Below are 461,373 nucleotides of genomic sequence, written 5' to 3' on the forward strand. Positions count from 1 at the left end.
AGCCACGGCCCGGCCAGCCCGGCCACGGCCGCGAGCGCGTTCAGGCCCAGGACGACACCGAAGGCGCGGGCGTCGGCCCGGACGAGACCCAGCAGGGCGCGCCTGACGTCGGCCCGTTCCGCGACGGGCAGGTGTGCGCGGTTCATCCCAGGACCTCCTCGGTGTCCCTCGCGACGAGGGCCCGGTAGCCGGGCGTGGTGGCGAGCAGTTCGTGGTGGGTGCCGGAGGCTGCGACCTTGCCGTCCTTGAGGTAGTGGACGGTGTCCGTGCGGTCCAGGACGAGGGGGGAGGTGGTGGTCACGACCGTGGTGCGGCCTTCCCTCGCCTTCCTCAGCCGGGCGGCGACGGTGGCTTCGGTGTGGGCGTCCAGGGCCGAGGTGGGCTCGACGGCCAGGAGGATCTCCGGGTCGGTGAGGAGGGCTCTGGCCAGGCGGATGCGCTGGCGCTGGCCGCCGCTGAGGTTGCGGGCCTGGGCGTCCATGGGGGTGTCGAGGCCTTGGGGGAGGGCTTGGACGATGTCTTCTGCCGCGGCTGTGTGGAGCGCCTTTTGGAGTGCCTGGTGGTGTGGGGAGGCCGCTCGGGGCGTGCCCTGAGTGCCGATCATGTGGTGCAGGGAGCCCGCGAACAGGTCCGCCTCGTGATCCGCCACCAGGATGCGCGACCGGATCTGGCTCAGGGCGATGTCGTCCAGGCGTCTGCCGCCCCACGTCGCGCCCGACGGGGCGTAGCGGCCGAGGCGCTCCACCACCGTCGTGGCGTCCGCGGGGTGTTCCGCCACCAGGGCCGTCAGCCGGCCCGGCAGGATGCGGACCCCGGACTCCGGGTCGTACAGGGCGGACGGTTCCGGCGGGGCGTCCAGGGTCCCCGAGTCGGCCATCGGCTCCAGGCGCAGGAACCGCACGACCCGGCGTGCGCACACCACGCCGCGGCTGACCTGGTAGCCGCACTCGACCAGGAAGGCCACCGGCCACACCAGCACCGCCACATAGCCGTAGACGGACACCAGCTGGCCCACGGTGATGTCGCCCTGCGCCGCGAGCCGGGCCGCCAGCCAGGTCACCACCGCCAGGAACAGGGTCGGCAGTCCGATGCCCAGCGCCTGCACCCAGCTGGTCACCGCCCCCACCCGGTACCCCTGCTCACGCAGCCGCCCCGAGTCCTGCCGGAAGGCGTCCGCCACGAGTTGCCTGCCACCCAGGCCGGCGAGGACCCGCAGGCCGCCGGCGAGGTCGCCGATCCGCGCGGTCAGCACGCCCTGCCGCTCGCGGTACTCCGCCTCCGACCCCTGCAACCGGCCGAGCAGCGGCCCGACCAGCAGGGCGAGCACCGGAATGCCGAGCAGTACGACCAGCGCGACGACCCCCGAGACCGACACCAGCAGCACGGCGATCACCAGATACCCCACGACCGCGCCGATCCCGGGCCCCACGACCGTCAGCGACTGGCTGACCGTCTGCACGTCGCCCACGCCGATCGTGACGACCTCCCCGGCGCCCGCCTGCCGCCGCAGCGAGGCGCCGAGCCGCACCGCCTGTCCGACGACCACCTTCACCGTCCGGAAGTTGGCGTCCATGCGGACCCGGGTCATGGTGCGGTGCCGCATGATGCTCAGCCAGGCGTTGAAGGCGCCCACCGCGAACAGCGCGCCGCTCCAGAGCGTCAGCGCGCTCATGTCGCCGGGCTCCAGGCCGTCGTCGATCGCCCGGGACATCAGGTACGGCGTCGCCGCCAGCAGCACCATCCACACCGTGCCGAACACCGCCCCCGCAGCGCACCGCCCCGGCTGCCGGCCGACCAGCCACCACAGGTAGCGGGCGCCGCCGCGGTGGTCGGGTGTGCCGGGGTCCTCGTACGCGTCGATCATCCGCCCGCCCTCTGCCGTCGTCGTCCTACGCCAGACTGTCCCGCCAGGCCCGGTGCAGATCCGCGAACCTGCCCGTGCCCCCGATGAGTTCGGCCGGCCGGCCGTCCTCCACGATCCGGCCGTGCTCCATCACAAGGACCCGGTCCGCGATCTCGACGGTCGACAGCCGGTGCGCGATGACCACTGCCGTACGGCCCTTCAGCACCGTCGTCATGGCCCGCTGCACCGCACGCTCCCCGGGGACGTCCAGCGAGCTGGTCGCCTCGTCGAGGATGAGCACCGCCGGGTCGGCCAGCAACGCCCGGGCGAACGCCACCAGTTGCCGCTGCCCGGCGGAGATGCGGCCGCCCCGCTTGCGGACGTCGGTGTCGTAACCGTCGGGCAGGCTGCTGATGAAGTCGTGCGCGCCGATCTCCTTCGCCGCCTGCTCGATCTCCTCGCGGGTGGCGTCCGGGCGGCCGATCGCGATGTTGTCGGCGACCGTCCCGGAGAACAGGAACGCCTCCTGCGTCACCATGACCACCCCGCGCCGCAGCTCGGGCACGGCGAGGTCGCGCAGGTCGACGCCGTCCAGCAGCACCCGGCCGCCGGAGGGGTCGTAGAACCGGGCCAGCAGCTTGGCCAGCGTCGACTTGCCGGCGCCCGTGGAGCCCACGACCGCGACGGTCTGTCCGGCCGGGAGGGTGAGGTCGAACGCGGGCAGCACCTCGCCGCCGGTGCGGTAGCCGAAGCGGACGCCGTCGAAGACCACCCCGCGGCCGGGGTGTTCGCCCGCGAGCGGCGGGAGCCGCCGGGGCGTGGCCGGCTCGGGGACGGACGGGGTCTGGGCGAGCAGCCCGGCGATCTTCTCCAGGGAGGCCGCCGCCGACTGATAGGAGTTGAGGAACATCCCGAGCCGGTCGATGGGGTCGTACAGGCGCCGCAGGTACAGCACGGCCGCGGCCAGCACACCGAGGGCCAGCGTGCCGTCCGCGACCCGGTGGGCGCCCCACAGCACGATCGCCGCGACCGCCGTGTTGGCGACGAGCCGCGAGCCGGTGACGTAGCGGGCCATCTCCAGCAGCGCGTCCCCGTTGGTCCTCTCGTGCCGCCGGTTGAGTGCGCCGAAGTCCGCGTCGCCCGCGGCCTCGCGGCGGAAGGCGCGCACCGGCCGGATGCCGTTCATGGTCTCGACGAACTTGACGATGACGGCCGCGATGGCGGTCGAGCGGGCCCGGTACACCCGCCCGGCCCGCCGCTGGTACCACCGCACCAGCGCGTGGAGCGGCACCAGGGACGCCACCGCCACGCCCCCGAGGCCCAGGTCCAGCCAGAGCAGCATGGCCGAGATGTAGACGAAGGACAGGATGACCGTCACGAGCTCCTGGAGGCCCTCGTCCAGCAGCTCCCGCAGCGACTCCACGTCGGTCGTGGAGCGGGAGATGAGCCGGCCCGAGGTGTAGCGCTCGTGGAAGTCGACGCTCAGCGCCTGCGCGTGGCGGAAGATCCGGCCGCGCAGGTCCAGCAGCACGTCCTGGCTGACCCGGGCCGCCGCGGCGACGAACGCGAACTGCAGCCCGCCCGCGGCCAGCGCGCACGCCAGATAGCCGACGCCCACCGCGATCAGCGGCCCGTGGTCCTGCGCCCGGAACGCCGGTACGGCACGGTCGATGGCGTACGCCACGAGCAGGGGGCCCGCCTGCACGACCGCCTGCTGGAGCAGCAGCAGGAGCGTCGTGACCGTGACCCGGGCCTTCAGCGGCGCGAGCAGGGAGCGCAGCAGGGCTCCGGTGGCGCCCGGCGGGGTGGGCAGGACGTCCCGGTCGAAGGGGTCGCCCGGGACGAGGGGCCGGTCGTCGGTCCGGCCGCTCGGTTGGCCGCCCGCTTGGCCGCCCGCTTGGCCGTCGGGCTTGTCGCCGGCCGGTGCGCTGGTGGCCGCCGTCATCGTGCGCCCTCCTCTTCCCCTGACATCAGATGCGCGTACTCGGCGTTCGTACGCAGCAGTTCGTGGTGGGTGCCGACCGCGGCGATCCGGCCGCCGGACAGCAGGGCGACACGGTCGGCGAGCAGCACGGTCGACGGGCGGTGCGCCACGATCAGGGCGGTGGTGTCCGCGAGGACCTGCCGCAGGGCGGCCTCGACGGCGGCCTCGGTGTGCACGTCCAGGGCCGACAGCGGGTCGTCCAGGACGAGGAACTCCGGCTGCCCGACGACGGCCCGGGCGAGCGCGAGGCGCTGGCGCTGACCACCCGAGAGGCTGAGGCCCTGCTCGCCCACCTGGGTGTCCGTCCCCTGGGGCAGGGCGTGCACGAAGTCGGCCTGGGCGACGGCGAGCGCCCGCTCCAGGTCCGCCTTCCCGGCGGTGTCCCGCGCCCCCATGAGAACGTTGTCGCCGACCGCGGCCGAGAACAGCGTGGGCTCCTCGAAGGCCACGGCGACCTTGGCGCGCAGCGCTTGTCCGGACAGCTCCGTGATGTCGACGCCGTCGAGCGTGATGCGGCCCGAAGTGAGCTCGTAGAGACGGGGGATGAGTGCGGTGAGGGTGGTCTTGCCACTGCCGGTGGCGCCGACCAGGGCCATGGACTCGCCCGGCCGGATGTGCAGGTCGATGTGCTGGAGGACGGGCGGGGTGCCGGCGGGAGCGTCGGGGTAGCGGAAACCGACGGCGTGGAAGCGCAGCCCCCGGTCCCCCGACTGACCGGTGCCGGTGGTGGAGGCGGTGCCCGGGGCGGTGGTGGCGTCCTCCACCTCCTCGTCCATGACCTCGAAGTACCGCTCCGTCGCCGTCGCCGCCTCCTGGCTCATCGCCAGCAGGAACCCCATCGACTCCACCGGCCACCGCAGCGCCAGCGCCGTCGACAGGAACGCCACCAGCGTCCCCGCCGACAGGGCCCCGTCGGCCACCTGGACGACCCCCACCACCAGCGCCGCGCCGATCGCGACCTCGGGCAGCGTCACGATGACGCCCCAGATCGTCGCCAGCAGCCGCGCCTTGCGCAGTTCCGTGCCGCGCAGTGTCTGCGACAGGTCCCGGAACGCCCGCGCCTGGCTGCGGTGGCGGCCGAAGCCCTTGATGATGCGGATGCCGAGGACGCTCTCCTCGACGACCGTCGTCAGATCGCCGACCTGGTCCTGCGCGCGCCGGGCCAGCTTGGCGTAGCGCCTCTCGAAGACCATGCAGGTGACCATGAGGGGGATGGCGGGCCCGAGGATGACCAGCCCGAGGGTCCAGTCCTGGAGCAGCATGATGACCACGCCCACGAGGATCGTCACGCCGTTGACCAGGAGGAACGTCAGTGGGAAGGCGAGGAACTGACGCAGCAGCATCAGGTCCGTCGTCGCCCGGGACAGCAACTGCCCCGAGGCCCAGCGGTCGTGGAAGGCCACCGGCAGCCGCTGGAGGTGCCCGTACAGAGCCGCCCGCATCGACGCCTCGACGTGCGAGAGCGGACGGGCCACCAGCAACCGCCGCAGCCCGAACAGCAGGGCCTCCGTGAAGCCGAGCAGCAGCAGGTACAGCGCGCCGAGCCACACTCCGGCCGGGTCCCGGTGGGCGATCGGGCCGTCCACCATCCACTTCAGGACGAGCGGGATGACCAGGCCCACGCAGGAGGCGAGTATCGCGACGCACGCGGCACCGGACAGCCGCGCCCGCACGGGCCGCACATACGGCCACAGCCGCAGCAGCGTGCCTACGGTGGAACGGTCCTGGGCGGGGGCGGGTGTCGTGGCCATCAGCAGCGAGCCTACGGATCGCCACTGACACTGCCCAGCGAGTTTCCGCCGGAACCGGGTCGGTCCCTGGTCCTACGACCTGCGGTTCCGACGGGCCGGCCCGGACCCGCCGTACCCATCGGAGGGGGATGCCCGGCTTGCTTTCACGGAGTCCCGTCCGGCGCCGCCCTCCGCCCCGTTGGTGAAACGATGCCTCAGTCCGCCACCCGCAGCAGCAGCACCGCCCGCGCCGGCATCGTGATCTCCGCACCCGCCCGGTGCTCCACGCCCGGAGCCTCTCCCTGCTCCTCCAGGCTCGTGTCGACGACGACCTCGTACCGCTCGGCCCAGGGCGGCCCCGGCAACCGGAAGTCCACCGGCCCCTCGCCCGCGTGCAGCACGGCCAGGAAACTGTCGTCGAGGATCTGCTCCCCGCGCTCGTCACGGCCCGGGATGTCCCGGCCGGACAGGTACATGCCCAGCGTGGCGGCGGGCGCGTACCAGTCCTGCTCCGTCATCTCCGTGCCCCGCGACGTGAACCAGGCCAGGTCGCGCAGCCCGTCGGCGGTCTGCGCCCGGCCCGAGAAGAACGCCCGGCGCCGCAGCACCGGATGCCGGTGGCGCAGCGCGATCAGCCGGGAGGTCAGCGCGAACAGGGCCTGCCAGCCGGGGTCCTCCAGCAGCTCCCAGTCCAGCCAGCTGATCTCGTTGTCCTGGCAGTAGGCGTTGTTGTTGCCGCGCTGGGTGCGGCCCAGTTCGTCGCCCGCGACCAGCATGGGCACACCCGTCGACAGCAGCAGGGTGGTCAGGAGGTTCCTCAGCTGCCGCCGCCTGAGCGCCCGTACGCCCTCGTCGTCCGTCCCGCCCTCGGCGCCGCCGTTCCAGGCCCGGTTGTCGTCCGTGCCGTCCCGGTTGCCCTCGCCGTTGGCCTCGTTGTGCTTGCGCTCGTAGCTCACCAGGTCGCGCAGGGTGAACCCGTCGTGCGCGGTGATGAAGTTGACGGAGGCGTACGGCCTGCGCCCGCCCCAGGCGTACAGGTCGCTGGAGCCCGACAGCCGGTAGCCCATCTCCCGTACGTCCGGCAGCGCGTGCCGCCAGAAGTCCCGCACGGCGTTGCGGTACCGGTCGTTCCACTCCGTCCACAGCGGCGGGAACGCCCCCACCTGGTAGCCGCCCGAGCCCACGTCCCACGGCTCGGCGATCAGCTTCACCCGGCGCAGCACCGGGTCCTGGGCGATCACCGCGAGGAACGGGGAGAGCATGTCGACGTCGTGCATGGAACGGGCCAGCGCCGCCGCCAGGTCGAAGCGGAAGCCGTCCACGCCCATCTCGGTCACCCAGTACCGCAGCGAGTCCGTGATCAGCCGCAGCACGTGCGGCTGGACCACGTGCAGGGTGTTGCCGCAGCCGGTGTAGTCGGCGTAGCGGCGGGCGTCGTCCTGGAGGCGGTAGTAGCCGCGGTTGTCGATGCCCTTCAGGGACAGCATCGGGCCCAGTTCGCCCGCCTCCGCGGTGTGGTTGTAGACCACGTCGAGGATGACCTCGATCCCCGCCGCGTGCAGGGCGCGCACCATCCGCTTGAACTCGCCGACCTGCTGCCCCGTCGTCCCGGAGGCCGCGTACGCCGCGTGCGGGGCGAAGTAGCCGATGGAGTTGTAGCCCCAGTAGTTCTTCAGGCCTCTGCGCAGCAGGTGGTCCTCGTGGGCGAACTGGTGCACCGGCAGCAGCTCCACCGCCGTCACGCCCAGCTTCACCAGGTGCTCGATGGCGGCCGGGTGGGCGAGGCCGGCGTAGGTGCCGCGCAGCTCCTCGGGGATGCCCGGGTGGAGTTGTGTGAAGCCCTTGACGTGCAGTTCGTAGATCACCGAGTCCGCCCACGGCGTCTTCGGGCGGCGGTCGTCGGCCCAGTCGTCGTCATCGTGCACGACGACGCCCTTCGGGACGTGCGGCGCCGAGTCCCGGTCGTCGCGCACGGTGTCGGCGACATGCTGCTGCGGCCAGTCGCGGACGTGCCCGTACACCTCCGGCGGCAGACTGCTGTAGTCATTTCCTTCGGCGCCGTCGACCGCCCGCGCGTACGGGTCGAGGAGCAGCTTCGCCGGGTTCCAGCGGGCGCCGGTCCACGGGTCCCAGCGGCCGTGCACCCGGTAGCCGTAGCGCTGCCCGGGCAGCACACCGGGGACGAAGCCGTGCCAGATCTCGTGCGTCAGCTCGGCGAGCCGGACCCGCGACTCCTTGCCGGCCTCGTCGAACAGGCACAGCTCGACGCCCTCGGCCCCGCCCGCCCACAACGCGAAGTTGGTGCCCGCCACCCCGTCCGGGCCGACCCGGAACCGGGCGCCCAGCGGCGTCGGCGCGCCCGGCCACGCGGGCACGGTGGGCGGCGGCGCGGCCCGTCGTGCGCCGTTCACGGCGGCGGCTTGGCGCCCGTTCCCGGTGGCCCGATGACCGGCCACCGCCTCCTGCTCGGCTGCGCTGGACACCTGTCAGCCTCCCACCGGCTCATGGGACGACGGGGGACAGAGGGGTGCGGCCAGTGCTGCGGCCCGGGTCGCGGCTCCCCTGCGCGTCGTCCTCCCCACTGTTCTGCCCAGAGCGTGGGTCGCACTCACGTTTCCCCGGGGGCGGGCATGGTCGTTTCCCGGGGACACGACCGGTCGTTGGGCACCGCGTGAGGCACGTACAAGGGCGCGCGCGGCGCGCGAGGGCCGCGCTGGCCGCCGTAGTGACATGGGCAGGGCTCCTCGCCGGAGCCACGGGCTGTACCTCGGACGACGCGGGAGGGATCGCCGGGGCGTTCGGCGCGCCCCCGGCGCCCGAGGACGTCATCAAGGTCTCGCCCGACGACGGCAGCAGGGGAGTGCGCCCCGGGAAGAAGCTGCGCGTGCGCGTGCCCGACGGCCGGCTGGAGAAGGTGCGGGTCGTCAGGTCGCAGGACGCGCAGGAGTCCCCGGTGCCCGGGCACCTCTCCGCCGACGGCCTGACCTGGGAACCCGACGACCAACGGCTCGCGCTGGCCGCCAAGTACACGATCGACGCCGTGGCCGTGGACGGCGGCGGACGCCGCTCCGCCCGGCACACCACCTTCACCACCTACGTTCCGGAGGAACGCTTCATCGGCTACGTCGCCCCGGAGAACCGCGCCACGGTCGGCACCGGCATGATCGTCTCCCTGGAGTTCAACCGGCAGATCACCGACCGGGCCGCCGTCGAACGCGCGATCCGGGTCACCGCTCGCCCGGCCGTCGAGATCCGCCCGCACTGGTTCGGCAGGAGCCGCCTCGACTTCCGCCCCGAGGACTACTGGAAACCCGGCACCCAGGTCACCGTCGCCCTGAACCTGCGCGACGTCGAGGGCGCCCCCGGCGTCTACGGCCTCCAGCGCAAGACGTTCTCCTTCACCGTCGGCCGCAGCCAGGTCTCCATCGTCGACGCCGCCGCGCACTCCATGGAGGTCCGGCGCGACGGCGAGCCCCTCGCCACCGTGCCCGTCACGGCCGGGGCCCCCGGCAACACCACGTACAAGGGCAAGATGGTGGTGACCGAGATGCTCGACGTCACCCGGATGAACGGCGCCACGGTCGGCTTCAAGAAGCGCGACGGCAAGGGCGAGTACGACATCCCCGACGTCCCGCACGCCATGCGCCTGACCGACTCCGGGACCTTCCTGCACGGCAACTACTGGGCCCACCACAGCGTCTTCGGCCGGACCAACGTCAGCCACGGCTGCATCGGGCTGCGCGACGTGAAGGGCGGCAGCTCGGACACCCCGGCCGGCTGGTTCTTCGACCGCAGCCTCATCGGGGACGTCGTCGAGGTCGTCAACAGCAATGACAAAAAGGTCTCTCCCGACAATGGGCTCGGAGGCTGGAATATGGACTGGAATGCGTGGAAGGCGGGCAGTGCGCTGAAGTAGCCCGACAAGGGGGCGGGTTGAGCCGGCGATCTGTTGGGACCGAACAGTGACAATCGCGGGCCTCCGGGGCCGTGCACCCTGTGGTTACTATTCGCCGACGCGCGCAGGACGCGCGGGGTGCGGGCCTGACCAGGCCCTGGGAGGGGAGAAAGACGTGAACGGGCGACCGATATCGGGGGCGTCGGTTGGGCGCAGGAACGGAATGCTCGCGTCGGCGATCGGCGTGCTGCTTCTCGCCGTGACGGCGTGCGGCGGCGGGGGGACCGGCTCCGGTTCCGGCGAGGGCGACGGCAAGGGCAAGGACTCGGGCGCCGCGCGGAGCAAGCAGTCCGAGGCGGTCATCGGCATCACCCCCAAGGACGGCGCCAAGTCCGTCGACACGAGCGGTGCGCTGAAGGTGACCGCCGAGAAGGGGAAGCTGACCGAGGTCGAGGTCAAGGACGCCAAGGGCAACAAGGTCGACGGCGCGATATCCGGGGACGGCGCCAACTGGACGCCGTCCACCCACCTGGCCGGCGCCACCAAGTACACGGTCCACGCGGTCGCCAAGGACTCCGAGGGCCGCACGGCCGCCGAGGACGCCGGCTTCACCACGCTGACCCCGGAGAACACCTTCACCGGCACCTTCACCCCCGAGGACGGCTCGAAGGTCGGCGTCGGGATGCCGTTCTCCATCCGCTTCGACCGGGGCATCACCAACCCCGAGGACGTCGAGCAGGCCATCCGCATCAAGACGGAGCCGGCCGTCGACGTCGAGGGCCACTGGTTCGGCAACGACCGTCTCGACTTCCGCCCCGAGAAGTACTGGAAGCCCGGCACCAAGGTGACCGTCGACCTGAACCTCGACGGCGTCGAGGGACGCTCCGGTGTCTACGGCGAGCAGGACAAGACGGTGAAGTTCACCATCGGCCGCAACCAGGTCTCCGTCGTCGACGCCAAGAAGCTCACGATGAAGGTCATGCGCGACGGCAAGCTCTTCAAGACCATCCCGGTCACCACCGGCAAGCCCGGCATGGAGACCTGGAACGGGCAGATGGTCATCAGCGAGATGCTCACGGTGACCCGGATGAACGGCGAGACCGTCGGCTACGGCGGCGAGTACGACATCAAGGACGTCCCGCACGCCGTCCGCCTGACCACCTCCGGCACCTTCCTGCACGGCAACTACTGGGCGAGCGGCGCCTTCGGCAACTACAACGCCAGCCACGGCTGCATCGGCCTGCGCGACGTGCGCGGCGGCTGGGACAAGAAGGTGGCGGCCGCGTGGTTCTTCAACCACTCGATGGTCGGCGACGTGGTGGTCGTCAAGAACTCCGAGGACCGGATCGTCGACCCGGACAACGGACTGAACGGCTGGAACATGTCCTGGGAGAAGTGGAAGAAGTAGTCCTCCTTCCTGCACGCCATGAGGAGCCCGGCCGGTGTGACCCACCGCACCGGGCTCTTTCGCGTTAGCCCCCGTTAACCTGCTGCCTATGACCGTCTCTCTCGAAGTCGCTGAAGGCGTCGGCACGATCCGTCTCGACCGCCCGCCCATGAACGCGCTGGACATCGCCACGCAGGACCGGCTGAAGGAACTGGCCGAGGAGGCCACGCGCCGCGAGGACGTCAGGGCCGTCGTGCTCTACGGCGGCGAGAAGGTGTTCGCGGCCGGCGCGGACATCAAGGAGATGCAGGCGATGGACCACACCGCGATGGTCCTGCGCGCCCGCGCCCTGCAGGACTCGTTCACGGCGGTGGCCCGGATCCCCAAGCCGGTCGTCGCGGCCGTGACGGGGTACGCGCTGGGCGGCGGCTGTGAACTCGCCCTGTGCGCGGACTTCCGCATCGCCGGCGAGAACGCCAAGCTCGGCCAGCCGGAGATCCTGCTCGGCCTGATCCCGGGCGCCGGCGGCACCCAGCGCCTGGCCCGTCTGGTCGGCCCCTCCAAGGCCAAGGACCTCATCTTCACGGGCCGCATGGTGAAGGCCGACGAGGCCCGAGAGATCGGCCTGGTGGACCGGGTCGTCCCCGCCGACGAGGTGTACGCGCAGGCACACGCCTGGGCCGCGAAGCTCGCGCAGGGCCCGGCGCTGGCGCTGCGCGCCGCCAAGGAGTCGATCGACACGGGCCTGGAGACGGACATCGACACGGGCCTCACCGTCGAACGGAACTGGTTCGCGGGCCTGTTCGCCACCGAGGACCGCGAGCGCGGGATGCGCAGCTTCGTCGAGGAGGGCCCGGGCAAGGCGAAGTTCCTCTGAACATCCCTCCAGGGGCTTGCAATTGACACGGTGTCTGACCCGGGTCCCTCGATGGGGCGGTTTATGGCAACCTTAAGACAGCCTTAAGCGTGCCGGAACGGAAGAGTCCGTCGATTGCCCCGGAATGAGACGTTCCGGCAGGTCAGCTGGGGTGGCGGAGACTCCGAAGTGCCGCTGGCATATGACGGACGGCCACTCGTTCATCCCCCGTTCCCCGGGGCGTATTCCCCGGGAACGGCCCCGCCGGGCGCCCCGGGCAGCCATGATGGGGGCATGGCGGGGCTGGAGGGTATGGAACAGCCGCGGGGACACGCACATGCGGCCGCGGCGCGCTGGTCGCCGACCGTCGAGGACGAACACGCGCTGAAGGCGCTGGAGTTGTACGGCAACCCGACGGAGGCAGAGGTTCCACTGCCGTCCCGCCCCGAGTCCGCGGCCACCGCGAGACGCCTCACCCAGGTCGTGGTCCTGCGTCACTGGGGACTCACCCCCAAGACCACCGAGGACGCGGTCCTGCTCGTCTCCGAACTGGTCGGCAACGCCGTACGCCACACCGGCGCCCGCGTCTTCGGGCTGCGTCTGCACCGGCGCCGCGGCTGGATCCGCGTCGAGGTCCGCGACCCCTCGCGCGGGCTGCCGTGCCTGATGCCGGTCCAGGAGATGGACATCAGCGGCCGGGGCCTGTTCCTCGTCGACAAGCTGGCCGACCGCTGGGGGGTCGATCTGCTGCCCCGGGGCAAGACGACCTGGTTCGAGATGCGGGTCGCCGACCGCTAGGGCCCTTCTGATGCCTCACCCGGTCGCCGGACGGCCGAATCAACGGTTTCCCTGCGAGGCGCCCATTAAATGGTGCAATGCACCGCCATCTCGTCAAGAGCGCCCTGGTCGCGGGCGCCGCCCTCGCCGTCCTCTCCGCCTGCGGCACCGGGAGCGGGGAACGGACCTCCGAAGCGCGCGGCACCAAGGCCGCCGTGCCCGCCCCGCCGGAGAAGAAGCCCGTGAACGGCCTGCCGGGCATGCCGCCCGTCCTGGACCCCGAGGACGTGTACGCCGCCGACCGCCCGGGCAAGCTGTCCCCCGTCGTCAAGGACTTCCCGTCCCGGGTCTACGTCCCCAACACCGAGTCCGACACGGTCACCGTCATCGACCCGAAAACCTACGAGGTCATCGAGACGATCCGCGTGGGCCGGCAGCCCCAGCACGTCGTGCCCTCCTGGGACCTGAAGACGCTCTGGGTCAACAACAACCGCGGCCACACCCTCACCCCGATCGACCCGAAGACCGGCAAGGCGGGCAAGGACGTGGAGGTCCACGACCCCTACAACCTCTACTTCACGCCCAACGGCAGATACGCCGTCGTCATGGCCTCCCTCGACCGCGAACTGGTCTTCCGCGACCCGCACACCATGAAGGTGAAGAAGACCGTCCCGGTCTCCTGCTACGGCGTCAACCACGCCGACTTCTCCCTCGACGGCCGCTACTTCATCGTCTCCTGCGAGTTCAGCGGCGAACTGCTCAAGGTCGACACCGAGAAGATGGAGGTCGTCGGGCAGCAACGGCTGCCGTTCGAGGGCGCCATGCCGCAGGACGTGAAGGTCTCACCCGACGGCAAGAGGTTCTACATCGCCGACATGATGGCCCACGGCATGTGGGTCCTGAACGGCGACACCTTCACCGAGCCGACCCTGATGCCCACCGGCAAGGGCTGCCACGGCCTCTACGTCGGCCGCGACTCCCGCGAGATGTACGTGACCAACCGCGGCGAGGGCACCATCTCCGTCTTCGACTTCACCCAGGGCAAACTGACCAAGAAGTGGAAGCTGCCCGACGGCGGCAGCCCCGACATGGGCGGCGTCTCCGCCGACGGCAAGGTGCTGTGGCTGTCCGGCCGCTACGACGCCGAGGTGTACGCCGTCGACACCCGCACCGGCATCCAGCTCGCCCGGATCCCGGTCGGCAGCGGCCCGCACGGCCTCGCCGTCTACCCACAGCCCGGCCGCTACTCGCTCGGCCACACCGGCATCTTCCGGTGAGACCCCGCTGAGGGGACGAGCAGCACTTCCGAGCCCACCGGCCGGTACCCGGCCGCCTGGAACGCCCGCAGACTGCGGGCGTTCCCCGCCGACACCTGCGCCCACACCGGCGCGCCCCCGGCCAGCCGCCGCGCCGCCGACACCAGCCGCCGCCCGACCCCGCGGTGCCGCGCCCCCTCCTCCACCTCGACGGCGACCTCCCAGCGTCCGGCCACCCCGCGGCCCAGCACGAGCACTCCGCCGTCCGTCGTCCACACGCGCACGCCGTCCCGCCGCCGCAGCGCCGACACCACGCGCGGATGCCCGGGGTCGTCGACCTCCCTGAGCGCGACCGGCGGCTCCCCGGGCAGCGCGGCACCCGTCAGCAGCACGTCGACCGTGTCGGACCTACGCCCCGTCCGGTCCATCAGGGCCGTCAGGAAACGGGCGTTCATCGTGGCAGCGAGGGCGTCGCACTCGGTACGGGCGAGGACGCCGCGCACCCAGTCGGGGTCCTCGTCCGTGAAGACCACCGAATGGGCCGTGAAGGCGAGAACCCCGGCGTCGCGGGCCGAGGGCTGGGGCACGATCGTCGTACCGCCGTCCGCCGGCGGGAAGACGCCCCGCGCCGCCGCGTCGAGGATGTCCGCCAGAGTGTCCGTCACACCGCGCTCCTTGAGTCTCCACCCGCTGGAGGGTCCAGACTCGCAGGCATGATCGACGACCGCACCGGACTGCTCACCATCGGCGAACTGGCCCGGGTCACGGGACTCACCGTGCGCACCATCCGCTACTGGTCCGACGAGGGCGCCCTGCCCCCGGCCGACCGGACCGCGGGTGGATACCGGCTGTACGACGCGGCCTGCGTGGCACGGCTGGAGCTGATCCGCACCCTGCGCGAGCTGGGCCTCGGCCTCGCGGACGTCCGCCGGGTACTGGCCGGCGAGACGACTGTCGCGCAGGTCGCGGCCGCGCACGTGGTCGCGCTGGACGCGCAGATCCGGGGGCTCAAGGTGACCCGTGCGGTGCTGTCGACCGTGGCGAAGCGGGGATCCGGCGCGGAGGAGATGACGCTCGTGAACAGACTGGCACGGCTGTCGGCGGCCGAACGGCGGCGGATCGTCGAGGACTTCATGGCGGAGGTCTTCGAGGGGATCGACATGGCCGACCCTGACATCCGCCGCAGGCTGCGCTTCGCGGCCGCCCACCTGCCCGACGACCCCACGCCCGAGCAGGTGGACGCCTGGGTGGAGCTCGCCGAGCTGATCCAGGACCCCGGCTTCCGCGCGCAGATGCGGCAGATGATCGAGTTCAACGCCGCGGACCGGGGGCCCGACGTCCCGCCCGGTTCGTCCCTGTGGTTCATGAGCCGGCTCGTGTCGCTCGCCACCCAGGCACGGCGGCGCGGCATCGCCCCCGGCACCCCGGAGGCCGACGAGGTCCTCCGCGACCTGATCGGCGGCACGGACCGGGCCGTCGTACTGGAACGCCTCACGGCCGCCTCCCATGGTCGGGTCGCCCGCTACCGCGAACTGCAGGCCATCGTCAACGGCCTCGACGCCCAGCCGACCTACGACGAGGAGTTCGCCTGGGTGGTCGCCGCGCTGGGGGCCCGCCCGGCCAGTTAATCTGACCTGCGTCAGACCTGCGCCGGCAGGAAGCACAGCACGAGATGAGGGGCGGATCGGTGGCGGACATCGAGGAAGCACGCAAGCAGTTCGAGCGGATCGATACGGACGGTGACGGCTTCATCACCGCTGCCGAGTTCAAGAGCGCCCTGGCCAAGTCGGGCGACTGGAACGTCACCGAGTCGGTCGCCGAGGTCGTCATCAAGACCCGCGACCTCGACGGCGACAAGCAGCTGAGCTTCGACGAGTTCTGGGCCTACCTGAACAAGTAGGCCTGCGGCTCGCCCGTGCGCGAAGGGGCCCGGTCCATGATCCCCGGACCGGGCCCCTCGCCGTGCCCCGGGGCGCCCGGACAGCGGCTCGAGAACCCCTTCCCGCACCCGGAATAGCCCGTCCGCCCCCGAGGTTGACCCCGGTCACGAAGGCTTCACGCGGCGCTGTTCATCTCCGGAAGGGCAAGGCGAGGACATGAAGATCGGCATCATCGGGGCGGGCAACATCGGCGGCAACCTGACCCGGCGGCTCACGGCACTCGGGCACGACGTGGCCGTCGCCAACTCCCGCGGCCCCGAGACGCTCACGGCCCTGGCGGAGGAGACCGGCGCGACCCCCGTGACCGTCGGGGAGGCGGCGCGGGACGCCGAGATCGTCGTCGTCACCATCCCGCTGAAGGCGGTCCCGGACCTTCCCGCCGGCCTCTTCGACGGCGCGGCCGATGGCGTCGCGGTCATCGACACCGGCAACTACTACCCGCGCCAGCGCGACGGCCGGATCGCGGAGATCGAGGACGACGGCCTCACCGAGAGCCGCTGGACGGAACGCCGGATCGGCCACCCCGTCGTCAAGGCCTTCAACGGCACCTACGCCCAGGACATCCTGGACCGCCCGCTCCCCGCCGGTGACCCCGACCGCATGGCCCTCCCGGTGGCCGGCGACGACGAGGCGGCCAAGCGCACGGTGCGAGACCTGATCGACGCTCTCGGCTTCGACACGGTGGACGCGGGCGGCATCGACGACTCCTGGCGCCAGCAGCCCGGCACCCCGGTCTACGGCCTGCGGGGCGGAACCGAGGCGGTCACGAAGGCCCTGGCCGAGGCGTCCCCGGAGCGCACACCGGAGTTCAGCGGCTAGCCTCAGGCGCCCTCCGCCCACCTCCGCAGCGCCGCCTTGCTCTCGAAGTCGGCCACGTTCTTGTCGAGCGGGTCGTCGGTGTACTGGTGGAAGCGCCACTTCGCCTTGATGCGGGGCTTGCCCGCTGAGACGTAGTCGGCGATCCACAGGCCGTCGCCCGCATAGGAGGTGGTGTCGACGTTGAGCCAGAAGTGACGGTTGCAGTAGAGCACCACCTGGTTGTCCGGCCGGAGGTCCTTCAGCTTCCTGATGAACAGGTCCTTCTCCGCGTTGCTCGCGTGGGTCCCCTCGCTCGTGTTCTCCCAGTCGACGGCGAGGATGTCGCCCGCCCGGTCGGGGGCCTTGCTCACGAAGTACTCGGCCTGGGCCGTCAGGTTGCCGGGCCACAGGAAGTGGTAGAAGCCGACGACCAGCCCGGCGTCCCGGGCTCGTCCGGTCTGCGCGGCGAGCTTGGGATTGACGTAGGAGCGGCCTTCCGTCGCCTTGACGAAGACGAAGGACAGGCCGTCGGTGCCGTAGGAGGAGGACTGGTAGGCGCTCACGTCGATGCCGCGCAGCATGGGGGCTCCCTCTGGTGCGGGTGGGGCTGAAGTTCCCTTGGGTCAGGGGTTGTTGTTATGCCCCGCGAGGGCGGCCGTACGCCGGGCGCGAGGAGGCTCGCGGCCCGGCGGTGGTGAACGCCGGTGGGTTCGGCGGTCGGTTTTCAGGGGGCGGGGGAGCCGGCCGGGGCGCGGGCCGGGTCGCCGGCGACGGCCTCCTGGTCGTCCAGGGAGACGTCCTTGGTCTCCTTGCCGAGCAGGAGCGCGATCAGCGTCAGCACCGCCATCGCCGAGAGGTAGACACCGACCAGCCACGGCGAGCCGTCCCCGGTCTCCCACAGCGCCACGGCGATGAACGGGGCGACCGCCGCCCCGAGGATCGAGCTGACGTTGTACGAGATGCCGGAGCCGGTGTAGCGCACGCTGGTCGGGAAGAGCTCCGGCAGCAGCGCGCCCATGGGGCCGAAGGTCATGCCCATCAGGGTGAAGCCGAGCACCAGCCACAGCACCACGCCGAGGGTGCCCAGTTCGATCAGCGGCACCCAGACCAGACCGAAGACCACGATCGCGGCGGTGACCGAGATCAGGGTCATGCGCCGGCCGTAGCGGTCCGCGAGCGGTCCGGAGACCAGGGTGAACGCGGCGAAGAACAGCACACCGAAGATCATCATGAGCACGAACGTCGAGTAGCCGTACCCCAGTCCGGGCACGGCGGCGTCCTTCGCGGCGCGTCCGTAGCTGAGCGAGAACGTGGTCATCAGATAGAAGAGCACGTAGGTCGCCAGCATGATGAAGGTGCCCAGGACCAGCTGCTTCCCGTGGCTGCGCACCACCGTGGCGAGCGGCAGCCGCCGCACCCCGCCGGACTCGCGGGTCCTGGCGAAGACCGCCGACTCCACGAGCCGGGAGCGCACCCACAGGCCGATCGCGACCATCACGGCGGAGAACAGGAACGGGACGCGCCAGCCCCAGCTGAGGAAGGCCTCCGAGGGCTGCGAGGGGTCGGCACCGGCCGCGGACGGCAGGAGCGCGCCCATGCCCAGGAACAGGCCGTTGCCGATGATGAAGCCGAGCGGGGCGCCCAGTTGCGGGAAGGTGCCGTACAGGGCGCGCTTGCCGCTGGGGGCGTTCTCGGTCGCGACCAGGGCCGCACCGCTCCACTCGCCGCCGAGCGCGAAGCCCTGGGCGAGCCGCATCAGCACGAGCAGCGCGGTGGCCACCCAGCCGGCCTGGGCGTAGGTGGGCAGGACGCCGATGAGGAACGTGGCGATGCCCATGGTCAGGAGCGAGACGACGAGCGTCTTCTTGCGGCCGAGCCGGTCACCGAGGTGCCCGAAGACGACGGCGCCGACCGGGCGGGCGACCATCGCGGCGCCGAAGACCGCGAACGACGACAGCAGTGCGGTGGTCGGGTCGCTGCTCGGGAAGAACAGCTGGGGGAAGACGAGCACCGCGGCGGTCGCGTAGATGTAGAAGTCGTAGAACTCGATCGTCGTGCCGATGAGGCTGGCGACGAGGACGCGGGACCTCGGGTTGACGGGCGTGGGGGCGGGACCGGTGGCTGGTGCGGGCATCGTTCGGCTTTCACGTGTGAAACATGGGCCCTGCAACGATGTCAGTCATCTCGTTTTCCGGTATCACCATCTCGCATGGCGAGACGCCCGCCGTCCGGGCTCAGCACTCGATGATGTTCACCGCCAGCCCGCCCCGGGCTGTCTCCTTGTACTTCACCGACATGTCCGCGCCGGTGTCCTTCATCGTCTTGATGACCTTGTCCAGGGACACCTTGTGGGAGCCGTCGCCGCGCATCGCCATGCGGGCGGCCGTGACGGCCTTGACCGCGGCCATGCCGTTGCGCTCGATGCAGGGGATCTGGACCAGGCCGCCGACCGGGTCGCAGGTGAGGCCGAGGTTGTGCTCCATGCCGATCTCGGCGGCGTTCTCGACCTGCTCGGGGGAGCCGCCGAGGACCTCGGCGAGGGCGCCCGCGGCCATGGAGCAGGCGGAGCCGACCTCGCCCTGGCAGCCGACCTCGGCGCCGGAGATGGAGGCGTTCTCCTTGAAGAGCATGCCGATCGCGCCCGCGGCGAGCAGGAAGCGGACCACGCCCTCCTCTTTTTCTCCTTCGGAGGCAGAGCCGGCCCCGAAGTTCACGTAGTAGTGCAGGACCGCCGGGATGATGCCGGCGGCGCCGTTGGTGGGGGCGGTGACGACCCGTCCGCCGGCGGCGTTCTCCTCGTTGACCGCCATGGCGTAGAGGGTGATCCACTCCATCGCCAGAGCCAGCGGGTCGCCCTCGGAGCGCAGCTTGCGCGCGGTGTTCGCGGCCCGGCGGCGCACCTTGAGACCGCCCGGCAGGATGCCCTCCTGGGACAGTCCGCGCGCCACGCAGTCCCGCATCACCTGCCAGATCTCCAGCAGGCCCGCGCGGATCTCCTCCTCGGAGCGCCAGGCCCGCTCGTTCTCCAGCATCAGCGCGGAGATGGACAGACCCGTCTCCTCGGTCAGGCGCAGCAACTCGTCGCCGGTGCGGAAGGGGTACTTCAGCACGGTGTCGTCGAGCTTGATGCGGTCCTCCCCGACCGCGTCCTCGTCGACGACGAAGCCGCCGCCGACGGAGTAGTACGTCTTCGTCAGCAGCTCCGCGCCCGAGGCGTCGTACGCCCACAGGGTCATGCCGTTGGCGTGGTACGGCAGGGTTTTGCGGCGGTGCAGGACCATGTCGTCGTCGAAGGAGAACGCGATCTCGTGCTCGCCGAGCAGGTTCAGCCGGCCGCCCGCCTTGATCGCCTCCACCCGCTCGTCCGCGCCCGCCACGTCGACCGTGCGCGGGGAGTCGCCCTCCAGGCCGAGCAGCACCGCCTTGGGCGTGCCGTGGCCGTGGCCGGTCGCGCCCAGCGAGCCGTACAGCTCCGCGCGGACCTGTGCGGTCGGGGCCAGCAGCTCCTCGTTGCGCAGCCGCCGGGCGAACATCCGGGCCGCCCGCATCGGGCCGACGGTGTGGGAACTGGACGGGCCGATGCCGATCGAGAACAGGTCGAAGACCGAGATGGCCACGGGGGAACTCCTGACTGCATGGGTGGTGCGGAGGGGGTGGGCGCCGTGACCGCTTATGGCGGGCACGGCGCCCGAAAGGTTTCTTCGTTACGCGTTCAGACCCGGGTACAGCGGGTGCTTGTCGGCCAGGGCCTTCACCCGGGCCTTGAGGGCCTCCGCGTCGTAGGACGGCTTCAGCGCCTCGGCGATGACGTCCGCGACCTCCGCGAAGTCCTCGGCGGCGAAGCCCCGGGTCGCCAGCGCCGGCGTGCCGATCCGCAGACCGGACGTCACCATCGGCGGACGCGGGTCGTTCGGGATCGCGTTCCGGTTGACCGTGATGCCCACCTCGTGGAGGCGGTCCTCGGCCTGTTGGCCGTCCAGCTCCGAGTGGCGCAGGTCGACCAGGACCAGGTGCACGTCCGTGCCGCCGGACAGGACGTCCACACCCACGGCCCGGACGTCGTCCTTCACCAGACGCTCGGCCAGGATGCGGGCACCCTCCAGCGTACGGCGCTGGCGCTCCTTGAAGTCCTCCGAGGCGGCGACCTTGAAGGAGACCGCCTTGGCCGCGATCACGTGCTCCAGCGGACCGCCCTGCTGACCGGGGAAGACGGCGGAGTTGATCTTCTTGGCCAGGTCGGCCGTGGAGAGGATCACACCGCCGCGCGGGCCGCCGAGGGTCTTGTGGGTCGTGGTGGTGACCACGTGCGCGTGCGGCACCGGGTTCGGGTGCAGCCCGGCCGCGACCAGCCCGGCGAAGTGGGCCATGTCGACCATCAGGTACGCGCCGACCTCGTCGGCGATCCGGCGGAACGCGGCGAAGTCCAGCTGCCGCGGGTAGGCCGACCAGCCGGCGACGATCAGCTTCGGCTTGGACTCCTTGGCCAGCCGCTCGACCTCGGCCATGTCCACCCGGCCGTCCTCGCCCACGTGGTAGGCGACGACGTCGTAGAGCTTGCCGGAGAAGTTGATCTTCATGCCGTGGGTCAGGTGCCCGCCGTGGGCGAGGTTCAGACCCATGATGGTGTCGCCCGGCTTGAGCAGCGCGAACATCGCGGCGGCGTTGGCCTGGGCGCCCGAGTGCGGCTGGACGTTGGCATGCTCGGCGCCGAACAGTTCCTTGACGCGGTCGATCGCGATCTGCTCGACCACGTCGACGTGCTCGCAGCCGCCGTAGTAGCGGCGGCCGGGGTAGCCCTCGGCGTACTTGTTGGTCAGGACCGAGCCCTGCGCCTCCATGACCGCGACCGGAGCGAAGTTCTCCGAGGCGATCATCTCCAGCGTGGACTGCTGGCGGTGCAGCTCGGCGTCGACAGCGGCGGCGACCGCCGGGTCGAGCTCGTGCAGGGGTGTGTTCAGGACGGACATAAGACTCCTCAGCCCGCGGAGAACGCGGTGTACTCGTCGGCGGAGAGCAGGTCGCCGGGCTCCTCCGAGACCCGCACCTTGAACAGCCAGCCGCCCTCGAAGGGGGCCGAGTTCACCAGCGACGGGTCGTTCACGACGTCCTCGTTGACCTCGGTGATCTCACCGGAGACCGGGGAGTACAGGTCGGACACCGACTTGGTCGACTCCAGCTCGCCGCAGGTCTCGCCGGCGGACACGGAGTCGCCCACCTCGGGAAGCTGGACGAACACGACGTCACCGAGCGCGTTGGCCGCGTGCTCCGTGATGCCGACCGTCGAGACGCCGTCCTCGGCGGCCGACAGCCACTCGTGCTCCTTGCTGTAGCGCAGCGCTGTGGGGTTGCTCATGGCCTGGATTCTCCTGTACGCGCGGGAGTGCTGTGAAAGGGGGGACTGCTGGTGAGCTGGGACGACGGGCACGGGGGCACTGCCGCGGCCCTTCGGCCAGTGTCTACTTCTGGCGCTTGTAGAACGGCAGCGCCACGACCTCGTACGGCTCGTGGCTGCCCCGGATGTCCACACCCACGCCGCTCGTGCCGGGCGCGGCGTGCGCGGGGTCGACGTACGCCATCGCGATCGGCTTGCCGAGGGTGGGGGAGGGGGCGCCGGAGGTGACCTCGCCGATCACCTCGCCGCCGGCGACGACCGCGTACCCGGCGCGCGGGACCCGGCGGCCCTCGGCGACGAGCCCGACCAGCACGCGCGGCGGCTGCTGCTCGGCGCGGGCGGCGGCCTCGCGCAGGGCCTCGCGCCCCACGAAGTCGCCCTCCTTCTCGAACTTCACCACCCGGCCGAGCCCGGCGTCGAAGGGCGTGAGGGAGGTCGACAGCTCGTGCCCGTACAGCGGCATGCCCGCCTCCAGGCGCAGTGTGTCGCGGCAGGACAGCCCGCACGGGACGAGGCCGACGCCCTCGCCGGCCTTGGTCAGGGCCTGCCACAGCTCGACGGCGTGCTCGGGCTTCACGAAGAGCTCGAAGCCGTCCTCACCGGTGTAGCCGGTCCGGGCGATCAGGGCCGGGACGCCCGCGACCGTCCCGGGCAGCCCCGCGTAGTACTTGAGGCCGTCGAGGTCGGCGTCGGTCAGGGACTTCAGGATCCCCGGCGACTGCGGCCCCTGGACGGCGAGCAGCGCGTAGGCGTCCCGGTCGTCGCGCACCTCGGCGTCGAAGCCGGCGGCACGCTCGGTCAGCGCGTCCAGCACCACCTGGGCGTTGGAGGCGTTGGCGACGACCATGTATTCGGATGCGGCGGCCTCGGTCTCGCCCAGCCGGTAGACGATCAGGTCGTCCAGGATGCCGCCGTCGGCCCGGCAGATCATGGTGTAGCGGGCCCGGCCCGGCTTCACGCCGCCGATGTTGCCCACCAGGGCGAAGTCCAGCAGGGCGGCGGCCTGCGGCCCGGTGACGGTGATCTCCCCCATGTGGGAGAGGTCGAAGAGGCCGGCCTTCGTGCGCACGGCGATGTGCTCGTCGCGCTCGGAGCCGTAGCGCAGGGGCATGTCCCAGCCGGCGAAGTCGGTCATCGTCGCGCCGAGCGAACGATGCAGGGCATCGAGCGCGGTGTGACGGAGTTCTCCTGTACTGCTCACGGTCGGTGTCTCCAAGGGGCATGACGGGCGAGGGCGTTCCTCCCCATCTGTCATCGGAACCTGAGAGGTTCGCCATGACCGCACCGGTCCATGGCTTGCACCTTGGGTGGAGCCGCGTCCCCGTCGAGGACAGGGGCGGCCCGCTTTTCAGATGTGCCTCGCCCGCGCGGTAACGGGGCCTGAGAGATTCAAGGGAGGGACTTGCTCCTTCGGCGCCCCAGCTCTTGCGGTGCTGGGGACTCTCCCGCGCGGATTCAAACGGCCGGTATGCAGTTGGCGCGCACATCATTGCACGCATCCTTCCGGCGCGGCAGGGGGACCTTTCACAGGGAGTGCACGAGTCCCGCGCGCCGGGCACGACGACCTGTGGCAGCCCTGTTGCAGGACGGGAACGTAAATGAGAGGCCAGCCGCATTACCTTCTCTTTACACTCGGCGGGGATGGGACTCCGTACCTGGCCCCAGGGGAGGACGATCACGGTGAACAGGACCACCGCGTACGCGACGACGGGCATCGCGCTGCCCGAGCAGCCGGCCGCCGCTCCGGTCCGGGCGGTCCGCGCCCCGGCGCCGGCGCCGGTCGTCCGCGACCTGCGCGACCGCCCCGGGGGCGGCCCGCACGCGCTGCTGTTCGGCCCCCGCGACCTCGTCGTGGTGACGGGCCTGCCCGGCAGCGGCAAGTCGACGCTCATGCGCCGCACCGTGCCGGGCCGGCGCATCGACTCCCAGGACACCCGCGACCGCTGGGAGCGCCGCATGCCGCGCGCCCTGCCGTACGCGCTGTACCGCCCCCTCGTCCGCCTCTCCCACTACGCCGGGCTGCGCCGCGCCCTGCGCACCGGGGAGGGCGTCGTCGTGCACGACTGCGGCACCCAGGCCTGGGTCCGCCGCTGGCTCGCCCGCGAGGCCCGCCGCCGGGGCGGCACGCTCCACCTGCTCCTCCTCGACGTCACCCCCGAGCAGGCCCTGGCCGGTCAGCGCGACCGCGGCCGCGGCGTCTCGCGCTACGCGTTCCTGCGCCACCGCGCGGCCGGCAACCGCCTCCTGCGCGCGGTGGAGCGCGGCGACCTCCCCGCCGGCTGCGGATCGGCCGTCCTCGCCGACCGGGACACGGCGAACACCCTGCACAGAATCGGCTTCACGGGCTGAGCCCGCGCCGTCCAGCACAGTCCCGGTTCCCGCTGCTCCCGGGCGTCCGTCAGCCGTTAGCCTTTGAGCCACAGCAGTGGTTCCAGGCAGGCGGTAGGCAGATGGACATCCCGGCGGACTTCTCCGCGGACTTCCCGGCGCAGACGCAGACCCACCCGCACGGCGGTTGGCCCGGCAACGAGCTGGAGGAGGTGCTCTCGGCCTCCCTCGGTGCCGGACCGGCGGCCGGCGGGCGGATCGTCGAGGTGCTCGGCCGGAGCTTCGTGTGGATCCCGCTGCCCAGCGGCGGCGGCCCGCACAGCGGCCCCCTCGACCTGCCCGGCATCGAGATCGACGGCCAGGCGTTCGTCCCGGTGTTCAGCTCCGAGGAGCAGTTCCGGCAGGTCGTCGGCTCCCACATGTCGTACACCATCGCGCCCGCCGTGGAGTTCGCCCGCGGCCTGCCCCCGCACGCCGGCATAGCCGTCAACCCGGGCGGTGTGGTGGGCATCCCGCTTCCGCCGCCCGCCGTGGCCGAGCTCTGCCGGGCCGGCCGGACCCCGCTGGACGGTCCCTCGAGCGGCGGCCGGGTCCGCCTCTTCGAGCCCGACTGGCAGGACGACCCGGTGGACTTCCTCGCCGCCGCCTGCGCCGAGTTCGAGGCGACCGGAGTCGTCGTCACGGCCCGCCGCTGCCTCGCCGCCATCGAGACCGCCGACCCGGTGATGTTCGTCGGCGTCGAACTCTCCCAGTGGGAAGGGGACCTGCGCGCCCTGCCCCTGGACGCCCTCACCCGGGCCGTCACCGCCGTGCCGGCCCCCTGGCCGGTCAACCTCGTCCTCCTGGACGTGGCGGAGGACCCGGTGGGAGCGTGGATGCGGGAGCGGGTCCGGCCGTTCTACCAGCGGTAGGGCAACTCCCCCAGGGGCGCGGGGCTCTGTCGTCGTCGTGCGGCTCCGCCGCGTGGGCGCGGGGACCGCCCACGACCCGCGGCCGCGATACGACCCCAAGCTCCGATCTCTCGCGCGGGCTTAAGCTAGGACACCGTCGAGGTGGTGTACGAAGGGGCGGTAAAGGTGAGCGCGAGCGGCACGGCCGCGGCCGGACAGGTCGAGCACATGCTGCGCCAGGTCACGCCCGGGCGTTATGACGCCTACGAGGCACTCCTGCGCGCGCTCGCGACCCCGCACAGCGGCCAGATCTGGATGCTCCTGTGGCACGGGCAGGCCGGCTCCCCCGACGCCCAGTACGGAAACATGGACGTCGAGGGCTGCGGCTACGCCCCCTGCGTGACCTCCGCCCAGGAGCTCTCCGCCAGCGGCTGGAACCGCTCCTACGAGGTGGTCGACGGGGTCGACGTCGCCCGCGCGCTCTTCCCCGACCACTACGGCCTCTGGCTCAACCCGCACGCCCCCGGCGGCGGCGTCGGCATCCCCTGGCTCGACCTGCGCAGAATCGCCACGGGCCTGGACCGCCAGCCCGCCGGCCCGCTGCGGCTGTCCGAACCGGCCATCGAGGTCCCGCAGTTCTACGCCCTGCTCGCGCAGAACGCCCACCGCACCCCGGCCGTCCGCTCGCTGCGCCGGGCCTGGGTGCAGCCCGCGCTCGGGGCGCCGTACCTCGCCATCGGACTGGATGTGTACGACACCTCGCCGCCGGCCGTGGACTCCGTGCGCGCGATGATGCAGCAGTCCCTCGGCGCCGTGCCGGACGGGCTCCCCGTGTCGACCGTCGCCTTGTCCGACGAGCACGACCCGGTGGCCATGTGGCTGCGTGCGAAGGCCCGCCCGTTCTACGACCGCGAGGCCCACGCCACCGCCCCCGTCCAGGCCCCGGTCTCCGGCTATGGATACCCTCCCGCGCAGGGCCGGTACTGACCGGCTCGAAGTCGCCTTCGGAGCACCTCTCGCCTCACCCCTCGAACGCGACAACCGCTCAGCTCTTCGCGCGTAGATAGGGTCGATAGGCGCAAGGATGTCCTAAAATGCCCCTGTCCTGGCGCGTCCGACCCCCGCTACCCGTTGTCCGGATAACGGAACCCTGCAGACAGCATCACGTTTACGCATCCATTCACCGCCAAGTCTGGCAACAGATCGCCAAAGCGTTGAAGACTCCCCGCAAGACACGGGCCGGGTCGGTCTTGTGTACGAGACAAACAAAACCGCTACAGCGGCAGCCAGGGGCTCGGCGACCGCCGAAACCCGAGAGGGGTCAATCGCACCGTGACCGCACCCATCGAGACCACCGGGGCGGAAGCCGGAGCACAGCCCGAGGCCGTGCTCTCCGGGGTCAAGAAGAGCCAGATCGAGGGTCGCTCGCTCACCCAGATCGCCTGGATGCGCTTCAAGCGGGACAAGGTGGCGATGGCGGGAGGCGTCGTCGTCATCCTGCTCACGCTGCTGGCGGTGTTCTCCAAGCCGATCCAGTGGATCTTCAACCTGGATCCCAACAAGTTCAACCAGGACCTCATCGACCCCGCGCTGCTCGCACCCAAGGGCGGCTGGGGCGGAATGAGTTGGGACCACCCGCTCGGCGTGGACCCCCAGTACGGCCGTGACATGCTCGCCCGCATCATCGACGGCTCGTGGGTCTCCCTGCTGGTCGCGGGCGGCGCCACGCTGCTGTCCGTGTGCATCGGCACCGTGCTCGGGGTCGTCGCCGGCTACTACGGCGGCTGGATCGACAGCGTGATCAGCAGGCTCATGGACACGTTCCTGGCCTTCCCCCTGCTGCTGTTCGCGATCTCCATCTCCGCCTCGGTGCAGGACGGGTTCTTCGGCCTCGAAGGCCTGCCGCTGCGCATCTGTGTGCTGATCTTCGTGATCGGCTTCTTCAGCTGGCCGTACATCGGCCGCATCGTGCGCGCCCAGACGATGACCCTGCGCAAGCGGGAGTTCATCGAGGCCGCCACGAGCCTCGGGGCACGCGGCCCGTACGTCCTGTTCCGGGAACTGCTCCCGAACCTCGTCGCGCCGATCCTCGTCTACTCGACGCTGATCATCCCGACGAACATCCTGTTCGAGGCCGCGCTGAGCTTCCTCGGCGTCGGTATCGCTCCGCCGCAGGCTTCCTGGGGCGGCATGCTCAGCAACGCTGTGGATCTCTACACGGCTGATCCGCAGTACATGTTCGTGCCTGGACTGGCGATCTTCATCACCGTCCTGGCCTTCAACCTGCTGGGTGACGGGCTGCGTGACGCCCTCGACCCTCGCAGCAAGTGATCCATCGAATGAGGGGGCTTCCTCAGGTGAAGACGAGAAGGGTGACCGCCGGCGTTGCGTCGGTCCTGGCACTGTCGCTGGGTGCTGCCGCGTGCGGCGGCGGAGGTGACGACAACGACGGGGGAGGCAACGGCAAGAAGGACGCCGCGCTGAACTCGATCGTCAACGCGTCGGACAAGAAGGGAGGGACGGCCACGTACGAGCACTCGGACGTGCCGGACTCCCTCGACCCGGGCAACACGTACTACGGCTGGGTGCAGAACTTCTCCCGCCTCTACGGCCGGACGCTCACCACGTTCAAGCCGGCGGCGGGCAAGGAAGGCCTGGAGGTCGTGCCGGACCTCGCCGAGGGACTCGGCAAGTCCAGCCCGGATGCCAAGACCTGGACGTACAAGCTGCGTGCGGGTGTGAAGTTCCAGGACGGCACCCCGGTGACGTCCAAGGACGTCAAGTACGCCATCGAGCGCTCCAACTTCGCGCCCGAGGCACTGTCCAACGGCCCGACGTACTTCAAGGCGTACCTCGAGGGCGGCGACAAGTACAAGGGTCCCTACAAGGACAAGTCCGCCGATGGCCTGAAGTCCATCGAGACGCCAGACGACCGGACGATCGTCTTCAAGCTGAAGCAGCCGTTCGCCGACTTCGACTACCTGGCGACGTTCTCGCAGACGGCCCCCGTGCCGCAGGCGAAGGACACCGGCGCCAAGTACGTGCAGGCCATCCAGTCCACCGGCCCGTACCAGTTCCAGTCCTACGAGGAGGGCCGCGGCGCCACCCTCGTGCGCAACAAGAACTGGGACCAGAAGACGGACCCGATCCGCAAGGCCCTGCCGGACAAGATCACGATCAAGTTCAAGGTCAACCCGGTCACGGTCGACAACAACCTGCTCTCCGACAAGATCACGGCTGACGCGGCCGGCACGGGTGTGCAGCCGCAGACCCAGCCGAAGGTGCTGCGCGGCAAGTACGCCAACCAGACGGACAGCTCCTACGCGGGCGCCACGCAGTACATCGCGCTCAACGTGAACGTGAAGCCGTTCGACAACGCCGACTGCCGCAAGGCCGTCCAGTGGGGCCTCGACAAGCAGTCGGTGCTCGACGCCATGGGCGGTTCGCCCAAGGGCGACGTGGCGACCACGCTGCTGCCCCCGTCGGTGAACGGCTACACCAAGTTCGACACCTACGCGACCGACGGTCACAAGGGTGACGTGGCCAAGGCCAAGGCGGCCCTGAAGGCGTGCGGCAAGCCCAACGGCTTCAACACGATCCTGACGGCCCGTTCCGACCGCCCCGCCGAGGTCGCCGCGGCGACCGCCGTCCAGGCGTCGCTGAAGAAGATCGGCATCAACGTCGAGATCAAGCAGTTCCCCTCCGGCAAGTACTTCTCCAACTTCGCCGGTGTCCCGAGCTACGTCCACGACAACAAGCTCGGCATGCTCTCGATGGCGTGGGGCGCCGACTGGCCGACCGGCTACGGCTTCCTCGACCAGATCGTCAACGGTGCCGCCATCAAGCCCTCGGGCGGCAACAACCTGATGGAGCTGGACGACCCGAAGATCAACAAGGCCCTGACGGACGCGATCGCCAACACCGACGACGCGGCCCGCACCAAGGCCTGGGGTGACATCGACAAGATGGTCCTCGACAACGCCTCGGTCGTCCCGCTGGTCTACCGCAAGAACCTGCTGCTGCGGCCGACGTCCGCGACGAACGTCACGGTCACGCAGGCCTACCTCGGCATGTACGACTACCTGCTGATGAGCTCCTCGAAGTAATTCAGCAGGCCGGATCCTTTCGAAAGGCAGGTGAAGGCACCGGGTGGCCGCGGCGGACGATCCCGCCGCGGCCACCTGGGGCCGTACAGCTGTGGCTGCGTACATCCTCCGACGCGTCATGGGCGCAGTGCTGTTGCTGCTGGTGGTCAGCGCAGTCACCTTCGCCATCTTCTTCCTGGTACCCCGCATCGGCGGGCAGACGGCCGACCAGTTGGCCACCCAGTACGTGGGCAAGGACGCGAACCCCGCATCCGTTGCCGCGATCAAGCAGAACCTGGGTCTCGACCAGCCGCTCTACGTCCAGTACTGGGACTTCCTCAAGGGCCTCGTGGTGGGCGCCGACTACAAGTTCGGTCCCGACGCGACGCACTGCAGCGCACCCTGCTTCGGGTACTCCTTCAAGAGCCACATCGAGGTGTGGCCGCAGTTGGAGCAGCGGATCCCCGTCTCCTTCTCGCTGGCCGTCGGGGCGGCGGTGATCTGGCTGGTCACCGGCGTGACGACCGGCGTCATCTCGGCGCTGCGCAAGGGCAAGCCGATCGACCGCTTCGCCATGTTCATCGCGCTCGCCGGCGTCTCGCTGCCGATCTTCTTCACCGGCCAGATCCTGCTCGCGCTCTTCGTCTACGAGATCCCGGTCTGGGAGAGCATCGACTACGTCCCGTTCACGGAGAACCCGGCCGAATGGGCCTGGCACCTGATGCTGCCCTGGATCAGCCTCGCGTTCCTCTTCTCGGCGCTCTACGCCCGGCTCACCCGGGCGGGCATGCTGGAGACGATGAGTGAGGACTACATCAGAACGGCCAGGGCCAAGGGTCTCAAGGAGACCACGGTCGTGGCCAAGCACGGCCTGCGCTCCGCGCTCACCCCGATCGTCACCATCTTCGGCATGGACTTCGGCACCCTGGTCGGCACCGCGGTGCTCACCGAGACCGTCTTCTCCCTCCAGGGCATCGGCGCCTACTCCGTCCAGGCCATCAAGGACAACGACCTGCCCATCGTGATGGGCGTGACCCTGGTCGCCGCGTTCTTCATCGTCTTCTGCAATCTGATCGTCGACCTGGTGTACGCCGCCATCGACCCCCGGGTGAGGTACTCGTGAGCAAGCTCGACAAAGCCGCGCTCGGCGAACCGGACACCACGCCTGCGTCCGTCCCGGACGACGTGTTCCTGTCCGTCCGTGATCTGCGCATCCACTTCGACACCGACGACGGCCTGGTCAAGTCCGTGGACGGCGTCAGCTTCGACGTGCGCAAGGGCAAGACCCTGGGCATCGTGGGCGAGTCCGGCTCCGGCAAGTCGGTCACCTCGCTCGGCGTGATGGGCCTGCACCGCTCCGCCCGCGCCAAGGTCTCCGGCGAGGTCTGGCTCGACGGCCAGGAGCTGATCGCGGCAGACCCCGACGACGTACGGCGGCTGCGCGGCCGGAAGATGGCCATGATCTTCCAGGACCCGCTGTCGGCGATGCACCCCTACTACACCGTGGGGCAGCAGATCGTCGAGGCGTACCGCGTCCACCACGACGTCAGCAAGAAGGCCGCCCGGCTGCGGGCGATCGAGATGCTCGACCGGGTCGGCATCCCCGAGCCCGCCAAGCGTGTCGACGGCTACCCGCACGAGTTCTCCGGCGGTATGCGCCAGCGCGCCATGATCGCCATGGCGCTGGTGAACAACCCCGAGCTGCTCATCGCCGACGAGCCGACCACCGCCCTGGACGTCACCGTGCAGGCGCAGATCCTGGACCTGATCCACGATCTGCAGAAGGAGTTCGGCTCCGCGGTCATCATGATCACCCATGACCTGGGTGTGGTCGCGGAGATGGCCGACGACCTGCTGGTCATGTACGGCGGCCGGTGCGTGGAGCGCGGCCCCGCCGAGGACGTGTTCTCCGAGCCCCGCCACCCCTACACCTGGGGCCTGCTCGGCTCGATGCCGCGCATGGACCGCGAGGAGACGGACCGGCTCATCCCGATCAAGGGTGCGCCGCCCTCCCTCATCAACCTCCCGTCCGGCTGCGCCTTCCACCCGCGCTGCCCGTACGCCGACGTCCCGAAGGACAACGTCACCCGCACCGTCCGCCCCGAGCTGGCCGAGGTCGGCCCCTCGCACTGGGCCGCCTGCCACATGACGCAGGAGCAGCGGGAGCGTATCTGGACCGAAGAGATTGCGCCGAAGCTGTGAGCGACGACAAAACGGTGAGCACACCGGACACCAGCGGGAGCACCCTCACCAAGGGCACCACCGCCGACGGCGAGGTCCTGCTGAAGGTGACCGGCCTTCAGAAGCACTTCCCGATCCGCAAGGGCCTGCTCCAGCGGCAGACCGGCGCGGTGCGTGCCGTCGACGGCATCGACTTCGAGGTGCGCAAGGGCGAGACGCTTGGCGTCGTCGGCGAGTCGGGCTGCGGCAAGTCCACCATGGGCCGGCTGATCACCCGGCTGCTGGAACCGACCGGCGGCTCGGTCGAGTTCGAGGGCCAGGACATCACGCACCTGAAGACCGGCGAACTGCGCCCCATGCGCCGCGACGTGCAGATGATCTTCCAGGACCCGTACTCCTCGCTGAACCCCCGCCACACGATCGGCACGATCGTCGGCGCCCCCTTCCGGCTCCAGGGCGTCGAGCCCGAGGGCGGTGTGAAGAAGGAGGTGCAGCGGCTGCTGTCGGTGGTCGGCCTCAACCCCGAGCACTACAACCGCTACCCGCACGAGTTCTCCGGCGGCCAGCGCCAGCGCATCGGCATCGCCCGCGCGCTCGCGCTCAACCCCAAGCTCGTCGTGGCGGACGAGCCGGTCTCGGCGCTGGACGTGTCGATCCAGGCGCAGGTGGTGAACCTGCTCGACGACCTCCAGGAGGAGCTGGGCCTGACGTACGTGATCATCGCGCACGACCTCTCGGTCGTCCGGCACGTCTCGGACCGGATCGCGGTGATGTACCTCGGCAAGATCGTCGAGCTGGCCGAACGCGACCAGCTGTACAAGTCTCCGATGCACCCGTACTCCAAGGCCCTGCTGTCGGCCGTGCCGGTTCCGGACCCGAAGCGCCGGGGCGCCAAGAGCGAGCGCATCCTGCTCAAGGGCGACGTGCCCTCGCCGATCGCCCCGCCGAGCGGCTGCCGCTTCCACACCCGGTGCTGGAAGGCGACGGAGATCTGCAAGACGACCGAGCCGCCGCTCAAGGAGCTGCGGGCCGGGCAGCGGGTCGCCTGTCACCACCCGGAGAACTTCGCGGACCAGCAGCCGCAGGACACCAAGCTGCTGTCGTCGGCGCACGAGGTGGCCGCCGAGAACAACGTGGGGAAGACCGCGGGGGACGACGCCGCGACCGTGGAGAAGTGACTCCGGCCGGTCCGGGAGCGAGTCCACCCGAGCCCCCGCCCTCGTACATCGGGGCGGGGGCTCACCCGTGGGTGAAAATGAGCGGGTGCTCCAGCAACTCTTCAGCCCGTCCGTCCAGCACACGCTCGACCTGATCGGCATCTTCGTCTTCGCGATCTCCGGCGCCCTGCTGGCCGTGCGCAAGAACTTCGACGTGTTCGGCATGGCCGTCCTCGCCGAGGTCACCGCGCTGGGCGGAGGGCTGTTCCGGGACCTGGTCATCGGGGCCGTACCGCCCGCCGCCTTCACGGACCTGGGCTACTTCCTCACCCCGCTGCTCGCCACGCTCCTGGTCTTCTTCCTGCACCCCCAGGTGGAGCGCATCCAGGTCGCGGTGAACGTCTTCGACGCGGCCGGCCTCGGCCTGTTCTGCGTCGCCGGCACGATCAAGGCGTACGAGTACGGCCTCGGCCTGACCGCCTCGGCGGGACTCGGGCTGACCACCGCCGTGGGCGGCGGTGTGCTGCGGGACGTCCTCGCCAACGAGGTGCCCTCACTGCTGCGCTGGGACCGCGACCTGTACGCGGTCCCGGCGATCGTCGGCTCCGCGCTGATCGCCCTGTGCATCCGCTACGACGTCCTGAACCCGCTCACCAGCGGCGTCGCGGTGATCACCGCCTTCGTGCTGCGGCTGCTCGCGATGCGGTACCACTGGCGAGCTCCGCGGGCGTGGCACCGCCGGTCGACGGTGAGCGAGGAGGAGCAGCCCGTCCTGCCGTGACGGGGGCGTACGCCCCTCTCCTGGGCCAGAGGAAAGCTACCGCTTAGTAGTTAGTTCTTGTACTGTTCAGTCATGCCAGAAGCAGCCACCACCCCGGCCGCCCGGGCCACGATCGGCGACAGCGAGTTCGACCGCGACACCGCGCTCACCCGCCGCGCGCCCGGCGTCTACGACATCGACCTCTCCGCCGGCTGGACGATCATCAGCGCCGTCAACGGCGGCTATCTGCTGGCCGTCCTGGGCCGCGCCCTCGCGGACGCCCTGCCGCACGCCGACCCCTTCACGATCTCGGCGCACTACCTGACCGCGTCCCAGCCCGGCCCGGCGGTCGTCCGCACCGACGTCGTCCGCACCGGCCGCACCCTGTCGACCGGCCAGGCCTCCCTCTTCCAGTACGACGACGAGGGCCGCGAGGTGGAACGCATCCGCGTCCTCGCCTCCTACGGCGACCTGGACGCCCTGCCCGACGACGTCCGTACGACGGCCCGGCCGCCCGCGATCCCGCCGCCGGAGCACTGCTTCGGCCCGGAGGACGGACCTGCCCCGGTCGACGGCAGTTCGGCCATCACCGACCGGCTGATGCTCAAGCTCGACCCGTCGACCCTGGGCTGGGCCCTCGGGCAGCCCTCCGGCAAGGGCGAGATGCGCGCCTGGTTCGGCCTCGCGGACGGGCGCGACCCCGATCCGCTCTCCCTGCTGCTCGCGGTGGACGCGCTGCCGCCCACCGCCTTCGAGATCGGCCTGAAGGGCTGGGTGCCGACCGTCGAGCTGACCGTGCACGTCCGCTGCCGTCCGGCGCCGGGCCCGCTGCGGGTGTCCATCACCACGCGCAACCTCGCCGGCGGCTTCCTGGAGGAGGACGCCGAGGTGTGGGACAGCGCGGACCGGCTGGTCGCACAGTCCCGGCAGCTGGCGCGGGTCCGGCTGGGCTGAACTCCGCCGCATCGACGGGCAGGTCACAGGACGGCCCCAAGGGGGGCTCAGGCGGGGTTGGTTGAGTCCTCGTCGTCCTGGACAGCGGCGGTCAGGCTGCGGGCGGTCAGGGGCAGGCTCAGCAGGCCGGCAGACGTAGATGGAGCAGTAGGCGCAACAGGTGTTGTCGAAGGCCGGCCCGGGTCTGCCCGGGGCGCGGCAGGGGCGGCGCGTCCGGTGAACGGGCGCGCCGCCCCTGTGCGTTGTCACGCGAGTGTCGATCCGGCGTACGGGGGTGTCGATCCGGCCAGTGAGCCTGCGGCGGCGTCAATCCAGCCAGTGGTGGCGGCCGAGGCCGATGAGCCGCATCTGGCGGGCCGCCAGCTGTGCGACCTGCCGGGTCCGCTCCGGGCGCTCCCCCTCCGGCCCTTCGAGGGCCTCCAGGAACAGCGACGCCGTGCTCAGCATCTGGTCGACGTAGAGATGCGCGAGCATCAGCAGGTCGTCCTCGCTCCAGCCCCCGGACACCGGGTCCTTGGCCAGTTCGTCCTTGACCTCCTGGGCGAACCGGGCCAGTTGGTCCCGTATCGCCTCCCGGACCGGCTGAACTCCGCCATGTCGTTCACGGGCGATGAACCGGACATGGGCGGGGTACCCGTCGACGTGACGGGCGATCAGATCGATGGTGCGCGTGACGCGTTCCTCGCGGTCGCCCGTCGTGGACACCGTCGTCCGGATCATCGGGTGCAGGCTGCCCAGAGCCTCCTCGACCAGGGCCACGCCCAGATCCGCCGTGGAGCGGAAGTGGCGGTAGAAGGCGGTCGGGGCGACACCGACGGCGCGGGTGACCTCGCGCAGTCCCAGGCTGCTCAGGCTCTGCCCCTCCAGCAGCATCAGGGCCGCGTCCAGGAGTGCCTGCCGGGTCTTCTGCTTCTGGGCCTGCCGGATGCCGAGGGTGTGACTCATACCATGCAGTTAACAACTGTTCTCTCGAATTGGAAAGTCATGAGAGACGTTAGACTGGGAAGTCAGTGAACAACTGTAACTGCAAGCGTTCACCCAATCCTTGGGGGCTGTTACCCGTGCTGTTCATCGTCGCCGCGCTCCTGCTGCTGGGTGTCGTCCTGGGCACCGTCGCGCACGCGCCGCTCACCTTCTCCGTCGCCGTCGGCGCCGTCATCGCCGTCTGGCTCGGCATCTTCGCGCTCCGCGAGCGCGGCCGCCGTCGCCACACCCAGGCCCACTGACACCGGCGCCATCCACCGTCCCGCCGATCCGACTTCGGGAGTCGATCCTCATGCAGCTCACCGCTCCGGCCTCGCGCCGCACCGGTATCCGTGACACCGACGGTATGGCCGTCGCGTCCTTCATCCTCGGCCTGCTCGGCCTGCTCGTGCTCAACCTCTTCCTCGGGCCGATCGCCATCGTGCTGGCGAGCATCGCCCTGTGGCGCGGCACCGAGCGCCGCGGCCGCGCACTGCTGGGCCTGGGCCTGGGCGTCGCCGACCTGCTGGTCCTCGCGGCCTTCATGGAGTCCGACAGCACCATCTCGTGGAGCTTCTGAGCCGTCGTCGGACAACCGTCCGCCGGTACGCCGCGGCCGGGCCCGAGGACGACGGGCCGTCGCCGCGCCGCAGGCCGGTTCACGTTCGGCCAGCCTTGATCTGAGACCGGTCGAGAGGGAGCCGTAGAATCGGGCTCACCATGGCTTACCTCGACCACGCCGCGACCACCCCGATGCTCCCGGAGGCGGCAGAGGCGCTCACCGCGCAGCTGGGTGCCACCGGCAACGCGTCCTCCCTCCACGCATCCGGCAGGCAGGCCCGCCGCACCGTCGAGGAGGCCCGCGAGACCCTCGCCGAAGCCCTCGGCGCCCGCCCCAGCGAGGTCGTCTTCACCTCGGGCGGCACAGAGGCCGACAACCTGGCCGTCAAGGGCCTTTACTGGTCACGTCGCGACGCCGATCCGGCCCGCACCCGCGTCCTCGCCAGCCCCGTCGAGCACCACGCGGTCCTCGACGCCGTGCACTGGCTCGGCGAACACGAGGGCGCCACCGTCGAGTACCTGCCGGTCGACTCCCACGGCCGCGTTCACCCCGGCGCCCTGCGCGAGGCGATCGCCCGCAACCCCGACGACGTGGCCCTCGCCACCGTCATGTGGGCGAACAACGAGATCGGGACGATCCTGCCCGTGCGTGAACTCGCCGACGTGGCAGACGAGTTCGCGGTCCCGCTGCACTCGGACGCCGTCCAGGCCTTCGGTCAGATCCCCGTGGACTTCGCCGCCTCCGGCCTCGCCGCGATGACCGTCTCGGGCCACAAGATCGGCGGCCCCTACGGCATCGGCGCGCTGATCCTCGGCCGTGAGCACACCCCCGTGCCGGTCCTGCACGGCGGCGGCCAGGAGCGTCATGTGCGCTCCGGCACCCTCGACGTGCCCGCCATCGCCTCCTTCGCCGTCGCCGGGCGACTGGCCGCCGAGCAGCACGAGTGGTTCGCCCGCGAGATCGGCGCCCTGCGCGACGCCCTCGTCAGCGCGGTCCGTTCGGCCGTGCCGGACGCGATCCTGGGCGGCGACCCGGATCCGGAGGGACGTCTTCCGGCCAATGCGCACTTCACCTTCCCCGGCTGCGAGGGCGATTCCCTGCTGCTCCTGCTGGACGCCCAGGGCATCGAGTGCTCCACCGGCTCCGCCTGCACCGCCGGCGTCGCCCAGCCCAGCCATGTCCTCCTCGCCACCGGCACGGACCCCGACCTCGCCCGCGGCACCCTGCGCTTCTCCCTGGGCCACACCTCCACCGAGGCCGACATCGAGGCCCTGGCGAAGGCCATCGGCCCGGCGGTGGAACGGGCGAGGGCGGCGGGGCTGACCTGACTCCGCCGGGGCCGGGCCGAGGTCCGTCGCGAACGGGCCGGTGCCGTCGGGCCGGCGTCGTACGCCGCTGCGGTCAGGCCGGTGTCCTGCGCCCGCGCCGGATCAGGCCGGTGTCCTGCGCCCGCGCCGGATCAGGCCGGCGTCGTACGCGCCCGGCGGACCAGGCGCATGTACTTCTCCCAGTCCCAGTGCCGCCCCGGGTCCGTGTGGTCCGTGCCCGGGACCTCCACGTGGCCGATGATGTGCTCGCGGTCGACGGGTATGTCGTAGCGGGCGCATATCCGGGCCGTCAGACGGGCCGAGGCCTCGTACATCTCGTCCGTGAGGTCCTGCGGGCGGTCCACGAAACCCTCGTGCTCGATGCCGACACTGCGTTCGTTGTAGTCGCGGTTGCCCGCGTGGTAGGCCACGTCCAGCTCGCGGATCATCTGCGTGACATGACCGTCCTGCCGGACGATGTAGTGCGCCGCAGCCCTGTGTCCCGGGTCCTGGAAGGCCTTCACCGCGCTGTCGAAGCTGCCCTGTGTGACGTGCACCACGACCATGTCTATGCCGTAGTCGTCGGGGCGGTCCGCGCGCCGCCAGTTCGCGTCCGACGCCGCCACCCAGCGCGCGCCCGCGTAGTCGACCTCGCCCTCCTTGCGCGGTTTCTCGACGCCCGGAGTGCGCCACCACAGGCGCGCCAGCTCGTCCCGGGCGAGCACGGCGGAGCCCGCCGCGGCCACCGTCCCGCCGATCAGCAGCGCGCGGCGGCCGACCTTCCGGTCGCCGTCCCTCGAAGCCTTCCGCTCTCCCATGTGATCGTCAACGGATATCCGGCGGCCCTGGTTCCCGCGTCCCCTTACCCTGGAAGGGTTATGACTGACACCCCGCAGCGCCCCCGCCCCCTCCGCGTCCTGGCCGCCATGTCCGGCGGAGTCGACTCCGCCGTCGCCGCCGCCCGCGCGGCCGAAGCGGGCCACGACGTGACCGGCGTCCACCTCGCGCTCTCCGCCAACCCCCAATCCTTCCGGACGGGCGCGCGCGGCTGCTGCACCATCGAGGACTCTCGCGACGCCCGCCGCGCCGCGGACGTCATCGGCATCCCGTTCTACGTGTGGGACCTCGCCGACCGCTTCCGCGAGGACGTCGTCGAGGACTTCGTCGCCGAGTACGAGGCCGGCCGCACCCCCAACCCGTGCCTGCGCTGCAACGAGAAGATCAAGTTCGCCGCCCTCCTGGACAAGGCGCTGGCCCTGGGCTTCGACGCGGTCTGCACGGGCCACTACGCCCAGGTGATCGTCCGCGAGGACGGCACCCGCGAACTGCACCGCGCCTCCGACATGGCCAAGGACCAGTCGTACGTCCTCGGTGTGCTGGACGACCGGCAGCTCGCCCACGCGATGTTCCCGCTCGGCGACACCCTCACCACCAAGGACGAGATCCGCGCGGAGGCCGAGCGCAGGGGCCTGGCCGTGGCCAGAAAGCCCGACTCCCACGACATCTGCTTCATCGCCGACGGCGACACCCAGGGCTTCCTCGCGGACCGGCTCGGCCGCTCCGAGGGCGACATCGTCGACGAGACCGGAGCCAAGCTCGGCACCCACGAGGGCGCGTTCGGCTTCACCATCGGCCAGCGCAAGGGCCTGCGCATCGGCACCCCGGCCCCCGACGGCAAGCCGCGCTACGTCCTCGATATCTCGCCGGTGGACAACACGGTGACCGTCGGCCCGGCCTCCGCCCTGGACGTCGGCGCCCTGACCGCCGTCAAGCCGCGCTGGTGCGGCGCCGCCCCCACCGGCCCCGGCACCTACACGGCCCAGCTGCGCGCCCATGGCGGCGAGACCGAGGTCACGGCGGAGCCGGTGGACGGCGAGCTGCGCGTGTCCTTCGCGGAGCCCGTCCGCGGCGTCGCCCCCGGCCAGGCGATCGTGCTGTACGACGGCACGCGCGTGGTGGGCTCGGCGACGATCGCGTCGACGGTCCGGGCGACGGCGGGCGTGGCCTGATCTTGCCCGGGACCCGGGGGGCGGGCTCCACGCGCGCGTGGTCCCGCGCCCCCTGGCTCAGTCCCGGCTGAAGAACTCCGTCAGCACCGGCGCCAGCACATTCGGCTCGACCATGTGCGTCTGCCCCTGAAGCGTGCGGTACGTGCCCTCGGGGACCGTGTCCGCGATCGCCCGGGCCGCCTCGCGCAGCCACGCGGGGCTCGCGTCGCCCGCGATCGCGAGGACGGGCACGGCGACCGAGCCCAGCCGGGAGCTGGGTACCCGGCCGTCGCGCATCACGGCGTCGTCGTAGGCGAGGCTCGCGGCCATCGTCTCCATGCCGGCCCACATGGGGGACTGGCGAGCACCCTGGATCACCCCCTCGGCCAGGCCGGTCAGGCGCAGGAACAGTTCGACCGCGTCCCCGCGCCGCCCCTCGCCGAGCGCCTCCGTCAGCCGCTCGGTGTACCGCGCACGCTCCTTGGCGCCTTCATCGGACATCGCGAACGGTGTCTCGTACACCGCCACGCGCCGTACCGGCAGCCCGCTCGCCGCCGCCTCCAGCGCCAGCGCCCCGCCCGAGGAGATGCCGTACAGGAGCGCCTCGCCGCCCACTGCCTCGATCACCGCGGCCAGGTCCTCGACCTCACGCTCCACGGCGTACGGCGCGGTGTCCGCGCTGGCGCCGCGGCCCCGGCGGTCGTACACCACGGCCTGGAAACGCTCCGAGAGCGACACGGCGAGCGGCGCCAGGGTGCCGCCCGTCGACATCGCGCCGCTCACCAGAACGACCGCGGGACCGCGGCCGGTGCTCTCGTAGGCGATGCGGGTGCCGTCGCGCGAAAGAGTCTTCTTGTCCATGCTCACGCAGACTGCCGCACGCCGCGGTGTTCATCGGTGAAGCGGGCGGCGCGTCAGCCGATCAGAACACTTCCACTTCGTAGAAGCACAGGTGGTCCCTGATCTCCGCGACGTCCGGCTTGGGGTCCGGATACGCCCAGACGAGGTCCGCCGCGTCCGGCCGCGACCAGTAGGAGGCGGTGCCCTTGAACGGGCAGTACGTCTGCGTACCGGACGGCGTCAGCAGGTCCAGGCGCACGTCCTCGGGCGGGATGTAGTACCGCTCGGGACAGCCCGTCTCGCGCAGCACCAGCGACCGGTCGCTCTCCGCCAGCACCTGCCCGTCGTGCACCACTCGCACGCGCCCGCCACTGCGCTCGATGGTGATGCAATGCCCTCTGGTCACGATCGCCCCTCCTCGGGTAGCCGACTCCTGAGCTACAGCGCAGGCTGAAGCGGAGTTCTTCCCTCGCCGCAGGAGGTCCCGATGCGCGCCACGGAACCGGCCGGAAACCGCTCCCGTCTGCTCCACCAGGTCCGGTACGCACTGCGCCACCCCGAGCGGGTACCCGCGCACGCCCGGCGCGCGGTGCGGGACGCCTGGCTGCGGCTGCGCCACCCCGACCACATCGCCTACTACCGGGCCGTCATGGCCTCGGACGCGGCCCGCAGCACCGAGGCGGCGGTCGGGCACAACCCCTCGCGCGAGCAGTGGGCGCGGATCGGCCGCATGCAGTTCGACTACCTGGTGGGCCACGGCCTGCGGCCGGACCACCGGATGCTGGAGATCGGCTGCGGCAACCTGCGCGCCGGGCGCCTGTTCATCGACCACCTCGACACCGGGCACTACTACGGCATCGACATCTCGCCGCACATCCTGCTCGCCGCCCAGGACACCCTAGTCGCCGAGAAGCTCCAGCCCAAGCTGCCCTACCTGGCGCTCGCCGACGACCTGACCTTCGCCTTCCTGCCGGACGCCCACTTCGACGTCGTGCACGCGCACAGCGTCTTCTCGCACTCGCCGCTGCACGTCATCGAGGAGTGCTTCGCCCACGTCGGCCGCATCCTCGCGCCCGGCGGGTTCTTCGACTTCACCTTCGACCGCACCGAGGGCGAGGAGCACCAGGTCCTGCACGAGGACTTCTACTACCGGACGCGGACCCTCACCGACCTCGCCGCCCGGCACGGCCTGGACGCCCGGTTCATGGACGACTGGGAGCGCCTGCCCCACCGCCAGTCCAAAATGCGGGTCACCGTCACGGTGGACCGGGCCCGTACGGTGGGCTCATGAACATCTGTGTCTTCCTGTCCGCCGCCGACCTCGACGAGCGTTACACCCGCCCCGCGCGGGAGTTCGCCAAGCTGCTGGGCAAGGGCGGTCACACGCTCGTGTGGGGCGGCTCCGACGTCGGCCTCATGAAGGTGGTCGCCGACGGGGTGCAGGAGGCGGGCGGCCGGCTGGCCGGCGTCTCCGTGCAGTTCCTGGCGGCCAAGGCCCGCCCGGGCGTCGACGAGATGGTCGTCGCCAAGGACCTCGCCGAGCGCAAGAAGCTGCTCCTGGAGAAGGCCGACGCCGTGGTGATCATGGTCGGCGGCACCGGCACGCTCGACGAGGCCACCGAGATCCTGGAACTGAAGAAGCACGGGCACACCGACAAGCCGGTGGTCCTGCTCAACACGGCGGGCTTCTACGACGGTCTGAAGGAGCAGTTCCGCCGCATGGACGCCGAGGGCTTCCTGCCCCGGCCGCTCACCGACCTGGTGTTCTTCGCCGAGGAGCCGGTGGGGGCGCTGGCGTACCTGGAGGAGAGCCGGGGCGTGGAGTGACCCGGCAGTGATGCGAGCATGGCGGGCATGGCTACTCATGTGATCACCGGAGCCGGCTCCGGCATCGGCGCGGCCGTGGCCCGCCGCCTGCACGCGCGCGGGGACGAGCTCGTGCTGCACGCGCGCGACGCGGGCCGCGCGAAGGAGCTGGCTGCCGAGTTCCCCGGGGCGCGAACCCTGGTCGGGGACCTCGCCGACCCCGACAGGCTCTCCTGGGCCTTCTCGCACCAGTCGCTGCCGGACCGGGTGGACTCGCTGCTGCACATCGCCGGCGTCGTCGACCTCGGCCCGGTCGGCGAGCTCACCCCGAAGGCCTGGCGCCGGCAGCTCGACGTCAACCTGATCGCCCCCGCCGAGCTGACCCGCCACTTCCTGCCCCAACTGCGCACCGCCCGCGGCCACGTCCTCTTCGTCAACTCCGGCGCCGGCCTCAACGCCCACGCCGACTGGTCCGCCTACGCCGCCTCCAAGCACGGCCTGAAGGCCCTCGCCGACTCCCTGCGCCACGAGGAGCACGGCAACGGGATCCGCGTCACCTCGGTGTACCCCGGCCGCACGGCGAGCCCCATGCAGGTCAAGGTGCACCAGCAGGAGGGCAAGGAGTACGACGCCGCGCGGTGGATCGACCCCGAGTCGGTCGCCACGACGATCGTCATGGCCCTGGATCTGCCCCGGGACGCGGAGGTCAACGACCTGACGGTGCGCCCGGGGCGCTGACCGAGGTGAGCCGCCTGCGTAGGCTTCTCCGGTGAGCGAAAACAGCCAGTTCAGGTTCGGCGCGGCCACCGGCGTGGGGTCCATGCCGGGCGGCGACGCGCGAGAGGCCGCCAAGACCGTCACCGGCACCTTCGAGGACTTCCCCTTCCTGCCCGAACTGCCCGCCCGGGGACCCGGCGCGGACATGATCGGGCGGACCGCCGGCCTGCTCGTCGAGCTGTACGCACGCGTGGAGCCCAGCGGATGGCGCCTCGGGGACCGGCCGGGCCGGGACACCAAGCGGGCCCGCTCCTGGCTCGGCGAGGACCTCGACGCGCTGGAGGAGTTCACGCAGGAGTACCAGGGGCCGCTGAAGGTCCAGGCCGTCGGCCCCTGGACCCTCGCGGCCAACCTGGAGCTGCGGGGCGGCGAGGTGGCGCTCTCCGACCCGGGGGCCTGCCGCGACCTCGCCGCCTCCCTCGCCGAGGGGCTGCGACTGCATCTCGCCGAGGTACGGCGGCGGATCCCCGGCGCGCAGCTCGTCCTCCAGCTCGACGAGCCGTCCCTGACCGCCGTCCTGCGCGGGCAGGTGAAGACCGCCAGCGGCTACCGCACCCACCGGGCCGTCGACCGGCAGCTCGTGGAGCAGACGCTGCGCGACCTCGTCGGGACGCACACCGACGGCCCGGTCGTGGTCCACTCCTGCGCTGCCGACGTGCCGTTCGCGCTGCTCCGCCGGGCGGGCGCGGCCGCCGTCTCCTTCGACTTCTCCCTGCTCACCGAGCGTGACGACGAGGCGATCGGGGAGGCCGTGGAGGGCGGCACCCGGCTCTTCACCGGTGTCGTCCCGTCCGCGGAGAGCCCATTGTCAGACCCTGCCGGTAGCGTCATGGGTGTCAGGACGCTGTGGCGCAGGCTGGGGCTGTCTCCGGGGCTTCTCGCGGAGGCGGTCACGGTCACCCCGGCGTGCGGACTCGCGGGGGCCTCCCCGGGGTACGCGCGCACGGCTCTCGCGCACTGCGCCCGGGCGGCGAGATCCCTCGCGGACAACCCAGAGTAACGGGAGGACGACACGGTGGCCGGCGACAAGCAAGCGGAGACGACGACGGTGCCCGCGGAGGCACGGGAGAAGCACGCGCGCCTCGCGGAGCAGATCGAGGAGCACCGCTTCCGCTACTACGTGAAGGACGCTCCCGTCGTCAGTGACGCGGAGTTCGACCAGCTGCTGCGTTCCCTGGAGGCGCTGGAGGAGGAGTACCCGGAGCTGCGCACCCCGGACTCGCCGACCCAGAAGGTCTCCGGCTCCTACGAGACGGAGTTCACGGCGGTCGAGCACCGCCAGCGCATGCTCTCCCTCGACAACACGTTCAACGACGAGGAGATGGCCGCCTGGACCGAGCGCATCGCCAGGGAACTGGGCGAGCAGGACTACCACTTCCTGTGCGAGCTCAAGGTCGACGGCCTCGCGGTGAACCTCACCTACGAGCACGGCCGCCTCACCCGCGCGGCCACCCGCGGCGACGGCCGCACCGGCGAGGACATCACGCCCAACGTGCGGACGATCGCGGAGATCCCCGACCGCCTCAAGGGCGACTCCGTCCCCGACCTCGTGGAGATCCGCGGCGAGGTCTACTTCCCGATGGAGAAGTTCCAGGAGCTCAACGCCCGTCTCGTCGAAGCCGGCGACAAGCCCTTCGCCAACCCGCGCAACGCGGCCGCCGGTTCACTGCGCCAGAAGGACCCGCGCGTCACCGCCACCCGCCCCCTGCACATGGTGGTCCACGGCATCGGCGCCCTGGAGGGCTTCACGGGCCTCACCCGCCTGTCCGAGGCCTACGACCTGCTCAAGGCCTGGGGCCTGCCCACGTCCGGCCACAACCGGGTGGTCGACGGGCTCGACGGCATCCGGGAGTTCATCGCCTACTTCGGCGAGAACCGTCACTCCGTGGAGTGGGAGATCGACGGCGTCGTCGTCAAGCTCGACGAGATCCCGCTCCAGGGCCGCCTCGGCTCCACCTCGCGCGCCCCGCGCTGGGCCATCGCGTACAAGTACGCGCCGGAGGAGGTCAACACCAAGCTCGTCAACATCCGCGTGGGCGTGGGCCGCACCGGCCGGGTCACGCCGTACGCCCAGGTCGAACCGGTCACGGTCGCGGGCTCCGAGGTCGAGTTCGCCACGCTCCACAACCAGGACGTGGTCAAGGCCAAGGGCGTCCTCATCGGGGACACGGTCGTGCTGCGCAAGGCCGGTGACGTCATCCCGGAGATCCTCGGCCCGGTCGCCGACCTGCGCGACGGCAGCGAGCGCGAGTTCGTGATGCCGAGCGAGTGCCCCGAGTGCGGTACGGCGCTGCGGCCGATGAAGGAGGGCGACGTCGACCTGCGCTGCCCGAACGCCCGCACCTGCCCGGCCCAGTTGCGCGAGCGCCTGTTCTACCTGGCGGGCCGCAAGGCGCTGGACATCGAGCACTTCGGGTATGTGGCGGCGGCGGCCCTGACCGCCCCGCTGGAGCCGAAGGACCCGCCGCTGGTCGACGAGGGCGACCTGTTCGACCTCACCATCGAGCAGCTGCTGCCCATCAAGGCCTACGTCCTCGACCCGGACAGCGGGCTGCCCAAGCGCGACCCGAAGACCGGCGAGGAGAAGGTCGCCACGATCTTCGCCAACCAGCAGGGCGAACCCCGCAAGAACGCGGTGGCCATGCTGGAGAACATCGCGGCGGCCAAGGACCGCCCGCTCGCCCGGATCATCACCAGCCTGTCGATCCGTCACGTCGGCCCCGTGGCGGCCGAGGCTCTGGCCCGCGAGTTCCGCTCGATCGAGCGCATCGAGCAGGCCACGGAGGAGGAGCTGGCGGTCACCGAGGGCGTCGGACCCACCATCGCCGCCTCCCTCAAGCAGTGGTTCGCCGAGGACTGGCACCGCGACATCATCCGCAAGTGGAAGGCCGCGGGCGTCCGCATGGAGGCCGAGAGCACCGGCGAGGACGAGGGGCCGCGCCCCCTGGAGGGCCTCACCGTCGTCGTCACCGGCACCCTCGACCACTTCACGCGGGACGGCGCCAAGGAGGCGCTGCAGAGCCGCGGAGCGAAGGTGACCGGCTCGGTTTCGAAGAAGACGTCGTTCGTCGTGGTGGGTGACAGCCCCGGGTCGAAGTACGACAAGGCGATGCAGCTGAAGGTTCCGGTCCTGAACGAGGAGGGTTTCGGCGTCCTGCTGGAGCAGGGACCGGACGCGGCGGCCGAAGTCGCCCTTTCGGCCGAGGAGTAGCGGTTGAAGGCCACCCGTTCGGCGCATACCAGATGCATACGGGTGGCCGGGGCGCATTCGGGCAACCGTCGGCGACCGCTGCCCCTGGAAGCCTTCTGCGGCCTACTGTTGAGATGTGCGCCTGCCGTGCCCAGCTGCGGTCGGGGCATCGTCGTGCTCGCGCGGAGCGCGGGGAAGGGTTTTCGGGCGCGGGCCGTTGAGGGTTGTCGGGCACCGGGCCGCGGGGCGTGGGCACCGCCGGCTGTGAGAGGGACGGGAATGGAACCGACCGAGAGCGCCGTGCCGGGCTCACGGCTGCGCCTGCGCCGCTTGGCGGCCGCATGGCGTGCAGTCCGTGAGGCCGTGCGGCCGGCGGGGCGTCCGGGTGCGGAGGTGCGCGCCGTCGGACAGTACACCCCGGACGGGCGTTGCGGTGCGGGGCGCGCCGCGGACGGCCCCGGGGCACAGCCGATCACCGAACACACGCCCGGACTCACCGGCGCGGACGACGCGGACGGTGGACAGCACCACGCCTGGCCCGCGCTGCCCGCGGCCGTCGTCTCGGCGGCCGGATTCGTCCTCGGTGCCGGCTTCTACCGCGCCTTCACCGACGGCCACGCGCTCTTCCCGGCGGGCACGGCCGGCTGGTCGCTGGCCGTGCTGACCGGCATCATCGTCGGCCACCTCGTCATGCTGGGCCGCTCCCGCTGGTGGGGCGGCACCGGCTCGGGCGCCGCCCTCACCCTCGCCGTCCTGCTGCTCTACGGCTGGGTCCCGGCCGGCATGGTCAGCCTCACGGTCGTCGTGCTGGTCGGCATAGCCCGCCGCAACCGCTGGCGCCAGGGTGTGCTCTACGGCGCGGTCGACCTGCTCGGCATCGGCGCCGGCGCGCTCGTGCTGCGCGTCTTCGGCATCGTGCCGTCCGTCGAGTCCCCGGCGGAGCCCGCCGCCTGGACCCTCGCCACCGCACCCCAGGTGGCCCTGGTCGCCGTCGCCTACCTGATGGTCACCCGCGTCCTGCTCTGGTACCTGCACGCCCCGCGGCCCGGGCTGCCCACCGTCGCCCGCACCGCCCTGGTCAGACAAGGCCTCGTCGCGGTCGCGCTGCTGGGGATCGCGCCGCTGGTCTGCGTGGTCGCCGTGGCCAAACCGATCCTGCTCCCGCTGTTCTCCATCCCGCTGATCGCCCTGGACTCCACCCTCTGGATCGCCCGGGCCCGGGCGGAGGAGCAGCTGCGCGACCCGCTGACCGGTCTGCCCAACCGCCAGTGGCTGCTGGAGCGCATCTGGACCGCGCTGGACGACGCGGAGCGGATCAACGCCCGCGCCGCCCTGATGCTGATCGACCTCGACCGGTTCCGGTCGGTCAACGACACGCTCGGTCATCTCGCCGGTGACCGGCTGCTGCTGCAGATCGCCGACCGGCTGCGGGTGGCGCTGCCGCGCGGGGCGGAGGCAGCCCGGCTCGGCGGGGACGAGTTCGCCGTCTTACTGCCGGTCGCCGACTCCACGACCTCGGCGACCCGGGTCGCCCGCAACCTCGTCGCCGCCCTCAGTTCCCCCCTCGACCTCGACGGCCTCACCCTCGTCCTGGAGGCCAGCGCCGGAGTCGCCGTCTTCCCCGACCACGCCCTGGACGCCGAAGGACTGCTGCGGCGGGCGGACGTGGCGATGTACCAGGCGAAGCGGGACCGCACCGGCGTCGAGGTCTACGAGTCCAAGCGCGACTCCAACACCCCCGACCGCCTCGGCCTGCTGGGCGATCTGCGCCGCGCCCTCGACGCCCGCGAGGTGCATCTGCACTACCAGCCCAAGGTCCGCTTCGACGGGCAGGTGGCGGGCCTGGAGGCCCTGGTCCGCTGGGTGCACCCCGAGCGGGGCAAGGTGCCGCCGGACGAGTTCATAGCCATCGCCGAGTCCTCGGGCCTGATGCCCCACCTCACCGAGTACGTCCTGGAGACCGCGCTCGGCCAGGTCGCGCACTGGCGGGAGCAGGGCCTGTTCGTCCCGGTCGCGGTGAACGTCTCCCCGCGCGATGTGCACACCCCCGGCTTCGCCGGCTCCGTCGCCGCCCGGCTGGCCCGGCACGGCGTCCCGGCTGGAGCGCTGCAACTGGAGATCACGGAGCACGTCCTGCTGGAGGACCCGCAGCGCGCCGCCGACACCCTCAACCAACTGACCGCGCACGGCGTGAAGATGTCCCTCGACGACTTCGGCACGGGCTACTCCTCGCTCGTGCACCTGCGCCGGCTCCCGGTCAGCGAGCTCAAGATCGACCGCTCGTTCGTGGCCCGGCTCGCGGTCGACACCGAGGACGCGGAGATCGTGCGCTGCACGGTCGACCTCGCGCACTCCCTCGGCCTGCTCGTCGTCGCCGAGGGCGTCGAGGACGACGAGACCTGGGAGCGCCTGCGCGACCTCGGCTGCGACGCCGTCCAGGGCTGGCTGGTCGCGGCGGCGATGCCCCCGGAGGAGACCACGGCGTGGCTGCGGGCGCGGGGCCCCCGGGGCTGGCAGCGCCCGCGCGCCGCGCTCCCCGCCGCGACGGCCGACGAGTAGACCGCACCCATTCTCGCCACCGTGCCCCGCGTGCTCGGCTGGGGCAAGCAGAAGGCCTCCAGCCCGCCTCCGCGGCCGCCGGCTACGGCGTCCCGGCCGGCCCCGGCGGCGACGCCGGGGCCGGCCTGACGATCAAGGGCCTGCGGGACGGCACCCTCGGGCGGGCCGGTCTGGCGCTGCGCGCCTTCGCGGGGGCCGGAGCCGAGGCCTGGTTCATGCTCGCGGTGCCGCTCGTGCCGCTCGTCTTCGCGGTCTGAGGGGACCCGAGAGCCCCAGGGGCGGCAAACCGTTTCACGGGCACGGCCCCCCGACCCATAGGATTGGGCCAAACCACATTCACTCACCCCAGAGGATCGCTGCATGCCTGGCATCACGCGCGAGGAGGTCGCCCACCTCGCCCGGCTGGCGCGTCTGGAGCTGAAGCCCGAAGAGCTCGACCACTTCGCGGGACAGCTGGACGACATCATCGGCGCGGTCGCCCGCGTCAGCGAGGTCGCCGACCAAGACGTACCGCCGACCTCGCACCCGCTCCCGCTGACGAACGTCATGCGGGCGGACGAGGTCTGTCCGTCGCTCACCCCCGAGCAGGCGCTCTCCGGCGCCCCGGCCCAGGAGCAGCAGCGTTTCAAGGTGCCGCAGATCCTGGGGGAGGACTAACAGCCATGACGGACATCATCAAGCTCACGGCCGCCGAGACCGCCGCGAAGATCGCCTCCGGCGAGCTCACCGCGGTGCAGGTCACCGAGGCCCACCTCGCCCGCATCGAGGCCGTCGACGAGAAGGTGCACGCCTTCCTGCACGTCGACCGCGAGGGCGCCCTCGCCCAGGCCCGCGCCGTCGACGAGAAGCGCGAGCGCGGCGAGAAGCTCGGCCCGCTGGCCGGAGTGCCCCTCGCGCTGAAGGACATCTTCACCACGGAGGGCATCCCGACCACCGTCGGTTCGAAGATGCTCGAGGGCTGGATCCCGCCGTACGACGCGACGCTCACCAAGCGGCTCAAGGCCGCCGACGTCGTGATCCTCGGCAAGACCAACATGGACGAGTTCGCCATGGGGTCCTCCACCGAGAACAGCGCCTACGGCCCGACCGGCAACCCCTGGGACCTCACCAAGATCCCCGGCGGCTCCGGTGGCGGCTCGTCCGCCGCGCTCGCCTCCTTCCAGGCCCCGCTCGCCATCGGCACCGACACCGGCGGCTCCATCCGCCAGCCGGCCTCCGTCACCGGCACGGTCGGAGTGAAGCCGACGTACGGCGCGGTCTCCCGCTACGGCATGGTCGCCTTCTCCAGCTCCCTCGACCAGGGCGGACCCTGCGCCCGCACGGTCCTGGACGCGGCCCTGCTGCACGAGGTCATCGCCGGGCACGACCCGCTCGACTCGACCTCCATTGACGAGCCTGTCCCGCCGGTCGTCGAGGCCGCCCGCAACGGCAGCGTCGAGGGCATGCGCGTCGGCGTCGTCAAGCAGTTCCGCGGCGAGGGCTACCAGGCCGGCGTCATCCAGCGCTTCGACGAGTCCGTCGAGCTGCTGAAGGAGCTGGGCGCCGAGATCGTCGAGCTGGACTGCCCGTCCTTCGACCTGGCGCTGTCGGCGTACTACCTGATCGCGCCCTCGGAGTGCTCCTCCAACCTCGCCCGGTTCGACGGCCTGCGCTACGGCCTGCGCGTCGGCGACGACGGTACGCACTCCGCCGAGGAGGTCACCTCCCTGACCCGCGAGGCCGGTTTCGGCCCCGAGGTCAAGCGGCGCATCATGCTCGGCACGTACGCCCTGTCGAGCGGCTACTACGACGCCTACTACGGCAGCGCCCAGAAGGTCCGCACGCTCATCAAGCAGGACTTCGACAAGGCGTTCGAGCAGGTCGACGTGATCGTCTCCCCGACGACCCCGACCACCGCCTTCGCGATCGGCGAGCGCGCCGACGACCCGATGGCGATGTACCTCGCCGACCTGTGCACCATCCCGACCAACCTGGCGGGCAACGCGGCGATGTCGCTGCCGTGCGGTCTCGCCCCGGAGGACAACCTCCCGGTCGGTCTGCAGATCATCGCCCCCGTCATGAAGGACGACCGCCTGTACAAGGTGGGTGCCGCCGTCGAGGCCGCCTTCGTGGAAAAGTGGGGCCACCCGCTGATCGAGGAGGCTCCGTCGCTGTGAGCGCACTGTCCAAGGCCAAGGGCTTCAAGAAGTCCAAGTCCGGTCTGTACGTGTCGATGGCCACGTCGGCGTTCGGCGCCGTCGGTGTCTACAAGCAGATCAAGAAGGCCCGCGGAGACAACGACACGCTGCGGCTGCTCGACGCCGTCGTGACCGGAGCCGCGGTCGTCACCAACCTGGCCATTCTCTACCGCGAGCTGAAGCGGCTGGGCGACGACGACGTCCTGCTGGGCTGAGAGGGAAGTACTCACCGTGACCACCACGACCGACCTGGTGTCGTACGAGGACGCACTCGCGTCGTACGACCCCGTCATGGGCCTCGAGGTCCACGTCGAACTCGGCACCAAGACCAAGATGTTCTGCGGCTGCTCGACCGCCCTCGGCCAGGACGCCAACACGCAGACCTGCCCGGTCTGCCTCGGCCTGCCCGGCGCGCTCCCGGTCGTCAACGCGACCGGCGTCGAGTCCGCGATCAAGATCGGCCTCGCGCTGAACTGTGAGATCGCCGAGTGGTGCCGCTTCGCCCGGAAGAACTACTTCTATCCGGACATGCCGAAGAACTTCCAGACCTCCCAGTACGACGAGCCGATCGCCTTCAACGGCTACCTCGACGTGCAGCTGGAGGACGGCGAGACCTTCCGGGTGCAGATCGAGCGCGCCCACATGGAGGAGGACACCGGCAAGTCGACCCACGTCGGCGGTGCCACCGGCCGCATCCACGGCGCCTCGCACTCGCTGCTGGACTACAACCGCGCCGGCATCCCCCTCATCGAGATCGTCACCAAGCCGATCGAGGGCGCCGGCGAGCGTGCCCCCGAGGTCGCGCGGGCCTACGTCCGTGAGCTGCGCGAGCTCATCAAGGCGCTCGGCGTCTCCGAGGCCCGTATGGAGATGGGCCAGATGCGCTGCGACGTGAACCTGTCGCTGCGGCCGAAGGGCACCGAGAAGTTCGGCACCCGTTCGGAGACGAAGAACGTTAACTCGCTCAGGTCCGTGGAGCGCGCGGCCCGCTTCGAGATCCAGCGGCACGCGGCCGTGCTGTCCTCGGGCGGCACGATCATCCAGGAGACCCGCCACTTCCACGAGGACACGGGGTCGACGACCTCGGGCCGGGTGAAGGAGGAGGCCGAGGACTACCGGTACTTCCCGGAGCCCGACCTCGTCCCGGTGGCCCCGCCCCGCGCGTGGGTCGAGGAGATCCGGGCCGGGCTGCCCGAGCTGCCGCTGGTCCGCCGCAACCGGCTCCGCGAGGAGTGGGGCGTCTTGGCCACCGACATGCAGGCGATCCTCAACGCCGGCGCGCTGGAGCCCATCGTCGCCACGATCGAGGCCGGGGCCGACGCCGCCTCCGCCCGCAAGTGGTGGATGGGTGAGCTGGCCCGCAGCGCCAACGAGTCGGGCAAGGCGCTCGACGAGCTGGCGATCACGCCGGAGCAGGTCGCCCGGGTCACCGAGCTCGTCGCCAAGGGCGACCTGAACGACAAGCTGGCCCGGCAGGTCATCGAGGGCGTTCTCGCGGGCGAGGGCACCCCGGACGAGGTCGTCGACAAGCGCGGTCTGAAGGTCGTCTCCGACGAGGGCGCCCTCACCACCGCCGTCGAGGAGGCCATCGCCGGCAACCCGGGCGTCGCGGACAAGATCCGCGGCGGCAAGGTGGCCGCGGCCGGTGCCCTGGTCGGTGCGGTCATGAAGGCCACCCGCGGCCAGGCCGACGCGGCCCGTGTGAAGGAACTGATCCTTGAGAAGCTGGGCGTCAGCGAGGGCTGACCGCGGCGGACCCCACGAGGGGGGACGCACCGGATACGGTGCGTCCCCCCTCGTCGTGCGGCTCAGAGGCGGCGGCCTACGACCCGGACGAAGCCCAGCGTCTCGCCCCGGTCGAGGCGCAGCATCTCGGCGCACTGCCCTGCCATCCGGACGTGCCAGTCGTCCGTGCTCTCCTCGGCCACGACCTCGCACCAGCGCAGCCAGTCGCGCCAGCCGTCCTGAAGCCAGTCCGCGGTCTCGACCTCCACGGCCCCGCTGCGGGTCCAGTGGCGCCGCCACCAGGCCGCCGTGTGGAAGCACCAGAAGCCGGGCTCCCAGTACGGCTCGAGGTGCTCCGGCGGCTCGACGCCGTCGATCTCCTCGCGCAGCGCCGGTACGACGACGCCGATCCGCCCGCCGGGCTTCAGCAGCCGCGTCAGCTCGGGCAGATAGAGGTCGTTCGTGCCGAAGTACTGGTAGGCGTCGATCGAGACGATCGCGTCGAAGCTGCTCTCCCCGAACGGCAGGTCGTGCGCCTCGGCGAGCACGGGCAGCACGCGGTCGGCGACACCCGCCTCGGCGATGCGCCCGGCGTTCTCGTCGGGCTTGATCCACAGGTCGGCGGCGGTGACCTGGACGTCGTACTCCCTGGCGAGGAAGACCGACGTCATGGCGCGGCCGCAGCCCAGGTCGAGCACCCGGGCGCCGGGGCTCAGGGTGTCGAGCCCCAGGGCGGGGGCCAGCCACTCCAGCAGCCACAGCGCGTGCGGGCCCATCTGGTTGTCGATGGTCCAGCGGGCGTCGTAGCCGTTGCTGCGGGGGTAGCCGGGATGGCTCAGACGGTCAGCGAGGGGGTCGTTCGAGGTCCGGGAAGTGATGTCCGGCATCGGTGAACGGGCTCCTTGAGTCCTTGAGGAAGTACGGGGATGCGGAGGAGCTCGGTCGGACCGTCACACAACGCACCTGCTTCGGCCGGGCGGCGGGAGGCCGCGGGCATTCCTCGGACCCGCGGACGCTAACAGCCGGTCCGGCGGCCCCGCATCCGGTTTTCGGCGCCCGGCGCGCTACCGTCTCGGCCATGAGTGGACGTCCTGATTCCGACACCGATGAAGAGATCGAGGGCTCGGAGGCGACCGCCGTACAGGACGAGGCCGACGACCCGGCGGAGGGCGAGGAGGACGCCCGCCGGGCCCGCTGGACTGCGGCCGGCACCGGCGCCGCACTGACCCTGGCCGGTCTCGCCGCGGCGCTGCTGCGCCTCACCCGCTCCGCACCGGCCCTCGTCCCGGCCGCGTACGCCGGCGGGGCGGCCGTCTGCGCCGCCGCCGCGGTGCTGGGCTCCCGCGGGCGCACCCGGCGGGCCCTGTGGCTGCTGATCGCGGGGGTGATGGTGATGGCCTTGGGGGATCAGTTCGACTGAGTGCGGCCGCTGTGAATAAGCCCACGAAACCGACAAATGATCTCGTTCGTTTGTAAGAGTGGCAGCGCATTGCTCATGCGTTCTTTGCTGGCCGTTCAGTTCATGTACGACTGTTCCCGGTCAAAGATCCACACAAGGCAAACCCGGGAGCACGTTTCGTGGCAGCCCTCGCACGCTGGTGTGTCCAGCGCCGTCTGCTCAGCGTCATGCTGTGGCTCCTCGCGTTCGCGGGTGTCGCCGCGGGCGCCGCCGTCGCCGGCACCACGTACTCGAACGACTACGAGGTCCCCGGTACCGAGTCGGGCCGCGCCGCCGAGCTGCTGCACGAGGGCTTCCCGCGACTCGGCGGCGACAGCGACAACGTCGTCTGGCACACCACGTCCGGCAGTGTCCGCGCCGCCGACGTCGAGCAGACGATGACCCGCACCCTGGACCGGATCGAGAACCTCCCCGGCGTGGCCTCGGTCACCAGCCCCTACGACGGGTCCGGCGCGGGCCGCGTCAGCGAGGACGGCCGTACGGCCTTCGCCTCGGTCACCTTCGACGACCGGGCCGAGGACGTCTCCCAGGGCGAGGCGCAGGCCGTCGTCGACACCGCGAAGAGCGCCGAGACCGACGGGCTCCAGGTGGAGCTGGGCGGCAGCGCCATTGCGCTCACCGAGTCCTCCGGCGGGCACCTCGCCGAGATCGTCGGCGTGATCGTCGCCGCGGTGGTGCTGTTCCTCGCCTTCGGCTCGCTCGCCGCGTCCCTGCTGCCCATCGCCACCGCCCTGGTCGGCGTCGGCACCGCCTACGCCGGGATCGTGCTGCTCGGGCACGCCATGACCGTCGCCGACTTCGCGCCCATGCTGGGCATGCTCATCGGGCTCGGCGTCGGCATCGACTACGCGCTGTTCATCGTCACCAGACACCGGCGCGGGCTGAAACGCGGGCTGTCCGTCACCGAGGCCGCCACGAACGCCGTCGCGACCACCGGACGGGCCGTCGTCTTCGCGGGCGCGACCGTTTGCATCGCCCTGCTCGGCATGCTGATCCTGCGGCTGAGCTTCCTCAACGGCGTCGCCATTGCGGCGAGCCTCACCGTCATCCTCACCGTCGCCGCCTCCGTGACCCTGCTGCCCGCCCTGCTGTCCTTCATCGGCATGCGCGCGCTCAGCCGCCGGGAGCGCCGCCGCCTCACGGAACACGGGCCCGAGCCCGAGCTGCCCACCGGCTTCGCGGCCCGCTGGTCGGCCTTCGTGGAACGCCACCCCAAGGTGCTCGGCGCGGTCGCCCTGGTCGTCATGGGCGTCCTCGCGCTGCCCACGTTCTCCCTGCACCTGGGCACCTCCGACCAGGGCAACGGCCCGCAGACCGCCACCACCCGCCAGGCCTACGACCTGCTCGCCGACGGCTTCGGCCCCGGCGTGAACGGCCCGCTCACCCTCGTCACCAAGGTCGACGGAGCCGACGACAAGCTCGCCCTGGACAACCTCGACGCCACCCTCCGTACCACCGACGGCGTCGCCTCGGTGACCCCCGTGACCTTCGACTCCGGCGGCCACACCGCCTACCTCACCGTCGTCCCGGAGTCCTCCCCGCAGTCGCAGCACACCAGCGACCTCGTCGACCGGCTGCGCGGCGAGGTGCTGCCCCGCGCCGAGTCGGGCACCTCGCTCGATGTGCAGGTGGGCGGCATGACGGCCGGCTACGACGACTTCGCCGACGTCATCGTCTCCAAGCTGCCGGTCTTCGTCGGGGCCGTCATCGGCCTGGGCTGTCTGCTGCTCCTGCTCGCCTTCCGGTCCGTCGGCATCCCGCTGAAGGCCGCCGCGATGAACGTCGCCGCCGTGGCCTCCGCCTTCGGAGTCGTGGTCGCGATCTTCCAGTGGGGCTGGGGCAGCGAACTGCTCGGCCTCGGCAGCGCGGGCCCCATCGAACCCTTCCTGCCCGTGATCATGGTGTCGGTGCTCTTCGGCCTCTCCATGGACTACCAGGTCTTCCTGGTCAGCCGGATGTACGAGGAGTGGCTGGAGACCGGCGACAACCGGCGGGCCGTGCGCGTCGGCCTCGCCGAGACCAGCCGGGTGATCAACTCGGCGGCGGTCATCATGATCTCCGTCTTCCTGGCCTTCGTGCTCAGCGGCGACCGCGTGATCGCCATGTTCGGCATCGCCCTGGCCGCCGCCGTCGCCCTGGACGCCTTCGTCCTGCGCACCCTGCTCGTCCCGGCCCTCATGCACCTGCTCGGCGGCGCCAACTGGTGGCTGCCCCGCTGGCTGGACAAGCGCATGCCGCGCATCAGCATCGAGCCGCCCGAGAGCCGTGCCGCCCATGAGAGGCTGGCCGCCGCGACGGACGCCGAGGTGGCGGACGTCCTGGCGGAGGAGGAGCGGCAGCGGGACGTACGCGACATCCCGGGGTGACGACGCCGAGCTGAGGCCCCTGGACCCCCGGCACGCCGGGGAATTCCTGGCGCACCTGGAGTGACCCGGGACGGTGTGCGGCGCGAGGCACACCCCTATGGTGGCCTACGGCACGATCTCGAAGTCTGGTCGGTGCCGGCGCCCGAGTGGCGCGCCGCACGCGCGCGTGCCGCTCACAACGATCATTAAGAGACTTCTCAGACAGCGACCCTACGGTGCGAGACATGGCTACGAACGCAGTGGACGAGACCGAGGCCACCAAGGCCACGACCGACGAGAAGGCGGTGGACACCACCAAGTCCGACGAGGTGCCCCAGACCGAGGTCCCGGCCGCGGCCGACGACGAGCAGGCCGCCGACGACGCGCAGACCAGGGAGGACGCTCCCTCCGGCGTCGGACAGGGCGCCGCCGCCGTCGTCTCCGCCGCACTGGGCGTCGTCTCGCTCACCGGCAGCTGGATCGGCACCGTGGCCTCCGCGCGCCAGAACCTCGTCGGCCAGCTGGAGACCGCGCAGAACGCGGGCGTGGCCCAGCAGATCCAGGCCGTCTACGGCGACGCCTGGCAGACCACCGCCCTGTGGGGCGGCCTGTTCGCGCTGATCGCGCTGGTCGTCGGCGTCGTGACGCTCGCCCGGCCCGCGTTCGGCACGCCGGGCAGGATCCAGGCCCCCTGGATCAAGTCCGTCGCCTGGGCGGGAGTCGCGCTCGGCGTCATCGGCCTGTTCCTGGCCGTCCTCAAGTACACCGGCATCCTGCTCGGACTGCCCTCCGCGAGCTGAGAGCCCGCAGGTCCTGAGGGGTCTTAGGCGGTTCCGTGAGCACCTTACGGAGCGCCTGAGGCCCCTCAGTCGCGTCTAAGGTCCCCCGCGCGCTCCAAGATGCGGAACTCTCCCGATGTGGCGGCCCCGCCTGGGAGACGAGAGTGAGGTCAGCACGGAGAAACACTCCGTGACCGCCTCTCCTCAAGGACACACCATGTACGAGTACGAGCTCCAGCGGCTGCGCACCAGCGACCTGATCCGCCGTGCCGACCACGAGCGCCTGGTCCGCGAAGCCGCCCGGGCCCGCCGCGCGGCCCGCCACGAAGCCGGCCAGGACTCCGCCGAGCACGAGAGCCATAGCCGCCGCTTCCGCCGGCCGCGATCCGCCCGGACCGCGTGAACGCCGGGGCGGGACCGGCCGCCGGCCTGGCCGTCAGGGGAGCAGCGGCCGTCGTTCCGACAGGAGCGGCGGCCGCTGCTCCGGCCGTTCGAAGGAAAACCGGTGCCGTGCCCTCGGACCCGCATGCGATGCTCGGGGCCGTGGAGACCAGGTCCGTGAGCCCCGTGTTCGTCGGCCGTGCCGAGGAACTGGGCACGCTGCACGACGCGCTCGTCCGCGCCCGCGAGGGCGAGCCGCAGGCACTGCTCATCGGCGGGGAGGCCGGGGTCGGCAAGACCCGCCTCGTCGAGGAGTTCGCCGCCGCCGCCCGCCACCGCGGGGCGGTGGTCGCACTCGGCGGCTGCGTGGAGATCGGCGCCGACGGCCTGCCCTTCGCCCCCTTCTCCACCGCCCTGCGCGCCCTGCGCCGCGAACTCCCCGGCGAACTGGCCGCCGCGGCCGCCGGGCAGGAGGTGGAACTGGCCCGGCTGCTGCCCGAGCTGGGCGAGTCCAGAGCCGGGCGGCACGACGAGGACGGCATGGCCCGCCTCTTCGAGCTCACCGCACGCCTGCTGGAGCGCGTCGCCGCCGAGCACACCCTCGTCCTCGCCCTGGAGGACCTGCACTGGGCCGACGCCTCCACCCGTCACCTCCTCTCCTACCTCCTGCGCACCCTGCGCACCGGCCGCCTCGTCGTCCTCGCCACCTACCGCTCCGACGACATCCACCGCCGCCACCCACTGCGGCCCCTGCTCGCCGAACTCGACCGGCTCCGCACGATCCGCCGCCTCGAACTCGCCCGCTTCAACCGCGACGAGGTCGGCCGCCAGGTCGCCGGGATCCTCGCCCACGAACCCGAGCCGGGCCGGGTCGACGCGATCTTCGAACGCTCCGACGGCAACGCCTTCTTCGTCGAGGAACTCGCCGTCGCCGCCCACGAGGGCTGCCGGACCGGCCTGACCGACTCCCTCCGTGACCTGCTGCTGGTCCGCGTGGAGGGGCTGCCCGAGCCCGCCCAGCACGTCGCCCGGATCGTCGCCGAGGGCGGCTCCACCGTGGAGTACCGGCTGCTGGCCGCCGTCGCCCGGCTCGCCGAGGACGATCTCATCGAGGCGCTGCGGGACGCCGTCAACGCGAGCATCCTCGCCCCCGCACCCGGCGGCGACGGCTACCGCTTCCGCCACTCCCTGGTCCGCGAGGCCGTCAGCGACGACCTGCTCCCCGGCGAACGCTCCCGCCTCAACCGCCGCTACGCCGAAGCCCTGGAGAGCGACCCGGGCCTCGTCCCCGCCGACCAGCGGGCCACCCGCCTGGCCAGCTACTGGTACCACGCCCACGACGCCGCCAAGGCCCTGCCCGCCGTCCTCGAAGCCTCCGTCGAGGCCCGCCGCCGCCACGCCTACTCCGAGCAACTCCGCCTCCTGGAGCGGGCGATGGAGCTGTGGGACGCCGCTCCCGACACCGTGCGCCGGACCCTGCGCCCCGTGGACTACGCCGAGGTCTACCCTCCCCCACTGCCTGAACGGCGTGGAGGGACCCCCAGCGGCTGCGACCCGGCCACCACCGCCCTGCGCCACCTGGACCTGCTGGCCGAGGCGGCCGTCGCCGGACGGCTCTGCGGGGAGCGTGAACGCGCCCTGAAGATCACCAAGCGGGCGCTGCGCCTGCTGGAGGACGAGGCCGACCCCCTGCGTACCGCCTGGTTCTGGATCCAGCGCTCCCGGCTGGTGCAGGGACTGGCCCGGGGCGACGGCTGGAAGGAGATCGCCATCGCCCAGGAACTGGTCCGCGGTCTGCCGCCGTCCGAGGTGCACGCGGAGGTGCTGGCCACCGCCGCCCACTGGTCGATGCTGCACGAACCCGGCCCGGACGCCCTCACGGCCGCCGAGCGGGCCGTCGAGTACGCGCGCATGGTCGGCGCCGACGACATCGAGTCCAACGCCCGGCTCACCCTCGGCGGGCTCATGGTCGACGCCGGGCAGATCGACGCCGGGCTCGGCCACATGTACGACGTCCGGGACGAGGTGGTCGCCCGTGGCCTCGCGGCGGTCGTGGGCCGCAGCCATGTGAACCTGCCCTCCGTCCTCGAAGGTGTCGGCCGCTCCGAGGAATCCGTCGGCATCCTGCGCGAGGGCCTGCGGCTCACGGGCACGATGGGCCTGCGGGACGCCGAGGCCTGGATCTGGAGCAACCTCGCCGAGTCGCTCATCTCCCTCGGCCGCTGGGACGAGGCCGCCGAGGCCGCCGGCAACGCCCAGCGACGCGGCCAGACGGCAGGCCCGCACGGGTCCGGCGCCAACTGCCTGGCCTTCCTCGCGCTCGCGCGCGGGCAGGTGCCCGAGGCCGCCCGGTACCTCGCCCAGGGCCGCGCCGCCTACGGCCCGCACGACCCCATGCCGCAGCACGACCTGCCGATCTCCTGGCTCACCATCGCGCTCGCCGCCGCCGAGGGACGCCTGGCCGACGCCCGCGCCGAACTGGCCCGCACCCTGGAATCCGGCTTCCCGCTCGGCACCCAGCGCTACGCCTGGCCGCTGCTGCTCCAGGCGGCCACCGCCGAGGCCGACGCCAGGGCGCTGCCCGCCGCCCGCGAGGGCCGCGAGCAGGTCCTGGACGGCATCCTCCGCACCGTCAAGCGCCTCACCACCCACGCCCCGGTCTGGCTCGCCCACGAGCAGTGGGTCCGTGCCGAACTCCACCGCGCCGAGGGCCTGAGCACCCCGGACGCCTGGTCGGAGGTGGTCACCGCCTTCGAACCCCTGAGCCGGCCCTACGACCTCGCCCGCGTCCGGTACCGCCTGGCCGAGTCCCTGCTGACGGGCGCCGGCGACGACGAGCGCGAGCGCGCCGCGGAACTGCTCCGCCTCGCCCACACCGTCGCCCACCACCTCGGCGCCCGGCCGCTCGCCGACGCCGCCACCGCGCTCGGCCGGCGCGCCCGCCTCCCGCTCACGCCCGCCACGCGGCCCGGCCCCGCGCCGGCCGACCCCGCCGAGGCGCTCGGCCTCACCAGCCGGGAACGGGACGTCCTGCGCCTGGTCGCCGCCGGTCACACCAACCGCCGCATCGCGCAGGAGCTGTTCATCTCCCCGAAGACGGCGAGCGTGCACGTCTCCAACATCCTGGGGAAGCTCGGCGTCTCCGGGCGGGGCGAGGCGGCGGCGGTGGCGCACCGGCTGGGGCTGTTCCCGGCCGAGATGCTCATGCCCGGTCCGGCGAGCTGAGGCATACGCTGTAAAGGACGTCGCGGACGACGTGAACCCCGCGGCCCTGGGAGGCACCGTTGTTCAACGTGTTCGAGGAACTGTTCTCGCCCGGGCGCAAGCACACCCGCGACGAGCAGAACCGCCTGGAACTGACCCGCGAGGACGTCGGGGACGGCGATCCCGGACGCGGGCCGATAGATCTCGCGTCCGGAAAGGTCGTCGTACGCCCGCCCGACGAGGAGCCGGAGAACCCCTCCAGCTAGGCCGCCCCGGGGCCGCTACGTCACCCGCAGCTCCAGGATCCGGTCGTCCCCGTCCTTCGGGCTGCCCCGGCCGTCCGTGTTGCTGGTCACCAGCCACAGCCGGTCGCCGCCCGCCGGAACCACCGTGCGCAGCCGGCCGTACTCGCCCTCCAGGAAGGCCTGCGGTTCGGCCGAGGCCTTGGTGCCGTCCAGCGGGATGCGCCACAGCCGCTTGCCGCGCAGGCCCGCCATCCAGATCGAGCCCCCGGCGTAGGCGATGCCGCTCGGGGATGCCTCGGCCGTCGTCCACTGGTCGATCGGGTTGTGGAACCCCTTGTCGTCGGACCGGCCCTCGGCCTCCGGCCAGCCGTAGTTGTCGCCCGGCTTGATGGCGTTGAGCTCGTCCCAGGTGTCCTGCCCGAACTCCGAGGCGAACAGCCGCTGCTTGCCGTCCCAGGCCAGACCCTGCACGTTGCGGTGGCCGTACGAGTACACCGGGGAGTCCGGGAAGGGGTTGCCGGGCGCCGGCTCGCCCTCCGGCGTCAGGCGCAGGATCTTGCCGCCCACGGAGTCCTTGTCCTGGGACAGACCGGTGTCGCCGCTCTCGCCCGTGCCCACGTAGAGCATCTTGTCGGGGCCGAACTCGATGCGGCCGCCGTTGTGGATGAAGCCCTTGGGGATGCCCCTGAAGACCGTGTCGGGCGCGCCGAGCCGCTCGCCGGCCGGCTTCCGCTCGTCGTGGATCATGCGGACGATGCGGTTGTCGGAGGCCGAGGTGAAGTACGCGTAGACCATGTGGTCCGAGGCGTAGTCGGGGGACAGGGCGATCCCGAGGAGGCCGCCCTCGCCGGCCGCCGAGACCCCCGGCACCTCGCCCACGTCGGTCTTCTTGCCGGTCTTCTCGTCGACCCGGACGATCCTCCCGTCGTCCCGGGAGGCCACGAGCAGGCCGCCACCCGGCAGCGGGGCGAGCCCCCAGGGGGAGTCCAGGCCCTCGGCGACGGTGCGGACCACCTTCACCGAGCCCCGGGCGGGAGGCGTCTGTTCGGCGGCCTGCCCCGGCGGCGCGGACGAGCCCGGTGCCGTACGGCTCGGGGAGGTGCTCGGCTGTCTGCCGGAGGAGCCTGCGCTGTCGGAGGAGCAGCCGGCCGTCAGCAGGAGCGCGGCGGCGGCCAGCACGGCCGGGACGGCTCGACGTTGCACGATCATGGTCCCTTCGACGGAGCGGGTCCTCTCCCTGTCATACACCGCTCGCGGCTCCCAGGTTCCCGATCACGGAACGCCGGACCGGGAAGGCGGGGTTTGCCCGAAACGCACCGGAGGCGGAAGCGGGGCTCAGTCCCAGGACCCCTGGGCCGGTGGCAGCCCGGCTATCTCCTCTAGATCGCCGGCGGTCAGGCGCACCGTCGTCGCGGCCGTGTTCTCCGTGACCCAGCGCTCCTGCTTCGTGCCCGGGACCGGGACCACGTGCGGGCCCTGGGCCAGCACCCAGGCGAGGGCGACCTGGCCGGGCGTGACGTCCGTGCCGTGCCGGCGGGCGACGCGGCGCAGGCCCGCCACGACCGGCTGGTTCGCGGCCATCATCTCGGCCGTGAAGCGGGGGTGCCGGGCACGCGGGTCGTCCGCCTCGAAGCCGGCGCCCGGCCGCAGCCTGCCGGTCAGGAAGCCGTTGCCGAGCGGCATCGCGGCGAGGAAACCGACGCCCCGGGTCCGGCACCAGGGCAGCAGGGTCTCCAGCGCTTCCGGCGACCACACCGACAGCTCCGCCTCCACCGCGCTCACCGGAAAGACCTGCTGCACCCGCTCCAGCTGCCGGATCGTTCCGTCGTGCAGCCGGGCCCCGGACCGGCGGCCGGCCCGCGCCCCCACCGCGCACAGGCCCAGGGCCCGTACCTTCCCGGCCTGGACGAGCTCCGCCATCGCGCCCCAGGTCTCCTCCACCGGCACCTCGGGGTCGGCCCGGTGCAGCTGGTAGAGGTCGATGACGTCCGTCTGGAGCCGCCGCAGCGACGCGTCGCAGGCGCGTTTCACGTACCCGGGGCGGCCGTTGGCGACGATGTGCTGGTCGCCCACGAGCAGCCCGACCTTCGTCGACACGAACGCGTCGGAGCGCCGCTCCTTCAACGCCCGCCCCAGCAACAGCTCGTTGGTGAAGGGGCCGTACATGTCGGCCGTGTCCAGCAGGGACGCGCCCAGGTCGAGCGCCCGGTGCACCGCCCTGAGCGACTCGTCGCCGCGCTGCCTCGACGCGCTGTAGGCCCAGCTCATCGGCATGCACCCGAGTCCGACGGCCCCCACCGCGAGCGCCTCCGCGCCGATCGTCCTGCGCTCCACCTGGTCGTGACCCTCCCTGTTCGAGCCACCCCAACCTAACCTCTGCCGTCGCACGCTCCTGACATAGCCTCCAGAGCATGACTGCTGACGTGTGGCTGCCCATCCCGCCGGACGAGATCGAGGGACTCCCCGAGGGCCCTGACTACCGCTTCTGGAACGGCGCGGAGGAGTTCCCCGCGGACCCGGCCGACTGCGCCTTCTACGTCGTCCCCTACATGAAGCCCAGTCCGCTGTGCGTGCGTCCCCTGGGGCGGATGAGCAACGTGCAGGTCGTGCAGACCCTGTCGGCGGGGATCGACCACGTCGAGCCGGGCCTCGGGCAGCTGCCGGCGGGCGTGCGGCTGTGCAATGCGCGCGGGGTGCACGAGGCCAGCACCGGCGAGCTCACCCTCGCGCTGATCCTCGCGTCGCTGCGCGGGATCCCCGACTTCGTCCGCGCGCAGGACCGGGGGGAGTGGCTCGGCGGGTTCCGCCCCGCGCTCGCCGACAAGAACGTCCTCATCGTGGGCTACGGCTCGATCGGCGAGGCCATCGAGGACCGGCTCGTTCCGTTCGAGGTGGCGCGGGTGGCGCGCGTCGCGCGCTCCGAGCGCACCACGGCGCGCGGTCTGGTGCATCCGCTCACCGAACTCCCCGCGCTGCTGCCGGAGGCGGACGTCGTCATCCTTTCCACCCCGCTCAACGACACCACCCGTGGCCTGGCCGGAGCCGACTTCCTGTCCCGGATGAAGGACGGCGCGCTCCTCGTCAACGTCGCCCGCGGCCCGGTCGTCGACACCAAGGCCCTGCTCGCCGAGCTGGAGACCGGCCGCATCACCGCCGCCCTCGACGTCACCGACCCGGAGCCGCTGGCGCGCGAACACCCCCTGTGGCGTGCGCCGGGGGTACTCATCAGCCCCCATGCGGGCGGACCCACCTCCGCGTTCCTTCCGCGCGCCGAGCGGCTCCTGGTGGACCAGTTGAACCGTTATGTGAACCGGGAGCCGCTCCGCAACGTGATCCTTACGACGGGTGCCTCAACCGACTGAGAGAACTTTCGAGTACCGTCCGCAATCCTTCAGGTGCGGTGGGTACTCATATATCTGTTGATCGTCACGGAGCGTAGAGAACCTATGTCCCTGAGTGACGAGACTGGTGTATCGTCCCGACAGGGGCTGCGCCGGGGACCGTTCGGCGCCGGGGACGGACAGTTCGGACTGTGAGGGGGGCGACAGGCGATGCACGGCCTTTGGACGAGCGATCCGACGGGGCGGGGCTGCCGGCGGCGACCCGGGCGGACGACCGCGGGCAGACGCGGTCAGCACGCCGATCACGTCGGCCACCACACCCGCCACGGTGAACAGCACACCGAGCCCAGCCATCACCACCGCAGGCCCGGCAGCCGCACAAGGCAGGACCAGCCCGTCCACCGGGAACCGCGGGACCCGGGAGCGGCGCGGACCGGGAGGGCCCGGTGAGCGCGCCCCCCACCCCCACGCTGGACGGAGCACTGCGGGCACAGCCTCCGTCCCCGAGCGCACCGCCGCCTCGCCCGCCGGCCCCCGGCCACCGGCCGGGCCTGGCCCTCCAACTCGTCCTCGCCCTGGCCTGCGCGGGCTACGCCGTCGGTGCCGCGCTCGGCTGGGGTTCGTACGAAGTGGCCCTGTTCATGGGCGACTTCGGGCTGAGCGCCGCGGCCGCCACCGCCGCCGTCTCGTGCTTCCTCTACGCCCGCAGCCGCCGCACCCGCTTTCGACCCGCCTGGCTGCTGTTCGGCCTCTCCTCCGCCATGGCCTCCCTGGGCAATCTGGTCTGGGGGTGGTACGAGGTGGTCCTCGGACTGCCCGTGCCCAGCCCCAGCTACGCCGACCTGTTCTTCCTCTGCTTCGCGCCCCCCGCGATCGTCGGGCTGCTCGTGCTCGCCAAGCGGCCGGTGACCAAGGCCGGCTGGGTCTGCCTGGGGCTCGACGCCTGGCTGATCGGCGGCTCGCTACTGACGCTGGCGTGGAGCCTCGCCCTCGCCCAGGCCGCGAAGTCCGAAGGCCCCGGGGTGGCGCACACCGCGCTGTCGCTGGCCTACCCGCTGCTCGACATCGCGCTGGTCAGCATGGTGCTCGCCCTGCACTTCAGGCGGTCCGCGGTGAACCGCTCCGCGGTCAACACCGCCATCGGCGCGCTCGCGCTGACCGTCATGTGCGACGCCCTGTTCACCTCGCCGCTCATGCACCACGACTACCGCTCCGGCCAACTGCTCGACGCGGGCTGGTTCGCGGGCTCGCTGCTCCTGGCGTACGCCCCCTGGGCCGCGCCCCGGGCGGAGAGCGACCGGCACGGCCCCGACCGGCACACCGGCACGGGCCGCACCCGTGTGGTGCACGAGCACGTGCCGGGGCAGCGCGGCGGCCTCAACCACCAGGTGCCCCTGCCCGGCGCCGAGCACAGCCGGTACCCGGCCGCCCGGCCCATCGCCGGGTCCCTGGCCGCCCTCACGCCGTATCTCGCGGCCGCCGTGTGCACGCTGGGGATCCTCTACAACGTCCTCAACGGCCGCAGTGTCGACCGCGTGGTCCTGCTGACCGGGGGCACGGTGGTGCTCGCGCTCGTCGTGCGCCAGGGGATCATGCTGCTCGACAACATCACCCTCACCCAGGAACTGGCGCAGAAGGAGAACCACTTCCGCTCCCTGGTGCAGGGCTCCAGCGACGTCATCATGATCGCCGCGCCCAGCGGCGTCCTGAGGTACGTCTCCCCGGCCGCCGCCGGTGTGTACGGCCGCTCGGCGGAGGAGCTGGTGGGGACGGAACTGGCCAACCTCATCCACCCCGAGGACCTGGGCTGCGTCGTGCACGAGGTGCGCAGGTTCCTCGCCGCCAACCCCGTCGAGGAACCCACCACACGCATCGAGTGCCGCTTCCGCTCGGGCGACGGGGGCTGGCTGAACGTCGAGTCGACCGTCAACCGCCATCACGGCGGCCTCATCTTCAACAGCCGTGACGTGACCGAACGGGTGCGGCTCCAGGCCCAGTTGCAGCACAACGCCGAGCACGACCCGCTCACGGACCTGCCCAACCGCGCCCTGTTCACCAAGCGCGTGCAGCACGCCCTCTCGGGCCGCCGTGCCTCGGACCGGGGCGTGGCCCTGCGCAACACGGCCGTGCTGTTCATCGATCTCGACGGCTTCAAGGCCGTCAACGACACCATCGGGCACCAGGCAGGGGACGAACTGCTCGTCCAGGCCGCCCGCAGACTCCAGGACTCCGTCCGGCACGGCGACACCGCGTCCCGGCTCGGCGGGGACGAGTTCGCGGCGCTGATCGCCGGGGACAACACCCGGGACCAGGACGCCCGGGAGCGGCACATACTGGAGCTCGCCGACCGGCTCAGGACGACGCTCTCCCAGCCCTACGTCATCGACGGCAACGATGTCCGTGTCAACGCCTCCATCGGCGTGGCCTTCGCGGAATCCGGCCTCGGCGCGGGCGAACTGCTGCGCAACGCCGACCTGGCGATGTACCGCGCCAAGGCCGGCGGCAAGGGGCGCGTCGAGCTGTACAAGCCGCAGATGCAGCAGGACGTCGTCCGCAAGGCCGAGCTCGCCACCCGCCTGCGGGCCGCCCTGCACGACGGGGAGTTCGCCCTGCTGCACCAGCCGGTGGTGTCCCTGGAGGACGGCCGGATCACGTCGGTGTCCGCGCAGGCGCGCTGGCGCTCCTCGCAAGGGGTGCTCTTCACCCCCGCGGAGTTCCTGCGGGTGGCCGAGGACAGCGACAAGACCGCCGAGCTGGGCCGCTGGATGATCGAGGAGGCCGTCGAGCAGGCCGCCGAGCGGCACGCGACCGGGCTGTCCGTGCCGGTCGTCGTGCGGATGAGCCCCCGCAGGCTGCTGGACCGCTCGATGCCGCTCGGCACGATCGAGGCGCTGCTCACGCGGCACGGGCTGCCGTCCGGGTCGCTGATCATCGAGCTGTCGGACGCCGACCCGAGGGTCTCGCTGGACGAGCTGGAGCGGCGCCTGGGCGCCCTGCGGCGGGTCGGCGTACGGATCGCGCTCGACGGGTTCGGCAGCGGCTACGCGGCGATCACGGCCCTCAGGCGCCTGCCCGTCGACGTCCTGAAGCTCGACCGCGGTCTGGTCGAGGGCGTCGTCGAGTCCGCCCGCCTGTACAAGATCACCAGCGGGCTGCTGCGTATCGCGGGCGACCTCGGGCTGAAGTCCGTGGCCGAAGGGGTGGATCTGCCCGAGCAGGTCGTCGCCCTGCGCGCGATGGGCTGCACGCACGGGCAGGGCATGGCGTTCTCCGGGCCGCTCGACGAGTACCGGCTGCGCCGGGCGCTCGCCGCCGGCCACTATCCGGTGCCGAACGGACCGGCCGAACCGGCGTTAGTCGGCGGCTCCCCGCGGCTGTACAGCTCGGGTGTGTCCGCCGTCATCGGAGGTGGCACGGTCCTGCGCTCACATAATGAGACTCCCGTCCCACCCACTTGACAGTGAGTGTGTGCCGGGGGGAGGGTCAGTGCCATGCGCACCCGAATTCTCGTACTTGGAAAGCGCGTCGGCTGACGCTGAGCCTCGACCGCTCAGCGACTCCACCCGGCGCGCTCCCCTCGCTTGCCTTATGGCACGAGGGGTTTTTTGTTGCACAGGCACCCTTCGTGCAGCAGCCGAAGACCGTACAAACCTCGCATAAACCCTCAGCATCTGAGAAGAGAATGCCGATGACCGAGCAGGCCACCGGGGCCCACCACCCGCAGCCCCGGCCCCGATCCGGAGGACACTCCGCCCCCGAGCAGGTGACGGGCGCGCAGTCCCTCATCCGCTCTCTCGAGGAGGTCGGCGCCGACACGGTATTCGGCATTCCCGGCGGTGCGATCCTCCCGGCCTACGACCCGCTGATGGACTCCACCAGGGTGCGCCACGTCCTGGTCCGGCACGAGCAGGGCGCCGGTCACGCCGCCACCGGCTACGCGCAGGCCACCGGCAAGGTCGGCGTCTGCATGGCCACCTCGGGCCCCGGCGCCACCAACCTGGTCACCCCGATCGCCGACGCGCACATGGACTCCGTGCCGCTGGTCGCGATCACCGGCCAGGTGGCGTCCAAGGCGATCGGCACGGACGCCTTCCAGGAGGCGGACATCGTCGGCATCACCATGCCGATCACCAAGCACAACTTCCTCGTCACCAAGGCCGAGGACATCCCGCGGATCATCGCCCAGGCGTTCCACATCGCCTCCACCGGCCGCCCCGGCCCGGTCCTGGTCGACATCGCCAAGGACGCCCTCCAGGCGAAGACCACCTTCTCCTGGCCGCCCACCATGGACCTGCCCGGCTACCGACCGGTGACCAAGCCGCACGCCAAGCAGATCCGCGAGGCCGCCAAGCTGATCACCCAGGCCAAGCGGCCGGTGCTGTACGTCGGCGGCGGGGTGCTCAAGGCCAAGGCCACCGCCGAGCTGAAGGTCCTCGCCGAGCTCACCGGCGCGCCCGTCACCACCACCCTGATGGCGCTCGGCGCGTTCCCCGACAACCACCCGCAGCACCTGGGCATGCCCGGCATGCACGGCTCGGTGGCCGCCGTCACCGGTCTGCAGAAGGCCGACCTGATCGTCGCCCTCGGCGCCCGCTTCGACGACCGCGTCACCGGCAAGCTGGACAGCTTCGCGCCGTTCGCCAAGATCGTCCACGCGGACATCGACCCGGCCGAGATCGGCAAGAACCGCGCCGCCGACGTGCCGATCGTGGGTGACGCCCGCGAGGTCATCGCCGACCTGATCCAGGCCGTCCAGAAGGAGCACAGCGAGGGCCACCAGGGCGACTACAGCGCCTGGTGGAAGGACCTCAGCCGCTGGCGCGACACCTACCCGCTCGGCTACGACCAGCCCGAGGACGGCTCGCTCTCCCCGCAGCAGGTCATCGAGCGCATCGGACAGCTCGCCCCCGAGGGCACGATCTTCGCGGCGGGCGTCGGCCAGCACCAGATGTGGGCCGCTCACTTCATCGAGTACGACAAGCCGGCCACCTGGCTGAACTCCGGCGGCGCCGGAACCATGGGCTACGCCGTCCCGGCCGCCATGGGCGCCAAGGCCGGCGCGCCCGAGCGGGCCGTCTGGGCGATCGACGGCGACGGCTGCTTCCAGATGACCAACCAGGAGCTCACCACCTGCGCCCTGAACAACATCCCGATCAAGGTCGCCGTCATCAACAACGGCGCCCTCGGGATGGTCCGCCAGTGGCAGACCCTCTTCTACAACCAGCGGTACTCCAACACCGTGCTCCACTCCGGCCCGGACGACGTCAACCCGCAGGCCCGTGGCACCCGCGTCCCCGACTTCGTGAAGCTGTCGGAGGCCATGGGCTGCTACGCGATCCGCTGCGAGTCCCCGGACGACCTCGACAAGGTCATCGAGGAGGCGAACTCGATCAACGACCGCCCGGTCGTCGTCGACTTCATCGTCCACGAGGACGCGATGGTCTGGCCGATGGTCGCCGCCGGCACCTCCAACGACGAGATCATGGCCGCCCGGGACGTCCGCCCCGACTTCGGCGACAACGAAGACGACTGAGAGCCGTCGGACTTTCAAGCAGAGGAAGCAGACCATGTCCAAGCACACGCTCTCCGTCCTGGTGGAGAACACCCCCGGCATCCTCGCCCGGATCGCCGCCCTGTTCTCCCGCCGCGGCTTCAACATCGACTCGCTCGCGGTCGGCGTCACCGAGCACCCCGACATCTCCCGCATCACCATCGTCGTCGGCGTGGAGGACCTGCCGCTGGAGCAGGTCACCAAGCAGCTCAACAAGCTCGTCAACGTGCTGAAGATCGTCGAGCTGGAGCCGGCGCAGGCGGTGCAGCGCGAACTCGTCCTGGTGAAGGTGCGCGCCGACAACGAGACGCGCTCCCAGATCGTCGAGATCGTCCAGCTGTTCCGCGCCAAGACCGTCGACGTCTCCCCGGAGGCCGTCACCATCGAGGCCACCGGGTCCGGCGAAAAGCTGACCGCGATGCTCAAGATGCTGGAGCCGTACGGCATCAAGGAGCTCGTCCAGTCCGGCACGATCGCGATCGGCCGCGGTGCCCGCTCCATCACGGACCGGTCGCTGCGCGCCCTGGACCGGTCGGCGTAAGACCTGAAACGGGCGGTCGGCGAGCCGTCGGCCGCCCGTATTCCGAGACCCTGAGACTTCCCTTCCGCCCCCCGTCATACGGTGGGACGCAACACCTGCACTCCCGAGGAGAGAACCCAAAGTGGCCGAGCTGTTCTACGACGCCGACGCCGACCTGTCCATCATCCAGGGCCGCAAGGTCGCGGTCATCGGGTACGGCAGCCAGGGCCACGCCCACGCGCTGTCGCTCCGTGACTCGGGTGTCGACGTCCGCGTCGGTCTGCACGAGGGCTCCAAGTCCAAGGCCAAGGCTGAGGAGCAGGGCCTGCGCGTGGTGAGCCCGTCGGAGGCCGCCGCCGAGGCCGACGTCATCATGATCCTCGTCCCGGACCCCATCCAGGCCGAGGTCTACGAGAAGCACATCAAGGACAACCTGAAGGACGGCGACGCGCTGTTCTTCGGCCACGGCCTGAACATCCGCTACGGCTTCATCAAGCCCCCGGCCGGCGTGGACGTCTGCATGGTCGCCCCGAAGGGCCCGGGCCACCTGGTCCGCCGCCAGTACGAGGAGGGCCGCGGCGTTCCCTGCATCGCCGCCGTCGAGCAGGACGCCACGGGCAACGGCTTCGCGCTGGCCCTGTCGTACGCGAAGGGCATCGGCGGCACCCGCGCCGGCGTCATCAAGACGACCTTCACCGAGGAGACCGAGACCGACCTGTTCGGTGAGCAGGCCGTGCTCTGCGGTGGCACCGCGGCGCTGGTCAAGGCGGGCTTCGAGACCCTGACCGAGGCCGGCTACCAGCCGGAGATCGCCTACTTCGAGTGCCTGCACGAGCTGAAGCTGATCGTGGACCTCATGTACGAGGGCGGCCTGGAGAAGATGCGCTGGTCGATCTCCGAGACCGCCGAGTGGGGCGACTACGTCACCGGCCCGCGGATCATCACGGACGCCACCAAGGCCGAGATGAAGAAGGTCCTCGCCGAGATCCAGGACGGCACGTTCGCCAAGAACTGGATGGACGAGTACCACAGCGGCCTGAAGAAGTACAACGAGTACAAGAAGCAGGACTCCGAGCACCTGCTGGAGACCACCGGCAAGGAGCTGCGCAAGCTCATGAGCTGGGTCGACGAGGAGGCGTAAGCCGCCCGCCCGAGGGGCCGGAGCGAACCCGCTCCGGCCCCTTCGGTGAACCCCGGGTAACGTCGGTGGTACGGCGTTGTCCATCCCGTCCGGCCACGGACGGGTGATCCTTCCGCAGCGGCACAAGACGACGCCCCGTGCGCCACTAGACTGCTGCACACATACGCGTCAGGCCCACAGCGTCGTGCGTCTCCAACGCGGCAAGCACCCCTCCACCGCCTGCGGCCGTCGGGACGGCCGTCCGCAGCACTGGACTTGTGAGGACTCACGTGAGCTCGAAACCCGTCGTACTCATCGCTGAAGAGCTGTCGCCCGCCACCGTCGACGCCCTGGGCCCGGACTTCGAGATCCGGCACTGCAACGGCGCGGACCGCGCCGAGCTGCTCCCGGCCATCGCCGATGTGGACGCGATCCTGGTCCGCTCGGCCACCAAGGTCGACGCCGAGGCGATCGCCGCCGCGAAGAAGCTGAAGGTCGTCGCACGAGCCGGCGTCGGCCTGGACAACGTGGACGTCTCCGCCGCCACCAAGGCCGGCGTGATGGTCGTCAACGCCCCGACCTCCAACATCGTGACCGCCGCCGAACTGGCCTGCGGTCTGCTCATCGCCACCGCCCGCCACATCCCGCAGGCCAACGCCGCGCTGAAGAACGGCGAGTGGAAGCGCAGCAAGTACACGGGCGTGGAGCTCGCCGAGAAGACCCTCGGTGTCGTCGGCCTCGGCCGCATCGGCGCGCTCGTCGCCCAGCGCATGTCCGGGTTCGGTATGAAGGTCGTCGCCTACGACCCCTACATCCAGCCCGCCCGCGCCGCGCAGATGGGCGTCAAGGTGCTGTCGCTGGACGAGCTGCTCGAGGTCTCCGACTTCATCACCGTCCACCTGCCCAAGACCCCCGAGACGGTCGGCCTGATCGGCGACGAGGCGCTGCGCAAGGTCAAGCCGAGTGTGCGCATCGTCAACGCCGCGCGCGGCGGGATCGTCGACGAGGAGGCGCTGTACTCCGCCCTCAAGGAGGGCCGGGTCGCCGGTGCCGGTCTCGACGTGTACGCGAAGGAGCCCTGCACGGACTCCCCGCTGTTCGAGTTCGACCAGGTCGTCTGCACCCCGCACCTCGGCGCCTCGACCGACGAGGCGCAGGAGAAGGCCGGTATCGCCGTCGCCCGCTCCGTGCGGCTCGCCCTCGCCGGTGAGCTCGTGCCGGACGCGGTGAACGTGCAGGGCGGTGTCATCGCCGAGGACGTCAAGCCGGGCCTGCCGCTCGCCGAGCGCCTGGGCCGGATCTTCACCGCGCTCGCCGGTGAGGTCGCCGTCCGCCTCGACGTCGAGGTTTACGGCGAGATCACCCAGCACGACGTGAAGGTGCTGGAGCTGTCCGCGCTCAAGGGTGTCTTCGAGGACGTCGTCGACGAGACGGTGTCGTACGTCAACGCCCCGCTGTTCGCGCAGGAGCGTGGCGTCGAGGTGCGTCTGACCACCAGCTCCGAGGCGACCGAGCACCGCAACGTCGTCACGGTGCGCGGCACCCTCGCCGACGGCGAGGAGGTGTCGGTGTCCGGCACGCTGGCCGGCCCGAAGCACCTCCAGAAGATCGTCGCCGTCGGTGACTTCGACGTGGACCTCGCGCTCGCCGACCACATGATCGTGCTGAAGTACGAGGACCGTCCCGGTGTCGTCGGCACGGTGGGCCGCATCCTCGGTGAGGCGGGCCTCAACATTGCCGGCATGCAGGTGTCGCGGGCGGCTGCCGGCGGCGAGGCGCTGGCGGTGCTGACCGTGGACGACACGGTGACCGCGTCGGTGCTGGCCGAGGTGGCCGCGGAGATCGGGGCGACCTCGGCTCGCTCCGTCAACCTGGCCTGACATCCCCGGGGGGTCCCCCCGGGAACCCCGTTCACCCCGAACGGACTCGTCCTCACACGCCGGACGGGCTGAGCTGATCAGCCCGTCCGGCGTTTTGGCGTACCCGCACCCCGGAGGCCGGGCAGCTCGTCGCCGGGCTGCGTCAGGTGATCGAGGCCGCCGAGCGGAAGTGACGCGTCCCCCTCACAGCCGGTGTGCCTTCAGAGCCATGTGCAGCAGCAGCCGGTCCTCGCCGTCGTCCAGGTCGAGTCCGGTGAGCTTCTCGATGCGGGACAGCCGGTAGTAGAGGGTCTGGCGGTGGATGCCCAGCTCGGCGGCGGCCCGGGCGGCCTGCCCGGCGCTGTCGAGGAAGACCTCCGCGGTCCGGGCGAGTTCGTGGTGGACCGGGGCGAGCAGCGTACGGGCGACGGGGTCGTGGGCGACTTCCGGGGGCAGGGCGGTGAGCAGCCGGAACGGCCCGATCGATGCCCACTGCGCGACCGGCCCGAACCGCGCCTCGGCCAGTGCCGCCCGGGCGGCCGCCGAGGCCTCGGCCCAGGCCGTCGCCAGGTCGGCGAGGCCGGAGCGGGGGGTGGCGATACCGGCGGCGGGGGAGGACTGGAGGGTGGCGGCACCGGAGCCGGAGCGAGGGGTGGAGGCACCGGAGCGGGCTGTGCCCGTTCCGCTCGCCGTGCTCGCTCTGCCGGCCGTGCCTGTCGCACCCGTCGCACCCGTGGAGGACCCCTCCATGCCACCGATGCCGCTTCCCCCTCGCGCCCGCTCCAGCAGTCGCCCCGCCGCCGTCGTCGCCGGGGTGAGGACCTCCGGGGAGCGCAGGCGGATCAGGACCGCCAGGCACTGGGCCGTCGCGCCCCACGGCAGCGTGCACAGGGCCGTCGCGCCGGGGATCGCGCGGACCGACGGGGCGTCGTCGGGGTCGGCCGAGGGCCAGGGGGCGACGCACAGCAGGGCGTGGAGGCCGTCGGCGCGGGGGCCGAGGGCCGTGCGGAGCTCGGCGACGGCCATGTCGCTCTGCCAGCCGCGCTCGGCGGTGAGGACCGCTCTCAGTTCACGGCTGAGGTCGGCGCCGTGCTGCGCCTCGTCCGCGAGCAGGGCCCCGATGCGTGCCGTGACCCCCATGGCGGCGGTGAGCTGGCGTTCGCTCGGGCCGGGATCGTCGTCCAGGAGCCAGATGTAGCCGTGCACCACACCCCGGTGGCGGACGGGGAGACAGATCCGGCCCCGGTACACCCCGGCCTCCGGTGTCGGGGGGATGCGGACCGGGCCCGTCGCCCGGGTGATGCCGAAGCCCTCGAACCACGCCCGCACCGCCGCCGTCGAGCGGCGGGTGAGGATCGAGCGGGTGCGCACCGGGTCCAGGGCCGACGGATCGAGGTCGCCCTCACTGTCGTAGGCACCGAAGGCGATCAGCTCGAAGTCCCGGTTCTCCAGCGTCGCGGGCGCGCCGAGCAGCTCCGAGATCTCGTCGACCAGCTCCTCGTAGTCGCCCCTGTGTTCCGACGTCACCCCGGCATTGTCGCGCACTTCCCGGAGCCCTTCATACATCTGTCTGAGATCTGCGGCACGGATGCGTGACAGCTGTCGATGGCCGACGATCGGAGGGATCCTTAGGTTTCACGGTGGTTCTCCGTGCCGTACCCGACGCGCCATCCGCGAGGGGTCCGGCCTTCACGTTGCTTGTGCTCTGGAGGTGCCCCGTGCTGGGTCCCGTGATTCTCGCCGCGTCCCGCAGCGACCGGATGCGACGCCTGATCTCGGCGGCACCGGTGACCAAGCAGGTCGTCGACCGCTTCATCCCGGGCGAGGACGTCGACGACATCGTCCCCGTCGTCCGGGAGCTCGCCGATCACGGCCTCGAACTGACGATGGACGTCGTCGGCGAGGACATCACCAACCCCGCGCAGGCCGCCGCCGCCCGGGACGCCTACCTCGAGCTCGTCGACCGCCTCAAGCCGCTGGAGCTCGGCACCCGCGCCGAGATGTCGGTGAAGCTGTCGATGTTCGGGCAGGCGCTGGAGGGCGGCCACGAGCTGGCCCTGAGCAACGTCCGCCCGGTCGTCGAGGCCGCCGCCGAGATCGGCACCACGGTCACGCTCGACGCCGAGGACCACACCACCCTCGACTCGATGTTCGCCATCCACGAGGAGCTGCGGAAGGACTTCCCGCAGACCGGCTGCGTCATCCAGGCCTACCTCTTCCGCACCGAGGCCGACGCCCGCCGCCTGGCCGGCAGCGGCAGCCGGGTCCGTCTGGTCAAGGGCGCGTACAAGGAGCCCGCCTCGGTCGCGTACCAGGACAAACACGAGATCGACCGGGCATACGTCCGTATCCTGCGGACGTTGATGGCGGGGGAGGGGTATCCGATGATCGGGTCCCACGACCCGCGCCTGATCGCGATCGGCCAGGAGCTCGCCCACCAGGCCGGGCGCAAGCTGGACGAGTACGAGTTCCAGATGCTGTACGGCATCCGCACCGACGAGCACCTGCGGCTGGCCGCCGAGGGCCACCGGATGCGCGTCTACACCGCCTACGGCACCGACTGGTACGGCTACTTCATGCGCCGTCTCGCGGAGAAGCCGGCCAACCTGCGCTTCTTCGCCAGGAGTGTGATCACCCGTGGCTGACGGAACGAGGCTGTGCCGTGGCCCCTGCCGGGGGTCCGGGGGTCGTCCCCCGGGAAGGCACAGCACGCGCCGTCTCGCGGAGAAGCCGGCCAACCTGCGCTTCTTCGCCCGTTCGATGCTCACCAAGGGCTGACAGTCCTTCGAGGGCCGAATGCCCTGCGAGGGGCCGCGAGCCCGTCAAGGGCCGAGACCGAAACACCGCTCAGTAAGGAGTTACGGAAAACATGGACGCTGTGACCCAGGTCCCCACGCCCGTCAACGAGCCGGTGCACGGCTACGCCCCCGGCTCGCCCGAGCGGGCCCGCCTGGAGGCCAAGCTGAAGGAGCTGGCCGACAACCCCGTCGACCTGCCCTGCACCATCGGCGGCGAGAAGCGGATGGGCGGCGGCGAGGCCTTCCAGGTCGTCCAGCCGCACAACCACAAGGCCGTGCTCGGCACCTACCGCAACGCCACGCAGGCGGACGCCCAGGACGCCATCGACGCGGCCCTGGCCGCCGCGCCCGCCTGGCGTGCGATGGCCTTCGACGACCGCGCGGCGATCATCCTGCGCGCCGCCGAGCTGCTGTCCGGCCCCTGGCGCGAGACGCTCGCCGCCTCCACCATGCTCGGCCAGTCCAAGACCGCCCAGCAGGCCGAGATCGACACGCCCTGCGAGCTGATCGACTTCTGGCGGTTCAACGTCTCCTACGCCCGCAAGCTGCTCGCCGAGCAGCCCCCGGCGAACTCGCCCGGCGTGTGGAACCGTCTGGACCACCGCCCGCTGGAGGGCTTCGTCTACGCGATCACGCCCTTCAACTTCACCGCCATTGCGGGCAACCTTCCGACGGCCCCCGCCCTGATGGGCAACGTCGTCGTCTGGAAGCCGTCCCCGACGCAGACCCACGCCGCCGTGCTGCTGATGCAGCTGCTGGAGGAGGCCGGTCTGCCCAAGGGCGTCATCAACCTCGTCACCGGTGACGGCATCGAGGTCTCCAAGGTCGCCCTGGAGCACCGCGACCTCGCCGGCATCCACTTCACCGGCTCGACCCCCACCTTCCAGTACCTGTGGAAGACGGTCGGCAACAACATCGAGAAGTACCGCACCTACCCGCGTCTCGTCGGCGAGACCGGCGGCAAGGACTTCCTCGTCGCCCACCCGTCGGCCGACCCGGCGATCCTGAAGACGGCGTTCACCCGCGGTGCCTTCGAGTTCCAGGGCCAGAAGTGCAGCGCCACCTCCCGCGCGTACATCCCGGCCTCGATCTGGAACTCCGGCTTCAAGGAGGAGCTCGCGGCCGAGGTCGACGGCATCAAGATGGGTGACGTCACCGACCTGTCGAACTTCATCGGCGCCGTCATCGACGAGCGTGCCTTCGCCAAGAACAAGGCCGCCATCGACCGCGCCAAGGAGGACGCCACCTGCACGATCGTCGCGGGCGGCACCTACGACGACTCCGAGGGCTATTTCGTCCGCCCGACCGTCATCGAGTGCACCGACCCGGAGAACGAGGTCTTCCGCACCGAGTACTTCGGCCCCATCATCGCCGTGCACGTCTACGAGGACGACAAGTACGACGAGATGCTGACCCAGATGGAGTCCGTCTCCGACTACGCCCTGACCGGCTCGGTCATCGCCAACGACCGTGCGGCGGCGGCCTACACGGCCGACAAGCTCCGCTACGCGGCGGGCAACTTCTACATCAACGACAAGTCGACCGGCGCCGTCGTCGGCCAGCAGCCCTTCGGCGGCGGCCGCGCCTCCGGCACCAACGACAAGGCCGGCGCCCCGCAGAACCTGATGCGCTGGACCCTGACCCGCGCCATCAAGGAGACGCTGGTCCCGCCGACGGACTACACGTACCCGCACATGGGCTGACATCCCCCGCACCAACCGACGGGCCAGGTCGAAAAGACCTGGCCCGTCGGCATGCCGGGCGAAAGACTGGGCCGATGACCATCCCTGTGCGCACCACCCACACCGCCGATCTGCCCCCCGCCGAACTCGACGCCGTGCGCGGCCTGCTGGACGCCGCGTTCGAGGGGGACTTCGGGGACGAGGACTGGGATCACGGGCTCGGCGGCATGCATGCCCTCGTGCACGACGGCTCCGGGCTCGCCGCGCACGGGGCGGTCGTGATGCGGCGGGTGCGGCACGGCGGGCGGTGGCTGCGGGCCGGGTACGTCGAGAACGTCGCCGTGCGCGCCGACGTCCGCCGTGGCGGCCTCGGCGGGCGGATCATGGCGGAGCTGGAGCGTGTCGTCGACCGCGCCTACGACCTCGGCGCCCTGTCCGCGAGCGACGACGGTGCCCGGCTCTACACCTCCCGCGGCTGGCAGCCCTGGACCGGTCGGGTGCACGCCCTCAGCCCGCGGGACGGCATCGTCCGGCTGCCGGAGGAGGAGGGCAGCACCTACGTCCGCGCCGCCCTGGCCGGCTCCCTCGACCCCGCGCATGAGCTGGTCTTCGACTGGCGCGACGGCGACGTGCTCTAGAGATCACCGCAGGTCAGCGCGGTGTGACCCAGTCCACCGTCTCAGATAGTAGGAAGTCCGAGTAATTGTGGAGACAGACGCTCCGCGCTCCCTTAGCTTTGTAGGAGCCGAACGTCTCGCTCGACCAAGCGAATGGCGGTCGTGAGCCGGGCCCCGTGCAGGCAACCCCTGCGGCACCGCTCCCCGTCCACTTCCGGCGTCTCGTAACCCTCCCTGTGCACTCCGTGCTGTCGAAGGAGTCGATTTCCCATGGCCGAGACGACCGTCCGCCGCCGAGTCCGTCACATCTCCCGTACGACCGAGTCCGACCGGAAGAACGCCGCCGCCGCGCTCCAGCGCGCCCTCGACCGCAGGGACAACGGCGGATCCAGCGGCCACTGAGCCGCGCACCGCAACAGGACCGGGAGCCGCCCGACGAGGCGCGGCGCGGGGTCTCACGCCCCGCGCCGTACCTCGAAGTGGTCGATCCGCTCACCGCTCGACGACAGCGCCGACACCTTCAGTCCCGGCCTGGCCCCGCTGCGCGCCTCCACCGAGAGGAACGAGAAGCCGCGGTAGCGCACCCGCGACCACTGCGCCGACTCCGCCTTGGCGCCCTGGGACTTGGTCCACCGGAACGTGCTGACCGGCTCGTGGTCGGAGGTGTTCCCCTCGTAGCTCTCCTTCACGCCGTCGGGGAAGCCGTACAGGTCCTTGCCACCCCCGCCCGCGGTGACGTACACGATCCCGTCCCGCCGCGGATCCGTCGTCCCGCCGACCGGCACCGGCCGGCCCACCTCGCCGCCCCGGATGGCGTCCGTCCGCTCGTAGACGTGGTTGTGCCCGTTGATCACCAGATCCACCTCGTGCCGGGCGAACAGCGGCAGCCACTCGGCGCGCACCCCTCCGTCCGAGGCGTGCGTGGACGTCGAGTAGGCGCAGTGGTGGAAGAAGACGACGATGAAGTCGACGTCCTTCGAGGAGCGCAGTTCGCCGAGCTTGCCGTCCAGCCACTTCGTCTGCCGCCCCTCCGTGTAGCCGAAGTTGGCGGGAATCTCGTACGACACGTCGTTCGCGTCCAGCGCGACCACACCCACGTTGCCGTACGTGAAGGCGTACACGCCCGGTGCCGTGCGCGCGTCGAAGCCGCTGTCCGGCAGGGAGAACCGGGCGAGCTGGCCGCCGTAGCCGTCGGGTGAGTACCAGGCCTCCATGTCGTGGTTGCCGGTCGTCACCATCCACGGCACCGACCGGGCCACCGGCTCGGTCTGCTTCAGGAACCGGTCCCACTGGCTCGCGTCGAAGACGTCCGACTCCTTGCCCTTGCCGGTCGGATCGGCGTAGCAGATGTCGCCGGCGTGCAGATGGAAGGCGGGCTTCCGGCGCAGCAGCGTACGGTCGTTGAGGGCCGCCTCGTCACCGACGCCCTGGTCGCCGAACGCGGTGAACACGAAACGCCCGGGCGCTCTCGCCGGTGCCGTGCGGAACGACGTCACGGTCGGCCGGTGCCGCGGGGAGGCCGGGTCGAAGCCCTCGTGGCCGACGCCGTAGTAGTACGTCGTGTCCGGACGGAGGCCGTCCAGCGCCGCGTGCAGGTAGTACTGCTCGACCGCCGCCCGGATGCCCTTCAGCTCCGGGGTGCGCAGGTCGCGCAGCTCCGCCTCGATCTTGCGGCCGAGGTCGTCGGGGCGCAGGCCCACCCGGACGTACGGCTTCCGCACCGCGAGCGGCACCTGCCAGGAGATCCGCATCTGTGTCTTCGGGTCGGCGCCGAAGGCGAGATGGCGGCCGAAAGGGGTGACGAGGGATCCGGGCGCCGCCGACGTGCTCGGCGACGGGAGCCCGGTCGCCGTGGCGCCGGTCCGCCCGGTACGGGAGGCGGAACCGGAGCCGGAGCAGCCGGTCAGCAGCCCGCCCGCCACCGCGCCCGCCGTCACCAGGGTGCGCCGCCGCGACAGCCGGGTCCGCAGGTACACGTGCTGCTCCGCCATGCTCATCCGGCCGGCGAGCTCGGGCGGGATGCCGAAGTGGGGGATCTCCATGTCCAGAGAATGTCCCAGCACAGGCCAACGGCCGCACCACATACGGGTGAACGGAACCCGGCGGACGCGTGCCGTCCCCCGGTCGGGTGCGTCCCCCCTGTCCGCATCCCGGACACCGTGTGTCATCCCATGGGACGAGGAGTAGGGTGCCCGCATGTCTCGCAGCCTCAATCTCGCAGTGATTCCCGGTGACGGCATCGGCCAGGAGGTCGTGGCCGAAGGCCTGAAGGTCCTCTCCGCCGTCCTTCCGCAGGATGTGAAGCTGGAGACCGAGGAGTACGACTTCGGCGCCCGGCGCTACCACGCCACCGGTGAGACCCTCACCGACGCCGACCTCGACGCCCTGAAGCGGCACGACGCCATTCTGCTCGGCGCGATCGGTGACCCGTCCGTGCCGTCCGGCGTCCTGGAGCGCGGCTTCCTGCTCAAGCTCCGCTTCGCCTTCGACCACCACGTCAACCTGCGTCCGTCGAAGCTCCTCCCGGGTGTCGCCACCCCGCTCGCCGGTGAGCCGCAGATCGACTTCGTCGTGGTCCGCGAGGGCACCGAGGGGCCGTATACCGGCAACGGCGGCACGATCCGCACGGGCACCGAGCACGAGGTCGCCACCGAGGTCTCCGTGAACACGGCCTTCGGCGTTGAGCGCGTGGTCCGCGACGCCTTCGCCCGGGCCCAGGCCCGCCCCCGCAAGAAGCTGGCGCTGATCCACAAGAACAACGTGCTGACCTTCGCGGGTCACCTGTGGACCAACATCTTCAACAAGGTGGCCGAGGAGTTCCCCGAGGTCACCACCGAGTACATGCACGTGGACGCGGCGACGATCTACCTCGTCACGCAGCCCGAGCGCTTCGACGTGATCGTCACCGACAACCTCTTCGGCGACATCGTCACCGACCTCGCCGCGGCCGTCTCCGGCGGCATCGGCGTCGCCGCGAGCGGGAACATCAACCCCTCCGGCGACTTCCCCTCGATGTTCGAGCCCGTGCACGGCTCGGCCCCGGACATCGCGGGCCAGGGCAAGGCCGACCCGACCGCCACCGTGCTGTCCGTCGCGCTGCTGCTGCGCCACCTCGGCTACGAGGCCGAGGCCGCCCGCATCGACGAGGCGGTCGCGGCCGACCTCGGCGAGCGCACCGGCAAGCCCGCCCGTTCCACCTCGGAGATCGGCGACGCGCTCGCCGTACGCGTAGCCGGCTGACCCGCCGCTGCACACCGCAAGCCGCCGGGTCGCATCAGCACCCGGCGGCTTCCGCATGTTCCCGCCGGGTGCCACCATCGACCACCGTGCCGCAATCACCCCGTTCCTTCCCCCGCCGCCCCCGCGCGATAATCGAACGCGAGGCCGCGGAATGAGGGAATGCTCGGACGTCCTAGCACTGGTCACCATCAGCGCAGTACCGAGCGCGGCCCGTCACTACAACCGGTGAAGGACATCAACCCATGACGACGCCCACGATCGAGCTCAAGCCCTCCGCCAACCCGCTCTCCGACGCGGAACGCGAGGGGATCCTGGCCAACCCCGGGTTCGGCCGCCACTTCACCGACCACATGGTGACGATCAAGTGGACGGAGGGCCGCGGCTGGCACGACGGCCAGCTCGTGCCGTACGCGCCGATCTCCCTCGACCCCGCCACCACGGTCCTGCACTACGCGCAGGAGATCTTCGAGGGCCTGAAGGCCTACCGCCAGCCCGACGGGTCCGTCGCCACCTTCCGCCCCGAGAAGAACGCCGAGCGCTTCCAGCGCTCCGCCCGCCGGCTCGCGATGCCCGAGCTGCCGGTCGAGACGTTCATCGAGGCGTGCGACGCCCTGGTGAAGCAGGACAAGGCGTGGGTGCCGGCGCACGGGGGCGAGGAGTCCCTCTACCTGCGGCCGTTCATGATCGCCACCGAGGTCGGGCTGGGGGTGAAGCCGGCGAACGAGTACCTGTTCCTGGTGATCGCCTCCCCGGCCGGGGCGTACTTCCCCGGTGGTGTGAAGCCGGTGTCGATCTGGGTCTCCGAGGACCGCGTGCGCGCCGTCCCCGGCGGCATGGGCGACGCGAAGACCGGCGGCAACTACGCGGCGTCCCTGCTCGCGCAGGCCGAGGCCGCGACGAAGGGCTGTGACCAGGTCTGCTACCTCGACGCCGTGGAGCACACGTGGGTCGAGGAGCTGGGCGGCATGAACCTGTACTTCGTGTACGGCGACAAGATCGTCACGCCGTCGCTGACCGGGTCGATCCTGGAGGGCGTCACGCGCGACTCCCTGCTCGCCGTCGCCCGGGACCTCGGGTACGAGGCGGAGGAGGGGCGGGTCTCGGTCGACCAGTGGCAGCGGGACTCGGAGAACGGGTCGCTGACGGAGGTCTTCGCCTGCGGTACGGCCGCGGTGATCACTCCGGTCGGTACGGTGAAGCGGGCCACGGCGGAGTGGAAGCAGGGCGGGGGAGAGCCGGGCGAGGTCACGCTGCGGCTGCGCCAGGCGCTGCTGGACATCCAGCGGGGTACGGCCTCGGACGCCCACGGCTGGATGCACCGCCTGGCCTGATCCCCTCCTGGCCCCCGGGGGCTCCGCCCCCGGACCCCCGGCCTGTGCCCACCCACCACCCGAAGCGGTCGGGCAAGGAGCCCGACCAGCGGCGCTGCCCGAATCAGTCGGACAGAGAAGCCGGTGCAGGGGCCTTGACCCCGGGTTCCGTCGACACGGACCCCGGGGCCGTCAGGGCGTAGGCGACCCCTCCCACCACCCCCGACAGCAGGAAACTGCAGTCCACCCCGCCGGTCAGCGCCAGCAGCGGCCCCTCGTACGACGGCAGGGACACCGCCAGGACGCCCACCGTCGCGCCGGCCGCCCAGGAGAGGGCCGCCGGGACGTTCCAGCCCGAGCGGTACCAGTAGACGCCGCCCCGGGCGCGGCGGTTGAAGACCTGGAGGGCGTCCGCGTCGTAGACCCCGCCGCAGCGGGCGAAGCCGATGAGGGTGATGACCGCCCACGGCGTGCCGATGGCGGTCAGGAGCAGCACGAAGGACGTCATCACGTCCTGCGCGGTCGAGTAGTAGTGCCCGGCGAACACCGCGGCCGTGGCCACGACGGCGACCGTGTACGTCGCCGTCGCCCGGGACGCGCGCGGCAGGATCGCGTCCAGGTCGAGGCCCATCGAGTACAGCATCAGCCCCGCGTTGCCGACCGAGCCGGCCGAGGCCGCCAGGAGCAGCGGGACGAGGTACCAGGACGGGGCCGCGTCGACCAGCGGGCCCGCGTAGTCGAGGGCCGCCCCGGCCGCGTACGCCGTGAACGTGCCGAACAGCTGCGGCACCAGCAGGCCCAGCAGCAGCCCCAGCCAGGTCGCGTGCAGGACCCGGCGGGAGGAGTGGCGGGCCGGGGAGATGTAGCGGGTGTAGTCGCCGAGGAGCGTGATGAACGCGACCGGCCCGGACAGCCCGGCGGCCACGGCCGCGAGCAGCCAGGTCGGCCAGTAGCCGCCCAGGAGATAGCCGCCGGCCTCCGGCAGCGCGGCCGTGGTGAAGGCGGGCGCGTACGCGATCACTCCGACGGCCAGCAGGGCCGTCATGCCGAACGCCAGCACCCGTGACATCGCGAGCAGCACCCGGTAGCCGTACACCGCACCGGCCACCGTGGCCGCGGCGAGCAGCCCGTAGACGACCGCGTACGACGTCCCGCCCTGCGGCAGCCTGGCCAGCCGGCCCAGGACGCTCACCATCACGTCCCCGCCGATCCACACGGTCAGCGCGGTGTAGCCGAGGGCCAGCAGCAGCCCGACCACCGAGCCGATCAGCCGCCCGCGGACCCCGAACTGGGCGCCGGAGGAGGTCGACAGATTGGTGCCGGTGCGCAGCGAGACCAGGGCCAGCGGGGCCGTGAACAGCACGCCCACCACCGTGCCGGCGAGCACCGCACTGACCGACGACCACCAGTCCAGACCGAACGACGGCGGCAGCCAGCCGAAGACGATCACGCCCAGGCAGAGGTTGGAGCCGAGCAGGATCGACACGAGGTCGCGCGGCCCGCTGGTGCGCTCGTCCTCGGGGATGGTGTCGACTCCGCGCTGTTCGATCGGCATGCTGGTCTCCTTGGTTAGAACGACGTTCAATGTGGTGGGTGCATTGGTTCGGCGTCAACCTTTCGGTCGAGGGAATTTCATGTTTAGAGTGATGCTCTAAACGGAGGGAGTGACATGCGGCTGACCCCGACCGAACGCGACCGGCTGCTGCTCTTCGGCGCCGCCGAGCTCGCCCGCGCCCGCAGGGCCAGGGGACTGAGGCTCAACGTCCCCGAGGCGACCGCGCTCATCGCCGACACGGTGTGCGAGGCCGCCCGGGACGGCAGGCGGCTCGCGGAGGCCGTCGAGGCCGCACGGTCCGTCCTCGGGCCCGACGACGTGCTGCCCGGTGTCGCCGACGTCGTCACCGAGGTGCACGTCGAGGCCGTCTTCGACGACGGCTCGCGGCTCGCGGTCGTCTCCGACCCCATCGGCGGCGGCTCGGGGCCGGACGCCCCGGGCGCACTGCTGCCCGGCCCGGAGGACGCCGAGCCCGAGCCGGCCGAGCGGCTCACGGTCACCAACACCGCGACCGTGCCGGTCTCGGTGACCTCCCACTTCCACTTCTTCGAGGCCAACCCGCGGCTCGACTTCGACCGCGGACGGGCCTACGGCCTGCGCCTCGCCGTCCCCGCGGGATCGTCCGTCCGGTTCGGGCCGGGGGAGAGCGCCGAGGTCGGGCTGGTGCCGATCGGGGGCGAGCGGATCGCCATCGGGTTCGCCGGGCTCGTCGACGGGCCGCTGGACGCGCCGGGCGCCAAGGCGGAGGCCCTGAGGCGGGCCGCCGCCTGCGGCTACCTCGGCGTACCGGAAACCGCAGCCGAACAGGAGGCCGAGCGATGAGCCGCCCAGGAGGCCACCCCGCCGAGGCGCGCCGCCTCAACCCCTACGAATACGCCGCCACGCACGGCCCCCGCGCGGGCGACCGCATCCGGCTCGGTGACTCGGGCCTGGTCGTCAAGGTCGAGTCCGACTCCCAGCGCCGGGGCGACGAGTTCCTCGCCGGGTTCGGCAAGACCGCCCGCGACGGGCTGCATCTGAAGGCGGCGGCGGTCCGGGAGACCTGTGACGTCGTGGTCAGCAACGTCGTGGTGATCGACGCCGTGCAGGGCGTCCGGAAGGTGTCCATCGGCATCCGCGAAGGCCGGATCTGCTCGATCGGGCGGGCCGGCAACCCCGACACCCTCGACGGGGTCGACGTCGTGGTCGGCACGGGCACCTCGATCGTCTCCGGCGAGGGCCTCATCGCCACCGCCGGCGCCGTCGACACCCACGTCCACCTGCTGTCGCCGCGCATCATGGAGGCCTCGCTCGCCTCCGGCGTCACCACGGTCATCGGGCAGGAGTTCGGGCCGGTGTGGGGCGTCGGCGTCAACTCGCCCTGGGCGCTGCGGCACGCGTTCGGCGCCTTCGACGCCTGGCCGGTCAACATCGGCTTCCTCGGCCGCGGTTCCTCGTCCCACGAGGCGCCCCTGATCGAGGCCCTCGCCGAGGGCGGCGCCTCGGGTTTCAAGGTGCACGAGGACATGGGCGCCCACACCCGCGCCCTGGACACCGCCCTGCGCGTCGCCGAGGAGCACGACGTCCAGGTCGCGCTGCACAGCGACGGGCTGAACGAGTGCCTGTCGGTGGAGGACACCCTGCGCGTGCTGGAGGGCCGGACCATCCACGCCTTCCACATCGAGGGCTGCGGCGGCGGGCACGTCCCCAACGTCCTGAAGATGGCGGGCGTGCCGAACGTCATCGGCTCCTCCACCAACCCGACCCTGCCCTTCGGCCGGGACGCCGTCGCCGAGCACTACGGCATGATCGTCTCCGTCCACGACCTCAAGACCGACCTGCCCGGCGACGCCGCCATGGCCCGCGACCGCATCAGGGCCGGAACCATGGGCGCCGAGGACGTCCTGCACGACCTGGGTGCCATCGGCATCACCTCGTCGGACGCGCAGGGCATGGGGCGCGCGGGCGAGACGGTCCGCCGTACGTTCGCCATGGCCGGGAAGATGAAGGCCGAGTTCGGCGCCCCCGACGACGAGCACGACAACGAGCGCGTCCTGCGCTACATGGCCAAGCTGACCATCAACCCGGCCCTCGCGCACGGGCTTTCCCACGAGGTCGGGTCCATCGAGACCGGCAAGCTCGCCGACATCGTGCTGTGGCGGCCCGAGTACTTCGGTGCCAAGCCGCAGCTGGTGCTGAAGGCCGGCTTCCCGGCGTACGGCGTGGTCGGCGACCCGAACGCGGCGACCGACACCTGCGAACCCCTCGTCCTCGGGCCGCAGTTCGGCGCGCACGGAGCGACACCGGCCGAGATATCGGTGGCGTTCGTCGCGCAGGCCGCGCTCGACCAGGGGCACGACACCATGCCGACCCGGCGCCGCAGGGTCGCCGTGCGCGGCACCCGTGGCATCGGCCCGGCCGACCTGCGCCTCAACTCCCGTACCGGAGCGGTCGACGTCGACCAGCGCACCGGTCTCGTCACCCTCGACGGCGAGCCGCTGCGCTCCGAACCCGCCGAGTCCGTCTCCCTCAACCGTCTCTACTTCCTCTGAGGACCAACGATGCCCGCAGCCGCCGACGGCTTCCGCATGCCCGCCGAGTGGGTTCCGCACGAGCGGACCTGGATGGCCTGGCCGGGCCCGAACGAGACCTTCGACGACCCCGGGGAGCTGGCCGCCGCCCGGGTCGCCTGGGCCTCGGTCGCCCGGGCCGTACGCCGCTTCGAGCCGGTGACGGTCGTGTGCGGGCCGGGACAGTCGGGTGCGGCGCGTGCCCTGCTGGGCGACGGTGTCGACACGGTCGAGCGGGATCTCGACGACGCCTGGATGCGCGACATCGGCCCGACCTTCCTGACCGACGGGAAGGGCGGACTGGGCGCCGTCGACTGGACGTTCAACGGCTGGGGCGCCCAGGAGTGGGCCCGCTGGGAGCACGACGCGAAGGTCGCCGCGCACATCGCCGACCTCGCCGGGGCACGGACGTACGCCTCGAAGCTCGTCAACGAGGGCGGGGCGATCCATGTCGACGGCGAGGGCACGGTCCTGCTGACCGAGACCGTGCAGCTCGGCCCGGAGCGCAACCCCGGCTGGTCCCGCGAGCAGGTCGAGGCCGAGATCCACGCCCAGCTCGGCACCCGCAAGGCGATCTGGCTGCCGCGCGGCCTGACCGGCGACTACCCTCCCCACGGCTTCGGCACCCTCGGCCATGTCGACATCGTCGCGGCCTTCGCCCGCCCGGGCGTTCTCGTGGCCCACTCCCAGCCCGACCCCGCCCACCCCGACCACGAGGTGACCCGGGAGGTCATCGGCCTGCTGAAGGCACAGACGGACGCGCGCGGGCGGCGTCTGGAGGTCGTCGAGGTCCCCGCCCCGACCGTCCTGGAGGCCGACGGCCACTGGGCCGACTACTCCTACATCAACCACTACCTCTGCAACGGCGGCGTGGTCCTGTGCGGCTTCGACGACCCGCGCGACGAGATCGCCGCCGGCATCTTCCGCCGCCTCTTCCCCGAGCGCACCGTGACGCTGGTGGACGCCCGTACGATCTTCGCGGGCGGTGGCGGCATCCACTGCATCACACAGCAGCAGCCGAGGATCTAGGAGTTGTACATGGCCGGAGGGCGACGGCAGGCCCCGCCCCGCGAGGACGTCCTCGCCGCGGCCATGGAGATGATCGCCGAGCGCGGCCTGGAGAAGCTCACCATGGCCGCGCTCGGTCGCGAGGTCGGCATGAGCAGCGGCCATCTGCTCTACTACTTCGGCTCCAAGGACGAACTGCTGCTGCGCACCCTGGAGTGGAGCGAGGGCCGCCTCGGCGCCGAGCGCGGCCGGCTGCTGACCCAGGCCGCGCCCGCCCGCGAGCGCCTCGACGCCTTCGTCGACCTGTACGTCCCCGACGGCCACCGCGACCCGCACTGGACGCTGTGGCTGGAGGTCTGGAACCGCTCGCAGAACGCCGATGCCGACGCCCGCGACCGGCAGGCCGCCATCGAGGGGGCCTGGCACCGCGACCTGGTGGCGCTGCTCGCCGAGGGCGTCTCGCGCGGGGAGTTCCGGCGCGTCGACCCGGACCGGTTCGCCGCCCGTCTGCGCGCGCTGCTGGACGGCTTCTCCATCCATGTGGCGATCGGCCTGCGCGGCACCGACCGGGCGCAGATCCTGCGCCACGTGCGCGAGTTCCTCGCCGACAGCCTCCTCGCGGACGCCTGAACGTACGCCCGGGTTGTACTCAATACGACGGATTGACCCTCTGGCCCGTCGTGATGTTGGCTCTGAGCAGCCCTCGGCGCGGGGCCGGGGGAGAAGCGTCCACGGGGAATCAGGGGCTCAGGCCCGGGACCCCGGGAACAACGGGGGGAACAGCACATGACCAGCACCAGGAGGGTCACGTCCGGCGCGCTCGGCGTGGCTCTGGCCGTCACGCTCGGCATCGTGGCCGCGCTGCCCGCGACAGCGGCGCCGGCGCCCGCGCCGCGGACCGAGAAGGCGAGCGTGACCCCGGACGGCAGCGACGGCAACGCCCCGTCCGGTGGGCCGAGTCTGAGCGCCGACGGCCGCCTGTTGGCCTTCGTCTCCAGCGCCGACAACCTCGTCGCCGGTGACACCGACGGCACGGCCGACGCCTTCGTCCGCGACCTGAAGGCCGGCACGACGAGGATGGCCGGCCGTTCGGTGGACGACTCCGTCGACGGCGTCGCCCTCAGCGGCAACGGCCGGTACCTGGCCATCAGCGCCACCGGCCCGGACGACGGCCTGAGCCACATCTGGGTCGAGGACCTCACCACCGGCGCCCTGCAGCGCGTCGAGGACACCGTAGCCTCCGGCTACGACACCGCCCGGCAGCCCGCCCTCAGCGCCGACGGCCGCTACGTCGCCTTCATCGCCGAGCGGTCGCGGTACTCGGAGGGGGACGACCGCTGGGGCCGCGTCTACCGCGTCGACCGCACCACCGGCAAGGCCGTCCGCATCAGCCACGTGCCCGCCGCCGGCGACCGCAAGACCGCCGCCACCCACCCGTCCATCAGCGCCGACGGCAAGCGCGTCGGCTACCGGTTCTTCGTGCCGCACCCCGCCTCGGGCGACTGGAGCGACGCCTGGGTGCGGGACGTCCCGAGCGGCGAGCTGATCCAGGCCGACCTCGCCCCGGACGGCCGCACGTCCGACGGTCAGACCGAATCCCCGCAGGTCAGCGCGGACGGCCGGTACGCGGTCTTCAACTCGCTCGACGCGCAGCTGACCCCGGGCGACACCAACCGGGGCCACAACGTCTTCATCCGCGATCTCGAGAGCGGCGAGCTGCGCCGGATCGACGCCGCCGACCCGGCCGCCTTCACCGCCTTTCCGCGGCTCAGCGCCGACAACCGGTATCTGGCCTTCGTATCGGCCGACCCCGGCGACACCGACTACACCCACCGCGCATATGTCCGAGACCTGCGCACCGGCCGCACGGTCCTCGCCAGCGCGGACGCCCGCGGCGGCCCGAACGACCAGAGCGTGTCCGCCCCGGTGATCGACCGCAACGGCCGCACGGCCGCCTTCGGCAGTGCCTCACCCGATCTCGTGCCCGGCGACACCTACGACACCGCGCACGTCTACGTCCGTCACCTGAGGTGACCGACCGCATCCTGAGACGGCGGTGAGCGAAGCGCGGGGGTTGTGCCAAACTGCCCCCGTGCTCTCGTTCGCCATGATTATTGGCAGCAGGCGCGCCGGTCCGCAGTGACCGCCACGTACGACCAGGTACGGGCGGACACCGTCGTCCTCGACCCGCGCGCAGACCTCTCGCACCCGCGAGAGGTTTTTCGCATTTCTGGCCCACCCGCAGCCGGAGGCGAGAGCGCGAGGGAGTATGTGAGGGCGGTGGAGCCGGTCATTCCGGTACGACCGAGATCCCATCCTCAGGAGCCTTGAGACCATGACCGAAACCAGCGAGCTCGACGATTCGTTCCACGTCTTCGACACCACCCTGCGCGATGGCGCACAGCGGGAGGGCATCAACCTCACCGTCGCCGACAAGCTGGCCATCGCACGGCACCTGGACGACTTCGGCGTGGGCTTCATCGAGGGCGGCTGGCCGGGCGCCAACCCCCGGGACACCGAGTTCTTCGCCCGCGCCCAGCAGGAGATCGACTTCCGGCACGCCCAGCTCGTCGCGTTCGGCGCCACCCGCCGCGCCGGCACCACCGCCGCCGAAGACCCGCAGGTCAGGGCGCTCCTGGAGTCCGGTGCGCAGGTGATCACGCTGGTCGCCAAGTCGCACGACCGGCATGTCGAGCTCGCGCTGCGCACCACCCTGGACGAGAACCTGGCCATGGTCGGCGACACGGTCTCCTACCTCAAGGAGCAGGGCCGCCGGGTCTTCATCGACTGCGAGCACTTCTTCGACGGCTACCGAGCCAACCCGGAGTACGCCAAGGCGGTCGTCCGCACGGCGTCGGAGGCCGGCGCGGACGTCGTCGTCCTGTGCGACACCAACGGCGGCATGCTCCCGGCCCAGATCCAGGCCGTCGTCTCCACGGTCCTCGCCGACACCGGCGCCCGGCTCGGCATCCACGCCCAGGACGACACGGGCTGCGCGGTCGCCAACACCCTGGCCGCCGTCGACGCCGGCGCGACCCACGTGCAGTGCACGGCCAACGGCTACGGCGAACGCGTCGGCAACGCCAACCTCTTCCCCGTCGTGGCGGCCCTGGAGCTCAAGTACGGCAAGCAGGTCCTGCCCGAGGGCCGCCTGCGCGAGATGACCCGCATCTCGCACGCCATCGCCGAGGTCGTCAACCTCACGCCCTCCACGCACCAGCCCTACGTGGGGCTCTCCGCCTTCGCCCACAAGGCCGGACTGCACGCCTCCGCGATCAAGGTCGACCCCGACCTCTACCAGCACATCGACCCCGAGCTGGTCGGCAACACCATGCGGATGCTGGTCTCCGACATGGCCGGGCGCGCCTCCATCGAGCTCAAGGGCAAGGAGCTCGGCGTCGACCTCGGCGGCGACCGCGAACTGGTCGGCCGGGTGGTCGACCGGGTGAAGGAGCGCGAGCTCAAGGGCTACACCTACGAGGCGGCCGACGCGAGCTTCGAACTCCTCCTGCGCGCCGAGGTCCAGGGCGGGCCGCTGCGCTACTTCGAGGTCGAGTCCTGGCGCGCCATCGTCGAGGACCGGCCCGACGGCTCCCACGCCAACGAGGCCACGGTCAAGCTGTGGGCCAAGGGCGAGCGCATCGTCGCCACCGCCGAGGGCAACGGCCCGGTCAACGCCCTGGACCGCGCCCTGCGCGTGGGCCTGGAGAAGATCTACCCCCAGCTCGCCAAGCTGGAGCTGGTGGACTACAAGGTCCGCATCCTGGAGGGCAAGCACGGCACCAACTCCACGACCCGGGTGCTGATCTCCACGTCCGACGGCATGGGTGAGTGGTCGACGGTCGGCGTCGCCGAGAACGTCATCGCCGCGAGCTGGCAGGCCCTGGAGGACGCGTACACCTACGGGCTGCTGCGCGCGGGGGTCGCTCCGGCGGAGTAGCCCCCGGCCCGGCCGGGGGTGTGGCCCCGGGCAGGCGTGCGGGTGTCACATCGCCATGCCCGGGACCGCGGCACCGGCGCGGGTGTCACATCGCCGTGTCTCGGGACCGCGGCACCGGGACCTCACCGCCCCGGTCGCGGCCGGGAGTCCGGTCGAGGCGGAACAGGCCCGCGGTGTGGGAGCGCTGGCCGGTGGCGGTGCCGGTGGAGCGGGTCAGCTCCTCGACGCCGTCGGCCAGGTAGCCGACCCATGCCGTGCCCTCGTCCTCGATGATCCGCTGCGCGTCGGTCCGCAGCCGCTCGATCACCCCGAGCAGGGCGGCCTGCTCCTTGTCGCTGGGGGAGTCGGTGGTCCTCAGATACGCCTGCGCCCAGTCGGACTGCGCCTTCTTGAGGATCTGCTGCAAGCCCATCTCCGCCCGGATGTAGCGGGTCCAGGACGCCGAGAACCCGAAGACCCGGTCGAAGAGCACACAGCCCGCCCCGCCGGCCAGGAAGACGAACCCCCACTCGGGCTGCACGGTCGTGGGCGAGGCCGCGTGCACCAGCGGCGTGATCGTGCCGACGATGCCCAGCAGCGCCGCGAGCGCCCGCAGCGAACGCGACCACAACGACGGTCCCCGGCGCCGTGCCAGGTACCAGCCGATCGCCGACGTCACCTCCGCCTCGGCGTGCCGGAACAGCTCCCACAGCAGGTCGGCCCGCGTGCGCGACCGGTCCAGCTCGGTCAGTTCGGACACCGTCATGTCCGCAGCTCTACGTCGTCCGAACATGCCCCTGCTCCCGCCCGTCCTGGATGGCCAGAGGCATCCTAGGCGCAGCCGCGGCAACAAATCCCTGCCTCGACGGATAACCCTTTCTGTGCCGTTTCGGGTAGCTTCGAACATATGAGGGCCGCACTGGTGCGTACCGCCGTACGCCTGCTGATCGTGCCGTTCGCCGCCGTACTGGCGGTGCTGCTGGCCGGTGCGCCGGGCGCGCACGCGGCCACCGACCTCTCCGAGGTCGCCCGGAACCTGCGGGAGAACCCCGTCTACGTCGATCCGGCCGCCTCCGGGCAGCTCGCCGCGTCCGACGCGGAGGCGCTCGCCGACAAGATCAAGGACGCCGGCAAGCCGGTCTTCGTGGCCGTCCTCCCCGCCGGTTACCCCACGCAGGACCTCTTCCGGAACCTCCGCACCGAGACCGGCATCACCGGCCTGTACGGCGTCCGGCTCGGCGACCGGTTCGACGCCCGCGCCGACAGCTCCGTGATGAGCCGGCAGGCGGTGTCCAACCTGGTCGCGGCCGTGCAGGACGCGGGCGACGCCAAGGCCCAGCTGAACGACTTCGTCGACGACGCCCTGCGCAACGTGGGCGGTTCGGCGCCGAGCAGCTGGAGCGACGGCTCGGGCACCGACGTGCCGGTCGGCGGCCTGATCACGATCGGCGCGCTGGCCGCGGCCGGCGGCGCGGGCGCGTACGCCCTGGTCCGCCGCAACCGGCGCCGCCACGAGGAGGAGCAGCGGGCCGCGTTGGAGAAGCTGCGGGTGGTCGTCGACGAGGACATCACCGCGTTCGGCGAGGAACTCGACCGGCTCGACTTCCATCCTTCCGAACCGGGCGCCGACGACGAGATGCGCTCCGACTACGAGCGTGCCCTGGACTCCTACGACCGGTCCAAGTCCCTGATGGCCGCGGCGACGAAGCCGGAGGACGTCCGGGCCGTCACCGAGGCCGTGGAGGACGGCCGGTTCTCCCTGGCCCGGCTCGCGGCCCGCCGCGAGGGCGGAGCCCTGCCGGAGCGCCGCCCGCCCTGCTTCTTCGATCCCCGGCACGGCCCCGCGGTCGCCGACGCCACGTGGACGCCGCCGGGCGGCACCTCGCGCGAGGTCCCGGTCTGCGCGGCTGACGAAAGGCGCCTGGCCGAGGGCCGCGACCCGGCGATCCGCGAGGTCGACACCGACTACGGGCGCCGCCCCTACTGGGAGGCCGGACCGGCGTACGGCCCCTGGGCCGGCGGCTACTTCGGCGGCGGCCTTCTGCCCGGCCTGCTCGTCGGCACGATGCTCGGCAGCATGATGGCCACCCCCGCCTACGCGGCCGACTACGGCTCCGGCTACGGCGACTTCGGCGGCTACGAGGGCGGCGACGTCTCCGGCGCGGACTTCGACTCCGGCGACTTCGGGGGCGATTTCGGAGGAGGCTTCGGAGGCGGGGACTTCGGCGGCGGCGGGGACTTCGGGGGAGGGTTCTGAGCGGGCGGGGCCCGGCGCGTGCCCGTGCCCGTGCCCGGGAGTCCATGTGGCCGGCGTGCCCGTGCTGGCGGAGTCGATGTGCCGGCGTGCCCGTGCCGGCGGAGTCGATGTGCCCGGCGGAGCGGGCCGGGCCTGGGCCCATGCCGCGGGAGTCCATGTGCCTGGCGTGCCCGTGCCGTGGGAGTCGGCGTGCCCGGCGCCCCCGTGCCACAGCCTCTCAGGCCCGTGGCGTCCCCTGTCCGACGGCCCGCTGACCCAACCGGGCGGCCAGGCCGGCCACTGCGAACGCCAGAGCCACCAGGCCCGCGCTGACCCACACCGGCGCCCGGTATCCGAACCCTGCGCCGATCACCGTGCCTCCGGCCCAAGGGCCCACCGCCGCACCCACGTTGAACGCCGCCGTGGCGAAGCTTCCGGCCAGGGTCGGTGCGTCCTGTGCCGCGTACAGCGCCCGGGCGATCAGCGTGGAGCCGACGCCGAAGGACAGGGCGCCCTGGGCGAAGAGAGACGAGCGCGAGGACCAGGACGGGGTGTCCGGCGCCGAGGGCCAGCGCGCACCAGCCCGCGCCCAGCGCCAGGCCCCCGCCGGCGAGCACCGGCCCGGGACGCCGGTCGGCGACATGCCCGGCGACGGTGACCCCCGTGAACGCCCCGCCCCGAACAGGGCCAGGACCCCCGGGACCCAGGAGTCGCTGGACGGCACGCTAGGCGGATCCGGGAGACCGGGTCCACCGGTTTTCCTCCGGCTCCGACCGGGCGGCGGTCAGGCCCGTGCCCCTCCGGCCGCCACCACGGTGGACGACGACGACCGCCACGAGGCAGACGGTCAGCCCGAGAGCGGTCTGCACACCGAACGGCTCACCGAACATCAGCGCGCCCCAGACCGCGGTGACCGGGGCCATCAGGAACATCAGCGTGTTGACCTCGGTGACGCCGGAGCGCTTCAGGATCAGCCAGTAGAGCCCGTACCCGCCGAACGTGGACAGCGCCACGAGCCAGGTGACGGCCAGCCAGAAGTCCCCCCGCGCGGGCGGTGCGGCCGTCCCGGTGCCGAGGGCCAGTACCGAGAACAGGACCGCGCTGGTCACGCAGTGGACGGTCAGCGACACCGACGGGGCGACCCGCGAGCGGGCCCGGCTCTCCAGGAACGTCGCCCCGACCAGGGACAGCATGCCGAGCAGGGGGACGGCGTAGGCCCACCAGGCCACGTCGCCGCCCGCGGCCGCGTCGGCCAGCGTGACCACGGCGACACCGCTCAGCCCGAGGCCCAGACCGAGCCACTGCCGGCCCGAGACGTACTGCCCGAGCAGCGGCCCCGCGAGGGCTCCGGCGACCAGGGGCTGGACCCCGTCGATGAGGGCCGTCGTCCCGCTGGAGACGCCGAGCTGGATGGCGTGGTAGACGCTGAGCAGATAGCCGCTCTGCGACAGCACGCCGACCACGGCCTGCCGGGCGAGGTCACGGGCGGTGAGACCGCGCCAGGGCGATCGCATGACGACGGCGACGGCGACAAGGACGACGGCCAGCGGCACGAACCGCCACATCAGGACGGTGAGCGCGGACGCGCTGCCGGCGCCGAGCTTGGCCCCGATGAAGCCGGAACTCCAGCACAGGACGAAGGCGACGGACAGGAGGATGTTCACGACATCACAACCAGTAGACAGATCGGTTTACCCGTTCCCCGCTCACTATACAGATCGGTATAGTCGGGTGCCATGGGTACCACCGCGCCGAACCCCCGCCGGATCACGATGACGCCCGCCGCCCGCCGCGTCCTGGCCGCCGCCGCCCGGCTGTTCTACGAGCGCGGCATCCACGCCGTCGGCGTCGACCTCATCGCCGCCGAGGCCGGCGTCACCAAGAAGACGCTCTACGACCGGTTCGGCTCCAAGGAGCAGATCGTCGTGGAGTACCTCGCGGACCGCGACGAGCGCTGGCGGGCCTTCCTCGCCGAGCATCTCGACGCGGCGGGACCGGACCCGGGCGAGCGCGTCCTGGCGGTGTTCGACGCCTCGCGTGCGTGGGCGGAGGAGTTCGGCCCGAGGGGGTGCAGCATGGTCAACGCCCACGCGGAGATCAGTGACCCCGCCCATCCGGCCCACCCGATCATCACCGGCCAGAAGCGGTGGATGCTCGCCCTGTTCACGGATCTGGCCTCGGAGATCGCACCCGAGACGGCCGACTCGACGGCCCGGACGCTGATGCTGCTGCACGAGGGCGCCCTGGTCGCCCACGGCCTGGGCGTCTTCCCGGACGCCATCGCCGGGGCCCGCGAACAGGCCCGCGCGCTGCTGGCATAGCGGACGGAACCTGTCCTGTTTCCCTCCTACGGTGATGCCATGACCACTGACGACGGCACCGGCTCCCTCCCCTTCGGTACCGCGGCCGACCTGGACTCCTGGCTGACCGCCCACCCCGCGCCCCACCCCGGCCTGTGGGTCAGGGTCGCGAAGAAGGGTTCGGGCATCCCGTCCGTCAGCGCCGCCGGTGTCAACGACGTGGCGCTGTGCCACGGGTGGATCACCGGGCAGCGCAAGGGACTTGACGCGTCCTACTACCTACAGCGGATCACCCCCCGGCGCCCGGGAAGCCTGTGGTCCATGGTCAACGTCCGGCGGATCGAGGAGCTGACCGCCGCCGGACGGATGCGGCCCGGCGGGCTCGCGGAGGTGTCGGCCGCACGGGCGGACGGCCGCTGGGAGGCGGCGTACGCGTCGCAGAAGGACGCCGAGGTCCCGGCGGACCTGGTGGCGGCGCTGAACCGCAGTCCCCGCGCCGCCGCGGCCTTCGAGGCGCTGGGCCGCACGGACCGGTACCTGGCGATGCTCGGCGTGCTCCGCGCCCGGACGCCGGGGAGCAGGGCCGCGCAGGTGGCGGCGGCGGTGGCGAAGCTGGAGTCGGCGGAGCCGGAAAGCCGCTGACTTCACCGGGCCGAGGCCGTCGCACCCACGGAACGGGCCCGGCACCCCTCGGTGCCGGGCCCGTGGAGCCGTGGGTCAGAGGGTCGACGCCGCCGACGCGATGGCGGAGGCGAACGTGGAGACCTCCGTGTAGACGCCGGGAGCCTCGGGACGGGCGCAGCCCTCGCCCCAGCTGACGATGCCGACCTGGATCCAGGCGCCGGCGTTGTCCTTGCGGAACATCGGGCCGCCGGAGTCGCCCTGGCAGGTGTCGACCCCGCCCGCGTCGAAGCCGGCGCAGATCTCCTCGTTCGCGACGAGGCCGCTGTAGAGACCGCCGTAGGCCTTGCACGCGGCGTCGCCGACGAACGGCACGGTCGCCTTCAGGAGGTAGCGCTGCTGGGAGCCGCCCTCACGGTTCGCGCCCCACCCGGCGACGGTGAAGTCACCGGTGTTGTACTGCGTGGTGGTGGCGATCTTCAGGGTCGGCAGGTTGATGGGCTGGGCGAGCTTGATCAGCGCCCAGTCCTTGCCGGTGCCGTTGTAGCCGGGGGCGCGCAGGACCTTGGTGGAGCGGACCTGGACCCGGCCGCTGGAGGACTGGAGGTCGACGACCCCCGCGGTGGCGGTGATGCTCGTGTTGTTGCCGGAGGAGCCCACGCAATGCGCGGCCGTGAGCACGATCTGCTGGGTGTAGAGCGCGCCGCCACAGCCCATGGAGAGCCGGACCATGAACGGGAACTCGCCCTGCGCGGCCCGGGTCCCGCCGACGACGGGCGAGGGGGCGGCCTGGGCGGCGGAGACGGGCTGAAGGCTGGCGATCGCGAGCGCGGCGGCGCCGAGGGCCGCGCATCTCTTGAGGGCCGTGAGAAGTCTCTTCAACGTGATGCCTTCCGTGGGGGGTTGACTGGGGAGGTGCAACCGAAGCATCAGATTGACGAGCGCATGACAGCAGCGTGGGCAAAAAGAATGTCCATGTGCTGGCATGGACTGGTCAAAATACTGCTGCTGGATTATGGGAACGCCGGGAGACTTCGCACAAGGGGCGGGAACCGGCCAGACCGGCCCGGGGTGATGTCACCGGGCCGGTCCCGCGGGGCTCACGCGTTCTTGATGGCCGAGATGTCGAAGTTGAGCTTGATCTTGTCGGACACCAGGACACCGCCGGTCTCCAGCGCGGCGTTCCAGGTCAGGCCCCACTCGGAGCGCAGGATCTCCGCCTTGCCCTCGAAGCCGACGCGCTCGTTGCCGAAGGGGTCCTTCGCGGCGCCGTTGAACTCGAGGTCGATGGCGAGCGTGCGGGTGGTGCCGAGGATCGTCAGCTCGCCGGTGATCCGGTAGTCGTCACCGCCGAGCGCCTCAGCCTTGGTGGAGCGGAACGTCATGGCCGGGAACTCGTCCGCCTTGAAGAAGTCCGCGCTCTTCAGGTGGCCGTCGCGGTCGGCGTTGCCCGTCTCGATGCTGTCCATCACGACGTCCAGCGAGGCCGTCGACCGCGACGGGTCGGTGCCGTCGAGGTGGAGCGTGCCGGTGAAGTCCTGGAAGCTGCCCTTGACGTTGGTGACCATGGCGTGCCGGGCGACGAAACCGAGCGTCGAGTGCGCGGGGTCGATCGTGTAGTCGCCGGTCAGGGCGGCCAGCTCGGGGCTCACGGCGGCATCGGTGGCGGCGGCGGTCTGGGTGTCGTTACGGCTGAAGATGCTCATGGGGTACGCCTCCTGCGCTTGATGTTGAATCTTTAACTACTCCAACGCGACCCACCGTAGACCTATTCCGTTCAATGTTCAACATCTTTGGCGGGTGTGTCCGCATCACGCCCGCCACCCCTCCGGACCGCTCCCGGATCTTCCCCTCCCCCTCGCGTACCCCCGCTTGGCGCAATCGCGCGCCTCGCGCGGGTGGTTCCGCCGGCAGCGGTGCCCGGCGGCCCGGCGTGCGGGCGGCCCACCGGCCCGGGGCCTGCCGGCGGCGCCGCGCCGGACCCCGGGCGGCCACCCGTGCGGTGGCGGGGTCCGGCGAGAGGGGGTTCCGTTTCCAGTGAGCGTATGGAGACAGACGAGACCACGGCGGACGCACAGCGCAGGGGAGAGCGACTCGTGACACTCACCGGCTCCGGCTCGGCCTACGACCCCCCGGCGGACCCCACCCCGCGCCGCGCCACGGCCCCCGTCCCCGCCCGGGTGAACCAGTACGGGCCGCCGCGGCGGCTCGACCGGCGCGTGGCCCTGGTCACCGGCGCCTCCTCGGGCATCGGGGCGGCCACGGCACGGCGTTTCGCGATGGACGGCTGGCAGATGCTGCTGAACGGACGCGACCGGCACCGCCTGGAGCAGACGGCGTCCGGCACCTCGGCCGTCGTACTGCCCGCCGACCTCGCCGCCCCGGGCGGCCCCCGCCTGCTCGCCCAGTCCGCGCTGCACACCACCGGCCGGATCGACGTCCTGGTCGCCGGGGCGGGCATGGGCTGGACGGGCCCCTTCACCGCCATGCCGCACACCGACATCGACCGCGTACTGACGCTGGACCTCAACGCCACGCTCCACCTCGTGCGCGAGGTGCTGCCCACCATGATCGCGGCCGGGCGGGGGCGCGTGGTGCTGCTCGGCGCGGTCGCGGGCTGCGTGCCCCTGCGGGAGGAGGCGGTGTACTCCGCCGCCAAGGCGGGCCTGGCCGCCTTCGCCGAGGCGCTGCGCCAGGAACTGCGCGGCACGGGCGTGGGCGTGACCCTCGTCGTGCCCGGCGCCGTCGACACGGCCTTCCACACCCGCCGCGGCAGGCCCTACGACGGCACCCGCGCCGGGCTCCTCTCGCCCGGCTGCGTCGCCGGCACGATCTGGGAGGCCGTCCGGCACAACCGCGACGAGGCCTACGTCCCCACCTGGCTGACCGTCCCGGGCCGGGTCCGCGGCCTCGCACCGGGGTTGTACCGCCGCCTGCTGAACCGCTTCGGCTGATCCTTGGCCGGCTGTGCCCGGCGAGATGACGCCGAACGGGCCTGACCCGGGTGAGCCTCGCTCTGGCCGCCCGGCCATACCCCCGTTCCGGTCACTCCGGCCGGATCCACCGTTCAGGTGAGCCTCTCCCCGTGGTAGGGCATGGGCATGACTCCCCAGCGTCGCCTCTTCCCCCGCCGCGCGGCCGGGGCGGCCGTCCCGCTCCGGCTCAGCCGTCGCGCCCTGATGCTCGCGGTCGCCGCCCTCGCGGCGACCGGGGGCGCGGCACCGACGGACCGGGGCGCTGACGCGCCGGACGATCCGTACGACGCCCTGCGCCGCCGCTGGCTCGGCATCTCCCTCGGCACCGGCTACGACCCCTCGGCCGAGCCCTACGCCGCCCGGCTCGCCGAGACCGGCGCGCTCGCCCGGGACCTGCGCGCGAGCATGGCCCCGGCGGCGGACTCCCTCTGGCCCGGGCACCCCTTCGACCCGCCGGCCGGCATCACCCTCAGCTACGGCCGGCTGTGGACCATGGCCCAGGCCTACGTCCAGCAGGGCACCGGCTCCACCGCCGACCCCGCCCTCCTCGCCGCCATCCTGCGCGGCCTCGACCACCTCTCCGCCACCGTCTACAACCGCTCCACCACCCGCTACGGCAACTGGTGGGAGTGGCAGATCGGCAGCCCCCGCCTGCTGATGGACCTCACGGCCGCCCTGTACGAGGAGCTGGGGGAGGCCCGCGTCCAAGCCGCCTGCGCCGCGGTCGACCACTTCGTCCCCGACTCGGCCCTCGGCGACTACAGCGGCACCTCCACCGGCGCCAACCGCGTCGACCTGTGCCGTTCGGTGGCCCTGCGCGGCGTCCTCGGCCGCGACCCCGCCAAGATCGCCCTCGCCCGGGACGCCCTCTCCCCGGTCTTCCCGTACGTCACCCGCGGCGACGGCCTGCACGCCGACGGCTCCTTCGTCCAGCACACCTGGGTCGCCTACTCGGGCACCTACGGCCAGGTCATGCTCGACGGCCTCGGCCGGCTCTTCGCCCTGCTCGCCGGATCCGACTGGGAGGTCACCGACCCGAACCGGCAGATCGTCCTCGACAGCGTCGAGCGCGCCTACGCGCCGCTCCTGCACGACGGACTGGTCATGGACAGCGTCAACGGCCGGGCTATCAGCCGCGGTTACCTCAGCACCGACGACCGCAAGGTGCTGCGCAGCGACCACTACCACGGCGGTCGGCTCATCGCCGCGATCGCCCTGCTCGCGGCCGGCGCGAGCCCCGCGGAACGCGAGCGCTGGCACGCCCGCGTCAAGGGCTGGATCGAACGCGACACCGTCAGCCCGATCCTGACGGCCCCCCAGTTCGGCGTCGCCGACCTGGCCCGGCTGCACGCCATCGCCGCCTCACCCGCCCCGGCCGCCCCCGAACCCACCGGACACCACCTCTTCGCCGCCATGGACCGGGCCGTCCACCGCGGCCCCGGCTGCACCGTGAACATCGCCATGGCCAGCGACCGCATCGCCCACTACGAGTGCGGCAACGGCGAGAACCCCCGCGGCTGGCACACCGGCGCGGGCATGGTCAGCTGGTGGGCCGAGGGCACCGGCGACCAGTACACGGACTGGTTCTGGCCGACCGTCGACTGGTACCGCCTGCCCGGCACCACCGTCTCCACCAAGCGGCTCGCCGACCGCGAGGGCGGCGAGTGGGGCACGGCCCGCCCGGACGCGCGCTGGGTCGGCGGCACCACCGACGGCACCTACGCGGCCCTCGGCCAGCATCTCAAGGGCCTCGGCTCCACCCTCGAAGCCCGCAAGTCCTGGTTCTGCGTGGAGGACGCGGTGATCTGCCTGGGCGCCGGGATCAGCTGCTCCGACGGCGTCCCGGTCGAGACGATCGTCGACAACCGCAACCTCGGCGCATCCGGCACCCAGCGCTTCGTCAAGGGCCCGCACTGGGCCCACCTGGAGGACCACGGCGGCTGGGTCCTGTTCGGCCGCGAGCCGAAGGCGCTGCGCGAGGACCGCACCGGCGCCTGGTCCGACATCAACACCGGCGGCACACCGGAGCGGCGCACCCGCCGCTGGCAGACCCTCTGGCTCGACCACGGCACCGACCCCGAGGACGCCACGTACACCTACGTCCTCCTGCCCGGAGCGTCCCGCCGGGCGGTCGCGCGCCGGGCCGCCGACCGCCACTGGATGTCGGTCCTCGCCAACGACGCCGGCCGCCAGGCGGTCACCGTGCCCTCCCTCGGGTGCACGGCCGCCACCTTCTGGCAGGCGGGGGCCGCGGGCCCGCTCTCCGCCTCCGGGGGCGCGAGCGTGCTGGTCGTCCGCCGGGGCCGTACCGCTACCCTCTGCGTGAGCGAACCGCCCCGTACGGGCGAACCGCTGGAGATCGTCTGGGACCACCCGGTCCGCCGGGTCGACCGGGCGGACGAGACGGTCGAGGTGCTCTCCACAGGCCGCCGACTGCGCGTGCGCGTCACGCCGGGGAAGGTATGCGCCACCCATGCCTGTGAGGTGACTCTCGCCTGACCTCTTTGTGCGACCCCTACAAGCGACACGCCCCCTGAGCAGTCGGAAAGGCTCAACGGCGCCACGGTTCTGTTCAGGGGTACCAGGAAAACACGCCGGAGACTGTGAGGAGTCGACGGCCCGCATTAGGCGGTCGGCTTCGTAAGGTCACTACATGACCGTTTTGGATGAGGCGCCGGGTGAGCCGACCGACGCGCGCGGACGCGTGGCCGAACTGCACGAGATCCGTGCGCAGGCACTGGCCGGACCGAGCGAGAAGGCGACCGCGGCGCAGCACGCCAAGGGCAAGCTGACCGCGCGGGAGCGCATCGAACTCCTCCTGGACCCGGAGTCCTTCCGGGAGGTCGAGCAGCTGCGCCGGCACCGGGCCACGGGCTTCGGCCTGGAGGCCAAGAAGCCGTACACGGACGGTGTGATCACCGGCTGGGGCACGGTGGAGGGCCGCACGGTCTTCGTCTACGCCCACGACTTCCGCATCTTCGGCGGCGCCCTGGGCGAGGCCCACGCCACGAAGATCCACAAGATCATGGACATGGCCATCGCGGCCGGTGCCCCGCTGGTGTCGCTGAACGACGGCGCCGGCGCCCGCATCCAGGAGGGCGTCTCGGCCCTCGCCGGCTACGGCGGCATCTTCCAGCGCAACACCAAGGCCTCGGGCGTGATCCCGCAGATCTCGGTGATGCTCGGCCCGTGCGCCGGCGGCGCGGCCTACAGCCCCGCCCTCACCGACTTCGTCTTCATGGTCCGCGAGACCTCGCAGATGTTCATCACCGGCCCCGACGTCGTCAAGGCGGTCACCGGCGAGGAGATCACGCAGAACGGCCTCGGCGGCGCCGACGTCCACGCCGAGACCTCCGGCGTCTGCCACTTCGCCTACGACGACGAAGAGACCTGCATCGCCGAGGTCCGCTACCTGCTCTCGCTGCTCCCGCAGAACAACCGCGAGAACCCGCCCCGCACCGAGCCCTCGGACCCGGCCGACCGCCGCTCCGACGTCCTGCTGGACCTGGTCCCGGCGGACGGCAACCGGCCGTACGACATGGCCAAGGTCATCGAGGAGATCGTCGACGACGGCGACTACCTCGAGGTCCACGAGCGCTGGGCCCGCAACATCATCTGCGCGCTGGGCCGGATGGACGGCCAGGTCGTCGGCATCGTCGCCAACCAGCCGCAGGCGCTCGCCGGTGTCCTGGACATCGAGGCCTCCGAGAAGGCGGCCCGTTTCGTTCAGATGTGCGATGCATTCAACATTCCGATCATCACTCTTCTGGACGTCCCCGGCTTCCTCCCGGGCGTCGACCAGGAGCACGGTGGCATCATCCGCCACGGCGCGAAGCTCCTCTACGCCTACTGCAACGCGACCGTGCCGAGGATCTCCCTGATCCTGCGCAAGGCCTACGGAGGTGCCTACATCGTCATGGACAGCCAGTCCATCGGTGCCGACCTCACCTACGCCTGGCCGACCAACGAGATCGCGGTCATGGGCGCGGAGGGTGCGGCCAACGTCATCTTCCGCCGTCAGATCGCCGACGCCGAGGACCCCGAGGCCATGCGGGCCCGCATGGTCAAGGAGTACAAGTCCGAGCTGATGCACCCCTACTACGCGGCCGAGCGCGGCCTGGTCGACGACGTCATCGACCCCGCCGAGACGCGCGAGGTGCTGATCAAGTCCCTCGCCATGCTCCACACGAAGCACGCGGACCTGCCGTCCCGCAAGCACGGCAACCCGCCGCAGTAACCCTGCGGACATCTTCCTCACGGAGACTGACACCCATGGAATCGCCTGACATCCGCGTCGAGAAGGGCCACGCCGAGCCCGAGGAGGTCGCCGCCATCACGGCCATCCTCCTGGCCCGCGCCGCAGCCCGCCCCACGGACCCGACCCCGGCCCACCGCGGCCGCGTCAAGGCAGGCTGGCGCCGCCTGGAACGCGAGCCCGGCTTCCGCGCCCCGCACAGCTGGCGCTGACCCCGGATCAAAGAAGGCCCCTCGTAGAGGGGCCTTCTTTGCTTGGGGGCGCGGGGCCGCATCACTGTGCGGTTCCGCCGCGCGGGCGCGACCAGCCCCCCACAAACCCGCACCCGGCAACGCAACAGCCCCCGGCAGCCCAGAGGCCGCCAGGGGCTGTCCCACAGCAGGAGAACTACCGCAGTCGAGCCATCAGCGCGTGCTCGACCAGCGTGATCAGCCCCGACTTCGCGTCGGCCCGGTGCCGCGCGTCCGTCGTGATGATCGGGGTGTCGGGGCCGATCTGCAGCGCCTCGCGGACCTCGTCCGGCGTGTACGGCTGCTGGCCGTCGAAGCCGTTGAGCGCGATGACGAACGGCAGGCCGGAGTTCTCGAAGTAGTCGACGGCGGGGAAGCAGTCGGCGAGCCTCCTCGTGTCGACCAGCACGATCGCGCCGATGGCGCCGCGCACCAGGTCGTCCCACATGAACCAGAAGCGGTCCTGACCGGGCGTACCGAAGAGGTACAGGATCAGGTCCTGGTCCAGGGTGATACGGCCGAAGTCCATGGCCACCGTGGTGGTGGTCTTGTCCCCGGTGTGGGTGAGGTCGTCGATGCCGGCCGAAGCGGAGGTCATGACGGCCTCGGTGCGCAGCGGGTTGATCTCCGAGACGGCACCCACGAACGTGGTCTTGCCCACGCCGAAGCCGCCAGCCACCACGATCTTCGCGGACGTGGTGGAGCGGGAAGGCCCTCCGCTAGAGCTTGCGAAGTCCACTGAGCACCCTTTCGAGCAGTGTCACGTCTGGCTGGCCGCCGGCGTTCTCGTCGCCGCCGGGCTGATGGATGGCGACCAGTCCCGCTTCCGCCAAGTCGGCGACGAGGATCCTGGCCACGCCGAGAGGGATCGTGAGGAGCGCCGAGATCTCGGCGACCGACTTGATCTCCCGGCAGAGGTTGCAGATCCGCTGATGCTCGGGCAACTGGCCCTGCATCTGGTGCGGCTGCGCAGTGGTGTGCACCAGCGCCTCGATGGCGAGCTGGTAGCGCGGGCGGGTCCGGCCGCCTGTCATGGCGTACGGACGCACCAGCGGGTTGTTCGACCCCCCGGCGGGCGACGGCTCGGGGGTGCGGCGCTGTGGCTGCACGGGCTGGATGCGCGGGGCCGGCGGCTGATCGTACGGCGAAGGGCCGGGGCCCTGCGGCGCGTACGGCTGCCGGTGGCTCGGTGCGGAGGGGAAGTTGTAACGGTTCGGGTTCTGACCACCGTCGCCCTGGCCCTGGGCAGGGCCGTACGACCAGTTGCCCGAAGACGAACCGCCTGGGGGTGTTGCCACTTTCTCCTCCTCCGACTGTGCCTGGCACCCATCGCTGTGGAGCCGCGTCCCGAAACCTTACGGCCACGGGACGCCAAAACGCACCGTCCGTCTGTTAGTTGAGCAGGCTCCCCTGGAGCTCTGCACGAAGGTCCGGCGTCAGGACCGTACCGGCTCGGTCCACCAGCAGTGCCATCTCGTACCCGATGAGACCGATGTCCGCCTCCGGATGTGCGAGGACGGCGAGGGACGAGCCGTCGGATACGGACATGATGAAGAGGAATCCCCGCTCCATCTCCACAACCGTCTGGTTCACCGCGCCTCCCTCGAAGATCCGGGAGGCGCCTGCCGTCAGGGACGTCAGACCGGAGGCGACGGCCGCGAGCTGGTCGGCACGGTCGCGGGGGAACCCTTCGGACATCGCCAGAAGGAGTCCGTCGGCGGAGACCACCACCGTGTGGGACACCCCCGGGGTGTTGTCCACGAAGTTGGTGATCAACCAGTTCAGGTTCTGTGCCGCCTGGCTCATCGGGCTCACACTAACGCTCCTGGTTGTAGGTGCTGTCAGGACCGAAGCCCTGGCCGTTCGTTTCACTGCCTGCGCTGCGTCCGCGCTGGACGCCCCGACGCAGGTTGCTCAGCCTGCCCCGGACGTCCTCCGGAGCACGGGAGACCTGGGGGCCTCCCTGAGGGGTGCTTTCGGCGGCACCCTCGATCAGGTTGGCCTTGGGTACCCGCCTCGGCAGGCCGGAGGAGGTGACCCCGCCCGCCTTCGGCTTCCGGAGCTGCGAGGCCTGCTGCCACCGCTCGTCGTTGGCCGAGCGCCAGTCGCCGTCGCCGTTGCTCTCCGGGGTGGAGGCCGCAGGCTCCTGGCTCGCGCGCCGTGCGCCGCCCGTGCCGTTCGCACCGCTCGCGGTGGCTCCGCGGCGGGGAAGCCCGGCGTCGGTGAGCGACGGGGCGGCGGACTGGGTCGGTCCCGGACGGTCGAAGCCTACGCGGTCCTGCTCACTCGCGTCAGCGGCCTGCGCAGATTCCGTTTCCGGGGCCTGAGAAGGGTACTGGTTCGGGTAGCCGTTCTGGTAGTTGTCCTGCTGCGGCCAGTCATCCTGGTGACGCCGCTGCTCGAACGCCGCGAACGCGCCCTGCCCGCCCGAGTTCGGCGCCGCGGGCTCCTCCTGGGCCGGCTCCGCATAAGAGGGCTCCGGGTAGCCGCCGTTCGGCGAGAAGGTGTCGTTCTGCGGCAGACCGCCGTTCGGCGCGTAGTACTGCTCGTCGTACGCGGAGCGCTGCGGCTCCTCGTACGCCGTGTGCCGCTGCTCGTCGTACGACGGCTGCTGCTGCTCGTACGGCGCCTGACGGTCGTACGCGGACGGCTGCTGCTCGGGGTAGCCGCTCTGGCCGGTGTCGTAGGCCTGTGCGGTGTCGTAGCCCTGCTGCCCGTTGTACTCGTCGTGGTAGCCGTTCGCAGGGTCGGGCCGGCCGCTCTGCCCGGGCAGCGCGGGCTGCTCGTGCGACTGGGCCTCCAGGGCCGCCCGGCGCTCCTCGCGCAGCAGGGAGCGGCCGACGGGGTCCAGCTCCCGTATGTCGTCGGGGACGTCGGAGTAGCGGCTGTCGTCGAAGCCGAGCTCCGCCGCCGTGCGCATGGGCTGCTGGTTGAAGTTCTCGCCGCCGCGGAAGTTCTGCTCCGGGATGATCTGCGAGACGGTGAACTCGTCGCGGTCCATGGTCTGCTCGCCGCCACCACCGTGGGTGATCGCGTCCGGCAGCATGACCAGCGAGGTGGTGCCGGCCTGCTCGCCCGAGGGGCGCAGCTGGACGCGGATGCCGTGCCGGTCGGACAGCCGGCCGACCACGAACAGGCCCATGCGCTGCGAGATCGCGGCGTCCACGGTCGGCGGGTTGGCCAGCTTGTGGTTGATGTCCGCGAAGTCCTCGGCGGTCAGGCCGATGCCCTTGTCGTGGATCTCGATCATCACGCGGCCGTCGGGGAGACGGGTCGCGGTCACGCGCACCTTGGTCTGCGGGGAGGAGAACGTCGTGGCGTTCTCCAGCAGCTCGGCGAGCAGGTGCACGAGGTCGGTCACGGCGCGGCCGTGGATCTCGGCCTCCGGGACGCCGGAGAGCTCGATGCGCTCGTACTGCTCCACCTCGGAGGAGGCGGCGCGCAGCACGTCGACCAGCGGGACCGGCTGGTCCCAGCGGCGGCCGGGCTCCTCGCCGGCGAGGACCAGGAGGTTCTCGCCGTTGCGGCGCATACGGGTCGCCAGGTGGTCCAGCTTGAAGAGGTTCTCCAGCTGGTCCGGGTCGGCCTCGTTGTTCTCCAGGTCGGTGATCAGGGTCAGCTGGCCCTCGATCAGCGACTGGTTGCGGCGCGAGAGGTTGGTGAAGATCGCGTTGATGTTGCCCCGCAGCAGGGCCTGCTCGGCGGCGAGCCGGACGGCCTCGCGGTGGACCTGGTCGAAGGCGCGGGCGACTTCGCCGATCTCGTCGGTGGTGGTGATCGGGATGGCCTGGACACGGGTGTCGACGCGGCCGGGATCGGTGCGGGAGAGCTGGTCGACGAGCATCGGCAGACGCTGCTCGGCGATGCCGAAGGCGGCGTTGCGCAGCTGGCGCATCGACCGGCTCATCTGGCGGGCGACCGCACCGGCCAGGATGAAGGCCAGGAGCAGGGCGACCACGACGGCGGCACCGGTGATGTAGGCGTCCTGCTGGGCGTTGTCGGCGATGTCGGACGCTTCGCTCACGGCCTTGTCGGCCATGTCCGTCTCGATCTTCTCGTACGCGTTGAACTTGAGCGTGTTGACCGCCCACCAGTTCTCGGCGGTGATGCCCTTCTCGGCGAGCGCGGCACGGGCGCTCGGGTCCGTGCTCGGCAGCGTCGCCACGCGGGAGATCATGCTCGTCGGGTTGGCGGGCGGCGGCACGTAGTCCGGGTTCTTGCCCTTGGCCTCGCGGGCCATCGCGGCACCGTCGGCCTTGAGCTTGGCCTCGGCGGTCTTCAGCTTCTCCGCGTCCTGCTCGGTGCCACCGCCGATGTACTCCTGCACGGCGATGCGCTCGAGGTAGGCGTACGAGGAGAGGGCGATGCGCTGGCTGGCGAGGTTGCCGGCGTCCGGGCCCGGCTTGACCAGGATGTGCATGCCGATGGAGCGCTGCAGCGACAGGGCCGCCTTGGTCAGCTCCATGGCGTACACGGTCCGGCCGTAGCTGGTGATGTTGCCGGTGCCGAGGCCGAGCTCGTTGGCGAACTCCGTCAGCGGGTGGGCGACCTCGACGTAGCCCTCTTCGGTCTGGACGCCCTTGAGCTTGGGGGTGTAGGCGACCTGGCGCAGGGTGGCCAGCTTGGGCTCCGCCTTGCGGAAGAGGTCGAGCCGGCGCTCCAGGCCGGGCTTGGCCGGCATGTTCTGCGCCGCGGCGTCGAAGGCGTCGGCCGCCTCGTCGGTGGCCTTGCGGAGCTCGGCGACGGTCGCCTTGTCCTTGGCGTTCTGGGCGCTGCCCTTCAGCAGGGGCGCGGCCGAGGCGTCACGTTCGTTGTAGAGGGCGTTGGCGTAGAGCAGCGAGGCGCGGACCAGGCGCGCGGTGTTCTCCGCGTCCTCGGCCTCCTGCCAGGTGTCGATCGAGCTCTTCACCTGGAAGCCGCCCATGACGAGGCCGACCACCACGGGTATGAGCAGGATCGCGTTGAGCCGGGTCGCCACGCGCCAGTTGCGCGGGGAGAGACGGCCGCCGCTCTCGGCGGGCGCGGCCGCCGGTTCCGAACCGGGCACGGGGGCGGGCGCCGCTGTGCGCGGCGGCGGGGTGAAGTTGCCCCGGGCCGACGGCTCGGGACTGCTCTTGCTTCGCCTCACTCGACCAACAACCTCTCGGCGGTCGGCACCAACGTTGTGCCGCAGTGTTCAGAGCCCAAGTCGCCGACGACGGACGAGCACGTCTTTGACTATTGGGCAGTTCAGGCATTCCAGCACGACGACCTGCGCTCTTCCAAACAGTCCGAGGCGGGGAATCGACGTGATGTAAGCCCCAGATAAAACGGTCATAAAGAGCGAGCCCCGCCAAAAGGCGGGGCATTTGTGAGCGCAGCGAGACCGGATGTGCGCGACGAGTGGCCATACCACCCGATTCCTCTGCCGAAACGTTATGAACACCTTGGCCGACCGTGTCAAAGGACACAGCCGGCTCCGGTGTATCTACGACAACTTCCGTACGGCACTTCTGAATTGGGTGCTACCTCAGCCGCGCCATCAGCGCGTGCTCGACCAGCGTGATCAGGGCACTCTTCGCATCGGCCCGGTGCCGCGCGTCCGTCGTGATGATCGGGGTGTCCGGGCCGATCTGCAGCGCCTCGCGGACCTCTTCGGGCTGGTAGGGCTGCTGCCCGTCGAAGCCGTTGAGCGCGACGACGAACGGCAGGCCCGAGTTCTCGAAGTAGTCGACGGCCGGGAAGCAGTCGGCCAGGCGCCGGGTGTCCACGAGCACCACCGCGCCGATGGCGCCGCGCACCAGGTCGTCCCACATGAACCAGAAGCGGTCCTGACCGGGCGTACCGAAGAGGTACAGGATCAGGTCCTGGTCCAGGGTGATACGGCCGAAGTCCATGGCCACCGTGGTGGTGGTCTTGTCCCCGGTGTGGGTGAGGTCGTCGATGCCGGCCGAAGCGGACGTCATGACGGCCTCGGTGCGCAGCGGGTTGATCTCCGAGACGGCACCCACGAACGTGGTCTTGCCCACGCCGAAGCCGCCCGCCACCACTATCTTCGCGGAGGTGGTCGACCGACCCGCGTCAGAGCTTGCGAAGTCCACTGAGCACCCTTTCGAGCAGTGTCACGTCCGGTGCGCCGGTGGCGTCGTCGCCGCCCGGCTGGTGGATCGCGACGAGACCGGCCTCGGCGAGGTCCGCGACCAGGATCCGGGCCACACCCAGCGGCATGTTGAGCAGCGCCGAGACCTCGGCCACCGACTTCACCTCACGGCACAGGTGGCAGATCCGCTGGTGCTCCGGGAGCAGTCCCATGAGCGCGGCGGGGTCCGCGGTCGTGCTGATCAGTGCCTCGATGGCCAGCTGATAGCGCGGCCGGGTCCGGCCGCCGGTCATGGCGTACGGCCGTACCAGCGGCTGGTCGCCCTCGTCCTCGTACGGCTCCGCGTACGGATCATGAGAGGCGGTGGGCGGGGTCATGGGTCCTCCGGGCTGGACAGCAAGTCGGTCAGCAAGCCGTCTGACGGGGCCTGTGTGGGGTGTGTGGCGGCCGGACGGTGATGTGGTGAGACGGGTGGTGCCGGGGCCGATCAGTGGAGCAGACTGCCTTGGAGCTCAGCTCGCAGGTCCGGGGTGAGGACCGCGCCCGCGCGGTCGACCAGGAGAGCCATCTCGTAGCCGACGAGGCCGATGTCGCACTCGGGGTGCGCCAGTACGGCCAGGGACGAGCCGTCCGAGACGGACATCAGGAAGAGGAACCCCCGCTCCATCTCCACGACCGTCTGCGCCACGTCACCGCCCTCGAAGATCCGGGAGGCGCCCGCCGTCAGTGACGTCAGGCCTGAGGCGACGGCCGCGAGCTGGTCGGCGCGGTCGCGCGGGAAGCCCTCGGACATCGCCAGAAGGAGACCGTCGGCGGACACGACGACGGTGTGGGACACCCCAGGGGTGTTGTCCACGAAGTTGGTGATCAACCAGTTGAGATTCTGTGCCGCCTGGCTCATCGGACTCAACTAACGCTCCTGCTGGTGAGTGGGCCGTGGGTGGCTGCCGGTCTGGGTGGACCCGGCCTGACGACCCTGTGCGATTCCCCGACGGAGATTGGTCAGCCGGCCGCGCACGTCATCGGGCGCACGCGAGACCTGCGGACCGCTCTGGTGGGTCTGCTGCTGAGCCGTGCCCGGGACGAGGTTCGCCCGGGGCACCCGGCGCGGCAGGCCGGAGGTGGTGACACCACCCGCGGCGGGCTGGCGGACCCGCTCGGCCTGGCGGACGAGGTCGTCGTTCGGCGAGGTGCGCCAGCCGACGGCTGCGGACCGCTGCGGACCGGTGGGTCCCTGCGGCTGCTGCGGGACGGCCGGAGCGGAGCCGTTGTTCTGCTGCTGCTCCTGCTGGCCGTGGAACCAGTTGGTCTCCAGCGTGTCGTACAGCGGCGTACGACCGTCGCCGGGACCGGACGCCGGCGGCAGGGCCTCGGGCTCCTGCCGGACCGGGCGGGTCTGCGGGGCGGGCGGAAGCGAGGCCCCGAAGTCGGCCGGGCCCCGGCCGCCGTTCGGCTGCGGCCGCTCGGGCCGGCCCCTGCCCGCCGGGTCGGCCTGGGTGGCCGGACCGGGGAGGGTGGGACGCCCGGAGCCGTTGTCCTGGCGGGGTACGGGGTACTGCCCGGTCGAGCCGTTGTCCTGGCGCTGAGCCGGGTACTGGCCCGTCGAGTTGGCGTCCTGGCGAGGCGCCGGGTACTGACCGCTCGAGCCGTTGTCGTAGGACTGGGGCGCCGGGTACTGGCCCGTGGAGCCGTTGCCGTAGGACTGCGGGGCGGGGTAGTGGCCCGACGTGGACGACGGGTCCGGGCGGCCGCCGGGGGTGCCGAAGACGTCCGGGCGGACGAACTGGCCCTGGCCCTGCGGGACGTTCGCGCCGGGGCCGAACGGATCCGCCTGCCGGGCGGCGCCGAAGTCGGACGGCGAGCCGAGGCCCTGCCGGTCGTTGTCGTGCGGCACAACCGGCATCTCGGTCGTCGCACCCGGGCCCTGCCGGTCGTCGACGCGCGGGAGGGGCGACGTGCGGGAGACGTCCGGCTCCTCGTGGCCGCGCGGGGCGTCCAGCGAGGCGCGCGGCACCGGCGGCTGGGCGTTCTCGTCGCTCCAGCTCGGTACGCGCTGCTGGGCGTCGCCACCGGGCAGCTCGGCCCGCGGACCACCGCGCGGCGGCAGCTGCGGCCTGCGGCCCTTGCCCTGCTCGGCGTCGCCGCCCTGCTTCTTCCGGCTCCGGCCACCGCCGAAGGCGTCCTGGCCCTGCGGGCCGTTGGTGCCCGCGGCCTGCAGACCCTGCGGGGCACCCGGAGCCTGCCGGCCCTGCGGGGCGCCCGGCGCCTGCTGACCGAACGCACCGGCACCGCCCTGAGCCGGACGGCCCTGCGAGGGACCACCCTGCTCGAACGACGACGGGCCGGGACCCTGCGGTCCGCGCGCACCGCCCGGCGCTCCCGGACGGCCACCGTCCGCATCCCGCCCGGGCAGCGCGGCCCGCGGGCTCTGACCGGGACCGAGCCGGCCGCCGCCGGACGCACCGGCCCCGAGAGCACCGCCGGACGGGCCGGCACCGGCGGCACGCCGGGCCGCGGCCGCACCGGCGGCGGCCTGCGCGGCGGCGGGACCGCCGCCGGCGGCCGGCGGCTGACCGGGCTGCTTGGGCTGGGGCTTGCGGCCGCCCTGGGCGACATCGACGGGCAGCATGACCAGCGCGGTCGTACCACCGGAGTCGGACGGGCGGAGCTGGATGCGGATGCCGTGCCGCTGGGACAGCCGGCCGACCACGAACAGACCCATGCGGCGGGAGACGGAGACGTCCACCGTCGGGGGAGAGGCGAGCCGCTCGTTGATCGCGGCCAGGTCCTCCGGCGACAGGCCGATACCGGTGTCGTGGATCTCGATCAGCACCCGGCCGTCGGGCAGGGCGTGACCGGTGACCTTGACCTTGGTCTGCGGCGAGGAGAACGACGTGGCGTTCTCCAGCAGCTCGGCGAGCAGGTGCACGAGGTCGTTGACCACGCGGCCGGCCACTTCGGTGGTCGGCACCGAGGCCAGCTCGATGCGCTCGTACTGCTCCACCTCGGACGCGGCGGCGCGGAGCACGTCCACCAGCGGCACCGGACGGGTCCAGCGGCGGCCGGGCTCCTCACCCGCGAGGACGAGGAGGTTCTCACCGTTACGGCGCATGCGCGTGGCGAGGTGGTCGAGCTTGAACAGCGAGGACAGCTGGTCCGGGTCGGCCTCGCGGGACTCCAGTTCGGAGATGAGCGAGAGCTGACGCTGGATGAGGCCCTGGGAGCGGCGCGAGAGGTTGGTGAACATCGCGTTGACGTTGCCCCGCAGCAGGGCCTGCTCGGCGGCGAGCCGGACCGCCTCGCGGTGCACGTCGTCGAAGGCCGCGGCCACCCGGCCGATCTCGTCCCGGGAGTGCACACCGACCGACTCCACGGACGTGTCGACGTCCTGCGGGTCGGACTCGGACAGCTGCTTGACCAGCTCGGGCAGACGGTCGGAGGCGACCTTGGTCGCGGTGTCCTCCAGGCGGCGCAGCGAGCGGATCATGGACCGCGCCACGACGAAGGCGCCGACCAGCGACACACCGAGCACGATGAGGATCAGGGCACCGGAGATGATCGCGTCGCGCTCGGTGGCGCTGCGCAGCTCGCGGGCCTTCTGCTCCATCTCCTCGAGCAGCGTGTGCTCGATGTTCTTCATCTGCTGGATCTTGGTGGAGCTGTCGTCCAGCCAGTCGCGGTAGGACCGCTTGTCCTGCTGGGCGAGACCGCTCGCCGATTTCAGGGCGCGACCCGCGTAGGTGTCGGTCGCCTTGATCGTCGAGTTGCCGCCGTCCTCGATCGGCTTGAGCAGCTCGGCGGCGGAGTCCTCGCCGTAGATGCTCTTGAAGCTGCGGAGCTCGGAGTCCTGGCTCTCCAGGGCGGACTCGGCGTAGAGCCGGTCGTTGGACGAGAGCTTGCCGGTCGTGGTGTTGCTCGCGGGCAGGGCCGCCGCCAGGGCCGCGCGCTGGATCGAGGAGTACTCCTTGGCGGAGGAGAACGCCGCGAGCGCACGCGTGCGCTGGATCATGTCCGGGTTGCTGGTCGCCTCGGCCATGTCCTGGGAGAGGTCGATCAGGTTCTCGATCAGACGGTGGTACGCCTCGATCGTCTGCGTGGAGTTGTCGTCGGACGCGTAGGCGCCCTTGCGGATCTGCTCCAGGTCACCCAGCTCGCCGGCGAGCTGGACGAGGTACTCGCGGACGCCCTTGAGGTTGCCGTCCTTGCTGCTGCTGTCGATCTCCTCGGAGCTGTCGAGGAAGTTCTTCCTCGCCCGGTCGGTCTTCTCGCGAAGTCCCTTGACCGTGAAGTCCGTGGCCTTGCCGCCGTGCGCGAGCGGGCCGGCCGACTGGTCGCGCTCCTCCTGGAGCGCGGCCGACAGCTCGGTGGCCTGCTTGGTCAGATCCGTCAGCAGCTTCATGTTGTCCAGCTGCTGGATGTTGTCCATGGAGTCGTTGATGCGCAGTGCGCCCAGCGACGTGGCGGCGACCACCGGGAGCGCGAGCAGCGACACCAGGCGGGTGGAGATACGCCAGTTCCGCAGGGCTATTCGCGGACCGGGGCCCACCGGACCCGTCGGCGGCTTCAGCCCCTTGGACGGGCTCGTGGAGCCGGGTGCGGTCGGCCCGGAGCGCTCGCCGCCGTCACCGGCAGGGCCCTGGTTCTGGGCGTGCTGGGGCGAGGAGCCGCCATTCATGGGGCCAGTCCCGCCGTGCGGCTCCGGCTCCGCCGAAGCGCTGCCATCCCTCTTGAAACGTCCCTGCACTAGCGTCGCAACCTCTGGACCAGGCACCCCGTCCGAACGGCGGGGCACGGTGTCGGCGTTCTGGGGACGCCCTGAAAAACGCCCCCGTGGTGGTCGTGAGTGACCGGAGCTGGCTCCCCCTTCTCACCGCCGCTCGGCGCGTCTGTGCGCCCCCTGTGCGCCGGCTCGATCCTGCGGCGGTCCGTGAGATTCCAGCACAGCACAGGATCTCCAACAAGGCCCGTAGGCCGAGCCGTGATGTAGGTGACAGCACGTGAGTGCCGGATCACGGCTCGTAGAAAGCGAGTTCGTCTATTTCGGGCGTAATCCCGCGAGTCGACGAGCCGTGCCGGGTGTCCCAGTCGCCATGATCAGGAGCGGAATGATGGCTTCAGTGAGCCAATGTCCGTTTCGTTGGGGTGGAGTGCGAGTCCGGATTGACCGTTTCGCCCTCGGGTTCGTGAGCAAACTCACACGCCGATCGTGCCCCCGGCGCCGCCGGGCCGGGGAATTGGATGTTTAGCCTGACGCTTTACATCGATGGCACAACCGACAACCCGCGCCCGTACGGGGGTTCACACCCCGCCCGGCGCCCGTTCACAGGACAGGGTCAAGTAAACAGTGAAGACGACGACGATGTTCCACAAGATCGCCAATCCGCGGCGCACGACGCTGGCACACCTGGAAGACGCCGACGAACTGCAGACGCCGGAGCAGCCGGAGCACCCCGTCGACCTGCCGGCCCAGACCGCAAACCCCAAGCGCACCATCCTCATGGAGATCCCCGTCGCGGCCGCCGCGGCCGCGGAGTGACACCAGCAGGTACGCGTGCCGGCCGCCGGATGCTCACGGTGGCGGGACCCGGATTTTCCAGGGGCGCCCCCCGCGACGGGGCGCCCCTTCCTAATGCGCGGGGCGGGGACACCTCACCGCGTTAGCCTGGAGCGTCAGACTCCAGCCGCTCAGTCAAGGGGCCAAGCATCCCGTGCGCATCGCCAGGTTCTCCATCGACGGGAACGTCGCCTTCGGCGCCATCGAGGGCGACAAGCAGGACGAGCTCGTCCTGGACATCATCAAGGGCATCCCGTTCGCGGACTTCGAGCTCTCCGGGACCAAGGTGCCGGTGAGCAAGGTCAGGCTGCTGCCGCCGGTGCTCCCCAACAAGGTCGTCGCCTTCGGCCGCAACTACGCCGAGCACGCGAAGGAACTGGGCAACGAGGTCCCCGAGACCCCCTTCGCCTTCTTCAAGCCGTCCACCTCGGTGATCGGCCCCGGCGACGAGATCCAGTACCCCTCCTTCTCCGAGGAGGTGCACCACGAGGCCGAGCTGGCCGTGGTGATCGGCCGGATGTGCCGCGAGGTCCCGCGCGAGCGCGTCAAGGACGTGATCTTCGGCTACACCTGCGCCAACGACATCACCGCCCGCGACGTGCAGCGGCGCGAGAAGCAGTGGGCCCGGGCCAAGGGCTTCGACAGCTCCTGCCCGCTCGGCCCCTGGGTGGAGACGGACCTGGACGCGAGCGACCTCACCATCCAGCTCACCGTCAACGGCCAGCAGCGCCAGCTGGGCCGCACCAGCGAGATGATCCACTCCGTCGAGGATCTGATCGTCAACATCTCCGAGGCCATGACGCTGCTCCCCGGCGACGTGATCCTCACGGGCACCCCGGCTGGGGTCGGCCCCCTGAACGTCGGCGACGACGTCGCCGTCACCATCGAAGGCATCGGCACTCTCACCAACAAGGTTGTCAAGCGTGGCTAGCGCATCCGGCACTCCAGTACGCGTCCGTTTCTGTCCCTCGCCCACCGGTAACCCCCACGTGGGCCTGGTCCGCACCGCCCTGTTCAACTGGGCGTTCGCCAAGCACCACCAGGGCACCCTGGTCTTCCGCATCGAGGACACCGACGCCGCCCGCGACTCCGAGGAGTCGTACACCCAGCTGCTCGACTCGATGCGCTGGCTGGGCTTCGACTGGGACGAGGGCCCCGAGGTCGGCGGCCCGCACGCGCCGTACCGCCAGTCGCAGCGCATGGACCTCTACAAGGACGTCGCGCAGAAACTGCTCGACGCCGGTCACGCCTACCACTGCTACTGCTCCCAGGACGAGCTGGACACCCGCCGCGAGGCCGCCCGCGCCGCCGGCAAGCCCTCCGGCTACGACGGGCACTGCCGTGAGCTGACCGCCGCCCAGGTCGAGGAGTACAAGGCCCAGGGCCGCGAACCGATCGTCCGCTTCCGGATGCCCGACGAGCCGATCACCTTCACCGACCTGGTGCGCGGCGAGCTGACCTTCACCCCGGAGAACGTCCCGGACTACGGCATCGTCCGCGCCAACGGCGCCCCGCTGTACACGCTGGTCAACCCGGTCGACGACGCCCTGATGGAGATCACCCACGTCCTGCGCGGCGAGGACCTGCTCTCCTCCACCCCGCGCCAGATCGCCCTGTACAAGGCCCTGATCGAGCTGGGCATCGCCAAGGAGATCCCGTCCTTCGGCCACCTGCCGTACGTGATGGGCGAGGGCAACAAGAAGCTCTCCAAGCGTGACCCGCAGGCCTCCCTCAACCTCTACCGGGAGCGCGGCTTCCTCCCCGAGGGGCTGCTCAACTACCTCTCCCTGCTCGGCTGGTCGCTCTCCGCCGACCAGGACGTCTTCTCGATCGAGGAGATGGTCGCGGCCTTCGACATCGCGGACGTGCAGCCGAACCCGGCCCGCTTCGACCTGAAGAAGTGCGAGGCGATCAACGCCGACCACATCCGCATGCTCGACGTGAAGGACTTCACCGAGCGCTGCGCCCCCTGGCTGAAGGCCCCGCACGCCCCCTGGGCCCCGGAGGCGTTCGACGAGGCCAAGTGGCAGGCCATCGCCCCGCACGCGCAGACCCGTGTGAAGGTGCTCTCCGAGATCACGGACAACGTCGACTTCCTGTTCCTGCCGGAGCCGGTCTTCGACGAGGCCTCCTGGAACAAGGCGATGAAGGAGGGCTCCGACGCCCTGCTGCGCACCGCCCGCGAGAAGCTGGAGGCCGCCGACTGGACCTCCGCCGAGTCGCTCAAGGAGGCCGTCCTGGCCGCCGGCGAGGCCCACGGCCTGAAGCTCGGCAAGGCCCAGGCCCCCGTCCGCGTCGCCGTCACCGGCCGCACGGTCGGGCTGCCGCTGTTCGAGTCCCTGGAGGTCCTGGGCAAGGAGACCACCCTGGCCCGGATCGACGCGGCGCTGGCGAAGCTCACCGCGTAGGCACACGGCACCACACCGCGAGGGCGGCGTCCGGTTCGGACGCCGCCCTCGCGGTCCTGCCGGTCCACTCGCCGTCCGTGAACCCGGGCTGACAGCACACCGCCGTGGGTACGGTCGGAACATGAGCATCCAAGCCGTGGTCTGGGACATCGACGACACGCTCTTCGACTACACCACCGCCGACCGCCTCGGCATGCGCGCCCACCTCACGGCCGAGGGCCTGCTCGACCGCTACGGCAGCGTCGAGCAGGCCCTCGACCACTGGCGGGAGATCACCCACCTGCAATGGGCCCGCTTCTCGGCCGGCGAGGCCACCTTCGAGGACCAGCGGCGCGACCGCGTACGGGTGTTCCTGGACCGGGACCTCACCGACGCCGAGGCCGACGCGTGGTTCCAGCGGTACGTCGCCCACTACGAGGCGGTCTGGGCCCTCTTCCCGGACGTCCTCCCGGTCCTCGACGCCCTCTCCGCCAGCCACCGGCACGCGGTGCTCTCCAACTCCAGCCTCCACGTCCAGGACCGCAAGCTGCGGGCCCTCGGCGTCCACGACCGCTTCGAGACCATCCTCTGCGCGGCCGAGCTGGGCATCTCCAAGCCGGAGGCCGGGGCGTTCCTCGCGGCCTGCGAATTCCTCGGACTGCCGCCGCACCAGGTCGCCTACGTCGGCGACCACCCGGAGATCGACGGGCGGGGCGCCGCCGACGCCGGACTGCTGTCGGTGTGGATCGACCGAGGCGGTCTGTACGCCACGATCGAGCCGCCCGCCGGGCCGCACCGCATCGCGTCCCTCGCCGAACTGCCGTCCCTGCTGGGCTCGGATACTCGTTTTGGAGCCCCGTCCACCTTCGGGTAATGTTCTTCCTGCGCCGCGGGAGCGGGCCGGAAGGCCGGAACCCCCAGGCGCACAACTAGAACACGGACCCTCCGGGGCTTGCGTTCCAGTGGCCTATGGTGTAATTGGCAGCACGACTGATTCTGGTTCAGTTAGTCTTGGTTCGAGTCCAGGTAGGCCAGCTCGCAGAGCTCATCTGCATCGCCCCCGTTGTGTAGCGGCCTAGCACGCTGCCCTCTCAAGGCAGTAGCGCCGGTTCGAATCCGGTCGGGGGTACTGGTTCCGAGTGATCAACGATCATCTCGGGACTGCTAGGGCCCCCGTTGTGTAGCGGCCTAGCACGCCGCCCTCTCAAGGCGGTAGCGCCGGTTCGAATCCGGTCGGGGGTACTGACTGGTCTAAACCACATTGGTCTATGGTGTAATTGGCAGCACGACTGATTCTGGTTCAGTTAGTCTTGGTTCGAGTCCAGGTAGACCAGCTCGGACCTGCGGAAACGCAGGCTCCACGCCCCCGTTGTGTAGCGGCCTAGCACGCCGCCCTCTCAAGGCGGTAGCGCCGGTTCGAATCCGGTCGGGGGTACAACAGAGAAGGCCCTCCACTTCGGTGGAGGGCCTTCTTGGCTTTTGGGGGCCGGGGAACTGCGCGACCAGCCACGGCGGTCCCGCACCCGACAGCGATGCCGCACGTACTGCGGCGCGTACTCGGGGAAAGCCTGCCGCGGCGTTGAGGCCTGCTCTCCCCAAGGACGATCAGTCGGTTCAGCCAGTGCGCCGCAATGCCTCGGAGAGGCGCCCGGCCGCATCGATCACAGCCTGCGCATGCATCCGCCCCGGGTGACGCGTCAGCCGCTCGATCGGCCCGGACACGGACACCGCGGCAACCACCCGGTTCGACGGCCCCCGCACCGGCGCGGACACGGACGCGACACCCGGCTCCCGCTCACCGATCGACTGCGCCCAGCCCCGCCGCCGCACACCTGACAGCGCCGTCGCCGTGAAGCGCGCCCCCTGCAGACCGCGGTGCAGCCGCTCCGGCTCCTCCCAGGCCATCAGGATCTGCGCCGAGGAGCCGGCCTTCATCGTCAGCGTCGAACCGACCGGGACGGTGTCCCGCAGTCCGGACAGACGCTCCGCCGCGGCGACGCAGATGCGCATGTCGCCCTGACGGCGATAGAGCTGCGCGCTCTCGCCCGTGATGTCACGAAGATGCGTGAGCACCGGGCCGGCGGTGGCGAGGAGACGGTCCTCACCCGCGGCCGCGGCAAGCTCGGCCAGGCGAGGGCCGAGAATGAAACGGCCCTGCATGTCGCGCGCCACCATGCGGTGGTGTTCCAGGGCCACGGCCAGGCGGTGGGCCGTGGGTCGTGCCAGTCCGGTAGCACCGACCAGACCCGCGAGGGTGGCCGGACCGGACTCCAGAGCGCTCAGGACGAGGGCCGCCTTGTCCAGAACGCCGACGCCGCTACTGTTGTCCATGCAACGATACTCCCGTCTCACTCTGTGAAACGCAAGTTCAATTTTCCGTGGAACGCGCCACCCTGGAATCACGAAGTCACAACGGCCCGTGACGTAAGGGCCTGGTGGTGCGTGCCCGGAATCAGGGGTACGGGCACCGCCTCCTCAAGATCTCTAGTTGGGCCGGCGGATCGTCGCCGGCCGGAGGGAACAGCGATGGGTAGGACACTCGCGGAGAAAGTCTGGGACGACCACGTCGTCCGGCGCGCGGAGGGCGAGCCCGACCTTCTCTTCATCGATCTGCACCTGCTGCACGAGGTGACCAGCCCGCAGGCCTTCGACGGCCTCCGCAAGAGCGGCCGCACCGTGCGGCGCCTGGACCTCACCATCGCCACCGAGGATCACAACACCCCGACCCTCGACATCGACAAGCCCATCGCCGACCCGGTCTCCCGGGTCCAGCTGGAGACGCTGCGCAAGAACGCCGCCGACTTCGGCGTGCGGCTGCACCCGCTGGGCGACGTCGAGCAGGGTGTCGTGCACGTCGTGGGCCCGCAGCTGGGTCTGACCCAGCCCGGCACCACCGTCGTCTGCGGCGACTCGCACACCTCCACGCACGGCGCCTTCGGCGCGCTGGCGTTCGGTATCGGCACCTCCCAGGTGGAGCACGTGCTGGCCACCCAGACGCTGCCGATGTCCCGCCCCAAGACCATGGCGATCACGGTCGACGGTGAACTGCCCGAGGGCGTCACCGCCAAGGACCTGATCCTGGCGATCATCGCGAAGATCGGCACGGGCGGCGGCCAGGGCTACGTCCTGGAGTACCGCGGCGAGGCCATCGAGAAGCTCTCGATGGAGGCCCGCATGACCATCTGCAACATGTCGATCGAGGCCGGCGCCCGCGCGGGCATGATCGCCCCGGACGAGACCACCTTCGCGTACCTCCAGGGCCGCCCGCACGCCCCCGAGGGCGACGAGTGGGACGCCGCCGTCGCGTACTGGAAGACGCTCAGGACGGACGACGACGCCGAGTTCGACGCCGAGGTCGTCATCGACGCCGCCGCGCTGTCGCCGTTCGTCACCTGGGGCACCAACCCGGGCCAGGGCGCACCGCTTTCGGCGTCCGTCCCCGACCCCGCTTCGTACGAAGACGCTTCGGAGCGCTTCGCCGCCGAAAAGGCCCTGGAGTACATGGGGTTGGAGGCCGGGCAGCCGCTGCGCTCCATCAAGGTGGACACCGTCTTCGTAGGCTCCTGCACCAACGGCCGCATCGAGGACCTGCGTGCCGCCGCCGAGCTCGTCAAGGGCCGCAAAGTCGCCGACGGCGTACGGATGCTGGTCGTCCCGGGCTCCGCGCGGGTCGGTCTGCAGGCCGTCTCCGAGGGTCTGGACGTCGTCTTCAAGGAGGCCGGCGCTGAGTGGCGGCACGCGGGCTGCTCGATGTGTCTGGGCATGAACCCCGACCAGCTGGCCCCGGGGGAGCGCTCCGCGTCCACCTCCAACCGCAACTTCGAGGGCCGGCAGGGCAAGGGCGGCCGTACGCACCTGGTGTCGCCGCAGGTCGCGGCCGCCACCGCCGTCCTCGGCCACCTGGCCTCCCCGGCCGACCTGTCCGCCGACGCCCCCACGCCCGCTGGAGTCTGATCAGCCATGGAAGCCTTCACCACCCACACCGGCCGGGCCGTTCCGCTGCGCCGCAGCAACGTCGACACCGACCAGATCATCCCCGCCCACTGGCTCAAGAAGGTCACGCGCGACGGGTTCGAGGACGGGCTGTTCGAGGCCTGGCGCAAGGACCCGTCGTTCGTGCTCAACCAGCCCGAGCGGCAGGGTGCGACCGTGCTCGTCGCCGGCCCAGATTTCGGCACCGGCTCCTCCCGTGAGCACGCCGTCTGGGCGCTGCAGAACTACGGCTTCAAGGCCGTGATCTCCTCCCGCTTCGCCGACATCTTCCGCGGCAACTCGCTCAAGAACGGCCTGCTCACGGTCGTTCTGGAGCAGGAGACCGTGGACGCGCTGTGGGAGCTCACCGAGAAGGACCCGCAGGTCGAGATCACCGTCGACCTGGAGAGCCGCGAGGTGCGCGCCGAGGGCATCACCGCCGCCTTCGAGCTGGACGAGAACTCCCGCTGGAGGCTGCTGAACGGCCTCGACGACATCTCGATCACCCTGCAGAACGAGGCGGACATCGCCGCGTACGAGGCGAAGCGCCCCACGTTCAAGCCGCAGACGATCCAGATCTGATCCGGAGCACGATCCGCCGCCCCTGAACAAGGCGACTTTCGGCCAGCGCAACACCCCCTCTGTACCCCCGATCAGCCCGATCGGGGGTACAGCCGTGTCTGCACCCGAACGGCCCTGCCCACCCGCTGTTCAGCTGCCAACTTCCCACGTTAAGCAGGTGGTTGCCGGGGTACGCGAGGGGTGCAGCCGTGACTTCCACGTGTGCCGGCAAGGCCGTCGGAGGCGGCAGTTGTCCCCTGCGCAGGCGACAACTCGCCCCAGATGGCACAATCTGTGCATGGAACACGACGGCCAACTCGAGCTCTATGCGGCAGTCGCGGACCAACTCAAGGAAGCGCACACAAGAGTGCGCGCACTGCAAGTCCCGGAGGGCGTACGGATGGCGCTGACCCGGAAGCTGCTGGTCATTACGGCCGCGGCCAAGCACGATCTCGCCGACGCGGCAAGACGGCTGGAGCGGTTCACCGCGGACCTCGACGAGGGACGTCTCCCCGACGAGGAACGCTGAACCCTTCGATTCACTGTCGAGTTCGTTGCGGCACAAGGGTGATTAGCCCGTTTCGTGTTTGATTTGCGGTATATATCTGCCTAACGTGCGAAAAAGCTTGAACACTTTCGTTCTGGCGATGTCTCCGAAGGGGAAGACGTGAACAAGGCGCAGCTCGTAGAAGCGATTGCCGACAAGATGGGCGGCCGGCAGCAGGCCGCTGAGGCTGTCGACCACGTACTGGACGCCATCGTCCGCGCGGTCGTCGCGGGTGAGCGGGTCTCGGTCACCGGCTTCGGTTCGTTCGAGAAGGTCGACCGCCCGGCCCGGTACGCCCGTAACCCCCAGACGGGCGAGAGGGTTCGGGTCAAGAAGACCTCCGTTCCGCGCTTCCGTGCAGGTCAGGGCTTCAAGGACCTGGTCAGCGGCTCGAAGAAGCTCCCGCGTGGGGGCGAGGTCTCCGTCAAGAAGGCGCCCAAGGGCAGCCTGAGCGGCGGCGCCGGCGCGACGGTCAAGAAGGCCGCCGCGAAGAAGGCGACCACGAAGTCGGCCGCCGCGAAGAAGGCCACCGCCAAGAAGACGACGGCGAAGAAGGCCGCCACCAAGACCGCGGCGGCGAAGAAGACCACGGCGAAGAAGGCCCCCGCCAAGAAGACCACGGCGGCGTCCAAGACCGCGGCCGCGAAGAAGACCACGGCGAAGAAGGCCCCCGCCAAGAAGGCCACGGCCAAGAAGGCGCCCGCCAAGAAGTCGACGGCGCGCAAGACCACCGCCAAGAAGACCACCGCCCGCAAGAAGTAAGGGCGCTGGGGTACTCACGCGCCGGGCCGGACTCCGCATGGAGTCCGGCCCGCGGCGTGTTCAGCGTGTGATCAGAGTGTCTGCAGGGTCACGAGAGTGATCCGGAGCGCGTCCTCGGCGCCCTCCACCTCGATGCGGACCCGCTGGCCCGGGCGCAGCAGCCTGAGGCCCCCCGCGTCGAACGCGGCCGCGTCGAAGGGCACCGGGGTGCCGTCGTCCAGGAGCACCTGCCCGCTGCGGCTTTCGGGGTCGTACGTGTACGCGGTCGCCTGCATGGGCGCAGCCTACTGCCCGGGAATCAGCAACCGCGCGGCGGCCGCGGCCGTATGAGGGCCGACCCCCAGGGCCAGAGCGCTGCGCAGGTCATCGCCGGTGTCCACGTCCTGGCGTACGGAGTCCACCGCGGTCACGGGCAGTTCCACCGCCCCGGAGGCGTGGTGCCGGGCCCGGGAATCCGAGCCGAAGGCCGGGCACAATTCGCGGCCCGGGGCGGCGGCCAGCAGCGTCGTGCCGATTGCTGCGGCGTCCGGGAGAAATGCGCGCGGGAATTCGGCGGCGGCATCGAGTACCCGGGACAATTCCGAGGGGCGCAGGGCCGGCAGATCGGCGTTCAGCGCGGCCACCGCCCGGGCCGGGCGCGTGGACCGCACGACCCGCGTCGCGTGTGCGAGGGCGGCGTTGAGGCCGCCGCCCGGCTCGTCGGCGATGATCGCGGCGCCCAGTGCGGCCAGCTCGCGGCCCGCCCGGGCGTCGTCCGTGACGACTGCCACACCCCCCACCGCCGGGCAGGCCAGCGCGGCCGCCACCGTGTCCTGGGCGAAGGCCAGCGCCAGGTCCGGCCGCAGCCCGTCGTCCGCGGTGTCCGCCAGCCTGCTCTTGGCCCGGGCCAGGGGCTTCAGGGGTACGACCAGGGTCCACTGCACGGGGGTTCCGTCCTCCTCTTGTCGCGGTCATTGTCACCCGGGGCCTCGGGTCGGCGGCGTGCCGGGGCGTACGGTGTTCTCGACAGACCGGCGGCCTGGGGCGACACTTGTGCGGCCCCCCGTGGCCCCGGCTTCAGGCCCTAGAGGAAGGTGTCCGCGTGCCCCGCCGCAGAATCGGCTTCTGGTACCGCTTCGCCGCGGTGATCTGCAAACCGCCGCTGGTGGTTCTGCTCAGGCGGGACTGGCGTGGAATGGAGCACATTCCGGCAAAGGGTGGATTTATCACCGCGGTGAACCACAATTCGCACATCGACCCCTTCGCTTACGCGCACTTTCAGTACAACACCGGGCGCGTCCCGCGATTCCTCGCGAAGAGCGGGCTTTTCAAGAAGGGATTCGTCGGAGCCGCGATGCGGGGCACCGGGCAGATCCCCGTCTACCGCGAGAGCACGGATGCGCTGAGCGCCTTCCGGGCCGCGATCGACGCCGTGGACCGGGGGGAATGCGTCGCCTTCTATCCCGAGGGCACCCTCACCCGCGACCCGGACGGCTGGCCCATGACCGGCAAGACCGGGGCCGCGCGCGTCGCCCTGCAGACCAAGTGCCCGGTGATCCCCGTCGCGCAGTGGGGCTGCAACGAGTTGCTGCCGCCGTACGCGAAGAAGCCGCATCTGCTGCCGCGCAAGACGCACCGCGTGCTCGCCGGTCCGCCCGTGGATCTCGCGCGGTTCTACGACCGGGACATGACCGCGGAGCTGCTGAAGGAGGCCACGGAGGTCATCATGGCCGCCGTCACCGCACAGCTGGAGCTGATCCGCGGCGAGAAGGCGCCGGAGACGCCGTACGACCCGCGCCGGGAGCGGATCGAGCAGCGGCGCCGCACCCAGGCGCAGACGCAGACGCACCGGAATTCCGGGCAGACCGTGCAGGAAGAGGGGCTGGGCAAGTGAGCAAGCCGGTCAAGGCGGCGGTCCTGAGCGCCGGTTCGTGGGGTACGGCCTTCGGCATGGTGCTCGCCGACGCGGGGTGCGAGGTCACCCTGTGGGCGCGCCGCCCGGAGGTCGTGGAGGCGATCAACTCCACGCGGACCAATCCCGACTACTTCCCGGGCGTCGAGCTCCCGGAGAACGTACGGGCCACCACCGATCCCGCCGAGGCCGCCGCGGACGCCGACTTCACGGTCCTGTCGGTCCCCTCGCAGACCCTGCGCGGCAACCTCGCCGAGTGGAGCCCGCTGCTGGCCCCCGACACGGTCCTGGTGTCGCTGATGAAGGGCGTCGAACTCGGCTCCGCGATGCGGATGAGCGAGGTCATCGACGATGTCGCCAAGGTCGGCCCGGACCGGATCGCCGTGGTGACGGGGCCCAACCTGGCCCGGGAGATCGCCGCGCGGATGCCGGCCGCGGCCGTGGTCGCCTGTACCGACGAGGCGGTCGCCCAGCGGCTCCAGGCCGCCTGCCACACGCCGTACTTCCGCCCGTACACCAACACGGACGTGGTGGGTTGCGAACTGGGCGGAGCCGTGAAGAACGTCATCGGCCTCGCCGTCGGCATCGCGGACGGCATGGGCCTCGGCGACAACGCCAAGGGCTCGCTCATCACCCGGGGCCTCGCCGAGACCACCCGGCTCGGCATGGCGCTCGGCGCCGACCCGCTGACCTTCTCCGGACTCGCGGGCCTCGGCGACCTGGTGGCCACCTGCTCCTCGCCGCTGTCGCGCAACCACACCTTCGGGACCAACCTCGGCAAGGGCATGACCCTCCAGGAGACCATCGCGGTCACCAAGCAGACCGCCGAGGGCGTCAAGTCCTGCGAGTCGGTGCTCGATCTGGCCCGCCGGCACGGCGTCGACATGCCGATCACGGAGACGGTCGTCGGAATCGTGCACGAGGGCAAGCCCCCGGTGGTGGCGCTCAAGGAGCTGATGTCGCGCAGCGCGAAGCCCGAACGACGCTGAGCGACGCGAGGCCGACGGCGCTTACCAGGGGCCCTACCAACGGGTACTCTCAACCCGATATGAGCACCGAGAACCTCCCCCAGAGCCCCGAGCAGCCGCCTCGCAAGCCGCGTGTGGCCGTCGTGTTCGGCGGGCGCAGCTCCGAACACGGGATCTCCGTGGTCACCGCCGGCGCCGTCCTCAAGGCCATCGACCGGACCAAGTACGACGTCCTGCCGATCGGCATCACCCAGGACGGGCGTTGGGCGCTCACGGCGGACGAACCGGAGCGGATGGCGATCGTCGACCGGCGCCCGCCGAGCGTCGACGTGCTCGCCGAGTCGGCCGAGGGCGCGGTGATCCTCCCGGTCGACCCCGCCAGCCGCGAAGTCGTCTACAGCGAGCCGGGATCGGTCCCCAAGGCGCTCGGCGAGGTCGACGTGGTCTTCCCGGTGCTGCACGGCCCCTACGGCGAGGACGGCACCCTCCAGGGCCTCCTGGAGCTCTCCGGCGTCCCGTATGTGGGTTCGGGTGTGCTCGCCTCGGCCGTGGGCCAGGACAAGGAGTACATGAAGCGGGTGTTCACCTCGTTCGGGCTGAAGGTGGGCCCGTATGTGGTGGTGCGTCCCCGTGAGTGGGAGCAGGACCGGGCTGCCGCCCGCAAGAAGATCGTCGACTTCGCGGGCGAGCACGGCTGGCCGCTGTTCGTGAAGCCCTCGCGGGCCGGTTCGTCGATCGGCATCACCAAGGTCGACGACCTCTCCGGTCTCGACGAGGCCATCGCCGAGGCCCAGCGGCACGACCCGAAGATCCTGGTGGAGGCCGCGCTGCGCGGCCGCGAGATCGAGTGCGGCGTCCTGGAGTTCGAGGACGGCCCCCGGGCCTCCCTCCCCGCGGAGATCCCCTCGCCCGAGACGCACGCGTACTACGACTTCGAGGCCAAGTACATCGACTCCACCCCGGGGCTCGTCCCGGCGCCCCTCACCCCGGAGGAGACGGCCGAGGTCCAGCGCCTGGCGGTCGACGCGTTCGACGCGGCGTCGTGCGAGGGCCTGGTCCGCGCGGACTTCTTCCTCACCGAGGACGGCGAGTTCGTGATCAACGAGATCAACACGATGCCCGGTTTCACGCCCATCTCGATGTACCCGCAGATGTGGCAGGCGAGCGGCGTGAGCTACCCGGAGCTGATCGACCTGCTGGTGCGGGCGGCACTGCGCAGGTCGACGGGCCTGCGCTGAATCGACCCGCAAGGGGCGCGGGGAACTGCGCGATCAGCCATGAACGGCCCGCGGACTCAGGACGAGAGCACCAGCCCCGCGATCAGGAGGCGATCCCCTCGGGGATCGCCTTCTTCACTGCCGCGGCAAGATCGATCAACACACCCGAGCTGTCCACGCCCTCGGGCGCCCGGACCTCGACGTACGCCTCCCGGTTGGCCGTGGTGAACCGGTGCCCGCCGCCGTCCTCGCGTTCCATCAGCCAGTCGACGCCGTTCACACCCCCGGCGACGGCATCCGGATCCTGTCCGTCCGCGACCTTCGGGTCGACCATCTTCGGCGGCTGCGGTACACCGCAGCGAAGTATGATCGCCGGGCTGCCCCAGCCCGCCGTCAGCGCCGACGCGGGCTCGGGATCCGCACGGCGCTCACCGTCCACCTTCGCGGGCAGTACCTTGTCCAGGGTCCGGCACAGTTCCGCGGCCTTCGCGCCCGGACTGGGAACCGCCGCCGACGCGCTGTCGTCTGCTGAGGAGCAGCCCGCAACAGTGATCAACAGCGCGACAGCGGGCATGCGGAACACGCGGAAGACACAAAGGTGCCGGTGACGGAAAGAGTTCACCGGCACAGGGTAGACGGGGGCTACAGATGGACGACCGGACAGGTCAGGGTGCGGGTGATGCCGTCCACCTGCTGGACCCTGGCGACCACCATGCGTCCGAGATCGTCGACGGTGTCGGCCTGGGCCCGCACGATGACGTCGTAGGGTCCCGTCACGTCCTCGGCCTGAAGGACCCCGGGGATCTTGCTGATCGTCTCGGCGACGACCGAGGCCTTCCCGACCTCGGTCTGGATCAGGATGTACGCCTGTACCACGGAACCTCCAGGGCGGCCACGAGGATCATGTGGGGAAAAGGAACGCCACGGTATCGCGTCGCCGCTCGCCGCGGGGAGACCTGCGGGGACCGGGTTGTACGCGCCGGGGTGCAGGTCCGGCAGAACTCGACGGTCACTTCGACCGTAGCGAGGACCGAGATGCCCCGCGACCGGGCACGGACAGGGACAGAAGGGGAGAAAGGGCAATGAAGGGCACTGTTGGTGAGCTCGGTGAGTTCGGGCTCATCAGGGAGCTCACCTCCCGTCTGACCACCACCCCGGCGGTCCGGGTCGGCCCCGGCGACGACGCCGCCGTGGTGGCCGCACCCGACCGCAGGGTCGTGGCGAGCACGGACATCCTGGTGGAGGGCCGGCACTTCCGGCGGGACTGGTCGACGGCCTACGACGTGGGCCGCAAGGCGGCCGCGCAGAACCTCGCCGACATCGCCGCCATGGGCGCCGTGCCGACCGCGCTGCTGCTCGGTCTGGTCGTCCCGGCCGAGCTGCCGGTGACCTGGCCGAGCGAGCTGATGGACGGCCTGCGCGACGAATGCCAGGTGGCGGGCGCGGCCGTGGTCGGCGGTGACGTCGTGCGCGGCGACTCGATCATGGTGTCGATCACCGCGCTCGGCGATCTGCGCAACCAGGAGCCGGTGACGCGGGCGGGCGCGCAGCCCGGTGACCTCGTCGCGGTGACCGGCTGGCTCGGCTGGTCGGCCGCCGGGTACGCGGTGCTCTCCCGGGGGTTCCGCTCGCCGCGGGCGTTCGTGGAGGCGCACCGGCGGCCCGAGCCGCCGTATCACGCCGGTCCCGCCGCCGCCGGGCTCGGGGCGACCGCGATGTGCGACGTCAGCGACGGGCTGATCGCGGACCTCGGGCACATCGCCGAGGCGAGCAAGGTGCGGATCGACATCCGCTCCGGCGCGATCGACATCCCGTCCCAGATGAACGACATCGGGCAGGCCGTCGGGGTCGACCCCATGCAGTGGGTGCTGACCGGGGGAGAGGACCACGCGATCGTGGCGACGTTCCCGCCGGACGTGAAGCTGCCCGCCCGCTGGAAGGTCATCGGCGAGGTCCTCAACCCCTCGGCGCTGCCTCAGGTGACGGTCGACGGGGCGCCCTGGACCAGCAAGGGCGGCTGGGACCACTTCGGGGACATAGAGTCATGATCCCCCATGTCCTCACGGTGGCGGGCTCCGACTCCGGCGGAGGCGCGGGCATCCAGGCCGACCTCAAGACGATGCTCGCGCTCGGCGTGCACGGCATGAGCGTCGTGACGGCGGTGACCGCGCAGAACTCCCTCGGTGTGCAGGGGGCTTGGGAACTGCCCGTGGAGGCCGTTCGGGCCCAGTACCGCAGTGTCGTCGACGACATCGGCGTCCAGGCGGTCAAGACCGGGATGCTGGCCTCCGCGGAACTCGTCGAGGCGGTCGCCGAGTTGATCACGGGGACGGACGCCCCGGCGGTCGTCGACCCGGTCGGCGTCTCCAAGCACGGCGACGCCCTGCTCGCCGCCTCCGCGCTCGACTCGGTCCGTTCGAAGCTGCTCCCGGCGGCGACGGTCGCCACGCCGAACCTCGACGAGGTGGCCCAGATCACCGGCGTACGGGTCGAGTCGGAGCGGGAGATGCCCGGGGCCGCGGCGGCCGTCCTGGAGTACGGGCCGCGCTGGGTGCTGATCAAGGGCGGACATCTGCCCGGGGACGCCGTCGATCTGCTCACCGACGGCTCTGAGGAGCACTGGCTGCGGGCGCCGAGGCACGACAACCGCCACACCCACGGCACCGGCTGCACGCTCGCCTCGGCGATCGCCTCCGGGCTCGCTCAGGGGCGGTCCGTGCCGGAGGCGGTGGTGGCGGCGAAGGAGTACGTCACGGGGGCCGTCGCGGCCGGGTTCGCGCTCGGCGGGGGGATCGGGCCGGTGGATCACGGCTGGCGCTTCCGCGGCGACGTATAGCAGCCGGGGTGCGGTGGCACGGCCGCCGCACCCCGGGCAGGTCTTACAGGCACGGCAAAGAGCCGGCCCACCAGAGGTGGACCGGCTCTGCAGCGAACCAGCAGTGGCCGCGCGCTAGCTGAGCGTCAGCGCGAGACCTTGCCGGCCTTGATGCACGAGGTGCAAGCGTTCACGCGCTTCGGCGTCCCGCCCACCACGGTACGCACACGCTGGATGTTCGGGTTCCAGCGACGGGGCGTACGGCGGTGCGAGTGCGAGATGTTGTTGCCGAAGCCCGGCCCCTTGCCGCAGACGTCGCAGTTGGCAGCCACGGGTCACTCCAAAGACTTCAGATGCACTTACGGTTGATCCCGGCAGGCCGGGATCAAGATTCTCGGGCTCTGAGGGAGCCGGTCGAAATCTGAGTGGCGTTGCCAGGGGGAAGGCCCGATCAGATCGGGCAACCGGAGCAGCATACAACGGCTGCACCCGTAGAACGAAACTACCATGGCAGCTCAGGGGCCCGGCCCCTCCCTCTTCCGGTCGGCACCGCCCCGGGGTCTACGCTGCGAGCCACGTCCAGCAGCTCAGGGAGGCGTAGTGGCGCAGGTGCCGCAGACATTCTTCGATGCTCTCGCGGTGCGCACCTGGTGCGGTCTCGCGCTCGAGACACTGGGGCGGGCGCGTGAGGAGATCGACGCGATCAACGTCTATCCGGTGGCGGACGGCGACACGGGCACCAATCTGTATCTGACCGTGGAGTCGGCGGTCGCGGCGGTCGAGGCGGTGTTCGCGGGGCACGCGGCGGGGTCCGAAGCCGCGGTGGGCGCCGGGAGAGCGGACGCCGGGACCGTGGGAGAGCCGACGCTCGCCGACGCCGCCCGGGCGATGGCGCACGGGGCCCTGATCGGCGCCCGCGGGAACTCCGGGACGATCCTCGCGCAGCTGCTGCGCGGCATGGCCCAGGTGCTGGCCGACGACGACACCGCCCGCGCCGAGGGCCGGGACCTGCGGCTCGCCCTGCGGCACGCGGCCGACTCCGCCCGCCGGGCCGTCGCCCATCCCGTCGAGGGCACCGTCCTCACGGTCGCCTCGGCCGCCGCCGACGCGGCCGACGGCGCCGAGGGCGACTGCGGGACCGTCGCCAGGGCGGCCTACGACGGAGCCCGCACGGCACTCGCCGCGACCCCGGGCCAGCTGCCCGTCCTGGAACGCGCCGGGGTGGTCGACGCCGGCGGGCGGGGGCTGGTCGCGGTGCTCGGGGCGCTGGTGGAGACGTTCACGGGGGAGAGGGAGCGGACACGGGGGGTGGCGGGGAGCGCCTGCACCGGGCTCGCCGGGGGCCCTCACCTGCGCGAGGACCCCGTCGCGGGGCGGGTCCTCGCCGACGGCGACCCGGGGGAGTGCGCCGACAGCGCCGCCGTCCCGTCCGGCCAGGTGGGGCCCGCCTTCGAGGTGATCTACCTGCTGGAGGCCGAGGACGCGGCGGTGGAGCGGCTGCGGGGGCGGCTCGACGCCCTCGGGGACTCCCTCGTCGTGGTCGGCGGGGACGGGCTGTGGAACGTCCACGTCCATGTCGACGACGCGGGCGCCGCCGTCGAGGCCGGCATCGAGGCCGGGCGGCCCCACCGCATCCGCATCACCCACTTCGGCGCCGGCGACGTACACACCACCGGGGCCGAGCGGCCGCCCCGGGAGCGCGCCCAGCGGGCCGTCGTGGCCGTCGTGCCCGGCGAGGGCCTGGCCGGGCTGTACGCCGAGGCCGGCGCGACGACCGTGCTCGCCCGCCCCGGGGAGCCGCCCGCGAGCGGCGAGCTCGTCCAGGCCGTACGGCGGGCCCACGCGCGCGAGGTCGTGCTGCTGCCCAACGACGCCGACCTGCGCCACACCGCCGCGGCCGCCGCCGAGCAGGTCCGCACGGAGGGCATCCGGGTGGCCCTGATCCCGACCCGCTCGGCGGTCCAGGGCATCGCGGCGCTGGCCGTGCACGAGCCGGACCGCCGCTTCGACGAGGACGTCGTGTCCATGACCTCCGCAGCCGGGGCCACCCGCTACGCCGAGGTCACCGTCGCCGAACGCCAGTCCTGGACGATGGCCGGCATCTGCCAGGCCGGTGACGTCCTGGGCCTGATCGACGGCGACGTGGCCGTGATCGGCTCGGACCTCGCGGTGACGGCCGAGGCCGTCCTGGACCGCATGCTCTCCGCCGGGGGCGAGATGGTCACCCTGGTCCTGGGCGACGACGTCCCCGACACCGTCGCCGGGCACCTGGAGGGCCGGGTCCGCGAGGGGTATCTCGCCGTCGACACGGTCGTGTACCGGGGCGGACGACAGGGGGCCCTGCTCCTCATCGGCGTGGAGTAGGGCGGGCCTGCCGCACGCCCCGTGCGGCAGGCCGGACCTTTCTCAGTCCGGCCGCTCCGTCAGCAGCCGGAGCAGCTGCTCCGCCTCCGCCCGCCGGGCCCGCACCGCCCCGGCCGCGCCGTCCCCGTCGCCCGTCATGGAGTCGTCGTACCCCTCGTACGCCGCCAGCACCGCACGCGCGCGTGCCGCCGCGTCGGCGGGACGGCCCAGTTCCGCCTCCAGCCGGCCCGCGGCGAGTTCCGCGCCGGTGCGGCTGTGCAGGGCGCCGTCCCCGAGGGAGGCGAACACTTCGACCGACCGGACCACTTGGGCCAGCGCTTCTTCGAACAGGTCCCGGACCGGGGCGCCTTCGGGGTGCTCGACGGCGGAACGGGCCAGCAGATCGCCGAACTGTCCGTGCGTATGACCGAGTTCGGCGACGAACGGCTGCCGGGACTCCTCGTCGGGCGCCGCTTCCCGTGCCGTCTCGCACTCCCGGACCGCTTCTCCCATCAGGCCGCGTGCCTCGTCCAGCCCGTCCTCCGCGCGCAGGGCAAGCCAGGCGCGGGCGCGCAAGGAGCGGATCAGCCCGTGGGTGTTGCCGAGCGTGCGCCACAGGTCGCTCGCGCGCGCGTAGGCCCGGTCCGCCTCGGCCTCCAGACCGGCCTGCCCGAGGGACTCCCCGGCCAGGTGGGCGAGCGTCGCGTGGTCGTGCTGCTCGGGCCAGTGCCGGGCGATCTCCGCGGCCTGCAGACGCCGTTCGGCGGCGGCGCGGTGCTCGCCGAGCTCGCTCAGGCAGTCACCGAGCCACCACTGCGTCTGCACGACCGCCCCGTCGCCGTGCGTCTCGGCGGTCAGGTCGGGCAGGGCCGCCTCCAGCACCTCCGCGGCCTCGGCCCACCGGCCCTGCCGCAGCAGGAACCCGCCGAGCTGCTGTCGCGCCCAGGCGCCCAGCGTCGCCGACTCGCCCGCCTCGTCGGCCCAGTGGGCCGCCTCCAGGGCGTGCTCGGCGGCCTCCACGGCGTCGCCCCGGCCGCCCACGACCTCCCCGAGCTGGAGGTGCAGCTGGGCCCGCCCGGGCGCCTCCAGCTGCTGTCCGCCGTGCTCCAGGGCCGCCCGCAGCGCCCGTTCCGCCTGAGCCATGTCGCCGAGGTGGTGGGCGAGGGAGGCCAGCCGGGCCTCGTACTCCACCGCGAACCACGGCAGCCCCGCCGCGACGAACGCCGACGCGCCCCGGGCGAACAGCTCCGCGGCCCTCTCCAGATCCCCGGCCAGCCCCGCCAGCTCCCCGAGCATCGCCTGCGCCTCGGCGACCCGCGCGGCCAGCCGCACGTCCTCCCCGGTCCGCCCGTCGACGAGCGCCAGGACCTCCCGTACGGCGGCCTCGGCCTCGGCGAGGACCGCCCCGTCGCCCTCGGCGCCGTGCGCGCGGCGCGTCAGGATCCGCGCCCGGCTCATCACGACGGACGCCGTCTGCCGTATCCCCGTGCCGTCGGTGGCGTACAGCGCGAGGACCTCGTCGTAGAGGCCGGTCACCGCCACGGCGGCGCCGTCCACGTCACCCGCGAGCGCCCGGACGTACGCACCACGCGCGCGTGCCGCCAGGGCCTCGCCCGGGTCGCCCGCCTCCGCGTAGAGCGCGGCGGCCCGTTCGAAGAGGTCGGCTCCCTCGGGGCCGAGAGCCATCGCCTCGTGGTCGGCCATCTCGGCACGGTCGCGCGGGTCCAGCTCGACGCCCTCCGCGGCCTCGGCAGCCGCCGCCCACGCCTCCACAGCGTTCGGCCGCAGGTGGTCCGAGAGCCGCCGCGCCTCGGCCAGCAGCGCGGGCAGATCCGGCTGCCCGGTGCCGTGGACCGGAGCCGCCGCGGCGGCGGGCGGGGGAGCCGGCCGTACCGAGCGCACTCCCAGCGGCAGCCGCTCCACCAGCGGTTGCCGCGCCATACGCGCGCGTGCCCGCTCGCTCACATGGCCCGTGCCGTTGCGTTCGTCGAAGCGCGCCGCCAGGGCGAGGGCCTCCCCGCGCGCGTGCGCGGCGAGTTCGCGGGCGGTCCACTCCTGCCCCGCCGGGCCCGGCACCTGCCGGTCGCCCAGTCCGAGCACGGTCAGCCGGTCCATCAGCAGGGCCACCACGCTCATGAAGTCCAGCCTGCTCCGCGGCTGCCCGTCGTCCGTGAAGTACGCCGGACGCTCCGCGAGCAGCTCCAGGCCCCGCGCCTCGTTGCCGGTCAGCGCGCAGAACTCCACATGGTCCGCGTACGCGCCGCGCATGCTCTCCATGGCCCGGACGAGCCGGAAGCCCCGCAGATGGCAGGCCCTGGCCTCGTCGAGGCGGCCCAGCCGCAACAGCGGCACCAGGGAGGACGCAAGGACCGTGTGCGGCTCGTGGGCGCAGGTGAACTCGCCCTCCAGCACCGGCCGCCACAGCTCCACGGCCTCCGCGTCCCGCCCCTGCTCCGCCTGCCACCAGCCCTGGCCGTGCAGCTCGCAGGCGTGGCAGTCGGCCATGCTGTCCCGGTCGGCGGCCAGCCACGCGACGTACGCCCGCTCGGCCCGCGCCACATCCCCGACATGCGCGGCCACGCTGTGCTCGGCGCTGCGCACGGCCCGCTCGGAGTGCCCTGCGAGCCGGTAGCGGTGCTCCATCTCGCCGAGCCACTTCTCGATCGACGCCAGCGGGATGTGCGGCTGGTCGAGCATGCCGGCCGAGACCCATTTGAAGACCCAGTGCAGCGAGTGGGTCTCGTACGCGTCGAAGTCCTCGGGCCGTTCGTCCCACATGCGCAGCAGCCGCGCGAACGGGACGAACATCTTCCCCTTCTCGGAGCTGTAGTTGTAGACCTTCAGCTGGTGCCCGAGCGCCTCGATCACGGCGAGCGGGATGTTCAGCTTCTCGGCCGCAGTCAGCAGCTCCTCCGCGCGTGTGTTGCGGGCCGGCCCCTCCGGCTGCCCGGAGTTCTCGGCCATCGCCGCGCGCAGGGCGTCGAAGTCCGTGATCTCGCTCATGCCCGACCGTCCTCGCTGTGTGTGGCCCACTCCAGCAGACCGATGAACGCGCGGTTGATCAGCGCCGAGTCGGCCGGCCTGAGCGGCCGCTGCGCCATCAGCAGCGCCTGCCCGTACAGCGACTCCGCGGCGGTGCCGGTCAGCTCCGGGTCGGGCAGCGCGCTGATCCGCCGCACGAGCGGGTTGAGATGGTTCAGCACCAGACGGGCGCGGGGTGCGCTGCCCCGCAGGGAGCCGAGGATGCCCGCCCACAGGTCGTCGGCCTGCGCCTCGGCGTCCGCCCGGGCCTGCTCGTGCCGGGCGTCCCGGTCGTCCAGGTGCAGCGCGGGCACCGACAGCGGGTGGAAGGCCCGCAGCACGACGTCACAGCCCAGCGGGTCGAGCCGGGCCCGGGCCGCCGCCAGGAAGCCCGACAGGGCCAGCTCCTCGGCCGGGTCGACCGCGTCCAGATGCGCGGTGACCGTCTCCGCGTCCAGCTCGGCGACCACGGTGCCCGGCCGCACCGACGGCAGCGCCTGCACCAGCTCGCTGTCGTAGGTGTAGCCGCCGTTGATCACGCCGATGCCCTGCGCGGACGCGATCGGCGCGACCTGCCGGTACTCCTCGACGGTCCGCGTGAAGTGCACCACCGGGTGCCGCTGCGCGAACTCCTCCAGGGACAGCCGCCCGTCGGTCGTCTCGAACGGCAGCCACGGCAGCATCGTGCGCAGCATCTCCCGGTCGTGCCGGGCCAGGGACTTCACCCCCAGGTGGTGCACCGAGAGGAACGCCGCGAGCCGCTCGGGATCACCGGCCGCAAGGCCCGTGAGCCAGGCCCGGATCCGCTCGCCCAGCGCCTCCCGGACAGCGGCCAGCGTCTCGTCCTCGTACAGCGCCTCGCGCGACGCCGTGGGCCGCAGGCTGTCGGTGTCGAGGACGCAGCGCACGAAGAACGCCCAGTCGGGCAGCAGCTGTTCGGCCCGCTCGGTCAGCAGCATGCCCTTCAGGTGCACGCGGTGACCTACGTGCTGGGCCGGACTGACCGCCGAGGGCAGGACGTATGCCACCCCGCGGATGCCGGCCAGCGGCACGGCCAGGTCGATGGTGTCCAGCGGGGTGAAGCCGAACAGGTCGTGGCAGTGCCGGGCGAGGGCGACCCGGCGCGCGGCCGGGCCCGGGTACGGACGGTCCCAGGGCGCCGGAAGGTCGGTGACCGCCGCGTCGCCGACCCGGACGTCGTACGGCAGCAGCGATCCGAAGTCCCGGGCCAGCGTGCGGACCCGGTCGGGCGCGAGCCACTCCGCGGCCCCCGCCCGCGCCACCAGGTGCACGGTCGTACCCGGTTCCGGACGCTCGGCGTCCGGCAGCGTCCGCACGGTGTACGAACCGTCGTCGGATGCCGTCCACTCCACCGGCGGCGCCCCGGGCGTACGGGCACTGCGGCTGACGACCCGGATGCGCTCGGCGACCACGAAACAGGCCAGCAGCCCGATGCCGAACTGCCCGAGGAAGTCGGACCGGGCCTCCTCCAGGCCCTCGGCGCGCTTGGAACTGCGCCCGATCGTGGCGAGCAGGCTGTGCACGTCCGCCTCGGTGAGTCCCACGCCGGTGTCCTCGACACGGAGGGCACCGCCCTCGGCGTACAGCCGCACCCGGGCAGGGGCGTCGGGCTCGTCCGCGCGTCGGGCCGTGACGGCGTCCACGGCGTTCTGCAGCAGCTCGCGCAGATACACCTTGGGACTGGAGTAGAGGTGCTGGGAGAGCAGGTCCACCAGACCACGCAGGTCGACCTGGAACGTATGAGGTGACTGGGGCGAAGGGGAGGGCTGGGATGCCTGTGAGGTCTGGGAGTCCATCTTCACGGCGCCGGTGGGGGACTCGCGACGGCGCGGGGTCGGGCGGTCCGGGTGGGGCGGTGACCGCGAATGAGGGCCGGGAGCGCGTCATCCTAAGGCCCGAACCAGCCGCCTGACCAGGGGTTTCCGGGATCTTTACGACGTTGCGGCCGCGGCCTGGAAGCCATTGTCAGTGGCGTGGTGTGCAATGGATCTCGTGCCCGCACTGGAAGAACCCCTGCGCCAACCGCTGAAGTCGGTGCTCGGCCCCGCCACCGCGAAGGTGATGGCCGAGCACCTCGGCCTGCTCACCGTCGGCGACCTCCTGCACCACTACCCGCGCAGATACGAGGAGCGCGGCCAGCTCACCCACCTCGCCGACCTCCCCATGGACGAGCACGTCACGGTGGTCGCACAGGTCGCCGACGCCCGCCTGCACACCTTCGCCTCCGCCAAGGCCCCGCGCGGCAAGGGCCAGCGCCTGGAGGTCACGATCACGGACGGCAGCGGCCGGCTCCAACTGGTCTTCTTCGGAGCGGGCGTGCACAAGCCCCACAAGGAACTCCTGCCGGGCACCCGCGCGATGTTCGCGGGCAAGGTCTCCGTCTTCAACCGCCGCCTCCAACTCGCCCATCCAGCCTACGAGTTGCTGCGCGGCGACCCGGACGAGTCCGTCGAGACCTGGGCGGGCGCCCTGATTCCGATCTACCCCGCCACCGCCAAGCTCGAGTCCTGGAAGATCGGCAAGGCGATCCAGACGGTCCTGCCCACCGCCCAGGAGGCCGTCGACCCGCTCCCGGACACCCTGCGCGAGGGCCGCGGTCTGGTCCCGCTCCCCGAAGCCCTGCTCAAGATCCACCGCCCGCACACCAAGGCCGACATCGAGGACGCCCGCTCCCGCCTCAAGTGGGACGAGGCCTTCGTCCTCCAGGTCGCCCTGGCCCGCCGCCGCCACGCGGACGCCCAACTCCCCGCCGTCCCCCGCAAGCCGGCCCCCGACGGCCTCCTCACCGCCTTCGACGCCCGCCTCCCCTTCACCCTCACCGACGGCCAGCAGCGCGTCTCGAGAGAGATCTTCGGCGACCTGGCCACGAGCCATCCGATGCACCGGCTGCTGCAAGGGGAGGTCGGTTCGGGCAAGACCCTGGTCGCCCTGCGCGCCATGCTCGCCGTGGTCGACGCGGGCGGGCAGGCCGCCATGCTCGCGCCCACCGAAGTGCTCGCTCAGCAGCACCACCGGTCCGTCGTCGAGATGATGGGCGAGCTGGCCGAGGGCGGCATGCTGGGCGGGGCCGAGCAGGCCACCAAGGTGGTGCTGCTCACCGGTTCCATGGGAGCGGCCGCCCGGCGGCACGCCCTGCTCGACCTCGCCACCGGCGAGGCCGGCATCGTCATCGGCACCCACGCGCTGATCGAGGACAAGGTGCAGTTCCACGACCTGGGCCTGGTCGTGGTCGACGAACAGCACCGCTTCGGCGTCGAGCAGCGCGACGCCCTGCGCGGCAAGGGCAAGCAGCCCCCGCATCTGCTGGTCATGACCGCCACCCCCATCCCGCGCACGGTCGCCATGACCGTCTTCGGCGACCTGGAGACCTCCGTCCTCGACCAGCTCCCGGCCGGCCGCTCGCCGATCGCCAGCCATGTGGTCCCGGCCGCCGACAAGCCCCACTTCCTGTCCCGCGCGTGGGAAAGGGTCCGCGAGGAGGTGGAGAACGGCCACCAGGCCTACGTGGTCTGCCCCCGCATCGGCGACGAGGAGGACGACCCCAAGAAGTCCGCCAAGAAGAAGTCCCCGGAGGACGAGGCGGAGAAGCGCCCGCCCCTCGCCGTCCTCGACGTGGCCGACCAGCTGGTCAAGGGCCCCCTGCAGGGCCTCCGGGTGGAGGTGCTCCACGGCAGGATGCACCCCGACGACAAGGACGCCGTCATGCGCCGCTTCGCCGCCGGCGAGACCCATGTCCTGGTCGCCACGACGGTCATCGAGGTCGGCGTCAACGTCCCCAACGCCACCGCCATGGTGATCATGGACGCCGACCGCTTCGGCGTCTCCCAGCTCCACCAGCTGCGTGGCCGTGTCGGGCGCGGCTCGGCCCCCGGCCTCTGCCTCCTGGTCACGGAGATGCCCGAGGCGAGCCCGGCCCGCCAGCGCCTGGGCGCGGTCGCCGCCACCCTCGACGGCTTCGAGCTCTCCCGCATCGACCTGGAACAGCGCCGGGAGGGCGACGTCCTCGGCCAGGCCCAGTCCGGAGCCCGGACCTCCCTGAAGGTCCTCGCCGTCATCGAGGACGAGGAGATCATCGCGGAGGCGAGGCAGGAGGCGACGGCTGTCGTGGCCCAGGACCCGGAGCTGACCCACCTCCCGGCCCTCCGGACTGCGTTGGACGCCCTCCTGGACGAGGAACGGGAGCAGTACCTGGAAAAGGGGTGAGGGGGACTGACCCTCTTTCAGGGGCGCGGGGCGTAATCCATATGCGGCTACCGCCGCGAGGGCGCGACCAGCCACAATGAACCTGAAGCCGCCCACGACCAAGGACCGAAGATGACCCGCGTGATCGCCGGCGTAGCCGGTGGACGTCGCCTGGCGGTACCCCCAGGCACCGGCACCCGCCCCACCTCCGACCGCGCACGCGAAGGCCTCTTCTCCACCTGGCAATCCCTCCTCGGCGGCCCCCTGGACGGCGAACGCGTCCTCGACCTCTACGCCGGATCAGGAGCCGTGGGCCTCGAAGCCCTCTCCCGGGGCGCCGGCCACACCCTCCTCGTGGAAGCCGACGCCAAAGCGGTCCGCACGGTCCGCGAGAACGTCAAGAACCTCGGCCTCCCCGGCGCCGACGTCAGATCGGGCAAAGCGGAGCAGATCATCCGCACGACACCTCCCGGCGACCCCTACGACCTCGTCTTCCTCGACCCGCCGTACGCCGTCACGGACGACGATCTTCGGGAGATCCTCCTCACACTCCGCACCGAGGGCTGGCTCGCGGAGGAAGCCCTCGTCACCGTGGAGCGCAGCACCAGAGGCGGTGAATTCCGTTGGCCCGAGGGCTTCGAACCCCTGAGGGCCCGTCGCTACGGCGAGGGAACGTTTTGGTACGGTCGCGCCGCCTCTACGTGCGAAGACGCACGATGACCGGACCGGAGAGCGAGGGATTGCAAGTGCGCCGCGCCGTCTGTCCCGGGTCGTTCGACCCGATCACCAACGGACATCTCGACATCATCTCCCGCGCCTCCAGGCTGTACGACGAGGTCTATGTCGCGGTGATGATCAACCAGGCCAAGAAGGGCCTGTTCGAGATCGAGGAGCGGATCGACCTGATCCGCCGGGTCACCGCCGAGTACGGCAACGTCCGCGTGGAGGCCTTCCACGGCCTGCTCGTCGACTTCTGCAAGCAGCGCGACATCCCCGCCATCGTCAAGGGCCTGCGCGCGGTCAGCGACTTCGACTACGAGCTGCAGATGGCCCAGATGAACAACGGCCTCTCGGGCGTGGAGACCCTCTTCATCCCCACCAACCCCACCTACAGCTTCCTGTCGTCCTCCCTGGTCAAGGAGGTCGCGGCGTGGGGCGGCGACGTCTCCCACCTGGTCCCGGCCGAGGTCCTCGGTGAGCTCACCGAGCGCCTGAGGAAGGACTGAACCGTCCCGTGGAGCCCCGCCGGGCCTGACTGCCCGTCACCCGGTGTCCGGCGTGGACCCCGTGGCCGTACAGTCGTCCCGTCCGTCTCCAACGCATCTGTAGAGAGTGGCGAGCACACGGTGGACGTGCAGAAGAAGCTCGACGAGATCGTCTCCGCGGTCTCCGGCGCCAGGTCCATGCCCATGTCGGCCTCGTGCGTGGTCAACCGCGCCGACCTGCTCGCGCTGCTGGAGGAGGTGCGCGCGGCCCTGCCCGACTCCCTCGCCCAGGCCCAGGAGCTGATCGGCGGCCGCGAGCAGATGGTCGAGCAGGCCCGCCACGAGGCCCAGCAGATCATCGAGAGCGCGCACGCCGAGCGGGGCTCGCTGATCTCCGGCACCGAGGTCGCCCGCCGCTCCCAGGCCGAGGCCGACCGGATCCTCGCCGAGGCCCGCCAGGAGGCCGAGGAGATCCGCGCCGAGGCCGACGAGTACGTCGACTCCAAGCTCGCCAACTTCGAGGTCGTCCTCACCAAGACCCTGGGCTCCGTCGGCCGCGGCCGCGAGAAGCTCCTGGGCACCGGCCCCGGCACCGACGAGCAGGGCTACGAGGACGAGGACGCCCCCGAGCGCAGCCACGACCCGGAGACCCAGCGCCGCAGCGCCGACGAGTACGTCGACGTCAAGCTGGGTGCCTTCGAGGCGGTCCTCGCCAAGACGCTGGAGGCCGTCGGCCGCGGCCGGCAGAAGCTGCACGGCCGGATCGCCACCGACGACCTCGGCGCCCTCGCCGACGACGCGTCCACCGTCCAGCACTCCAGCGACGCCGACTACCTCGCCGACCTGGCCGCCCTCGCCGAGCCGGAGACCCCGGCCGGGCAGCCCGTCCACCAGCAGGACTACACACAGCAGGCGTACGCCCCGGCCGCCGGCTACGCCCCGGCGGGAGGCGACCCGGTCCAGCAGCCGGATCCGTACGGCGGCTACCCGCAGCAGGCCTACGCGGCCCAGCAGGACCCCTACGGCTACCAGCACGCCGATCCCTACGCGTACCAGGGCTACGACCCCCAGCAGGCGGCCTACGACCCGAACCAGGCCCAGCAGCAGGCGCAGCAGCAGGGCCACCACGCCCAGCAGGGGTACGCCCTCGACGAGACCAGCCTCTTCGACACCAGCATGATCAGCGCCGAGCAGTTGCGGGCCTACGAGCAGGGCCGCGGCCAGGGCTGAGCACCGGATTGGGCCGACAGCGAAAGGTCCAGTATCCTGGCTCTTCGGTCGCGCGTACGTCCGCGATCCACGCTGCCCGGGAACACCGAAGGGCAGCGTCCCCCGAGCTCACCAGATCGAAAGCAGGAATGGCCCTGAACGCCCGCCTCGACCACCGCAACCCTCTCGTGTTCGACACACACGAGCTGGGACGGCGTCCTGGTGCGCTGCAGCGCCTGACCCGCACGGTCGACGCTCCCAGGGACCTCGGTATCCAGGGAGTCATCGGAGTGCCGGAAGGCGCCCCGGTGGAGCTCGGACTCCGTCTGGAGTCGGTCATGGAAGGGGTGCTCGTCACAGGCACCGCCCGTGCCGTCGCCGAGGGGGAGTGCGTAAGGTGTCTGGAGCCGCTCGAGCAGGAGCTCGAAGCGGAGTTCCAGGAGATGTTCTCGTACCCTGACGCCGACGACCGGGGCCGCGTGATCGCGGAACCGGGCGACGACGCCGAGGACGACGAGGACAGGCTCTTCCTCGAGGACGGCTTGTTCGACCTCGAGCCCGTGCTGCGTGATGCGGTGGTGCTCGCACTGCCGATGCAGCCGGTGTGCCGGGAAGACTGCCCCGGTCTGTGCGCCGAGTGCGGCGCGCGGCTGGCGGACGACCCGGACCACCACCACGACGCCGTCGACATCCGTTGGGCGGCATTGCAGGGACTCGCCGGCACCATGAAGGACGGCGAGAAGGACGAGATGAGCGGCGCCGAAGCGGAAGCGGGCGTCGACGAGAAGCAGGAGAAGTAGCCGTGGCTGTTCCGAAGCGGAAGATGTCGCGCAGCAACACGCGCCACCGCCGGTCGCAGTGGAAGGCTGCGGTCCCCACCCTGGTTGCGTGCGAGCGCTGCCACGAGCCCAAGCAGCAGCACATCGCGTGCCCGTCTTGCGGCACCTACAACAAGCGCCAGGTCCTCGAGGTCTGAGCGGCTGGTGAGAGGCACTGTGTCCACGCCTAAGAACAAGTCTTCCCGTGCGAGCGGGAGTGCTCCGGCGGACAACCAGGCCTCGTCCCACACGCTTCTGGAAGGGCGGCTCGGCTACAAGCTCGAGTCCGCCCTTCTGGTGCGCGCACTGACCCACCGGTCGTACGCATACGAGAACGGCGGTCTGCCGACCAACGAGCGTCTGGAGTTCCTCGGGGACTCCGTCCTCGGCCTCGTGGTCACGGACACGCTGTACCGCACCCACCCCGACCTCCCAGAAGGCCAGCTGGCCAAGCTGCGGGCCGCGGTGGTCAACTCGCGTGCGCTCGCCGAAGTGGGCCGAGGGCTCGACCTGGGCTCCTTCATCCGGCTCGGCCGGGGCGAAGAGGGCACGGGCGGCCGGGACAAGGCGTCCATCCTCGCCGACACGCTGGAAGCGGTGATCGGCGCGGTCTACCTCGACCAGGGACTGGACTCGGCGGCGGAGCTGGTGCACCGCCTGTTCGACCCCCTGATCGAAAAGTCTTCGAACCTCGGAGCCGGCCTGGACTGGAAGACCAGTCTCCAGGAGCTCACCGCGACCGAGGGGCTCGGTGTTCCCGAGTACCTGGTCACGGAGACCGGCCCCGACCATGAGAAGACCTTCACTGCTGCCGCCCGCGTCGGAGGCGTCTCGTACGGCACCGGCACCGGCCGCAGCAAGAAGGAGGCGGAGCAGCAGGCCGCCGAGTCCGCATGGCGGTCCATCCGCGCCGCGGCGGACGAGCGTGCCAAGGCGGCGAAGGCCGCCGAGGAGACGCAGACGGCAGCTGCTCAGGCCGCCCGGACGGTCACCGACGGCCCCGCCGACGGCTGACCGCCGCCGCCCCTTTCCGGGGGCGGCACGCACAGCGCACCCGAGCGCCCGCCCCTGCCCGGGGCGGGCGCTCGCGTCATCCACAGCCATGTGACGGGGGACCCCATGCCCGAGTTGCCCGAGGTCGAGGTCGTACGGCGCGGTCTCGAGCGGTGGGTCGCCCACCGGACCGTCGCCGAGGCCGAGGTGCTGCACCCGCGCGCGGTGCGCCGCCACATCGCCGGCGCCGACGACTTCGCGCACCGCCTGAAGGGCCACCGCATCGGCGTCCCCAGCCGCCGCGGCAAGTACCTGTGGCTGCCCCTGGAGGACACCGACCAGTCGGTCCTGGCCCACCTCGGCATGAGCGGCCAGCTGCTGGTGCAGCCGCACACGGCACCGGACGAGAAGCACCTGCGCATCCGCGTCCGCTTCACGGACGCCCTGGACACCGAACTCCGCTTCGTCGACCAGCGCACCTTCGGCGGCCTCTCGCTGCACGAGACCACCCCTGACGGCCTGCCCGACGTCATCGCGCACATCGCCCGGGACCCGCTCGACGAGCTCTTCGACGACGAGGCGTTCCACCAGGCGCTGCGCCGCAAGCGGTCCACGATCAAGCGGGCCCTGCTGGACCAGTCGCTGATCAGCGGCGTCGGCAACATCTACGCGGACGAGGCCCTGTGGCGCGCCCGCATCCACTACGAGCGCCCGACCGCCGGCTTCTCGCGCCCGCGCACCCTCGCGCTCCTGGGCCATGTGCGGGACGTGATGAACGCGGCTCTCTCCGTGGGCGGCACCAGCTTCGACAGCCTGTACGTCAACGTCAACGGCGAGTCGGGGTACTTCGACCGGTCCCTCGACGCGTACGGCCGTGAGGGCCTGCCCTGCCGGCGCTGCGGCACGCCCATGCGGCGGCGGCCCTGGATGAACCGGTCGAGCTACTACTGCCCGAAGTGCCAGCGACCGCCGCGGATCACGCCCTAGCGGAGTCGTACCGCTCGCGCGCGGCCAGCACCTCGTCCATGCTGCCCTCCACGAAGTGGATCAGGGCGAGCAGCCGCTCGGCCACCTGGCGCCCCAGCGGCGTCAGTTCGTAGTCCACCCGGGGCGGGTTGGTCGGCTGGGCCTCGCGGTGGACGAGGCCGTCGCGCTCCAGGGCGTGCAGCGTCTGGGACAGCATCTTCTCGCTCACCCCGTCGACCCGGCGGCGCAACTCGTTGAAGCGCAGCGAGCCCTCGTACAGGGCGCCGAGCGTGAGGCCGCCCCAGCGGCCCATGACGTGCTCCAGCGTGCCGCGCGACGGACAGGCCTTGGCGAACACGTTGTACGGGAGGTCGCCGAGCCCCTCCGTGAGCTCCTGGGTGGTGGTCATAGGCTCAGCCTACGCCAGCACAGCGCTAACCGACAGGTTGCACTTACTGGGAGTTAGTGCAACCTGTTGGGCCGTGCGAGGGACAGAGGCCGACCGGTCAGAACCGGGCCGGTCCCTTGTAGTCCCAGTTGTCCACCAGGGACGGAATCTGGGTCCAGGTGACGACGAGTACTACCAGAAGGGCCAAGGACAGAAGCCAGGTGAATTTCCATCGGCGAGACACCGCTGTCGCGGCCAGCAGAAAGAGGGCGGAGAACAGGAGAATGAGGTTGGCTCCGGCGACGTCGTCAGGATCACTGGTGGGCCCCACTTCCTCGCCCACGAACGGAATGCTCATGACCAACCAGAACAGCGCGACAAAGTAAAGAATTGTCGCGAATATCGCCCTGAACCACAGGCCTCCTCGACTTTCGGGGAGAATCATCAGCCTTTGCTTTCGTTCGACTGAACGGACCTCACGCGGTCGGGGAAGGCCTGCTCGGCCTGCTCGGTTCGCTGCTGACGGATGAAGGCGTGCGCCATCCGAAAGAGGCCCGCGACAACCTCCAGCGACTTCCCCGGCCGGCTCGGCCGCCTAAAGGGCCCGGTCTGCCGCGACCCATGCCGCGTCAGGCCTGGCGGACGAACGCGGCTTCGATGCTGGAGAGCAGAGTGGAAAACCTCTCGCTGAGTGCCGCGTACTTCGAGGCGTGAGCGAGATCCCACACTTCATCAACCTGAGCCCGTAGTTCATCCGCGGATGCCGTTGCTTCGGCGGAGAGCAGAGTTATCTCAGTAACCGAAGTTCTGCGTCCACCAGGGACCGCCGGAGCCGAGTTCGACGCCGACGCCCAGCGTCTTGAAGTCGCAGTTCAGTATGTTGGCGCGGTGGCCGGGGCTGTTCATCCAGGCGTCCATCACGGCCGCGGCGTCGGCCTGGCCGCGGGCGATGTTCTCGCCGCCGAGGTTGGATATCCCGGCCTTCTCGGCCCGGTCCCAGGGGGTGCTGCCGTCCGGGTCGGTGTGGTCGAAGAAGCCCCGCGCGGCCATGTCCTCGCTGTAGCTCTGGGCCAGCCCCGCCAGAGCGCTGCTGGCGGTGACCGGGCTGCAGCCCACCTTGGCCCGCTCCTCGTTCACGAGGCTGAGGACCTGGGCCGCCGCGGCGGACTCCCCGGACGGGGCGGCGGGGGCGCTGGGCTTCTTCGGCGCCTTCGTGGCCGTACGGGAGGGCGTGTCGTCCGGCTTCTGGCTCGGAGTGGCCGCCGGCGCCTTCTTCTCCGGGGTCTTCTCCTGCGTCTTCTCCGGCTTCTCCGGCGTCTTCGTCGGCGCGGCCGACGACTCCGGGGCGGACGGCGACGGGGAGCCGGAACGCTCGGCGTCACGGCTGGTCGGCGCCTCGTCCCGGCTGTCGGCGCTGCCGGAGGTGCCGCCCTGCTCGACCGGGGTGTTCGTCGGGGTGTTTCCGGCCTGGACCTTGTCGGTCCCGCCGCCTCCGCCGAGCTTGTAGTTGTCGAGGCCGGGCACGGCGCCGGTGGCGACCGCGACCGTGCCGAGGGCGACGGCGGCGGAGACACCGAGCAGGCCGGTGCGCACGGGCCGGGCGGTCTTCTTGCGGCGGCGGTGCGAACCGGCCCGCCGGGCGCCGCCGTCGGGCGTGAAGCCGTCGCCTCCGAAGCCGTCGTTCCCGAATCCGTCGCCTCCGAATCCGTCGCCTCCGAATCCGTCGCTCGCGAAGACCGCCGTGTCGTCGTAGCGGTCACCCGCGGCAGACGCCTCGGTCCCGAACAGGTAGGCCTCGGTCTTCGCGTAGCTGCCGGCGTACGCCTCCGGGTTCAGATAGGGCGCGATGCCCATCGTCGGGGCGTCGTCCACGGTGGGGTACAGCGGATCGTGACCCTCCGCGAAGCCGTCGGGGTGGGTGATTCCCGTGGCGCGGCCCGTGGCGGCGCGTCCGGCGTCCGAGCGTCGGTGGCGTCCCATGTCCTGGCCTTCCTCGTCCTGGCGGTCGACTCGTCCTCGAGATCAACACCAAACTCACTCGATCGTGTGAGTTTCATATGAGATTCGTTGAGGGGGGACGGTACCGCATGGCGCAAGTGGAGGAAGTGCCCGGAGAGAGATTGGGCGGTTAGGTTGCAGTCATGAGCGAGGATGTGCGACTGGTCGCCTGGGTGCGTGGACGCGTCCAAGGTGTGGGTTTCCGCTGGTTCACGCGGGCCAAGGCGTTGGAGATCGGCGGCCTGAGTGGCTTTGCTCTCAATTTGGGCGACGGGCGGGTCCAAGTGGTCGCCGAGGGCGGGCGCGAAGGCTGCGAAGGGCTGCTGGAGTGGCTCCACGGTGACGACACGCCCGGACGCGTGGACGGCGTCACCGAGATCTGGGACACACCTCGCGGCGGCTACGACGGCTTCGCCATCCGGTGATCACTCGCGCCGGGCGGCCCCAGGGGCCGCCCGCGGACGGGGCGCAGGCGGCCGCCGCGGACGGAAACTTGCTGGTGATTGCCAGAACCGCTTGCCTTGGCCCGCTCCACACGCAAGGATGATCGCCACGCCCCGAGGGCCCCGCAGAAGCCGCAGTACGGCCGTTCCAGGCCGCGCGTGCCCGGGTCGCCCCCCAATACGGGGCGTGATCGTGTTGACCGTCAAACTTTTTGGTGAGACGCTGAAAGCCCCGCGCACCTTAGCTGTTTGGCATGGCTGAACGGCAGCACAACTCCAGGCCCTGCCAAGACCGCGGGTGCGAATCCCTCACGACCCACACCGCAGCGGTCGGTCACGCATTGTGGAGGACCATCCATCATGGCAAAGGCGCTTCTCGGTTACGTCGGCGGCTCCGACCCTCGACTCCTCGCCGAGATGCGACGGCTCCAGCAGCGCGTCCAGGACCTGGAATCCGAGCTCGGACGAATCCAGGCGGAGAACGAAGCGCTGACGGCTGCCGCTTCTCACGACAGGATCATGGAGAGCGTTGACGCACACCAGGCGGAGCCTGCGCTCACCTGATCACTGCACCGCTCCACACAGCACAGCAGTGGTTGGGCCGCCCGTCACAACCGCCTAGTTGTCAGAAGTGCAAGGGACGCCCTGTCGGCGTCCCTTCTTTCTTGCCCCCGCATCCTTTCACCGTCTTCAACGTCTGATGTGCCCTGCGCGTTCAACGGCGAAACCGCGGGTTCATGGAGTGAGACCAACCCGGGCGGTAGAGTCCGGCGGCGTGCACCTCAAGGCCCTGACCCTCCGCGGGTTCAAGTCGTTCGCCTCGGCGACCACCCTCCGGTTCGAGCCGGGGATCACGTGCGTCGTCGGACCGAACGGCTCGGGCAAGTCCAACGTCGTCGACGCGCTCAGCTGGGTCATGGGCGAGCAGGGCGCCAAATCGCTGCGCGGCGGCAAGATGGAGGACGTCATCTTCGCCGGCACCACCGGCCGCCCCCCGCTGGGCCGCGCCGAGGTGTCCCTGACCATCGACAACTCCGACGGGGCCCTGCCCATCGAGTACGCCGAGGTCACCATCACGCGGATCATGTTCCGCAACGGCGGCAGCGAGTACCAGATCAACGGCGACACCTGCCGCCTCCTCGACATCCAGGAACTCCTCTCCGACTCCGGCATCGGCCGCGAGATGCACGTCATCGTCGGCCAGGGCCAGCTCGACTCCGTGCTGCACGCCGACCCCATGGGCCGCCGCGCCTTCATCGAGGAGGCCGCCGGCGTCCTCAAGCACCGCAAGCGCAAAGAGAAGGCGCTGCGCAAGCTGGACGCGATGCAGGCCAACCTTGCGCGCGTGCAGGACCTCACCGACGAGCTCAGACGGCAGCTCAAGCCCCTCGGCCGCCAGGCCGCCGTCGCCCGCAGGGCCGCCGTCATCCAGGCCGACCTGCGCGACGCCCGCCTGCGCCTGCTGGCCGACGACCTCGTACGGCTCCGGGACGCCCTCAAGGCCGAGGTCGCCGACGAGGCCGCGCTGAAGGAGCGCAAGGAGTCCGCCGAGCAGGACCTGCGCAAGGCGCAACAGCGCGAGGCCCTCCTGGAGGACGAGGTCCGGCAGCTCACGCCGCGGCTCCAGCGCGCCCAGCAGACCTGGCACGAGCTCTCCCAGCTCGCCGAACGGGTGCGCGGCACCATCTCGCTGGCCGACGCCCGGGTGAAGAGCGCCACCTCCGCGCCCCCCGAGGAGCGGCGCGGCCGCGACCCCGAGGACATGGAACGCGAGGCCGCCCGCATCCGTGAGCAGGAGGCCGAGCTGGAGGCGGCCCTGGAGGCGGCCGAACGCGCCCTGGAGGACACGGTCGCCCACCGCGCCGAGCTGGAACGCGCGCTCATCCAGGAGGAGCGGCGCCTGAAAGACGCCGCCCGCGCCATCGCCGACCGGCGCGAGGGCCTGGCCCGGCTCAGCGGCCAGGTCAACGCCGCCCGCTCCCGCGCTGCCTCCGCCCAGGCCGAGATCGAACGCCTGGCCGCCGCCCGCGACGAGGCGCAGGAACGTGCCGTCGCCGCCCAGGAGGAGTACGAGGCCCTCAAAACCGAGGTCGACGGCCTCGACGCCGGCGACGCCGACCTCGCCGAACAGCACGAGGCCGCGAAGCAGCAGCTCGCCGACGCGGAGGCCGCCCTCACGGCCGCCCGCGAGGCCGCCACGGCCGCGGAACGGGGGCGCGCCGCCACCCAGGCCCGGCACGAGGCCCTGGCCCTCGGCCTGCGCCGCAAGGACGGCACCGGAATACTGCTCGCGGCGAAGGACCGCCTCTCCGGCCTGCTCGGCCCTGCGGCGGAACTCCTGACGGTGACTCCCGGCTACGAGGTCGCCGTGGCAGCAGCGTTCGGTGTTGCCGCTGACGCGTTGGCCGTCACCAGCCCTTCGGCGGCGGCCGAGGCCATCCGCATGCTGCGAAAGCAGGACGGAGGCCGGGCAACTCTGCTCTTGGCAGGAGCTGCCGACCCCAGGGGCGCGGGAAACCGCGCGACCAGCACCGAAGGACCCGCAGACGCACGACACCCCTGTGCGGCAGACCTGGTCCGCGGCCCCGACGACCTCATGCCGACCGTACGCCGGCTCCTGCACGACATCGTCATCGTCGGCACCCTCGAAGACGCCGAAGACCTCGTCTACACCCACCCCGGCCTCACCGCCGTCACCGCCGAAGGCGACCTCCTCGGCACCCACTTCGCCCACGGTGGCTCCGCCGGCGCCCCCAGCCTTCTCGAAGTGCAGGCCTCCGTCGACGAGGCCGCCGCCGAACTGGAAGAGCTGGCGGTGCGCTGCGAGGAGCTGACCGGGGCCCAGCACGAGGCCGTCGAACGGCGCAAGGAGTGCGCCGCGCTCGTCGAGGACGTGGGGGAGCGGCGCCGGGCCGCCGACCGGGAGAAGTCGGCCGTCGCCCAGCAGCTCGGCCGCCTCGCCGGACAGGCACGGGGCGCCGCGGGGGAGGCCGAGCGGTCCACCGCCGCCGCGGCCCGGGCGCAGGAGGCCCTCGACCGGGCGCTCGAAGAGGTCGGGGAACTCGCCGAGCGGCTCGCCGTCGCCGAGGAGATGCCGATCGAGGAGGAGCCCGACACCTCCGCCCGGGACCGGCTCGCCGCCGACGGAGCCAACGCCCGCCAGACCGAGATGGAGGCCCGCCTCCAGGCCCGTACGCACGAGGAACGGGTCAAGGGACTGGCCGGGCGGGCCGACTCGCTCGACCGGGCCGCCCGCGCCGAACGCGAGGCACGCGCGCGTGCCGAGCAGCGACGGGCCCGGCTGCGGCACGAGGCGGCCGTCGCCGAGGCCGTCGGCTCGGGTGCGCGGCAGCTGCTCGCGCACGTCGAGGTCTCCCTGGCCCGTGCCGACGAGGAGCGCACCGCCGCCGAGGCCGCGAAGGCCCGCCGGGAGCAGGAACTCGCCCGCGCCCGCACCGAGGGGCGCGATCTCAAGGCCGAGCTCGACAAGTTGACGGATTCGGTCCACCGCGGAGAGGTACTCGGCGCCGAGAAGCGGCTGCGCATCGAGCAGCTGGAGACCAAGGCGCTGGAGGAGCTGGGTGTCGAACCGGCCGGACTGGTGGCGGAGTACGGTCCGCACCAGCTCGTGCCGCCCTCGCCCCCCGCCGAGGGGGAGGAGCTGCCGGAGGACCCGGAGCACCCGCGCAACCGGCCCCGGCCGTATCTCCGGGCCGAGCAGGAGAAGCGCCTCAAGGCCGCCGAGCGTGCCTACCAGCAGCTCGGCAAGGTGAACCCGCTCGCCCTGGAGGAGTTCGCCGCGCTGGAGGAACGCCACCAGTTCCTCAGCGAGCAGCTCGAGGACCTCAAGAAGACCCGGGCGGATCTCCTGCAGGTGGTGAAGGAGGTCGACGAGCGGGTCGAGCAGGTCTTCACCGAGGCCTATCGCGACACGGCCCGGGAGTTCGAGGGCGTCTTCAGCCGGCTGTTCCCCGGCGGCGAGGGGCGGCTGATCCTGACCGACCCCGACAACATGCTCACCACGGGCGTGGACGTCGAGGCGCGTCCGCCGGGCAAGAAGGTCAAGCGGCTGTCGCTGCTCTCGGGCGGGGAACGGTCGCTGACCGCCGTGGCGATGCTCGTGTCGATCTTCAAGGCGCGGCCCAGCCCGTTCTACGTCATGGACGAGGTCGAGGCCGCCCTCGACGACACCAATCTCCAGCGGCTGATCCGGATCATGCAGGAGCTCCAGGAGGCCTCCCAGCTGATCGTGATCACCCACCAGAAGCGCACGATGGAGGTCGCCGACGCGCTCTACGGCGTCTCCATGCAGGGCGACGGTGTGTCGAAGGTCATCAGCCAGCGCCTGCGCTAGACACGTGTGGTCTACACCGGTCTCACCTGCGGCCCTTCACTACTTCAACACTTGAACACACAGCCACCACACCCCTGGCTCAGATCCAGAGTGATTGCCCTATTGACTTCGAAACTTGAAGGCATAGTCTCTGCAACGTTGCTTTTACCTTCAGGTACCTTCAGGTGGACCTCGAAGGGCTGATTCCCCTCCGGCAGCGTTGCCGGTGGCCCGAGGAGTACACGTGACCAGCACAGCGCAGGCACCCCAGTCAGGAGCCAGGACGGCTCACCCCGATCATCTCGGGCACGTCATCTTCATCGCGGCGGCGGCCGCGATGGGCGGTTTCCTCTTCGGCTACGACAGCTCCGTGATCAACGGCGCCGTCGAGGCCATCCGCGGCCGCTACGACGTCGGCTCCGCAGCCCTGGCCCAGGTCATCGCCATCGCCCTCATCGGCTGCGCCGTCGGCGCAGCCACCGCCGGCCGTATAGCCGACCGCATCGGCCGTATCCGGTGCATGCAGATCGCCGCGGTCCTCTTCACGGTCAGCGCCGTCGGCTCGGCGCTGCCCTTCGCCCTGTGGGACCTCGCCTTCTGGCGCGTCGTCGGCGGCTTCGCCATCGGCATGGCCTCCGTGATCGGCCCGGCCTACATCGCCGAGGTCGCCCCGCCCGCCTACCGCGGCCGGCTCGGCTCCTTCCAGCAGGCCGCGATCGTCATCGGCATCGCCGTGTCGCAGCTGGTCAACTGGGGCCTGCTGAACGCCGCCGACGGCGACCAGCGCGGCAAGCTGATGGGCCTGGAGGCCTGGCAGGTCATGCTCGGCGTCATGGTCATCCCGGCCGTCCTCTACGGGCTGCTCTCCTTCGCCATCCCCGAGTCCCCGCGCTTCCTGATCTCCGTCGGCAAGCACGAGCGCGCCCGGGAGATCCTCGCCGAGGTCGAGGGCAAGGACGTCGACCTGGACGCCCGTGTCGCCGAGATCGAGGGCGCCATGAAGAGCGAGCACAAGTCGAGCTTCAAGGACCTGCTCGGCGGCAGCTTCTTCTTCAAGCCGATCGTCTGGGTCGGCATCGGCCTGTCGGTCTTCCAGCAGTTCGTCGGCATCAACGTCGCGTTCTACTACTCCTCGACGCTGTGGCAGTCGGTCGGCGTCGACCCCGCCGACTCGTTCTTCTACTCCTTCACCACGTCGATCATCAACATCGTCGGCACCGTCGTCGCGATGATCTTCGTCGACCGTATCGGACGCAGGCCGCTCGCGATCATCGGCTCGGTCGGCATGGTCGTCGGCCTGGCGCTGGAGGCCTGGGCGTTCTCGTACCACCTCGTCGACGGCAAGCTGCCGGCCGCGCAGGGCTGGATCGCCCTGATCGCCGCGCACCTCTTCGTCCTCTTCTTCGCCCTGTCCTGGGGCGCGGTCGTCTGGGTCATGCTCGGCGAGATGTTCCCGAACCGGATCCGTGCCGCCGCGCTGGGCGTGGCCGCCGCCGCGCAGTGGATCGCCAACTGGGCCATCACCGCGAGCTTCCCGTCGCTGGCCGACTGGAACCTCTCCGCGACGTACGTGATCTACACCGCGTTCGCCGCGCTGTCGATCCCGTTCGTCCTGAAGTTCGTCAAGGAGACCAAGGGCAAGGCCCTGGAGGAGATGGGCTAGGCCCGTCCCGAGACTCGGGGGGAAGGGCCAAAGTCCCCGCTGCCCCTCTCCCCGTAACCCGCCGCCGCCCCGGTTCGGCCACTGCCCGAGCCGGGGCGGCGGTCTGTCGTCTCACCAGATCAGCAGGCCGCCGTCGATCATCCGGGCGTGCAGGGCGGCCACCTCCAGGTTCCGCAGCCGCCGCACCAGCCCCGCCCGGTGCCCCGCCAGTCCGCGCGGTCGCCGCGTGTTCTCGGCGATCGAATCGAGGTGATCGCGCAGCAGCGCCACCTCGCGCAGGAACTCCGCGACCTCCTCCGCCTCGATCTCCAGGTCGTCGTCGGCCGGCACCGGCAGGAACCGGGCGCCCAGCGCGCGCACCGGCTCCGATCCCCACACCGTGCGGCGCCAGGACCCGAACCCGGCCGAGTCGTCGCGCCCCTCGGGGACGTCGAGGATCCGCCACTGCCCGTCCGGCTCGCGCAGGAACACGTCGACCGAGAGGCTCATGGCGCCAGTGGATCGCCACGGAGCGGCGGCCGGCCATCGGATTTCCGCGCTCGTCAGCTCCCCAGCCGCGGCAGCACCTGCTCGCAGAACAGCTGCAGACTCCGCCACCCCTCCTCCACCGGCATCCCGCCCGCCAGGGGGTGCAGCACGTAGGAATCCTGCCCGAGGGCCACGCACGCGTCCGGGGTGAGGATCCGGTACACGCCCTCCGCGCGCAGGTCCTCGACCGTCGTCGCGGCCGACTTCACCGCCGAGCGCACCCCGCCCGACTGCCAGGAGGCGTACGTCCGCGCCTCGTGCAGGAAGTGCTGCCCGTACCGCGCCCAGGCCCGGTCCGGGTCCTCGGCCACGTGCAGCAGGGGTGTCTCGGCGGCGGGCATCATCACCCAGCCCTCGGTGCCGTACTCGACCAGCAGTTCCTTGTAGTACGCCTCCAGCTCCGGCAGGTGCGCGCTGGGGAAGAAGGGCAGGCCGAGGCGGGCGGCGCGCCGGGCGGCGGCCCTGGAGGAGCCGCCCACCAGGAGCAGCGGATGCGGGTCGGTGAAGGGGCGCGGGGTGACGCGGACGGTGCGGCCGCGGTAGGAGAAGGGCTCGCCGGTCCACGCCTTCAGCAGGGTCTCCAGCAGCTCGTCCTGGAGCGTACCGCGCCGGGCGAAGTCCACGCCGAAGAGGTCGTACTCCTCCGGCCGGTACCCGATCCCGGCGACCGTCACCAGCCGGCCGTTGCTCAGCAGGTCCAGCACCGCCATCTCCTCGGCCAGCCGCAGCGGGTCGTGCAGCGGGCCGATGATCGCCGAGACGGTGACGGCGACCCGCCGGGTGGCGCCGAAGACCGCCCCCGCGAAGACGAACGGCGACGGCAGCCAGTTGTTGTCCGCCCCGTGGTGCTCCTCCGTCTGCACGGTGCTCACGCCCCGGTCATCGGCGTACGCGGCCATCTCCAGGGCCGCCCGGTACCGGGCGCCGAGCTCGGCGGGGGTCGCCCCGGGAGCGACGAGGTTGAAGCGTACGACCGTGACGGGCATGGCGGCGTCTCCCTCCACCGGGCGGGGTGTCCGGGGGACGTTAGCTGACGCGGCGTCAGACATCCAGGGGTGTGGAGATCCGGCGCCGCCCGGCCCTCCGGCGCGGTGCGAGCAGGGTGACCCGGGGCCCCATGGCTGATACTGGACGCGTTATGGACATCGTCATCCTTGCTGTAGTCATCGCCGTGGTCGTGCTCGGCGCGCTCGGCGGGCTCATCGTCGGCAGCCGGCGCAAGAAGCAGCTGCCCCCGCCCCCGCCCGCAGCGCCCGACATCACCGCCCCACCGGCCGAGCCGCACGTCGGCGACGAGGCCGAGACGCCGCGGGAGGAACCGCGGCGCACGATAGAGGAGGTGGATCTCCCGGACGGCTCGGCTCCGGTCGTAGTCGAGGAGCCGCCCGCCGAAGCTCCCGAGATCGAGATCCCGGAACCCACCGCCGGCCGCCTGGTCCGGCTGCGGACCCGGCTCTCCCGCTCGCAGAACGCCCTCGGCAAGGGCCTGCTCACGCTGCTGTCGCGTGAGCACCTCGACGAGGACACCTGGGAGGAGATCGAGGACACGCTGCTCACCGCCGACGTCGGCGTGCAGCCCACCCAGGAACTGGTCGAGCGGCTGCGCGAGCGCGTGAAGGTGCTCGGCACCCGCACCCCCGAGGAACTGCGCACCCTGCTGCGCGAGGAACTGATCACGCTGGTCGGCCGCGACATGGACCGCGCGGTCAAGACCGAGCCGGAGGACCGCAAGCCGGGCATCGTGATGGTCGTCGGCGTCAACGGCACCGGCAAGACCACCACCACCGGCAAGCTCGCCCGCGTCCTGGTGGCCGACGGCCAGAGCGTCGTCCTCGGCGCCGCCGACACCTTCCGTGCCGCCGCCGCCGACCAGCTCCAGACCTGGGGCGAGCGCGTCGGCGCCCACACCGTGCGCGGGCCGGAGGCCGGCGACCCGGCGTCCGTCGCCTTCGACGCGGTCAAGGAGGGCAAGGAGATGGGCGCGAACGTCGTGCTCATCGACACCGCCGGCCGCCTGCACACCAAGACCGGCCTCATGGACGAGCTCGGCAAGGTCAAGCGGGTCGTGGAGAAGCACGCCCCCGTCGACGAGGTGCTGCTCGTCCTGGACGCCACCACCGGCCAGAACGGCCTGGTCCAGGCCCGGGTCTTCGCCGAGGTCGTCGACATCACCGGCATCGTGCTGACCAAGCTGGACGGCACGGCCAAGGGCGGCATCGTGGTCGCGGTCCAGCGCGAGCTGGGCGTCCCGGTCAAGCTCATCGGGCTCGGCGAGGGCGCGGACGACCTGGCGCCGTTCGAGCCGGAGGCGTTCGTTGACGCCCTTATCGGCGAGTGAGCTCGGCACTCACCGAGGATTCATCCACGAAAGTCATAGGTGCACGGCGAAGCGCCCGCCCCCGGGATCCAGATCGGGGCCGGGCGCTTCGCCGTGTCCGTCCCTGCTGCCTAGGCCCGCGACCGGTGGGCCACGTACGCCAGCGTGCCCAGCACCAGACGGGCCTCCGGCGGGCGGGACGCCGAGTCCAGGGCGGGGGAGCGGAGCCAGCGCACCGGGCCGAGACCGCCGCGGTCGGAGGGCGGCGCCGTGATGTGCGCGCCCGGGCCGAGGCCGCGCAGGTCGAGGGAGTCCGGGTCGTCCCAGCCCATGCGGTACAGCAGGCCGGGCAGATCGGCGGCGGCGCCGGGAGCGACGAAGAAGTGGGCGCGGCCGTCCGGCGTCGCCGCGACCGGGCCGACGGGCAGGCCCATGCGCTCCAGCCGGGCCAGCGCGCGGCGGCCGGCGGGCTCGGCCACCTCGATGACGTCGAACGCCCGGCCGACCGGCAGCATCACCGAGGCGCCGGGGAACTCGCCCCACGCCCGGGTCACGTCGTCCAGCGTCGCCCCGGCCGCGAGCACCGGCGCGAAGTCCAGCGGGTGCGCGCCCGGCGCCGGGCAGTCGTCATGGCCGCAGGAGCAGGCGCCCGCCGAGGCCCGGGCGCCCGGCACCACGTCCCAGCCCCACAGTCCGGTGTACTCGGCCACCGCCGTGCCGTCCGACGTACGGCTGCGGCGGCGTGATCCGGTCCGGATGTCGCGCATGCCCCGGCTGATGCCGATCGTGAAGCCCATGCCCCCTCCAACGGGTCCGACGCAGCGGTGGTTACGCTGCGGACGCGATGCGTGACTCTCCGTTTCCGCCTTCCCGGCGGCGGTCGGTTCATACAGCGCCCGGATGTGCCCAGGGTGGCGTGCCCGACGACGCGCGCCCCCGAATGCATCGCTGCACCCGCTCCTGGTTGTGCTGTGTCAAGTGAATCGCGCGTAGCCGTACGTGAGTTCATTCGAAGGGGTGGCGAATGGTGGCGTTTCCGTGTGAGCCATAGCTGGACGGGTGATCGTAGGATTACTTTGTGTGCACGAGTCCTGGGGGCACATGCGCTCGTGGGTATGCCGGAGGCAAGTCGTCATTCCGTTCGAAGGGTGACAAGGGCCGGACGGACGGCCGTACGAACCGGCATGCTGATAGGGCTTGGCGCACTCGGCGACAAGTGGTCTCAGGGATGGGGGCGTTCCAGTGAGCGGCAACGGCGGAAGCGGAACGAACGCTGCGGGCGCGACGCACGCTGACAAGCGCCCGAACGAGCTGCTCACCTCCTGGTTCGTGCGCAGCGGCTGGTCCAAGGGCGAGTTCGCCCGTCAGGTCAACCGCAGGGCACGCCAGTTGGGCGCCAACCACATCTCCACGGACACCTCGCGCGTGCGCCGCTGGCTCGACGGAGAGAACCCCCGCGAGCCGATCCCGAGGATCCTGTCCGAGCTGTTCTCGGAGCGCTTCGGCGTCGTCGTCTCCGTCGAGGACCTGGGGCTGCGCACCGCGCGCCAGTCACCTTCCGCGACCGGCGTCGACCTGCCCTGGACGGGCCCGCAGACGGTGGCCCTGCTCAGCGAGTTCTCGCGCAGCGACCTGATGCTGGCGCGGCGCGGCTTCCTCGGGAGCTCGCTGGTGCTGTCTGCGGGCCCGGCCCTCATCGAGCCCATGCAGCGCTGGCTCGTCCCCTCGCCCGCGGCCCCGAGATCCGCACCCGAGCCCGCGGGCGGCTCCGGCCGCGCCCGCGGCCGCCTCTCCAAGCCGGAGCTGGACCTCCTGGAGTCCACGACGGTGATGTTCCGGCAGTGGGACGCCCAGTGCGGCGGCGGCCTGCGCCGCAAGGCGGTCGTCGGGCAGCTGCACGAGGTGACCGACCTCCTCCAGGAGCCCCAGCCGGAGTCCACCACCCGCCGCCTGTTCAAGGTCGCCGCCGAACTCGCCGAGCTGGCCGGCTGGATGTCGTACGACATCGGGCTCCAGCCGACCGCGCAGAAGTACTTCGTCCTCGCCCTGCACGCCGCCAAGGAGGCGGGCGACCGGCCCCTCGGCTCCTACGTGCTGTCCAGCATGAGCCGCCAGATGATCCACCTCGGCCGACCCGACGACGCGCTGGAGCTGATCCACCTCGCGCAGTACGGCAGCCGGGACTGCGCGAGTCCGCGCACCCAGTCGATGCTGTATGCGATGGAGGCCCGCGCCTACGCGAACATGGGGCAGCCCGGCAAGTGCAAGCGGGCGGTCCGGATGGCCGAGGACACCTTCTCCGAGGCCGACGAGTGGGACGAGCCGGACCCCGACTGGATCCGCTTCTTCTCCGAGGCCGAGCTGCACGGCGAGAACTCCCACTCCTACCGCGACCTGGCCTACGTCGCCGGGCGCAGCCCCACCTACGCCTCGCTGGCCGAGCCCCTGATGAGCCGGGCGGTCGAGCTCTTCGCCGAGGACGACGAGCACCAGCGGTCGTACGCGCTGAACCTGATCGGCATGGCCACGGTCCATCTCCTCCAGCGCGAGCCCGAGCGGAGCACGGTCTTCGCCACCGAGGCCATGCGGGTCGCCAAGAAGGTCCGCTCCGAGCGGGTGAACACCCGTATCCGCAAGACGGTCGACACCGCCGCCCGCGACTTCGGCGACCTGGGTGAGGTCGTCGACCTCACCGAGCGGCTCTCCGCCGAGCTGCCCGAGACCGCCGAGGCGGTCTGACAAGCCGCACCACCCAGAACCCCGGCCGCGGCCGGCCCTCCCGAACTGCCCGACTCGGCTCCCCCATGCCAGGTCATCGGAAGGCCGACCGCGGCCGGTCTGTGTTCCCCCGGCTGTCTGAAAGCCGAAGGTTGCGCCACGATAACGATCAGATCGTCCGCAATCCGGCAGTTCATCGACGCGTAACACAGAAGGCGCCTTCGTCACGGTCGCGAAACAACGAGGGGCTTCGACCGAAACCGCGCTGCGCCAATCTCGTGGCGCATAACCGGCCCGCCCCTCAATCCGCTCGAGGCTTCGCCCGCACGGGGCCGTACACATGACGAGGAGACGCCGATGGCACCAGCCATCACCCTTGCCGCAGAGGCTCCCAAGCTCTCTGCCGCGAACACAGGGTTCATGCTCATCTGTTCCGCCCTGGTGATGCTCATGACCCCGGGTCTTGCCTTCTTCTACGGAGGCATGGTCCGCGTCAAGAGCACCCTGAACATGCTGATGATGAGCTTCATCAGCCTCGGGATCGTCACCATCCTGTGGGTGCTGTACGGCTTCTCCATGGCGTTCGGCACCGACTCCGGCAGCCTCATCGGCTGGAACTCCGACTGGGTCGGTCTCGGCAACATCGGACTGACGGAGCTGTGGCCCGGCTACACCATCCCGGTGTTCGTGTTCCTGGTCTTCCAGCTGATGTTCGCGATCATCACGCCCGCCCTGATCAGCGGCGCCCTCGCGGACCGCGTGAAGTTCAGCGCCTGGGCGCTGTTCATCGCCCTGTGGGTCACGGTCGTCTACTTCCCCGTCGCCCACTGGGTCTGGGGCGCCGGCGGCTGGGCCTTCGAGCTGGGCGTCATCGACTTCGCCGGTGGTACGGCGGTGCACATCAACGCGGGTGCCGCGGCGCTCGGCGTGATCCTCGTCATCGGCAAGCGCGTCGGCTTCAAGAAGGACCCGATGCGCCCGCACAGCCTGCCGCTGGTCATGCTCGGCGCCGGTCTGCTGTGGTTCGGCTGGTTCGGCTTCAACGCCGGCTCCTGGCTGGGCAACGACGACGGCGTCGGCGCGCTGATGTTCGTCAACACACAGGTCGCCACCGCCGCCGCCATGCTGGCCTGGCTCATCTACGAGAAGATCCGCCACGGCGCGTTCACCACGCTCGGTGCCGCCTCCGGCGCCGTCGCGGGCCTGGTCGCCATCACCCCGGCCGGCGGTGCCGTCACCCCGCTCGGCGCGATCGCGGTCGGCGCCGTCGCCGGTGTGCTGTGCGCCATGGCCGTCGGCCTGAAGTACAGGTTCGGCTACGACGACTCCCTCGACGTCGTCGGCGTGCACCTGGTCGGCGGTGTCGCCGGCTCCCTGCTGATCGGCCTCTTCGCCAGCGGCAAGGGCCAGTCCACCGTCGAGGGCCTCTTCTACGGCGGCGGCCTGACCCAGTTCTGGAAGCAGTGCGCCGGTGTCTTCGCGGTGCTGGCCTACTCCCTGGTCGTCTCCGCGATCCTCGCCTTCATCCTCGACAAGACCATGGGCATGAGGGTCCCCGAGGACGACGAGATCACCGGCATCGACCAGGCCGAGCACGCCGAGACCGCATACGACTTCAGCGGTGCCGGTGGCGGTGCCGCCAGGACCGCCGCAGCCGCGGCCGCCGTGGGCAGCGCCGAGAGCAAGAAGGTGGACGCATGAAGCTCATCACCGCCGTCGTGAAGCCGCACCGGCTCGACGAGATCAAGGAGGCCCTCCAGGCCTTCGGAGTACACGGCCTGACGGTCACCGAGGCCAGCGGTTACGGTCGGCAGCGGGGCCACACCGAGGTCTACCGCGGTGCCGAGTACACCGTCGACCTGGTCCCCAAGATCCGCATCGAGGTCCTGGTCGAGGACGACGACGCCGAACAGCTGATCGACGTGGTGGTCAAGGCGGCCCGCACCGGCAAGATCGGTGACGGCAAGGTCTGGTCGATCCCGGTCGAGACGGCCGTACGGGTCAGGACCGGCGAGCGCGGTCCCGACGCGCTCTGAAGGCCCGCAGAGCAGACGAACGGAACAGGAGCCACCGGGTGACGAGTACGGACGTGCAGAAGGAAGCAGAGGACTCGGGACCCAGCGGCTACGCGGCGGCCCGGCTGCGTCTCCTCACCGAGGAGACGCGGTCCGGGCCGCCGCGCCGTACGGCCCTGGCCGGCCTCACGGACCAGTGGCTCACCGGACTGTTCGCCGCGGGCTCCGAGGGGCTGCGCGGAGTCTCTCTCGTCGCCGTCGGCGGCTACGGACGGGGTGAGCTGTCCCCGCGCAGCGACCTCGACCTGCTCCTGCTGCACGACGGCGGCGACCCCAAGGCGGTCGCGGCCCTCGCCGACCGGCTCTGGTACCCCGTCTGGGACCTGGGCCTGGACCTGGACCACTCCGTCCGCACCCCTGCCGAGGCCCGCAAGACCGCCGCCGAGGACCTCAAGGTGCAGCTCGGCCTGCTGGACGCCCGGCACATCGCCGGCGACCTCGGCCTCACCGCGTCCCTGCGCACGACCGTCCTGGCCGACTGGCGCAACCAGGCGCCCAAGCGCCTCCCCGAACTCCAGGCACTGTGCGCCGAACGCGCCGAGCGCCAAGGCGAGTTGCAGTACCTGCTGGAGCCCGACCTGAAGGAGGCCCGCGGCGGGCTGCGCGACGCCACCGCGCTGCGCGCCGTCGCCGCCTCCTGGCTCGCCGACGCCCCGCGCGAGGGCCTCGCCGACGCCCGGCGCCGGCTCCTCGACGTCCGGGACGCCCTGCACCTGACCACCGGGCGCGCCACCGACCGGCTCGCCCTCCAGGAACAGGACCAGGTGGCCGCCGAGCTCGGCCTGCTCGACGCGGACACCCTGCTCCGGCAGGTCTACGAAGCGGCGCGGCTCGTCTCGTACGCCAGTGACGTCACCTGGCGCGAGGTGGGGCGGGTCCTGCGCTCACGCGCCGTGCGGCCCCGGCTGCGCGCCATGCTGGGCGGCGGGAAACCGCCCGGCGAGCGTTCCCCGCTGGCCGAGGGCGTGGTGGAGCAGGACGGCGAGGTGGTGCTCGCCCGCGCCGCGCGCCCCGAGCGCGACCCCGTGCTGCCCTTGCGCGCCGCGGCCGCCGCCGCGCAGGCCGGACTCCCGCTCTCCCTGCACGCCGTACGGCGCCTGGCGGCCACCGTGCGCCCGTTGCCCACACCCTGGCCCGCCGAGGCACGCGAACAGCTGGTCACCCTGCTCGGCTCGGGCCGCCCCACCATCGACGTCTGGGAGGCGCTGGAGGCCGAAGGGCTGATCACCCGGCTGCTGCCCGACTGGGAGCGGGTCCGCTGCCGCCCGCAGCGCAACGCCGTACACCTGTGGACCGTCGACCGGCACCTGATCGAGACCGCGGTGTGCGCCTCCGAGTTCACCCGCCGGGTCAGCCGCCCCGACCTGCTGCTGGTCGCCGCGCTGCTGCACGACATCGGAAAGGGCTGGCCCGGCGACCACTCCGTGGCCGGCGAGATCATCGCCAAGGACGTGGCCGCCCGGATCGGCTTCGACCGCCACGACGTGACCGTCGTCGCCACCCTCGTACGGCACCACCTCCTGCTCATCGACACCGCCACCCGGCGCGACCTGGAGGACCCGGCCACCGTGCGCTCCGTCGCCGAGGCCGTCGTCTCCCAGGGCACGCTGGAGCTGCTGCACGCCCTCACCGAGGCCGACGCGCTCGCCACCGGCCCGGCCGCATGGTCGTCCTGGCGCGGCTCGCTCGTCGCCGACCTGGTCGGACGGGTCTCGGCCGTGCTCGCGGGCGATGCCCCGGACGAACCCGAGGAGGCCGCGCCCACCGCCGAGCAGGAGCGGCTCGCCCTGGAGGCGGCGGCGACGGGCAGCCCGGTGCTCTCGCTGCGGGCCCAGACCGAGCCGCCCGCCGGTCAGGAGCCGTCCGGCGACCCCGAGCCGCTCGGCGTGGAGCTGCTCATCGCCGTACCCGACCAGCCCGGGGTGCTGCCCGCGGTAGCCGGTGTCCTGGCCATGCACCGGCTGACCGTCCGCACCGCCGAGCTGCGCTCCCTGGACCTCCCGGACGGCGTCGACGGCTCCGTGCTGCTGCTGGACTGGCGGGTCGCCGCCGAGTACGGCTCGCTGCCGCAGGCCGCCCGGCTGCGCTCGGACCTGGTCCGGGCCCTGGACGGCTCCCTGGACATCGCCGGCCGCCTCGCCGAACGGGACGCGGCCTATCCGCGCCGCCGGGGCGTGGTCGCCCCCGCGGCCCGGGTGTCCGTCCACCCGGCCGCCTCCCGGCTGGCCACGGTCATCGAGGTGCGCTCACAGGACGCCCCCGGCCTGCTGTTCCGCATCGGACGGGCCCTGGAGGACGCGAGCGTGCGGGTGCGCAGCGCGCATGTCTCGACCCTCGGCGCCAACGCCGTCGACGCCTTCTATGTGACCGGTCCGGAGGGCGCGCCGCTGCCCGGGGACGAGGCGGCGTCGGTGGCGCGGAAGCTGGAGGAGACACTGCGTGGGTGAGGCCGACCCGGCGACTTGTCACGCCGGGATACCCTGGAGGGCGATTCCCTGTAGCCACCGACCCTGAGGACCGCGAGCGCCGTGTTCGATACTCTTTCCGATCGCCTCTCAGCGACCTTCAAGAACCTGCGCGGCAAGGGACGGCTCTCCGAGGCGGACATCGACGCCACGGCGCGCGAGATCCGGATCGCGCTCCTCGAGGCGGACGTGGCGCTTCCCGTCGTCCGGACGTTCATCAAGAACGTCAAGGAGCGCGCCCTCGGCGCCGAGGTCAGCAAGGCGCTGAACCCCGCCCAGCAGGTCCTCAAGATCGTCAACGACGAGCTCGTCACCATCCTCGGCGGCGAGACCCGGCGTCTGCGCTTCGCCAAGCAGCCCCCCACCGTGATCATGCTGGCGGGTCTGCAGGGTGCCGGTAAGACCACCCTCGCGGGCAAGCTCGGCCGCTGGCTCAAGGAGCAGGGCCACTCCCCGATCCTCGTCGCCGCCGACCTCCAGCGCCCGAACGCGGTCAACCAGCTGAGCGTCGTCGCCGAGCGCGCCGGTGTCGCGGTCTACGCCCCCGAGCCGGGCAACGGCGTGGGCGACCCGGTGAAGGTCGCCAAGGACTCCATCGAGCACGCGAAGAGCAAGGTCCACGACATCGTGATCGTGGACACCGCCGGCCGCCTCGGCATCGACCAGGAGATGATGCAGCAGGCCGCGGACATCCGCGACGCCGTCTCCCCGGACGAGATCCTGTTCGTCGTCGACGCGATGATCGGCCAGGACGCCGTCAACACGGCCGAGGCCTTCCGCGACGGCGTCGGCTTCGACGGCGTGGTGCTCTCCAAGCTCGACGGTGACGCCCGCGGCGGTGCCGCCCTGTCGATCCGGCAGATCACCGGCAAGCCGATCATGTTCGCGTCGAACGGCGAGAAGCTCGACGACTTCGACGCGTTCCACCCTGACCGGATGGCCTCCCGCATCCTCGACATGGGTGACCTCCTCACCCTGATTGAGCAGGCGGAGAAGACGTTCAGCCAGGAAGAGGCCGAGAAGATGGCCTCCAAGCTGGCGTCCAAGAAGGGCCAGGACTTCACCCTGGACGACTTCCTGGCCCAGATGGAGCAGGTCCGCAAGATGGGCTCCATCTCCAAGCTGCTCGGCATGCTCCCGGGCATGGGCCAGATGAAGGACCAGATCAACAACCTCGACGAGCGGGACGTCGACCGCACGGCCGCCATCATCAAGTCGATGACCCCGGCCGAGCGCCAGGAGCCGACGATCATCAACGGCTCGCGCCGCGCCCGTATCGCCAGGGGCTCCGGCGTCGAGGTCAGCGCGGTCAAGAACCTGGTCGAGCGGTTCTTCGAGGCCCGCAAGATGATGTCCCGCATGGCCCAGGGCGGCGGCATGCCCGGGATGCCGGGGATGCCCGGCATGGGCGGCGGCCCCGGCCGCACCAAGAAGCAGCCGAAGAAGGCCAAGGGCAAGCAGCGCTCCGGCAACCCGATGAAGCGCAAGCAGCAGGAGCAGGAAGAGGCCGCCCGCCGGGCCGCCGCGGCCGAGGGCGGCGGCGCCTTCGGACTGCCGCAGCAGGGCGGCAAGGACTTCGAACTCCCCGACGAGTTCAAGAAGTTCATGGGCTGACACCCCGTCCGAACCGCACCGAGGGCGCCCCTTCCTGTCCGGAAGGGGCGCCCTCGGTCGTGAGCCGGCGGCTCGCAGGTCAGCCGTTCGGGAACTTCCAGATGTACGGCTCGCCGTCCTCCTCGGCCCAGTGGACCTCGACGCTCTTGGCGTTCGCCGGGATCACGTACGTCTCGCAGAACACATGGCTCTCGCCCTGCTTCCAGCGGTCCACGTCGTACGGGTCCTCGCAGCCCGCCGCGTCCTCGGAGGCGCCGATGAGGACGGTACCGCGCTGCCCGTCGGCGAAGACCGTGGTGCCGTCGTGCACATCGGAACCGTCGGTGAGGGCGGGCCCGCTCGTGTGCGTGTACTTCAGGTGCGCGACGGCCAGCACCTTGCCCTTGACCTTGTCGGGCTCCGAGACGGCCTTCGCCGCCTCCGCCTCGGTGCCTACGTCGACCTTCTGTGCCAGCACCTGGTAGGTGACCTCACCCGGGTCCTCCGCGACCTTGCCCGTCGCGCTCTCGCCGGTCCCCATCTCGCCGCCGGAGGTGGGCTCCGGCGACGGCGAGGTCTTGGCCTGGGCGGTGCCCGTGCTCTTCGCGTCGGCGGTGTCGTCGCCGCCTCCGCAGCCGGTGAGCGTCAGAGCGAGAACGGCGACGGGCGCGACGAGGCGCAGCGCGGTCTGGTGGTGCGGCACAGCAGCTCCTGTATGCAGATGTGTAGGTCCCCCGAGCGGTGGATCACATTAGGCGTTCATGATCCACCCGGTGTAACCAAAAGCAGCCCGTGGTGCTTTTTTCACACTGTTCACACCTGCATCGGAAATGCGTTCGTCAGGGTGTCCGGGCGATCAGATACCGGAACACGTTCGGCATCCACACCGTCCCGTCCGGCCGCTGATGCGGATGCAGGGCCTCGGTCAGCTCCTTGTCCACCTGCACCTGGTCCGTCGCCGTCGTCGCCGCGTCGAACAGTCCCGTCGATTTCAGGCCGCGGACCGCGCTGTCCACGTCGGCGTATCCGAAGGGGCACGCCACCCGCCCCGACCCGTCCGGCCTGAGACCGGCCCGCTGGGCGACGTCCTCCAGGTCGTCGCGGCAGGCCGGGCGCCAGCTGCCCGCATGGCGCAGCGGCTCCGCCAGTTTCGCGGCCACCCGCATCACGGACGCCGTGGCACACCGCTCCGGAGGGCCCCAGCCGGCCAGCACCACGGCCGCACCGCGCTGGGTGAGGGGTGCGGCCTCCGTAAGCAGCCCGCCGAGCCCCTCCGAGTCGCCCGCGAGGCACCCGATGGGTTCGAAGGCGGTCACCAGGGTGTATCCGGAAGCGCCCGGCACCGCGGTGTCCCGGGGCGAGCCGTCGACCAGCCGGATGTCCGGCCGCGCACGCGTACCCGGCGTCTCGGGCAGCAGCCGCTCCCGCGCCAGGGCCATTCTTTCGGGGGAGACGTCGACACCGGTGACCGCCGCTCCCCGCGCGGCGGCCATCAGCAGGGAGAGTCCGGAACCGCAGCCGAGGCCGAGCAGCCGGGTGGCGGGACCCACTTCCAGTCGCTCGTAGACGGCCTCGTAGAGCGGTACGAGCATTCTCTCCTGGATCTCGGACCAGTCACGCGCGCGTGCACGCAGGTCCACGCGGGGTACGGCCCCCGCGTGAGGCAGGTGCTGCCGCACGAGCGTAGGTGTCATAAGTAAGCGCCCCAATCCGCCGAGAGTTGCCTCTTGCCCGATTCCATGGCCCCCGTGAAGTGCGCTCGCACTACCCCCGTATGCCAGGAAACTCCCCCCTCGACCTGTCGTCCAGTGGAATGGGGCAGGGCTTATGAGTTGTCATGTGCCTATGGCGAGATTTCACATTCCGGCAACCTGGGCCCGTGACATCCCGCCATGACAAGGCACTCGCCGATCACGCGGTGACCGTGCGGTGTCCGGTCGCCGAGGACGGGTCGGTGCCGGACGCCGACGATGTACCCGGTAACGTCGCGGCCGTCGCAGGCGCTTACGGAGTAAGGGCCCTGGGGGTGCGGGGCGACCGAAACGCCTCTTGCGCATCAGCCGGACCTCTGCCGACCCGGCGCGCGGGCATTCTCCACGCGCCGATCGAGGGGGTGGCCCGAAGGGCCTCGGTTGAGGGTGGTGGCGAGAGACGGGCGGGCGTACGCGGGACTACGCACCACCTTGTGGTGAGCTGTGAGGCTTATCCACAGATCTGCGCACCCGCCCTCGTCGGGACGCATCAGAGGCAACTGACGGGTACGTGCAAATTATTTGGGATGGCCCGGAATCGGAACACTGGGGCACCCCGGCTCGTTGTCATTACGTGAGCACGACACAGACACCACCTGTACTCGCCGCAGAGCTGGCACAGGCGTGGGCCGATATTCAGCGGTACCACCCCGAGTTGCCCGACCTTGCCGCGCCAGAGTCCCTGATCGGGGAGTCGTCGTCCGCGTGCGGTCACGAGCTCTCCTTCGAGCGACTGCTCCATGAGGCAGTCCATGGCATCGCCGCCTCGCGCGGCGTCCGCGACACCTCCCGTGCCGGCCGCTACCACAACCGCAGATTCCTCGCGATCGCCGAGGAGCTGGGCCTGGACCACCCCGAGGAACCGCATCCCAGCAGCGGGTTCTCCCTGGTCACGCTCACCCCCGAGGCGAAGCGGCGCTACCGCCCGACGATGGAGCGCCTCCAGCGCGCCCTGAAGGCACACACCGCCGCGACTTCCTCCGACACCTCCCGCACCTTCCGGGGACCGGCCGCCCGGCACGGCTCCTCCGGTGGCGGCGTACGCGTCAAGGCCGTCTGTGACTGCGGCCGCAACGTCCGCGTCGTCCCGTCGGTCCTCGCCCAGGCCCCCATCGTCTGCGGCGGCTGCGGCAAGCCGTTCCGGATCCCGGACGTCGTGGGAGCGGTAGCGAGCTGACGTCCCGCACCGGCATCTCGTGGCTGCCGGTCCAAGACGCACGGCTCGGGCCGTGACGCGCACCCGACGTACCCCATTCACGCCGGGTGCGCTCTCGGCATGCCCGCACGGCGGCCCGGGGCCCGGGCCCGGAGCGACCCACCGGGTGTGGCACAATGGCTAGCTGTACTCGACAGTCGCACAGGAACCCTCTCGCCTCCGGCTGACGCGTCCATCGGGCACTCGGGTACCGCAAATCCCCACGCGGCATTTCCGCCGTGCCCAATCACGTCAAAACCAGGAGAACCCACTCCCGTGGCAGTCAAGATCAAGCTGAAGCGTCTGGGCAAGATCCGTTCGCCTCACTACCGCATCGTCGTCGCCGACTCCCGTACCCGCCGTGACGGCCGGGCCATCGAGGAGATCGGCAAGTACCACCCGACGTACAACCCGTCGGTGATCGAGGTCGACGCCGAGCGTGTGGCGTACTGGCTCGGTGTCGGCGCCCAGCCGACCGAGCCCGTGATGGCCATCCTCAAGAAGACCGGCGACTGGCAGAAGTTCAAGGGCGAGCCCGCCCCGGCTCCGCTGCTGACGCAGCCGGAGAAGCCCGCGCGCCCGTCGTTCGAGGCCATCGGCGGCGACGACGAGGGCAAGGGTGAGGCGATCACCCAGAAGAAGAAGGCCGAGAAGAAGGACGAGGCCGCCGAGTCCGCTTCGACCGAGGCCTGAGCATGCTCGAGGAGGCTCTCGAGCACCTCGTGAAGGGCATCGTCGACAACCCCGACGATGTGCAGGTCGCCTCGCGCAACCTGCGCCGCGGTCGCGTGCTCGAGGTCCGGGTCCACCCGGACGACCTCGGCAAGGTGATCGGCCGCAACGGCCGCACCGCACGCGCCCTGCGCACCGTCGTGGGCGCCATCGGCGGTCGCGGCGTCCGTGTCGACCTCGTCGACGTGGACCACGTCCGCTGACGCTTATCGCGCAACCGGCTCGGGCCGGGGAAGGCCTGAGGGCCGTCCCCGGCCCGCAGTCGTACGACAGGAGATTGCACACGTGCAGCTGGTAGTCGCACGGATCGGCCGTGCCCATGGCATCAAGGGTGAGGTCACCGTCGAGGTACGGACCGACGAGCCGGAGCTGAGGCTGGGCCCCGGCGCCGTACTCACCACCGATCCCGCCGGCGCGGGACCGCTCACCATCGAGACGGGCCGCGTCCACAGCGGCCGCCTCCTCCTGCGCTTCGAGGGCGTCAGCGACCGCAGCGGCGCCGAGGCCCTGCGCAACACCCTCCTGATCGCCGAGATCGACCCGGAGGAACTGCCCGAGGGCGAGGACGAGTACTACGACCACCAGCTCATGGACCTCGACGTGGTCACCGCGGACGGCACCGAGGTGGGCCGGATCACGGAGATCTCCCATCTGCCCTCGCAGGACCTGTTCATCGTCGAGCGCCCCGACGGCAGCGAGGTGATGATCCCCTTCGTCGAGGAGATCGTCACCGAGATCGACCTCGAGGAGCAGCGGGCCGTCATCAACCCGCCCCCGGGCCTGATCGACGACCGCGCCGAGATCGCCTCCAGCCGGGAAGACGCCCCCGGCGAGGAAGAGTCGTAATGCGCCTCGACGTCGTCACGATCTTCCCCGAGTACCTGGAACCGCTGAACGTCTCCCTCGTCGGCAAGGCACGCGCGCGTGGACAGCTGAACGTGCACGTCCACGACCTGCGTTCCTGGACCCACGACCGGCACAACACCGTCGACGACACTCCGTACGGCGGCGGCCCCGGCATGGTCATGAAGACCGACCCGTGGGGTGAGGCACTGGACTCCGTCCTGGCCGACGGCTACGAGACGGGATCCCGGGCGCCCGCCCTCATCGTCCCCACTCCCAGCGGCCGCCCCTTCACCCAGGAACTCGCCGTCCAGCTCTCCGAGCGGCCCTGGCTGATCTTCACCCCGGCCCGCTACGAGGGCATCGACCGCCGCGTCATCGACGAGTACGCGACCCGGATGCCGGTCTACGAGGTGTCCATCGGCGACTACGTCCTGGCCGGCGGCGAGGCGGCCGTCCTCGTCGTCACGGAAGCCGTGGCGCGGCTGCTGCCCGGCGTCCTGGGCAACGCCGAGTCCCACCGCGACGACTCCTTCGCGCCCGGCGCCATGGCGAGCCTGCTGGAGGGGCCCGTCTACACCAAGCCGCCCGAGTGGCGCGGCCGGGACATCCCCGAGGTGCTGCTCAGCGGCCACCACGGCAAGATCGCCCGCTGGCGCCGCGACGAGGCCCTCAAGCGCACGACCGCCCACCGGCCCGACCTCATCGAGCGGTGCGACCCCAAGGCCTTCGACAAGAAGGACCGAGAGATGCTCTCCATCCTGGGCTGGGCACCCGACCCGGCGGGGGAGCCGTACGGCCGATTTTGGCGCAGGACCGACGGCGTGGAAGAATAGCGAGCTGTTGTGCGTCCGTCCGGCGTGCGCCCCTGCCACAGGGGGAGACGACGTCCGTCCCGACCCGCACACACCTGATCCCGAAACACCTAGTTTCCGTTGATGACCTGTGGCATCAGCGAGGAAAGCAGACGAAATGTCTCACCTGCTCGACACCGTCGACTCCGCGTCGCTGCGCAGCGACGTCCCCGCCTTCCGCCCGGGCGACACCGTCAACGTGCACGTCCGCGTCATCGAGGGCAACCGCTCCCGTGTGCAGCAGTTCAAGGGCGTTGTGATCCGTCGCCAGGGTTCCGGCGTGCGCGAGACCTTCACGGTCCGCAAGGTCTCCTTCTCCGTCGGCGTCGAGCGCACCTTCCCGGTGCACACCCCGATCGTGGAGAAGATCGAGCTCGTCACCCGGGGTGACGTCCGCCGCGCCAAGCTGTACTACCTGCGCGAGCTGCGCGGCAAGGCCGCGAAGATCAAGGAGAAGCGCGAGAACTGAGCGCTCTCCGGGGTTCACGTCGGAGCCGGATAGCATCTGGCTCCGATGGACACCGAAGCACAGCCGACGGAGCGCGACCGCTCCTCCCGCCCTTCCGGCTCCGAGGCCACGACCTCGGAACCCGCAGGGCCGGAGGACCGGTCGCGTTTCGCGTTCGTCTCGCGCCTCGGCGCCCATGTCCCGGGCGGCCGGATCACTCTCACCCTGCTGGTCTGCCTGGTGTTCCTGCTGCTGCTCAGCACGTTCGTGCTGCGCCCGTTCCAGATCCCCAGCGGATCCATGGAGCAGGCATTGAGGATCGGGGACCGGGTTCTCGTAAATAGGTTGGCGTACCGTTTCGGTGCCGCGCCGCAGCGGGGAGACATCGTCGTGTTCGACGGGACCGGGTACTTCGGGCACGCGGACTACGTCAAACGCGTTGTCGGTGTGGGGGGAGACCATGTGGTCTGCTGCGACAGGGAGGGGAGAATCCAGGTGAACGGCCGGCCGGTCGACGAGTCGGGCTTCCTGTACCCCGGCGACAGCCCGTCCACTGTGGCCTTCGACGTCGTCGTGCCCCGCGGCACCCTCTTCGTCCTCGGCGATCACCGCAGCGACTCCAGCGACTCTCGCGACCACCTCGGCTCGCCGGGCGGCGGCATGATCCCCGTCGGCGACGTGATCGGCCGCGCCGACTGGATCATCTGGCCCTTCGGCCACGCCACCGGGCTGCACCGCCCCGACGCCTACGCGCGCGTGCCCGCCGCCGGAAAGGCGGGCGCCCATGGGTAACCGCGGCAAACCGCGCGGCGTCCCTGCCGGCCCCGCGGACAACCTGCTGCCCACCGGCGCCCGGCGCGCCGCCGGTCCGTCCGGCGGCGGCCGTACGCGTGCCGAGCGCCGCAAGCTCCAGCGCAGGGTCAAGCGGCGCCGCAGGCGCAGTGCCGTCAAGGAGATACCGCTCCTCGTAGGCGTCGCCGTCCTGATAGCGCTGGTGCTGAAGACGTTCCTCGTCCAGGCGTTCGTCATCCCGTCCGGCTCCATGGAGCAGACGATCCAGATCGGCGACCGCGTCCTGGTCGACAAGCTCACCCCGTGGTTCGGCTCGAAGCCGCAGCGCGGGGACGTCGTCGTCTTCAAGGACCCCGGCGGCTGGCTCCAGGACGAGCAGCCCACCCCGCAGAAGGCCGACCCCGTCGTCATCAAGCAGGTCAAGGAAGGGCTCACCTTCATCGGCCTGCTGCCGTCCGAGAACGAGAAGGACCTCATCAAGCGGGTCGTCGGCGTCGGCGGCGACCGCGTCAAGTGCTGCGACACGCAGGGACGCGTGACCGTCAACGGCGTCCCCCTGGTCGAGGACTACCTCTACCCCGGCGCCGCACCGTCCGACACCCCGTTCGACATCGCGGTCCCCCAGGGGCGGCTGTGGGTGATGGGCGACCACCGGAACAACTCCGCGGACTCCCGCGCCCACCAGGACACCGACTACGGGGGCACGGTCTCCGAGGACGAGGTGGTGGGCCGCGCCATGGTGATCGCCTGGCCCTTCGGGCACTGGAACATGCTGGAGGAACCGAATACGTACGCCTCCGTGTCCGACTCGGCCCCCGGGTCGACCGCAGCTAACGAACTGTCGCATAGGGTTGCCTCCTACGATTCGAACGAGACGATCCAGCTCCCGACCCCTGCGGAACTCCCGCTCGTTATGGGAGTGGTGGGCCTGCGCCGTGTATGGGGCAGGCGGCGGCACAGAGTGAGGAGTTGGCGTGGGGGATGTGGCGGTTGGCGCACGGTCCGGACACGACGGCGAGGAGCACCGCGGACGCCCCGCGGAATCCGCTGTCCCGGCCGCGGACAGCGCCGTGACCTCCGGGAGTGACTCCGGGGCAGCCGGGGACGACAGGGTGACGGGCGAGCACACGACAGCCGGGGACCAGGGGCCGGGCGGCACGGCCCGGACCCCGAAGAAGCCACGCTCCTTCTGGAAGGAGCTGCCGATCCTGATCGGTATCGCCCTGGTGCTGGCGCTGCTGATCAAGACCTTCCTGGTGCAGGCCTTCTCCATCCCCTCCGACTCGATGCAGAACACCCTCCAGCAGGGTGACCGCGTCCTGGTCGACAAGCTCACCCCCTGGTTCGGCTCCGAGCCCGAGCGCGGCGAGGTCGTCGTCTTCCACGACCCCGGCAACTGGCTCAGGGGCGAGCCGACGCCCGACCCCAACGCGCTGCAGACGTTCCTCAGCTGGATCGGCCTGATGCCGTCGGTGGAGGAGAAGGACCTGATCAAGCGGGTGATCGGGGTCGGCGGCGACACGGTCGAGTGCAAGGGCACCGGCCCGCTGAAGGTTAACGGCAAGGCGCTGAACGAGCCGTACGTCTTCCCCGGCAACACGCCCTGCTCGAACGACGACCAGGGCGGCCAGTTCAAGGTCAAGGTGCCGCAGGGTTACATCTGGGTCATGGGCGACCACCGGCAGAACTCGCGTGACTCGCGCTACAACCAGGGCGAGAAGTACAACGGCATGGTCCCGGTCAAGGAGGTCGTCGGACGCGCCATCGTGAAGGCCTGGCCGATCGACCGCTGGGGCACGCTGCCGGTCCCGGACACCTTCGACCAGCCCGGGCTGAGCGACCAGCAGGCCGCCGCGGGCCTGCCGGCCGCGCCGCAGGGCCTGGCACTGGCCGGTGTGGTGCCGGTGGTGTGGTGGCGTCGCAGGAAGCAGTGATCCCGACCATGGGCTGACCCCGGCCGGTACCCCCCGGTAGGGTGCGGACCCATGGGTGGCGAGAGCATGACGCACACGGCCCCGCGCAGCGGCGGCTCGAGCACGGGCCCGGTGGGCAGCCGGACCGGACAGCGGTTGTCCGGGCTGGCCGTCGCACTGGGCCTCGTGCTGTTCCTGGGCGGATTCGCCTGGGGAGCGGTGGTCTACCGGCCGTACACCGTGCCCACCAGCTCGATGACCCCGACGATCGACGCGGGCGACCGGATCCTGGCGCAGCGCGTCGACGGTGGCGAGGTGCACCGCGGTGACGTCGTCGTCTTCAAGGACGCGACCTGGGCCAACGCGCCGATGGTCAAGCGCGTCGTCGCCATCGGCGGTGACACGGTCTCCTGCTGCCAGGACGGCAAGCTGAAGGTCAACGGCAAGGAGATCGACGAAACGTACCTGCCCCAGGGCACGCCGGCAGAGATGAGCAACTTCCCGACCGTGACCGTGCCCAAGGGCCGGCTGTTCCTGCTCGGTGACGAGCGCGGCAACTCCGTGGACTCCACCGCCCACCTGACCGACGCCGCCAGTGGCACGGTGGCGCGCTCCGCCGTGGACGCCCGTGTCGACTCCGTCGTGTGGCCGATGAAGGGCATGCTGGAGCGCCCCACCGGCTTCGAGCCGCTCGGCGCCCTGTCCTCGCCCGGCCCGCTGCGGACGATCACCCTCCTCGTGATCGCCGGCGGGGTGCTCGTCCTGGGCGGGGGCGCCTACGGGCCCATCGCCAAGCGCACCGGCGCCGCCCGGGCCCGACGGGAGAGCGCGGAGCCCGCAGGTGGCCGCTGAGGCCGCGGGAGCGGGCCAGGACACGTACGAGGGCGGGCTGCGCAAGGTCGCCCGGGTCGTGCTGCTCGATCCGCAGGACCGCATCCTGCTGCTGCACGGGCACGAACCGGACGATCCGGCCGACGACTGGTGGTTCACGCCCGGCGGGGGCGTGGAGGGCGACGAGACCCGTGAAGAGGCCGCCCTGCGGGAACTCGTTGAGGAGACGGGCATCACGGGCGTCGAGCTCGGCCCGGTGCTGTGGCGGCGGAGGTGCTCCTTCCCGTTCGCCGGCCGCCGCTGGGACCAGGACGAGTGGTACTACCTGGCCCGTACGGACCGCACGGCGGTGGCCGCCACCGGGCTGACCGAGCTGGAACGGCGCAGTGTCGCCGGAGCGCGCTGGTGGACGTGTCCGGAACTGAGCCGGGCACATGAGACGGTGTATCCGACCAGACTCGCCGGGCTGCTGCGCACGCTGCTCGACGAAGGTCCCCCGGCCAGGCCAGTGATCCTTGACCCGGAAATCGTCTAGGGGCTCACGGGACTGGCGCACAATGGGGGGATCGCACGGCTGAAGGGGAACATGCCATGAGCGCCGAGGACCTCGAGAAGTACGAGACCGAGATGGAGCTGAAGCTCTACCGGGAGTACCGCGATGTCGTCGGTCTGTTCAAATACGTGATCGAGACCGAGCGGCGCTTCTACCTGACCAATGACTACGAGATGCAGGTGCACTCGGTCCAGGGTGAGGTGTTCTTCGAGGTGTCCATGGCCGACGCCTGGGTGTGGGACATGTACCGGCCGGCGCGGTTCGTGAAGCAGGTCCGGGTGCTCACGTTCAAGGACGTGAACATCGAGGAGCTGAACAAGAGCGATCTGGAGCTGCCGAGCGGCTGAGGTTCCTCGAGTGGGTGACGGAGTTGTCCACAATCGCTGACCCGTCCACCAAGATCCACTTCTTGGGGGCGGGTGCGTGATCGTTGGCGCCGGAGGTGGTGCCGACATGACCGCACAGCTGGCACGCAGTGCCATGGGGAAGTACGGGGAGAGTCTGGCCGCACGGCGGCTGACGGAGGCCGGTCTGACGGTCCTGGAGCGCAACTGGCGCTCCGGCCGCACCGGCGAGATCGACATCGTGGCCACGGACGGGGACGTCCTGGTCGTCTGCGAGGTGAAGACCCGCAGGGAAGGCCCCTTCGAGCATCCGATGGCGGCCGTGACCCCGCAGAAGGCGGAGCGGCTGCGGGACCTGGCCGAGCGGTGGATCCAGACACACGGGGGCGCGCCGCCCGGCGGGGTCCGCATCGACGTGGTCGGGGTGCTGCTGCCGGCCCGCGGCGCCGCCGTGGTCGAGCATGTGCGGGGGGTGGCCTGAATGGCGTTCGCCCGTACGTGTTCGGTGGCGCTGGTCGGCGTCGAGGGCGTGGTCGTCGAGGTCCAGGCCGACCTCGAACCCGGCGTCGCGGCCTTCACGCTGGTCGGACTGCCCGACAAGAGCCTCACGGAGAGCAAGGACCGGGTGCGCGCCGCGGTCGTCAACTCGGGCGCGGCCTGGCCCCAGAAGAAGCTCACGGTCGGCCTGAGCCCCGCCTCGGTGCCGAAGTCCGGCAGCGGCTTCGACCTCGCCATCGCGGCGGCCGTCCTCGGCGCGGCCGAGCGCGTCGACCCCCGGGTCCTCGCCGACATCGTGATGATCGGCGAACTGGGACTCGACGGGCGGGTGCGGCCGGTGCGGGGGGTGCTGCCGGCGGTGCTGGCGGCGGCCGACGCTGGATACGAGCAGGTGGTGGTGCCCGAGTGCGCCGCCGCCGAGGCGTCCCTGGTGCCCGGGGTGTCGGTACTGGGCGTGCGCAGCCTGCGGCAGCTGATCGCCGTCCTGGCGGACGAGCCCGTGCCGGACGAGGAACAGGACGAACAGGGCCGCCCGGACCCGCTCCTCGCCGGACTGCGCGTGCCGGGCACCGGCGCGGCCACGGGGATGCACGGCATCGGCGCCGCCCAGCACGACCACGGTCATGACCTGGCGGACGTTGTCGGGCAGACCTCGGCGCGCACGGCGGTGGAGGTCGCCGCGGCGGGCGGGCACCACCTCTTCCTCGAAGGACCGCCCGGCGCCGGCAAGACCATGCTCGCCGAGCGGCTGCCGGCCATCCTGCCCCGGCTCGGCCGGCAGGAGTCGCTGGAGGTCACCGCGGTCCACTCGGTGGCGGGCCTGCTGCCCCCGGGCAGGCCGCTGATCGACGTCGCGCCCTACTGCGCCCCGCACCACTCGGCCACGATGCAGGCCCTCGTCGGCGGCGGCCAGGGCGTCGCGCGGCCGGGGGCGGTGTCGCTGTCCCATCGCGGGGTGCTGTTCCTCGACGAAACGCCGGAATTCAGCAGCCAGGCGCTCGACGCCCTGCGTCAGCCGCTGGAGGCGGGGCACGTGGTGATCGCCCGCAGTGCGGGAGTCGTGCGCTTCCCGGCGAAGTTCCTCATGGTGCTCGCGGCCAACCCGTGCCCGTGCGGCCGTTTCTCGCAGCGGGACGACCTGTGCGAATGCCCGCCCTCGGCGATCCGCCGCTATCAGGCCAGGCTCTCCGGTCCGCTGCTGGACCGGGTCGACCTGCGCGTCGAGGTGGACCGCGTCACCCGCACCGAGCTGACCGCAGTCGGAGCCAGGGGCGAGTCGACCGCGACGGTCGCCGACCGGGTGCGGGCGGCCCGGGACCGGGCCGTGGAGCGCCTTGCGGGTACCCCCTGGTGCACGAACAGCGAGGTGCCCGGCCGTGAGCTGCGCAACCGCTGGTACGCCGTGCCCGGAGCGATGGACGAGGCCGAACGGAACCTGGAGCGGGGCGTCCTCACGGCCCGCGGCCTCGATCGCGTCCTGCGCGTGGCCTGGACCGTCGCCGACCTCGTCGGCCACGACCGGCCCGACGCCACGGACGTCGCCCTCGCACTCCAGCTGCGCACCGGTGTGCCGCGCGGCGTCCCCATGGCCATCGGGGCGCCGGCATGAGCGCCGCCGGCGATCCGGACGACGAGCTGCTCGGCAGGGTGCTTCTGACCCGGGTCCTCGAGCCCGGTGACGAGGTCGGCGGGCGGTGGGTGCGGCAGTTCGGGGCCGGGGAGGTGGTGCGGAGGCTACGGCAGGGCGGGCCCGCCCTCCCGGGGGCGAGCGGGAAGCGGTGGACCGGGCTCCTGGCCAGGGCGGAGGCCGCCCGGCCGGGCCGCGATCTTCAGGCCGCCCGGGACGCCGGGGTGCGGTTCGTCCCTCCCGGGGACGCGGAGTGGCCGGGGCAGCTCGATGATCTCGGGGACGCCCGGCCTCTCGGGCTGTGGGTGCGCGGCCGGCCCAGTCTGCGGATGTGGGCGCTGAAGTCCGTCGCCGTGGTCGGCGCCCGGGCCTGCACCGAGTACGGGGCCCACATGGCCGCCACCCTCGCCGCCGGCCTGGCCGAGCACGGCTGGGTCGTGGTGTCCGGCGGCGCCTACGGGGTCGACGGCGCCGCCCACCGCGGAGCACTGGGAGCCGGCGGCGCCACCGTCGCCGTCCTCGCCTGCGGCGTCGACCGGCCCTACCCCCGCGGCCACACCCAGCTGATCGGCAGGATCGCCGAACAGGGCCTGGTGATCGGCGAGTTGCCACCCGGCGACCATCCGACGCCGAGCCGGTTCATCCTGCGGAACAGAGTGATCGCGGCCCTCACCCGCGGCACGGTGGTCGTCGAGGCAGCCCACCGCAGCGGCTCCCTGGTCACCGCGCGGGCCGCGCAGCGCCTCGGCCGGCACACGATGGGCGTGCCGGGCCCGGCCACCAGCGGGCTCTCCGCCGGAGTGCACGATCTGCTGCGCGGGGAGGCCGCCCTGGTCACCGACGCCGCGGACGTCGTCGAACTGGTCGGTGACATCGGGCAGCTGGCCCCCGACCGGCGCGGCCCCGTCCTTCCCCGGGACCTGCTGGAACCGGCCGCCCGGCAGGTGCTCGCCGCGCTGCCGGGGCGCGGGGTCGCAGGGCCCGACGAGATCGCGCGCTCCGCACAGACCGCACCGGACGACGCGATCGCGAGACTGTACGAACTCCGAGCACTCGGTTACGTCGAACGACACGGCGACGGCTGGAAGTTGACACGCCAGGCGGTGATGTCGGTCCGCGACGCCAACAGGCCGGGTTGACCGTGTGTGTTCGGCCGTCCGGGGGAACCCCGAGAACCCTTGGAAATGCGCCCAGTTGGGGCCATCCGGTGATCACACCGGGCGATCGCCACGCCCCGCCGGGACGCCCTCAGGAACGCGTCTGCGTCCGCCGCCGCCCCCGCTCTTCGCACACCGCGACACCGCAGTCACGCTACGCTCACGAGGATCCCGACACGGACAGGCAACTCGACATCAGACAGACAGCCCACCCCAGCAGCACCACTTCGCAGCAGAACGGCACAAGGCGACGAATGCCCCAGCACACCTCCGGGTCCGACCGGGCGGCGATCCCCCCAGCCGCCCGTGACGGTGGCAGCGTGCGGCCGCCCGCTCCCTCGACGCTCGACGAGCTGTGGCGGTCGTACAAGGCGACGGGGGACGAGCGGCTGCGGGAGCAGCTGATCCTGCACTACTCGCCGCTCGTGAAGTACGTCGCGGGACGGGTCAGCGTGGGCCTGCCGTCCAACGTCGAGCAGGCGGACTTCGTCTCCTCCGGGGTGTTCGGGCTGATCGACGCGATCGAGAAGTTCGACATCGACCGGGAGATCAAGTTCGAGACGTACGCGATCACCCGGATCCGCGGCGCGATGATCGACGAACTGCGGGCGCTGGACTGGATCCCCCGCTCGGTGCGGCAGAAGGCGCGCAACGTGGAGCGGGCGTACGCCACGCTGGAGGCCCGGCTGCGGCGGACCCCGACCGAGGGCGAGGTGGCCTGCGAGATGGGCATCGCCGTCGAGGAACTGCACGCGGTCTTCAGCCAGTTGTCACTGGCCAACGTGGTGGCTCTGGAGGAACTGCTGCACGGGGGCGGTGAGGGCGGCGACGGGCTCAGCGTCATGGACACGCTGGAGGACACGGCCGCCGACAACCCCGTTGAGGTCGCCGAGGACCGGGAGCTGCGGAGGTTCCTGGCGCGGGCGATCAACACGCTGCCGGAGCGGGAGAAGACCGTGGTCACGCTGTACTACTACGAGGGCCTCACCCTGGCCGAGATCGGGAACGTGCTGGGCGTGACCGAGAGCCGGGTCAGCCAGATCCACACCAAGTCGGTGCTGCAGCTGAGAGCGAAACTGGCGAGCTTCGGCCGCTGACCTGCCCGGATGCCGTCGGGTCGGTGTCAACGACTCCCGTCCGGAGGATTGCGTCCGTAGAGTGTTGACGTGCCAAGGATTCGAGCGGCCTCCGTGGCCGAGCACCGGTCGATGCAGCGAGCCGCCCTGCTGGACGCGGCTCGTTCCTTGTTGTCCGAGGGCGGTACGGAGGCGCTGACCTTCCCGGCCCTCGCCGAGCGGACGGGCCTCGCGCGATCGTCCGTCTACGAGTACTTCCGGTCGCGGGCGGCCGTGGTCGAGGAGCTGTGCGAGGTCGACTTCCCGGTGTGGGCGGCGGACGTGTCGGCGGCGATGGAGCGGGCCGGGACGGCCGAGGCCAAGGTCGAGGCGTATGTGCGGCAGCAGCTGGAACTGGTCGGCGACCGGCGGCACCGGGCCGTGGTCGCGATCTCCGCGAGTGAGCTCGACGCGGGAGCCCGGGAGAAGATCCGGGCGGCGCACGGCGGACTGGTCGCGATGATCGTGGAGGCGCTGGGCGAGCTCGGACACGAACAGCCCCGGCTGGCGGCGATGCTGGTCCAGGGCGTGGTGGACGCGGCCGTGCGCCGGATCGAACTCGGGGCCGCGGAGGACCCCGGGGCGATCACGGACGCGGCGGTGTCGATGGCGCTGCGGGGTGTGCGGGGCTGACGCCGCGGAGGTGTGGCCGCAGGCGGTTCCCCCGCTACGCCAGCGGCAGCAGCCTCGATGGTCCCCTGTGCAGGAGCCACGGCGGCAGGAGCGACAGCGGGTTCATGTAGCTCTCGCCGCGGCGCAGGCCCCAGTGGACGCATGGGGCCGTGCAGTGCGAGCCGTTCGCGTCCACCGTGCCGATCACCTCGCCCGGTTCCACCTCCTCGCCTTCCTCGACCGCGGCCGTCACCGGTTCGTACGTCGTGCGCAGGGGTGGATCGCCCGTACCCGTGAGGTCCACCGAGACAACACCCCTGCCGGCCACCCGGCCCGCGAAGGCGACCCGGCCCCGGGCCACCGCCCGGACGGGCGCGCCCGCCGGTGCCGCCAGATCCACGCCCCGGTGGCCCGGGCCGTAGACCGTCGCCGGGGGCTCCCAGCCCCGCAAGACCGGGGGCCGTGAGCCGACGGGCCAGGCGCGGCCGATGGCCGGCACCGGCACGGTCGGTACGGTGGCCGGCGGGTCGGCGTCGGTCAGGGGCGCACCCGCCGCGAACAGCGTCGGCGGCGGGGCCAGCAGGGCCGTCGCCGTGAAGATCACCAGCAGGATCAGGCGTGCACAGACACGTACACATCGGTTCGCTCGCATGCGGAAAGCGTTCCGGAGTACCGCTGTCGCCGCTCGCGGCTGTGGGTGGGCGCCCGCTTGTGGACAACGGCGTCACCCGGCACCCCACGGGTCCCGTACACTTCTGGTGGCGACCCGAGTCATCGGGTCGACTTCGCACGCCCCGATACGAACCCCGGCAACGGGCCCGTATCAGCGCCCCTCGGTCCCTCGTGGCACGGCGCGCAGCGGGCGTCAGGCGCGGAAGCCGTCCGGCATCCGCGGCACAACCGAGAAATTCAAGGAGATACGGCCATGGCCGTCGTCACGATGCGGGAGCTGCTGGAGAGCGGCGTCCACTTCGGTCACCAGACCCGTCGTTGGAACCCGAAGATGAAGCGCTTCATCTTCACGGAGCGCAACGGCATCTACATCATCGACCTGCTCCAGTCGCTGTCGTACATCGACCGCGCCTTCGAGTTCGTCAAGGAGACCGTCGCCCACGGCGGCACGGTCATGTTCGTCGGCACGAAGAAGCAGGCGCAGGAGGCCATCGCCGAGCAGGCCACCCGCGTCGGCATGCCCTACGTCAACCAGCGCTGGCTGGGCGGCATGCTCACCAACTTCTCGACCGTCTACAAGCGTCTGCAGCGCCTCAAGGAGCTCGAGCAGATCGACTTCGAGGACGTCGCCGCGTCCGGTCTGACCAAGAAAGAGCTTCTCGTGCTCTCGCGCGAGAAGGCCAAGCTGGAGAAGACCCTCGGCGGTATCCGCGAGATGCAGAAGGTGCCCAGCGCCGTCTGGATCGTGGACACCAAGAAGGAGCACATCGCCGTTGGTGAGGCCCGGAAGCTGAACATCCCGGTCGTCGCGATCCTCGACACCAACTGCGACCCCGACGAGGTCGACTACAAGATCCCGGGCAACGACGACGCGATCCGCTCCGTCACCCTGCTCACCCGTGTGATCGCGGACGCGGTCGCCGAGGGCCTCATCGCCCGCTCCGGTGTCGCCACCGAGGGCAAGGGCGACAAGGCCGCGGGCGAGCCGCTGGCCGCGTGGGAGCGCGACCTGCTCGAGGGCGAGAAGAAGGCCGACGAGGCCGCCCCCGCCGCCGAGGCCGCTCCGGCCGCTGAGGCTGCCCCGGCTGCCGAGGCCGCTCCGGCCGCTGAGGCTGCCCCGGCCGCCGAGGCCGAGGGCGAGAAGCCGGCCGAGGCCGAGCAGGCCTGACCCGTCAGTCCGAGTTGACGGCGGGAGCGGCCGTACCCACCAGCGCCTTCGGCGCGGTGGAGTCCGCTCCCGCCGTTGACCCGTAGGTCAGCGGAAGGACAGCGCCTTCCGGCTCCGTGGGCGCATCCGCAGATCTTCGATCTTCCAGACTTCGAGAGAGATTCACAGACTCATGGCGAACTACACCGCCGCCGACGTCAAGAAGCTCCGTGAGCTCACGGGCGCCGGCATGATGGACTGCAAGAAGGCGCTGGACGAGGCCGAGGGCAACGTCGACAAGGCCGTCGAGGCGCTCCGCATCAAGGGCCAGAAGGGCGTCGCCAAGCGCGAGGGCCGCTCCGCCGAGAACGGCGCCGTCGTCTCGATCATCGCCGACGACAACTCCGCCGGCGTCCTCGTCGAGCTGAAGTGCGAGACGGACTTCGTCGCCAAGGGTGACAAGTTCCAGGCCGTGGCCAAGACCATCGCCGAGCACGTCACCAAGACCTCCCCGGCCGACATCGAGGCCCTGCTCGCCTCCGAGATCGAGCCCGGCAAGACCGTCCAGGCCTTCGTCGACGAGGCCAACGCCAACCTCGGCGAGAAGATCGTCCTGGACCGCTTCGCGCAGTTCGCCGACGGCTACGTGACGGCGTACATGCACCGCACGATGCCCGACCTGCCCCCGCAGATCGGTGTCCTCGTCGAGCTGGACAAGCCGAACGCCGAGATCGCCAAGGGCGTCGCCCAGCACATCGCCGCCTTCGCGCCGAAGTACCTCTCCAAGGAGGACGTGCCGGCCGAGGTCGTCGAGTCCGAGCGCCGCGTCGCCGAGGAGACCACCCGCGCCGAGGGCAAGCCCGAGGCCGCCCTGCCGAAGATCGTCGAGGGTCGCCTCAACGGCTTCTTCAAGGACGCCACGCTGCTCGGCCAGCCGTACGCGCTCGACAACAAGAAGTCGGTCCAGAAGGTTCTGGACGAGGCCGGTGTCACCCTGAAGCGCTTCACGCGCATCAAGGTCGGCATCTGAGTCCGTACCGCGATCGACGCCCGACCCCTATAGGGTCGACAGCAGTCGTCCGCGTACGCCGTCACATGAGTGGCGGACGACAGCAGATCTGACGAGGAGGCCATTGCCGTATGGGATGCGAAACACGCCCCACCGGCAATGGCCTTCTTGGTATGTGCAACACGTGAAAGAGGCGGGATCCCCCATGACCACCAAGGCCCAGAAGAGCGACGACGGCAAAGTGCGCGGCCGGTTTCTGCTGAAGCTGTCCGGAGAGGCCTTCTCCGGTGGCGGCGGCCTTGGCGTCGACCCCGACGTGGTGCACAAGATCGCCCGCGAGATCGCGGCCGTCGTACGCGACGGTGCGGAGATCGCGATCGTCATCGGCGGTGGCAACTTCTTCCGCGGTGCCGAACTCCAGCAGCGCGGCATGGACCGGGCCCGCTCCGACTACATGGGCATGCTCGGCACGGTCATGAACTGCCTCGCCCTCCAGGACTTCCTGGAGAAGGTGGGCGTGGACTGCCGGGTGCAGACCGCCATCACCATGGGCCAGGTCGCCGAGCCGTACATCCCGCTGCGCGCCGTGCGGCACCTGGAGAAGGGCCGCGTGGTCATCTTCGGCGCGGGGATGGGCATGCCGTACTTCTCCACCGACACCACCGCCGCCCAGCGCGCCCTGGAGATCGACGCCGAGGCGCTGCTGATGGGCAAGAACGGCGTGGACGGGGTCTACGACTCCGACCCCAAGACCAACCCGGACGCGGTGAAGTTCGACCACCTCGGCTACGGCGAGGTCATCACGCGGGATCTGAAGGTCGCCGACGCCACGGCGGTGACGCTGTGCCGCGACAACAAGCTCCCGATCGTGGTCTTCGAGCTGCTGGCGGAGGGCAACATCGCGCGCGCCGTCAAGGGTGAGAAGATCGGCACGCTGGTGGGGGACCCCGGCAGCCGGGACTGATACCGGAGAACCACCCCGTCCGGGGGACGGACGGGACGGAGCCGGGCCGGGGGATGGACAATGTCCCGCCGGTCGGGAACCGTTCAGAAGAAGACGCGACGCAGCCGGCCGCCGCCCCACATGGAACCGCAGCCGGGCCTACTCAAGACACGCAGGAGCAAGTGGTGATCGAAGAGACCCTCCTCGAGGCCGAGGAGAAGATGGAGAAGGCCGTCGTGGTCGCCAAGGAGGACTTCGCCGCGATCCGCACCGGCCGTGCGCACCCGGCGATGTTCAACAAGATCGTGGCCGACTACTACGGCGCACCGACGCCGATCAACCAGCTGGCCTCGTTCTCCGTGCCCGAGCCGCGTATGGCCGTGGTGACCCCCTTCGACAAGAGCGCGCTGCGCAACATCGAGCAGGCGATCCGCGACTCCGACCTGGGCGTCAATCCGAGCAACGACGGCAACATCATCCGGGTGGTGTTCCCCGAGCTCACCGAGGAGCGCCGCCGGGAGTACATCAAGGTCGCCAAGGGCAAGGGCGAGGACGCGAAGATCTCGATCCGCTCCGTGCGCCGCAAGGCCAAGGAAGCCATCGACAAGCTGATCAAGGACGGCGAGGTCGGCGAGGACGAGGGCCGCCGTGCGGAGAAGGAGCTCGACGACACCACCGCGAAGTACGTCGCGCAGGTGGACGAGCTCCTGAAGCACAAGGAAGCGGAGCTGCTCGAGGTCTGATGAACGACTCTTCCTGGGGGGCGCCGCCACAGGCCGGGTACTGGGGGCCCAACGACCAAGGGCATGGTCATGGGCACGTCCAGGGTCCGGGCCACGGGCACGTCCAAGGAGCCGCTCCGGCGGGTCCCGCATACGATGCGTATGAAGCGCCTCAGACTCGCCCCATGCCCATCGTGCCCGACGTGACCGAATTCGGCGGAAACCAGGATGACGACCGGGGGGCTGCTCGGCTGAGCGGCGCCCCGGTCCGAAACGACACGAATCCGGAGCCCATGCCCGACGCCTTGCAGCCGGCGCCCAAGCCGCCGAAGAAGAGCGCGGGCCGCGACCTGAGCGCCGCGATAGGGGTCGGTGTCGGGCTCGGTGCGGTGATCGTCGCGTCGCTGTTCGTCGTCAAGGCCGTGTTCGTCGGTGTCGTGGCCGTGGCCGTCGTGGTGGGCCTGTGGGAGCTGACCAAGCGGCTGGAGGAGCGCAAGGGCATCCGCGCGCCCCTCGTGCCGCTCGCGCTCGGCGGTGCCGCGATGGTCGTCGCCGGGTACGTCCGGGGCGCCGAGGGCGCGTGGGTGGCGATGGCGCTCACGGCACTGGCGGTCCTGGTCTGGCGCATGACCGAACCGCCCGAGGGCTACCTGAGGGACGTCACCGCGGGCGTCTTCGCGGCGTTCTACGTGCCGTTCCTGGCGACCTTCGTCGCGATGATGCTGACCGCCGACGACGGGCCGCAGCGGGTGCTCACCTTCCTGCTGCTCACGGTCGTCAGCGACACCGGGGCCTACGCCGTCGGCTGGCGGTTCGGCCGGCACAAGCTCGCCCCGCGCATCAGCCCCGGCAAGACCCGCGAGGGGCTGCTCGGCGCGGTCTCCTTCGCCATGGTCGCGGGGGCGCTGTGCATGCAGTTCCTCATCGACGACGGGGCCTGGTGGCAAGGGCTGGTGCTGGGCCTCGCGGTCGCGGTCACCGCCACGCTGGGCGACCTCGGCGAGTCCATGATCAAGCGGGACCTCGGCATCAAGGACATGGGCACGTTGCTGCCCGGCCACGGCGGAATCATGGACCGGCTCGACTCGCTGCTGCCCACGGCTCCGGTGGTGTGGCTGCTGCTCGTGCTGTTCGTGGGATCCGGCTGATCCGACCGGCCTTGCCGGAAAGCCCCTGCCCGGCCGGGCAGGGGCTCTCTGTCGTCTCGAGGGGACGGTCGGGGGCCTGAAGTGGGACGATTCAGATGTACCTCCCAAAGGAGGCCATCATGGCCATCATCCGAGAGAGCATCGATGTCGACCGCCGTCCCGAGGAGGTCTACCAGTACGTCATGGATGCCGAGCACCTGCCGGAGTGGCAGCTGAGCGCCGTGTCAGCGGAGCGTCTCGACGAGGGGCCCGTCGGCATCGGCTCGAAGGTCCGGGTGACCCGGCACGTAGGCCGTCGCGTCATGCCGATGACCATGGAGGTCACCGAGTACGACCCGCCGCACAGCTGGGGCATGCGCGGCGTCGACGGCCCCGTCCGGGCCCACGTGCACGGCGAGGTCGAGCCCTACGACGAGGGCCGCCGCTCCCACGTCACGATCGACATCGACTTCGAGGGCCACGGCATGGGCAAGGTCCTGGTCCCGCTCGTCGTACGCCCCCAGGTCCGCAAGGAACTCCCGCGCAACGAGCACCTCCTCAAGGACCGGCTGGAGCACACGGGCAAGTAGGACGCCCCGCGCCCCGACGGCACCGGCAAGGACACACACCGCTACAGCAGCTTGACTCACTCATCAAGGCTCCGCCGGCCTTACGTGAGCGGAAAGCCCCAACGAAGCGCCTCGTTCTCGATTTCTATTTGCTCCTGATCCAATTCGGCCTTCCGGGCGGGATCGAGATTCTGGACGTTCAGCATGGCTTGCACGGAGGCGTAGCGGATTCTTGCCTTCTTGCGTCGGCTCACGAGTTCCAGATTCACGAGGATCCACTCGAAGAACGCCGAGAGCAGGACTGCGATGAGTGGAGCCAGGTACAGAAATACTTTGCCCGCGATCTCGTCCTGGTAGCTCTCGCCCACAAAGGCGGCCAGGCCGACGCCGGCGCCGGCCCCGGCGAGCGACGCCTTGAGGGCGTCAGCGTTGAACGGTGTGGGAACGGCTGGTCCAGTCTGAGTAATGCCGGTCCGTTGTGGGGGAATCGTCACGAATCACGTCCCGCGGGCTTGCTGTCGTACCCATTCAGGAATTCATCAAACCGGGCTGCCTCGCTTGCGTCGGCCAGGTCGAGGTTCACGGAATGAGCATCGCGGCCCTTCACCTCGAAGGTTACTTTGTGGCTGGCGATGTCGACTTGCACGGAGTTCAACCGGCGTAACTGCAGCAGTTGCCTGAATGCGCGCCAGCCGACCGGAATGAACGTGGCAATTACGGCGGCCAAGACGCCAGCGACTTCAGCTTCCACCGACCGACCTCCCCCTGATTCAGCGTGGCTCCCGCATTCGCGCAAGCATCAACTGACCAGCATACCTACCCAGTTGAGCAGTGGCAGTCACTTCCAACTGGTCATTCAGCGTGTCTCTGCGACAGGCGTCCCCCGATGGATCTCCAGCGGACCCAGCACGCGAGTCGCCGGCGGCAGCCAGACCTCCTGGGCCGACCCTGGGCCGTCCGAGGCCGGCCGACGCTGACGGACGGCACCCGCAGGTGACCGCCCCCACCCCACTCCGGCCTGGGCTACCGGAGTTGATCTGCGACACTGGGAGGGTTATGCCTGCACCCGGAGAACTCACATTCGTAGCCCCCCGCGGAGCCAAGAAGCCGCCGCGGCATCTTGCCGATCTCACTCCTGCCGAGCGCAAGGAGGCCGTGGTCGCTGTCGGGGAGAAGCCGTTTCGTGCCAAGCAGCTCTCGCAGCACTACTTCGCGCGGTACGCGCATGATCCGGAGCAGTGGACGGACATTCCGGCCGGTGCCCGGGGGAAGCTGCGGGAGGCGCTGCTGCCCGAGCTGATGACCGTCGTGCGGCATCTGTCGACCGACGAGGGCACCACCCGCAAGACACTGTGGCGGCTGTTCGACGGGACGCTCGTCGAGTCCGTGCTGATGCGCTACCCGGACCGGGTGACCATGTGCATCAGCTCGCAGGCCGGGTGTGGAATGAACTGTCCGTTCTGCGCCACCGGGCAGGCAGGGCTGGACCGGAATCTGTCCACCGCCGAGATCGTGCACCAGATCGTGGACGGCATGCGGGCGCTGCGGGACGGGGAAGTGCCCGGAGGCCCGGCACGGCTCAGCAACATCGTCTTCATGGGCATGGGCGAGCCGCTCGCCAACTACAACCGGGTCGCCGGCGCCATCCGGCGGCTCACCGACCCCGAGCCCGACGGTGTGGGCCTCTCGCAGCGCGGCATCACCGTCTCGACGGTCGGGCTCGTCCCGGCCATCCACCGGTTCTCCGACGAGGGCTTCAAGTGCCGCCTCGCCATCTCGCTGCACGCGCCCGACGACGAGCTGCGCGACACCCTCGTGCCGGTGAACACGCGCTGGAAGGTCCGCGAGGTACTGGACGCCGGCTTCGAGTACAGCGCCAAGTCGGGGCGGCGGCTGTCCATCGAGTACGCGCTGATCCGGGACATCAACGACCAGGCCTGGCGAGGTGACCGGCTCGGCCGGATGCTCAAGGGTAGGCCCGTACACGTCAACCTCATCCCGCTGAACCCGACGCCCGGGTCGAAGTGGACCGCATCCCGGCCCGAGGACGAGAAGGCGTTCGTGGAGGCCATCGCCGCCCATGGTGTGCCGGTGACGATCCGGGACACCCGTGGTCAGGAGATCGACGGGGCGTGTGGTCAGCTCGCGGCCACCGAACGGTAGTCTGACCGTCGTACGTACATCTGCATATTCCGACAGGGGAGCGCCACAGCGCTGAGAGTGCGGCACACGGCCGCAGACCCTCCGAACCTGGCCCAGGTCATTCTGGGTAGGGAGATCGGTCACCACTCGAGCTGTTGCGCCCTGCCCGGGACCGCGGAAGTCCCGGGCAGGGCCGCGTCTTCTCCTGGTCACTCCAGGAGGAATCCAGTGAGCAACCACAAGAAGCGGCTGACGGCCGTCGTCGTCGGGCTCGGCATGGCCGGCGCGCTCGCCGCGTGCGGATCGTCCGACGGCGGTCAGGGGTCCGGCGACTCCAAGACCGTGACGCTCGTCAGCCACGACTCGTGGGCCGCCTCCAAGGACGTCATCGCGGCCTTCGAGAAGCAGTCCGGCTACAAGGTCGACGTCCTGAAGGACGGCGACGCCGGGCAGGCCGTGAACAAGGCCATCCTGACCAAGGACAATCCGCAGGGCGACGTCTTCTTCGGCGTCGACAACACCCTGCTCTCGCGGGCGCTCGACAACGGCCTGTTCCAGCCGTACGAGCCGAAGGGCTCCGACCAGATCAAGGCCGAGTACCGCGTCGACCAGGACAAGCACCGGGTCACGCCCATCGACACCGGCGACATCTGCGTCAACTACGACAAGAAGTACTTCGCCGACCACAAGCTCGAGCCGCCGAAGAGCTTCGACGACCTGGTCGAGCCCCGGTACAAGAACCTGCTGGTGACCGAGAACGCCTCCGCTTCCTCCCCCGGCCTCGGCTTCCTGCTCGGCACCGCCGCGAAGTACGGGGACGACGGCTGGGAGGGCTACTGGAAGAAGCTCAAGGCCAACGGCGTGAAGGTCGTCGACGGCTGGGAGCAGGCCTACAACGAGGAGTTCTCCGGATCGGCCGGCGGCAAGAAGGCCAAGGGCGACCGGCCGCTCGTCGTGTCGTACGCCTCCTCGCCGCCCGCCGAGGTCGTCTTCGCCGACCCGAAGCCGGGCACGGCACCGACCGGGGTCGCCGAGGGCACCTGCTTCCGGCAGGTCGAGTACGCGGGGCTGCTCGCCAACGCCGGGAACAGCAAGGGCGGCAAGGCCCTCCTCGACTTCCTCGTCAGCAGGAAGTTCCAGGAGGACATGCCGCTCAACATGTTCGTGTACCCGGTGACCGAGGGCGTCCAGGTGCCGCCGGAGTTCGTGAAGTACGGGCCGCAGGCGAAGGACCCGGAGACCATGGACCCGGCGAAGATCGCCGGCCACCGTGACCAGTGGGTCAAGTCGTGGACCTCGCTCGTACTGAAGTAGCCGCCCGGCGGCGGGGCGCGGCGGCGCGGTTCGGCCTGCTGGCCGCGCCCGTCGCGTTCTTCGCGGTCTTCTTCGCCTACCCCGTCGCCGCGATCGTCGCGCGCGGCCTGAAGACCGACGGCACCTGGCACCTCGGGCGGATCACGGAGGTGCTCGCCCAGTCCGATGTCCGGCACGTCCTGTGGTTCACCACCTGGCAGGCGCTGGTCTCCACTGCGCTCACGCTGCTGGTCGCGCTCCCCGGCGCGTACGTCTTCGCGCGCTTCGAGTTCCCGGGCAAGCAGGTCCTGCGGGCGGTCGTCACCGTCCCGTTCGTGCTGCCGACGGTCGTCGTCGGTACGGCGTTCCTCGCGCTGGTCGGGCGGGGCGGGCTGCTCGACGAGCTGTGGGGCCTGCGCCTGGACACCACGGTGTGGGCGATCCTGCTCGCGCACGTCTTCTTCAACTACGCGGTCGTCGTCCGGACCGTCGGGGGGCTCTGGGCGCAGCTCGACCCGCGGCAGGAGGAGGCCGCGCGGATGCTCGGGGCGTCCCAGCTGAAGGCCTGGCGGCAGGTCACCCTGCCCGCCCTCGCCCCGGCCGTGGCCGCCGCCGCGCTGATGGTCTTCCTGTTCACCTTCACCAGCTTCGGTGTCGTGCAGATCCTCGGCGGGCCCACCTTCTCCACCCTGGAGGTGGAGATCTACCGGCAGACCTCGGAGATCTTCGACCTGTCCACCGCGGCCGTGCTGACGATGATCCAGTTCGTCGCGGTCGGCGCGATCCTCGCCGTGCACGCCTGGACCGTGCGGCGGCGGGAGACCGCGCTGCGGCTGGTGGACGCGTCCGTGACCGCGCGCCGGCCGCGCGGAGCGGGACAGTGGGCCCTGCTGGGCGGGGTGCTCGTCACCGTCGCCGTGCTGCTCGTGCTGCCGCTCGCCGTACTGGTGCAGCGGTCCCTGGACGCGCCCGGCTTCGGCTACTACCGGGCGCTGACCAGCGAGGACGGGGGAGTGTTCCTGGTCCCGCCGATCGAGGCGATCGGCAACTCCCTGTCGTACGCCGTCGCCGCCACGCTCATCGCCGTGCTGATCGGCGGGCTCGCCGCGGTCGCGCTCACCCGCCGGGACGCCGGGCGGTTCGTGCGCGGCTTCGACGCGCTGCTGATGCTGCCGCTCGGGGTGTCCGCGGTGACCGTCGGCTTCGGGTTCCTGATCTCCCTCGACGAGCCGCCACTGGACCTCAGGTCCTCCTGGATCCTGGTGCCCCTCGCGCAGGCGCTGGTCGGGGTGCCGTTCGTCGTACGGACCATGCTGCCCGTGCTGCGGGCCGTGGACGTGCGGCTGCGGGAGGCGGCCTCGGTGCTCGGGGCCTCGCCCTGGCGGGTGTGGCGGGAGGTGGATCTGCCGATGGTGAGGCGGGCGCTGCTGATCGCCGCCGGGTTCGCCTTCGCCGTGTCCCTCGGGGAGTTCGGGGCGACGGTGTTCATCGCACGGCCCGACCGACCGACGCTGCCGGTGGCCGTGGCCCGGCTGCTCGGGCGGCCCGGGGACCTCAACTACGGCCAGGCGATGGCCCTTTCGACGATTCTGATGGTGGTGTGCGCCGTGGCCCTGCTGGTGCTGGAGAGGCTCCGCACGGACCGGACGGGGGAGTTCTGATGCTGCTGGCCCTGCGGGACGCGACGGTCCGCTTCGGCGGCCGGGCCGTGCTGGACGCCGTCGATCTGGAGGTCGCCGAGCACGAGATCGTGTGCGTGCTCGGACCCAGCGGCAGCGGCAAGTCGACCCTGTTGCGGGCGGTCGCCGGACTGCAACCCCTCGACTGCGGGCGGGTGTCGCTCGACGGGCACGACCAGGCGGGCCTGCCGGCGCACCGGCGTGGAGTCGGGCTGATGTTCCAGGACCACCAGCTGTTCCCGCAGCGGGACGTGGGCGGCAACGTGGCCTTCGGACTGCGGATGCACGGCGAGCCGAAGCGGCGACAGGCCGAGCGGGTGCAGGAGTTGCTGGACCTCGTGGGGCTGCCGGGCGCGGGCCGCCGGGCCGTCGCCGCACTGTCCGGCGGGGAGCAGCAGCGAGTGGCACTGGCCCGGGCCCTCGCGCCCAGCCCCCGGCTGCTGATGCTGGACGAGCCGCTCGGACAGCTCGACCGGTCGCTGCGGGAGCGTCTGGTCGTCGAACTGAAGGAACTGTTCGGCCGGTTGGGCACGACCGTGCTCGCCGTGACACACGACCAGGGAGAGGCCTTCGCGCTGGCCGACCGGGTCGTGGTGATGCGGGACGGGCGCATCGCCCAGACCGGTACGCCCCTCGATGTGTGGCAGCGGCCCGCCGACGCCTTCGTCGCCCGCTTCCTCGGCTTCGAGAACGTGGTCGAGGCGACGGTGGGCACCGAGGCCGCGGACACGCCGTGGGGCAAGGTGCCGGTGCCCGAGGACGCCCCGCAGGGCACCCGGACCCTGCTGGTGCGGCCCGCCGGGGTGCGCCTGGTGCCCGCCGACGCGGGCCTGCGCTGCACCGTGGCCGCGCGCACCTTCCGGGGCACCCATGTCACCGTGCACCTCCAGCCCCCGGACGCCCCGCGCCTGGAGGCGGCGTGCGCGCTGCGGGACGCGCCGGAGACGGGGGACGAGGTCGGCGTGGAGTTCGACGCGGCCGAAATCGTGGTGCTCGGCTGATCGTCGGCCGCCTAGGGTGCGGTGCATGACACCGCTGCTCGCACACGACCGCTACTGCGACGAAATCGCCCGCCAGGTCGGCTTGTTGAGGTCCGTGGTGACCTCCGGGACCGATCTGTCCGGCACCGTGCCCACCTGCCCGGACTGGTCGCTGGAGGACCTCGTACGGCACATGGGCCGCGCCCTGCGCTGGGTGGAGTTCATCGTGCGGACCCGGGCCGACGCGGAGGTGCCCGAGGAGCGGGTGCCGGGTCTCGCCGGGCCGGGGACGCGGGGGGACGCCGCCGCCCTGGACGCCTGGCTGGCGGAGAGCGGCGAGCAGGTCGTCGCCGCCCTGCGGGAGGCCGGGCCGGACACGAAGGTGTGGAGCTGGGCGGGGATCCCCGCCACCGGGTTCTGGGCCCGCCGGATGACGCATGAGATCACCGTGCACCGCGCGGACGCCACGCTCACGGCCGGGCTGCCCTACGAGGTCGCGCCCGAGGTGGCCGCCGACGCGATCGACGAGTGGCTGCAGATCGTGGAGTACGTGCGGCGGACGGTGCCGCACCACGCGGCGAGGGAACTGCGTGGCCCCGGCCGCAGCATCCACCTCCACGCCACCGACACCGGGCCGGAGGTGAACGCCGAGTGGCTCGTGGAGCTCACCGAGGACGGTGTCGCCTGGCGCCGGGGCCACCGGAAGGCGACCGTGGCCCTGCGCGGGCCGCTCACCTCCGTCCTGCTGGCGTTCTACCGCCGACTGCCGCTGGACGCGCCGGAGTTGGAGGTGCTGGGCGAGCGGGAGCTGCTGGAGTTCTGGCTGGAGCGGGCGACCTTCGGATGACACGGGACGCGGCCCGTCCCCCGGCACGGACGTGGCCCGCCCCCTGGTGGGGGACGGGCCACGGCACGGTGTGCGTTGCGCGAAGGTCAGCTGTCGCTGTTGGCCCCGCGACGGCGCATGCCGAAGAACACCGCGCCGCCACCGACGACGACCAGGGCCGCCGCGATGCCGGCGATGAGGCCGGTGCTGGAGTTGGCACCGGTCTCGGCGAGGTTGGAGTCACCGGCCGGGGCGGGCACGTTGCCCGCCGGCGAGGTGCTCTGGCTCTCCGACGGCTCCGGAGCGGGGGTCTCGGTCTCCTCCGCCGGCTTGGAGGGGGAGGCCGACGGGGTCGGCGTGGCCGGGGGAGTCGAAGCCGGGGGCTCCTCCTCCTTCTTGCAGGCCGTGGCCGGGGTGACGAGGTTGGGCTTGATGTCCTCGTCCACGTAGCGGGCGGCCTTGACGTGGATGCGGTACTCGGCGTTCGGCTTCCAGTCGTCGGCGAAGGTGATGGTGGTGCCTTCGCGCGAGCCCTTGACCACCTGCGTGCCGACCTTCTTGGCGTCGGCGCCGTTGTTCTGCAGGTACACGGTGACCGTGGCCGGGATGCCGGCGGGGTCGACGTCGGTGACGGTGATGACGCCCTTGTCGCCATCGCACTTCGCCTCGGCGGAGAACTCGCTGATGTCGCAGGCGAGCGCGTTGCCCGCGGCACCGAGCGCGAGCGCGGCCGAGGCGGAGGCGACACCGAGGACGCGCACGGCACGTGCGCGGCGGGATACGGACAGAACTGCCACGTTTGTCCTTTACGGGATTGCTGAAGCGGGGGGTTGAGGCAGTGTTGACTGAACATCAGCACTACCGGGAGACTCACAGGTCTATAAGCGCCGCATAAGTAGTGTCAACGCATATGCAGGTTGCAAGCACTTGCTTTGCCTTCTTATTAACCGCCAAGACGTTTCAAGGCCTCCGGCGCCTCCTCGATCCGCTCCACCAGCGCGATCCGGGCCTCCATCGAGCGTCCCGCGGCCAGCGACCGCAGCAGCGGCCACGCGGGCAGCTTCTCCGTCCAGTGCGCGCGGTCCACCAGCACCATCGGCGTCGGCTCACCGCGCGACTCGTAGTAGTTGGGCGTCGCGTTGTCGAAGATCTCCTGCAGCGTCCCCGCGGCGCCCGGCAGGAACACCACACCCGCGTTGGACCGGGCCAGCAGGCCGTCCTCGCGGGTGGCGTTGGCGAAGTACTTGGCGATGTGGGAGGCGAAGGCGTTCGGCGGCTCGTGGCCGTAGAACCAGGTCGGGATGCCCACCGAGCGGCCGCCCCGGGGCCAGCGGGTGCGTATCTCGAAGGCCGCCGAGGCCCATTGGGTGATCGACGGGGTGAAGTGCGGTGCCTTGCCGAGGAGTTCGAGTGACTCGGTGAGCATCTCGTCGTCGAAGGGGGCGGCGTACGCGCCGAGGTTGGCCGCTTCCATGGCGCCCGGGCCGCCACCGGTGGCGATCGTGAAGCCGGCGCGGGCCAGCTCCCGGCCGAGCCGTGCGGCGCCGGTGTACTCCTCGGTGCCGCGGGCCATCGCGTGGCCGCCCATGACGCCCACGACCCGGGCCCCGGACAGGAGTTCGTCGAGCGCGTCCGAGACGGAGTCGTCGTGGACCGAGCGCAGCATGGACGCGTAGATGTCGCGGTCGGCCTTGGTGCGCTGGAACCAGGCGTAGGCGAGGGCGTCGGGCGTGGCCTCGTAGCCGTCGGCCAGCGACGCGAAGAGTTCGTCCGGGGAGTAGACCAGGCCGCGGTACGGGTCGAACGGCAGGTCCGGGACCGGTGGGAAGACCAGCGCGCCGTCGGCCCGGACCTTGGCGTCCGCGTCCTCGCGCATCGCGCAGCCGAGGAAGACCGCGCCCGCGGTGTCCGTGGTGAGCAGCTCGCGCGTACGGTCCGTCAGATCGACGGCCTGGACGCGGTGTCCGGCGAGGGTGCCGCGCGCCGAGACGGTCGCGTCGAACTCCTCGAGGGTCTCTATCTCACGGTCGTCGTGGTGGGCCGCATGGGCGGGCATCGTCTGCACCCGCCCATGCTAGGCGGCACGCCGTCAGCCCTGGACGGCTGCGGGGTCCATCCACACGACCTCGAAGGTGTGGCCGTCCAGGTCGTCGAAGGCGCGGCCGTACATGAAGCCGTGGTCCTGGGTCTCGTCCGAGACGGAACCGCCCGCCGCGACCGCCTTCTCGACCAGTTCGTCGACCTTCTCGCGGCTCTCGGAGCTCAGCGCGATCAGCACCTCGCTGGTCTTCGTCGAGTCCGCGACCTCCTTCTTGGTGAACTGGAGGTACTTCTCCCTGGTGTGCACCATGATCACGATGGTCTCGCTGATCACCACCGAGGCGGTCGTGTCGTCGCTGAACTGCTCGTTGATCGTGAAGCCCAGCTCCGTGAAGAACTTCTTCGAGGCGCCGAGGTCGCCGGTGCACAGGTTCACGAAGATCATCTGCTGGTACATGCGAGGTCGCTCCCATCACGTCCGTGTCGTTACGCGGGATAGACCGGGGGCCGGTCCGGAACTCATCGCCGTACGGGGACTTTTCTCGTACGAGTTTTCCAGCGGGGGCCGCGGGAGTTCAGCGCGCCAGCGGCAGCGCCGCCAGTTCCGCGACCGTCAGGGTGAGCGGGCCGAACAGGGCGAGCAGCGCGACGGCGCGCACAGCGGCGGCGCTGCGCAGCATCGTGGCGGGGGCGCCGAGGCGCAGCAGCGCGGCGGTGGTCTCGGCGCGGGCCTGCCGCGCCTCGACGGCGGCCGTGAGGAGCGTCGCCGTCGTGCAGCCGGTCACGAGCACCACGCCGAGGGTGGTGAGCGGGCCGAGCGAGAGCCCGTCCGGGGCGTGCAGCAGCGCCATGGCCCACGCGGCGGACAGCACCGCGCAGACGACGCCGAGGGGACGCCCGATGCGGACGGCCTCCGCCATGAGGATGCGGCCGGCCAGGAGCCGCAGGGCACCGGGGCGGGCCGACTGCAGCAGCCGTCCGCACAGGTGGGTCAGGCCGGGACCGGCCAGGGCCAGACCGACGGCGACGAGCGCCCAGCCCGCCAGCACGCCCGGGGAGGCACCGGAGAAGGAGAGGTCGGGGGGTGTCGGGGAGGTGCGGCTCGTGTAGCTCTCCACGGCGAGGCCAGCGGCCAGCACGGTGATCCCCCAGGGGAGACCGGAGGGGGCGGCGATGGTGTCGGGCAGGGCCGCGTCGGTGGTGTCCGGCAGGACCGCGTCGGGGGCCGCGGTGCCGTCGGGGGCGCCGGACTCCGGGTCGCGCGGGCCCGGGTGCCCGGCCAGGGCCCCGGCGGGGCTGATGGCGCCGGCCGCGTCCGGCGCCGCCGCGCGCGGGCTGAGCCACTGGCCGGGCTCGCCGGCCGGGCCGTGCGCGCCCGTCGCGTCCGGGTGCGGGGCTGCGGGGAGCCCGGCAGGGGCCCCGGCGCCCGTCTCCTGGGCGCCCGGCTGACCCGGGCCGCCGGGCATGCGGCCGGGCGGCTGGGCCGGCGGGTCCGCGACCGCGCTCACGGCGCCACCGGGACCCGTGACCGCTGCCGGCGCGGACCCGCCGGCCCGGGCCGCGGGCGGGCCGCTCTTCGCGCCGGGCTCGGCACCGTTCGACGCGGCGGCCTCGGCACTGTTCGCCGCGGCGGCCTCGGCGCCGCGGCCGGGCGCGGGCCGGGTGATCTGCCGGCCGAACCGCCCGTACGCGCCGAAGGTCTCGCGGGTGCCGGCGCGCCCGTACGCGCCGAAGCGGCCGTACAGCCGGGCCGCCCGGGGCCCGGCGGCCTTCGCCTCGCGCGGACGCAGGGCCAGGGCCACCGCCACCGACGCGCCGACGGGCACGAGCGCCAGCAGGGTCAGGGCGCCCGGCAGCGGCAGGGGCCGGTCCGCGGCGAGGGACTCGGCCGCGGCGCCGTCGAAGGGCATGCCCGTCAGGTCGCCCCGCAGGTGCAGGAAGACGAGCAGGGCCAGCATCGCGCCCAGCGTGCAGGACAGGGCCGTCGTCGTCGCCGAGACGGCCATCATGCGCACCGGGCCGAGGCCGATCGCCGAGAGGCCCGCGCGGGGCTTGGTGCCCGGGTCGGTACGGGCCACGGCGACCGCGAAGTACACCGTGGCGGCCAGCGGGGCCGCGCACCAGGCCAGCCGCAGCAGGGCGGTGCCGGGGGAGCCGGGGTGGCCCAGCGCGTAGCCGAGCGCGCAGAGCAGCAGGAAGGCCGTGCCCGCCGAGGCCGCCGCGACCAGCAGGCGGCGCAACTGGACGGCGGGGTGGGCGCCGCGGGTCAGACGGAGAGCGAGCACGCGGCCCGGCCTTCCGGCTCGCGGGGCTCGGCGACCGGCGGCAGGTGCACCGTCTGCACGCGCCGCCCGTCCAGCAGCGACACCGTGCGGTCGGCGAGGGCCGCGGTCTCCGCGTCATGGGTGGCCAGGACGACGGTGATGCGGTGGGAGCGAGCCGCCGTGGTGAGGGTGCGCAGCACATGGGCGCGGTCGGCGCGGTGCAGGGGCGCCGTGGGCTCGTCGGCGAACAGCACCGACGGCGCGGGGGCCAGCGCGCGGGCGATGCAGACCCGCTGCCGCTCGGCCTGCACCAGCTGGTGGGGCCGTTTGCGGGCGCTGTCGCCGATGTCCAGGCGCTCCAGCCACTCCATGGCCGCGGTCCTGGCGCGCCGCCGGCTGGTGCCGCGCAGCATCAGCGGCAGGGCGGTGTTCTCCCAGGCGTTGAGCTCCGGGACCAGGGAGGGGGCCGGGTCGATCCAGCCGAAGCGGTCGCGGCGCAGCCGCTCGCGGGTGAGGGGGCCCATGGTGTGCACGGGCACGCTGTTGAACCAGACCTCGCCGCGCCGCACGGGCACCAGACCGGACAGGCACCGCAGCAGGGTCGTCTTGCCGCTGCCCCGCGGGCCGCCGATGGCGAGGATCTCGCCCTCGCGCACGCCGAGCGAGACGCCGCAGAGCGCGGGCGAGCCGTCGTCGTGCTGGAAGTGCAGGGCGCGTGCCCAGAGCACGTCGTTGTCCGGCGGGGCCTCCATGCGCGTACACCTCGGTTCAGATCCGTAGTTCCCTTGCCATCCCCCGTGCGGGGGAACGAAGGCAGGGCCGATCGGTCACTGGGCACGCTAGGCAGAAGGCGGCTCGGCGCCGGACAGCACGCGGCCCCGGGCCGCCGTTTCTCACTCGAACGGGCGGCACCAGGGCCGGTGTTGATCATCCAGGAAGACGATCTGAGCGACGGGCGTCAGAGCTTCGTCCACGCCTCCGTCAGGGTGGCGCGCAGGATCTGCTCGATCTCGTCGAACGTCGACTGGTCGGAGATCAGCGGCGGGGCGAGCTGGACGACCGGGTCGCCGCGGTCGTCGGCCCGGCAGTACAGGCCGTTGTCGTACAGCGCCTTGGAGAGGAAGCCGTACAGGACGCGCTCGGTCTCCTCGTCGTTGAAGGACTCCTTGGTGTTCTTGTCCTTCACCAGCTCGATGCCGTAGAAGAAGCCGTTGCCGCGGACGTCGCCGACGATCGGCAGGTCGTGGAGCTTCTCCAGGGTGGCGCGGAAGTTGCCCTCGTTGTCCAGGACGTGCTGGTTGAGGTTCTCGCGCTCGAACAGGTCGAGGTTGGCCAGGCCCACGGCCGCGGAGACCGGGTGGCCGCCGAAGGTGTAGCCGTGCAGGAAGGTGTTGTCGCCCTTGTAGAACGGCTCGGCCAGGCGGTCGGAGATGATGCACGCGCCGATCGGGGAGTAGCCCGAGGTCATGCCCTTGGCGCAGGTGATCATGTCCGGCACGTAGTCGAACTTGTCGCAGGCGAAGTACGTGCCCAGACGGCCGAAGGCGCAGATGACCTCGTCCGAGACGAGCAGCACGTCGTACTGGTCGCAGATCTCGCGGACCCGCTGGAAGTAGCCGGGCGGGGGCGGGAAGCAGCCGCCCGCGTTCTGCACCGGCTCCAGGAAGACCGCGGCGACGGTGTCCGGGCCCTCGAAGAGGATCTGCTGCTCGATCTGGTCGGCGGCCCAGCGGCCGTAGGCCTCCGGGTCGTCGCCGTGGATCGGGGCGCGGTAGATGTTGGTGTTCGCCACCTTGTGCGCGCCCGGCACCAGCGGCTCGAAGGGAGCCTTCAGGGCCGGCAGGCCGGTGATGGACAGGGCGCCCTGCGGGGTGCCGTGGTAGGCGACCGCGCGGGAGATGACCTTGTGCTTGGTGGGCTTGCCGGTCAGCTTGAAGTACTGCTTGGCGAGCTTCCAGGCGGTCTCGACCGCCTCACCGCCGCCGGTCGTGAAGAAGACCTTGTTCAGGTCGCCCGGCGCGTGCCCGGCGAGGCGCTCGGCCAGCTCGACGGCCTTGGGGTGGGCGTAGGACCACACCGGGAAGAACGCGAGCTCCTGCGCCTGCTTGAAGGCGGTCTCGGCGAGCTCGACCCGGCCGTGCCCGGCCTGCACCACGAAGAGGCCGGCGAGGCCGTCCAGGTAGCGCTTGCCCTTGTCGTCGTAGATGTACGTGCCCTCGCCCCGCACGATGGTGGGCACGGGGGCCTTCTCGTACGACGACATGCGCGTGAAGTGCATCCACAGGTGGTCGTACGCGGACTGGGAGAGGTCCTTGCTCACGGCTATCGGGTCCTCACGATTATCGGGTTCCCCACATGTAGGTCTGCTTCTTGAGCTTGAGGTAGACGAAGCTCTCGGTGGAGCGCACTCCGGGCACGGCCCGTATGCGTTTGTTGATGACGTCCAGGAGGTGGTCGTCGTCCTCGCAGACGATCTCCACCATCAGGTCGAACGAGCCTGCGGTCATCACCACGTACTCGCATTCGGACATCGCCGACAGCGCGTCCGCGACCGACTCCACGTCGCCCTCGACGTTGATGCCGACCATCGCCTGTCTGCGGAAGCCCACGGTGAGCGGGTCCGTGACGGCGACGATCTGCATCACGCCCTGGTCGAGCAGCTTCTGGACGCGCTGGCGCACGGCCGCCTCCGACAGGCCCACGGCCTTGCCGATGGCGGCGTACGGCCGGCGGCCGTCCTCCTGGAGCTGCTCGATGATGGCGAGGGAGACGACGTCCAGCTGCGGCGAGCTGCCGTTCCTGGACTCGCGGGAGGGCTCGCGGTGCTCCCGTGAGCCCTTCTGGTCTGCGCTTCGACTGGCCACGAGGTCACTGTGCACGAGGTCTCGACACTTCCGCAAGCCTCGACCGATGAAATCCGTTGTTTCAGCACCTGACTCCTGCGGATTCCGCACGATCGAAGGGACCGGGGGTGTTGAAAACGTGGGTCGGCCGACTAGGGTGGGTGTCTCAAGTACTGGACATCCGAACTGGAGGGCCGGCAGTGAGCACCGAGCTTCGTCGTCTGCGCAACTACATCGGCGGTGAGTTCCGGGACGCCGCCGACGGACGGACCACCGAGGTGGTCAATCCCGCGACGGGTGAGGCGTACGCGACCGCTCCGCTGTCCGGGCAGGCGGACGTGGACGCCGCGATGGCGGCGGCCGCCGAGGCCTTTCCCGGCTGGCGCGACACCACGCCCGCCGAGCGGCAGAAGGCCCTGCTGAAGATCGCGGACGCCTTCGAGGAGCGCGCCGAGGAGCTGATCGCGGCCGAGGTGGAGAACACGGGCAAGCCGACCGGGCTGACCCGCTCCGAGGAGATCCCGCCGATGGTCGACCAGATCCGCTTCTTCGCGGGCGCGGCGCGGATGCTGGAGGGCCGCTCGGCCGGCGAGTACATGGAAGGCCTGACCTCCATCGTGCGCCGGGAGCCGGTCGGCGTCTGCGCGCAGGTCGCGCCGTGGAACTACCCGATGATGATGGCCGTGTGGAAGTTCGCCCCGGCGATCGCGGCGGGCAACACCGTCGTGCTCAAGCCGTCGGACACCACCCCGGCCTCGACGGTCCTCATGGCCGAGATCATCGGCTCGATCGTCCCCAAGGGCGTCTTCAACGTCATCTGCGGCGACCGCGACACCGGCCGCATGATGGTCGAGCACGACACCCCGGCGATGGCCTCCATCACCGGTTCCGTGCGGGCCGGCATCCAGGTCGCGGAGTCGGCCGCCAAGGACGTCAAGCGGGTCCACCTCGAGCTGGGCGGCAAGGCCCCGGTCGTGGTCTTCGAGGACACCGACATCGCCAAGGCCGTCGAGGACATCTCGGTCGCCGGCTACTTCAACGCCGGCCAGGACTGCACCGCGGCCACCCGGGTGCTGGTCCACGAGTCCATCCACGACGAGTTCGTCTCCGCGCTGGCCAAGGCCGCCTCCGAGACGAAGACCGGGCAGCCGGACGACGAGGACGTGCTGTTCGGCCCGCTCAACAACCCCAACCAGCTCAAGCAGGTCGAGGGCTTCATCGAGCGGCTGCCCGCGCACGCGCGCGTGGAGGCCGGCGGCAAGCGGGTCGGCGACAAGGGCTACTTCTACGCGCCGACCGTCGTCTCGGGTCTGAAGCAGACCGACGAGATCATCCAGCAGGAGGTCTTCGGCCCGGTCATCACCGTGCAGTCCTTCTCCGACGAGGAGCAGGCCGTGGAGTGGGCCAACGGCGTCGAGTACGCGCTGGCCTCCTCCGTGTGGACCAAGGACCACGGCCGGGCCATGCGGATGTCCAAGAAGCTCGACTTCGGCTGCGTGTGGATCAACACCCACATCCCGCTGGTCGCCGAGATGCCGCACGGCGGCTTCAAGAAGTCCGGCTACGGCAAGGACCTCTCGGGCTACGGCTTCGACGACTACACGCGCATCAAGCACGTGATGACGTCGCTGGACGCGTAGTCACAGTTCGGTCGTGAACGGCCCCGGGCGCTGCCGCCCGGGGCCGTTCACGCGCACGCCTCAAGGCCACCAGGTCAGCACGTCGTCGACCGCCCGGGTCAGCTCTTCTCGCACCTCCTCACCGGCGACCGGCACGAGACGCGAGAGGTTGTCGGTGATCAGGGTGAGGGCTCTGTGCTGCGAGGTCCGGGACACGAGACGGCGTACGAGGGCGACGAACTCCCGAGGCGAGCAACCGTGTTCGTCCAGGGCCCTGGCGAGGAGGGCGGTTGCCAGGTCGGCGTCGTCCGGAGCGAGGCCGACGGCCGTGTCCAGGGACTCCCGGTCCACGTACGACACGAGTCTGAGCAGCTTCTCCGGACGCATGTCCCAGTCGACCCGGGCCAGGCAGTCCAGCGCCTCGGCCGGCACCGCGGCACGCTCCTGTTCGGGCAGCACGGACAGCAGGACGCAGTAGGCTTCCGCCCGCTCCCACACGTCGCTCACGGCTCGGATCACGGTGAGTGCCTCGGGCACCCGCTCGGCCATGCCGTCAGGGAACCCGGCGCGCATCGGCGGCACGGCCTCCGGCAGCCAAGGCTGCCAGGAGCAGGCGAGTGCCGCCTCGTAAGCCTCTTGCGCGACGGTCATGCGCTGTTCGGCCGGAACACGGGGCACCAGCGAGCTGAGCGCGGGAGCGCGGAGCGCGGCGTCTTCGAGGGCCCGTCCCGCCGCCAGGGCGTCGCCGATCAGCCGGCCGGGGAGGTACGGGATCAGCGAGATGAACAGCGTCGGCACGCTCGATCTCCCGTCTGCGTCCGCGAGTGCCGCCAGGACCTCTTCGTGAACGTCGTCCGGCAGGCGCGGGCCCAGGACGCTCAGGTCATGGACCCGTACCCATTCGTCCTCCGCCAGCCATTGCCGCACCGCCTCCACCACCAGGTTGCGCGGGAGGTACGCGACCACCTGCGCCAGCACCGACTGATGGGCGTAGAGGAGCCGGCCTGGCTCGGAGAACCACTCCGCTGCGGCCCGCCGCCGGTCGTCGTCCGAGAGGTGGGGCAGGAGCCGTTGGCGCAGCGTGTGGGGATCACTCGCGGCGCTCCGCAGCAGTTCCAGCGCCTGCCGGGCGCCGGCCGGCCGCTGTGCGGCGGGAAGGGTCGGCAGCAGGGCGGTCTGTCCGGTGGCCAGCGCGGTGGGGGTGCCGACCACCTTGGCGACCTCGAGCGTCTCCGCCGCCCACGAGGCCCGCTCGTGCGCAGGAAGCCGGTCCACCAGCGCGGCCAGGTGGATCACCCGCGCGTTCGAGGGCGTGAAGAGGGCGTCGTTGAGCGCTTCCTTCAGCTGGGAAGGGGTCACATAGGGCGCAAGCCGTGCCAGCACGTGCTGGTTCAGGCGCGAGCGGGAGGCGAGGATGTCCGTGACAGTCGCTGTGCGGATCTCCGGCGACAGAAGAGGCAGGAGCATGCTCAGCGCGCCTGCTCGTTCTCCCGGCTCGGCGGCGGAACGAGCTCGCGCCAGGGTTTCCGCCAGCAACGCCTCGCCCTGTTCCGCGGGCAGCACCGGGAGAAGAACCGCGCAGTCACGCGCACGTGCTCGGACGTATTCCGGGGGACGGGTGTCGGCGACGGCCGCGGCGAGCGCCGCCTTCTGCTCCTCCGGGGACAGCAGGGGCAGCAGGGCCTCCCAGGCGCCGGTGCGCTTCGGAACGAAGTCACCGCGCAGCAGTGCGTCCTTCGCCTCGGCCAACGCGTCGTCCCGCACCTGACCGGGCAGCAGCGGCAGGAGAGAGACCAAGGCGCTGATGTTGTCGGCCGTGCACCAGTAGTCCTCATCCGAGCGCATCTCGTCGAGGGCGCGCAGGGCGATCCGCTGCCGCATGCCGGCGGGTGCGTGTACGGCCGTGGTCGCCAGCAACTGACCTCGCAGCCCCCCTCCTGAGCACTCCAGAGCCGCTGCCGCGGCCTCATCGGCCACTGCCGCCCGACGATCCTCAGGCAGGTGCGGTATCACCAGCGCGGGGGAGAAGTAGTGGTGGCCGTTCAGGCTGCTGCTGGACACGTAGTCGCAGACCCGCACCGCCTCCAGTGCTTCCTCACAGGCCGACAGTCGCAGGCCGCCGATCAGATGGGGCTGGAGCGCGAGCAGAGCCCTGAACCGATCCCCTGGATGGGACAGGCGGCGCGCATGGGCCAAGCCACGTACGGCCGTCCACACACCCCGCTCGACGAGCTGCCCCAGGAGCTCCGGCCCCACGCTGTCGGTGTGGCTGGCGACGCTCGCCGCCATCAGCCGGTAGCGCAGTTCCTCGGCCAGGGCCATTGCCGGGATGCGCCGTTCCAGGGCCTCATCGGTGCGTCGAACGGCATCGCGCCGGGCCAGTTCCACGTCGTCGAGGAAGGTGTCAGGCGATCCCGCGTACTCATGGGCGCTGAACCAGATGTTCTGCGCCTGCCGGCCCCCGGGCGGTGACTCAGCCGCCAGCAGCCGGCTCAGACCGGTGCTCCAGTCCGCCTGAACCATGTGGTGACCAAGGTGGCGGAGCGCGTACCCGCCGTCGACCGAGGCCAGTGCCGGGTCCGCGGCAAGCAGGGCCAAGGACGCGCCGCCGTTGTCGTCGCCGAGCCCGCCGAACTCCGTCACATGGCGTTCGGCCATCCGCCGGTGGGCCCGGGCGACGCTCTCGGCGAGTTCCGCGGCCAGGACCTTGAGACGGTCGTCCTGCACCTCGTACAGCACTCCGCCGAAGAAGCTCCGCGCGGTGGCGTGATACAGCTCGTACCGCCGTCCCCAAGGGCCGTCGTCCGCGGTGAGGAAGGGGCGTATCACCAGATCGCACCACTGCCGCACCGCCTCGCGGTCATCGACTCCGGAGAGCCGGCACAGCGAGCTGTAAGGCAGGGGCTCGCGAGCGGCCACCAGTGTCGCCAGTATGTCCCTGCCGGTCCGTGCCCAGCCCGGTGCCTCCTGCCAGCGCGTCAACTGCCGGGCGTAGTAGCCGGACAGGTCGGCGGGCAGCGAACTGAGTTCGTCGACCGGCTGCTGGCCTGTGCCGAGGGCAGCGAGCACGTAGCGCAGGTAGACCCACACCCCGCCTGACCGTTCGACCAGCAGGGGGATCACCTCGTCGGCGCTCACGCCCGTTGCGGCCAGCCGTCCCGCCACCGGATCGGCCCGTACGGCCCGGTCCAGGTACTGCCGGACGTCTGCCTGGTTGCGTGTGTCGGCCCGGTCGATACGGACGACACGCGAGGGCGACTCCGAGTAGGCAGGCCGGCTGCCGGTGCGGTAGGTGCCCACCACGAAGGCGCCTTCGGGGAGCAGCGAGGGCAGCCCCCACGGCATGCCGCCGTCCGGAGCCTCCGCCTCGTCGGCCCCGTCCATCACGAGCACCAACGGCCCGTTCGCGGCGCGGGCTTGCTCGGCGGCCTGGGTGAGCAGGGCGTCGAAGCCCTCCGGCTCCGACACCCAGTCAGGCAGCATGCCACCCGGCGCGAACTGCGCGGACAGCCCGTATCTGGTGATCAGTTGGGCCGCCACGTTGCGCAACCCCACGCGAGCCGAGCCGCCTTGGGCGTGGCGGGCGAAGTGCGACACATAGCCGCGTTCACGGACCAGCCAGGCCGCCAGCGCGGTCTTGCCCAGACCGGCCTCCGCCTCCACCCAGAGGAAGCCGCAGGCCCGCTCCTGGAGAAAGGCGTCGACGTACGCCACCAGCCAGTCGCGGCCCGTGAACTGCGCCACCCCCACGTCGCTGAAGACCTTGTGCGTGTTCTTGAGCGCAACCGCCAAGGGAACGGCCGAGGAGCTGAAGACGGGATTGGTCATGATCGGACCGTGGGCATCGCCACCGACCGCCACCGAGGCCTCTCCGTGGGCGCCGGTCCGCTGGAACGTCACGAGCGGGCCTCGTCGTCGGCGCCATCCCCCTGAAGGCGGCCTCGTTGCCCGGCCGCGGATGCTTCGACATCAGTGGAGACCCGGCCGCGGGCGTCCCCGTCGACGGTCACTGAGCCCGCGCCCTGAGCGGTCTCGCCTCCCGAGAGGGAGACCCGCGTGGTGATCGCCTCGTGCGCGGTACCGCCGATCGTCACCGAGCCGGCACCGGGCCCGGGGCCGTCGGCGTCATCAGCCGTGAGGACCACCTGCAGGAACACGGCGACGACCACCAGTACTCCCAGCGCCACCCACCAGGGCCATGCCGGTCGGTCCGTCACCACGTTGGTGACCAGTCCGCACGCCGCCGAGGCGACCACCGAACTCCCCGCGACGACCACGCGCTTCAGTCCACGTCCCACCACCGCCCCAACCTATCCGCTCAACGCGGGAACGCGCCCTCGGATGCCCCGCTTCGGCCATCCGACCCCCGTTTTTGAACGTGTTCAACACAGGCGTAGAGTGCCTCCATGAACGACAGAGCCGCCCTGGTGAAGGGCATCCGTGCCTGGTTGGTCCTCTTCGTCGTGTGCCTGGTGCTCAGCGGCGCCACGGCCTTTCCCCTGGTGCACGAACTGCGGTGGACCGAGGACCTGTTGCACGTGCTGTCCGTCGGCGACCAGCTGCCCGGGCTGACGGAATGGATCGGGCGGGTCCGGGCCGGACTGGACCGGGCCGACGCCGAATACCCCTTCCTCCTCTACGGCACGGACTGGCTGGCATTCGCGCACCTGGTGATCGCGGTCGCCTTCTACGGGCCCTACCGTGACCCGGTCCGCAACATCTGGGTCGTCGAGTTCGGCATGATCGCCTGCGCGGGGATCATCCCGCTCGCCCTGATCTGCGGACCCCTCCGCGGGATCCCCTTCTGGTGGTCAGTGATCGACATGGCCTTCGGGGTGTTCGGGGTGATCCCGCTGTACGTCGTCCGGCAGCGGATCAAGCGGCTGGAGGCGCTGACCGCGCCCGCGGCCGTCCCGGCGTTCGGCGGCTGAGAAGAGCTGTTGTCCCGGGAACCTTCACGCCCCCCGGTCCTGCCGGAGAGGGTGCGTGCGGAGAAGTACCGATCCCGGCCGGCGAGAGGCTCCCGTGGGCCGGCGGCCCGGAATCGACCAGGGCCCGCCGCAGGGCGCCCTGCGCTACGGGCTCGTCGCGGCACCGGCACGGACAGCGCGCCGGTGCCGCAGTACGTCACGCGCGCGGCCCCGGCCGATCCGGCGACGGTGCCGCAGCGCTCGCGCGTGCGGCGCACAGCACGTCGACACGGTTCGTCGTGATCGAGTCCACGCCCGCCTCCAGCAGCCGCCGCATGGAGCGGCGGGTGTCGGGGGTCCAGACGGACAACAGATGTCCGTCGCGGTGCACGCGCTCGGCGAGAGGGCGGTCCACCAGGGAGAAGCGGTAGTTGAGCCAGCGCGGGCGGATCGCCTCCAGCAGGACGGGCCGCGGCGGGGCCAGCGTCGTCCAGGTGAGGGCGATCTCGGCGCCCGGATCCACCGCGCGCACGGCGAGCATGGCGTCGGCGCCCGCGCAGTAGTAGACGCGCTCCGCCGCCCCGGCCTCCTCCACCACGCCCATGATCCGGCGCACCGCCCGCACATCGGGCGACCCGGGCAGGTCGATCATCACCCGGTGCCCGCCGGTCGCGGCCAGTGCCTCGGCCAGGGCCGGCACCCCGCCGCCGGTCAGCCCGCGCACCTCCTCGAAGGACAGCGCGTTCAGCGGCCGTTCGTGCTCCCACAGGCGCTTCAGTGTCGCGTCGTGCAGCAGCACCGGCACGCCGTCCCGGGTGAGCCGTACGTCGATCTCCACCGCGTCCGCGCCCCGGCGCAGGGCGGAACGCAGCGAGGCGACGGTGTTCTCACGGACGCGGTAGGGGTCGCCGCGGTGGGCCACGGCGACCGGGGCGGGGGTCACCGGGCGAGCCACTGCGCGGTGTACGTGTCGATCTCGCCGGCGATCCGGGCCTTGCCCGCCGCGTCCAGGAAGGACGCCTCGACGGCGTTCTTCGCCAGCTCGGCCAGGCCCCGCTCGTCGAGCGCGAGGAGCCGGGCGGCGACCGCGTACTCGTTCTCGAGGGTCGTGCCGAACATGGGCGGGTCGTCGGAGTTGATGGTCACGAGGATCCCGGCCCGCACGAACTCCTTGATCGGGTGCTCGTCGAGGGTGCGCACCGCGCGCGTGGCGATGTTCGACGTCGGGCACACCTCCAGCGGGATCCGGTGCTCGGCGAGGTGCGCGAGCAGCTTCGGGTCCTGCGCGGAGCTGGTGCCGTGCCCGATGCGCTCGGCCCGCAGATGGGTCAGCGCGTCCCACACCGTCTGCGGTCCGGTCGTCTCCCCGGCGTGCGGTACGGAGTGCAGCCCCGCGGCGATCGCCCGGTCGAAGTACGGCTTGAACTGCGGCCGCTCCACACCGATCTCGGGCCCGCCGAGCCCGAAGGAGACCAGGCCCTCGGGGCGCAGCCGGTCGTCGGTGGCGAGCCGGGTCGTCTCCTCGGCGGCCTCCAGACCCGCCTCGCCGGGGATGTCGAAGCACCAGCGCAGTACGGTCCCGAACTCGGCCTCGGCGGCCTTGCGGGCGTCCTCGATCGCCTCCATGAAGGCCCGCTCGTCGATGCCGCGCCGGGTGGACGAGAAGGGCGTGACGGTCAGCTCGGCGTACCGCACCTGCTGCCGGGCCAGGTCCCGGGCCACCTCGTAGGTCAGCAGCCGGACGTCCTCCGGGGTACGGATCAGGTCGACGACCGACAGGTAGACGTCGATGAAGTGCGCGAAGTCGGTGAACGTGAAGTAGTCGACCAGCGCCTCGGGGTCGGTCGGAACCTTCGAGTCGGGGTGCCGCGCGGCCAGCTCGGAGACGATCCGGGGGGAGGCGGATCCCACGTGGTGAACATGCAGTTCGGCCTTGGGCAGTCCCGCGATGAAGGCCTTCAGCTCGCGTGGGGCGCGGGGGTCGACGAGATGCTCGGTCAAGGGTTCCTCCCCGGAACGGCGCCGCTGCCGGCGTGAGGCGGGCGGGGCGCGGGTGATCGGCTGATCGATGACTCGGAATTCATCGTATGCCGCGGTCCGGCGCCCTTCTTTGCAGGGGCGCGGGGCGCTGTCGGCGGGCGGCTCCGCGTGTGTCCGACCGGCCCCCGCGCACCCGCACTGTGGCACGCGCGAACCGCCCCGTAGCATGACCACACGATCGACCCAGGGGGGAACAGGATGACGGACGCGACGCAGCCCGACGGAGGCGGAGGCGCCGGCCACGACCCGTGGGCACCACCGGAGCACACCCCCTCACTCGACAAGCACCAGCCCCCCGCCGCGGGGCCGCCGTCGGTGCACGACCAGGCCACGGTCACCTCGATGCCGGGCTTCACCCCGCCCGCCGGCACGCCCCAGTACGACACCTCCGGCACCGGCGCGGTCCCGCCCCCGCCGATGGCACCCACCGGCCCGGGAGCGCCCGGCGGCTACGGCTACCCGGGCTACCCGCAGTCCGGATACACCCAGTCTGGCTACGGCTGGCCCGGCATGCCCCCGGCCCCCCAGAACGGCCTGGGCATCGCCGCGATGGTGCTCGGCATCGTCTCCTGCACCCTCTTCTGTCTCTACGGCGTGGTCTCCCTGATCACCGGCATCCTCGCCGTCGTCTTCGGCATCAAGGGCCGCAAGCGCGCCGAGGCCGGAGTGGCCACCAACCACGGGCAGGCCCAGGCCGGTCTGATCATGGGCATCATCGGGATCATCCTCGGCATCGCCGTGATCGTGCTGATCGCCGTCGGCATCACGGCCGCGATCAACAGCGACAGCTACGACGACGACCCGTACTACGGGACCCTCGGCCCGGTGGCCACCGCCTCGTCCCACCGCTGAAACCGGGGCTCTGCACGGCCGAGTTGGCCACTACGATGCCTTGGTCTGACAACGGAGGGGAGTTCGTCCATGTCCAACACCAACCCGCCGCCGGGTGGGTTCGGCCCACCGGCCCAGCCGCCGCAGCAGCCGGCCCCGGGATACGGCTATCCGCAGCAGACCGGCCCGGGATACGGCTACCCCCAGGGCGGCCCCGGCTACCCGGCCGCGCCGCCCGTGGGCTACCCGCAGGCGCCCGGTTACGGGATGCCCGCGCAGCCCAGCAACGGCATGGGCACCACGGGTCTGGTGCTGGGCATCATCGGCGTGGTCTGCAGCGTCACGTTCATCATGTGGTTCTTCGGCGTGATCCTGGGCATTCTCGCGATCATCTTCGGCGCCATCGGCCGCGGCAGGGCCACCCGCGGTGAGGCCACGAACAAGGGCGCGGCGACCGCGGGACTGGTCTGCGGCATCATCGCCACCGTGATTCTTCCGCTGTTGGGCTTCCTGCTGTTCGCCGGCATCATGGGCGGTCTCGGCGCGGCGTCCTGACGCGGCTCCCGCAGTTACAGAAGGGGCCGGTCCCGAGGACCGGCCCCTTGCTCATGCTCCCGCCCGCAGCCGCTCCCGCGCCTCCATCAGCGCGAAGCCCAGCAGATTCGGCCCCCGCCAGCGCCGCGGATCGGCCGCCGCCTCGTCGTCCGCGGCCAGCCCGATGCCCCACACCCGGTCCACGGGGCTCGCCTCCACCAGCACCCGGTCGCCGGTGCCCAGCAGGTACCCCAGCAGCTCGGGGTGCGCGGCGAACTTGTGGACGCTGCCCTCCACGACGATCCGGAACCGCTCCCGCGCCCACACCGCCTCGTCGAACCCGCGCACCAGCCGCCCGGCCTTCTTCGCCTCGGCGGGATGCTCCGCGGCCAGCACGGCCCGCTCCGCCGCCGCGTCCCCGAAGAGCCGCGCCTTGCCGGCCATCATCCAGTGCTCGGCCGTCGCGTAGGTGACGCCGTCGACCGTGAACGGCGCCGGCCACCACTGGCTCAGACAGCTCGCCCCGATCCGGCCGTCCGGCCGCGGCCGGTGCCCCCAGAAGTGCAGGTACTTCACCCTGGTCCCCGCGCGGACCGCCCTGATCAGGGCCTCCTGCGAGCCGACCGCCCCCGTGATCTTCTCCATGCACGCGAGTGTGGCACGCACCACTGACACAGCGTCCTGCCTTTTCGCGGCGAACTCGACACCTGGTCGACAGATTCCGTCGCGTAACCAAAAATCAACAACGGAATCACTTGTTGGAGTGGCATACCTCTGTCAGGATCGGCACTCAAATCGAGCCTGAGCCACGCCGGCCCCACCAGGGGACACGGAGGAGAGCGACATGCACAACCCGGGCATTGCCACCCCGGACCGATTTCCGGCCGAGGAGCGCTTCGCGGAGGGCGCGCAGTACATCGCGGGGCGCCTGACCAGGGGCACCTCCGGCCGCACCCACGCGGTCGTCGACCCGGCGTCGGGCGAGGAGGTCCTCACCTACGAACTGGCGGGCACGGCCGACGTCGACCGGGCCGTCGCCGCCGCCCGCGCGGCCTTCCCCGGCTGGGCGGGAGCCACCCCGGGCGAGCGGTCCGACGCCCTGCACCGGTTCGCCGCGGTCCTGGCCGACCGCGCCGAGGACTTCGCCCGTGCCGAGTCGCTCCAGTGCGGCAAGCCGCTGAAGCTGACCCGGGAGTTCGACGTCCCCGGGACCATCGACAACGCCGCCTTCTTCGCCGGTGCCGCACGGCATCTGCAGGGGCAGTCCGCCGGTGAGTACTCCGGCGACCACACCTCGTACATCCGGCGTGAGCCCATCGGGGTCGTCGGGTCGATCGCGCCCTGGAACTACCCCCTCCAGATGGCCGCCTGGAAGATCCTCCCGGCGATCGCCGCGGGCAACACCATCGTCCTGAAGCCCGCCGAGCTCACCCCGCTGACCTCGCTGCTCTTCGCCCAGGCGGCCACGGACGCCGGGATCCCGGACGGCGTGATCAACATCGTCACGGGCACCGGCAGGGAGGCCGGGGAGCACCTCGTCGGCCACCCGGACGTGGCCATGACCTCCTTCACCGGCTCCACCGCCGTCGGCAAGCGCGTCGCCGAGGTCGCCACCGCCACCGTCAAGCGCCTGCACCTGGAGCTCGGCGGCAAGGCGCCCTTCGTGGTCTTCGACGACGCCGACCTGGAGGCCGCCGCCCAGGGCGCGGTCGCGGGCTCCCTGATCAACACCGGGCAGGACTGCACGGCCGCCACGCGCGCGTACGTGCAGCGGCCGCTGTACGACGCCTTCGTGGAGCGGACCGCGGCGCTCATGGAGACGGTCCGGCTCGGCGACCCCTTCGCCGCCGGCACCGATCTCGGCCCGCTGATCTCGCACGTGCAGCGGGACCGGGTTGCCGGATTCGTGGACCGGGCGCGGGCCTACGCACGCGTGGTGACCGGCGGTGAGGCGCCGGAGGGAGAGCTCGCAAAGGGCGCCTACTACCGGCCCACCCTGATCGCCGACGCGGCCCAGGACAGCGAGGTCGTCCAGTCGGAGATCTTCGGCCCGGTCCTGGTCGTGCTGCCCTTCGACACCGACGACGAGGGCCTCGCGCTCGCCAACGACACCCCCTACGGCCTGGCCGCCTCCGCCTGGAGCCGGGACGTGTACCGGGCGAACCGGGCCACACGCGAGATCAAGGCCGGGTGCGTCTGGATCAACGACCACATCCCGATCATCAGCGAGATGCCGCACGGCGGCTACAAGTCCTCCGGCTACGGCAAGGACATGTCCGCGTACTCGTTCGAGGAGTACACCCAGATCAAGCACGTCATGTTCGACAACACCGCGGTCGCCGCGAAGGACTGGCACCGCACCGTGTTCGGGGATCGATAGCCGTCTGCAGGCCGCCTGACCAACGGCCGTCCACCCTCCGAAAGGGCACCACGCGCATGGAGCAGTACGAGCCCGACCGCCTGTCCGCGGTCCAAAGGGCCGCCATGAGGCGCAGTTTCACCAACGGCAGGGCCTCCCTCACCCGGCGGTCCCTGCTGCGCGCCTCCGCGGGCGGGGCGCTCGCGGCCGGCGGACTGGGGACGCTGAGCGCCTGCGGCATCCCGGCGGCCGGCCAGTCGAAGGGCGGCGTCCCCGCCGAGGACCACTCGGCCAAGGAGAAGACGGTGACCTTCTCCAACTGGACCGAGTACATGGACGTCGACGACAGCGGCAAACGCCACCCGACCCTGGACCAGTTCGCGAAGCGGACCGGCATCAAGGTCAAGTACAGCGAGGACATCAACGACAACAACGAGTTCTTCGGCAAGATCAAGCCGCAGCTCGCCGCGGGCCAGGACACCGGCCGCGACCTGATCGTCCTCACCGACTGGCTGGCCGCCCGGCTCATCCGCCTCGGCTGGGTGCAGAAGCTCGACCCGAGCAACCTGCCGCACGCCTACGCCAACCTGTCGGCCCAGTTCCGCAGCCCCGACTGGGACCCCGGCCGCGCCTACTCGTACGTCTGGCAGGGCATCTCGACCGTCATCGCGTACAACAAGAAGGCCCTCGACGGCGTCGAGGTGAAGTCGGTCTCCGACCTGCTGGACAACCCCAAGCTCAAGGGCCGGGTCGGGTTCCTGTCCGAGATGCGCGACAGCATCGGCATGACGCTGCTCGACATGGGCAAGGACCCGGCGGACTTCACCGCCGACGACTACGACGCGGCCATCGCCCGCCTCCAGAAGGCCGTCGACAAGGGCCAGATCCGCCGCTTCACCGGCAACGACTACACCTCGGACCTGACCAGCGGCGACTTCGCGGCCTGTGTCGCCTGGGCCGGTGACGTCGTCCAGCTCAAGGCGGACAGCCCCGACATCGACTTCCTCATCCCGGACAGCGGCTACGTGACGTCGACCGACAACCTGCTGATCCCCAACAAGGCCCGGCACAAGACCAACGCCGAGCGGCTCATCGACTTCTACTACGAGCCGAAGGCCGCCGCCGAACTCGCCGCGTACATCAACTACGTGTGTCCCGTCGACGGCGTGAAGACCGAGCTCGCGAAGATCGACGAGGACGCGGCGAACAACCCGCTGATCATTCCCGACAAGGCCATGGCCGCCAAGTCCCATGCCTTCCGCTCGCTGAGCTCGAAGGAAGAGACCGAGTTCGAAGCGAAGTTCGCGAAGCTGACGGGGGCGTGACCACCATGACGAACAAGACCGACCCCAGCGGCGACGTCCGCCTCACGGGCATAGCCAAGACCTACGGCTCCTTCACCGCCGTCCACCCGCTCGACCTGACCGTGCCGCAGGGCTCCTTCTTCGCCCTGCTCGGCGCCTCCGGCTGCGGAAAGACCACCACCCTGCGCATGATCGCCGGCCTGGAGGAACCCTCCGCCGGCACCGTCTTCCTCGGTGATCAGGACGTGACCGCCCTGCCGCCGTACAAGCGGCCGGTGAACACGGTCTTCCAGTCCTACGCCCTCTTCCCGCACCTCGACATCTTCGAGAACGTTGCCTTCGGCCTGCGCCGGCGCGGCCTGAAATCGGTGAAGAAGCAGGTCGAGGAGATGCTGGAGCTCGTGCAGCTCGGCGAGCAGGCCCGCAAGAAGCCGCACCAGCTCTCCGGCGGCCAGCAGCAGCGCGTCGCCGTCGCCCGCGCGCTGATCAACCACCCCAAGGTGCTCCTGCTCGACGAACCGCTAGGTGCCCTCGACCTCAAGCTGCGCCGCCAGATGCAGCTGGAGCTCAAGCGCATCCAGACCGAGGTCGGCATCACCTTCGTCCACGTCACCCACGACCAGGAAGAGGCCATGACCATGGCCGACACGGTCGCCGTGATGAACGCGGGCCGCGTCGAGCAACTGGGTGCCCCCACCGAGCTCTACGAGAACCCGCGCACCACCTTCGTCGCGAACTTCCTCGGCACCTCCAACTTCATCGAGGCCGAGGTCGACTCGAAGAACGGCGAGGAGATCGTGCTGAAGGCGGGCGGCGGCAAGCTCGTCCTGCCCGGGGCGCGATGTTCGGCGCCCGCGACCACCGGCGGCAAGGTGCTGGTCGGCGTGCGCCCGGAGAAGATCTCCCTCACCCACGCCGACGACGCCGGTGAGGTCCCCGAGGGCCGCAACCGCATCACGGGCCGGATCGCCGACTCCAGCTTCATCGGCGTCTCCACCCAGTACGTCGTCGACAGCCCGGTCTGCTCCGACTTCGAGGTCTACGCCCAGAACATCGACCGCGACCCCCGCCTGGTCCCCGGCGCCGAGGTCGTCCTGCACTGGAACCCGGCCCACACCTTCGGCCTGGACGCCGCGCAGGACGCCGACGCGGGAGTGGAAGAGGCGGCCTGATGTCGACACTCACCGAGGCGCCACCGCCCCTCGCACCGCAAGCGCCCGCATCCAAGCCCCCCAAGCGCCGGGGCCGCTTCACGCCGTACTGGCTGCTGCTGCCCGGCATTCTGTGGCTGGTCGTCTTCTTCGCGCTGCCGATGATCTACCAGGCCTCCACGTCCGTGCAGACGGGCTCCCTGGAGCAGGGCTACAAGGTCACCTGGCACTTCGCCACGTACTGGGACGCGCTGTCGGCGTACTGGCCGCAGTTCGTCCGCTCGGTGCTCTACGCGGGCACGGCGACGATCCTGTGCCTGCTGCTCGGCTACCCGCTGGCGTATCTGATCGCCTTCCGCGCCGGCCGCTGGAAGAACCTGATCATGATCCTGGTGATCGCGCCGTTCTTCACCAGCTTCCTGATCCGCACCCTCGCCTGGAAGACGATCCTCGCGGACGGCGGACCGGTCGTCGGCGCGCTCAACACGCTGCACGTCCTGGACGTCACCAACTGGCTCGGCATGACCGCCGGCGACCGCGTCCTGGCCACCCCGCTCGCGGTGGTGTGCGGTCTGACGTACAACTTCCTGCCGTTCATGATCCTTCCGCTGTACACCTCGCTGGAGCGCATCGACGGACGGCTCCACGAGGCCGCGGGAGACCTGTACGCCAGGCCCTGGACGACGTTCCGCAAGGTCACCTTCCCGCTGTCGATGCCGGGTGTCGTCTCCGGCACGCTGCTGACCTTCATTCCGGCGGCCGGTGACTACGTGAACGCCGATCTGCTCGGCTCCACCGACACCGGCATGGTCGGAAACGTCATCCAGACGCAGTTCCTGAGAGTCCTCGACTATCCGACGGCCGCGGCGCTCTCCTTCATCCTCATGGCGGCCATTCTGCTCATGGTCACCCTCTACATCCGCAGGTCCGGGACGGAGGATCTGGTCTAAATGCCCTTCGTCAACTGGCTCAAGAGAAATCTCGTCGTCCTGGCGGGACTGCTGACCCTCGGCTATCTGCTCCTGCCGAACGTCGTCGTGACGGTGTTCTCCTTCAACAAACCGAAGGGGCGCTTCAACTACGAATGGCAGCAGTTCTCCCTGGACGCCTGGAAGGACCCGTGCGGGGTCTCCGGGCTGTGCGGGTCGCTGTCCCTCAGCCTCCAGATCGCGCTCTGGGCGACCCTCGGCGCCACCCTCCTCGGCACCCTGATCGCCTTCGCCCTGGTCCGCTACCGCTTCCGCGCCCGCGGCGCCGTGAACTCGCTGATCTTCCTGCCGATGGCGATGCCCGAGGTCGTCATGGCCGCCTCGCTGCTCACCCTGTTCCTCAACATGGGCGCCCAGCTGGGTTTCTGGACCATCCTCATCGCGCACATCATGTTCTGCCTGAGCTTCGTGGTCACGGCCGTGAAGGCACGCGTGATGTCGATGGATCCCAGACTGGAGGAGGCGGCCCGGGACCTGTACGCCGGCCCGTTCCAGACCTTCGTCCGGGTGACCCTGCCGATCGCCGCACCGGGAATCGCGGCGGGCGCGCTGCTCGCCTTCGCGCTGTCCTTCGACGATTTCATCATCACCAATTTCAACGCCGGCTCGACCGTCACCTTCCCGATGTTCGTATGGGGTTCGGCGCAGCGTGGAACGCCCGTTCAGATCAATGTCATCGGCACGACCATGTTCGTCGTCGCCGTACTGTTCGTCCTGGTTTCCATGCTTGCCGGAAACCGCCGCAACAGGCAGAAGGCATAACCCCGTAGGGAGTTGAAATCATGGCCCCGAGCGCCATGAATCAGTGGACCCGTTCGCTTTCCGACGTCCAGCCGGTCCCGTACTGGCTGGACGACCCCGGCCGGCCCCGTCCCGAACCCGCCCTCACCACCTCCGAGACCTGCGACCTGCTGGTCGTCGGCGGCGGTTACAGCGGTCTGTGGACGGCGCTGGTCGCCAAGGAGCGCGACCCGCAGCGGGACGTGGTGCTGGTGGAGGGCCGCGAGGTGGGCTGGGCCGCCTCCGGACGCAACGGCGGATTCTGCGCCGCCTCCCTCACCCACGGCCTGCCCAACGGCCTCACCCGCTGGCCGGACGAGATCCACACGCTCCAGCGGATGGGCGAGGGCAACCTCGACGAGATCGAGGCGGCCCTCGCCCGGCACTCCATCGACTGCGACTTCGAGCGCACCGGCGAGATCGACGTCGCCACCGAGCCCTACCAGGCACGCGAACTGCGCGAGTGGCACGAGGAGACGCAGCGCCGGGGCCTGGCCGACGGCGTCGAGTTCCTGGACGCCGACGCCGTACGGGAGCAGGTGAACTCACCCACCTTCCAGGCGGGCCTGTGGGACCGCAGGGGCGTCGCCATGCTCGACCCGGCGAAGCTCGCCTGGGGCCTGAAGCGGGCGTGCGTGGAACTGGGCGTGCGCGTCCACGAGAACACCCCCGCCCTCACCCTGAAGCCGTACGGGCCCGGCATGGCCGTACGCACTCCCTACGGCAGCATCCGCGCCCGCCAGGTCGCCCTCGGCACCAACATCTTCCCGAACCTGGTCAGACGCGTCCGCTCGTACACCGTCCCGGTCTACGACTACGCCCTGATGACCGAGCCGCTCACGCCCGAGCAGCTCGCATCGGTCGGCTGGAAGAACCGCCAGGGCCTCGGCGACAGCGCGAACCAGTTCCACTACTTCCGGCTGTCCGCCGACAACCGGATCCTGTGGGGCGGCTACGACGCGATCTACCCCTACGGCGGCCGCGTCCGCGCCGAGTACGACGACCGCCCCGAGACCTACGCCAAGCTCGCCGGGCACTTCTTCACCTGCTTCCCGCAGCTGGAGGGCGTCCGCTTCAGCCACGCCTGGGGCGGCGCGATCGACACCTGCTCCCGCTTCTCGGCGTTCTTCGGCACCGCCCACCAGGGCAAGGTGGCGTACGCGGCCGGGTACACCGGCCTCGGCGTCGGTGCCACCCGCTTCGGCGCGGAGGTGATGCTGGACCTGCTGTCCGGCGAACGCACCGAGCGCACGGAACTGGAGATGGTCCGCAAGAAGCCGCTTCCCTTCCCGCCGGAGCCCTTCGCCTGGACGGGCATCGCCCTCACCAAGTGGTCCCTGGCCCGCGCGGACGCCCAGGGCGGGCGCCGCAATCTGTGGCTGCGCACGATGGACCGCTTGGGGCTGGGATTCGACAGCTGATCGACCGGGTGTGATCCGGTTCACTCCAACGAGCTGCCGGAACCCGCGTAATGGCCGGGGGGACACCCCCTTCTCCCTCGTGATGCCCCCCGGACGCCCCGCGCGTCCGGGGGATACGCGAGAGAGAAGGGGGTCTTTGACGATGACCGGTGCGAAGACGGCGGTCGAGTGGCTCGCATCCGTCGCACCCGATCCCGAGGCCTGCCGCTGGGAGTGGGAGCGCAACCCGCTCGGCGTCGCACTGCTGCCCGCCGGCAGCGCCTGGGACGTGCTGATCCTGCCCAGCGCACTCGGATACGCCACGCTCGACGTGCTCACCCGCGTCCTCGACCGGCCGGGCCCCGTGCTCGTCGACTTCGGCGACGCCCGCATGGGGTTCTTCGTGCCGCCGGGCACCGCGGCCCGCTGGCTCGGCACGGGCATCCGCACGGCGGGCGCCGGCACCTGGATCGTCGTGCCGTACCCGGGCCGCTCCTCACCCGGCGGCGTCCGCTGGCTGGTCCCCCCGGACGGCTCGGGCATGCTGAGCGACCCGGCCCTGCTGGAACTGGCGATGCACGAGGCGGCGGCGAGGCTGGCGACGCGGAACGACGACTAGGCCCTGTCGTGCGGATCAGGTTCCGGGGCCGGTCGCCGCGGTCGGTCCGGTGCCGTCGTCCCCCGCAGGAACAGCCACAGCGACGTGAGCAGCACCGCGCACAGACACCAACTGCCCACCACGTCCAGCGGCCAGTGGTAGCCGCGGCGGACCAGGCCGTAGCTCGCGCCGAGGACCAGGGCCGCGCACACGGTGATCAGGGTGCGGCGGGCGAGGGTCGTGCGCAGCCAGGGGAGCAGGAGCAGGGCCGCGGAGCCGTAGGCGACGGCGGCCGTGGCGGTGTGGCCCGAGGGGTAGTAGCCGGTGCCGGGCGGTTCGGTCGGGGTGCCCGGGCGGGCCATCAGTGCCTTCAATGGGACGACCAGTGCCGGGACCAGGGCCATGAGCAGGGCCGCCGCGGCGACGGGGAGCCACCAGCGATCCGCACCGGCGCGGCGCCCGCGTACGGCGACGTACCCCAGCGCGACGGCGAGGACCGGGACCGCGACCGGGATGTTGCCGAGGTCGGCGAGGAGTTCCGAGAAACGGTCCGGGTTCACCAGGACGCGGCTGAGCCGCTCGTCGAGCCGGACGAGCGGGCCGTCGGCGGCGACCTGCCAGGTGATCAGGGCGAACAGGAGGGCCGGGAGGGCGAGCAGGAGGGCGACGGAACCCGGGAGTGCGGCGCGTTCCTGCTGCGCGGGGATCGGCATGGGGCACAGCTTGGCACGAGCACGGACGCCGGCCAGCGGCCCCGCGGAGGATCACGTGACGGAACCGGCCCGGGGCGTGAACCCGGCCTCCAGGGCACGGAGATGAAATGGAGGTCGGCCGCCCCGGAACAGGGGGGGTGGTTCCGGGGCGGCCGTACGGACCGGAACGCCGCGCGCCCCGGGGGGTTTGGGGCGGGCGACTGTCCGATCGGTGAGGAGATCCAGAGCCTCAGGCTCCGGTTGTGTGCGCGAGGGCACGACCAGGTCGAAGCTGGGGAGGCCCCGGCCTGATGTCACCCACAGTCCCCTGCGGGCGGGGTGTATCTCTCATCTGGGTAGAACCTACGACAGGGCCGGCGCGCAGGACAGGCCGTCGGGCCCCCTGTCATCCACCTCGCACACCTTCTTCACACGCTCTGCCGCTCGCCGCCCCGGTAACGGAACCGGGGCGGCTCACCTGCCCCGCGGCCGGCTCAGATGCGCGCGCCGCGGGCTCAGACGCGGGAGAACGCCTGCTCGATGATGTCGAGTCCCTCGTTCAGCAGGTCGTCCCCGATGACCAGCGGGGGCAGGAAGCGGAGCACGTTGCCGTAGGTGCCACAGGTCAGGACCAGCAGGCCCTCGGCGTGGCACGCCTTGGCGAGCGCGGCGGCCGCCCCCGGGTTCGGCTCCTTGGTGGCGCGGTCCTTGACCAGCTCGATGGCGATCATCGCGCCGCGGCCCCGGATGTCGCCGATGATCTCGAACTTCTCGGCCATGGCGCCGAGGCGGGCCTTCATGATCGCCTCGATGTTCTTCGCCTTGGCGTTGAGGTCGAGCTCCTTCATCGTCTCGATCGAGCCGAGCGCACCGGCGCAGGCGACCGGGTTGCCGCCGTAGGTGCCGCCCAGGCCACCGGCGTGCGCGGCGTCCATGATCTCGGCGCGACCGGTGACGGCCGCGAGCGGCAGACCGCCGGCGATGCCCTTCGCCGTCGTGATGAGGTCCGGGACGATGCCCTCGTCCTCACACGCGAACCACTGGCCCGTACGGCAGAAGCCCGACTGGATCTCGTCGGCGACGAAGACGATGCCGTTGTCCGTCGCGAACTGGCTGATCGCCGGCAGGAAGCCCTTGGCCGGCTCGATGAAGCCGCCCTCGCCGAGCACCGGCTCGATGATGATCGCGGCGACGTTCTCTGCGCCGACCTGCTTGCTGATCTGGTCGATGGCCTGCGCGGCGGCCTCGGGGCCGGCGTTCTCGGGCCCGGTCGGCCAGCGGTAGCCGTACGCCACCGGCACCCGGTAGACCTCGGGCGCGAACGGCCCGAAGCCGTGCTTGTACGGCATGTTCTTCGCGGTCAGCGCCATCGTCAGGTTGGTACGCCCGTGGTAGCCGTGGTCGAACACCACGACGGCCTGCCGCTTGGTGTACGCCCGCGCGATCTTCACGGCGTTCTCGACGGCCTCGGCGCCGGAGTTGAACAGGGCGCTCTTCTTGGCGTGGTCACCGGGGGTCAGCTCGGCGAGGGCCTCGGCGACCTCGACGTAGCCCTCGTAGGGCGTGACCATGAAACAGGTGTGGGTGAAGTCGGCGAGCTGCGCCGACGCCCGCCGTACGACGGCCTCGGCGGAGGCGCCCACGGACGTCACGGCGATGCCCGACCCGAAGTCGATCAGCCGGTTGCCGTCGACGTCCTCGATGATCCCGCCACCGGCACGCGCCGTGAACACGGGCAGCACGGACCCCACGCCCTGCGCGACCGCGGCGGTACGGCGGGCCTGCAGCTCCTGCGACTTCGGGCCGGGAATGGCGGTGACGACGCGGCGCTCCTGCGGAAGTGCGGTCATGCGGGGCTCCTGGGGTGGTGCGGATGGTCTGTACGGACGCTTGGCTTCTTTTCTCGCAGGCTAGGGCGGAGGGAGGGGGGTGGGCATGCTCCATGTGGGCGTTGTCGGCGGGGCGCCTTGTCCGGGGTGGACATGGCCGTCACGTCGTCTGCTGCCCACGCCCCGGCCGCGTAAGCGGTGAACTCCCCAGGGGAGGGCGTTAGATTGGCTCGCTGATGGTGGACGGAGCGGCTGGTCAGGGGGCAAGGGCGATGGACAGCGACGGGACGCAGGACGCGCGGGGTACGCATGCGAGTCCCGTGCCGCGCCCGGCGGGGCCGCCGGAGGTGCCGGCGATGCCTCCCCGGCCGCCCCGGGCACCGGCGACGCCGCCGCTGCCGGACGGGTCGGCGTTCCTCACCTGGCTGCGCGCGCCGCGCCCCGACGCCGCGCCGGGCGTGTGGCGGTTCGGGCACCGGCCGCGGCCCGCGGAGGAACCCGAGGAGATCCCCACCCGGCAGCTGCTCAGCGGGGCGCTGATCGCCTTCCTCGTGGGATGGCTCGTCTGGTCGCTGCTGCAGAACGGGTACCTCGGCACCTGGTGGTGGGTGCCGTTCGACCTGATCGTCCCCGACGCCTGGCGGGGTGGCGACAGCGACCTGGGGGAGACCGGGACGTTCATCGTCTACGAGGGCTATGAGCTGCTCGTCGCCCTGGGCATCATGATCGGGGCGGCCCGGCTCGGCCGCTGGGGCGAGGTGTGGCGCCGCTTCGTCACCCCCCGCTTCCGCCGCCCGGAGGCCCAGGAGCCCCGTACGACCCCCGAGGACGACCCGGCGCAGTGGAACGAGCTGCGCGCCGCCGGGGCCCCCGACGCCGCCGAGCGCCTCGCCACCGAGGCCCGCTCCGGGCTGATGCGCGACGTCGACCACGCCCGGATCCTGCGGGCCTGGCAGGGCGTGCGCACCGGACGGCACAGCCTCGCCGCCTTCAGCGGCGCCGTGCTCAAGGACGGCGCCGCCGCGTGCCTGCACCCCTCCGGGGAGCGTGACCTGCCCGCCCGGCTCGCCCGGCACGACCTCGTCACCGGACAGGTGCGGCTCGGGACCACCGTCGACGACGCCCGCAACCCGTACGCCTACCGCGGCACCGGCCTCGCCCTCGGGCCGGACCTGCTCGGCACCTCGCTCGTCGCCGTCGGCCCCGCCGGATCCGGCAAGACCGGCACCGTCGTCCGTCCCCTCGCCGAGTCGCTCTGCCTGCACGCCCTCGCCGGGCGGGCCGCCGTGGTGGTCGTCGGGGCGGCCGGCGCGGGACTCGGACCGGCCGACGCGTACGACGTGGTCGTGCGGATCGGCAACCAGGAGTCCGAGTACGACCTCGACCTGTACGGCGGCGCCACCGACCCGGACGAGGCCGCGGCCGTGCTCGCCGAGGCGCTCGTCGGGGACCTCGCCGACCCGCACCCCGGCAGCGACGGCCGCCGGTCCACCACCGTCCTCGCCCAGCTGCTCGGGCCGTTCCGGGCCGTGCACGGGCGCTTCCCCTCCGTACCGGAGCTGCGGCAGCTGCTGGACGGCGCGCCGGGGCCGTTCGCCGCGCTGCGGCAGGGGCTCCAGGAGGCCGGGCAGGAGTCGCTGCTGCGGGAACTCGACGCCCGCGAGCGGCAGATGGGGCAGCCCGGGGACGCCGGAGGGGTGCTCGGCGATCGTGTCGCGCTGCTCGACCGGCCGGCCTTCGCCGGGTTCTTCGACACCTCCGGGCAGTCCCGGCCCTTCACGCTCAAGGCCCTCGACCACCCGGTACGGGTGCGCATCGACCTGCCCCAGCGCGGGCACGCCGACGCCTCCAGGATGCTGGCCCGCCTCGTGCTCGCGCAGTTCACCGCGAGTGTCGCCGTACGCGAGGACCGGTCGCTGTTCGCCTGCCTGCTGCTCGACGACGCGACCGGGGTGGTGACGCCCGAGGCCGTGCGCGGCATCCAGCGGCTGCGGTCCGGCAACGCCGGGGTCGTGCTCACCCTGCGCACCCTGGACGACGTGGCCCGGCCGCTGCGCGGGCCGCTGCTCGGCGCGACCGGCTGCAGGATGGCGCTGTCGGGGCTCACGCCCTGGGACGGGCAGGACTTCGCCGAGGTGTGGGGCAAGGAGTGGACCGAGGCCCGCGACGTCACCGACCGGCAGATCATCGCGGAGACCCCGGCGGGCAAGGCCGTGCACATGCTGCGCCGGGTCATCACCGGCAAGGCACCGACCGCGCGGGCGGTGACCGTGCGGCAGGTCGAGCGGGAGCGCTGGTCCGCCTCCGAGCTGGCGCACGCCGTGCCGGCGGGGCACGCGGTGCTGTCGCTGACCGACGTCAAGGGCGAGCACGCGCCACCGCTGCTGGTGGATCTGCGGGGCTGACCCCTTCCCACCTGCGCGGGTACCCGGGGACCGTACGGTGAGGCAGAATCGTCACAGGTCGTTCATACGCGGCGGCCAAATGACCACAGAGATCTCACAGTCCTGACGCAGAAGGCCTCATGCCCCCGACGCTCGCCTCGCTCGTCCACCACACCGCGCTGAAGCTGACCGTGCGGGCGGGCGAAGACCGCCTCGACGTGCCGGTGCGCTGGGCCCACGTCAGCGAGCTCGCCGACCCTGTGCCCTACATGGAGGGCGGGGAACTGCTGCTGATCACCGCGCTGAAGCTGGACGCCGAGGACCCGGAGGCGATGCGCCGCTACGTCCGGCGGCTGGCCGGGGCCGGAGTGGTCGGGCTCGGCTTCGCCGTCGGCGTCAACTACGAGGAGACGCCCAAGGCGCTCGTCGACGCGGCCGACCAGGCGGGCCTGCCGCTGCTGGAGGTGCCCCGCCGCACGCCGTTCCTGGCCATCAGCAAGGCCGTGTCCGCGGCGATCGCCGCCGACCAGTACCGGGCCGTCACCGCCGGGTTCGCCGCCCAGCGCGAGCTGACCCGGCAGGCCCAGACCGGCGGCCCGGAGGGGCTGCTGGCCGCGCTGGCCTCGCAGGTCGACGGATGGGCGGCGCTGTACGACGCCTCGGGCGCGGTCGTCGCCACGGCGCCGGAGTGGGCGGGACGCCGGGCGGCGCGGCTCACCAGTGACGTGCAGAAGCTGCGGGACCGCCCCGCGCCCGCCTCCTCCGTGGTCGGCGGACCCGAGCACGAGGACCGGGTCGAGCTGCACACCCTCGGCACCGGCCGGCGCCCCCGTGCGGCCCTCGCCGTGGGCACGGCCGCCGCCCCGGGCACGGCCGAGCGCTACGCCGTCCACTCGGCCATCGCCCTGCTGACCCTGACCACGGAACGCTCCCGGTCCCTCCAGGCGGCCGAGCAGCGGGTCGGCGCGGCGGTGCTGCGCATGCTGCTGGCCGGGGAGCCGGACCACGCGCGCGCCGTCGCCGGGGACCTGTACGGCGGGCTGCTGGACGCACCGTTCCGGATCGTGGTCGCGGAGCGGGTGCCGGTGTCGGCGTCGGCCGCGCTGGCCCGGGCGGAGGCGGGCAACGGCCTTCCGCCCGTCGAGCGGCCCTCGGCCGCCGCGCTCGCGGCTGCCGACACCGGCGGCGCCCCGCTCGCGGCGCTCGCCGACGTCGTGGAGTCCGCGGCGGCCCGGGCCGGCGAGGCCGTGCTGGTGGTGCCGGAGGGGGAGCGGCTGGTGGTGCTGGCCGCGGACCGCGGGGCCGCCGCGGCGGCCTGCGGGGAGTACGCGGCCGCCCTGGAGACGGCCCGGGCCGGGATACGCGAGAAGGTGCCGGGCGGCGAGGAGGGCGAGCTGGTCGTGGGCCTGTCGGCACCGGCCGGGCCGATCGCCGCCTCCGCCGCGTACAAGCAGGCCGAACAGGCGCTGTCGGTGGCGCGGCGGCGCGGACGCGTCCTCGTGGAGCACGAGCAGATGGCGGCCGGATCGGTGCTGCCGCTGCTCGCGGACGACGCCGTACGGGCCTTCGCCGACGGCATGCTGCGGCCGCTGTACGAGCACGACGCCACGGGCCGCGGGGACCTGGTGGCCTCCCTGCGCGCCTGGCTGTCCAAGCACGGCCAGTGGGACGCGGCGGCGGCGGACCTCGGCGTGCACCGGCACACCCTGCGCTACCGCATGCGCCGGGTCGAGGAGATCCTCGGCCGGTCCCTGGACGACCCGGACGTCCGGATGGAGCTGTGGCTGGCCCTGAAGGCGAGCAGTAGCGAGTAGCCAAACCGTAGTGTCCGCGTCCCGCACTGCTACGGCTCGGACAAACGCCCTTCGGCCACCTCGCACCTACCGTTGGTCCGGTAGCACCCGATCACCCCCAACGCCGAAGGGCCGGAACCCACATGACCTCCACCCACGCCTTCTGGCTCGCCGGCCGCCAGGCCACCGGCGAGGACACCTTCGACGTCACCTCCCCCTGGGACGGGCGGCTCGTCGGCACGGTGAGCCTGCCGACGGACGCGCAGGTCGAGGAGGCCGTGGCCGCCGCGCACGCCGTCCTGGACGAGTTCGCCGCCACCCCCGCCCATGTGCGGGCCGCCGCCCTCGACCACGTCAGCAAGCGCCTCGCCGAGCGCACCGAGGAGATCGCGCAGCTGATCTCCGCCGAGAACGGCAAGCCCCTGAAGTGGGCCCGCGGCGAGGTCGGCCGTGCCGTCTCCGTGTTCCGGTTCGCGGCCGAGGAGGCCCGGCGGTTCAACGGCGGCGAGGCCCAGCGGCTCGACACCGACCAGGGCGGTCAGGGCCGGCTCGCGCTCACCCGCCGCTTCCCCAAGGGCGTCGTCCTCGGCATCGCGCCGTTCAACTTCCCGCTGAACCTCTGCGCCCACAAGATCGCCCCGGCCATCGCCGCCGGCGCCCCGATCATCCTCAAGCCGGCCCCGGCCACCCCGCTGTCCGGCCTGATCATCGGCGACCTGCTGGCCGAGACCGAGCTGCCCGCCGGCTCCTGGAGCATCCTGCCGGTCGCCAACGACAAGATGCCGGCCCTGGTGCAGGACGAGCGTCTGCCCGTCATCTCCTTCACGGGCTCCGAGAAGGTCGGCTACGCGATCATGGACTCGGTGCCGCGCAAGCACTGCACCCTGGAGCTGGGCGGCAACGGCGCGGCCGTCGTCCTCGCCGACTGGGCGAGCGACGAGGACCTCGAGTGGGCGGCGAGCCGCATCGCCACCTTCTCCAACTACCAGGGCGGCCAGTCCTGCATCTCCGTGCAGCGGGTCATCGCCGACGCCTCGGTGTACGACCGGCTGCTGCCGCGCATCGTCGCCGCCGTCGAGGCCCAGGTCACCGGCGACCCCAGTGACGACAAGACCGAGGTCGGCCCGCTGGTCAGCGAGGACGCCGCCCGGCGCGTCGAGGCGTGGGTCCAGGAGGCCGTGGACGCCGGGGCGCGGCTGCTCACCGGCGGCAAGCGCGAGGGCGCCTCCTACGCGCCGACCGTCCTGGCCGAGGTCCCGGGCGAGGTGACGATCGCCTCCGAGGAGGTCTTCGGGCCGGTCCTGACCGTGCAGAAGGCAGATGGCGAGGCCGCGGCCTTCGCCGCCGTCAACGACTCCAAGTACGGCCTCCAGGCGGGCGTGTTCACCCACGACCTCCAGACCGCCTTCCGTGCCCACCGTGCCCTCGAGGTCGGCGGCGTGGTCATCGGCGACGTGCCGTCCTACCGCGCCGACCAGATGCCGTACGGCGGCGTCAAGCAGTCCGGCGTGGGCCGCGAGGGCGTGCGGTTCGCCATGGAGGACTACACCTACGAGCGGGTGCTGGTCCTCACCGGCATCGACCTCTGACGGTCGTCCGACCCACCCTCTGGCTTATGGAAACCATTTTCATATAAGCTCTGTGAAGAGGCCCGGCACCGATGCCTTCCGGTGCCGGGCCCCTTCTGTGGCACGCGCCACCGACTCCTCGCCGCGCTCGGCGACGAGCGGCTCGAACACCTCGGGGGGAAGCCGTCCCCGGGGACGGAGCCTCGATGCAACACCGTAGTCAGGCGGGCGACACGTGCCGGACGGCATGCGCCCCCTTGGGCTGAACGGACGCGCGAGGACTGGTGGGAGCGTCCGGATTCGGGTACCAACGATCCAGTAGCACTGGTCGGTAACGAATCGGTCCTCCATCTTCTAGTTGCGGCGAGGTGCCCCTCATGTCCGCTTCCACCACCCCCTCTTCCCGTCCCGCCGTCACCGAGCGGGAGGCCCGTGAGGTGGCGGAGGCCGCCCGGGAACAGCACTGGCGCAAGCCCAGCTTCGCCAAGGAGCTGTTCCTCGGCCGCTTCCGGCTCGACCTCATCCACCCCCACCCCCTCCCGGACGACGAGCTGGCCCAGCGCGGCGAGGAGTTCCTCGCCAAGCTCCGCGACTTCGTCGAGACGAAGGTCGACGGGGGCCTCATCGAGCGCGAGGCCCGGATCCCCGACGAGGTGATCGACGGTCTGAAGGAGCTCGGCGCCTTCGGCATGAAGATCGACACCAAGTACGGCGGCCTCGGCCTCGGGCAGGTGTACTACAACAAGGCGCTCGCCCTGGCCGGCTCCGCCAGCCCCGCGATCGGCGTGCTGCTCTCCGCGCACCAGTCGATCGGCGTGCCCCAGCCCCTGAAACTGTTCGGCACCCAGGAGCAGCGGGAGCGCTTCCTGCCGCGCTGCGCCCGCACGGACATCAGCGCCTTCCTGCTCACCGAGCCCGACGTCGGCTCCGACCCGGCCCGCCTCGCCACCACGGCGATCCCGGACGGCGACCATTACGTCCTCGACGGCGTCAAGCTGTGGACCACCAACGGCGTCGTCGCCGACCTGCTGGTCGTCATGGCCCGGGTCCCGAAGAGCGAAGGTCACCGCGGCGGCATCACGGCCTTCGTCGTGGAGACGAACTCGCCCGGTGTCACCGTCGAGAACCGCAACGCCTTCATGGGCCTGCGCGGCATCGAGAACGGCGTCACCCGCTTCCACCAGGTCCGCGTCCCTGCCGCCAACCGCGTCGGCGAGGAGGGCCAGGGTCTGAAGATCGCCCTGACCACGCTCAACACCGGGCGGCTCTCCCTGCCGGCCTCCTGTGTCGCGGCCGGCAAGTGGTGCCTGAAGATCGCCCGGGAGTGGTCGGCGGCCCGCGAGCAGTGGGGCAAGCCCGTCGCGCACCACGAGGCGGTCGGCTCCAAGATCTCCTTCATCGCGGCCACCACCTTCGCCCTGGAGGCCGTGACGGATCTGGCCTCGCAGATGGCCGACGAGGACCGCAACGACATCCGCATCGAGGGCGCCCTCGCCAAGCTGTACGCCTCCGAGATGGCCTGGACGATGGCCGACGAACTCGTCCAGATCCGCGGCGGCCGCGGCTTCGAGACGGCCGACTCCCTCCGGGCCCGCGGCGAGCGCGGTGTCCCCGCCGAGCAGCTCCTGCGCGACCTGCGCATCAACCGCATCTTCGAGGGCTCCACCGAGATCATGCACCTGCTGATCGCGCGCGAGGCCGTCGACGCCCACCTCTCGGTCGCCGGCGACCTCATCGACCCCGAGAAGTCCCTCGGCGACAAGGCCAGGGCGGGCGCGAACGCGGGCGTCTTCTACGCCAAGTGGCTGCCCAAGCTGGTCGCGGGCCCCGGCCAGCTCCCCGCCTCGTACGGGGAGTTCAAACACGGCGTGGACCTCTCCGGGCACCTGCGCTACGTCGAGCGCACCGCCCGCAAGCTCGCCCGCTCCACGTTCTACGCCATGTCCCGCTGGCAGGGCCGGATGGAGTCCAAGCAGGGCTTCCTCGGCCGGATCGTCGACATCGGCGCCGAGCTGTTCGCCATGAGCGCGGCCTGCGTCCGGGCCGAACTCCTGCGCAGCCAGGGCGGCCACGGCCGCGAGGCCTACCAGCTCGCCGACGTCTTCTGCCGCCAGGCCAGGATCCGCGTCGAGGAGCTCTTCACCCGCCTGTGGACCAACACCGACGACCTCGACCGCAAGGTCGTCAAGGGCGTCCTGTCCGGCACCTACGAGTGGCTGGAGCAGGGCATCGTCGACCCGTCGGGCGAGGGCCCCTGGATCGCGGACGCGACACCGGGACCGAGCCGGAAGGAGAATGTCCACCGGCCGATCCGGTAGCCCCGGCTCACCTGGGGGCGTGCACCGTTAGGGCGCGCGCCCCCATGAGGGGGATGCGCTGTCCTCACACACCGGCCTTACGGCAACAATGGAGAGATGAGCGACAGTCCAGCCCCCCTCGCCGATCCGCACCTCGTCTACGACCCCGTGGCGGGCGACGGCCCCAAGGACGTGGTGATCCTCGGCTCCACCGGGTCCATCGGCACCCAGGCCATCGACCTCGTGCTGCGCAACCCCGACCGGTTCCGGGTCACCGGCCTGTCCGCCAACGGCGGCCGGGTCGCGCTCCTCGCCGAGCAGGCGTACCGGCTGCGCGTGCGCACCGTCGCGGTGGCCCGCGAGGACGTCGTACCCGCCCTGCGCGAGGCACTCACCGCGCAGTACGGCACGAGCGAGCCGCTCCCCGAGCTCCTCACCGGCCCGGACGCCGCCACCCGGCTCGCGGCATCCGACTGCCACACCGTCCTGAACGGCATCACCGGCTCCATCGGACTCGCCCCGACCCTCGCCGCCCTGGAGGCGGGCCGCACCCTCGCGCTCGCCAACAAGGAGTCGCTCATCGTCGGCGGCCCGCTCGTCAAGGCCCTCGCCAAGCCCGGCCAGATCATCCCGGTCGACTCCGAGCACGCCGCCCTCTTCCAGGCCGTGGCCGCCGGCACCCGCGCCGATGTCCGCAAGCTGGTCGTCACCGCCTCCGGCGGACCCTTCCGCGGCCGTACGAAGGCCGAGCTCGCGCACGTCACCGTCGAGGACGCCCTCGCGCACCCCACCTGGGCCATGGGCCCGGTCATCACGATCAACTCCGCGACCCTCGTCAACAAGGGCCTGGAGGTCATCGAGGCACACCTCCTCTACGACATTCCCTTCGACCGCATTGAGGTGGTCGTGCATCCCCAGTCGTATGTCCACTCGATGGTTGAGTTCACGGATGGATCGACACTGGCCCAGGCGACCCCGCCCGACATGCGCGGGCCCATCGCCATCGGCCTCGGCTGGCCCGAGCGCGTGCCCGACGCGGCGCCCACCTTCGACTGGAGCAAGGCCTCGACCTGGGAGTTCTTCCCGCTCGACAACGAGGCCTTCCCCTCGGTGAACCTCGCCCGGCACGTGGGCGAGCTCGCGGGCACCGCCCCGGCGGTGTTCAATGCGGCGAACGAGGAGTGCGTGGAGGCGTTCCGCCGGGGCGCACTGCCCTTCAACGGGATCATGGACACCGTCACCCGGGTCGTCGAGGAGCACGGCACCCCGCGTACGGGAACCTCACTCACCGTGTCGGACGTCCTCGAAGCGGAGACCTGGGCGCGGACCCGGGCCCGGGAACTGGCGGCACAGACGGCGGAGGCCCGTGCATGACGACCCTGATGTTCATCCTCGGCATAGTCCTCTTCGCGGTCGGCCTGCTCGCCTCGATCGCGTGGCACGAGCTGGGGCACCTGTCCACCGCCAAGCTCTTCGGCATCCGCGTGCCGCAGTACATGGTCGGCTTCGGCCCCACGCTGTTCTCGCGCAACAAGGGCGAGACGGAGTACGGCATCAAGGCCATCCCGTTCGGCGGCTACATCCGCATGATCGGCATGTTCCCGCCCGGCCCCGACGGCCGGATGGAGGCCCGTTCCACCTCCCCGTGGCGCGGCATGATCGAGGACGCCCGCACCGCCGCCTACGAGGAGCTCAAGCCGGGCGACGAGAACCGCATGTTCTACACGCGCGCCCCCTGGAAGCGCGTGATCGTGATGTTCGCGGGCCCCTTCATGAACCTGGTCCTCGCGGTGGCGCTGTTCCTCACCGTCCTGATGGGCTTCGGCATCACCCAGCAGACCACCACGGTCAGCTCGGTGTCCCAGTGCGTCATCGCGCAGAACGAGAACCGTGACAAGTGCCAGAAGGGCGACCCGGCCGCACCCGCCGCCGCGGCCGGCCTCAAGGCGGGCGACAAGATCGTCTCCTTCAACGGGGTGAAGACCGACGACTGGAACAAGCTGTCCGACCTGATCCGCGCCACCCCCGGCAAGGAGGTGCCGCTCGTCGTCGAGCGGGACGGCCGGAACGTCACCCTGCACGCGAAGATCGCCACGAACCAGGTCGCCAAGAAGGACCCCTCCGGCCAGATCGTCGAGGGCCAGTACGTCCAGGCCGGCTTCCTCGGCTTCAGCGCCGCCACCGGCGTGGTCAAACAGGACTTCGGCGACTCGGTGACCTGGATGGGCGACCGCATCGGCGAGGCCGTCGACTCCCTGGCCGCCCTCCCCGGCAAGGTCCCGGCGCTGTGGAACGCGGCCTTCGACGGCGCCGAACGCGAGGCCGACTCCCCGATGGGCGTGGTCGGCGCGGCCCGCGTCGGCGGCGAGATCTTCACCCTGGACATCCCGCCCACCCAGCAGCTGGCCATGGCCCTGATGCTGGTCGCCGGCTTCAACCTCTCCCTGTTCCTGTTCAACATGCTCCCGCTGCTGCCGCTCGACGGCGGTCACATCGCGGGTGCCCTGTGGGAGTCGCTGCGCCGCAACACGGCCAAGGTGCTGCGCCGGCCGGACCCGGGCCCCTTCGACGTGGCGAAGCTCATGCCGGTCGCCTACGTCGTCGCAGGGATCTTCATCTGCTTCACGATCCTGGTGCTGATCGCCGACGTGGTCAACCCGGTGAGAATCTCCTAGTCATACGGCGTTCATGGCGGCCCGGCATGCTTTTCGCCGGGCCGCCTCCCATTGAGTGGCACGGTGGGTGGGATGTGCTCGCGCCAAGGCATGTGCCGTAATCTCGAAGCTCGGAGCCCGCTGCTCACGGGACCGGACCTTGATCCACGACTTGGGGTTGCACAGCAGATGACTGCGATTTCTCTCGGCATGCCGTCCGTTCCGACCAAGCTCGCCGAGCGCCGGAAGAGCCGCCAGATCCAGGTCGGATCCGTGGCCGTCGGCGGAGACGCCCCGGTCTCGGTGCAGTCGATGACCACGACGCGCACCTCCGACATCGGCGCGACGCTCCAGCAGATCGCCGAACTCACCGCCTCCGGATGCCAGATCGTCCGCGTCGCCTGCCCGACGCAGGACGACGCCGACGCCCTCGCCACCATCGCGCGCAAGTCGCAGATCCCGGTCATCGCCGACATCCACTTCCAGCCGAAGTACGTCTTCGCGGCCATCGAGGCCGGCTGCGCGGCGGTCCGGGTCAACCCCGGCAACATCAAGCAGTTCGACGACAAGGTCAAGGAGATCGCCAAGGCGGCCCGCGACCACGGCACCCCGATCCGCATCGGCGTCAACGCCGGCTCCCTGGACCGGCGCCTGCTCCAGAAGTACGGCAAGGCGACCCCCGAGGCCCTGGTGGAGTCGGCCCTGTGGGAGGCGTCCCTCTTCGAGGAGCACGACTTCCGCGACATCAAGATCTCCGTCAAGCACAACGACCCGGTCGTCATGATCGAGGCCTACAAGCAGCTCGCCGCCCAGTGCGACTACCCGCTGCACCTCGGTGTCACCGAGGCGGGTCCGGCCTTCCAGGGCACCATCAAGTCGGCGGTGGCCTTCGGCGCGCTGCTCTCGCAGGGCATCGGCGACACGATCCGCGTCTCGCTCTCGGCACCCCCTGCGGAGGAGGTCAAGGTCGGCATCCAGATCCTGGAGTCCCTGAACCTCAAGGAGCGCGGCCTCGAGATCGTCTCCTGCCCCTCCTGCGGCCGCGCCCAGGTCGACGTCTACAAGCTGGCCGAAGAGGTCACGGCCGGCCTCACCGGCATGGAGGTCCCGCTCCGCGTCGCCGTCATGGGCTGCGTCGTGAACGGCCCCGGCGAGGCCCGCGAGGCCGACCTCGGCGTCGCCTCCGGCAACGGCAAGGGCCAGATCTTCGTCAAGGGCGAGGTCATCAAGACCGTCCCCGAGTCCAAGATCGTGGAAACCCTCATCGAAGAGGCCATGAAGCTGGCCGAGCAGATGGAGGCGGACGGCGTCGCCTCGGGCGAGCCGTCGGTGGCGGTCGCGGGCTGAGCCCTCGGAATCGGCGGTTTCCCGGTGCCCCGTCTTTCAGGGGCGCGGGGAACTGCGCGCCCAGCCACATCGGAAGCCCCGGGCTCCGAGGCGCCCCGCCCAGGCAGCGCAGCTATAGTGCGGGGACCAGCCGCCCCCAGTGTGTGAGGCCCCCGCACGTGTTGACCCAGACGACCTCACGGGTCCTCGAACCGAGCGACCTGGACGCCGCGCTCGCCGTCCTCGACCGCGAGCCGGTCGCGAACGCCTTCGTGACGTCCCGCGTGCAGATCGCCGGACTCGACCCGTGGCGGCTGGGCGGTGAGATGTGGGGCTGGTACGAGGACGGCATACTCACGTCCCTCTGTTACGCCGGCGCCAACCTGGTCCCGATCTGCGCCGGGCCGCGCGCCGTCCGCGCCTTCGCCGACCGAGCCCGCCGGTCCGGCCGCCGCTGCTCCTCCATCGTCGGCCCCTCCGGAGCCACCTCAGACCTGTGGCGGCTGCTGGAACCGCATTGGGGCCCCGCCCGCGAGGTCCGCCGCCACCAGCCGCTCATGGTCGCCGACCACCTCCCGGCCGGCATCACCCCGGACCCCTACGTCCGCCGCGTCCGCAAGGACGAGATGGAAACGATCATGCCGGCGTGCGTGGCGATGTTCACCGAGGAGGTCGGCGTCTCCCCGCTGGCCGGTGACGGCGGCCTGCTCTACCAGGCCCGCGTCGCCGAACTCGTCGGCTCCGGCCGCGCCTTCGCCCGTTTCGACGCCGACGGCAAGGTCGCCTTCAAGGCCGAGATCGGCGCCGCGACGGACCGCGCCTGTCAGATCCAGGGCGTGTGGGTCGCCCCCGAATACCGCGGCACCGGCCTTGCGGCCCCCGGCATGGCGGCGGTCCTGCGCTACGCCCTCGCCGACGTCGCCCCGGTCGTCAGCCTGTACGTCAACGACTTCAACACCCCGGCCAGGCGGGCCTATCAGAGGGTGGGCTTCCAGGAAGTGGGAGCTTTTATGAGCGTCCTGTTCTGAAGCGCCCCCCTTGAAGGGGCGCGGGGAACTGCGCGCTCGGCCGAAGCCAACCGGCACCCGGGTGACAGCCGGAACCCCCCTGTAGGCTCCCCGGCATGGACCTCGTGATCGGCCCACTCGACCTCCCCGCCCACGTCGACGAGGCCCTGGCCGTCCAAGCCGTAGCCTTCGGTCTCGGCCCCGACGAAGTCGCCGTCCGCCGCCAGATCGTCCTCCGCCACATGACCTATCCCGGGGCGAGGGCCCTCGGCGCCACCGCCGACGGCAGGCTCGTCGCCTTCGTCTACGGCATGCCCAACGACCGCACCCACTGGTGGTCCACCGTCGTCGAGCCCTACCTCCGCGCCCTGCGCAACGACCACTGGCTCGACGACTCCTTCGTGATCACCGAACTGCACGTCCACCCCGCGTACCAGAACCGCGGCGTCGGACGCTCCCTGATCACCACGATCACCGACGGCGCCGCCGAACCCCGCTCGATCCTCTCCGCGATCGACACCGACAGCCCCGCCCGCGCCCTCTACCGCTCGCTCGGCTACCAGGACCTGGCCCGCCAGGTCCTTTTCCCCAGCGCGCCGAAGCCGTACGCGGTCATGGGCGCCCCTCTGCCGCTGCGCCGGGGATAACCGATTTCCACCCCCGCGCACCCCCCGGATAACCTCCTGCCATCACCTTCCCCCACTCTCGGCTCCGCTCGAGCGGGGGGACCCCCGGCAGCAGGAGCAGAGGAACCATGGCGAACGTACCGGTCCAGCGCATGTCCCAGTTGTTGGCGAAGACGTTGCGCGACGACCCGGCCGACGCCGAGGTCCTCAGCCACAAGCTCCTCGTCCGCGCCGCCTACGTCCGCCGTACCGCCGCCGGCATCTGGAGCTGGCTGCCCCTGGGTAAGAAGGTGCTGGCCAACGTCGAGCGGATCGTCCGCGAGGAGATGGACGCCGTCGGCGCCCAGGAGGTCCTGCTCCCCGCCATCCTGCCGCGCGAGCCCTACGAGGCCACCGGCCGCTGGGAGGAGTACGGCCCCGAGCTGTTCCGCCTCCAGGACCGCCGGGGCGGCGACTACCTCCTCGGCCCCACCCACGAGGAGATCTTCACCCTCCTGGTGAAGGACCAGGCGTCCTCCTACAAGGACCTGCCGGTCATCCTCTACCAGATCCAGAACAAGTACCGCGACGAGGCCCGCCCCCGCGCCGGCATCCTGCGCGGCCGCGAGTTCCTGATGAAGGACTCCTACTCCTTCGACACCGACGACGAGGGCCTCGCCAAGTCCTACGCCCTGCACCGCGAGGCCTACCAGAAGATCTTCGCGCGCCTCGGCCTCGACTACCGCATCTGCGCCGCGACGGCCGGCGCCATGGGCGGCTCCAAGTCCGAGGAGTTCCTCGCCCCGGCCGAGGCCGGCGAGGACACCTTCGCCGACTGCCCGAACTGCGACTTCGCCGCCAACACCGAGGCGATCACGTACGAGCTGACGTCCGTCGACGCCTCGGACGTGCCGGCCGCCGAGGACATCCCCACCCCCGACACCCCCACCATCGAGACCCTCGCCGCCTCCCTCGGCGTCCCGGCCTCGGCCACGCTGAAGAACCTCCTCGTGAAGGTCGACGGCGAGATCGTCGCCGTCGGCGTCCCCGGCGACCGCGAGGTCGACATGGACAAGGTCGAGGCGCACTTCGCCCCGGCCACCGTCGAGCTGGTCACCGAGACGGACTTCGCGGCCCGCCCCGACCTGGTCCGCGGCTACGTCGGACCGCGGGGCCTTGAGAAGGTCACATACATCGCCGACCCGCGCGTCGCCCCGGGCACGGCCTGGATCACCGGCGCCAACAAGGCCGGCACGCACACGAAGAACGTGGTCGTGGGCCGTGACTTCGAGGTCGGCGAGTACGTCGACGTCGTCGTCGTGCAGGAGGGCGACCCCTGCCCCAAGTGCGGCACGGGCCTCGTCCTCGACCGCGCCATCGAGATCGGCCACATCTTCCAGCTGGGCCGCAAGTACGCCGACGCCCTCAAGCTCGACGTCCTCGGCCAGAACGGCAAGCCGGTCCGCGTCACCATGGGCTCCTACGGCATCGGCGTCTCCCGCGCGGTGGCCGCCCTGGCCGAGCAGACCGCCGACGACAAGGGCCTGTGCTGGCCCGCCGAGGTCGCCCCGGCCGACGTCCACGTGGTCGCCGCCGGCAAGGCCCTGCAGACCGAGCTGGCCCTCGACATCTCCGGGAAGCTGGCCGCGGCCGGTGTCCGCGTCCTGGTCGACGACCGCCCCGGCGTCTCCCCGGGCGTCAAGTTCACGGACTCCGAGCTGATCGGCGTACCGAAGATCCTCGTGGCCGGCCGGCGCGCGGCCGACGGCGTGGTGGAACTGAAGGACCGCCGCACCGGCGAGCGCGAGGAACTGACGGTCGAGGAGGCCGTCGCCCGCCTCACGGCATAGCACCGAGGCCTTACGGCACAGCACCGACGCCGCCCGGCACAGCACCGGCAGGACCCGGGCGGACTGGCCGAAATCAGTCCGCCCGGCAGCCGATGCCGTGTCGTCCGCGCCGGCGGTCCGGAGCGCGGCACCCAGGTCCTGCGCCCCGACGCCCTACAGCCAGCTCGCGAACTCCAGCAGCAGCTCCGCGTCACGCGGCCGTCCGACCCGCCCCGCCCGCACGCCCGACTCCACGGCACGGAACAGCGTCCAGCCCCGCAGCCGCTCCTGGTCCACGTCCAGGGACTCCGCCAGCCGCTTCACCCGGCGCCGGGTGGTGCCCGCGCCGGACGGCTGGGCGATCAGGTCCTCCACCCGGTCCCGGACCAGCCGGGCCAGATCGAAGGCACACTCGCCAACCACCGGGTCGGGCCCCACCGCCAGCCACGGCATCCGATCCCCGCCGAGCACCTTGCTCTGCCGGAACGTGCCGTGCAGCAACCGGTGTTCGGGCGGCGCGGCCAGCAACTCCTCGCGCGCCGCGAGCGCCAGACCGACCAGCGGGGCCACCTCGGGATCGGCCTGGGCCCGCGCCCGCATCGCCTCGGCCTGCCGCCCGGTCCGGTCGGCCACGGTCTCGAAGGGGAAGTCGGCGGGCGGCTCCACCCACAGCCGCCGCAGCGTCCCAGCCGCCTCCAGCAGCGCCTTCGCCTCCGGCAGCGACCGCACCGACACGTCCGGATGCAGCCGCTCCAGCAGCAGGACCCCTTCCGCGGAGACGGGTTCGAGCAGCTGCACGGCACCCCGCCCGGCCCAGTGCGCCAGCGCGGCCCGCTCCGCCTCCGGGCGGGCCCGGGGCGGTGCCAGCTTGAGCACGGCGGGCGTCCCGTCGGCGGCCCGCACCAGCACGACCAGGCTGCTGCGCCCGCCGGGCACCTGCACCCGCTCCACGGTCAACTCGCGTAGCGCGACGGCCTGCTGCGCCGCCTCGGGCAGCTTCTCCAGCCAGTCGTCACCGTCCGGCGCCGTCTCACCGAGCGCCCTGACCAGACGCTTCGGCGGTTCGAAAACCATGCGCGAGTCGTTCCCTTCGTGCTGTCCGCGGTGCGTGCCCGGCCCGGGTCACGCCGTCGGCGCCGCCGAGGGCGGGGCCGTGCCGGCCCGCTCGGCGAGCCCAGGGAAGGCTACGCTCTCGCCGCGCCAGCGCACCGCCCGCACCGCCGCCTCCCGCAGCGCCTCGGCGGCCAGCGCCCGCCGCCCACCGCCCGCCGCCCGCACCAGGTCGGCATACACGCCCGCCACCCCGTCCTCCAGCTCGGCCGCGAGCCGCACGGCCGCCGCCGAGTCCGGCACCCGGAAGGGCAGCGCGTAACCGGCGGACGCGGCCACCGGCCGGCCCCCCAGGTCCTTCACCTCGCGCACCAGCGCATCCCTGCGCGCCCGGTGCGCGTCGTACGCCGTGCGTGCCTCTGTGCGCTGCCCGTCGCCGATCCTCCCGCCGACGATGCCGTAGCCGTACACCGCCGCGTGCTCGGCCGCCAGCGCCGCCTGCAGGGCGCGCAGCTCCCGGTCCTTCTCCTCGCTCACGCGTCACCCTCCGTCAGCAGATACACGTGCGCCGCCCCGGCCGCCGCCACCGACGCCAGCAGCCGTGCCAGCTCACCCGGCGCCCCGCCCAGCGCCTTGACCCGCCGGTCGGCGAGCTCCCGCTCCGCCGCGGCGAGCCCGGCGAGGGCGTCCTTGTCGTTCCCCGGCACGGTCGCGGACGGGGCGGGCGAGCCCGACGGCGTCACCGAGGGAGACGCGGAAGAGGGCGATGCTTTCCGGCCACCGCCGAAGGCGCGCGCGTGCCGGTCGACCTCCTCGCGCAGCGGCCCCAGCCGGCCCGCGAGCCCCGGACGGGCGGCGATCACCGCGTCGTAGCGCTCCACCAGACCCTCGCTGTCCCGGGCCGCACGCGCGCGTGCCCGGTCCGCCGCCGACGTGTCCTCGCCGGCGGGTCCGCCGGAGTCCCCGCCGGTGCAGCCCGTCAGGGCGAGGGCCGCCGGGGCGACGGCGAGCAGACTCCTTCTGCGCGGCCCCGAGCGGGCACGCGGCGATGAGGGGAAGGGCACGTCGGACGTCCTCGGGGGCTCGTTTCGAGAAACATGCGAGAAAGAAGGGAGTGCAAGGGCTGCATGCCCGTGATCACGGTACCCGGGCCCCGGCCCGGCATCACTCAGCGGCACCGTTCGTGACCGGGTGGACGGCAACACTCCCCGCGACCGGATACCCTTTGACCAGACACGCGCCCCATCCCACAACAGCACACGCGGCCGAGGAGTCACCCGGATGAGCACCACCCAGAGCGAGAGGCTGCGAGAACTGCTGGAGCCGCTCGTCACCTCTCAGGGCCTGGACCTCGAAGAGATCGAAGTGGACTCCGTCGGACGCAAACGTGTGCTGCGTGTGGTCGTCGACTCGGACACGGGCGCCGACCTGGATCTGATCGCCGATGTGAGCCGCGCGCTCTCGGCGAAGCTCGACGAGACCAACGCGATGGGCGAGGGCGAGTACACCCTCGAGGTCGGCACCCCGGGCGCGGAGCGCCCCCTCACGGAACACCGGCACTACGTCCGCGCCACGGACCGGCTGGTGAAGTTCCAGCTGTCCGAGGGCGGCGAGCTGGTCGCCAGGATCCTGAAGGTCGACGACGAGGGTGTCGACACCGAGGTGCCCGGAGTGAAGGGCCGCAAGGCCACCGCGCGCAGAATCGCCTTCGACGACATCGTCCGGGCGCGTGTCCAGGTCGAGTTCAGCCGCAAGGACAACAAGAAGGAAGAGGAGGCGTAGCCGTGGACATCGACATGAGCGCCCTGCGGGGCTTGGTTCGGGAGAAGGAGATCTCCTTCGACCTGCTGGTCGAGGCGATCGAGTCCGCCCTCCTCATCGCCTACCACCGCACCGAGGGAAGCCGCCGCCACGCGCGCGTGGAGCTCAACCGGGAGACCGGCCATGTGACCGTGTGGGCGAAGGAGGACCCCGACGACCTCGAGGAGGGCCAGGAGGCCCGCGAGTTCGACGACACCCCGTCCGGCTTCGGCCGTATCGCCGCCACCACGGCCAAGCAGGTCATCCTGCAGCGCCTGCGCGACGCCGAGGACGACGCGACGCTCGGCGAGTACGCCGGCCGTGAGGGCGACATCGTCACCGGCGTGGTCCAGCAGGGCCGCGACCCGAAGAACGTGCTCGTCGACATCGGCAAGCTCGAGGCCATCCTGCCGGTGCAGGAGCAGGTGCCGGGGGAGACCTACCCGCACGGCATGCGCCTGCGCTCCTACGTCGTCCGTGTGGCCAAGGGCGTCCGCGGTCCCTCCGTCACCCTCTCGCGCACCCACCCCAACCTGGTGAAGAAGCTCTTCGCCCTGGAGGTGCCGGAGATCGCCGACGGTTCGGTGGAGATCGCCGCGATCGCCCGTGAGGCCGGTCACCGCACCAAGATCGCCGTACGGTCCACCCGCTCCGGCCTGAACGCCAAGGGCGCCTGCATCGGCCCCATGGGCGGCCGGGTACGCAACGTCATGGGCGAGCTGAACGGCGAGAAGATCGACATCGTCGACTGGTCGGAGGACCCGGGCGACATGGTGGCGAACGCGCTGTCCCCGGCCCGCGTCTCCAAGGTGGAGATCGTGGACATGGCGACCAGGTCGGCGCGGGTGACCGTGCCCGACTACCAGCTGTCCCTGGCCATCGGCAAGGAGGGGCAGAACGCCCGTCTCGCGGCCCGGCTGACCGGCTGGCGCATCGACATCCGCCCGGACACGGAACCGGCCGGGAACGGCTCCGAGGAATAGATCCAAGCCGCGGCCCGTTCAGATCACGACAGGTTCATGCGCGCCAACTGTTCGAAAGCTGCCCCAAAGGGGTGAGGCGCGCACGGGGAGGTAGACTTAAGGTGTCTGGCCGGACGCGCGCCCGCGCATGCCCTGAACGCACCTGTGTGGGGTGTCGGGAGCGAGCGGTCAAGGCCGAACTGTTGCGGATCGTGACGATCAAGGACGCATGCGTCCCTGATCCAAGCGGTACGCTGCCCGGCCGGGGTGCGTACGTACACCCCGCACCGGTCTGTCTCGACCAGGCGGTACGCCGACGGGCGTTCCCGAGGGCACTGCGCGTCCCGGGACCGCTCGACACAAAGGCGTTGCGCCAGTACGTCGAGCAGACGACAGTTGCCGAGCAGGCAACACGGTAAGACGTGCCGTACGGAACCCCGTGCGGCTAGGTACCTCGCGAGTCGAAAGCAGGTCGAGATTGCGATGAGCACTCGATGAGTACGCGATGAGTACGCCCATGAACTAGCGACGGTCCGGACGCAACCCGGACCTCAAAGGAGCGAAGTGGCTAAGGTCCGGGTCTACGAACTCGCCAAGGAGTTCGGCGTCGAGAGCAAGGTCGTCATGGCCAAGCTCCAGGAACTCGGTGAATTCGTCCGTTCGGCGTCTTCGACGATCGAAGCGCCTGTTGTACGCAAGCTGACGGACGCCCTCCAGCAGGGCAGCGGAGGCGGCAAGCCCGCCCCTGCCCGCAAGGCTGCCCCGGCGAAGCCGGGCGCCCCCTCTCCCTCGCAGGCTGCCCGTCCGGCCGCCCCGCGCCCGCCGGCCCCCAAGCCGGCCGCCGCGGAGAAGCCCGCGGCTCCGGCCGCGCCGGCCGCTCCCGGCCCCCGTCCCACCCCGGGCCCGAAGCCCGCGCCGCGGCCCGCCCCGGCGTCCCCGGCTCCGTCCGCGCCCGAGTTCACGGCGCCCCCGTCGACGCCTGCCGCCCCGGCCGCGTCCCAGGGCTCCGGCCCGCGTCCGGGCGCCCCGCGTCCGGCCGGCCAGTCGCCGCGTCCGGGTGCTCCGCGCCAGGGCGGTCAGGGCGGCCAGGGCCGTGGTGACCGTGGCGACCGTCCCGGCGCTCCGCGTCCGGGTGGCGGCGCCCCGCGTCCCGGTGCCCGTCCGGCGGGTCCCCGTCCGGGCAACAACCCGTTCACCTCTGGTGGCTCCACCGGCATGGCGCGCCCGCAGGCGCCCCGTCCGGGCGGTGCCCCGCGTCCGGGCGGCCCCGGTGCCCCCGGCGGTGCCCCGCGTCCGCAGGGCCAGGGCCAGGGCGGTCCCCGTCCGCAGGGTGCCGGCGGCGGTCCTCGTCCGCAGGCTCCGGGCGGCGCGCGTCCGACCCCGGGCGGCATGCCCCGCCCGCAGGGCGGCCCCCGTCCCGGCGGCGGCCCCGGCGGCCCGCGTCCCAACCCCGGCATGATGCCGCAGCGTCCTGCTGCCGGCCCGCGTCCCGGCGGCGGTGGCCCCGGCGGCCGCGGTCCCGGCGGCGGCGGTCGTCCCGGTGGCGGCGGCGGTCGCCCGGGTGGCGGCGGCTTCGCCGGTCGTCCCGGTGGCGGCGGTGGCGGTTTCGCCGGTCGTCCCGGTGGTCCCGGTGGCGGTGGCGGCGGTTTCGCCGGCCGTCCCGGTGGTCCCGGCGGCGGCGGCCGTCCCGGCTTCGGTGGCCGTCCCGGCGGTCCCGGTGGCCGTGGTGGCACGCAGGGTGCCTTCGGCCGTCCCGGCGGTCCCGCGCGTCGCGGTCGCAAGTCGAAGCGGCAGAGGCGCCAGGAGTACGAGGCCATGCAGGCCCCGTCGGTCGGCGGTGTGATGCTGCCTCGCGGCAACGGCGAGACCGTTCGCCTGTCGCGCGGTGCCTCGCTCACCGACTTCGCGGAGAAGATCAACGCCAACCCGGCGTCGCTCGTCGCGGTCATGATGAACCTCGGCGAGATGGTCACGGCCACGCAGTCCGTCTCCGACGAGACGCTGCAGCTCCTCGCCGACGAGATGAACTACACGGTTCAGATCGTCAGCCCGGAGGAGGAGGACCGCGAGCTCCTCGAGTCCTTCGACATCGAGTTCGGCGAGGACGAGGGCGACGAGGAGGACCTGATGGTCCGCCCGCCCGTCGTCACCGTCATGGGTCACGTCGACCACGGTAAGACCCGGCTCCTCGACGCCATCCGCAAGACGAACGTCATCGCGGGCGAGGCCGGCGGCATCACCCAGCACATCGGTGCCTACCAGGTCGCGACCGAGGTCAACGACGAAGAGCGCAAGATCACCTTCATCGACACCCCGGGTCACGAGGCGTTCACCGCCATGCGTGCCCGTGGTGCCCGGTCGACGGACATCGCGATCCTCGTCGTCGCGGCCAACGACGGCGTCATGCCGCAGACGGTCGAGGCGCTCAACCACGCCAAGGCCGCCGAGGTCCCGATCGTCGTCGCGGTCAACAAGATCGACGTCGAGGGCGCCGACCCGACCAAGGTGCGCGGTCAGCTGACCGAGTACGGCCTGGTGGCCGAGGAGTACGGCGGCGACACCATGTTCGTCGACATCTCCGCCAAGCAGGGTCTGCACATCGACTCCCTGCTGGAGGCCGTGGTCCTCACCGCGGACGCCTCGCTCGACCTGCGGGCCAACCCGAACCAGGACGCGCAGGGCATCTCGATCGAGTCCCGCCTCGACCGCGGCCGTGGTGCCGTGTCGACGGTCCTCGTCCAGCGCGGCACCCTGCGGGTCGGCGACACCATGGTGGTCGGCGACGCGTACGGCCGAGTCCGGGCGATGCACGACGACAACGGCAACAGCGTTGCCGAGGCCGGCCCGTCGACGCCGGTTCAGGTCCTCGGCCTGACCAACGTCCCGGGTGCGGGCGACAACTTCCTGGTGGTCGACGAGGACCGTACGGCCCGTCAGATCGCCGAGAAGCGCGCCGCCCGTGAGCGCAACGCCGCGTTCGCCAAGCGCACGCGCCGCGTGTCGCTGGAGGACCTGGACAAGGTGCTGAAGGCCGGCGAGGTCCAGCAGCTGAACCTGATCATCAAGGGTGACGCTTCCGGATCCGTCGAGGCGCTCGAGTCCTCGCTGCTCCAGCTGGACGTCGGCGAAGAGGTCGACATCCGCGTCCTGCACCGTGGTGTCGGTGCGGTCACGGAGTCCGACATCGACCTGGCCATGGGCTCCGACGCCATCGTCATCGGCTTCAACGTGCGCGCCGCCGGGCGTGCGCAGCAGATGGCCGAGCGCGAGGGTGTCGACGTCCGGTACTACTCGGTCATCTACCAGGCGATCGAGGAGATCGAGGCGGCCCTCAAGGGCATGCTCAAGCCGGAGTACGAAGAGGTCGAGCTCGGTACGGCGGAGATCCGCGAGGTCTTCAAGTCGTCCAAGCTGGGCAACATCGCGGGTGTTCTCATCCGCTCCGGCGAGGTCAAGCGCAACACCAAGGCGCGCCTCATCCGCGACGGCAAGGTCATCGCGGAGAGCCTCAACATCGAGGGTCTGCGTCGCTTCAAGGACGACGTCACCGAGATCCGCGAAGGGTTCGAGGGCGGTATCAACCTCGGCAACTTCAACGACATCAAGGTCGACGACGTCATCGCGACGTACGAGATGCGCGAGAAGCCGCGCGTCTGACCTGAGCCACGATCGGGGCCGATCGACGGGACTTATTCCGTCGATCGGCCCCGGCCGTTGCGTGTACGGTTCCCGTATTCGCGTCGATGCGTGGCGCCCGTATCCCGAACCGGCGGGACATCCGGATACACCTATGTACGTGGGGACTCTGTCCTTCGATCTGCTCCTCGGCGACGTCCACTCGCTCAAGGAAAAACGCTCTCTCGTCCGCCCGATCGTGGCCGAACTCCAGCGCAAGTACGGGGTGAGTGCGGCGGAGACGGGGAACCAGGACCTCCATCGCAGGGCCGAGATCGGGCTCGCGGTGGTCTCGGGGGAGCCGGGACACCTCACCGACGTACTGGACCGCTGTGAGCGGCTCGTCGCAGGGCGGCCCGAGATCGAACTGCTCTCGGTTCGACGCAGGCTCCACAGCGACGAAGACTGAAGCAACGAGTAAGCACTTAAGGAGACGGACCAGTGGCCGACAACGCGCGGGCTAAGAGGCTGGCGGACCTCATCCGAGAGGTGGTGGCCCAGAAGCTGCAGCGCGGGATCAAGGACCCGCGGCTCGGCTCGCACGTCACCATCACGGACACCCGGGTCACGGGTGACCTCAGGGAGGCGACCGTCTTCTACACGGTGTACGGGGACGACGAGGAGCGCGCGGCGGCCGCCGCCGGCCTGGAGAGCGCCAAGGGCATCCTGCGCTCCGAGGTGGGCCGGGCCGCCGGTGTGAAGTTCACGCCGACCCTGGCCTTCGTCATGGACGCCCTCCCGGACAACGCCCGCACCATCGAGGACCTCCTCGACAAGGCGCGCCAGTCCGACGAGAAGGTGCGCGAGGCGTCCGCGGGCGCCACGTACGCCGGCGAGGCCGACCCGTACCGCAAGCCCGAAGAGGACGACGAGACGGACGACAGCGCCGAATGACCCAGAAGCACACCACGCCCGACGGCCTTGTCATCGTCGACAAGCCGTCGGGCTTCACTTCGCACGACGTCGTCGCCAAGATGCGCGGCATCGCCAGGACGCGACGCGTCGGGCACGCCGGCACCCTCGACCCGATGGCGACGGGCGTCCTCGTCCTCGGCGTCGAGAGGGCCACCAAGCTCCTCGGCCACCTCGCGCTGACCGAGAAGGAGTACCTGGGCACCATCCGGCTCGGGCAGAACACCCTCACCGACGACGCCGAGGGGGAGATCACCTCCTCCACGGACGCCTCCAAGGTCACCCGCGAGGCGATCGACGCCGGCATCGCCGAGCTCACCGGCGACATCATGCAGGTGCCGTCCAAGGTCAGCGCCATCAAGATCAAGGGCGTGCGGTCCTACAAGCGAGCGCGCGAGGGCGAGGAGTTCGAGATCCCGGCCCGGCCCGTCACGGTCTCCTCCTTCGGCGTGTACGACGTCCGGGACGCCGTCGCGGAGGACGGCACGGCCGTACTCGACCTGGTCGTCTCGGTCGTCTGCTCCTCCGGCACCTACATCCGGGCTCTCGCCCGTGACCTGGGCGCCGGCCTGGGTGTGGGCGGTCACCTCACCGCCCTGCGCCGCACCCGCGTCGGCCCCTACAAGCTGGACGCGGCCCGCACGCTCGACCAGTTCCAGCAGGAGCTGACCGTGATGCCCGTCGCCGAGGCCGCCACGGCCGCGTTCCCCCGCTGGGACGTCGACGTCCGGCGGGCCAAGCTGCTCACCAACGGCGTACGGCTGGAGATGCCCGAGACGTACGCGGGCGCCGGGCCCGTCGCCGTCTTCGACCCCGAGGGCCGCTTCCTCGCGCTCGTCGAGGAGCAGCGGGGCAAGGCCAAGAGCCTGGCCGTCTTCGCCTGACGGAGGGAACGGGGGGCCGGGTGTCCGCCCGTGGAGCGGCGGCCACGGGGTACCTCCACTGCCGCCGCTCCACGGTCCCCCCTCGGTTCCCCCACCCCTAGGGTGTATCCAGCCGCCCCCGCTCCTTCACCCGTCCGAGCGGGCGCTCGGAGTGAACCGGGGGAGCGGAAGGGGGCGCTTTCGCGGAGCGATCTGTCCCGCTGATCATCCCGCCCCTACCGTCGAACACAAGGGCACGGGTGTACGGCGGGGAGGCTCGACGATGGCGTCGCGGAACGGGTCCCGGGAGACGGACGACAGCCCAAACGGCTTGCCGGACCGCCCCGGGACAGCGGGAATCGAGGACGGGGCGGCCCCCGCGGACGCCCTCGTGCGGATCCACGACCTGGCCGGCCGCCCCCGCGGCACCGGCTTCCTGGCCGACCACCACGGCACGCTGATCACCAGCCACGAGGCCGTCGACGGCCTGCCCAGGCTCGTCCTGCACGGCGCCGGGGACCGCCGCCGGGTGGTGTCCGCCGACGCGGTCACCCCACTGCCCGCGCTGGACCTGGCGCTCGTCCGGACCGAGGGGCTCGGCGTGCCTGCGCTGCCCGTCACCGTGCGGGAGGGGACCGGGACCGGCGCCTACGTCCGGATCGCCGCCGGAGGCTGGCGCGAGGCGCGGGTGCTGGGCCCGGCCACCGTGACGTACGCGGCCACGGACCGCTGTCACCGCCTCGACGGCGTGCTGGAGCTGGCGGTCGGCACGGCGGGGCGGGACGCGCTGCGGCTCGGTGGCGGAGCGGCCGGCGGCCCGGTGCTCGACGCCGGGACCGGAGCCGTCGTCGCGGTCCTCGGCACCGCGCTCAGCTCCGACCACCGCGACGTCGGGTTCGCCGTGCCGCTGCGGGCCCGGATCCCCGGAGCGGCGGGGCCGCTGGGCGAGCTGCTCGCCGAGAACGCGGCGACGGTCCCCGCGTACGGCGCGGACCTCAACCTGGCCGGGGTGCTGGAGCTGACCGGCGCCGCGATGGCGCTGGAGGGCCCGCCCGACGGCCCCGGTGTCCCGCCACCGGTCGAACGGGCGGCCGTGGCAGCCGAGTTCACCGCGTTCGTGGACGGCCCGGCGGCCGTGCTCGGCCTGGTCGGAGCACCGGGCAGCGGCCGGACGACGGAACTCGCGGCGCTCGCCGCGCGGCGCCGGCGAGCCGCGTGGCCCACGCTGTGGTTGCGCGGCTGCGACCTGTGGGACGGCGACACGTCGGTGGCGGACGCGGCCCGCCGGGCGCTGGAGCGTGCCGCCCCCGCCGTGTTGGCCGCCTCCGCATGCTCCGGTCCCGGCGACATCACGCCCGATCGCCTCGCCCACCTCACCCGCTCTCTGGGCCGCCCGCTGCTGCTCCTCCTCGACGGCCCCGAGGAGATGCCACCGGGCCTGGCCCGGCGGCTGACCGACTGGACGGACGGGACCGCGCGGTGGCTGCGGGACACGGGAACGCGGCTGGTGGTGGCGTGCCGGGCGGAGTACTGGGAGACCGCGTCCTTCCCCGCGGGGCCGTGCGTGCGGCTCGGCGACCTCACCGAGGACGAGGCCGGTCGGGCGCGCCGGAGCCACGGCATCCCCGATCACGCCCTCGTCCCGGCCGACGCGCGGCATCCCCTCGCCCTCGGTCTCCTCGCCGAGGTCCTCGGGACCGTCTCCGCACCCCCGGAAGGGGCCGCGATCGACCGGCACGACGTCTTCACGGCCTACCTGGACCTGATGTCCCTGCGCATCGCCACCCGGCTGGCCACCGGCAACGGCCTGCACGGCACGGCCGTACGCCGGCTGGCCGCCAAGGTGGCCGGGCAGGTGCACGAGGCCGCCCGGCGCAGCCTCGGCCCGGGGTCGGGGGACCTCGACCGGGAGGCGTTCGGGGAGGTGTTCCCGTGGGGGCCCGCCCCGGAGCGGCTCGGCGGCTGCTCGGGCTGGGCGTCGGCCGTGCTGGCCGAGGGCCTGCTCGTGCCCGCCGGCGCCGGCTACCGCTTCGCGCACGAGGGGCTCGCCGACTGGCTCCAGGGCACGCACCTCGACCTCGACGAGGCCCTGCAGGCCCTCGTCCACCGCGGCGAGGAGGCGCAGTCCGACCCCGTGCCGCACCACCGCATCGGACCGGTCGTCCAGGCCCTGCTCTGCCTCGCCCGCCAGCACGGCGCCGGCCAACCCGCCTCCCGCCTGGCCGACCTGGTGCACGCCCTGGACGCCGATCCCTCCTCCTGGTGGGCTGCCCGGCTGCTCGCCGGGACGCTGTCGGCCCTGCCCGACGCGGCGCCCTACGCGGAGGTGCTGCGGCTGCTCGCCGACCGGATCGTGGCCTGGCGGCGCCAGGAGCGGCCGGTGCCGGAGGAGCTCGGACCCGCCTTCTGGACCGGCCTGCGACTGCCCGAGGAGACGCGCTGCGCCCTGCTGCGGCGGCTGGTCCACGCCGACGGGCCGCCGTGCGAGGCCGGGCCCCGCTTCCTGGACGCCGTCGCCGCACTCCTCGCCGCCGACCCCACCGCCGTGCAACCGCAGCTGGCCCGCTGGTTCGACGACGAGCAACCGCTGCCCGCCACCCCGCACGCGACCGTCGCCACCGCCGCCCAGGCACTGCTGCACACCCACCGCCACGGCGCCCTGGACGAGCTGGCGGACGTCCTCGTCGACAGCGCCCACCCGAGGGCCGACGAACTGCTCGCCGTCCTGACCGAGGAGGAACCGTCAGCGGTGTGCCAGGCCGTCGACCGGTGGGCGCGCGACGAGCGGTCCGCCCGGCGCAGCGCGGCGGTGGCGCACGGACTGCGCGTCGCGCCGCACGTGAGCACCGGAGGCGACCGCGCCCTCCTGCGCTACACGGCCCTCACCCTGCTCGCCCGCCCCACCGACCGCGCCCTGCACGGCGGCGCCCTCGCCCTCCTCGTCCAGGACCCCCACACCCGCGCCCGCTACCTCCCCCGGGCGCTGGAGCACTTCGCGGCGGGTGACCCGCGGTTCTCACCGGACGCGCTGGCCGGAGCCCTGCTGACCGACCCCGAGCCGGTGCTCGGGGCCTTCGCGGCCCGGCTGGAGCGGCCCGACGCGGAGGAGGCCCTGCGGGCACTGGCCGACGCCACCCCGCCCGGCCTGGCCCGGCGGGTCGCCGCGCTGGTGTGCCGGGCGGCGCGGCAGCGGCCGGAACTCGCCGGGCAGGCGGCCGCCTACGCCGACCAGCGGCTCGACCGGGGCCCCGCCGCCCGGCCCGTGCTCCTGCCGCTGGTCACCGGCCTGCTGGAGGACGGCTCGGTACGGCTGCGCTGCGCCCTCGCCGGCGTCCTCAGCCCGCCCGGCGTCCCCGCCTCGCGCCCGCTGCGCCGCGAACTGCGCGACGCGCTCCTCGCCCGGGAGCACGACACCGACGTCCTGGACGCGCTGCTGAACGCGGCCGCCCGCAACGGCGGTGACGACCTGCGCGACCTCGTCCACCGCATCGGGCTGCTCCTCGTACGCACCCCGGAGGGCGCCACGCGCTTCGACCGCGCCCTGGTCGACCTGGGCCGCCACGTGCCCGGCTTCGCCGCCCGCGCCGCCGCCTGGCTGACCGACGCGCCCGTGGAGTGGGCGGCGCTGGTCGGGCCCAGTTCCCACCGGATGATCGAGAACCTGGCGGGCGCGGGCGTCCCCGCGTGACGGGCCTCCCGGGTGCCCGCCCGGCGTACGGGGTCGTGCGCCCTGTCACAGCCCCCATGCCGATGCTGGCAGGAGACACCCGGCATGGCACCCTTAGACCTGCGCACGAGGCAATCACGAAACAACGACCGGACACGGCTTCGACGAGCTTTCGACAAGGAGCAGGCACAGTGCAGCGCTGGCGTGGCTTGGAGGACATCCCCCAGGACTGGGGGCGCAGCGTCGTCACCATCGGCTCCTACGACGGAGTGCACCGCGGGCACCAGCTGATCATCCGGCATGCCGTGGACCGCGCCCGGGAGCTGGGCGTGCCCGCCGTCGTCGTCACCTTCGACCCGCACCCCAGCGAGGTCGTCCGCCCGGGCAGTCACCCGCCGCTGCTCGCCCCGCACCACCGCCGCGCCGAACTCATGGCCGACCTGGGCGTGGACGCGGTGCTCATCCTCCCCTTCACGACCGAGTTCTCGAAGCTGTCCCCGGCCGACTTCGTCGTCAAGGTCCTCGTCGACAAGCTGCACGCCAAGGCGGTCGTCGAGGGCCCCAACTTCCGCTTCGGCCACAAGGCCGCCGGGAACGTGGAGTTCCTGTCCACGCAGGGCAAGACCTACGACTTCGAGGTCGAGGTCGTCGACCTGTACGTGACGGGTGCGGCGGGCGGAGGCGAGCCGTTCTCCTCCACGCTGACCCGGCGGCTGGTCGCCGAGGGCGACGTCCAGGGCGCGGCGGAGATCCTGGGCCGCCCGCACCGGGTCGAGGGTGTCGTCGTCCGGGGCGCCCAGCGTGGGCGCGAACTGGGCTTCCCGACGGCCAACGTCGAGACCCTGCCGCACACGGCCATCCCGGCCGACGGTGTGTACGCCGGCTGGCTGCACGCCCAGGGGGAGGCGATGCCGGCGGCGATCTCCGTGGGGACGAATCCGCAGTTCGAGGGGACCGAGCGCACGGTGGAGGCGTATGCCATCGACCGGGTGGGGCTCGATCTGTACGGGTTGCATGTCGCGGTCGACTTCCTGGCGTTCGTGCGGGGGCAGGCGAAGTTCGACACGCTGGACGCGCTGCTGGTTCAGATGGGGCAGGACGTTGAGAAGTGCAGGGAGTTGGTGGCGGCCGAGGGGGCTGCCTAGTTCGCCTGTGGGCCGTCTGCGGGTGGGTGGGGGCTTGTCGCGCAGTTCCCCGCGCCCCTGAGGGGCGCACGCGAAGCTGCCCAGTGGCAAGCGACCTGTGATTCCCCGCCCCCGCTCAGCACCGGCAAGTCCTGGCCCCTGCACGCGTCCGACACGCCCGCCCGGTCCGCCTCTCCACTGGCCAGGATCTGGCAGCGGGCGTGGAAGCGGCAGCCCGGCGGGACGTGGGTCGGGTCCGGGGGTTCGCCCGTGAGGACCACCGGGGCGCCGGGAGCCTCCGGGAGTACCGACAGCAGCGCCTGCGTGTAGGGGTGCCGCGGTGCGGTGAGGACCTGTTCCACCGCGCCCGTCTCCACGATCCGGCCCAGGTACATCACGGCGACCCGGTCGGCGATGTTCCACGCCAGGCCCAGGTCGTGCGTCACCACCAGCGCGGACAGGCCCAGTTCGCTGCGCAGGCGCAGCAGCAGGGCGAGGATCTCGCCGCGCACCGAGGCGTCGAGGGACGCCACCGGCTCGTCGGCGACGAGGAGTTCGGGTTCCAGGACGAGCGCGCCGGCGATGACGACCCGCTGGCGCTGCCCGCCGGACAGCTCGTGCGGGTAGCGCAGGAAGAAGCGCTCCGGCGGACGCAGGCCGGCCCGGGACAGGGCCTCGGCGACCGCGGTGCGTTCGTCGCCGCCGTAGCCGTGGATGCGCAGGCCCTCGGCGACCGCGTCGTACACCGTGTGGCGGGGGTTGAGCGAGCCGCTCGGGTCCTGGAGGACCAGCTGGACGCGTTTGCGGTAGGCCTTGAGGGACCGGCCGGTGTAGTCCAGCGGGCGGCCGTCGAAGGTGACCCGGCCCGCCGTCGGCTCGACCAGCCCGAGCAGGCTGCGGGCCAGGGTCGTCTTGCCGCAGCCGGACTCGCCGACCAGGGCGACGATCTCGCCCCGGCGGACGTCGAGGTCGACGCCGTCCACCGCGCGGGCCCGGGGGCCGCCGTGCCGGCCGGGGAAGGTGACGTGGAGGTCCTGGGCACTGAGCAAAGGGGCCGTGGTGACCTCGGGGGCCGTGGGGGAGATGGTCATGGTGTGCCGGGCCTCGCTTCCTCCAGGGCCTCCGGTTCGTCGGCCGGGCCGTTTTCGGGAGCCGCGGGCTCGGTCGTCGCCCGCTCTTCGGCGGCTTCCGCTCCGGCTCCCGGTAGCCCGACCAGCACACAGGCGGCCCGCCGCTCCGGCCCCGCCGCCCGCAGCACCGGGTCCTCCTCGGGGCACGACTCCAGCGCCACCGGGCAGCGCGGATGGAACGTGCAGCCCGACGGCAGTGCCGCCGGGTCCGGCGGGTCGCCCGCCAGTCCCTGCGGGGCGAACCGGGACACCGGGTCGCCGATGCGCGGGAACGCGGCCGACAGCGCCCGGGCGTAGGGGTGCCGGGCGTCCTCGTAGACCTGCCGGGCCGGGCCTTCCTCGACCACGCGGCCCGCGTACATCACCGCGAGCCGGTCGCAGGTGTCGGCGAGGACGGCGAGGTCGTGGCTGATCATGATCAGGCCGAGGTCCTGGTCCGCGACCAGCTGCTCGATGAGCCGGAGGATCTGGGCCTGGATCATCACGTCGAGCGCGGTTGTCGGCTCGTCCGCGACGACGAGCCTCGGGTCGCAGGCCAGGGCCATGGCGATCATGACGCGCTGGCGCTGGCCTCCGGACAGCTCGTGCGGGTAGGCGTCGGCGCGGGCGGCCGGCAGCCCGACCTGCTCCAGCAGTTCCCCGGTCTTCCTCTTCGCCCCGGCCGCGGTGGCCTTCCGGTGCAGCAGGATCGGTTCGGCGATCTGGTCGCCGACGCGGTGCACCGCGTTGAGAGAGTGCATCGCGCCCTGGAAGACGATGGAGGCCCCGGCCCAGCGGACCGCCCGCACCCGCCCCCACTTCATGGTCAGCACGTCCTCACCGTCGAGGAGCACCTCCCCGCTGATCCGCGCCCCGGCCGGCAGCAGCCGCAGCAGGGCCAGCGCCAGCGTGGACTTGCCGCAGCCGGACTCCCCGGCGAGGCCGAGCTTCTGGCCCGCCTCCAGGCGCAGGTCCACCCCGCGCACGGCGGCCGACCCGCCCGCGTACGTCACGGTCAGGTTCCTGACGTCGAGCAGACTCAACGCGACACCCCCAGCCTGGGGTTGAGGACGGCCTCCACGGCCCGGCCGCACAGCGTGAACGCCAGCGCCACCACGGCGATGGCGATGCCCGGCGGCACCAGGTACCACCAGTCCCCGGCACTGACCGCGCCCGCCTCACGTGCGTCCTGGAGCAGTCCGCCCCATGACACGACCGTGGGGTCGCCCAGGCCCAGGAAGGCGAGCGTCGCCTCCGCGAGGATGGCCGAGGAGATGATCAGGGTCGTCTGGGCCAGGACCAGCGGCATCACGTTCGGCAGCACGTGCCTGGACATGATGTGCCAGTGGCCGCCGCCGAGCGCCCGCGCCCGCTCGATGTACGGCCGGGTCTCCACAGCGAGGGTCTGGGCGCGCACCAGCCGGGCCGTGGTCGGCCAGGTCGTGACGCCGATCGCCACGACGGTGGTGGTCAGCGAGCGGGACATCACGGTCGCCAGGGCGATCGCGAGCACCAGCGTCGGCATGACCAGGAACCAGTCGGTGATCCGCATCATCACCGTCGCGTACCAGCCCTTGAAGTGCCCCGCCGTCACCCCGATCAGGGTGCCGATCGCCACCGACAGCACGGCGGCGAGCAGCCCGACCAGCAGCGACACCCGCGAGCCCCAGATCACCAGGCCCAGCAGATCACGCCCGAACTGGTCGGTGCCGAGCGGGAACTCGGCGCTCGGACTCTGCATCGGACGCCCCGGCGCGTCGGTCACGCTGCTCACGTCGGAGCCGACGAACAGCGGTGCGAACAGCGCCAGCAGCGCGCACAGCGCTAGCACCGTCAGGCCGTACAGCCCCGCCCGTTCGGAGCGGTACTGCCGCCAGAAGCGTGCGGCGGACGCCCGGCGGCGCTGCCGGGCCAGGGCGCGCGGGCCGGGGGCCGTCCCGGTCGTCGTCGTCATCGGGCCACCCGGGGGTCCAGCAGCGGATAGACCAGGTCGGCGAGGGTGTTCATCAGGATCACCGCGGCGGCGAACACGAAGAACAGCCCCTGCACCAGCGGCAGATCGGGCACGCTCAGCGCCTGGTAGAACAGCCCGCCGAGGCCGGGCCAGGAGAACACCGTCTCCACGAGGATCACGCCCGCCACCGTCCGCCCGAGGTTGATGAAGATCAGTGTCACGGTCGGCAGCAGCGCGTTCGGCACCGCGTGCCGACGGCGCACGAGGTCGTCGCGCAGCCCCTTGGCCCGCGCGGTCGTCAGATAGTCGCTGCCCATCTCGTCCAGCAGCGCCGACCGCGTGACCAGCAGCGTCTGCCCGTACTCCACGGCCACCAGCGTCACCACCGGCAGCACCAGATGGTGCGCCACGTCCAGGACGTACGCGAAGCCCTCCTCGCCGCCCGACTCCATGCCGCCGGTCGGGAACATGCCGGGCAGCGGCCCGATCCCCACCGACAGCACGATGATCAGCAGCAGCCCCAGCCAGAACGACGGGATGGAGTACAGCGTCAGCGCGAGGCCCGTGTTGACACGGTCGCCCAGCCTGCCGTGCCGCCATGCCGACCGGGTGCCGAGGAGGATGCCCAGCGCCGTGTAGAGGACGAAGGCGGTCCCGGTGAGCAGCAGGGTGTTCGGCAGCGCCTCGGTGATCTTGTCGACGACGGGCGACCGGAACTGGTACGACGTCCCGAAGTCGCCCGTGAGCGCCTTGCCGCAGTAGTCCGTGAACTGCCGCCACAGCGGCAGGTCGAGCCCGAACTCCTCGCGATAGGCGGCCAGCTGCTCCGCCGACACCTGACGGCCGCCCGTCATGGTCTTCACCGGGTCGCCGGGGATCAGCCGGAAGAGGAAGAAGCTGGTCACGAGGACGGCCAGCAGCGAGACGGCGGCACCGGCCACCTTGCCCGCCAGATACCGCGGGTACGCGGAGCTCTTGCGTACCCGCGGCCCGGGGGCCGTCTGCTGCTTGTCCTCGACCAGCGCGGGGGTCGCGTCAGCGGTCATCGGTACCCGCTCGCCGCCCTACTCGCGTTCCTCGGCGGTGGCCCGCCGCCGCATCGCCGCGAAGGCGCCGAGCCCGCCGAGGATCACCACACCCGCGACGATCCCGACCACGACCCCCGTCGACGACGCGTTGTCGGAGGACCCGCCGGAGTCCGCGGGCACCGCCGACCACCAGCTCCAGTAGCCGTCCTGGCCGTAGATGTTGCCCGCCTTCGCCGGCATGGTGGTGATCGACTTGATCTGGTCCGTCCGGAAGGCCTCGACCGCGTTCGGATACGCCATGACGTTCATGTACCCGAGGTCGTACAGCCGCGACTCCATCTGCTTGACGATGTCCGCCCGTTTGGCGGGGTCGTACTCGGTGAGCTGCCGGGCGTAGAGCTCGTCGTACTTCTTGTCGCAGATGAAGTTGTCCGTCGCGCCCGTCTCCTCGGGGGTCGCCGGCAGCGCCCCGCAGGTGTGGATGGACAGCACGAAGTCGGGGTCGGGGTTGACCGACCAGCCGTCGAACGCCAGGTCGTACTTGCCGGCCAGCCACGGGTCGGTCACGTTGTCCAGGCAGTTCAGCCGGACGCCGATGCCGAGCTTGCCCCACCACTCCTGGAGGTACTTGCCGACCGCCTTGTCGTTGGGGTCGGTGGCGTGGCACAGCACGCGGTAGGTGATCGGCTTGCCGTCCTTGCCGACGCGTTTGCCGTCGCCGTTCTTCTTGTACCCCGCCTGGTCGAGCAGCCGGGCCGCCTCGGCCGGGTCGTACGCCAGCTTCCGGTCCGCGGAGGGCTTCCAGAAGTAGTCCTGGAAGCGGGGCGGGATGTAGCCCTCGCCCTCGACGGCGTGGCCCCGGAACACCTTGTCGATGATGGCCTCGCGGTCGACGGCCCGGAACAGCGCGTTGCGCACCCGCTGGTCCAGCAGGGAGGGGTGGCCGTCGCCGAACTTCTCGCCGTTCTTCGCCTTCGCGCCCGGGTTGGTGGCGAGGGCGTAGAAGCGGCGGCCGGGAGCGTCGTTGACCTGGATGTCGTCCGCGCCCTTCAACGACTCCGCCTGAGCGGGCGTCAGGGACGGCGACCCGGCGACGAAGGACACCTCGCCCTTGCGCAGCGCCGACACGGCCGCGTCCTGGTCCTTGTAGTAGCGGAAGACCAGCTCGTCGAACTTCGGCGACCCGCGCCAGAAGTCCTTGTTGGCCTTGAGCCGTACGTAGCTGTCGGCCTTGTAGCCGCTCAGCACGAACGGCCCGTTCCCCACGACGGGGAAGTCCTTGTCGTTGTTGAACTCGGAGAAGTCCGAGACCTTCTCCCAGACATGCTTCGGCACGATCGGCACGTCCAGCGCGGCCATCGTGGCCTGCGGCTTCTTCAGCTCGATGACCAGCTCGGTGGGGCTCGGGGCCGTCACCTTCCTGAAGTTGCCGACGTAGCTGCCGTTCGCCGTGGCCGCGCCGGTGTCGGTCATCATCTTGTTGAAGGTCCACGCCGCGTCCTCGGCGGTGGCCTGCTCGCCGTCCGACCACGTGGAGTTGTCGCGGATCGTGTACGTCCACGTCAGCTTGTCCGGCGACGACTCCCACTTGGTGGCCAGGCCCGGGATGGCGTGGTTGTCCTTGGGGTCGTAGTTGGTCAGGTACTCGTACATGAGCCGGTGAATGCTCGTGCTGAGCAACCGGACCGCGAGGAACGGGCTGAGCGAGTCCACGCTCTGCGCCACGGCGACGGTCAGCACCTTCTTGCCGTCGTCGGCCGCCCGGGCCTGCTGGGGAGCCGGGTCGAGCGGGGTCGCGAGACCGGCGGTGAGGGTGAGCGCGGCGGCCCCGGCCAGGGCGACGAGCCGGAGGCCGTGCGGGAGGCTGCGTTTCTGATCGTTCGTGCCCATGGTCGGACCTCGCGTCATCGCTCGGACGGGAAGGACGGGTTGATCAGCTGTCAGATGCGTGATGTGTGTGTACCAGCGGCCATCTCCACCCGTCAACGGCGCGTTCACCCCTCGTGGCCTGCGGAAATAACGAATTGGCGAGCATTTCGCACCCATTGGTGGAGACCACTGACGCGCCCCTGGCCAGGGCCTGGCAACGGAATTCGCCCCGGAACGCACCGAGGCCCGCGCCGAGTCGGAACGGCGCGGGCCAAACGGGGATCGGCCCCTGAGAAGGGGCCGATCGGGTGAGCTGATTACTGCGTCGGAGGCGGGGGCGGCGGGGTCTGCCCGTCGGGCTGCGCCGGGTGACCGGGCTGACCGGGCTGGGGGTAGCCGTAGCCGGGCTGTGGGGGAGCGGCCGGGGGCTGCCCGGGCTGTGGGTAGGGCTGGCCGGGGTGGGCCGCCGGGTGCCCGGGGTGCTGACCGGGCTGCGCCGGCTGTCCCGGCTGCCCGGGCTGCGGGTAGGGCGGCTGCGCCGCGGCCTGCGGGTACGGCTGGCCGGGCTGGGCCGGGGGCTGGGCATACGGCTGGCCGGGCTGCGGGTACGGCTGACCGGGCTGGGCGTACGGCTGGCCCGGCTGCGGCTGCGGCTGCGGCTGCTGGGGCTGCTGCGGGTACGGGCCCGGTCGGCCGGGATCCGGCTGCTGCTGACCGGGGTAGACAGGCTGTCCCGGCTGGGCGTAGGGCTGACCCGGCATGGCCTGGCCGGGCATCGGCGGGGCGGCGACCGGCGGCGGGTTGCCGTCCGAGGTCCACAGGCCGTGCGACTGCTGATGGCGGACGAAGTCCTCCGCGACCATGGCCGCGAGGTTGAAGTACGCCTCCCGCACCTTTGGCCGCATCATGTCGAGGTCGACCTCGGCACCGGCGGAGAGATGCTCGTCGAACGGCACGACGACGACACCGCGGCAGCGCGTCTCGAAGTGCGACACGATGTCCTCGACCTTGATCATCTTGCCGGTCTCGCGGACGCCGGAGATGACGGTGATGGACCGCGAGACGAGGTCGGCGTACCCGTGCGCGGACAGCCAGTCCAGCGTCGTGCTCGCGCTGCTCGCCCCGTCCACGGACGGCGTCGAGATGATGATGAGCTGGTCTGCGAGGTCCAGCACACCGCGCATGGCGCTGTACAGCAGACCGGTGCCGGAGTCGGTGAGGATCACCGGGTACTGCTTGCCCAGCACGTCGATCGCGCGCCGGTAGTCCTCGTCGTTGAAGGTCGTGGACACCGCCGGGTCGACGTCGTTGGCGATGATCTCCAGACCCGAGGAGGCCTGGGAGGTGAACCGCCGGATGTCCATGTACGAGTTGAGGTACGGGATCGCCTGGACGAGGTCACGGATGGTCGCCCCGGTCTCCCGCCGCACCCGGCGCCCGAGCGTGCCCGCGTCCGGGTTGGCGTCGATCGCGAGGATCTTGTCCTGCCGCTCGGTGGCGAGTGTCGAGCCCAGCGCGGTGGTCGTGGTCGTCTTGCCGACACCGCCCTTGAGGCTGATCACGGCGATCCGGTAGCAGGACAGCACGGGCGTGCGGATCAGGTCGAGCTTGCGCTGCCGCTCGGCCTCCTCCTTCTTGCCGCCGATCTTGAACCGCCCGCCACCGGCCGCCGGACGGCTGCTCTTCGCCTTCTGCTTCTTGCTGTTGAGCAGCCGGTCGGACGACAGCTCCACGGCCGCGGTGTAACCGAGCGGCGCGGCCCCGGGGTTGGTCGGCTGCCGCTGGTCGTGCTGTATGGGCTGCGGCCAGGCGGCACCGGTACGGGGGTCGACGGGCTGCTGGGGCTGCCCGGGGTGACCCTGCTGCCCGGGCTGCCCCGGCTGCGGCTGGGGCTGCCCGGCGTGCGGGGGCTGAGCCTCGGGCTGCGGCTGGGCCTGCGGAGGTACGCCGGGGTGGGGCTGCGGACCGGGCGGCTGGGGGAAGCCGTAGCCGCCCTGGGCGTCGGCAGGGGCGCCCGGGTGGGGGAAGCCGTAGCCGGCCTGCGGGGCGGGGGCGCCCGGCTGGGGGAAGCCATAACCGTCTTGCTGGGCCGGGGCCGGGGCCGGGGCCGGGGTCTGGGCCGGGGCCTGGGCCGGGGCGGGCGGCGTGACCGGCTGCTCGGCCGGGGGCTGCTGGGGTGCCGGGGCGGGCGCGCCCTGCTGCGGGAAGCCGTAGCCGCCCTGCGCGGGGGGCGCGGGCGGGCCGTCCGGCTGCTGGGCCGGGGGCTGCTGGGCTGCCGGGGTCGGGGCACCGGGGTGGGGGAAGCCGTAGCCGCCCTGGGCGTTCGGCGCGGCCGGGGGCTGTGCTCCGGGGTGCGGGAAGCCGTAGCCGCCGGGCTGCGGTACGGGCTGGACGGGCGGCTGGTTCGGAGGCATCGGTGCGGGCTGCTGGTTCCACGCGGCAGGCGCGGGCTGCGGCGCCTGGGGCTGGAACGGCGGCTGCTGCGCCGGAACCGAGGGCTGCGGCGGCACCGGCGGCTGACCCTGCGCGGGCACATGCGCATCGGCGGGCCGAGCCTCAGGCTGGGGCTGCTGCTCGGGCTGTACGGGCTGTACGGGCCACTGGTGCGCGGGCGCCGGGGCCGCCGGCTGGTACGAGGGCGGCAGCGGCGGCACACCTTGCGGGAGCGGGGGAACCGAGTCGGACGGCGTGCTCTGCGGCGCCGGGGCTTCGGGGGCCGGGGCGGCCGGTACCGCGTCCTCCGGCTCGCTGTCCGGGGACACGAGGTCGGCGGGGGGTGCGTCGGAGGGCTCCTCAGGAGCAGCCACAGCGTCCTCACGCGGGTACTCGGCGTCGGCCGGCAAGGCATCCTCGGGCTCGGGCTCGGGCCTGACGTCCTCGGGCTCGTGGGCCTGCGACGGGGCGTCCTGGGGCTCGTCGGCGTCGGACAGGGCGTCCTCGGGCGCGGTGTCCTGCGCCTCGGCGTCCGTGTCGACGGGTACTTCGGGTTCTTCCGCACGGGCGTCGTCGGCGGGTGCCTCGTCCTGGACGCCCGTGTCCTCGGACTCACCGGCGTCGGCTGCTACGGGATGCGGCTCGGCAACCACGGGCGCCGCGTCCTCGCCCTCCGGCCGCGTCTGCTCCGGCCCGGCCTCCTCGGCCGACGGCACGTCCGCGAAGGCGTCCGCGTCCAGCGCGTACTCCGAGACTCCGTCGGAGGCGTCGTCGGCCTCCGCGTCGGAGTCGTCGGGGCCGTGGTCCTCCGTGTCATCCGTACGGACAGCGCTGCCGGCCTCGTCGGCGGCGTCGTCCGCCTCGGTGTCACCCTCGTCCTCGGCGTCGGGGGTACCGGCTGCGTCGGGCGTGGAAACCGCCTCCGCGGCCGCCCGCTCCTCGATCTCCCGCTTCAGGGCGACGGCGGAGAAGCGCATGGTGGCGCCGCTCTCCAGATCACCGGCCGACGTGTCCGCCGCACCGGCAGCCGCAGCCGGAACCTCGGGCGTACCGGACGCGGCGGGAGGAGTGGCCGGAGCCGCCCCCGGAGCAGGCGCGGGACCAGGAGCGGCCGGGGCCGTCTCCGGCGGAGCCGACGGCGTCCACTGCGCCTGATACCCACCCACGGGAATGTTCGGCACAGCCGTGGGAGAGGCCGGGCCCGCCTGCGGCGCCTCGGACTGCGCCGGCTGTGACACCTGCGGCTCGAAACCGCTCCCCATCGGCAACCTGGGCACACCGGCCGCCCCGCCGGCGGCCGGGGGAGTGAAGGGCGCACCCGGAGCGGGCGCCGGAGGCGTGAACGGAGCACCCGGAGCGGGCGGCGGCGCGGGCGGCGTGAAGGGCGCACCGGGAGCGGGAGCCGGATGCGACGCCGCGGCCGGTCCCTGAGCGGGATTGTGCGCCGGGAAGGCCGAGGCCCCACCGGAAGGGTTGGCATGCGGCGGCGGAGTCAGCCCGGGCAGCGGCGGCACGGGCCCCTTCGGCATCCCGGATCCGCCGGGCGTCCCGGAACCCCCGGGCACCCCGGAACCTCCGGGCCCTCCGGCTGCCCCCGAGGGACTGGACTCCTCGGACGCCCCCGTCCCCTGTCCCGAGGACGAGCTCCCCGAGGCGTTCTGCGTGTACCAGGCGGGCGGCGCGTAGTCGATGGTGAACTCGCCCGTCACCTCTGCTGCGGACTCCGCGTCGGGCTGGTCATCGCCGGGTGTCGCCCAGCCCCCGCGGATCCCGTCCCGATCGCTGCTCACAGTGTTCCTCCTGGTGTGGTCGAGCACCCTCATGCCGTGCTGGGGCGACCCTTGCTTGTCGTCCGACGTCGTACGAAGTCGTTTGAGGCGTGTCAGAGGTCGTCCGAGGTCGTCCGCTCCACAGGCTCCCCCGCTTGCCCCTGGGACGCCGACGCCTGCTCCACGTGGTCCGACGTCGATCCCTGTCCCAGCCTAATCACCACACGCCCCGACCCGGCAGGCCCGTCTGCCCCTCCATAGCAATGCTGGACCTCTAAACCCAGGCAAATGCGACGTAATTGCTGGCGCAACAGTTGACAAACCGGGTGCTGTGAACGGCTTCGCCGCCAGGCCCGTCAGTCCATCCGACGTGGCGTACCCAACAACCCGGTCTCCGCGTCCGTGGGTTGTGTCATCGCGTACTGCCGATCGCGGTCGGTACACCACAGGGTGAGACCGTCGGAGAGTCCCGGCAGGGAGTCCATTTCGGCCCGGGTGAGCGCCATCGTGCGGCCCAGTTCCGTGGCCTCGTCGGGCGACACCCTCTGAATCCCCACCAGCCGCGCCTGCCGCACGAGCCGCGGAGCGACCGGGCTGACGTACGGCAACAGCGTCAGCACCGACTGCCAGGGCCCGGAGACCACGCGACCGCGAGGTGGCCGCATCCCGCAGTCCCGTACCACCAGCACCGGCGTACCGGCCGAGGCGCCCAGCGGCGGCACCCGCCCGACGTCGTACACGGCCATCCCGTTCTGACCGCCCCCCATGGCGTGCACCATCGGCATCCAGACCTGCGCCCGCGCCGTCTCCACGGCGACCCGCGTCCCTGTTGCCGCCGCCCTGAGCGCGATGACCTGTACGGTCCACAGCCCACCGATGAGCACGACGTCGTACGGCAGAGGCCGATTCAGCCCGAGTACAGCGGGCCGGTTCTCCGCGTCCACGCCGATGACCACGCCGTCGTCGGCGACAGGAAGGGCGAGGGTGTCCAGTTGGTCGACGGTCACGGAGTGCCGAGGGTGTCTCGGACCGATCAATCCGAAGCCGCGGCGGAGTAGTTCACGCGCCCGCTCCGGGGCGGAGGACTGCGGCTCGCCCCGTCCGGTGGCCGCCGCCCGTCCTACGCGCGGGACCGCCGTCATCGGGCACCTCCGAGGGGCAGAGTGGCGAGCATGCCGGGCACCTGTTCCCGGTCGAGTCGGGAGAGCCCCATGCCCGTGTGCCGGGCCGCGGCCTGCACCGCGCGCCGGGCGGCGACGAGTTCGTCGTCGCCGCGCCCGGTGACCCGCAGGTGCCCGCAGGCGGACACCTCCTTCCGCTCCCCCTGTCTGAGCGTGAGGCTGAAGGTGGTGGCGAGAGTGGGGACGGCTGTGACCAGAGCGACGAGCTGCGGCAGCGACGGCGCCCTCTCCCCGCCCAGGGCGGGCCACCGACGGATCCAGTACGTGGTGTGTCTGCGGTTGTCGCAGCGCCAGTTCCGCCCCGACTCCTCGGTCCGCCGCTCCCGCGCATCCGTCCGCCCGGCCTCCGCCGTCACCAGCGGGTTGGCACAGGCCGACGTGGCGATGGCGGAGATCAACTGCTCCTCGTCGAGGAGGGTCGCCCGGAATCCGGATCCGGTGAGTCGGCTCGCGAGATGATCGGCGGCCCGCACGACGCACCTCTGCGCTCCGACCAAGCCGCCCCCGCGCGCGGCCACCGCTTCCGCGCACAGTTCCGGATCGAGCTTCAACGCGATCCATGTGATGCGTACGGCCGGCGCACCCGTCTGCTCCTGCAGGGGCGCGTAGTTGGCGACCGCCACGGACTGCCGGGGCAGATGGATCGCGGGCGCGGGCTGGGTGTGGAGCACGACCTGCGCCGACTCCAGCCGGATACCGTCCACCTCCAGGGCGTCGTGCACCAAGGAGAGCGGCAACGGCTGTTTGTTCCGCTCGGCCCGCAGCGCGGCGGCAGCGGCCTCGACATGCAGGACCGCGGTGACGAACGTACCGTCCCCGACGATTCCGACGGGTCGGCGATCGCGGCCGCTGTACGTGTACGTCCGCAGACTCGGGTCGCACTCCACCGCCGGCGCCAGCCCCGGCTCCGTGCCCTCCGGAATCGGCGTACTCGCGGCCCGACGCTGCCGTGCACGCAACGCCTGAGCCGTGGCCAGCCACTCGGGCAGGGAACGCCCGCGCCGACGGACGAAGGCGAGCAGGACCAGACAGCCGGCGAGGACAGCCGCAGGCGCCACGGCCACGGGATCGATCACCCATCCGACGAGCAGGATGGCCGCCGCGACCTCGATCAGGACAAGGCGTTGCAACCGGAACGCCCCGACCTGACCCGAACGCACCCTGGAGTGGAGCACGCCCGGCGAGGCCGGCCGCTGCGCCGGTCCCTGCCCGGACACCGATGCAACCCGTGTCCGTGATCGGTCACCGGACCGGGCGCGCGTTCCGGAAGCCATCACTCCATCCCCCCCGTTCTGCTGACGACTCGCTCGTGTCGCAGCACCGCACCATGCCCGTGAAGGCCCGGGCACCCTACCCGCTCCACAAGCCCCCGCGGATACCAGGCATAGTAGGGGGCCGCTCTGACACCGGGGCGTTCGGCATGACACACCAGGCGAGCGCGGCACATCTGAACACGGGGAGAAACAAGCAGAGATGGCATCTCGGCGCGACCAGCTCAATGCCTACACCTTCGCGAAGCGCCGCATGCTCGCGGCCTTCCTGCAGTCGTCGCCCGACGGTTCGGAGGAGGGCGCACCTCGTCCGTTGCGCGCGGTCGTCCCCGGCGCCATCGTGGGTGTGGTCGTCATGGCCGTCTTCGGGGCCTGGGGGATGTTCAAGCCCACCGCGCCCAAGGGCTGGGACGAGCCCAACGCCAAGGTGATCGTCGCCAGCGACTCGACCACCCGCTACGTCGTCCTGAAGACCGGCCAACAGGTCCAGCTGCACCCGGTCCTCAACATGGCGTCCGCGAAGCTGCTCCTCGACGAGGGCCAGGGCGACGTGGTGACCGTCGCCGAGTCCGTCCTCGACAACGGCAAGATCCCCCACGGGGCCACCATCGGCATCCCCTACGCGCCCGACCGTCTCCCCTCGGCGTCCGAGGCGGGCGGCGAGAAGCGCTGGGCGGTCTGCGAACGCCGCAGCGCGGGCGGCGAGTCCATCCAGAAGGCGGCCCTGGTTCTGGCCTCCCGTGAGGTGCAAGCGACCGAGGGCAAGGACGAGAAACTGACGGGCGGGCAACTGCTTTACGTCGTGGCCCCTGACGGCAACCACTACGTGGTGGACGCGAGCGGACGCTCGTACCTCATCGACAAGAGCGACGAACTGCTGCTGCGCGCCGTCGTCGGCTCCGGAGGCAAGCCGCAGAAGGTCTCCCGTGAGTGGCTGGAGACCCTGCACGCCGGCGACCCGATCTCCTTTCCGAAGATCCAGGGTCAGATCGGTGTCGCGGCCGACGCCCCAGGCCAACTGGACGACCAGACCGACAAGGTCGGCATGGTCCTCAAGGCGTCCGACCTGAACAGCGACCAGTACTACGTGGTGTTGCCCGGCCGGGTCGCCCCCGTCTCGGCCTTCGTCGCCCAACTCCTGCTGTTCAGTGAGGACCTGGCCTCCCTCGGCCAGGCCGGTGCAGCCAAGGACATGAGCCCGGGTGCGATCGTCCCCGGCAAGCCGTTCGGCACCGAGCACCGCTGGCCCACCCACGACCCCGAGCCCGTCAACGATGCCTCAGGCACCGCAGGAAGCCGCGGCACCGTCTGCAACGTCCTGCGCGGTGTCGACGCCGACTCGGGTGCCACGACCCTGAGCACCTGGGCCGGCACGGATTTCCCGGCCAAGCTCCCCACCGGCTCCTCCAGCGCCTATGTCACGCCCGGCTCCGGCCAGCTCTACCGCCAGTTCCAGGGCAGGGAGACCAAGGCCGGCCCTGTCTTCCTCGTCACCGACACGGGCCTGCGCTACGTCCTGCAGTCCAACGCCGACAGCGGCGCGGACGACGCCGGCATCGGAACGACGGCCAAGGACCGCCGGCAGGCCCAGCAGGAGGCCCAACAGGCCCAGACCCGGCTCGGCTACAAGGACGTGGACCCCGCGCCGATCCCCGTCGCCTGGTCGGAGTTCCTGCCCACCGGCCCACGCCTGTCGACGACGGCGGCACGCCAGCCGCAGGGTTCCTGAGGGCCGGCCATGCCACACATGCCCTTCCTCCTCCGGGCGGCGACCACAGTGGTGGCCGCGACCGTGCTCACGACCGCCCCCGTCCTCCTCGCGCCCCCGGCGACGGCGGCCGACCTGCCGTACTCGGACCAGTGCGCGTTCCCCAACGGCAAGTACCCGGGCCGCCCCTGGTCCTTGCAGCGCGTCCTCCTGGACGAGCTGTGGAGCCAGTCCACGGGCAAGGGCATGCGGGTGGCGGTGATCGACACCGGCGTCGACGTGACGAATCCCCAACTCACCGACGCGGTCGACGTGCGGAGCGGCCGCAATTTCCTGCCCGAGAACCTCAAGGACGACGACGGCAACCCGATCGAGCGGGGCAAGGAGAACGGCACCACGGACACGGTCGGCCACGGCACCAAGGTCGCCGGCATCATCGCGGCCCGGCCCGCCAAGGGCACCGGCTTCGTCGGCCTGGCCCCCGAGGCGACGATCATCCCGATCCAGCAGAACGACGCGGAGGGCAACGGCGACGTCGGCAGCCTGACCGGCGCGATCCGCTACGCCGTCGAGGCCGGGGCCGACGTCATCAACATCTCCCAGGACACCACGAAACCGATGAAGTCGACGTCCGATCTGGCTCTGGCGATCAACCAGGCCCTGGCCCGGAAGATCGTAGTCGTGGCCTCGGCGGGCAACGACGGCCTCGGCGGCAACGTCAAGGAGACGTACCCGGCTTCCTACGAGGGCGTCCTCGCCGTCGCCGCCTCGGACCGCAACAACGAGCGCGCCGCCTTCTCCCAGTCCGGCCAGTTCGTCGGCGTGGCGGCCCCCGGTGTCGACATGATCTCCACCGTCCCCAAGGGCGGCCACTGCTCCGACAGCGGCACGAGCTTCTCGGCGCCGTACGTCGCCGGCCTCGCGGCGCTGATCAAGGCGAAACACCCCGACTGGACGGCCCGGCAGATCGTCGCCCAGATCGAACAGACCGCTGAGCGCACCACCGCGGGGCACGACCGTCTGGTCGGCTGGGGAGTGGTCGACCCCGTACGCGCCCTGACGCAGGACGAACACCCCGTAGAGTCCCCCGACCCCCAGGCGGGCCTGGGCAAACCGGAAGCCCCCACCCCGGCCAAGTTCCAGATCGGCGAAACCGCCGAGGAACGCAACGCCCGCCTCGCTACCTACGTGGCCGTGGGCGCGGTGGTCCTCGTCGCGGGGATGGGCGGCACGGCGGTGGCGCTCCGGGACGCGCGGCGCAGACAGAGGCGACGACTGGAAGGCGGCTCATGGACGCGCTGACCCAACTGAACGTGCTCGGCCTCGTCCTGTCCGCAGTGCTGCTGGCCATGGCCTGCATCAAGGCGGACCGCGTCCGGGCCTGGCGCGCCACCGTCAACCCGTCGGCCGAAGAAGTGTCCGACGCCTCCTTCGTCGCCGCTCGCCTCACCTTCGTCGCCTTGGCCGGCGTCGGCATCTACCTGAGCGTGCAGGGCTTTCGAGTCTCCGACGACACGGTATGGGACAACGCCGAGTTGACGACTGCGGTGCAGGGCGCCACGGACGCCCTGGACGGCAGCTCCGGCTTCGGCGAGATCTATGCCGAGGACAACGACACCCGCTGGATCGACGAGTACGCGACAAAAATCGAGCAGGAGGTCGTCGAGCACGGCGGTGGCGACGCCCCGCAGTACGGCGTGACCGCGACGCCCGCCGCCCCGAACACCGCCTCCGAGGCGCGCTATACGGTCACAGGCGCCGACTTGGCCTTCTGCATGCAGGTCACACGCACCCGGTCGAAGGACGGGGACTATGAACCGCCGGGAATCGCGGGAGGCCAGGGCACGGTGACGGTCCCTTCATATGACTTCGCGGTGACGACGCGTGAGGGTGGTTGCTGACCCCGTGGCTCGGCCTGATCTCGTCCGCCTCGCAACTCGCATACCACGAGAACCAGTTGGTCGCGTCTAACCCGTTGACTACAGTGGTCACCGAGTGTGCCGATCGGGTCATCACCTGTGCACCGCTCAACGACTTCACCAACGGGGAACGGGGAGGGTAGGCATGCTGCCTGCGGAGGGTTTCAAAGTCGGCTTGGAGGCGCTGGGAACCTTCAAGAAGCGTGTCGATGCCGTGCTCTCCACATTCGAGGGTTCTCCCGGCAGTCCTCAGAACATCGCGGCGCACGCCCTCTCCGAGGCCTCATTCAGCGGCTCGGGGGGCTTCGCCGAGGCCAAGGGCCTCCACAGCCAGTACGAGCGCGTCCACGAACGTCTCACCGCACTCTCCAAGAACCTGGGCCTTCAGATCGAGGCGATGCAGATCGCCGTCATGGGCGCGGGCGGAAACTTCAGCAACATCGACGAGGAGGAGCGGCGGCGGTTCTGGGAGATCAGGACTGATATCGGCCGTCAGCACGAGGAAGCGGAGCGGGAGCGGGCGGCGGCGGAGGCTGCGAAGAAGGGCGAGTCCGCGCCGAAGAGCAACGACGAGCGGACGGTCACCTACTAGTGAGCGACAAGCAGAAGCCCCAGGAATCGCACCAGGCGGAGAGGGAGGAGGCCGCGAAGCAGGTCGGCGTCATCGACATGGTGAGCGGCGCGACGGGGGTAGCCCAGCTCCTCCCCTTCGGCTGGAAAGTCCCCCGCGTCTTCGGCAAGACGAACTTCGAGGGCCACGCCCTGAACGCCATGATCGACATGGTCGAGTCCGCGAAACCGGAGGACTTGGAACTCGCGGGCACTGCCCTGCTGAACGCCCAGACCGCCATCGAAGACGCCGCGGAGGAACTCGAAGGCCACATCACCCGGGTCGACTGGGCGAGTCGGGTGAGGCCTTCCGCAAGTGGGGTGCCAATCTCGTCATCCACGCCCGCAAGCTCGCCGCCTTCGCCGACGCCGCCGGCACCCAGATCACTGCAGCGGCCACGGGACTCGCCTCCGTTCGCAGCGCCATGCCGCCCCGCGACACCCGCGAGGACCCCAAGGCGGTCGCGGACATTCCGACGCCCAAGCAAATCGAGAGCAACGCGGAGTACGCGGCTGCGGTCAAGGCCGAGAAGGACCGCCAAGAGGCGATCAACCAGATGAACCGGCTGGCGTCCTTCTACGCGGTATCGGAAGAGATCATGGCGGGGCAGGAGCCGCCGACGTTCGAGCCGATGCCGGATGTAGGGGTGCCCAAGCCGGATCCGGGATACAAAGCCCCCATCATCACGGGCGATGAAGTGCGAGGTAACGGGGGGCTCGGGGCTGCGCGTGAGTCAGTGGCGGCCGGACAGGAGTCGTCGAGCACGACGTCAAGCCATTCACGTTCAGGAGGCATCACCCCGCCGCTCAAGCAGGTGGATGACTCGCCCATCACCTCAGTGGGGAACGTCGGTACTAAGATCGACAGCGTTGGCACTCTGTCGCCCCAGGAAGCCGCGAGGCCGACGACGAGTGTGGGGCCGACGATGACTGGTCCCACCAGCGGAAGCGGAGGGACAGCCCCTCCCTTCTCCACCGGCACAATTGCTCCCGCCCTCAGTGGGCCGGCCGGCCGCACCTCGGCCTTCGGCGGAGCGAACGGCAGCAGGGCCCCCATCACGGCTCAAGGACGTACAGGCACTCCCAGCGGGGCCGTCGGCGGTCGCGGCGTCACAGGCCCAATGGGGCACGCCACCACCACGGGGCAGTCAGGTGCTCGAGGTGGCAGCGCTTCCCCCATGGGCCGAGGCGTCTCAGGCGGAATGCCGCGCGCTGTCGGAGGGCCAGCGAGCGACCGCGCGGGCGGTTCGAGTGCCACAGGTGCGGCGCGCGGCAACGGAGTTGTGGGAGGAAGACCCGCCACAGGTGCTCAAGGGGCGACCGGCTCCAAGGACCCGCGCGGTACGGTCGTCGGCGCCGGCAACAGCGGCTCCCGTGCGCCCGCCGGCCAAATCGGGCAGCGAGGGGTGATCGGGGCGCCGAACTCCACCCCTGGCGCTCGTCCGGGCCGGACTGCGCGTCCAGCCGCGGGCAATGCCGACGGCGTCATCGGTACACCCAAGGGGCGAGCCCCAGCAAGGCGAAGCGGTGGACCGACCGGAGGCGGTGCAGGCGCGCCGCACGGCCGCACGGGAAACTCACGAAACACGAACCGCAGGGATCGTGAGGGTGAGTCTCAACCGGAGACCCCGCGACGCAACACGCCACCAGTGACTGACTGATCACAGCGAGGATCTACAGAGGCATGACAGGGACCAGCCCGCGCGGCGGATTGACGGCGCTCTTCGCAGGACGTGCCGGAAGACGGGTGACCACCGCGTGCGCGGCACTCGGTGTTTTCGCAATCATGTCCTCGGGGCTGGCTCCGAATGCGGCTGCCGCAGACGTTCAGTCGAAGCAGTGGTACTTGAAGGCGATGCACGCCGAAGACATGTGGAAGATCAGCACCGGCAAAGGCGTCAAAGTTGCCGTGCTGGACACGGGCGTGAATGCCGATACACCTTCCCTGAAGGGTCAAGTGCTCGGGGACGAGGTACCGGATGCAGTCTCGTACAACGCTACCGAGGACTATGACGGGCACGGCACCAGCATGGCGGAACTGATTGCCGGGACTGGTGCCGGAGAGGGTATGCAGGGCTTGGCCCCCGGGACGAAGATCATCCCCATCCGGATGCTCGTCAACGGCGTGAAGAACGAGACCGACAAGAAGAAGACTCCGTCCGCGGCGGAAGCGATCAAGGCGGCTGCGGACAGCGACGCTCAGATCATCAACATGTCCTACGGCGGTCGCTTCATCGACCCGGACGAGGAGAAGGCCATCAAGTACGCCCACTCCAAGGGCAAGTTGATGTTTGCCGGTACCGGCAACGACGCTCGAACCAAGAATTTCATTGACTACCCCGCGGCCTACCCGTACGTGGTCGGGGTGGCTGCCGCAGACGACAAGGGGAAGGTGGGCAATTTCTCGGAGCACGGCAATTATGTCGATCTGGCGGCTCCCGGTCTCAACCTGCCCACGTGGTGCGACGCTACATTTCGATCGTACTGCGACGGACGAGGTACGAGTATGGCCACTGCCGTCGCCTCCGCCTCAGCCGCCCTCATCTGGTCCGCCCACCCCGACTGGACGGCCAACCAGGTCCTGCGCACCATGATCGACACAGCTGGCCGCACCTGGTCGAAGGGCGAACGGAGCAACTACCTCGGCTACGGCGCCGTCCGCCCCCGCAAGGTGCTGGAGAACAGCGACATCAACCCGGGTTCGGCCGCCACCGACCCCCTCAGCTTCGAGAACGGAACCGGCGTCACGGGCGTCACCGCCTCACCCTCCGCTCCCGCATCAACCTCGTCACAGGCCCCCAAGAACACGTCTGGCGGCCAGACTTCGGCGGCAGGATCGACCTCGGAGTCCTCCGACAACACCACGATGTGGGTCGCTCTTGGAGCCGCGGGGGCGGTCCTGGTGATCGGGGGCGGCGCCTTCGCCGTGATCCGCTCGCGGCGAAAAGCATGAAGACTCACGCTCGTCAACCGGTCACGCACGCGACCTATCCGGCGCGATGACGCGCTCGGAAACCAACCACAGCTCTTATGAAGGGGAGTGCCCAAATGGTCGACCGCAAGCTTAATGAAGGCGACGTACAGAGGCTTCAGACCGAGGTTGTCGATCGCTACGACAACATCAGGGGATCGCTCGCGAAGCTGCAGGGCACGATCGACATGATCGAGAAGGCCTGGAGGGGACAGGGCGCCCAGGCGTTCAACACGAAGCAGACGGAAATCAACCAGCACATGGTCGCGATCGGCAAGATGCTCGACGACTTCCTCGAGGGCATCAACCTGAACAAGACCGACAAGCGCAACCTCGAAGACCAGATCGAAGCCGACCTGAAGCAGATCTCGGTGGACGATCTCGGTGGAAAGACTTCGGCGCTCAACAGCTACTGAGGCTACTGACGAGCTATCAGTGGCAGCGAGCCGCACCGCGGTCCGGGCTGCGCAGTCCGACTGAAATCTGCACAGAAACGAGGGAATCATGTCCGGAGCCCACTACGACGAACTCGCCGTTACGTACGGCACCATGGATGCGCTCGCCACTGAGCTCGGTAATCAGGCAAAGAAGCTCGAGGAGGATCTCGAGGCACTGAAGCAGGCCGTGCTCAACGTGTCCGCGGGCTGGGGCGGCGAGGCGTACGAGGAATTCCAGAAGAAGACCAAGCAGTGGGACTCGCACGCACGGGGCATCCACCAGGCGCTGGTCAACATCTCGCAGCGGGTCCACGCCGCCGGCGGTGACTACCGAGGCGGCGACCTGAAGGGCGCCAGCTACTTCCAGTAGGAGCGCACAGTCTGCAAGGCCAGGGTGGGCACGCACGGGAGGTGCCCACCCCGCACTGTCTGCTTCCTGCTTTTTCTTGTCCTGACCTCAAGATCAAAGATCTTCGTGGCCAAAACGCGGTCGTCCGCAGCGATCTCGATTCCCCCGGCCGCAAGAAAATTGGTTGGTACGGCTGCTTGGTCAGGGAAGCCTGCCATGGGTGATCGACCACGCGTCAGACCGGGTATCGGAACTGCCTGGCGGCCATGATCTGTGCAGTGAACAAGGCCGAGGACTGCGCCTGGTGGAATCCCTGGCACGGCGATGGGGCCGGCATCGCACAGGCCTCGATGAGAAGCAGGTCTGGTGCACCTTTGTCATCGAACCCGGGCTAGAACGTTCAGACCTTAGGTGCCGGGCAGCAACCCGACGCGGCTACGGCCATCGAAGTGCGCGCGCATCTCGTCGTCCTTCATCTGATCCTGAAACGTCCTTGTGCCCCGGCAGTACTGAGGTTGCTTCCTGCGCACTGAGGGGCGAGCCTTCGTCTGCGCCTTCACCACAGCCGACGAGAACAGGGAACGACATAGCGAGAGCAGTAAGGTACCCGGGTCGGCCAGCACGGCGCGAAAGCACCGTCACTGGCTACATTCCTGTGAAGAGCCGACAGCCTCAGCGTAAGCCTTGATGAGCTTGAGCATGTCCGCATTGTTCGCTTCCTCGTGCGTCACCCTGACAGAAGCCCACAGCGGCTCGTGGGCCTCTTCTGCCTGGGCGCAGTCGACCTTGCCGACGGCTCCAGTCGACGAGTAGATGTATCGTCCCTCATCGCTTTTCTGGTCCTGCGGGTCGACTCCGAGTGCGGACTGGGCGACATCGTTTGATGTTGTCTCGCCATCCCAGCGCTCCGTACTGGCTGAAAAGACTGACTCACCGTCGACATGAATGCGACACCGTTTGGTGCTTCCCGATGAATCCGAGTGTTCCGTGAGATCTTCGCCGTTCGGGAGAACTGCCTTCAGTACATTCTGAGGGACTTTGATCCCACATAGCGCACCGGGGACCGTGTACTGCTTGTCCGAAGATGAGCACGCAGCGATGGACAACAGCGCGGTCATTACGGCGACGAGGGGGAGAGAGGCGCCACTTCTCGGCCGCGCGGCGTTACGAATCTTCTTCACGGAGTACCTCTACATGGACATTTGATGGTGCTTGGTCAGGGTGACGCAGGAAGCAAACCTGGAAGCCGAGTGGGGTGCGAGGCTCGATGCCCCTGGTCAGTCAGGAATCTCCGTCTCAAGGTCTCTGGCCATCTGGTGACCTGCAGTGGATGCGTCGTTGAAACCGTCAGTGGTGCCTATGCGCGTCCACTCATCTACGTTTCCGGCGTACGGTGAGTTGTGGGCCTTGGCCGCCGCGACAGCTGCATTGTGAGCCATCGCCGTGTTGGCATCCTTGGAGTTCTCCCAGCGCTCGCCTATGTCCCTGCCCAGTTCCTTGGTGAACTCGGGGTCAGAATCCTTGAAGAACTGCTCCAGAACCATGCTGGTGACGGTGCCCGCGGCCCCACCGACGCCAGCGCCGACTGCAGGGGATGCGATGAAGGAGGTGCCCACGCCGACGAGCGTGCCAGTGGTTCCCGAGATCAAGTTCTTCTTTTGGTTCACAGCATTTTCGAAGTCGCCGTCGGCCTCCTTGGCCGGCCCCAGAACGGCTTCATTCCGTCCGAGTGCGAGCGTCCCGCCGATCTCGCCCGACCGGCGCGCGATCTCTTTCACTGTGGCTTCGGCGCTCTGGTCATAGCGTTGGTCCGCTGGAAGGTCTGGGTTGAGGTGAAACTCCATAAGTCTGGCCATGTATGTCTTCTGACTGACTTCGATAGCGGCGTAGCCTTCCGGATCCTGCCCGACGGCGACAAGGAAGCGAGTGACGTCAACGTGCTTCATTTCAGCGGGCGTCCCGGAGATCGGGAAGAGGCGGGCCACACTGTCATTACCCTCGGGGGCGTCAGCCGTAGCACGGTTGATGTCTGCCAGGTACTCAGAAGCGATCTGGCCGACACTGTCGGACATGTACCCCTTTTCTGTGAGCCGCCCCGGATCTTCTGAGATCGATGCCACCAGGTTCTCCGTAAGCTTGGCCTGTTCGGCATCATGCGGTGGTGTATCCACCGTAGGAATTTCTCCCGCCGGATGCCCCGTAGTAGCCGCCTCCAAAGCCGCAGCAAGATAGTTCCGCCCAGCGATGCTGTCCTCGCCTTTGCTGTCCGTGTCCTGTGGCCAGTCACGCTCCTCGAACAGATAGTCGAAGTTGCTGAGAGTCCGCTTTCCCTCCTTCCCGTCACCATCAGTGTCGTGCGTGAAGTCATGGTCCTCGTCCTTCGTGACGAAGGTGCCGTTGAAGAACTCCGTAGCCGCATCCGGGCTATTGGACAGCCCCTTGAGGTACCCAGTCATCGGGTCCCAGCCCGAGTCGGTGCCGGTGCGGTTGAGGAGTTGGTCGCCGCCCGTGCGGGTCCATGCCCCATGACGCCCGTTGCCCGTGAACTTCTTCTCCGTCTCGATCACCTTGTCGCCGTAGTCGACGAGGAATCGGTCGTCGTAGTTGCCGAACCGCATCAGGTTGGTCATGACCTGCACTCCGAGGGGGAAACCGCCGTTGCGACCCACGGGCTTGTCGGCCAGGTCGGTCATTCTGTACTTCCAGTCCGACATGGCGGCGCTGTCGCTCTGTGACGCCGTGGCAAGCGTGAGACTGAGGTTCTTCTGCAGGTCGTCGAACTTGTCGGACCGCTTATGGCCCAGTTCCCAGGCGCTGTGCGGATCGTTGACGCCGGTCCAGAAGTTGAGTGTCCCGTTCGGTCCGAGGCTCGTGGCGAAGCGTTCCGCGAACAGTTCATCGTTCGCGTAGTCCTTCAGCCCCTCGTTGAGCCGGTCGAACTCCGCAGGGGTGAGGTCCTCGGGCTTCTTCGCCAGCCTGGCCAACTCGTCGGCCTTCTTGATCGCGTCGGCCGCTTCGTCCCGGCTGTTGTAGTTGACGTCCGAGAAGCCCAGCCTGCTCTGGTCGGCGATGGCCGTGAGGACCGTGCCGGCTGACTTGTCGCTCTCGGTGGCCTTGTCGAGGATCTTCTGGAGTTCGTCTCGAAGCGCGGTGATCTCGCCCTTGTTGTCCTTGTCCTCCTGGGCGCGGCCTTCCGGCGGGACATCCGTGGTGACGGTGAAACCGCCTTCGTAACCGATCACCGTCAGCTTCTTCAGACGGCCGCGTTCAATGGCGTCGAGGAGCTGCCCCTTGTAGCCCTTCAGCTCGTTCCGGGTGTCTCTGAGGATCTTGTAGATGGACTCCGCTTGGCCGTGTGCGTCCTTGAACTCCTCGGTCGTCTTGCCGATGAATTCCTTGGAGACGTCGGCGTTGACACCCGCCCACTCGGCCTTGTTGGCAGTGCCTCGAAGGCCCTTTTCGGCTTCTTCCTTCAGCGTCTCCAGGTCCTTGACCATCGTCGACCAGTCGTCGACGGCATCGTCGAGCAAACTGAAGTCGGCTTTCCGAAGGGCATCGAGATCCATTACTTCTTGCCCTTCTTGTCATCCGGTTCGCCGTAGACCGAGTTCTGCTTGCCAGGAGGGCCGACACGCTCGTCGAAGCCAGCGTCCAGCAGGTCGATGCTGCTCATCTGCCGGCGGATGTAGCCGTCGTCGTCGGCGTGCAAATTCTTGGTGACTCTCATGTGGTTCGAGATGTGTGCGCACGCGTCACGAAGGGAGGACAGCTGCTGGTCCCAGCGGAGCGCCACGTGCTGGAGCGCGCCGCCGAGGGCGAATCCGCCCTTTGTCAGGGCTCCGGCGGCGCTCTCGCTGGTGGGGACCGCTCTGCGCCCCTTGTTCCACAGATCGTCGTACAGGTCGAAGGCGTTCTGGCCGATCTTCGCCAGATCCTTCTGGCTGACCTTCAGGTCGCCGTACTGGCTGGGATCCGGCGCAGGCCGACCGCCGTCGCCGGGATCCAGCTGGTTCAGCTGCATCCGGGTTGAGCCGCCCTGAGCGGCCTGCGACTTCAGCTGCTCCCATTCATCCCACGCCATCGCGTCGGACCCCTTCCCCGTGTCCCCGTAAAGCCGTCCGATGGACGGTCATTCTGTCGAACGCGCAACAGACCGGGGCCTTGAGCCCCGTTCAAGTGAGTCTCGGACCCAACCCACTTTGCACTCAAGTCACATCTGAGCCGCGAACGGAAGCCGTTCCGCCGAGTCGGGCCAGGAGCATGACGATTCCTGCCCTTCCCTCACAACACCCCTCCCGGACAAACCCCAACCTGCACCAACGGCTTCCCCCTCCGCCGGGACACGAAGACCCCCCGCCCCGCAGGCATGGGCCGCGGCCGTACCCCGCCGAGCAGATCCCCCTCACCCGGATCGCCGGCCAGCACGACCCCCTGCGCCCCCAGCTCCTTCACCCGCTGCATGAACGCCTCGTACGCCGCCCGCCCGGCACCCGCCGTGGACCGCGCGATGATGAACCGCACCCCCACATCCCGGGCGAACGGCAAGAGCTCCGTCAGACCCGCCAGCGGATTCCCGCTCGACGTGGCCACGAGGTCGTAGTCGTCGATGACGACGTACACCGTGGGGCCGCGCCACCAGCTGCGGTCCCGCAGCTGCTGGGCGGTGACGTCGGCGGTCGGTGTGCGGCGCTTCATCAGGTCCGCCAGGGCGGCCATGTGGTGGTCCATGGCGTTGGACATGGGGATGTATTCGGCGAGGTGCGACGACGGCGTCGCGTCGAGCAGGGAGCGCCGGTTGTCGATGACGAACAGCTTGGCCTCGTCGCCCGAGTACCGCTGTGTCAGCTGCTGGATCAGCAGTCGCAGCACGTTCGACTTGCCCGACTCGCTCTCGCCGAAGACGAGGAAGAACGGGTCTTGCTCGAAGTCCACGAAGACCGGTTCGAGGTTGTCCTCGTCGAGGGCGAAGGCGACGCCGCGGCGTGGGAAGCGATCGCCCGGAGGGAGCTGATCGGCAGGGAACTCGCGGGGCAGCAAGCGGACTTCCGGGGCACCGGGCGCCTGCCAGTGCCGGGAGACCTCGGTCGCGAGGGCCGCCGTGGCGTCCGCCAGGTCCGTGTCGGAGGTGAGACCGTCTATGCGCGGGACCGCCGCCATGAAATGCAACTTCTGCGGCGCCTGTCCGCGGCCGGGCACCCCCGCCGGGACGTTCGCGGCCACCTTGCGGTCCAGTTCGGAGTCCATCGTGTCGCCGAGCCGAAGCTCCAGGCGGTTCATCAGGTGGTCCTTGAGGTTGGCCCTGACCTCCATCGAGCGTGAGGCCGTAAGGATCAGGTGGACGCCGTAACCGAGACCGCGCGCCGCGATGTCGTGGATCACCTGGTCCATCGCCTCGTAGTCCGCGCGGAAGTTGCCCCAGCCGTCGATGACCAGGAACACGTCGCCCCAGGGCTGATCCGTGACCGGGATCTCGCCCCGGGCCCGCCTGGCCCGGAAGTCCGCGATCGACGCGATGCCCGCGGAGCGGAAGTACTCCTCGCGGCGGTTCAGTACGCCGTACACCTCGGCCACCGTGCGCCGCACCCGCTCCGGATCCAGGCGCGAGGCGACCCCGCCCACGTGCGGCAGTCCGGCCACCGCCGCCATGCCGCCGCCGCCGAAGTCCAGGCCGTAGAACTGCACTTCGTACGGCGTGTGCGTGAGCGCGAACGCCGAGATCAGGGTGCGCAGCAGCGTCGACTTGCCGGACTGCGGGCCGCCGATGATCTGCATGTGGCCGGCCGCGCCGGAGAAGTCGACCCAGAGCGGGTCGCGGCGCTGCTCGTAGGGCTTGTCCACCAGGCCTGCCGGTACGACCAAGCGGCCGGCGCCTTCGTAACCCGGCTGGGTGAGGCCGCGGCCCTGTACCGCGGTGAGGCCGGGCAGGAGTCCGTCGAGCGGCGGCGGACTGTCCAGCGGCGGCAGCCACACCTGGTGTGCCGCCGGCCCCTGGGCCTCCAGCCGACGCACGATCACGTCGAGCACGGTGTCGGCGAGCGCGTCGTCGACCTCCGGGCCGTCCGAAGCCGAAGGGCGCTGCTGCGGCACGGCCATGTACTGCACCGGCACCTCGGCCGCCGTGAACAGCACCGGCCGCCGGTTCATCGGCAGCGGGCCGCCGCTCGGCGTGGTGCGCTGCGTGCCCGAGCGGTACACGCCGGAGACGTAGGCCGCCTTGAAGCGAACCATCTCGTCCGTACCGAACTTCAGGAGGCCGGAGCCCGGGACGTTCGGCAGCTCATAGGCGTCCGGTACGCCGATCGCCGCGCGGGACTCCGCGGCGGAGAAGGTGCGCAGACCGACTCGGTACGACAGGTACGTTTCCAGACCGCGCAGGCGGCCTTCCTCCAGTCGCTGCGACGCCAGCAGCAGATGCACGCCGAGCGACCGGCCGATGCGGCCGATCTGCACGAACATCTCGATGAAGTCGGGCTTCGCCGTCAGCAGCTCGCTGAACTCGTCGATGACCAGTACCAGCGACGGAATGGGCTGCAGGGCGGCACCGGCCGCACGGGCCTTCTCGTAGTCGTGGATGTTGGCGTAGTTGCCCGCGTCACGCAGCATCTCCTGTCGGCGGTTGAGTTCGCCGCGGATGGAGTCGCCCATGCGGTCGACCAGGGTGAGGTCGTCCGCGAGGTTGGTGATGACGGCCGCCACGTGGGGCATCTGCGCCATCCCGGCGAAGGTCGCTCCGCCCTTGAAGTCCGCGAGGACGAAGTTCAGCGTCTCCGACGAATGAGTGACCGCGAGGCCCAGGACCAGCGTGCGCAGCAGCTCCGACTTGCCCGAGCCGGTGGCACCGACGCACAGGCCGTGGGGGCCCATGCCCTCCTGCGCGGCCTCCTTGAGGTCCAGCATCACGGGGCGGCCGTCCTCGCCGACCCCGATCGGCACCCGCAGCCGCTCCGCCAGCGACCGCGGCCGCCAGGTGCGCTGGGTGTCGACGGACGCCGCGTCACCGAGGTTCAGCAGATCGGTGAACTCCAGGTTGGCGAGCAGCGGTTCGTCGTCGTCGCCGCCGGAGGCCATCCGCAGCGGGGCCAGCTGCCGGGCGAGGGCTTCGGCGGACTCGTAGGAGAGGACGTCGGGGGTCCCTTCGTAGACGACACCGTGTCCCGACTCGAGGTGCAGCGCTTCGGGCTGCACGACGATGGAGAGCTCGCCGCCGCCCGTGTTCAGATCGCCGGGGACCACCTCGAGGACGGTGACGCCCTGGAGGCCCTCGGGATTGCCCAGGACCGAGTCCGGCGGCAGGGAGAGGCCGTCGAGTACGACGACGATGTGGGGCTCCTCCGGCAGGGGCGCCGCGTTCGGGTGGAAGCGCGGGCGGCCGGTCAGCCGGGTGGCGAGCAGGTTCTCCAGCTCACGGCTGTCGCTGCCGATCAGCCTGCGGCTGCCCGCTCCGTCCACGGCACCGGGCGCCTGGACGTGCGGCAGCCACTTGGCCCACTCCCAGTGGGGCAGGGCCTCGCGGCCCGCCGCCACCACGATGAGCAGATCCTCCGGGGAGTGCAGCGCGGCCAGCGAGCCGGCCATGGCCCGGGCGGAGGACCGTACGGACTGCGGATCACCACTGATCGTGACGTGGTAGAACGCACGCAACGAGACCGCCATCGGCAGGTCGTCCAGGGTGCTGTGGACGGCGAGGAAGCGCTGCATCGCACCCGCGGTCAGCGGCTCCAACTGCGCGACAGGGGCGGTCTCGGGGGCGACGAGTGCCCTGGCGAGGGCCTGCGCGCCGAGACCGATGCGGACCTGGCCAAAGTCCTCGTCGCCGGAGCGTCGTTCCCACACCCGGCTGCCCTCGGCGACCAGGGCCCACAGCTGTTCGGGGGAAGGGTGCAGGAAGTACTGCGCGTCACGCTGCGCCTTCGCCGTCTCGACGACGGTGAGCCGGGTCCGTCCCAGGTAGCTCAAGTAGTCCCGGCGCATGTCCGCCAACTCCCCCTGGGAGCCTCGGCGGAAGCGGATCACCATCGCCACGGACATGGCGATCGTCGAGGCGATCATGATCATGCCCATGATCCTCATGAACGGCTGCCCGCTCGTGAAGAAGAAGACCACCGAGCCCCCCATGCCGAGCGTCGGCAGGAGTTGCATCAGCACGCTCTCCCGGTGGCCCCGCGGCAGTTCGGGCGGAGGCTGCAGCACGATCTCCTGCGTGGGCACTTCGGACGGCAGCACCCGAGGCGGGCGCTTCACGACGATGTGGCTCACTGACATCCATTCCCTCGACCAGCCCGAGAGTCCGTCCGCCGCCCCGTGTCAGGCGGACGCAGGCCGCCGCGCGATCCTACTGACTGCCATGGGGACAAGGGGCGATAGGGTGCCGGAAGTTCGCGTGGGCACACGCGAGTTGAGCCGGAGCAAACGGGGCATCCAGTGAGATCCGGCGGACTGCGGAACCCTGGCGAACGGCACGCAGGGCTGTTCCCACGACCTCGCCGGATGGCCGGTTGCAGGGGACAGCGACAACCGCGTGGGACGTCCGTACCCACCGTAGGTAGAAAATCATCACTGAGGGGGAGCAGCAGGTGAGCATGACGACCTCCGCGGCAGCCACCGGAAGGGGACCCGGTACGGGAACTCCCGCCGGGGCGGGCACGGGTCTCGGTTTCTGCCGCGTCACCATCGTCGCGCCCGACAGCCGGATCGACGTGGCGCTGCCCGACGACATCCCGGTCGCCGACCTCTATCCGGAGATCCTGACCCTCACCCGGCAAAGTCCCGCCGAGGGCGCGCCCGTCGGCTATCACCTGGTCCGCCGCGACGGCACTGTCCTCGACAGTGCCCGTTCCTTCGCCGCCCAGCGCATCCTCGACGGCGAACTCCTCGCGCTGCGCCCGTTCTCCGAGTCGCTGCCGCCCGCCGTCTTCGACGACGTCTCCGAGGCGGTCGCCTCCGCCGTGACCAGCGAGCGCACCCTGTGGAGCGGCGACCTGACGCGCGCGGCCGGTCTCGTCGGGGGAGGCGTACTGCCGGTCCTGCTCGCCTTCGTGGCCTGGATGGGCGACCCGCTGCACGACATGAACAGCCTGCCCGGCATCCTCGCCGGCGTCGCCGGTGTCCTCCTGGTCGTCCTGGCCTGCGTGCGCGCCCGGGTCTACGACGACCGGGCCTCGGCCATCGCCCTGGGGCTCGGCGCGCTCCCCAACGTCGGCGTGGCCGGCTCGGGGCTCCTGCCGTTCGCCGACGGACAGGGCATCGGCCGGCTCCAGTTCCTCCTCGCCTGCGCGGCGGTGCTGCTGGCCTCGGTCCTGCTCACGCTGTGCTCGCCGAGCGGGGACGGCCCGTTCGTCGGTTTCGTCGTGGTCTCCGCCATCAGCCTGATCGCCGTGTTCGCCGCGATCCTCGCCGACTGGACGCCTTCCGAGACCGCTGCCCTGTGCGCTCCGGTCGCCGTCGGAGGCCTGGCCTTCCTGCCGGGGCTGTCGATGCGCTTCGCCCGGATCCCGATCGGCTTCGACACCCCGGACACGGCCCCGCGCAGCGCGTACGACACGGACCCCGACCCCCAGGAGCCGGTCGACGCCGAGCGGGTCGCCGCCCAGGCGCGGCGTGGACACGAACTCCTGGTCGGCCTGGTGGGCGGCTGCGCGCTGCTCGCCGTCGGTTCCTCGGCGGTCCTCGGGTTCTCCGAGAACGTCTGGGCCCAGTTCCTGGCCCTGGCGACCGGCCTGGCCATGCTGATGCGCGCCCATCTCTTCCGGTACACCGGCCAGGTGGCCCCCGTCCTGGCCGCCGGTCTCGCCTCTCTCGTACTGCTCGGCCTGGGGCTGGCGCTCAATCCGCCGCACTCGCTCGTCCGCGAGGCTCTCATGGGCGACCGCAGCGACCTCGACCTCCGGACCATCTGGCTAGTCGCGGCGATCGCCGCGGCGGCCGCGCTCGTCACGGCGATCGGTCTGATCGTCCCGCGTGGCGGCCTCACCCCGTTCTGGGGGCGCTTCCTGGAGATCGCCGAGGGCTTCGTGCTGCTGACCCTGGTGCCGCTGTCCCTGGCGGTGTTCGACGTGTACTCGGCAGTCCGCTCGATGACCAGCTGAGCCCCGCCCCGCTGCCCTCCGTGATCCCCCGCCCATCCGGGCGGGGGATCCATCACACCTACGGGAAGTGTCGAACGACGCAGCGGGGCGTCGGTCCGCCGTCCAGCGAAGCAGCGGCGGACGCAGAGCCGCCGCGGGACCCTTTCCCCACTCGGACACGGCGCCGACCGCCACCGGGCAGCGCCGCACAGGGCTCGTCGGCTCGATCACCGGGTCATCGGGGAGTGCCCGATGACCCGGTAAGGGCTCCGGTGCCCACCGTCACTCCGGGCCAGGCCCCCCATTGCGGGGCGAGGACTCGAGATCGAACTCCCCGTCCCGCGCCCCCAGCACGAACGCCCGCCACTCCGCCTCCGTGTAGCGCAGTACGGTGTCCGGGTCGAGCGACGACCGCATCGCCACGGCCCCCTCGGGCAGGTAGGCGATCTCGACCCGCTCCTCGTGGCCCTCGGTGCCCGGCGCGCTGTGCCACACGACACCGGAGATGTCGAGGGCGTACAGCTCGTCCCGCTCCCGCTCCTTGCGTGCCTTGATCTCCTCAGCCGTCTCCGCCATGCCGCAGCGACCCCTTCCCGACGTACGAACGATCCGAATCTGCTCACCCTAGTGGCCCCCTCCGCTTCAGCCGGGAGCTTCGGAGACCGGGGCAAAGGGGGGCCCGACCGCCTGGTACCCTGGTCGACGGCCGTTTGTGTACGCACCCCCGGAGCCCAGCGCTCTGGAGGCCGCGCCCAGCGGATCCCCGCCTCCCGAGTAACGGAAGCTCCCCCGAGACACAGACCGGGGGCACTCGGTGGCCCATCACAGACTACGAGGAGTACGCGTGCCGCTCGACGCCGCTACGAAGAAGCAGATCATCACCGAGTTCGGCCAGAAGGAGGGCGACACCGGCTCCCCCGAGGTCCAGGTCGCCATGCTCTCGCGCCGCATCTCGGACCTGACCGAGCACCTCAAGACCCACAAGCACGACCACCACTCCCGCCGTGGTCTGCTGATCCTGGTGGGTCAGCGTCGCCGCCTTCTCCAGTACCTGGCGAAGAAGGACATCCAGCGCTTCCGTGCGCTGGTCGACCGCCTCGGCATCCGCCGCGGTGCGGCGGGCGCCAAGTAAGACGCCGTGAGGGGAGCGGTTCCCGAAGGAAAGGGGACCGCTCCCTTTGCTGTACGTGCGGAGTGTCACCGCTGCTTTGTAGTGTGGTAGCACAACGCAATACGGACGACACAGCACAACAAGAAGAGGAGAGGCGCACCTAGCCGCCGCCGGTCCTCGGTAGTGGCCCCCGGGGGAAGCGAACCCCGGGTGCTTCGATCGAAGACCGGCCCGCACAGCCCGGAGCGCTTCTCCGCAACCGTCCCCCTGCCACACGGGCAGCGACAGGACGAAGACGAGGAGATAACGCTAGTGGAGAACGAGACCCACTACGCCGAGGCCGTCATCGACAACGGCACCTTCGGCACCCGCACCATCCGCTTCGAGACGGGCCGCCTGGCCAAGCAGGCCGCCGGCTCCGCCGTGGCGTACCTGGACGACGACACCATGGTGCTGTCGGCCACCACCGCCTCCAAGAACCCCAAGGACCAGCTCGACTTCTTCCCCCTCACGGTGGACGTCGAGGAGCGGATGTACGCCGCCGGCAAGATCCCCGGCAGCTTCTTCCGCCGCGAGGGCCGTCCCTCCGAGGACGCGATCCTCACCTGCCGCCTGATCGACCGCCCGCTGCGCCCCTCCTTCAAGAAGGGCCTGCGCAACGAGATCCAGGTCGTCGCCACGATCATGGCGCTCAACCCCGACCACCTGTACGACGTCGTCGCGATCAACGCCGCGTCCGCGTCCACGCAGCTGGCCGGCCTGCCCTTCTCCGGCCCGATCGGCGGCGTCCGCGTCGCGCTGATCAACGGCCAGTGGGTGGCCTTCCCGACGCACTCCGAGCTCGAGGACGCCGTCTTCGACATGGTCGTCGCGGGCCGCGTCCTGGAGGACGGCGACGTCGCGATCATGATGGTCGAGGCCGAGGCCACCGAGAAGACCATCAAGCTGGTCGAGGGCGGCGCCGAGGCGCCGACCGAAGAGGTCGTCGCCGCCGGTCTGGAAGCCTCCAAGCCCTTCATCAAGGTGCTCTGCAAGGCCCAGTCGGACCTCGCCGCCAAGGCCGCCAAGCCGACCGGCGAGTTCCCGATCTTCCTGGACTACCAGGACGACGTGCTCGAGGCCCTCACCGCCGCCGTCAAGCCGGAGCTCGCCTCCGCGCTGACCATCCCCGGCAAGCAGGAGCGCGAGGCCGAGCTGGACCGCGTCAAGGCGCTCGCCGCCGAGAAGCTCCTCCCGGAGTTCGAAGGCCGCGAGAAGGAGATCTCCGCCGCGTACCGCTCGCTGACCAAGACCCTGGTCCGTGAGCGCGTCATCAAGGAGAAGAAGCGCATCGACGGCCGCGGTGTCACCGACATCCGCACCCTGGCCGCCGAGGTCGAGGCCATCCCGCGGGTCCACGGTTCCGCCGTGTTCGAGCGTGGCGAGACCCAGATCCTGGGCGTCACCACCCTGAACATGCTCCGCATGGAGCAGCAGCTGGACACCCTCTCCCCGGTGACCCGCAAGCGCTACATGCACAACTACAACTTCCCGCCCTACTCCACCGGTGAGACGGGCCGCGTCGGCTCCCCGAAGCGCCGCGAGATCGGCCACGGCGCCCTCGCCGAGCGCGCCCTCGTGCCGGTCCTGCCGACGCGCGAGGAGTTCCCCTACGCGATCCGCCAGGTCTCCGAGGCGCTGAGCTCCAACGGCTCGACGTCCATGGGCTCGGTCTGCGCCTCCACCATGTCGCTGCTGAACGCCGGTGTGCCGCTGAAGGCCCCCGTCGCCGGTATCGCCATGGGCCTGATCTCCCAGGAGATCGAGGGCGAGACGCACTACGTCACCCTCACCGACATCCTCGGTGCGGAGGACGCCTTCGGCGACATGGACTTCAAGGTCGCCGGCACCAAGGAGTTCGTGACCGCCCTCCAGCTGGACACCAAGCTGGACGGCATCCCCGCCTCCGTCCTGGCCGCGGCCCTCAAGCAGGCCCGTGACGCCCGCCTCCACATCCTCGACGTGATGATGGAAGCGATCGACACGCCGGACGAGATGTCCCCGAACGCCCCGCGGATCATCACCGTCAAGATCCCCGTGGACAAGATCGGCGAGGTCATCGGCCCCAAGGGCAAGATGATCAACCAGATCCAGGAGGACACCGGCGCCGACATCACGATCGAGGACGACGGCACGATCTACATCGGCGCGGTCGACGGACCGTCCGCCGAGGCCGCCCGCACCACGATCAACGGCATCGCCAACCCGACCATGCCGGAGGTCGGCGAGCGCTACCTGGGTACGGTCGTCAAGACGACCACCTTCGGCGCGTTCGTGTCGCTGCTCCCGGGCAAGGACGGTCTGCTGCACATCTCGCAGATCCGCAAGCTCGCCGGCGGCAAGCGCGTGGAGAACGTCGAGGACGTCCTCGGTGTGGGCCACAAGGTCCAGGTCGAGATCGCCGAGATCGACTCCCGCGGCAAGCTCTCCCTGATCCCCGTGATCGAGGGCGAGGAAGGCTCGGACGAGAAGAAGGACGACGCCGACAAGTGACGTCCCTGCGCTCCAAGGCGACGGCCCGCACCTCTTCGGAGGCGCGGGCCGTCGCCCGTACCCAAACCCTCATCAAGGGCGAGAACGGCATCGGCACGGTCCGCAAGACCACCCTCCCCGGCGGCCTGCGCATCGTCACCGAAACCCTGCCCTCGGTCCGCTCCGCGACCTTCGGCATCTGGGCGCACGTCGGCTCCCGCGACGAGACCCCGGCCCTGAACGGCGCCACCCACTACCTGGAGCACCTGCTCTTCAAGGGAACCGGCCGCAGGTCGGCCCTGGACATCTCCGCCGCGCTCGACGCGGTCGGCGGCGAGATGAACGCGTTCACGGCGAAGGAGTACACGTGCTACTACGCACGCGTGCTCGACAACGACCTGCCGCTCGCCATCGACGTCGTTTGCGACATGCTGACCGGCTCGCTCATCCGCGAGGACGACGTCAACGTCGAGCGGGGCGCCATCCTCGAAGAGATCGCCATGACCGAGGACGACCCGGGCGACTGCGTGCACGACCTGTTCGCGCACACGATGTTCGGCGACAACCCCCTCGGCCGCCCGGTCCTCGGCACGGTCGACACGGTCAACGCCCTCACCGCCGATCGCATCCGCCGCTTCTACAAGAAGCACTACGACCCGACCCACCTGGTCGTCGCCTGCGCCGGCAACATCGACCACGCCAAGGTCGTCCGGCAGGTCCGAGCCGCCTTCGAGAAGGCCGGTGCCTTCGACGACCTCGCCGCCGACCCGGTCGCCCCGCGCGGCGGCACGCGTGCCCTGCGCACCGCGGGCCGCGTCGAGCTGATCGACCGCAAGACCGAGCAGGCGCACATCGTGCTCGGCATGCCGGGCCTGGCCCGCACGGACGAGCGGCGCTGGGCCCTGGGCGTGCTGAACACGGCCCTGGGCGGCGGCATGTCCTCCCGCCTCTTCCAGGAGGTCCGCGAGAAGCGCGGCCTCGCCTACAGCGTGTACTCGTACACCTCGGGCTTCGCCGACTGCGGCCTGTTCGGCGTCTACGCCGGCTGCAGGCCCTCGCAGGTGCACGACGTGCTGAAGATCTGCCGCGACGAACTCGACCAGGTCGCCGAGCACGGCCTGTCGGACGACGAGATCGGGCGGGCGATCGGCCAGCTCCAGGGGTCCACCGTCCTCGGCCTGGAGGACACCGGCGCGCTGATGAACCGTATCGGCAAGAGCGAGCTGTGCTGGGGCGAGCAGATGTCCGTCGACGACATGCTGTCCCGGATCGCGTCGGTCACCCCGGACGACGTCCGCGAGGTGGCCCGCGAGATCCTGGGACGGCGGCCCTCCCTGTCGGTCATCGGCCCGCTCAAGGACCAACAGGCGGCCCGCCTGAACGACGCCGTCGCCTGACAATCCCCCTGGTGAAGGAAGCACAAGAGATGAGCAAGCTGCGCGTGGCGGTCCTCGGCGCCAAGGGCCGGATCGGCTCGGAAGCCGTACGAGCCGTCGAAGCCGCCGAGGACATGGAACTGGTCGCGGCCCTCGGCCGGGGCGACAAGCTGGAGACGCTCACCGAATCCGGCGCCCAGGTCGCGGTCGAACTGACCACGCCCGACTCGGTCATGGCCAACCTCGAGTTCTGCGTCGGCCACGGCATCCACGCGGTCGTCGGCACCACCGGCTGGACCGACGAGCGCCTCGACCGGCTGAACGGCTGGCTGTCCGCCGCACCGGAGACCGGTGTGCTCATCGCGCCGAACTTCTCCATCGGGGCCGTACTGAACATGAAGTTCGCGCAGATCGCGGCACCGTACTTCGAGTCGGTGGAGGTCATCGAGCTCCACCACCCGAAGAAGGTCGACGCACCGTCGGGCACCGCCACGCGCACCGCCCAGCTCATCGCGTCGGCTCGTGCCGAGGCAGGTGCGGCCCCGGCACCGGACGCCACGGAGACGGCCCTGGACGGCGCACGAGGCGCGGACGTCGACGGCGTCCCCGTGCACTCCGTCCGTCTGCGCGGCCTGCTGGCCCACCAGGAGGTCCTGCTGGGCGGCGAGGGCGAGACGCTGACCATCCGGCACGACTCGCTCCACCACAGCAGCTTCATGCCGGGCATCCTGCTCGGCGCCCGCCGCGTGGTGAGCACGCCGGGCCTGACGTTCGGCCTGGAACACTTCCTGGACCTGAACTGAGCCCCTGACCGTCATGCGCGCAAAGCTCACCTACGCCGTCACCGCCGCCGTCCTGGTCGTCTACTTCGTCCTGGTCGGCAGCCGTGGCGTCCTGCTCATCGAAACCGGCACGCCCCTCACGGTCACCTTCGGTGTCGCCGTGCTGATCCTGCCGGTCATCGGCCTGTGGTTCCTGTGGAAGAACACCCAGTTCGCCCGCCGGGCCAATCAGCTCGCCGCCGAACTCGACGCCGAGGGCGGGCTGCCCGTCGACGAACTGCGGCGCACCCCCAGCGGCCGCATCGACCGCGACTCGGCCGACGAGGTCTTCGCCAAGCGCAAGGCCGAGACGGAGGACGCCCCCGACGACTGGCGCACCTGGTTCCGTCTCGCCGTCGCCTACCACGACGCCCGCGACACCCCGCGCGCCCGCAAGGCGATGCAGCACGCGATCGCCCTGCACGACGGCAAGCAGCCCGAAACGGCCTGAACCGCGGCCCGCTCATGCCGGTGGGGCCGGACCGTCGACACGGTCCGGCCCCACCGGCATGAGACAGAGGACGTCAGCGCGGGCTGTACTCCTCCGCCCACGCCTCCACCGAGTCCGCCGCCCGGTCGAAGGCCTCCGCGCGGCCCAGGAAGTCCGCGTTGTGCGTCGTCATCAGCAGAGCCGGAGTGGCAGCGTCCTGGCCCCGGCGGCCGAGCAGCAGCGCCTGCCCCTGCACGGTCCGGGGCAGCGCCAGCCAGCGCACCGGCTGCTGCACCGTGCGGACGGAGACGACCTGCTCCCAGGACGCCGTACGCGTCGTGAGGAAACCCACGTGCCGCAGCCCGCGCGCGCTGACCCACACGCCCATGCGCAGCAGCCGCAGCGCCGCGGCGATGACGACCAGCGCGAGCGCGAACACCACGGCGGCCGACGTCAGTTCGGCCGTCGCCGCGATGATGACCGCCGCGAACAGCACGAACGAGGCGAGCAGCAGCGCGAGCGCCGCGACGCCGACGCGCCAGGGCCCCGGCCGGTACGGCCGCCGCCAGCGGTCACGGTCGTCGTAGGGCAACGGAACGTCGTCCGGCGCCTCGAAAACGCGGTCGGCCGTCAGGAAGGGCAGGGGCACGGCTGGTCCTCACTCGATCCATGCGTGGGCTGTGCCCGGTGAGGCTACCGATCTGTGGGCCCGGTCACCACTGACGGGGCCGGATGGAGTCACCGCCGCAGCGGTGCGGTTCAGCGCCTCTCGGACGCCTGCGACTGCTGAGGCAGATCAGTCGTCTTGCCGGGCGTCAGCGCGGGCGTCCCGACGACCAGGGACCCCACGAGACCCGCCACGATGGTGAGCCCCAGCAGCCAGCGCCCGGCCATCTGACCGACGGAGGACCGCTCGCGCGGCGGGGGAGTGACATTGCTGCGGAACCTGTCGGCCTCGGCGACGAAGGCAAACGGTACGGGTTCACGCCGACCGGACATCAGGGGTACGTCTCCTTCAAGGGTGGAACGATCACTTTCGTCTGTAGAGACGAACGAACTCCCTCAGAGGTGCCCTGTTTCACCGACTTCATTGCTAAACGTAGAGTGGCGTCGCCAAGAGACGCGATGGGAAGGCCCTGCGAACCGTGACCGACACTCCCGACGATGACTTCAAGATCGACCTGCGCAGCGATGTCACCGTTGAGCTGGTGAAACACAGCGCGGCCGACTCCGACGTGCTCTTCGCAGCGCGCGTCTCCACGCTGGGGGAGCAGTCCCTCGAGGAGCTGCGGAAGGACCCGGAGCGCTCAAAGGGCCTGATCAACTTCCTCATGCGGGACCGGCACGGCAGTCCGTTCGAGCACAACTCCATGACCTTCTTCGTGAGTGCGCCGATCTTCGTCTTCCGTGAGTTCATGCGGCACCGCGTCGGCTGGTCGTACAACGAGGAGAGCGGGCGCTACCGGGAGCTCCAGCCGGTCTTCTACGTGCCGGACACCGCGCGGAAGCTGATCCAGCAGGGCCGGCCGGGCAAGTACGAGTTCGTCGAAGGCACTCCCGAGCAACACCAGCTGGTCGCTGACGCCATGGAGGACTCCTACCACCACGCCTACGCCAAGTATCGGCAGATGCTCGCCGCCGGCGTCGCCCGCGAGGTGGCCCGTGCCGTCCTCCCCGTCGGCCTGTACTCGTCGATGTACGCCACCTGCAACGCCCGCTCGCTGATGCACTTCCTCGGCCTGCGCACCCAGCACGAGCTGGCGAAGGTGCCGTCCTTCCCGCAGCGCGAGATCGAGATGGTCGGCGAGAAGATGGAGGCCGAGTGGGCCCGGCTCATGCCGCTCACCTACGCGGCCTTCAACGGGAACGGACGCGTGGCGCCGTAACGCGACCCGGGTCACCGGGTCAGGTACAGATGTACGGTTCATCCATCCGAAGTGTCCGTATTGCGGCATTTAGAGAAGTTCATCTAGCCTGATCAAACGGGTCCGGCACTGCTTGAACCCCCGAGCAGGCAGTGCCGGGCTCCACCTTTGTCACGACTTGTCGCCTGCCCCGTGGGCAGACCCGGTCCTGAGCAACGAGTAGCGTGTAACCCATGGCTCCGACCTCGACTCCGCAGACCCCCTTCGGGCGGGTCCTCACCGCCATGGTCACGCCCTTCACGGCGGACGGCGCACTCGACCTCGACGGCGCGCAGCGGCTCGCCGCCCACCTGGTGGACGCAGGCAACGACGGCCTGGTCATCAACGGCACCACCGGCGAGTCCCCGACCACCAGCGACGCGGAGAAAGCGGATCTCGTACGGGCGGTCCTGGAGGCGGTCGGCGACCGTGCCCACGTGGTGGCCGGAGTCGGCACCAACGACACCCACCACAGCATGGAGCTCGCCCGGGCGGCCGAGCGCGCCGGCGCTCACGGCCTGCTCGTCGTGACCCCGTACTACAACAAGCCCCCGCAGGAAGGCCTCTACCGGCACTTCACGGCCGTCGCCGACACCACCGGCCTTCCGGTGATGCTCTACGACATCCCCGGCCGCAGCGGCGTCCCGATCAACACCGAGACGCTCGTCCGCCTCGCCGAGCACCCCAGGATCGTCGCCAACAAGGACGCCAAGGGCGACCTCGGCCGCGCCAGCTGGGCCATCGCCCGCTCCGGCCTCGCCTGGTACTCCGGCGACGACATGCTGAACCTGCCCCTGCTCTCGGTCGGCGCGGTCGGCTTCGTCTCGGTCGTCGGCCACGTCGTCACCCCCGAGCTGCGGGCCCTGGTCGAGGCGTACACCTCGGGCGACGTTCAGAAGGCCACCGAGATCCACCAGCGGCTGCTCGCCGTCTACACGGGTATGTTCCGCACCCAGGGCGTCATGACGACCAAGGCGGCGCTCGCCCTGAAGGGACTGCCCGGCGGGCCCCTGCGTGCCCCCATGGTCGAGTGCGCGCCCGAGGAGATCGAGCAACTCAAGATCGATCTTGCCGCGGGCGGGGTACAGCTCTGACATCAGACTTCGCGCGGACCCCCGCGCACCTGCTTCACAACTGAATAAGCGGGCCACCGGTGCCCGCACCCCACACAGACAACTGCTTCTGCACGAACGTCACGCGCGCCACGTGCCCACCGGTACGTGGCGTGCGTGGTGAGGAGAGTCTTTTGAGTCATCCGCATCCCGAACTCCGCACACCCCCGCCGCTCCCCGAAGGCGGTCTGCGCGTCACCCCGCTCGGCGGCCTCGGCGAAATCGGCCGCAACATGACGGTCTTCGAATTCGGCGGACGCCTGCTCATCGTCGACTGCGGCGTGCTCTTCCCCGAGGAGGAGCAGCCCGGCATCGACCTGATCCTGCCGGACTTCTCGTCCATCAGGGACCGCCTCGACGACATCGAGGGCATCGTGCTCACGCACGGGCACGAGGACCACATCGGCGGTGTCCCCTTCCTCCTGCGTGAGAAGCCGGACATCCCGCTGATCGGCTCCAAGCTGACCCTCGCCCTCATCGAGGCCAAGCTCCAGGAGCACCGCATCCGCCCCTACACCCTCGAGGTGGCGGAGGGGCAGCGCGAGCGCATCGGTCCCTTCGACTGCGAGTTCATCGCGGTCAACCACTCCATCCCGGACGCGCTGGCCGTTGCCATTCGCACGCCTGCGGGCATGGCGGTCCACACCGGCGACTTCAAGATGGACCAGCTCCCGCTGGACAGCCGCCTCACCGACCTGCACGCATTCGCACGTCTGAGCGAGGAGGGCATCGACCTCCTCCTCTCGGACTCGACGAACGCAGAGGTGCCGGGGTTCGTCCCGCCGGAGCGGGAGATCTCCAACGTCCTGCGCCAGGTCTTCGCCGGCGCCCGCAAGCGCATCATCGTCGCGAGCTTCGCCAGCCACGTGCACCGCATCCAGCAGATCCTGGACGCGGCACACGAGTACGGCCGCCGCGTCGCCTTCGTCGGCCGCTCCATGGTCCGCAACATGGGCATCGCGCGGGACCTGGGCTATCTGAAGGTCCCCCCGGGCCTGGTGGTCGACGTCAAGACGCTCGACGACCTCCCGGACAGCGAGGTCGTCCTCGTCTGCACGGGCTCCCAGGGCGAGCCCATGGCCGCGCTCTCGAGGATGGCCAACAGGGACCACCAGATCCGCATCGTCCAGGGCGACACGGTGATCCTCGCGTCGTCCCTGATCCCCGGCAACGAGAACGCGGTCTACCGCGTGATCAACGGCCTCACGCGCTGGGGCGCCAACGTGGTCCACAAGGGCAACGCCAAGGTCCACGTCTCCGGCCACGCCTCCGCGGGCGAGCTGCTGTACTTCTACAACATCTGCCGCCCGAAGAACCTGATGCCGGTGCACGGTGAATGGCGCCACCTGCGGGCCAACGCCGAGCTGGGCGCCCTGACCGGCGTCCCGCACGACCACATCGTCATCGCCGAGGACGGCGTCGCCGTCGACCTCATCGAGGGCAAGGCCAAGATCTCCGGCAAGGTCCAGGCGGGTTACGTCTACGTCGACGGCCTCTCGGTCGGTGACGTCGGCGAGCCGGCGCTGAAGGACCGCAGGATCCTCGGCGACGAGGGCATCATCTCGGTCTTCCTCGTCATCGACTCGTCCACCGGGAAGATCACCGCGGGCCCGCACATCCAGGCCCGCGGCTCCGGCATCGAGGATTCCGCCTTCGCTGACGTGATCCCCCGGATCACGGAGGTGCTCGAACGCTCCGCGCAGGACGGCGTGGTCGAGCCCCACCAGCTTCAGCAGCTCGTACGCCGCACGCTGGGCAAGTGGGTCTCGGACACCTACCGGCGCCGTCCGATGATCCTGCCTGTGGTGGTGGAGGTCTGACGGTCCGTCGGGCCTGAGCAAGCGCCAACTGGGAGCGGGGCGCCTCGATTTGCATCGAGGCGCCCCGCTCCAGTAGGTTTACAACTCCTCCCGACGGGGCACCCGCGCCAACTCAGGCACGGGGACCATGCCCGGCCGGGGCGGGAAATCCGACTCAGAACTTCTGATAAAGTCGGAACCGCCGGAAAGGGAAACGCGAAAGCGGGAACCTGGAAAGCACCGAGGAAATCGGATCGGAAAGATCTGATAGAGTCGGAAACGCAAGACCGAAGGGAAGCCCGGAGGAAAGCCCGAGAGGGTGAGTACAAAGGAAGCGACCGTTCCTTGAGAACTCAACAGCGTGCCAAAAGTCAACGCCAGATATGTTGATACCCCGTCCATCGGACAACCGATGGTCGAGGTTCCTTTGAAGAAACACAGCGAGGACGCTGTGAACGGTCGGGCCTATTCCGCCTGACTGTTCCGCTCTCGTGCGTGTCATCCCGATCACGGGAAAACATTCACGGAGAGTTTGATCCTGGCTCAGGACGAACGCTGGCGGCGTGCTTAACACATGCAAGTCGAACGATGAACCACTTCGGTGGGGATTAGTGGCGAACGGGTGAGTAACACGTGGGCAATCTGCCCTGCACTCTGGGACAAGCCCTGGAAACGGGGTCTAATACCGGATACTGACCATCGCAGGCATCTGTGAGGGTCGAAAGCTCCGGCGGTGCAGGATGAGCCCGCGGCCTATCAGCTTGTTGGTGAGGTAATGGCTCACCAAGGCGACGACGGGTAGCCGGCCTGAGAGGGCGACCGGCCACACTGGGACTGAGACACGGCCCAGACTCCTACGGGAGGCAGCAGTGGGGAATATTGCACAATGGGCGAAAGCCTGATGCAGCGACGCCGCGTGAGGGATGACGGCCTTCGGGTTGTAAACCTCTTTCAGCAGGGAAGAAGCGAAAGTGACGGTACCTGCAGAAGAAGCGCCGGCTAACTACGTGCCAGCAGCCGCGGTAATACGTAGGGCGCGAGCGTTGTCCGGAATTATTGGGCGTAAAGAGCTCGTAGGCGGCTTGTCACGTCGGTTGTGAAAGCCCGGGGCTTAACCCCGGGTCTGCAGTCGATACGGGCAGGCTAGAGTTCGGTAGGGGAGATCGGAATTCCTGGTGTAGCGGTGAAATGCGCAGATATCAGGAGGAACACCGGTGGCGAAGGCGGATCTCTGGGCCGATACTGACGCTGAGGAGCGAAAGCGTGGGGAGCGAACAGGATTAGATACCCTGGTAGTCCACGCCGTAAACGGTGGGCACTAGGTGTGGGCAACATTCCACGTTGTCCGTGCCGCAGCTAACGCATTAAGTGCCCCGCCTGGGGAGTACGGCCGCAAGGCTAAAACTCAAAGGAATTGACGGGGGCCCGCACAAGCGGCGGAGCATGTGGCTTAATTCGACGCAACGCGAAGAACCTTACCAAGGCTTGACATACACCGGAAAACCCTGGAGACAGGGTCCCCCTTGTGGTCGGTGTACAGGTGGTGCATGGCTGTCGTCAGCTCGTGTCGTGAGATGTTGGGTTAAGTCCCGCAACGAGCGCAACCCTTGTCCCGTGTTGCCAGCAGGCCCTTGTGGTGCTGGGGACTCACGGGAGACCGCCGGGGTCAACTCGGAGGAAGGTGGGGACGACGTCAAGTCATCATGCCCCTTATGTCTTGGGCTGCACACGTGCTACAATGGCCGGTACAATGAGCTGCGATACCGCGAGGTGGAGCGAATCTCAAAAAGCCGGTCTCAGTTCGGATTGGGGTCTGCAACTCGACCCCATGAAGTCGGAGTCGCTAGTAATCGCAGATCAGCATTGCTGCGGTGAATACGTTCCCGGGCCTTGTACACACCGCCCGTCACGTCACGAAAGTCGGTAACACCCGAAGCCGGTGGCCCAACCCCTTGTGGGAGGGAGCCGTCGAAGGTGGGACTGGCGATTGGGACGAAGTCGTAACAAGGTAGCCGTACCGGAAGGTGCGGCTGGATCACCTCCTTTCTAAGGAGCACTTCTTACCGAGTCCTTCGGGACGAGGTCAGAGGCCAGTACATCAGCGAATGTCTGATGCTGGTTGCTCATGGGTGGAACGTTGACTACTCGGCACACTTGATCGTCTTCTCCTTCTAGTACTGCTCTTCGGAGCGTGGAACGTTGAGGGGAGCGGGGAGTGTGTCGGGCACGCTGTTGGGTGTCTGAGGGTACGGCCGATTTGGCTGCCTTCAGTGCCGGCCCCAGTGCACTCCGGTTGATTCCGGGGGTGATGGGTGGCTGGTCGTTGTTTGAGAACTGCACAGTGGACGCGAGCATCTGTGGCCAAGTTTTTAAGGGCGCACGGTGGATGCCTTGGCACCAGGAACCGATGAAGGACGTGGGAGGCCACGATAGTCCCCGGGGAGTCGTCAACCAGGCTTTGATCCGGGGGTTTCCGAATGGGGAAACCCGGCAGTCGTCATGGGCTGTCACCCATGCCTGAACACATAGGGCATGTGGAGGGAACGCGGGGAAGTGAAACATCTCAGTACCCGCAGGAAGAGAAAACAACCGTGATTCCGGGAGTAGTGGCGAGCGAAACCGGATGAGGCTAAACCGTATACGTGTGAGACCCGGCAGGGGTTGCGTATGCGGGGTTGTGGGATCTCTCTTTCACGGTCTGCCGGCCGTGGGACGAGTCAGAAACCGTTGATGTAGGCGAAGGACATGCGAAAGGTCCGGCGTAGAGGGTAAGACCCCCGTAGTCGAAACGTCAGCGGCTCGTTTGAGAGACACCCAAGTAGCACGGGGCCCGAGAAATCCCGTGTGAATCTGGCGGGACCACCCGCTAAGCCTAAATATTCCCTGGTGACCGATAGCGGATAGTACCGTGAGGGAATGGTGAAAAGTACCCCGGGAGGGGAGTGAAATAGTACCTGAAACCGTGTGCCTACAAGCCGTGGGAGCGTCGGATGGAAGCTTGCTTCCATCTCGTGACTGCGTGCCTTTTGAAGAATGAGCCTGCGAGTTTGCGGTGTGTTGCGAGGTTAACCCGTGTGGGGAAGCCGTAGCGAAAGCGAGTCCGAATAGGGCGACTGAGTAGCACGCTCAAGACCCGAAGCGGAGTGATCTAGCCATGGGCAGGTTGAAGCGGAGGTAAGACTTCGTGGAGGACCGAACCCACCAGGGTTGAAAACCTGGGGGATGACCTGTGGTTAGGGGTGAAAGGCCAATCAAACTCCGTGATAGCTGGTTCTCCCCGAAATGCATTTAGGTGCAGCGTCGTGTGTTTCTTGCCGGAGGTAGAGCACTGGATAGGCGATGGGCCCTACCGGGTTACTGACCTTAGCCAAACTCCGAATGCCGGTAAGTGAGAGCGCGGCAGTGAGACTGTGGGGGATAAGCTCCATGGTCGAGAGGGAAACAGCCCAGAGCATCGACTAAGGCCCCTAAGCGTACGCTAAGTGGGAAAGGATGTGGAGTCGCAGAGACAACCAGGAGGTTGGCTTAGAAGCAGCCACCCTTGAAAGAGTGCGTAATAGCTCACTGGTCTAGTGATTCCGCGCCGACAATGTAGCGGGGCTCAAGCGTACCGCCGAAGTCGTGTCATTGCGATATGTACCCCCAACGGGGATCGTGATGGGTAGGGGAGCGTCGTGTGCCGGGTGAAGCAGCCGCGGAAGCGAGTTGTGGACGGTTCACGAGTGAGAATGCAGGCATGAGTAGCGATTCACACGTGAGAAACGTGTGCGCCGATTGACTAAGGGTTCCTGGGTCAAGCTGATCTGCCCAGGGTAAGTCGGGACCTAAGGCGAGGCCGACAGGCGTAGTCGATGGATAACCGGTTGATATTCCGGTACCCGCTGTGAAGCGTCAAACATCGAGCATCGTGATGCTAAGGCCGTGAAGCCGCCCCGGAGCCTTCGGGCAAAGGGGAGTGGTGGAGCCGCCGAACCAAGCGGTTAGTAGGTGAGTGATGGGGTGACGCAGGAAGGTAGTCCATCCCGGGCGGTGGTTGTCCCGGGGTAAGGGTGTAGGCCGTGCGATAGGCAAATCCGTCGCACATAAGGCTGAGACCTGATGCCGAGCCGATTGTGGTGAAGTGGATGATCCTATGCTGTCGAGAAAAGCCTCTAGCGAGTTTCATGGCGGCCCGTACCCTAAACCGACTCAGGTGGTCAGGTAGAGAATACCGAGGCGTTCGGGTGAACTATGGTTAAGGAACTCGGCAAAATGCCCCCGTAACTTCGGGAGAAGGGGGGCCACACCTGGTGATGGACTGTACGTCCTGAGCTGGGGGTGGCCGCAGAGACCAGCGAGAAGCGACTGTTTACTAAAAACACAGGTCCGTGCGAAGCCGTAAGGCGATGTATACGGACTGACGCCTGCCCGGTGCTGGAACGTTAAGGGGACCGGTTAGCTCCATTTCGGTGGGGCGAAGCTGAGAACTTAAGCGCCAGTAAACGGCGGTGGTAACTATAACCATCCTAAGGTAGCGAAATTCCTTGTCGGGTAAGTTCCGACCTGCACGAATGGCGTAACGACTTCTCGACTGTCTCAACCATAGGCCCGGTGAAATTGCACTACGAGTAAAGATGCTCGTTTCGCGCAGCAGGACGGAAAGACCCCGGGACCTTTACTACAGTTTGATATTGGTGTTCGGTTCGGCTTGTGTAGGATAGCTGGGAGACTGTGAACTCTGGACGCCAGTTCAGGGGGAGTCGTCGTTGAAATACCAGTCTGGTCGTGCTGGATGTCTAACCTGGGTCCGTGATCCGGATCAGGGACAGTGTCTGATGGGTAGTTTAACTGGGGCGGTTGCCTCCTAAAGAGTAACGGAGGCGCCCAAAGGTTCCCTCAGCCTGGTTGGCAATCAGGTGTTGAGTGTAAGTGCACAAGGGAGCTTGACTGTGAGACCGACGGGTCGAGCAGGGACGAAAGTCGGGACTAGTGATCCGGCGGTGGCTTGTGGAAGCGCCGTCGCTCAACGGATAAAAGGTACCCCGGGGATAACAGGCTGATCTTCCCCAAGAGTCCATATCGACGGGATGGTTTGGCACCTCGATGTCGGCTCGTCGCATCCTGGGGCTGGAGTCGGTCCCAAGGGTTGGGCTGTTCGCCCATTAAAGCGGTACGCGAGCTGGGTTTAGAACGTCGTGAGACAGTTCGGTCCCTATCCGCTGTGCGCGTAGGAATATTGAGAAGGGCTGTCCCTAGTACGAGAGGACCGGGACGGACGAACCTCTGGTGTGCCAGTTGTTCTGCCAAGGGCATGGCTGGTTGGCTACGTTCGGGAGGGATAACCGCTGAAAGCATCTAAGCGGGAAGCCTGCTTCGAGATGAGTATTCCCACCTCCTTGAGAGGGTAAGGCTCCCAGTAGACGACTGGGTTGATAGGCCGGATATGGAAGCACGGTAACGTGTGGAGTTGACCGGTACTAATAGGCCGAGGGCTTGTCCTCAGTTGCTCGCGTCCACTGTGTTGGTTCTGAAACCACGAACAACCAAAGTGCCGGTTGTCAGTTTCATAGTGTTTCGGTGGTTATAGCGTAGGGGAAACGCCCGGTTACATTCCGAACCCGGAAGCTAAGCCTTACAGCGCCGATGGTACTGCAGGGGGGACCCTGTGGGAGAGTAGGACGCCGCCGAACAATCATTGAAAGGGTTGGACCCGAAACTTCGGTTTCGGGTCCAACCCTTTTTTGTTGTGCGTCACTTGAAGTTCACGTTGCGCAACGAGCATCCACAGCATGGGTACTGCTGCAATGCTCAGGGCCGCCGGTGTCGGACTCGGTGACGAGGTCGTCGTGCCGGCCTTCGGAAATGTTGAGGTCGCCGAGGCCGTGACCACGGCCGGGGCGCTGCCGGTGTTCGCCGACATAGACCCCGCCACCTACTGCCTCGACCCGGCTGCCGTGGAAGCGGCGATCACCCCGCGGACCGCGGCCGTCGTGGCCGTACACCGCTTCGGCCGGCTCGCCGACATCGCGCGGCTGCACGCCGTGGGGCAGCGGCACGGACTGCTGGTGTTGGAGCAGGGTGAATCCGAGGCGCCGTACGACGAGATAGCCCAGCGCCGGGAGCGCGCGGCCTACCTCGATGCGAAGCTGCGGGGTGTGCGGACGCCGGACGACGGTGACGGGCACACCTATCAGCAGTACGTCGTGCGGGTTCCGGGCAATGGGCGACCCGATCGGGATGCCTTCGCGCGGTCCGTGCGTGCCAAGGGAGTTGGGTGCCGGGTGCCGGTCAAGACGCCCGTGCACCGGCTGCCTGGATTCCGGCGGTGTGTTGCGCTTCCGGAGACCGAGCGGGCTTCGGACGAGACGCTCGCACTTCCCGTGGACGCGTCCCTGACCAAGCGGGACATGCAGCGGATCGTGTCCTCCTGTAATGCCCTCGGAGGACTTCTCCAGCCCGCCTTCTGACGTGGTTGGGAGCACGGGTCTGTTCGGGGTATGATCTATTCCGTTGCCGCGGGGGAGACCTCGCAAAGCAACAGGCCCCTATAGCTCAGTCGGTAGAGCGTCTCCATGGTAAGGAGAAGGTCAGCGGTTCGATTCCGCTTGGGGGCTCAAACCGAAAAGGCCCCACCCTCACGGGTGGGGCCTTTCGCGTTCTTCTAGTCCTTCTGGAGACCCGGGACGCGCATCGCCAGGATCGCCATGTCGTCCGAAGGGGCGTCCGACGCGAAGCGTTCCACCGCGCGCATGATGCGGGCCGCGACGGCCCCGGCCGTGAGGCCCGTGCAGGTCGTGAGGACGTCGGCGAGGCCGTCGTCGCCGAGCATGCGGGCGCCCTCCCGGCGTTCGGTGACGCCGTCCGTGACGCAGAGCAGGACATCGCCCGGGTCGAGAGTGACGGTCTGCTCGTAGAGCTCCAGGTCCTCGATCACGCCGAGGAGCGGCTGAGGCTCCGCGGCCGGTTCGACCGAGCCGTCCTGGCGCAGGCGCAGCGGGAGCGGATGGCCGGCGCAGACCACCTTCAGTTCCGCGCTGCCGTCCTCCTGCGGGCGCATCTCGCCGTAGAGGAGGGTGAGGAAGCGGCTGCGGGCGCCTTCGTCGAGGATCGCGGAGTTGAGGCGCTCCAGGACCATCGGGCCGCTGAGGCCCTCGCGGGCCAGGAGGCGCAGGGCGTGGCGGGCCAGGCCCGTGACCGCTGCCGCGTTCGGGCCCGTGCCGCAGACGTCGCCGATCGCGAAGCCGTAGGCGCCGTCGCGGATGGGGAAGAGGTCGTAGAAGTCTCCGCCGACCTCGTTGCCCTCGCCGGCCGCGCGGTAGATGACCTCGACCTCGACGCCGTCGATCAGCGGCAGCTCCGGTGGCAGGAGGCTGCGCTGGAGGGACTGGCTGATCGCCGTGCGCTCCGAGTAGAGGCGGGCGTTGTCCAGGGCCAGGGCGGCTCGGCGGGAGAGATCCTCGGCGAGCTCCAGGATCTCCTGGCGGAAGTGCTCGTCGGTGGGCTTGCCGAGGGTGAGCATGCCGATGACGCGGTTGCGGGCGACCAGGGGGAGAACGACCGTCTCGCCGCCCACGGCGGAGGCGGTGGCGAGGGTGGGGCCGATGCCGGGGGTGACCTGGCGGGTCGGGCTGCCGCTGAGGCCGAGGCTGCGCATGGAGCTGCGCAGGGCCGCCTGGTGGGCCACCTCGGCGGGGGACGTCCAGACGCGGGCGCCGGGGGTGGGGACCGGGTCGGGCGGGGGGACCTTCGACAGCAGGGACTTGATGCCGTCGATGAGTTCCTCGTCCTCGTGCAGGACGTAGGAGAGGTAGGGCTCGGAGGCCTGGTCGGCGATCGTGTAGACGGCGCACCAGGTGGCGAGGGTCGGGACCGTCATCTGCGCCATCAGGGCCAGGGTCTGGTCGCGGTCCAGAGTGCCGGCCAGCAGGTCGGAGGCCTCGACGAGGAAGCTGAGGGAGCCGCGGCGCAGGCGTTCCAGTTCACCCAGGCGGGCCGATTCGACGGCGAGGGCGATGCGGTCGGCGGCGAACTGCAGGCGCAGGGCCTCTTCGTTGGAGTATCTGGCGGGGGCTTCGGCGGCGACGCCGAGGGAGCCGGTCAGGCGGCCTTCGACCTTCAGGGGGACCGTGACGACGGAGCGCATGCCCGTGCCGTTCAGGAGCGGGACCGCGCCGGGCACCGCGGTGAGGTCGTCGTGGACGGCGGGCATGCGGGCCGAGCCGTAGCGGCCGGGGCCGGCCTCGACGGGGACGCGGGCGAAGCGCTGGCGGGCGGAGGGGAGGCCGGTGGAGGCGCGGACCTCCAGTTCCGTCTCGTCGTCGGTGGCCAGCAGGAGGAACGCCGAGTCGCCGTCGAGCATGTCGCGGGCGCGTTCGACGGTGCGCTGGAGGAGGCCGTCGAGGTCGTCCGGGGCGGGGGAGCCGATGAAGACCTCGAAGGGGTCGGTGCTCTGGCCCTCGGAGCCGGTCGAGGTGTCGGAGGCGGGGACGCGCAGGGGCGTCTGGAGAACTGCCCGCTCGTGGTCCCGTACGAGGAGGCAGACGGTTGACGGCTCGCCGCCGGTGTCTCTGACGCGCAGGTGGGAGGCGTAGACGGGGGTGACGCGGCCGGTGGCGGTGCGGATGCCGTAGCTGCCCTCCCAGCGGGAGAGGCGGAGGGCCTCGGCGATGCCGGTGCTGGTGCCGGGGGTGTGCGGCCAGGCGGCGAGGTCGGTGAGGGGCTTGCCGGTGACCTGCTCCGCCGGGTAGCCGAAGAGTTCCTCTGCGTCCTCGTTCCAGGCGGTGATGTGGCCGGTGCGGTCGATCTGGACGACGGCCACGCGGACCCGGCCGTCGGCGAGGGGGAGGAGCTCGGAGGGGAGGGCCGGCCCGGCCGTGCGGGTGCCCACCGCGCGTGCGGGCAGGTCCAGTTGGAACCAGACGGTCTTGTGGGTGGGGGTGTACTCGACGCCCCAGCGGCCGGCGAGGGCCGCGCACAGCTGCAGGCCCCGGCCGCCCTCGCGGTCGGGGCTGCCCATGTTGATGGCGGTGCCCTGGAGGGGGATCTCGCGCTCGGGGTAGCGGTCGGCCACCTCGATGCGCGCGCCCTCGTCGCTGCGCAGACACAGCACGTCGGCGGAGGTGCCGGCGTGGACGACGGCGTTCGTCACGAGTTCGCTGGTGAGAACGACGGCGTCGTCGACGATGTCGGCGAAGCCCCAGCCCTGGAGGGTGTCGCGAACGAAGGAGCGGGCGCTCGCGACCGATCGGCCGACGGGCTCGAAACTGGCGGCCGCGCGCGCGGTGATCACAGAACTCCTCGACCGGTTCTCGACGTGCTGGGCTGCGTGGCCGACCGGCTCGCGCCGCTGTTGCGGCAGGGCGCCCGTCGGCCGGGGGTCCGGGGGCTGTCCCCCCGGGATCAGTCCGGTGGTCATGTGTGCGGCCGCCCCTCCGATGCCCGCTCGTCTTCGTGCCACCGCCCAGGCCGGACGGACCGGCGCGGCTGGACAGCCGGATGCAAGGTTACTTACCTTCGCGGTCCATGCGGATGCCGGTCTGCAGTGTTTCCGTCCGGAGGGTGTGCGGACGATGTGCGAAGCTGCCGAACTGTTATGGCCTGGTTCGGGCAGGGTGAAACACTGGGCAAGCTTCCTGTGAAGGTCCGGGCAGGCTGTGTGCCCGACGCCGGCCTTGGGCAGCAGCCCCCTGGAGACGGCCTGATATGCAGGGCAGAGAATACGCAGTAGTAACTGGTACGCCGAGCGAGGTACCGGAGCACAGCAGTGACGGTCGACCCCTGCGGGAGGGACACAGTGGAGTCTGGCGCAGCGACGCGTGGCAAGAAGGCGCGCGCGAAAGGCGGACAGTCCCCGATCAACCAGGGCAAGGTGCGTGGTGGCACGACCGAGGTGGACACGGCGGCCCTGAACCGGCTCATGGCGGCCTTGGTTTCGATGCGGGACGGGAACTTCCGCAAGCGGTTGACGGTGTCCGGCGACGGCGTGATGGCAGAGATCGCGGCGGTCTTCAACGAGGTGGCCGACCGCAATCTGCATCTGACGGGTGAGCTGTCGCGGGTGCGGCGGATGGTGGGCCGCGAGGGCAAGCTCACCGAGCGACTCGAGACGGGTGCCTGTGAGGGCTCCTGGGCGACGGCGATCGACAACTCGAACGCCCTGGTGGACGACCTGGTGCGGCCGGTGTCCGAGGTCGGCCGGGTGCTGTCCGCGGTGGCGGAGGGTGATCTGTCGCCGCGGATGGAGCTGCGGACCCATGGGGCGGACGGGAACAGTCAGCCGCTGCGCGGCGAGTTCCTGAAGGTCGGGCGGACCGTCAACAACCTGGTCGACCAGCTGTCGACGTTCACCGACGAGGTCACGCGTGTGGCCAGTGAGGTGGGCACCGAGGGCAAGCTGGGCGGGCAGGCCCGGGTGCGGGGCATGTCGGGTTCGTGGCGGGACCTGACGGACTCCGTCAACACGATGGCGAACCGGCTGACCGCCCAGGTGAGGGACATCGCGCTGGTGACGACGGCGGTCGCCAAGGGTGATCTGTCGCGGAAGGTCACGGTCCAGGTGGCCGGCGAGATGCTGGAGCTGAAGAACACCGTCAACACGATGGTCGACCAGCTCTCCGCGTTCTCCTCCGAGGTCACGCGTGTGGCCCGTGAGGTGGGCACCGAGGGCGCGCTGGGCGGTCAGGCGCAGGTGCCGGGCGTCGCCGGTGTGTGGAAGGAACTCACCGATTCGGTGAACACCATGGCCGGGAACCTCACGGCCCAGGTGCGCGGGATCGCGGAGGTGACGACCGCGGTCGCCAACGGTGACCTGTCGCGCAAGGTGACCGTGCCCGCGCGCGGAGAGGTCGCGCAGCTCGCCGACACGATCAACCAGATGACCGAGACGCTGCGGATCTTCGCGGACGAGGTCACGCGCGTGGCCAACGAGGTCGGGGCCGAGGGGCAGCTCGGTGGTCAGGCGAACGTGCCGGGTGCGGCGGGGACGTGGAAGGACCTCACCGATTCGGTGAACACAGTGTTCCGGAATCTGACCACCCAGGTGCGGGACATCGCCGCGGTGACGACGGCGGTGGCCAATGGTGATCTGTCGCAGAAGGTCACGGTGGACGTGGCCGGCGAGATGCTGGAGCTGAAGAACACCGTCAACACGATGGTCGATCAGCTGTCCGCCTTCGGTGCCGAAGTGACGCGTGTGGCGCGGGAGATCGGCGTCGAGGGTGAGCTGGGCGGCCAGGCGCAGGTGCCCGGCGCGGCGGGCACGTGGAAGGACCTGACGGACTCCGTCAACACGGCGTTCCGGAACCTCACCGGTCAGGTGAGGAACATCGCCCAGGTGACGACGGCGGTGGCGAACGGCGACCTCTCGCAGAAGGTCACCGTCGACGTCTCCGGCGAGATGCTCAAGCTGAAGAACACCGTGAACACGATGGTGGACCAGCTGTCGAGCTTCGCCGACCAGGTGACGCGGATGGCCCGGGACGTGGGCACGGAGGGCCGTCTGGGCGGGCAGGCCCGGGTGGACGGTGTCTCGGGCACCTGGAAGGAGCTCACCGACTCCGTCAACTCGATGGCCGGGAACCTCACGTCCCAGGTGCGCAACATCGCCCAGGTGACGACGGCCGTGGCCCGGGGCGACCTGTCGCAGAAGATCGACGTCGACGCGCGCGGCGAGATCCTGGAGCTGAAGAACACCATCAACACGATGGTCGACCAGCTCTCGGCCTTCGCCGACCAGGTGACGCGGGTCGCGCGTGAGGTGGGTACGGACGGCCGGCTGGGCGGTCAGGCGCAGGTGCCGGGCGTGGCCGGTGTGTGGCGTGACCTGACGGACTCCGTGAACGGCATGGCGTCCAACCTGACCGGTCAGGTGCGCAACATCGCCCAGGTGGCCACGGCGGTGGCCCGGGGTGACCTGTCCCAGAAGATCACCGTGGACGCGCGCGGGGAGATCCTGGAGCTGAAGAACACCCTGAACACGATGGTGGACCAGCTGTCGTCCTTCGCCGAAGAGGTCACGCGTGTGGCCCGTGAGGTGGGTACGGAAGGCATCCTGGGCGGTCAGGCCGAGGTGCAGGGTGTCTCCGGCACCTGGAAGGACCTCACCCAGTCGGTGAACGGCATGGCGAACAACCTGACCATTCAGGTGCGCAACATCGCCGAGGTCACGACCGCGGTGGCCCGGGGCGATCTTTCGAAGAAGATCACCGTCGACGCCAAGGGCGAGATCCTCGAGCTGGTCACGACCGTCAACACGATGGTGGACCAGCTGTCGTCCTTCGCCGAGCAGGTGACCCGGGTGGCCCGTGAGGTGGGTACCGAGGGCATCCTGGGCGGCCAGGCGCACGTGCCGGGTGTCACGGGCATCTGGAAGGACCTGAGCGACAACGTCAACCTGATGGCGAAGAACCTCACCACTCAGGTGCGGAACATCTCCCAGGTCTCGGCGGCGGTCGCCAACGGTGACCTGACGCGGCAGGTCACGATCGAGGCGCGCGGTGAGGTCGCGCAGCTCGCCGACACCATCAACACGATGGTGAAGACGCTGAGTTCGTTCGCCGAGCAGGTCACCAAGGTGGCCCGTGAGGTGGGCACGGACGGCATCCTCGGCGGTCAGGCGCACGTGCCCGGTGTGGCCGGCACGTGGAAGGACCTCACCGAGTCCGTGAACCAGATGGCGTCCAACCTGACCGGTCAGGTGCGCAACATCGCCATGGTGACCACGGCCATCGCCAAGGGTGACCTGACGAAGAAGATCGACATCGATGCGCGCGGCGAGATCCTGGAGCTCAAGACGACCATCAACACGATGGTCGACCAGCTGTCGTCGTTCGCGGAGGAGGTCACCCGGGTCGCCCGCGAGGTGGGCACGGAGGGGCAGCTCGGCGGCCAGGCACGCGTGCGTGACGTGGACGGCACCTGGCGGGACCTGACCGAGTCGGTGAACGAGATGGCCGGGAACCTCACCCGGCAGGTGCGTGCCATCGCGCGCGTGGCGACCGCGGTGACCCGCGGCGATCTGAACCTGAAGATCGACGTGGACGCGTCCGGGGAGATCCAGGAACTCCAGGACTACATCAACAAGATGATCGCCAACCTGCGCGACACCACCATCGCCAACAAGGAGCAGGACTGGCTCAAGGGCAACCTGGCCCGGATCTCGGCGCTGATGCAGGGCCGCCGCGACCTGGAGGACGTGGCCTCGCTGATCATGAGTGAGCTGACGCCGGTGGTCTCCGCGCAGCACGGGGCGTTCTTCGTGGCGATGCCGCTCGTCGACGGCGAGGACATCAGCGCGACCGACGAAGACCAGTACGAGCTGCGGATGCTCGGCAGCTACGGCTACTCGATGGGCTCCATGCCGACGTCGTTCCAGCCGGGTGAGGCGCTGGTCGGGACGGCTGCCGAGGAGAAGCGCACGATCCTGGTGGAGAACGCGCCGAGCGGCTACCTGAGGATCTCCTCGGGGCTCGGTGAGGCGCCGCCCGCGCAGGTGATCGTGCTGCCGGTGCTGTTCGAGGGCAGTGTGCTCGGCGTCATCGAGCTGGCGTCCTTCACGCCGTTCACGCAGATCCAGAAGGACTTCCTCAACCAGATCGCCGAGATGATCGCGACGAGCGTCAACACCATCTCCGTCAACACCAAGACCGAGCTGCTGCTGGCGCAGTCGCAGGAGCTGACCGAGCAACTGCGGGAGCGCTCGGCGGAGTTGGAGCAGCGGCAGAAGGCCCTCCAGGCGTCCAACGCCGAACTGGAGGAGAAGGCCGAGCTGCTGGCCCAGCAGAACCGCGACATCGAGGTGAAGAACACCGAGATCGAGGAGGCGCGGCAGGTCCTGGAGGAGCGCGCCGAGCAGCTCGCGGTGTCGATGCGCTACAAGAGCGAGTTCCTCGCGAACATGTCGCACGAGCTGCGTACGCCGCTCAACTCGCTGCTGATCCTGGCCAAGCTGCTCGCCGACAACGCCGAGGGGAACCTCTCCCCGAAGCAGGTCGAGTTCGCCGAGACGATCCACGGGGCCGGGTCGGACCTGCTCCAGCTCATCAACGACATCCTCGACCTGTCGAAGGTCGAGGCGGGCAAGATGGACGTCTCCCCGACGCGGATCGCGCTCGTCCAGCTCGTGGACTACGTGGAGGCCACCTTCCGGCCGCTGACCGCGGAGAAGGGCCTGGACCTGTCGGTGCGGGTCTCGCCGGAGCTGCCCGCGACGCTGCACACCGACGAGCAGCGGCTGCTGCAGGTGCTACGCAACCTGCTGTCCAACGCGGTGAAGTTCACCGACTCGGGGTCGGTGGAGCTGGTCATCAGGCCGGCGCGGGACGACGTGCCGCAGAGGATCCGGGAGCAGTTGCTGGAGACCGGGTCGCTGACCGATCCGGACGCCGAGCTGATCGCGTTCTCCGTGACCGACACCGGGATCGGTATCGCGGCCAGCAAGATGCGGGTGATCTTCGAGGCGTTCAAGCAGGCCGACGGCACCACCAGCCGCAAGTACGGCGGTACGGGTCTCGGGCTGTCCATCTCGCGGGAGATCGCGCAGCTCCTCGGCGGTGAGATCTTCGCGCAGAGCGAGCCCGGCCGTGGCTCGACGTTCACGCTGTACCTGCCGCTGCACCCGAGCGAACTGCCGCCGCAGGGCTACCAGCAGCAGCTGCCCAGCCTGGAGGCCGGCGACCTGGTGGCGTCGGCGTCCGACCCGGCCGCGCTGTCGGACGCGGAGGTCGAGACGCCGGCCGAGGTGACGTCGTACCGCGAGACGCAGAACGGGCCCGCCGCCCTCTTCCGGCGGCGCCGCAGGATGCCCGAGCTGCCGCCGCGCCCCGCGCAGCTGGAGCAGTGGACGCCGGCCGAGCAGCAGCCGGCGCCGCGGCCGACCCGCGGCATCCGGTTCGGCGGCCAGAAGGTCCTGATCGTGGACGACGACATTCGCAACGTCTTCGCCCTGACCAGCGTCCTGGAGCAGCACGGCCTGTCCGTGCTGTACGCCGAGAACGGCCGTGAGGGGATCGAGGTCCTGGAGCAGCACGACGACGTGGCGGTCGTGCTGATGGACATCATGATGCCCGAGATGGACGGGTACGCGACGACCACGGCGATCCGCAGGATGCCGCAGTTCGCCGGGCTGCCGATCATCGCGCTGACCGCGAAGGCGATGAAGGGCGACCGTGAGAAGGCGATCGAGTCGGGCGCTTCCGACTACGTGACCAAGCCGGTCGACCCCGATCACCTGCTGTCGGTGATGGATCAGTGGATGCGAGGGGAATGAGGGGAACGTTGGCCAGTTGCGCGACCATGACGGGAAGGTTCGGTGTTCACGCGGAGTTGCCGACTCGATGTGCGCATAGTCGTGTAGAAGTACAGGATCTGGGGAACCTTCTGGTCTCCTGCTGCGTTTCTGCTATGTGCACAGTGACATCACGGTGACAGGGTGTGGCGACGGGCGGGGTGCGGCTACGATGACCGGCACAAGGACGGGCGACGCCAGGGAGTCGTCCCCTGGGGCGGCACCCACCGGTGCGTCCACAGGTCCTGCGGACAGGGGAGGCCCCACGCCGGGGCGAGGAGGGCGGGCCATGGTGCAGAAGGCCAAGATCCTCCTGGTCGATGACCGGCCGGAGAATCTGCTGGCGCTGGAGGCGATCCTCTCTGCGCTCGATCAGACGCTGGTGCGGGCATCGTCCGGGGAGGAAGCGCTCAAAGCGCTGCTCACGGACGACTTCGCGGTCATCCTGCTGGACGTCCAGATGCCGGGCATGGACGGCTTCGAGACGGCCGCGCACATCAAGCGCCGCGAGCGGACCCGGGACATCCCGATCATCTTCCTCACGGCGATCAACCACGGCCCGCACCACACCTTCCGGGGTTACGCGGCGGGCGCGGTGGACTACATCTCCAAGCCGTTCGACCCGTGGGTGCTGCGCGCGAAGGTCTCCGTCTTCGTCGAGCTGTACATGAAGAACTGCCAGCTCCGGGAGCAGGCGTCGCTGCTGCGGCTCCAGTTGGAGGGCAACGGCAAGGACGCGGGCGGCGAGGCCAAGGAGTCGGCCGGGCTGCTCGCGGAGCTCTCCGCGCGGCTCGCGGCCGTCGAGGAGCAGGCCGAGGCACTGACCAAGCAGCTCAACGACGAGTCGACGGACGCCGCCGCGGTGGCCACGGCGGCTCATCTGGAGCGCAAGCTCACGGGGTTGCGGCGGGCGCTGGACGCGCTGGAGCCGGGCACCGGGAGTACGTCCTCGGTGTCCTCGCAGAACTGACCCACAGACAGGCGGGATTGCCCGTCCGTGAGCACGCGTCAGTTTCATGCCTCTCCCGAAGCGACACGAACGGGTGAAGCCGTGGACACGCGTGTCCCCTGTCGTCTCCACCGGTAACCTCACACCCATGGCCTCACGTCCCTCCGCAGCCAAGAAGCCGCCGCCCCCGAAGAAGGCGGCCGCGAAGGCTCCGGCGAAGAAGGCCGCCGCCAAGAAGGCTCCCGCGAAGAAGGCGCCCGCCAGGAAGGCCGCGGCCAAGAAGGTCGCGCCCAGACCGGCACCCAGCCCCACCGGTGGCATCTACCGGCTGGTGCGCGCCGTCTGGCTCGGCGTGGCGCACGCGGTCGGTGCCGTCTTCCGCGGCATAGGGCAAGGCGCCAAGAACCTCGACCCGGCCCACCGCAAGGACGGTGTCGCCCTGCTGCTGCTCGGCATCGGCCTGATCGTCGCCGCCGGCACCTGGGCCGACCTGAAGGGTCCCGTGGGCGACCTCGTCGAGATCCTGGTGACCGGCGCCTTCGGCCGGCTCGACCTGCTCGTGCCGATACTGCTCGCCGTCATCGCCGTGCGGTTCATCCGCCACCCGGAGAAGCCCGAGGCCAACGGACGCATCGTCATCGGTCTGTCCGCGCTCGTCATCGGCGTGCTCGGCCAGGTCCACATCGCGTGCGGCTCACCCGCGCGCGGTGACGGCATGCAGGCCATAAGGGACGCCGGCGGCCTCATCGGCTGGGGCATGGCGACCCCGCTGTCGTACGCCATGGGTGACGTGCTCGCCGTGCCGCTGCTGGTGCTGCTGACGGTCTTCGGGCTGCTCGTGGTCACGGCCACGCCGGTCAACGCCATCCCGCAGCGGCTGCGGATGCTCGGGGTGCGGCTCGGGATCCTGCGCGACCCCGCCGAGGACGAGTTCGGTTTCGCCGAGGACGACGAGCGCTACGAGGAGCAGTGGCGCGAGGCGCTGCCCGCGCGCCCGCGCGGCAGGCGTGCGCCGGCGCCCGAGGCGTACGACCCGGACAGTGCCGAGGAGGAGGCGCTCACCCGGCGCCGCGGCCGCCCTCGCCGCTCGGCGGTGCCGCAGCCCGACATGGACCGGCGCAGGGACGCCGTGGACGTCGCGGCGGCGGCTGCCGCGGCCCTCGACGGTGCCGTGCTGCACGGGATGCCGCCCTCCCCGATCGTCGCCGACCTCACCCAGGGCGTACGCGTGGGCGACCAGGAGGCGACCACACCGACACCCGTCCCGTCCGCCCGGCCACAGCAGGAAAAGCTCAAGCAGGACAAGCTCAAGCAGGCCAGGCCCGGGCAGGACGCGCCCGAACAGCCCAAGCCGAAGCCCGGTGTCCGCGACCTCACCAAGTCCCCGCCCGCCGAGCCCCGCGACCTGCCCCCGCGCGCGGAGCAGCTCCAGCTGTCCGGCGACATCACGTACTCCCTTCCCTCGCTCGACCTGCTGGAGCGCGGCGGCCCGGGCAAGTCCCGCAGCGCCGCCAACGACCTCATCGTCGAGTCACTGACGACGGTCTTCACCGAGTTCAAGGTGGACGCCGCCGTCACCGGCTTCACCCGGGGGCCGACGGTCACGCGCTACGAGGTCGAGCTGGGCCCCGCCGTGAAGGTCGAGCGGATCACCGCGCTGACCAAGAACATCGCCTACGCCGTCGCCAGCCCGGACGTGCGGATCATCAGCCCGATCCCGGGCAAGTCCGCCGTCGGCATCGAGATCCCCAACACCGACCGGGAGATGGTCAACCTCGGCGACGTCCTGCGCCTCGCGGAGTCCGCCGAGGACGACGACCCGATGCTGGTCGCCTTCGGCAAGGACGTCGAGGGCGGCTACGTCATGCACTCGCTGGCGAAGATGCCGCACATGCTGGTCGCCGGCGCCACCGGTTCCGGCAAGTCGTCGTGCATCAACTGCCTGATCACCTCGGTCATGATGCGGGCGACCCCCGAGGACGTGCGGATGATCCTGGTCGACCCCAAGCGGGTCGAACTGACCGCGTACGAGGGCATCCCGCACCTGATCACGCCGATCATCACCAACCCCAAGCGGGCCGCCGAGGCGCTCCAGTGGGTCGTCCGCGAGATGGACCTGCGTTACGACGACCTGGCGGCCTACGGCTACCGGCACATCGACGACTTCAACCGGGCCGTGCGCGAGGGCAAGGTCACGCCGCCCGAGGGTAGCGAGCGCGAGCTCCAGCCCTACCCCTACCTGCTGGTCATCGTCGACGAGCTCGCCGACCTGATGATGGTCGCGCCGCGGGACGTCGAGGACGCCATCGTGCGCATCACGCAGCTCGCGCGCGCGGCCGGCATCCACCTGGTGCTCGCCACGCAGCGGCCGTCGGTGGACGTCGTGACCGGTCTGATCAAGGCGAACGTCCCGTCGCGGCTGGCGTTCGCCACCTCCTCGCTGGCCGACTCGCGGGTCATCCTCGACCAGCCCGGCGCCGAGAAGCTCATCGGCAAGGGCGACGGGCTGTTCCTGCCCATGGGGGCCAACAAGCCCACCCGTATGCAGGGCGCCTTCGTCACCGAGGAGGAGATCGCGGGCGTCGTCCGGCACTGCAAGGATCAGATGACGCCGGTCTTCCGCGACGACGTCGTCGTGGGCACCAAGCAGAAGAAGGAGATCGACGAGGACATCGGCGACGACCTCGACCTGCTGTGCCAGGCGGCCGAACTGGTCGTCTCCACGCAGTTCGGGTCGACGTCCATGCTCCAGCGCAAGCTGCGCGTCGGCTTCGCCAAGGCCGGCCGGCTGATGGACCTGATGGAGTCCCGGAACATCGTCGGACCGAGCGAGGGTTCGAAGGCTCGTGACGTTCTTGTGAAGCCTGATGAGCTGGATGGCGTGCTCGCCCTGATCCGGGGGGAGTCTGAAGAGTAGGGAAGCGGGACACGGTGATCGTCTCGCGGCGTGTTACGGCAATCGGGTGTCCGGATCGTGACTCACCCGTAAGGGATCATCGAGCAACCGTTTCCCTTCGACGTACGTCAAGTTGAGGGAAGCGAAACGCAGCGACCCCACCATCGGAATGTCGGGCCATTCCGATGGCGTACAAAGTGACACCGCCCGGTTGCCCCACCCTTTTGGTACCCCCCTAGACTGAACTTCCAGCACAGGCGGCTACACGCTCGAAAGGCGCCCCCGTGTCCATCGGCAACTCCCCTGAAGACGAGCGTCCGTTCGAAAACGAGCACGTCGAAGCAGACCGCGAGGAAGCCCGCCCCTCCATCGGCCGTGCCCTGCAGCAGGCTCGTATCGCCGCCGGGCTGACCGTCGACGACGTCAGTAGCGCCACCCGGGTCCGCATGAACATCGTGCACGCCATCGAGGCGGACGACTTCTCCCCCTGCGGCGGGGACGTCTACGCCCGTGGGCACATCCGGACCCTGGCCAAGGCCGTCCACCTCGACCCCGATCCGCTGCTCGCCCAGTACGGCGACGAGCACGGCGGCCGTCCGGCGCCCACTCCGGCGGCTCCCCTCTTCGAGGCGGAACGCATCCGTCCGGAGCGGCGCGGCCCCAACTGGACCGCTGCCATGGTCGCGGCGATCGTCGCCGTGATCGGTTTCGTCGGCTTCACGATGTTCCAGGGCGACGACGGCGGCAGCGAGGCGAACGTGGCCGAGGGCTCCACGCCCAGCGACTCCGCCTCCCCGACCACCAAGACCAAGAAGCCCGCCGACCCCAAGCCCGAGCCGTCCGACAGCGCCATCGCGGCCGCGCCGCAGGACAAGGTGACCGTCCGGGTGGCCGCCGCCGACGGCCGCAGCTGGATCGCCGCCAAGGACCACAACGGCCGGATGATCTTCGATGGTGTCCTCAAGCAGGGCGACACCAAGACCTTCCAGGACAGCTCGAAGGTCCAGCTCGTCCTCGGTGACGCCGGTGCGATCGACCTCTTCGTCAACGGCAAGAAGATCGAGGAGAACTTCCAGCCGGGATCCGTGGAGCGTCTGACGTACACGAAGGGCGACCCCGAAGCCGGGTGATCGGACCGGAACGTCCAGTTGATACGGGGTTGGCCGGGAAACGGCCAACCCCGTCGACATGGGGTGTCAGCGGGACGAAGTAGTCTTGAGCCCATGCCTGAACGCCGTACCGTCGCACTGGTCACCCTTGGCTGCGCCCGTAACGAGGTGGACTCGGAGGAGCTCGCAGGCCGTTTGGAGGCGGACGGCTGGCAGCTCGTGGAGGACGCCGAGAACGCGGACGTCGCCGTCGTGAACACCTGCGGCTTCGTCGAAGCCGCCAAGAAGGACTCCGTCGACGCCCTCCTGGAGGCCAACGACCTCAAGGGGCACGGCAGAACCCAGGCCGTCGTGGCGGTGGGCTGCATGGCCGAGCGGTACGGCAAGGAACTCGCCGAGGCCCTCCCCGAGGCCGACGGCGTGCTCGGCTTCGACGACTACTCGGACATCTCCGACCGCCTCCAGACCATCCTCAACGGCGGAATCCACGCCTCGCACACCCCGCGCGACCGGCGCAAGCTGCTGCCGATCAGCCCGGCGGAGCGCCAGGAGTCGTCGGCCGGGGTCGCGCTGCCCGGGCACGGCCCGGCCGAGCCCGCCGTCGCGCCGGCGGACCTTCCGGAGGGCCTCGCTCCGGCCTCCGGCCCGCGCGCACCCCTGCGCCGCCGCCTCGACGGCTCCCCGGTCGCCTCCGTCAAGCTCGCCTCCGGCTGCGACCGCCGCTGCTCGTTCTGCGCCATCCCCTCCTTCCGCGGTTCCTTCATCTCCCGCCGCCCGAGCGACGTGCTGAACGAGACGCGCTGGCTCGCCGAGCAGGGCGTGAAGGAGATCATGCTGGTCTCCGAGAACAACACCTCCTACGGCAAGGACCTCGGCGACATCCGCCTGCTGGAGTCGCTGCTGCCCGAGCTCGCCGAGGTCGACGGCATCGAGCGGGTGCGCGTCAGCTACCTCCAGCCGGCCGAGATGCGGCCCGGCCTCATCGACGTGCTCACCTCGACCCCGAAGATCGCGCCCTACTTCGACCTGTCCTTCCAGCACTCCGCGCCCGGCGTGCTGCGCGCGATGCGCCGCTTCGGCGACACCGACCGGTTCCTTGAGCTGCTCGACACCATCCGCGGCAAGGCGCCCGAGGCCGGTGTGCGCTCCAACTTCATCGTCGGCTTCCCCGGCGAGAGCGAGGCCGACCTCGCCGAGCTGGAGCGGTTCCTGAACGGCGCGCGCCTGGACGCCATCGGCGTCTTCGGCTACTCCGACGAGGAGGGCACCGAGGCGGCGACCTACGACGACAAGCTCGACGAGGACGTCGTCGCCGAGCGGCTGGCCCACATCTCGCGACTGGCCGAGGAACTCGTCTCGCAGCGGGCCGAGGACCGCGTCGGCCAGAGCGTGCGGGTGCTCGTCGAGTCCGTCGACGAGGACGGCGTGTACGGCCGTGCGGAGCACCAGGCGCCCGAGACGGACGGCCAGGTGCTCCTCACGAGCGGCGCGGGCCTGCGGGTCGGCCGTATGGTCGAGGCGAAGGTGGTCGGCACGGAAGGTGTCGACCTCGTGGCCGAGCCGCTGCAGGGCTCGCTCGCGTCGCCTGCGTGGAGTGAGGAGGCGGGCAGATGACCGGTGTCCCGGCATCCGCGGCGGGAGGCTCCTCCGGCGCGAGGAGGGCGGGTGCGGCCGCTGCCGCGCCCACCGCGACTCCAGGCAAGGCCGCGGGAGCGGCGGCTGCGCGGTCGGCCGACGGCGGAGCGCCCGGAACGGGGCCCGGCGCCTCGTCCGGCGCGCGGCACGGCGGGACTGCCGGGGCGGCTGCTGCCGATGGGGCCGTCCCCGGAGAGGCCGCCGGACTGGACGCACAGGACGACGGGAAGCCCCCGAGGGGCGCGAAGATCGCTGCCGCCGCCGTCAACCAGGCCAGTGTCTGGAACATCGCCAACCTCCTGACCATGCTCCGGCTGGTCCTCGTGCCGGCTTTCGTCGCACTGATGCTCGCCGACGGCGGCTACGACCCGGCCTGGCGGGCCCTGGCCTGGGCGGCCTTCGCCATCGCCATGATCACCGACCTGTTCGACGGTCACCTGGCGCGCACATACAACCTGGTCACCGACTTCGGGAAGATCGCCGACCCCATCGCCGACAAGGCGATCATGGGGGCGGCGCTCATCTGTCTGTCCGCGCTCGGCGATCTGCCCTGGTGGGTGACCGGCGTCATCCTCGGCCGGGAACTCGGCGTCACCCTGCTGCGTTTCTGGGTCATCCGGTACGGCGTCATCCCCGCCAGCCGCGGAGGCAAGCTGAAGACCCTCACCCAGGGCGTGGCCGTGGGTATGTACGTGCTGGCGCTGACGGGGTGGCTGGCCACCCTGAGGTGGTGGGTGATGGCCGCGGCGGTCGTGCTGACCGTGGTGACCGGTCTGGACTATGTGAAACAGGCCATTGTGCTGCGCAGGCAGGGAATCGCCGAGCGCAAGGCCGCGTTGGAGGAGAAGGAAGCGTGAGTTCCAGGGCCTCCGACGTGGTGCGACTACTCACGGTGAGGGGCGAGACGCTTGCCGTCGCGGAGTCGCTGACCGGTGGCCTCGTTGCGGCGGAGATTACATCCGTCCCCGGGGCGTCCAAGGTCTTCCGGGGCTCCGTGACCGCCTACGCCAGCGACCTGAAGCGCGACGTGCTCGGTGTCGACGCCACTGTGCTGGCGGCGCGCGGAGCAGTGGATCCGCAGGTCGCGGCCCAGATGGCCGTGGGTGTGCGCAAGGCGCTCGGCACCGACTGGGGCATCGCGACCACCGGTGTCGCCGGCCCCGATCCCCAGGACGGGCAGGCCGTCGGCACGGTCTTCGTCGCCGTGGACGGTCCCGTCGGAGCCGATTCCGGTTCTGCCGGCGGCGGAAAAGTGGAGGCTCTGCGGTTGAACGGCGACCGCGAGGAAATTCGTAGAGAGAGTGTACGGAGCGTACTCGCACTGCTCCTGAAGGAGCTTGCGGGCGAACAGACTGGGAATGAGCGGGCACAGGATACGGAACGGAACGGGGGGTTTTGATGTTTGCAGCCCTGAGTGAACACGACATCGCTCCCCGCACGGCCGCGGCGCAAGGCGGTACGGTGGGGCGTAATGGATGCGGCTACGCGGTCCGAGGAGGGAGCCACCGATGATTCTGCTCCGTCGCCTGCTGGGTGACGTGCTGCGTCGGCAGCGCCAGCGCCAGGGCCGTACTCTGCGCGAAGTCTCCTCGTCCGCCCGAGTCTCACTCGGCTATCTCTCCGAGGTGGAGCGGGGGCAGAAGGAGGCTTCCTCCGAGCTGCTCTCCGCCATCTGCGACGCGCTGGACGTACGGATGTCCGAGCTCATGCGGGAAGTGAGCGACGAGCTCGCCCTCGCCGAGCTGGCACAGTCTGCCGCGGCCACCCCCAGCGAGCCTGTACCCACGGCGGTTCGCCCGATGCTGGGCTCCGTCTCGGTGACCGGTGTGCCACCGGAACGGGTGACCATCAAGGCGCCTGCCGAAGCAGTGGACGTCGTCGCCGCGTGAGGCTCTGCGCTCACACGGCATGACTGAGGCCCCGGCCGGGCCCCTCCGGAGGATCCGGAAGGGTGCCGCCCGGGGTTTTCGCATGTTCGAGGGACCCGGCGCCGTCCCCTCTCCCCGCTTGCTCGTGCCGTGTCCGATGTCTGTGCGTTTGCCGGTGCGGCGTGCGGCGGTCATCGTTGAGGGGATGGCGGGGGCAGTCCTCGGAGGTGCGGATGTACGTCGTGAAGAGCCCGTTGTCGGACGCGAACCTGAAGACCGTGTCCGAGGCGCTGCAAGGTGCCCTTGTCGATCTGGTGGATCTCGCCCTCGTGGCGAAGCAGATCCACTGGAACGTGGTGGGGCCGCGCTTCCGTTCCGTGCATCTCCAGCTCGACGAGGTCGTCGACATCGCGCGGCAGTACTCCGACACCGTGGCCGAGCGCGCCGCGGCTCTCGGGATCTCTCCTGACGGGCGGGCCGCCACCGTGGCCGTCGGCAGCGGGATCGGGGTGACCCCCGAAGGGTGGGTCGACGACACCACCGCCGTGGGCACGCTCGTCGAAGCCCTCGGCGCGGTGATCGCACGGATGCGGGAGCGGGTGCAGTCGACCGGTGAGCCGGATCCGGTGAGTCAGGACATCTTCATCGGGATCACGGCGGACCTGGAGAAGCAGCACTGGATGTTCCAGGCCGAGAACGGGTGACGGAACAGGGCGCGGGCCCTGCCCCCGCCCAGGGCCCCGGAGCGGGTGACGGCCCGGTCGGGGGTTTCTCCACCGCTCGGCGCGTACGGCTGCGCTGCGTGGGCGTCGGCGGGAGGTGGCGGTCATGGCGGGGATAGCGCGCTGGGGGGTGCGTGTGGCCGCGCTCGGGATGGGAGCGCTGTGGTGCTGGGCGGTGCTGCGGCTGGTGGCCGTACCTGGGGCGGGGGCACTGGAGGCCGCGGTCGCGGCCGGGGGCTGGGGGCTGAGCGTCCTGCCCGTGCATTGCGTGCCCAAAGGGCAGGCGCGGGGAGTCGTGGGGCCGGGGCGGTGGCGGAGGATCTGGGCGGCCGGGGCGCGCAGAGGCGGTGTCACCACGGCATCGCCACGCCCCCGTTCGGGCGGAGGATCTGGCCCGTGGTGAAGGCCGAGGCGTCGGATGCCAGGTGCAGGACGGCGTGCGCGATGTCCTCGGGCTCGCCCACACGGCCCAGGGGTGACATGCGGGCCATGACGGACTCCGTGTGCGCCTGGGCCTCGCTGTCGTGCCGGTCGGTCATGGGCGTGCGGATCCAGCCCGGGGCGACCGCGTTGACGCGGATGCCGTACCGGCCGACCTCCGTTGCCAGGGTCTTCGTCAGCTGGACCACCGCCGCCTTGGCGGCGCCGTAACAGAGCAGCCCGGGGCCGCCCGTGTCGACGGCGCCCGAGGCCATGGTGACGATGCTGCCCCGGGTGCCGTGGGCGATCATCAGGCGGGCCGCCTCCTGGCACGCGTACAGGACTCCCTTGAAATTGACGTCCAGCACCCGGTCGAGGTCCTCGTCCCGGGTCTCCAGCACGGGGCTGCTGTGCATGATCCCGGCGACCGCGGCCAGGGCGTCCAGGCGTCCGCAGGAGCCCAGGGCCTGCCTGAGCCCGGCCCGGTCGGTGACGTCCAGGGTGTGGGTCCGGGCGGTGCCGCCGCTGTACTTGATCAGGGTCGCCGTCTCGTGCAGGCCCTCGGCGTCACGGTCCGCGCAGTGCACGGTCGCGCCCGCCTCGGCGAGCAGCAGCGCCGAGGCGCGGCCGATGCCGCTCGCGGCGCCGGTGACGAACGCGGTGCGGCCGCTGAGGTCGTACGCCGTGACGGGCATACAGGGACCGTACGAGCGTTTCTGACGAGTCGTCAATTGGTGCGGTTGCGCCGGGTCGGGGCGGGGCCGGGCTGGCAGGTGGGGCACCAGTAGGTCGGGCGTTCGCGGGAGCCGTCGCCCTGGTCGGCCACGCGGATCGAGGTGCGGCAGCGCAGACAGGGACGCGGGGCCCGGCCGTAGACGAAGAGGTCCTGGCCGCGGCTGCTCGTGGTGATGCGGACAGGGCGGTCGCGATTGGCCTCCAGCAGCCTCTTGGCGACCGCCGGCAGCTTCGCGGCCCGGTCGGGGGGCAGGTCGCCGGCCGGGAGCCAGGGGGTGACGCCGAGGAGGAAGCAGATCTCGCTCTTGTAGATGTTGCCGACGCCGGCGAGGTTGCGCTGGTCGAGCAGGGCCTGGCCGAGTTCGCGGGCGGGGTCCTGGAGGACGTTGGCGAGGGCGCGGTCGGGGTCCCAGTCCGGGCCGAGGAGGTCGGGGCCGAGGTGGCCGACCGCGCGGTGCTCGTCGCTTGTGCGCAGGAGTTCCAGGACGGGGAGGCGGTAGCCGACGGCCGTGCGCTCGGGGTTGCCGAGGATCGCGCGGATCTGGTGGCCGGGGCCACCGCTCCAGCGCTGGCCGTTTCCGTACACCTTCCAGGAGCCGTCCATCCGCAGGTGGGAGTGGAGGGTCAGGCCGCCCTCGACGCGGGTGAGGAGGTGCTTGCCGCGCGCGGTGACGTCCAGGACCGCACGCCCCGTGAGGTCGGCCGTGGCGAAGCGGGGCACCCTGAGGTCGCTGCGGGTCAGCACCTTGCCCGCGAGGGCGTCGTGCAGCCTCCTCGCGGCCTGCCAGACCGTGTCACCTTCGGGCATGGGTCAAGAGTGGCACGGTCGGCGCGTGCTCGGTCCGGGTGGCCGCGGGCGGGTGGTCGTCATGCGCGCAGGCGGAGTCCTCGGGGCGTCGCGATGAAACCCGCTCCTTCCAGGAGGGTGCCGATGGGGGAGGTCAGGGCTTGTGCGCCGTTGACGCGCTCCACCGTGACCGTGCCGAGCGAGCCCGCGCGGGCGGCCGCGGCGAGGGCTTCGGCGGCGCTGCCCAGGCGGGGGTCGGCGGCGGGATCGCCGTCCGGGTCGGCGGGCCAGGCCAGCAGGGTCTTGCCGCCACGCTCCATGTAGAGCGTCAATTCACCGTCGACGAGCACCACCAGGGAGCCCGCCTTGCGGCCCGGCTTGTGCCCGGCGCCGGTCGGCGGCTCGGGCCAGGCCAGGGCGGCGCCGTAGGCGTTCGCAGGGTCGGCGGCGGCGAGGACCACGGCCCTGGACGCGCCGTCGGGGCGGTTGCGGCGGCCCGCGAAGCCCTGGTCGTACGCGGCGCGCCCGCCGTTCTGCCAGGGCGGGGCGGCCTGCGCGTGGTCGCGGGGCGAGACCCACTCGCCCCGGGACGGATCCGGGGTGGCGAAGGAGGCGTCCAGGTCGGGGAAGCCGTCGGGGCCGAGGTCGCCGGTGTGGTCGTGGGAGGGGACGGAGTCGTACGGTCCGGCGAAGTCATGGGCCGGGAACGGGTCGGGTTCCGAGCCGGGCGGCGGGCCGGGCAGGTCCTGTCCGCGGTCGCGGGCGTTGGCCACCGCGCGCAGGCGGTCCACCGCGCCGTCCATCGCGAACTGCGCGGCGCCGAGACCCTCCACCACATAGCCCCGGCGGGCCTGACCGCTCTCCTCGAAGACCGACAGAACGCGGTATGTCGCCGAGAAGCCGCCCTCGACGCCCTCCGCCGAGACCGCGCCCCTGGTGACCACGCCGTGCCGGTCGAGCAGGGTGCGGGCGAGGGCGTGGGCACGCACGGTGGGGTCCGGTTCGTGGGCCGGGAGCAGGGACCAGCGGCCCGCGACCGTCGGCGGGCCGGTGCGGGACGCGGTGCGGGCCGCGGCAGTCAGGGAGCCGTAGCGGCCGCGGGGCATCGAGCGCTTGGCGCGGTGGGCCGTGGAGCCCGCGGTGCGGCCCGAGCCGAGCAGGGAGCGCATCGGGGTGAGTGTGTCGTTCGTCAGGCGGCCGGACCAGGCCAGGTCCCACAGGGCGTCGGCCAGTTGGGGATCGGTGGCCTCGGGGTGGGTGGTGGCGCGGACCTGGTCGGCGATCTGCCGGAAGAACAGGCCGTAGCCGCCGGAGAGGGTGTCCAGGACGGACTGGTGCAGGGCGGTCAGCTCCAGCGGATGCGGGGGCGGCAGGAGCAGGGGGGCCGCGTCCGCCAGGTAGAGGGAGATCCAGCCGTCCTTGCCGGGGAGCGAGCCCGCCCCGGCCCAGACCACCTCTCCGGCGGCGGTGAGCTCGTCCAGCATGGCCGGGGTGTAGTTCGCGACCCGGGAGGGCAGCACCAGCTTCTCCAGGGCGGAGGCCGGCACGGACGCGCCCTGCATCTGCTCGATGGCGCGGACCAGGCCGTCGATGCCGCGCAGGGAATGCCCCTTGCCGATGTGCTGCCACTGGGGGAGGAACTGGGCGAGCGCGGCCGGCGCGACCGGTTCCAGTTCGTGGCGCAGGGCGGCCAGGGAGCGCCGGCGCAGCCGCCGCAGTACCGCGGCATCGCACCACTCCTGGCCGATCCCGGCCGGGTGGAACTCGCCCTGGACGATCCGGCCGGCCGCCGAGAGCCGCTGGAGGGCGCCCTCGGTGACGGCCGTGCCCAGACCGAAGCGGGCCGCTGCCGTGGCCGAGGTGAACGGGCCGTGGGTGCGGGCGTAGCGCGCGAGAAGGTCGCCGAGCGGGTCCTTGACCGGCTCCGTGAATGCTTCCGGGACGCCGACCGGCAGGGCGGTGCCCAGGGCGTCGCGCAGGCGGCCCGCGTCCTCGATCGCCGCCCAGTGGTCCCTGCCCGCGATCCGGACCCGGATGGCGCGGCGGGTGCCCGCCAGGTCCTGGGCCCACTGCGGTTCGGCGCCCCGCTCGGCCAGTTCCGCGTCCGTGAGCGGCCCGAGGATGCGCAGCAGGTCCGCGACACCCTCGGCGTCCTTGACGCGGCGGTCCTCGGTGCGCCACTGGAGCTCCTGCTCCAGCTCGGTCAGCACCTCCGCGTCGAGCAGCTCGCGCAGCTCCGCCTGGCCCAGCAGCTCGGCCAGGAGCCGCGAGTCCAGCGACAGGGCGGCGGCGCGGCGCTCGGCCAGCGGGGAGTCACCCTCGTACAGGAACTGGGCGACGTAGCCGAAGAGGAGGGAGCGCGCGAACGGGGAGGGTTCGGGAGTGGTGACCTCGACCAGGCGGACCTTGCGGGACTCCAGGTCGCCCATCAGCTCGACGAGCCCCGGCACGTCGAAGACGTCCTGGAGGCACTCGCGGACCGCCTCCAGGACGATCGGGAACGAGCCGAACTCACTCGCCACCTGCAACAGCTGCGAGGCGCGCTGCCGCTGCTGCCACAGTGGGGTGCGCCGGCCAGGATTGCGGCGCGGCAGCAGCAGCGCGCGGGCGGCGCACTCGCGGAACCGGGAGGCGAACAGGGCGGAACTGCCCACCTGGTCGGTGACGACCTGATCGACCTCGCCCTTGTCGAAGACGACGTCCGCCGCGCCCACGGGCGCCTGCTCCGCGTCGTACTCCCGGCCCATCTTCACCGGCTCCTGGTCCAGCAGGTCCAGGCCCATGAGATCGGCGTCCGGCAGGCGCAGCACGATGCCGTCGTCGGCGTGCATGACCTGCGCGTCCATGCCGTACCGCTCGGAGAGCTTGGCACCGAGCGCGAGCGCCCAGGGGGCGTGCACCTGGGCGCCGAAGGGCGAGTGCACCACCACGCGCCAGTCGCCGAGCTCGTCGCGGAAGCGCTCCACGACGATCGTCCGGTCGTCCGGGATGTGGCCGCAGGCCTCGCGCTGCTCGTCCAGGTAGGAGAGCACGTTGTCCGCGGCCCACGCGTCCAGGCCGGCGGCGAGGAGCCGGAGGCGGGCGTCGTCCTTGGGCAGCGAGCCGACCTCGCGCAGGAACGCGCCCACGGCCCGGCCCAGCTCCAGCGGGCGGCCCAGCTGGTCGCCCTTCCAGAAGGGCAGCCGGCCCGGCACGCCCGGGGCCGGGGAGACCAGGACGCGGTCGCGGGTGATGTCCTCGATGCGCCAGGAGCTGGTGCCGAGCGTGAAGACGTCGCCGACGCGGGACTCGTAGACCATCTCCTCGTCGAGCTCGCCGACCCGGCCGCCGCCCTTCTTGGGGTCGGCGCCCGCGAGGAAGACGCCGAAGAGACCGCGGTCGGGGATCGTGCCGCCGGAGGTGACGGCGAGGCGCTGCGCGCCGGGGCGGCCGGTGATCTCGCCGGTGACCCGGTCCCACACCACGCGCGGGCGCAGCTCCGCGAACGCGTCGGACGGGTAGCGGCCGGCCAGCATGTCGAGGACCGCCGTGAAGGCGGACTCGGGCAGCGAGGCGAACGGGGCGGCCCGGCGGACGGTGGCGAGGAGGTCGTCGAACTGCCACGAGTCCAGGGCGGTCATGGCGACCACCTGCTGGGCCAGGACGTCCAGCGGGTTCGCGGGGACCTTGAGGGACTCGATGGAGCCGGTGCGCATGCGCTCGGTGACCACCGCCGCCTGCACCAGGTCACCGCGGTACTTCGGGAAGACCACACCGGTGGAGACCGCGCCCACCTGGTGCCCAGCCCGGCCCACCCGCTGCAGGCCGGAGGCGACGGAGGGTGGCGACTCGACCTGGACCACCAGGTCCACCGCGCCCATGTCGATGCCCAGCTCGAGGCTGGACGTGGCCACGACCGCCGGCAGGCGACCCGCCTTGAGGTCCTCCTCGACCAGGGCCCGCTGCTCCTTGGACACCGACCCGTGGTGGGCGCGGGCGATGACCTGGGGGGCACCCTGGGCCGCTCCCGAACCGCCCATGAGCTCGGCGGGGGAGTGGTGCTCGTCGAGGGGTTCGCCCGTGGCCCGCTCGTACGCGATCTCGTTCAGGCGGTTGCAGAGGCGCTCCGCGAGGCGGCGGGAGTTCGCGAAGACGATCGTGGAGCGGTGGGACTGGACGAGATCGGCGATCCGCTCCTCCACGTGAGGCCAGATGGACGGACGCTCCGCGCCCTCCTGGCCGTCCGCCACCGGGGAGCCGCCCAGCTCGCCCAGGTCCTCGACCGGGACGACCACGGACAGGTCGAACTCCTTGCCCGACTCCGGCTGGACGATCTCCACCTTGCGGCGCGGCGAGAGGAACCGGGCCACCTCGTCCACCGGGCGGACCGTCGCGGACAGGCCGATGCGGCGGGCCGGCTTCGGCAGGAGGTCGTCCAGCCGCTCCAGGGAGAGCGCGAGGTGGGCGCCGCGCTTGGTGCCGGCGACCGCGTGCACCTCGTCGAGGATCACCGTGTCGATGCCGGTCAGGGCGTCGCGGGTGGCCGAGGTCAGCATCAGGAACAGCGACTCGGGCGTCGTGATCAGGATGTCCGGCGGGCGCGTGGACAGCGCGCGGCGCTCGGCGGCCGGGGTGTCGCCGGAGCGGATGCCCACCTTGACCTCGGGCTCGGGCAGACCGAGGCGCACGGACTCCTGGCGGATGCCGGTCAGCGGGCTGCGCAGGTTGCGCTCGACGTCCACCGCCAGGGCCTTCAGCGGGGAGACGTACAGGACGCGGCAGCGCTTCTTCGGGTCGGCCGGGGGAGGTGTCGAGGCCAGCTGGTCCAGGGCGGCCAGGAAGGCCGCCAGGGTCTTGCCGGAGCCGGTGGGGGCGACGACCAGCACGTCCGAGCCTTCGTGGATGGCCTGCCACGCACCGGCCTGGGCCGGGGTGGGCGCGGAGAAGGCACCCGTGAACCAGGCGCGGGTCGCGGGTGAGAAGCCGTCCAGGGCTCGGTGTGCATTGCTGGGCATGCGTCCATCGTGCACCCCGGCACTGACAACGGGGCCTCGCCGCCTCTCCCCCTGGAGGGCGGGGGGTGGCTCTGGCCGTCGGGAGTGTGCGCCGGGACGGGCGCGGCCCTCGGAGTGGGCCCCGAGGGACGAGGCCGGGGGCCGCCCCGGCCATAGGGGTGTGTGCCGCGTCCTCCGCCGCCGCGGACAATGGTCGTATGAACGAGCGCGCACGGCACTGGCAGTACGACGAACTGCCCGGAGTCGATCTGCTGCGGGCCCGGTACGTGCGCAAGACGTTCGTGCGGCACACGCACGAGAACTTCGTGATCGCCGCCATCGCCGACGGGGTGGAGGTCTTCCACCACGGAGGGGGCGACCAGTACGCGGGCGCCGGAGCCCTCGCACTGGTGAATCCCGACACACCGCACACCGGGCGGGCCGGAGTGCCCGAAGGGTGGCGGTACGGGGCCGTGTACCCGCCGGCCGACGTGGTGGCGGAGATCGCGGCCGAGACGACGACGCTGCGCGGGACGCCGGGGTTCGTCAGCCCGGTGATGGACGACCCCTACGCCGTGGGACTGGTCCACCAGGTGCTGCGCGCCGCCGACGAGGGCAACGCCCTGGCCGCGGACACACTGCTGCGAGTGGCGGTGACCAGGCTGCTGCGGCTGAACGGCGGACCCATGCCGCGGCGCGAGGTACGCACCGCGGGAGCCCGGATCGCGGCACGCGCGCGTGGCGTGCTGGAGGAGCGGATGGCACAGCCGCCGACCCTGGAGCGGCTGGCGGCCGATCTCGGGACCAGCCCGTTCGCCCTGCTGCGGGCCTTCCGGGACACCTACGGCATGCCACCGCACGCCTGGCTCACGGACGCGCGCGTGCGCCGGGCGCGGCAGCTGCTGGACACCGGGACGACTCCCTCCGAGGCCGCCGTGTCCGTCGGATTCACCGACCAGCCCCATCTCAACCGCCACTTCAGCCGGATCGTCGGCGTGCCTCCGGGGGCGTACCAGCGGGAGCGCAAGAACGTACAAGACCCGCGATAGCCGGGACCCGTAGCGTGCGGAGCGTGACAGATCGAACAGTTCTCGAAGACGCGGACATCGGCGCGAAGACGGACCGGGCCGTCGTACGCGACGCCCTGGGGGTCGGGGTGGCCGTCGGACTGTCCGGGTTCGCCTTCGGGGTGACCTCGGCCGGCGGCGGACTCACGCTGCTGCAGACATGCGCGCTCAGCCTTCTGGTGTTCACCGGCGCGTCCCAGTTCGCCCTGGTGGGAGCACTCGCCGCCGGGGGCAGCCCGTTCACCGCCGCCGCCGGGGCCTTCTTCCTGGGCGTGCGGAACGCCTTCTACGGCCTGCGCCTGTCGCAACTGCTCGCCCTCCCGCGCGCGGTGCGGCCGTTCGCCGCCCAGTGGGTGATCGACGAGACCGCCGCCGTCGCGCTCGCCCAGCCCACGCGCCGCACCGCACGGCTCGGGTTCGTCGTGACCGGGCTGAGCCTGTACGTCCTGTGGAACCTCACCACGCTGCTCGGTGCCCTGGGGGCCGAGGCCATCGGGGACACGGACGCGTGGGGTCTGGACGCCGCCGGGCCCGCGGTGTTCCTGGCGCTGCTCGCGCCGATGCTGAAGACCGGCACCGAGCGGGCCGTCGCCGGGCTCGCCGTGCTGCTGGGACTCGGGCTGCTGCCCGTCCTGCCCGCCGGGGTGCCGGTGCTGCTGGCCGCCCTGGCGGCGCCGGCCGTGCTGTGGGCGGACGGCCGGCGCCGCGTGGGACAGGGGGAGACTCGGTGAACGTCTGGATCGCGATCGGAGCGACCGTCGTCGGCTGCTACGCCGTCAAGCTGGCCGGGCTCCTGGTGCCCGCAGGGGCTCTGGAACGCCCCGTCGTCAAGCGTCTCGCCGCGCTCCTGCCCGTCGCGCTGCTCGCGGCCCTCACGGCCCAGCAGACCTTCGCCGACGGCCAGACGCTGGTGCTGGACGCGCGGGCCGCCGGCCTTGCCGCCGCGGCCGTGGCGCTGCTGCTGCGCGCCCCTTTCCTGCTCGTCGTCGCCGCGGCCGTGGTGGTGACCGCAGGGGTGCGGGCCATGGGGGCGGGGTGATCAGTCGACGGCGGGCGGGGATGATCAGTCGACCGCGCGGCCGTACGCGCTGAGCACGCGCAGCGCCTCGATCGTCACGAGCGGGCGCGCCTCCAGGGCGGGGGCCGGGGCCCAGTGGCGCCACCGGACGGGCCAGCCGCCGTCCTCCTGCTGCTGGGCCGCGAGGTGGTCCAGGGAGCGGGCCATCTCGTCGTCCGTGAACCACGCGCGCGCGAGCGAGAGCGGCGTCCGTGCGTAGTCGTGCGGGAAGTGATGCTCCCCCGGGGCGTAGCCGGGGGACACCGGATACGCGTCGAGGCGGTCGGGGTCCAGGGCGGCGAGGCGGTGTTCGCGGACCAGGCGGCCGAGACGGTCGGCGGCCGCCTCCGCGCGCGGGCGATCGGGCGCGGAGTCCAGGAAGGTCACGGCGGCCTCGATCTCGTACGGATGTGACTTCTCCAGGGACTCGACCGCCCGCCAGCAGAAGTCCGTGGCCCGGAAGAGCCACGCGTGCCACACCTCGTTGCGGTGCAACAGCCCCACCACCGGCCCGGTGGCCAGGAGGTCGCTGGGCGGATCGTCCACCACCGGCACGAAGGGGGCCGTGGGGTAGTCGCGCTGGCTGGGGTGGATCGTCGGGAGGGCACCGTCCGCGGTGGAGACGGACGTCAGATAGCGGCACATGTGTTCCACGCGCTGCCCGGCACAGCGTCCGACCGCGTCCAGGACGCGCAGCGCGTGCGCGGTGTGCAACGGCTGGCTGACCGGGCCGCGCAGATCCGGCTCCAGCGCGTGGCCGTACCCGCCGTCCTCGTTGCGGTAGGCGTCCAGGGCGGTCTCCACCGGGTCGGCGGCGGCGTTCCGGAAGTGGTGGGCGAAGCGGCGCTGCTCGAGCACGCGCGCGGTGAGCCAGACGAAACGCTCCGCGCGCGTGACGGGGCTGTGCGGCGGGGACGTCGGGGGGAATGCGGTAGCTCCTGTTTCGGCCATGGGTCAGACCGTAGGGCGCGAAGCGGCGCCGGCAGGCGGTCACGGCCCAGGCCCACCCCCAGGGGCGGGATACTGGGGTCATGCGGTTGACGGTCTTCTGGCAGCGGATGGCGGAGCACTTCGGTCCTGGTTACGCCGAGATGTTCGCGCGCGACCACGTGATGTCCGAGCTCGGCGGACGCACGGTGCACGAGGCCCTGGCGGCCGGCTGGGACGCCAAGGACGTCTGGCAGGTGGTCTGCTCGGTGATGGACGTGCCCCAGGAGAGGCGCTGACCGGCTGACGGTTGCCGATGAGCCGGGGCGACTGCCGGGCGGTGGGGCGGACGGCTCCGGTGGCGCCCGCCCTGATCGGCGGCCGACCTTGCGGACGGTGACCGACCGGGCCGTGTGTCCTTGTCGGCCACCGCCCTGACCAGCCGGCCCGCCTCGGACGGCGCCGCCCGGTCACGAAGATCGCAGCCGGGCAGACGGCTGTCGGTGGCGTGGGCGAGACTTGGACCGTGGCACCCACTGACGAGACCGGGCAGGCAGCCCAGCAGTCCTCCGCTTCCGGCACGACGCCGCCCGCCCGGCCCCCGGTCGGCGGGGCCGGGGCGAACGGCCGCATGCCGCGCTGGCTGCCGCGCGCCATGGTGCTCGCGCTCGCTCTCGTCGCCGCGTTCCAGCTGGGCAGCTGGGCCTTCCACCAGCTCACCGGGTTGCTGATCAACATCCTCATCGCGTTCTTCCTGGCGCTCGCCATAGAGCCCGCGGTGAGCTGGATGGCCTCACGCGGCATGCGCAGGGGGCTGGCCACGTTCATCGTCTTCATCGGCGTGATGGTCGTGTCGGCCGGCTTCGTCACTGTGCTCGGTTCCGTCCTCGCGGACCAGATCATCAAGCTGATCGAGGGTTTCCCCGAGTACCTCGACTCCGTCATCAACTGGATCAACACGCACTTCAAGACCGACCTGAAGCGCGTCGACATCCAGGAGGGCCTGCTCCGCTCCGACTGGCTGCGCAACTACGTCCAGAACAGCGCCACCGGCGTCCTGGACGTGTCCGCCCAGGTCATCGGAGGCCTCTTCCAACTGCTCACGATCGCCCTGTTCTCGTTCTACTTCGCCGCGGACGGCCCCCGGCTGCGCCGCGCGATCTGCTCGGTCCTGCCGCCCGCCCGCCAGGCCGAGGTGCTGCGCGCGTGGGAGATCGCCGTGAACAAGACCGGCGGCTACATCTACTCCCGCGGCCTGATGGCCCTGATCTCCGGCGTGGCGCACTTCGTCCTGCTGCAGGCCCTGGACGTGCCCTACGCGCCCGTGCTCGCCGTGTGGGTGGGCCTGGTGTCGCAGTTCATCCCGACCATCGGCACGTATCTCGCGGGCGCCCTGCCCATGCTGATCGCGTTCACGGTGGACCCCTGGTACGCGCTGTGGGTGCTGATCTTCGTGGTGATCTACCAGCAGTTCGAGAACTATGTGCTGCAGCCCAAGCTGACCTCCAAGACCGTCGACATCCACCCCGCCGTCGCCTTCGGCTCGGTCATCGCCGGCACCGCCCTCCTCGGCGCCGTCGGCGCGCTGATCGCCATCCCCGCCATCGCCACCCTCCAGGCCTTCCTGGGGGCGTACGTGAAGCGCTACGACGTCACGGACGACCCTCGGGTCCACGGACACCGCCGACGAGGCCAGGGACCGGGCCTGCTGACCCGTGCGAGGGCGTTGTGGGCGCGGCGGCCAGGGGCGGAACGGCCCGGGGGTGGGGACTCCGGTTCCGGGGGGAACTCCTCCTGAGAGGCCGGGGCTGGAGGCCCGCGCTCGGAGACCCGAGTTGAGAGGCCCGAACCGCCAGGCTCGTACGGCGTCGTCACCGTCAGAAGGCTCGTCCGCTCGTCGGGTGGGGGGATGAGCCCGTCCGGCAGCGTCCGGTCGTCCAGCAGACCGCGGACCAGTTCCGCATGCTCGGGTGCCCGCCGGTGACCGGCACATCCGTCTCTCCCCCCGAGTGCGCGCCGTCGCGGTCAGGGTAGGCGTGCCGCGTGGTGCGCTTGACACGAAAATCGAACATCCATTCTCATGGAGGCACCGGCGAGGCTCAACGAAGGGCATTTCGACGTACTTTGGGTAGATAAGTGCCCGAGTTATCCACAGGCCGGACGTGCGTCGGGGCGCATTGTCAGTGGCAGGCGTTAGCGTCTTTGACGTGAAGCGATCGACTCAAGCAAATCGGGTGGAACCCATGGCAGGAACCGACCGCGAGAAGGCCCTGGATGCCGCGCTCGCACAGATTGAACGGCAATTCGGCAAGGGCGCGGTCATGCGCATGGGCGACCGTACCAATGAGCCCATCGAGGTCATCTCGACCGGCTCCACCGCCCTGGACGTGGCCCTCGGCGTGGGCGGCCTGCCCCGCGGCCGTGTCGTCGAGATCTACGGACCGGAGTCCTCCGGTAAGACCACCCTGACCCTGCACGCGGTGGCGAACGCGCAGAAGGCCGGAGGCCAGGTCGCCTTCGTCGACGCGGAGCACGCCCTCGACCCCGAGTACGCGAAGAAGCTCGGCGTCGACATCGACAACCTCATCCTCTCCCAGCCGGACAACGGCGAGCAGGCCCTGGAGATCGTGGACATGCTGGTCCGCTCCGGCGCCCTCGACCTCATCGTCATCGACTCCGTCGCCGCGCTCGTCCCGCGCGCGGAGATCGAGGGCGAGATGGGCGACAGCCACGTCGGTCTGCAGGCCCGACTGATGAGCCAGGCCCTGCGGAAGATCACCAGCGCGCTCAACCAGTCCAAGACCACCGCGATCTTCATCAACCAGCTCCGCGAGAAGATCGGCGTGATGTTCGGCTCCCCGGAGACCACGACCGGTGGCCGGGCGCTCAAGTTCTACGCCTCGGTGCGCATCGACATCCGCCGCATCGAGACCCTGAAGGACGGCACGGAGGCGGTCGGTAACCGCACCCGCTGCAAGGTCGTCAAGAACAAGGTCGCGCCGCCCTTCAAGCAGGCCGAGTTCGACATCCTCTACGGCCAGGGCATCAGCCGTGAGGGCGGCCTGATCGACATGGGCGTGGAGCACGGCTTCGTCCGCAAGGCCGGCGCGTGGTACACGTACGAGGGCGACCAGCTCGGCCAGGGCAAGGAGAACGCGCGCAACTTCCTGAAGGACAACCCCGACCTGGCCAACGAGATCGAGAAGAAGATCAAGGAGAAGCTGGGCGTCGGTGTGCGCCCCGAGGAGCCGGCCTCCGAGCCGGGCACGGACGCCGCGGTCTCCGCACCGGCCGACGCTGCCCCGGCTGTCCCCGCCCCGGCAGCGGCCAAGACCGCCAAGTCCAAGGCCGCCGCAGCCAAGAGCTGACCCGTGACACGGCGAACCGACTGGGCGGAGTACGAGTACACCGCCTCCGGTGCCCCACGGGGGAGGGGCACCGGAGGCGACACCGGCACAGCCATGGACGGGGTGGAAGGCCCCGGGAGCATGCCACTCGAGGCCGACGGGTTGTACGAGGGTGACGGGCTGTACGAGGGCGGGGGCGACCCCGGGCCGCACGGGGGCGGCCCATCCAGAGACGGCTCGCGTGACGGCGGGCCGCGTGACGGCGGGCCGCGTGGCAGGCGTGGTCGTCGCCGGCGTGGCTTCGGCGAGGCGGCGGCTGACACCGAGGACGGAGGCGCCCCCTCCTCGTCGAGGGCCGAGCAGGAGGCACCTCCAGGGGACCCGGTCGAGCGGGCTCGGGCGATCTGCCTGCGCCTGCTCACCGGGACCCCGCGGACCCGCAAGCAACTCGCCGACGCCCTGCGCAAGCGGCAGATCCCGGACGATGCCGCCGAGGAAGTGCTGTCGCGGTTCGAGGAGGTCGGCCTCATCAACGACAGTGCCTTCGCGGACGCCTGGGTGGAGTCCCGCCACCACGGCAGAGGGCTGGCCCGGCGCGCGCTCGCCCGGGAGCTGCGCACCAAGGGCGTCGACTCCACGCTGATCGACGAGGCGGTCTCCCAGCTCGACTCCGAGCAGGAAGAGGAGACCGCGCGCGAGCTCGTCGCACGCAAGCTCCGCTCCACCCGCGGACTCGACCGCGACAAGCGCCTCCGACGCCTCGCGGGCATGCTCGCCCGCAAGGGCTACCCCGAGGGCATGGCCCTGAGGGTGGTGCGGCAAGCGCTCGAAGAGGAGGGGGAGGACACGGAGTTCCTCGGGGAGGACGGGTTCTGAGGGTGCACAGGGGCATCCCCAGAGGTCACTCCACCGGAGAGCTCATTCCACCGGCAACCCCGCCCCCCGCCAAGCCTGGAACCCTCCGACCAGGTCCGTGGCCCGGTGCAGGCCCAGCTGGTGCAAGGACCGGGCCGCCAGGCTGGACGCGTAGCCCTCGTTGCAGATCACGACGACGCGCAGGGCGTGGCTCGTGGCCTCGGGGAGGCGGTGGCTGCCCTGGGGGTCGAGGCGCCACTCCAGTTCGTTGCGCTCGACGACGTGGGCGCCGGGGATGAGGCCGTCCCGTTCACGCAGGGCGGCGTAGCGGATGTCGACCAGGAGCGCGTCGCCCGCCTGGGCAGCCTCGTACGCCTGCTGCGCTCCGATCCGCTCGTAGCCCGCCCGGACGCTCTCCAGCAACTCGTCGATGCCGACGGGGGGTTGTGATGCGGCGTCTGCCGACCCGGGTGTGGTGCTCACTGCCAGTCCTCCGGGCGTTCGACCTGCTCGAGTCGCAGGATCGGACCGCTGCGGCTGTAGCGGCGGATCTGCGGCAGGGGCGGGTAGTAGGCGTGGACGGAGATCGCGTGCCGGTCGGGCGACTCGTTGAGCACCTCGTGGACGTGGTGCCGGCCGAAGACGCGGCCCTGGCCGGCCCGCAGCCGGCGTTGCCGGTCCACGTCTCCGGCGAGTTCCAGGGTCTTCCAGCCGTCGGTGGGCAGCCGTGCGGCGAGGGAGTTCTCCCTGAGCTCGCCCGACGCGGTGAGGAAGGCGCCGACCGAGTCGGCGTGGTCGTGCCAGCCGGTGCCCGTGCCGGGCGGCCAGCCGATCAGCCAGGCCTCGCTGCCGCCGGGCCCGTCTAGCCGCACCCATGTGCGGCCCTCAGGGTCGAGGGGCAGGGAGTCGATGAGCTCGGTGTCGGCGGCGGTGCGCCGGACGAAGTGGTAGAGGTCGGCCTGGGTTGGAGCCGAACCGGTCGAGACCGAAGGGGTCGCAGAAGGGGATACAGACACGGGTGCCGTCCTGAAGGTCCTGGTGAGGGTTCGCGAGCAACGCGCGGCAGCCGGCAGACAGAGCGCGGCGCGCGCAGAGGGAAGGGGAGGCGAAGTCAGCAGGACGGGCGACACACGCAGCCCGCATAGCGGAGGAGGTCCATATGGACCCTCCGCCACAGGCGCACACAGGTGTCGGTCACGAAGCGGAGTACACCATGGCCGCCCGGGCGGGTCAACTCACTGTCACCATGCGGACGCACTGTGACAGTGAGCACATCGTTGCGGTGCCGACCTCAGCGTGAACCGGCCGAAGCACCGGCCTCGGCCTGCGCTTTCACCGGTCCACCGACCGTGGCTTCCGCCGCCGCGTAGAGATCGGCCGGGCGCACCCCGCTCAGCGCGGTCACGAGGTGCCCGTCGGGGCGCACCAGCAGCACCGTGTGCGCGGCGGCACCCGGATACCTCTCGGCGACGAGCAACTCGGCTGGGTGCGGAAGTGCCGTGACCGCCGCCGCGAGCTGCGGCATGATGCCCGCGCTGACCCAGTGCTTGCGCTCCCAGACACCCGTGCCCGGCGCGATCAGCACCACGAGCAGCGCACCGCGGCCGAGCCGGTCCCGCAGCCGTACGAAGGTGCCGTCCTCCGCGGTGACCCGCACATCGGTGACCGGTGTGCCGAGCGGTGTGCCGACCGGCACCTCCCCTTCGAGTCGTTGGGGCGCGAGCGGCGAGTCTGCGTACGCCCCCGGCGCACCGAGCTGGCCCTGCCCCAAGTGACTCTCCGTGAGGAGAGTGTCGTGGCTCCGGGACGAGCCGGGGACGACGGACCGCAGCCCTCCGCCGCCACGCAGCAGCGGCAGCGCCTGGTCCGCAGCGCGGAGCCGAGCGGCGACGACCGCTCGCCGTTCCGTCTGGTAACTGTCGAGGAGAGCCTCGTGCGGCCCGTGGTGCCAGGCCACGGCCAGTTTCCAGGCGAGGTTGTCGGCGTCCCGCAGGCCCTCGTCCAGACCGTGCGTGCCCAGCGCGCCGAGCAGGTGGGCCGCGTCCCCCGCGAGAAACACGCGGTCGGCGCGCCAGCGACGCGCCAGCCGGTGGTGGACGGTGTGGACACCGGTGTCCAGCAGCTCGTACGGCGGGACCGTGCCGCCCGCCCAGCCGGCCAGGGTCTCCCGGATGCGGGTGAGCAGCAGCTCGGGGGTGACCAGGTCCTTGCCGGGCGGCAGCAGCCAGTCCAGGCGCCAGACGCCGTCGGGCAGCGGGCGCGCGGTGACCTCGCCGGCCGAGGGTCCGGACATGCGCCAGGGCGGCAGGCGGTGCAGCAACGCCTCGTCGTGCCAGGGCAGTTCCGTACGGAGTGCGGCGACGGCGTGACGTTCCACCGCCGTACGGCCCGGGAAGCGGATGTCCTGGATCTTGCGCACGGTGGAGCGGGGGCCGTCGCAGCCCACCAGGTAACTGCCGCGCCACCACGTGCCCTTGGGACCGCGGGTGTGGGCCGTGACGCCGGAGGACTCCTGTTCGAGGCCGTCGAGGCGGCTCTCCACGGCGACCTTGACGAGCCGCTCGTCCGCGAGGGCCGCGCGCAGGGCGCCGGTCAGCACGTGCTGGGCGATGTGCACGGGGGCGGGTTCGGCGCCGTCGAAGACGATCTCGCGCATCACCTGCTTGCGCCGCATCGACCGCCATCCGGCCCAGCGCGCACCGGCCCGGGCGAGGGACATGCCGGTCAGCCGTTCCACCAGGGCGGCGGTGTCCTCGCGCAGGACGACGGTGCGCGCCGCGCGGGGTTCGTCCTTGCCCGGTCCCTCGTCGAGAACGACGCACGGCACCTCCTGACGCGCCAGCGCCAGGGCGAGCGTGAGCCCGACGGGCCCCGCTCCGACGATGATCACCGGGTCCACGGCGCGGCGCCCCCTGCCCGCGGTGGTGTCCTGAGAGACGTAGGTGAACAGGAAGTTGGAGCAGGGTGCACGATCACAGAACGTATGCAACCCATTGCCGGTGCTTGCGTCAAGTGACCAGGGGCAGTGGCGATCATGCCACTGCCCCTGAGTGTGTCACGTGAGGTGAACGAGTGTCAGGTGCCGGCCCCGCCCCCGGTCTGAGTGTTTCCGGTCGCCAGGTCGTCCACGCCCACGACCGCACCCGTCGACTTCTTCGCCTGCCGCAGCCGGCGCTCCAGCCAGCTCGCGAACGAGGTGAGAGCGAAGTTGAGCGCGATGAAGATGACGGCCACGACCGTGAAGCTGGCGAGGACGTTCGCGCCGTAGTAGCCGCTCATCGTGTTCGCCGAGGCGAGCAGTTCGGAGTAGGTCAGGACGGCACCACCGAGGGCGGTGTCCTTCACGATGACGACGAGCTGGCTGACGATCGCCGGCAGCATCGCGGTGACCGCCTGCGGCAACAGGATGAGCCGCATGACCTGACCCTTGCGCAGGCCGACCGCCATGGCTGCCTCGGACTGGCCCTTGGGCAGGGACAGGATGCCCGCACGGACGATCTCGGCGAGGACCGAGGCGTTGTACAGCACCAGTCCAGTGACGACCGCGTAGAGCGGACGGTCGTCGGACGAGACGTTCGTGTACTCGGCGAACAGGGCGAGCCCGAAGATCATCAGGATCAGCACGGGGATGGCCCGGAAGAACTCGACCACGACCCCGGCCGGCACCCGGATCCACGCGTGGTCCGACAGTCGGGCGATACCGAAGACCGCACCGAGAGGCATGGCGATGATCACGGCGAGGCCCGCGGCCTTCAGCGTGTTCTGCAGGCCAGGCCAGATGTACGTCGACCAGGGCTCCGAGCTGGTGAAGAAGGGCTCCCACAGAACCCACTCCAGCTGGCCCTTCTCCTTCAGGGTGCTGTACACCCACCACAGCACTGCTGCGAAGGCCGCCAGGAAGGCAATGGTGAGCAGCACGTTGCGCCGCTTGGCTCGGGGGCCCTGCGCGTCGTAGAGAACGGAACTCATCGCTTCACCGCCACCTTCTTGCCCACCCAGCCGAGGATCAGACCGGTCGGCAGCGTCAGGCACACGAATCCGAAGGCGAAGATCGCCGAGATGAGCAGCAGTTGCGCTTCGTTCTCGATCATCTCCTTCATCAGCAATGCCGCTTCCGCCACACCGATCGCCGCAGCCACTGTGGTGTTCTTCGTCAGCGCGATCAGGACGTTCGTCAGCGGACCCACCGCCGAGCGGAACGCCTGAGGGAGCACGACCAGCCGCAGCACCTGCGAGAAACTCAGGCCGATGGCGCGGGCCGCCTCCGCCTGACCGACCGGCACCGTGTTGATGCCGGAGCGCAGCGCCTCACATACGAAGGCGGAGGTGTAGACGATCAGGCCGAGCACGGCGAGCCGGAAGTTGGCCGTGTCCGACCTGTCGGCCCCGAGGCTGACTCCCAAAGTCTGGTAGAGCCCCAGTGAGGCGAACAAGATGATCACGGTCAGCGGGATGTTCCGCACGATATTCACGTACGCAGTCCCGAAACCGCGCATCAGCGGCACCGGACCGACGCGCATGGCGGCCAGCAGGGTGCCCCAGATCAGGGAGCCGACGGCCGAGAGCAGGGCGAGCTGCACGGTCGTCCAGAAGGCTCCCAGGATGTCGTAATCACTCAGAAAGTCGAACACGATCTCCCGCGCTTCCGCGTATAGGGATGCCCCGGTGCGCCGCCCCGGAGGGCGGCGCACCCGTCAGGCTTTGCCTCAGCCGTTGCGTCAGCTCTTGATGTCGCCGATCTTCGGCGCGGGCTCGTTCTTGTAGTTCGCCGGACCGAGGTTCTTGTCCACGGCCTTCTGCCAGGCGCCGTCGGCGACCATGGCCTCGAGGGCCTTGTTGATGTCGGCCTTGAGGTCGCTGCCCTTCTTGACGCCGATGCCGTAGTTCTCGTTGGTCATCTTGAAGCCGCCGAGCTTGAACTTGCCCTTGAACTGCGACTGGGCGGCGTAACCGGCGAGGATCGAGTCGTCCGTGGTCAGCGCGTCGATCGCCTCGTTCTGCAGACCGCTCAGGCAGGCCGAGTACGTCGGGTACTGCTGAAGGTCGGCCTTGGGAGCCAGCTTCTCCTTGACGTTCTGCGCCGAGGTCGAGCCGGTCACCGAACACAGCTTCTTGTTGTTCAGGTCCGCGGGCGACTTGATCGAGTTGTCGTCCGCGCGAACCAGAACATCCTGGTGAGCCAGCAGGTAAGGACCGGCGAAGTCGACCTTCTCCTGGCGCTCGGGGGTGATCGAGTAGGTCGCCGCGATGAAGTCGACGTCACCACGCTGGAGCATGGTCTCGCGGTCGGCGCTCTTCGCTTCCTTCCACTCGATCTGGTCCGCGTTGTAACCGAGCTTCTTCGCGACGTACGTGGCGACGTCGACGTCGAAGCCGGCGTAACCCTGCGGCGTCTTCTGGCCGAGGCCGGGCTGGTCGAACTTGATGCCGACCGTGATCGTCTTGCCGCCGCCGTCGGAGCCGGAGTCGCCGCCCGAGCTGTTGTCGCCGCCGCACGCGGTGGCGGTGAGGGCGAGAGCGAAGACGGTGGCCGAGGCGGCGGTGACCTTGCGGAGCTTCATGGTGAACATCCTTTGGCTGGTGAAGAGATGCGGGCCTTCAGTGGGTGGGCGACACAGGGGCGCGTCGAAGCGCGACCCGCGCGGTCAGTGGTGCAGGATCTTCGACAGGAAGTCCTTGGCACGGTCGCTGCGCGGATTGCTGAAGAACTGGTCGGGCGCAGCCTCCTCGACGATTCGGCCGTCTGCCATGAACACCACGCGGTTTGCGGCCGATCGTGCGAAACCCATCTCGTGGGTGACGACGATCATGGTCATGCCGTCGCGGGCGAGCTGCTGCATGACCTCCAGCACCTCGTTGATCATCTCGGGGTCGAGCGCGGAGGTCGGCTCGTCGAAGAGCATCACCTTCGGCTCCATGGCCAGCGCCCGGGCGATCGCGACGCGCTGCTGCTGGCCGCCGGAGAGCTGCGCCGGGTACTTCTCGGCCTGCGCACCCACACCGACCCGGTCGAGCAGGGCGCGGGCGCGCTCCTCGGCCGCCTTCTTGTCCTTCTTGCGGACCTTGATCTGGCCGAGCATCACGTTCTCGAGCACGGTTTTGTGCGCGAAGAGGTTGAAGGACTGGAAGACCATGCCGACATCGGCGCGGAGCTTGGCCAGCTCCTTGCCCTCGGCGGGCAGGGGCTTGCCGTCGATCGTGATCGTGCCGGAGTCGGTCGTCTCCAGGCGGTTGATGGTGCGGCACAGGGTGGACTTGCCGGACCCGGAGGGCCCGATGACCACGACGACTTCACCGCGGGCGATCGTCAGGTCGATGTCCTGGAGTACGTGCAACGCGCCGAAGTGCTTGTTGACGCTCTTCAGGACGACCAGTTCTCCGGTCGCGGCCACATCTTCCTTGGCCACCGATACTTCGGTCATCGCTCTCAGGCTCCGTCCTCCTCGGTTTCGGAGGACAGTAGTTACCCTCTACGACCTGCGTCATTACATCTGAGGGGAATCTGAGCATCACGATCCGATAGCAATCGGACACGTGTCGTAGCACTTATGAGCAGCGCTCATATCGGCCGGGTAACGGAAGCGCTCCGCAACCGGAACCCTCTTGACGCCGTCCTCATCCATCAGCGTGACTGCACAAGGTGCACGCGCGCGCGTGCACGCTTTTTGTACACACCTAGATCGTACGGCCAGTGAACCGAAGGGGGCCCGGATGAGACTGCTGCTCGTCGAGGACGACAACCACGTCGCCGCCGCCCTGTCGGCGGTTCTGGCGCGGCACGGGTTCGACGTCACGCACGCGCGCAGCGGTGAGGAGGCCCTCCAGGCCCTCGTTCCCGAGAGCGACTGCTTCGGTGTCGTCCTCCTGGACCTCGGCCTGCCCGACCAGGACGGATACGAGGTCTGCGGCAAGATCCGCAAGCGGACCAGCACCCCGGTGATCATGGTGACCGCCCGCTCCGACGTGCGCTCCCGCATCCACGGTCTCAACCTCGGCGCCGACGACTACGTGGTGAAGCCCTACGACACCGGGGAGCTGCTCGCCCGGATCCACGCCGTGAGCCGGCGCACCTCCCACGAGGACACCTCCAGCGGCATCGAGACCGAGCTGCGGCTCGGCCCGGTGCACATCGAGCTGCCCAACCGCCGGGTCAGCGTGGACGGCTCGGTGATCCAGCTGACCCGCAAGGAGTTCGACCTGCTGGCCCTGCTCGCGCAGCGGCCCGGGGTGGTCTTCCGGCGGGAGCAGATCATCAGTGAGGTGTGGCAGACCAGCTGGGAGGGGACCGGACGGACCCTTGAGGTGCATGTGGCGTCCTTGCGCGCCAAGCTGCGCATGCCGGCCCTCATCGAGACCGTACGCGGAGTCGGGTACCGGCTCGTCGCGCCTGCCGGATAGCGGGGCCGGGTGCGCACTCGTCTGCTCCCGCTGCTCATCATCCTGATGGCGGCCGTACTGCTCGCGCTCGGCGTCCCGCTCGCCGTGAGCCTCGCCGGGGCGCAGCAGCAGAAGGTCGTCGTGGACCGGATCGACGACACGGCGCGCTTCGCCGCCCTCGCCCAGTTCGTCACCGACTCGCCCGACGGGACCGAGGGCGCGTTCGAGAACGAGCGCCTAGCCACCCTCAGCAGCGAGCTGACCAGCTACTACGACGTCTACGGCATCCGGTCCGGGGTCTTCTACCGCAGCGGCAGCGCCATGGCCCACGCCCCGGTGAAGTGGTCGCTGCCCAAGGAGGGCGAGGTACGGGACGCGTTCGACGAGGCGCTGCTCAGCCGCCGCAGCCACGACCCGCAGCAGGTGTGGCCCTGGCAGCGCCGCAACCTCGTGGTCGCCTCGCCGGTCATCCGGGACGGGGACGTCGTCGCGGTCGTCGTCACCGACTCGCCCACCGGGCAGCTGCGCTCCCGCACACTGCACGGCTGGCTGGTCATCGGCGCGGGCGAGTTCGCCGCGATGCTGCTGGCCGTCGGTGCCGCCCTGCGGCTGACCGGCTGGGTGCTCAAGCCCGTACGGGTGCTGGACGCCACCACCCATGACATCGCCACCGGGCGGCTCAAGTCACGGGTGGCCGCCGCCGGGGGGCCGCCGGAGCTCCAGCGTCTGGCCCGGTCGTTCAACGAGATGGCAGACAACGTCGAGGATGTGCTGGAGCAGCAGCGCGCCTTCGTCGCCGACGCCTCGCACCAGCTGCGCAACCCCCTCGCGGCGCTGCTGCTGCGCATCGAGCTGCTCTCCTTCGAGCTGCCCGAGGGCAACAAGGAGATCGCCTCGGTCCAGGCCGAGGGCAAGCGCCTCGCGCAGGTCCTGGACGACCTGCTCGACCTGGCGCTGGCCGAGCACACCGAGGCGGATCTGAAGATCACCGACATCGGCGAGCTCGCCGCGGAACGCCTCGCGGCATGGGCCCCGACCGCCGAGGCCAAGGGCGTGCGCCTGGTGGGGGACTGCCCGCCGACGACCGCGTGGGCCGACCCGGTCGCGCTGTCCAGCGCGCTGGACGCGGTCATCGACAACGCGGTGAAGTTCACGCCCGAGGACCGGACCGTCGAGGTGACCGTCGACTCTCACGGAGACACCTCCACCGTCGTCGTCACCGACCAGGGCCCGGGTCTCACGGACGAGGAGCTGGCCCGCGTCGGCGACCGCTTCTGGCGCAGCGGCCGGCACCAGAACATCAAGGGCTCCGGCCTGGGGCTGTCCATATCGCGGGCGCTGCTCGCGGCGGGCGGCGGTTCGATCGCCTACGACCGTCACGAGCCGCACGGGCTGAAGGTCACGGTGGCGGTGCCGAGGTCGGCACCGACCGCTTGACGGCAGGCGACCGCGTGAAGGCCGCGGCGCCGCGGCTTGATGACAGCCGGCTGAGGGCCGGAGCGCTACGGCTTGACCGACTGGTAGTAGCGCTGGGCGCCGGCGTGCAGTTGCAGCGGGTCGGTGTAGATCGCCGTGCGGACGTCGACGAGCTGGGCGGAGTGGACGGTCGCACCGATGAGGTCCCGGCTGTCGAGCACGGTGCGTGTCAGCCACTCGGTGAGCCGCGGGTCCATGTCGCTGCGGGTGAGCAGCACGTTGGACACCGCCAGGGTCGGCACCGCGTGACCGCGCTGGATGGTGGGGTAGGCGGACTCCGGCATCTTGGTGGCACGGTAGTAGCGGGTGGCGCCGCCCTGGTCGTGGAGCTTGGCCACGAGCCGGGCGTCGATGGGCACGAACCGGAAGGCCGATGCCGACTTCCTGGCCGGCCGGCTCAGTCCGTCCGTGGGCAGCCCGCCCGACCAGAAGAACGCGTCGAGGCCGTGCCCCAGCCGCTTGGGCCCGGTGTCGATGCCGTCCGAGGACGGCTGGATGTCCTTCTCCGGGTCGATGCCGGCTGCCCTGAGCACACCGTTGGCTATCAGCCGTACGCCGGAGTTGGGCAGCCCTATGGCCACGCGCTTGCCCCGCAGGTCGGAGACGGAACGGATGTCCGAGTCCGGCGGTACGACGAGCTGGACGTAGTCGTCGTAGAGGCGGGCGAGGCCGCGCAGCCGGTCGGCGCCCGGGGCGTTGCCGAGCTTGTACGTGGCGATCGCGTCGGCCGCGGCGATGGCGAAATCGGCCTCGCCGGTCGCCACGTCGGCGACGTTCTCCTGTGAGCCGGCGCTGGTCAGCAGCCGCACCTTGAGATCGGGCATGTCCTTGTCGATCTCGGTCCGCAGGAGTTCCCCGTACTCGTGGTAGACCCCGGCGCGGGTGCCCGTGCTGAACGTGATGGTCCCGCTCGGCGGCTCCTCGGCCCAGGGGCGCAGCCACCACAGCAGCAGGCCGAGGACCACGAGGGCGGCGGTGCCGCCCTGCAGGGCCCCGCGCCTGCCGATACGGGGGAGCGTTCTGGACATGCGGGCGATCCTGCCAGCCGGGGTGCCCCTCTGACCAGGGCAGGGGTCACAGGGTGAGGGCGGGGGAGTGTCAGTGGCCGCCACTACAGTCGCCCGCATGAGCTCTTCGCCCGCCGACCTGGTCCGTGAATTCCACCGCGCCTTCGGCCTGGACGCCCGCAGTACGCCGACGGAGGTCTCCCCGGAACTCGCCGCTCACCGGGGCGAGCTTCTCGCCGAGGAGGCCGCCGAGGTGGCGGAGGTGTCGGTGCGCGGCCCGCTCGACCGGCTCGCGCACGAGCTGGCGGACGTGGTCTACGTCGCCTACGGCACCGCCCTGGTGCACGGCATCGACCTGGACGCGGTGCTCGCCGAGGTCCACCGCTCCAACATGACGAAGATCGGCCCCGACGGCTCGGTCTCCCGCCGTGCGGACGGCAAGGTCCTCAAGGGGGAGCACTACGAGGCGCCGGACGTGCCGGGGGTGCTGCGCAAACAGGGGTGGGCGCCGGGCGGGAGCGCCTGACCCGGTACCGCCCGGGGGCCCCGGACGTCCCCGGGGGCCCCGGTTCGGGGCTTCGGACGCGCGCCGCCCGGCCCGCCCTCCTCAGTCGGCGACCGGCGCCTCGGCCTCGGCCGCCCGGGGCGCCGGCTCCGGCCGACGGGGCTCGCGGCGCCGATCCCACCAGCTCGCCACCGGCTCGGTGTAGCGCGCGGTGAGCGGGCCCAGCACCACCAGGATCAGGACGTAGGCCGTGGCCAGGGGGCCGAGGGACGGTTCGATACCGGCCGAGACCGCCAGACCGGCGATGACGATCGAGAACTCGCCGCGCGCCACCAGCGCGCCGCCCGCCCGCCAGCGGCCCTTGACGGAGATCCCTGCGCGCCGGGCCGCCCAGTACCCGGTGGCGATCTTCGTCAGCGCGGTGAGGACGGCCAGCCCGAGGGCGGGCAGCAGCACGGGCGGGATGCTCGACGGGTCGGTGTGCAGTCCGAAGAAGACGAAGAAGACCGCCGCGAACAGGTCGCGCAGCGGGCTCAGCAGGGTGTGGGCACCCTCCGCGACCTCACCCGACAGCGCGATGCCCACCAGGAAGGCCCCGACCGCCGCCGACACCTGGAGCTGCTGTGCGACGCCCGCGACCAGGATCGTCAGACCCAGCACGACCAGCAGCAGCTTCTCCGGGTCGTCGCTGGATACGAACCGCGAGATGAGCCTGCCGTAGCGCACGGCCAGGAACAGTACGAGCCCGGCCGCGCCCAGCGCGATCGCCAGGGTCACGCTCCCGGCCATCAGGCCGACCCCCGCCACCAGCGCGGTGACGATGGGCAGGTACACCGCCATCGCCAGATCCTCCAGCACCAGCACGCTGAGGATCACCGGCGTCTCCCGGTTGCCGACCCGGCCCAGATCGCCCAGCACCTTCGCGATCACGCCGGAGGACGAGATCCAAGTGACTCCGGCCAGCACGACGGCGGCCACCGGGCCCCAGCCGAGCAGCAGCGCCACGGCCGCCCCGGGCAGCGCGTTGAGGGCGCAGTCGACCAGACCGGACGGGTAGTGGGTCTTGAGGTTGGAGACCAGATCGCTCGCCGTGTACTCCAGGCCCAGCATCAGCAGCAGCAGGATGACGCCGATCTCCGCGCCCGTGGCGACGAACTCCTCGCTCGCGCCCAGCGGCAGCAGACCGCCCTCTCCGAAGGCCAGACCGGCCAGGAGGTACAGGGGTATCGGGGAGAGCCGGAACCGGGCGGCGAACCGGCCGAGCAGGCCGAGGCCGAGAATGATGGAACCGAACTCGATGAGCAGAACCGCGGAGTGCAACGGCTCACTCCCGCCCGAGTATGGTCGCGGCCGCGTCGACGCCCTCGCGGGTCCCGACGACGATCAGCGTGTCACCGCCCGCCAGCCGGAAGTCCGGCGCGGGCGACGGGATGGCCTCGGCCCGGCGCAGCACGGCCACCACCGACGCGCCCGTCTCCGTACGCATCCGCATGTCGCCCAGCACCCGCCCGTTCCAGCGCGAGGTCGCGGCCACCTCGATCCGCTCGGCGACCAGCCCCAGGTCCGTGGTGTACAGCAGGCTCGGGCTGTGGTGGGACGGCTTCAGCGCGTCGATCAGCGATCCCGCCTCCGAGCTGGTCAGCTTCAGGGACTGGGCGCAGGAGTCGGGATCGTCTGACCGGTACACGTTCACCGTGCGCGTGCCGTCGCGGTGCGCCACCACCGACAGATGGCGGTGCTCCCGGGTCTCCAGGTCGTACTGGACCCCGATACCCGGTAGTGGCGTCGCCCTCAGGCGCGGAGCTGACACGTTGCTTCCCCTTGTTTCGTCTGGTTCGGTGTTTTTGTCGCACGTGGTCGCACGTGGTCGCACGTGGTCGCACGGTGGTCGCGCGTAGTCGGACGCTTTCGTACGTGGTCGCGCTTTGTCGGTCTGATGAGCCGTACCGATCATCGGACGGGTCACGTCCGCATGGTCCCATCCAGCCGTACGGTGACGACATGGGTGTCGTGACGGATATACGCAGTGGCCGGTCGCCGGAGAGGGTGGACGGGGCGGTGCACTGCGCGAAGGCGGGAAGGAGCGGATCCAGGAGCGTGTCGTTGTTCTGGCGGATCTTCTCGCTCAACGCCGCCGGCCTGGTCGTGGCCACGGCGCTGCTGCTCGGCCCGGTCACCGTGTCCACGCCCGTCCTCGTGGGCGAGGCCCTCGTCCTGCTAGGCGGCCTCGTACTGCTGCTCGCCGGCAACGCGCTCGTGCTGCGGTTCGGCCTGGTGCCCCTGCAACGGCTGGACCGGGCCATGGCCACCGCCGACCTGCTGCGTCCGGGCTCCCGGCCGGTGGTCGCGGGACCGGCGGAGACGGCCGGGCTGATCACGACGTACAACACGATGCTCGACCGGCTGGAGGCCGAGCGCGCCACGGGCGCCGCCCGGGCGCTGTCCGCGCAGGAGAGCGAACGCCACCGGATCGCCCGGGAGCTCCACGACGAGGTCGGGCAGACCCTGACCGCCGTCCTCCTCCAGCTCAAGCGCGTCGCGGATCTGGCGCCGGAGGACCTTCGCGAGGAGGTGGGCCAGGCGCAGGAGGCGACCCGGGCCGGCCTGGACGAGATCCGCCGGATCGCCCGCCGGCTGCGCCCCGGTGTGCTGGAGGAGCTCGGGCTGGCCAGCGCCCTGCGCTCACTCGCCGGCGAGTTCACGACCCACGGGCTGACCGTGCGTCACCACGTCACCGGCGAGCTCCCCGCCCTGACCCCCGAAGCGGAACTGGTCGTCTACCGGGTCGCCCAGGAGGGCCTGACCAACACCGCCCGGCACGCCGCCGCCGACCGTGCCGAACTCCGCCTCCAGGCGGTCCCCGACGGCGTCGAACTCCTCGTACGCGACAACGGCTCGGGCCTCGGCGGCGCTCCCGAGGGCGCCGGTCTCACCGGCATGCGCGAACGCGCGCTGCTCGTCGGCGCAGCCCTGGCCCTGGAGACAGCGCCGGGCGGGGGCACCGACGTACGGCTGCGCGTACCGGTCGCCGTGCGCGAACCAGTGACCGAAGGACCCCGCTGATGCCCACACCGATCCGCGTGCTGCTCGCCGACGACCACACCCTCGTGCGCCGGGGTGTGCGCCTCATCCTCGACGGGGAGCCCGACCTCACGGTGGTGGCCGAGGCCGGGGACGGCGCCGAGGCCGTCGCCAAGGCCCGGGAGACCCCGGTGGACCTGGCCGTCCTGGACGTGGCCATGCCCCGCATGACCGGCCTCCAGGCCGCGCGGGAGCTCTCCCGCCGGCTGCCCGACCTGCACATCCTCATCCTGACCATGTACGACAACGAGGAGTACTTCTTCGAGGCGCTCAGGGCCGGGGCCAGCGGCTACGTCCTCAAGTCCGTCGCCGACCGCGACCTGGTGGAGGCCTGCCGGGCGGCCGTGCGCGACGAGCCGTTCATCTACCCGGGCGCCGAACGCGCCCTGGTCCGCTCCTACCTGGAGCGGCTGCACCGTGGCGACGGCCTGCCGGAGCGGGCCATCACCGAACGCGAGGAGGAGATCCTCAAGCTGGTCGCCGAGGGCCACACCTCGAAGGAGATCGGCGAACTCCTCTTCATCAGCGCCAAGACGGTCGAACGCCACCGCGCCAACCTGCTGCAGAAACTCGGCATGCGCGACCGCCTGGAGCTGACCCGCTATGCGATCAGGGCCGGACTCATCGAACCCTGAGCCCGGGCGGAGGTTGTCCACAGGCGGCCGAGCCACTTTCGCCGAGCGCCTACCCTTGTCCCCATGAGCAGCATCGACCGGAGCCAGTCAGTGGGCGGCACACGCACATACGAGGTACGCACCTACGGGTGCCAGATGAACGTCCACGACTCCGAGCGATTGTCCGGACTGCTGGAGGACGCGGGCTACGTCCGTGCCCCCGAGGGCGCCGACGAGGCGGACGTCGTCGTCTTCAACACCTGCGCCGTGCGGGAGAACGCCGACAACAAGCTGTACGGCAACCTCGGCCACCTCGCCCCGAAGAAGGCGAGCCGCCCCGGCATGCAGATCGCGGTCGGCGGCTGCCTCGCCCAGAAGGACCGCGACACCATCGTGAAGAGGGCGCCCTGGGTGGACGTCGTCTTCGGCACGCACAACATCGGCAAACTGCCGGTCCTGCTGGAGCGCGCCCGCGTGCAGGAGGAGGCGCAGGTCGAGATCGCCGAGTCGCTGGAGGCGTTCCCCTCGACCCTGCCCACCCGCCGCGAGAGCGCCTACGCCGCCTGGGTCTCCATCTCCGTCGGCTGCAACAACACCTGCACCTTCTGCATCGTCCCGGCCCTGCGCGGCAAGGAGAAGGACCGCCGTCCCGGCGACATCCTCGCCGAGATCGAGGCCCTGGTCGCCGAGGGCGTCTCCGAGATCACGCTGCTCGGGCAGAACGTCAACGCCTACGGCTCCGACATCGGCGACCGTGAGGCCTTCAGCAAGCTGCTGCGCGCCTGCGGGACGATCGACGGCCTGGAGCGCGTCCGCTTCACCTCCCCGCACCCGCGGGACTTCACCGACGACGTCATCGCCGCCATGGCCGAGACGCCGAACGTGATGCCGCAGCTGCACATGCCGCTACAGTCCGGCTCGGACCCGGTCCTGAAGGCGATGCGCCGCTCCTACCGCCAGGACCGCTTCCTCGGCATCATCGAGAAGGTCCGCGCCGCCATCCCGCACGCCGCGATCAGCACGGACATCATCGTGGGCTTCCCCGGCGAGACCGAGGAGGACTTCGAGCAGACGCTGCACGTGGTGCGCGAGGCCCGCTTCGCCCAGGCCTTCACCTTCCAGTACTCCAAGCGGCCCGGCACCCCGGCCGCCGACATGGACGGCCAGATTCCCAAGAAGGTCGTCCAGGAGCGCTACGAGCGGCTCGTCGCCCTCCAGGAGGAGATCTCCTGGGAGGAGAACAAGAAGCAGGTCGGCCGCACGCTGGAGCTGATGGTCGCCGAGGGCGAGGGCCGCAAGGACGACACCACCCACCGCCTCTCCGGCCGCGCCCCCGACAGCCGCCTCGTCCACTTCACCAAGCCGGACCAGGAGGTCCGCCCCGGCGACGTGGTCACGGTCGAGATCACCTACGCCGCCCCGCACCACCTCCTCGCCGAGGGCCCCGTGCTGGACGTGCGCCGCACGCGCGCGGGCGACGCCTGGGAGAAGCGCAACGCGGCCGAGAAGGCCAAGCCCGTAGGCGTGATGCTGGGCCTGCCCAAGATCGGCGCGCCCGAGCCCATGCCCGCCGTGGCGAGCGGGTGCGGCTGCGACTGAGCCGGGCCGCCGCCCCGAGCGGTGGCGGCGGCTCCCGCTCCTGAGAGCTACCCTGCCGATCATGCTTGTCGCCGCCGCTGTCTGCCCCTGCCCGCCCCTGCTGGTCCCCGAGGTCGCCGCGGGCGCCGCCACGGAACTGGACGCCGCGCGGGCCGCGTGCACGGACGCGCTGGGGGTGCTCGCCGCCGCCCGGCCCGGTCGGCTCGTGGTCGTCGGACCGGTGGACGGAGCCGGGGCCGAGGCGTACCCGGAGGGGACGGCGGGGTCCTTCCGGGGCTTCGGCGTCGACCTCGACGTACGGCTGGGAGCGGCCGAGGGCCCGGACACCGCACAGCGGCTGCCGTACGCGCTGGCAGTCGCGGCCTGGCTGCTGGAGCGGACCGGGTGGTCCGACGCCCCGGTCGAGGGTCTCGGCGTGGGGGAGTCGTGCCCGCCCGAGCTGTGCGCGCGGACCGGAAGGGACGTCGCTGCCCGGGACGAGCGGGTCGCCCTGCTGGTGATGGGCGACGCGAGCGCGTGCCGGACGGTCAAGGCCCCGGGCTATCTGGACGAACGGGCGGCGCCCTTCGACGCGGAGGTCGCACGCGCGCTCGGCGCGGCCGACCTGGCGGCCCTCACCACGCTGGACACGGGACTGGCACACGAGCTGAAGGTCTCCGGCAGGGCCCCCTGGCAAGTCCTGGCGGGGGCGGCCGACGGCGCGGACCTCGGCGGCTCCCTGCTGTACGAGGACGCGCCCTACGGCGTGGGGTACGTCGTCGCCGCCTGGTCGTAGAGCGGGGCGGCGGAGCGCGGGAAGCGACCGTGTGGTCGTGGACCGGGCGGCAGGGAGTGGGAACGGCGGACGGCCGGGAGCTGGGTGCTCCGCGGCCGTCCGACGATGTGCCTCAGTGTGCCGATGTGCGCAGAGAACCGTTGCTGGGTGCACGGAATCTGCTGCGCCGATGCGCGCTCAGGAGGTGGGCGGTGGTGCCTCCGGAGGCGGAGTGCCGCCCGTGTCCCGCGGCGGAGCCGTCCGTCCGGTGCCGGGCGGCGGTGTCGTGCGGTCCGGGCCGGGTGTCGTCGTGGCGTCCGTGCCGGACGCCGTCGTGCCGCCCGGGTCCGGTGCGGTGTCGCCATGGTGGGTGAGTCGGTCCATGGCGCCCTTGGCCCGGCCCGTGCCCGACTGGATCCTGTCGCTGTACTTGCCCTTGGTCGTCTTGTCGACGGCCTGCGCGGCCTTGTCGAGACCGTGATGGATCTTGCCCTCGTGCCGCTGTGCGAGGTCCGAGACCTTGCCCTTGGCCGGGCCCAGCTTGGCTTTCACGTTGTCCATGAGACCCATGGCTCACCTTCCCTCGCGCAGGGCGGTCAGGTACGGGCGCCCTCGCCGGCCTCGTTGTCTGCCGCCTTCTCGGTGGATTGCTGCTTGGGGATGTCGACAGCCTCGGACTCGCCGGACTCGGTGGACTTGGAAGCCTCGGTGGTGGCCTCGGCAGTCGGCTCCGCCGCTTCCTCCGCTCCGTCGGTGCCCTTCGTCTCCGCGGCCTCGGCCGCCTCCGTCCCGGGCCCGGCCTTCGCTGTGTCGGTCTGAGCCTCGGCCGCAGGCGTCTCCGCCGTGGCCTTCGACCGCCGGAGAAGTCGTGCAAAAACGCCCATATCCACTCCATACGTTACTCGTGCGGGCGAAATCCCGCGTTGCCCGGTGCGTCAATTTGCGCGGCCCGGGCCGCCGCCTCCGCGATCCGGCGGCAGGAACCTCGCAACGGGCAACGACCCCGCGGCCGTCGCGTCACGTAACTCGTTCGAGACCGGTGGTCGAGGTTTGCGAGACTGGGGCGGTGAGCAGTGCACTCCCCGCCCCCCGCGTCATCGCCGTCGTCGGACCAACTGCGGCCGGAAAGTCCGATCTGGGCGTATTCCTGGCTCAGCGTCTCGGCGGTGAAGTCGTCAACGCCGATTCCATGCAGCTCTACCGAGGGATGGACATCGGCACCGCCAAGCTGACGCCCGAGGAGCGCGGCGGCGTCCCCCACCATCTGCTGGACATCTGGGACGTGACCGTCACGGCGTCCGTCGCCGAGTACCAGCGTCTGGCCCGGGAGCGCATCGAGGCGCTGCTCGCCGAGGGCCGCTGGCCGATCCTGGTCGGCGGCTCGGGACTGTATGTGCGCGGGGCTGTCGACAACCTGGAGTTCCCCGGCACCGACCCAGAGGTCCGCGCCCGCCTGGAGGAGGAGCTCACGCTGCGCGGCTCCGGAGCGCTGCACGCCCGCCTGGCCGCCGCCGACCCCGAGGCCGCCCGCGCGATCCTGCCGAGCAACGGCCGCCGGGTCGTCCGCGCCCTGGAGGTGATCGAGATCACCGGCCGGCCCTTCACGGCCAACCTCCCCGGCCACGACTCGGTCTACGACACCCTCCAGATCGGGGTCGACGTGGCCCGCCCCGAGCTGGACGAGCGCATCGCGCGCCGGGTCGACCGGATGTGGGACGCCGGCCTCGTGGACGAGGTGAGCGCACTTCAGGCGCAGGGGTTGCGTGAAGGGCGTACGGCCTCGCGCGCGCTCGGCTACCAGCAGGTGCTCGCGGCGCTCGCCGGGGAGTGCACCCTCGAGGAAGCGCGGACCGAGACCGTGCGTGCCACCAAGCGCTTCGCGCGCCGCCAGGATTCATGGTTCAGGCGCGATCCACGGGTGCACTGGTTGAGTGGGGCGGCGGCCGATCGCACGGAACTTCCGCAGCTCGCGCTGTCCTTGGTCGAACGACCGGTTACAGCCTGATCACGTCATGGCATCGGGACGCCCAGGCCGTCATCCGGTCCTTCGGCGGCGTGCCATCATCGAGCTTCGATCGACCGAGTTGAGTCCTAGTTGGGAGGGCGCGTGGCGATGGAGGCCGGCCCTCGCGACACCGCACGAAGCACCGATCACATCACCGCCGAGCGGGATGGGGCGGGGCACGGGGACGCACCGGAGCAGGAGACGGACCACCTCAGCTCCGACGGGCCCGACGAGACGCAGGGTGTGACGGACGACGGCCCCGAGCCCGGCGAGATGTTCGCCGACGAGGTCGAGGTCGAACTGCGCCCGCAGCGCCGGCTCCGCATCTGGCAGCTGGCTCCCATCGTGGGCCTCGCGGCACTCGGCTCCCTGATGTTCGCCTTCCCGCTCGCCTTCGACTTCGGCGACAGCGGGGCCGTCATCGCCATGCTGGGCCTGCTGATCTGCTCCTGTGCGGCCGGCTGGGGCATGATGGCCGCCCGTCGCGTGGGCTACACCTGGCCGGGCCTGCCGGCCCGCGGCTCGGGCCGCAGACCCGACTGGCGGGTCGCCCTGGCGTACGCCCTGGTCGTGGCCGTCGTGGTGGTCCTCGCCGTGTGGCGGGTGGCACGGCTCCGGTAGGACGCGGGCCCCGTTTCCGGTTGGCACGGCTCCGGTAGCGGACGCGTGCCCCGTTACGATCGAGGCATGAGCACGCGGATCGCCTTCCTCAAGGGGCACGGCACCGAGAACGACTTCGTGATCGTCCCGGACCCCGAGAACGCCATCGACCTGCCCCCGGCCGCCGTCGCCGCCCTGTGTGACCGCCGCGCCGGCATCGGCGGTGACGGGCTGCTGCACGTCGTGCGGTCCGCCGCCCACCCGGAGGCCGGGGACATGGCGGCGGAGGCGGAGTGGTTCATGGACTACCGCAACGGCGACGGCTCGGTCGCGGAGATGTGCGGCAACGGCGTACGGGTGTTCGCGCGCTACCTCCAGCGCGCCGGTTACGTGACCGAGGGGGACCTCACGGTCGCCACCCGCGGGGGCGTGAAGACCGTGCACATCGCCAAGGACGGTGACGTCACCGTGGGCATGGGCCGGGCGGTGCTCCCAGAAGGCGACGTCACGGTGAGTGTCGGCGAGCGCAGCTGGCCCGCGCGGAACGTCAACATGGGCAACCCGCACGCGGTCGCCTTCGTGGACGATCTCTCGCACGCCGGTGATCTGCTCTCCCCGCCGCCCTTCAGCCCGGCCGCCGCCTACCCGGACGGTGTGAACGTGGAGTTCGTGGTCGACCGCGGCCCCGGGCACGTCGCGCTGCGCGTGCACGAGCGCGGCTCCGGTGAGACCCGCTCGTGCGGCACCGGCGCGTGCGCGGTCGCCGTGGCCGCCGCCCGCCGCGACGGCGCCGACCCGACGGCCACGGGCACCCCCGCGACCTACACCGTGGACGTCCCGGGCGGCACCCTGGTGATCACCGAGCGGCCCGACGGCGAGATCGAGATGACCGGCCCGGCCGTGATCGTGGCCGAGGGCGAGATCGACGCGGACTGGCTGGAAGCCGCCACCTCCGCGTGAGCGGCAGCGGGTCGTCCTGAAAGATCCGCCCGGCTTCGGCCACCCGACCCTAAACCACCGTTGATATCCGGCCACTTGGCGGGAATCACGTTGTAAGAGTGGTGGCGTAGGAGGGTACAAACCTCACATTCATCCCTCGAATGGGTGATCAGTTTCACGCTCGGCGAGAGGCGGCCAGTCGGGCGTGGTGGGCTCGGTAGCATCAAGCACCGGCCCGGACGGGGGACCGAAGCCGCTCCCTGAGCCGTGTCCGCTCTGGGGCACCCGTCCGCCGGTTGACGCAGCCGGAGGTGCCCATGAGTGCGGAGGCCACGAATTCCGTGACCCCAGGCCCGATGCCGGGCGCGGTGTCAGGACAGGTGACGCCGACAGCCCCCCGCAGAAAGGCCCGCCCCCGGATCGACCTGCGCCGCCTCGGCCGCGCCGCCCTGCTGGGCCCCACCGCCCGCGGCCGGCTGCCCGACGCCATCAGCCATGTCGTCGAGGCCCACCGCGCCCACCACCCCGACGCGGACCTCGAACCCCTGCGCCACGCCTACGTCCTGGCCGAGTCCTCGCACCGCGGCCAGATGCGCAAGAGCGGCGAGCCGTACATCACGCACCCGCTCGCGGTGACCCTGATCCTCGCCGAACTCGGTGCCGAGACCACGACCTTGACCGCGTCCCTGCTGCACGACACCGTCGAGGACACGGACGTGACGCTCGACCAGGTACGCGACCAGTTCGGCGAGGAGGTCCGCTACCTCGTCGACGGCGTCACCAAACTGGAGAAGGTCGACTACGGCGCCGCCGCCGAGCCCGAGACGTTCCGCAAGATGCTCGTCGCCACCGGCAACGACGTCCGTGTCATGTCGATCAAACTCGCCGACCGTCTGCACAACATGCGCACCCTCGGCGTCATGCGCCCCGAGAAACAGGAGCGCATCGCCAAGGTGACACGTGACGTGCTCATCCCGCTCGCCGAACGGCTCGGCGTCCAGGCGCTCAAGACCGAACTGGAAGACCTCGTCTTCGCGATCCTGCATCCCGAGGAGTACGCGCACACCAGGGAGCTGATCGTCCGCAACGCGGCCCGCGCGGACGACCCGCTTGCCGAGGTCGCCGACGAGGTGCGCGGTGTCCTGCGCGAGGCGGACATCACGGCCGAAGTCCTCATCAGACCCCGGCACTTCGTCTCGGTGCACCGCGTCTCCCGCAAACGCGGCCGGCTGCGCGGCTCCGATTTCGGCCGTGTCCTGGTGCTGGTGAACGAGGACGCCGACTGCTACGGCGTCCTGGGCGAGCTGCACACCTGTATGAAGCCGGTGGTCTCGGAGTTCAAGGACTTCATCGCCGTACCGAAGTTCAACCTGTACCAGTCGCTGCACACGGCCGTGGCGCGCGAGGACGGCCAGGTCGTCGAGGTCCTGATCCGCACGCACCAGATGCACAAGGTCGCCGAGGCCGGTGTCATCGCCCTCGGCAACCCGTACGCACCGGCCCCCGAGGACCCGGCCGACGGCGAGCGCGTCGACCCCACCCGCCCCGGCTGGCTCTCCCGGCTCCTCGACTGGCAGGAGGCGGCACCCGACCCCGACCACTTCTGGTCGACCCTGCGCGAGGACCTCGCCCAGGACCGCGAGATCACCGTCTTCCGGCCCGACGGCGGCACCCTCGGCCTGCCCGAGGGCGCCACCTGCGTGGACGCCGCGTACGCGCAGTACGGCGAGGACGCGCACGCCTGTATCGGGGCTCGGGTCAACGGCCGCCTGGCGACGCTGAGCACCGTCCTGAAGGACGGCGACACCGTACAGCTCCTCATGGGCCAGGACCCGGCGTCGGAGCCCTCCCGGGAGTGGCTCGAGCACGCCCACACGCCCGCGGCCCGGATCGCCATCCAGCGGTGGCTGACCGCCCATCCGGCGCAGGCGGAGTCCCAGCAGCAGAACGAGGCGCGGTCCGCCGGGGACCGCCCGGCCTTGCGGCCCGTCGGCGTGCCCGACCCGGACGCGGCCCCGGAGCAGCCCGCCGACCGCCCCGGCACCGGTCATGTCCTCGCCGACCGCCCCGGCACGGGCCATGTCCTCGCAGACCTGCCCGGCGCGACCGTCCGGCTCGCCCGCTGCTGTACGCCCGTACCGCCCGACGAGATCACCGGTTTCGCGGTACGCGGAGGAGCGGTCACCGTGCACCGCGTGGAGTGCGCCGCGGTCGCGCGCATGAAGGACGGGGGGCGCGCGGAGGTCGGCGTGCGCTGGGGGGAGACCGGTGAATGCCGGGTCACGCTGGTCGCCGAATCGTTCGTCCGGCCCCATCTGCTGGCCGACCTCACCGAGGCCATGGCCTCCGAGGGTGCCGAGATCGTCTCGGCGACCGTCGAGCCCCCGACCCAGCAGCAGGTGCGGCACACCTACACCGTGCAGCTCCCGGACGCCGGTCACCTGCCCGCCCTGATGCGCGCGATGCGCAATGTGGCCGGGGTGTACGACGTCAGCCGGGCCCAGCCGCAGCCGCAGGGCGGGTGACCGGCCAGGGGAAGCCGCAGGGCGGGTGACCGGCCGGGGGAGCCGAAGGACGGCTGACCGACCGGGGGCTGCGTATGGCCCTGCCGGGTTCGCCCCGCACGGCTGGCACGGCCCTGCCGGGTTCGCCGGGCTCGCCGGGTTCGCGGGGAGGCCCTGGGGCGGTGGAGCGCCCAGTCCCGGCGGCCTCAGCCGCAGCCGGGTCGGCACCCGGCGCAGGCTCCGGTCCCCGGTTCGGGTGGGACGAAAGCGCGCCGTCCCCGCGGCTCGCCCGCGCGCTGATAGCCGTGGGGCATGCTCCTGACCCCCCACAGCCAGGCCATCACCTCCACCAGGCGGCGCCGGACCGCCGCCGCCCTGCTCACTTCGGCGATCTCCGTCTGCCTCGTCGCCGCGAGCGCGCCCGTCGTCCCGCTCGGCGTCGGCGACCGGCTCTTCCCGTACCTCGGCAACCCGGGCTACGACGTGGCGTCGTACGACCTCTCGTTCACCTATCCGGGCAACAACAGCGAACCGCTGCGGGCCGTCACCACCATCGACGCCTGGACGACCGCCGACCTGGACCACGTCAACCTGGACTTCGCCCACGGAACCGTCGAGTCGGTCGAGGTCGACGGCGACCCCGCCGAGTTCCGCAGCGCCGGCGAGGACCTGGTGATCACGCCCGAGGACTCCGTGTCGGACGGAAACTGGATGCGGATCACGGTGCGGCACACCAGTGATCCCACGCCCGTCAAGGATCGCGAGGGCGGCTGGGTGCGCACCGCGGACGGCCTCGCCATGGCCAACCAGGCCGACGCCGCGCACCTGGTCTTCCCATGCAACGACCACCCCTCCGACAAGGCGATGTTCACCATCCGGGTCACCGCGCCCGACGGTCACACGGCCGTCGCCAACGGCCTGCCCGCCGGAGTGGAGAAGTCCGGCGGCTCCACGACCTGGACCTACCGCAGCCAGCACCCCATGGCCACTGAACTCACCCAGGTCTCCATCGGCCGCTCCACGGTGCTGCACCGCACCGGCCCGCACGGACTGCCCGTACGGGACGTCGTCCCGACCGAGCACCGCAAGGCGCTCGAACCCTGGCTGGAGAAGACCCCCGGCCAGATCGCCTGGATGGAGAGCAAGGTCGGCCGCTACCCCTTCGAGGCGTACGGCCTGCTCATGGCTGACGCCACCACCGGCTTCGAACTGGAGACCCAGACCCTCTCCCTCTTCGAACGGGAACTCTTCACCGATCCCGTCTACCCCCCGTGGTACGTCGAGTCGATCATGGTCCACGAGCTGGCCCACCAGTGGTTCGGCAACAGCGTCGGCCCCCGCACCTGGTCCGACCTGTGGCTCAACGAGGGGCACGCCACCTGGTACGAGGCGCTGTACGCCGAGGAGCAGGCGGACAAGCCGATGCGGGACCGGATGAAGGCCGCCTACGCCGCGTCCGACCGCTGGCGCGCCGCCGGCGGACCGCCCGCCGCCCCCAAGGCACCCGACCCCGGCCGCAAGACCAGCATCTTCCGGCCCAACGTCTACGACGGCGCCGCGCTCGTCCTGTACGCCCTGCGCGAGGAGATCGGCCGTCCGGCCTTCGAACGCCTGGAACGCGCCTGGGTCGGCCGCCACCAGGACGACACCGCCACGACGGAGGACTTCGTCCGGCTCGCCACCGAGATCGCCGGGCGCGACCTGGACGGCTTCTTCCAGGGCTGGCTGTACGGCGAGAAGACTCCGCCGATGCCGGGGCACCCGGACTGGAAGCCGAAGGCTCCCGCCGCGAAGCGGGAGGCTCCTGAGGGGAGGCCGAAGGTCCCCGCGGCGAAGCCGGAGGCCCCCGAGAAGCAGGCCCGGCCGGCGATGCCGTCCGCCCGATAACACAGTGACGAGACGCCCCGTGCCGTGCGACCATCTTCAGGTCGACGCGGCACGGAACGCCGGGAATCTCCCGGACCACCCGTGCGTTGCAGACAGTGAACAGTGAACGGTTTCCACCTACGTAAGGATCCAATGACCTCCTCTTCTTCCTTTTCCCAGGACTCCAAGCGCTTCGCGCACAGCCACCCCGATGGTTTTCGGGCCGATGCCCTGATGGAAGAGGACGTCGCCTGGAGCCACGAGATCGACGGAGAGCGGGACGGCGATCAGTTCGACCGCTCCGACCGCGCGGCGCTGCGCCGTGTGGTGGGCCTCTCCACCGAACTCGAGGACGTCACCGAGGTCGAGTACCGCCAGCTCCGCCTGGAGCGGGTCGTCCTCGTCGGCGTCTGGACCTCGGGAACCGTGCAGGACGCGGAGAACTCCCTCGCGGAGCTCGCCGCCCTCGCCGAGACGGCCGGCGCGCTGGTGCTCGACGGAGTCACCCAGCGCCGTGACAAGCCCGACGCGGCCACCTACATCGGCTCCGGCAAGGCCGAGGAGCTGCGCGACATCGTCATCGAGACGGGCGCGGACACCGTCATCTGTGACGGTGAGCTCAGCCCCGGCCAGCTGATCCACCTCGAGGACGTCGTCAAGGTCAAGGTCATCGACCGGACGGCCCTGATCCTGGACATCTTCGCCCAGCACGCCAAGTCCCGAGAGGGCAAGGCGCAGGTCGCTCTCGCGCAGATGCAGTACATGCTGCCGCGACTGCGCGGCTGGGGTCAGTCGCTGTCCCGGCAGATGGGCGGCGGCAAGGGCGGCGGCCTCGCCACCCGTGGTCCCGGTGAGACCAAGATCGAGACGGACCGGCGCCGGATCCGCGAGAAGATGGCGAAGATGCGCCGGGAGATCGCGGAGATGAAGACCGGCCGCGAGATCAAGCGCCAGGAGCGCAAGCGCAACAAGGTGCCGTCCGTGGCCATCGCGGGCTACACCAACGCCGGCAAGTCCTCGCTGCTCAACCGCCTCACGGGCGCGGGCGTGCTGGTCGAGAACGCCCTGTTCGCGACCCTCGACCCGACCGTGCGCCGGGCCGAGACCCCGAGCGGGCGGCTGTACACGCTGGCCGACACGGTCGGGTTCGTGCGCCACCTGCCCCACCACCTGGTCGAGGCGTTCCGTTCCACGATGGAGGAGGTCGGCGAGTCCGACCTGATCCTGCACGTGGTCGACGGTTCGCACCCGTTCCCGGAGGAGCAGCTGGCCGCCGTGCGCGAGGTGGTCCGGGACGTCGGTGCCACCGATGTGCCCGAGATCGTCGTGATCAACAAGGCCGACGCGGCCGACCCGCTGACGCTCCAGCGGCTGCTGCGCGTCGAGAAGCGGTCCATCGCCGTCTCGGCCCGCACCGGCCAGGGCATCGAGGAGCTGCTCGCGCTCCTCGACAACGAGCTGCCGCGCCCGTCGGTCGAGATCGAGGCGCTCGTGCCGTACACGCACGGCAAGCTGGTCGCCCGTGCCCACGACGAGGGCGAGGTGATCTCCGAGGAGCACACCCCGGAGGGCACCCTGCTCAAGGTGCGGGTACACGAGGAGCTGGCGGCGGAACTCACGCCGTACGTTCCGACGCCTGCGCTCTGAGCCTGACCTGAACGCGAGCTGAGCGCGACGTGAGCGCGACCTGAGCGCGCGTCTGAGTGCGTCTCTGATGCGACGCGAGAAGGCCCGCTCCCTGCCAAGGGGAGCGGGCCTTCAGCATGCGCGGGTCACTGACCGCCGTACGTCTTGCTCATATTCTGGTAGAGCGCCTCGGCGTCCCGGCCCAGCTGCGGACCGGCCAGCCAGGTGTTGTCGGCCGGGCCGATCGAGGTGTTGGAGACCAGCACCGACTTGCCGTTCAGGACCCGGAACCAGCCGCCACCGGACGATCCGCCGGTCATGTCGCAGCCGATGCGGTACATCGTCGGCAGGGACGCGCTGAGCGAGAACCGGCCCGGGATGTCGATGCACTTGAACATCTTCTCGCCGTTGTAGGGCGGCGCGGCCGGGTAGCCCCATGCGCCCATCTTGGCGGCCTCGGCCGCGGACGGGGCGGAGAAGTCCACCTCCAGCGCGGCGCCGACCGTCTCCTCCAGGGACTTCGCGCCCTGCTCCGGCTTCACGTGCAGCACCGCGTAGTCGTACGCGGCTCCGTCGCCACCGCTCTGCGAACCGCCCTGGATCCACTGGTTCGAGGTCGAGGCCCAGTTCGCCCACCAGTTGCCGTAGGGGGCGACCTCGGCCGGGTTCGCGTTGCTGATCTCCGCCTCGGACTTGCCGAGGTCGTTGTAGGCCGGGACGAAGACGATGTTGCGGTACCAGCCGCCGTTGCCACCGGCGTGGACGCAGTGGCCCGCCGTCCACACCAGGTTGGACTTGCCCGGGTGGTTCACGTCCTTGACGACCGTGCCGGAGCAGACGGCCGGGCCGTCGGGAGAGTCGAAGAAGACCTTGCCGACCGGCGCCGCGTTGCGGTGGTACGGCGTCTTCTCGGCCTGCGCCCGGACAGGTGCCGGGTCCGGGTCGCTGACACCCTGGCCGGCCGACGCGTCCTTCGTCGTGACCGTCTTCTCGGCCTCCTCGGCGGACTGCATCCGCTCCGGCTTCCAGAGGCCCTCGATCACCGGGTTGACGAAGTCCTTGGCGTCACTGAGCCACTTGTCCTTGTCCCAGTCCTTCCAGCCGCCGTCCTTCCAGCGGTCGACGTCGATCCCGTGCTCCTTGAGCTTGCCCGCGAGATCGGCCGGAATCTCGACCTTGCCGCCGTCCGCGGCGGCCTGGGAACTGCCGGCGTCGGGCTTGTCGCCCGCCGAGTCCTCGGAGCCGTTGCAGGCGGTCGCGGTGAGTGCCAGGGCGGCGACGAGCCCGGTGGCGGCGAGGACGGTACGCCGCCCACGCCTGGATACGGACGTACGTGTGGAACGCATGGTGCGATGACCCCCGTTGTGCGTATGTGTGTATGTGGTGCTGGTGCTGGTGCGGGGCGCCGCGTGTGCATGTCGGGGTGCGGCGCCGGTGCTCGCGTGCGACTCCCCACTATGCCCGTGGAGTTGAGGGCGTACCGGGGTGGGGCGGTGAAGGATTCCGAGAGCCCCGGGGCCGGGTCCTGTGAGCAAGTGGCCCGGGGTGCGCCGCCCCACCGGCAGCGCGATTCAGCGGCCGGTCAGCGGTTGGCGTACTTCTCGCTGACCGAGTCGTACACACCCTTGGCCACGTCGCCCAGGCGTGGTCCGGCCAGCCAGCCCGACGTCACCGGGCCGATCGAGGTGTTGGACACCAGCGCCGGCTTGCCGTCCGAACCGGTCGCGACCCAGCCACCACCGCTCGAACCGCCGGTCATGGTGCAGCCGATGCGGTACATCGTCGGATCCGACGCGGCGACCGACAGCCGCCCGGGCCGGTCCTGGCAGCGGAACAGCTTCTGCCCGTCGTAGGGCGGCGCGGCCGGGTAGCCGATCGCCGTGACGCTCTTCACCTGCGGCACCGCGGGCGCCTTGAAGTCGACCGGCAGCGCCGAACCGACCATCTCCTCCAGCGACTTGCCGCCGCTGCCCTTCTCCGGCGTCACATGGATGACCGCGAAGTCGTACGGCGCGCCGTCACCGCCCGTCGAACCGCCCTGCTCGATCCACTGGTCAGAGGTCTGCGCCCAGTCGCCCCACCAGACACCGTAGGGAGCGACGTCCTCGCGGGTGGCGTTCTCCAGCTCCGCCACCGGCTTGCCGTCGTCGTTGTACGACGGCACGAACGCGATGTTGCGGTACCAGCCGCCCTTCTTGCCCGCGTGCACGCAGTGGCCCGCCGTCCAGACCAGGTTGGACTTGCCCGGGTGCGCCGGGTCCTTCACCACGGTCGCCGAGCAGACCGCCGAGCCCTCGGGGGAGTCGAAGAACACCTTCCCGGCCGTGGCGGCGTTGGCGTGGTACGACGGCGGCACGGCCTGCGCCTCGACGGGCTCGGGCGTCGGGTCGGTCACACCCTGGTCGCCGGAGAGGTCGCTGTCGTCGACGCCCTGGTCGGGCTCCTCGGCCTCCCGCATGCGGTCCGGGTTCCAGAGGCCCTCGATGATCGGGTTGATGTACTCGTGGGCCTCGCGCAGCCAGTCGTCCCGGTCCCAGTTCTTCCAGGCGCCGTCCCTCCACTTGTCGACGTCGATCCCGTGCTCGCGGAGCCGGTCCCTGATGTCGTCCGGGAGCCTGAGCTTGCCGTCGTCGGATGCGGTGGCCGACGCGGAGGCCTCCCCGTCCGCCGTGGCGTCGCCCGACTCGCAGGCGGTGGCGGTCAGCGCGAGCGCCGAGGCGAGGGCCACCGCGGCCAGCACGGGGGAGTTCCCGCGGCGCGCCCTCCCTCCTCGGCCGGTATGGGACGACGGTCGTGTGGATCGCATGATCTGACTCCCCCTGGTACGGAACGAACGTGGACGAACCGGCTTTACGCCCCCAATTCCCGCTGCCTCGCGGGAACTTCGGGGCGACCTCACGGTGTCCGGGAACGGCATCACACCCTATGCGGTGGCTGTGGGGACCATCCGACGGATCCGCAACAGTTCCGTCACGGAAAGGATCTTGAGGCAACCCGTAACCCCGTGAGTGATCCGGGGTTGGTAGCGGATGGGGGGCCTGCTGTCTGGATGCGGTCCTTTGTGCCCGTGCCCAGTGGGAGGTCTTGGAAGCCGTGGCGGAATCCACCTATGGGGGGCGTGCGTCCGAGGAGGCCACTGTGGGGTGTACGCAGGTGAAAACCGTCCTCGGAGGGGCCGCCGCCGACCACACCGCCCCCGCCCAGCGCTCCACGCCCGAGGGAGCCCCGCGCCGCCAAGGCGCACGCGAACCCGCCGCCCGGACCTACGCCCGTGCCCTGCCGATCGTCCCGGTGCGAGCCCGGGGACTGACCATCGAGGGCGCGGACAGCCGCCGTTACCTGGACTGCCTCTCCGGCGCCGGCACACTCGCCCTGGGCCACAACCACCCGGTCGTCCTGGAGGCGATCCGCAAGGTCCTCGACTCCGGTGCACCCCTGAACGCCCTCGACATGGCCACACCCGTCAAGGACGCCTTCCTCGACGAGCTGGTCCGAACCCTGCCGCCAAGTCTCGCCGAGCGGGCGCGGGTGCGGTTCTGCGGACCGGCCGGCAGCGAAGCCGTCGAGACCGCCTGGGCGCTGGCCCGCGCGGCGACCGGACGGAGCGGTCTCCTGACGTTCACCGGAGCCGGTCGCGGTGGCACCGCCGGAGTCCTCGACGATCCGTCCGCGAACACCCGTGACACGCGGATGGCCCGCCTGCCCTACCCGCAGGACTACCGCTGCCCCTTCGGCGTCGGGGGTGAGCACGGGGCCGATCTATCCGCCCGCTGGACGGCGTCCCTCCTCGACGACCCGGGATCCGGGATGCCGCTCCCCGCCGGGATACTCATCGAGCCGGTCCAGGGCGAGGGCGGCGTGATCCCCGCACCGGACTCCTGGCTGCGGCGCATGCGACAGCTCACCAGCGACCGGTCCGTCCCGCTGATCGTCGACGAGATGCAAACGGGCGTGGGGCGGACCGGCGCCTTCTGGGCGGTGGAGCACAGCGGCGTGACCCCCGACGTGATGGTCCTTTCCAACGCCATCGGCGGCAGCCTGCCGCTGGCCGTCGTGGTCTACCGCGACGACCTCGTCACCCGGGAACCCGGCACCCCCGCCGACGCCTTCCCCGGCAACCAGCTCGCCATGGCAGCCGGCACCGCGACCCTCGCCCACGTCCGCGAGAACGCCCTCGCCGACCGCGCGGCGACCCTGGGAGCGCGCTTGCTGAGTCAACTCCGGCAACTGGCCTCCGATTTCGGGTGTGTAGGGGATGTGCGGGGGAGGGGACTGATGATCGGGGTCGAGCTGGTGGATCCGGACGGAGAGGGAGAACCCGGCTTCACAGGGGGCACCGGCACTGCGGAGGGCGGCGTGGCGGCGTCGGTGGTGCCCGGCAGTGAACGCCGACCGCTCCCCGCCGCCCCAGAACTGGCTTCCGCGGTCCAGCGGGAGTGCCTGCGGCGCGGCCTCATCGTCGGACTCGGCGGCCCTCACGCGAGCGTCGTGCAACTCCTCCCTCCTCTGACCATCACCGACGAACAGGCGGCGGCCGTACTGGACCGCCTCACCGACGCGGTTCGGGCGGCGGCCCGGTGCCGAGGGGGTGGCGCGGCAGCCGCACCGTGAACGCGGCGAGCGCCAGTGGTGTCGGAGTCCACGCCTTGCCCGGGCATGGGTGCCGGGGTGCCGGTCCGACCGTTGCCCGACCAGGGGACCAGGGGACCAGGGGACCAGGGGACCAGGGGACCAGGGGACCAGGGGACCAGGGGACCACGGACCTGGAGACGTGGAGACCTGGACACCTAGGGACCTGGCGACCAGGCCACCGGGTGGCCAGGTGGTCAGGACCCGGCCCGTACGCCCACCCGCTGCGCGACTTCGCGCCCTCTCCGCCCCCGCCGAGCCGAGCGGAGCTCCCCGGCCCGCCGCCCCCACCCGCATCATCCGGAACCACCCCATGAGGTACCTGTCGTGAACGCCACCCCCCACCCCGACGACCCCACTCCGACGCCTGGACAAGGCTCCGTCAGCGCCTGGCCGGCGGGGACATCGCCGAACCCGCGGATCCCTCACCAGCGGCCGGTCGACAAGCCCGCCCCGGGGCTGAGCGAAGGCCCCGACGGCGACCCTCTGGAGCATCCCGACCCGTACACCGTCGCCCAGGCGGCCGCCGTGGAGAACCTGCTCCGCTGCTGGGCGCGCGAGACCGATCAGGCCGCCCCGGCTGACGGCGTCCTGCGTATCCCCCTTCCTGCCAGCGGCACGACTCTCCTCGCGCCGGTCCGCTACTGGTCCCCGACAGGCTGGCACCGCTTCGGCCCTCCTCGTCTCGCTGATGCGCCCCACCACGCCCCACCGGCCGACGCCGTCACGATCGCCGCCCTGTTCACGAGGGAGACCCCCTCAGGCGGCTCCGGTACCGGACTCGCTCATGACTCCGTTTCCACCGGCGCCCCCAGCCCCGCCACCGCCGGCTTCGGCGACGGCGCCGGGCTCGTCGCGGGCGTTGCCGACTCCCTCCGCCGGGTCGCCGGTTTCGTCACCGCCTGCAGGGAAGCCCCGGCCGACGGCCCCGACCTCTTCCTCTCCGCGGAACAGGCACTCGTCCTCGGACACCCCCTGCACCCGAGCCCCAAGAGCCGCGAAGGCCTCTCCGACACCGAAGCGCTCCGGTACTCACCCGAGTTGCATGGCTCCTTCCCTCTGCACTGGATGGCTGTCGCTCCCTCCGTTCTCGCCACCGATTCCGCCTGGACCGAACGCGGACGCTCCGCCGCCGCGCCCCGACTCACCGCCCGCCTCGCCGGGACAGCACCGGCGCTGCCGGACGGGTACGCCCTCCTGCCCCTGCACCCTTGGCAGGCCCACCAGATCCGTCACCGTGCGGAGACCGCTGCCCTGCTCGACGCCGGACTGCTCCGCGACCTCGGCACCCACGGCCCTCCCTGGCACCCCACCTCCTCCGTACGCACCGTCTACCGAACTCACGCCCCCGCGATGCTCAAGCTCTCGCTGGGCCTGCGCATCACCAACTCCCGCCGTGAGAACCTCCGCAAGGAACTCCATCGCGGCGTCGAGGTCCACCGTCTGCTCCGCAGCGGCCTCGCCCAGCAGTGGCGGGCCGTGCACCCGGGCTTCGACATCGTGCGGGACCCGGCCTGGCTCGCCGTGGACACTCCCGCCGGCGTCCCGGTGCCCGGACTGGACGTGGTGATCCGCCACAACCCGTTACTCCCTTCCGACGACGTCTCCTGCGTCGCAGGCCTCCTCTCGCCACGCCCGTGCTCCCCGACCCCGCTGGAGGGCGTCCCTGGGCGTACGGAGGAGCACGGCTCGGCCCTGCGGTCCCGGTTGGCTGAGGTCGTCACCCGCCTCGCCCGCCGTACCGGCCGGCCCCGCGGAGCGGTCGCCGCAGAGTGGTTCCTGCGCTACCTCGCGCACGTGGTGCGTCCCGTCCTCTGGCTGGACGGTGAAGCCGGCATCGCCTTGGAGGCGCACCAGCAGAACACCCTGCTCCTGCTGGACCCCGACGGCTGGCCCATGGGTGGTCGTTACCGCGACAACCAGGGCTACTACTTCCGGGAGTCCCGGCGCGCGGAGCTCGACGCCCGGCTGCCCGGCATCGGAGAACGGAGCGACACGTTCGTCCGTGACGAGGTCACCGACGAGCGGCTCGCGTACTACCTGGCGGTCAACAACGTGTTCGGCCTCATCGGCGCGTTCGGCGCCCAGGGGCTGGCGGACGAGCGGCTGCTGCTCGCCGCCTTCCGCCGCTTCCTGGGGGACGTCGCCTCCGGCCCGGCCCCGCTGCGCACCGCGCTGCCGGCCCGGTTGCTCGACTCACCCGTCCTGCGCTGCAAAGCCAACCTGCTGACCCGGCTGCACGGCCTCGACGAACTCGTCGGCCCGGTCGACACCCAGTCCGTCTACGTCACCATCGCCAACCCCCTGCACTCCTGAGCGCCTTGCTCGTCCCTGACCACTGCTGACCTGCCTCCTTCCTCACTGAGGACATGCCCACTCCCCGCCATGAGAGGAGCGTTCGGTGCCTCCCGCCGATCCGATCGCCGAAACCGGTATCGCCGCCCCTGTCATGGCCGAGGTGGCCTGTGGTGCCGGGGATCGGTCCAAGTCGCCGGATCCCGGCAGGGCCTTCGGCGAGGACCCGGCATCACGCTCTTCCTCCGACCCCTGTTGTCATGACGACCTCCTCGACCGCGTCGCCCAATGGGGCTCGGTCGACACACCCGCAGGCGGGTTCCACCTCGCCCCCGTCAGTCTCGAACGCGACCTTCCGCTCATCACCCGCTGGATGAACGACCCCGCCGCCGCGGCGTTCTGGGAACTGGCCGGACCGCAGGAGGTGACGCAGGACCACCTGTGGGCCCAGCTCGTCGGCGACGGGCGCAGCGTGCCGTGCATCGGTGTTCTGCACGGAGCGCCGATGAGCTACTGGGAGATCTACCGGGCAGATCTGGACCCTCTGGCCCGTCACTACCCGGCCCGGCCTCAGGACACGGGGATCCACCTTCTGGTCGGTGCGGCCACCCATCGTGGGCGCGGCCTCGGGGGTCTGCTGCTCCGGGCCGTGGCCGATCTCGTTCTCGCGGAGCGCCCCTCCTGCACACGTGTCATCGCTGAACCCGACATTCGCAACACCCCCTCCGTAGCCGCATTCCTGACCGCCGGATTCCGGTTCTCCGCCGAGGTCGACCTGCCCGCCAAGCGGGCCGCCCTCATGGTCCGAGACCGGTCCCTCCAGCATCTGCTGTAGCGCTGCGTCACCGCGCTATCACTCATTGAACGCAGCCCGTCCCGCCGCAGTTCCCTCCCGCCGCACGAATCTTCCGAGCAATTCCGCGACGACCTCGTTCGGCAGTCCCGCCACGACCTCGTTCGGGCAGTCCCGCCACGTCCCCGTCCGCGTAGCCGATCGGCCCGTCCGCAGCAGCCCACAGCTCGCCGCCCGCCGCCCGCAGCCCACCTCCACCAATCACCGAGGAGCCGACGGCCTTGATCCCGACCCCCGTCCCCACCCCCGTCCCCGCCTTGATCGCCCCTTTGTCAGTGCAGGGTCGTAGGGTGGTCGCGCTATGACGAAGCCCTCACTCCCCGAACTCCTGCATGCTGCCGTCACTGCCGTCGGCGGTACGGAGCGCCCCGGTCAGGTGGCCATGGCCGAAGCCGTCGAGAAAGCGATCGACGACGGCTCCCACCTGCTGGTCCAGGCCGGCACCGGTACCGGCAAGTCGCTGGGCTACCTGGTGCCCGCGCTCGCGCACGGGGAGCGAGTGGTCGTCGCGACCGCCACCCTGGCGCTGCAGCGTCAGCTGGTGGAGCGCGACCTTCCGAGAACGGTCGACTCGCTGCACCCCCTGCTGCGTCGCCGCCCGGAATTCGCGATGCTCAAGGGCCGGTCGAACTACTTGTGCATGCACCGTCTGCACGAGGGAGTCCCGCAGGACGAGGAGGAAGGCCTCTTCGACCAGTTCGAGGCCGCCGCGCCCACCAGCAAGCTGGGCCAGGACCTGCTCCGGGTGCGCGACTGGGCCGACGAGACCGAAACCGGCGACCGTGACGACCTCACGCCCGGCATCTCGGACCGCGCCTGGGCCCAGGTGTCGGTGTCGTCGAGGGAGTGCCTGGGCGCCTCGAAATGCGCGTACGGCGCGGAGTGCTTCGCCGAGATGGCTCGCGAGCGGGCCAAGCTTGCCGAAGTCGTTGTCACCAATCACGCGCTGCTCGCGATCGACGCCATCGAGGGGGCCCCGGTCCTCCCGCAGCATGAGGTGCTGATCGTCGACGAGGCGCACGAACTGGTCTCCCGGGTCACCGGAGTCGCCACCGGCGAGCTCACCCCGGGCCAGGTCAACCGAGCGGTGCGCCGTGCGGCGAAACTCGTCAACGAGAAGGCCGCGGACCAGCTCCAGACCGCGGCCGAGGGTTTCGAGCGGCTGATGGAGCTGGCGCTGCCGGGCCGCCTGGAGGAGATTCCCGAGGACCTCGGTTATGCCCTCATGGCGCTGCGCGACGCGTGCCGCACGGTCATCTCCGCGATCGGCACGACCCGCGACAAGTCCGTCCAGGACGAGGACGCCGTCCGCAAGCAGGCCCTGGCCTCCGTGGAGAACGTGCACGACGTGGCGGAGCGCATCACCAACGGCTCCGAGTGGGACGTCGTCTGGTACGAGCGCCACGACCGCTTCGGTGCCTCCCTGCGCGTCGCCCCCATGTCCGTCTCCGGTCTGCTGCGGGAGAAGCTCTTCGCGGACCGTTCCGTGGTCCTCACGTCCGCGACGCTGAAGCTGGGCGGTGACTTCAACGGTGTGGGCGCCTCCCTGGGGCTGTCCCCCGAGGGCACCGAGGGCGACGACGTCCCGCAGTGGAAGGGCATCGACGTCGGCTCGCCCTTCGACTACCGCAAGCAGGGCATCCTCTACGTCGCCAAGCACCTGGCCCGTCCCGCGCGGGACGGCGACCGTGCGGACATGCTCGACGAACTCACGGAGCTGATCCAGGCGGCGGGCGGCCGCACCCTCGGCCTGTTCTCCTCGATGCGGGGGGCTCAGCTGGCCGCCGAAGAGCTCCGCTCCCGGATCCCCGAGTACCCGATCCTCCTCCAGGGCGAGGAGACGCTGGGCGAGCTCATCAAGAACTTCGCGGCCGACCCGAAGACCTGCCTCTTCGGCACGCTGTCGCTCTGGCAGGGCGTCGACGTCCCCGGACCTAGCTGCCAGTTGGTCGTCATGGACAAGATCCCGTTCCCGCGCCCGGACGACCCCCTCATGAGCGCCCGGCAGAAGGCCGTCGAGGACGCCGGCGGCAACGGTTTCATGGCGGTCGCCGCCACTCACGCCGCGCTGCTCATGGCTCAGGGCGCCGGCCGGCTCGTGCGGGCGTCGGGGGACAGGGGTGTGGTCGCGGTCCTCGATCAGCGTCTGGCGACGGCCCGGTACGGGAGCTATCTGAAGGCGTCACTGCCCGACTTCTGGTTCACGACGGACCGTAACCAGGTGCGGAAGTCGCTGGCGGCGATCGACGCCTCTGCCCAGCAGACGGCAGCCGGGCAGACGGACGACGCCTGAGCCGCGGGCCCGGCCTGTGGATCAGCCATAGGCCGGCCGTCGGCCCTCACCACACGACTCCGTGGGGCCCTGATCTGTCCCCGAACAGCGCAGGGCCCCGGAACCGGCGCAGAGGTCCCGGGGCCCGGTCAGAGGGCGGGCCGATAGGGCCCACCCGACGCGGTGCGCGCTGTCAGACGCGTCGCAGAACGGCCACCACCTTGCCCAGGATGGTCGCGTCGTCGCCGGGGATGGGCTCGTAGGCCGCGTTGTGCGGCAGGAGCCAGACATGGCCGTCCTCGCGCTTGAAGCGCTTGACGGTGGCTTCGCCGTCGAGCATCGCGGCCACGATGTCGCCGTTCTCGGCGACCGGCTGACGACGCACCGTGACCCAGTCACCGTCGCAGATCGCGGCCTCGATCATCGAGTCACCGACGACCTTCAGGACGAACAGCTCACCGTCGCCGACGAGCTGGCGGGGGAGGGGGAAGACGTCCTCGACGGACTCCTCGGCGAGGATCGGGCCACCGGCGGCGATACGGCCGACCAGCGGCACGTACGACGCGGCCGGCTTGCCCGCGGTGTCCGTGGGCTGCACCGAGGCGGCCTGGTCGGAGCCCCGCACCTCGTACGCGCGCGGGCGGTGCGGGTCGCGGCGCAGGAAGCCCTTGCGCTCCAGAGCCATCAGTTGATGTGCCACGGAGGAGGTGCTGGAGAGGCCGACGGCCTGACCGATCTCCCGCATGGACGGCGGGTAGCCCCGTCGCTGCACTGAGTCCCTGATGACCTCGATCACGCGGCGCTGGCGATCGGTGAGTCCCGAGCTGTCCGCCCGGATACCGGGGGGTCGGCCCGGCAGGGAGCGCTTGTGCCCCTCAGGGTTCGTGGCTTCGTTCATCGCATGCACCGGCTCCAGTCGGCCCTGGGAGCGGTCCTGGGCAGCGATGGCGGCACTGTCTGCGGTGGTGGTCACGTCGGCCCCTCTCGATGGTCTCCCTGCTGGACAACGGTAGTTGCTTTCGAAAGGTTGCGCCAAACACACGTTCGAGTGAAAAATCGCGAATCACCGGGCGCGATCATGTGTCCGGGTGTATTGGCGGCCGTGCCACCTGGCGGGCAAAAGGGCCCATTGCTGTACTCTTCACCGCCGGGGTGATCACTCGTGGACTGGTGCCCCAGTCTGCCATCCGGCATTCCCCTGCCCTGGGACCAGCCTTCATCTGCGCGGGAGTCCCACGTCCCCTCCTCGCGGCGCCCACGGTATCTCCGCATGTGCCGCGGCGATACGGCTGTGCAGGAACGGATCGTCCGTGTCCCGGAAAAGCCGTTCGTGGCGGTGCCTCCGCCCGTGTGCTGGGCCGGTGGCGCCTGGCCCGTCGCACGCCACCTGCGCCTACGCGCGCGACACGCGGGAGTGGTGTCGATGTATGAGCCAATCCCCACATCTAGTGGTTGGATTGCATCAGCAGCCCAGAAGTTGTGGTCCCCCGGGTCTTGAGTCTCATGGTCATCGCCTATGCTTGGGGCTGCTTCGTGGGGCGCAAGAGGTCCGGCGAGGCTATTGAGTCTGCTGTGAGGAGGGTTGGGAGTTCATGCACTGCCCCTTCTGCAGGCACCCCGACAGTCGTGTCGTCGACAGTCGTACGACCGACGACGGCACATCGATCCGCAGGCGCCGCCAGTGCCCTGACTGCTCCCGTCGTTTCACGACCGTGGAGACGTGCTCGCTCATGGTGGTGAAGCGGTCCGGAGTCACCGAGCCCTTCAGTCGTACGAAGGTCATCAATGGAGTGCGCAAGGCGTGCCAGGGGCGGCCCGTCACCGAGGATGCGCTCGCCCAGCTCGGCCAGCGGGTCGAGGAGGCGGTGCGGGCCACCGGAAGCGCCGAGCTGACCACCCACGACGTGGGGCTGGCCATACTCGGCCCGCTGCAGGAACTCGACCTCGTCGCCTACCTGCGATTCGCCTCCGTCTACCGGGCGTTCGACTCGCTCGAGGATTTCGAGGCGGCCATCGAGGAACTCAGGGCTCAGACGGGACACTCCGGCGCGGACGACGAAGACCGCGAGAACACGGCCGCGGGGGGTCAGGAAGACGACCGCGGGGCCGGAGGGGCGGAACAGGTCCCCCAGCCCGCCGGCGCCGCCGACTGACCGGTGGGCCGGACCCGGAAGGCAGCTCCGGGCCCGGCCGGGCGGCGGCGATGTGAAGACCTGTTGCGGGTGACGTGAGTGGGTGCCCGCAACACCAGACAGAACAACGTGCCACGGGAACAACGGGGCACTTCAGGGCGTTTTCGCCCGTACAGGGAGGCGGCATGACAGAGACGGCGAGCGGTCCGGCACGGAGTTCCCGCGCCAAGAGCGCCAAGGCGAGCAAGGGCCTGCGTGTCGAGCGCATCCACACCACCCCCGGGGTCCACCCCTATGACGAGGTGGCCTGGGAGCGCCGTGACGTCGTCATGACCAACTGGCGCGACGGCTCGGTCAACTTCGAGCAGCGCGGCGTCGAGTTCCCCGACTTCTGGTCGGTGAACGCGGTCAACATCGTCACCAGCAAGTACTTCCGCGGCGCCGTGGGCACCCCGCAGCGCGAGACCAGCCTCAAGCAGCTGATCGACCGCATCGTGAAGACGTACCGGAAGGCCGGTGAGGACTACAAGTACTTTGCCTCGCCCGCCGACGCCGAGATCTTCGAGCACGAGCTGGCCTACGCCCTCCTGCACCAGATCTTCAGCTTCAACAGCCCCGTCTGGTTCAACGTGGGCACGCCGCAGCCCCAGCAGGTCTCCGCCTGTTTCATCCTGTCCGTCGACGACTCCATGGAGTCGATCCTCGACTGGTACAAGGAAGAGGGCATGATCTTCAAGGGCGGCTCCGGCGCCGGCCTGAACCTCTCCCGGATCCGCTCCTCCAAGGAACTGCTCTCCTCCGGTGGAAACGCCTCCGGCCCGGTCTCCTTCATGCGCGGTGCCGATGCCTCCGCGGGAACGATCAAGTCCGGTGGCGCCACCCGCCGCGCCGCCAAGATGGTCGTCCTCGATGTGGACCACCCGGACATCGAGGACTTCATCGAGACCAAGGTCAAGGAAGAAGAGAAGATCCGCGTTCTGCGCGACGCCGGTTACGACATGGACCTGGGCGGCGACGACATCACGTCCGTCCAGTACCAGAACGCCAACAACTCGGTCCGGGTGAACGACGAGTTCATGCAGGCCGTCGAGCAGGGCGGCAAGTTCGGCCTGCGCGGACGGATGACGGGCGAGGTGATCGAGGAGGTCGACGCCAAGGCGCTCTTCCGTCGGATCGCCGAGGCTGCCTGGGCCTGCGCCGACCCCGGCATCCAGTACGACGGCGTCATCAACAACTGGCACACCTGCCCCGAGTCCGGCCGGATCACCGCGTCGAACCCGTGCAGCGAGTACATGCACCTGGACAACACGTCCTGCAACCTGGCCTCGCTGAACCTGATGAAGTTCCTGAAGGACGACGGCAAGGGCAACCAGTCCTTCGAGGCCGAGCGCTTCCAGAAGGTCGTCGAGCTGGTCATCACCGCGATGGACATCTCGATCTGCTTCGCGGACTTCCCGACCCAGAAGATCGGCGAGAACACGCGCGCGTTCCGCCAGCTCGGCATCGGCTACGCCAACCTCGGCGCCCTGCTGATGGCCACCGGTCACGCCTACGACTCCGACGGCGGCCGCGCCCTCGCCGGCGCCATCACCTCGCTGATGACGGGCACGGCGTACCGGCGCTCCGCCGAACTCGCCTCGGTCGTCGGCCCGTACGACGGCTACGCCCGCAATGCCGACGCCCACAAGCGCGTCATGAAGCAGCACTCGGACGCCAACGACAAGGCCGTCCGCATGGACGACCTGGACACCCCGGTGTGGGCCGCCGCCAGCGAGGCCTGGGGAGACGTGCTGCGCATCGGTGAGAAGAACGGTTTCCGTAACTCTCAGGCCTCCGTGCTCGCCCCGACCGGCACCATCGGCCTGGCGATGTCCTGCGACACCACCGGTGTCGAGCCCGACCTCGCGCTGGTCAAGTTCAAGAAGCTGGTCGGCGGCGGCTCGATGCAGATCGTCAACGGCACCGTCCCGCAGGCCCTGCGCCGCCTGGGCTACCTGGAAGAGCAGATCGAGGCGATCGTCGCCCACATCGCCGACAACGGCAATGTGATCGACGCCCCTGGTCTCAAGCCCGAGCACTACGAGGTGTTCGACTGCGCCATGGGCGAGCGGGCCATCTCCCCGATGGGCCACGTCCGCATGATGGCCGCGATCCAGCCGTGGATCTCCGGCGCCATCTCCAAGACGGTCAACATGCCGGAGTCGGCGACCGTCGAGGAGGTCGAGGAGATCTACTTCGAGGCCTGGAAGCTGGGCGTCAAGGCGCTCGCGATCTACCGCGACAACTGCAAGGTCGGCCAGCCCCTCTCCGCCAAGACCAAGGAGAAGGAGAAGGCGGAGATCACCGAGAAGACCGAGGAGACCATCCGTACCGCGGTCGAGAAGGTCGTCGAGTACCGCCCGGTCCGCAAGCGCCTGCCGAAGGGACGTCCCGGCATCACCACGTCCTTCACCGTCGGCGGTGCCGAGGGCTACATGACCGCCAACTCCTACCCGGACGACGGTCTCGGTGAGGTCTTCCTCAAGATGTCCAAGCAGGGCTCCACCCTCGCGGGCATGATGGACGCCTTCTCCATCGCGGTCTCCGTCGGTCTCCAGTACGGCGTGCCGCTGGAGACGTACGTCTCGAAGTTCACCAACATGCGCTTCGAGCCGGCCGGTATGACGGACGACCCGGACGTGCGGATGGCGCAGTCGATCGTCGACTACATCTTCCGCCGCCTGGCGCTCGACTTCCTGCCCTTCGAGACGCGCTCCGCGCTCGGCATCCACTCCGCCGAGGAGCGCCAGCGCCACCTCGAGACCGGGTCGTACGAGCCGTCCGACGACGAGGTCGACGTGGAGGGGCTGGCCCAGTCGGCACCCCGCGCCCAGGAGCTGAAGGCCGTTGCCGCTCCGAAGGCCGAGGAAGCGGTCAAGCCCGCCCCGCAGCAGGCGCACACCAGCGCCGAACTGGTGGAGATGCAGCTGGGCATCCAGGCCGACGCCCCGCTGTGCTTCTCCTGCGGTACGAAGATGCAGCGCGCCGGTTCCTGCTACATCTGCGAGGGCTGCGGCTCGACCAGCGGCTGCAGCTGACGCCGAACGCCTGAGCCGATGACGGAGGGGCACCGCCTGCGGGCGGTGCCCCTCTCGTCGTACGTGCCTCGTCCGCGGCCGGGTCAGGGCCGGTGTGCCGCGCCCATCGCCCTGGTGAAGTCCACGGGATCGCCCTCGAAACCACGGAGTCCGGAGCGGAACTCCCACGGGCCGGAGCCCTCCCGGACGAACTCCGCGACCGTCGCCGCCGTCGCGCCCAGGACATCGCCGAAGTCGCCCTCCGCCAGGACGGTGTACCCCTCACGGATACGCAGTCCGGGGTTGCGCACACTGACGAACGTGCGTTCCGCCGGGCGCTGCTGAATGACGACACCCACCACCACGCGCGCGTAGCGGACATCGAGCCGGTCGAGCTCCAGCATCATGACTTCGTCGTAGCCGAAGCCCTGACCGTCCTTGCTGTCCCGGTTGAGCGTGATGGTGCCGTCGGGGGAGCGGCTGTCGAAGTGCACGACGTACGCCGCGTCCCCGTGCGGGTCGCCTGCCGGATAGGTCGCCGCGACCAGGTCCAGATCGGTGGACGGCTGCCCCGCCGGGCTGGGATCCCACCGCACCGCGATCTCGACCTTGCGAAGCCCCTTGTTGAGCCCGTCCACCAGAGTCCCCTTCCCCGTACGACCTGTCCGTCGGCCCCAACTGCCGGGCGCACATGACTGTTTGTCCATCCTGCCACGCGAGGGGGCGCGGGCGTGGGAGAGCGGTCCAGCCGAGAGTGACCGACGCCACGCTTCCTGGCCTTACCATGGCGCGGTGCTGGTCAAGTGGATTCGCTGCACCGTGGTGGACCGCCGCGGTTTCGAGCGGGGGCAGCGGAAGTGGGCGGGGCTTCTGGGGGAGCCGGGGTTTCGCGGACAGGGGGGTGGCTGGAGCCGGCGGCGGCCGGATGTGGCGCACATCTTCGCGTTCTGGGAGAGCCGTGCCTTCTACGACTCCTTCATGGCACGGTCCCACGACCGGCTCGCGTCGACCCAGGCGGGGACGTTCAAGGACGCCCAGGTCAGACTCTTCGACTACCGCTTCGACGTGAAGACCGGTTTCGAACCGCGCTTCACGGACGCCGACCTGCTCCGGGTGGCGCTCTGCCGCATCCATGAGGAGAGGGCCGAGCACTTCGTGCTGATGCAGGAGAAGGTCTGGAACCCGGCGATGGCCGGCTCGCCCGGCATGGTGCGCGGGCTGTTCGGCGAGGCGCCCGGAAACGAGTTCATGGTGCTGTCGATGTGGCGCTCGGCCGCCGAGCACGGCAAGTATCGCACGGAACGGGTGGAGCGGCTCGCCCTGAGGGCTCAGACGGAGGCGGACGTGGCGGCGCTCACCGGGGACGTCGTGGACATGGAATCGAGCTGGACGGTCTGATTCCGACCGGCCTCGCCGGCTCCTCCGGATGCTGCGACTTCTCTGGATACTGCGATACGGGTCCTGTCTGGATACTGCGATACGGGTCCTGTGGCACCGGATGGGCGCGGACGGAACCATTCCGCCCGTACAAGCGTGCGACCGATGTGACCTGTGGTGCACGAAACGTGTGACCTACGCCGTATGGGTGCGGGGGAAGTGCTCCACCCGACCTCACCCGATCTAGGGTCTTGGCATGGCACGACCACGGCGCATCGTCCTTGTCCGGCACGGCGAATCAACGGGCAATGTTGATGACTCCGTCTACGAGCGTGAACCCGACCACGCCCTGGCGCTGACCGAGCGCGGTCGGCGGCAGGCGGAGGCGACGGGAGAGCAGCTGCGCGAGCGGTTCGGCGACGAGCACGTCAGCGTGTACGTCTCCCCTTACCGCCGTACGCACGAGACGCTGCGCGCGTTCCACCTCGACCCCCGACTCATACGGGTGCGCGAGGAACCCCGGCTGCGCGAGCAGGACTGGGGCAACTGGCAGGACAGGGACGAGGTCCGTCTCCAGAAGGCCTACCGGGACGCGTACGGCCACTTCTTCTACCGATTCGCCCAGGGTGAGTCCGGTGCCGACGTCTACGACCGGGTCGGCGGCTTCCTGGAGAGCCTGTTCCGCAGCTTCGAGGACCCCGACCACCCGCCGAACGTCCTCATCGTCACCCATGGCCTGGCGATGCGGCTGTTCTGCATGCGGTGGTTCCACTGGACGGTCGCGGAGTTCGAGTCATTGTCGAACCCGGGGAACGGCGAGGTGCGGATGCTCGTTCTGGGGGACGACGGCAAGTACACGCTCGACCGGCCGTTCGACCGTTGGCGAGATCCCGAGCCCTATGGGATCACCGGATAGAGTGGCAGGGCGATGACCGCTGATTCCTCCCCCGACGTGCGCCTGGAGCGCGCCCTGGCCTGCCTGCGCGGACTGTCCGTCGGGGACGCCCTCGGCTCCCAGTACTTCGTGCCGGTGAACTACCCGCTGCTCAAGCGTCGAGAGGTGCCCTCCGGACCGTGGCAGTGGACGGACGACACGGAGATGGCCGGCTCGGTCGTCGCCGTCCTGGCCGCCCACCACCGCATCGACCAGGACGCCCTGGCGCACTCCTTCGCCGAGCACCACGACTTCGACCGGGGCTACGGTCCTGCGGTCAACCGTCTGCTGCGGCTCGTCCGGGAGGGCGGCGACTGGCGGGAACTGGCCTCCGCGCTCTTCAAGGGGCAGGGCTCCTGGGGCAACGGCGCGGCGATGCGGATCGCTCCGCTGGGGGCCTGGTACGCGGACGATCCGGAGCAGGCGACCCACCAGGCGGAGATCTCGGCCTACCCCACCCACCAGCACCGCGAGGCCGTCGTCGGGGCCATGGCCGTCGCGGCCGCAGCCGCGTTCGCCGCCGCCCCCGAGGGGCCGCCAGGAGCCGAAGCCCTCCTCGACGGGGTCATCGACCTGGTACCGAAGAGCGCTGTGGGCGCGGGACTCCGCAGGGCGCGGGACATGCTCGACTACGGCGACCCGGGCACGGTCGCCGCGGTACTGGGGTGCGGGCGGCGGACGACCGCCCACGACACCGTGCCCTTCGCCCTCTGGTCGGCGGCGAGAAGCCTCGGCGACTACGAGCGGGCGTTCTGGACGACCGCCCAGGTCGGCGGGGATGTCGACACCACGTGCGCCATTGCCGGCGGCGTCATCGCCGCGGGGAAGGCGGGGGCGCCGCCCGCCGAATGGGCCGAGCGGACGGAGCCGCTCCCGGACTGGGTGCCCACGTCGGCCTGACGCAGGACTCGCCCTCCGTTTCGGAAACTCTCCGTACATCCTGGGAACTCTCCGTGATCGGCCGTCCGTTGTTCCCATATCCGCTGTGTCAGCGGTCGGGGCTTGCGCAACCCGGACGTCCGGGTTCGTGGAGAGGGGGTGGTCATGGAGGTTCTGGTCGCTGTTCTGATCCGCTGGTGCGGCGCTGTCGCGCGTCGTGCGGGTCGCTCGAGGGTGGTCTTGCTGCCGGTCTCGCCGTGCCGCCCGCGACCCGCCCCTGCGCAGTGGGGCACGAACCGGCCCGACAGTCGCCGACGGGCCTCTGCTGCTCCCGCCGGCGAGGCGCCGGAGCCGGTTCGCGGTGCTCCGTCGGCCGAGTCCCGGTCCGGCAGAACCGGAGAGTGCCTCCAGGTCGCTCCTGCGGACCCGGATCACCAACCAGGCCGTGGCCAGGGCGAGGACGGCCATCGCGGCGGCCGGGATGAACGCCGTCGAGATGCCGTGGGCCAACACCTCGTGCCCCCAGGGAGCGGGCAGCTGGTGCGTCCTGGCGAACTCCGCCTTCTGCTCCGCCGTCCCCTCGGCCATGAACTGCGGAAGCTGCTTCTCGGCCTCGTCCTTCGTCGCCGTGCCGAAGACCGTCGTGAGGATGGACAGGCCCAGCGATCCACCCACCTGCTGCGTCGTGTTGAGCAGCCCGGAGGCCGCGCCCGCCTCGTGCGGAGCGACGCCGGAGACGGCGGTGAGCGTCAGCGTCACGAAGTTCAGCCCCATGCCGAAGCCGAACACCAGCATCGGGCCGAGGACACCACTGACGTACGAGCTGTCGGAGCTGATGAGTGCCTGCCAGGCCAGCCCGGTCATCGCGAGCGCGGAGCCCACGAGCATGAAGGGCTTGGGGCCCAGGACCGGCAGGAATCGCTGGGACAGACCGGCGCCGAGCGCGATCACGACCGTCACGGGCAGGAAGGCGAGCCCCGCCTGGATCGGGCTGTATCCGAGCACGTTCTGCACGAACAGCACGATGTAGAAGAACATGCCGAACATCGCCGCAGCCAGGCTCAGCATGATCACGTACGTGCCCGAGCGGTTGCGGTCGGCGAACATGCGCAGTGGGGTGATCGGCTCCTTGGCCCGGGATTCGATGATCCCGAAGGCGAGCAGCAGCAGCACGGCGGCTGCGAAGGACCCGATGGTGAGGCGGTCCTTCCATCCCTCGTCCGCGGCGCGGATGAAGCCGTACACGAGGGACGCCATGCCGGCGGTCGAGGTCACGGCGCCGGCGATGTCGAAGCGGGCGGAGTGCCGTTCGGACTCGTTGATGTAGAGCGGGGTGAGCACGGCTATCAGCACACCGATCGGCACGTTCACGAAGAGCACCCAACGCCAGTCGAGCCACTCGGTGAGCATGCCGCCCGCGAGCAGGCCGATGGCGCCACCGCCCGCGGAAACCGCGGCGAAGACACCGAAGGCCCGGTTGCGCTCCGGCCCCTCGGGGAACGTGGTGGTGATGAGCGCCAGCGAGGTGGGCGAGGCGATCGCGCCCCCCACGCCCTGCAAGACCCGGGCGGCCAGCAGCTGCCACGGTTCCTGGGCCAGCCCGCCGAGCAGCGAGGCCAGGGTGAACAGGAGGATGCCGGTCATGAAGACCCGGCGCCGTCCGAGGATGTCACCGGCGCGGCCGCCGAGGAGCAGCAGGCCGCCGAAGGTGAGGGTGTAGGAGCTGACGACCCAGGTGAGGTCGGTGGTGCTGAACTCGAGCGCTGCTTGAATGTGCGGGAGCGCGATGTTCACAATCGTCGCGTCGAGTACCACCATGAGTTGGCAGGCCGCGATGACGGTGAGCGCGATGCCGGGGCGTCCTTGGCGGCGCGCCGCGCCTGGCTTCTGATCTTGGAGCAATGGAGAGGTTGTCACTATGGGTCCCCCACGAGTGCGTTAGTGAACGCGGGCGTTCACTGCCGCGCCTACGGTAGTGAGTCCCCGACAGTGAACGCAAGCGTTCACTTAAGACGTCGTCGGTCGGCACGTCCCCCTGTCTGGCCGTCCGGCGCGTCCCCCATCCCCGGAATGCCCGCTTCCTCTGCTCGTTGGAGAGAGTCAGATGGTTACCCCCAGCTGGGCGGATGCCCCCGCTCAGACTGCCGCCCGCCGCCGCGGCGCGGTCCTCGAACGTGCGATCCTCGACGCCGCCCTCGATCAACTCAGCACTGTCGGCTGGAACGGCCTGACGATGGAGGGTGTCGCCGCCGGCGCCCAGACCGGCAAGGCCGCGGTCTACCGGCGGTGGCCGTCCAAGGAGGATCTCGTCGCCGACGCCCTGCGTGCCGGGCTGCCGCAGTTCGACGCGGCGCCGGATGAAGGAAGCGTGCGGCAGGACCTCTTGGCACTGTGTCTGCTGGCGCGTGACGCGATGTTCTCCCGCCCGGGCTTCGCGCTTCGCTCGGTAATTCACGAGTGCGACACGGCGCAGGCCGAACGCTTCCACGGCGTGATCTTCGACGGGGTCGTCGAGCCCACCATGAAGATGTTGCGAGAGGTCGTCGACCGCGGGATCAAGCGCGGCGAGGTGCGTCCCGAGGCCGCCAACAGCTATGTCTTCGACGCCATACCGGCCATGATGATGTACCGCTCCAAGATGTGCGGTTGTGAATGGCAGGACAGTGAAGTCAAGGAGATGATCGACCAGTTGATGGTTCCGCTGCTGCGGCCGCATGGTGCCTGACGCTGTCGGCGAGGAGGCTTGTGCTCGAATCGAGCGACGGCCCGCGCCGCGGCCGGACGATGCTCGATGGACGCTCACGAGGGCGGAGGGGCCGCCCTGGCGGACCGGGGTGTCGCGGGCGGTTCCGGGCGGCGTAATCTAGGTGCGCCATGCCGTACGAACCGCCTACTCACACCGTCGAGCGCTCCCTTCGAGCCACGACCGGAGCGAAGATCGTTGCAGGTGTCGACGAGGTGGGCCGCGGCGCGTGGGCCGGTCCCGTCACCGTCTGCGCGGCGATCACCGGACTGCGCCGTCCGCCCGAGGGGCTCACCGACTCGAAGCTGCTCACCATCAAACGACGCACCACCCTCGCTGAGGAACTGCGGACCTGGGTGACGTCGTACGCACTGGGTCATGCCTCGCCGGAGGAGATAGACGCTCTGGGGATGACGGCCGCGCTGCGGCTCGCCGCGGGACGTGCGCTGGACGCACTGCCCGTGCGTCCCGACGCGGTCATCCTCGACGGCAAGCACGACTACCTCGGTGCGCCCTGGCGGGTCCGCACGGTGATCAAGGGCGACCAGTCGTGTGTGGCGGTCGCGGCGGCCTCGGTGATCGCCAAGGTCCAGCGCGACAAAATGATGGCCGAACTGGGTATCGACCATGCAGACTTCGGTTTTGCGGACAACGCCGGGTACCCATCGCCCGTGCACAAGGCCGCACTGGCGGAGCGGGGCCCCACCCCCTACCACCGGTTGTCGTGGGCGTATCTTGATGCGCTGCCCCAGTGGCGGCACCTCAAGAAGGTCCGCAGCTGGGCGGACGGAAGTGTTCCGGAGATCGAGGGGCAGCTCGGCTTCGATTTCTGACGGTTTCGTTTGCGCACATGCGCCACCCGCCGACGCGGGTCGTACCAACGTTTGATAAATATCAACTCATGCCTCTCATTCCCGAGGAGCCTCAGATTCACGAGAGTGCCCAGGGTCCCCGCGCCACTCCGGCCAGCGGCCGTACCGCGCCGACCCCCCGTCCCGTACCCGGCCCCCGTCCCGCGGCTCCGTCGCGTCCCGGTCGTCCCGGCCCTCCGCGGCCGGCGCCGCCCATGCAACGGACTCCGCGTGATGTGGCCACCAAGCCCGCTCCGTCGGGTCCCGCCGCCGGTGCCGCCGCGCCGGTCACCCCGCAGATCCAGCTGATCCCCGCTTCCGTGGAGGGGGCGCTCGACGCCGCCGAAGAGGCCGTGGACCTGCTGCTGGACTCCGGTCGTGCCCCCGGTGACATCCTGGTGATCACGACCGGGGAGCATCACCCGTGGGCTGCTCACGAGCTGTCCTTCGGCGAAACCTCCTACTGGGCCCAGCACGACGCCGGCGACGACGTCTTCTACACGGACGTCACCATCGCGGCCCGCGCCGCGTCGCGTCCGGTGGCCGTGGTCGCCGTCAACGGGGGCCCCGAGGACGCTGCCGTGAGTGCCCTCTCCCTGGCCCACTCCCGGGCCGGTGCCCTGCTGATCGTCTGCGGTGACCCGCAGCGGATCAACTCGGTGCTGGGCGCGGGCGTCTGAGCCTGTGCCGTAGCGCCCGGCAGGGCGCTGGGGGTTGACTTCAGGCGCCGCTGTCGCGGCACCGCCCGGCCCGTTGTCCACCATGCCCGATGGGCGGGGGACCGTGCCCGTGCGGTGACCCGCCCGGCCCGAGGAGCGCTTCTATGGCCGCGGCGGCCCGCCGTGCTTGCGGCTCGTCCTGTGCAGGGGACGGACGGCCTCTTCCGGCCCGTCGTCGAAGTCGTGGCGTGCCGTGTGACGAAGTGTGGTCCCGGGTCCGTATGAAACGGCTTGTCCGGGGCTCAGCGTGCCGCCGCTGCGCGGCGCAGTACCTCGGAGGCGCCGCCGGTGCGCGGTATGGGTGGCGGTGCCTCCGACGTGGCGAACGGTTCCGGTGCGGACGCGGAGTGAGGGCGGCGTCCGCCGCGGCCCTCGCCCAGGACCTGCCATCCGTCACGGGTCAGCGTGATGTACGCCCCGCAGCGCAGTCCGTGCAGGGTGCACGCGTCGCGCAATCCCCACATCCACGCGCCGTCCTCCTCCGTCCAACGCGCGTCGCCCTCACGGCAGTAGAGCAGTACCGCGGTGCGCACCGGCGTGCGGCGACGCAGATCGTGCGGGATGACCCGGCGCAGCTGCGCGAGCAGCGCGTTGCGGAACATCCAGCCGTCGGCGGGGGCCGCACGCCGCACGAACGAGGCGCTCGCCAGCAGCCGCTCGTCCGGGTCGACCACGGCGACGACAGCCGTCGCCGGCTGTGGGTGGTGCCGGGCGTGCAGTCCGCTGACGATCTCACGGGGATTGCGCAGGAGTGGGATCCCGGCGGCGGCCCATTCCGCGGGTTCGAGCAAGCGGTTGGCGGAAGCGGCGGACATCGACGCCGCTGCCGAGGCCGGAGCGAATCCGAAGGTCACGGTCCTCCCTTCGGCTACGCGCCCACACTGCGGGCGGGGTCGGATTCCTGGGAGCGCGCACCGCAGCAAAGCCCTACCGGAGCGGCCGGCGAGCCGTGCGGGAGCGGACTTCAATTCTTCCTGTCGAACTTGAATGCGGCAACGAGCAATTGAGGCAGCCGACCGTTATCAGATGATGCGCCGCTAATATCCCCACCGTGTGTGTCGCCGGACCACCCATGGGGCGTTCGAGCACGACACGTTCGTACGCCATGGGGGTGTCCGGCGTCCAGAGGCGTGCCGGGGTGGCCGCCCCGGTCCCCGTACGACGTCAGCCCTGCACAGCCAGCACCAGCGGCAACACCCCCTGCGCGCCGGAGCGTCGGAGCATGCGGGCCGCGACCGCGAGAGTCCAGCCGGTCTCCGTGTAGTCGTCCACCAGGAGGACCGGGCCCTGGGCTTCGGTGAGCGCGGACGCGAGGGCGGGCGGCACGGCCAGAGCCCCGTCGAGGGCCTTGAGCCGCTGGGCACTGTTGCTCCGAGAACCCGGGAACGCGTCGCCGGTGTACTCCACGGCTCCGAGCAACGGCAGTCGGCCGATCTCGGCGATACGCGCCCCCAGGGAGTTGATCAACTGCGGACGCGTGCGCGAGGCGACGGTGACGACGCCGGCCGGGCGCGGCCCGCTCTCCGGAGCGCCCGGGGCCCAGCCGCCGGGCCCCTTGGCCCAGTCGGCCAGCACATCCACCACGGCCTTCGCCACGTCGTCGGGTACGGGCCCGTCGGGTGCCTGCGGTGCGAACATGGGCCGAAGCCGGTTGCCCCACCCGATGTCCGAAAGGCGCCCCAGAGCGCGTCCCGACGCGGCCTGTTCGCCGGCCGGGATGCGTCCCTTGAGGTCCACTCCGATCGCCGGCAGCCCGGTGGGCCACATCCGCCGGGGCTCCACCTCGACACCGGCCCGGCCCAGGTCCACACGCGCGGCGTCGAGCGCCTCCTCGGAGGTGTCGGCGGCGAAGCGCGGACCGGCGCAGTTGTCGCAGCGTCCGCACGGCTTGGCGGCCTCGTCGTCCAACTGACGCTGCAGGAACTCCATACGGCAGTCGGTCGCCGACGCGTACGCGCGCATGGCCTGCTGCTCGGCCTCGCGCTGACGTGCCACCCACGCGTACCGCTCGGCGTCGTACGTCCACGGCTGCCCGGTCGCGATCCAGCCGCCCTTGACCCGCTTGACCGCCCCGTCCACGTCGAGGACCTTGAGCATGGTCTCCAGACGGGAGCGGCGCAGCTCCACCAGCGGCTCCAGTGCGGGGAGCGACAGGGGCTTCTCCGCGTGCCCGAGGATGTCGAGGGTGCGGCGCACCAGGTCTTCCGAGGGGAAGGCGAGCGACGCGAAGTACTTCCAGATCGCTTCGTCCTCCCTGCCCGGGAGCAGCAGCACCTCGGCGTGCTCCACACCGCGCCCGGCGCGGCCCACCTGCTGGTAGTAGGCGATGGGGGAGGAGGGCGAGCCCAGGTGCACCACGAAACCCAGGTCGGGTTTGTCGAAGCCCATGCCGAGCGCAGAGGTGGCGACCAGTGCCTTCACCTTGTTGTCGAGCAGATCCTCCTCGGCCTGCTGGCGGTCGGCGTTCTCCGTCTTGCCCGTGTACGACGCGACCGTGTGCCCCCGCTGCCGGAGGAACGCGGTGACCTCTTCGGCGGCCGCCACGGTGAGGGTGTAGATGATTCCGGACCCGGGCAGTTCGTCGAGGTGTTCGGCGAGCCAGGCCATCCGGTGCGCGGCGTCCGACAGGCGCAGCACGCTCAGGCTCAGGCTGTCCCGGTCCAGCGGACCGCGGAGCACGAGGGCGTCCGAGCTGCCGCCGGTGCCGAGCTGTTCCGCGACGTCCGCCGTCACGCGCGCGTTGGCCGTTGCGGTGGTCGCGAGCACGGGCACACCAGGAGGGAGATCGGCGAGCATCGTGCGCAGCCGGCGGTAGTCCGGCCGGAAGTCGTGTCCCCAGTCGGAGATGCAGTGGGCCTCGTCCACCACGAGGAGCCCCGTCGCGGCCGCGAGTCGAGGGAGCACCTGGTCCCGGAAGTCCGGGTTGTTGAGCCGCTCAGGACTCACCAGGAGGACGTCCACCTTGCCTGCGGTGATCTCGTCCTGAACGGCGTCCCACTCCTCGGTGTTGGAGGAGTTGATGGTCCGGGCGTGGATGCCCGCCCGAGCAGCCGCCTCGACCTGATTCCGCATGAGCGCGAGAAGCGGCGACACGATCACCGTCGGGCCACTGCCCCGCGCCCGCAGCAGCGAGGTCGCCACGAAGTACACCGCGGACTTGCCCCAGCCCGTGCGCTGGACGACGAGGGCACGGCGTCTGTCGGCGACCAGCGCCTCGATCGCCCGCCACTGGTCCTCGCGCAGCCTGGCCTCTCCCGAGATGTCCCCGACGAGACGGGCGAGGACCGCGTCGGCCGCCGCCCGGAGTTCCGCATTGCTCGTGTGCTCCATGCGTTCCATACAACAGGACGGCACTGACATCCGTAGCCGCGCACCGGAACCTGTGGACGGCGGCTGTGGGGTGACGTGTCCCTGATCGGACTTATCCACAGGCTCAAGCGGAGGTTTGTGTTCCGCGAGATCGTCTTCGCATGACGAACCACAGCGAAACGACCGGATCCCCCGAGAACGGTGACATCGCCGGGCGCGCGGCGCAGGGCGGGCACACGAACGACGAAGAGGAGAGGAAGGAGAGCAACCCGTCCGGGACGCGCGCTTCCAGCCCCGTGTACGGCAGTCACGGCGACGAGCACCAGGTCACCCTGCGCACCCCGGCCGAACTGGCAGACGCCCTGCCGTACCTGCTCGGATACCGCCCCGAGGACAGCATCGTCCTGGTCGCGCTGCACGACAGGGACGGACGCGGGCGGTTCGGGGGCCGGGCCCGGCTCGGTATCCCCGCGAACGCGGACGACTGGCCGTCCGCGGCCCGGCAGCTGTCCCACGGCCTCGTGACGGGCAGCGAGCGCCGAGGGGCCCGGCCCGAGTCGATGGTCGCCTTCCTGTGCCAGGAACCGGAGAGGGGCCAGACCGGCCGGCAGGTGATGGAGCGGCTGAGGCCTCTGGCCCAGAGGTTGCGTGTCGAGTGCGGATCCCTGGACGTGGTGGTCGTCGAGGCGCTGTGCATCTCGGAGGGCCGCTACTGGTCCTACTGCTGCGACAACGCGGCATGCTGCTCCCCCGAGGGAGCCCCCATGGGCCTGCCCGGCACCTCCGTGCTGGCCGCTGCGGCCACCTACGCCGGCATCCAGGTGCGCGGCACGCTGCGGGAGCTCCGGGCCCGGCTGCTCCCCTGGGAGAGTGCCGCGGCACTCGAGCAGGAGGCCGCCCTGGACGCGGCCAGCATGGCCCTGGTGCCGAAGATCCTGGACGACACGGGCCGCGTCGCCGTGGCCGACGAGACGCTGGCACTGGCCGGGAGGATCCTGGACCGCCTCGCCGAGGCACAGCCCGCCTCCGGCATGCTCCTGGCGGATCTCCGCGACGACGAACTGGTCGGGCACGACGAGGCCGCCCGGCTGATCCTCGGCCTCCAGGACCGAGCGACCCGCGACCGCGCTGCCGAGTGGATGGAAGGCGACGAGGCCGGACACGCCCTTCGCCTCTGGAGGACATTGGCTCGCCGCTGTGTCGGGCCCTACGGCGAACATGCCGCCGCGCCGCTCACCCTGGCCGGCTGGGTCGCGTGGTCCACCGGCGACGAACTGGAGGCCCGAGAAGCCCTGGCCATGGCCCTGGGTGCCGATCCCGACTACCTCTTCGCCCGTCTTCTGCACCAGGCCTGCAACGAAGGTCTCGACCCGGAGACGATCCGGAGCTGCCTTCGATCGGAGCGCGAAGACCGTGGGCGCGTGGTGACCGACCTCTTGGAGCCACCGGCGGCTGGGGCCGACTCCGCCGCACGCGGGACGACCTCGGCGTCCGAGACCGGGCCATGCGACAGGCGTTCACCGGCAGCGGCGCCGTCCGACTCCGGGGCATTCGGTAAGCCCTCACCCCCAGTGGCGCCGTTGCCCGATACCGGACCCGGCGAGCCCTCTCCGGCAGTGGTGACGCCCGACTCCGAGGTCTTCGGCAAGTCGTCGCCGGCAGTGGTGACGCCCGCCTCCGGGATTTTCGGCAAGTCTTCACCCGCGGCGGTGACTCCCGATTCCCTTGCCTTCGGCAAGCCCTCGCCATCAACGGTGACGCCCGAGACCGGGTCATCCGAAGCACCCTCGCCGGCAGCGGTGCCCTCGCGTCGTCGCCGCCGCTCCCGCCCTGCTGGCACCACGGGCGCAGCCCCAGGACGTACCGGCGTGGAAGACCGTGAGGGGGGAGCTCGGGCTCCGCGGCGGCGCACGCCGGGGGACAGCACGCGCCCCGCCGGTGCTGCCGAAACGGGTCCTCGCCCAGGTCGTGCCACAACGGCGAGCTCTACGCGGCCGGGCAGCATGCGGACCCCCGTTACGCGTGCGCGGCTTTCCAAGAAGGCGGCCATGCCCTGCCGGGACACGGGCCAGGAGGCCGTACCGCCGGGGCACGGCGGGGGCGATCAGGAGTGAGCCATCGCCGGGCGACCTCGATGCGCAAGGCGACGGGCGACGGGCGTGACTCGGAGGACGCCCCCGCCGTTCACCTGAGTGGCGGAGCGGCTGCACCGGCCGTGACGCCGCACTGCCCCCGCTCCGCCGGAGCCCTCCGGCCCCGGCGCCGAACACGATCGAGGCGCACTGAGCGCAGAGGAAGCCTCCCCATGCAACAGCCGACTCCGCCCGATGCCGCCGACGACCGCCGCCCCCAGCGCGGGTCCCCGCCACCCCTCGGTTCGGGTCTGGGACCGCCCGGGTCCGGAGTACCGGGGGCGGGGGAGCGGGCTGCCTCTCCGCGAACAGCGGCACGGCTCGACGGTTACGGGCCCAGATTCCCCACCAGCACGTCAAGCGCCGCCTCTGCACCCACGGGTCCCGACTCGCGCCCGCCGTCAGCACCAGGCCCGGGCCGATCGCCTCTCCGATGGACGGCCCAGAATCGTCACCCTGGTGCGGGTACGGGGTTCGGCGCGGTCTCATCGCCCGCTGCTCAAGGACGGACTCCGGCACCCCCGGGGTACGCGTCGTCGCCTCCGCCCCGGGGTGCCACGGTCCCCGGACTGCGTTGGTCCACCGCCTTGCCACCCGCCCACACCGCGATGATCTGCGTCGCCCTACCCGGTCTGGCCATCTCGACCGACGAGGGGCAACTGACCGGTCGCGGGCTGGAGGGGTTCTACCGTGCCGGGCGGCGCGTGCTCTCCCGGTGCGAGATCCGTGTCGCCGGACGGGAACCCCTCGCGGTACAGGCCCGGATGGTCTCGGCCGACCGCGCCAGGTTCGTGAGCACGCTCCGCGCATCACCGCAGGCGGGCCCGGACCCGGACGTGATCGTGGAACGCAACCGCTTCGCGGACGGCACCGAGCGGATCACCCTGCACAGCGCAGCTCCCCGCCCGTTGCGGCTGCCGGTCGAGATCGTCCTGGGTACGGATCTGGCCGATCTCGGGGCGATCGCCTCGGGCAGCGCAGGCCCCGAACTCGCCGCCAGCGTGCACGGCTCGGGCCTGCGCTGGTCCTGCGCCACCGGAAACGCGTCCGTCACGGCGGAACCGCCTCCCTCTGACGCCCTCGCCTCGGCCGGGCTGCTGCGGTGGGAGTTCGACCTGCCCCCCGGTGGCAGTAGGACCGTGGAGCTGCGGGTGCGGCCGGACGGCGCTGGGCCCCTCCGAGCCGCGGGACGAGCCGCGACCAGCCCCTTGGCCCCGGCGTGTGCGGAGGGCGACGAGCCGAGAGCCTCAGCCCTGCTGCGGACGAGTATCGAGGACCTCCAGGCCCTCCTCCTGCGCGACTCCGCGAACCCCGCCGACACCCACCTCGCGGCCGGCGCACCCTGGCGCTGCGGTCTGGCCCCCGCCGACGCGCTGGCCGCCGCCCGGATGGCGCTGCCGCTCGGCACCGGCCTCACCGCCGGGACGCTGCGGATCCTCGCCCGGACCCAACTCACCGGCCCTGGCACGCAATCCGGAATGATCCCCGGCCCCAGACGGGACGCGGGGCCGCACCTGCCGCCGCAGTGCACCGGTACAGAGGCCACGCTGCTGTTCCCCGCCCTGCTCGCCGAGGCCCGCCGCTGGGGCCTTCCCGACCAGGAGTCGGACGAGCTGCTGCCCGCCGCAGAGCGCTGCCTGGCGTGGCTGCGCACCACCGTGGGCGACGGCACCTACCTGCGTGATCCGAATCCGGGCGGGCCCCTCCGATGTGAGACACAGGCTCACGCCCACCGCGCCGCCCTGCTCGGTGCCGACCTGCTCGACGCCTGTGGTCGGGCGGGGGGAGCGGCACTCCGGGAATGGGCAGAGGCCTTGCGGACCGCGTTCGCACGGGACTTCTGGGTGGAGGACCGTGGGGGCGGCCGGCCCGCGGCAGCCCGTGCCCCGGACGGCAGCCTGGTTCCCCACCTCGGCGCGGCCGCCGTGCACCTCCTCGACACCGGCCTGCTGGGCGGGGGCGAGCTGGCACCCGGTCTGCTCGACAAGATCCGGACCGAGAAGCTCGCCCGGCTGCTCGGCGGCCCGGTCATGGACTCCGGGTGGGGCCTGCGCGGTCTGGGCGCGAAGGCACCCGGATTCAATCCGTTCGGCCACCGAGCAGGAGCCGTACGGATCCAGGAGTCGGCACTCGCCGTCGCCGGGCTGGCCGCCGCCGGCTACGAGAAGGAGGCGAGCTCGCTGCTGCGCGGCGTCCTGGCGGCCGCCGAGACCTTCGACCACCGGCTGCCCGAGATGTACGCGGGGGAGCAGCGCACCGCAGGAAGTGCTCCGCTCCCGCACCCGGCGGCCTGCCGCCCCGCGGCCACAGCAGCGGCCGCCGGAGTGCTGCTGCTGACCACGCTCGCCGGTATCCGCCCCGACGCCCCGGCCGGGACGGTCACCCTGCGGCCCTTGCGCAGCGCACCCCTCGGGGAGATCGGCTTCACCGGACTGCGCGTGGCGGGCGCCCCGTTCTCCGTTCGGGTGAGCCGGCTGGGGCTCGCCATGGTCGAGGAGGCGGACGACGGACTGCAACTGGGGGTTTGACGTGCGGCGACGTGCGCATTCAGGACCGGCTGCCAAGCGATGGAGTTCGCACCCGACCGAAGTGGATCAGTAAGGGAAGGGACCGAAGAAGGGAGTGTTTATCGTCAGGCAGACGACTATGATCGCCGCATGCCCTACGACCCGTCAGCGTTCCCGCCCTTCGCCGTCACCGTGGACCTGGTCGTACTGACCGTGCGCCGTCATGCTCTCTGTGCGCTGGCGGTACGCAGGGGCGAAGCGCCGTTCCAGGGGCGTTGGGCGCTGCCCGGCGGCTTCGTACGGGCCGACGAGGACTTGGCGCAGGCCGCGGCCCGGGAGCTGGCCGAGGAGACCGGACTGAGCGTCCACGACCCGTCCGTCCCGGCTCAGGACAACGGTGCACATCTGGAGCAGCTCGCCACCTACGGAGACCCCAAGCGGGACCCCAGGATGCGGGTCGTGAGTGTCGCCCACCTCGCTCTCGCCCCCGACCTGCCCGCGCCCCGGGCCGGCGGAGACGCCAGCAACGCGCGCTGGGCCCCGGTCGAGGAACTGCTGCAGCAGGGCGGCTACGGGCGGGACGCCGAGCCGGTGGCGCCACTCGCCTTCGACCACGCACAGATCCTCGCGGACGGAGTGGAGCGCGCCAGATCCAAGATCGAGTACTCCTCGCTGGCCACCGCTTTCTGCCCGCCCGAGTTCACCGTCGGGGAACTGCGCCGTGTCTACGAGGCGGTGTGGGGCGTGGCGCTCGACCCACGCAACTTCCACCGCAAGGTCACGGGCACCCCCGGCTTCCTCGTTCCCACCGGTGGGACGACAACCCGCCAGGGCGGACGCCCGGCCCAGCTCTTCCGCGCCGGCGGCGCGACGCTGCTCAATCCCCCGATGCTGCGCCCCGAGGTGTGACCGGCAAGCCTGCCGTGCACACCCGCCGTGGGTCTCGCCGGGCCCGGAACTCGGCCCGCACGCAGTCCGGTCGCGGGCGCCCGTCCTGCCCGAGACGGACCTCAGGGTGCCCGAAAAACCGGACATAGCGCGCTATCTTGCTGCGAGTGATCGAGGCCTTCGGACTGACCAGCAACCCACGCAAAGAGCTTCCGCCCGCGGCCGACGATGTCTCCTTCGAGGCGCGGGCGGGCCGCATCACCGCGCTGCTCGGAGCGCCGGGCGCCGGCAAGACGACGGTCCTGAGACTGATGCTCGAACTGCAACAGGGGCGTGGCATCACCCACTTCCGGGGCCGCCCCCTGCATCGCATCGCCCATCCCTCGCGCGAGGTCGGTGTGCTGCTGGGCGATGTGCCCGGGCATCCCGCCCGCACGGTCCGGGGTCATCTGCGCATGCTGTGTGCTGCCGCGGGCGTCCCGGTCCGGCGTGCCGACGAAGTCCTGGAGGCCGTCGGGCTCGTGAGCCTGCGCGAGGAGCGCCTCGGCACCCTCTCCCGCGGCATGGACCGGCGCCTGGGCCTGGCCTGTGTCCTCCTGGCCGATCCGCACACCCTCGTCCTCGACGACCCCGCAGCCGGGCTCTCGACGCGCGAGAGCACCTGGCTGCACGGCATGTTGCGCGCCCACGCCGCCCAGGGCGGCACGGTTCTCTTCACCACGTCCGACCCCAAGGGGGCCGCGCGCACGGCCGACCGGGTCGTCACCCTGGAACAGGGCAGGCTCGTGGCCGACCAGGAGGCCGCGGAGTTCTCGCGCACCCGCCTCCGCCCCCGAGTCGCCGTACGCAGCCCGCACGCGGCCCGTCTGGCGCTTCTCCTGGCCAAGCAGGCCCGCAGCTCGCGGCGCTCCGTCGAAGTCGTCCACGAGGGCGGCAACCGCCTTTCGGTGTACGGCGGTACGTGCGCGGAGATCGGCGAGATCGCGTTCCGCCACGGCATCGTCGTTCACCAACTCGCCGACGAGATCGGGGACATGGGGCCCGGTGCGGGGAGCGCTCAGGCAAGCGGAGTGTCTGACGGAGCCCGCGTCGAGGCAGGGCGCATCACTGACGCGTCGCATGACCGGGATCTCGTGGAGTCAGGACGCACTACCGAGGTGACCGACGACCGAAGTCTCGATGAGTCGGACCGCGCCACTGATGTACACCGGACAACCCTCGTGCCCCAGCCCGGAGAACAGGCACGCTCTCTCGACCTTTCGCGACCGTCCACACCACACCCCACGGCCCACACGACCGAGTCACGTCCCAGTCTTGAGTCGGCGTCCCTCCCGGACGCGCTGGAGTCGGTCACGAGCGAGCCCTCTCCCTCCACGGGAGATCCGACAGCCCCCACGGATGAGTCGTCGCCCACACCCGCGCCGGAATCCCACCCGGACGCACTGAAGCCGGTCGCGAACCCCCCGTCGCTGTCCTTCGGGCAACCGCAGCTGTCCGACGCCGAGCCGGATGAGCTCTTGGGTGCCTCCTCGGCCCATCACCCAGGCGACGGTTCCCCGGCGGCGACCGCGGCCTCGCCGCACAGGACGCCGCGCCCCGCCCGTGCCCGCACGGTTCGCACGCTCGACGCGCTGCCTCCTCTGCCGCCCCCCATCTCCGTCCGCTCCGCCCCCAGCCCCCTCCGCCCTCTCCGTTACGAGATCCGCCGCGCCACCGGGATCGGCACCGGGTTCCTGACCGGGGCCGTCACGCTCGCCGTGTCCGCCGTGATCGCCGTAGTGCTCGCACGGATCGGGCACACTCCGCAGCCGCGCCTGCTGGCCGCGTGGCCGCAGGAGCTTCCCCTGCCGCCCGCTGCGCTCGGCGCGGGCCTGCTCGGCGCGCTGGCCTTCGGCGACGAGTTCCGTCACCCCGCCCTGGCCGCGGACCGCGGCACCGTGCCCCGCCGGCTGGGGCTGCTGGCCGCCAAACTGCTCGTCTCCTCGGCCACCGCGCTGGTGCTGGCCGTCCTCACTGTCGGCTGCGATGCCGAAGTGCTCTATCTCGTCTACGGACGGGAGCTCGCCCAGGTTCCCGTCGACTGGCTCCCACTGGGTGCCAGTTGGATCGGGCTCGTGGTCGGCTGCGCCTGGGCCGGAGTACTCGCCGCAGGCGTCTTCCGGTCCACCTCGGCCGGACTCGCCGCCGTGGGCGCCGTCCCCCTCCTCGTCGTACCTGTCGTGCACAAGCTCGTGAACGGACCGTCCGTGCGAACGGCGGCCGGGCTCCCCATGCGGCTGCGGGAGGCCCTTCTGCCGCGGTGGCCCTTCGGAGGCGAGCGCTACCTGGAGGCCGTGCTCAGCGTGGTCTCCCAACCCGTAGGCGCCGCACTGGCGTTGTCGCTCACCGCGCTGCTCTGCGCGTATCTGCTCACCACCCTGCGCAGCAGGTTCCGGTGACGACTGTCCGTAACCCTTAGTCCGGCCATGCGCACAACTCCCCGCAGAACGCCCATTTCTTTCCGATAAGGCGTCAATTGCGACGGGGTGAGCGATCACCCTTTCGTGTGCTTTTCACCAAAGACCTCAAGGGAGTTGGAGGCGGCGCCGACAAAGGATGCGTGAGTACCCTTGCGCACACCATGATGACCGCCGCCCGCTCCGCTGACTCCGGCCTCGCGAGCCCGGGCGAACTCGACCGCTACCCGTACGCCGAGGCGCCCGCCGTCGACCGTGTCGGGATCCCTGCCTGGGACGGCGGGGACTCCGAGCTGGGCCGCGTGGGCCGCCGCGCCGCGGGCAGCCGCGGCCGAGGGCTGCACGGCCAACTCGTCCAACAGCTGGGTCAGATGATCGTGTCCGGCGATCTGGGCGCCGACCGCCCCCTGGTGCCCGAGGAGATCGGCCAGCGCTTCGAGGTCTCCCGCACAGTCGTCCGCGAGTCGCTCCGCGTCCTGGAGGCGAAGGGTCTGGTGAGCGCCCGTCCGAACGTCGGCACGCGCGTGCGCCCCGTCAGCGACTGGAATCTCCTCGACCCGGACATCATCGAGTGGCGGGCCTTCGGGCCGCAGCGCGACGATCAGCGTCGCGAGCTGAACGAGCTGCGGTGGACGATCGAGCCGCTCGCCGCCCGCCTCGCCGCCGGGCACGGACGCGAGGACGTCCAGCAGCGCCTCGCGGACATGGTCGAGATCATGGGGCACGCGATGGCCCAGGGTGATGCGCTCACCTTCTCCCGCGCCGACTCCGAGTTCCACTCGCTGCTCATCCAGGTCGCGGGAAACCGCATGCTGGAGCACCTCTCCGGGATCGTGTCCGCGGCCCTTCAGGTCTCCGGCGGCCCGGTCACGGGCTGTGACCGGCCGAACGAGACGTCCCTGGCGCACCACGGTCGCATCTGCGACGCCCTCGCCGCCGGCGACGGAACGGCGGCCGAAGCGGCCATGCGCCAACTTCTCACGGTCCACCCCGAGGTGGAACGGGTCGTGCCCGCCCCGCGCGAGCACTGACCGAGTTCCGCGGGCGGCGCGGCCGGGTGTGCCACCCCCCTCCTGTGGCAGTGCCTGATCGGTGATCCGCCTCCCATCGGACCCCGTGGGATCCTTGGGATCCTGCGGGGTCCGACGGCGCGAAGGGGCCGGGACCCGGCAGGGCGGCCGGGTCGAACCGTATGTGACCTCATTTGTCAGCGTCTGACCGTTTTTGTTCGCTTACGGGGTGTGACTCGGGCCACGCAGATTGGGCGTAACGCTCGTGGGAAGAACGCGATGACCTAAGAGGTGACAGCCGCGGAGGGAATACGGACGTCGTTCACGGCGCTGTGCATCTCCCCGGCCCCCGCCCGCGCCGTCGGCCCATCCCCAAGCCGGCGGTCGGCTCCTGTCCACTGTGGACGGGGCCGGAAGCCGTTTTCCAACGTTCCGAGAGGTTGTTCGTGTCGGCCAGCACATCCCGTACGCTCCCGCCGGAGATCGCCGAGTCCGTCTCTGTCATGGCGCTCATTGAGCGGGGAAAGGCTGAGGGGCAGATCGCCGGCGATGACGTGCGTCGGGCCTTCGAAGCTGACCAGATTCCGGCCACTCAGTGGAAGAACGTACTGCGCAGCCTCAACCAGATCCTCGAGGAAGAGGGTGTGACGCTGATGGTCAGTGCCGCAGAACCCAAGCGCACCCGAAAGAGCGTCGCAGCGAAGAGTCCCGCCAAGCGCACCGCGACCAAGACGGTCGCGGCCAAGGCGGTGACCACCCGGAAGGCCACTGCCACCGCCACGCCGGCGGCGCCCGCCGACGAGCCCGCTGCCGAGGAGGAGGCACCCGCCAAGAAGGCGGCTGCCAAGAAGGCGACCGCCAAGAAGGCGGCAGCGAAGAAGACCGTCGCCAAGAAGACGGCGGCCAAGAAGACCGGCGCCAAGAAGGACGACGCCGAGATCGTCGAGGAGGAGGTGCTCGAGGAGGCAGCCCCCGGCAAGGCCGGTGAGGAGCCCGAGGGCACCACCGAGAACGCGGGCTTCGTGCTCTCCGACGAGGACGAGGACGACGCGCCTGCCCAGCAGGTCGCCGCCGCCGGAGCCACCGCCGACCCGGTCAAGGACTACCTCAAGCAGATCGGCAAGGTCCCCCTGCTCAACGCCGAGCAGGAGGTCGAGCTCGCCAAGCGCATCGAGGCGGGTCTGTTCGCCGAGGACAAGCTGGCGAACGCCGACAAGCTGGCCCCGAAGCTCAAGCGCGAGCTGGAGATCATCGCCGAGGACGGCCGCCGCGCCAAGAACCACCTCCTGGAGGCCAACCTCCGTCTGGTGGTCTCCCTGGCCAAGCGCTACACCGGCCGCGGCATGCTCTTCCTGGACCTCATCCAGGAGGGCAACCTCGGTCTGATCCGCGCCGTCGAGAAGTTCGACTACACCAAGGGCTACAAGTTCTCCACGTACGCCACCTGGTGGATCCGTCAGGCGATCACCCGCGCCATGGCCGACCAGGCCCGCACCATCCGTATCCCGGTGCACATGGTCGAGGTCATCAACAAGCTCGCGCGCGTGCAGCGCCAGATGCTCCAGGACCTGGGCCGCGAGCCCACCCCGGAGGAGCTGGCCAAGGAACTCGACATGACCCCCGAGAAGGTCATCGAGGTCCAGAAGTACGGCCGCGAGCCCATCTCCCTGCACACCCCGCTGGGCGAGGACGGCGACAGCGAGTTCGGTGACCTCATCGAGGACTCCGAGGCCGTCGTTCCGGCCGACGCGGTCAGCTTCACGCTCCTGCAGGAGCAGCTGCACTCCGTCCTGGACACCCTGTCCGAGCGCGAGGCGGGCGTCGTCTCGATGCGCTTCGGCCTCACCGACGGTCAGCCGAAGACCCTCGACGAGATCGGCAAGGTCTACGGCGTCACGCGCGAGCGGATCCGCCAGATCGAGTCCAAGACCATGTCGAAGCTCCGCCACCCGTCGCGTTCGCAGGTGCTGCGCGACTACCTCGACTGAGTCAGATCCACTCCGGCGCCCCTGACCTGCTGCTTTGCGGGTCGGGGGCGCTTTCGTGTGCCAGCACAACGCTGCTACTCCAGATATCGCACCTCCTGGCATATGCTTTTGGCATGGTCATATATCCGGACATAGCCTCACTCCTCGACTCCTGGCTCATCCACCTCGCCGCCGAGCGGAAGAGCGAGCAGACCCTGAAGACCTACGGCGACGGGGTGCGCGCCTTCCTGCGGTGGTGTGAGGTGGCAAAATGCCCACCGATCCTCGACCGGCCCACGGTCAACACCTTCGTCTCCGCCCTGCTGGATGGGGGCGCGGAGGCGTCCACCGCACGGTCCCGGCAGCTGGCCGTACGCCGCTTCAGCGCCTGGTTGGCCGACGAGGGTGAGATCGACACCGACCAGCTCCTGACCCTCAAGCCGCCGAAGCTCGACCACAAGGTCGTCCAGGAGCTGGACGACGACCAGCTCCGAGCATTGATCAAGGCGTGCAAGGGCAAAGATCTTCGCGACCGGCGCGACGAGGCGATCGTCCGCCTCATGGCTGAGACCGGGGCGCGAGCCGGCGAGATCGTCGGCATGAGCGTCGCCGACATCGACCTGAAGCGAGGGGCGGCCATCGTGCGGCGAGGCAAGGGAGGAAAGGGTCGCACCGTGCCCGTCGGCCCGCAGACGGCCCAAGCGCTTGACCGGTACATCCGGGACCGCAGGACGCACCGGCTCGCCCAGACGCCTGCCCTGTGGCTCGGCGAGCGAGGCAAGGGCTTCACCTATGACGGCCTGTATGTCGCTCTGAGGTACCGCGCTGACCGGGCCGGGATCCCGGACTTCCACCCGCATGTGCTCCGCCACACCGCCGCTGGGCGATGGCTCGCCGCCGGGGGAAGCGAGGGCGGTCTGATGGCCATGGCGGGTTGGTCGCGGCGCGACATGATCGACCGCTACACCCGTTCGACGTCCGAGCGTCGCGCGGCCGAGGAAGCCCGCCGACTCAACCTAGGGGACCTGTGAAGAACTACATGAGGCCCTCTTGGAATGCGCGGACAACCCCGCCAGGCTCGCCGTTCCAGCAGCCGGCCCAGATCGTATTGATGCTGCGTTGTACTGCGTGCAAGCGGAAAGTCGCCCATGTGACGTCCGACGGAGACCTGGAATGGTGGAACGGTGATCGTCACGAGGCCTGCGGAGTCTTCGACTTCGAGTCGGTGAGGGGGCTGGTCACACCCCCGTACCGCAAGTATGGGAAGACCGGCGAACAGCAACCGGCGGTGAAGATCACTCCGCTCCCGCACGGCGCGTGTTAACCTCGGCGGTCCAGCGCTTTGCCCGCTGAGTAACCGTCGGCGCGAGCTGCACGCGGCAGTGACTTGAACCGGTGGCCTAAGACAGGCCGGATGACGGACCGGGAAGATCCTTAAGGATAGGACTTCCTGCTGTCATGACCGCGCGTTCCATGAGCGCTGCTGAGCGCTCCCTGCGAGCTCAGATCGCCGCCCATACGTTGTGGGCCAACTGCGACGACCCCTCCGCACACACCGCCCCTGCTCGCAAGGCGTTCCTCGACCGCTTCGAGCGTGAGGTGGATCCGGACGGCACCCTCACCACCGAAGAGCGCGCACGCCGTGCTGACCACGCACGGAGGGCGTACTTCAAGCGCCTCGCTCTGGCATCCTCACGAGCACGCGCTGCCAAGGCCGCCGTCCGCCGGGCCACCAAGGGCGGAGGTGGCCGCGATGCCGCCTGAGATCGAAGCCGCCGACCGCGACCGTGCCCGGCAGCTCACCGACGAGATCAAGACCACGCTCACCGCCGCGTGGGGTCTGATCGTGGAGGCGTATGAGATGCGGGCTTGGATTGCCCTCGGCTACGAGTCGTGGGACCGCTATTGCGCCGAGGAGTTCGACTCCGCCCAGCGACTCCGGCTGCCCCGCGAGGAGCGGTCGGGCATCGTCACCTTGATGCGGGACGCAGGCATGAGCCTCCGCGCCATCGAGGCGGCGACGGGGGTGAGCCGCGAGACCGTGCGTCGTGATCTTTCAGGTGACACGGTTGTGTCACCAGGGAGGGGCACAGCCGACCCCGACGTGTTGCCGATCTGCGGGACGGCCGGGGATCACGAAGCCCCGACGAAGTCGACTGCCATAACCGGGCTCGACGGCAAGACGTACCGGCAGGAGTCCCGGAACGCGAAGCAGACAAAGACCGCCGAGGCCAGCAGGATGCGCAAGGAGACCCTCCGCAAGAAGGAAGAGGCCGAGCGCCTTGTCGGCCAGAAGGCGGGAGGTTTCGCCGCCAAGCTTCAGTCCGGCGAAAACCTACCCGGGGAGGTGGACAAGTACGGCCGCTACCTCAGGGTCACGGTTTCCGATGCCGCCGAGGCTTGCCGCGCAGCTGCCAAGGCTTACGAGGAACTATTGGCGGCAGCTCGGAACGTCGACGCCGTCGCCGATGCCGAGGACTCGTTCGTCTCGACTTTGAGCGGTGAGTTCACCCTCCTCAAGGCGAAGGGCTCCGCACTCCATTGGCACGCGGAGGAGTTTATAGAGACTGCGGCGGACCTTGCCCATGTCCTGCGAGCAGGTGACTTCCCCCATTTTGGCGACTGACCCCTAACTCCAGCTGCCTGCAGAAGGGAATTCCAGTGACGGACTAGCAGAGCAAAAGGAGCGACGCCCGGACGGCACCCCCGGCATGGATGCATTCCTGCCGGGGTGGGCTCGGGGCCGCCCAGGGGAACTGCGGCGGGTTCGTCGTAGCCCCGTCAGGGGTGCCTGGCCAGGTCGGCAACGAACGCCTACGCCGGAAGAGATTTATTCGGTCGACGACCAGACGGTGTCGGTCATGCGCCGGTGAAGTAAATTTCCGCCCAGGCTCTCTAGCGGCTCATCGCGCGTCACCGCCCACGAGTCGCCCAGATACAAGTCAAACCGCGACTCGATTATAAAAATCGCGTCCTCCGAATGTGACAGTCGCAAGTCGGAGTCGCAGGCGACGACAGGCTCTGACCTGCGGAGTCGCAAAGGAGTCGCATGAGAGTCGCAAATACCAGTCACAGAATCGCAGGCTTCACCCCCGTCTATATATAGACGGGTGAGTCGCGATTGACCGATGACGGCGAAGGGTGATGACACTAAAGAATCTTGGAAAGAACTTTCCGGAGGCGCTTCACCTAAGCAAAGGAAACGGTAATAATTGCGATTATGGGTCGTGCCAGCGCTCTGGCCGGCCTAACAACTTCATGGCGAATACCCGCGCGCCATGGGTCCCCCATCGGCCGCCGCCCCTTTGCGACGGGCTTCGGCCGACGTGCGCAAGGAGAACGCCATGACCACGTCTTTCAGTCAGCCCGAGCCCGACACAAACGACCCTGAGTTCTGGGTCAGCCGGGGTCAGTGCCCCATTCACTTCCACAAGCTGCCCTGTGGCCGCGGCCTCGACTGCTCTTATGGCATTTCCCATCAGACGCTCCCGAAGCCCTGGGAGGCGATCGGGTGGACCGAGACCCAGTGGGTCTCCTTCGCCTGGGCGTGCGCCGTGATGGACGACGGTTCCGCCGGCCCTCATATGACCGAAGCCTTCGGTCCCAACGAGAAGTCGAACCCGCGGCTGGAGATCCGGCAGGCGTTCATCAAAGCCAAGCAGGAACAGGCCCAGGCCCTCCGCGAGGACGGCGAGCTGGAGCAGAAGGAGTACGACGATCGGGCCCGCCGCAGGGCCGCGGCCGACGAGAAGGTCAGGCGCGAGAGGGCCCAGCGCCGTATCAACGGTGAGTTGTCGCCGGCCGCCCAGCTCTTCCGGGAGAAGCTGGAAGCCGGCCTCAAGACGGCCGCCGAGCTTGACGACCTGCCGGACCCGGAGCCGGTCGTCGACGGGTGGCTGTACGAGGACACCATCAACTGGATCGCCGGCGCTTCGGGCACCTTCAAATCGTTCGTCGCCCACGACCTGGCCGCACGGTACGGAAGCTCCGACATGACGTACCACGGCATCCCCATGGCCCACGGCAAAGCGCTGTACGTCATCGCCGAGGGCGCCGGGATGTTCAAGTACCGCAAGCAGGCTTGGGAGCACTTCAACCGCAAGATTGAGAACGTCACCTACTACCCGTCCCCGATCCAGATCTCGGACTTCGAGGAGCAGATGCCCGCCCTGATCGCCCTGGCCCGCGAGGGCGGTTACGGCATGGTCATCTTCGACACCCAGGCGATGTGCACCGTCGGCGACGACGAGAACCAGGCGAAGGACATGGGCATCATCGTCAACGCCGTCCACAGCCTCCGGGAGGCCACCAAGGGGTGCGTCATCCTGGTCCACCACTTCGACAAGGGCGGCAACGGCATGCGTGGCTCGGGAGCCCAGTTCGCCGCCGCCTCCACCGTCATCGCCACGAAGCGCGACGGCGATAAGGAGTGGGTGACGCTGTCGACGAAGAAGAAGGACGGCGGTAAGGCGAAGGACGACGAAGGCAAGGACGACATCAGGCTCAAGCTGGAGAAGTGGCAGCCCGAGGCTGTCGACGCCAATGGCCAGCCGCTCCGTGGCTCCCTCTGCCCGCTCCGCGACGACGCCAGCCCGCAGAAGCCGCCTAAGCAGATTCCGGTGTTCGACCAGGAGCGTACGGACCTGCTGAAGGAGATCGTCTTCTTCGCCGACCTGGACGGCATGACCGCGACTGCCATCCGCGACTGGATGAACGAGCACTACCCGAAGGATGGGGGCAAGTACACGACGTCCGGTGCGTTGTCCCGTACCAAGACGCTGATGACCGCGAAATGCGTCGATAAGAAGGGCTCCAAGTGGATGCCCACCGAGCTGGGCGTACTGGCCGCCCAGCTGGGTCCTGACGAGGACGAGGACGAGCTTCTGTTCCCCTAGACCGGGCCGAGGGGAGTCGCAACCCCTATGACGCCCGCGCGAGCCCCCGCTCACCCGTTCTCCGGCGGGGGCTTTCGCGCGCCCTTTTGGTTAAGGGATAGGAATGATCCAAATGGCCATCGAAGGGCTCCGCATGGCGCCCCATCGCTCCAAGATCCATGACGCCGTCATGAACCCGGTCATCGCCGAGGCGCTTCGCTGCCGCATGAGATGGCGCCGCTGGAGGAACCCATGGATGGCTTCGTCTGTCATCAGGCCGAGTGGGCGGTCGTGGCCAACTGTGGCATCTGTCCGAGTGAGCCCATTTGGACTCGGATCTAGGAATCGAAGGTGGAGTGGTCGATTCGCCTATGTTTTTGGCCCGGGGAGAGAAAAAGCGACGCGCGGGGTCGCAGGCGGAAGCGCGTGTACGCCCGGGCTGTACCCACCCCCCTACCCCCTCGGGGGTGGGGGCCTTGGTCGACCTCTTCATAGGGATTCCTCAGGGCGCCGGGGGCCAGGTCGGACCGAGCTCCTCGGGCTGAGTCCCACGCTCAGACACGGTTCGACTTCCTTCTGCCTCAACGGATCGCCACCTGAGCCCGGTGACGCCACAGCGAGGGACCTACCAGAGACCAGGGGCGGGGGCAGCCAGGCGTCCGTGCCGCCGATCGGTCGAGGTATGGACGGACAGTGGACGTCGGCCAATGACCCTGCAGCGCGCATTCCAATCGGCGTCGCTCGCAGCCGCGAAGGGGGTGCAGACGGCATAGACGACGGCTGCCATCGCGGCGACGCTGATTGCGACGGTGCATCGGTCGACGAGCGGATGGAACGGGCCGAACAGCCATTGGGGGGCAAATCAATATTGCTCAGCGGATTCGGAGTCATCATCTTCAGTGCGTGAGACAGTGCTGAAGTGCGAAATTAACGAAGAAGATGAATTTGAAGTTGAAGGTTTTCAAATTGGAAAAGAGATTTCAATTCAACTTTTGGAAGCAATTCAACGAATCATTCATTCAATGAGGCGAACGACAGGTAGTGGTAAATGGTCAGCATTGGATACATGGAGCCATCTCGGGCGTAGCCATGGCGGTGGCCACATCGGTGATGGTGGCGATGCAGGTACTGCTAACCGTGCAACGGCTGGGCTGGCGATGGCAGTAGCACTACCAAAGAAGACTCCGCATTCGCGCTTCAAAGTCGAACGTCGAGGTGAAGCGCCGGGGTGACAGGGCGCTGCTGATTGGTGAGTATGTGAGTAAGCGTCTGAGCGTCGAGCAGAATGAACACGTGATCACATGAGAATTTGGAGAACGCAACACAGGGTAACGTTCTTCGACATCACCAGGTCGAGATCTCGACCTCGGTCGTGCTATTGGGGACTCGCTTGAACTTCGGCTATAGGCACTCACGTCCTGGCACGCCGTCCACCGGTTGCGGCCCTTGACCGCCGAGGGGGGCTCAGTCGATTCGGCGGCAGGCGTACCGAGCCATCAGCGATGATGTTCCTCTCCAGTGAGCCCAGCCTGCATAAGCAGGTTCCCTCGCTTCCGCGAGACGAAGATCGCCCGCCCCGCCAGCGCCGGCGGTGTTGCGGGGCCAGGGCCAACTCACAGAGCCGAGCCCTCGCACATTAGGGTGCGGCATGTGCGGCGCCCTCTGGTTCTCTTCGACCTCGACAACACCCTCCTGGACCGGCGGGGAACGCTCGCCGACTGGGCCACCGAGTTCACCGCCCGGCATGGTCTGGAGCACGAGGAGCAGACGCTCGTCCTAGGGATGGTGGCCGAGCGTGCCTATCCCTCCACTTTTGACACGATCCGAGCCCGGTACCGGCTGCCCATGTCGACGGCGGAGTTGTGGGGCGCGTACTGCACTGAAATCGCGACCATGGTGTCGTGCCCGCCCGAGGTTCTCGACGGCTTGGACGAGCTGCGTGCGGCCGGATGGCGAGTGGGGGTGGCGACCAACGGTGCGATGGACATCCAGCACGCCAAGCTGCGGGCCACCGGTATCTCCGAGCGCGTGGACGGCGTCTTTGTCTCCGAGGAGGCCGATGCGCGAAAACCGCAGACCCGTCACTTCGCCCTGGCGGCGGCCCGCTGCGGCACCGTGCTGTACGACGGCGGCTGGATGGTGGGCGACAACCCAGTCAACGACATCGGCGGCGGACGCTGTGCTGGGTTACGCACCATCTGGATCAAAAACGACCGCCCCTGGCCGCCCGACGATCCCGGGCCGGATCACACGGTGCCGCATGCACGCGCCGCCATCGACCTGCTGCTTCTGCACTCTGCCGACCACACGAGGACCACGACATGACGGTCACCATCGGGCTGCTGCACCCCGGCAGCATGGGAGCCGCGTTCGGCGCCCAACTGCGCACCCGCGGGCACGTCGTGCTGTGGTGTCCTGACGGACGCAGCGACGCAACCCGCAGTCGGGCCGAGCAGTCGGGCCTCGAACCCGAAGCACTCCCCGAACTCGTGTCCCGCTCCGACGTCCTGCTCTCCCTATGCCCTCCGGCCGCAGCCGAAGAGACTGCCGCCCAGGTAGCCGAACTCGGCAAGGGCGGCGCGGGCACGATTTATGTTGAAGCGAACGCCGTGTCGCCGTCGCGCGTGCAGCGCATCGCCGATCGCCTGGACCCGATGCCGGTCATCGATGCCGCCGTGGTCGGATCGCCTCCGGTGAGCGGCAAGTACCCGACGCTCTATCTGTCCGGCCCCAGCAAGCAGGCCGACCGGATCGCCGAACTCTTCGCCGGCACCGATGTGCGACCCCACGTCCTGGGCGACAGCATCGGCAAAGCCTCCGCCCTCAAGCTCACGTACTCCAGCTACCAGAAGGTCTCCCGCGTGCTGGCCGCCGTGGCGTACGGGGCAGCCGAAACGTACGGCGTCGCGGACGAGCTACTGGAGATCGCAGCCAAGCGCACCCGCAGCTACCTAGTCGAGACCGACTACATCCCCAAGACCGCTGCCCGCGCCTGGCGTTGGGGCCCAGAGCTTGAGGACGCGGCGGCATTGCTCGCCGACGCCGGGCTTCCGGACTCTCTCATGCACGCCGCTGCCGCAACGCTCGCGCGGTGGGACAACAACCGGGACGAGCGCCTGGACATTGCCGGCGCGCTGAAAGCCCTGCGCGCACAAGGGAACCTGGACAGCCCGAGTTGAGCTGGTCGCGTCCGCTGCGTCGATGACGTCCTTGCCGTCAGAAATGAGGTGACGACGCGCGAACGATCGCATCGATCCTCTCCGCGGCTTCACGGGGTGCCGTCGCTTCCGTCTCCACGCGCAGCTCCCAGCGAGCCTGCGGATGAGCTGCGAGATCGGCCTGTGTGGCGTCCCACGCGGCCAGCCGGGCCGCCGTGTCGGTGTCGCCTCGCTGCGGTGAGCGTCGGGCGGTGGTCTCTTTGGAACACCACAGCAGAACGCTCACCCAGTGCGCCGGGTAGAGCGCGGTCACTTGCTCCATCCCCACCATCTGACCGAGGTGGACGACAGGGATCCTGCCGCCCTCCATGGCCTGGTCGAGGCCGGGTCGGTCGACGACGTAAATGTTGCCGTACCGGTCGTTGCGGTAGATGACGTCGCCCCGTGCCTCCAAGGCAGCCAGCTGCTCGGGTGTGCCCATGCGGTAGCCCTGGGTCTTCCCGGTCCCGAGCTTCAGTCGGGTGAACGGCACGTACCGCGCGTCGAGTTCGGTGAGTGCCGCTGTGATCGTGTCCTTGCCTGCCGCTGGCGGCCCGTACAGCAGGATGCCCTGGCTCACTGGAACACCGTCCCGAAAACCTGGCGTACCTGGTCCGTGAGCGAAATCGCAGCGCCGAGCCGGTTGTCGACAACCAAGTGCGGTACGACGGGTCGCAGTTCGAGATCTATACCCGCGGCGTAGGTGTCCCAGTTCTGGAGTTTCCAGCTGTCCCGGGCGGCGGACCGGAAGCTGATGTATTCGTGCATCGTCTCGATGTCGCACTGGATCCACACGACAACGACGGTGACCCCGCGTGCTTCACAACGGTTGATCAGACGGCGCATCCACCTGGCATCGGTGGCCTCGGCGATGAATGGGGCGCAGAGTACGGTGCTGATCGCGCAGTCGATGTTCGCGTACGCGGTCTCCAGCAGGCACTGGTACTCCAGCGGGCGGACCTTCTCCCGGTAGAGCTCGGTGTGCCGGTCATTCGGGTCGCTGCCCATCTCTACGAGAAGGCGCTCGACGAGGGGGCGTGTGATCGGGTCCTTATCGAGGACGGGCCAGCCGGTGAGTTGGGAAATGAAGCGGGCAAATTCCGATTTCCCGCTGCCCGCGTAACCACCGACCATCATCAGTGTGGGCTTGTTCGGGTCGCCGCCGGTGTGGCGGCGCTTCCAGGCGTCGAGGATCCGCTGCTGTACGCCCTGCCCATCAGTGTCCTCCGTACCGGGCGCGAGTTGGAGCAGCGCGCGCTCCACAGCCAGCACGTGGGCTCCGTTGTGCGGTTCGCTCGACGCGGTGAACTTGAGCTTCCTGGCCTCGTCGGGCAGCGCGTTGCGGAAGCCGAGCTCAGGCTCGGTCGCGCGGTACAGCAGGCAGTACGCGCGGCGGTAGTGCGGTCCGGGATAGACCTCACCCTGCTCGTGCTGCCACAGCGTCTGGAAATTGGCGGCAGGCACCGCGAGTCCCGCCGCCCGGGCCACCTCACGCAGTTGCTCGCCGGCGCCTTCGAGCGTCAGGCCGTGGGCTTCGCGTTGCTGTCTCAGCTTGTCCGGACGCCAACCCGGGCGACTTTTCCCCACTGCTCCTACCGCCTGCCCATCCCTGGTCATGATCCGGAGCTTAAGTCTGCCTGTCATGAACCCGTGTGTAAGCGGATGTTGAAAAGTCGGACCTACCGGCCATGAGCTGCTGATGAGCAGCTTCGGCAACAGCTTGTGATACTCCGCACACCTCCGAGCCGCTGTCATGGTCACACCGACGCGGTCACCGCATGGTCCGCCTCGGGCTCCAGTGTCCGTACAGATCCGAAGGGGCTCCGCGATGGCTGTCGACGTCGCCGTTCTGCTGATCCTCGGCATCGTGATCGTCTTCTTGTGCCGAGGAGGTGGGCTCAAGGCTGGTCACGCCCTGGTGTGTGCGCTCTTCGGCCTGCGAAGGACGTCACGGCGTCGGTGGCGGGCCTGCTGTCGGGGCTGAGGCTGTGACCACGCCGACGGATTCGCACCCGTCTACCCATTGGAATGACTCCGCCGACAGGAGGCGACCTGTGCCCGAGGGCGACGTGACGTTACGGACGGCCGAGCTCCGGTACGGTCCGTTCGATTGTGGGACCACCAAGCCGTACTCCAGGACGCAGCGAGCAGCCGATGGCGGTTCTCTGCTGAAGGTCTACGTTGGGATCGATCCCCAAGGCCGGCGGCGTCGTGAAGTGCAGACGGTCCGGCGTGCGGCTCACTGGGGTCTGTCAGTACCGGAAGTCCTGGCGACGGGCAGGTGCGACGCCGGATCTTGGTCGGTGTTCCGTGTGCTGCCAGGCGTGCCATGCAGCGTCCGTACGGGCCAGGCGGTCGAGGAGTACATCGGCCACATCCTTGGTCTGGCGGAGAGGCTTCACCGGTCTTCACCCGGGCTCGCACCTGGTTCCGGCTGGACCGATGAAGGAGGGCACCCTGCGCTCCAGCACCATCTCCTGCTCAACCAGCTCTCTCCGCGCTGCCGACTGCGACCGTGGTGGGCAGCCTTGGCAGAGGCACTCCAGCCTCTTCAATCGCATCCGGTCGTCCACCTGCACGGGGATCTCAAGCCCGAGCATCTGTTGGTCGCCGACCACCAGCTGAGCGTCGTCGACTGGGAGGCCAGTGCCCGCGGGCCCGCCGTCGTCGACTTCGCCGACGTGGTGTTCCACCTCGTACGTGACTTGCTGTACGCGGGCGTGAAGCCCGGCCGTGTCCCGATCGATCTCATGATCCGCCTGCCGTTCTGCGGTCCTGTTCTGGCCTGGCGCCTGCTGCTGTGGCTTGATCGCCGTCGCCCTCAGGACATCGACCTCATCGCGGTCCGCGATATCCACCGGCTTGCCGCGGAGGACCAAGCCCCAGCCGCATACGCGTCGCTGACTCGGACTGTCTCGGCTCTGCGTGCTGCCGGCGTCCCGCGCTGACTCCTCGCTCACCGCTCGACCAGGCGCGTCGACGCCTGCACTCATCCACGTTTCGTCCACGCCAAACGGGAGTTCGTCATGCCTCGTACCAGCACGATCATCGGCAACAGCAACCTCGTCATCGACACGGCCATGGCCAGACCGGACGCGACGTCCATCGTCGAACGGAAGGGCCTCGGTCACCCGGACACCCTGGCCGACCACCTCGCCGAGCGGCTTTCCCGCGCCTACAGCCACCACACCGTCGAGCGCTTCGGTGCCGTGCTGCACCACAACTTCGACAAGCTCGCCCTCCTCGGGGGTGCGAGCGAGGTCCGGTACGGCGCCGGCAGGATGACCTCCCCGGTCAGGGTGCTCGTCAACGGCCGTGCCGCGCCCATGTGCGGCGGGGAGCGAATTCCCGTCGAGGAGATCGTGGAGGCCGAGGTGCGGGCGTTCTTCGCCGAGCGGCTCCCCGAGGTCTCGGACCATCTCGACATCGTCTTCAACATCACCAGCAATTCGAGCCCGGGCGCCGTCCTCACGGGCGACGCGGTGCCTGACCGGACGCGTTGGTTCAACCCGCGTTCGATCGAGGACCTGCGGGAGCGGCGGGTGCGGCTGTCCAACGACACCTCACTGGGGACGGGCTGGGCACCGGAGAACACCTTCGAGTCGTTCGTCCGCCAGCTGGTGAACCACTTCTCCGGGGACAGCGAGTTCACCCGTACGCACGCCTGGTGCGGGTCGGACGTCAAGCTCATGGGCTACTGGGACGGGGAGCAGGCTGACGTCGTGCTCTGCGTCCCGCAGAAGTCGCGGTTCGTCGCCAGCCGGGCCGAGTACGTGCGGAACGCGGAGAGCGTGCTCGCCGAGTGCCACAGGCTCGCGGGCCTCCGGCTCGCCGGTGCCGAGGCGCGGTTCCGACTCAATGCACGCGACGTACCGGAGAAGGACGAGCTGTACCTCACCTACACCGGCAGCTCGATCGAGTCCGGCGACGAAGGAGTCGTCGGCCGCGGTAACCGTGTCAACGGGCTCATCACGCCGCTGCGGCCGATGAACCTGGAGGGCGCCAACGGCAAGAACCCCGTGTACCACGTGGGCAAGCTCTACAACATCGCCGCGCGACGGCTCGCCGAGCGGCTGCACGAGGCGACCGGGGAGCACGCCGAGGTCCACCTGGTGAGCGCTACCGGGCAGCGCCTCGACCAGCCGTGGCGCATCCTCGTCCGCCTGTCCTCTCCGGACGCCGAGGTGGACAAGGTCCAGGCGCTGGTGGAGGAGGCGCTGGGAGCGTTTCCCGCCCTCACCGACGAACTGGTCTCCGACGGGATTGTGCTGAGCTGATGGTGAAGCGGACGCTTGGAGAGGTCTCCCGGGACTGCCGACGGCGCCTGATCACCCACTATGGCACCCAGGTCTCCGGGTGGCTCGACACCGTGCCGGCGCTGCTGGATCAGGCGGCGGAGCGCTGGAAGCTCACGCTCGGCGGGTACCACGACGCCGGACACGCCTCCGTGATCGCCACGGCCGACACCCTCGACGGGCGTCCGCTGCTCCTCAAGGCATGGGCCGACCCTGCCCGGTTCCATAACGAAGTGACCGCGCTGAGCCTTTGGGCGGGCGGTCCCACGGCGGACGTTGTCGAGGTGGCGGACGACCTCGCCGTGGCGGCCCTGGAGATGATCAGTGGCCAGCCGGGCGGCGGCAAGCGGCCGCCACGGGAGCTGCAAACGGTGGCCGCCGCCCTCCAGGGCTTGCACACCTTCGGCCGTCTTCGTCGTCGACCGCGTGATCTCCCGCTTCTGGCCACATACCTGCACCAGGAGATACGCCCCCGGATCTGGCGCAGATTGGAGTCGGCCGATCTTGGCCCGCGGCACGACCTCGCCTACGCGGTCCTCCCCGAGCTCATGACCTTGGAGGAGGACGACGGCCACGCGACGGTCCTGCACACGGACCTCTACCGCGAAAACGTGCTGTTCGACTGGCTGGGGCACCCGAGGTTCATCGATCCTCTTCCGATGGTCGGTGACGCCGCCTTCGACTGGGCCTTCTGGACCGTGTACTACGACCTCGGGCACGGCACGGACACTCGCCTGGCCACAGCCGCCCGGATCGCCCGCATCCCCGTCCCCGTGCTCACACCGTGGTGCCGAGCCCTGGCAGTGGACGGTCTCCTCTACTACCTCGAAACCGCTGATCCACGCGCACCACGGATGGCCGACGTCCTCGCGTGGCTGTCGGCACCAACCCCAGGGACCCGACCATGACGACTCACGTCCTCCGCCACGGGCCGACCGATTACAGCCGGCGCTATCTCGTCAACGGCGACCCGGCCAAACCCATCCACCTCAACGACGACGGTCGGCGGGCGCTGACCAGAGGCTGGAGGAGCTTGCCCCTCCACCAGGTGAGAACGTGGATGGCCAGCGAATTCCCCCGCGCCCAGCAGACCGCGAACCTGTTGATGGGGGTTCCCCGACCGGAACTGATCACCGACGCGCGGCTGAAAGAACTCGACTACGGGGACTTCGAAGGGGGTCCGTTCCTCGAATACGCCTCGTGGCTCGACGGACACGGCGCCGACGACCGACCGCCCGGCAGCGCCGAGTCGCAGAGCGAGGGAATCCGCAGGATGCTCACGGGGGTCCTCGCGGCTCTGGACCACTCTGGCCCTCGCGTTCTCGTGGCCCACGGCCTGCTGGTCTCCGTACTCCTGTGGCACCGCGGACGGACTCCGGACCAGGCCATGCCCCTGTTCTTCCCCGAGGCACCGTACGTCGAGCCCATCGCCATCCCTGACGAGGAGTTGCCGGAAATCATTGGAACACTGATGAACGATCTTGAAGTGGGCGCAAAGCGCTGTGCCGCCGACACCGGTGACGTGAGGATATTCCGGAACGGGAACGGTTCGCCGGTTGCTACCGTCGATTCCGCATCCCCATCCCACTCGCAGGATCAGAAGGATCTTCCTCATGCATGATGCCCGCGCCCTGATCGACATGGGTGCCGAAGCGGTTCGTCGGCTCGCTCGTCGCGGTTACACCCTGGACCTGTCCGAGCTGGAGTCCCTCTACTCTCGGCGCAACCAGAACATCCGCTCGGCCGACGAGATGCGGGCAGAGTCCAAGCGAGTGGCAAGCGAGGTCCAGCAGACGGCCAAGCAGGGCGGTGACATCAGCAAGCTCAAGGAGCGCGCCCGCGAGCTGAAGGAGCAGATCCGCGAGATCGAGGCCGGCCAGGAGCAGATCGAGGCCCAGCTTCGCGACCTGCTCCTCAGCATCCCGAACCTGCCGGACGACTCGGCCCCCGACGGGGACTCGGAGGAGTTCGCCGTCGAGATCCGGCGCGTCGGCACGCCCCCCGCGTTCCCGTTCGAACCGAAGGACCACGTCGACATCGGCGAGGCCACCGGCATCCTCGACTTCGGCAGGGCCACGAAGCTGTCCGGCCCGCGCTTCGCGGTCTCCCGCGGTGCCGGCGCAGCCCTGGAACGCGCCCTGGCCACGCTCTTCCTCGACCTCCACACCCGTCGGCACGGCTACGTCGAGTACTCGGTCCCCTACCTGGTCACCCGCAAGACCATGACCGGTACCGGCCAGCTCCCGAAGTTCGAGGAGGACCTGTTCAAGACCGGCGTCGCCGACCGCGACCTGTTCCTCATCCCGACGGCCGAGGTCCCGCTGACCAACCTCTACGCCGACGAGATCATCCCTCCGGCGGAGCTGCCGCTCGCGCTCACCGCGCACACCCCGTGCTTCCGGTCCGAGGCAGGCTCGTACGGCCGCGACACCCGCGGCCTGATCCGCCAACACCAGTTCGCCAAGGTCGAGATCGTCCGCATCGTCGACCCGGCCGACGCCGACGCCGAACTGGAGATGATGATTGGCCACGCCGAGGCGTGCCTGAAGGAACTCGGCCTCGCCTACCGCGTCATCAAGCTGGCCGCCGGCGACACGGGCTTCTCCGCCCAGCTCACCTACGACATCGAAGTCTGGATCCCGAGCCAGAACACGTACCGCGAGATCTCCTCGGTCTCCAACTTCGGCACCTTCCAGGCCCGTCGGGCGAACATCCGGACCCGCGGCGAGGACGGCAAGCCCAAGCTCGCCGCCACCCTCAACGGCTCCGGCCTGCCCATCGGCCGCACCCTGGCCGCTCTCCTTGAACAGTGCCAGCAGCAGGACGGCTCCATCCTCCTGCCCGAATCCCTCGTCCCGTACCTCGGCTTCCGCCGGATCTCGGCGGACGGAACACCGGAGGCATAGTGCTCGTCGGCGTCTGCGACTTCCCTGGTAGCTACGCCTTTCCACCCGCCGGCTACGGCGGAATCGAACGATGGCTGTGGGCGGTCGCCACAGGCGCCCGAGCCGCAGGCGCCGACGTACACCTCCTCGGGCCGGGCTGGCTCACGGACCTGGAACACGACTGGGTCCGCAAGCCGGTCCGCCTGGAGGACATCACGTCCGGAACGCTCGCCGAGCGCGAACTACGGGACACGGGATACGACCTCCTGGTCGTGGGCCATGAGTACCCATCGCTTCCGGCCTGGACCCGCACATGGAGCGAGCTGGACTGCGACGTCGCCACGTTCCAGCACTCGCCGGTCTTCCAACACGCAGCTACTGCCTTCGACGGCCAGCGATCGCGGCTCTACTGCTACTCGCCCGAGATGATCGAGCGCTACGGCAACCACCGGCCGATCCCCGAGCTCGCCGTTCACCTCGGCCTTCAGGAGGAGGAGTCTCCAGCCACCGCTGGTACCGACCTCGTCTGGCTCGGCCGGGTTGACGAGGACAAGGCTCCCCACATCGCGGTGCGAGCGGCACAGATCATTGGCCGCCGGATCCGAATCGTCGGTCCGATCTTCGACAAGGAGTACGTGCGCCGCCACGAGGACCTTCTCGGCGCCGAGCATGTGGAATGGATCGGGGAACTCGGTGGCACAGCCAAGGCGGCCACGATCGCCGAGGCGTCCGTGTTCGTCTATACGTACGCCCGCGCGTACGTGGAGGCCGGTGCCGCCGTCTTCGGTGAATCCCTCCGCGCCGGCACTCCCATGGCCGCTCTCACCTGGCGGGAGGGGACATGCGCCCAAGCGGCCCTGTGCAATGAGACCGGCGCGGTCACCATCGTCGACCCGCGGGAGGACGATGAGACGGCGGCACGGAGGCTCGCCGACTCGATTCAGCAGGCGGAAGATCTCGACCATCGCCGGGTCCAGGCCGTCGGGATGCAGCGCTTCGACCCGGTCCGCCACTTCCAGACGATGGCGACCCGCCCATGCTGACCCGCGCGCCCCGCGCGGTCGGGGACGACTTGGCCCGGCAGATACCAGGGGTGCTACGTACCGCGTTAGGCCCGCACTGGGAGTTCACGGTCGACGGCCGGAACATCGAGGTTCGCCACCCGAACCGCGGTACCCCCTACAAGCCACCGCGTAGACGGCCCTCATGGAGGGAATTGCTCGACTCCCTGGAGACTGGCTTCGCGCAGGACGGAGCCGCACGTGACAACTGCCTTCCCCTCCTCTGGGGCCGGGAGACCGAACTGACCATCTCCGCGGTCCAGGCACTCGACCCATTCCTCAAGGGCGGCCAACCCCGCACGTACCGAAGCGGATTCCTTCCCCAGCCGGTCGTGCGCTTTACGGGCCAGCGCGACGCGACCGGCCACTTGAAGGACGGCTTCTTGACCTCCTTCGTCAACATCTCCCGGGTCCAACGCATAGGCAGCCTGGAGGAGTACGGCGCCATCCTCGACGGCTGGCTGACAGTCCTCTCCCGACTCGGCTTCCATGCCCGGCACCTGAGCATCAAGGGCAAGCTGACCCCATGGCGCCGGCGACAGGTCGAGGGCATCACACTGCGCTTCCGCCACCTGGACCGCACTCTTGGCGACATCGTCCTTCTGTGGAACACCGAACACCCGGACCGCATGGCCGCAGACCTCGGCAGCGGACTGGAACGTCTGGCATGGGCTCGCGCCCAGGAGCCCTGGCACCAACTGATCTACGGCAGCTTCGCCATGGCTGCGCCGCCGACCACCCTGGATGCCATCCGTACGGCCACGCTCCTACTCGGGCATGGGATCACCCCAGATGCCCGAGGAGCAGGGGGCATCACCCGGCGGGTCATAGGCGGGATCGACCCAGACGCCGCACGCCTTGGCGTCGGAGCCTTGGTCCGGAAGATGTACGGCTACTGGTCGCTCTTCAGTATCCTGCACGCACCGTGGCCAGAGATCGCTCGCGCTATCGAGGAAGAAATAGGCCCGTAAGGCCCGGAGTGGCGGATACGGGGGGAGGTACGCGGGCGTCGCGGCATCCGTTCGCGGCAGCCAGCTGCGATCCAAATCCATCCCCGCCCGGTTCTACCAGTTGGCTACGGGTCTGCAGACCGCCGCGGAGTCCGCCATCCGACAGGCACGGCGCCGCAACGAGCCCAGCCCGCCCGAGCCGCGAACGGTATCCCAGGGCTGGGGCGCGCCTATGCCCTCACTCAGTATTGGAGGACACCAGGAACTGGCTGGCCTTCCCCGACCAAGTGATCGACAGCTGCTCGCGTGCACGTGTCGCGGAGACAAAGAGGAGTGACTGCTCGCGACGAAGGTCGGCCGCGTACTGCAACCGATCCTCGGTCTCCGGCGTGAGGGCGGTAGGCAGCGGCATGTACTGAGCTCCTGCCCCCACGATGGCGACGGCCCGGTATTCGAGCCCCTTGATGCGGTGCATCGTCATGACCTGCACACCCTCGTCGGGGTCAGGGACGCGGGAATCCTCGACCTTCACGGCCCTGAGTTTGGCGTCTCGCAGGGCTTGGACGGCCGCATCGGCCACCGCGTGGGTCCTGGCCACGACCGCGATCTCATGCGGCTTGATCCCTTCCCGCTGCCACCCGTCGACGCGCTTCGCCAAGGCCGCCATCTCGTCGGCGGGGGTGCGGTAGTCCTGAGTCTCGGGAGTGGCCCCAGAGAGGACGGAGCGGTATCCGCGCAGATGCTCCCGGTTTCCGTCGAGGTCGTCAAACTCGGCCTTCCCGAGCAGGTCCAGAGAGGCTACGAGGATCTGCCGGGTGGTCCGGTAGTTGAGGGTCAGCCGCTTGGAGCGACCGCGGATGTTGATGCCGTGAGCGCTGAGGGAGGTTCGGTTGTCGTAGATCCTCTGGTGGGCGTCACCGACGATGAATAGGTCGTCGTCTCCTTCGGGAACCAGGGCGCGCAGCAGTTTCCAGTGGGCCGCGTGCAGGTCCTGCGCCTCGTCCACGACGATGTGCCGGTACGGCCGTTCCTCGTCGGACCAGCCGGAGGCGATCCGAGCTGCTTGGGCGGCGAGCTGGATGACGCCCGCGGCCTTCTCCCGATCGAGACGGCGCTCAAACTCCTCAATGAGAGACCAGACTTGGGCGCGCTCAGGGCGATTGAGTCGTCGGCCACGCCCGGCGCGCTTGGCGACGAAGTACTCGTCGCGGCTGCGGATGTCCTGGGCGAGGACAATCTGCTTCCATTCAGCATCGAGGAAACGGCCGTCGAAATGTTCTCCAGGCTGCTCCTGAGCGAGTTCGATCCAGCGGTTGAGGATCTCGCCGTCCTTGAGCCTGCTCGGCGCCTCGGATCCGAAGGTCTCCTTCACCGTGCCGTAGGCGACCTTGTCGATATTGCGGACGTCGACCTTGGCCAGCAGCTGGGCCCCGCCGAGGTCCTTGAGTTGGGACTTGAGCAGGTTGGCGAGGTTGGTGGTGAAGGTGGTCAGCAAGATGGCTTGGCCGGGCGGCAGGCGGTCGGCAAGAGCTTTGACACGATGCAGGGCCACCACGGTCTTGCCGGTGCCGGGGCCTCCGGTGACGCGTGCGGGGCCTCTGTACGGGGTCTTCCGTTCGGCTAGAGCCCGCTGAGCGGGGTGGAGGAAGATCCGCCAGGCGGACAGCGGTTCGGTCAGGATGCGTCCGAACTCGGCGATGTCGCCTGTAACCACGAAGGCTTCCTTGGTGGCCGGGCGCTCGATGGCAGCCTCGTAGTCTTCCGTGTCGATCTCGTCCTCGGTGGCCGCGACGGAGCTGACCTGCTCCCAGACCTCCTCGACGGACATACCGTCGGCAAGGCACAGGATGACGTCGCGGGCCAGTTTCGGAAGCGTCTCGACGATTCCCAGGACCGCGTCCTCGCTGTGGATCTCACGGAGCGCCGGGACGATGCAGGGGTGGACACCGAGGCGTTCGAAGTCGGCGTCCGAAACGCTGGCGAAGAGCGATGGCGCTTTCGTGTCCGTCGTGCCGCCAGCGCTCTTCGACTGCCCGCTCAGGGTGCCGTACAGGCTGCCCAGGTTGATCAGCTCAATGCCGCCGGTGACCTTGTTGATGTCGAAGAGGATGTTCGCGGCGAAGTCGTACGCGTCGTCGTGCGGCAGGACTGCAACCAGGTAGTAGATACGGTCGGCGTAGTGCATGAGCACGGCACGGTAATTGTCGGTGACGCGTGCAGTGCGGACTCTCTTGTCCTTGGCGCCCTTCGGGGGCTTGAGGTTGAGGCCGTTGGAGTCCGGGTCGCGCTGCATCTTCATGATGAACTGCAGCACGAGCGGTTGGACGGAGCCGTCGAGCGCGTCATAGGACTTTCCGAAGACGTCCGCCATGATCACCTTGGCGCCGGACATCAGTTCCCCTCCAACTTCTTGATGAGTTCAGGCACGTTTACGGCGTCGGCCTGTGCCACGTACCAGCCCTCACGCTCGAATGCTGCGTCTCGTTCCTCGTCTGCGTCGATGAAGATCGCGACCTTCTCGTCTTCCCAGGCCAGCTCGGCCAGCAGTGCCTGGTCTCCGTACTCGAAGCCGACCTCCGGCACGTCGATGCGGCCGCCTCGGGCTTCCTCGACGAGTGCGAGCAGGACGTCCTCGACCTTGCTCGAGGCCCATTCGAAAGTCTCGGCCCACCTGGGCGGTAGCGGTGGCGGGGCCCCTCCCTCCGTGGGCAGGGCGCTGGTCAGCAGGGCCATGGTGTGCGGGTCCACCTGAGCGCTGGTGGAGACCGCGATCTGGTGGAAGGAGCAGGGCAGTTCATCGCTGGCGGTGGACTGGAGGAACTGCAGAAGGTTGGACCAGCGCAGCCAGTCCGCCCAGCGGTTCCTGTGGTCCTCGTCCGCGACGGCGTCCGTGCGATCGTCGAGTACGGCCAGAGCAGACCAGGCCCGCATGCCCGGCTGCCCCGTTCGCGGTTCGGGGCGGCGGTCCAGTAGACCCGTGATCCGCGCCTGACCTGGGGTTCGGGCGTCGAAGGCGACCGCCTCGGTGGCATGGGGCGCTGTGGGCAGGGCTGTGCCGCGCAGAATGTCCGGGAGGGCTCGTCCGATCTCCTCGCGGTCCACCGGCTGTGGACGTGTCACCGCTCCGAAGCCGCCCAGCAGGCCAGCTGCCCGCCGCCCCCATTTGGCCCGGTCGGGGTCGGCGAGGAACTCCAGCAGGGTCTCTACAGGATTACGCAGGACCGGGTCGAGGGTGTCGTCGGGCCGGGCTTCGCCGACCAGGCTCAGGTGGATCTGCCGGGCGAGTCCCAGCGCCCCCTCCGTGTGCAGGGGCGGTGCGGAAGTGCGGACCTTCTGCCCTTGAACGGCACCGCTGACGGCCGTCGCCCATGCCATGACGTCGTCCCAGGTCAGCTGCCAGACCAGGATGCCTTCGGCTCTCAGGGCCGCCCGCTTCGCGGCGTCGTCGGCGATGCGGTTGACACGTTCGCTGGCGTGGAAGGCGAAACCGTCGAGGAAAACAGCGACGCGCTCGGTGGGGCCGTCGGTGCGTTCCAGAAGGAAGTCGGGTTCACAGGGCACCGCGGTGTTCATTCTTACGTGGTCCTGCATGCGCCAGCGCGTAGTGGTGGCAGCGCAGGTGAAGCGCAGTTCATGCTCGATGCCGCGCTGGCCGGCCTTGGCGGTGACCGATCCGTCTTCCTCTTCGCGGCGGCCCCAGGTGACCAGCGTGCGGACGAACCGGTCCTCCAGCTCGCTCTCGACGAGCTGGTCGATGCGGACACCGGAGAGCGTGTCGACCTTCTCGACGTCCCAGTCCTTGAGGATCTCGTCTAGGAGTTCCTTGGCGATGCGGAGCGAGACGTGCGGAAGCTCGCTGCTGGTGACGTGGGGCAGCAAACAGCGGTGGCAGGGGGTGCGCTGGTCCTCCTTCTGGCAGGGACACTCCCGAAGGGCCGTCTGCGCGAGAGTCAGGACGCGGTGCAGCACCTCGGCGTCCGCAAGGTGTTCTAGGTAGCCCGTGCCGCCGGGCATGGAGTCGTGCAGGACAAGAAAGCGCCTACGTAGTTCGTGGCTGTCGCCGGGCATGCTGTCGGTGACCACGCGGATGTGGTCGGGGGCTCCGCCGAAGTGCTTGGTGATGCCCAGGAGCAGGGCCGCCTTGAAGGAGACGAGGCGCTCGGCGAGGTCCATCGTGGAGACGGGCAGCAGGATGCGCAGGGCCTGCGTGGTCAACTCATGAGCCAGGAGGAGCTTCTCCGCCGGCTCATGGTTCACGCCGTCGTCGCGGTGGGAGCACCAGTACGCGTGGCGGGTGCCGATGCGCTGAGCCGAGGGGTCCCATGCCTGCGGGTGCACGCCGCGGACCGCGCCGCACTCCAGGCAGGTCTCGAAGCCGGGAGCCTGGATCTCGTCGCCGCGGATCACATGGGTCGAGCCCGGGGCGGCCGACGGCCCCAGGTTGATAGTGCGGATGGTGGCCACACGAGCGAACTCGACCCCGAAGGGCGGAACCTTCTCTTTCTTGTTCTTGCTGATGCGTCGCCAGGCCCTCAGTCCCTGGGCCTGGTCCTTGTCGATATCGACCAGGGCGATCACATCGAACTGCCTGCGTTCCCGCTCGTCCCGCTCGTCGGTGAGGCGTGCATCCTCGCGCCGCTCACGGGCCACTACCCGCTCGGGCACCAGCACCTTGTGGACGGCTCCCGGGTCGGCGATCTGCGGGGCTTTACAGCGTGGACAGGCGGTGATTTCCAGGCCGGTCTCCTCCGTGGCCACGAATCCGCACTCGGGGCAGAATCTCCACAGCGCGTACGGGTCCTCGCCGCCTCCGACGCCGGTGCCCAGGTCCACGCCGTTGACGATGAACTTGTAGCCGTCGGTGTGGAAGATGTTGCCGGGGGCGAGTTCGGTCAGCGCGAGGCGTGAGCCGCGCCCGTAGTCGGCAGCGCTCTCGTCGAACTCGCCGTCGCTGTTCCGCCACCACAAGGTGGCATCCAGCACGGTCGCGTCGTCGTGGAGGGTGTAGTTGGGCAGGAGGCCCAGCCGCACCAGCGCGTTTATCGAGTTCTCCGAGACCAGGTCGTCGCGCCGCTTGCGTACGGTGCGCTGTTCGGCGAAGAGCTGACGCCGTTGCTTGTCCCGTTCCGGGTCTCCCGAGACGGACGCCAGGGCGTCGAAGGCCCGGCCGATCTGTCGCATCCTCGCGCGTAGCGCCGCCACTCGCTTGTTCCATGCGCTCGCGGCGGCCCCGACGGTCTCCTCCAGCTCCTGTGCCGCGAAGACCTGCACGCCCTGGCGGGCCTCCTCGCTCATGGCGGGGAAGAGTTTGATGAACGCGGCGGACAACTGGGCATGGCGGGCGGTCGCAACGTCGAGGAAGCGGCGGAACCACCCGTCCGCGGCCAGCCCCGGTCCGTAGAGCTCACCGATACGTGGTGGCATGGGGCGCTCAGGGATTGCCGTGCCTTCCCACAGGGTGCGATCGGCAGCTCGGTCGAAGAGGAAGGCCAGGTACTGGCGGCGAAGGATCTCGGAGGCGTCCAGGTAGCAGTCTGGCGGAATGATCCGGCCGGCCAGCATGTGCTCCGGGGCGTGCAGGTAGTAGTGGTTACGGTTGCCTCGTGGGACGAAGCTGACGGCCAGGGAGTTGCCAGTGCTGCGTCCGGCTCGGCCGATTCGCTGCGCGTAGTTGGCGGGTCCGGGCGGCATGGAGGCCAGCACCACGGCCGACAGGTCGCCGATGTCGATGCCGAGTTCGAGGGTGGGCGTGCAGGTGAGCACGTTGGGGTCGAACGCCGAGGTCCGGTTCTTGAACGCTGCCTCGACCTGCTCACGCCGCTCCCGGCTCAGCGCACCGGTGTGCTCGGCGGTCAACACGTGGCCCGGACGGTCGACGGTGTACAGCCGCCGGTAGTAGTCGGCCGTGTAGTCGCGGTCATCCTCGACGAACTGGCCCGAGCAGCGGAACCGCAGGCACGCGGTGCCCAGCCACTGCTCACGCCGGCCCGGCGGCACGGTCTGCCGCCAGGTGCAGGTGTCGCAACGCACACCGCACGCGTTGACACCGTCCTCGTCGGGTGAGGCGGCGTCGTCGATGCGGTAGACGAGGACGTTGCGAGGCTTGAGGGCGTAGACGAGCGCGCCGCCCTCAGCGTGATAGGTAGCCAGGATGTCGTGCTGGGCAAGCAGCTTCATGGCCAGTTCGGTCACTGCGCGGGCCTCGCGCCGGTCGCAGCCCAGGGTGCGGTGGCCCCAGTCCGCGAACCAGGTGTTGTCTCGGATGAGGGAGTCGAAGCCGGTGGTGCGGATGCCGCCGGACACCGGGAAAGCGGGTGCGGCAAGGCCGCGCGGGAAGGCCGGCATGCCAGTGGGACGACCACCCCAGATCGGCCAGCGCCGCGCGCCCGCCTGGCGGATGTACTCCTGCAGCCAGGGGTGGAACAGGGCTCCACGCAACCGCAGCCGCTCGGCCAGGCCGCGCAGGAAGACCTCGTACGCCGTGTCGTCGGTTGGCAAGGAGATCTGACCGGGCAGCCGCTGATGCCGCTCTCTCAACTCCGCGCACAGCTGGGGTAGTTCCTTGAGGTCGACCTCGACAGCCGCGGTACGGGTCAGCTCCAGTGTGCGGCCCAGACGGGAGCGCAGGCCGAACTCCAGCAGAGTCTGGAAGACCAGGCGGCTGTGGAGCATCTCCGCACCGGCGTCGCTGAAGCTGTTCGACTCGTCCAGCAGGGTCTGGATGTCCGGGTTCTCGCGGAGGTCGGGGGGAACGATCGAGGCGAGCTCTTCGCGCTTTCCGCCACCGGCGGCCATGACAACGGCCTCGGCGGCATCCGCCGCGAGATGGTGCACGGCGATCGGCGCTCCCGGCGTGAGGTGCTTGGCGAGAAGTCCTCGAAGGGTGAAGCCGAAACTGCGGTTGGCGATGAACGCGGCCCGGTGGGTCGCGTCCTGCACCGCGTCGGTGAACACGAGCAGCTTCCGCTCGTTCTTCGCCAGTCCCCGCTCCGAGAACATCTGCGTGGTGGCGACCGATGCGAGGGTGGCCGTGCCCGCGCCGAGGAAGCGCATGCCGTCGCCCAGCCCACACGAAGGGCACTCGTCGTCGCTGTTGGCGGGCAGCGGCCCCTGCGGAGTGATGACCGCGACGGTGTCCTGCGCCGGGTTGGTCGACAAGCGTTCGTTCTCCGCGTGCAGGTGCAGCACCGGGTACTCGTCCGGCCTGGCCCGCAGCATCCAGCGCACAGGTCGCTTCTTCTGCGCCGCGGCCTTGTAGATCTCCAGCGTGTTCGTCTTGAGCTGCTGCCACTCCAGTTCGGTGGACAGCGCAGCCCAGCCCGATCGCCCGCAGTGACGGCAGTAGATCGCCGGGAGGTGACGCCGGTACGGCGGCCCAACGGGGCGACGCGACGCGTCCTCCCGATCGCCGATCTCGCCGGCGCTGTCGACCTCCGCCGGCTGGTAGATCGCGAGGTTGGCCGGGTTCGGGCGTGAATCACCCGTCGGACCGTCGTCGTCGTACCAGCGGAAGTGCGGCTCAGCGGTCGCCGCCCGAATGACGCGCCGGACCTCACGCACCCACAGCTGCGCCTCAACACGCAGGAATGGACCGGGCTTTCCCGTGACGGGATGCGGAGTACGAGCGTGCGAAATCAGCGCGAGGATCCGCGCGAAGGCGAGCTCCAGAACGCCCGGGTCGCTTCGGGCCGCCTCGTCCCACGCCGGACCGCCGCCGCGCTGCGCGAACTCCCTAGCGATCTCCGGAACGGTCACCGGTGTATTGCCGGCGACGTCGAGAATCGCCTTGACCAGGATGTGCTGCCGCAGCTTGGCCCCAACGTGCAGCGGATCGGATATCGGCTGGCCGAGCATGAGCCGTGCCAGCTCTACGAGGGCTGATTCGTCGTCCAGCGGATCGGGCAACCCGGCCAAGGCTGCGGGTGCCGGGGCGGGAAGCAGGAAGTCCGGCTCGTCCACCACTTCCTTGGGCAGCAGCCGGTCCTCACCGACGAGCGCGGCATCCGGGAACGGGGTGCCGAAGACCTTCTCCGCGAACTGCAGCAGCAGTTCACGGTCCGACCGCTCAGGCCCCTCCGAGACCGGCCCGTCGGGCACGCTCCCGCCCAGCGTCGCCGACGTCGCCACCGGCGTGATGTCGCCGAGCGGACGCCCCTCACGTGCCGCCCCGGTCGCCGCCCCGAGACGGCGCAGCAGCATGGCGACGTCGGTGCCCTGGGCGCCGTCGTAAGTGTGGAACTCATCGAGGACGACGTACGCCAAGGAATCGGACTGCCACAGCGGAACATCCGGAATCCGCTGCAGCAGCAGGTCGAGCATCTTGTAGTTCGTGAGCAGGATGTCCGGTGGGTCAGCCCGGATCGCTTCCCGGTCGGTGATCAGCTTCTTGACCGTCGGGTCGCCAGCGAGGGACGTCGATCCAGTGTCACGACCGTACGAGCCGGGCTCGTTCTCGTCCTCGTCCGAGGCCGATCGGGGCCCGGAGGCACCGCCGATGTAGATGCCGGCCGTGACGTCCTTCAGCGCCTCCTCGGTGGCGAGGAAGTCGTCGATACGACGCGCCTGGTCGTCGGCCAGGGCGTTCATCGGGTACAGCAGCAGGGCCTTCACACCCCGCTGTCCTGCGGCCCGAGCCCGCGCGCAGTGGTCCAGGATCGGCACCAGGAACGACTCGGTCTTACCCGACCCGGTACCCGTCGTGACGATGGTGGGTTCCGGCTGCCGCCCTCCCTTCGACGACAGCCGTTGCCAGGCGGCAGCTTGGTGGGTGTATGGCGTGAACTCGTCCGGGTGCCAGTCGAGTGCCGCCTCCCATCCCTTCTTGGCCTCGCGGAAGGGGGTCCGGACACGGAGATACGGCCCACGGAACAGTCGGCTCCCCGGGCGCTCCAGGAATGCGTCAAGTTCCTCGCGCACGTCATCGTCGGCGAGCGCGAAACTCGTCGTCAGGTAGGTGGCCAGGGCTCGACGCAGATCCTCGGCAACCAGAGAGGGCAGCATGACGGCGGCTTACCTGCTTTCTGCTGGAACGTCGGAAGGAGCCTGCTCGGTTTCGGCCTTGCCGAGGAGGTTTCCGTGATCCCCGTGCTCAGCGGCATACGCGGCATAGTCCCCATACTCACCAGCAAGCAACCGGGCCGTGAAGTCTGCATGTGCCCGGGTCATCTCGGCCTCACGGTCAGGCTTCACCCAGCCCTCGGGCACTTCGGGAGCCGAATCTCCAGCGCGGGCAGCCTTGACCCACGCCTTCGCAAATTCTGTTTCTTCGGGAGTCTGCCGGATACCGACGTTATAGGCATGTGCTGTATCCGCAACCTTGTGACCGTCCGGCGCAAAGAAGCTCTCCCACTCGTACATGCGAAGGGTGTCGAACTGCGAACGGTACATCGCGCAGAGCTGCTCCGCGCTTAGGCCAAGCATAATGGCAGCGAGAGCGTCGATTTCAACAAGAGCTCGCCTGCGCTCAAATTCTGTACGCAGCGGCGTGCCCACAGACCACGTCCGCTCAACAGCTCCAATCTGCTTCCCCCGATTCTCCGAGGAAGTCCACCGGTCCTTAAGCCACTTTGCATCGAATAGTCTTTCCCAAAGCGGTGAGTACTCGCGGATCAGACAGTTGAGCCGAAGCGCTCGGAGCAAGAGCGGCACAGACAACGGATGTGAGTGCGGCGCAGGGAATAGACTGACAAGGTCATCTGACAGATTTCTCTTGCCCACCACCTTGACGAAATAGTCAAATACGATACTTGCCCATAGACCGGAGGCAGCGACCGTACCCCTTTCGGAGCTTAGTGCCATCGTGCACGTGCCGTCTGTGTGCGTAGGCCCCGGAGGAATAATTGCTGCATTCAGCGTTCTCTCTGTGGCAGGGTCCACCATCCGCCGCCACGCCAGACGGAAGAATTCCCTTGAGCTGCGGCCGTCCCAAGTTCCCGTATGCAACTCGAATACATCAGGCTCACAGTCCCGCACATAGTTCGTTCGCGGAATTACGGTTTCCGGGAGATCTTCAAGCGACCAAGGTGAATAATCCCCCTTGCTCTTACAGTTCTCGTTGGGCTGTCTGGCGAAGGGGGTCGCTACACCAAAATGCGGCCCTTGCAGAATAACTTCTTCCCATGATTCCGGAATATGAGTACGCCGCAGAACGGGGCCATCTTCCCGAACGGATGAGGTCCACCAGAATGTCTTACCAAGCCGCTCAGGGAAGAGTGAAAGCTGCCGGATAGCATCATTCTCATCGACAGTAAGGGGACGCAGCATGCGCGCATGGAGTGCCGGCACTCCACTATCCTCGATAAGATCGGCCCAAGACCTGAGCATGTCGAGAGTAACATGCACAGCCCTCTTGGAGTGAGCACGCAAGTCCCAGCCGCCAGATTCAAATCTCCGCCCTGGAACCTCCCCGCTTCCGTCATGCTCCAACGACTTCTCAGCCGTCGCTGGATGAAAGAGCCCAGACATGCTAATGAAGCCCACATCAGACGGAGCAGCATACACATAGATACCGTAATCCCGCGTATGCATGATCTCGAAGAGCTCCAACTCATTTCGGAACTGGAAATGCCTTCGCAATCTACGGTACGCCGCGGCGCGAAGCGAACCACCCTTCGGGTTCTTGAAATGAGTGTCTGGGTGAATCAACCCGGAAACCCCGCAAGGGTGCCCATTACGCCAGGCTTGTTCCATGAAGTTGAGGTATAGATTGTTTTGATACCCGGCAAGAATTGGATGCTCCACGGGGGAACCCAGATGGGCGTTCATGCCAGCCCACGAATTCAAGTCGGACAGGTACCTCTTGCGATCGTTTTCATTCCTCAAGATTCTCAAACGACGCTCAGAGAACACATCCATAGGAGCGCCGTCCAGGATAAACCACGGGTCGTACTCAGCAAGAGCAAGAGGGTCGTCCCACTTCGGCTGATGCCATGGTGGATTCCCAACCTGCAGGTCAAAGCCTCCACGTTCAAAGATATGGGCAAATTCCAGGCCCCAATGGAAAAACCCTTCGCGGCGGGCGATCGCATCTACCTCGCTGAGCCATGGGAAGCGAAGCGTCACTGTCAGCATGTCCGCACATTGGTTCATTGTGCGGTCCAGTTCGTCATCGATGGCGAGTTGCTCGAAGGCCCCGGTATCGCCGAAGAGCCCAAGCCTGTCTTCGAGCCCTGCTCTGTTGGAACCAGACTTGAGCGACTTGGCTTTCACTTTGGCGGGAGGCACACCAAGGACAGCCTCACAGAACTCCAGCCATTCCTCAAAGGTGGGCGGTTCAGGCGTGTTCGGTTGCCCCACGGGCCAGAACCAGAACGAACACCATGCGTCCATGACCAGCTTCAGCCGCCCACGCGGAGCGTCCGGCTGCTGGAGTGCCTGCTCGACCTGCTCGCGTGAGACGGCGCCCGATGACCGCGGCAGAGGTCGCTCCTCGTCGACTTCCCAGACGTCGATGTCCCGGCGGACCTCGGCCTCCGACACAACAAGTCGACGCTTGGTTAGCTCCCACAGTCTCTCGACGCGCGTCGAGAGAGCCAGCAACCGCTTTGTCTGCGTCACCGATGGAGGGGCCGCCACCTTCTTGCGCCACTCAGCAAGTTGGTCGCGCTCGTCCGGAACCAGTTCCCTTGCCTGCTTGGCTTCCGCGACCGCGCCCCAGCCTTTCGCTGGAAGGAGGAAGTGGTGGATCTCCTCGCCTACACGTAGGGCACCGTCCTCAACTCCCTCTCGGAGCGGCCGATCGGTCGGCACTGTGGTCAGCCATGCCTTCCGCTTCAGCACTTCCTTCTTGTACACCGCGCGTCGGGCGCCGATTAGGGAGTTGCCGCGTCGCAGGTGCAGGCCAAACCACGGAGCCTTTAGGCCCTCATGCATCGCGTTGAGCCACAGCGACACCTCAGCCAATTCGACGGCGGTCTGGTTGAGGTCCACGCCGTAGGAGTTGTGGAGAGCCAGGTACGCCTTGACCTTCTGCAGCTCCGCCTCGTACTGGTCCGGCGGCAGCTGCACCTCCTGGCCACGCTCGGCGGATAGCTCGGCCATGCGGCGCTTCAGGTACTCGGCCGCGAGCTGGTTGATGGCCTCGTTGAGGAAGGCCCCCGAGCCGAGGGCCGGCTCGCACACGGTCAGGTCGAGGATATCCCTGGCAGCGGTGGTCTCGCCGTCTTGGTCGAGGAGTTCGGCCAGGGCATGCTTGACCGTGCTGCGGGTGAGTACTTCGGGGGTGTAGTACGAGGCGGAACGCTGGCGCTCGCGGCCCGAGAGGCGATAGACGAACGAGCCCTTCTTGTGTTCGACACGCCTCCACGCACCCGTAATTGGGTCGCGGCGCTTAACAAATACCTCGTCGTCGTAGTTGTCGGCTTCGCTCTGGGGGACAACCCACGTGCCCGCCAGTGCGTCCGCGTCGGGTTTGACTACCTCGTACAGGTCCTCGGCCGCGAAGAAGCCGGTGTAGGACATGAGTCCCTCGTATACCGCGCCGAGCTGGTTGATGCCGAGCTGGGCATACGAGATGAAGCCCTTGCCGTTCTTGCCGCGACTGAGCATGAGCAGGTTCAGTACCTGCCACAGCACTTTGTTGCGCAGCCGGGTATCGACTTTCTCCCCGTCGATACGTACCGTGCCGATCAGTGGGGTGGCGTCGGCTTTGAACAGGTCACTGCGCAGCGACTCGAAGCGGATGCCGTCGGCGTCGAGCTTTTCGCGGTCGTCCTGCTCGCGGTCCTCCAGGGCTCGGTGACCTTGGTCGACGAGGCGGAACAGCAGGTCCAGTGACTCGTAGAAGTGGTACCTGTCGCGAGATTCCTCGGGCAAGTCGTAAGAGACCAACTCACCCAGGCGGCCGAGACCGTAACCATCCTGATATGCGTCGTCTTTGCTGGGCAGGATGCCCAGTTCCGGGCGGGCCTCGGCATACAGGAGGAACAGGATTCGGTAAAGGTAGCGCAGTGACTCGCGGGTGAGTCGGGTTGCCAGTTCGGCGCTGTCGCCGAGTTCGCCTGGGTCAGCAGGGTGATCGTGGATCTGATCCAAAATTTCCTGGGCAATCAGCTCGACGGACTGGCGCAGGCCCTCTCGCAATGCCTTGGATACCCCGACCGCGTGCTTGCGGCCGTTGTCGACCAAGTTGTCAAGGATTCCTGCCACGCCCCCTTCCGTCAGCAGGGACTCGGCGCCGAACAGGGCGGAGACGGCTTCCAGTTCCCCACCGTCGCCAGTCAGGTTGCGGTCGAGCGCGGCGTCGATGCTGACGCCGAGGAACCGGCCCTCGTGCCATGCGGTGCGGTCGGCGAGCAGCACGGCACCGCCAGCGAGGAGCAGTACGAACCGCGGCGTGTAGGCGTCGTCACAGCCGAAGAGGAAGGTGACGGCGTCCGCCGCGCTGGTGATCCGGTGTTTGCCGACCAGCGCGATAGGGGTGAGGAGTTCGGATCCGTCGTCCTGTACGTCGGAGACGACAAGGTCGGCATTGGTGTTCCATGTGACGTCCAGGGCAACGAGTTCAACGCCACCAGGTCCCTTCACGGCGAGGGCGACCGGCACTTCGCGGACCTTATCGGCGTGCATGACCTCGAATACGCCGCGCTGGATCCTGATACGGGTGTCGTCGTCGCGCTGGGGCTGCTCGCCATCGGGGCGAGTGTAGGCGAGGGCGGCGAGCAGGGCGTCGTTGAGCCTGCGCAGGTCGGAGCCGTCGAAGTCGCCCTTCTCGGTGATGCGGACCTTGGCCTTGAAGTATTCGCGGCCCAGGTTCCTCATACCTGCGCGTGAGGTGGGTTGTCCTGCCCGGTCAGCCGCCGTCCAGCGCTTGCGCAGGTCGACGAGGTCCTTGGAGAAGACCTCGGCAAGATAGTGGGCGGAGATGTACTCATTGCGGTTGACGATCGCTTCGAATGCCACGACAGTCACGCGCCCTTCTTCTCGCCGATGCCGGTGGCCGGGACGAGGACCCCGATCACCCGGACCATGGCCTCGCCCTGCGTGGCCAGCTCCATGAGCAGTTGCTCGACCTCTATGGCGGTGTTCTCCACGCGCTGTTCTGCGTCCTCGCGCCGGACTCCCAGGGTGAGCTGTTCAAAGGCCGTTTCGCTCGCCTTGCGCCAGGTCTGCAGGCGCTTTTCGTACTCCACTAGCCTCTCGATGAGGGGTTCTTCCTGGATGGCGCGCAGCTTGTCCAGGTGCCGGCGGGTGGCCGCGACCGCGTCCGGCACCAGATCGCGCAGAGCACCGAGGTCCCCGGTGAAGGGCCGGTTGAGCATGCCCGGCTCCACTCCGGCTCGGTTCAGCACCTTGACCAGGTCGTCGTCGAATTCGGGGGCTCCGTACTCCAGCCTGCTCACGCACGACCAGGCAAGGACCGTCGGGTGGCCCTTGGCGTTGGAGTACATGCCCTGCATTAGAAACTTGGGACCGTCGACATCTGCAGTGATGACCGGTGCGGTGTTCCGGGTGAGCCGAACCAGGACCTTGTCGGTGAGCCACTCCACCAGCGGATGCTGGTCGGTCACGTAGCTGACGTCAGGCCACCCAGATGTCTCGCGCCGCGTCTGCTTGTTGATCGCGCCCTTGGGTCGTTCACCGCTCAGTTCCCGGGCACGATCCAGACGCTGCTGGGCGAACGCCGGGTCGAAGGTGACCCGCAGTTCGTCAAGCACTCCACGTTCGTCCAGATAGGTCTGCGGGAGGACGAGGAGCCTCCGCTGCAGTTCACGATCGGGGGCGAACGAGAGCATCTCAGGATGGTCCTCGCCCCACTGCTTGCCGATCTTCGCCTGGGGATTGTTGTCGTACACCTCGTCCAGTGCCTCCTCCACGAAGGCACGGGTCGAGGCGAACAGCTGGGGGACGCGGTAGTGCTCTCCCGATCCGTCGACCGTGTGGTGGGCCATGAAGAGGTTGAAGGGATCGACGGGCTGTGCTGGGACGATCGCGTCGAACGCCTTCCCGTCCGCGAGCCCCGTCTTGATCGCGATCTCCTCTGCGTCCTCGTCACGCAGGCCGAGGATGGAGGCGGCCTCGCCCAGGGTGCGGTGGACCTCGTCCTCGCGCTCCAGCAGGCGGCGGGAGACGAGCCGGTCAGCAGATGGGACATCCGGGTCCTCATCCTGGCGGACCAGCAGCAGGGCACGGATTTCCGGGGACGTCTGCTGTCCGTAGCGGTCGATACGACCGTTGCGCTGCTCAATCGTGATCAGCGACCAGGGCAAGTCGTAGTGGATCATCTGGTGGCACTGGCGATGCAGGTTGACACCCTCGGAGGCGATGTCACCCGTGAGTAGGACCCGCAGCTCGCTGTCAGCCAGGCTGAACTCCTTGACAGTGCGCTGCTGTTCGTCATCGGGCAACCCACCGTGAAGCTGCCGGATCGCGCCGAGCCGATTGTCCGAGCTTGCCTCGAAGCCCAGCGCACCGGGCAGAGCCTCGTGGAGCATCTTCAAGGTCTTCCGGCGCTCGGAGAAGATGACGACACGCGTGTCGGCACCTGGTCCGACACACATGGCCTTCAGCTCTTGGACCAGGCGGCGGAACTTGGCGGCCTCCTGCACGGTCGCCTCAACAGCCAGCTCGCCGAGCCGTACGAGTGCCGCCCGCTCAGGGGCACGCCTCTTCTTGTTCTCCGGGTGCTCCGCAGCGTCCTTATCGATGGCCTTGATCCGGTTGTCCACGGTCTCGGCCAAGGCCTCATGCGAGGACAGGAATGCTTTCAGAAGCGTGTATGGGAACAGACGGGCGCCCTTGCCGCTCACCGGAGCCGACCGTCCCTCCCCAGGGCTGATCCAGACGTCGTACAGCTCCTCGAAGATCCTCTGCTCGGCATCGCTGGCGGGGCAGTCGAAGGCCACGGGCTTCTTGCGGGTGGCCCACCTGTGGCCGATCTCCGCGGACACATCCGGGGACATCTTGTGCCGCCGGACGTATAGGTGGTCGAGCTGGGTCTCGTCGTAGTCGCTGGTGTCGGGGATGGCGGTCGGGTCCAGCAGGCTCAGCAGCTCGCCGAACGACTCCCGTTCACCGTTGTGCGGCGTGGCACTGGCCAGGATCAAGGCGTCGGTCCGCGGGGCGAGCAGCCCCGCGAGCCGGTTGTTCTTCGTACCCTTGTTGATCAGCTTGTGGGACTCGTCGATCACGACGGCATCCCAGTTGACCTGCATGAGGTGGCTGCGCCAGCGATCCGATCGCAGGGTATCGATGGAGATGATCGCGCGCTTGTAGTACGAGAAAGGGTTCCGGCCGGCCGGGATGTTCCGTCGGATTCGTTCGATGCCGCTCGAGTCCAGACGTACGAGAGGGATAGCGAAGCGCGTCCAGAGCTCGTGTTGGAACTGCTCCAGGATGGCTTTGGGCGTCACCACGAGGATGCGCTCGCCCCGGCCCCGCCGGATGAGCTCCGACAGCAGCAGGCCGACCTCGAGTGTCTTGCCCAAGCCGACCGCGTCGGCGATGAGCAGCCTCGGCCGCAAGCCGCGCAATGCCGCCCGGGCAGGCTCCCGCTGATAGGCGAGGTCATCGACGAGATGAGTGCCGACGGTAGCGAGCCGCTGCTCGGACAACGGCAGCGGGGTCTTACGGATCAGGGCATCGATGAACAGACGGGAGCGCCGGCACTCAGGAGAGGTGTCGACGACGAGGTCGGTGTCCTCCGGGCGGAGGGGCGTGACCTTGTCCAGCGACGGGTGAGCGAAGAAGACGGCCCGCTGATCGCGCACGAGCGGAGAGATCCCGCGGACATCCAACCGCGTACCGTCCTGCGCCGTATCGGACGCCTCGACGACCAGCCAGTCCTCGTCCCGCGCGCGGACCTGCATGCCCGCGGCGAACTTGGCGGTGCCTGCGTCACTGGTCACCAGGCTCTCTCCTTTACTCACTGCTGAACTGCCTCATCGTGCTCATGTGCGGGTCGACGGCGTCACCCGCCGAAGTCGGACCGGCGGTCGCGGATCTTCCCGCGCCAGCGGTCAGCCCACGGTTCTCCCCCGCCGCTGGATGCCCCCGCAACAGCCGGTTCCGGGGACGGCACGGGAGCTTCTGGCCCCTCCACAACCGCCTCGGGATCCGGCTCCACCACCGGCGGTGGCGAAGGAGGCGCCCCCTTTGCCACCTGCAACACATCCGTGAGGAACGCGTCGGGCAGCGGCGGATCCATGTCCCCATTTACCGGCACTGCCTGCTCCAGGAGCCGGTCCATCGCCGCCTCCAGCACGGTGTGGGCCGTGGGCCGGTCCTCAGGAGAGTAGGCGAGGCCACTGACAACGAGATCCCGCAGACTCTCGGGTAAGCCCGAAAGGTCCGGTTGGACGTTCTGCAGGGTCCGTTGCGCCGCCATGTGAGCGTAAAAGGGAGGATGCCCCGTGGCCGCGTGCACCAGAGTCGCGGCCAGGCTGAATACGTCCGCGGCCTCGCTCGCCTTCCGCGAGTCCATGGCCTGCTCCGGAGCCATGTACGCGAGTGTGCCGAGCGCCGAGTCGCCAGAGGTGAGCCCGGTCGCGCCGCCGACATGGCTGACCCCGAAATCGATCACGCGGGTACCCTGCTGGGTGACCAGCACATTGCTCGGTTTCAGATCACGATGCAGCAGCCGGACGGAGTGGATGTGGATGAGGGCCTCGGAGAGGCTCGCGGCCAGCCACCATGCACCGAGCTCACTCACCGGCCCGTGCTGGTTCAGCAACATTTCGAGCGACGGCGCGTGGATGTACTCCGTCGCGATCCACGGTTGCTCGGCAGCTGGATCAGCGGCCACGAGCGCGGCGGTGTGGAATCCCCCGACACGCCGGATCGCCTCCAGCTCCTGAGCGAAGCGTTGGCGGAAGTATGGATCGTCGGCCAACGCCGACTTCACGACCTTGATCGCCACCGGCCGGGGACTCCGGTAACCGAGGTAGACGACGCCCATCGCTCCCTGGCCGAGCCGCCCCGCCAAGCGGAAGCCAGCGATCTCACGGGGGTCACTGTCTCTCAGCGGCTCGAACACCATCGCCCCCCCGTTCCGCGTCCGGGCGTGCTGAGGCGGGACGCACGGGACGCGAACTACACACGTCAACAAAGGGGAGATTATCAGTGGTGCGGGCTGGTGTTCGTTCCTTGTCGGACGATGAGCAGTTCTATTGCCCAGGGGCTCGCGCAGCATCGCGTCACCGCGAGGCCACAGTTGTCCGCCCTCCTGTAGCGTCCTCAGGCACAAGACTGGGATGCTTGCATGTAGAAGCGTGTAGAAGAAGGACACAACAGGACTGGAGGGCGTAGGCCGTGGCGTACTCAACCCGCATGGCTGCCGCTCTTTCCGGAGCCACAGTCGGGCAACTGCGCACGTGGCGGCAAGACCGTGGAAACGGGCCAATCCTCCGCCCTGAACTGGCCACCAAGCCAGCCCTGTACTCGTTCCGTGACGTGCTCGCGCTACGAGCGTTCGCAATCCTCCGCCAGGACGTGTCGCTCCAGAAGATCCGCAAAGCCCTGGCCACGCTGAAGGGGTTCGGAGAAATCGAGCACCTGTCGAGCTATTCCCTGGTGGCCGACGGCGACTCGATCGTCCTCGTAGGCGACGACCACGCCACCGACCTCGTCAAGCACCCAGGGCAGCGGGTTATCGCCACCATGGCCGACATCCTCCAGGAGTTCGCACCTCGCGCCGGCGTCGTGGTTCCCCACCTTCTGCGACCCAAGCACCACGTCACTGTTGACCCTGACACACAAGGTGGGCAGCCGGTCATCACCGGCACCCGTGTCCCCTTCGACGCCGTCGCAGAACTGGTGGAGGACGGCATCCCTCCCGAGAAGATCGCCGATTACTACCCTGGCGTGACAGCGGACGCTGCCCGTGACGCGGTCTCGTTTGCCCTCTACGTTGACAGCTACAGCCCGGGACCGCGCGCTGCCTGATGCGAATCCTCATCGACGAAAACGTCCCGGTGCAGATGTTGGAAGTGCTCAGATGGCTACTGCCTGAGCACGAGGTGCGTCACGTCAGTGAGATCAAGTGGGCTGGAAAGAAGGATCTCGCGCTTCTCCCTGACGCAGCGAGGAAGGGCTTCGAGGCCTTCCTTACCAAGGACGGACGCCAGCTGGAGGATCCGTCGGAGACTGCCGCCATCAAGAAGTCCAGCATGCACCACATCCGGTTCAGTCAGGGACAGAAAGGCATGGTGGGGCTTGGCCTGGCGATGGGCGCCGTGATCGCAGCGATACCCCTGGTTGTTCGTGAACTCGACACAGCAGATGGCCAGCAACTGGTCCACATCAAGGGTCTGAACCCAGGGGGCAAGCACCGCTTCGACCTTGTGAATCCATCCAAGTCCCCGCCGCGCTATTGGCCGCGCTAGATCTACCTCACGAGACCCATCCCCAGCATCAGGCGCGGTCACGAACATCGCCGCGGCTCCAGTCCCCCTGTGCGCACCAGCGCCCCAACTCTGCGGCGCGCTCGAACATCAATTGCGGCCATGATGGCTGGCCTCATGAGCCACGCTCCCGGCTCACCCATCAGTGAGGCTGCCCCGTACGACGGTGGTGCGTCCGGTGACTGCTTGATCCTCTGTCTGACGGTGCTGTCGGCCCTTGGACTGTGACCATGTGGAGGCCCTGGAGGAGAAAAGCGGGTCTTCAGAACCTGCGCCGCGCCGATGGAGACGCTGCCCTGGGGCTTTATTCTACCGAGACTATGTCCTGCTTGTTCATTTTTGACCTAGGTTGGACTGTGAGGCAGGGAGGTAGACATGGGTTGGAAAGCAGGCTCGCTGCCAGGCTCACTGCACACAAAGAAGGAGCCCGAGGGTTGGGAAACAGGGTCATTGCCCGCGAAGAAGAAGCCGAGGCAGGGGCCCATCAACAAGGTCAAGGCGGAAGTGGCAGCGGAAGCCGCACAGCATGCCATCGACGCAGGCCGTCACGTACTCGTCTATAAGTTCATCGAGGCAGACCAGAGCCGCTCGTCTACCGGCCCCATGACCGGCATGAATGACCAGATCGAGGCGATCGAAGCTCTCGGCTGGACGCTCGACAAGATGTCTGCCACCCAGAGCGAGGTACTGACCGGATCGATCGCAGGGTTCACCAAGTACGCAGGTCATCCCATGAATGAGCGCATCGCGCTGGTCTGTATCTTCCGCAGGTCGTAGTCACGAACCTCGCTTATCGGCCGGATCCCCCTCCAACTGCCAGAAATCGCGGCAGAGAGCCACCATCATCCTGCACTTGTCGATGAGATCGAGAGCGTCCTCGGGCAGCGCGGTCCTCGCAATAGTCCCGGATGTCGGCGAAGATCTTCGCCAACGCCGGATCGAGTTCCTCTGCGAGGGCGAGTCCTTGGTCTTCGTTGGCCCTGGAAAATCGCTTCTTCGCGCAGAGGACGCTGCGCTCAGTCCCGAAGGTACGGCCGATGCCAGTGCCGTTCGCTGAGGACCTTGGTCCACTCGGCAGCGAGCCGCTCCCGCTTGTCGTCGGGAAGCTCGTCCAGTGTGGGGCGGAGTCCCTCGATGATCTTTGCGACCTCCTGCGTGTCGCGCCGGACGGGCAGACCGAGGTGATGGGCGATAGTGCGGAGAGTCATCGTGATCAGCTTCTTCGGGGGCTGTAATTCCAGTGTGCGCCCCGCGCCCCGCGCTCCGGGCGTCTAGCCGAGGGCACGTCTGATGCGGCGAAGGCGATCTCGACGGGCCCTGGCCAGCCTCGACTTGCCAAGACCGTGCGGGGCAGAGGGCGCCCGATGGTGACCCACAGCGGCAAGCCCGTACGTGTACCTGGGAATGGTGCGCGCGGACGTGGCCGGATGGCTGAGGGCATGCGGGCTCCAGCCGAGGCTGTTGGGCAGAGCCGGGTTGTGTGAGACCGCCGAGCGTAGTGTTGATTGTGCACTGAAAATAGAGGTGCCTGCCTCGCTCGTCGAGGAGGGGCTCATGATGACTGGCACGCCGAATCCCCTGCCCTCACAGTGGGGACCGCGCCCACCTGATCAGGGTCCGCCAGGTGCAAGTACTGTTCTTGATCTGGATCATCACTGGCGTAATCGCAGCTAACGACGACGATCCCTCCTGTGAGGGGCTAACGGGTGATGCGCTGGAACTGTGCCGGGATGCGGGAGACGTCGGGACCGCGATCGGTGTGGGACTGGTCATCGGCTTGTGGGCAGCCGTGGACATCATCCTTGGGGTCACCTACGGCATCTACATTCTCAGCCGCAGGCGGCAACCGTGAGTCCAAGGGTTTTTGCCGGCCACCCGGCCGCCCTCCATCACTTGATGATGATGTTGAACTGGGCGGTGCCGTCGTCCTCGAACTGCAGCGTCCCAGGAGTATTGGGGACCCCCAGTACTTCCGTCGCATTGATGTGCTCGCCGGGACGCGGGTCGGGCGTGCTGGTGAACGGGTCGTACGGGATGAGCTTGGGGTCCTCGGGGCCGACCACGAAGACAGGGCTGTCGGCTTCCCCGTTTGCGCCGGACCAGCGCGGGTTGCTTAGCCAGTAGGTGTCCCACTCGGTCGTGCCGGTCGTGCTGAGGTTCTTGACCCGCATGGAGTAGACCACGTACTGCTGTCCGGCGTCCGCCTTGTCGTCGCCGATTGCAGTGGTGTTGTCGACAGCGAGGAGTGTGATCTCAGCAGGGCCGTCCTCGGTCGTGACAGAGATGGTCTGTCCCTTCTTCAATTCACGCGGCGTCTGCGGTGACGGCGATTGTGGTGACGCCTCCTGTCGCGTACTGGCTGGTGTGCTCGTGGGCGACGTTTGAGGCGAGATCTCGCTGGCGCTGTCGCTGTCTCCGCAGGCTGCGACACCCCCGAAGACGAGGGCCGCCACGACTGCGATGCTCGCGGACTTGTGCATGATGACGATCTTCTTCGCAGGTCGCCCCCCTGCTCCTTGCCTCCATCATGCGTCTGGCCTGTGCTGGCTGCGCCCCATACGCTGGTCATGACGGGGGCGGCGGCTGTTCATCAGCAGCTCGTCAATCCAGGATATTTCAACCGTCACGCTCGGCCGTCACCTGCGTCTATGCAGGCCATGCACAGCGCTCAGCAGTCCATACTGCGCGACTACCTCGACTGAGCGAGGTCGTACGACACGGAAGGCCCGGTTCCCCGAGGGGGCCGGGCCTTCGTGATGCCGCCTCGCCGCGGGTGCGGGGTTCCGCGGGGTGGATCACTCTGGGTGTCCCACCGACACCACGGAGTGAGGAGTGCGTATGCGTCGTCGTCTGGCACGAGCTCTGGTCCTGCCGCTGGTCCTGGCAGCCGCGGTACCGGCCCTGGCAATGGGTTCCAGTGCCCCTGTGGCCGCCGACAGTGTGGTCATAGGTGGCTTTCCCGTCGAGGCGTCCCAGAGCCCGTGGACGGTGGCCCTGTCCAGTCGTGACCGGTTCGGGGGTACGCGTGCCGGGCAGTTCTGCGGAGGCGTGGCGGTCGGTCGCTCGACCGTGCTGACCGCGGCCCACTGCCTGGACGAGGACGTCCTGGGAGGGCCGCCCGAGCGGGTACGTGACCTCAAGGTCATAGCCGGACGCACAGACCTGCTCTCGGGCAGCGGCGGCCAAGAGGTCGCCGTGCGCCGCACGTGGGTGAACCCGGCCTACGACGGTGTCAGCAATGCCGGGGACTTCGCCGTGCTCACCCTGGCCGAACCCCTTCAGGGCGACCCGGTCATCGGCATGGCAGCCGAGGGTGATCCGGCGTACACGGCGGGTGAGACGGCCACGGTGTACGGATGGGGCGACACCTCGGGTGCCGGTGAGTACCCCGACAGCCTGCGGGCGGCGCGGGTGCGGGTGCTCCCCGACGCGCTGTGCGAGGAGGCGTACCCGGGCGGCTCGGAAGGCACCTACGACCCCAGGAGCATGCTGTGTGCCGGGGAGGCCGAGGGGGGTCGCGACGCCTGTCAGGGGGACAGCGGAGGGCCGCTGGTGGCCCAGGGGCGCCTGATCGGGCTCGTTTCCTGGGGGATCGGCTGCGGTCGGGCCGGCAACCCCGGGGTCTACATGCGGGTGTCCGACATCATGCGCACACTCGGCTGGGCGCCGGCCTCGGGGGGTGCGTGAGGCCCGGCGAAGCCTTGGGCGGTGCATGAGGCGCGGTAAGGCGGCGGACGGCGCGTGAAGCCCCGCCTGCAGCTGCAGGCGGTGCGTGGGGCCCTATGGAGGCACGGATGCGGCCCTCGGGCGGTGCGTGGGGCCCGATGGAGGCACGGATGCGGCCCTCCGGTGGTGCGTGGGGCTCGATGGAGCGGCGGATGCGGCCCTCGGGTGGTGCGGGGGGCTCGATGGAGCCGCGGATGCGGCCCTCCGGTGGTGCTTGAGGCCGGCGGAGCCACGGGTACGCGTCTCGGGCGGTGCACGAGGCGTCCTGCGTAGCCCTGAAACGGCCCGGGCGCCTGACCCGCCTGGAAAGACGAGGACGGGCGGCTGCCCCTGGTCACCAGGGGCAGCCGCCCGTTCACCGGCCTGTGCCGGGCTGGCTCGTCGTCGGACGCGAGGTCTCAGCGCTCTTCGTCGGAGGCGTTCGCGGGAGCGGACGTGAGCCGCTCCGTCTCGTCCTGTATCTCAGCGGCGATCTTCTTGAGTTCCGGCTCGAACTTGCGGCCGTGGTGGGCGCAGAAGAGCAGTTCTCCGCCGCTGAGCAGGACGACGCGCAGGTACGCCTGGGCGCCGCAGCGGTCGCAGCGATCAGCGGCCGTCAGCGGGCTCGCGGGGGTCAGAACAGTAGTCACGTCGCCTCTTCTCTAGCTCGACGAGCTGTCGTACCAGGGTCAACATCCAACCAGCCCGAAAACGTTCCCGCTCGTGGCTTTTCCTCGAAAGAATCTTGCGAGGCGGCTGTCTGCTGCCGGTTGGCGGCGAATGTGCCGTATTGCGTGTCTATGTGTCTTACGGGGCTTCGCGTTGTATCGGTGGTCGGTCCTCCCGGCTGGGTTGCCGGTTGTTCATGAGGACGTGCCCGGAGCCTAAATGGTTCATGCCTGGAAGGGAACGTGATGTGTACTTCACTCCATCGAGGGATCGAACGTGTATGCGAGTGTGGACTAGTGTGAGTTTCCGACGAGGGTGGCGTTACAACGGCTCTACCAGGCCTCGGTACCCTCTCACCGGTGACTGAAGCCGCGCCCTTACCCGTGAGGGCCCCATCTGAAATTCAGCGAGGAGCGAACCGCGTGACCGCCGAAACGTCCGTGCCGTCCACAGCTCTGCTGGCAGGAGCAGACCGGGACGGTTCCAACTACACCGCGCGGCACCTGCTCGTCCTCGAGGGGCTCGAGGCCGTACGCAAGCGCCCGGGTATGTACATCGGCTCGACCGACAGCCGTGGCCTGATGCACTGCGTCTGGGAGATCATCGACAACTCCGTCGACGAGGCCCTGGGCGGGTACTGCGACCACATCGAGGTGATCCTCCACGACGACGGCTCGGTCGAGGTCCGGGACAACGGCCGGGGCATCCCGATCGACGTCGAGCCCAAGACCGGCCTGTCCGGTGTCGAGGTCGTCATGACCAAGCTGCACGCCGGCGGCAAGTTCGGAGGTGGCTCCTACGCCGCCTCCGGCGGTCTGCACGGCGTCGGCGCCTCCGTGGTGAACGCCCTGTCCGCCCGGCTGGACGTCGAGGTGGACCGCGGTGGCCACACGCACGCGATCAGCTTCCGGCGCGGTGTCCCCGGCGCCTTCGCCGGCAATGGCCCGGAGGCCAAGTTCGAGGCCAAGAGTGGGCTGCGCAAGGCCAAGAAGATCCCGAAGAGCCGTACCGGCACGCGCGTGCGGTACTGGGCCGACCGCCAGATCTTCCTCAAGGACGCCAAGCTCAATCTGGAGACGCTGCACCAGCGCGCCCGCCAGACCGCGTTCCTGGTGCCCGGTCTGACCATCGTGGTGCGCGACGAATACGGGCTCGGCGAGGGTGGCAGCAAGGGCGAGGAGTCCTTCCGCTTCGACGGCGGGATCAGCGAGTTCTGCGAGTACCTGGCCAACGACAAACCGGTCTGCGACGTCCTCCGCTTCTCCGGGCAGGGCACCTTCAAGGAAACCGTCCCGGTGCTGGACGAGCACGGTCAGATGACCCCCACCCAGGTCACCCGTGAGCTCGACGTCGACGTGGCGATGCGCTGGGGCACGGGGTACGACACGACCCTGAAGTCGTTCGTGAACATCATCGCCACGCCCAAGGGCGGCACCCATGTCGCCGGCTTCGAGCAGGCCGTGACCGCCACGATGAACGAGGTCCTCCGCGCCAAGAAGCTGCTGCGCGTCGCCGAGGACGACATCGTCAAGGACGACGCCCTGGAGGGTCTGACGGCGGTCGTCACCGTGCGCCTGGCCGAGCCGCAGTTCGAGGGGCAGACCAAGGAGGTCCTCGGAACCTCGGCGGCCCGTCGCATCGTGAACACGGTGATCTCCAGGGAACTCAAGGCGTTCCTGACGTCCACGAAGCGGGACGCCGCCCAGCAGGCCCGTGTCGTGATGGAGAAGGCCGTCGCCGCGGCCCGGACGCGCATCGCCGCCCGGCAGCACAAGGACGCGCAGCGGCGCAAGACGGCCCTGGAGTCCTCCTCGCTGCCCGCCAAGCTGGCCGACTGCCGCAGCGACGACGTCGACCGCAGCGAGCTGTTCATCGTCGAGGGTGACTCCGCGCTCGGCACGGCGAAGCTCGCCCGGAACTCCGAGTTCCAGGCGTTGCTGCCGATCCGGGGCAAGATCCTCAACGTCCAGAAGTCGTCCGTGACGGACATGCTGAAGAACGCCGAGTGCGGCGCGATCATCCAGGTCATAGGAGCCGGCTCGGGCCGGACCTTCGACATCGACACCGCCCGCTACGGCAAGATCATCATGATGACCGACGCCGACGTCGACGGCTCGCACATCCGCACGCTGCTGCTGACGCTGTTCCACCGCTACATGCGGCCCATGGTCGAGGCCGGCCGGGTCTTCGCGGCGGTGCCGCCGCTGCACCGCATCGAGATCGTCCAGCCGAAGAAGGGCCAGGACATGTACGTCTACACGTACTCGGACCGCGAACTGCGCGACAAGCTCATGGAGTTCCAGACCAAGGGCATCCGCTACAAGGACTCGATCCAGCGCTACAAGGGCCTCGGCGAGATGGACGCCGACCAGCTGGCCGAGACGACGATGGACCCGCGTCACCGCACCCTGCGCCGGATCAACCTCTCCGACCTGGAGTCCGCCGAGCAGGTCTTCGACCTGCTGATGGGTAACGACGTGGCGCCGCGCAAGGAGTTCATCTCCAACTCGGCGGCGACGCTGGATCGGTCGCGGATCGACGCGTAGCCGCGGCACCGGGCCGTTTTGCTGGGTACGACCGCGGGCTCCGGCCCCGGTCGGTGTCCGTCCGGCCAGGGCCAGTACGACCAGGGCTGGCCAGTACGACCAGGGCCCGTACGACCAGCCCCGTCACCCAGGGCCGGGCTCAAGGACCGTGCGCAGGCGGTGCGTTACGCCTACGCGAAACGACTTGTGCGGCCGCCAGCCGGTTAGTCACCTGATGGGGTGAAGACGGAGGGGAAGAAGAGTCGGGGATCTTCCCGTTCTGTCCATCCTTGGGCATGCAGCGAAGCAAGGGCCGTCCCCGTGGCGGCGGGGCCGGCCAGGAGAGTTGGGTCGAGCCTCTCGACGGTCATGACCCGGTCCCGGCCGAGGAGGCCGGACAGCTCAGGTACGACGATCCCTGGTACGACGCCCTCGCCTCCGGGTGGGGTGAGTGGGCCGGTGACGGGACGCAGGGCCCCTCGGTGGTTCCGCCGGCACGGGCGGGGGCCGCCGCGGCCGATGTGTACCTGGAAGTGCAGCGCAGTGCGGCCTTCCAGGAGGTGCGCAGGCGGTACCGGAGGTTCGTGGTGCCTGCGTTCGTGGCCTTCTTCGCCTGGTACCTGGGCTACGTCGTGGCCGCCACGACCGTGCCGGATCTGATGGCACGGCCCGTGGCGGGAGCGGTGAACGTGGCGATGGCGGCGGGACTCGGACAGTTCCTGTCCACGTTCCTGCTCACCTGGGCGTACGCGCGGCATGCGCGGCTTCGCAGGGACCGGGCCGCGCTCGAACTGCGGTGGGACACACAAGAACTGACGCGCGGCATGAACGGTGGTACGTCGTGACGGAGGAACACCAGACGCTGGCGCTGCTGCTCTTCAGCGCGTTCGTCGCGGTCACGTTGGGGATCACCACGTGGGTCAGCCGCAACCGGCGCGGCTCGGCGGAGGAGTTCTACGCCGGCGGGCGGCTGTTCTCACCCATGGAGAATGGTTTTGCCATCGCGGGCGACTACATGTCGGCCGCCTCCTTCCTCGGAGTCACCGGGCTCATCGCCTTGTTCGGCTACGACGGGCTGCTGTATGTCGTCGGCTTTCTCGTGGCATGGCTGGTGGTGCTGTTCCTGGTCGCCGAACTGGTGCGCAACTGCGGCCGGTTCACGATGGCCGACGTCGTGGCGGCGCGGATGAGGGAGCGTCCGGTGCGCATCGCGGCGGGAACCTCCTCCGTCACCGTGTCCGTTCTGTATCTGGTGGCGCAGATGGTCGGCGCGGGCAGCCTGGTGGCGCTGCTGCTCGGGGGCACGAGCGACGCGGCGCGGGACTGGACCGTCATCGGTGTGGGCGCGCTCATGGTGATCTACGTGTCCCTGGGAGGGATGCGGGCGACCACATGGATCCAGATCGTCAAGGCCGTTCTGCTGCTCGGCGGCACCATCGTGCTGACGGTGCTCGTCCTGGTGCGTTTCCACGGTGACGTGGACCTCTTGCTGCTCACGGCGGCGGAGCGCAGCGGGCACGGCGAGGCGTTCCTGGCGCCGGGGCTGAAGTACGGCGGGGACTGGACGGCCCGCTTCGACTTCATCAGTCTGGCGCTGGCCCTGGTGCTGGGTACGGCGGGGCTGCCGCACATCCTGTCGCGCTTCTACACGGTGCCCACCGCGCGGGCCGCCCGCCGCTCGGTCGTCTGGGCCGTCGGGCTGATCGGCGGCTTCTACCTGATGACGATCGTGCTCGGGTTCGGCGCGGCCGCCGTCCTGGGGCCGGATGCGGTCAGGGAGTCGAGCGCGGCCGGGAACACGGCGGTTCCGCTGCTGGCGCTCGACCTCGGCGGTGGTGCGGGTTCCACCGGGGGGACGGTTCTCTTCGCGATCGTCGCCGCGGTCGCCTTCGCCACGATCCTCGCCGTGGTCGCCGGGATCACGCTCGCGTCCTCGGCGTCCGTGGCCCACGACCTGTACGCCTCCCTGCGGCGCCGCGGCGGGAAGCCGCGCAGCGAGGTGGCCGTGGCCCGTGTCGCGGCCGTCGGCGTCGGCGTGTTGGCGATCGCGCTCGGTCTGCTGGCGCGGGACCTCAACGTGGCGTTCCTGGTCGGCCTGGCCTTCGCCGTCGCCGCGTCCGCGAACCTGCCGGTACTGCTCTACTCCCTGTTCTGGCGCGGCTTCACCACACGGGGCGCCGTATGGGCCGTCTACGGCGGTCTGGTCCCGGCCGTGGTGCTCGTGGTGCTGTCCCCGGTGGTCTCGGGAAGCCCCGACTCACTCTTCCCGGGCATCGACCTCCAGTACTTCCCGCTGCAGAACCCGGGCCTGGTATCCATCCCCCTCGGCTTCCTCGCGGGCTGGCTGGGCACCGTCACCTCGACGGAGGTCCCCGACGAGGCCAAGCACGCGGAGACCGAGGTGCGTTCGCTGACGGGTGCCGGAGCGGCGTAGGGCGGTGCCCTCGGTGTCCTGGCAGGACGGCGCCCGGCACCGGTTCAGGGAGAAACCGGCCCGCTGTCGCCCTAGCCGCGGGTCGCCCACACGTAACGGTGTTCCGGGCGGCCCGCATCGCCGTACTTGAGGGTGAGTCTGGCCCGTCCCGTGCGTTCCAGGAGCTTCAGATAGCGCTGGGCGGTCTGGCGGCTCACTCCGGTCCGCTCGGCGATCTCCTGGGCGGACAGGGGCCCGTCCGCGTTCATGAGGGACTGGCGGACCAGCTCGGCCGTCGTGGGGGAGTGTCCCTTGGGCAGGGCGCTTTCCGACGGTGCCGAGAGCGCCCCGAAAATGCGGTCCACCTCGGCCTGCTCGGCCTCTCCACCGCCGTCGAGGGTGCGGCGCAACTCGGCGTAGGCATCCAGCTTGGCGCGCAGGCCGGCGAAGGCGAACGGCTTGACCAGGTACTGCAGCGCGCCGTGCCGCATCGCGGCCTGCACGGTGGAGACGTCCCGGGCCGCCGTGACCATGATCACGTCGGTCTGGTCGCCACGCCGCCGCATCTCCTGGACGACCGCCAGCCCTGTCGCGTCCGGCAGGTAGTGGTCCAGGAGCACCAGGTCCAGCCGGGGCAGCGCCTCCAGTCGATGCAGCGCTTCCGCGGCGCTGTGGGCCACGCCGGCGACGTGGAAGCCCGGCACCTTCTCGACGTAGGCGGCGTTGACCCGCGCGACCCTCATGTCGTCGTCCACGACCAGGACCTCGATCATCACGCCTTCTCCTCGGTGGTCTGCGGAACTGACGGCACCGTCAGGACGGCCGACTGCGGACCCGGCTCGGCCAGCGCCTCGGGCAGGACGACGGTGAACTCCGCGCCCCCGCCGTGCGCCTCACCGACGGTCGCGCTGCCGCCCTGGCGCTCCGCGAGCCTGCGCACCAGGGACAGCCCGATACCCCGCTCGCGGTGAGCCGGCGGCTTCTTCGTAGACCATCCCGTGGTGAAGATCAACTCGCGGTGTTCCTGCGGGATCCCGGGGCCCGTGTCACGCACCCTGAGGATCGCCGTACGCCCCTCCGCGCGCAGTTCGACTTCCACGCGCGCGTGCTGCGTGCCGGCGACGGCGTCGAGGGCGTTGTCGACCAGGTTCCCGACGACGGTGACGAGCCCCTGCGGGTCGACCAGCCGGTCGGGGAGCCGGGTCCGGTCCGACACCCACAGGGCGACGCCCCGTTCGGCCGCGACGGTCGCCTTGCCGACCAGCAGGGCGGCCAGAAGCGGGTCCTCGATCCGCTCCGTGACCTGTTCCGCGGTGGCCCGGTGATCACCGACCACCTCGCCGACGAACTCGACGGCGTCGTCGTACATCTCCAGTTCGAGCAGCCCCAGAAGCGTGTGCATCCGGTTGGCGTGCTCGTGGTCCTGGGCGCGCAGGGCGTCGATCAGACCACGGGTGGAGTCCAGTTCGCGGCCCAGCTGCTCCAGCTCGGTGCGGTCGCGCAGGGTGGCCACGGCACCGCCGTCGTCGGTGGGCATGCGGTTGGCGACCAGCACCCGCTGCCCGCGCACGGTGAGCAGATCCGTCCCCGTGACGCGTCCGGCCAGCACATCGGCCGTGCGGCCCGCGCCGAGCGCCTCGTCGGGGGAGCGGCCCACCACCGTCTCCCCGATGCCCAGCAGGCGCTGTGCCTCGTCGTTCACGAGACGGATGCGACCGGTGCGGTCCAGGGCGACGACGCCCTCGCGGATGCCGTGCAGCATCGCCTCGCGTTCGGACAGCAGCGCCGCGATGTCCGAGAAGGCCAGGTCCCTGGTCTGCCGCTGGACCCGCCGGGAGATGAGCCACGCGGCCAGCGCACCCACGGCCAGGGCGCCGCCGGCGTACGCGAGCAGCCCCGGGATCGCGTGGATCAGGCGGGCCCGGACGCTGTCGTAGGCGATGCCGACGGAGACCGCGCCGACGACGGTGCCGTCGCTGTCGCGCAGCGGTACCTTGCCCCGGGCGGAGCGGCCCAGGGTGCCGCTGTCGATCTCCATGACCTCCTTGCCGGCCAGGGCCTGGCCGGGGTCGGTGGAGACGATGCCGCCGATCTGTTCCGGGTCCGTGTGCGACCAGCGCACGCCCCGCCAGTCCATCACCACGACGTACTCGGCCTTGGTGGCCTTCCGGATCCGCTCCGCCTCCCGCTGCACCGGACCGTTCGGCGACGGCGGCGTCTCCCTCACGTCCCGTGCGAGTTCCGGCTGCTGGGCGGTCGTCTGCGCGATCGCGAGCGCACGGCGCATCGCCTGGTCGTCCAGCTCGTTACTGAGGGGCGCCAGGAACAACCCGGTCGCGAGCACAGCGACTCCCGCGGCGATCGCCACCTGCATCAGCAGCACCTGCGAGAACACCCGCCGGGGCAGACCGAGGCGCAGGCGGCGTGCGGGGGGAGTGGGGCTCATACCCAAGACCGTACGTGCGGCCGGCTGCCTGCCCTAGACGGGTGTGGCGTGGATCTCCAGATCAAGGCGGGCAGAGTCAGCGGCGTCGGTGCATGACATTCGGCATCCCTCCGGAAGAGCCGTGTCCGGCCGCCGAAGCCGTCCACGCCGGGCCGAACGGTCAGCCGGCCAGTGCCGCAGCCATCCTCACCTCGCGCACCGCCACCACGTCCATCCGCGCGGGAGACCCGAGGACCGACGCTCCGCAGCTCTCCGGGCGGGCCGGCTGCGCCGCGCCCTGGGCCACGTCGACCTGCCAGCGGCGCCCGTCGGTGTGGGCGACGGTCACCTCCCAGCGCGGGGCCGAGCCGACCGTCCGGACGATGCTCAGCGCCTCCGCGGTGCATTCGCCCGTCCTGGCGCGCACGGCGAGCTCGGCGGCCTGACCGGGCCGTTCCCAGGCGGAGCTGCCCCGGCACCCCTCCACGACGATCCGCCCCTCCCGGGCGCCGTGCAGGACCTCCTTGAGGGAGTGGGCCTCGGCCCGGCCGTACGCGTATCCGTACGGCAGCACGAGCACCGTGGGGGAGAAGCGGTGACCACCCAGATGGGTGACCTCCCAGACGCCCTCGACCCCGGACGTCGCCAGCTCGGCCGCGAGGGGCCTGCCGAGGAGGGCGCAGCAGCGGTCGCGCTTGCCGTTGGTGCAGACCAGGGCGAGCGGGTCGCCGTCGTGGGGCCGGCCGCCGAGCAGCGCGTCGAACATGCGGTGGTCGCCCCGGCCGAGCGCGGCGAAGTCGAGGTCGAGGAGCTGTCCCGGGTCCGAGGTCGAGGCGCTGTGCAGCCACACGTTTCCCGGCACGACGTGCGCGACGTACACGCGGCGTGTGGTGGGCATGCGGCGGTCCGCGTGGCGCCCGGGGCGGCGGATGAGCGCGATCCGTACGCCCGTGTCCTTTGCGGCGGCCTCCAGCGCACGTCCCAGGGCGGGGTCCAGGTGGCTCGAAGTGAGCGCCTTGGCACCCCACGGACCGGGCTGTTCGATCAACAGCCAGGTCCTCGCGGTGGCCGCGGTTCCCGAAACGGGCTCGTCGAAGTCCCGGGAGACGCTTGAGCACGTACTCACAGAGGTGAGCCTAACCTGACTTGCGCCGCCGCGAATTTCGGCCCCGCCCTGCGCTACTCCGGCAGTGGCTGCGGAGGCCTCGGACCTGTGTAGAGACCGCTCGGGCGCATCCGCAGGGGGCGTTCGCCGTACTCCTCCAGGGCGTGGGCGATCCAGCCCGCCGTGCGGGCGACGGCGAAGATCGTCTCGCCCGCGGTCGGCGGCATGCCGGAGGACACCGTGAGCACGGCGAGCGCCAGGTCCACGTTGGCGTGCAGCGGGACGTGCCGGGCGGTGGTCTCGACGATGTCGCGGGCCGCGAGGAGAGCGGGCTCCGCGCGCGGGATCCGCTCCAGGAGGGCGAACAGGGCACGCGCGCGTGGGTCCTCGCCGGGGTAGAGCCGGTGGCCGAGGCCCGGGACGCGCCGGCCGGCGCGCAGTTCGTCCGCGATCACGGGTGCCGCGTCGCCCTGTTCGAGCACGTCCTGCAGCAGCCGGTGGGCCAGCCCGCTGGCCGCGCCGTGCAGCGGGCCCTCGATCACGCCCAGTCCGGCGGAGACCGCCGCGTAGGGGTGGGCACGGGCCGAGGCGGCGACGCGCACCGCCAGGGTGGAGGCGGCCAGGTCGTGGTCGACCAGGAGGGCGAGGGCGCCGTCCAGGGCGCGCAGGGACGCCTCGTCGGCCTTGCGCATCGAGAGCCGGGTCCACAGGCGGTGGGCCATGGGGCCCTCGTCACGACGGTCGTGTGCCCTCGGCGGCAGGGCGGCGACGAGCGTGGGGATGAGGGTGCGCGCGGTGCCGAGCACGGCGTCCTCGGACAGGTCGAACCGCAGCGGATCGGCGGTCGCGGCGGCGACGGTCGCCACCCGCAGCAGGTCGGCGGGCGCGGCGTGTTCGGGCAGCGCCTCGACGGCGCGGCGGGCGACGGACACGAAGGCGGTCGGTGCGGTGAACGTACTGCCCGGGAGCATCCGGCCCGTCCAGAGCCACTCGGCGACCTCCTCATAGGTGTGCCGTGTGGCCAGGTCGACGGCGTCGACACCGCGGAAGAAGTAGCGGTCGCTCTCGATGAGCGTGAGGCGGGTGCGGACGGACAGCTCGCCACCGGAACGGCCCCCGCCGGAGTCGCCCGAGCCGGAACCGCTGGGACCGGAACCGCCCGAGCTGTCGCGCCTGTTGCGCCGGGCGAGCGCCTCGACCTCCCCGGCGTCGAAGGTGCTGCCCCGCCCGCCGCTCACCCGCCGGCTGCTGAGCTGGCCGCGGCTCACATACGCGTACACGGTCTCCGGCTTCACACCGAGCAGCTCGGCGGCCTCCCTGGTGCTCAACCGCCGTTCCGCGTCCATGGGGGCGGGCTCTTGATCGCGCATGGGGGTCACCGTATCCGTCCCGCGGTCCATTGACTGATGTATTGATTCAATCAATATTGACAGGCATTTAGTCAATCATGGACAGTCGAATCAAGTCCAGGGAGGAAGTCATGTCCGTCAACAGGTCAGCAGCCACTCTTGTCGAAGCGCCCCGGGGGCTCGCCGGTGTTGTCGTCACCGACACCCGGATCGGTGACGTCCGCGGTCTGGAGGGCTTCTATCACTACAGGCAGTACTCGGCCGTCGACCTCGCGCGGACCCGCGGCTTCGAGGACGTCTGGCATCTCCTCGTCCACGGTGAACTGCCGGACGCGGCACGGAGCGCGGCCTTCGCGGCCGAGACCGCCGCGCTGCGGCGGCTGCCCGACGAGGTGCGGGCGGCGCTGCCGGCCATCGCCGCGGCCGGCGGGCGCTCCGGCCCGCTCGCCGGGATGCGTACGGCCCTCTCGCTGCTGGGGGCGGCGAAGGGGTTCCGGCCCGTGTACGACATCGACGCGGACCGGCGCCGGCAGGACACGATCGAGGCGGCCGCGGCGGTGCCCACGCTGCTCGCCGCGCTGCATCGGCTGGGCGCGGGGCTGGAGCCGGTGGAGCCGCGCGAGGACCTGTCCTACGCGGCGAACTACCTGTACATGGTGACCGGTTCGGTGCCCACCGAGCCGCACGCGCGGGCGATCGAGCAGTACCTGATCTCCATCATTGATCACGGATTCAATGCATCAACCTTCACGGCTCGGGTCATCGCGTCGACGGGCGCGGACGTGGCGGCGTGCCTCGCCGGGGCGGTGGCGGCGCTGTCGGGGCCGCTGCACGGGGGTGCGCCCAGCCGCGCGCTGGACACCCTGGACGCGATCGGCACCCCGGACCGAATCGACTCCTGGGTACGTCAGCGGGTGCTCGCCGGTGAGCGCATCATGGGGTTCGGGCATGCGATCTACCGCACGGAGGACCCGCGCTCCCGGATGCTGCGCGAGGTCGCCCAGGGGTTCGGCGGGCCGCGGGTGGAGTTCGCCGTCGAGGTGGAGCGTCACATCGAGGCGATCCTGGCGGAGCTGAAGCCGGGCCGGGAACTCCACACCAACGTCGAGTACTACGCGGGTGTGGTCATGGAACTCTGCGGCCTGCCGCGGGAGATGTTCACCCCGACCTTCGCCGCCGGGCGCGCGGTGGGCTGGAGCGCCAACATCCTGGAGCAGGCGGAGGACACGAAGATCATCAGGCCGGTGGCGCGGTATGTCGGACCGGAGGCGCCGGCACCGTTGCCCGCCTGAGCGAAGGCGCCGCAGGGTGGGGAGGGGGCGGCGTCATGCGCCGACCGTCCTCCGTTGTGGTGCGTGTGAAGCTGCCATCCGGTCACCTTGATGTGAACCATGCTGCGAATGCAGAGCCGCCGCATGTCATCAGGACCGTCAACAGCCGCACGGGCATGCGTTGGACGGTCATGCGGAACCCGCCGATGCGGATGTCCAGGGCTGGAGCCTGCTCATGCATCTCCTCGGCGCGGTTGCTCTTCACTTCGTGTTCCCTCCGCAAGATCTTCTGTGGCCTCTGTACAGGCGGTGGAAGCGGACCTGTGGGGCCGCCGCCCTCGATGATGGGGCGGCATGGAGCGTGGATGAGCGGAGTCAACCTTGTTGGCACCTGGGTAAACGCATCGGTTTGCGGGTTCGTTACCACCCAGCCGTGTGCCCCGTTCCAGAGAGCGATCTGCGAGAGAGCGGTGCTTGGCCGGGGCGTGGAGTTACTGGTCCGACGGGTGCCCGACGACCCACCACTCGTCGATGTCCGCCTCCTCCAGCTGGGCGAGCAGATCATCGACCATGCAGCTCAGCCCTGCCTCGTCGGAGGTGTCGACGAGGGCCGTCCGGTGTGGGCGGGTGGCATACCAGTACCCCATGAAGAGGGGGTTCTGCAGCATGTTCGGGCAAAGCTGATCAATGCCGACTTAGCCAAGTTGCCCATGCGATTGCAGCGCTGCGCGTTGCTTGCTCCGGGAGACGGTTCCGTCATAGGCGTCGAGCACCTCGGCCAGTTCCGGATCGTCCATCGCCTTGCTCAGCAACTCCCAGTGCAGACGCTGCTGGTGCGCGAAGTTGGTCCGGCGCTGGGACTGCGCGGCCTCCTCCAGGTGCTCGATCCGGGCGCGCAACGCGTGGAACGCGGGCCACTGCAAGGCCAGGGCGACGGCGGCACCCGCCGCCAGGCCCAGTCCTGCCGAGGCGGCGGCCCTCAGACCTCGGAACCCAAATTTCTGTGTGGTCATGTCAACCCCCGGTTCAGGCGGCCGTCCGCCGGTCGTCGGGGTGCGGGTCGACGGGAGGGGACCGGCGAGCGGTGGGCGGCGCTTGCCGCCTCCCAGAGTGCCGAGCGGCTCTGATCGGCGGGGAGGCGGAGAGGAGGCGCACGGAGGGAAGCGAGGGTCGCACAAACCGGCGCCATGCCCAACGTCTGCCCCGCGAGTGCTGCTAACAATCGTTCACTCAGGCGTGGATCTCACGGCTCGTATCCTGGGGCGGCATCCCCATTTCCCACGTGTGCCGGGAACGCGAGCCGGTGCACGCGTCGGCGCGAGAGAGGTCGCACGGTGAGCCAGCCGAGTCCGAAACCGCAGCAGATCCCGGTCGTCGTTCTGGCCGGATTCCTCGGCTCGGGAAAGACCACCCTGCTCAATCACCTGCTGCATCGCAGCGGCGGCAGCCGTATCGGCGCGATCGTCAACGACTTCGGGGCGATCGAGATCGACGCCATGGCCGTGGCGGGAGCGCTCGGCGACTCGACGGTCTCCCTGGGCAACGGCTGCCTGTGCTGTGCCGTCGACGCGAGCGAACTGGACCAGTACCTGGAGCGGCTCGCGGAGCCCGGCCTCGGCATCGACGTCATCGTCATCGAGGCCAGCGGTCTCGCCGAGCCGCAGGAACTCGTGCGGATGCTGCTGGCCAGCGAGCACCCGGGGGTCGTGTACGGCGGGCTCGTCGAGGTCGTCGACGCCGCCGAGTTCGACGACACCCGGGCCAGGCACCCCGAGATCGACCGGCATCTCGCGCTGGCGGACCTCGTCGTGGTCAACAAGCTCGACCGGGCGGCGGACGGCGAAGGCGTCCTCGGGCTGGTCCGGAGCCTCGTCGACCGTGCCGCCGTCGTCCCGGCCACCTACGGCCGGATCGACCCCGAGTTCCTCTTCGACTGCCGCCCGAGCGAGGAGCGCATCGGTCAGCTGTCCTTCGACGACCTGCACGAGCACGGCGGCGACGACGACGGCCACGACGGTCACCTGCACGCCGCCTACGACAGCCTGTCGTTCGTCTCCCCGAGCCCCCTCGACCCGCGCCGGCTGATGACGTTCCTGGACAGCCGCCCCGAGGGGCTGTACCGGATCAAGGGCTATGTCGACTTCGGGCCGTGCGACGTCCGCAACCGCTACGCCGTCCATGCCGTCGGGAGATTCCTGCGCTTCTACCCGGAGCCCTGGCCGGCCGGCGGTGAACGCCTCACCCAGCTGGTCCTCATCGGCTCGGGGATCGACACCGCCGCGCTCGAGAAGGAGCTGGAAGCCTCCAGGAGCGACGCCCCACACGCCGACGAGCACGGCATGTGGGGCGTCCTGAGGTACGTACGCGACCCCGGGGAGCAGGGCGCGGACCCGGCCTAGACCGGCCCGGCCACCACCGCCACCGTCTTCGCCAGGGACACCCCCGAGCCGTCGCGGCGCGGGTCGATGTCCGGGAGGTCGGCCGGCGCGCCGTTCTTCTGCGCGGCGAGCGCGGGGACGGGGCCCGCCCAGGCCAGGGACAGGCAGTCCTCGCCCTTCAGGAACCGCTGGCAGCGGACACCGCCGGTGGCGCGGCCCTTGCGCGGGTACTGGTCGAACGGGGTCAGCTTGGCCGTCGTCTGGACGGAGTCGTCCAGGGTGCCCCGCGAGCCGGCGATGGTGAAGACGACGGCGTCCACGGCCGGGTCCACCGCCGTGAAGGAGATGACCTTCGCGCCCTCCGTGAGCTTGATGCCGGCCACACCGCCGGCCGGACGCCCCTGCGGGCGGACCTGGGACGCCTGGAAGCGCAGCAGCTGCGCGTCGTCGGTGATGAAGACCAGGTCCTCCTCGCCGGTGCGCAGCTCGACCGCGCCGACGATCCGGTCGCCCTCCCTGAGGGTGATCACCTCGAGCTCGTCCTTGTTGGCCGGATAGTCCGGCACCACGCGCTTGACGACGCCCTGTGCCGTGCCGAGCGCCAGGCCCGGCGACGACTCGTCGAGCGTGGTCAGGCAGACCACCGTCTCGTCGTCCTCCAGTGTGACGAACTCCGCCAGCGGTGCGCCCCCCGCGAGGTTCGGCGACGGCAGCGACTCCGGGAGCTGGGGGAGGTCGACGACGTTCAGCCGCAGCAGCCGGCCCGTCGAGGTGACCGCGCCCACCTCACCGCGGGCCGTGGCCGGCACCGCCGAGACGATCACGTCGTGCTTCACGCGCTTGGTGCCGGGCTCCACCGTGAAGGGTTCGCCGTTCGCCGTACGGGCCAGCAGCCCCGTGGACGACAGCAGCACCCGGCACGGATCGTCGGCCACCTGGAGCGGCACGGCCGCGACCGGGGCACCGCTCGACTCCAGCAGGACCGTACGCCGGTCGCTGCCGAACTTCTTCGCGACGTTGGCCAGTTCGGAGGAGACCAGCTTGCGCAGCTCGGAGTCCGAGTCGAGGATCCGGGTCAGCTCCTCGATCTCCGTGTTGAGCCGGTCCTTCTCCGACTCCAGCTCGATGCGGTCGTACTTGGTCAGACGGCGCAGCGGCGTGTCGAGGATGTACTGCGTCTGCACCTCGCTCAGCGAGAACTGCTCCATCAGGCGCTGCTTGGCCTGCGCGGAGTTCTCGCTGGAGCGGATCAGGCGGATGACCTCGTCGATGTCCAGCAGGGCCGTCAGCAGACCCTCGACCAGGTGCAGCCGGTCGCGCTTCTTGCCGCGGCGGAACTCCGAGCGCCGCCGTACGACGTTGAAGCGGTGGTCGAGGTAGACCTCCAGGAGCTCCTTCAGGCCCAGCGTGAGCGGCTGGCCGTCCACCAGCGCCACGTTGTTGATGCCGAAGGACTCCTCCATCGGCGTCAGCTTGTAGAGCTGCTCGAGGACCGCCTCCGGAACGAAGCCGTTCTTGATCTCGATGACCAGGCGCAGGCCGTGCTGGCGGTCGGTGAGGTCCTTGACGTCGGCGATGCCCTGGAGCTTCTTGGAGCCGACCAGGTCCTTGATCTTGGAGATGACCTTCTCGGGGCCGACCGTGAAGGGCAGCTCCGTGACGACGAGGCCCTTGCGGCGGGCCGTCACGGGCTCCACCGACACCGTCGCCCGGATCTTGAACGTGCCGCGGCCGGACTCGTAGGCGTCCCGGATGCCGGACAGGCCGACGATGCGGCCGCCCGTGGGCAGGTCGGGGCCCGGGACGTGCTTCATCAGGGCGTCGAGATCGGCGTTCGGGTGCCTGATCAGATGGCGGGCGGCGGCGATGACCTCGCGCAGGTTGTGCGGCGCCATGTTCGTGGCCATGCCGACCGCGATGCCCGAGGCGCCGTTGACCAGGAGGTTCGGGAAGGCGGCGGGCAGAGCCACCGGTTCCTGCTCCTGGCCGTCGTAGTTGGGGTTGAAGTCGACGGTGTCCTCGTCGATCGACTCCGTCATCAGGCTCGTCGCCTCGGCCATCCGGCACTCGGTGTACCGCATGGCCGCCGGCGGGTCGTCGTTGCCCAGCGAGCCGAAGTTGCCGTGGCCGTCGACCAGGGGGACCCGCATCGAGAAGGGCTGGGCCATGCGCACGAGGGCGTCGTAGATCGACGCGTCGCCGTGCGGGTGCAGCTTGCCCATCACCTCGCCGACGACCCGGGCGCACTTGACGTACCCGCGCTCGGGGCGCAGGCCCATCTCGCTCATCTGGTAGACGATGCGGCGGTGCACCGGCTTGAGGCCGTCGCGTGCGTCCGGCAGGGCGCGGGAGTAGATGACCGAGTACGCGTACTCGAGGAAGGAGCCCTGCATCTCGTCGACGACGTCGATGTCGAGGATCCGCTCCTCGTACGAGTCGTCGGGCGGCGGGGTCTTCGTGCTGCGGCGGGCCATCGCTGCCGGCTCCTTGCTGCTGCGATCCAGATCTGACGCGGACCATTGTGGACCGCCGCACTGACAAGCGGGACCAGGACCCGGGGCAAGCTGCGTCCCCGGCCGCGCACCGAGGTCGCCGCCGGGAACTTCACCAGGGCTTCGCGCGCTTGCATACAGTGGCAGGACCGGCAGGAATCCGCGGTCTGAACAACCGCTCAGCGATCGAAGGGACGTACATGCCCATGGGTCACACGGCCACAGCCCAGGCAGGCTCCGGGGGCCTGACAGCGACCGAGCACCGCCTGGCCAACGGCCTGCGCGTGGTGCTCTCCGAGGATCACCTGACCCCGGTCGCGGCGGTGTGCCTCTGGTACGACGTCGGCTCACGCCACGAAGTCAAGGGGCGTACCGGCCTGGCTCACCTTTTCGAGCACCTCATGTTCCAGGGATCCGCGCAGGTCAAGGGCAACGGCCACTTCGAGCTCGTGCAGGGCGCGGGTGGCTCGCTGAACGGCACGACCAGCTTCGAGCGGACCAACTACTTCGAGACCATGCCCACCCACCAGCTGGAGCTCGCCCTCTGGCTGGAGGCCGACCGCATGGGCTCGCTGCTGGCCGCGCTCGACGACGAGTCGATGGAGAACCAGCGGGACGTCGTCAAGAACGAGCGCCGCCAGCGCTACGACAACGTCCCCTACGGCACCGCCTTCGAGAAGCTGACCGCCCTCGCCTACCCGGAGGGCCACCCCTACCACCACACCCCGATCGGCTCGATGGCCGACCTGGACGCGGCGACCCTGGAGGACGCGCGCGCGTTCTTCCGCACCTACTACGCGCCGAACAACGCCGTGCTCTCCGTGGTCGGCGACATCGACCCGGAGCAGACGCTCGCCTGGGTCGAGAAGTACTTCGGCTCCATCCCCGGTCACGACGGCAAGCCCGCCCCGCGCGACGGGTCGCTGCCGGAGACCATCGGCGAGCAGCTGCGCGAGGTCGTCGAGGAGGACGTCCCGGCCCGCGCCCTGATGGCCGCCTACCGGCTGCCGCACGACGGCACGCGCGCGTGCGACGCCGCCGACCTGGCCCTCACCGTCCTCGGCGGCGGCGAGTCCTCCCGCCTCTACAACCGGCTCGTGCGCCGTGACCGTACGGCCGTGGCGGCCGGCTTCGGCCTGCTGCGGCTCGCCGGTGCGCCCTCCCTGGGCTGGCTGGACGTGAAGACGTCCGGTGACGTGGAGGTTCCGGTCATCGAGGCCGCCATCGACGAGGAGCTCGCCCGGTTCGCCGAGGAGGGCCCCACGCCCGAGGAGATGGAGCGCGCCCAGGCCCAGCTGGAGCGCGAGTGGCTGGACCGGCTCGGCACGGTCGCGGGCCGCGCCGACGAACTGTGCCGGTACGCCGTGCTCTTCGGCGACCCGCAGCTCGCCCTGACCGCCGTCCAGCGCGTGCTGGAGATCACGGCGGAGGAGGTCCAGGAGGTCGCCAAGGCCCGGCTGCGGCCCGACAACCGCGCGGTGCTCGTCTACGAGCCCGTCGCCGACGAGACCGCCGAGGACGCCGGCACCACCGACGACACCGCAGCCGCGGCCACCGACGAGAACGAGGAGGCGGCCAAGTGACCGAGCTCGCCACGATGGACTTCCACCCCCGGCCGCAGGCGGGCGACGCCCGGCCGTGGGCCTTCCCGGCCCCGGAGCGCGGCACGCTCGACAACGGCCTGACGGTGCTGCGCTGCCACCGCCCCGGCCAGCAGGTCGTCGCCGTGGAGGTGCTGCTGGACGCCCCCCTGGAGGCTGAGCCGGCCGGACTCGACGGGCTGGCCACGATCATGGCCCGGGCCTTCTCCGAGGGCACCGACAAGCACTCCGCCGAGGATTTCGCCGCGGAGCTGGAGCGCGCCGGCGCCACCCTCGACGCGCACGCCGACCACCCCGGTGTCCGGCTCAGCCTGGAGGTGCCCGCCTCCCGGCTCGCCAAGGGCCTGGGCCTGGTCGCCGACGCCCTGAGGGCGCCCGCCTTCGCCGACAGCGAGGTCGAGCGGCTGGTCAACAACCGCCTCGACGAGATCCCGCACGAGCTGGCCAACCCCTCCCGCCGCGCCGCCAAGGAGCTCTCCAAGGAGCTGTTCCCGGCGGACTCGCGCATGTCGCGGCCCCGGCAGGGCAGCGAGGAGACCGTCGCCGCCATCGACTCCGCGGCCGTACGCGCCTTCTACGAGAAGCACGTCCGCCCCGCCACGGCCACCGTCGTGGTCGTCGGCGACCTCACCGGCATCGACCTGGACGCCCTGCTCGGGGACACGCTGGGTGCCTGGACGGGCTCCTCGGCCGAGCCGCGTCCCGTGCCGCCGGTCACCGCCGACGACACCGGCCGTGTCGTCATCGTGGACCGCCCGGGCGCCGTCCAGACGCAGCTGCTGATCGGCCGGACCGGGCCGGACCGGCACGACCGCGTGTGGGCCGCACAGGTGCTCGGCACGTACTGCCTCGGCGGCACCCTCACCTCCCGCCTGGACCGCGTCCTGCGCGAGGAGAAGGGCTATACCTACGGCGTACGGGCGTTCGGCCAGGTCCTCAGGTCCGCCCCGGACGGCACGGGCGCCGCGATGCTCGCCATCAGCGGTTCCGTCGACACGCCCAACACCGGCCCCGCCCTCCAGGACCTCTGGACGGTGCTGCGCACCCTCGCCGCCGAGGGGCTGACCGACGCCGAGCGGGACGTCGCCGTGCAGAACCTGGTGGGTGTGGCGCCGCTGAAGTACGAGACGGCGGCGGCCGTGGCGAGCACACTGGCCGACCAGGTCGAGCAGCACCTGCCCGACGACTACCAGGCCACGCTGTACCGGCAGCTCGCCGCGACCGGCACCGTGGAGGCCACCGCGGCGGCCGTGAGCGCCTTCCCGGTGGACCGTCTGGTGACCGTCCTCGTCGGTGACGCGGCGCAGATCAAGGCACCGGTCGAGGCCCTCGGCATCGGCGAAGTCACCGTCGTCGCCGCCGAGTAGCGGCACGCGCGCAGGGGCCCTGGTTGTCTTCAAAGGCACCAGGGCCCCTTTATGCCCGAATTGGGGTGGGAGTTGCCTGTCTGCCCTGTGGGATGCGCTACAAAAGCCGGGATTCGTTTGGGAATTGAAAGTGGCGCCGCTTAGCGTCATCCGGGCTGTTCGTCAGGCAGTGCGCCGCACCCGCGGCACCGGACAGTCATCGCCGAGTCCCCGTACGGCGCGAGCCAGGGGAGCCGGGGACCCATCGCAGTCCCTGGGGTGAATCGGGCGCCCGCGCGAGTCGCGAGGGAGTCCGTAGGAGACCTTCCTGCTCCGAACCCGTCAGCTAACCCGGTAGGCGAGAGGGAAGGAAAGGACCAGCCACTACATGGCGTTCACTCGGGCCACCGGGAAGCACCGCCGTCCCAGCAGGATGCAGCGCTCCACCGCCCGCGCGGCGGGCGTCGCGGCCCTCGCCACCACCGGCGTGATCGGTACCGTGGCGGCCCCCGCCGCCTTCGCCGCCGAGCCCAGCGTCGAGCAGACCGGCCTCACGCCGGTCGTGACCATGGGCGACACCGCGGCCCAGCAGATCGACGCCCAGGCCCTCGCGCAGCAGCACGCCGCCGATGAGGCCGCCGCCAAGCAGAAGGCCGAGGAGGCCGCCCGCACGCAGGCCGCCGAGATGGCCGAGCGGGCCAAGGAGGCGGCCGAGAAGGCCCGTGCCGCCAAGGAGCGCGCCGCCCGCGAGGCCGAGCGCAAGCGCCTGAACTCCTTCGTCCCCCCGATCTCCGGCTCCTACGTGTCCACCAGCTACAAGGCCAGCAGCGGCCTGTGGTCCTCGGGCAGCCACACCGGTATCGACTTCCACGCCGCCAGCGGCACCTCCGTCCACGCGGTCGGCTCGGGCACCGTCGTCGAGGCCGGCTGGGGCGGCTCCTACGGCAACCAGGTCGTGATCAAGATGAACGACGGGACGTACACCCAGTACGGCCACCTGTCCTCCATCGGCGTCTCGGTGGGCCAGCAGGTCACCCCGGGCCAGCAGATCGCCCTGTCCGGCGCGACCGGCAACGTCACCGGTCCGCACCTGCACTTCGAGGCCCGCACCAGCCCCGAGTACGGCTCGGACATCGACCCGGTCGCCTACCTCCGCTCGCACGGCGTGGGTGTCTGACCGGAACCTCTCCGCTTCCCCCGAAAGTCCTGGCTCGCCGAGCCGGGACTTTCGGCGTTTGGGGCGGCCCGCTGTCCAAAAAATATCCATGGATTTTCGTCTGCCGTCGGAAATTCCGGCTCATTGCAATAGAGTCACGGAACGCACGTCGCTCGTCGGCGTTTCACGGGGATTAAGCGGAGGTCGGTCATGCGTATTCCCGCGCACTCGGTGTGCACGGCCATCCGGGACGACATCGTCGCGGGTGTCCACGCACGCGGCAGCCGGCTCACCGAGGAACTCCTCGCACGCCGCTACGGCGTCTCGCGGGTGCCCGTCCGGGAGGCGCTGCGCACGCTCGAGGCCGAGGGTTTCGTGGTGACCCGCCGGCACGCGGGCGCGTGTGTGGCGGAACCCACCGAGCAGGAGGCCGGCGACCTGCTGGAGATGCGCATGCTGCTGGAGCCGTTCGGTGCGGCCCGCGCCGCCCAGCGCCGCACCGAGGCGCATCTCAAGGTCCTGCGCGGCCTGGTACGGCTGGGCCAGGAGCGGGCCCGCCGGGGCAACAGCGACGACCTGCGCTCTCTCGGGACCTGGTTCCACGAGACGCTCGCCCAGGCCTCCGGCAGCCCCGCGCTGACCTCGATGCTCACCCAGCTCCGCCACAAGATCGCCTGGATGTACGCGGTGGAGGCGCCGGCCAGCCCGGTGGAGTCCTGGACCGAGCACGGCGCGATCGTGGACGCGGTGGCGCGCGGGGACGGTGAGCGCGCGCGGGCGGTCACGTTGCTGCACACCGAGCGCGCGAAGAGCGCGCACCGTCTGCGGTTCGGCTCCCCCCAGGAACGCGCCGACCGTGTGAGGAACTCGCAACATCCCGTAAACACGGCGAGCCCGCGGCATTAACACGGCGGCCGTATACAAAGAGCAGTCAATTCTCGGGGGTCCATTTCCGCTGCCCGGATTTCGGAATTCCTGCCCGCGTCGAGCGTAAATGGCGAAGGGTCGCCCGCGCTGACCCGGGAATGGTGCGAAGGGCCCGCTCGTGTCGACCGGGGAATGGTGAAGGTCCAACACCGTCTCCCGGGAACGGCGAAGGGCCCGCCCGGTGAATCGGGCGAGCCCCTCGCTGTGCGCCGGATCGGGCGCTCGGTGGATCAGGCGGGTCAGACGGTCTCGGGCAGTTCCTCGAGACCCTCGGAGACCAGCTTGGCGAGCCGGTCCAGGGCGGCGTCCGCGCCCTCGGCGTCGGAGGCGAGGACGATCTCCTCGCCCCCCTGGGCGCCGAGGCCCAGGACGGCCAGCATCGAGGCCGCGTTGACGGGGTTGCCGTCAGCCTTGGCGATCGTCACCGGGACGCCTGCGGCCGTGGCGGCTCGGACGAAGATGGAAGCGGGGCGGGCGTGGAGACCCTCGGCCCAGCCGACGTTGACGCGGCGCTCAGCCATGTGTTGCTGCCCTTCGGTGTTCAGGGTTGTCTAGACCAGTTTCCCATAACGTGAAGCCCTCCAGGAGCGGTCCTCGCGTTCCACTCCCAAGGTGCCGTCGGATCGCGGCCTCGACCCGACTGACGCCCTCCACAGACTGCCTCGCACCCGCTGTCGGACGCTAGCCGTACTCTGGGGCCCATGCAGACCTCGCCGGACCGGCACGAGTATCCCGCCCACTGGGAAGCCGACGTGGTGCTGCGCGACGGGGGTACCGCGCGCATCCGGCCCATCGCCGTTGATGACGCCGATCGCCTGGTCAGCTTCTATGAGCAGGTCTCCGACGAGTCGAAGTACTACCGCTTCTTCGCGCCGTACCCTCGCCTGTCCGCCAAGGACGTCCACCGCTTCACGCACCACGACTTTGTGGACCGGGTGGGACTCGCGGCCACGGTCGGCGGCGAGTTCATCGCCACCGTACGCTACGACCGGATCGGGGCGGACGGAACGCCCGCGTCCGCACCCGCCGACGAGGCCGAGGTCGCCTTCCTCGTGCAGGACGCCCACCAGGGCCGCGGGGTCGCCTCCGCCCTGCTCGAACACATCGGCGCCGTCGCCCGCGAGCGCGGCATCCGCCGCTTCGCCGCCGAGGTGCTGCCGGCCAACACCAAGATGATCAAGGTGTTCACGGACGCCGGCTACACCCAGAAACGCAGCTTCGAGGACGGCGTCGTCCGTCTGGAGTTCGACCTCGAACCCACCGACCGCTCCCTCGCCGTGCAGTATGCGCGCGAACACCGTGCCGAGGCGCGCTCGGTGCAGCGGCTGCTGGCTCCCGGCTCGGTCGCCGTCATCGGCGCCGGTCGCACGCCGGGCGGCGTGGGCCGCAGCGTCCTCGGCAACATCCGGGACGCCGGATACACCGGCCGCCTCTATGCCGTGAACAAGGCCCTCCCCGAGGGGCAGAAGGAGCTCGACGGGGTGCCCGCCCACCGCTCGGTGCGGGACATCGACGGCCCCGTGGACCTCGCGGTCGTCGCCGTGCCGGCCGAGCACGTCACCGAGGTCGTCACCGAGTGCGGTGAACACGGCGTGCAGGGGCTGGTCGTGGTGTCCGCCGGGTACGCCGAGAGCGGCCCCGAGGGGCGCGAACGCCAGCGCGCACTCGTGCGGCACGCGCGCACGTACGGCATGCGGATCATCGGCCCGAACGCCTTCGGCATCATCAACACCTCCCCGGAGGTACGCCTCAACGCCTCCCTCGCCCCCGAGATGCCGCGCCCCGGCCGCATCGGCCTGTTCGCCCAGTCCGGCGCCATCGGCATCGCCCTGCTGTCCCGGCTGCACCGCCGCGGCGGCGGCGTCACGGGCGTCACCGGTGTCTCCACCTTCGTCTCCTCCGGCAACCGCGCCGACGTCTCCGGCAACGATGTCCTGCAGTACTGGTACGAGGACCCCGACACGGACGTCGTCCTCATGTACCTGGAGTCCATCGGCAACCCCCGCAAGTTCGCCCGCCTCGCGCGTCGCACCGCCGCCGCCAAGCCCCTGGTCGTCGTCCAGGGCGCACGGCACGACGGCGCTGCCCCCCAGGGGCACGCCGTCCGGGCGACCCGGCTGCCGCACGCGACCGTCTCGGCCCTGCTGCGGCAGGCCGGGGTCATCCGCGTCGACACGATCACCGAGCTGGTCGACGCGGGCCTGCTGCTCGCCCGCCAGCCCCTGCCGGGCGGCCCCAGGGTGGCGATCCTGGGCAACTCGGAGTCGCTCGGCCTGCTCACCTACGACGCGTGTCTCGCCGAGGGGCTGCGGCCGCACCCCCCGCAGGATCTGACCACCGCGGCCTCGGCGGCCGACTTCCACGCCGCCCTGTCGCGTGCCCTGGCCGACGACCGGTGCGACGCCGTCGTCGTCACCGCCATACCCGCGGTGGGGGAGGGCTCGGTCGGCGACGCGGCCCTCGCGCAGGCCCTGCGCTCGGCATCGGCCGCGGCCCCGGCCAAGCCGGTCCTGGTGGTCCACGTGGAACTCGGCGGCCTGGCGGAGGCCCTGTCGGCGGCGGCGAGCACGGCACCCCAGGCCGCCTCGGACAGTGCTCCGCAAGCCGCATCGGACAATTCCCCGCAAAAAGCTCCAATTGCGACACCCGCGGCGACACAACTCCCCGCCGCCGAGGCCCCCGAAGGCGCCCACCTCATCCCCGCCTACCCCGCCGCCGAGCGCGCCGTCCGCGCCCTCGGCCAGGCCGTGGCCTACGCGCAGTGGCGGCGCGACGCCGCCGAGCCCGGCAAGGTACCCGAGTACGAGAACATCAACGAGAGGGGCGCTGCCGCGCTGATCGACGGCCTCCTCGCCCGCGGCCAGGGGCTCACGCTCGGCACGGACGAGACCTGCGACCTCCTCGGTCACTACGGCATCCAGGTCCACCGCGCCCTGCCCGCCCCGACCCCCGACGCCGCCGCCGAGGCCGCCCGCGATCTCGGCTACCCCGTCGCCCTCAAGGCCACCGCCCCGCACCTCAGGCACCGCGCCGACCTGGGCGGCGTCCGCCTCGACCTCGCGGACGAGGAGCAACTGCGCCGTTCGTACGCGGAGTTGACCGAGCTGTTCGGCGCGCCGGAGGAGCTGCGGCCGGTGGTGCAGCGGATGGCGCCACGCGGCGTGGACGTCGTCGTACGGGCAGTCATCGACCCGGCGGCCGGAGCCGTGCTCTCCTTCGGGCTCGCCGGGGCCGCCTCACAGCTGCTCGGGGACACCGCGCACCGGCTGATCCCGGTCACCGACCGCGAGGCACACTCGCTGGTGCGCTCGATCCGCACCGCCCCGCTGCTGTTCGGCTGGCGCGGCTCCGCACCGGCCGACACCCATGCCCTGGAGGAGCTGCTGCTGCGGGTCTCCCGGCTGGTCGACGACCACCCCGAGGTCGTCGCGGTCACCCTGGAACCGGTCGTCGTCGCCTCGCACGGCCTGAGCGTCCTCGGCGCCTCCGTGCGCCTCGCGCACCCGCCCGCCCGCGACGACCTCGGCCCGCGGACACTCCCCGCGTACTGACAGGGGGCGAGCTGTCCCTCGCAGTCAGTGGTCCCCCGTAGGATGGGCGTCATGGCCAAGACCAGTACGACGACCCAGGGGCTGCGGGCGGCGATCGAGCGCAGCGGCTACTACCCGGCCCTCGTGGCCGAGGCGGTGGAGGCCGCCGTGGGCGGCGAGCCCGTCCGGTCGTACCTGGTCCACCAGGAGACGACGTTCGACCAGAACGAGGTCCGGCGGCATGTGACGGTGCTCGTCCTCACCG

376 protein-coding genes, 6 tRNA genes, 3 rRNA genes, 6 pseudogenes and 4 riboswitches (2 of these 395 cut by a window edge) are annotated in these 461,373 nt (G+C 70.5%); of the genes and pseudogenes, 260 read left to right on the plus strand and 131 right to left on the minus strand.

Annotated elements, in window-relative coordinates; genetic code table 11:
* From IGS69_RS24490 to glgX, 5 genes are all read right to left on the minus strand, one after another.
* Positions 1-146, minus strand: partial view of an ABC transporter ATP-binding protein gene (locus tag IGS69_RS24490; RefSeq protein ID WP_190902664.1) — the 5' portion only. It extends 1,627 nt beyond the left edge of the window; 146 of the gene's 1,773 nt are visible here — the first part of the coding sequence; it begins with the start codon at positions 144-146; the stop codon falls past the left edge of the window.
* Positions 143-1,864 (minus strand): ABC transporter ATP-binding protein, encoded by a 1,722-nt coding sequence (locus tag IGS69_RS24495; RefSeq protein ID WP_190902665.1) that lies wholly within the window; start codon positions 1,862-1,864, stop codon positions 143-145. The genes IGS69_RS24490 and IGS69_RS24495 overlap by 4 nt, the downstream gene beginning before the upstream one ends.
* A 25-nt stretch (positions 1,865-1,889) precedes the next feature.
* Positions 1,890-3,788 (minus strand): ABC transporter ATP-binding protein, encoded by a 1,899-nt coding sequence (locus IGS69_RS24500; protein ID WP_190902666.1) that lies wholly within the window; start codon positions 3,786-3,788, stop codon positions 1,890-1,892.
* Positions 3,785-5,578 (minus strand): ABC transporter ATP-binding protein, encoded by a 1,794-nt coding sequence (locus tag IGS69_RS24505; RefSeq protein WP_190902667.1) that lies wholly within the window; start codon positions 5,576-5,578, stop codon positions 3,785-3,787. Before IGS69_RS24505 ends, IGS69_RS24500 begins: the two co-directional genes overlap by 4 nt.
* A gap of 194 nt (positions 5,579-5,772) precedes the next feature.
* Positions 5,773-8,040: a glycogen debranching protein GlgX gene (gene glgX, locus IGS69_RS24510; RefSeq protein WP_190902668.1), complete on the minus strand. Its 2,268-nt coding sequence runs from the start codon at positions 8,038-8,040 to the stop codon at positions 5,773-5,775.
* 188 nt (positions 8,041-8,228) lie between these two features.
* Between glgX and IGS69_RS24515 the strand changes: the two genes are divergently transcribed.
* From IGS69_RS24515 to IGS69_RS24535, 5 genes are all read left to right on the plus strand, one after another.
* On the plus strand, positions 8,229-9,473 hold the full coding sequence (locus IGS69_RS24515; RefSeq protein ID WP_190902669.1) for a L,D-transpeptidase: 1,245 nt from the start codon (positions 8,229-8,231) through the stop codon (positions 9,471-9,473).
* A gap of 154 nt (positions 9,474-9,627) precedes the next feature.
* Entirely contained in the window at positions 9,628-10,860 is a 1,233-nt protein-coding gene (locus IGS69_RS24520; protein WP_190902670.1) for a L,D-transpeptidase, read from the plus strand.
* An 88-nt stretch (positions 10,861-10,948) separates the two neighbouring features.
* Positions 10,949-11,716 (plus strand): enoyl-CoA hydratase/isomerase family protein, encoded by a 768-nt coding sequence (locus IGS69_RS24525; RefSeq protein WP_190902671.1) that lies wholly within the window; start codon positions 10,949-10,951, stop codon positions 11,714-11,716.
* A 168-nt stretch (positions 11,717-11,884) separates the two neighbouring features.
* Complete coding sequence (locus IGS69_RS24530; protein WP_190902672.1) at positions 11,885-12,493, plus strand: ATP-binding protein; 609 nt, start codon at positions 11,885-11,887, stop codon at positions 12,491-12,493.
* Positions 12,494-12,570: 77 nt separating this feature from the next.
* On the plus strand, positions 12,571-13,749 hold the full coding sequence (locus tag IGS69_RS24535; RefSeq protein ID WP_190902673.1) for a YncE family protein: 1,179 nt from the start codon (positions 12,571-12,573) through the stop codon (positions 13,747-13,749).
* On the opposite strand, the gene IGS69_RS24540 is transcribed toward IGS69_RS24535, so the two are convergent.
* On the minus strand, positions 13,716-14,393 hold the full coding sequence (locus IGS69_RS24540) for a GNAT family N-acetyltransferase (protein WP_190902674.1): 678 nt from the start codon (positions 14,391-14,393) through the stop codon (positions 13,716-13,718). The two genes, IGS69_RS24535 and IGS69_RS24540, sit on opposite strands and share 34 nt — an antisense overlap.
* A gap of 48 nt (positions 14,394-14,441) precedes the next feature.
* On the opposite strand from IGS69_RS24540, the gene IGS69_RS24545 reads away from it, so the two are divergent.
* From IGS69_RS24545 to IGS69_RS24555, 3 genes are all read left to right on the plus strand, one after another.
* A complete protein-coding gene (locus IGS69_RS24545) occupies positions 14,442-15,356 on the plus strand; it encodes a MerR family transcriptional regulator (RefSeq protein ID WP_190902675.1) in 915 nt (304 codons plus the stop codon).
* Between the two features lie 59 nt (positions 15,357-15,415).
* Entirely contained in the window at positions 15,416-15,628 is a 213-nt protein-coding gene (locus IGS69_RS24550; RefSeq protein WP_030855113.1) for an EF-hand domain-containing protein, read from the plus strand.
* 196 nt (positions 15,629-15,824) lie between these two features.
* Positions 15,825-16,487: an NADPH-dependent F420 reductase gene (locus IGS69_RS24555; RefSeq protein ID WP_190902676.1), complete on the plus strand. Its 663-nt coding sequence runs from the start codon at positions 15,825-15,827 to the stop codon at positions 16,485-16,487.
* Positions 16,488-16,489: 2 nt separating this feature from the next.
* On the opposite strand, the gene IGS69_RS24560 is transcribed toward IGS69_RS24555, so the two are convergent.
* From IGS69_RS24560 to gcvT, 6 genes are all read right to left on the minus strand, one after another.
* Positions 16,490-17,047, minus strand: a complete 558-nt coding sequence (locus IGS69_RS24560) for a glycoside hydrolase family 25 protein (RefSeq protein ID WP_190902677.1) — start codon at positions 17,045-17,047, stop codon at positions 16,490-16,492.
* Between the two features lie 143 nt (positions 17,048-17,190).
* A complete protein-coding gene (locus IGS69_RS24565) occupies positions 17,191-18,600 on the minus strand; it encodes an MFS transporter (protein WP_190902678.1) in 1,410 nt (469 codons plus the stop codon).
* 100 nt (positions 18,601-18,700) lie between these two features.
* Positions 18,701-20,083 (minus strand): L-serine ammonia-lyase, encoded by a 1,383-nt coding sequence (locus IGS69_RS24570; protein WP_190902679.1) that lies wholly within the window; start codon positions 20,081-20,083, stop codon positions 18,701-18,703.
* 87 nt (positions 20,084-20,170) lie between these two features.
* The gene (glyA, locus tag IGS69_RS24575) at positions 20,171-21,433 is read right to left on the minus strand and encodes a serine hydroxymethyltransferase (protein WP_190902680.1); all 1,263 of its coding nucleotides are present in this window, start codon (positions 21,431-21,433) and stop codon (positions 20,171-20,173) included.
* 8 nt (positions 21,434-21,441) lie between these two features.
* Positions 21,442-21,819, minus strand: coding sequence for a glycine cleavage system protein GcvH (gene gcvH / locus IGS69_RS24580; RefSeq protein ID WP_190902681.1), 378 nt, complete (start codon positions 21,817-21,819; stop codon positions 21,442-21,444).
* A 103-nt stretch (positions 21,820-21,922) separates the two neighbouring features.
* Positions 21,923-23,059: a glycine cleavage system aminomethyltransferase GcvT gene (gene gcvT, locus IGS69_RS24585; RefSeq protein WP_190902682.1), complete on the minus strand. Its 1,137-nt coding sequence runs from the start codon at positions 23,057-23,059 to the stop codon at positions 21,923-21,925.
* Between the two features lie 37 nt (positions 23,060-23,096).
* Positions 23,097-23,216: riboswitch (glycine riboswitch) on the minus strand.
* Positions 23,217-23,316, minus strand: a riboswitch (glycine riboswitch). It lies immediately after the preceding riboswitch.
* A gap of 222 nt (positions 23,317-23,538) precedes the next feature.
* Here gcvT and IGS69_RS24590 point away from each other — a divergent pair.
* The 10 genes from IGS69_RS24590 (at position 23,539) to IGS69_RS24635 (ending at position 34,213) form a co-directional block, all read left to right on the plus strand.
* Positions 23,539-24,207, plus strand: coding sequence for an AAA family ATPase (locus tag IGS69_RS24590; RefSeq protein WP_190902683.1), 669 nt, complete (start codon positions 23,539-23,541; stop codon positions 24,205-24,207).
* Between the two features lie 101 nt (positions 24,208-24,308).
* A complete protein-coding gene (locus IGS69_RS24595) occupies positions 24,309-25,097 on the plus strand; it encodes an enhanced serine sensitivity protein SseB (RefSeq protein ID WP_190902684.1) in 789 nt (262 codons plus the stop codon).
* Positions 25,098-25,262: 165 nt separating this feature from the next.
* Entirely contained in the window at positions 25,263-26,063 is an 801-nt protein-coding gene (locus IGS69_RS24600) for an enhanced serine sensitivity protein SseB C-terminal domain-containing protein (protein ID WP_190902685.1), read from the plus strand.
* A gap of 345 nt (positions 26,064-26,408) precedes the next feature.
* The gene (locus IGS69_RS24605; protein WP_190902686.1) at positions 26,409-27,407 is read left to right on the plus strand and encodes an ABC transporter permease; all 999 of its coding nucleotides are present in this window, start codon (positions 26,409-26,411) and stop codon (positions 27,405-27,407) included.
* Positions 27,408-27,415: 8 nt separating this feature from the next.
* Positions 27,416-29,182 carry an ABC transporter substrate-binding protein gene (locus IGS69_RS24610; protein WP_190902687.1) on the plus strand — a complete coding sequence of 589 codons (1,767 nt, stop codon included), beginning with the start codon at positions 27,416-27,418 and terminating at the stop codon, positions 29,180-29,182.
* 91 nt (positions 29,183-29,273) lie between these two features.
* On the plus strand, positions 29,274-30,284 hold the full coding sequence (locus IGS69_RS24615) for an ABC transporter permease (protein WP_190902688.1): 1,011 nt from the start codon (positions 29,274-29,276) through the stop codon (positions 30,282-30,284).
* Positions 30,281-31,363 carry an ABC transporter ATP-binding protein gene (locus IGS69_RS24620; RefSeq protein ID WP_190902689.1) on the plus strand — a complete coding sequence of 361 codons (1,083 nt, stop codon included), beginning with the start codon at positions 30,281-30,283 and terminating at the stop codon, positions 31,361-31,363. Before IGS69_RS24615 ends, IGS69_RS24620 begins: the two co-directional genes overlap by 4 nt.
* The gene (locus IGS69_RS24625) at positions 31,360-32,520 is read left to right on the plus strand and encodes an ABC transporter ATP-binding protein (RefSeq protein WP_190902690.1); all 1,161 of its coding nucleotides are present in this window, start codon (positions 31,360-31,362) and stop codon (positions 32,518-32,520) included. The genes IGS69_RS24620 and IGS69_RS24625 overlap by 4 nt, the downstream gene beginning before the upstream one ends.
* A gap of 85 nt (positions 32,521-32,605) precedes the next feature.
* Positions 32,606-33,280 carry a trimeric intracellular cation channel family protein gene (locus tag IGS69_RS24630; RefSeq protein WP_190904627.1) on the plus strand — a complete coding sequence of 225 codons (675 nt, stop codon included), beginning with the start codon at positions 32,606-32,608 and terminating at the stop codon, positions 33,278-33,280.
* A gap of 72 nt (positions 33,281-33,352) precedes the next feature.
* The gene (locus IGS69_RS24635) at positions 33,353-34,213 is read left to right on the plus strand and encodes a thioesterase family protein (RefSeq protein ID WP_190902691.1); all 861 of its coding nucleotides are present in this window, start codon (positions 33,353-33,355) and stop codon (positions 34,211-34,213) included.
* Positions 34,214-34,519: 306 nt separating this feature from the next.
* On the opposite strand, the gene IGS69_RS24640 is transcribed toward IGS69_RS24635, so the two are convergent.
* Positions 34,520-35,158, minus strand: a complete 639-nt coding sequence (locus tag IGS69_RS24640) for a TetR family transcriptional regulator (RefSeq protein WP_190902692.1) — start codon at positions 35,156-35,158, stop codon at positions 34,520-34,522.
* Positions 35,159-35,274: 116 nt separating this feature from the next.
* Here IGS69_RS24640 and IGS69_RS24645 point away from each other — a divergent pair, with 116 nt between their 5' ends.
* The 3 genes from IGS69_RS24645 to IGS69_RS24655 all read left to right on the plus strand — a co-directional run bounded on the left by IGS69_RS24645 (position 35,275) and on the right by IGS69_RS24655 (position 37,066).
* The gene (locus tag IGS69_RS24645; protein WP_031103608.1) at positions 35,275-35,439 is read left to right on the plus strand and encodes a hypothetical protein; all 165 of its coding nucleotides are present in this window, start codon (positions 35,275-35,277) and stop codon (positions 35,437-35,439) included.
* Positions 35,440-35,489: 50 nt separating this feature from the next.
* The gene (locus IGS69_RS24650; protein ID WP_190902693.1) at positions 35,490-35,756 is read left to right on the plus strand and encodes a DUF4190 domain-containing protein; all 267 of its coding nucleotides are present in this window, start codon (positions 35,490-35,492) and stop codon (positions 35,754-35,756) included.
* Between the two features lie 140 nt (positions 35,757-35,896).
* Complete coding sequence (locus IGS69_RS24655; protein WP_190902694.1) at positions 35,897-37,066, plus strand: cysteine desulfurase family protein; 1,170 nt, start codon at positions 35,897-35,899, stop codon at positions 37,064-37,066.
* A gap of 131 nt (positions 37,067-37,197) precedes the next feature.
* Here IGS69_RS24655 and IGS69_RS24660 read toward each other — a convergent pair whose 3' ends face one another.
* Positions 37,198-37,863, minus strand: a complete 666-nt coding sequence (locus IGS69_RS24660; protein WP_190902695.1) for an N-acetylmuramoyl-L-alanine amidase — start codon at positions 37,861-37,863, stop codon at positions 37,198-37,200.
* 60 nt (positions 37,864-37,923) lie between these two features.
* Between IGS69_RS24660 and mnmA the strand changes: the two genes are divergently transcribed.
* Entirely contained in the window at positions 37,924-39,054 is a 1,131-nt protein-coding gene (mnmA, locus tag IGS69_RS24665) for a tRNA 2-thiouridine(34) synthase MnmA (protein ID WP_190902696.1), read from the plus strand.
* A gap of 57 nt (positions 39,055-39,111) precedes the next feature.
* On the opposite strand, the gene IGS69_RS24670 is transcribed toward mnmA, so the two are convergent.
* A complete protein-coding gene (locus IGS69_RS24670; protein ID WP_190902697.1) occupies positions 39,112-39,894 on the minus strand; it encodes an alpha/beta fold hydrolase in 783 nt (260 codons plus the stop codon).
* Positions 39,895-39,955: 61 nt separating this feature from the next.
* Positions 39,956-40,279 (minus strand): DUF427 domain-containing protein, encoded by a 324-nt coding sequence (locus IGS69_RS24675; RefSeq protein ID WP_190902698.1) that lies wholly within the window; start codon positions 40,277-40,279, stop codon positions 39,956-39,958.
* 81 nt (positions 40,280-40,360) lie between these two features.
* Between IGS69_RS24675 and IGS69_RS24680 the strand changes: the two genes are divergently transcribed.
* From IGS69_RS24680 to gatB, 11 genes and pseudogenes are all read left to right on the plus strand, one after another.
* Positions 40,361-41,164, plus strand: coding sequence for a class I SAM-dependent methyltransferase (locus tag IGS69_RS24680; RefSeq protein ID WP_190902699.1), 804 nt, complete (start codon positions 40,361-40,363; stop codon positions 41,162-41,164).
* On the plus strand, positions 41,161-41,700 hold the full coding sequence (locus IGS69_RS24685) for an LOG family protein (RefSeq protein ID WP_190902700.1): 540 nt from the start codon (positions 41,161-41,163) through the stop codon (positions 41,698-41,700). The genes IGS69_RS24680 and IGS69_RS24685 overlap by 4 nt, the downstream gene beginning before the upstream one ends.
* 18 nt (positions 41,701-41,718) lie before the next feature.
* On the plus strand, positions 41,719-42,417 hold the full coding sequence (locus IGS69_RS24690; RefSeq protein ID WP_190902701.1) for an SDR family oxidoreductase: 699 nt from the start codon (positions 41,719-41,721) through the stop codon (positions 42,415-42,417).
* 31 nt (positions 42,418-42,448) lie between these two features.
* Positions 42,449-43,456 (plus strand): methionine synthase, encoded by a 1,008-nt coding sequence (locus IGS69_RS24695; protein WP_190902702.1) that lies wholly within the window; start codon positions 42,449-42,451, stop codon positions 43,454-43,456.
* A gap of 15 nt (positions 43,457-43,471) precedes the next feature.
* The gene (ligA, locus tag IGS69_RS24700; RefSeq protein WP_190902703.1) at positions 43,472-45,667 is read left to right on the plus strand and encodes an NAD-dependent DNA ligase LigA; all 2,196 of its coding nucleotides are present in this window, start codon (positions 43,472-43,474) and stop codon (positions 45,665-45,667) included.
* A 258-nt stretch (positions 45,668-45,925) separates the two neighbouring features.
* Positions 45,926-48,205 carry a putative bifunctional diguanylate cyclase/phosphodiesterase gene (locus IGS69_RS24705; protein ID WP_190902704.1) on the plus strand — a complete coding sequence of 760 codons (2,280 nt, stop codon included), beginning with the start codon at positions 45,926-45,928 and terminating at the stop codon, positions 48,203-48,205.
* 59 nt (positions 48,206-48,264) lie between these two features.
* Positions 48,265-48,447: pseudogene (locus tag IGS69_RS35090) on the plus strand (DUF4267 domain-containing protein); the annotation flags it as partial.
* Between the two features lie 118 nt (positions 48,448-48,565).
* Positions 48,566-48,862, plus strand: a complete 297-nt coding sequence (gene gatC / locus IGS69_RS24715; RefSeq protein WP_190902705.1) for an Asp-tRNA(Asn)/Glu-tRNA(Gln) amidotransferase subunit GatC — start codon at positions 48,566-48,568, stop codon at positions 48,860-48,862.
* 5 nt (positions 48,863-48,867) lie between these two features.
* A complete protein-coding gene (gene gatA, locus IGS69_RS24720; protein WP_190902706.1) occupies positions 48,868-50,361 on the plus strand; it encodes an Asp-tRNA(Asn)/Glu-tRNA(Gln) amidotransferase subunit GatA in 1,494 nt (497 codons plus the stop codon).
* Positions 50,358-50,597: a hypothetical protein gene (locus IGS69_RS24725; protein WP_019329755.1), complete on the plus strand. Its 240-nt coding sequence runs from the start codon at positions 50,358-50,360 to the stop codon at positions 50,595-50,597. Before gatA ends, IGS69_RS24725 begins: the two co-directional genes overlap by 4 nt.
* 16 nt (positions 50,598-50,613) lie before the next feature.
* Entirely contained in the window at positions 50,614-52,128 is a 1,515-nt protein-coding gene (gatB, locus tag IGS69_RS24730) for an Asp-tRNA(Asn)/Glu-tRNA(Gln) amidotransferase subunit GatB (RefSeq protein WP_190902707.1), read from the plus strand.
* 62 nt (positions 52,129-52,190) lie between these two features.
* Here gatB and IGS69_RS24735 read toward each other — a convergent pair whose 3' ends face one another.
* Complete coding sequence (locus IGS69_RS24735; RefSeq protein WP_190902708.1) at positions 52,191-52,994, minus strand: SAM-dependent methyltransferase; 804 nt, start codon at positions 52,992-52,994, stop codon at positions 52,191-52,193.
* A 191-nt stretch (positions 52,995-53,185) separates the two neighbouring features.
* Between IGS69_RS24735 and IGS69_RS24740 the strand changes: the two genes are divergently transcribed.
* From IGS69_RS24740 to IGS69_RS24765, 7 genes and pseudogenes are all read left to right on the plus strand, one after another.
* Positions 53,186-53,527, plus strand: coding sequence for a hypothetical protein (locus tag IGS69_RS24740; RefSeq protein ID WP_190902709.1), 342 nt, complete (start codon positions 53,186-53,188; stop codon positions 53,525-53,527).
* Between the two features lie 158 nt (positions 53,528-53,685).
* Positions 53,686-55,932: an MMPL family transporter gene (locus tag IGS69_RS24745; RefSeq protein ID WP_190902710.1), complete on the plus strand. Its 2,247-nt coding sequence runs from the start codon at positions 53,686-53,688 to the stop codon at positions 55,930-55,932.
* Between the two features lie 57 nt (positions 55,933-55,989).
* Positions 55,990-56,121 (plus strand): annotated as a pseudogene (locus tag IGS69_RS34750) (GNAT family N-acetyltransferase); the annotation flags it as partial.
* Between the two features lie 26 nt (positions 56,122-56,147).
* Positions 56,148-56,711, plus strand: coding sequence for a hypothetical protein (locus tag IGS69_RS24750; RefSeq protein WP_385864846.1), 564 nt, complete (start codon positions 56,148-56,150; stop codon positions 56,709-56,711).
* A 196-nt stretch (positions 56,712-56,907) separates the two neighbouring features.
* The gene (locus IGS69_RS24755) at positions 56,908-57,093 is read left to right on the plus strand and encodes a hypothetical protein (RefSeq protein ID WP_190902712.1); all 186 of its coding nucleotides are present in this window, start codon (positions 56,908-56,910) and stop codon (positions 57,091-57,093) included.
* 128 nt (positions 57,094-57,221) lie between these two features.
* Positions 57,222-60,296, plus strand: a complete 3,075-nt coding sequence (locus tag IGS69_RS24760) for a helix-turn-helix transcriptional regulator (protein ID WP_190904628.1) — start codon at positions 57,222-57,224, stop codon at positions 60,294-60,296.
* A gap of 59 nt (positions 60,297-60,355) precedes the next feature.
* Complete coding sequence (locus IGS69_RS24765; RefSeq protein ID WP_190902713.1) at positions 60,356-60,541, plus strand: DUF6191 domain-containing protein; 186 nt, start codon at positions 60,356-60,358, stop codon at positions 60,539-60,541.
* 15 nt (positions 60,542-60,556) lie between these two features.
* Here IGS69_RS24765 and IGS69_RS24770 read toward each other — a convergent pair whose 3' ends face one another.
* Together IGS69_RS24770 and IGS69_RS24775 are read right to left on the minus strand one after the other, a co-directional pair.
* A complete protein-coding gene (locus IGS69_RS24770) occupies positions 60,557-61,729 on the minus strand; it encodes a PQQ-dependent sugar dehydrogenase (protein ID WP_190902714.1) in 1,173 nt (390 codons plus the stop codon).
* Positions 61,730-61,855: 126 nt separating this feature from the next.
* Entirely contained in the window at positions 61,856-62,854 is a 999-nt protein-coding gene (locus IGS69_RS24775) for an aldo/keto reductase (protein WP_190902715.1), read from the minus strand.
* Between the two features lie 77 nt (positions 62,855-62,931).
* Here IGS69_RS24775 and IGS69_RS24780 point away from each other — a divergent pair, with 77 nt between their 5' ends.
* The 6 genes from IGS69_RS24780 to serA all read left to right on the plus strand — a co-directional run bounded on the left by IGS69_RS24780 (position 62,932) and on the right by serA (position 72,932).
* A complete protein-coding gene (locus IGS69_RS24780; protein ID WP_190902716.1) occupies positions 62,932-63,882 on the plus strand; it encodes a 2-hydroxyacid dehydrogenase in 951 nt (316 codons plus the stop codon).
* Between the two features lie 425 nt (positions 63,883-64,307).
* Entirely contained in the window at positions 64,308-67,319 is a 3,012-nt protein-coding gene (locus IGS69_RS24785) for a putative bifunctional diguanylate cyclase/phosphodiesterase (protein WP_190902717.1), read from the plus strand.
* A 224-nt stretch (positions 67,320-67,543) separates the two neighbouring features.
* Entirely contained in the window at positions 67,544-69,394 is a 1,851-nt protein-coding gene (locus IGS69_RS24790; protein WP_190902718.1) for an acetolactate synthase large subunit, read from the plus strand.
* Positions 69,395-69,428: 34 nt separating this feature from the next.
* Positions 69,429-69,953: an acetolactate synthase small subunit gene (gene ilvN / locus IGS69_RS24795; RefSeq protein WP_030851453.1), complete on the plus strand. Its 525-nt coding sequence runs from the start codon at positions 69,429-69,431 to the stop codon at positions 69,951-69,953.
* Between the two features lie 121 nt (positions 69,954-70,074).
* Positions 70,075-71,073, plus strand: a complete 999-nt coding sequence (ilvC, locus tag IGS69_RS24800) for a ketol-acid reductoisomerase (RefSeq protein ID WP_190902719.1) — start codon at positions 70,075-70,077, stop codon at positions 71,071-71,073.
* 269 nt (positions 71,074-71,342) lie between these two features.
* A complete protein-coding gene (gene serA, locus IGS69_RS24805; RefSeq protein WP_190902720.1) occupies positions 71,343-72,932 on the plus strand; it encodes a phosphoglycerate dehydrogenase in 1,590 nt (529 codons plus the stop codon).
* Between the two features lie 183 nt (positions 72,933-73,115).
* On the opposite strand, the gene IGS69_RS24810 is transcribed toward serA, so the two are convergent.
* Positions 73,116-74,477: a PucR family transcriptional regulator gene (locus IGS69_RS24810; RefSeq protein ID WP_190902721.1), complete on the minus strand. Its 1,362-nt coding sequence runs from the start codon at positions 74,475-74,477 to the stop codon at positions 73,116-73,118.
* Positions 74,478-74,629: 152 nt separating this feature from the next.
* On the opposite strand from IGS69_RS24810, the gene IGS69_RS24815 reads away from it, so the two are divergent.
* From IGS69_RS24815 to IGS69_RS34990, 4 genes are all read left to right on the plus strand, one after another.
* Complete coding sequence (locus IGS69_RS24815) at positions 74,630-75,556, plus strand: proline dehydrogenase family protein (protein ID WP_190902722.1); 927 nt, start codon at positions 74,630-74,632, stop codon at positions 75,554-75,556.
* 224 nt (positions 75,557-75,780) lie between these two features.
* The gene (pruA, locus tag IGS69_RS24820; RefSeq protein WP_190902723.1) at positions 75,781-77,412 is read left to right on the plus strand and encodes an L-glutamate gamma-semialdehyde dehydrogenase; all 1,632 of its coding nucleotides are present in this window, start codon (positions 75,781-75,783) and stop codon (positions 77,410-77,412) included.
* A 74-nt stretch (positions 77,413-77,486) separates the two neighbouring features.
* Complete coding sequence (locus IGS69_RS24825) at positions 77,487-78,029, plus strand: GNAT family N-acetyltransferase (protein WP_190902724.1); 543 nt, start codon at positions 77,487-77,489, stop codon at positions 78,027-78,029.
* 249 nt (positions 78,030-78,278) lie between these two features.
* The gene (locus IGS69_RS34990) at positions 78,279-78,410 is read left to right on the plus strand and encodes a hypothetical protein (protein WP_269783182.1); all 132 of its coding nucleotides are present in this window, start codon (positions 78,279-78,281) and stop codon (positions 78,408-78,410) included.
* Positions 78,411-78,463: 53 nt separating this feature from the next.
* Here the strand turns inward: IGS69_RS34990 and IGS69_RS24830 are convergent, their stop codons facing one another.
* On the minus strand, positions 78,464-80,050 hold the full coding sequence (locus IGS69_RS24830; RefSeq protein WP_190902725.1) for a purple acid phosphatase family protein: 1,587 nt from the start codon (positions 80,048-80,050) through the stop codon (positions 78,464-78,466).
* Positions 80,051-80,204: 154 nt separating this feature from the next.
* Between IGS69_RS24830 and IGS69_RS24835 the strand changes: the two genes are divergently transcribed.
* Complete coding sequence (locus IGS69_RS24835) at positions 80,205-81,248, plus strand: 3-isopropylmalate dehydrogenase (RefSeq protein WP_190902726.1); 1,044 nt, start codon at positions 80,205-80,207, stop codon at positions 81,246-81,248.
* A gap of 242 nt (positions 81,249-81,490) precedes the next feature.
* The gene (locus IGS69_RS24840) at positions 81,491-82,579 is read left to right on the plus strand and encodes a branched-chain amino acid aminotransferase (protein ID WP_190902727.1); all 1,089 of its coding nucleotides are present in this window, start codon (positions 81,491-81,493) and stop codon (positions 82,577-82,579) included.
* A gap of 103 nt (positions 82,580-82,682) precedes the next feature.
* Here the strand turns inward: IGS69_RS24840 and IGS69_RS24845 are convergent, their stop codons facing one another.
* A complete protein-coding gene (locus tag IGS69_RS24845) occupies positions 82,683-84,113 on the minus strand; it encodes a cytosine permease (protein ID WP_190902728.1) in 1,431 nt (476 codons plus the stop codon).
* A 114-nt stretch (positions 84,114-84,227) separates the two neighbouring features.
* On the opposite strand from IGS69_RS24845, the gene ureA reads away from it, so the two are divergent.
* The 6 genes from ureA to cimA all read left to right on the plus strand — a co-directional run bounded on the left by ureA (position 84,228) and on the right by cimA (position 91,610).
* The gene (gene ureA / locus IGS69_RS24850) at positions 84,228-84,935 is read left to right on the plus strand and encodes an urease subunit gamma (RefSeq protein WP_190902729.1); all 708 of its coding nucleotides are present in this window, start codon (positions 84,228-84,230) and stop codon (positions 84,933-84,935) included.
* The gene (locus IGS69_RS24855) at positions 84,932-86,644 is read left to right on the plus strand and encodes an urease subunit alpha (RefSeq protein ID WP_190902730.1); all 1,713 of its coding nucleotides are present in this window, start codon (positions 84,932-84,934) and stop codon (positions 86,642-86,644) included. The genes ureA and IGS69_RS24855 overlap by 4 nt, the downstream gene beginning before the upstream one ends.
* A 9-nt stretch (positions 86,645-86,653) precedes the next feature.
* Positions 86,654-87,691 carry an agmatine deiminase family protein gene (locus IGS69_RS24860; protein ID WP_190902731.1) on the plus strand — a complete coding sequence of 346 codons (1,038 nt, stop codon included), beginning with the start codon at positions 86,654-86,656 and terminating at the stop codon, positions 87,689-87,691.
* Positions 87,692-87,700: 9 nt separating this feature from the next.
* The gene (locus IGS69_RS24865; protein ID WP_190902732.1) at positions 87,701-88,300 is read left to right on the plus strand and encodes a TetR/AcrR family transcriptional regulator; all 600 of its coding nucleotides are present in this window, start codon (positions 87,701-87,703) and stop codon (positions 88,298-88,300) included.
* 156 nt (positions 88,301-88,456) lie between these two features.
* On the plus strand, positions 88,457-89,704 hold the full coding sequence (locus IGS69_RS24870) for a TolB family protein (protein ID WP_190902733.1): 1,248 nt from the start codon (positions 88,457-88,459) through the stop codon (positions 89,702-89,704).
* A 301-nt stretch (positions 89,705-90,005) separates the two neighbouring features.
* Positions 90,006-91,610: a citramalate synthase gene (gene cimA, locus IGS69_RS24875; protein WP_190902734.1), complete on the plus strand. Its 1,605-nt coding sequence runs from the start codon at positions 90,006-90,008 to the stop codon at positions 91,608-91,610.
* Between the two features lie 85 nt (positions 91,611-91,695).
* Here cimA and IGS69_RS24880 read toward each other — a convergent pair whose 3' ends face one another.
* Positions 91,696-92,355 (minus strand): SLATT domain-containing protein, encoded by a 660-nt coding sequence (locus IGS69_RS24880; RefSeq protein ID WP_190902735.1) that lies wholly within the window; start codon positions 92,353-92,355, stop codon positions 91,696-91,698.
* Positions 92,356-92,496: 141 nt separating this feature from the next.
* On the opposite strand from IGS69_RS24880, the gene IGS69_RS24885 reads away from it, so the two are divergent.
* Positions 92,497-93,846: a hypothetical protein gene (locus tag IGS69_RS24885; RefSeq protein WP_190902736.1), complete on the plus strand. Its 1,350-nt coding sequence runs from the start codon at positions 92,497-92,499 to the stop codon at positions 93,844-93,846.
* A 217-nt stretch (positions 93,847-94,063) separates the two neighbouring features.
* On the opposite strand, the gene IGS69_RS24890 is transcribed toward IGS69_RS24885, so the two are convergent.
* Together IGS69_RS24890 and IGS69_RS24895 are read right to left on the minus strand one after the other, a co-directional pair.
* Complete coding sequence (locus IGS69_RS24890; RefSeq protein ID WP_385864830.1) at positions 94,064-94,468, minus strand: MFS transporter; 405 nt, start codon at positions 94,466-94,468, stop codon at positions 94,064-94,066.
* 82 nt (positions 94,469-94,550) lie between these two features.
* Positions 94,551-95,489 carry a DMT family transporter gene (locus IGS69_RS24895; protein ID WP_190902737.1) on the minus strand — a complete coding sequence of 313 codons (939 nt, stop codon included), beginning with the start codon at positions 95,487-95,489 and terminating at the stop codon, positions 94,551-94,553.
* A gap of 72 nt (positions 95,490-95,561) precedes the next feature.
* Here IGS69_RS24895 and IGS69_RS24900 point away from each other — a divergent pair, with 72 nt between their 5' ends.
* Together IGS69_RS24900 and IGS69_RS24905 are read left to right on the plus strand one after the other, a co-directional pair.
* Positions 95,562-96,146, plus strand: coding sequence for a TetR/AcrR family transcriptional regulator (locus IGS69_RS24900; protein ID WP_190902738.1), 585 nt, complete (start codon positions 95,562-95,564; stop codon positions 96,144-96,146).
* A 39-nt stretch (positions 96,147-96,185) separates the two neighbouring features.
* A complete protein-coding gene (locus tag IGS69_RS24905; RefSeq protein ID WP_190902739.1) occupies positions 96,186-96,767 on the plus strand; it encodes a YdeI/OmpD-associated family protein in 582 nt (193 codons plus the stop codon).
* Between the two features lie 75 nt (positions 96,768-96,842).
* Here the strand turns inward: IGS69_RS24905 and IGS69_RS24910 are convergent, their stop codons facing one another.
* Positions 96,843-97,628, minus strand: a complete 786-nt coding sequence (locus tag IGS69_RS24910) for a S1 family peptidase (RefSeq protein WP_190902740.1) — start codon at positions 97,626-97,628, stop codon at positions 96,843-96,845.
* Positions 97,629-97,846: 218 nt separating this feature from the next.
* On the minus strand, positions 97,847-98,452 hold the full coding sequence (locus IGS69_RS24915) for a YceI family protein (protein ID WP_190902741.1): 606 nt from the start codon (positions 98,450-98,452) through the stop codon (positions 97,847-97,849).
* A gap of 390 nt (positions 98,453-98,842) precedes the next feature.
* Here IGS69_RS24915 and IGS69_RS24920 point away from each other — a divergent pair, with 390 nt between their 5' ends.
* The 4 genes from IGS69_RS24920 (at position 98,843) to IGS69_RS24935 (ending at position 104,188) form a co-directional block, all read left to right on the plus strand.
* Positions 98,843-99,700, plus strand: coding sequence for an SDR family NAD(P)-dependent oxidoreductase (locus IGS69_RS24920; protein ID WP_190904629.1), 858 nt, complete (start codon positions 98,843-98,845; stop codon positions 99,698-99,700).
* A gap of 147 nt (positions 99,701-99,847) precedes the next feature.
* Positions 99,848-102,220: a polysaccharide lyase 8 family protein gene (locus IGS69_RS24925; RefSeq protein WP_385864824.1), complete on the plus strand. Its 2,373-nt coding sequence runs from the start codon at positions 99,848-99,850 to the stop codon at positions 102,218-102,220.
* A gap of 154 nt (positions 102,221-102,374) precedes the next feature.
* The gene (locus IGS69_RS24930; protein ID WP_190902743.1) at positions 102,375-103,958 is read left to right on the plus strand and encodes an acyl-CoA carboxylase subunit beta; all 1,584 of its coding nucleotides are present in this window, start codon (positions 102,375-102,377) and stop codon (positions 103,956-103,958) included.
* Between the two features lie 35 nt (positions 103,959-103,993).
* A complete protein-coding gene (locus IGS69_RS24935) occupies positions 103,994-104,188 on the plus strand; it encodes an acyl-CoA carboxylase subunit epsilon (protein ID WP_104781465.1) in 195 nt (64 codons plus the stop codon).
* Positions 104,189-104,363: 175 nt separating this feature from the next.
* Here IGS69_RS24935 and IGS69_RS24940 read toward each other — a convergent pair whose 3' ends face one another.
* From IGS69_RS24940 to IGS69_RS24975, 8 genes are all read right to left on the minus strand, one after another.
* Positions 104,364-104,945, minus strand: a complete 582-nt coding sequence (locus tag IGS69_RS24940; RefSeq protein ID WP_190902744.1) for a GTP-binding protein — start codon at positions 104,943-104,945, stop codon at positions 104,364-104,366.
* Entirely contained in the window at positions 104,926-105,504 is a 579-nt protein-coding gene (locus IGS69_RS24945; protein WP_097220932.1) for a DUF742 domain-containing protein, read from the minus strand. Before IGS69_RS24945 ends, IGS69_RS24940 begins: the two co-directional genes overlap by 20 nt.
* A 94-nt stretch (positions 105,505-105,598) precedes the next feature.
* A complete protein-coding gene (locus IGS69_RS24950; protein ID WP_003993185.1) occupies positions 105,599-106,012 on the minus strand; it encodes a roadblock/LC7 domain-containing protein in 414 nt (137 codons plus the stop codon).
* A 10-nt stretch (positions 106,013-106,022) separates the two neighbouring features.
* Complete coding sequence (locus tag IGS69_RS24955) at positions 106,023-109,334, minus strand: sensor histidine kinase (protein WP_190902745.1); 3,312 nt, start codon at positions 109,332-109,334, stop codon at positions 106,023-106,025.
* Positions 109,335-109,710: 376 nt separating this feature from the next.
* Positions 109,711-110,286, minus strand: coding sequence for a GTP-binding protein (locus IGS69_RS24960; protein WP_104781463.1), 576 nt, complete (start codon positions 110,284-110,286; stop codon positions 109,711-109,713).
* Positions 110,267-110,662 (minus strand): DUF742 domain-containing protein, encoded by a 396-nt coding sequence (locus IGS69_RS24965; RefSeq protein ID WP_030851927.1) that lies wholly within the window; start codon positions 110,660-110,662, stop codon positions 110,267-110,269. The genes IGS69_RS24960 and IGS69_RS24965 overlap by 20 nt, the downstream gene beginning before the upstream one ends.
* A 110-nt stretch (positions 110,663-110,772) precedes the next feature.
* The gene (locus IGS69_RS24970) at positions 110,773-111,186 is read right to left on the minus strand and encodes a roadblock/LC7 domain-containing protein (RefSeq protein WP_005479910.1); all 414 of its coding nucleotides are present in this window, start codon (positions 111,184-111,186) and stop codon (positions 110,773-110,775) included.
* Positions 111,187-111,195: 9 nt separating this feature from the next.
* On the minus strand, positions 111,196-115,029 hold the full coding sequence (locus IGS69_RS24975) for a sensor histidine kinase (RefSeq protein ID WP_190902746.1): 3,834 nt from the start codon (positions 115,027-115,029) through the stop codon (positions 111,196-111,198).
* 600 nt (positions 115,030-115,629) lie between these two features.
* Between IGS69_RS24975 and IGS69_RS24980 the strand changes: the two genes are divergently transcribed.
* The 9 genes from IGS69_RS24980 to IGS69_RS25020 all read left to right on the plus strand — a co-directional run bounded on the left by IGS69_RS24980 (position 115,630) and on the right by IGS69_RS25020 (position 119,661).
* A complete protein-coding gene (locus IGS69_RS24980; RefSeq protein ID WP_184854233.1) occupies positions 115,630-115,821 on the plus strand; it encodes a hypothetical protein in 192 nt (63 codons plus the stop codon).
* 172 nt (positions 115,822-115,993) lie between these two features.
* Positions 115,994-116,770 carry a fumarylacetoacetate hydrolase family protein gene (locus IGS69_RS24985; protein WP_190902747.1) on the plus strand — a complete coding sequence of 259 codons (777 nt, stop codon included), beginning with the start codon at positions 115,994-115,996 and terminating at the stop codon, positions 116,768-116,770.
* Positions 116,763-118,247 carry a glutamate--tRNA ligase gene (gene gltX, locus IGS69_RS24990; RefSeq protein WP_190902748.1) on the plus strand — a complete coding sequence of 495 codons (1,485 nt, stop codon included), beginning with the start codon at positions 116,763-116,765 and terminating at the stop codon, positions 118,245-118,247. The genes IGS69_RS24985 and gltX overlap by 8 nt, the downstream gene beginning before the upstream one ends.
* Before the next feature lie 121 nt (positions 118,248-118,368).
* On the plus strand, positions 118,369-119,100 hold the full coding sequence (locus IGS69_RS24995) for an HAD family hydrolase (protein ID WP_190902749.1): 732 nt from the start codon (positions 118,369-118,371) through the stop codon (positions 119,098-119,100).
* Between the two features lie 89 nt (positions 119,101-119,189).
* A tRNA-Gln gene (locus IGS69_RS25000) sits at positions 119,190-119,261 on the plus strand.
* Positions 119,262-119,282: 21 nt separating this feature from the next.
* A tRNA-Glu gene (locus tag IGS69_RS25005) sits at positions 119,283-119,355 on the plus strand.
* Positions 119,356-119,395: 40 nt separating this feature from the next.
* Positions 119,396-119,468: transfer RNA gene (locus IGS69_RS25010), tRNA-Glu, on the plus strand.
* Between the two features lie 20 nt (positions 119,469-119,488).
* Positions 119,489-119,560 (plus strand) — tRNA-Gln (locus IGS69_RS25015).
* 28 nt (positions 119,561-119,588) lie between these two features.
* Positions 119,589-119,661, plus strand: a tRNA-Glu gene (locus IGS69_RS25020).
* Positions 119,662-119,840: 179 nt separating this feature from the next.
* Here IGS69_RS25020 and ndgR read toward each other — a convergent pair.
* Positions 119,841-120,557, minus strand: a complete 717-nt coding sequence (ndgR, locus tag IGS69_RS25025) for an IclR family transcriptional regulator NdgR (protein WP_003993203.1) — start codon at positions 120,555-120,557, stop codon at positions 119,841-119,843.
* Between the two features lie 195 nt (positions 120,558-120,752).
* Between ndgR and leuC the strand changes: the two genes are divergently transcribed.
* The 4 genes from leuC (at position 120,753) to IGS69_RS25045 (ending at position 124,068) form a co-directional block, all read left to right on the plus strand.
* Entirely contained in the window at positions 120,753-122,180 is a 1,428-nt protein-coding gene (gene leuC, locus IGS69_RS25030; RefSeq protein WP_190902750.1) for a 3-isopropylmalate dehydratase large subunit, read from the plus strand.
* 6 nt (positions 122,181-122,186) lie between these two features.
* Entirely contained in the window at positions 122,187-122,780 is a 594-nt protein-coding gene (leuD, locus tag IGS69_RS25035) for a 3-isopropylmalate dehydratase small subunit (RefSeq protein ID WP_190902751.1), read from the plus strand.
* 277 nt (positions 122,781-123,057) lie between these two features.
* Positions 123,058-123,288 carry an SCO5555 family protein gene (locus IGS69_RS25040; protein WP_030851947.1) on the plus strand — a complete coding sequence of 77 codons (231 nt, stop codon included), beginning with the start codon at positions 123,058-123,060 and terminating at the stop codon, positions 123,286-123,288.
* A gap of 138 nt (positions 123,289-123,426) precedes the next feature.
* A complete protein-coding gene (locus IGS69_RS25045; protein WP_190902752.1) occupies positions 123,427-124,068 on the plus strand; it encodes an HU family DNA-binding protein in 642 nt (213 codons plus the stop codon).
* Between the two features lie 71 nt (positions 124,069-124,139).
* Here the strand turns inward: IGS69_RS25045 and IGS69_RS25050 are convergent, their stop codons facing one another.
* Positions 124,140-124,343, minus strand: coding sequence for a hypothetical protein (locus IGS69_RS25050; RefSeq protein WP_031106931.1), 204 nt, complete (start codon positions 124,341-124,343; stop codon positions 124,140-124,142).
* Positions 124,344-124,352: 9 nt separating this feature from the next.
* Positions 124,353-124,991: a 2-phospho-L-lactate guanylyltransferase gene (gene cofC, locus IGS69_RS25055; protein WP_190902753.1), complete on the minus strand. Its 639-nt coding sequence runs from the start codon at positions 124,989-124,991 to the stop codon at positions 124,353-124,355.
* A 158-nt stretch (positions 124,992-125,149) separates the two neighbouring features.
* On the opposite strand from cofC, the gene IGS69_RS25060 reads away from it, so the two are divergent.
* Genes IGS69_RS25060 through IGS69_RS25070 form a run of 3 tightly spaced genes read left to right on the plus strand, consistent with a single transcriptional unit; the run spans position 125,150 to position 128,165 of the window.
* Positions 125,150-125,941 carry a lysophospholipid acyltransferase family protein gene (locus IGS69_RS25060; protein ID WP_190902754.1) on the plus strand — a complete coding sequence of 264 codons (792 nt, stop codon included), beginning with the start codon at positions 125,150-125,152 and terminating at the stop codon, positions 125,939-125,941.
* A complete protein-coding gene (locus IGS69_RS25065) occupies positions 125,938-126,948 on the plus strand; it encodes an NAD(P)H-dependent glycerol-3-phosphate dehydrogenase (RefSeq protein ID WP_031106935.1) in 1,011 nt (336 codons plus the stop codon). The genes IGS69_RS25060 and IGS69_RS25065 overlap by 4 nt, the downstream gene beginning before the upstream one ends.
* A gap of 59 nt (positions 126,949-127,007) precedes the next feature.
* Entirely contained in the window at positions 127,008-128,165 is a 1,158-nt protein-coding gene (locus tag IGS69_RS25070; RefSeq protein WP_190902755.1) for a D-alanine--D-alanine ligase family protein, read from the plus strand.
* A gap of 82 nt (positions 128,166-128,247) precedes the next feature.
* Here IGS69_RS25070 and IGS69_RS25075 read toward each other — a convergent pair whose 3' ends face one another.
* Positions 128,248-128,766 (minus strand): DUF3515 domain-containing protein, encoded by a 519-nt coding sequence (locus tag IGS69_RS25075; RefSeq protein ID WP_385864808.1) that lies wholly within the window; start codon positions 128,764-128,766, stop codon positions 128,248-128,250.
* Between the two features lie 20 nt (positions 128,767-128,786).
* A complete protein-coding gene (locus IGS69_RS25080) occupies positions 128,787-129,020 on the minus strand; it encodes an Lrp/AsnC family transcriptional regulator (protein WP_190902756.1) in 234 nt (77 codons plus the stop codon).
* Positions 129,021-129,226: 206 nt separating this feature from the next.
* On the opposite strand from IGS69_RS25080, the gene IGS69_RS25085 reads away from it, so the two are divergent.
* Positions 129,227-130,192 (plus strand): thiamine-phosphate kinase, encoded by a 966-nt coding sequence (locus tag IGS69_RS25085; protein WP_031106940.1) that lies wholly within the window; start codon positions 129,227-129,229, stop codon positions 130,190-130,192.
* The gene (gene thiD / locus IGS69_RS25090) at positions 130,189-130,980 is read left to right on the plus strand and encodes a bifunctional hydroxymethylpyrimidine kinase/phosphomethylpyrimidine kinase (protein WP_190902757.1); all 792 of its coding nucleotides are present in this window, start codon (positions 130,189-130,191) and stop codon (positions 130,978-130,980) included. The genes IGS69_RS25085 and thiD overlap by 4 nt, the downstream gene beginning before the upstream one ends.
* A gap of 125 nt (positions 130,981-131,105) precedes the next feature.
* Here thiD and rpmB read toward each other — a convergent pair whose 3' ends face one another.
* A complete protein-coding gene (gene rpmB / locus IGS69_RS25095; protein ID WP_004924906.1) occupies positions 131,106-131,291 on the minus strand; it encodes a 50S ribosomal protein L28 in 186 nt (61 codons plus the stop codon).
* Positions 131,292-131,559: 268 nt separating this feature from the next.
* Between rpmB and IGS69_RS25100 the strand changes: the two genes are divergently transcribed.
* Complete coding sequence (locus IGS69_RS25100) at positions 131,560-133,323, plus strand: DAK2 domain-containing protein (protein ID WP_190902758.1); 1,764 nt, start codon at positions 131,560-131,562, stop codon at positions 133,321-133,323.
* A 42-nt stretch (positions 133,324-133,365) separates the two neighbouring features.
* Here the strand turns inward: IGS69_RS25100 and IGS69_RS25105 are convergent, their stop codons facing one another.
* Both IGS69_RS25105 and IGS69_RS25110 read right to left on the minus strand, forming a co-directional pair.
* A complete protein-coding gene (locus IGS69_RS25105; protein ID WP_190902759.1) occupies positions 133,366-136,305 on the minus strand; it encodes a tetratricopeptide repeat protein in 2,940 nt (979 codons plus the stop codon).
* Positions 136,302-138,140: an HSP90 family protein gene (locus IGS69_RS25110; RefSeq protein ID WP_190902760.1), complete on the minus strand. Its 1,839-nt coding sequence runs from the start codon at positions 138,138-138,140 to the stop codon at positions 136,302-136,304. The genes IGS69_RS25105 and IGS69_RS25110 overlap by 4 nt, the downstream gene beginning before the upstream one ends.
* A gap of 187 nt (positions 138,141-138,327) precedes the next feature.
* On the opposite strand from IGS69_RS25110, the gene recG reads away from it, so the two are divergent.
* From recG to mutM, 8 genes are all read left to right on the plus strand, one after another.
* On the plus strand, positions 138,328-140,547 hold the full coding sequence (recG, locus tag IGS69_RS25115) for an ATP-dependent DNA helicase RecG (RefSeq protein WP_190902761.1): 2,220 nt from the start codon (positions 138,328-138,330) through the stop codon (positions 140,545-140,547).
* A gap of 111 nt (positions 140,548-140,658) precedes the next feature.
* Complete coding sequence (gene rsmD / locus IGS69_RS25120; RefSeq protein WP_190902762.1) at positions 140,659-141,246, plus strand: 16S rRNA (guanine(966)-N(2))-methyltransferase RsmD; 588 nt, start codon at positions 140,659-140,661, stop codon at positions 141,244-141,246.
* A gap of 26 nt (positions 141,247-141,272) precedes the next feature.
* On the plus strand, positions 141,273-141,752 hold the full coding sequence (coaD, locus tag IGS69_RS25125; RefSeq protein WP_190902763.1) for a pantetheine-phosphate adenylyltransferase: 480 nt from the start codon (positions 141,273-141,275) through the stop codon (positions 141,750-141,752).
* A 120-nt stretch (positions 141,753-141,872) separates the two neighbouring features.
* Positions 141,873-142,961 carry a cell division initiation protein gene (locus IGS69_RS25130; RefSeq protein ID WP_190902764.1) on the plus strand — a complete coding sequence of 363 codons (1,089 nt, stop codon included), beginning with the start codon at positions 141,873-141,875 and terminating at the stop codon, positions 142,959-142,961.
* A 128-nt stretch (positions 142,962-143,089) separates the two neighbouring features.
* Positions 143,090-143,740 (plus strand): YceD family protein, encoded by a 651-nt coding sequence (locus IGS69_RS25135; protein WP_190902765.1) that lies wholly within the window; start codon positions 143,090-143,092, stop codon positions 143,738-143,740.
* A gap of 2 nt (positions 143,741-143,742) precedes the next feature.
* Positions 143,743-143,916 (plus strand): 50S ribosomal protein L32, encoded by a 174-nt coding sequence (rpmF, locus tag IGS69_RS25140; RefSeq protein WP_003951102.1) that lies wholly within the window; start codon positions 143,743-143,745, stop codon positions 143,914-143,916.
* A gap of 7 nt (positions 143,917-143,923) precedes the next feature.
* Positions 143,924-144,772 carry a ribonuclease III gene (gene rnc / locus IGS69_RS25145; RefSeq protein ID WP_190902766.1) on the plus strand — a complete coding sequence of 283 codons (849 nt, stop codon included), beginning with the start codon at positions 143,924-143,926 and terminating at the stop codon, positions 144,770-144,772.
* A gap of 105 nt (positions 144,773-144,877) precedes the next feature.
* Positions 144,878-145,738 carry a bifunctional DNA-formamidopyrimidine glycosylase/DNA-(apurinic or apyrimidinic site) lyase gene (gene mutM / locus IGS69_RS25150; RefSeq protein ID WP_190902767.1) on the plus strand — a complete coding sequence of 287 codons (861 nt, stop codon included), beginning with the start codon at positions 144,878-144,880 and terminating at the stop codon, positions 145,736-145,738.
* On the opposite strand, the gene IGS69_RS25155 is transcribed toward mutM, so the two are convergent.
* The 3 genes from IGS69_RS25155 to IGS69_RS25165 form a co-directional block, all read right to left on the minus strand.
* A complete protein-coding gene (locus IGS69_RS25155; protein WP_190902768.1) occupies positions 145,728-146,126 on the minus strand; it encodes a winged helix-turn-helix transcriptional regulator in 399 nt (132 codons plus the stop codon). The genes mutM and IGS69_RS25155 overlap by 11 nt on opposite strands.
* 97 nt (positions 146,127-146,223) lie before the next feature.
* Complete coding sequence (locus tag IGS69_RS25160; protein ID WP_232543637.1) at positions 146,224-146,550, minus strand: hypothetical protein; 327 nt, start codon at positions 146,548-146,550, stop codon at positions 146,224-146,226.
* 347 nt (positions 146,551-146,897) lie between these two features.
* A complete protein-coding gene (locus IGS69_RS25165; RefSeq protein ID WP_190902769.1) occupies positions 146,898-148,085 on the minus strand; it encodes a CAP domain-containing protein in 1,188 nt (395 codons plus the stop codon).
* A 161-nt stretch (positions 148,086-148,246) separates the two neighbouring features.
* Between IGS69_RS25165 and IGS69_RS25170 the strand changes: the two genes are divergently transcribed.
* The 4 genes from IGS69_RS25170 (at position 148,247) to IGS69_RS25185 (ending at position 154,542) form a co-directional block, all read left to right on the plus strand.
* A complete protein-coding gene (locus IGS69_RS25170) occupies positions 148,247-148,528 on the plus strand; it encodes an acylphosphatase (protein WP_190902770.1) in 282 nt (93 codons plus the stop codon).
* 378 nt (positions 148,529-148,906) lie between these two features.
* The gene (locus tag IGS69_RS25175; RefSeq protein ID WP_030852030.1) at positions 148,907-149,110 is read left to right on the plus strand and encodes a hypothetical protein; all 204 of its coding nucleotides are present in this window, start codon (positions 148,907-148,909) and stop codon (positions 149,108-149,110) included.
* Between the two features lie 211 nt (positions 149,111-149,321).
* Entirely contained in the window at positions 149,322-152,900 is a 3,579-nt protein-coding gene (gene smc / locus IGS69_RS25180) for a chromosome segregation protein SMC (protein WP_190902771.1), read from the plus strand.
* A gap of 223 nt (positions 152,901-153,123) precedes the next feature.
* Complete coding sequence (locus tag IGS69_RS25185) at positions 153,124-154,542, plus strand: sugar porter family MFS transporter (RefSeq protein WP_190902772.1); 1,419 nt, start codon at positions 153,124-153,126, stop codon at positions 154,540-154,542.
* 111 nt (positions 154,543-154,653) lie between these two features.
* Here IGS69_RS25185 and IGS69_RS25190 read toward each other — a convergent pair whose 3' ends face one another.
* Entirely contained in the window at positions 154,654-155,031 is a 378-nt protein-coding gene (locus IGS69_RS25190; RefSeq protein ID WP_190902773.1) for a hypothetical protein, read from the minus strand.
* Positions 155,032-155,084: 53 nt separating this feature from the next.
* Positions 155,085-156,056 carry an LLM class flavin-dependent oxidoreductase gene (locus tag IGS69_RS25195; RefSeq protein WP_190902774.1) on the minus strand — a complete coding sequence of 324 codons (972 nt, stop codon included), beginning with the start codon at positions 156,054-156,056 and terminating at the stop codon, positions 155,085-155,087.
* Between the two features lie 152 nt (positions 156,057-156,208).
* Here IGS69_RS25195 and ftsY point away from each other — a divergent pair, with 152 nt between their 5' ends.
* Entirely contained in the window at positions 156,209-157,408 is a 1,200-nt protein-coding gene (gene ftsY / locus IGS69_RS25200; protein ID WP_190904632.1) for a signal recognition particle-docking protein FtsY, read from the plus strand.
* Between the two features lie 110 nt (positions 157,409-157,518).
* Here ftsY and IGS69_RS25205 read toward each other — a convergent pair whose 3' ends face one another.
* Positions 157,519-158,184 carry a bifunctional DNA primase/polymerase gene (locus IGS69_RS25205; protein ID WP_190902775.1) on the minus strand — a complete coding sequence of 222 codons (666 nt, stop codon included), beginning with the start codon at positions 158,182-158,184 and terminating at the stop codon, positions 157,519-157,521.
* A gap of 445 nt (positions 158,185-158,629) precedes the next feature.
* On the opposite strand from IGS69_RS25205, the gene nsdA reads away from it, so the two are divergent.
* The 5 genes from nsdA (at position 158,630) to ffh (ending at position 166,259) form a co-directional block, all read left to right on the plus strand.
* Complete coding sequence (gene nsdA, locus IGS69_RS25210; RefSeq protein WP_190902776.1) at positions 158,630-160,126, plus strand: transcriptional repressor NsdA; 1,497 nt, start codon at positions 158,630-158,632, stop codon at positions 160,124-160,126.
* A gap of 336 nt (positions 160,127-160,462) precedes the next feature.
* Complete coding sequence (locus IGS69_RS25215; RefSeq protein ID WP_190902777.1) at positions 160,463-161,806, plus strand: ammonium transporter; 1,344 nt, start codon at positions 160,463-160,465, stop codon at positions 161,804-161,806.
* Complete coding sequence (locus IGS69_RS25220; RefSeq protein ID WP_030231663.1) at positions 161,803-162,141, plus strand: P-II family nitrogen regulator; 339 nt, start codon at positions 161,803-161,805, stop codon at positions 162,139-162,141. The genes IGS69_RS25215 and IGS69_RS25220 overlap by 4 nt, the downstream gene beginning before the upstream one ends.
* Positions 162,142-162,179: 38 nt before the next feature.
* Positions 162,180-164,627, plus strand: a complete 2,448-nt coding sequence (locus IGS69_RS25225; RefSeq protein ID WP_190902778.1) for a [protein-PII] uridylyltransferase — start codon at positions 162,180-162,182, stop codon at positions 164,625-164,627.
* An 81-nt stretch (positions 164,628-164,708) separates the two neighbouring features.
* Positions 164,709-166,259: a signal recognition particle protein gene (gene ffh, locus IGS69_RS25230; protein ID WP_190902779.1), complete on the plus strand. Its 1,551-nt coding sequence runs from the start codon at positions 164,709-164,711 to the stop codon at positions 166,257-166,259.
* 79 nt (positions 166,260-166,338) lie between these two features.
* Here the strand turns inward: ffh and IGS69_RS25235 are convergent, their stop codons facing one another.
* Positions 166,339-166,941 (minus strand): hypothetical protein, encoded by a 603-nt coding sequence (locus IGS69_RS25235; RefSeq protein WP_190902780.1) that lies wholly within the window; start codon positions 166,939-166,941, stop codon positions 166,339-166,341.
* 136 nt (positions 166,942-167,077) lie between these two features.
* Positions 167,078-167,932 (minus strand): methyltransferase domain-containing protein, encoded by an 855-nt coding sequence (locus IGS69_RS25240; protein ID WP_190902781.1) that lies wholly within the window; start codon positions 167,930-167,932, stop codon positions 167,078-167,080.
* A 631-nt stretch (positions 167,933-168,563) separates the two neighbouring features.
* Between IGS69_RS25240 and IGS69_RS25245 the strand changes: the two genes are divergently transcribed.
* From IGS69_RS25245 to IGS69_RS25325, 17 genes are all read left to right on the plus strand, one after another.
* Complete coding sequence (locus tag IGS69_RS25245) at positions 168,564-169,166, plus strand: hypothetical protein (RefSeq protein WP_031107038.1); 603 nt, start codon at positions 168,564-168,566, stop codon at positions 169,164-169,166.
* A gap of 294 nt (positions 169,167-169,460) precedes the next feature.
* Positions 169,461-169,877, plus strand: a complete 417-nt coding sequence (gene rpsP, locus IGS69_RS25250) for a 30S ribosomal protein S16 (RefSeq protein ID WP_190902782.1) — start codon at positions 169,461-169,463, stop codon at positions 169,875-169,877.
* Positions 169,878-169,879: 2 nt separating this feature from the next.
* Complete coding sequence (locus IGS69_RS25255) at positions 169,880-170,119, plus strand: RNA-binding protein (protein ID WP_003973401.1); 240 nt, start codon at positions 169,880-169,882, stop codon at positions 170,117-170,119.
* A gap of 82 nt (positions 170,120-170,201) precedes the next feature.
* On the plus strand, positions 170,202-170,762 hold the full coding sequence (rimM, locus tag IGS69_RS25260; protein ID WP_190902783.1) for a ribosome maturation factor RimM: 561 nt from the start codon (positions 170,202-170,204) through the stop codon (positions 170,760-170,762).
* Positions 170,762-171,595, plus strand: a complete 834-nt coding sequence (gene trmD, locus IGS69_RS25265) for a tRNA (guanosine(37)-N1)-methyltransferase TrmD (RefSeq protein WP_190902784.1) — start codon at positions 170,762-170,764, stop codon at positions 171,593-171,595. Before rimM ends, trmD begins: the two co-directional genes overlap by 1 nt.
* 136 nt (positions 171,596-171,731) lie before the next feature.
* Positions 171,732-172,082, plus strand: a complete 351-nt coding sequence (gene rplS / locus IGS69_RS25270; protein ID WP_046727833.1) for a 50S ribosomal protein L19 — start codon at positions 171,732-171,734, stop codon at positions 172,080-172,082.
* A gap of 45 nt (positions 172,083-172,127) precedes the next feature.
* Positions 172,128-172,853, plus strand: coding sequence for a signal peptidase I (lepB, locus tag IGS69_RS25275; RefSeq protein WP_190902785.1), 726 nt, complete (start codon positions 172,128-172,130; stop codon positions 172,851-172,853).
* A complete protein-coding gene (lepB, locus tag IGS69_RS25280) occupies positions 172,846-173,940 on the plus strand; it encodes a signal peptidase I (RefSeq protein WP_190902786.1) in 1,095 nt (364 codons plus the stop codon). The genes lepB (IGS69_RS25275) and lepB (IGS69_RS25280) overlap by 8 nt, the downstream gene beginning before the upstream one ends.
* Positions 173,828-174,787, plus strand: a complete 960-nt coding sequence (gene lepB, locus IGS69_RS25285) for a signal peptidase I (RefSeq protein ID WP_190902787.1) — start codon at positions 173,828-173,830, stop codon at positions 174,785-174,787. The genes lepB (IGS69_RS25280) and lepB (IGS69_RS25285) overlap by 113 nt, the downstream gene beginning before the upstream one ends.
* A gap of 51 nt (positions 174,788-174,838) precedes the next feature.
* Positions 174,839-175,618, plus strand: a complete 780-nt coding sequence (gene lepB / locus IGS69_RS25290; protein ID WP_190902788.1) for a signal peptidase I — start codon at positions 174,839-174,841, stop codon at positions 175,616-175,618.
* Positions 175,608-176,132, plus strand: coding sequence for an NUDIX hydrolase (locus IGS69_RS25295; RefSeq protein ID WP_190902789.1), 525 nt, complete (start codon positions 175,608-175,610; stop codon positions 176,130-176,132). Before lepB (IGS69_RS25290) ends, IGS69_RS25295 begins: the two co-directional genes overlap by 11 nt.
* A gap of 56 nt (positions 176,133-176,188) precedes the next feature.
* A complete protein-coding gene (locus IGS69_RS25300; protein WP_003993268.1) occupies positions 176,189-176,497 on the plus strand; it encodes a DUF2469 domain-containing protein in 309 nt (102 codons plus the stop codon).
* Between the two features lie 76 nt (positions 176,498-176,573).
* Entirely contained in the window at positions 176,574-176,975 is a 402-nt protein-coding gene (locus IGS69_RS25305) for a YraN family protein (RefSeq protein ID WP_190902790.1), read from the plus strand.
* Positions 176,976-178,601: a YifB family Mg chelatase-like AAA ATPase gene (locus IGS69_RS25310; protein WP_190902791.1), complete on the plus strand. Its 1,626-nt coding sequence runs from the start codon at positions 176,976-176,978 to the stop codon at positions 178,599-178,601.
* A complete protein-coding gene (gene dprA, locus IGS69_RS25315; RefSeq protein ID WP_190902792.1) occupies positions 178,598-179,758 on the plus strand; it encodes a DNA-processing protein DprA in 1,161 nt (386 codons plus the stop codon). Before IGS69_RS25310 ends, dprA begins: the two co-directional genes overlap by 4 nt.
* 272 nt (positions 179,759-180,030) lie before the next feature.
* The gene (gene whiG, locus IGS69_RS25320; protein ID WP_190902793.1) at positions 180,031-180,873 is read left to right on the plus strand and encodes an RNA polymerase sigma factor WhiG; all 843 of its coding nucleotides are present in this window, start codon (positions 180,031-180,033) and stop codon (positions 180,871-180,873) included.
* Positions 180,874-180,966: 93 nt separating this feature from the next.
* Complete coding sequence (locus IGS69_RS25325) at positions 180,967-181,524, plus strand: TetR/AcrR family transcriptional regulator (RefSeq protein ID WP_190904633.1); 558 nt, start codon at positions 180,967-180,969, stop codon at positions 181,522-181,524.
* Between the two features lie 34 nt (positions 181,525-181,558).
* Here IGS69_RS25325 and IGS69_RS25330 read toward each other — a convergent pair whose 3' ends face one another.
* Complete coding sequence (locus IGS69_RS25330; protein WP_190902794.1) at positions 181,559-182,155, minus strand: M23 family metallopeptidase; 597 nt, start codon at positions 182,153-182,155, stop codon at positions 181,559-181,561.
* 273 nt (positions 182,156-182,428) lie between these two features.
* On the opposite strand from IGS69_RS25330, the gene rpsB reads away from it, so the two are divergent.
* From rpsB to IGS69_RS25360, 6 genes are all read left to right on the plus strand, one after another.
* On the plus strand, positions 182,429-183,343 hold the full coding sequence (gene rpsB, locus IGS69_RS25335; protein WP_190902795.1) for a 30S ribosomal protein S2: 915 nt from the start codon (positions 182,429-182,431) through the stop codon (positions 183,341-183,343).
* A 172-nt stretch (positions 183,344-183,515) separates the two neighbouring features.
* Entirely contained in the window at positions 183,516-184,352 is an 837-nt protein-coding gene (gene tsf / locus IGS69_RS25340) for a translation elongation factor Ts (protein ID WP_190902796.1), read from the plus strand.
* A gap of 184 nt (positions 184,353-184,536) precedes the next feature.
* Positions 184,537-185,295 (plus strand): UMP kinase, encoded by a 759-nt coding sequence (pyrH, locus tag IGS69_RS25345; RefSeq protein ID WP_190902797.1) that lies wholly within the window; start codon positions 184,537-184,539, stop codon positions 185,293-185,295.
* 164 nt (positions 185,296-185,459) lie between these two features.
* Positions 185,460-186,017: a ribosome recycling factor gene (frr, locus tag IGS69_RS25350; RefSeq protein WP_006136598.1), complete on the plus strand. Its 558-nt coding sequence runs from the start codon at positions 185,460-185,462 to the stop codon at positions 186,015-186,017.
* Positions 186,017-187,144 (plus strand): phosphatidate cytidylyltransferase, encoded by a 1,128-nt coding sequence (locus IGS69_RS25355; protein ID WP_190902798.1) that lies wholly within the window; start codon positions 186,017-186,019, stop codon positions 187,142-187,144. Before frr ends, IGS69_RS25355 begins: the two co-directional genes overlap by 1 nt.
* Before the next feature lie 119 nt (positions 187,145-187,263).
* Complete coding sequence (locus IGS69_RS25360) at positions 187,264-187,713, plus strand: SRPBCC family protein (RefSeq protein ID WP_190902799.1); 450 nt, start codon at positions 187,264-187,266, stop codon at positions 187,711-187,713.
* 80 nt (positions 187,714-187,793) lie between these two features.
* Here the strand turns inward: IGS69_RS25360 and IGS69_RS25365 are convergent, their stop codons facing one another.
* Both IGS69_RS25365 and IGS69_RS25370 read right to left on the minus strand, forming a co-directional pair.
* A complete protein-coding gene (locus IGS69_RS25365) occupies positions 187,794-188,186 on the minus strand; it encodes a hypothetical protein (RefSeq protein ID WP_190902800.1) in 393 nt (130 codons plus the stop codon).
* The gene (locus tag IGS69_RS25370; RefSeq protein WP_190902801.1) at positions 188,183-188,443 is read right to left on the minus strand and encodes a hypothetical protein; all 261 of its coding nucleotides are present in this window, start codon (positions 188,441-188,443) and stop codon (positions 188,183-188,185) included. Before IGS69_RS25370 ends, IGS69_RS25365 begins: the two co-directional genes overlap by 4 nt.
* A gap of 305 nt (positions 188,444-188,748) precedes the next feature.
* Here IGS69_RS25370 and rlmN point away from each other — a divergent pair, with 305 nt between their 5' ends.
* The 5 genes from rlmN to IGS69_RS25395 all read left to right on the plus strand — a co-directional run bounded on the left by rlmN (position 188,749) and on the right by IGS69_RS25395 (position 194,633).
* Positions 188,749-189,855 carry a 23S rRNA (adenine(2503)-C(2))-methyltransferase RlmN gene (gene rlmN, locus IGS69_RS25375; RefSeq protein ID WP_190902802.1) on the plus strand — a complete coding sequence of 369 codons (1,107 nt, stop codon included), beginning with the start codon at positions 188,749-188,751 and terminating at the stop codon, positions 189,853-189,855.
* 24 nt (positions 189,856-189,879) lie between these two features.
* A riboswitch (TPP riboswitch) is annotated at positions 189,880-189,986 on the plus strand.
* Between the two features lie 124 nt (positions 189,987-190,110).
* Positions 190,111-191,148 (plus strand): thiamine ABC transporter substrate-binding protein, encoded by a 1,038-nt coding sequence (locus IGS69_RS25380; protein WP_190904634.1) that lies wholly within the window; start codon positions 190,111-190,113, stop codon positions 191,146-191,148.
* 38 nt (positions 191,149-191,186) lie between these two features.
* Entirely contained in the window at positions 191,187-192,788 is a 1,602-nt protein-coding gene (locus IGS69_RS25385) for an ABC transporter permease (RefSeq protein WP_190904635.1), read from the plus strand.
* Positions 192,788-193,807, plus strand: a complete 1,020-nt coding sequence (locus IGS69_RS25390; RefSeq protein ID WP_190902803.1) for an ABC transporter ATP-binding protein — start codon at positions 192,788-192,790, stop codon at positions 193,805-193,807. The genes IGS69_RS25385 and IGS69_RS25390 overlap by 1 nt, the downstream gene beginning before the upstream one ends.
* Before the next feature lie 25 nt (positions 193,808-193,832).
* A complete protein-coding gene (locus tag IGS69_RS25395) occupies positions 193,833-194,633 on the plus strand; it encodes a maleylpyruvate isomerase family mycothiol-dependent enzyme (protein ID WP_190902804.1) in 801 nt (266 codons plus the stop codon).
* Positions 194,634-194,719: 86 nt separating this feature from the next.
* On the opposite strand, the gene IGS69_RS25400 is transcribed toward IGS69_RS25395, so the two are convergent.
* From IGS69_RS25400 to IGS69_RS25430, 7 genes are all read right to left on the minus strand, one after another.
* Complete coding sequence (locus IGS69_RS25400; RefSeq protein ID WP_190902805.1) at positions 194,720-195,409, minus strand: LAETG motif-containing sortase-dependent surface protein; 690 nt, start codon at positions 195,407-195,409, stop codon at positions 194,720-194,722.
* 146 nt (positions 195,410-195,555) lie between these two features.
* On the minus strand, positions 195,556-196,677 hold the full coding sequence (locus tag IGS69_RS25405) for an LOG family protein (RefSeq protein WP_190902806.1): 1,122 nt from the start codon (positions 196,675-196,677) through the stop codon (positions 195,556-195,558).
* Between the two features lie 24 nt (positions 196,678-196,701).
* Positions 196,702-197,109 (minus strand): VOC family protein, encoded by a 408-nt coding sequence (locus IGS69_RS25410; protein WP_190902807.1) that lies wholly within the window; start codon positions 197,107-197,109, stop codon positions 196,702-196,704.
* 118 nt (positions 197,110-197,227) lie between these two features.
* Entirely contained in the window at positions 197,228-198,937 is a 1,710-nt protein-coding gene (locus IGS69_RS34755; RefSeq protein WP_232543638.1) for a hypothetical protein, read from the minus strand.
* A complete protein-coding gene (locus IGS69_RS25420; protein ID WP_190902808.1) occupies positions 198,919-199,668 on the minus strand; it encodes an ABC transporter ATP-binding protein in 750 nt (249 codons plus the stop codon). The genes IGS69_RS34755 and IGS69_RS25420 overlap by 19 nt, the downstream gene beginning before the upstream one ends.
* A gap of 206 nt (positions 199,669-199,874) precedes the next feature.
* A complete protein-coding gene (locus tag IGS69_RS25425; protein WP_190904636.1) occupies positions 199,875-201,242 on the minus strand; it encodes an aspartate aminotransferase family protein in 1,368 nt (455 codons plus the stop codon).
* Between the two features lie 13 nt (positions 201,243-201,255).
* On the minus strand, positions 201,256-201,795 hold the full coding sequence (locus IGS69_RS25430) for an Lrp/AsnC family transcriptional regulator (protein ID WP_190902809.1): 540 nt from the start codon (positions 201,793-201,795) through the stop codon (positions 201,256-201,258).
* A 164-nt stretch (positions 201,796-201,959) separates the two neighbouring features.
* Here IGS69_RS25430 and IGS69_RS25435 point away from each other — a divergent pair, with 164 nt between their 5' ends.
* Positions 201,960-203,399, plus strand: coding sequence for a gamma-aminobutyraldehyde dehydrogenase (locus IGS69_RS25435; protein ID WP_190902810.1), 1,440 nt, complete (start codon positions 201,960-201,962; stop codon positions 203,397-203,399).
* Between the two features lie 60 nt (positions 203,400-203,459).
* Here IGS69_RS25435 and IGS69_RS25440 read toward each other — a convergent pair whose 3' ends face one another.
* Together IGS69_RS25440 and IGS69_RS25445 are read right to left on the minus strand one after the other, a co-directional pair.
* Positions 203,460-207,206, minus strand: coding sequence for a P-loop NTPase family protein (locus IGS69_RS25440; protein ID WP_190902811.1), 3,747 nt, complete (start codon positions 207,204-207,206; stop codon positions 203,460-203,462).
* Positions 207,207-207,274: 68 nt separating this feature from the next.
* Entirely contained in the window at positions 207,275-207,679 is a 405-nt protein-coding gene (locus IGS69_RS25445) for a hypothetical protein (protein ID WP_190902812.1), read from the minus strand.
* Positions 207,680-207,784: 105 nt separating this feature from the next.
* Here IGS69_RS25445 and IGS69_RS25450 point away from each other — a divergent pair, with 105 nt between their 5' ends.
* The gene (locus IGS69_RS25450) at positions 207,785-208,309 is read left to right on the plus strand and encodes a hypothetical protein (protein ID WP_190902813.1); all 525 of its coding nucleotides are present in this window, start codon (positions 207,785-207,787) and stop codon (positions 208,307-208,309) included.
* Between the two features lie 196 nt (positions 208,310-208,505).
* Here the strand turns inward: IGS69_RS25450 and IGS69_RS25455 are convergent, their stop codons facing one another.
* Both IGS69_RS25455 and IGS69_RS25460 read right to left on the minus strand, forming a co-directional pair.
* Positions 208,506-209,231 (minus strand): glycerophosphodiester phosphodiesterase, encoded by a 726-nt coding sequence (locus IGS69_RS25455; protein WP_232543639.1) that lies wholly within the window; start codon positions 209,229-209,231, stop codon positions 208,506-208,508.
* Positions 209,228-210,496, minus strand: a complete 1,269-nt coding sequence (locus IGS69_RS25460; RefSeq protein ID WP_385864883.1) for an adenosine deaminase — start codon at positions 210,494-210,496, stop codon at positions 209,228-209,230. The genes IGS69_RS25455 and IGS69_RS25460 overlap by 4 nt, the downstream gene beginning before the upstream one ends.
* A gap of 30 nt (positions 210,497-210,526) precedes the next feature.
* On the opposite strand from IGS69_RS25460, the gene IGS69_RS25465 reads away from it, so the two are divergent.
* Both IGS69_RS25465 and IGS69_RS25470 read left to right on the plus strand, forming a co-directional pair.
* A complete protein-coding gene (locus IGS69_RS25465; RefSeq protein WP_190902815.1) occupies positions 210,527-211,180 on the plus strand; it encodes a DUF4190 domain-containing protein in 654 nt (217 codons plus the stop codon).
* Positions 211,181-211,249: 69 nt separating this feature from the next.
* Positions 211,250-211,714, plus strand: coding sequence for a DUF4190 domain-containing protein (locus IGS69_RS25470; RefSeq protein ID WP_190902816.1), 465 nt, complete (start codon positions 211,250-211,252; stop codon positions 211,712-211,714).
* A gap of 51 nt (positions 211,715-211,765) precedes the next feature.
* Here IGS69_RS25470 and IGS69_RS25475 read toward each other — a convergent pair whose 3' ends face one another.
* The gene (locus tag IGS69_RS25475) at positions 211,766-212,338 is read right to left on the minus strand and encodes an NADAR family protein (protein ID WP_190902817.1); all 573 of its coding nucleotides are present in this window, start codon (positions 212,336-212,338) and stop codon (positions 211,766-211,768) included.
* Between the two features lie 199 nt (positions 212,339-212,537).
* Between IGS69_RS25475 and IGS69_RS25480 the strand changes: the two genes are divergently transcribed.
* From IGS69_RS25480 to IGS69_RS25510, 7 genes are all read left to right on the plus strand, one after another.
* On the plus strand, positions 212,538-214,073 hold the full coding sequence (locus IGS69_RS25480) for a gamma-aminobutyraldehyde dehydrogenase (protein ID WP_190902818.1): 1,536 nt from the start codon (positions 212,538-212,540) through the stop codon (positions 214,071-214,073).
* A 56-nt stretch (positions 214,074-214,129) separates the two neighbouring features.
* Complete coding sequence (locus IGS69_RS25485) at positions 214,130-215,377, plus strand: polyamine ABC transporter substrate-binding protein (RefSeq protein WP_190902819.1); 1,248 nt, start codon at positions 214,130-214,132, stop codon at positions 215,375-215,377.
* 5 nt (positions 215,378-215,382) lie between these two features.
* A complete protein-coding gene (locus IGS69_RS25490) occupies positions 215,383-216,528 on the plus strand; it encodes an ABC transporter ATP-binding protein (RefSeq protein ID WP_190904638.1) in 1,146 nt (381 codons plus the stop codon).
* Positions 216,528-217,457: an ABC transporter permease gene (locus IGS69_RS25495; protein WP_190902820.1), complete on the plus strand. Its 930-nt coding sequence runs from the start codon at positions 216,528-216,530 to the stop codon at positions 217,455-217,457. The genes IGS69_RS25490 and IGS69_RS25495 overlap by 1 nt, the downstream gene beginning before the upstream one ends.
* Positions 217,458-218,258 carry an ABC transporter permease gene (locus IGS69_RS25500; RefSeq protein WP_190902821.1) on the plus strand — a complete coding sequence of 267 codons (801 nt, stop codon included), beginning with the start codon at positions 217,458-217,460 and terminating at the stop codon, positions 218,256-218,258. It abuts the gene before it with no gap.
* Between the two features lie 20 nt (positions 218,259-218,278).
* A complete protein-coding gene (locus tag IGS69_RS25505; RefSeq protein WP_190902822.1) occupies positions 218,279-219,697 on the plus strand; it encodes an NAD(P)/FAD-dependent oxidoreductase in 1,419 nt (472 codons plus the stop codon).
* A 142-nt stretch (positions 219,698-219,839) separates the two neighbouring features.
* Positions 219,840-220,295, plus strand: coding sequence for a hypothetical protein (locus IGS69_RS25510; protein WP_190902823.1), 456 nt, complete (start codon positions 219,840-219,842; stop codon positions 220,293-220,295).
* On the opposite strand, the gene IGS69_RS25515 is transcribed toward IGS69_RS25510, so the two are convergent.
* The 3 genes and pseudogenes from IGS69_RS25515 to gabT form a co-directional block, all read right to left on the minus strand.
* The gene (locus IGS69_RS25515) at positions 220,292-220,987 is read right to left on the minus strand and encodes a phosphatase PAP2 family protein (protein WP_190902824.1); all 696 of its coding nucleotides are present in this window, start codon (positions 220,985-220,987) and stop codon (positions 220,292-220,294) included. The genes IGS69_RS25510 and IGS69_RS25515 overlap by 4 nt on opposite strands.
* Before the next feature lie 112 nt (positions 220,988-221,099).
* Positions 221,100-221,318: pseudogene (locus IGS69_RS34760) on the minus strand (phosphatase PAP2 family protein); the annotation flags it as partial.
* 163 nt (positions 221,319-221,481) lie between these two features.
* Entirely contained in the window at positions 221,482-222,816 is a 1,335-nt protein-coding gene (gabT, locus tag IGS69_RS25520) for a 4-aminobutyrate--2-oxoglutarate transaminase (RefSeq protein WP_190902825.1), read from the minus strand.
* 251 nt (positions 222,817-223,067) lie between these two features.
* On the opposite strand from gabT, the gene IGS69_RS25525 reads away from it, so the two are divergent.
* The 10 genes from IGS69_RS25525 (at position 223,068) to IGS69_RS25570 (ending at position 238,279) form a co-directional block, all read left to right on the plus strand.
* Positions 223,068-225,200: an ATP-binding protein gene (locus IGS69_RS25525; protein WP_190902826.1), complete on the plus strand. Its 2,133-nt coding sequence runs from the start codon at positions 223,068-223,070 to the stop codon at positions 225,198-225,200.
* Between the two features lie 119 nt (positions 225,201-225,319).
* Positions 225,320-226,993 carry a PucR family transcriptional regulator gene (locus IGS69_RS25530; RefSeq protein ID WP_190902827.1) on the plus strand — a complete coding sequence of 558 codons (1,674 nt, stop codon included), beginning with the start codon at positions 225,320-225,322 and terminating at the stop codon, positions 226,991-226,993.
* Positions 226,994-227,115: 122 nt separating this feature from the next.
* Positions 227,116-228,561 (plus strand): aldehyde dehydrogenase family protein, encoded by a 1,446-nt coding sequence (locus IGS69_RS25535; RefSeq protein ID WP_190902828.1) that lies wholly within the window; start codon positions 227,116-227,118, stop codon positions 228,559-228,561.
* Between the two features lie 356 nt (positions 228,562-228,917).
* On the plus strand, positions 228,918-230,858 hold the full coding sequence (locus tag IGS69_RS25540; RefSeq protein WP_190902829.1) for an acyl-CoA dehydrogenase family protein: 1,941 nt from the start codon (positions 228,918-228,920) through the stop codon (positions 230,856-230,858).
* A 96-nt stretch (positions 230,859-230,954) separates the two neighbouring features.
* Positions 230,955-232,211 (plus strand): 1-deoxy-D-xylulose-5-phosphate reductoisomerase, encoded by a 1,257-nt coding sequence (gene dxr, locus IGS69_RS25545; protein ID WP_190902830.1) that lies wholly within the window; start codon positions 230,955-230,957, stop codon positions 232,209-232,211.
* An 8-nt stretch (positions 232,212-232,219) separates the two neighbouring features.
* Positions 232,220-233,512, plus strand: a complete 1,293-nt coding sequence (locus IGS69_RS25550; protein WP_190904639.1) for a M50 family metallopeptidase — start codon at positions 232,220-232,222, stop codon at positions 233,510-233,512.
* A gap of 168 nt (positions 233,513-233,680) precedes the next feature.
* The gene (gene ispG / locus IGS69_RS25555) at positions 233,681-234,838 is read left to right on the plus strand and encodes a flavodoxin-dependent (E)-4-hydroxy-3-methylbut-2-enyl-diphosphate synthase (RefSeq protein WP_190902831.1); all 1,158 of its coding nucleotides are present in this window, start codon (positions 233,681-233,683) and stop codon (positions 234,836-234,838) included.
* Between the two features lie 158 nt (positions 234,839-234,996).
* Positions 234,997-235,845, plus strand: a complete 849-nt coding sequence (locus IGS69_RS25560) for a GNAT family N-acetyltransferase (RefSeq protein WP_190902832.1) — start codon at positions 234,997-234,999, stop codon at positions 235,843-235,845.
* A gap of 95 nt (positions 235,846-235,940) precedes the next feature.
* On the plus strand, positions 235,941-236,471 hold the full coding sequence (locus IGS69_RS25565; protein WP_190902833.1) for a GNAT family N-acetyltransferase: 531 nt from the start codon (positions 235,941-235,943) through the stop codon (positions 236,469-236,471).
* A gap of 107 nt (positions 236,472-236,578) precedes the next feature.
* On the plus strand, positions 236,579-238,279 hold the full coding sequence (locus IGS69_RS25570) for a proline--tRNA ligase (RefSeq protein ID WP_190902834.1): 1,701 nt from the start codon (positions 236,579-236,581) through the stop codon (positions 238,277-238,279).
* 153 nt (positions 238,280-238,432) lie between these two features.
* Here the strand turns inward: IGS69_RS25570 and IGS69_RS25575 are convergent, their stop codons facing one another.
* Genes IGS69_RS25575 through IGS69_RS25585 form a run of 3 tightly spaced genes read right to left on the minus strand, consistent with a single transcriptional unit; the run spans position 238,433 to position 240,372 of the window.
* A complete protein-coding gene (locus IGS69_RS25575; protein WP_190902835.1) occupies positions 238,433-239,332 on the minus strand; it encodes an aminoglycoside phosphotransferase family protein in 900 nt (299 codons plus the stop codon).
* Positions 239,333-239,380: 48 nt separating this feature from the next.
* On the minus strand, positions 239,381-239,845 hold the full coding sequence (locus tag IGS69_RS25580) for a ferritin-like domain-containing protein (RefSeq protein ID WP_190902836.1): 465 nt from the start codon (positions 239,843-239,845) through the stop codon (positions 239,381-239,383).
* Positions 239,842-240,372 (minus strand): hypothetical protein, encoded by a 531-nt coding sequence (locus tag IGS69_RS25585; RefSeq protein WP_190902837.1) that lies wholly within the window; start codon positions 240,370-240,372, stop codon positions 239,842-239,844. The genes IGS69_RS25580 and IGS69_RS25585 overlap by 4 nt, the downstream gene beginning before the upstream one ends.
* Positions 240,373-240,589: 217 nt before the next feature.
* Here IGS69_RS25585 and rimP point away from each other — a divergent pair, with 217 nt between their 5' ends.
* From rimP to IGS69_RS25630, 9 genes are all read left to right on the plus strand, one after another.
* Positions 240,590-241,090: a ribosome maturation factor RimP gene (gene rimP / locus IGS69_RS25590; RefSeq protein WP_031111412.1), complete on the plus strand. Its 501-nt coding sequence runs from the start codon at positions 240,590-240,592 to the stop codon at positions 241,088-241,090.
* A gap of 2 nt (positions 241,091-241,092) precedes the next feature.
* On the plus strand, positions 241,093-242,091 hold the full coding sequence (nusA, locus tag IGS69_RS25595) for a transcription termination factor NusA (RefSeq protein WP_184908406.1): 999 nt from the start codon (positions 241,093-241,095) through the stop codon (positions 242,089-242,091).
* 101 nt (positions 242,092-242,192) lie between these two features.
* Complete coding sequence (locus IGS69_RS25600) at positions 242,193-242,489, plus strand: YlxR family protein (protein WP_190902838.1); 297 nt, start codon at positions 242,193-242,195, stop codon at positions 242,487-242,489.
* A 145-nt stretch (positions 242,490-242,634) separates the two neighbouring features.
* Entirely contained in the window at positions 242,635-245,727 is a 3,093-nt protein-coding gene (gene infB / locus IGS69_RS25605; RefSeq protein ID WP_190902839.1) for a translation initiation factor IF-2, read from the plus strand.
* A 133-nt stretch (positions 245,728-245,860) separates the two neighbouring features.
* The gene (locus tag IGS69_RS25610) at positions 245,861-246,154 is read left to right on the plus strand and encodes a DUF503 domain-containing protein (protein ID WP_190902840.1); all 294 of its coding nucleotides are present in this window, start codon (positions 245,861-245,863) and stop codon (positions 246,152-246,154) included.
* 32 nt (positions 246,155-246,186) lie between these two features.
* On the plus strand, positions 246,187-246,639 hold the full coding sequence (gene rbfA / locus IGS69_RS25615; protein WP_190902841.1) for a 30S ribosome-binding factor RbfA: 453 nt from the start codon (positions 246,187-246,189) through the stop codon (positions 246,637-246,639).
* Entirely contained in the window at positions 246,636-247,541 is a 906-nt protein-coding gene (truB, locus tag IGS69_RS25620) for a tRNA pseudouridine(55) synthase TruB (RefSeq protein ID WP_190902842.1), read from the plus strand. Before rbfA ends, truB begins: the two co-directional genes overlap by 4 nt.
* A gap of 262 nt (positions 247,542-247,803) precedes the next feature.
* Complete coding sequence (locus tag IGS69_RS25625) at positions 247,804-251,208, plus strand: trypsin-like peptidase domain-containing protein (protein WP_190902843.1); 3,405 nt, start codon at positions 247,804-247,806, stop codon at positions 251,206-251,208.
* Positions 251,209-251,378: 170 nt separating this feature from the next.
* Positions 251,379-252,332 (plus strand): bifunctional riboflavin kinase/FAD synthetase, encoded by a 954-nt coding sequence (locus IGS69_RS25630; RefSeq protein WP_190902844.1) that lies wholly within the window; start codon positions 251,379-251,381, stop codon positions 252,330-252,332.
* Here IGS69_RS25630 and IGS69_RS25635 read toward each other — a convergent pair.
* The 8 genes from IGS69_RS25635 to eccE all read right to left on the minus strand — a co-directional run bounded on the left by IGS69_RS25635 (position 252,329) and on the right by eccE (position 264,928).
* A complete protein-coding gene (locus IGS69_RS25635) occupies positions 252,329-253,402 on the minus strand; it encodes an ABC transporter ATP-binding protein (RefSeq protein ID WP_190902845.1) in 1,074 nt (357 codons plus the stop codon). The two genes, IGS69_RS25630 and IGS69_RS25635, sit on opposite strands and share 4 nt — an antisense overlap.
* The gene (locus tag IGS69_RS25640) at positions 253,399-254,463 is read right to left on the minus strand and encodes an ABC transporter ATP-binding protein (RefSeq protein WP_190902846.1); all 1,065 of its coding nucleotides are present in this window, start codon (positions 254,461-254,463) and stop codon (positions 253,399-253,401) included. Before IGS69_RS25640 ends, IGS69_RS25635 begins: the two co-directional genes overlap by 4 nt.
* On the minus strand, positions 254,460-255,374 hold the full coding sequence (locus IGS69_RS25645) for an ABC transporter permease (RefSeq protein WP_190902847.1): 915 nt from the start codon (positions 255,372-255,374) through the stop codon (positions 254,460-254,462). Before IGS69_RS25645 ends, IGS69_RS25640 begins: the two co-directional genes overlap by 4 nt.
* Positions 255,371-256,420, minus strand: a complete 1,050-nt coding sequence (locus IGS69_RS25650) for an ABC transporter permease (RefSeq protein WP_190902848.1) — start codon at positions 256,418-256,420, stop codon at positions 255,371-255,373. The genes IGS69_RS25645 and IGS69_RS25650 overlap by 4 nt, the downstream gene beginning before the upstream one ends.
* Before the next feature lie 18 nt (positions 256,421-256,438).
* On the minus strand, positions 256,439-258,292 hold the full coding sequence (locus IGS69_RS25655) for an ABC transporter substrate-binding protein (protein ID WP_190902849.1): 1,854 nt from the start codon (positions 258,290-258,292) through the stop codon (positions 256,439-256,441).
* 296 nt (positions 258,293-258,588) lie between these two features.
* Complete coding sequence (locus IGS69_RS25660) at positions 258,589-262,527, minus strand: SCO5717 family growth-regulating ATPase (protein WP_385864755.1); 3,939 nt, start codon at positions 262,525-262,527, stop codon at positions 258,589-258,591.
* 302 nt (positions 262,528-262,829) lie between these two features.
* Positions 262,830-263,615, minus strand: a complete 786-nt coding sequence (locus IGS69_RS25665; protein WP_190902851.1) for a hypothetical protein — start codon at positions 263,613-263,615, stop codon at positions 262,830-262,832.
* Positions 263,612-264,928: a type VII secretion protein EccE gene (gene eccE, locus IGS69_RS25670; protein WP_190902852.1), complete on the minus strand. Its 1,317-nt coding sequence runs from the start codon at positions 264,926-264,928 to the stop codon at positions 263,612-263,614. The genes IGS69_RS25665 and eccE overlap by 4 nt, the downstream gene beginning before the upstream one ends.
* Before the next feature lie 199 nt (positions 264,929-265,127).
* Here eccE and eccB point away from each other — a divergent pair, with 199 nt between their 5' ends.
* The 4 genes from eccB to IGS69_RS25690 all read left to right on the plus strand — a co-directional run bounded on the left by eccB (position 265,128) and on the right by IGS69_RS25690 (position 269,144).
* The gene (gene eccB, locus IGS69_RS25675; RefSeq protein WP_190902853.1) at positions 265,128-266,654 is read left to right on the plus strand and encodes a type VII secretion protein EccB; all 1,527 of its coding nucleotides are present in this window, start codon (positions 265,128-265,130) and stop codon (positions 266,652-266,654) included.
* A gap of 18 nt (positions 266,655-266,672) precedes the next feature.
* Positions 266,673-267,935 carry a type VII secretion-associated serine protease mycosin gene (gene mycP / locus IGS69_RS25680; protein WP_190902854.1) on the plus strand — a complete coding sequence of 421 codons (1,263 nt, stop codon included), beginning with the start codon at positions 266,673-266,675 and terminating at the stop codon, positions 267,933-267,935.
* On the plus strand, positions 267,923-268,534 hold the full coding sequence (locus IGS69_RS25685; RefSeq protein WP_190902855.1) for a hypothetical protein: 612 nt from the start codon (positions 267,923-267,925) through the stop codon (positions 268,532-268,534). Before mycP ends, IGS69_RS25685 begins: the two co-directional genes overlap by 13 nt.
* A 163-nt stretch (positions 268,535-268,697) precedes the next feature.
* Positions 268,698-269,144, plus strand: coding sequence for a hypothetical protein (locus IGS69_RS25690; protein WP_190902856.1), 447 nt, complete (start codon positions 268,698-268,700; stop codon positions 269,142-269,144).
* Here IGS69_RS25690 and IGS69_RS25695 read toward each other — a convergent pair.
* Complete coding sequence (locus tag IGS69_RS25695) at positions 269,141-269,434, minus strand: hypothetical protein (RefSeq protein ID WP_190902857.1); 294 nt, start codon at positions 269,432-269,434, stop codon at positions 269,141-269,143. The genes IGS69_RS25690 and IGS69_RS25695 overlap by 4 nt on opposite strands.
* Before the next feature lie 1,411 nt (positions 269,435-270,845).
* Here IGS69_RS25695 and IGS69_RS25700 point away from each other — a divergent pair.
* The 3 genes from IGS69_RS25700 (at position 270,846) to IGS69_RS25710 (ending at position 272,939) form a co-directional block, all read left to right on the plus strand.
* Complete coding sequence (locus tag IGS69_RS25700) at positions 270,846-272,114, plus strand: S8 family serine peptidase (protein ID WP_385864749.1); 1,269 nt, start codon at positions 270,846-270,848, stop codon at positions 272,112-272,114.
* A 95-nt stretch (positions 272,115-272,209) separates the two neighbouring features.
* Positions 272,210-272,548 (plus strand): WXG100 family type VII secretion target, encoded by a 339-nt coding sequence (locus tag IGS69_RS25705; protein ID WP_097221214.1) that lies wholly within the window; start codon positions 272,210-272,212, stop codon positions 272,546-272,548.
* An 88-nt stretch (positions 272,549-272,636) separates the two neighbouring features.
* A complete protein-coding gene (locus IGS69_RS25710; RefSeq protein ID WP_190902858.1) occupies positions 272,637-272,939 on the plus strand; it encodes a WXG100 family type VII secretion target in 303 nt (100 codons plus the stop codon).
* A 617-nt stretch (positions 272,940-273,556) separates the two neighbouring features.
* Here the strand turns inward: IGS69_RS25710 and IGS69_RS25715 are convergent.
* The 4 genes from IGS69_RS25715 to eccCa all read right to left on the minus strand — a co-directional run bounded on the left by IGS69_RS25715 (position 273,557) and on the right by eccCa (position 281,174).
* Positions 273,557-274,099, minus strand: a complete 543-nt coding sequence (locus IGS69_RS25715; protein ID WP_190902859.1) for a hypothetical protein — start codon at positions 274,097-274,099, stop codon at positions 273,557-273,559.
* A gap of 96 nt (positions 274,100-274,195) precedes the next feature.
* Positions 274,196-276,484, minus strand: a complete 2,289-nt coding sequence (locus IGS69_RS25720; RefSeq protein ID WP_190902860.1) for a DUF6571 family protein — start codon at positions 276,482-276,484, stop codon at positions 274,196-274,198.
* Positions 276,484-276,999, minus strand: coding sequence for a hypothetical protein (locus IGS69_RS25725; protein ID WP_190902861.1), 516 nt, complete (start codon positions 276,997-276,999; stop codon positions 276,484-276,486). The genes IGS69_RS25720 and IGS69_RS25725 overlap by 1 nt, the downstream gene beginning before the upstream one ends.
* 200 nt (positions 277,000-277,199) lie before the next feature.
* Positions 277,200-281,174, minus strand: coding sequence for a type VII secretion protein EccCa (gene eccCa, locus IGS69_RS25730; protein WP_190902862.1), 3,975 nt, complete (start codon positions 281,172-281,174; stop codon positions 277,200-277,202).
* 323 nt (positions 281,175-281,497) lie between these two features.
* Here eccCa and eccD point away from each other — a divergent pair, with 323 nt between their 5' ends.
* Positions 281,498-283,003, plus strand: a complete 1,506-nt coding sequence (eccD, locus tag IGS69_RS25735) for a type VII secretion integral membrane protein EccD (protein WP_190904641.1) — start codon at positions 281,498-281,500, stop codon at positions 283,001-283,003.
* 261 nt (positions 283,004-283,264) lie between these two features.
* Here the strand turns inward: eccD and IGS69_RS25740 are convergent, their stop codons facing one another.
* Positions 283,265-283,558: a DUF397 domain-containing protein gene (locus tag IGS69_RS25740; protein ID WP_190902863.1), complete on the minus strand. Its 294-nt coding sequence runs from the start codon at positions 283,556-283,558 to the stop codon at positions 283,265-283,267.
* 268 nt (positions 283,559-283,826) lie between these two features.
* On the opposite strand from IGS69_RS25740, the gene rpsO reads away from it, so the two are divergent.
* From rpsO to IGS69_RS25765, 5 genes are all read left to right on the plus strand, one after another.
* Positions 283,827-284,114: a 30S ribosomal protein S15 gene (rpsO, locus tag IGS69_RS25745; protein WP_003993372.1), complete on the plus strand. Its 288-nt coding sequence runs from the start codon at positions 283,827-283,829 to the stop codon at positions 284,112-284,114.
* Between the two features lie 291 nt (positions 284,115-284,405).
* Positions 284,406-286,625: a polyribonucleotide nucleotidyltransferase gene (locus tag IGS69_RS25750; protein ID WP_190902864.1), complete on the plus strand. Its 2,220-nt coding sequence runs from the start codon at positions 284,406-284,408 to the stop codon at positions 286,623-286,625.
* Entirely contained in the window at positions 286,622-288,001 is a 1,380-nt protein-coding gene (locus IGS69_RS25755; protein WP_190902865.1) for a M16 family metallopeptidase, read from the plus strand. The genes IGS69_RS25750 and IGS69_RS25755 overlap by 4 nt, the downstream gene beginning before the upstream one ends.
* 29 nt (positions 288,002-288,030) lie before the next feature.
* On the plus strand, positions 288,031-288,783 hold the full coding sequence (dapB, locus tag IGS69_RS25760) for a 4-hydroxy-tetrahydrodipicolinate reductase (protein ID WP_190902866.1): 753 nt from the start codon (positions 288,031-288,033) through the stop codon (positions 288,781-288,783).
* A gap of 13 nt (positions 288,784-288,796) precedes the next feature.
* Positions 288,797-289,252 carry a hypothetical protein gene (locus IGS69_RS25765; RefSeq protein ID WP_190902867.1) on the plus strand — a complete coding sequence of 152 codons (456 nt, stop codon included), beginning with the start codon at positions 288,797-288,799 and terminating at the stop codon, positions 289,250-289,252.
* A gap of 73 nt (positions 289,253-289,325) precedes the next feature.
* Here the strand turns inward: IGS69_RS25765 and IGS69_RS25770 are convergent, their stop codons facing one another.
* A complete protein-coding gene (locus IGS69_RS25770) occupies positions 289,326-289,880 on the minus strand; it encodes a hypothetical protein (RefSeq protein WP_190902868.1) in 555 nt (184 codons plus the stop codon).
* 110 nt (positions 289,881-289,990) lie between these two features.
* On the minus strand, positions 289,991-290,230 hold the full coding sequence (locus IGS69_RS25775; RefSeq protein WP_190902869.1) for a hypothetical protein: 240 nt from the start codon (positions 290,228-290,230) through the stop codon (positions 289,991-289,993).
* A 146-nt stretch (positions 290,231-290,376) separates the two neighbouring features.
* Between IGS69_RS25775 and thyX the strand changes: the two genes are divergently transcribed.
* The 8 genes from thyX (at position 290,377) to IGS69_RS25815 (ending at position 300,639) form a co-directional block, all read left to right on the plus strand.
* A complete protein-coding gene (thyX, locus tag IGS69_RS25780; protein ID WP_190902870.1) occupies positions 290,377-291,117 on the plus strand; it encodes an FAD-dependent thymidylate synthase in 741 nt (246 codons plus the stop codon).
* Positions 291,118-291,329: 212 nt separating this feature from the next.
* Entirely contained in the window at positions 291,330-292,229 is a 900-nt protein-coding gene (gene dapA / locus IGS69_RS25785) for a 4-hydroxy-tetrahydrodipicolinate synthase (RefSeq protein ID WP_190902871.1), read from the plus strand.
* 152 nt (positions 292,230-292,381) lie between these two features.
* Entirely contained in the window at positions 292,382-294,067 is a 1,686-nt protein-coding gene (locus tag IGS69_RS25790; protein WP_190902872.1) for a ribonuclease J, read from the plus strand.
* A gap of 499 nt (positions 294,068-294,566) precedes the next feature.
* Positions 294,567-296,092, plus strand: a 16S ribosomal RNA gene (locus IGS69_RS25795).
* Between the two features lie 313 nt (positions 296,093-296,405).
* Positions 296,406-299,526: ribosomal RNA gene (locus IGS69_RS25800) — 23S ribosomal RNA — on the plus strand.
* A gap of 72 nt (positions 299,527-299,598) precedes the next feature.
* Positions 299,599-299,715: ribosomal RNA gene (gene rrf / locus IGS69_RS25805) — 5S ribosomal RNA — on the plus strand.
* The 16S, 23S and 5S rRNA genes sit together here, the layout of an rRNA operon.
* Before the next feature lie 114 nt (positions 299,716-299,829).
* A complete protein-coding gene (locus tag IGS69_RS25810; RefSeq protein WP_190904642.1) occupies positions 299,830-300,492 on the plus strand; it encodes a DegT/DnrJ/EryC1/StrS family aminotransferase in 663 nt (220 codons plus the stop codon).
* 74 nt (positions 300,493-300,566) lie between these two features.
* Positions 300,567-300,639, plus strand: a tRNA-Thr gene (locus IGS69_RS25815).
* A 47-nt stretch (positions 300,640-300,686) separates the two neighbouring features.
* Here the strand turns inward: IGS69_RS25815 and IGS69_RS25820 are convergent.
* A complete protein-coding gene (locus tag IGS69_RS25820) occupies positions 300,687-303,440 on the minus strand; it encodes a SpoIIE family protein phosphatase (RefSeq protein ID WP_190902873.1) in 2,754 nt (917 codons plus the stop codon).
* Positions 303,441-303,818: 378 nt separating this feature from the next.
* Between IGS69_RS25820 and IGS69_RS25825 the strand changes: the two genes are divergently transcribed.
* The 9 genes from IGS69_RS25825 to IGS69_RS25865 all read left to right on the plus strand — a co-directional run bounded on the left by IGS69_RS25825 (position 303,819) and on the right by IGS69_RS25865 (position 318,469).
* Positions 303,819-309,290, plus strand: coding sequence for a HAMP domain-containing protein (locus tag IGS69_RS25825; protein ID WP_190902874.1), 5,472 nt, complete (start codon positions 303,819-303,821; stop codon positions 309,288-309,290).
* 307 nt (positions 309,291-309,597) lie between these two features.
* Positions 309,598-310,278: a response regulator gene (locus tag IGS69_RS25830; RefSeq protein WP_030853408.1), complete on the plus strand. Its 681-nt coding sequence runs from the start codon at positions 309,598-309,600 to the stop codon at positions 310,276-310,278.
* A 127-nt stretch (positions 310,279-310,405) separates the two neighbouring features.
* The gene (locus IGS69_RS25835; protein ID WP_190902875.1) at positions 310,406-313,174 is read left to right on the plus strand and encodes a DNA translocase FtsK; all 2,769 of its coding nucleotides are present in this window, start codon (positions 310,406-310,408) and stop codon (positions 313,172-313,174) included.
* A 263-nt stretch (positions 313,175-313,437) separates the two neighbouring features.
* A complete protein-coding gene (locus IGS69_RS25840; RefSeq protein ID WP_190902876.1) occupies positions 313,438-314,283 on the plus strand; it encodes a helix-turn-helix domain-containing protein in 846 nt (281 codons plus the stop codon).
* Positions 314,284-314,376: 93 nt separating this feature from the next.
* Entirely contained in the window at positions 314,377-315,876 is a 1,500-nt protein-coding gene (rimO, locus tag IGS69_RS25845; protein WP_190902877.1) for a 30S ribosomal protein S12 methylthiotransferase RimO, read from the plus strand.
* Positions 315,873-316,754 (plus strand): CDP-diacylglycerol--glycerol-3-phosphate 3-phosphatidyltransferase, encoded by an 882-nt coding sequence (pgsA, locus tag IGS69_RS25850; RefSeq protein WP_190902878.1) that lies wholly within the window; start codon positions 315,873-315,875, stop codon positions 316,752-316,754. Before rimO ends, pgsA begins: the two co-directional genes overlap by 4 nt.
* The gene (locus tag IGS69_RS25855) at positions 316,751-317,296 is read left to right on the plus strand and encodes a CinA family protein (RefSeq protein ID WP_190902879.1); all 546 of its coding nucleotides are present in this window, start codon (positions 316,751-316,753) and stop codon (positions 317,294-317,296) included. The genes pgsA and IGS69_RS25855 overlap by 4 nt, the downstream gene beginning before the upstream one ends.
* 109 nt (positions 317,297-317,405) lie before the next feature.
* Positions 317,406-317,786 (plus strand): helix-turn-helix domain-containing protein, encoded by a 381-nt coding sequence (locus tag IGS69_RS25860; protein WP_030853394.1) that lies wholly within the window; start codon positions 317,406-317,408, stop codon positions 317,784-317,786.
* A gap of 212 nt (positions 317,787-317,998) precedes the next feature.
* On the plus strand, positions 317,999-318,469 hold the full coding sequence (locus IGS69_RS25865) for a Dps family protein (protein WP_190902880.1): 471 nt from the start codon (positions 317,999-318,001) through the stop codon (positions 318,467-318,469).
* Between the two features lie 368 nt (positions 318,470-318,837).
* Here the strand turns inward: IGS69_RS25865 and IGS69_RS25870 are convergent, their stop codons facing one another.
* The 3 genes from IGS69_RS25870 to IGS69_RS25880 are packed head-to-tail and all read right to left on the minus strand — an operon-like array spanning position 318,838 to position 325,423.
* Positions 318,838-319,602, minus strand: coding sequence for an SDR family NAD(P)-dependent oxidoreductase (locus tag IGS69_RS25870; protein WP_190902881.1), 765 nt, complete (start codon positions 319,600-319,602; stop codon positions 318,838-318,840).
* A gap of 32 nt (positions 319,603-319,634) precedes the next feature.
* The gene (locus IGS69_RS25875) at positions 319,635-320,450 is read right to left on the minus strand and encodes an Fpg/Nei family DNA glycosylase (RefSeq protein WP_190902882.1); all 816 of its coding nucleotides are present in this window, start codon (positions 320,448-320,450) and stop codon (positions 319,635-319,637) included.
* A gap of 59 nt (positions 320,451-320,509) precedes the next feature.
* The gene (locus tag IGS69_RS25880; protein WP_190902883.1) at positions 320,510-325,423 is read right to left on the minus strand and encodes an ATP-dependent helicase; all 4,914 of its coding nucleotides are present in this window, start codon (positions 325,421-325,423) and stop codon (positions 320,510-320,512) included.
* Between the two features lie 197 nt (positions 325,424-325,620).
* Here IGS69_RS25880 and IGS69_RS25885 point away from each other — a divergent pair, with 197 nt between their 5' ends.
* From IGS69_RS25885 to IGS69_RS25895, 3 genes are read left to right on the plus strand one after another with little or no spacing between them, the layout of a single operon-like run.
* Positions 325,621-326,451 carry an AraC family transcriptional regulator gene (locus IGS69_RS25885; protein WP_190902884.1) on the plus strand — a complete coding sequence of 277 codons (831 nt, stop codon included), beginning with the start codon at positions 325,621-325,623 and terminating at the stop codon, positions 326,449-326,451.
* A gap of 23 nt (positions 326,452-326,474) precedes the next feature.
* Positions 326,475-327,200: an AzlC family ABC transporter permease gene (locus IGS69_RS25890; RefSeq protein WP_190902885.1), complete on the plus strand. Its 726-nt coding sequence runs from the start codon at positions 326,475-326,477 to the stop codon at positions 327,198-327,200.
* Entirely contained in the window at positions 327,197-327,508 is a 312-nt protein-coding gene (locus IGS69_RS25895) for an AzlD domain-containing protein (protein WP_190902886.1), read from the plus strand. The genes IGS69_RS25890 and IGS69_RS25895 overlap by 4 nt, the downstream gene beginning before the upstream one ends.
* Before the next feature lie 24 nt (positions 327,509-327,532).
* Here the strand turns inward: IGS69_RS25895 and IGS69_RS25900 are convergent, their stop codons facing one another.
* On the minus strand, positions 327,533-328,477 hold the full coding sequence (locus IGS69_RS25900) for a hypothetical protein (RefSeq protein ID WP_190902887.1): 945 nt from the start codon (positions 328,475-328,477) through the stop codon (positions 327,533-327,535).
* 80 nt (positions 328,478-328,557) lie between these two features.
* Between IGS69_RS25900 and IGS69_RS25905 the strand changes: the two genes are divergently transcribed.
* The 4 genes from IGS69_RS25905 (at position 328,558) to recX (ending at position 332,676) form a co-directional block, all read left to right on the plus strand.
* Positions 328,558-328,752 carry a DUF3046 domain-containing protein gene (locus IGS69_RS25905; protein WP_190902888.1) on the plus strand — a complete coding sequence of 65 codons (195 nt, stop codon included), beginning with the start codon at positions 328,558-328,560 and terminating at the stop codon, positions 328,750-328,752.
* Between the two features lie 227 nt (positions 328,753-328,979).
* A complete protein-coding gene (locus IGS69_RS25910; RefSeq protein WP_190902889.1) occupies positions 328,980-330,251 on the plus strand; it encodes an AI-2E family transporter in 1,272 nt (423 codons plus the stop codon).
* Between the two features lie 445 nt (positions 330,252-330,696).
* On the plus strand, positions 330,697-331,821 hold the full coding sequence (gene recA / locus IGS69_RS25915; protein WP_190902890.1) for a recombinase RecA: 1,125 nt from the start codon (positions 330,697-330,699) through the stop codon (positions 331,819-331,821).
* Between the two features lie 3 nt (positions 331,822-331,824).
* On the plus strand, positions 331,825-332,676 hold the full coding sequence (gene recX / locus IGS69_RS25920) for a recombination regulator RecX (protein ID WP_190902891.1): 852 nt from the start codon (positions 331,825-331,827) through the stop codon (positions 332,674-332,676).
* A 42-nt stretch (positions 332,677-332,718) separates the two neighbouring features.
* Here the strand turns inward: recX and IGS69_RS25925 are convergent, their stop codons facing one another.
* From IGS69_RS25925 to IGS69_RS25955, 8 genes are all read right to left on the minus strand, one after another.
* Entirely contained in the window at positions 332,719-333,138 is a 420-nt protein-coding gene (locus IGS69_RS25925) for a rhodanese-like domain-containing protein (protein WP_232543642.1), read from the minus strand.
* Positions 333,135-333,671 (minus strand): cupin domain-containing protein, encoded by a 537-nt coding sequence (locus tag IGS69_RS25930; RefSeq protein WP_190902892.1) that lies wholly within the window; start codon positions 333,669-333,671, stop codon positions 333,135-333,137. The genes IGS69_RS25925 and IGS69_RS25930 overlap by 4 nt, the downstream gene beginning before the upstream one ends.
* A gap of 95 nt (positions 333,672-333,766) precedes the next feature.
* Positions 333,767-333,814: a hypothetical protein gene (locus IGS69_RS35245; protein ID WP_311314449.1), complete on the minus strand. Its 48-nt coding sequence runs from the start codon at positions 333,812-333,814 to the stop codon at positions 333,767-333,769.
* 132 nt (positions 333,815-333,946) lie between these two features.
* Positions 333,947-335,554, minus strand: a complete 1,608-nt coding sequence (locus tag IGS69_RS25935) for an FAD-dependent monooxygenase (RefSeq protein ID WP_190902893.1) — start codon at positions 335,552-335,554, stop codon at positions 333,947-333,949.
* Between the two features lie 176 nt (positions 335,555-335,730).
* A complete protein-coding gene (locus IGS69_RS25940; protein WP_190902894.1) occupies positions 335,731-336,624 on the minus strand; it encodes an amino acid ABC transporter permease in 894 nt (297 codons plus the stop codon).
* Positions 336,621-337,286, minus strand: a complete 666-nt coding sequence (locus IGS69_RS25945) for an amino acid ABC transporter permease (RefSeq protein WP_190902895.1) — start codon at positions 337,284-337,286, stop codon at positions 336,621-336,623. The genes IGS69_RS25940 and IGS69_RS25945 overlap by 4 nt, the downstream gene beginning before the upstream one ends.
* Before the next feature lie 87 nt (positions 337,287-337,373).
* Positions 337,374-338,216 (minus strand): glutamate ABC transporter substrate-binding protein, encoded by an 843-nt coding sequence (locus tag IGS69_RS25950; RefSeq protein WP_190902896.1) that lies wholly within the window; start codon positions 338,214-338,216, stop codon positions 337,374-337,376.
* 84 nt (positions 338,217-338,300) lie between these two features.
* Positions 338,301-339,077, minus strand: coding sequence for an amino acid ABC transporter ATP-binding protein (locus IGS69_RS25955; RefSeq protein ID WP_097221293.1), 777 nt, complete (start codon positions 339,075-339,077; stop codon positions 338,301-338,303).
* Between the two features lie 289 nt (positions 339,078-339,366).
* On the opposite strand from IGS69_RS25955, the gene IGS69_RS25960 reads away from it, so the two are divergent.
* Both IGS69_RS25960 and IGS69_RS25965 read left to right on the plus strand, forming a co-directional pair.
* Positions 339,367-340,053, plus strand: coding sequence for a response regulator transcription factor (locus IGS69_RS25960; protein WP_031103505.1), 687 nt, complete (start codon positions 339,367-339,369; stop codon positions 340,051-340,053).
* 9 nt (positions 340,054-340,062) lie between these two features.
* Entirely contained in the window at positions 340,063-341,469 is a 1,407-nt protein-coding gene (locus tag IGS69_RS25965; protein ID WP_190902897.1) for a sensor histidine kinase, read from the plus strand.
* 65 nt (positions 341,470-341,534) lie between these two features.
* Here the strand turns inward: IGS69_RS25965 and IGS69_RS25970 are convergent, their stop codons facing one another.
* A complete protein-coding gene (locus tag IGS69_RS25970; RefSeq protein WP_190902898.1) occupies positions 341,535-342,536 on the minus strand; it encodes a TAXI family TRAP transporter solute-binding subunit in 1,002 nt (333 codons plus the stop codon).
* Positions 342,537-342,633: 97 nt separating this feature from the next.
* Between IGS69_RS25970 and IGS69_RS25975 the strand changes: the two genes are divergently transcribed.
* Positions 342,634-343,041 (plus strand): pyrophosphohydrolase domain-containing protein, encoded by a 408-nt coding sequence (locus IGS69_RS25975; protein ID WP_190902899.1) that lies wholly within the window; start codon positions 342,634-342,636, stop codon positions 343,039-343,041.
* An 81-nt stretch (positions 343,042-343,122) separates the two neighbouring features.
* Here IGS69_RS25975 and IGS69_RS25980 read toward each other — a convergent pair whose 3' ends face one another.
* Both IGS69_RS25980 and IGS69_RS25985 read right to left on the minus strand, forming a co-directional pair.
* Entirely contained in the window at positions 343,123-344,340 is a 1,218-nt protein-coding gene (locus IGS69_RS25980; protein WP_190902900.1) for a cation:proton antiporter, read from the minus strand.
* Between the two features lie 4 nt (positions 344,341-344,344).
* Positions 344,345-344,830, minus strand: a complete 486-nt coding sequence (locus tag IGS69_RS25985; protein ID WP_031103500.1) for a cation:proton antiporter regulatory subunit — start codon at positions 344,828-344,830, stop codon at positions 344,345-344,347.
* A 287-nt stretch (positions 344,831-345,117) separates the two neighbouring features.
* On the opposite strand from IGS69_RS25985, the gene IGS69_RS25990 reads away from it, so the two are divergent.
* From IGS69_RS25990 to IGS69_RS26005, 4 genes are all read left to right on the plus strand, one after another.
* Positions 345,118-346,083, plus strand: a complete 966-nt coding sequence (locus IGS69_RS25990; protein WP_190902901.1) for a sensor histidine kinase — start codon at positions 345,118-345,120, stop codon at positions 346,081-346,083.
* Positions 346,083-346,736, plus strand: coding sequence for a response regulator (locus IGS69_RS25995; protein WP_190902902.1), 654 nt, complete (start codon positions 346,083-346,085; stop codon positions 346,734-346,736). Before IGS69_RS25990 ends, IGS69_RS25995 begins: the two co-directional genes overlap by 1 nt.
* A 63-nt stretch (positions 346,737-346,799) precedes the next feature.
* Complete coding sequence (miaB, locus tag IGS69_RS26000) at positions 346,800-348,314, plus strand: tRNA (N6-isopentenyl adenosine(37)-C2)-methylthiotransferase MiaB (protein ID WP_190902903.1); 1,515 nt, start codon at positions 346,800-346,802, stop codon at positions 348,312-348,314.
* A 61-nt stretch (positions 348,315-348,375) separates the two neighbouring features.
* On the plus strand, positions 348,376-349,089 hold the full coding sequence (locus IGS69_RS26005) for a class III extradiol dioxygenase subunit B-like domain-containing protein (protein WP_190902904.1): 714 nt from the start codon (positions 348,376-348,378) through the stop codon (positions 349,087-349,089).
* 177 nt (positions 349,090-349,266) lie between these two features.
* Here IGS69_RS26005 and IGS69_RS26010 read toward each other — a convergent pair whose 3' ends face one another.
* Both IGS69_RS26010 and IGS69_RS26015 read right to left on the minus strand, forming a co-directional pair.
* Positions 349,267-349,638 (minus strand): antitoxin, encoded by a 372-nt coding sequence (locus IGS69_RS26010; RefSeq protein ID WP_190902905.1) that lies wholly within the window; start codon positions 349,636-349,638, stop codon positions 349,267-349,269.
* A 26-nt stretch (positions 349,639-349,664) separates the two neighbouring features.
* On the minus strand, positions 349,665-349,952 hold the full coding sequence (locus tag IGS69_RS26015) for a hypothetical protein (RefSeq protein WP_190902906.1): 288 nt from the start codon (positions 349,950-349,952) through the stop codon (positions 349,665-349,667).
* A 182-nt stretch (positions 349,953-350,134) separates the two neighbouring features.
* Here IGS69_RS26015 and miaA point away from each other — a divergent pair, with 182 nt between their 5' ends.
* The 6 genes from miaA (at position 350,135) to hflX (ending at position 358,629) form a co-directional block, all read left to right on the plus strand.
* The gene (gene miaA / locus IGS69_RS26020; protein ID WP_190902907.1) at positions 350,135-351,073 is read left to right on the plus strand and encodes a tRNA (adenosine(37)-N6)-dimethylallyltransferase MiaA; all 939 of its coding nucleotides are present in this window, start codon (positions 350,135-350,137) and stop codon (positions 351,071-351,073) included.
* Positions 351,074-351,181: 108 nt separating this feature from the next.
* Positions 351,182-351,694 carry a hypothetical protein gene (locus IGS69_RS26025; protein ID WP_190904644.1) on the plus strand — a complete coding sequence of 171 codons (513 nt, stop codon included), beginning with the start codon at positions 351,182-351,184 and terminating at the stop codon, positions 351,692-351,694.
* A gap of 66 nt (positions 351,695-351,760) precedes the next feature.
* A complete protein-coding gene (dapF, locus tag IGS69_RS26030; protein WP_190902908.1) occupies positions 351,761-352,633 on the plus strand; it encodes a diaminopimelate epimerase in 873 nt (290 codons plus the stop codon).
* 296 nt (positions 352,634-352,929) lie between these two features.
* Positions 352,930-355,137, plus strand: a complete 2,208-nt coding sequence (locus IGS69_RS26035) for a RelA/SpoT family protein (RefSeq protein WP_190902909.1) — start codon at positions 352,930-352,932, stop codon at positions 355,135-355,137.
* Positions 355,138-355,428: 291 nt separating this feature from the next.
* Positions 355,429-357,003 (plus strand): M1 family metallopeptidase, encoded by a 1,575-nt coding sequence (locus tag IGS69_RS26040; RefSeq protein ID WP_190902910.1) that lies wholly within the window; start codon positions 355,429-355,431, stop codon positions 357,001-357,003.
* Positions 357,004-357,135: 132 nt separating this feature from the next.
* Entirely contained in the window at positions 357,136-358,629 is a 1,494-nt protein-coding gene (hflX, locus tag IGS69_RS26045) for a GTPase HflX (protein WP_190902911.1), read from the plus strand.
* Between the two features lie 125 nt (positions 358,630-358,754).
* Here the strand turns inward: hflX and IGS69_RS26050 are convergent, their stop codons facing one another.
* Positions 358,755-359,954: a trypsin-like serine peptidase gene (locus IGS69_RS26050; protein ID WP_190902912.1), complete on the minus strand. Its 1,200-nt coding sequence runs from the start codon at positions 359,952-359,954 to the stop codon at positions 358,755-358,757.
* 236 nt (positions 359,955-360,190) lie between these two features.
* The gene (locus IGS69_RS26055) at positions 360,191-361,414 is read right to left on the minus strand and encodes a trypsin-like serine peptidase (RefSeq protein ID WP_190902913.1); all 1,224 of its coding nucleotides are present in this window, start codon (positions 361,412-361,414) and stop codon (positions 360,191-360,193) included.
* Positions 361,415-361,761: 347 nt separating this feature from the next.
* Between IGS69_RS26055 and IGS69_RS26060 the strand changes: the two genes are divergently transcribed.
* The 4 genes from IGS69_RS26060 (at position 361,762) to IGS69_RS26075 (ending at position 368,678) form a co-directional block, all read left to right on the plus strand.
* Positions 361,762-363,219, plus strand: a complete 1,458-nt coding sequence (locus IGS69_RS26060) for an aminotransferase class III-fold pyridoxal phosphate-dependent enzyme (protein WP_190904645.1) — start codon at positions 361,762-361,764, stop codon at positions 363,217-363,219.
* Positions 363,220-363,564: 345 nt separating this feature from the next.
* Positions 363,565-365,553, plus strand: coding sequence for an IucA/IucC family protein (locus IGS69_RS26065; protein WP_190902914.1), 1,989 nt, complete (start codon positions 363,565-363,567; stop codon positions 365,551-365,553).
* 85 nt (positions 365,554-365,638) lie between these two features.
* Complete coding sequence (locus IGS69_RS26070; protein ID WP_232543643.1) at positions 365,639-366,367, plus strand: GNAT family N-acetyltransferase; 729 nt, start codon at positions 365,639-365,641, stop codon at positions 366,365-366,367.
* Between the two features lie 319 nt (positions 366,368-366,686).
* The gene (locus IGS69_RS26075; RefSeq protein WP_190902915.1) at positions 366,687-368,678 is read left to right on the plus strand and encodes an ATP-dependent DNA helicase; all 1,992 of its coding nucleotides are present in this window, start codon (positions 366,687-366,689) and stop codon (positions 368,676-368,678) included.
* Positions 368,679-368,850: 172 nt separating this feature from the next.
* Here IGS69_RS26075 and lexA read toward each other — a convergent pair whose 3' ends face one another.
* Entirely contained in the window at positions 368,851-369,630 is a 780-nt protein-coding gene (gene lexA / locus IGS69_RS26080) for a transcriptional repressor LexA (RefSeq protein WP_031108030.1), read from the minus strand.
* Positions 369,631-370,249: 619 nt separating this feature from the next.
* Between lexA and nrdR the strand changes: the two genes are divergently transcribed.
* Entirely contained in the window at positions 370,250-370,810 is a 561-nt protein-coding gene (gene nrdR / locus IGS69_RS26085) for a transcriptional regulator NrdR (protein WP_190902916.1), read from the plus strand.
* Between the two features lie 164 nt (positions 370,811-370,974).
* A complete protein-coding gene (locus IGS69_RS26090) occupies positions 370,975-373,866 on the plus strand; it encodes a vitamin B12-dependent ribonucleotide reductase (RefSeq protein WP_190902917.1) in 2,892 nt (963 codons plus the stop codon).
* Positions 373,867-373,949: 83 nt separating this feature from the next.
* Here the strand turns inward: IGS69_RS26090 and IGS69_RS26095 are convergent, their stop codons facing one another.
* Complete coding sequence (locus IGS69_RS26095) at positions 373,950-374,483, minus strand: TerD family protein (protein WP_190902918.1); 534 nt, start codon at positions 374,481-374,483, stop codon at positions 373,950-373,952.
* A gap of 154 nt (positions 374,484-374,637) precedes the next feature.
* On the opposite strand from IGS69_RS26095, the gene IGS69_RS26100 reads away from it, so the two are divergent.
* The 3 genes from IGS69_RS26100 (at position 374,638) to IGS69_RS26110 (ending at position 377,056) form a co-directional block, all read left to right on the plus strand.
* Positions 374,638-375,243 (plus strand): YdbC family protein, encoded by a 606-nt coding sequence (locus tag IGS69_RS26100; protein WP_190902919.1) that lies wholly within the window; start codon positions 374,638-374,640, stop codon positions 375,241-375,243.
* 235 nt (positions 375,244-375,478) lie between these two features.
* On the plus strand, positions 375,479-376,138 hold the full coding sequence (locus IGS69_RS26105; RefSeq protein WP_190902920.1) for a histidine phosphatase family protein: 660 nt from the start codon (positions 375,479-375,481) through the stop codon (positions 376,136-376,138).
* 12 nt (positions 376,139-376,150) lie between these two features.
* The gene (locus tag IGS69_RS26110) at positions 376,151-377,056 is read left to right on the plus strand and encodes an ADP-ribosylglycohydrolase family protein (RefSeq protein ID WP_190904647.1); all 906 of its coding nucleotides are present in this window, start codon (positions 376,151-376,153) and stop codon (positions 377,054-377,056) included.
* A gap of 351 nt (positions 377,057-377,407) precedes the next feature.
* Here IGS69_RS26110 and IGS69_RS26115 read toward each other — a convergent pair.
* A pseudogene (locus tag IGS69_RS26115) lies at positions 377,408-378,952 on the minus strand (MFS transporter); the annotation flags it as partial.
* Between the two features lie 187 nt (positions 378,953-379,139).
* On the opposite strand from IGS69_RS26115, the gene IGS69_RS26120 reads away from it, so the two are divergent.
* From IGS69_RS26120 to IGS69_RS26130, 3 genes are all read left to right on the plus strand, one after another.
* Positions 379,140-379,760 carry a TetR/AcrR family transcriptional regulator gene (locus IGS69_RS26120; RefSeq protein ID WP_190902921.1) on the plus strand — a complete coding sequence of 207 codons (621 nt, stop codon included), beginning with the start codon at positions 379,140-379,142 and terminating at the stop codon, positions 379,758-379,760.
* A gap of 149 nt (positions 379,761-379,909) precedes the next feature.
* Entirely contained in the window at positions 379,910-380,611 is a 702-nt protein-coding gene (locus tag IGS69_RS26125; RefSeq protein ID WP_030845438.1) for a ribonuclease HII, read from the plus strand.
* 68 nt (positions 380,612-380,679) lie between these two features.
* Positions 380,680-381,309, plus strand: coding sequence for a hypothetical protein (locus IGS69_RS26130; RefSeq protein ID WP_190902922.1), 630 nt, complete (start codon positions 380,680-380,682; stop codon positions 381,307-381,309).
* Positions 381,310-381,590: 281 nt separating this feature from the next.
* Here the strand turns inward: IGS69_RS26130 and IGS69_RS26135 are convergent, their stop codons facing one another.
* Both IGS69_RS26135 and IGS69_RS26140 read right to left on the minus strand, forming a co-directional pair.
* Complete coding sequence (locus IGS69_RS26135) at positions 381,591-382,202, minus strand: hypothetical protein (RefSeq protein WP_190902923.1); 612 nt, start codon at positions 382,200-382,202, stop codon at positions 381,591-381,593.
* A 310-nt stretch (positions 382,203-382,512) separates the two neighbouring features.
* Positions 382,513-384,678, minus strand: a complete 2,166-nt coding sequence (locus tag IGS69_RS26140) for a RecQ family ATP-dependent DNA helicase (RefSeq protein ID WP_190902924.1) — start codon at positions 384,676-384,678, stop codon at positions 382,513-382,515.
* A gap of 140 nt (positions 384,679-384,818) precedes the next feature.
* On the opposite strand from IGS69_RS26140, the gene IGS69_RS26145 reads away from it, so the two are divergent.
* From IGS69_RS26145 to IGS69_RS26205, 14 genes are all read left to right on the plus strand, one after another.
* Positions 384,819-386,771 (plus strand): DUF4192 domain-containing protein, encoded by a 1,953-nt coding sequence (locus IGS69_RS26145; protein WP_190902925.1) that lies wholly within the window; start codon positions 384,819-384,821, stop codon positions 386,769-386,771.
* 626 nt (positions 386,772-387,397) lie between these two features.
* Positions 387,398-389,317, plus strand: coding sequence for a glycogen debranching N-terminal domain-containing protein (locus IGS69_RS26150; RefSeq protein WP_190904648.1), 1,920 nt, complete (start codon positions 387,398-387,400; stop codon positions 389,315-389,317).
* A 129-nt stretch (positions 389,318-389,446) separates the two neighbouring features.
* Positions 389,447-390,205 (plus strand): NUDIX hydrolase, encoded by a 759-nt coding sequence (locus IGS69_RS26155; RefSeq protein WP_190902926.1) that lies wholly within the window; start codon positions 389,447-389,449, stop codon positions 390,203-390,205.
* A 146-nt stretch (positions 390,206-390,351) separates the two neighbouring features.
* Complete coding sequence (locus tag IGS69_RS26160; protein ID WP_190904649.1) at positions 390,352-392,622, plus strand: ATP-binding cassette domain-containing protein; 2,271 nt, start codon at positions 390,352-390,354, stop codon at positions 392,620-392,622.
* A 161-nt stretch (positions 392,623-392,783) separates the two neighbouring features.
* Positions 392,784-393,671: a FadR/GntR family transcriptional regulator gene (locus tag IGS69_RS26165; RefSeq protein ID WP_190902927.1), complete on the plus strand. Its 888-nt coding sequence runs from the start codon at positions 392,784-392,786 to the stop codon at positions 393,669-393,671.
* A 425-nt stretch (positions 393,672-394,096) separates the two neighbouring features.
* Complete coding sequence (locus tag IGS69_RS26170) at positions 394,097-395,638, plus strand: RNA polymerase sigma factor (protein WP_190902928.1); 1,542 nt, start codon at positions 394,097-394,099, stop codon at positions 395,636-395,638.
* 113 nt (positions 395,639-395,751) lie between these two features.
* Positions 395,752-396,648 (plus strand): tyrosine-type recombinase/integrase, encoded by an 897-nt coding sequence (locus tag IGS69_RS26175; protein ID WP_190902929.1) that lies wholly within the window; start codon positions 395,752-395,754, stop codon positions 396,646-396,648.
* Positions 396,649-397,090: 442 nt separating this feature from the next.
* Positions 397,091-397,381, plus strand: coding sequence for a hypothetical protein (locus IGS69_RS26180; protein WP_190902930.1), 291 nt, complete (start codon positions 397,091-397,093; stop codon positions 397,379-397,381).
* Entirely contained in the window at positions 397,371-398,243 is an 873-nt protein-coding gene (locus IGS69_RS26185) for a hypothetical protein (RefSeq protein ID WP_190902931.1), read from the plus strand. Before IGS69_RS26180 ends, IGS69_RS26185 begins: the two co-directional genes overlap by 11 nt.
* A gap of 718 nt (positions 398,244-398,961) precedes the next feature.
* Entirely contained in the window at positions 398,962-400,512 is a 1,551-nt protein-coding gene (locus tag IGS69_RS26190; protein WP_190902932.1) for an AAA family ATPase, read from the plus strand.
* 661 nt (positions 400,513-401,173) lie between these two features.
* On the plus strand, positions 401,174-401,398 hold the full coding sequence (locus IGS69_RS34770) for a hypothetical protein (protein WP_232543644.1): 225 nt from the start codon (positions 401,174-401,176) through the stop codon (positions 401,396-401,398).
* On the plus strand, positions 401,391-401,723 hold the full coding sequence (locus tag IGS69_RS26195; protein WP_190902933.1) for a hypothetical protein: 333 nt from the start codon (positions 401,391-401,393) through the stop codon (positions 401,721-401,723). Before IGS69_RS34770 ends, IGS69_RS26195 begins: the two co-directional genes overlap by 8 nt.
* A gap of 418 nt (positions 401,724-402,141) precedes the next feature.
* Entirely contained in the window at positions 402,142-402,816 is a 675-nt protein-coding gene (locus IGS69_RS26200) for an HAD family hydrolase (RefSeq protein ID WP_190902934.1), read from the plus strand.
* A complete protein-coding gene (locus IGS69_RS26205; RefSeq protein ID WP_190902935.1) occupies positions 402,813-403,670 on the plus strand; it encodes an NAD(P)-dependent oxidoreductase in 858 nt (285 codons plus the stop codon). The genes IGS69_RS26200 and IGS69_RS26205 overlap by 4 nt, the downstream gene beginning before the upstream one ends.
* Before the next feature lie 37 nt (positions 403,671-403,707).
* Here the strand turns inward: IGS69_RS26205 and IGS69_RS26210 are convergent, their stop codons facing one another.
* Both IGS69_RS26210 and IGS69_RS26215 read right to left on the minus strand, forming a co-directional pair.
* Positions 403,708-404,268 carry a phosphotransferase-like protein gene (locus tag IGS69_RS26210; RefSeq protein ID WP_190902936.1) on the minus strand — a complete coding sequence of 187 codons (561 nt, stop codon included), beginning with the start codon at positions 404,266-404,268 and terminating at the stop codon, positions 403,708-403,710.
* On the minus strand, positions 404,265-405,305 hold the full coding sequence (locus IGS69_RS26215; RefSeq protein ID WP_190902937.1) for an AAA family ATPase: 1,041 nt from the start codon (positions 405,303-405,305) through the stop codon (positions 404,265-404,267). The genes IGS69_RS26210 and IGS69_RS26215 overlap by 4 nt, the downstream gene beginning before the upstream one ends.
* Before the next feature lie 452 nt (positions 405,306-405,757).
* Between IGS69_RS26215 and IGS69_RS26220 the strand changes: the two genes are divergently transcribed.
* From IGS69_RS26220 to IGS69_RS26250, 7 genes are all read left to right on the plus strand, one after another.
* Positions 405,758-406,636: an aminoglycoside phosphotransferase family protein gene (locus tag IGS69_RS26220; protein WP_269783206.1), complete on the plus strand. Its 879-nt coding sequence runs from the start codon at positions 405,758-405,760 to the stop codon at positions 406,634-406,636.
* Between the two features lie 78 nt (positions 406,637-406,714).
* A complete protein-coding gene (locus tag IGS69_RS26225) occupies positions 406,715-407,965 on the plus strand; it encodes a methionine adenosyltransferase (protein ID WP_190902939.1) in 1,251 nt (416 codons plus the stop codon).
* On the plus strand, positions 407,965-408,891 hold the full coding sequence (locus IGS69_RS26230) for an aminoglycoside phosphotransferase family protein (protein ID WP_190902940.1): 927 nt from the start codon (positions 407,965-407,967) through the stop codon (positions 408,889-408,891). Before IGS69_RS26225 ends, IGS69_RS26230 begins: the two co-directional genes overlap by 1 nt.
* Entirely contained in the window at positions 408,888-409,604 is a 717-nt protein-coding gene (locus IGS69_RS26235) for a histidine phosphatase family protein (protein ID WP_190902941.1), read from the plus strand. The genes IGS69_RS26230 and IGS69_RS26235 overlap by 4 nt, the downstream gene beginning before the upstream one ends.
* Positions 409,597-410,889 carry a serine--tRNA ligase gene (gene serS, locus IGS69_RS26240; protein ID WP_190902942.1) on the plus strand — a complete coding sequence of 431 codons (1,293 nt, stop codon included), beginning with the start codon at positions 409,597-409,599 and terminating at the stop codon, positions 410,887-410,889. The genes IGS69_RS26235 and serS overlap by 8 nt, the downstream gene beginning before the upstream one ends.
* Positions 410,889-411,911, plus strand: a complete 1,023-nt coding sequence (locus IGS69_RS26245; protein WP_190902943.1) for a glycosyltransferase — start codon at positions 410,889-410,891, stop codon at positions 411,909-411,911. Before serS ends, IGS69_RS26245 begins: the two co-directional genes overlap by 1 nt.
* Positions 411,912-412,084: 173 nt before the next feature.
* Positions 412,085-412,900 carry a hypothetical protein gene (locus IGS69_RS26250; RefSeq protein ID WP_232543645.1) on the plus strand — a complete coding sequence of 272 codons (816 nt, stop codon included), beginning with the start codon at positions 412,085-412,087 and terminating at the stop codon, positions 412,898-412,900.
* 217 nt (positions 412,901-413,117) lie between these two features.
* On the opposite strand, the gene IGS69_RS26255 is transcribed toward IGS69_RS26250, so the two are convergent.
* The 5 genes from IGS69_RS26255 to IGS69_RS26275 form a co-directional block, all read right to left on the minus strand.
* On the minus strand, positions 413,118-415,271 hold the full coding sequence (locus IGS69_RS26255; protein WP_190902945.1) for a UvrD-helicase domain-containing protein: 2,154 nt from the start codon (positions 415,269-415,271) through the stop codon (positions 413,118-413,120).
* A complete protein-coding gene (locus IGS69_RS26260) occupies positions 415,271-421,879 on the minus strand; it encodes a DEAD/DEAH box helicase (protein ID WP_190902946.1) in 6,609 nt (2,202 codons plus the stop codon). The genes IGS69_RS26255 and IGS69_RS26260 overlap by 1 nt, the downstream gene beginning before the upstream one ends.
* A gap of 9 nt (positions 421,880-421,888) precedes the next feature.
* On the minus strand, positions 421,889-426,787 hold the full coding sequence (locus tag IGS69_RS26265; RefSeq protein ID WP_232543646.1) for an Eco57I restriction-modification methylase domain-containing protein: 4,899 nt from the start codon (positions 426,785-426,787) through the stop codon (positions 421,889-421,891).
* Entirely contained in the window at positions 426,784-429,723 is a 2,940-nt protein-coding gene (locus IGS69_RS26270) for a DEAD/DEAH box helicase (RefSeq protein WP_190902947.1), read from the minus strand. Before IGS69_RS26270 ends, IGS69_RS26265 begins: the two co-directional genes overlap by 4 nt.
* 62 nt (positions 429,724-429,785) lie before the next feature.
* The gene (locus tag IGS69_RS26275) at positions 429,786-430,853 is read right to left on the minus strand and encodes a serine/threonine-protein kinase (RefSeq protein WP_232543647.1); all 1,068 of its coding nucleotides are present in this window, start codon (positions 430,851-430,853) and stop codon (positions 429,786-429,788) included.
* Between the two features lie 290 nt (positions 430,854-431,143).
* On the opposite strand from IGS69_RS26275, the gene IGS69_RS26280 reads away from it, so the two are divergent.
* The 3 genes from IGS69_RS26280 to IGS69_RS26290 all read left to right on the plus strand — a co-directional run bounded on the left by IGS69_RS26280 (position 431,144) and on the right by IGS69_RS26290 (position 432,993).
* Positions 431,144-431,758: a DUF433 domain-containing protein gene (locus IGS69_RS26280; protein WP_190902948.1), complete on the plus strand. Its 615-nt coding sequence runs from the start codon at positions 431,144-431,146 to the stop codon at positions 431,756-431,758.
* Complete coding sequence (locus tag IGS69_RS26285; protein WP_190902949.1) at positions 431,758-432,198, plus strand: PIN-like domain-containing protein; 441 nt, start codon at positions 431,758-431,760, stop codon at positions 432,196-432,198. The genes IGS69_RS26280 and IGS69_RS26285 overlap by 1 nt, the downstream gene beginning before the upstream one ends.
* Before the next feature lie 393 nt (positions 432,199-432,591).
* On the plus strand, positions 432,592-432,993 hold the full coding sequence (locus tag IGS69_RS26290) for a hypothetical protein (protein ID WP_190902950.1): 402 nt from the start codon (positions 432,592-432,594) through the stop codon (positions 432,991-432,993).
* Between the two features lie 239 nt (positions 432,994-433,232).
* Here IGS69_RS26290 and IGS69_RS26295 read toward each other — a convergent pair whose 3' ends face one another.
* On the minus strand, positions 433,233-433,424 hold the full coding sequence (locus IGS69_RS26295; protein WP_190902951.1) for a hypothetical protein: 192 nt from the start codon (positions 433,422-433,424) through the stop codon (positions 433,233-433,235).
* A 416-nt stretch (positions 433,425-433,840) separates the two neighbouring features.
* On the opposite strand from IGS69_RS26295, the gene IGS69_RS26300 reads away from it, so the two are divergent.
* The gene (locus IGS69_RS26300) at positions 433,841-434,068 is read left to right on the plus strand and encodes a hypothetical protein (RefSeq protein ID WP_190902952.1); all 228 of its coding nucleotides are present in this window, start codon (positions 433,841-433,843) and stop codon (positions 434,066-434,068) included.
* Between the two features lie 37 nt (positions 434,069-434,105).
* Here the strand turns inward: IGS69_RS26300 and IGS69_RS26305 are convergent, their stop codons facing one another.
* Positions 434,106-434,696, minus strand: a complete 591-nt coding sequence (locus IGS69_RS26305; RefSeq protein WP_190902953.1) for a hypothetical protein — start codon at positions 434,694-434,696, stop codon at positions 434,106-434,108.
* A 358-nt stretch (positions 434,697-435,054) separates the two neighbouring features.
* Here IGS69_RS26305 and IGS69_RS26310 point away from each other — a divergent pair, with 358 nt between their 5' ends.
* Positions 435,055-435,903 (plus strand): serine protease, encoded by an 849-nt coding sequence (locus tag IGS69_RS26310; protein ID WP_190902954.1) that lies wholly within the window; start codon positions 435,055-435,057, stop codon positions 435,901-435,903.
* A gap of 437 nt (positions 435,904-436,340) precedes the next feature.
* Here the strand turns inward: IGS69_RS26310 and IGS69_RS26315 are convergent, their stop codons facing one another.
* Positions 436,341-436,571, minus strand: a complete 231-nt coding sequence (locus IGS69_RS26315) for a DUF7455 domain-containing protein (RefSeq protein WP_190902955.1) — start codon at positions 436,569-436,571, stop codon at positions 436,341-436,343.
* Positions 436,572-437,012: 441 nt separating this feature from the next.
* Here IGS69_RS26315 and IGS69_RS26320 point away from each other — a divergent pair, with 441 nt between their 5' ends.
* The 4 genes and pseudogenes from IGS69_RS26320 to IGS69_RS26330 all read left to right on the plus strand — a co-directional run bounded on the left by IGS69_RS26320 (position 437,013) and on the right by IGS69_RS26330 (position 441,549).
* Entirely contained in the window at positions 437,013-439,136 is a 2,124-nt protein-coding gene (locus IGS69_RS26320) for a DNA gyrase/topoisomerase IV subunit B (RefSeq protein WP_190902956.1), read from the plus strand.
* A gap of 129 nt (positions 439,137-439,265) precedes the next feature.
* A pseudogene (locus tag IGS69_RS34775) lies at positions 439,266-439,343 on the plus strand (DNA-binding response regulator); the annotation flags it as partial.
* 68 nt (positions 439,344-439,411) lie between these two features.
* Positions 439,412-439,960, plus strand: a complete 549-nt coding sequence (locus IGS69_RS26325) for a DUF485 domain-containing protein (RefSeq protein ID WP_190902957.1) — start codon at positions 439,412-439,414, stop codon at positions 439,958-439,960.
* Complete coding sequence (locus IGS69_RS26330; RefSeq protein WP_190902958.1) at positions 439,957-441,549, plus strand: solute symporter family protein; 1,593 nt, start codon at positions 439,957-439,959, stop codon at positions 441,547-441,549. The genes IGS69_RS26325 and IGS69_RS26330 overlap by 4 nt, the downstream gene beginning before the upstream one ends.
* Before the next feature lie 71 nt (positions 441,550-441,620).
* On the opposite strand, the gene IGS69_RS26335 is transcribed toward IGS69_RS26330, so the two are convergent.
* From IGS69_RS26335 to IGS69_RS26350, 4 genes are all read right to left on the minus strand, one after another.
* Complete coding sequence (locus IGS69_RS26335; protein ID WP_190904652.1) at positions 441,621-442,301, minus strand: response regulator; 681 nt, start codon at positions 442,299-442,301, stop codon at positions 441,621-441,623.
* A complete protein-coding gene (locus IGS69_RS26340) occupies positions 442,301-443,974 on the minus strand; it encodes a sensor histidine kinase (RefSeq protein ID WP_190902959.1) in 1,674 nt (557 codons plus the stop codon). Before IGS69_RS26340 ends, IGS69_RS26335 begins: the two co-directional genes overlap by 1 nt.
* Positions 443,975-444,134: 160 nt before the next feature.
* Positions 444,135-445,079 carry a sucrase ferredoxin gene (locus IGS69_RS26345; RefSeq protein WP_190902960.1) on the minus strand — a complete coding sequence of 315 codons (945 nt, stop codon included), beginning with the start codon at positions 445,077-445,079 and terminating at the stop codon, positions 444,135-444,137.
* 53 nt (positions 445,080-445,132) lie between these two features.
* On the minus strand, positions 445,133-446,428 hold the full coding sequence (locus IGS69_RS26350) for a citrate synthase (protein WP_190902961.1): 1,296 nt from the start codon (positions 446,426-446,428) through the stop codon (positions 445,133-445,135).
* A 110-nt stretch (positions 446,429-446,538) separates the two neighbouring features.
* On the opposite strand from IGS69_RS26350, the gene IGS69_RS26355 reads away from it, so the two are divergent.
* Entirely contained in the window at positions 446,539-447,699 is a 1,161-nt protein-coding gene (locus tag IGS69_RS26355; protein WP_190902962.1) for a citrate synthase, read from the plus strand.
* Between the two features lie 82 nt (positions 447,700-447,781).
* On the opposite strand, the gene IGS69_RS26360 is transcribed toward IGS69_RS26355, so the two are convergent.
* Entirely contained in the window at positions 447,782-447,943 is a 162-nt protein-coding gene (locus IGS69_RS26360; RefSeq protein WP_190902963.1) for a hypothetical protein, read from the minus strand.
* Positions 447,944-448,169: 226 nt separating this feature from the next.
* Positions 448,170-448,691, minus strand: a pseudogene (locus tag IGS69_RS26365) (DUF6082 family protein).
* Positions 448,692-449,012: 321 nt separating this feature from the next.
* Here IGS69_RS26365 and IGS69_RS26370 point away from each other — a divergent pair.
* Entirely contained in the window at positions 449,013-450,077 is a 1,065-nt protein-coding gene (locus IGS69_RS26370; protein ID WP_190902964.1) for a CobW family GTP-binding protein, read from the plus strand.
* Here IGS69_RS26370 and IGS69_RS26375 read toward each other — a convergent pair.
* Positions 450,074-452,530 carry a DNA gyrase/topoisomerase IV subunit A gene (locus tag IGS69_RS26375; RefSeq protein WP_190902965.1) on the minus strand — a complete coding sequence of 819 codons (2,457 nt, stop codon included), beginning with the start codon at positions 452,528-452,530 and terminating at the stop codon, positions 450,074-450,076. The genes IGS69_RS26370 and IGS69_RS26375 overlap by 4 nt on opposite strands.
* 218 nt (positions 452,531-452,748) lie before the next feature.
* Between IGS69_RS26375 and IGS69_RS26380 the strand changes: the two genes are divergently transcribed.
* The 4 genes from IGS69_RS26380 (at position 452,749) to IGS69_RS26395 (ending at position 457,557) form a co-directional block, all read left to right on the plus strand.
* Positions 452,749-454,131, plus strand: coding sequence for a M16 family metallopeptidase (locus IGS69_RS26380; RefSeq protein WP_190902966.1), 1,383 nt, complete (start codon positions 452,749-452,751; stop codon positions 454,129-454,131).
* On the plus strand, positions 454,128-455,516 hold the full coding sequence (locus IGS69_RS26385; protein WP_190902967.1) for a M16 family metallopeptidase: 1,389 nt from the start codon (positions 454,128-454,130) through the stop codon (positions 455,514-455,516). The genes IGS69_RS26380 and IGS69_RS26385 overlap by 4 nt, the downstream gene beginning before the upstream one ends.
* Positions 455,517-455,706: 190 nt before the next feature.
* Positions 455,707-455,871: riboswitch (cyclic di-AMP (ydaO/yuaA leader) on the plus strand.
* A gap of 12 nt (positions 455,872-455,883) precedes the next feature.
* Positions 455,884-456,672, plus strand: coding sequence for a M23 family metallopeptidase (locus IGS69_RS26390; protein ID WP_190902968.1), 789 nt, complete (start codon positions 455,884-455,886; stop codon positions 456,670-456,672).
* A gap of 189 nt (positions 456,673-456,861) precedes the next feature.
* Positions 456,862-457,557 carry a GntR family transcriptional regulator gene (locus tag IGS69_RS26395; protein ID WP_190902969.1) on the plus strand — a complete coding sequence of 232 codons (696 nt, stop codon included), beginning with the start codon at positions 456,862-456,864 and terminating at the stop codon, positions 457,555-457,557.
* A gap of 260 nt (positions 457,558-457,817) precedes the next feature.
* On the opposite strand, the gene IGS69_RS26400 is transcribed toward IGS69_RS26395, so the two are convergent.
* Positions 457,818-458,099 carry an HPr family phosphocarrier protein gene (locus IGS69_RS26400; RefSeq protein ID WP_003993478.1) on the minus strand — a complete coding sequence of 94 codons (282 nt, stop codon included), beginning with the start codon at positions 458,097-458,099 and terminating at the stop codon, positions 457,818-457,820.
* A 180-nt stretch (positions 458,100-458,279) separates the two neighbouring features.
* Between IGS69_RS26400 and IGS69_RS26405 the strand changes: the two genes are divergently transcribed.
* Positions 458,280-461,129, plus strand: a complete 2,850-nt coding sequence (locus tag IGS69_RS26405) for a bifunctional acetate--CoA ligase family protein/GNAT family N-acetyltransferase (RefSeq protein ID WP_190902970.1) — start codon at positions 458,280-458,282, stop codon at positions 461,127-461,129.
* Positions 461,130-461,180: 51 nt separating this feature from the next.
* On the plus strand, positions 461,181-461,373 hold the beginning of the coding sequence (locus IGS69_RS26410) for a DUF5998 family protein (RefSeq protein ID WP_190902971.1). 395 nt of this gene lie beyond the right edge of the window; 193 of the gene's 588 nt are visible here — the first part of the coding sequence; its start codon is at positions 461,181-461,183; its stop codon lies beyond the right edge, outside the window.

Source organism: Streptomyces tuirus, assembly GCF_014701095.1.
GTDB classification, from domain to species: Bacteria; Actinomycetota; Actinomycetes; order Streptomycetales; family Streptomycetaceae; genus Streptomyces; species Streptomyces tuirus.

Bases quoted from the DNA above. Each gene is read 5' to 3' on its own strand.
- IGS69_RS24495 (WP_190902665.1), bottom strand. From the start codon at position 1,864: ATGATCGACGCGTACGAGGACCCCGGCACACCCGACCACCGCGGCGGC.
- IGS69_RS24500 (WP_190902666.1), bottom strand. From the start codon at position 3,788: ATGACGGCGGCCACCAGCGCACCGGCCGGCGACAAGCCCGACGGCCAA.
- IGS69_RS24505 (WP_190902667.1), bottom strand. From the start codon at position 5,578: ATGGCCACGACACCCGCCCCCGCCCAGGACCGTTCCACCGTAGGCACG.
- IGS69_RS24525 (WP_190902671.1), top strand. From the start codon at position 10,949: ATGACCGTCTCTCTCGAAGTCGCTGAAGGCGTCGGCACGATCCGTCTC.
- IGS69_RS24535 (WP_190902673.1), top strand. From the start codon at position 12,571: ATGCACCGCCATCTCGTCAAGAGCGCCCTGGTCGCGGGCGCCGCCCTC.
- IGS69_RS24545 (WP_190902675.1), top strand. From the start codon at position 14,442: ATGATCGACGACCGCACCGGACTGCTCACCATCGGCGAACTGGCCCGG.
- IGS69_RS24555 (WP_190902676.1), top strand. From the start codon at position 15,825: ATGAAGATCGGCATCATCGGGGCGGGCAACATCGGCGGCAACCTGACC.
- IGS69_RS24560 (WP_190902677.1), bottom strand. From the start codon at position 17,047: ATGCTGCGCGGCATCGACGTGAGCGCCTACCAGTCCTCCTCCTACGGC.
- IGS69_RS24565 (WP_190902678.1), bottom strand. From the start codon at position 18,600: ATGCCCGCACCAGCCACCGGTCCCGCCCCCACGCCCGTCAACCCGAGG.
- glyA (WP_190902680.1), bottom strand. From the start codon at position 21,433: ATGTCCGTCCTGAACACACCCCTGCACGAGCTCGACCCGGCGGTCGCC.
- gcvH (WP_190902681.1), bottom strand. From the start codon at position 21,819: ATGAGCAACCCCACAGCGCTGCGCTACAGCAAGGAGCACGAGTGGCTG.
- IGS69_RS24595 (WP_190902684.1), top strand. From the start codon at position 24,309: ATGGACATCCCGGCGGACTTCTCCGCGGACTTCCCGGCGCAGACGCAG.
- IGS69_RS24610 (WP_190902687.1), top strand. From the start codon at position 27,416: ATGAGGGGGCTTCCTCAGGTGAAGACGAGAAGGGTGACCGCCGGCGTT.
- IGS69_RS24635 (WP_190902691.1), top strand. From the start codon at position 33,353: ATGCCAGAAGCAGCCACCACCCCGGCCGCCCGGGCCACGATCGGCGAC.
- IGS69_RS24640 (WP_190902692.1), bottom strand. From the start codon at position 35,158: ATGAGTCACACCCTCGGCATCCGGCAGGCCCAGAAGCAGAAGACCCGG.
- IGS69_RS24650 (WP_190902693.1), top strand. From the start codon at position 35,490: ATGCAGCTCACCGCTCCGGCCTCGCGCCGCACCGGTATCCGTGACACC.
- IGS69_RS24655 (WP_190902694.1), top strand. From the start codon at position 35,897: ATGGCTTACCTCGACCACGCCGCGACCACCCCGATGCTCCCGGAGGCG.
- IGS69_RS24660 (WP_190902695.1), bottom strand. From the start codon at position 37,863: ATGGGAGAGCGGAAGGCTTCGAGGGACGGCGACCGGAAGGTCGGCCGC.
- mnmA (WP_190902696.1), top strand. From the start codon at position 37,924: ATGACTGACACCCCGCAGCGCCCCCGCCCCCTCCGCGTCCTGGCCGCC.
- IGS69_RS24670 (WP_190902697.1), bottom strand. From the start codon at position 39,894: ATGGACAAGAAGACTCTTTCGCGCGACGGCACCCGCATCGCCTACGAG.
- IGS69_RS24680 (WP_190902699.1), top strand. From the start codon at position 40,361: ATGCGCGCCACGGAACCGGCCGGAAACCGCTCCCGTCTGCTCCACCAG.
- IGS69_RS24685 (WP_190902700.1), top strand. From the start codon at position 41,161: ATGAACATCTGTGTCTTCCTGTCCGCCGCCGACCTCGACGAGCGTTAC.
- IGS69_RS24690 (WP_190902701.1), top strand. From the start codon at position 41,719: ATGGCGGGCATGGCTACTCATGTGATCACCGGAGCCGGCTCCGGCATC.
- IGS69_RS24705 (WP_190902704.1), top strand. From the start codon at position 45,926: ATGGAACCGACCGAGAGCGCCGTGCCGGGCTCACGGCTGCGCCTGCGC.
- gatC (WP_190902705.1), top strand. From the start codon at position 48,566: ATGCCTGGCATCACGCGCGAGGAGGTCGCCCACCTCGCCCGGCTGGCG.
- gatA (WP_190902706.1), top strand. From the start codon at position 48,868: ATGACGGACATCATCAAGCTCACGGCCGCCGAGACCGCCGCGAAGATC.
- IGS69_RS24735 (WP_190902708.1), bottom strand. From the start codon at position 52,994: ATGCCGGACATCACTTCCCGGACCTCGAACGACCCCCTCGCTGACCGT.
- IGS69_RS24740 (WP_190902709.1), top strand. From the start codon at position 53,186: ATGAGTGGACGTCCTGATTCCGACACCGATGAAGAGATCGAGGGCTCG.
- IGS69_RS24755 (WP_190902712.1), top strand. From the start codon at position 56,908: ATGTACGAGTACGAGCTCCAGCGGCTGCGCACCAGCGACCTGATCCGC.
- IGS69_RS24760 (WP_190904628.1), top strand. From the start codon at position 57,222: ATGCTCGGGGCCGTGGAGACCAGGTCCGTGAGCCCCGTGTTCGTCGGC.
- IGS69_RS24770 (WP_190902714.1), bottom strand. From the start codon at position 61,729: ATGATCGTGCAACGTCGAGCCGTCCCGGCCGTGCTGGCCGCCGCCGCG.
- IGS69_RS24780 (WP_190902716.1), top strand. From the start codon at position 62,932: ATGACTGCTGACGTGTGGCTGCCCATCCCGCCGGACGAGATCGAGGGA.
- IGS69_RS24790 (WP_190902718.1), top strand. From the start codon at position 67,544: ATGCCGATGACCGAGCAGGCCACCGGGGCCCACCACCCGCAGCCCCGG.
- ilvN (WP_030851453.1), top strand. From the start codon at position 69,429: ATGTCCAAGCACACGCTCTCCGTCCTGGTGGAGAACACCCCCGGCATC.
- IGS69_RS24810 (WP_190902721.1), bottom strand. From the start codon at position 74,477: ATGTATGAAGGGCTCCGGGAAGTGCGCGACAATGCCGGGGTGACGTCG.
- pruA (WP_190902723.1), top strand. From the start codon at position 75,781: ATGGACGCTGTGACCCAGGTCCCCACGCCCGTCAACGAGCCGGTGCAC.
- IGS69_RS24825 (WP_190902724.1), top strand. From the start codon at position 77,487: ATGACCATCCCTGTGCGCACCACCCACACCGCCGATCTGCCCCCCGCC.
- IGS69_RS34990 (WP_269783182.1), top strand. From the start codon at position 78,279: ATGGCCGAGACGACCGTCCGCCGCCGAGTCCGTCACATCTCCCGTACG.
- IGS69_RS24830 (WP_190902725.1), bottom strand. From the start codon at position 80,050: ATGGAGATCCCCCACTTCGGCATCCCGCCCGAGCTCGCCGGCCGGATG.
- IGS69_RS24835 (WP_190902726.1), top strand. From the start codon at position 80,205: ATGTCTCGCAGCCTCAATCTCGCAGTGATTCCCGGTGACGGCATCGGC.
- IGS69_RS24840 (WP_190902727.1), top strand. From the start codon at position 81,491: ATGACGACGCCCACGATCGAGCTCAAGCCCTCCGCCAACCCGCTCTCC.
- IGS69_RS24845 (WP_190902728.1), bottom strand. From the start codon at position 84,113: ATGCCGATCGAACAGCGCGGAGTCGACACCATCCCCGAGGACGAGCGC.
- ureA (WP_190902729.1), top strand. From the start codon at position 84,228: ATGCGGCTGACCCCGACCGAACGCGACCGGCTGCTGCTCTTCGGCGCC.
- IGS69_RS24855 (WP_190902730.1), top strand. From the start codon at position 84,932: ATGAGCCGCCCAGGAGGCCACCCCGCCGAGGCGCGCCGCCTCAACCCC.
- IGS69_RS24860 (WP_190902731.1), top strand. From the start codon at position 86,654: ATGCCCGCAGCCGCCGACGGCTTCCGCATGCCCGCCGAGTGGGTTCCG.
- IGS69_RS24865 (WP_190902732.1), top strand. From the start codon at position 87,701: ATGGCCGGAGGGCGACGGCAGGCCCCGCCCCGCGAGGACGTCCTCGCC.
- IGS69_RS24870 (WP_190902733.1), top strand. From the start codon at position 88,457: ATGACCAGCACCAGGAGGGTCACGTCCGGCGCGCTCGGCGTGGCTCTG.
- cimA (WP_190902734.1), top strand. From the start codon at position 90,006: ATGACCGAAACCAGCGAGCTCGACGATTCGTTCCACGTCTTCGACACC.
- IGS69_RS24880 (WP_190902735.1), bottom strand. From the start codon at position 92,355: ATGACGGTGTCCGAACTGACCGAGCTGGACCGGTCGCGCACGCGGGCC.
- IGS69_RS24885 (WP_190902736.1), top strand. From the start codon at position 92,497: ATGAGGGCCGCACTGGTGCGTACCGCCGTACGCCTGCTGATCGTGCCG.
- IGS69_RS24890 (WP_385864830.1), bottom strand. From the start codon at position 94,468: ATGTCGCCGACCGGCGTCCCGGGCCGGTGCTCGCCGGCGGGGGCCTGG.
- IGS69_RS24900 (WP_190902738.1), top strand. From the start codon at position 95,562: ATGGGTACCACCGCGCCGAACCCCCGCCGGATCACGATGACGCCCGCC.
- IGS69_RS24905 (WP_190902739.1), top strand. From the start codon at position 96,186: ATGACCACTGACGACGGCACCGGCTCCCTCCCCTTCGGTACCGCGGCC.
- IGS69_RS24915 (WP_190902741.1), bottom strand. From the start codon at position 98,452: ATGAGCATCTTCAGCCGTAACGACACCCAGACCGCCGCCGCCACCGAT.
- IGS69_RS24925 (WP_385864824.1), top strand. From the start codon at position 99,848: ATGACTCCCCAGCGTCGCCTCTTCCCCCGCCGCGCGGCCGGGGCGGCC.
- IGS69_RS24930 (WP_190902743.1), top strand. From the start codon at position 102,375: ATGACCGTTTTGGATGAGGCGCCGGGTGAGCCGACCGACGCGCGCGGA.
- IGS69_RS24935 (WP_104781465.1), top strand. From the start codon at position 103,994: ATGGAATCGCCTGACATCCGCGTCGAGAAGGGCCACGCCGAGCCCGAG.
- IGS69_RS24950 (WP_003993185.1), bottom strand. From the start codon at position 106,012: ATGAGCCAGGCGGCACAGAACCTGAACTGGTTGATCACCAACTTCGTG.
- IGS69_RS24965 (WP_030851927.1), bottom strand. From the start codon at position 110,662: ATGACCCCGCCCACCGCCTCTCATGATCCGTACGCGGAGCCGTACGAG.
- IGS69_RS24970 (WP_005479910.1), bottom strand. From the start codon at position 111,186: ATGAGCCAGGCGGCACAGAATCTCAACTGGTTGATCACCAACTTCGTG.
- IGS69_RS24995 (WP_190902749.1), top strand. From the start codon at position 118,369: ATGAGCATCCAAGCCGTGGTCTGGGACATCGACGACACGCTCTTCGAC.
- ndgR (WP_003993203.1), bottom strand. From the start codon at position 120,557: ATGGACAACAGTAGCGGCGTCGGCGTTCTGGACAAGGCGGCCCTCGTC.
- leuC (WP_190902750.1), top strand. From the start codon at position 120,753: ATGGGTAGGACACTCGCGGAGAAAGTCTGGGACGACCACGTCGTCCGG.
- leuD (WP_190902751.1), top strand. From the start codon at position 122,187: ATGGAAGCCTTCACCACCCACACCGGCCGGGCCGTTCCGCTGCGCCGC.
- IGS69_RS25040 (WP_030851947.1), top strand. From the start codon at position 123,058: ATGGAACACGACGGCCAACTCGAGCTCTATGCGGCAGTCGCGGACCAA.
- IGS69_RS25050 (WP_031106931.1), bottom strand. From the start codon at position 124,343: ATGCAGGCGACCGCGTACACGTACGACCCCGAAAGCCGCAGCGGGCAG.
- IGS69_RS25070 (WP_190902755.1), top strand. From the start codon at position 127,008: ATGAGCACCGAGAACCTCCCCCAGAGCCCCGAGCAGCCGCCTCGCAAG.
- IGS69_RS25085 (WP_031106940.1), top strand. From the start codon at position 129,227: ATGAAGGGCACTGTTGGTGAGCTCGGTGAGTTCGGGCTCATCAGGGAG.
- thiD (WP_190902757.1), top strand. From the start codon at position 130,189: ATGATCCCCCATGTCCTCACGGTGGCGGGCTCCGACTCCGGCGGAGGC.
- IGS69_RS25105 (WP_190902759.1), bottom strand. From the start codon at position 136,305: ATGAGCGAGATCACGGACTTCGACGCCCTGCGCGCGGCGATGGCCGAG.
- IGS69_RS25110 (WP_190902760.1), bottom strand. From the start codon at position 138,140: ATGGACTCCCAGACCTCACAGGCATCCCAGCCCTCCCCTTCGCCCCAG.
- recG (WP_190902761.1), top strand. From the start codon at position 138,328: ATGGATCTCGTGCCCGCACTGGAAGAACCCCTGCGCCAACCGCTGAAG.
- rsmD (WP_190902762.1), top strand. From the start codon at position 140,659: ATGACCCGCGTGATCGCCGGCGTAGCCGGTGGACGTCGCCTGGCGGTA.
- IGS69_RS25135 (WP_190902765.1), top strand. From the start codon at position 143,090: ATGGCCCTGAACGCCCGCCTCGACCACCGCAACCCTCTCGTGTTCGAC.
- mutM (WP_190902767.1), top strand. From the start codon at position 144,878: ATGCCCGAGTTGCCCGAGGTCGAGGTCGTACGGCGCGGTCTCGAGCGG.
- IGS69_RS25155 (WP_190902768.1), bottom strand. From the start codon at position 146,126: ATGACCACCACCCAGGAGCTCACGGAGGGGCTCGGCGACCTCCCGTAC.
- IGS69_RS25160 (WP_232543637.1), bottom strand. From the start codon at position 146,550: ATGATTCTCCCCGAAAGTCGAGGAGGCCTGTGGTTCAGGGCGATATTC.
- IGS69_RS25165 (WP_190902769.1), bottom strand. From the start codon at position 148,085: ATGGGACGCCACCGACGCTCGGACGCCGGACGCGCCGCCACGGGCCGC.
- IGS69_RS25170 (WP_190902770.1), top strand. From the start codon at position 148,247: ATGAGCGAGGATGTGCGACTGGTCGCCTGGGTGCGTGGACGCGTCCAA.
- IGS69_RS25175 (WP_030852030.1), top strand. From the start codon at position 148,907: ATGGCAAAGGCGCTTCTCGGTTACGTCGGCGGCTCCGACCCTCGACTC.
- IGS69_RS25190 (WP_190902773.1), bottom strand. From the start codon at position 155,031: ATGAGCCTCTCGGTCGACGTGTTCCTGCGCGAGCCGGACGGGCAGTGG.
- IGS69_RS25195 (WP_190902774.1), bottom strand. From the start codon at position 156,056: ATGCCCGTCACGGTCGTACGCTTCAACCTCGTCGCTCCCGGGGCGACC.
- ftsY (WP_190904632.1), top strand. From the start codon at position 156,209: ATGGACATCGTCATCCTTGCTGTAGTCATCGCCGTGGTCGTGCTCGGC.
- IGS69_RS25205 (WP_190902775.1), bottom strand. From the start codon at position 158,184: ATGGGCTTCACGATCGGCATCAGCCGGGGCATGCGCGACATCCGGACC.
- IGS69_RS25215 (WP_190902777.1), top strand. From the start codon at position 160,463: ATGGCACCAGCCATCACCCTTGCCGCAGAGGCTCCCAAGCTCTCTGCC.
- IGS69_RS25220 (WP_030231663.1), top strand. From the start codon at position 161,803: ATGAAGCTCATCACCGCCGTCGTGAAGCCGCACCGGCTCGACGAGATC.
- IGS69_RS25240 (WP_190902781.1), bottom strand. From the start codon at position 167,932: ATGACACCTACGCTCGTGCGGCAGCACCTGCCTCACGCGGGGGCCGTA.
- IGS69_RS25255 (WP_003973401.1), top strand. From the start codon at position 169,880: ATGCTCGAGGAGGCTCTCGAGCACCTCGTGAAGGGCATCGTCGACAAC.
- trmD (WP_190902784.1), top strand. From the start codon at position 170,762: ATGCGCCTCGACGTCGTCACGATCTTCCCCGAGTACCTGGAACCGCTG.
- rplS (WP_046727833.1), top strand. From the start codon at position 171,732: ATGTCTCACCTGCTCGACACCGTCGACTCCGCGTCGCTGCGCAGCGAC.
- lepB (WP_190902785.1), top strand. From the start codon at position 172,128: ATGGACACCGAAGCACAGCCGACGGAGCGCGACCGCTCCTCCCGCCCT.
- lepB (WP_190902786.1), top strand. From the start codon at position 172,846: ATGGGTAACCGCGGCAAACCGCGCGGCGTCCCTGCCGGCCCCGCGGAC.
- lepB (WP_190902788.1), top strand. From the start codon at position 174,839: ATGGGTGGCGAGAGCATGACGCACACGGCCCCGCGCAGCGGCGGCTCG.
- IGS69_RS25300 (WP_003993268.1), top strand. From the start codon at position 176,189: ATGAGCGCCGAGGACCTCGAGAAGTACGAGACCGAGATGGAGCTGAAG.
- IGS69_RS25310 (WP_190902791.1), top strand. From the start codon at position 176,976: ATGGCGTTCGCCCGTACGTGTTCGGTGGCGCTGGTCGGCGTCGAGGGC.
- dprA (WP_190902792.1), top strand. From the start codon at position 178,598: ATGAGCGCCGCCGGCGATCCGGACGACGAGCTGCTCGGCAGGGTGCTT.
- whiG (WP_190902793.1), top strand. From the start codon at position 180,031: ATGCCCCAGCACACCTCCGGGTCCGACCGGGCGGCGATCCCCCCAGCC.
- IGS69_RS25330 (WP_190902794.1), bottom strand. From the start codon at position 182,155: ATGCGAGCGAACCGATGTGTACGTGTCTGTGCACGCCTGATCCTGCTG.
- rpsB (WP_190902795.1), top strand. From the start codon at position 182,429: ATGGCCGTCGTCACGATGCGGGAGCTGCTGGAGAGCGGCGTCCACTTC.
- tsf (WP_190902796.1), top strand. From the start codon at position 183,516: ATGGCGAACTACACCGCCGCCGACGTCAAGAAGCTCCGTGAGCTCACG.
- pyrH (WP_190902797.1), top strand. From the start codon at position 184,537: ATGACCACCAAGGCCCAGAAGAGCGACGACGGCAAAGTGCGCGGCCGG.
- IGS69_RS25355 (WP_190902798.1), top strand. From the start codon at position 186,017: ATGAACGACTCTTCCTGGGGGGCGCCGCCACAGGCCGGGTACTGGGGG.
- IGS69_RS25360 (WP_190902799.1), top strand. From the start codon at position 187,264: ATGGCCATCATCCGAGAGAGCATCGATGTCGACCGCCGTCCCGAGGAG.
- rlmN (WP_190902802.1), top strand. From the start codon at position 188,749: ATGCCTGCACCCGGAGAACTCACATTCGTAGCCCCCCGCGGAGCCAAG.
- IGS69_RS25380 (WP_190904634.1), top strand. From the start codon at position 190,111: ATGGCCGGCGCGCTCGCCGCGTGCGGATCGTCCGACGGCGGTCAGGGG.
- IGS69_RS25390 (WP_190902803.1), top strand. From the start codon at position 192,788: ATGCTGCTGGCCCTGCGGGACGCGACGGTCCGCTTCGGCGGCCGGGCC.
- IGS69_RS25395 (WP_190902804.1), top strand. From the start codon at position 193,833: ATGACACCGCTGCTCGCACACGACCGCTACTGCGACGAAATCGCCCGC.
- IGS69_RS25410 (WP_190902807.1), bottom strand. From the start codon at position 197,109: ATGTACCAGCAGATGATCTTCGTGAACCTGTGCACCGGCGACCTCGGC.
- IGS69_RS25420 (WP_190902808.1), bottom strand. From the start codon at position 199,668: ATGGAGGCCCCGCCGGACAACGACGTGCTCTGGGCACGCGCCCTGCAC.
- IGS69_RS25440 (WP_190902811.1), bottom strand. From the start codon at position 207,206: ATGACCAATCCCGTCTTCAGCTCCTCGGCCGTTCCCTTGGCGGTTGCG.
- IGS69_RS25450 (WP_190902813.1), top strand. From the start codon at position 207,785: ATGAACGACAGAGCCGCCCTGGTGAAGGGCATCCGTGCCTGGTTGGTC.
- IGS69_RS25460 (WP_385864883.1), bottom strand. From the start codon at position 210,496: ATGCTACGGGGCGGTTCGCGCGTGCCACAGTGCGGGTGCGCGGGGGCC.
- IGS69_RS25465 (WP_190902815.1), top strand. From the start codon at position 210,527: ATGACGGACGCGACGCAGCCCGACGGAGGCGGAGGCGCCGGCCACGAC.
- IGS69_RS25470 (WP_190902816.1), top strand. From the start codon at position 211,250: ATGTCCAACACCAACCCGCCGCCGGGTGGGTTCGGCCCACCGGCCCAG.
- IGS69_RS25475 (WP_190902817.1), bottom strand. From the start codon at position 212,338: ATGGAGAAGATCACGGGGGCGGTCGGCTCGCAGGAGGCCCTGATCAGG.
- IGS69_RS25480 (WP_190902818.1), top strand. From the start codon at position 212,538: ATGCACAACCCGGGCATTGCCACCCCGGACCGATTTCCGGCCGAGGAG.
- IGS69_RS25485 (WP_190902819.1), top strand. From the start codon at position 214,130: ATGGAGCAGTACGAGCCCGACCGCCTGTCCGCGGTCCAAAGGGCCGCC.
- IGS69_RS25490 (WP_190904638.1), top strand. From the start codon at position 215,383: ATGACGAACAAGACCGACCCCAGCGGCGACGTCCGCCTCACGGGCATA.
- IGS69_RS25495 (WP_190902820.1), top strand. From the start codon at position 216,528: ATGTCGACACTCACCGAGGCGCCACCGCCCCTCGCACCGCAAGCGCCC.
- IGS69_RS25500 (WP_190902821.1), top strand. From the start codon at position 217,458: ATGCCCTTCGTCAACTGGCTCAAGAGAAATCTCGTCGTCCTGGCGGGA.
- IGS69_RS25505 (WP_190902822.1), top strand. From the start codon at position 218,279: ATGGCCCCGAGCGCCATGAATCAGTGGACCCGTTCGCTTTCCGACGTC.
- IGS69_RS25510 (WP_190902823.1), top strand. From the start codon at position 219,840: ATGACCGGTGCGAAGACGGCGGTCGAGTGGCTCGCATCCGTCGCACCC.
- IGS69_RS25515 (WP_190902824.1), bottom strand. From the start codon at position 220,987: ATGCCGATCCCCGCGCAGCAGGAACGCGCCGCACTCCCGGGTTCCGTC.
- gabT (WP_190902825.1), bottom strand. From the start codon at position 222,816: ATGACCGCACTTCCGCAGGAGCGCCGCGTCGTCACCGCCATTCCCGGC.
- IGS69_RS25525 (WP_190902826.1), top strand. From the start codon at position 223,068: ATGGACAGCGACGGGACGCAGGACGCGCGGGGTACGCATGCGAGTCCC.
- IGS69_RS25530 (WP_190902827.1), top strand. From the start codon at position 225,320: ATGCCCCCGACGCTCGCCTCGCTCGTCCACCACACCGCGCTGAAGCTG.
- IGS69_RS25535 (WP_190902828.1), top strand. From the start codon at position 227,116: ATGACCTCCACCCACGCCTTCTGGCTCGCCGGCCGCCAGGCCACCGGC.
- IGS69_RS25540 (WP_190902829.1), top strand. From the start codon at position 228,918: ATGTCCGCTTCCACCACCCCCTCTTCCCGTCCCGCCGTCACCGAGCGG.
- dxr (WP_190902830.1), top strand. From the start codon at position 230,955: ATGAGCGACAGTCCAGCCCCCCTCGCCGATCCGCACCTCGTCTACGAC.
- IGS69_RS25550 (WP_190904639.1), top strand. From the start codon at position 232,220: ATGTTCATCCTCGGCATAGTCCTCTTCGCGGTCGGCCTGCTCGCCTCG.
- ispG (WP_190902831.1), top strand. From the start codon at position 233,681: ATGACTGCGATTTCTCTCGGCATGCCGTCCGTTCCGACCAAGCTCGCC.
- IGS69_RS25565 (WP_190902833.1), top strand. From the start codon at position 235,941: ATGGACCTCGTGATCGGCCCACTCGACCTCCCCGCCCACGTCGACGAG.
- IGS69_RS25570 (WP_190902834.1), top strand. From the start codon at position 236,579: ATGGCGAACGTACCGGTCCAGCGCATGTCCCAGTTGTTGGCGAAGACG.
- IGS69_RS25575 (WP_190902835.1), bottom strand. From the start codon at position 239,332: ATGGTTTTCGAACCGCCGAAGCGTCTGGTCAGGGCGCTCGGTGAGACG.
- rimP (WP_031111412.1), top strand. From the start codon at position 240,590: ATGAGCACCACCCAGAGCGAGAGGCTGCGAGAACTGCTGGAGCCGCTC.
- IGS69_RS25610 (WP_190902840.1), top strand. From the start codon at position 245,861: ATGTACGTGGGGACTCTGTCCTTCGATCTGCTCCTCGGCGACGTCCAC.
- truB (WP_190902842.1), top strand. From the start codon at position 246,636: ATGACCCAGAAGCACACCACGCCCGACGGCCTTGTCATCGTCGACAAG.
- IGS69_RS25625 (WP_190902843.1), top strand. From the start codon at position 247,804: ATGGCGTCGCGGAACGGGTCCCGGGAGACGGACGACAGCCCAAACGGC.
- IGS69_RS25635 (WP_190902845.1), bottom strand. From the start codon at position 253,402: ATGACCATCTCCCCCACGGCCCCCGAGGTCACCACGGCCCCTTTGCTC.
- IGS69_RS25645 (WP_190902847.1), bottom strand. From the start codon at position 255,374: ATGACGACGACGACCGGGACGGCCCCCGGCCCGCGCGCCCTGGCCCGG.
- IGS69_RS25650 (WP_190902848.1), bottom strand. From the start codon at position 256,420: ATGACCGCTGACGCGACCCCCGCGCTGGTCGAGGACAAGCAGCAGACG.
- IGS69_RS25655 (WP_190902849.1), bottom strand. From the start codon at position 258,292: ATGGGCACGAACGATCAGAAACGCAGCCTCCCGCACGGCCTCCGGCTC.
- IGS69_RS25660 (WP_385864755.1), bottom strand. From the start codon at position 262,527: ATGAGGGTGCTCGACCACACCAGGAGGAACACTGTGAGCAGCGATCGG.
- IGS69_RS25665 (WP_190902851.1), bottom strand. From the start codon at position 263,615: ATGACGGCGGTCCCGCGCGTAGGACGGGCGGCGGCCACCGGACGGGGC.
- eccE (WP_190902852.1), bottom strand. From the start codon at position 264,928: ATGGCTTCCGGAACGCGCGCCCGGTCCGGTGACCGATCACGGACACGG.
- eccB (WP_190902853.1), top strand. From the start codon at position 265,128: ATGGCATCTCGGCGCGACCAGCTCAATGCCTACACCTTCGCGAAGCGC.
- mycP (WP_190902854.1), top strand. From the start codon at position 266,673: ATGCCCTTCCTCCTCCGGGCGGCGACCACAGTGGTGGCCGCGACCGTG.
- IGS69_RS25685 (WP_190902855.1), top strand. From the start codon at position 267,923: ATGGACGCGCTGACCCAACTGAACGTGCTCGGCCTCGTCCTGTCCGCA.
- IGS69_RS25690 (WP_190902856.1), top strand. From the start codon at position 268,698: ATGCTGCCTGCGGAGGGTTTCAAAGTCGGCTTGGAGGCGCTGGGAACC.
- IGS69_RS25700 (WP_385864749.1), top strand. From the start codon at position 270,846: ATGACAGGGACCAGCCCGCGCGGCGGATTGACGGCGCTCTTCGCAGGA.
- IGS69_RS25705 (WP_097221214.1), top strand. From the start codon at position 272,210: ATGGTCGACCGCAAGCTTAATGAAGGCGACGTACAGAGGCTTCAGACC.
- IGS69_RS25710 (WP_190902858.1), top strand. From the start codon at position 272,637: ATGTCCGGAGCCCACTACGACGAACTCGCCGTTACGTACGGCACCATG.
- IGS69_RS25720 (WP_190902860.1), bottom strand. From the start codon at position 276,484: ATGGATCTCGATGCCCTTCGGAAAGCCGACTTCAGTTTGCTCGACGAT.
- IGS69_RS25725 (WP_190902861.1), bottom strand. From the start codon at position 276,999: ATGGCGTGGGATGAATGGGAGCAGCTGAAGTCGCAGGCCGCTCAGGGC.
- eccD (WP_190904641.1), top strand. From the start codon at position 281,498: ATGACGACCTCCGCGGCAGCCACCGGAAGGGGACCCGGTACGGGAACT.
- IGS69_RS25740 (WP_190902863.1), bottom strand. From the start codon at position 283,558: ATGGCGGAGACGGCTGAGGAGATCAAGGCACGCAAGGAGCGGGAGCGG.
- dapB (WP_190902866.1), top strand. From the start codon at position 288,031: ATGAGCAAGCTGCGCGTGGCGGTCCTCGGCGCCAAGGGCCGGATCGGC.
- IGS69_RS25765 (WP_190902867.1), top strand. From the start codon at position 288,797: ATGCGCGCAAAGCTCACCTACGCCGTCACCGCCGCCGTCCTGGTCGTC.
- IGS69_RS25775 (WP_190902869.1), bottom strand. From the start codon at position 290,230: ATGTCCGGTCGGCGTGAACCCGTACCGTTTGCCTTCGTCGCCGAGGCC.
- dapA (WP_190902871.1), top strand. From the start codon at position 291,330: ATGGCTCCGACCTCGACTCCGCAGACCCCCTTCGGGCGGGTCCTCACC.
- IGS69_RS25810 (WP_190904642.1), top strand. From the start codon at position 299,830: ATGCTCAGGGCCGCCGGTGTCGGACTCGGTGACGAGGTCGTCGTGCCG.
- IGS69_RS25820 (WP_190902873.1), bottom strand. From the start codon at position 303,440: ATGACCACCGGACTGATCCCGGGGGGACAGCCCCCGGACCCCCGGCCG.
- IGS69_RS25830 (WP_030853408.1), top strand. From the start codon at position 309,598: ATGGTGCAGAAGGCCAAGATCCTCCTGGTCGATGACCGGCCGGAGAAT.
- IGS69_RS25835 (WP_190902875.1), top strand. From the start codon at position 310,406: ATGGCCTCACGTCCCTCCGCAGCCAAGAAGCCGCCGCCCCCGAAGAAG.
- rimO (WP_190902877.1), top strand. From the start codon at position 314,377: ATGCCTGAACGCCGTACCGTCGCACTGGTCACCCTTGGCTGCGCCCGT.
- pgsA (WP_190902878.1), top strand. From the start codon at position 315,873: ATGACCGGTGTCCCGGCATCCGCGGCGGGAGGCTCCTCCGGCGCGAGG.
- IGS69_RS25860 (WP_030853394.1), top strand. From the start codon at position 317,406: ATGATTCTGCTCCGTCGCCTGCTGGGTGACGTGCTGCGTCGGCAGCGC.
- IGS69_RS25865 (WP_190902880.1), top strand. From the start codon at position 317,999: ATGTACGTCGTGAAGAGCCCGTTGTCGGACGCGAACCTGAAGACCGTG.
- IGS69_RS25870 (WP_190902881.1), bottom strand. From the start codon at position 319,602: ATGCCCGTCACGGCGTACGACCTCAGCGGCCGCACCGCGTTCGTCACC.
- IGS69_RS25875 (WP_190902882.1), bottom strand. From the start codon at position 320,450: ATGCCCGAAGGTGACACGGTCTGGCAGGCCGCGAGGAGGCTGCACGAC.
- IGS69_RS25880 (WP_190902883.1), bottom strand. From the start codon at position 325,423: ATGCCCAGCAATGCACACCGAGCCCTGGACGGCTTCTCACCCGCGACC.
- IGS69_RS25885 (WP_190902884.1), top strand. From the start codon at position 325,621: ATGAACGAGCGCGCACGGCACTGGCAGTACGACGAACTGCCCGGAGTC.
- IGS69_RS25900 (WP_190902887.1), bottom strand. From the start codon at position 328,477: ATGGCCGAAACAGGAGCTACCGCATTCCCCCCGACGTCCCCGCCGCAC.
- IGS69_RS25905 (WP_190902888.1), top strand. From the start codon at position 328,558: ATGCGGTTGACGGTCTTCTGGCAGCGGATGGCGGAGCACTTCGGTCCT.
- recA (WP_190902890.1), top strand. From the start codon at position 330,697: ATGGCAGGAACCGACCGCGAGAAGGCCCTGGATGCCGCGCTCGCACAG.
- IGS69_RS25940 (WP_190902894.1), bottom strand. From the start codon at position 336,624: ATGAGTTCCGTTCTCTACGACGCGCAGGGCCCCCGAGCCAAGCGGCGC.
- IGS69_RS25950 (WP_190902896.1), bottom strand. From the start codon at position 338,216: ATGAAGCTCCGCAAGGTCACCGCCGCCTCGGCCACCGTCTTCGCTCTC.
- IGS69_RS25955 (WP_097221293.1), bottom strand. From the start codon at position 339,077: ATGACCGAAGTATCGGTGGCCAAGGAAGATGTGGCCGCGACCGGAGAA.
- IGS69_RS25960 (WP_031103505.1), top strand. From the start codon at position 339,367: ATGAGACTGCTGCTCGTCGAGGACGACAACCACGTCGCCGCCGCCCTG.
- IGS69_RS25970 (WP_190902898.1), bottom strand. From the start codon at position 342,536: ATGTCCAGAACGCTCCCCCGTATCGGCAGGCGCGGGGCCCTGCAGGGC.
- IGS69_RS25975 (WP_190902899.1), top strand. From the start codon at position 342,634: ATGAGCTCTTCGCCCGCCGACCTGGTCCGTGAATTCCACCGCGCCTTC.
- IGS69_RS25995 (WP_190902902.1), top strand. From the start codon at position 346,083: ATGCCCACACCGATCCGCGTGCTGCTCGCCGACGACCACACCCTCGTG.
- miaB (WP_190902903.1), top strand. From the start codon at position 346,800: ATGAGCAGCATCGACCGGAGCCAGTCAGTGGGCGGCACACGCACATAC.
- IGS69_RS26005 (WP_190902904.1), top strand. From the start codon at position 348,376: ATGCTTGTCGCCGCCGCTGTCTGCCCCTGCCCGCCCCTGCTGGTCCCC.
- IGS69_RS26010 (WP_190902905.1), bottom strand. From the start codon at position 349,638: ATGGGTCTCATGGACAACGTGAAAGCCAAGCTGGGCCCGGCCAAGGGC.
- IGS69_RS26015 (WP_190902906.1), bottom strand. From the start codon at position 349,952: ATGGGCGTTTTTGCACGACTTCTCCGGCGGTCGAAGGCCACGGCGGAG.
- IGS69_RS26025 (WP_190904644.1), top strand. From the start codon at position 351,182: ATGGAGGCCGGCCCTCGCGACACCGCACGAAGCACCGATCACATCACC.
- dapF (WP_190902908.1), top strand. From the start codon at position 351,761: ATGAGCACGCGGATCGCCTTCCTCAAGGGGCACGGCACCGAGAACGAC.
- IGS69_RS26035 (WP_190902909.1), top strand. From the start codon at position 352,930: ATGAGTGCGGAGGCCACGAATTCCGTGACCCCAGGCCCGATGCCGGGC.
- IGS69_RS26040 (WP_190902910.1), top strand. From the start codon at position 355,429: ATGCTCCTGACCCCCCACAGCCAGGCCATCACCTCCACCAGGCGGCGC.
- hflX (WP_190902911.1), top strand. From the start codon at position 357,136: ATGACCTCCTCTTCTTCCTTTTCCCAGGACTCCAAGCGCTTCGCGCAC.
- IGS69_RS26050 (WP_190902912.1), bottom strand. From the start codon at position 359,954: ATGCGTTCCACACGTACGTCCGTATCCAGGCGTGGGCGGCGTACCGTC.
- IGS69_RS26055 (WP_190902913.1), bottom strand. From the start codon at position 361,414: ATGCGATCCACACGACCGTCGTCCCATACCGGCCGAGGAGGGAGGGCG.
- IGS69_RS26075 (WP_190902915.1), top strand. From the start codon at position 366,687: ATGACGAAGCCCTCACTCCCCGAACTCCTGCATGCTGCCGTCACTGCC.
- nrdR (WP_190902916.1), top strand. From the start codon at position 370,250: ATGCACTGCCCCTTCTGCAGGCACCCCGACAGTCGTGTCGTCGACAGT.
- IGS69_RS26090 (WP_190902917.1), top strand. From the start codon at position 370,975: ATGACAGAGACGGCGAGCGGTCCGGCACGGAGTTCCCGCGCCAAGAGC.
- IGS69_RS26105 (WP_190902920.1), top strand. From the start codon at position 375,479: ATGGCACGACCACGGCGCATCGTCCTTGTCCGGCACGGCGAATCAACG.
- IGS69_RS26110 (WP_190904647.1), top strand. From the start codon at position 376,151: ATGACCGCTGATTCCTCCCCCGACGTGCGCCTGGAGCGCGCCCTGGCC.
- IGS69_RS26120 (WP_190902921.1), top strand. From the start codon at position 379,140: ATGGTTACCCCCAGCTGGGCGGATGCCCCCGCTCAGACTGCCGCCCGC.
- IGS69_RS26125 (WP_030845438.1), top strand. From the start codon at position 379,910: ATGCCGTACGAACCGCCTACTCACACCGTCGAGCGCTCCCTTCGAGCC.
- IGS69_RS26130 (WP_190902922.1), top strand. From the start codon at position 380,680: ATGCCTCTCATTCCCGAGGAGCCTCAGATTCACGAGAGTGCCCAGGGT.
- IGS69_RS26140 (WP_190902924.1), bottom strand. From the start codon at position 384,678: ATGGAGCACACGAGCAATGCGGAACTCCGGGCGGCGGCCGACGCGGTC.
- IGS69_RS26145 (WP_190902925.1), top strand. From the start codon at position 384,819: ATGACGAACCACAGCGAAACGACCGGATCCCCCGAGAACGGTGACATC.
- IGS69_RS26150 (WP_190904648.1), top strand. From the start codon at position 387,398: ATGATCTGCGTCGCCCTACCCGGTCTGGCCATCTCGACCGACGAGGGG.
- IGS69_RS26155 (WP_190902926.1), top strand. From the start codon at position 389,447: ATGCCCTACGACCCGTCAGCGTTCCCGCCCTTCGCCGTCACCGTGGAC.
- IGS69_RS26175 (WP_190902929.1), top strand. From the start codon at position 395,752: ATGGTCATATATCCGGACATAGCCTCACTCCTCGACTCCTGGCTCATC.
- IGS69_RS26180 (WP_190902930.1), top strand. From the start codon at position 397,091: ATGAGCGCTGCTGAGCGCTCCCTGCGAGCTCAGATCGCCGCCCATACG.
- IGS69_RS26185 (WP_190902931.1), top strand. From the start codon at position 397,371: ATGCCGCCTGAGATCGAAGCCGCCGACCGCGACCGTGCCCGGCAGCTC.
- IGS69_RS26190 (WP_190902932.1), top strand. From the start codon at position 398,962: ATGACCACGTCTTTCAGTCAGCCCGAGCCCGACACAAACGACCCTGAG.
- IGS69_RS34770 (WP_232543644.1), top strand. From the start codon at position 401,174: ATGGACGGACAGTGGACGTCGGCCAATGACCCTGCAGCGCGCATTCCA.
- IGS69_RS26205 (WP_190902935.1), top strand. From the start codon at position 402,813: ATGACGGTCACCATCGGGCTGCTGCACCCCGGCAGCATGGGAGCCGCG.
- IGS69_RS26215 (WP_190902937.1), bottom strand. From the start codon at position 405,305: ATGACCAGGGATGGGCAGGCGGTAGGAGCAGTGGGGAAAAGTCGCCCG.
- IGS69_RS26225 (WP_190902939.1), top strand. From the start codon at position 406,715: ATGCCTCGTACCAGCACGATCATCGGCAACAGCAACCTCGTCATCGAC.
- IGS69_RS26230 (WP_190902940.1), top strand. From the start codon at position 407,965: ATGGTGAAGCGGACGCTTGGAGAGGTCTCCCGGGACTGCCGACGGCGC.
- IGS69_RS26235 (WP_190902941.1), top strand. From the start codon at position 408,888: ATGACGACTCACGTCCTCCGCCACGGGCCGACCGATTACAGCCGGCGC.
- serS (WP_190902942.1), top strand. From the start codon at position 409,597: ATGCATGATGCCCGCGCCCTGATCGACATGGGTGCCGAAGCGGTTCGT.
- IGS69_RS26255 (WP_190902945.1), bottom strand. From the start codon at position 415,271: ATGTCCGGCGCCAAGGTGATCATGGCGGACGTCTTCGGAAAGTCCTAT.
- IGS69_RS26260 (WP_190902946.1), bottom strand. From the start codon at position 421,879: ATGCTGCCCTCTCTGGTTGCCGAGGATCTGCGTCGAGCCCTGGCCACC.
- IGS69_RS26275 (WP_232543647.1), bottom strand. From the start codon at position 430,853: ATGGTGTTCGAGCCGCTGAGAGACAGTGACCCCCGTGAGATCGCTGGC.
- IGS69_RS26280 (WP_190902948.1), top strand. From the start codon at position 431,144: ATGGCTGCCGCTCTTTCCGGAGCCACAGTCGGGCAACTGCGCACGTGG.
- IGS69_RS26285 (WP_190902949.1), top strand. From the start codon at position 431,758: ATGCGAATCCTCATCGACGAAAACGTCCCGGTGCAGATGTTGGAAGTG.
- IGS69_RS26290 (WP_190902950.1), top strand. From the start codon at position 432,592: ATGGGTTGGAAAGCAGGCTCGCTGCCAGGCTCACTGCACACAAAGAAG.
- IGS69_RS26295 (WP_190902951.1), bottom strand. From the start codon at position 433,424: ATGACTCTCCGCACTATCGCCCATCACCTCGGTCTGCCCGTCCGGCGC.
- IGS69_RS26305 (WP_190902953.1), bottom strand. From the start codon at position 434,696: ATGCACAAGTCCGCGAGCATCGCAGTCGTGGCGGCCCTCGTCTTCGGG.
- IGS69_RS26310 (WP_190902954.1), top strand. From the start codon at position 435,055: ATGCGTCGTCGTCTGGCACGAGCTCTGGTCCTGCCGCTGGTCCTGGCA.
- IGS69_RS26325 (WP_190902957.1), top strand. From the start codon at position 439,412: ATGCAGCGAAGCAAGGGCCGTCCCCGTGGCGGCGGGGCCGGCCAGGAG.
- IGS69_RS26335 (WP_190904652.1), bottom strand. From the start codon at position 442,301: ATGATCGAGGTCCTGGTCGTGGACGACGACATGAGGGTCGCGCGGGTC.
- IGS69_RS26340 (WP_190902959.1), bottom strand. From the start codon at position 443,974: ATGAGCCCCACTCCCCCCGCACGCCGCCTGCGCCTCGGTCTGCCCCGG.
- IGS69_RS26350 (WP_190902961.1), bottom strand. From the start codon at position 446,428: ATGCGCGATCAAGAGCCCGCCCCCATGGACGCGGAACGGCGGTTGAGC.
- IGS69_RS26355 (WP_190902962.1), top strand. From the start codon at position 446,539: ATGTCCGTCAACAGGTCAGCAGCCACTCTTGTCGAAGCGCCCCGGGGG.
- IGS69_RS26375 (WP_190902965.1), bottom strand. From the start codon at position 452,530: ATGGCCCGCCGCAGCACGAAGACCCCGCCGCCCGACGACTCGTACGAG.
- IGS69_RS26380 (WP_190902966.1), top strand. From the start codon at position 452,749: ATGCCCATGGGTCACACGGCCACAGCCCAGGCAGGCTCCGGGGGCCTG.
- IGS69_RS26390 (WP_190902968.1), top strand. From the start codon at position 455,884: ATGGCGTTCACTCGGGCCACCGGGAAGCACCGCCGTCCCAGCAGGATG.
- IGS69_RS26395 (WP_190902969.1), top strand. From the start codon at position 456,862: ATGCGTATTCCCGCGCACTCGGTGTGCACGGCCATCCGGGACGACATC.
- IGS69_RS26400 (WP_003993478.1), bottom strand. From the start codon at position 458,099: ATGGCTGAGCGCCGCGTCAACGTCGGCTGGGCCGAGGGTCTCCACGCC.
- IGS69_RS26405 (WP_190902970.1), top strand. From the start codon at position 458,280: ATGCAGACCTCGCCGGACCGGCACGAGTATCCCGCCCACTGGGAAGCC.